We start from the raw sequence: 436,600 nt of genomic DNA on the forward strand, positions 1-436,600 counted from the left end.
TGTTCGGCGCGCCGGCGGCGCTTGCGGCCTATCTCAAGGTGTTCGAGGAGGAGAAGGCGCTGGACAAGTTCGAGGCCTTCGCCTCGCTCAACGGTCCGGCCTTCTACGGACTGCCGCCGAACGAGGAACGGGTGCGGCTGCGGCGCGCGCCGGCAACGATCCCGGAGCGGGTGAATGTCGGTACGGCGGGCGACATACGGCCGTTGTTCGGCGGCGAGACTGTGGACTGGTCGATGGCCTGACGCCGCTCGCGCTCGGGGTTTTATCTCCGGCTGAAAACGTGCCGGCCAGGCGAGGGTGACGCCGGTCATCCCGTTGTTGCGCGCCGTTTGGAGAAATCTTAAGCTTAAAATAACTGGCGCCGCCCCGGATCGGGAAGTTGGCCGAGACCCCGATCCGAAGCGAAGCTCGTGACGGCTTCATTCGCGCAACGACGCGAAAACGGGGGAGAACACTGATGAGCATCGAGATGGATCGCAGAGCCGCCTTGCAGATGCTGGCGCTCGCCGCCGGCAGCACGGCGTTGGCCGGCAGCATGACGGACGCCTTCGCCGCCGGCGACGCCGCGACGATCGGCTGGCCGAGCGACGTGCCGTCCTGGGATCCCAACCGGCGCTTCACGCCGGACGCGCAGCCGATTTACAAGCTCGTGTTCGATCAGCCGATCGATCAGGACCCGAAGCTCAAGTTGATCCCCAAGCTCCTGACCAAATGGCAACTCGCGGCCGACGGCCTGAGCCTCGACGTCGAGTTGCGGGACGACGTCACGTTCCACAACGGCGACAAGATGACGGCGGAGGATTTGCGCTACACCTTCTTCGAGCGCATCAAGGCCGGCCATCAGGTCGACACCAAGAACTCCTGGCGTAAGGTGAAGGACATCGAGGTGCTGTCGCCGACCAAGGCGCGGATGGTGTTCAGCTCGCCGGCGCCGACCGCGCCGCAGTGGCTCGCCTTCCTCGGCAGCTACATCGTTCCGAAAAAGTATTTCGAATCCGCGGGCGTCGAAGCGGCCGCGCAGAAGCCGGTCGGCACCGGTCCCTACAAGCTCGTCGACTATCAGCTGAACTCGCGCATCGTGCTGGAGCGTAACGACGCCTATTGGGGTCCGAAACCGAAGATCAAGCGCATCACCTTCGAGATCATTAAGGATCCGTCGGCGCGTGTCGCCGCCGTGCAGTCCGGGCAGATCGACTTCACCATCAACGTGCCGGTGCGCGAGGTGGCCCGGCTCGGCAAGGAGCGCGGGCTCGCGGCCGAGCTTAATCCGATGACGCGCATCGTCCTGCTTCAGTGCCGCAACGACCTCGGCTTCGCCGACGACAATGTACGGCTCGCCGCGCATCACGCGATCGACAAGGCGGCGCTGTCCAAGGCGTTCTATGGCGGCGCGGCGGTTCCGCTGTCCGTCGTCGCGACGCCGGGAACCGCGGCCTATCTCCCGGATTTCAAGTTCGCCTACGATCCGAAACTCGCTACGCAGTTGCTGGCGAAGTCCGGCTTCAGCCCGTCGAAGCCCGCCAAGATCAAGTTTGCCAGCACCAACGGCCATTTCCCCAGCGACTTTGATATCGCGCGCGCGATCCAGCAGATGTGGAAGAAGGTCGGCATCGAGGCGGAAATCGAGACCATCGAATACGCGAAGTATTTCGAGCTTAATCGCGGCTCGAAATTGCCGGAGGCGACGCTCTACAGCTGGGACAATGCGACAGGCGATCCGGAGATTTTCGCGGGCTATCTGCTGAACCCGAAGCTGCCGTTCTCCGCTTGGAAAGGGGCGGAGGTCGGCGAGAAGATCGGGCCGTTGTTCAACGTCGCCGATTACGACAAGCGCATCGCCGGCTGGCGCGACGTCAACAAGTTCGTGATCGAGAAGGGGGCCACCATCCCCTTGCTGCAGAGCGTGCAGACCGTCGCGCGCAAGAAGGCGCTGTCATACGTCAAATACGAGAACGGCTGGATTCTCGCGGACAAGATGAGCTGGACCTGATCCCGGAACGTGGGCGTGGGGGCCGCGGCGGTGAGAACGGAACGGTGACTGCCGGACTTCCAACGGAAGCGGTCGCATGAGCGCGATTCTTCTCCTGGTTTTCCGGCGCGTTCTGGTGTCCGTCGTCATTCTCGCGGTCGTGTCTGCGCTGCTGTTCTGCATCCTGCGGCTGCTGCCGGTCGATCCGGCGGCGATGTCGATGCCGCCGACCGCCACGCTCGCCGAGATCGAAGCCAAGCGGCAGGAGATGGGCCTGCATCTGCCGCTGCCCCAGCAATATGCGATCTGGCTCGGGCACGCGTTGCAGGGCGATCTCGGAACGTCGATTCACTTCCGCCGGAGCGTGGTGTCGCTGGTCGCCGCGACGTTACCGGCGACTATCGAACTGGCGCTGTGCGCGATGGCGATCGCCGGTGCGCTCGGCATCGGGGGCGGGCTGCTGCTGTTTCACCTGCGCGACCGGCGGCTGCTCAGCCAGATCGCGGACCTCGGATCGATCGTGCTGCTCTCGATCCCCGAATTTCTGTGGGCGCTGTTCTTCATCCTCGTCTTCGGCGTGCTGTTCGAGGCGCTGCCGTTCACCGGCCGGCTGTCGCCGGAATTCCAGCGCCCGCTGGTCACTGGCTTCCTCCTGCTCGACACGCTGCTGGTCGGGCGGCTCGACATGTTCTGGGACGTCGTCCAGCACATGCTGCTGCCGTCCTTCGCACTCGGCATTGCGTTTTCACCCACCATCATGCGGGTGCTGCGGTCCAGCCTGCTCGACGTCTATCAGGAGGACTACATCCAGCAGGCGCGGCTGCGCGGCCAGCCGGAGCGGCGCGTTTTGCTGCGTCACGGCCTCAAGAATGCGATTCTGCCGACCTTGAGCCTGATGGGCGTTCAGTTCGGCTTTCTGTTCGGCGGCACGCTGCTCGTCGAGGTGATCTATTCCTATCCCGGCCTCGGCAATCTGATGGTCGATGCGGTGCGCAATGCCGATCTTCCGATCATCCAGGCGGTCGGCCTCGCTTATTGCGTCGTCGTGCTGATCATCAATACGGTCGTCGATGCCTGCTACGTCGTCCTCAATCCGAAATTGAGGGTCGCCTGATGCGGATCCCGAAATGGATGAGGTCGGCGCGCGTCGCGATTGGGCTGGCGATCGTCGTGTTGATCGGCCTTGTCGCGCTGCTGGCGCCACTGCTCGCGCCACACGATCCCAATGAGCAAGCGCTGGTTTCTATTTTGTTGCCGCCGGCCTGGCTGCCGGGCGGCGACGCCAGTTTCCCGCTCGGCACCGACAGTCTCGGCCGTTGCGTGCTGTCGCGGTTGCTTTACGGCGCGCGCATCGCGATGACGGTGGCCATTGTCTCGTCGTTCGGCGCGATGATCCTCGGCGGCATCCTGGCGCATGTCGCGGGTTATTTCGGCGGCGCGGTCGACTGGCTGATCGGCCGGGTGGTCGATATCTGGATGTCGTTCCCGCCTGTCATCCTGGCGCTGATCTTCATGGTCGGTTTGGGCGCCGGGCTGAGCAATGTGATCCTGTCGATCGTTCTGGTCGACTGGACACGCTTCTGCCGTGTGCTGCGCAGCGAGGTGCTGGTCGTCACGCGGCGCGACTACGTGATGGCGGCAAGGCTTGCCGGCTTTTCGCATTGGCGCATCATCGCGCGAGAGATCGCGCCGGCGACGCTGCCCTTGCTCATCACGTTGATGAGCCTCGAAATGGGCATCGCGGTGATCGTCGAGGCGATCCTGTCCTTCGTAGGCCTTAGCGTCACGGCGGAGACTCCGGCCTGGGGCCAGATGATCGCGGACGCGCGGCTTTCGATCTATCAGTCCTACTGGAACCTGATCCTTCCGGTGCTCGCGATCTTTGTTACCGTCTTCGCCTTCAACATCCTGGGCGACGGGTTGCGGCGCACGCTCGACGTCCGCCTTGCGGAGACGCAGCGCACATGAGCCTGCTGGTCGCCGAAGATCTCGCGGTTTCGGCCTCGCTTGGCGGCGAGGCGTTGCCGGTGCTGCAGGGGCTGAACTTCGCGCTCGCGCCGGGAAAAATTCTCGGCCTCGTCGGCGAGTCGGGCGCCGGAAAGTCCATGCTCGGCCGCACCGTTGCGCAGATGCTTCCGCCCGGCTTTGCCTGCAGCGCCGGAAGCCTCACCTTCGGCGGCGACGACCTCATCGCGATGTCTCCCGAAAAGCGTCAGGCTCTGCTCGGCAAGGACATCGCCTTCATCCCGCAGGAGCCGCTTTCGGCGCTGAACCCGGTCCTGACCGTCGGAAGGCAGATCGGTGAGCATCTGGCGCGGCTTGGCGTGACCAATGCGGCCGAACGCAAGCGCAGGGCGCTTGCGCTGTTCGAGAGCGTTCATTTGGCGCACGGCGAGGCGTTGCTGGACAGGTATCCGCACCAGATTTCCGGCGGCATGTGCCAGCGCGTTCTGATCGCGATGGCCTTTGCCGGCAAGCCACGCCTCGTCATTGCCGACGAGCCGACCACCGCGCTCGACGTGACGATCCAGGTGCGCATCGTCCAGCTGATCGCGGAGATGCAAAAGCGCGACGACACCGCGGTCGTGTTCATCACCCACGACCTGCGGCTCGCGGCTCACGTTTGCGACGACATTCTTGTTCTTTATGCCGGCCGTCCGGTGGAATACGGGCCGGCGCGAAGCCTGTTCGGTGCGCCGGCGCATCCCTATACGCGCTGCCTGCAACTCGCGAGCCCGTCGATGCGCGGTGAGCGGCGCGCGCTGCTGTCGCTGCCCGAACGGATGCCGGGCCTGCGGGCCTGGAAAGACATCGCCGGTTGCGCCTTTGCGCCGCGCTGTCCGGTTGCAGTCCCGCAATGCCGTGAGGCGCCGCCGGCATTGGCGGAGATTGCGCCGGGCCGCAAGACGGCCTGTATCCATCCCGCGGAGACCGGCAGCATCGTGACGCCACCGTTGAGCGCCGCTTCGGCGAGGGGCGAGCGCGTGCCGGTTCTGGAGGCGGAACGGGTTTCCAAGACCTTTACGACCGGCCGACTGTTCCGCCGCACGGCGTTCCCGGCGGTGCGCGACGTCAGTTTCCGGCTCGAGAAGAACGAGTTTCTCGGCATCGTCGGCGAAAGCGGCAGCGGCAAGACCACGCTCGCCCGCCTGCTGATCGGGCTGGAAAGCTTGTCGCAAGGCACTCTGCGCATTGCGGGGGAGGCGCCCGGTGTGGCGCCGGACCGCAAAGACATGCAGCTCGTTTTTCAGGATCCGCAGTCCGCGCTCAATCCGCGGCGGCGGGTTGGGTCGATCGTCACCCAGCCGCTGGAGGCGGCGGGTCATGCGACGCGCGCCGAGCGCGCGGAGCGCGCGCGCGAGCTCCTGAGCCAGATCGGTCTTGCGCCGGAAGTCGCCGCGCGTTTCCCGGCGCAGCTGTCCGGCGGGCAGAGGCAGCGCGTCAACATCGCGCGCGCGCTCTGCGCGACGCCGAAGATCCTGGTGGCCGACGAGATCGTGTCGGGTCTCGACGTGTCGGTTCAGGCGCAACTGCTCGATCTGCTGCTGGCGTTGCGGCGGCAGCAGCCGTTCTCGATGGTCTTCATTTCGCACGACCTGTCGGTGGTGCGCTATCTGTGCGATCGCGTGCTGGTAATGTATCGCGGCGAGGTCGTGGAAAGCGGCACAACGGCTGAGGTGTTCGCCGCGCCGAAGCACGCTTATACGCGCGCCTTGCTCGCGGCGGTGCCGCCGGACGATCCGTCGGCGGCTTGGGCGCCGGCGCGTTCCGAAAGCGGTGACGAGCCGCGCGCCTGATCGAAGGCGATCAGCCGTGCTCGAGAAATTCCCGCAACGTCTGTTCCGACGGCAGCCCGAAGCCCGAATGCGCGACGCGGCTTGTTCCCATGCCGCCGAGCTTGCGCAGCTTGACCGCCATCTCGGCAGCCTTGACCACGATGGTGACGCCATTGACGATCGGCGCGCCGTCGATGCTCGCGCCCGGCTCGGACGCGAACAGCATCATCGGGATGCCGCCGGTCGGCACGATGACATCGGCGCCGTCGTCCAGCAGGCGGCGGGCCTCGCGCTCGAACACCTCGGCCAATGAGGCCTTCTTCGCCGGCGCGTTGAAAGCCTCCATGTAGTCGCTGATATTGGCGTTGATGGAGCGGATGCCGGCGACGCGGGTTTGCAGGCCGTAACGCATTACCTGCTCGGCATGAGCGGGGATGAAGGCCGGATTGATCGCCAGCAGCCCGAGCTTCCGGCCCATGGTGCAGGCGTGCAGCAGCGTGCTTTCGCCGAGGCCGACCACCGGGATCGACACCGCGGCCCGCGCCTCGTAGAGGCCGACGTCCTGAAAGTGGTTCATGAAAAATACGTCGCAGCCCTGCCGTTCGGCCTCGATCGCGCCGCGGATCACCTCGCGCGAGAAGCGGAATTCTGACAGCGCGTGCACCGTCGTGACCGACGGCGTGATGGTGTGAAAGGTTAGTTCGAAGTCCGGTTCGACGCAGGACTGCATGTGCGGGAGCAGCGCCGCCAGGTAGTTGCGATGGCCGGTCTGATCGGTGGCGCCCTGCGCCCAGATTTTATACTTACGCTTTTCGTCGGTCATGGGAGCTTCCAGATGAGCAAAGGGCGCATGCCGCGCGCCCACGCTTCGGGGATGCGTGCGATGCTACACAACGCGTTTGACCGGCGCAAAGGAGTGAGCTGTTGAGTTGCCGCGCTCGCGGCGAGCCGTCATGCTGTGAGGATGACGCCGGCCGGATCGCATCCGGCCGGCGTTATTGTTGCCGGAGCCGCGGGCAGGCGGCCCGCAGGCCGTCAGTTGAATTTCAGGCCGGCCGCCTTCGCGAGCGCGAGGTTCTCAGCGATCTCTTTCGTCATCAGTGCGTCGAATTCCGCCGTCGACAGCGACAGCGGCTCGACGCCCTGCTTGGCCAGCTTTTCCTTGATATCGGCGCGGTTGACGATCTTGCCGATTTCGGTGTGCAGGCGGTCCACGATCGGCTTCGGCGTCTGGCGCGGCGCCAGGAACCCGTTCCAGAACGTGTATTCGGAATTGGCGTAGCCAAGTTCGAGCGTGGTCGGTACTTCGGGCAAGGCCAGCGAGCGCTTCTGCGTCGTCACCGCGAGCGGGATTAGTCGCTTGTCGATGATGAACGGCAATCCCGAACCGGTGCCGATCGCCATGAAGTCGACGCGGCCGGTCGCCACTTCGGTTAGCGCCGCCGGCCCGCCGCGGAACGGCACATGCGTCGCCTTGAAGCCCGCGCTCAGGCGGAAACGTTCGGCTGCCCAGTGCGTCGCGCTGCCGACGCCGGCGGACGCGAACGTCATCTGCCCGTCCTTGGCCCGCTCGACCAGTTCCTTGACGGTCTTGATGCCTTTCGACGGCGCGATCACGATCACGTTCGGCACCACGCCGATCATCGCAATGCCGGCGAAATCCTTGGCGGGGTCGTAGCTGACATTGGGATGGGCGGCCGGCACGGCGGTATGCGCCGCGGCGTTGGCCAGCAGCGTGTAGCCGTCGGGTTCGGAGCGCGCGACGACAGCGGAACCGATCATGCCGCCCGCGCCGCCGCGGTTCTCGACGACCACCGATTGCCCGAGAGCCTGCGACAGCGGATCGGTGACCAGGCGAGCCAGCACGTCGACCGTGCTGCCGGCGCCGAACGGGCAAATCATGCGGATCGGTTTGGCGGTCGGCCAGGTCGTGTCGGCGAACGCGTTCCGCAGCACCGCCGGCATGGTGATGGCGGCGCCCGATAGCGCAAGGAAGCGGCGGCGAGTGGTCATCTGTTTCCCCTTCGGTGTCGATGGTGAGCCGTTTGACGTGCTCGCTCACCTTTCGTTGAAATCGCTGAAATCGCGCGCATTGCGGCTTTCGCCGCGCGAAAATTGTACGATCAAGAGCAAATGCTAGTGGTTGCAGAAGTAACCGACAAGAACCTTCATTGTCGCGACTGCGCGGCGGCGACGCCGATGCGCGCCGTGCGCGTTGAGAGCATTTCGCCGCGGTCGCCGGAGGTTCTTGCCCCGCGTTGCGTCTTGCCGATGCCGCAAATGCCGGTCAGTCTGCGCGCAGTGGAGATTGGGTCATCGTGCGCGCCATGAAGGCCTCGGCATATCTTCTTGCAGCTCTGTTTTCCGTCTTGATGGCGACGACGTCGCAGGCGCAATTGCGCGGTCATGGCGGTCCGGTGCGCGCGCTGACCATTGCCTCCGATGGCAAGACGGCATTGTCGGGAAGCTTCGACACCTCCGCGATCTGCTGGTCGCTGACGGAGAATTCCGCCGCGCAAGTTTTGCGTTTTCATGAGAGCGCCGTGAACGCCGTCGCGTTTCTCCCCGACGGCCGGATGGTGACCGGCGGAGAAGATGCGCAGATCGCGATCTGGGCCGCCGGGCAGGTAAGACCCGATACGGTCTTGAAGGGACACAAAGGTCCGGTCGCAGGGCTCGCGGTGTCGCCGGATGGCAAAACGATTGCATCGGCTTCGTGGGATCACAGCATTCGCCTGTGGCCGGCTGGCGGCGGCGAACCGCGCGTGCTCGAAGGCCACAGCCAGAACGTCAACAGCGTCGCCTTCGCGCCGGACGGCAACGTTCTCGTCAGCGCTGGCTACGATGCGACGCTGCGGATGTGGCCGTTGTCGGGCGGCAGCGCCATCGTGCGCACCATGCCGGCGCCGCAGAACGCCGTCGCCGTGCTGCCGGGCGGCGAGATCGTCAGTGGCGGCGCCAACGGTCATGTCTATCTGCTGTCGCGCTCGGGCGAGCTTCTCGCGGATATCGAGGCCGCGCCTGCGCCGATCATCGCGCTCGCCGTGTCGGACGACGGCGCGTTGATCGCGGCGGCGGGCATCAAGGGTTCCGTTGCGATCGTTGAGGCGCGAACGCGCAAGGTCGCTCACACGCTGGTCGGTCCCGGTCTGCCGGTATGGTCGGTGGCGTTCTTTCCGGACAATCGCACCTTGCTGACCGGCGGCGCGGACCGCATGATCCGGCGCTGGAACGCGGCGAACGGTGAGGCGCTGGACTCGGTTGTCACAGCGGCGGCCGCCGATCCGCTCGCTTCCTATCAGGGCGACCGTGGCGCTGAGGTGTTCCGGGCCTGCGTCGCCTGCCACACGCTGTCGCCCGACGAAGGCAATCGCGCCGGACCGACACTCTCCGGCATTTTCGGCCGCAAGATCGCGACTTTGCCGGGCTACAACTTTTCTCCCGCGCTCAAGAAACTCGATATCGTGTGGACGCCGGAAACCGTCGCGCGGCTGTTCGAGATCGGGCCGATGGCCTATACGCCCGGCACCAAGATGCCGGAGCAGAAAATCGGCTCGGCCGACGATCGAAAGGCGCTGGTGAATTTTCTTGCGAAGACCACGACGAAACGCTGACGCGCCTCAGCTTTCCTCGCCACGGGCCTTCGCTTCTTCACGCTCGCGCAGATAATCTTCGGTGGTGCGCACCTTCGGGCGCGGCGGACCGGCCAGCGGGTCGAATTGGTCCTCGACCATGGCGTTGACCCGGCAGTCGGCGCACATCTTGATGACGTTGAGCCGCTTTTCCGAATTCTTGAACATCCAGTGCTTGCCCTCGAGCTTGGCGAGCACGCGCTCGACCGAGCTTTTGGTGCCGAACGGCTTGCCGCAGCTGATGCACTGATAGGGCTCTTCCGCCTTGATGAGGCGCGAGGCGGCGGTGGCGGCGCGGAAATCGAGCTGCGGCTTCAGCGTGATGACCTTCTCGGGGCAGGTCGCCTTGCACAGCCCGCACTGTACGCACGCATCTTCGTTGAAGCGCAGCGCCGGCCGCTCCGGTTCGTCGCCCAGCGCGCCGGTCGGGCAGGCGCTGACGCAGGACAGGCAAAGCGTGCAGCCCTCGACATCGACGTCGATGGTGCCGAACGGCGCGCCGGCCGGAAGCATGACGACGTCGACCGGCGCCGGTGCGACACCGTGCAACTGGCGTAGCGCGAGCCGTGTGACTTCGCGGCTGCGGCCCTGCGCAACGAACGTCGCCGGGCGTTCCGCCGCGCGCAGCGGGTCGATCGCGAAAAGCGCTTCGCCGAGGGCAAAAGGATCGTCGGTCTCGACGGTGGCGACGCGCTCGCCGTCGAAACCGAGGGCGGCGAGAACCGGCGCGGCGAGCCCGATGGTCCGCACCAAGCCGGCGATGTCATGGCGCGGCTTGGCCCGCACGAGGAAGCGCACCGCGCTCGCGCCATAGGCGAAGGCGGCGGCAACGGCATCGAGGCCGGCCTGCGTGACTTCGTTGATGGCGACCGGCAGCACGTTCGCGGGCAGGCCGTCGCCGTGCCGCGCCAGCGCGTCGATCATCGCCGCGCCGTGATCCTGGTCGTGGAACAGCAGCACCGCGTCGCGGCCGCCGGCCTGACGGTAGATGGTCAGCAGCGTGCGCAGATTGCGCATCAACATGTCGGCGGGCGGCAGCGCGTAGCCGGCTGCGCCGGTTGGGCAGGCGGCGGCGCATTGTCCGCACCCGGCGCAGATCGCGGCGTCGAAGGCGACGTGATCGCCGTTCGGGGTGATCGCGCCGGTCGGGCAAAGGTCGAGGCAGCGCCGGCAGCCGACGATCCGCGATCGCGAATGTGCGCAAAGATCCTCGGCAAAATCGACGTAGCGCGGCTTGTCGAAGACGCCGACGAGATCGCGGGCCTTGAGGACGGCGCGCAGCACGGCCGCCGGATCGCCGGGGTCGGCGCGCAGGTAGCCGTCGCGCAGGTCGGCGGCCGGAAACAGCGGTGCGCCGCCCGACAAGTCGAGGATCAGGTCGCATTTCGATACCGCACCGTCGCGCGGCGTGTCGAAGGCGTAGCGGTCGCGCGAGGACGCGGCGGGAGCCGCGTAGCTGTCGATGGTCAATTCGAACGCGCCCAGATGGCCTTTCGCGGAGCGGATTTTTCCCTGCACCACGGGAAATTCGGTGACGCGCGGCGGCGTGGCATCGCGCGCGTCGCGGATCAGCACGGTGACGTCGAGCGTGTCTTTCAGAAGATGCGCGGTTTCGATGGCCTGGGCGTCGCGGCCGTAGACCAGAACGACGCCGTCGCTGGTCAGGCTGACGATCGGAATGGCCGGCTGAGGTTCGGCGGCGGCGGCGATCAGCGCCGCCATTTTCGGTGCCGCCCGCCCTGCATCCTTCGACCAGCCGGCGGTTTCGCGGATATTGACGAAAGTCAGGTGAGGCGGATTTGCCAGTTCTTCCGCGATCTCATTGAAGATCGGCGTTTCCTGCGTACAAGCGACGAGAAGGTCGCCGCCTTGCTCGGCCGTGTCCCGGAACCGCGCCAGTTCGGTGCGGCAGAAATGGCGTCCGTCCTTCACCGACAGGCCGGGACAGGCGCGCTCGACCGCATGCCGGTCGACCGGCATGGTGTCTTCGCAGGAACAGATCAGAACGTTGCGCGGTTGGTCCGCCATCGGACATTGGCCTTGTCGTTCCGCCACAGTTTCCCCGCCGCATCAGGCGCCACATATATATGCGGCGGATATGCAGTGTTACGGTACCTATCCGGACCCCGGCAGGAACGCTGGCCTCGGATCGATGGCTGCAACTATAATCATTCCAATTTGAAAAGTAGAGGTCGTGCGTTCATGCCGCAGGGATCGCGGACCCGACAGAAGACGCCGCTTTCGTCCGAGATCGTCTTGCCGCCGCCGTTCACGCTGGTGACGTTGCGCGAGGTCGGCGACGCCTTCGCCCATGCAAAATCGATCGCGCGCGAAGGCGGGGCCGGCACGCTTGTTTATGTCGGCAGGTTCGATCTCTGCGAATTTGCGGTTGTGCTTGAGCCGGACGAGCCGCTGCGTCATGCGCGACGCAGCTTTTACGCCGGCATGGGCGCGCTCGCGGATGCCATTGTCGCGCTCGGACCGCCGAATGTGCCGGTCGAAATCGCGTGGCCGGATGCCGTTCTCATCAATGGGGGATTGGTCGGCGGCGGCAGGCTTGGCTGGCCGGAGGGCGCGCGCGAGGACGACATTCCGGAATGGATCGTCTTCGGTGGCATGATCCGCACCATCTCGATGAGCAATGAAGAAGCCGGTCTCAGCCCGATGGTGACCGCACTGGAGGAGGAAGGTTTCACCGATGTGACCGCGACCGAACTGGTCGCAAGCTTCGCCCGTCATCTGATGGTCGCCACCGACGCCTGGCAGGAATACGGCTTTGTCTCCGTTGCGCGCGATTATCTGGCGCGGCTGCCGGCGGAGAAAGGCATTCGCCGCGACATCGACGACAGCGGCGATCTGCTGGTGCGCCGCATGGGCAAGATGGATGCCGAGCGCCGCAAACTCGCGCCGTTGCTCGCAACTCCGTCCTGGTACGATCCGCAAACGCGGGGACCGAAACTGTGAAGCTTCTGCGTACTATCAGGCTCGACGCCTCCGACACCTTCATCTTCGAAACGGCGGCCGAGCCCGGCGAATGGGCGGTGCCGGGAGCGTTCGTGTTCTGGCCGCAGAACCCTGACGATTTCACCGGCAAGGCGCGGGTCGCCTTCCGCAGCGGTTTTCTCGGCCTCGATACGCTCGGCTGGTCGACGCTGGTACAGGTGGTGGAGGCGAGCGAGGCCGACCGGGTCGCGGCGGCCGAATTGCTGGCGCAAAAGCTGGTGTCGGCCTTCGGCGCGCCGGACATCGACACCGCGCGGCGCGCCGCCGCCGAGGAAATCGATTTTGCCGCATCGCTCGCCGAACAGCCGAAGGATACGCTGGTCGCAATGCATCGCCGTATCGAGGACGGCGAAATCAGGGAAACATTCCGCACCCTGCAGCCGCGCCGGGGTGGCCGGAAGCCGGCCCGCGCCTTCTCCTTCATGGAAGTGGAGGGCGAGGATGAGGAGCAGCCCGGCGATACGGTCGATCTGGTGTCGTTGGCGGAACGGGCGCGCAAATGAAGGACTTCTGGCTGTCCTGCGGCCATCATCTGCTCGACCGTGACGACGGCGGCGGCCTCGTCGTGACCGACGAATTCCTCAAGGTTTACCTGGCGCGGCCCGAGCTTGCGCCGCCGCTTGACGCCTGCGTCGTAGAGCGCACGATTTTTGCCGCGCTGATGGAGGATCCGCGCCGCCCGGTCGAGGCCGCCGAAATCGCGGCGATCGCCGATGCCGATGCGCGCGAGAATTGGCAGGTGCTGATCGCGTTCCGCGACCATCTGCTGCGCCACAAGACGCTCGAAGCCGCCTATTCCGATTTCGCCCGCAACGGCTTCGGCCGCACGCCCGTGCTGTTCATCAACCAGCTTGCGCATGTCATCATGCGCAACGCGCTGGATGGCTGCGGGGATGCGATGACGGTGCGCGCCGCCGAGCTGTTCTTCCGCACGCAGCGCGTTTCGGTGTTCGAGCAGTCGCTGATCGCCGCCGATGACGAAGTGATCGGCAGCACCGATATGGGGCAATCCTCCCCGTTGGTGTCGATCTTCGGCATTCCGACGGAAGGGCAGATCGACATTCTCAACGATGGCAATGCCGAAAGTTACTGGGAGCGCAGCGACCGTTTCGACATGGCGTTGAATGTGACAGCGGGGCAGGCCGGGCTTGCCGCGCTCGCCCGCGCGATGGAGCGCTGGATCGCCCATGTCGCCGGCATCGAGGTCGACATCGCGGCGCTTCCGGAGCTGCGCGAGGCAAATCTCTCCTGGTATGTCGGTCTCGACGCCGACAGCACGGCGATCGGCAATGCGATCTGGAACGGCAAGGAGATGACCGGCGACGCGGCGTCCCGGATTGTCGGCCTGTTTCAGCTGACATTCCGCGATCCGGCAACCATGCTCGACACCGTGAAGGGCGAGCCGATCTACCTTATTCTGGCCCAGACGCCCGATAGACTGATCCGCATGAAGCCGCAGAACCTGATCGCCGGCCTGCCGGTGAAACACCTCGAGACGATCGGATGACAGCCGCGCCGCCGCTCGCAAGCATCACCGTCGGTGTTCTTGTCGAACGCAGCAAGGCCGCGAGCCAGTGGATCGATTTTCTCTGGCGTCCGGTGAAGGTCCTCCCCGGCGTGCCCGACACGCCGCCCTGGACCCTGCTGTCCGGTGACGATGAGCGCGCGATGTTCTATGCGGGGACCGCGGAAATCGAATTGCATCGCTCGGAAACCGCGAATTATCGCGCCAATTTTGCCACCGGCGAGCCGCTGCTCTGGGTCGTGCTGCGCGAAACCGGCGGCGAGCCGCCGTACAGCGTCATGACCGTCACCGCCGATCCTGCCGAAGGCGAAGCGATGATGGAGTCCGGTAACGACATCATCGAAACCGTGCCGATGCCGGAGTCCGTCGAGGAGGTGGTTGCGCAATTCGTCGCCGAGCACCATGTCGAAAGGGCGTTCTCGAAGCGCAAGCGCGATCGCGCCAATCCGGAGGCGCTGGCGCGGCGCGACGGGGACGAGCCGGGATCGGCAACATGACCGACGAGGATTTTCTCGCGCGCTGGTCGCGCCGGAAGCGCGCCGCCGAACAAGACAGGCAGGCGGGGCAGGCCGCGCCGCCCGCCCAACCCGTTTCGTCCGAAGCAGAGAAGCCGGGCGAACAGGCGACATCCGATGCGTCGAAACCGGAGCGGCAGGACGAGGAGACGATTGATCTCGCCAGCCTGCCGCCGATCGAATCGATCACCTCCGCAACCGACGTGACGGCTTTCCTGCGCCAAGGCGTGCCGCCTGAACTGACCCGTGCGGCGCTTCGCCGCGCCTGGGGCGCCGATCCCGCGATTCGCGATTTCATCGGGCTTGCGGAGAACGCCTGGGACTTCAACGACCCTACCGCCATACCGGGGTTTGGACCGCTCGATCAAACGCCCGACCAGATCAGGCGGATGCTGTCCGGCCTCATCGACGATGTTCGGGAGGCGGCCGAACAGGCCGGCGAAGTCATGTCGGTGCCGGCAGATCGAAATCCGTCGGCAGAAACGTCGATGAGTGCCGCGGTGAAACAAGCCGAGGCGCAGGATGGCGAACGGCGGCACGAGGCCGCTGACTCGTCGACTGCCGACGATGCTGCTGGCGTGCCCGAAGGCGGCGCTCGCGATATTGCGTCGCAGCACGACGATCTGCAGCAACCTACACCGCGACCGCGCCGTTCGCACGGAGGCGCACTTCCGCAATAGCGCGCCATAGCCGGAAGCTGTCACCATAGCCACAGGCTATGGCCCTTTCTATTGACCAAAACAAAGTCGCGACGTAGCTTTTAATTATTCTGAAGAACGACTGCTGGGACGCTTCATTCAGAGGATCGCGACGTGCGTGACGCCGGTCTGAAACAAGCAATCGATAAAGTCGGCAGCGTGTCCGAGCTGGCGCGCCGCATCGGAATTGCCCAGCCCTCCGTCTCAAATTGGGACCGCATCCCTGCGGACCGCGTCGTCATGGTTGAGGCCGTGACCGGTATCCCGCGCACGCGTTTGCGGCCTGACCTGTACAGCGAGGCGCCGGTGTCAGGCGAAATCGATGAGATCGATGCGGAGCGCGCACGCGAATATGCGCTGTTGTCGGCGCTGCTGTCCCGCGCGCCCTCGGCGGCATTCCTCGGTCAACTCGGCAGGCTCCGCGGCGGCGCGACGCCGATCGGTCTTGCTCACGCGCGCCTTGGCGAGGCCGCTGCGCAGGCCGCTCCTGCGGCTGTCGAGCGGGAGTTCTTCGATCTGTTCATCGGCATCGGCCGAAGCGAGTTGCTGCCCTATGCCTCGTACTATCTCACCGGCTTTCTCAACGAGCGCCCGCTCGCGCGGCTGCGCGAGGATATCGCGGCGCTCGGCATCGAGCGTGTCGATGGCAATCACGAGCCGGAAGATCACGCCGCGACGCTGTGCGAAATCATGTCCGGCCTTGCAGCGCGCAGCTTCCCGGCCCCGCCGGGCGCGGAGCGCGAGCTGTTCGAAAAACACATTCAGCCCTGGATGGGCCGCCTGTTCGCCGACATGGAAAACGCGGCAGGCGCCGTGTTCTACCGCAGCGTGGGGACGCTCGGCCGGTTGTTTCTGGACATCGAAAGAGAAGCTTTCGCGCTCGCCGATTGAGCGCGCGAACACATGAAGGAGCAAGCGCGATGCATGCGAAGCCGAAGGACGAGCAAAAGACCGTAGGTCGTCGTGACTTCCTGCGCGCGATCGGCGCCGGCGCGGTCGGCGCCGCGGCGTCCGCTCCGCTCGCCGGCGAAGCTCTGGCCGCGACCGAGAGCGCCGATGAGCAACGCAAGTCGCGCTACAAGGAAACCGATCACATCAAGCGCTACTACAGCGTCAACCGCTATCCGGGTTGAGGGAGGGAGTCATGCTGACGAAAAGAGCAGAACGCCAGTCCCGCCGCGGATCCCTGTCGGGCAAATTCGCCGTCCAGGCCGAGGGGCTTGACCGCCGCTCGTTCCTGCGCCGCTCCGGTCTCGTCGCCGGCGGTCTCGCCGTCGCGGGAACGCTGCCGCTCGGCAGCGTCCGCAAGGCGGAGGCCGCGGCCGCCGGTCCGCTGACGGCCGGCGCCACGGTTCGCAAGAGCATCTGCACGCATTGCGCGGTCGGATGCACCGTGACCGCGGAAGTCGTGAACGGCGTCTGGGTCGGCCAGGAGCCGAGCTGGGACAGCCCGATCAATCGCGGTTCGCATTGCGCCAAGGGCGCCTCGGTGCGCGAACTGGTGCACAGCGAGCGGCGTCTTCGCTATCCGATGAAGCTCGTCAACGGTCAGTGGACGCGCGTGTCGTGGGATGTCGCGATCAACGAGATCGGCGACCGCCTGATGCAGATTCGCGGCAAGTCGGGCGCCGACTCGGTCTACTGGCTCGGCTCCGCGAAGATGACCAACGAGGGCTCGTACTGGTTCCGCAAGCTTGGCGCCTATTGGGGCACCAACAACACGGATCACCAGGCGCGCATCTGCCATTCGACGACGGTGACCGGCGTGGCCAATACCTGGGGCTACGGCGCGATGACCAACAACCTCAACGACATGCGCAATGCGAAGACGATGCTCTATATCGGCAGCAATGCCGCTGAGGCGCATCCCGTCGGCATGCAGCACATGCTGGAGTCGAAGGAGCTCAACAAGGGCAACTTCATCGTGTTCGATCCGCGCATGACGCGCACCGCGGCGCACGCGACCGAATACGCGCGCTTCCGTCCTGGCACTGACATCCCCGTGCTGTATGGGCTGATGTGGCACATCCTGAAGAATGGATGGGAAGACAAGGAATTCATCCGCCAGCGCGTTTACGGTTTCGACGATCTCCGCAAGGAAGTGGAGAAGTGGAATCCGGAAGAGTGCGAGCGTGTCTCCGGCGTTCCGGGCGCGCAGATGGAACGCATCGCCAAGAAGTTCGCTACCGAGAAGCCGTCGACGATCATCTGGTGCATGGGTCAGACGCAGCACACGGTCGGCACCGCCAACGTGCGCGCCAGCTGCATCCTGCTGCTAATGACCGGCAACATCGGCAAGCAGGGCACCGGCGCGAACATCCTGCGCGGTCACGACAACGTGCAGGGCGCCACCGACGTCGGCCTCGATATCGTGACGCTGCCGTTCTACTACGGCCTCGCCGAAGGCGCGTGGCAGCACTGGTCGCGGGTCTGGGAGACCGACTTCGAGTGGTTCAAGTCGCGCTTCGACGATCCGAAGATGATGAACACGCCCGGCATTCCGCTGACGCGGTGGTTCGATGCGGTGTTGCTGCCGAAGGATCAGGTCGCGCAGAAGGATACGCTGAAGGCGATGTTCGTGCAGGGACACGCCAGCAACAGCATCACGCGCATTCCTGAATCGATGAAGGCGCTCAAGGCGCTCGAGTTGCTCGTCATCGCCGACCCGCATCCGACCACCTGGGCGTCGCTGTCGGTGCAGGCGGGCCGCAAGGACGGCACCTATCTGCTCCCGGTTGCGACCCAGTTCGAATGTGCAGGCTCCCGCGTTGCGACGGGCCGGCAGATACAGTGGGGCGAGCAGGTGGTGAAGCCGATCTTCGAGTCGAAGGACGATCTCGAGATCATGTATCTGCTCGCGAAGAAACTCGGCTTCGCCGACAAGATGTTCAAGAACATCAAGGTCGAGAACAATCTGCCGGTTGCGGAGGACATCCTGCGCGAAATCAACCGCGGCAGCTGGTCGACGGGCTATTGCGGCCAGTCGCCGGAGCGGCTGAAGGCGCACATGAAGAACCAGCACAAGTTCGACCTGGTGAGTACGCGCGCGCCTAAGGACGATCCGGAAGTCGGCGGCGACTATTACGGCCTGCCGTGGCCGTGCTGGGGCTCGCCCGAGGTCAGGCATCCGGGCACGCCGCTGCTTTACGCGCCGTTCCGTTCGGCGATGGACGGTGGCGGCACGTTCCGTCCGCGCTTCGGTCTCGAGCGCGAGGAAAAGCTGCCGGACGGCACGACGCGCAAGGTCAGCCTTCTCGCCGATGGCGTCTATTCGGAAGGCTCCGACATCAAGGACGGCTATCCCCAGTTCACCTACGGCATGCTGAAGAAACTCGGCTGGGATAGCGAACTGACGGCGCAGGAGCTTGCCACGATCAACAAGATCGGCGGCGACAAGGCCGATGGCGTGGCATGGTCGACCGACCTGTCGGGCGGCATCCAGCGCATCGCGCTGAAACACGGTTGCATCCCCTACGGCAACGGCAAGGCGCGCATGAATGCGTTCGGCTTGCCGGATCCGATCCCGGTGCATCGCGAGCCGATCTACACGCCGCGCGTCGATCTCGTCTCGAAATATCCGACGCTGCCCGACGCCAAGCAGTTCCGGCTGCCGAATATCGGCTTCTCGCTGCAGAAGGCGGCGATCGAGAAGGGCATCGCCAAGCAGTTCCCGCTGATTCTCTCGTCCGGCCGTCTGGTCGAATACGAGGGCGGCGGTGAGGAAACCCGCACCAATCCGTGGCTCGCCGAGTTGCAGCAGGACATGTTCATCGAGATCAGTCCGGCGGATGCGGCCGAGCGCGGCATCAAGGACGGCGGCTGGGTCTGGGTGACCGGCGCGGAAAACAGCGCCAAGGCCAAGATGAAGGCGCTGGTGACCGAGCGCGTCGGCAAGGGCGTCGCCTGGATGCCCTTCCACTTCGGCGGCTGGTTCGGCGGCGTCGATCTGCGCGACCACTATCCGAAGGGAACCGATCCGTACGTGCTCGGCGAGAGCGCGAACACGATCACAACCTACGGCTACGACCCGGCGACGGGCATGCAGGAGCCGAAAGTCACCCTCTGTCAGATCGCGGCGGCATAAGGAGCAACGGCCATGGCACGTATGAAATTCCTCTGCGACGCCGATCGTTGCATCGAGTGCAACGCCTGCGTCACCGCTTGCAAGAACGAGCACGAGGTTCCGTGGGGCATCAACCGCCGCCGCGTCGTCACGCTCAATGACGGCAAGCCGGGCGAGCGCTCGATCTCGATGGCCTGCATGCACTGCACCGACGCGCCCTGCGCGTCGGTTTGTCCGACCAACGTGTTCTACACGACCGCTGACGGCGTCGTGCTGAACAACAAGGACCTGTGCATCGGCTGCGGCTACTGCTTCTACGCCTGCCCGTTCGGTGCGCCGCAATATCCGAAAACGACGAACTTCGGATCGCGCGGCAAGATGGACAAGTGCACGTTCTGCGCCGGCGGCCCGGAAGCGGACGGCAGCAAGGAAGAATACGCGAAATACGGCGCCAACCGGCTTGCCGAAGGCAAGCTGCCGCTGTGCGCCGAAATGTGCTCGACCAAGTCGCTGCTCGCCGGCGACGGCGAGATCATCGCGACCATCTACAAGGAGCGGGTGGCCAAGCGCGGCTACGGCTCCGGCGCCTGGGGCTGGCAGACGGCTTATCGCGAGTCGATTGCGACCTGACGATTTCTCCGACGGCGCTTATGCGCGCCGCCGGCATTGACGTTTTGTTCAACGGACGAATTCGACAGTGGAGGATGGGATGGCGAAACTCATCGCACAGCTTCGACTGGTCGCCGGGGCGATGGCTCTGGCCATCATCGTTGCGGTGGCCGCGCCGCAGGTGTCCTCGGCGCAGCAGCCGGTCAACCCGACCGCGAATGCCGTGCAGGAGCAGCAACTGCTCAAGTCGCTGAAGACCATCGACGGCCGCGGCACCATTCCTGACAAGAAGTCCTATGTGCTTGAGCAGCCCGGCCGCGACTGGCGGCATTTTCATCAGGTTACGCTGCACTGGATCGGCGGTATCGCCATCCTCGGCGTGCTCGCCTTGCTCGTCATCTTCTATCTCACACGAGGCATGATCCGCATCGAGAGCGGTCGCTCCGGCAGAACCGTCGTCCGCTTTACCGCTGTCGAGCGCTTCGTGCATTGGCTGACAGCCACCTGCTTCATCATCCTCGCGCTGTCGGGACTGAACATCACATTTGGCCGCGCGCTGCTGCTGCCCTTGATCGGGCCCGGCGCTTTCACGACCTGGTCGGAGTTCGCCAAATACGCGCATAATTACCTTAGCTTCCCGTTCACGATCGGCGTGGTCGCGATCTTCCTGATGTGGATCGCGGGAAATATTCCGAACCGGGTCGACGTCGAATGGCTGAAGCGTGGTGGCGGCATGGTCGGTCACGATCATCCGCCGGCCTATCGCTTCAACGCCGGCCAGAAGATGATCTACTGGATCGTCGTGATCGGCGGCACCGCGGTCGCGGTCACCGGCTATCTGCTGATGTTCCCGTTCTACGGCGGCCTCGGTGTCGGGGACATGCAGATCGCGCAGGTCGTGCATGGCGTCGTGGCCGTGCTGTTCGTCGCCGCGATGCTCGGCCACATTTATATCGGCACCATCGGCATGGAAGGCGCCTTCGAGGCGATGGGCGAGGGCACCGTCGATGTCAATTGGGCGAAAGAGCATCACCGGCTCTGGCTCGAGGACGAAATGGGGCGCGTCGGTCCGAACGAGTCGCAGTCTCAGCCGCAGGCCCGGCCGATGGCGACGCCGGCCGAATAGCGAGAGTGCTGTCGAATTTCATCGAGGATTGAAATCATGAAAGCTTTTATCAGCGCGTGTATCGTCGCGATTATCGTCGCCGGGGTTGGGCTGTTCGTGCTGCAGAGCCTTCAGGTGCCGGCGGACGTCGCTTTCAGCACCAGTTCCGTTCGGCTTGGTTCGTAGCGGCTCTTCGTCGCGCCTCGAAACAAACGCCCGGCAGCGCCGGGCGTTTTGCATTCGTGGGCTGTAGAAGGGCTCAGGCCGGCGTCGCCCAGGGGCGCCGCTGGCGCGATGCCGCCTTGAAGGTTGCAATCCTGTCGCGATAGCTCTCGGTCAGATCCACGTCGTCCCAGCCGTTGAGAAGCTGGTTGCGGCTGACCGGGTCGATTGCGAAGCTGTAGGTCCGCTCGCCGCAGGCGATTGTTTGCCGTTCGAGATCGACGACGATCTGTTGCGCAGGATCAGTGCTCACCGCTGCTCCGAGTTCGGCAATCGCATCCTCGGTCAGCGCCGCCGTCAGCAGTCCGTTCTTGACCGCATTCTGCGCGAAGATGTCGCCGAACGAGGGCGCGATAACGCAGCGGAAGCCGTAATCGTAGACGGCATAGACGGCCGCCTCGCGCGATGAACCGCCGCCGAAATTACGGCCTGCGAGCAAAATCTTTGCGCCATTCCAGCGCGGATCGTTGAGCGGGAAATCGCCGCGCGGCTTGTCGTCGGCGTCGAAGCGCAGGTCGCGCAGCAGCACGGTGCCGAGGCCGCGGGAGCGCGGCCATTTCAGGAAGCGCGCCGGCAGCAGCTGGTCGGTGTTGACGTTCGCCAGCATCAGCGGGCAGGCGGTGGCGGTGAGACGGGTAAACTTGTCCATGCGCGTTACGCCTTTCGCCCTGCGATCAGCGGGCGCACGTCGGCGAGGTGGCCGGCGACCGCTGCGGCCGCGACCATCGCCGGCGACATCAAATGGGTGCGCGCGCCGGGTCCTTGCCGGCCGCGGAAGTTGCGGTTGGTGGTGGAGGCGCAGCGTTCGCCCGGCGGCACGAGGTCGCCGTTGATGCCGACGCACATCGAGCAGCCGGCGTCGGCCCATTCGAGCCCGGCGTCGCGGAAGATGCGGTCGAGGCCTTCCTGCTCGGCCTGCTGTTTCACCAGCGAGGAGCCGGGCGACACCAGCCCCGGCACTTTACTCGCGCGGCCGGCGAGCACGGCCGCCGCGGCGCGCAGGTCGTCGATGCGCGAATTGGTGCAGGAGCCGATGAACACCCGGTCGATGACGATGTCGGTCAGCTTCGCCCCCGGCGCGATGCCCATATAGTCGAGTGCCTCGCGGATGTATTTCGCGCGCGCGGGGTCGTTTTCCCGCGCCGGGTCGGGCGCGCGGCCGTCGATCGGCAGTGCGTCGTCGGGCGTGGTGCCCCAGGTCACGATGGGCGCGACGCCGGTGGCGTCGAGCGTCACCTCGCGGTCGAACGCGGCATCTGCGTCGGTCGGCAGCTTCGCCCAGTCCGCGACTGCGCGCTCGAAATCGGCCCCCTTCGGCGCGAAGGGCCGGCCCTTGAGATAGGCGAAGGTCGTCTCGTCCGGCGCGACCATGCCGCAGCGTCCCCCCGCTTCAATGGACATATTGCAGAGCGTGAGCCGGCCTTCCATGCCGAGTGCGCGGATCGCGCTGCCGGCGAATTCGATGGCGTGTCCCTGCGCGCCGTCCGCGCCGATCTTTGCAATGATCGCGAGCGCAATGTCTTTCGCCGCAATGCCCGGCGCGGCCGTGCCGTCGACCGCGATGCGCATGCGCTTTGGCTTCTTCTGCCACAGCGTTTGCGTCATCAGCACATGCGCGACTTCCGATGCGCCGATGCCGAAGGCGTAGGCGCCGAACGCGCCGTGCGTGGAGGTGTGGCTGTCGCCGCAGACGATCAGCAGGCCGGGCAGGGTCAGTCCCTGTTCCGGTCCGACGACATGGACGATGCCCTGGCGCGGGTCCCGCAATCCGAACAACGTGATGCCGTTTTCCGCCGTGTTGGCTTCGAGCTTGCGCACCATCTCGGCAATCTCGGGATCGGCGATGCCGTTGGCGCGGTTGCGGGTCGGCACATAATGGTCCGCGATGCCGAAGGTGAGGCCGGGCTCGGCCGCGTGGCGACCGCGCGCCGTCATCTGGCTGAAGGCGTGGAACGAGCCTTCGTGGACATAATGACGGTCGACCCACAGCAGGGCCGCGCCGTCCTCGCGGCGTACGATCTCGTGCGCCGCCCACAGCTTGTCGAACAGGGTCCGTGGCTTGCTCATGGGGCGCATGTGTTCGCTGGTGGCTGCGTCTTCAAGCCTTCGTTGCAGGCTTGCCGAGGGTCCGCAATATTGTATTCTAAAAGATACCAAGTAAAGCGGGGCCGGAGCGGCGCCCGCCGGTGCAGGGGGGCGTTGCGTTGCGCGACTGGCTTGGCGAGGCGAAGGCAAAGCAGGTCTACCTGGTCCTGCGCGACCGCATCCTCAGCGGAGCGCTCGGCTTCGGCGCACGGCTTCCCAACGAGAATAAACTGGCCGGCGCGCACGGCGTCTCCCGCGTCACCGTGCGGCGGGCGCTGCACGAACTGGCCCGCGAGCGGCTGATCGAGCGTCGCCGCAGCGCAGGTACCACCGTCATCTACCGCCCGTCGCCGGCGCCGATCACCGCCGATATTTCCGGTGTGCTCGCCAATCTCGCCGAGATGGGCCGGCGCACCACCGCGAAACTCCTGTCGTTCGATTATGTGCCGGCGGAAGGCGCGGTCGCGGAAGCGCTCGGCGCCGGGTCGGACCAGCTCTTGCAGCGCGCGGTGCGCGTGCGCTCGGTCGACGGACTTCCATTCTCCTATCTCGTCACCCATGTGCCGGAGAGCGTGTCGGTCACCTTCACGCGGCAGGAGTTGGCGTCGCGACCGCTGCTCGATCTCCTGGAGCGCGCCGGCGTCAAGGTCGGTCATGCGCGGCAGCGCATCAGCGCCGGGCTTGCGACGCCGGAGGTCGCCCGCGCGCTCGACGTGCGCAGTGGCTCGCCGCTGATCGAGCTTGTCCGCGTGGTCTACGATCGCGACGGCCGCGGCGTCGAGCATCTGCACGCGCTCTATCGGCCCGACCGCTATGCCTTCGAGATCGAACTGGTGCGCTCCGGCGCGGCGGCGGAGCGGGGATGGTCCCCCATCGTGCGCGGCAACGGGGATGTGGCCGGAAACGGCCCGATCGTTCATGTTTCAACGACGAAAAAGACGTCAACATCAAGCAGACTGCAAAACAAAATCAAGGCGTCCGGTTTTCGGCCGCCGCGATAACACGAGGGAGAACGACGATGTCCGACCAGAAGAATCACTTCAGCCGCCGCCAGTTTCTCGCCACCACTGCGCTTGGCGCCATGGCAACCGCGACCGGCGCCATGTCGATGCCGGCTGTGCTTCGCGCCCAGGGCAGCTCGGTCAAGATCGGCGTGTTGCAGCCGGTGACCGGCGCGCTGTCCTATTCGGGCACGCAAGGCCGCCTCGGTGCGATGATGGCGATCGAGGACATCAACAAGGCTGGCGGCGTCAAGGCGCTCGGCGGCGCCAAGATCGAGGCGGTCGCCGGTGACGCGCAATCGACCCCGGCCGGCGGCACCGCCGAAGTCGAGAAAATGAATTCGGCGGGCGTGGCTTGCATCGTCGGCGGTTACGCCTCCGCGATCTGCCTCGCCACTACGCAGGCCGCCGCGCGCTACGATCTGCCTTATGTCGTCGACGTCGGCGTTGCCGACCAGATCGTCAAGCGCGGCCTGAAGAACACCTTCCGTTTCGGCCCCGGCTTCGGCGTCATCGCCAACACCGCGCTTGAAAACCTCGTGAAGATCAACGATGCGGCCGGCAAGCCGGCCAAGACCGTGATGATCGTTCACGAAGACTCGCTGTTCGGTTCGGGCCTTGCGAAGCTTCTCAACGCGCAGCTGCCGGGCAAGGGTTTTCAGGTGCTGGAGACCATTCCGCATCCGACGCCGACCCGCGACTTCAACAACGTCGTGCTGAAGATCAAGGCCAACAACCCGGACATCGTGATCCCGGCGAATTACTACAACGAGTATGTCCTGCTCGCCCGCACCATGCAGCAGCAGCAGGTGCGTCCGAAGGGCATCTACTCGGTGCTCGGCGGCGCGGCCTCGTCCTACAAGTTCGTCAAGGAATTCCCGGAAGCCGCCAATGGCATCATGGACTGCAACCACTGGTTCAATCCGCTGAACGCCAAGGCGATGGATGTGAAGAAGCGCGTCGAGGCGCAGGGCCAGTTCTACACCTACGAGGTCTATATGAACTATTCCTGCGTCGGCCTCGTCGCCGACGCGCTGGAGCGGGCGGGCTCGGCCGATCGCGCCAAGCTGACCGCCGCGCTGGCCGCGTCCACCTGGGGCGGCCACATCATGCCCTATGGCCCGACCAAGTTCGTCGATGGCCAGAACACCGGCGCAGCCCCCTGCAACACGCAGGTGCAGGGCAACGACATCAAGGTGATCCTGCCGTCGGAGTTCGCGAACGGCAAAGCCATGTTCCCGATGAAGGCCTGATCGCTGCCACTCTCTCGCGGGCGGCGGATGCCGCCGCCCGCTTCCTCGTTGTTGCGTCGTTCGGTGCGTCGTGCTGTCGCCCATTATCCTCACCACTGCCGTCCTAAACGGCCTGTTGACCGGAGCGGTCTACGCGCTGGTGGCGCTCGGGCTGACGCTGATCTACGGCGTTCTGCACATCATCAACTTTGCGCACGGCGCGCTGCTGACCGCGGCGATGTTCGCCGCTTACTTTGCCTTCCAGACGCTTGGCTTCGATCCTTATCTCGCCGCCTTTATTCTCGCGCCGGCGTTTTTCGTATTCGGCTATGCGCTGCAGCGTTTCATCATCGGACCGACGTCGCACGGCGACGACCGCAACATGCTGCTCGTCACGCTCGGCCTCGCAGTCGTGATCGAAAACGCGCTGTTGTTCGCGTTTCGGGGCGATACGCGCACCATCGAGGTGCCCTATGCGTTTCAGACGATCAATCTCGGCTTCACGTTTCTGGCAGTGCCGCGGCTGGTCGGCTTCGTCGCGGTTTTCGTGGTGGCCTTTGCGCTGTGGCTCGTCATGACTCTGACCGACACCGGCCGCGCCATTCGCGCGGTTGCGAAGGAGAAGCTCGGCGCCGAGCTTGCTGGCATCGATGTCGCGCATGTCTACGCGGTGACCTTCGGCCTCGGCACGGCCTGTGTCGCCGTCGCCGCCTGCCTGTTGATCCCGAGCTACTATGTGAACCCGACGGCGGGGAATGCCTTCGTGCTGGTCGCCTTTACGATTGTCGTGCTGGGCGGCATGGGCTCGGTGCCCGGTGCGCTGATCGGCGGCCTCGTCATCGGCGTGGTCGAAAGCTTGTCGGGCCTGTTTCTCGGTGAATCGCTCGGCCAGATCGGCATCTTCCTCATCTTCATCGCGGTACTGCTGGTGCGCCCGCGCGGCCTGTTCGGAGCACGGGCATGAGGAGCTTCGTGCCCATCGCGGTCGTCGTCGCGGGACTCGCTGCGGTGCCGCTTGTCGTGCACTCCAATGTGACGCTCAATTTCCTCGTCGTCGCGCTGATGATCGCGCTCGCGGGGCAGGGCTGGAACATTCTCGGTGGCTATGGCGGGCAATATTCGTTCGGCCATGCCGCCTTCTTCGGCACGGGTGCCTATGTCACCGCGATCCTGCAGATGCGCTATGGCGTCAATGCTTGGCTGGCTTTCGCGCTCGGCATTGCCGGTGGCGCGCTGGTCAGCGCCGTGGTCGGCGCGCTCAGTTTCCGCTCCGGCCTGCGCGGTTCGTATTTCGCGCTGGTGACCCTCGCCTTCGCCGAAGTGCTGCGGATCGTCGCCAGCGTCGCGCCGATCACCGGCGCGGGCGTCGGTACGCTGGTCAAGCTCGATCTTCGTTTCGCGGCATTGCAGTTCGAAAGCCGTGCCATCTTCTACTGGGTCATTCTGGCACTGGTCGCCGTCGCGCTGGTGGTGACGCATCTGATCGAGCGGTCGCGCTTCGGTGCCTGGCTCGTCGCGGTGCGCGAGAACGAGAACGCGGCGATGGCGCTCGGCGTCAACGCCACGGCGGTCAAGCTCGCGGCGATGGTGATCTCCGCGGCGATCACCGCCGCGGCCGGCTGCTTCTATACGCAGTATTTTCTGTTCGTGGACTCGGGCATCGCCTACGGCACCTGGATGTCGATCGAGGCGCTGCTGGTGCCGATCATCGGCGGGGTCGGCACGCTGTTCGGTCCGCTCATCGGCGCGCTGGTGGTCCGGGCGCTTGGAGAGGCGGCACTGCTGGTCACCGGCGATGCGCCGGGTCTCGATCTCGTGGTGTTCGGCTGCGTGCTGGTGCTGGTCGTCGGCCTGTCGCCGCGCGGCCTGATGGGTGGCATTGCGAACCTGATCGTGAGGTTCCGCGGGCGTGGCGCGTCCGCGGGGGAGGCCGGTCATCATGGCTGATTTGGCTGAACCGCTGCTTGCCGTGCGCGACGTCACCCGCCGCTTCGGCGGGTTGGTCGCCGTCGACAACGTGACGCTGGCGGCGCCGCAAGCGCGCATCACCGCGCTGATCGGCCCCAATGGGGCCGGGAAAACGACCCTGTTTTCAATGATTTCCGGCTTTCTCAAGCCCAGCGCCGGCGCCATCCGCTTTTGCGGCGACGACATCGCCGGCGAGCCACCGCACCGCCTCGCGCGGCGGGGCATCGCGCGCACCTTCCAGATCGTCCAGCCGTTCGCAGGGCTCTCGGTGCGCGACAATATTCGCGTCGGCGCGCATCTGCGCCACCGGGGGCGCGAGGAGGCCGGGCAGGTGGCGGAGGAGGTGAGCCGCGAGGTCGGCCTGGCGGCGATGCTCGACCGGCCGGCCGATACGCTGACGATTGCAGGCCGCAAGCGGCTCGAGTTGGCCCGTGCGCTGGCGACCGGGCCGAAGCTGTTGCTGCTTGACGAGGTGCTGGCCGGTCTCAACCCGTCCGAGATCCGCGAGATCGTTCCGGTGATCCGCGCCTTGCGCGACCGCGGCATCACCATCGTGATGATCGAGCATGTCATGCAGGCTGTGATGAGCCTTGCCGAACACGTCTTCGTGCTCGCCGAAGGCAAGATCATCGCCGAGGGTGCGCCGGTCCAGGTCGCGGCCGACCCCGCCGTGATCGAGGCCTATCTCGGCCACGGCGCCGCCGCGCGGCTGGGGGCAGCACATGCCCAGTAATGCCTTGCTCGCCATCGAAGGGCTGCACGCCGGTTACGGCGAGACGCAGGTGTTGCGTGGCGTCGATCTCGCCGTCAACGATGGCGAGATCGTCGCCGTGCTCGGCTCGAACGGTGTCGGAAAATCGACGCTCAACCGCACCATCTCCGGCATCGTGCGCGCGCGCACTGGAACGATCCGCTTCGACGGTGGACGAATCGAGCGCGAGACGCCGCGCAGCATCGTCGCGCGGGGCTTGATCCATGTGCCGGAGGGGCGACGCATCTTCCCGAACCTGACCGTGCGCGAAAATCTCGACCTCGGCAGCTACGCCCGCGCCGGCCGGCGCCGCGCGCAGAATCGCGAGCGGGTATTCGCGATCTTCCCGCGCCTCCGGGAGCGGCATACGCAGATCGCCGGCACGCTGTCGGGCGGCGAGCAGCAGATGCTCGCCATCGGCCGCGGCCTGATGGCGGAGCCGCGCCTGATCATCCTCGACGAGCCGTCGCTCGGCCTGTCGCCGCTGTTGGTAGAGGAATTATTCGCGCTGATCCGGCGTATCCATGCCGAAGGCGTCTCGATCATGCTGGTCGAGCAGAACGTGATGCAGAGCCTCGAAGTCGCGAACCGCGCCTATATCCTTGCCGAAGGGCAATTCGTGATGTCCGGCGCGGCCAGCGACATCGCTTCCGATCCTGAACTCAAACGCGCTTATCTGGGACTGTGACGCATGCCGAAAACCTCTCTCCGTGATCGCCTGTCACGCCCGCCGATCCTTGTCGCGCCGGGCATCTACGATCCGCTCACCGCGCTGATCGCCGAAAAGGCCGGTTTCGAGGCGCTTTATGTCTCCGGCGCGGCTATCGCCTATACGAGGCTTGGCCGGCCCGATCTCGGCCTTGTCAGCCTCACCGAGGTCGCGGAAACCGTGGCGCTGATCCGGGATCGCGTCGATACGCATCTGGTCGTCGACGCCGACACCGGCTACGGCAATGCGCTCAATGTCGAGCGCACCGTGCGGCTTCTGGAGCGTGCCGGCGCGAACGCGATCCAGCTCGAGGATCAGGATTTTCCCAAACGCTGCGGCCATCTCGACGACAAGGTGCTGATCCCGGCGCCGGAAATGGCCGGCAAGATCAAGGCGGCGGTCGATGCACGTGCGTCGTCCGAAACCGTCATCATCGCCCGAACCGATGCGGTGGCCGTCGAAGGCTTCGACCGCGCGGTGGCGCGCGCCGCACTCTATCGCGAGGCCGGCGCCGACGTGCTGTTCATCGAAGCGCCGCGCGAGCGTTCGGAACTCGGCCGCATCGGCGCGCTGATGGGAAAGGCGACGCCGCTGATGGCCAACATGGTCGAGGGCGGCAAGACGCCGATCCTGTCGGCAGCCGAGCTGCAGGAGCTTGGCTTCTCCTTCGTGATCTTCCCCGGCGCCATCGTGCGTGCGCTCGCCAAGGCGGCGGAGGAGTTTTACGGGTCGCTGATGTCGAACGGCACCACGGACGTCTTCCGCAACCGCATGTTCGATTTCGATGCCCTCAACGCGCTGATTGGCACGCCGGACATGCTGGAGCGCGGCAAGGCCTATGCCGGCCTCGACAGCCCGCCGGACCGCAAGTCGGGGCAGCGTTGATGCGCACGCTCGACCCCGTCACGCTGGCCGTGCTGAACGGCCGCTTGGTGCAGATTGCCGACGAGATGGACGCGACGCTGTTTCGCTCGGCGTTCAATCCGATCATCGCGGAAGCGCACGATGCCTGCCACGGCCTTTATCACGCCGAGACCGGCGCGACGCTGGTGCAGGGTACCTCGGGCCTGCCGATCTTCGTCGGCGCGATGGCCTTTGCGGTCAAAGCCGTGATCGACCGGGTCGCTGCCGACGGAAATCTAAAGGAAGGCGACACTTATCTTTTCAACGACCCTTACGATGGCGGCACCCATCTCAACGACTTCCGGCTGGTGCGGCCGGTGATGCGCAAGGGCAAGGTGTTTGCCTGGCTCGCCTCGGTTGGCCACTGGCTCGATGTCGGTGGCAACGTGCCGGGCAATTTCAATGCCAAGGCGACTGAGAGCTTCCAGGAAGGCTTCCGCGTCCCGCCCGTAAAGCTGATCGACGGCGGCGTGTTCCGGCAGGATATCGTCGATATCCTCGCCGCCAACTCGCGGGTGCCGCAGTCGAACTGGGGCGACCTCAACGGCCAGCTCAACGCACTTCAGCTTGGCGAAGCCCGCGTCCATGCGCTGCTCGACGAATATGGCGACGACACCGTGCGCGCCGCGATGCAGGCGCTCTCGGAGCGCGCCGAGGCGCTGATGCGCGCCAACATCGCCTCGCTGCCGGACGGCACCTATTCCTGCGACGACTTCCTCGACAATGACGGCGTGTCGGATGAGCCGTTGCGCATCGCGCTCGACCTTTCGATCAAGGGCGACCGCATGGTGCTCGACTTCTCGCGCTCCTCGCCGCCGTGCCAGGGACCGCTGAACATCGCGCGCTCCACCGCCGTCGCCTGCTGCTATGTCGCGCTGAAACATCTGTTCACCGACGTGCCGGCCAATGCCGGCTGCCTCGCGCCGATCGACTTCGTCATCCCGGACACCACGCTGCTCGGCGTCAAGGCGCCGAAGCCGGTCGGTGGCTACACCGAGACGATCCTGCGCGTCATCGACACGGTGTTCGCCGCTTTCGCCAAGGCCGCGCCGGAGCGCGCCAATGGCGGGCCGTTCGCGACGATCAACGCGCTGTCGCTCGCCGGCTGGCGGGCGAACGGCGCGCGCTGGGTGATGTTCTGTTTCTTCGGCGGCGGGCTTGGCGGCAACCCGGAGGGCGACGGCCTCAATCACGGCAACAACCCGATCTCCACCGCGACCATCCCGCCGGCGGAAATCCTCGAGTCGCTTTATCCGGTGATGTTTACGCAATGGGCGCTGCGCCCGGATTCCGGCGGCCCCGGCCGCCATCGCGGCGGCGTCGGTGCAATCTATGAGGTCGAGGCGCTGAACGACGGCGACACCGATGTGTTCCTGCTCGGCGAGCGCGGCAAATATCCGCCGTTCGGCGTCAACGGCGGCAAGCCGGCGGCGCTCAATCGCTTCGTCTTCGATACGGACCACGGCGAGCGCACCCCGCCGCTGGTCTCGAAGATCACCGACGTCCGGATCAAGCGCGGCCAGCGGGTGCGGCTGGAAACGCCGGGCGGCGGCGGTTTCGGCGATCCGAAGTCGCGCGAACCGGCGCGGGTGGCGCGCGATGTGCGGCTCGGCCTTGTCTCGCAGGATGCCGCGCGCCGCGACTATGGCGTCGTCCTGAACGACGACGGCAGCGCGGACGAGAAAGCGACGCTGGCGTTGCGTCTCGATCCTCGCACCACGGGCGCGCGGGCATGAGCAAATCCGGCAACATGAGTGCAAAGCCGATTGTCGGCGTCGATGTCGGCGGCACCTTCACGGACCTGTTTTTGTTCGACGCCGCCGCCTGCAGCTTCCGCACCGCCAAGGTACCGTCGCAGCGCGGCGACGAGGCGAGCGGCTTCATGCAGGGGCTCGCGGTGTTGGGCGACGTGGCGGGCTTCGGCTCCATCGTCCACGGCACCACGGTCGGCACCAACACGCTGCTGGAACGGCGCGGCCCGCGCATCGGCGTCATCACCACGCGCGGCTTCCGTGACGTTCTGGAAATGCGCCGGCGCGATCGCCGAAAAACCTGGGGCCTGTGGGGCGAGTTTCTCCCGATCGCCGACCGTGACATGCGGCTCGAGGTCGACGAGCGCGTACTGGCCGACGGCACGGTACGCACGCCGGTCGATGTTGCGGCCGTCCGCAAAGCCGCCGAGACGCTGCGCGCGAAAGGCGCGCAGGCGCTGGCCATCATCTTCATTAATGCCTATGCCAATGCGGAGAACGAGCAGCTCGCGCTCGAGGCTGCCCGCACGGTATGGCCGAACGAGCACGTCACGGCCTCGCATCAGGTGCTCCCCGAGATTCGCGAGTTCGAGCGCGCGTCGACCACGGCGCTCAACGCCTATCTGCAGCCGGTGGTCGGCAACTATCTCGCCAAGCTCGAAGGCGCGCTCGCGCAGAACAGCTTCAGAGGCACGTTCCACATCGTGCAGTCGAACGGCGGCGTGATGTCGACCGTGACCGCGCGGCGACTGCCGGTACGCACCGCGCTGTCCGGTCCTGCGGCGGGCGTCATCGCGGCGGCGGCTATCGCGCGCGCCTGCGGGCAGGACAACATCATCACCTGCGACCTCGGCGGCACGTCGTTCGATGTCTCTCTTGTCGCCGGTGGCAAGCCGTCGCTCGCCGCGCAGACGGTGATCGACTTCGGCATGGTGGTGCGTACGCTGATGATCGAGATCACCACCATTGGCGCCGGCGGCGGCTCCATTGCCTCGGTCGATCGCGGCGGGCTGTTGCAGGTGGGTCCGGAAAGCGCCGGCTCGGTGCCGGGGCCGGCCTGCTACGGCGGCGGCAACGACCGGCCGACGCTGACGGATGCGCATGTCGTGCTCGGCCGCATCGATGCGGCGCGTCCGATCGGCGGCAAGCTCAAGCGTCTCGATGTCGAGGCGGCGCAGCGCGCGATTTTCCATCACGTCGGTCGGCCGCTGAACCTCGATCTGATGCAGGCGGCGGAGGCCATCGTGCGCGTCGCCGATGCGCGCATGGCGGGCGCGATCCGCCTCGTATCCATCGAGCGCGGTCACGATCCGAAGAAATTCGCCGCCATGCCGTTCGGTGGCGGCGGCGCGCTGCATGTCTCCGCCATGATCAAGGAAATCGGTCTGAAATGCGCGGTGGTGCCGCGCTTTCCGGGCGTCACCTCGGCGCTCGGCTGCGTCATCGCGGATTTGCGCCACGATCAGGTACAGACGGTCAACCTGCCCGCCGAAGGGCTCGACGCCGTCGCGCTCGACGCGCGCATGGTGACGGCGGGCAAGGAAGCGAAGGCCGTGGTCGATGCCGCCGGCATCGCGGTCGAGCGCATCGACGTGCAGTTCGAGCTCGACATGCATTATCTCGGACAGACCCACACCGTCGCGGTGCCGCTGCCGGTCGAGTATTCGGAGCAGGGCACCGGCATCGGCGAGGCCGTCGTGTGCGCGGCTTTCGAAAAATCTTATGCCGCCGCGTTTGGCCGACTGCTGCCGGGCATCCCGACGCGCATCGTCTCGCTGCGCGTCGCGGCGATCGGCCGGCGGCCGAAATTCGATCTTTCGGCCTTCGCCCCGGGCCGCGATTCCTCGCTCAGGATCGCCGCGAAAGGCACGCGCAAGGTCTACATTGAGGGCGAGTGGCACGACGCAAAGATATGGTCACGGCTCGATCTGCCGGCCGGCGCGGTGATCGAGGCGCCCGCGGTTCTGGAACAGCCGGACGCCACCATTTTCATCGATATCGGCCTGCGCGGCCGGGTCGACGACCTCGGCAATGTCATCGTGGAGCGCGTCCCATGAACCTCGCCTCGACAGGCTTGCTGCTGGCCGACCTGCAGAACGATTTCCTGCATGCGGACGGCGCCTATGCGCGCGGCGGCCAGACCAATGCCGACATCGCCGCCCTACCGGCCAGGCTGAAGCCCCTGGTCGACGCCTTCCGCGCTAAAGGCGGTTTGGTCATCGCCACGATGTTCACGCTGTCGCCGGGGCGCGGTGGCGAGCCGATCATCTCGCCGCACCTGAAGAAGCTGCGGCCGTTCCTTGCCAAGGGCGATTTCAAGCCCGGCTCGTGGGGTCAGCAGCTCGTCGATGAGCTCGGCCCCGCGGATATTGCAGTGGAGAAGATTGCGTTCTCGGCCTTTTACATGTCGCGGCTCGAATGGGTGCTGCGCAAGAGCGGCATCGAGCGGCTGGTGGTCGGCGGCATCGTCACCAATGGCGGCGTCGCGTCCACGGTGCGTGACGCGCATGTGCGCGACATCGACTGCACGGTGCTGGAGGACGGCTGCGCGGCTTTTTCACGTGAGGTTCATAAGCAGGCCATCGACGGCTTGCGTCCGGTGGCGAGGATCTCGACCGTCGCCGCCGTGCTGGCCGAGCTTGGCGCTTCATAGATATGAGCCTTGTCGCCGCAGCGGACACCGATTTCGACACGCGGGTGCCGCTGCTGATCGTCGGTGCGGGCGCCGCCGGTCTGTGCGCGGCCTTGACCGCGAAGGAAACAGGCATCGAGGCTATCGTCATCGAGCGCGATGATGTGCCGTCCGGGTCGACGGCATTGTCTGCTGGGCTCATCCCCGCCGCCGGCACACGGTTCCAGCGTGCCAAAAGCATTGTGGACTCCGTCGAGAGCTTTGCCGCCGATGTGCAGCGCAAAGCGCATGACCTGGCCGACCCGTCCGTGGTGGAGGCGGTCGCGCACGAGTCCGGCCCGCTCGTCGAATGGCTGGCGGACCGTTACGGTCTGCCGTTCGACGTGATCGACAATTTCAACTATCCCGGCCACTCGGCGCTGCGCATGCACGGGCTGCCGAGCCGTACAGGGCGCGAGCTGATCGACCGGCTGCGCAGCGCGGCGGAGGCGAGCGACGTCGTCATGCTCACCGGCGGCGCCGTCGAAACGCTTTTCGCTGCGCCGGGCGACCGCATCGCGGGCGTCGAGATCGTGCGCGGCGACGGCGCGCGCGAGCGCATCGGCTGCGGCGCGCTGATCCTCGCCTGCAACGGCTACGGCGGAAACCCCGATCTTGTACGGCGTTTCATCCCGGAAATGGCGGGCGCGCTTTACTTCGGTCATCCGGGCAATCGTGGCGACGCGGTCGCCTGGGGCGAGGCGCTCGGCGCGGAACTTGCGCATCTGTCCGGTTATCAGGGCCACGGTTCGGTGGCGACGCCGCATAACATTCTCATCACCTGGGCGGTGGTGATGCAGGGCGGCTTCCAGGTCAACGCGCAGGGCCGCCGCTTCTGCGACGAGTCGCGCGGCTATTCCGAGCAGGCGGCGGACGTGCTGCGCCAGCCCGGCGGCGTCGCGTGGGATGTGTTCGACGCGCGTATCGCCGGCATTGCGCGCCAGTTCGAGGACTTCCAGACGGCCGAACGTGGCGGCGCGATTGTGCGGGCGGACAGCATCGAGGCACTCGCCGCCGCGATGCGCGTTCCGGCGCAGGCTTTCACGGCCGAATGGCGGGACGTCGAGCGCGTCAAAGTGGCCGGCGGACGCGACCGCTTCGGCCGTGCTTTCGAGCCGGAACAGGCGCTTGTCCCGCCGTTTCATGCGGTGAAGGTGACCGGGGCGCTGTTCCACACCCAGGGCGGGCTTGCCGTCGACATTCATGCGCGCGTGAAACGCAAAACCGGACAAAAGAGCGGCGGCCTGTTTCCCAACCTGTTCGCTGCCGGTGGCGCGGCGGCCGGTGTGTCCGGCGATACCGCCGCCGGCTATCTCTCCGGCAACGGTCTTCTCACGGCGACGACGCTCGGCCGCATTGCGGGACGGGCGGCGAGCGCGCTGCTTGCGCCGATCCGCTAGAGCCCGCCGCTGCCTGCGACGCCTTCCGGCCGCCAGCGCAGCAGGTGCTCTTCCAGCCAGACCATGCTGTTGTTGAGGATCATCATGATCGTCATCATGACGATTAGCATCGCCATGGTGCCGGCCGCGTTATAGGACGTGGCGTAGAAGTTGAGCCGGAAGCCAAGCCCCGCCGACGCGGCGACGAATTCGCCGACGATGACGCCGATCAGCGCGAAGGGCAGGCTGGTCCGTAAGCCGGTCATGATCCATGCGGTCGCGCCGGGCAGAACGACACGGCGGAAGATTTCCCATTCGGAAGCGCCGACCACGCGGGCGACATTGATGAAGCGCGGCTCGACCGCGCGGATGCCGGCGAGCGTATTGAAGAAGGTGAGGAAGTATACCAGCGTCGCCGCCAGCACGACCTTGGAGGCGAGATCGATACCGAACCAGATCACGAACAACGGCGCGAGCGCGATGCGCGGGATGCTGTTGAGCGCGACCAGGAAGGGATCGAACACGCGCGCGACTGCCGGCCAGCGCCCGAAAAGGATGGCGGTCGCGATGCCGCCGATGGCGCCGGTGCTGTAGCCGCCGAACAGCTCGACGAAGGTGATCCACAGGTCCTTGTAGAAAGACGGCGTCGCGAGATCTTTCACCAGCACGACGGCAAGCAGCGATGGACTGCTGATGTAGAACGGGTCGGCGAAGGTGCGCGCCGCGATTTCCCAGAGGATCGCGAAGGCGACAAAGACGCCGATCTGGGCGAGACGGATCACGGCTGTTCTCCCCGGCTGCCGCGTTGGGCGGCTTCGACCACGCGCTCGAGCCGCTGCCACAGGTCGTCATAGATGGTGCGATAGTCGGGATTGTCGTGAATCCGCGCGATGTCGCGCGGATAGGGCAGCGTGACGGTCCGGATCGCGTCGATCGTGCCCGGCCGCGCCGACATGATGGCGACCTCCGACGACAGCGCAATGGCTTCGGCAAGATCGTGGGTGATGAACAGCACGGACACCTTGGTTTCCTGCCAGATGCGCAGCAATTCCTTCTGGAGTTGCAACCGGGTCTGCGCGTCGAGGGGCCCGAACGGCTCATCCATCATGATGAGTTCCGGCTGGTAGATCAGCGTGCGCGCGATGTTGCCGCGCTGGCGCATGCCGCCGGACAGCTCGTGCGGATAGGCGTTTTCGAAGCCGGCAAGGCCGACCTTGTCGATCCAGTAGGCGGCGCGTTTCTCCGCCTCGGCGCGCGACACATTGGCGAAGATCAGCGGGAACAGAATGTTGTCGCGCAGCGTCCGCCAGGGAAACAGATTGTCCTGCTGCGTCACATAGCCGATGCGCCGGTCGCCGACCTGTACCGGAGCGCCGCGATAGGTCACCGAGCCGCTGTCGACGCGCATCAGCCCGGCGACGATGTTCAGCAGGGTGGATTTTCCGCAGCCGCTCGGTCCCACGATGGTAACGAAGGACTCCGGCGGAACGGACAGCGACAGGTTATCGACCGCCAGCACGCTGCGTCCACGCGCTTCGAAGCGCTTGGAGATGGCATCGAGACGCAGAAGCGGCGCGCTGGCGGTCACGGGAGGAACCCTGTTTTACTTCGGCAGATAGGAGTTGTCGGACACGGCGGTCCACGGAATATCGCCGCTCAGCATGTCGGTCGCCTTGAGGAAGTCGACCGCGGCTTTGACGGCTTTTTCCGTGACGACGCCGCTCTGGGAATAGGCCGGCTTCACGTTCTCGATCGCCGTCCACAGCGTTTCGTCCGCGACCGCGCCGAATTTCGCCTTGGCAACCGGAAGAAGCTTGTCCTTCGGCGCGCTGGCGATCCAGCGGTTGGCTTCGAGCAGGCTCGCCACCATGCGGCGGACGATGTCGGCGTTCGCCTTGGCGTAGTCCGGCTTCACATAAAGCAGTTGGAACAAGAACTCCTTGTAGGTCGGGTCTTCGCCGCGCGTGTTGTTGATGAACCAGACCGACTTGCCGCGCTGGACGGCAAGCTCGATCACCGGGCTGCCGAAGCAGCCCATGTCGGCCTTGCCGTTCTCCACGGCCGCGATCATCGCCTGGGCGCCGCCGACGCCGAGGATCTTGGCGTCTTCCTGCGGCTTCAGCTTGGCGCGTTTGAGGTAGTCCACGGCCAGAAGATAAGTGAAGGCGCCCGGCCGCGTGCCGGCGATGGTCAGGCCCTTGAGCTTCTTGAACTTGTCTTCGAGGGTCTTGGCCTCGCTGAGCTTCACCTTCTCGGCCACTTCCTTGTTCATGAAGCAGGCGATGCCCATGCGGTCGAGCACGTTCATCACCGCGAGCAGCGGCTTGCCCTGCTGGTAGGCGGTCAGCAGCCGGTTCGGCGTCGACATCGTGAACTGCACGCTACCGGCGATAAGGGCGTCGATGTCGGGGCCGTCGCCGTTGGTCGAGATGACCTCGACCTCGAGATTGTGCTTCTTGAAGATGCCGGTGTCCTGCGCGACGAACAGCGGCATGAAGAACAGCGCCTGCACCGGAATGGCGACGCGAATCTTATCCGGCGCCGCCTCCGCCCCCGTCGACTTCAGCGCCGCGGCGACGATGGCCAGAGCGATGGCGAACAGCTTGATGGATCGCATGGTCTGGAACTCCCCGAGTTGAAAGAACGTGCTTCTTAGTTGGTGTCGGCGACGAGATCGGCCCGCAGTACGGCTTCGACGGCGACAAGCTCATCGTTGTCGGCGGTGTCGCCGGTGATGCCCAGCGCTCCGAGCAGCTTGCCGGCCTTGTCACGGATCAGCACGCCGCCGAGCACCGGGATGAAGCGGCCGTTCGAGGCGACCGCCAGGGCGTCGACGAAGCGCGGCCGGTTCACCGCGAGATGGTCCTGCAGGTAGCGGGTCGAGTGGCCCATGCCGAGGCCGCCCCAGGCCTTGCCGAAGGCGATCTCGAAGCGAAGGATGCCGCTGTTGTCTTCGCGCTGCGCGGACACGAGATGGCCGCCGGTGTCGAGAATGACGAAGGTCAGCGGCTTCATCTTCTGTTCGCGGGCGAAGGCGATGCCGCCGGCGATGACTTTGTTTGCGGTCTCCAGGTCGATTGAACTCACAATATCCTCCGTTAGGCCGGCCTATTTCGGCCGATTTGGCAGATAGGCGACGGCCTTGATCTCGATCAGCATGAAAGGATGCGGCAGCGCCCGAACGCCGATCGTCGTGCGCGTCGGGCCGTCGTAGTCGAAATGCTCGCCGTAGACCTGATTGAAGGTCTCGAACTGGTTCATGTCGGTCAGGAAGGCGTTGACCTCGACCAGATCGGCGAGGCTCGCGCCTTCGGCGGCGAGGATCTTCTTGATGTTCGCGAGCACGGCTTCCGTCTGCTTGCGCAGGTCGAATTTGATGCTGCCGTCTGCGGCCACGTCGGCGCCGGCAAGGCTGCCATCCGGCTGCCGCGAGCTGGTGCCCGAAATGAAGAGAAAGTCGCCGGCGCGCTTGGCGTGCGGAAAGCGCCCTCTGGGCTTCGGCATCTCCGGCAGAATGCGTGCGGTCATAGTCGTCTCCGGGAACTCGCAGGACCGGAGAATAATGAGATTGGCTGCGGCGCTATTTGTCAAATTTATAATAGCGATAATATAATTGCCTAAATCAATAATGATGCGCGGAGGAGCAATGCAGCAAGGGATCACCATTCGGCAGTTGCGCGGTCTCGTCACGCTGGCGCAGACCGGCGGCGTCACCGCCGCGGCAAACAAGCTCGGCCTGTCGCAATCGGGTCTGTCGCTGCTGCTGCAGACGCTCGAGACGTCGGTCGATGCGCGTTTGATCGATCGCAGCGCGAGGCCGCTGCGGCTGACGCTCGCCGGCGAGCGGTTCGTTGCCATCGCCGAACGAATTCTGGAGGACGTCGAGCTTGCGTCAAGCAGCGTGCGCGACGACGGCAGCCGGGGCGGCCGCATCATCGTCGCGGCGCTGCCGACGCTCGCCGCGGCGCTGCTGCCGCAAGCGATGGCGCGGTTTCGCCGTCAGCATCCTCATGTGACGATCCAGGTTCGCGATGCATTGACAGAGGAGATCGTGACGCGCGTTCGCGCGGGCGACGCGCATCTCGGCCTCGGTGCCTTTCTCGATGTCGGCGAAGGACTGGCCACTCAGCCCTTGCTTCGCGACCGGCTGATGTTGCTGGCGGGCCGTAACTTCGGAGACGGCAAGAAGACCACATGGCGCGCGGCGGCGAAGCATCCGCTGGTGATGCTGACGCGCGACAGCAACATCCGCCAGCTCGCGGATCGGGTCTTCGTCGAGCAGCGGCTGCAGGTCCGGCCGGCGTTCGAGGTCAGCTATATTTCGACGGCGGTGGCGCTGGTTCAGGCCGGCTTTGGCTTGACCCTCGTGCCGCAGCTTGAGGCCAGGTTCTTCAACCGCAGCCGCCTGCGCGCCTTGACGCTAGCCGAGCCTTTCGTCGACCGCGAGATCAGCCTGCTGAGGCGGCGCAACATGACGATGACGCCTTATCTGCGGGATTTCGTCGATATCGTCGCGCAAATGCAGGTGCGGGCAAAGTAACCGGATGAAGGCCTGCGCCGCTTCGTCTGTCAGAAATCGAACGTTCACCGTTCCCTGCGCAGGCACCATGGCACCGCTCATCGCCGGATTCACTGAATGACCATACGGTGAACGAACAACCGTCAAACGGCGCCTTCACGTTACGTTGGCTTGCTACCGTGAACTTCCGCAAGCGCGGGCGTCACGGGATACCAAACAGACACAGCAAAGGAGACTTACCATGGCACTTTTGGATGGACTGCTTGGCGGTGGCATTTTGGGTGGCGGCGATAGCGCCTCTGAATCCCACAATTCGAACGATCTCGGCGGCGTGATCGGGACCAATCCTCAGTTTGGTCTCGGCGCGTCCGATATTCTTCACAGCGAGAGTTCGGATGATGACGGCGACCACAGCAGTTTCACCGGCATCGGTGATCTGGGAATCGGACTTGCGGCGCCGACGCTGATCGGCGTCCAGGCATCGAGCGACAGCAGCGACGCGCAGGTGCAGGATAACGATAGCGGCGGTTTGCTCGGCGGTCTGCTTTAAGTACCGTCACCGTCGATTACACAGAGACATGAGGGGTGTGCCCCTCATGTCTCCTTGTGTATTCGTTTAGCACTTTCTTCAAAGATGCGCGGACTGCAATGGCGACTAGTTCCCTCACGATGTCCGTTAACGCCGAGGCAGTTGCGCCTCCGCAAGACGATCTGCGAACCGCAGTCGCCAATCAGTGGCCTCACTTTGCGGTAGCGGGAGTTTTCAGCAGCGCCATCAACCTTCTCTACCTCAGTTCACCGCTCTATCTGATGCAGGTCTACAATCGCGTCCTGCTGAGCGAAAACGTTACGACGCTTGTGCTGCTGACGGTTATTCTCGCGCTGGCGCTTCTGACCATGGCCGCGCTCGATGCAGTCCGCGCACAAATCCTGATCCGCTGCGGCATTCGGCTGGATGCGGCATTGGCGAGCCGCGTATTTGAGGCTTTGGTCAAGCGGTCGGCGCAGCGTGGCGCCTCGCGCGGTTCTCTGCAACTGCGGAACCTCGATCAGTTTCGGACTTTCATCACCGGGCCGGGAATCTATTTTGCGTTCGATCTGCCATGGATCCCGATCTATTTGCTGTTGCTGTTTTTCATCCATCCGTTGCTCGGCGTTATCGCGACACTGGGCGCCGCGCTTCTGCTCGGCCTTGCCTGGATCAACGAGGTCTTTACCCGGCGGCCGCTGAAGGATGCCGAAGCCTCCGGCAATCAATCTTACGTATTCACCGAAAACGTGCTGCGTCACGCGGACGTCGTGTGCGCCATGGGAATGCAACCCGCCATCGAGCGAAACTGGCAAAGCCAGCGCGGTTCTATGCTGGCCGAACAGGCCTTCGCGAGCGACCGCAACGCGGTGATGTCGTCCACCATCCGTTTCTTTCGGCTTCTGCTGCAATCGCTAATGCTAGGAACGGGTGCCTGGCTTGCGATCGATCAGGCGATTTCACCTGCGACGATCTTTGCCGCGAGCATTATCATGGGGCGGGCATTGGTGCCGGTCGAGCAGGCGGTCGGCACATGGAAACAGTTCGTCGGTGCGCGTGAAGGATATGCGCAGGTCCGGGATTTGCTCAACAGCGTGGAGTTCGCCTCGCCGCGCACCATTGTCCCGCGGCACCGCAACGCGATCGACGTTCGCGACGTGTGCTTTTCGATCCCGTCGCGCCCGGCTCCAATTGTGAAGGGAATCTCATTCGAAGTTGCCGGTGGCGACGCGGTCGGGATCGTCGGGCCGAGTGGCTCCGGCAAGAGCACGCTGGCCCGCCTTCTAGTCGGCGCCGTCACGCCGGACGAGGGCAGCCTCCGCTTCGGCGGTTTGGACTACGGGCATTGGGATCCGCTCGAGTTCGGCCGTAATGTCGGTTATCTGCCTCAAGACGTTGGCCTGTTCACTGGCACGGTCCGCGAGAACATCGCACGATTTAGTGAGGTTTCGACCGGCGACGTTATCGACGCCGCCAAGCGCGCGGGCATCCATGACATGATACTGGACCTGCCGAAACAATACGACACGCCATTGGGTCCCGGCGGCGTGGGGCTGTCCGGCGGACAGCGGCAGCGTCTCGGACTCGCACGAGCGCTGATCGGACGACCGTCCCTGCTTGTGCTCGACGAGCCCAACGCCAATCTCGACGCGCCGGGTGAACAGGCGCTCAAGGAGGCCCTGCTGGAGTGCAAGCGCAAGGGCGCGGCGATTGTCGTAATTACCCATCGCACGACAATTCTCGACGTGGTCGATCTGCTGATCGTCATTCGTAACGGCGTGGTTGAGCAGGTCGGTCCGCCCGCGCAGGTCTACGAATCCCTCAAGCGCGCCGCGCATGTGGCTCCGGCCGGGGTCGGTCGGCCGGAGGGGAGCGAACAATGAAGATCGACAATTTCGCAGGCCTTCTCGCGCGCCGCCGGCCGGATATCCGCAGCTATACGGAACCGCGCAGGCCTGCCCTTGTTGGCGCTGCGGTGATCGCAGGATTTATCGCGGTGCTCACTCTCTGGAGTGCGACCGCGCCGGTATCGGGCGCAGCGATTGCCAGCGGCAGTTTGCAGGTCGAGGGCAGGCGGCAGGCGGTGCAACATCCGTATGGCGGCGTTATCAAGTCATTGAATATTCGCGAAGGAGAGCGGGTCGAAAAGGGTCAGGTTCTGATGACGCTGTTCGACAGCGAACCGGGTGCGAAGCTCGAAGTGCTGCAGGCGGAACGCGACGCGGCGCTAGCGCGCGAAGCGCGCCTTGTGGCGGAGCGGGACGGACATGACGAACTATCCTTCCCTGTTGAATTGACCGGACGAGACGACGACGGTGCGCGGCAGGCCATGGCGAACGCGCGCGCGCTCCTGGCCGCGCGCAAGCATCAGTTCGAAACCGAGCGCGATGTGCTATATCGGCAGATCGGACAGTTTCGCGAACAGATCGAGGGCTTGCGGGCTCAGGTAAGAGGCGCACAAACTCAGCACGAATTGCTGGTCGAGGAGAAAAAGGGCGCAGAACAACTGCTCGCATCGGGCGCAGGCACGAAAATCCGCGTCCTGTCGTTGCAGCGTGACCTTGCGAGGGTCGACTCCGAGCACGGCGCGCGGCAAGCCGATATCGCCGGTTTGGATCAAAAAATCGCACAAACCGAGCTGGAGATCGCGAAGCTCAGCCGTACTCGGTTGAGCGAAATCACCGATGAACTACGCGCGGTCCAGTCGACGCTCGCCGAGCTGAAGCCCAAGCTTGATGCCGCGCGCGATGTCGTCGCGCGAACGAAAATCCGCGCGCCGGCTACTGGGGCTGTGGTTGGCCTCGACGTCTTCACCGAAGGCGGCGTCATCCAGCCGGGTGCGAAACTTCTCGATGTCGTTCCGACCGGAAATCCGCTGGTAGTCCAGGCGCGGCTTCCGTTGTCCGCTGTCGATCAGGTCGCGGCCGGCCAGGAGGCAGACGTCCGGCTGACCGGCATCAATTACGTCGAGCGCCCGCATTTGTCCGGAACGCTCGAAACCGTTTCCGCGGACCGCGTCAACGACGACAAGTCCGGGCAGGCGTTCTACACTGTTGAGGTTGCGCTGCGGTCCGATGACGTAAAGCGGTCGAATATCGCGCTTCAGGCGGGGATGCCGGTCGAGGTTATCCTGCCGACCCGTCCGCGCACCCTGATGCAGTATCTGCTCGGCCCGCTGCGCGACGAAATCGCCGGCGCGTTTCGCGAAAGATAAAGGGAGGACTGCATGGCCCGTAAACGTCCCCTCAGCCGGTCTGCCGACACGGCGCGCATCGATCAAAGTCCTGTCACGGACACGGCGATGCTTACCACCGCGGCTGGAGCCATGACGCTCGGTCTGATCAGCGGTGCCGCCGCCGATGAGCACCGGGCCATACCTACCCTGTCCGATCTCGCACCGTCGGTTCCGGCTTCGGCGTCGCTGATGCCGGCTGTCGACGACATGGCGGGTGCGGCCGTTCACGACGATCGAGGCGAAGTCGCGCCGGTTGCGAATGATCAAGCGGCCGATACCGCTACCGATGCGCCGGCCGCCCGCGTGGAAGACATGCCGACCAGCTCCGAGCCGCCGGATTTCGCAACAATCTCGCGGGCGCCCGAGTCGACGTCGGTAACGCACGACGACGCGCCGCGGCCTTCCGGTCTGGAGTCGGCGCAGGATAGCGCGCCCGGGTGGCAGCCAGCCTTGCATGCGGAAATAGGCGAGAGCCTACAGACCGACGTGTCTCACATCTATGCCGAACTTGGCGACAGCATTTCTGCGATGACTGCGTCTTTGGCCCGGAGCCCTGCCTTGCACGGCGTTCTTGAGTCTGCGACTACTCTGGCGCAAGGCGCGTTGGCGGTACCGGCTGCCGCAGCCGATGCCCTGATCTCAGCGGTCTTTGACACGCCCGCGGAGGCTGCGCCAGTCACTGAGCCGGACACCAGTTTGCTGATGCCTGTGTCGGACGTATTGCAGCCTTTGCATCTCGGATTTCTCGGTCAGGCGCACGATCAGCCGGATGTCCCGGACGGTGCCTTTTCCGCGCTCGGCTTGCATCATTTCTGAATAGCTAGATCTCGAACACCTTTTTCTCGGTCGCGTGCAGGCAGGCGCTGGGGCCGTTCGCCTCGATCATGTAGTTGTCGCAGATGACAGCGAAGATCGAGGCCGTCTCGTAGCCGGGATGGACGGCGAGATTCATGCCGGCGGCGAGCGGCATGGTTTCGTCGATCCGGATCAGTGGACGCTCCACCATGTCATAGCCCTGTCCGTGGGCGTAGAGCCGCAACTCGGGCGGCAGCTTGCGCTGCTCCATATAGGCATTGTGGGCGAGGTGGATGTCGCGCGGCTTCGCGCCGGGCTTGATGAGGCTGAGCGTGTAATCCTGCGCCTCGCGGACGGCCTCGAAGCCATCCTTGAGTTCGTTGGAGGCCTTGCCGAGCACGATGGTGCGGGCGATCTCGGTATACATGCCGCCGGGGCCGTTCACCTCGATCAGCAGCGACAGGTGGTCGCCCTGCTGCAGCGTGCGTCCCTGCATGAAGCGCGGCACGAAGGGCGAGCGCACGCCGACGGGGGAGGAGCCGCCGAGATAGATGCCTTGCTCGCTGCCGAGGCGCTGGCCTTCCGCCAGCGCCAGCGCGGTCACGTCGATGTCGCGCAGGCCGGGGCGGATGTTTTTCAGAACGGCGGCGAAGATCTGGTCCTGCATCCGCGCGCAGCGGCGGATCAGCCCGATTTCCTCCTCGCTCTTGATCGCCTTGATGGTGTCGACGAGGTCCGTGCCGTCGACGAACGACGTGTTCGGCAGGTCGGATTTGAGCCGCGCGACGAGGCCGTGCGGCAGCGCGCCCTGACCGACGAAACCGACAGTATCGTGCCGGTGGCGCTTCAACGAAGTAACGGCAAGCTCGGCATCGTATTCGTGGGTATAGACGATGGAGAAGAACGACGGGGTTTGCAGGAATTCGCCGACGCCGCGATGCAGCGCATCGTCGCCTTTCAGGTCGCGCCCGGCGCCCGTCGGGCCCATCTCGATGACGGTCATCGGTCCGTCGGCATAGAAGATCACCGTGCGCGGATAGCCGTTGGTCGCCGGAATGTCGGTGAACCACTTGGCATAGCCGCTGACCCAATCGCTTTGCGATTGCAGCACGAGCGCGTCGATCTTGCGTTCCTGCATCGCGCGCCGCACGGCGTCCCAGCGGCGCTGCAATTCCGCGTCGGAAATGCGGGTGAGGATGCGATCGCTCGGCGCAACCATTTGTCTTCTCCGGTCCAATCGGTGGTCTTGTCAGACGGTGCTCGGCGCCACGGCTTCCTGATGCCAGAGCAGCAGCCGCCGGCGCAGGATTGCGAGGCCTTTGACCAGGCAATAACCGACGATCGCGATTTCGACGATGCCCGCGAACACGCCGCGGGAATCGGCAAAGCGCGAGGCGTGCATCATGTTGCCGCCGACGCCGAAGCCGCCCATCGCCATTTCGGTGAACACCGCCACGATCAGCGCGATCGGCAGCGCGACCTGAATTCCGGTCATGATCTGCGGCAGCGCCGCCGGCAGCAGCACCTGCCACAGCAATTCGCGATCCTTGGCGCCCATGTTACGCGCCGACCAGATCAGTTCGTGGCCGACGCCCTGAATGCCGAGCACCGTCGCGGTGACGATAGGGAAAATTGCTTCGAGCGTCACCATCACGATTTTGGAGGTATCGAAGACACCGAGCCACAGGATGATGACTGGCAGGAACACCACCTTGGGCATCGGGAAGCCGACCGAGATGATCGGATCGAAAAACCAGCGCGCCAGCGCGGTGCGTGCCATCGCGATGCCGAGGCCGATTCCGATCACGCAGGCGAGCAGGAAGCCGGCGAAGGTCCGGTACAGCGTGACGCCGATGTTGATCCAGAGGCTGCCGTCGCTGGCGTCAGCCCATATCCGTTCCGCGACCGCGCTGAACGGCGGCAGCACGAACATCGTGACGGAGCCGGAGCGGGCGAACAGCTCCCACGCGATCAGCAGCACGGTGATGCTCGCAAAATGTGCGAGCGCCCAGCCGGCATTGCGAAGGGCGCGGTCGGCGCCGGTGTCGGATGCGGCGGCTGCGCTCATGCGACCCCCGTGTCCCGCCACGCCAGCATGCGGTGCATGAACATCTGATAGATGCGGTCGGCGGCAAAGCCGAGGAAGGCGACCGTCAGCACGACGCCATACATCGCGTCGTAAGACCCGTTGGCCCCGAGATAGCCGATCAGGTTGCCGAGCCCTTCGCGCGCGACGATCAATTCGGACGTCACCATGAGGATGAAGGCGAGCGCCAGCGCGGTGCGGATGCCGTTGAGCAGGTCGGGCAGGGCGCTCGGCACCACGACATCCCACAGCATGCGCAGGCGGCTTGCGCCCATGCTGCGCGCCGACCAGACCAGCACTTGCTCGCTGGAGCGCGCTCCGTTGAACGCGCCGATCGTCACCGGCAGCATGCAGCCGAGGAAGATCAGCAGGATTTTCGAGCCGTCGCCGAAGCCGAGCCAGATGACGGTGACCGGGATCAGCGCCGATTTCGGCATTGGATAAAAGGCTTCGACCAGCGGCCCCAGTGCGACATTGACGGGGCGCCACCAGGCCATCGCGATACCGAGCGCGGCGCCGACGATGATCGCGAGCGCGAGCCCGACGCCGCCGCGATAGAGCGACGACACGGCGTTTTTCAGCAGTTCGCCGGAGGTCAGGAGGCTGTACCACGCCTCGGCGACTTTCGTCAGTGGCGGCAGCGCGGTTGAGGAGACGAGTTCGAATTGCGAGATCAGTTGCCAGGCGATCGCCAGGATCAGCAGGGGCGAGTAGCGGATCAGGATCGCTTTCATTTGGCGCGGCTCGCCTGGGCCTTGATCGCCTCGTCGCGGACCAGCCCCCAGATTTCGTCGACCTTGTCCACGAACGTCTTCGACTTGAAGACATGCGGATCGGTCTTGTCGAACTTGGTGTCGATCACCGCCTTGATCTGGCCGGGGCGGGCCGACATCACGGCGACGCGCTCGGCGAGGAAGACGGCTTCCTGCACGTCATGGGTGACGAAGATGACGGTCTTCGGCGTGCGCCGCCAGATATTCAGCAACTCCGCCTGCATCAGGCCGCGGGTCTGCGCGTCGAGCGCGCCGAACGGCTCGTCCATCAGCAGGATTTGCGGATCGAACGCCAACGTGCGGGCGATCGCCGCGCGCTGCTTCATGCCACCGGACAATTGCGAGGGATAGCTGTCTTCGAAACCGGCGAGGCCGACCATCTCGATAAACGTCTGCGCCCGCTTCTCGCGCTCGTCCTGCGGTAGCGGCATGCGCTCGAGGCCGTACAGCACGTTGGCCTTCACGGTCTTCCACGGAAACAGCGCGAAGTGCTGGAACACCACGCCGCGGTCCGGTCCGGGGCCGGCGACCGGCTTGCCGTCGATCCGGATGCCGCCGGTCACCGTCGGCAGGAATCCGCCGATCATGTAGAGCAGCGTGGATTTGCCGCAGCCCGAAGGGCCCAACAACGCGAGGAACTCGCGGTTCTGGACGCTGAGCGAGACATTCTCCAGCGCCAGCACTTCGCGGCCGGTCGGCGGCCGGTAGCGATGGCTGACCTGGTCGATAACGATTTGTGCGTTCGCCGTCACGGCTGTCTTCCGGGTAGTGAAGGCAGGACCGGGCGCCAGAGGTGCCCGGTCCGTGTCCGTCGTGATTGCAACAGGTTGAGAAGCGCTACTTCAGGCGCTTGACGGCTTCTTCAACGATACTCAGGTCGGAATACTTTTTGACGTCGAATTTCTTGAAGATTCCGAGATCGGCGACCGTGTTGACGTTGTTCTGCAAGGCTGTGAGATCAGGCTTGCCGTCGAGATCGCGATAGTAGTCCTGTTTCGTGAACAGCCAGCCGAACCGCTCCGGCGGAACTTTCAGGAAGCCGGACGCGATCTTGGCGACCTCATCGTGGTTCTTCGGGTCGAGATACCAGCGCTCGATCCGGATCATGTCTTCCATGAAGTCGACCATCGCGGCCCGGTGCTTGTCGATGAACGACTTGCGCGCCACCCAGAAAATGAACTGCGAGCGGCCCATCGCGTCGGCCGAGGTGAACAGCGGCTTGCCGATCTCCTTGAAGATCGGATTGAACGTGAATGGCAGCACCGCGGAGACGAGGTCGGCCTTCTTGTCCTTCAGGAGCGCGGCCATCGTCGGGAACGGTGCCTCGATGACGGTGTAGTCCTTCTTGTCGACCAGACCGTGCTTCTTGAGCATCGCCCGCAGGGCGATGTCGATGCCGGAACCGATCGCGTTGACCGCGAGCACCTTGCCCTTGAGGTCCTCAACCTTGTTGATGCCGCTGTCCTTGCGGACGAAGTAGGGATTGGTGGCGCGGCCCGGCGCGCCGTCCTGGAATTCGTCGGCGATGACGCGCAGGTCTTCGAGGCCGGCGTTCTGGATGGCGAGGCCGAAGCTCGAATAGGCGAGATTGCCGATCTCGACCTCGTTGTTGGCCATCGCGGTGATCATCGGCGGCGTGCCCTGGAAGCGCACGGCTTCCATGACGTAGGACTTGCCCCAGTGCTTGGCGAGATCCTTCTTGGCTTCGAGGATCGGCGCCCAGTTGGCGACCGGGACGACATAGGCGTTGCGGATCTTGATCGGCTCGGCCTCCGCGGCGCCGCTGACGAGCAGCGTCGACGCCACGAGCAACAGCAGTGACTTGAAGAAACGCATTGAATTCCTCCCCTGGTTTGCCGCCCGTCATTTTATTGTGGCCGTGGGTCGAACGGCCGAAACGGTACGGCGGCGCCGCTTGCGCGACGCATCGTAGCGCAAAGATTGACAAGGGGAGGCCCTTCGCGTCCAATAATAGAATATGGCAGATATATAATATCAGGTTATGAAACCCGACCCCCGCCTGCTGCGCTATCTGCGGTCGATCGCCGAGCACGGATCGTTCAGTCAGGCGGCGGCGGTCGAGAACATTTCCCAGCCGGCGCTCTCCAACAAGATCGCGCTGCTCGAGCAGCAGCTCGGCGTCACGGTGATGGAACGCGGCCGCCACGGCGCGACGCTCAACGACTACGGCGCCATCCTGCTGCGCTATGCCCGCGCGATGGACGCGATGATCGACCGCGCCCGCGAGGAGGTCGAGCATCGCCGGCATGGCGACGAGGGGCCGCTGGTGATCGGCGGCACTCCCGCAACGCTCGTGCGGCTGGTGCCGACGGCGATCGGGAAACTTGCCGCCGGTCACGGCCGGATGTCGATTTCGGTCGTCGAAGGCGACGACGACGAGATGATCGACAAGCTGCACACCGGCGAGATCGATCTGATGTTGAGCGTCAGCGGTCCCGGCATGAAATATCCCGGTGTCGTCCAGGAGATGCTGATCCAGCTTCCTATCGCGGCGGCCGTCAGCGCCCAAAGTCCGCTGGCGAAGCTGCGCACGGCGTCGCTCAGTCAGCTGGTCGCGGAACAATGGGTGTTTCCGCCGCGGGGCAGCATCTTCCGGCAGCAGGTCGATGCGATCTTTCTCAACGCCGGCATCACCTTCCCGGAGAGCCATTGGACTGCGGGATCGATGATGTCGCTCAAGAGCATGATCCAGTACGCTGGCTGCATCGGCATCATGCCGCTGCATGCCTTCGCGCTTGAAGCCGAAGCCGGCTTTCTGCACGGCATCAAGCTGCGCAATATCTCGGCGAACCGCACCATCGGCGTGATGCGCCTGAGCGATCGCACGCTGTCGCCGCTCGCGGAGCGGTTTGTCGACGTGTTACGGGAGGTCGCGCGCGGCATCGACTAGCGTGCGGCGCGTGGGCATTCGATCCGTGAGGGTTATAGCGAATCGAACATTCCTTATTTGACCGCGCAGCGTGCGCTCTGTCACCGTCGCACGACACGCGGGGAGCAGACACACATGACCACGATCAAGCAGCCGTCGTCCGTTCATCTTGTGGGCAGCATCGGCCTCGACACGGTCGAAGATGTCTTTCGCACGGCGGGCGACGTTCTCGGGCCTTATCTGCGGCGCGTTCCGGACGGCGAGGTCGGCGGCCGCAAGCTGTGGATCAGCTGGCAATATCCGCTGCTGCGCGCCAGCACCTTCCTGCGCCCCGACCCGTCCGGCGCGGTGCGACCGACCAACCGCTTTCAGTTGCTGACGCTCGCGGAGGGCGTCGCGCCCGCCGATATCCGGTTCGGCGAGCTGGGTTACATGCGCGAGGCGCGCGCCTCCTATCTGGATTTCGTCGCCGCCCGTGAGAAGGGCCAGCTGCCGAAACATGTGCGGTTTCAGGTGTCGCTGCCGACGCCCTTCGCGGTGGTGAGTTCCGTCGTTACCGCCGATGCGCTGCCGGCGGTTGAAGCCGCTTATGAGAAGGCGATGATCGCGGAAGTTGCCGCGCTCTGCCGCCATATCCCGCATAAGGATCTCTGCATCCAGTGGGACATCTGCAACGAGATGATCGCCTGGGACGGACAGCAAACCGGCGCAGTGCCGCACGCCAACCAGCCTCACGAGGAACTGCTTGAGCGTCAGCGGCGGCTTTGTGCCGGCATTCCGGCCGATGTCGAGGTCGGCATCCATCTCTGCTACGGCGACTTTGCCGGGCGTCACTTTGTCGAACCGAAGGATGCGACGAAGATGGTGGAGTTCGCCAACGAGCTGGCGCGCACGGCGACGCACAAGCTTGCCTATATCCACATGCCGGTGCCGATCGAGCGGTCGGACGATGCGTTCTACCGTCCGTTCGCGAACCTGAAGCTGCCGGCGGGCACCCAGCTTTATCTCGGCGTGGTGCATGCGAAGGACGGCGTCGAGGGGACCAAGGCGCGCATCGCCGCCGCCCAGCGCTACGTGAGCGACTTCGGCGTCGCCACCGAATGCGGCATGGCGCGGGCGCGCTCGGAAGAGATCGTGCGCTCGCTGTTGAGCATCCACGCCGCGGTGTGCGCCGCGAACGCCTGACAATTAAACCTATCGCGAGAAGGAGGCGTCCGTGACCGGTCGCAACGTATATCTTGTCGGCAGCGTTCCGCTCGGCAGCGTCGCCGAGGTGTTCGAGACCGTGAGTGCCGCCTTCGGCAGCCGTATCCGGCAAATCCCGGACGGCGAGGTCGGCGAGCGCAGCGACTGGATCACACATCTGGAGACGCTGTTTCGCGACAACCCGGCGCTGGAGCCGTCCGGCGAAATGTTCGCCGTTCACGGCGGCATGAAGCAGCGCCAGCGCTATCGCCTCCGCGCCGGCAAGACGCCGCGGGATGTCGTTTTCGGCAATCTCGGCTATGCCGACCATGCGCTGAAGTCCTATGCGGAGTTCAAGCGGCTGCGCGACGCGGGAAAGATCGCCGCCGGCACGAGGTTCCAGGTCGATCTCGTCCCGGCGCATTCGGTGCTGTGGCTGTTCATTGTCGAGAAGGAGCAGGTGCTGCTCGACGACGTCTACAACGCGGCGGTGGCGCGCGAGCTGAAGACGATCCTCGAAGCCATCCCGCACAACGATCTGGCGATCCAGTTCGATATCGCCTCGGCGGTGTTCGCGCGGCTGGAGCGCGGCGAGCCCTCGCTTTACGGTCGCACCAAGGCGGAAATGACGGAGGCTTTTGCCGCCATTGTCGCGAAGCTCGCGAACCGGGTGCCGCCGGACGTCAAGCTGCAATTCCACTTCTGCTACGGCGACGCCAACCACAAGCATGCCATTGAGCCAACCGACACGGGCGACATGGTCGCCGTCGCCAATGCGCTCGCCGGCAAGGTGACGCGCACGATCGACCTGATCCACATGCCGGTGCCGCGCGACCGCAACGACGATGCCTATTTCGCGCCGTTGCGGGGCCTCAAGCTCAAGCCGGAAACCGAACTGGTGCTCGGTCTCGTCCACTACACCGACGGCGTTGAAGGCATGCGCCGGCGCATGGATACGGCGACGAAACACGCGCCGTCATTTTCGGTCGGAACGGAGTGCGGCTTCGGCCGGCGCGATCCGGCGACGATCCCGGAGCTGTTGCGGCTGCATCTCGCCGCGGCGGATTACCGCTAAATCGGACGGTTTCAGCGCACGATGTTGCGCATGCTGTCGGGCTCGCCGGTCATCCAGGCCCGCAGATTGTGGACGATCAGAGGGAAGATCTGCGCGGCATAGCGGTCGCTCATGCCGCCGATCCGTGGCGTCACCATCACGTTGTCCATGCCCCAGAGCGGACTGTCCGGCGTCAGCGGCTCGTGCGTGAAGACGTCGAGCCCGGCGCCGGCGATGGTCTTGTTTTTCAGCGCGGCGATCAGCGCGGCCTCGTCCACGATGGGTCCGCGCGCGATGTTGACGAGATAGGCCGTCGGCTTCATCGCGGCGAACACGCCGGCGTCGATCATGCCCCGGCTCTTGTCATCGAGCGGAACCAGAATGACGACGAAATCGGCCTGCGCCGCGGCCTCCTTCAGCGCGGTACGGCGGACGATCCGGTCGCAATGCGGAAATTCGCTGCGCGCGTCGCTGACGCCGATCACGGTCATCCCGAACGCCTTGCATCGCGCGGCGAGCGCTTCGGCGATCGCGCCGAGGCCGACCAGCACGGCCGTCTTGCCATAGAGCAGGGGCTGCGGCCAGCGTTCCCACACCTTGCTGCGCTGGTTGCGCTCGATCTTCTTGGCGTTGCGGCCGAGGCTGAGCATGTAGAGGAAGGTGAGCTCCGCCATCTGCGGGCCGTGGATGCCGCGCGCATTGGTGATGCGCACCTTCGGCGACAGCGACTTGAGGGTCCACAGATGATCGACGCCGGTCGTCAGCGAGAAGATCAGGCCGAGTTTCGGCATCGCCTGGATCAGCCGTTCGGTCGGCAGTTGCGCCATTGTCACGAGGACGTCGCAGTCCGCGCAGACCGCGAGCGCGGCATCCTCGGTTTCCGGTTCGAAAAACGCCACGTCCGGAAATTCCCGCTGCACCGCGGGAATGCTGACATGAACGCCGGGATTGGAGTCGAGAACGAGGACTTTCATGGACCGTGCCGGGCGAGCCCGCCTGCTATTGCCGGGCAGTCTACCGGTTTTTCAGGCCGAGGATACGTTCGGCGTTGTTGAAACAGATATCGGCGCGCACGTCGTCCGCGATCTCCACGCTGTCCATGAAGTGCCCGGCTTCGCCGGCATCCTCGAAGGGATGGTCGGCGGCGAACATCACCCGATCGCGGCCGAGCGCCTCGACCGCGCAGCGCAGCGGCGGGCCGTCGCACATGCCGGAGGTCGTGACCACCACGTTCTGCCGGATGTAGTCCGATGGCCGCTTCGGCAGCTTGAGGCCCTGGAATTCCGCGCGGCTGTCGAACCGCCACAGCAGATAAGGCAGCGTCTCGCCGAGATGACCGAGCGCGAGCTGCGCGCGCGGAAATTTCTCGAAATGCCCGCCGACGATGAGGCGCAGCGCATGGGAGCCGGTTTCAACGCCCCAGCCCCACATCGGGCGGGCCAGCACCGGATAGCCGGCGAGCACCGGCAGCGGCGCGACCGGATCTGCGGGATGAATATAAATGAGCGCGCCCAGCGCGTCGGCGCGTTCCCAGAACGGGTTGTACACGGGATCGTCGAGATAGCGGCCGTGGGTATGGCCGTTGATCATGGCGCCGCAGAATTTCAGGTCGCGCAGGCAGCGTTCCAACTCGTCGGCCGCCGCTTTGGGGTCCTGCATCGCCAGATGCGCGAAGCCCGAATAGCGGTCCGGCCGTTTCTGGATTTCCTTGGCCAGGAAATCGTTGGAATCCCTGGCCTTGCGGGTCGCGGCGGCGGTGTCGCGCTCGGCCTGCACGCCGGGACCGGCCGCCGAGAGCACGGCGCGCACGATGCCGCCCCGGTCCATCGCCTCGAGGCGCAGATCGCCGAAGTCGGTGAGGTTGCGGAAGAAGCGTTCGGCAAGCTCGGGAGCGACCGAACTCATGGTCGGCCGCCAGTCGTCGATCAGGCCGGGGGTGAGAACATGCTCTTCCAGTGCGATTTTTCGATGGACCATGTCGAACGCTCCCCCTTCGGCGCGGCCTGCCGCGGAGATTGTGCCGCGGAAAGGTCAGGGCCGTTGCTGTATCGTTAGTTGGCAAGACTGTACCAACAGGCGGAGAGGCCAACAAGTTTGCGTTTCGGATCGTCCGTACCGTAATCTGGACGCCGCATCGCTCATCGGACCGGAAAGCCGTCAGGACATGCCGCAGAAACGACGCGCAGCCGCGAAACGCCGGAGCGGAGCAGGACGCGGCGACAAAAGCCAGATTCAGGTCATCGCGCGCGCCAGCGCCATCCTGCGCGCGCTGGAAGACCAGCCGCTCGGCTTGAGCCTCGGCGAGATCGCATCGCGCGTCGGCCTCGCGCGATCGACCGTGCAGCGCATCGTGGCGGCGCTCGCGGCGGAAAAATTCCTGATCGCGGCGTCGCCGACCGGGCGCGTCCGGCTCGGGCCGACCATCACACGGCTGGCGACATCGGTATCGACCGACTTCGTCGCGATCGCGCGACCGCATCTTGCGCGGCTGTCCGAGGAGTTGCAGGAAACCGTCGATCTCGCCGTCATCAAGGGCGATCATCTGTTGTTCATCGATCAGGCCGTCGGGCCGCAGCGGTTGCGCGCGGTCTCCGCGGTCGGCGAGTCGTTCCCGCTCTACTGCACCGCCAACGGCAAGGCCTATCTCGCGCAACTCGGCGAGCGCGCCGTCGAGCAGCTGATCGGCCGCAAGTTTGAAAGGCGTACGCCGCGAACCATCGTTGCGCTGGCGGATTTGCTCAAGGAATTGAAGACCGTCCGCAGCGCGGGCGTCGCTTACGATCTGGAAGAACATACGCCGGGAATTTGCGCGGTCGGCGTGGCGCTGCGCGACCCGTTCGGCAATCACGTCGCGATTTCGGTGCCGGTGCCGGCGCAGCGTTTCAAGCTGCGCAAGGATACGATTGCAAAGCTGTTGCTGCGCACCAAGCTCGCGCTGGAAAGTCAGGCGACCGCGGCTGCGGCCTAAAGCCCCAGCCGCGGCCAGGGTTACGACGGACGTTCGAAAGCGGATCGGGACGGGAAGGGCGGCGCTTGACGCCGCGTCTTTTGACGTGGGACAACCGTAAAACGATACAAGTGTCCCACATTTTGATACAAGCGGCCGGTGACAGGGCCGCGACCGGGAGGCGCAGATGGCACAGAAAATCCGCGGCATCACATTCGAGGAAAACCTTCGCAACGCGATGGGGTTGAAGTTCTACAACCTGTCGCACCGGTTCGGGTACCAGTCGCCGAACTGGCCCTACTTCGAAGACGTCAAGATCGAGCGCATCCACTACATGGCGAAGTCGGGCGTGCTGTCGCAGCGCATCACCACCTCGATGCACAACACGACGCACATCGACGCCCCGGCGCATGTGGTGCAGGGCACGCCCTTCATCGACGAGGTTCCGTTGCCGCACTTCTTCGGCAGCGGCATCGTGGTGTCGATCCCAAAGAAAATGTGGGAGCCGATCACCTATGACGATCTCGAAAAGGCCGCCGGCAAGATCGTCCGTCCGCGCGACGTCGTCATCGTCAATACCGGCTGGCACAAGAAATACGAGGACAGTGAGGATTATTTCTGCCGCGCGCCCGGCTTCGTGAAGTCGGCCGGCGAATGGTTCGTCGAGAAGAAGGTCAAGGTCGTGGGCCACGACACCCAGGCCAACGATCATCCGCTCGCCACCGCGATCGGCCCGCAGCGCAACGGCCCGCTGCACCCGCATCTCGAGAAGGAATATTACGAGTGGTCGGGCGGCCGCGACTGGAAGGACGACTTCCCGGAATGGGAGCCGGTCCATCGCATCCTGTTCACCAACGGCATCCTCGGCATCGAGAATGTCGGCGGCGATCTCGACAAGGTCACCGGGCGGCGCTGCACCTTCGCCTTCTTCCCGTGGAACTGGGATCGCGGCGACGGCTGCATCATCCGCCTCGTCGCGATGATGGACCCGAACGGCAAGTACCGGATCGAGCGCGGGGAGAAGTTCTGATGCAGGTCAAACATCTCGCAGACGCCAAGCCCTACGAAGCGCCCAATCATCGCGGCTGCACCGCGCTGCGGCTGTTCGGCGCGGAAGCCGGCGGCACCCAGACGGTCGTCGTCGGCCTGTCGCACTTCTTGCCGGGCGGCGGTGCGGGGCCTGACGCCTCGCCGCCGGAGAAAGTCTATTTCGTGCTGGCCGGGGAACTCACCGTCATCATCAACGGCAAGGAAACCGTGCTGCGCAAGAACGACTCCTGCGTCATCGCGCCGAACGAGACGCGCGAGATCGTCAACCGCGGCAATGAGGTCTGCACGATCCTGGTCGCGGTCGCGCCGGTGAAATAACGGCGTGCGGCGCATCGCGCCGCCGCCGCATAATCGACCCGGGCTAAACCGGGCGCAGGTTGAGGAAAGCGTGAGGGTGAGGGCATGTCAGACGACTTCTTGAAGAATCCCGTTTCGCTGTTCGACGTCAAAGGCAAGGTAGCGATCGTTACCGGCGCCTCCGGTGCGTTCGGTGCGCTGTCGGCCAAGGTGCTGGCCGGGGCTGGCGCCAACGTGGTCCTTGCCGCGAGCAAGGAAGACGAACTCAAGAAGGTCGCTGCCGAATGCGAGGCGCTCGGCGGCAAGGCGGCGGTCATCGCGCTGCGCCCGTCGTCCGAAGCAAACTGCGACAAGATCGTGCAGACGGCGGTCGACAAGTTCGGCGGCGTCGACATTCTCGTCGTCGCGTCCGGGCTCAACAAAGTGTCGAAGATCGTCGATCAGAAGGTCGAGGACTTCCTCGACGTGATGGATGCCAACGTCAGCCAGTCGTGGCTGATGGCGCGCGCCGCCGGCCGGCAGATGCTCAAGCAGGGCCGGGGTGGCAAGGTGATCCTCACCTCGTCGGCGCGCGGGCTGCTCGGTCATCCCGCAGGCTATTCCGCTTACTGCGCGTCGAAGTCCGCGGTCGACGGCATTACCAAGGCGCTGGGCTGCGAATGGGGCGAGACCGGCATCACCGTCAACGCGCTGGGGCCGACCGTGTTCCGCTCGCCGCTGACGGCGTGGATGTACGAGGACACCGAGCGGGCGCAGACCGTGCGCAAGGGCTTCCTGTCGCGCGTGCCGAAGGGCCGCCTCGGCGAGCCGTCGGATCTCGCCGGACCGCTGCTGTTCCTCGCGTCCAAGGCCTCGGATTTCTATACCGGGCATATTCTCTACGCGGACGGCGGCTACACGGCGGGGTAGGGCATGAGCAAGATGCGCATTGCCGTCATCGGCGCCGGCCTGATGGGCCACGGCATCGCGCAGGTCTTTGCTCTGGCCGGCCACGACGTCACCATCACCGACGCTCACGCGCCGACGCTCGACAGCGCCTTGAGCCGCGTGTCCGCGAATCTTCGTGACCTGGACGAGGACGCCAGGGCGGTCGAGCGCATCAAGCCTGTGAGCGATCTCGCCGCCTGCGTCCGCGATGCCGACTACGTCGTCGAGGCGATCCTCGAGGACATGCCGCTGAAGCAGAGAACCTTCGCGGAGATCGAAAAGAACGTCCGGTCCGACACCATCCTCGCCAGCAACACCTCGGTGATGCCGATCACCGAAATCATGCAGGGCCTCCGGCACCGTGAGCGCGCGGTCGGCACCCATTGGTGGAACCCGCCTTATCTCATTCCGCTGGTCGAGGTGATCGAGACGCAATGGACGTCGCCGGCGGTCATCGACGCGACGATGAAACTCCATGCCGATGCCGGAAAGAAACCTGCGCATGTGAAAAAGGACGTGCCGGGCTTCATCGGCAACCGGCTGCAGCATGCGCTGTGGCGCGAGGCCGTCTCGCTGGTCGAGAACGGCATTTGCGACGCTAAGACCGTCGATGACGTCATCAAGGCGTCGTTCGGCCGCCGGCTCGCCGTGCTCGGCCCCCTGGAAAACGCCGACCTGGTCGGGACCGATCTCACATTGGCGATCCACAACACCGTATTGCCGGCGATCGAGGCGCGGCCCGCGGCGTCACCCTATTTGGAAAAGCTGGTGAAAGACGGCAGACTTGGATTCAAGACCGGCGAGGGATTTCGGGCCTGGAGTCCGGACCAGCAAGCGGAACTGCGATCGAAAGTGGTTCAACACCTGAAAAAGGCGCGCCTCTCGGACACATAAAACGGCGCGGCAAAGGGAGGGAAGTGCGATGACGGACGGAAAGTCGATCACGCGTCGAACGTTGGTCAAGACCGGGCTCGGCGCTATCGCCGCACCCGCCGTGCTCGGGGTGCTGCCGGCGCAGGCGCAGTCGGGCGTCGTCAAGATCGGTCTCGTCAGCCCGCGGACCGGCCCGCTTGCCGGCTTCGGCGAAGCCGACGGGTTCATCGTCGATCAGGTGCGCCAGATCGTCGGCAAGGGACTGAGCAGCGGCGGCAAGACCTTCAAGGTCGAGATCATCGCCAAGGATTCCCAGTCGACCGCCAGCCGCGCTTCGGAAGTGGCGGCGGAGCTGATCCTGTCCGACAAGGTGCATCTGCTGATCGGTTCGGGCACGCCGGACACCACCAATCCGGTGGCGGATCAGGCCGAGGTCAACGAAGTGCCGTGCATCACCACCAATTGCCCCTGGCAGCCGTACTTCTTCGGCCGCAACGGCGATCCGAAGAAGGGCTTCACCTGGACCTATCACTTCTTCTGGGGCCTCGAAGATGTCATCGCTGCCTTCCTCGCGCTGTGGGAGACGGTGCCGACCAACAAGGTGATCGGCGGCCTGTTCCCGAACGACGCCGATGGCAATGCCTGGGGCGACGCGCAGCGCGGCGTGCCGCCGGCCTACACCAAGGCCGGCTACAAGCTGATCGATCCCGGCCGCTATCAGCCGATGAACAACGATTTCACCTCGCAGATTTCCGCCTTCAAGGCGGCGGGGGCCGAGATCGTCACCGGCGTGATGATCCCGCCGGATTTCGCCACATTCTGGTCGCAGGCGGCGCAGCAGAACTTCAAGCCGAAGATCGTCACCATCGGCAAGGCGCTCTTGTTCCCGTCCGCCGTCGATGCGCTCGGCGCGCGCGGCAACGGCCTGTCGAGCGAGATCTGGTGGTCGCCCAACCACCCGTTCAAGTCGGGGCTGACCGGGCAAAGCTGCAAGGACCTCGCCGACGCCTACACCAAGGCGACCAACCGGCCGTGGACGCAGCCGATCGGCTTCCAGCACGCGCTGTTCGAGGTCGCGATCGACGTTCTCAAGCGGGCCAAGAACCCGACCGATCCCAAGGCGGTTCTCGCAGCCATCGCCGCGACCGACTACCAGTCGATCGTCGGTGCGGTGAAGTGGACCGGCCAGCCGGTGAAGAACGTCACCAAGACTCCGCTCGTCAGCGGCCAGTGGCAGCGCAAAGACGGCAAGTTCGAGCTGGTCATCACGCAGAACAAGACCGCGCCGGCGATCCCGGTCGGCGGCAAGCTGCAGCCGCTCGCGTAACACCGCATCGCCGCGGCCGGCTCACCAGCCGCGCCGCGGCATGACCGCTAGTCGATTGGCGTCATGGGAGAGGCGGAGCGATGTCCAAATCAGGCGAGAAAGTCACGCGGCCGCAGACCGGCAAGGAATACATCGAGTCGCTGCGCGACGACCGCGAGGTCTACATCTACGGCGAGCGCGTCAAGGACGTCACGACGCATCCGGCGTTTCGCAACACCGCGCGCATGGTGGCGCGGCTTTACGACGCGCTGAACGATCCGAAACGCGGCATCGCGGTGCCGACCGACACCGGCAATGGCGGCGTCACCCATCCGTTCTTCAAGGCGCCGAAAAACCGGGACGATCTGCTGGCCGGGCGCCACGCCATCGCGGAATGGGCGAAGATCACCTATGGCTGGATGGGCCGCGCGCCGGACTACAAGGCGGCGTTTCTGGCGACGCTCGGCGCCAATGCGGAGTTCTATGCGCCGTATGAGGAGAATGCGCGCCGTTGGTACAGGTTCAGCCAGGAACGCGTGCCCTTCATCAATCACGCGATCATTCATCCGCCGGTCGACCGCGACAAGCCGCCGAACGAGGTGAGCGATATCTGCGTGCATATCGAGAAGGAGACCGACGCCGGCATCGTCGTCTCCGGCGCCAAGGTGGTCGCGACCGGCTCGGTGCTCACCAACTTTACCTTCGTCGCGCACCACGGCCTGATCCCGGTGCAGGACAAGAAATTCGCCGTCGTCTTCATGGTGCCGACCAACGCGCCGGGCGTGAAGTTCATCTGCCGGACGTCCTATGAAATGACCTCGACGGTGATGGGCAGCCCGTTCGATTATCCGCTATCGAGCCGGCTCGACGAGAACGACGCCGTCTTCATCATGGACAAGGTGCTGGTGCCGTGGGAGGACGTGTTCGTCTACAACGACATCGAGAAGGCCAATAACTTCTTTCCGCGCACTGGCTTCCTGCCGCGCTTCGTCGTGCACGGCTGCACGCGGCTTGCCGTCAAGCTCGACTTCATCTGCGGGCTGCTGCTGAAGGCGACCGAGGCCGCCGGCACGAAGGACTATCGCGGCGTCCAGGCCAATGTCGGCGAGGTGATCGCCTGGCGAAACCTGTTCTGGGGCCTGTCGGATGCGATGGTGCGCGATCCCAAACCGTGGATCGGCGACTATGTGCTGCCGAACATGGACCCCGGCAGCGCCTATCAGATCATCGCGACGATGGCCTACACGCGCATCAAGCATCTGATCGAGCAGACCGTCGCCTCCGGCCTCATCTATCTCAACAGCCACGCACGCGATTTCGCCAACGAGGATATCCGTCCCTATCTCGACCGCTATCTGCGCGGCTCCGGCGGCTACGGGGCGGAAGACCGCGTCAAGCTGCTCAAGCTGTTGTGGGACGCGATCGGAAGCGAATTCGGCGGCCGCCACGAGCTTTACGAAGTGAACTATGGCGGCTCGACCGAGGAAATCCGCCGCTATTCGCTGTTCGGCGCGCAGGCCTCCGGCACGGCGGACCGTCTCAAGGGCTTTGCCGAATCCTGCATGGCCGAATACGGCCTCGAGGGCTGGAAGGTTCCGGATCTCAGCGACCCCGGCGAGTTCAGCTATCACGCAGCCAAGAGGACGAAGTAACCGGCCGCCTCATGTCCCCGATTCTGGCGTTTGAAAACATCGCGAAGCGGTTCGGGGCGGTCGTCATTGCCGAGGGCATCGACCTCGCGTTGGCGCAAGGCGAGGCGCTGGGCCTGATCGGGCCGAACGGCGCCGGCAAGACGACGCTGTTCGGGATCGCGACCGGCACGCTTTCGCCCGACGCCGGCCGCGTGCTGTTCGACGGTCAGGACATCACGTCGCTCAAGCCGGAGCGGCGCTGTCGTCTCGGCATCGCGCGGTCGTTCCAGGTGCCGCAGCCGTTCGACGGCATGAGCGTGTTCGAGAATCTGGTCGTGGCGGCGGCCTTCGGCAGCGGGCAGAGCGAACACGGCGTCTACGAGCGATGCTTCGAACTGGTGCGGACCTGCGGGCTCGTCGACAAGGTCAACCGCCCCGCCGGTGCGCTGACGCTGCTCGACCGCAAGCGTCTCGAGCTTGCGCGGGCGCTGGCGACGCAGCCGCGGGTGCTGCTGCTCGACGAGGTTGCCGGCGGGCTGACCGATCAGGAATGCGCGGTGCTGGTCGATCTCATCAAGGATGTGCGCAGGTCCGGCGTGTCGATCATCTGGATCGAGCACATCGTGCATGCGCTGGTGTCGGTGGTCGACCGGCTTGTGGTGCTGCATGGCGGCGCATTGATCGCCAATGGCATGCCGGAGGAGGTCATCCATCAGCCGTCGGTGCAGGAAATCTACATGGGGATTCCCGCCGATGGCTGAGCCGCTGCTCGATATCCGCGCGCTCGATGCGCGCTACGGCGATTTCCAGGCCCTGTTCGGCGTGTCGATGCGGGTCGAGGCCGGGCAGGTGGTCTCCGTGATCGGTGCGAACGGCGCCGGCAAGAGCACCCTGATGAAATGCATCGCCGGGCTGATCCGCACGCGCCACGACGCGATCCTGTTCGACGGTGCGGCGGTCGGCGACGTGCCGGCCTACGAGATGGTCGGGCGTGGCGTGGCGCTGGTGCCGGAGGGCCGCCGGCTGTTCGGCTCGTTGACGGTCGAAGAAAACCTGCTGATCGGCGGTCAGCTCGGCCGGCCGGGGCCGTGGTCGCTGGAGCGTGTGTTCGAGCTGTTTCCCATCCTCCGCGAGCGCCGCAACTTCGCGGCGCCGTCATTGTCCGGCGGCCAGCAGCAGATGGTCGCGATCGGCCGCGCGCTGATGTCGAATCCGGTGCTGCTCTTGTGCGACGAGATCAGCCTCGGCCTTGCGCCCGCGGTGGTGCGCGAGATCTACGCCCGGCTGCCCGATATCACCGCGAGCGGCATGGCGCTGATGATCGTCGAACAGGACATCGTGCAGGCGCTTGCCGCCGCGCAGCAGGTCTATTGCCTGCAGGAAGGCCGTGTCGTGCTCGAAGGCCGCTCGGCGTCGCTGACGCGCGAGCGCATCGCGGCGGCCTATTTCGGTGCGCGCAGCGCCCATGGAGCGGCCTGACATGGAGCTGCTTAACATTCTCGTTCAGGGCGTTCTGGTCGGCGGGCTCTATGCGATGTTCGCCGCCGGCCTCGCGCTGATTTTCGGCGTCATGCGCCTCATCAACATCGCGCATGGCGATTTCATCGTGCTGGCCGCTTATCTGTCGCTGGTCGTGACCGACGCGCTTGGTCTTGGCCCGCTGATGTCTCTCGTCATCGTCGTCCCGCTGATGGGCGTCATCGGCTACGCGCTGCAGCGCGGGCTGCTCAACGCCACGCTTGGCAAGGATTTGCTGCCGTCGCTGCTGGTCACTTTCGGCCTGTCGATCATCATTCAGAACGGCCTGCTGGAGATTTTCACCGCCGACAGTCACAAGCTGTCGGCAGGCCCCATCGAGGTGGCGACGATCAGACTGGCGGAGGGCTTGTGGATCGGCGTCTTGCCGCTGCTGCAGTTCGTCGTCGCGGTTGCGGTCATCGCCGGCCTGCATCTCGTGTTTTACCGCACCGCGCTCGGCCGGGCGTTCCGCGCCACGTCGGACGACCCGACCGTGGCGCAACTCATGGGCCTCGATAACCGCAAGGTCTTCGCCTGGGCGATGACGATTTCACTTTGCGTCGTCGCCGTCGCCGGCGTGTTCTTCGCGGTGCGCGCCAATTTCGATCCGTCGATCGGCCCGGCGCGGCTGCTGTTCGGTTTCGAGGCGGTCATCATCGGCGGCCTCGGCAGCCTGTGGGGCACGCTCGCAGGCGGCATCATCCTCGGCGTCGCGCAGGCCATCGGCGCGCATATCGATCCCGGCTGGCAGCTGCTCGCCGGCCACTTCGCGTTTCTGATCATCCTGCTGCTGCGCCCGCAGGGCCTGTTCCCGAAGGTGTTCGGATGACCGATACCGCCTTCCGCGTCGAACACGCCACGCGCACCAGCCGGATCGGAACCGCCGGCTGGCTCGTGCTCCTGCTGGTGCTCGCCAGCGTGCCGCTGTGGGGTGACCGCTCCGACATGCGGCTGCTGTCCGAAATCTTCGCTTATGTCGCGCTGGCGACGCTGTGGAATTTACTGGCCGGCTATGCCGGCATGATCTCGGTCGGCCAGCAGGCCTATGTCGGCCTCGGCGGCTACCTGATCTTCGGCCTTGCCATTTATGGCGGCGTCCATCCCATCCTCGCCGTGCCGCTGGCGGGCCTGATCGCGGCGGTGCTGTCGATCCCGGTCGCCGGCCTGCTGTTCCGCTTGCGCGGCCATTACTTCGCGATCGGCACCTGGGTGATCGCGGAGGTGTTCCGCCTGCTGGCGTCGCAGATTTCCGCGCTCGGCGGCGGCTCGGGTACGAGCATGCCCGCCTCCATCATTATCGCGATGGCGCCGGGGCGGCAGGCGAGGGAAGTCATGATGTACGGCGCGATGCTGCTGCTGGTCGCCGTCATCGTCGGTGCCTGCGTGTGGCTGCTGCGGTCGCGTTACGGTCTGGCGCTCACGGCGATCCGCGACAACGAGCTGGCGGCGCGCTCCTGCGGCGTCGATGTCGCGCGCACCCGGCTGCTCGTCTATGTCGCGACCGCCTGCGGCACCACGATGGTCGGTGGTCTGATCTTTCTGCAGAAGATCCGCATTTCTCCGGACACCGCCTTCAGCGTCAACGACTGGACCGCGGTGGTCATCTTCATCACGGTGATCGGCGGCATCGGCCGGCTGGAAGGGCCGATCCTCGGCGCGATCATCTTTTTCCTGTTCCGTCAGACGCTGTCGGACCTTGGCAGTCTTTATCTGCTCATCCTCGGCGCGTTCTCGATCGCCGTCATGCTGATCTCGCCCCAGGGCCTATGGGGTTTCCTGTCGGAGCGCTACGGGCTGCAACTGTTTTCGCTGGCGCGCCGGGTCCGGCCGCGTCCCTGACGGTTGCCGCTTGCCGCCGGCCGGCGCAATAATGTCGTTCTGCTGCGGCACGCTTTTCGTGTACGAGGAGGCTGCGCGATGGCCGGAAAATTCAAGGTTGGCGATCATGTCAGCTGGAATTCCGAGGCCGGTCGCGTTTCCGGAACGATCATCGCCGTCCACACCCGGGACTTCGACTACAAGGGCCATACTCACCGCGCGTCGCAGGACGATCCGCAATACGAGATCAAGAGCGACAAGACTGATCACGTCGCGGCTCACAGGGGCGGCGTCCTCAAGCACTTGCGCCGGTGAGGCGTCGGGTGCCGCCGGCCTTCTTCACCATCGGCCATTCGAACCGCACGCTCGAGGCGTTCATCGCTCTGTTGAAGGAAAACGACATCGGCCTCGTCGCCGATATCAGGCAGTTCCCGCGCTCGCGAACCAATCCGCAGTTCAACATCGACACGCTGCCGGCCGCGCTGGTGGCGGCGGGCGTCGCCTATGAACACATGACGGCGCTCGGCGGACGCCGCCCGCGAACGCCGGGCATCCCGCCGGACCTCAATGGCTTCTGGACCAATGACAGCTTTCATCATTACGCCGATTACGCGCTGTCGGAAGAATTCCGTACCGGACTCGAGCATCTGCGCGAGGCCGGGGCCGCCCGGACATCCGTGCTGATGTGTTCGGAGGCGGTGTGGTGGCGATGCCATCGCCGCATCGTGACCGATTATCTGATCGCCGGTGGCTCGCCGGTATTCCATGTGATGGGCGAGGGACGCCTGGAGCCTGCCCGGCTGACCGCCGGTGCGGTCACCCGGCCGGATGGCACCGTGGTCTATCCGGCCGCGCCTGAATCGGCGGCGAAAGCCTCGGATTGAGCCGGGATTGCCTAGTTCGATTTGTTAGCAGATTTATTGCTATAAACATCGAATTAAATTCGCTTTTTTGTTCTTAAAAGGAGGAGCACGGTACGACCGGAGGAAGGAGGTCTCCGGTCATGCAATTGGACCTCGAAGTGCTCACCCTCATCGTCGTGTTCGGGGTGGCGCTGTGGAAGGCGCAGGGAATTATGGACGATCTGAGGGAGCGGGCCTGGCGCCAGCTTCATCATGCCATCGAAACTGCGGATGAGACCGCGGCAAGCGTTGAGGCCGCGGGCACCGCCGACGCACTCAGCCTCGCTTTGCCGGCGGCCGGCAAACAGGCTGGCAAGGCGGCGGACCGGCTGCAGGACATTCGCGTTGCCGACCCGGCCTTCGACGGCCGCTGGTTTCTCGACAGCGCCCGCATCGTCTATGAGACGGTGCTGGCCGCCTTCGCTCACGGCGACCGTGAGGTCCTGAAGGACCTGCTCACCGCCGAGGTTTACGACGCCTTTGCGCCCGAGATCGCCGGCCGCGAAGCGCGGAGCGAGCACGTTGAGTTCACGTTCATCGGTCTGGACCGCGCCGACATCGCCGACGCCGGCATCTTCAACGGGTTGATGCAGATCACCGTCGCGTTCGAGAGCGAACTCGTCATGGTCACGCGCGATGCGGCCGGCGCGGTGGTCGACGGCGATCCCGCGTCCATCATGCACGCGAGCGACCTGTGGACGTTCGTGCGCGATCTCGCGTCCCGCAGTCACGTCTGGAAGCTCGCGGCGACCGAAACGCCGACGCCTCCGCCCGAACGCCGGCAGGACGAGAAGCCGGGTCAGCCGGCGCCATCATTGGGAATCGCATGAATCATGTCCGCTGCCACCACGGCCGGCCACGCCGGTAACGCGCACCCGTCCCATCCGCACGGCTGGCGCCGCTATCTGTTTTCCACCAATCACAAGGACATCGGCACGATGTACCTGGTGTTTGCTATCGGGGCGGGCGTGATCGGCGGTGCCTTCTCGATCCTCATGCGGATGGAACTGCAGGCGCCGGGGCTGCAGCTTTTCTCCGACGTTCACACCTTCAATGTGCTGGTCACGGGCCACGGCCTGATCATGATCTTCTTCGCGCTGATGCCGGCGCTGATCGGCGGCTTCGGCAACTGGTTCGTGCCGCTGATGATCGGCGCGCCGGACATGGCCTTCCCGCGGATGAACAACATCTCGTTCTGGCTGCTGCCGACCTCGTTTTCGCTGCTGATTATTTCGCTGTTCGTCGAAGGCGAGCCGGGCTCGACCGGCGCCGGCACAGGCTGGACGCTCTATGCGCCGCTGTCGACCTCGGGCCATCCCGGTCCGGCGGTCGATTTCGTCATTCTGTCGATGCATATCGCCGGCATCTCGTCGATCCTCGGCGCCATCAACTTCATCACCACCATTTTCAACATGCGCGCGCCGGGCATGACGATGCACAAGATGCCGCTGTTCGCCTGGGCGGTGCTGGTGACGGCCTTCATGCTGCTCCTGTCGCTGCCGGTACTCGCCGGTGCGATCACCATGCTGCTGACCGACCGCAATTTCGGCACCACGTTTTTCGCAGCCCAGGGCGGGGGCGATCCGGTCCTCTACCAGCATCTGTTCTGGTTCTTCGGCCACCCGGAAGTCTACATCATGATCCTGCCGGGCTTCGGCATCATCAGCCATGTGGTGGCGACGTTCAGCAAGAAGCCGGTGTTCGGCTATCTCGGCATGGTCTATGCGCTGGTTGCGATCGGCGGCATCGGCTTCGTGGTGTGGGCGCACCACATGTACACAGTCGGCATGTCGGTGGATGCGCAGGCCTATTTCGCCGTCGCCAGCATGGTGATCGCGGTGCCGACCGGAGTGAAGATTTTCTCGTGGATCGCGACGATGTGGGGCGGTTCGATCGAGTTCCGCACGCCGATGTTGTGGGCGATCGGCTTCATCTTGGTGTTCACCATCGGCGGCGTCACTGGCGTCGTGCTGGCGAGCCCGGGCATCGACCGCGCCCTGCAGGACACCTATTACGTGATTGCGCACTTCCACTATGTGCTGTCGCTCGGCGCGGTGTTCGCGATCTTCGCCGGCTGGTACTACTGGTTTCCCAAGATTACAGGCTACATGTATTCGGAGGCCCTCGGCAGGCTGCATTTCTGGCTGACGCTGATCGGCGTCAATCTCGCCTTCTTCCCGCAGCACTTCCTCGGCCTCGCCGGCATGCCGCGCCGCTATGTCGACTATCCGGACGCCTTCGCCGGCTGGAACTTCGTCTCCTCGATCGGTTCCTATATTTCCGGTGTCGGTCTCATCGTGTTCTTCGTCGGCATTGTCTATGCCTTCATCCGCAAGGAGAAGGCCGCCGGCAATCCGTGGGGCGAGGGCGCGATGACGCTCGAATGGACGCTGTCGTCGCCGCCGCCGTTCCACCAGTACGAGAAGCTGCCGCTGATCCGCTGACCCGGCCGCTGGCGTCAGAACGTGACGGTTTCGGTCTGCTGCTCGATCAGATGAACGAGATTGAGCGCGGTGAGTTCCGACGACTTCGGATTGGTCGCGAGCGGCAGGTTTTCGAGCAGGATTTCCATGCGGCCGGACGCACCGGAGGCGACGATCCGGTGCGCGTTGGTCGTCGCGGCGGGGTCGGCAACGAGTTCGACGCGGGTGCGGTCGATGCCAAGACCGGCAAGCGAGGTCACCACTGTGGCGTTGGCGTTCTGTGGAAACTGCGAGGCCGCCTCCCGCGCGGTGCCGCTGAAGATCACCGTTCGCGCGCGAAGTTCGGCCAGGACGAAGTTCTTTTCCGCCGGCGTGCCGGTCCAGGCCAGCGGCGGCTTGATCATCTGATGCAGCACATCGTCGAGTTGCAGCACGTTGGCGCTCGCCAGCGCGTCGATGCCGCCGATCGCGCCGGACGGAATGAGAATGCGGCTGCCGTGCCGGTCGGCGGCCTCGATCAGTTTCGGCAGCAACGCGTCGTCGCAGAACGCGCTGGTCGAAGCGACGATCAGCGTCCTGGCCGCGGCGAGCGCCGCCGGTCCCCATTGCGCGACGGACTTGCGGCCGGCCGCCTCGACGACAAGGTCCGGCGTGAGGCCGGCGAGATCGTCCGGCGAGGTCACCACCGCAGCGCCGACGGGAACCGGCGGGCGCGAGCGCGCGGCGTCGGCGACGCCCACGCCGACGATGTCGACCGGGCGTCCGCGCCGCGCCAGCAACTCGGCGGCCCGGCGATTGATCGCGCCCCAGCCGATGCAGACGACGCGCAGGCGTTTTCTTGTGCTCATGCCGGGCACCTTATTTGCTGGCCCCGGCATTTCAAGCCGCCCGCGCCGTGAAAAAGCCCGCCGGCGCGGGGCCGGCGGGCCACATGGAAACGGCTGTTTGCGCGGTGAGCCGGACGGTCGCGGGCGGTGAATGAGAAGCCCGCTTCCGGAGACACCCCGCTCAGTCGGCCTTCTGCAGGATGAAGTCGTAGCGGACCTCGTAATAGGGCTCGCTCATCGTCTCGCCGTTCGGCGCCTTGCCGGGCTGCTTTTCGATGAAGTCGACGATCAGCGCTTTCTTGACGCCGTAGACCGCATCGCTGTCGAGATATTCGTCGCCGTCGCGGAACAGATGCGTCGTCACCTTGCGGTAGCCCGGCGCCTCGACCGCGAAGTGGATATGGGCCGGCCGCATGTGGCTGACATTGGTGCGGCTCACCAGTTCGCCCACGGTGCCGTCCATCGGGATCGTGTAGGCGATCGGCACCACGGTGCGCACGCAATAGCTGCCGTCGGCCTTGCTGTGGAAGATGCCGCGCATCCACGGCTCGTCGGTGTTGCGCTGCGATTCGTAGAGCCCTTCGCCGTCGGTCTGCCACAGGTCGAGCATGGCGTTGCCGACCGGGTTGCCGCTCATGTCGCGCACCGTGCCGGTGACGAAGCAGGGGATGCCCGGCGCGCCCTTCGCCATGTTGCCGCCGTCAGAGATGTGGGGCGCATCGGCGACGTGAAACGGACCCTCGACCGTGGTGGGCGTCGCGCCATCCTTGAAACGGTGGTTGATGGCGTCGACCAGCATGCTGACGCCGGTGACGTCGGAGAACAGGATCATCTCCTGGCGCTTGCTGTCGGAGATTTGCCCGGTGCGCGTCAGCCAGTCGATCGCCTGGAACCATTCGGCGTTGGTCGGTTCGATCTCTCGCACGAAGCCGTGCAGGTGCCTGATCAGCGCGCCCATCACCTCGCGCAGCCGCGGGTCCGGGATGTCCTGCCAGCGGTTGAGCACGATGTCGGTCAGGTTCTGCTCGGTCACGTAGCGCGTCGCGGCGGCGGCGGGGGATTTCAGCGAGGTGGCAGCGGTCATATCGGGCCTCCGGAGTCTCAAGGTTTCTGGCATTGTCGCGCTGCGGAAAATTATTTGTCAATGCAAATAAATTGCCGGCAACCGGTTGCGTGGATGCCGGCGGTCAGGCGGCGACGCCATGCAGGAAGACCTTCGCCGCTTCCCTCACGGTGCGCTTGATGGCGGCGTCCGAGGTTTCTTCGAACGAGGAGGTGAGCAAAGCGAGCTGGTGCTTGCCGGTCAGCATGTCGAGAAACAGCTCGGCAAGCAGCACCGGATCGCCGGCGCGCACCGCGCCGGCCTGCTGCTGCTGACGAATCCATTTCGCCACCAGTGCGTAGGCGGTCTTCGGGCCGAGCTGGTAGAACAGCGTGGCGACTTTCGGGAAGTTGCTGCCCATCGACACCAGCAGGCGGTGCTGCCAGAGAATGCGGCGGTGCAGGATCATGCTGAGGAAGTGCGTTCCGAGCGCGACGAGTTGCTTCTCGGGGCTCGCCTTGGGATCCACCGCGGCGAACAGGTCGCGCTGCACGCTGGCGCAATATTCGCTGATGACGATTTCGAACAGGCCGGCCTTGCCGCCGAACCGCTCGTAGAGCGTGCGCTTGGAGCCGCCGATCACCGCCACGATGTCGTCGATCGTCACGCGCTCGTAGCCGCGCTCGATGAACAGCGGCGCGACGAGAGCGACGATCTCGCGCTGGCGGGTTTCCGTCAGCCGGCCGCCGCGGCGCTTCTTTCCGTTTTTCACCGGCTTACGGGCGCGCGGGGCGACCGCGCGTTTCGCCGTTGCGAGAGAGATGTCGACCATCCGCAAAAGACCTTCGGGTACGAACGCCAAGGGTTTCTGCACGGACCCGGCGTCGGCTGCAAGCGGCGCGATAATTGCGCTTGCAAGTCATGACATATACGGTAACGTACATTACACTACAAGCGTTCGGCCACAGGAACGCAAGCCGGACCGTCGGCCCTCGGGCGTGCAAGCGCAGAAGGCAGGGCGGGTAACCGGCCAAGAACAAAAGCGAGTGGGTTCGGGAGGAGCATGACGCCGGGTTTTCAGCCGTTCGCCGCATGATCCGATGTGCCTCGGAGCGCGCTCCGCGGCCGTCATATCCGTGTGCGCCGGGTATCCCGCGTCATCGTCAGGGAGAGTACCGTGAGCGACAGCGGCTATCGGCTTGTCAGTTTCCGCGCGGGCAAAAGCGCGCCGCGCGCCGGCATCAAGGTCGGCGAACGCATTTACCCGGTTGCCGATTGCACCAAGGGTCTCACCGATCCGAATTCCGTGCTCGGCATCCTGCGCGAGTGGGACAAGGCGCATCCCGCGCTCGACGCTGCGGCGCGGAGCGTTGACGCAAAGGGCGGCTTCGCGCTGTCCGACGTTACGCTGACGGCGCCGATCCTCTATCCAGGCGCGCTTTACTGCGCCGGCGCGAATTACTGGGATCACCTCGAGGAAATGGCCGAGATCGCCAAGCGCGTCACCGGCAAGGCGCCGTCGATGCAGAAGGCCGCCGATCCCTATTTCTTCATGAAGAACACTGCGGGCGGCATTATCGGCACCGATACGCCGGCGCGCCTGCCGTCGTTCTCGAAGCAGGTGGACTGGGAAGCCGAGCTTGGCGTCGTGATCGGCAGGGAGTGCCGCCATGTCGCGGAGGACAAGGCGTTCGACGTCGTCGCCGGCTACGTCATCGTCAACGACCTGTCGGCGCGCGACCTGATGAAGCGCGAAGGCTCGCCGTTCGGCATGGACTGGATCGGCCAGAAGTGTTTCGAGGACGCCGCGCCGATGGGCCCGTGGCTCACGCCGGCGGCTTACGTGAAAGACGCCAACAATCTGGCGATCAAGCTCTGGGTCAACGGCGCTCTCAAGCAGGACTCCAACACCGCCAAGCTCGTTCACGGCATTGCCGAGCAGATCGCATACCTCAGCCGCCACTTCACGCTGTTCCCCGGCGACGTCATTGCCACCGGCACGCCGGCCGGCGTCGGCCTGCCGCGCGGCGAATTCCTGAAGGTGGGCGACGAGGTGAAAATCGAAGTGGAAGGCTGCGGCACGCTCGTCAACCGCATGGCCGCGGATAGCCGGTGAGGCTGCTCCGATGAACCAGCCTTCGCCGCGCATTCGCGAACTCACCCAGAGCATGTGGAAGAAGAAATTCTATGCGGTGTTCTGGGAGGGCCGGAACGCCGATCTCGCGCCGCTGCTGGCGGAGCATCTCGAATACATGATCGCGATCGAGCGCGAGGGCAAAATGCTCGCCTCCGGCCCGCTCGATTTCGGCAAGACCAGCGACGGCATGACCGTGCTGCGCGTCGACAGCGAGGCGGAAGCGCGCGCGATTGCCGAGCGCGATCCCTTCGTGAAGAACGGCGTGCGTGGCTACTCCATCCGCGAATGGATGGTGATGGAAGGCTCGTTCAGCGTTCGGGTGAACTTCTCCGACCGCTCCATCGACATCTCCTGACGGGTGAGCGCCATGGAAACCATCGGATTTATCGGCGTCGGCAAGATCGGTCTCCCGATCTGCAAGCATCTCATCAAGGCGGGTCACAAGGTGCTCGGCTATCGCCGCGGCTCGCTGGCCGAGTTCGAGGCGGCCGGCGGCACAGCGGTGAAGTCTCCGGCCGAGGCGACGGCGCAGTCCGACATCGTCTTTACCTGTCTGCCGTCCGACGAGGCGCTCGAACAGGTGATTAACGGCCCGAACGGCGTGAAGTCGGCGGTCAAACCGGGGCAGATCGTCGTCGAGTTCGGCTCGCATGCGGTGCCGTTCAAGAAGGCCTTTGTCGCCTCGCTTGCGGAAAAGGGCGCCGTCTTCCTCGACGGTGAAGTCGGCGGCACGCCGGGCATGGTCGAGGCGAAGAAGGGCGTCATCTTTCTCAGCGGCGACAAGCCGGCCTGCGACAGGCTGATGCCGATCGCCAGGACCTTCGCGGATATCACCCTGTTCCTCGGCCCGTTCGGCTCCTCCACCACCGTCAAGGTCATCAACAACATCCTCGTCGGCATGCACATCGCCGGCACCGCGCAGGCGATGGCGATCGGCCTGCGCGCCGGCGTCGACAACGACCTGATGATCAAGGCGATCGCCAACGGCAGCGGCGGCTCCAACCAGTTCGGCATTCGCGCGCCCTGGATGGCGGCGCGCAAGTTCATGCCGCAGCAGGGCTCGGCGCCCGGCCTCGCGCATTATCTCGAGCGCGGCCAGGAGCTGGGCAAGGAACTCGGCGTCGACACCACATTGATCGATTGCCTGCTCGACGTGTTCCACCGCGCGCTGCCGGAGATCGGCGAACGCGACGTCGCCTCGATCATCGAATTTTTCGAACCCAAAGCCGACAAGAAAGGCTGAACGGACAAACCCGGGCCGGATGGCCCTCAAGACGGAGTGAGACCATGATTCGTGTCCGCAAGATCGCGCACGCCTGCTACGAGGTCCCCGACCTCGACAAGCAGGTCGAGTATTACACCGACATCCTCGGCCTGACGCTGTCGGCCAAGGACAAGGAGGCCGCCTATCTGTCGAGCACCATCGACCATCATTCGGTGATCCTGAAGAAAGGCGCGCAGGCCAAGTGCACCCATATCGGCTTCCAACTCGGGCCGGAGGACGATCTCGGCGCCTTCGAGAAGCAGACCGCCGCGCACGGCATCAAGACGACGCGCAAGAAGGATCCGGAGCCGACGATCTCCGACATGGTGAGCTTTGCCGACTCGAAGGGCACCACCATGGAGGTGTTCAAGCGGCCCGATCCGCAGCACCAGAAGTTCCAGACCAAGGGCGTCATCCCGCACAAGCTCGGCCACGTCGCGTTCCACTGCACGGACGTCCAGCAGGCTACCAAGTTCTATTGCGACGTGCTCGGCTTCCGCGTGTCGGACTGGATGGGCGACTTCTTCTCGTTCCTGCGCTGCGGCGTCGACCACCACACCATCAACCTGATCGGCACTGGCTCGGACCGCCACTTCCACACCGCGTTCGAGCTGCGCGACTGGTCGCACATGCAGACGGCCTGCGATTTCCTGAGCCAGAACGGCTACCGCATGCTGTGGGGTCCCGGCCGTCACGGCATCGGCCACAACCTGTTCTGCTATCACCAGAGCCCGTCGGGCCTCATCACCGAACTGTTCGCCGAACTCGATCAGATGAAGGACGAGGAACTCGGTTACTTCGAGCCGCGTCCGTGGCACCGCGACAATCCGCAGAAGCCGAAGGTGTGGCCGAAGGATCCGAACGCGGCGAACCTGTGGGGTCCGATGCCGCCCGACGAAATGATGAAGCTCTAACCGACTGACGACGCAAAAGTCGCGGCGCGGCTCGACCCGCGCCGCGGCGGCAACAACAAAGAACCCAGGGAGGAAACCATGATTGCAAGGACGCTGGGAGCCGCGTTGCTCCTGACTGCGATGACCACTTCTGCCTTCGCGCAGCAGCGCGTGACGTTGACGGTCGCGGCCGGCCAGCCGCCGGCGGCGCTGCCGTCGCTCGCGCTGGTCAACAAGTTCTTCATTCCGGAAGTCAACAAGCGCATCAAGGACGCCAAGATCGACTTCGTGATCGACTGGAAGGAGGCCTATGCCGGCTCGCTACTGAAGCCCTATCAGATGCTCGACGGCGTGAAGGACGGGCTTGCCGATATCGGCTTCATGCCGACCATCTTTTTCCCGGACAAGCTGCCGCTGGAAAACATCACGCTGGTCGCGCCGTTTCTGACGACCGACATCGTGCTGTTGTCGCGCGTGATGAACCGCCTGCACGACACCTTGCCGGCCTTCACGCAGCAGTATGACAAGTTCAATCTCGTCCGCCTCGGCGGCACCGGCGCCGATTCCTTCGAACTGCTGACGACCTTCCCGGTCAAGTCGATCGACGATCTCAAGGGTCACAAGATCGGCACAGCCGGCGCTGCGCTCGCCTGGCTGCGCGGCACGGGCGCGACGCCGGTGCAGAGCAACATGATGGAGTACTACAACTCCGCGAAGAACGGCGTGTTCGAAGGCTTCATCGTCTTCCCGTCGTCGTTCCCGGCCATGAAGTACCCGGAAGCAGCGCCCTATATGGCGAAGGTCGGTTTCGGCGCCCAGTACTCGGTGGTGCTGACGATGAACAAGGACAGCTTCAAGAAGCTGCCGCCTGCCGTGCAGAAGATCATGCACGAGGTCGGCCGCGAATGGGGCGCGAAGTCCGACGAGGCCTACATGACCGCGGGCGAGAAGGGCTACAAGTCGCTCGATGGCTTCAAGGCCAAGCTCTATGTGTTCCCCGAGGAAGAGCGCAGGAAGTGGGCCTTCGCGATGCCGAACATCGCCAAAGAGTGGGCGGCGTCGATGGAGAAGCAGGGCATCCCCGGCAATCAGGCGCTCAAGGCCTTGATGGACGAGGCGCGTAGCGCCGGCATCAAGCCGGTCCGCAACTGGGACCGCGAGTAGCTGCCGGTCCTGCGATGGTGTCCGAACCGCACCTCCAGCAGGCCGACGACGGCCCGGGCGTCGATCCGCCCGGGCCTCCGGCGCGCCCGGATTCGATGTTCGGGTGGCTCGCCGTCGGCCTGAGCGTCATCGGTACGCTGCTGATCGTCATCATGACGGTCGCGGTGAATACCGACATTCTCGGCCGCGATCTGTTCAATCACCCGGTCGCCGGCGTTACGGAGTTCATCGGCCTGTCGATCGTCGCGGTCGTGTTCCTGCAGATGGCGAACACCGCGCGCGAGACCCGGCATATCAACAACGATCTGATCATCGCCGTCGTGCATCGCTACAGCCCTCCACTGGCACGCAAGATTCATGCGCTGTTCGAACTGGTCGCCGCCATCCTGTTCGGCCTGATCGTCTGGTTCGTCTGGCCGATCTTTGTGGCCAATTATTACGGCGGATATTTCAAGGGCACGCTGGGTTACGTCGAGATCCCGCTCTGGCCCTTCAACGGCATCGTCGTCATCGGCGCGGCGGCCGCGGCGATCCAGCATCTGGTCCTGGCCTGGCGCGCGTCGCGCGAGCGCGGGGAGGCTTGAGCATGCCCGATATGGTCATCGGCGCGCTGTGCCTGGTCGGCAGCCTCATCCTGATCCAGAGCGGCATGCACATCGGCGTTGCGATGATGATGCTGTCGTTCCTCGGCGTCTGGTCGATCAAGAGCTTCGCGGTCGCCGGCAAGCTGCTCGGCAATTCGGTCACCACCTCGATCGCGTCCGACGATTTCGGCGTTATTCCGCTGTTCGTCATCATGGGGCTGTTCGTGTCGGTCACCGGCATGGGGCGCGACACCTTCGACGTCGCCGCGCAACTGACGCGGCGACTGCGCGGCGGCCTCGGCATTGCGACCGTCGCGGCCAATGCCGTGTTCGCGGCCTGCACCGGGACATCGATCGCGTCGGCCTCGATTTTTACCAAGGTTGCGGTGCCCGAAATGGTTCGTCACGGCCACGGCAAGACATTTGCCGTTGGCGTGGTGTCCGGAAGCTCGGTGCTTGGCATGCTGATCCCGCCGAGCCTGCTGATGATCGTGTTCGGCGTTCTGTCCAACACGTCGATCGGCGACCTGTTTACGGCGGGCATCCTGCCGGGGCTGCTGCTCGCGGTGTGCTTCAGCATTTGCATCTTCACCCTGTCGTACTGGCGTCCGGATTTCGTCTTCTCCGGCAAGCAGGGCCGGGTGGTCGATCACAACGATCCGGTACTGGTGCTCATTAGAAAAATGTTTCCGATCTGCCTGCTGGTCGCGATCGTGCTCGGCGGCATCTATGGCGGCTTCTTCACGCCGACGGAGGCGGGCGGTGCGGGCGCGCTCGCGGCGTTCCTGATCGGCGTCGCCCGGCGCGAGATCACGCCCAAGGTGTTCTGGGAGATCGCGATCGAGGCCGGCAAGGTGACGGCGGCGGTCTGCTTCCTGCTGATGGCGGCGCAGCTTTACTCGCAGATGCTGACGCTCTCGGGCCTGCCCTATGCGGTCGGACAGTGGCTGCAAACCGCGCAGCTCGGCTTCGTCACCGTGCTGTTCGGCTATCTCGTCGTCGTCGTCATCATGGGCTGTTTCCTCGACTCGCTGTCGATCATGCTCATTCTGCTGCCGTTCGTGCTGCCCGTCATTCAGGGCTTCGGCACCAACATGATCTGGTTCGGCCTCGTGACCATCGTCGCCATCGAGATCGGGCTGCTGACGCCGCCGCTCGGCATGTCGGCCTTCGTCGTCAAGGCGAACCTGAACGATCCGGAGGTGCGGACCTGGGACATCTTCAAGGGCACGATGCCCATGACGATCACCATGGTCCTGTTCCTCCTCGTCATCGTTATCTTCCCGTCCATTTCACTGGCATTGCTCGGCCGAAGCTGGAGTTGGTGGTAGCCGCGCATAACGGAGCGCAACGTGAGCGAAGAGCAGCACTACAAGAAGCATCATGAGCTTGCGGTCGACGCCGACGTCGGCGTCACGATGCGTGACGGAACGCGGCTTTCGGCGCGGGTCTATCGTCCCGCCGCGCCCGGCCGTTATCCGGTTCTGCTCGCCGTTTCGCCCTATCAGCACGAGACCGACAGCCTGCCGCACTCCACGCTTTTCTTGTGGCGCGAGGTCGGGCCTTATCAGTGGTATGTCGAGGCGCACGGCTATGTCGTCGTCCATGTCGACGTGCGCGGCACCGGCCTGTCGCAGGGCACCTACAACTTCATCGACAGGACCGAGCAGCAGGATCTGCACGAGATCGTCGAGTGGTGCGGAAGCCAGCCGTGGAGCAACGGCCGCGTCGGCGGTTACGGCCAGTCTTATTACTGCTGGTCGCAGTGGTTCATGGCGATCGTCAATCCGCCGAGCCTGAAATGCATCGTGCCCTATGACGGCGCCGTCGATATCTATCGTGACGTCATGTATCATGGCGGCATCTACTGCGATTTCCTGCCGTGGTGGTACCAGATGGTGCGGGTCAACAACCTGCACCGGCCGCCGGGCCAGCCGGCCGGAAAGCTGCTCCCGCGCGACATCGCGCGTGAATTCGCCGAACACGACACCTACGACGACTTCTGGAAGGAGCGCTCGCCCTGGGAGCGGCTCGACGAAATCAAGGTGCCGACGCTGTCCATCGGCCACTGGGGCAAGATGGCGCTGCATCTGCGCGGCAATCTACTCGGCTATGAAAAGATCACGGCGCCGAAGCGGCTGGTCGTCACCGGGGCGCGCGACGTCTTCGAGGCCCACGACCAGTTCGACAAGATCGCCTATCACGAAACGGAAATTCTGCCGTTTTACGATCACCACCTGAAGGAGAAGCCCGCGGCGCAAGCGGCGCCGGTGAAGCTTTATATTCGCGGGCTCGAAAAGTATCGCGACGAGAACGAGTGGCCGCCGAAGCGGGCGGAAAGCCGTTCGCTCTATCTGACGGCGGCGAAGGCAGGCGCTGTCGCTTCGCTCAACGACGGCGGTCTGTCCTGGGACGCGCCGAAAGGCAACGCCGAAACCGCGGTCGATTATCCCGACCCGCGCTGGAAGCTCGGCAATGTCGCGATGGGACCGGCGGGGCCGGACCCGGTTGCGCGCGTGCTGACCTTCACCACCGCGCCCTTCGAGCAGGACTTCGATGTCACCGGACCGGTGGTGCTCGAACTGTTCCTGTCGACGAGCGCCATCGATACCGACGTGTTCGTGAAGCTCGCCGACCAGGCGCCGGGCGAAGCCGGCAAGCCGGGCCGGGCGGTCAACATGAGCAAGGGTTGGTTGCGGGCGTCGCATCGCCGCAAGGACGAGGCGCTGTCGACGCCGACGCGGCCGTTCTACACCCATACCGATCCGCAGCCGGTGCAGCCGGGCGAGATCATGAAACTCGAGATCGAGGTGCTGCCGTTCTCCAACCTGTTCAGGAAGGGGCACCGGCTTCGTCTGGAAATTTCCAACAGCGACTCGCCGATCACCGACGGGTTGTTCACCCATCAATACAGCTGGTTCAAGGTCGGGCGGGACACGATCCACCACAGCGCCGCGCATCCGTCGCGGTTGGTCCTGCCGGTGGTGCCGGGATGACGGCAGTGCCGCAACGCCGCATGACGGGTCGGCGGAGCGGCATGCCGGGGGCGATCCGCCGCAGGCGGAAGAAATTACTTGCAAATGAAAATAAATACCGGGAATAGTATCGCAACCTGACGGCAGTCTCGTATGTCCCCGAATGGGCGCGCGATGCCGGTCCAACGCACCGCAAGAGTGCGAGCACATAGCCAGGGAGGGCAACACATGTCGTTCGGAACAAAGACGTTCGGAATGGGTACGCTTGCTCGCCGAATTCTCGGCGTCGCATTCGCTCTATCGCTGTGCCTGTCCATCGCGCCGGCACAGGCCGCCGATCCGATCAAGGTCGGCTTCAGCATGGCGCTCACCGGCGCGGTCGCGCCGAACGGAAAGCAGATGCTGATCGCGCTGGAAATCTGGCGCGACGACGTCAACGCCAAGGGCGGACTGCTCGGCCGTCAGGTCGAACTGGTCTACTACGACGACCAGAGCAACCCGGCCAACGTTCCCGGCATTTATCAGAAGCTGCTGAAGGTCGATAACGTCGACCTGCTGGTCGGTCCCTATGCCACCAACATGGTGGCGCCGGCGATGCCGGTCATCATCGGGCAGAAGAAGACCACGATCGGCCTTCTCGCGCTCGGCATCAACCAGCACTTCAAGTATCCGCAATATTTCTCGATGGTTCCGGCGGGCCCGGACGGCATCAAGTCGTTCTCGGAGGGCTTCTTCAAGATCGCGTCCGAGCAGAAACCGAAGCCGAAGACCGTCGCCATCATCTCGGCGGACGCCGAATTCGCGAAGACCGCCGCGGGCGGGGCGAAGGCCAATGCCGAGAAATACGGTTTCAAGGTCATCTACGACCAGAGCTATCCGCCGCCGACGCAGAACTTCAGCCCGATCGTCCGCGCGGTGAAGGCGGCCGATCCCGACATCGTGTTCGTCGCCTCCTATCCGCCGGATACCGTCGGCATCGTGCGCGCGATCCACGAAACCGACTACAAGCCCAAAATGCTAGGCGGCACCATGATCGGCCTGCTGGCGACGCCGCTGCGCGCGCAGCTCGGTCCGCTGATGAACGGCATCACCATCATGGAGAGCTTCACGCCGGCGCCGACCTTCAACTTTACCGGCCTGCAGGCGGTGCTGGCCGAGTACGGCAAGCGCGCCCACGGCCAGAAGATCGATCCGTTCGGCTACGGCTTCGTCCCGTTCGCCTACGCGGCGGGGCAGATCCTCGCCGAGGCGGTGATGCAGACCAAGGGCGTCGATAACGCCAAGATCGCCGGCTACATCCGCTCCCACGAGTTCGACACCGTCGCCGGCAAGATCAAGTTCGGCAAGGACGGCGAGTGGGCGCAGTCCCGCATGGTGTTCAGCCAGTTCCAGAACGTGGAGCCCAACAACTTGATGCAGTTCAAGGACACCAAGCATCTGCCGGTGGTCTGGCCGGAAAAATACGCGACGGGGAAGTTCATCTACCCCTATGCTGACGCCATGAAGTAACGGCGGTGAGAAAGCGTGCTGGCCGCATCGCCATGCGGCCAGCATTTTTTTGACGAAGGTTGGCGAAGGAAGAGGTCGTCATGAAAGGCAAGATCGCGCTCGAGGAGCATTTCGCCATCGAGGAAACGCTGGGTGACTCGCAGGTGTTCGGCGCCCATGTGTGGCCGCAACTGCGCTCGGGTCTGCTCGACATCCAGACCAAGCTGATCGCCGAGATGGACAAGACCGAAGTCGAGATGATGATCCTCTCGCTCAACGCGCCGGCCATCCAGGCGATCGCCGACCGCAAACGTGCGGTCGAAGTCGCCAAGCTCGCCAACGACGCGCTGGCCGAGCACTGCCGCAAGCGGCCGGACCGCTTCGCCGGCTTCGCCGCGCTGCCGATGCAGGATCCGGATGCTGCGGCGCGCGAACTCGAACGCTGCGTCAAGGATTTTAAATTCGTCGGCGCGCTGGTCAACGGTTTCAGCGACAGCGGCGATCCGAACAACCTGCTGTATTATGACCTGCCGCAATATCGTTCGTTCTGGAAAACGGTCGAGGCGCTCGACGTGCCGTTCTATCTGCATCCGCGCAATCCGTTGCCGGACCAGATTCCCGGCTATCGCGGGCATAACTGGCTGCTCGGCCCCAACTGGGCCTTCAATGCCGAAACCTCCGTGCATTCTCTGCGGCTGATCGGCAGCGGCCTGTTCGACGAATGTCCGAAGCTCAAGATCGTGATCGGCCATCTGGGCGAGGGCATTCCCGCTCTGCTCTGGCGCATCGACCACCGCAACGAGTGGATGAAGGCGCCGCACAAATACGCGGCGAAGGGCTGGGTCGCCGACTATTTCCGCAAGCACTTCTGGATCACGACGTCGGGCAACTACAGCACCAGCGCGCTGAAGCAGGCCATCGAGGAGCTTGGATCGGACCGTGTGATGTTCTCGGTCGACTGGCCGTTCGAGGATCCCGCCCAAGCCGGCAAATGGATGGACACGACCCCGATCTCGGAAGCCGAACGCAAGAAGGTCGGCCGCGACAACGCCATCGGTCTGTTCAAGCTGCCGCTGAAGTCCTAAGACGCCGGGACACCCCGGACGTCATCGGAGGCCGCCCGTGCGCCCGTTCCGCTACTCACCGCTGCCCGCCAACGTCGTGTTCGGTTTCGGCACCGTCTCGGCGCTGCGGGAAGAGGTCGAGCGCCTCGGCTGCAAACGCGCGCTGGTGGTGACGACGCCGGAGCAGGGCGCGCTCGGCGATCTCGCCAAAACCCATCTCGGGCCGGTGTTCGCCGGCCTGTTCGCGCAGGCGCAGATGCACACGCCGGTCGATGTGTCCGAGCGGGCGCTGGCTTATGCGCGGGAGGTCGGGGCGGACTGCGTCGTCGGCCTCGGCGGGGGCTCGACCACCGGGCTCGCCAAGGCGCTGGCGCTGCGCACCGACATGCCGCAGGTCGTGGTGCCGACCACCTATGCCGGATCGGAAGCGACGCCGATCCTCGGCGAAACGGCGGGCGGCCAGAAGACCACGCAGCGCACGATGAAGGTGCTGCCGGAAACCATCATCTACGATGTCGACCTGACAATGTCGCTGCCGAAGCGGTTGAGCGCGGTGTCGGGCATGAACGCCATCGCGCATGCGGTCGAAGGACTTTACGCGAAGGAACTCGATCCGGTGATCGCGCTGCTGGCGGAGGACGGCATCCGCGCGCTGGTGAAGGCGCTGCCGGTGATCGACGAAACTCCCGACGACCGCGAGGCGCGGTCGGACGCGCTGTACGGCGCCTGGGCCTGCGGCACCGTGCTCGGCGCCGTCGGCATGGCGCTGCATCACAAGCTCTGCCACGTGCTCGGCGGCAGCTTCAACCTGCCGCATGCGGAGACGCATGCGATCGTGCTGCCGCATGTCGCCGCCTATAACCGGCGTTATGCGGGCGAGGCGATGGCGCGCGTCGCCGCCGCTATCGGCGCGCCGGACGCCGCCGCGGGCCTCTATGGCCTCAATCGCCGGCTCGGCATTCCACTGGCGCTCAGGGATATCGGCATGCCGGAAGACGGCATCGACAAGGCGGTCTCTGCTGCGGTGGCGTCGCCGTACTGGAATCCGGGCCCGGTCGAGGCCGGGCCGCTGCGGCGGCTGTTGCAGAACGCTTACGAAGGAAAAGCGCCGGAGGCGTTCTAGCGCTTGCGGCGCGACGCCTTGGCTTTCTTTTCGGCCTTCTGGCGCGCCAGAAATTCTTCGTCCAGAGTCTGGATGTTGGAAAACAGCTTGATCAGCATTTGCTTGAGCAGGCGCAACTCGCGCTCCTTCATGGTGCGGGTCGCGACATCCTCGTAATGCGAAGCGATCGGAATGATCTTCTCGGTCATCGCCCGGCCGCGTTCGGTCAGGCTGACGCTCAAGGCGCGGCCGTCGGCGCCGGAGCGGCGGCGCACGATGTATTGCTTGCGCTGCAGGGAAACCAGCAGCCGCGACAGCGTGGAGATGTCGATGCTGGTGCGTTCGGCGATGTCGCCGAGCCGCTGGTCGTCGCGCTCCCACAGCACGACCATGACGCGCCACATCGGCAGCGTCACGCCGAGCGGGGCGATATCGCGGCCGAAGGCGAGGCCGATTTTGACGCCTGCGCGGTTGAGCAGGTAGGGAACGAAATCGGCGAGCGCGAAGCGGTTCTTCATGGACCGGAGCCGGAGGATGGGCTTTTTCTCCTATCCTCAAGCGCTGAATCGCGCAAGTCGCCGCTGTAAAGCCGCGGGGTGCGCAACTCAGCGTCGGACGGCCAGCGGTCCGCAGACCCCGTAAGCGCCGTCCTGATAGAGCAGCGGCGCAATGTCGTCCCGCAGCCTGACCTGCTCGACATTGCCGAAAAACACGCTGTGGGAGCCGTGCGGCACCGCCTGCGCCTTGGCGCAGAAGATCGCGACCTGCGCGTCGCGCAGATAGGGGATGCCGAATTCGTCGTCGTCCCACTCGCCCTGCGCGAACCGTTCCGCGCTGTGCGGTTGCGCGAAGGTCCGCGACACCGCCGACTGTCCGGCGTGCAGCACGTTGACGCAGAAGCGCGGCGAGCGTTCCAGCATCTCGAACAGCCGCCCGTTGCGGTTGACGCAAACCAGCAGCGAGGGCGGGTCGAGGCTGACCGAGGTGACCGCGGTGGCGGTCATGCCGTGGCGCGCGCCGTCGAGGCAACTGGAGACCACCGAAACCGTCGCGGTAAAGCGCCGCATCGCGGCGCGGAAACTGTCGCGAAGTGGGGCTGCGTCGTCGCCCGTCATGGTGCCGGTCCTCATGGTGCCGCTCGTGCCGGCGCGGCTTGCTGTTTCGAAATTACTTGCAAATGCAAATATAAAATATCAGACTGCAAAAGTCCAGCGGATGCGGCGGCCCGTCATCTCGCATCTGCGAAGCGGCGCGTGCCGAGTGCGAAATACTTGCAATCGCAAATTAAATTCTTGACCCCGGCGGCGCGGGTGGGGCTTACTGGGAAAGGAGAGAAGCTCATGGCTTTGACGGCGGTTCACGATGCGAAAGCGGCGGCGCAGAAGCCGCCGGTGAGCGAGCTGATCGAACGCGCGCGTGAGATCGGCGCGCTGGCGCGCGAGCGGGCGCTCGAAACCGAAAAGCAGCGTCATGTGTCCGCCGATCTCGTCGGCAGGATGCGAGACGCGCAGTTGTTCCGTGTCATGCAGCCGGCGCGTTTCGGCGGCTTCGAATACGGCTATGAGGTTTTCGTCGAACTGGTCGCCGCCGTCGCGGCGGGCGACGGTTCGACCGGCTGGGTCTACAGTCTCGGCGCGGTGCATCCCTGGCTGATTGCCTGCTACCCGGAAGAGGCTCAGCAGGAAGTCTGGACCCAGGATCGCGACGCCATCGCCGCGGTGTCTTACGCGCCGACCGGCAAGGCCACCGCGGAGAAGGGCGGCTATCGTCTCAGCGGTCGTTTCAGCTTCGCGAGCGGCGTCGACAACGCCAATTGGGGTATCCTCGGCGGCATGATCCCGCTGGAAGGCGGCGCGAAGCCCGGCTTCTTTCTGATCCCGCGCACGCAATTCACCATCGACGACGACTGGTTCTCGATGGGGCTCGCCGGCACCGGCAGCAAGACCATCGTGGTCGACGACCGGTTCGTGCCGGCCTACCGCACGGTGACCTTCGCCGACATGCTGACCGGCTCCGGTCCCGGCACCGCCACCAACCCGAACCCGCTCTATCGGCAGCCGATGCTGGCCGTCGTGCCGCACTGCCTCGTCGCGCCGGCGCTCGGCATGGCGCGCGGCGCTCTCGAAGCGTTCCGGCAGCAGGCGATGGGGCGCACCACGCGCGGCGCGGTCGCCGGCGGCAACAACAAGATGACCGAATTCACCACCGTACAGATGCGCTTTGCCGAGGCCACGGCCTTGATCGACGCGGCGGAACTGATGATCCACCGCGATATCGCCGACACCTTTGCGACGGTGGCGGCCGGCAGGCAGGCGGACGTCGCCCTGCGTATGCGCAACCGGCTGACGCACTCCTTCGCGACCAAGCTGCTGACGCAGGCCGTCGATGCGCTGTTCCTCGCGGGCGGCGGTCAGGCGCTCGGCGTGCAGCATCCCATGCAGCGGTTCTGGCGTGACATCCATGCCGCCAGCTCTCACATCAGCCTCAACTGGGACTCGGTGTCGGCGATGTATGGGCAGCACGTTTTCGGGCTCGAACCGCGGGGGCAGTACTGATCCGAAGGTGGGCGGCGCCGGCGCGCCGCAAAAACACAACAAACGAAAACGGGAGGTTTCAATGAATATCGTCGTCCGATGCGCCGCGGCTCTTTGCGCCCTGTCGGCGCTCGCCATGCCGGCGCAGGCCCAGCAGTTCACGATGAAAATCTCGTCACCGACCATCAACGACGTGACGCAGCAATGGGCGAAGGAATTCGCCGCCGGCCTCAAGGCGCGCGTCGGCGACAAGATCAAGGTCGAGTTCTATCCGGCGAGCCAGCTTGGCCAGATCCCGGCCACGGTCGAGGGCGTCGCGATGGGCACCATCGAGGCGGTCGCGCCGGCGAGCGGCTTCTTCATCGGCCTCGAGCCGCGCTTCCAGGTGTTCGACGCGCCCGGCCTGTTCAAGGACATGGCGCATGCGCAGCGCGTGCTGGCTGATCCGCAGGTGCGGGCGCGGCTCGCCACCTTTGCCTCGGCCAAGGGCATGGAGATGATCGCGGCGTGGCCGCACGGCCCGATCAACCTCGTGTCGCACAAGGCGGTCCGCAAGATCGGCGATTTCCAGGGCCAGAAGATCCGCGTGCCGGGCGCTGCGCCGCTGCAGGTCAAGCCGTTCGAGGCGCTCGGCGCGCAGCCGGTGTCGATGCCGCTCGGCGAGGTGCTGTCCGCCATGCAGAACCGCACCATCGACGGCCTGATCGCCGCCGCCGCGGTGTTCACCGCGTTCAAATATTACGACGTCGCGAAGGCGATGACCCCGCTGCCGCAGTCGTTCCTGGTGGTGCCGGCCATGGCCAACAAGGCGTGGCTGAAGTCGCTCGGCCCCGAGCTTGAAAAGGCGGTCCGTGAGGAAGCGCTTGCCGCCCAGCGCAAGGTCGAGACGTTCGCCATCGACGATGTCGCGCGCACGGCGGGCGTCTGGAAGAGCCACGGCGGCGAGGTCATCACGCTGCCCGAGGCCGACGTGAAGGCCTATCTCGCCAAGGTCGAGACCATCGCTCCGGCGGTGCTGAACGCCAACCCGGCGACCAAGGGCGACTTCGAGCTCATGTCCGCCAAGGCGAAGGCGCTGAGCCAGTAGCGAATGACGGAGAAGCCGCATCTCCTCGACCGTTCGGGCGACGCGGTCGCCTGGACGGTCGAGCACGTCCTCGCGATCGCGTTGATCCTCGCGGTGCTGCTCAACGTCGTCAACGTCGTCGGCCGCTATCTGACCGGTGTGACGTTGACCGGCGGCGACGAGATCGAAATCTACATTCTGATCTGGATCGCCTTCCTCAATGCCGCGGCGGTGAGCTGGCGGCGCTCGCATTTGCGGATGGATTTGATCGTCAAGGCGATGCCACCGCGGCTGCAGCTTGCGGTCAACGCGATCGAAGCGATCGTGACGGTCGTACTGACCGCCTTCGTCGCCTGGCAGTCCTTTCTTTATGTCGAGCGCATTTTCAATCTCGGCGCGGTGAGCGATCTCGCCCGGCTGCCGACCTGGATTCCGCACAGCGCCGTCTTCATCGGCTTCGCGCTGATGGCGGTCATTGCCGTCATCAACGGCCTGTTCCGTGCCCGCCGTGCGGGCGCGAGCGACGTCTGAGCGCGCGTCATGACCTTTGCGCTCGGCATCCTGCCCGTCGTTCTTCTGCTGCTCGGCTTTCCGGTCTTTCTGGTGCTGCTCAGCGCGGTGTCGGTGGCGCTGGTGTTCTACATGCACATGCCGCTGGCGGCGCTGCATCAGAACCTGTTCGGCTCGATCAACGCTTATGCGCTGCTCGCGATCCCTTATTTTATCTACGCCGGCGAGCTGATGGGGCGCGGCTCGGTCGCCCGCCGCCTCGTCGACTTCGTGCAGGATGGCGTCGGTTCGGCGCGCGGCAGCCTCGGCGTGACGACGGTCGGTGTCGCCACCATCTTCGGCGCGATCTCCGGCGTGAGCGCCGCCGCGGTCGCGACCATCGGCAAGATCATGTATCCCTCGATGGTCAATGCCGGCTATCCGAAGCATTTCGCCGCGGGGCTCATCACCGCGGTCGGCGCCATCGACATCATCATCCCGCCCAGCATCCCGATGATCGTCTACGGCGCGGCGGCGCAGGAATCCGTGCCGCGCCTTTATGCCGCCGGCATCGTGCCGGGGCTGCTGATCGCCCTGCTGATCGGCGGTTACGTGGTGTTCCGCGCCGCGCGGGACAATTTCGGCGCGCCGGTGCCGTTCGATCTGTCGCAGTTCCTGCGCTCGACGGGACGAAGTCTCTGGGCGCTCGGCGCGCCGGCGATCATTCTCGGCGGCATCTATGGCGGCGTGTTCTCGCCGACCGAGGCGGCGGCGGTCGCCTGCGTCTATGCGATATTCGTCACGCTCGTGGTGTTCCGCGAACTGTCGGTCGGCGACATTGCCGAAGCCGCCGCCATCACGGTGCGCTTTACCTCGCAGATTCTCATCATCGTCGCCTGCGCCGGCGTGTTTGCCTGGGTGCTCACCGTCAATCAGGTGCCGGCCACGCTGGTCGGCTGGATCAAATATCTCGACGCCTCGCCGTGGCAGTTCCTGCTCGTCGTCAACGTGCTGCTGCTGGTGGTCGGCTGCTTTCTCGATCCGCTGTCCGCGATCCTGCTGCTGACGCCGCTGCTCGTGCCGGTCGCCAAGGCGCTCGGCATCGACACCGTGCATTTCGGCATCGTCTTCATGGTCAATCTGGCGATCGGCCTGTTCCATCCGCCGTTCGGCATCAATATCTTTGTCGCGCAATCGGTGCTGGGCATTCGCCTCGAAACGATCTATCGCGGCATCATTCCGTTTGTGGTGCTGTACCTCGTCGCGCTGGCGCTGATCACCTATGTCCCGGCGATCTCGCTCAGCGGCATGCGGCTGGTGTTCAACTGAGGCTCTTTGCGGCGCAGGTCGCCGCGGGTTAGTCTGCGGCGTTGGTGGAGGTGCCGGTTTGAGCGTCGTGTTTCGCGATCTGCGCTATGTGCGTGTCGAGGTGGACGATCTCGACGCGGCGACCCGTTTTGCGGCGGATATCTTCGGGTTGCAGCCCGCCGACCGCAGCGACGCGCACGCCATGTTCCGGTCCGACATGCGGAATTACGCGCTCTGCTACTCGCGGGCCGGCGACGGCAATGCGGTGGCGCTCACCGTCGCGTCGGCGGCCGATCTCGACGCCGTCGAGAAGCAGCTCACGGCGGCCGGCTACAAGCCGCGCCGTCTCACCGAGGCGGAGGCCGACGTCCGGCAGGCCAAGCAGGTCCTGGCGGTGAAGGCGCCGAACGGCGTTACCGTCGAGATCGTCTGGCGGCCGATGACCTCGGGCTGGCGCTATCACGGGCCGCGCGACGCCGGCATCGTCGGCTTTCAGGCGGTGTCGCTCGCCTGCAAGGATATTATCGCGAACGAAAAGTTCTGGACGCAGGGGATCGGCCTGCGGGTGTCGGACTGGGCCGGCGAGACCGTTTATCTCGCGCTCGACGACGCCCATCACCGCGTCGCGCTTTATCCATCCCAGCGCAATGCGCTGCTCGGCGCCACCTGGGCGGTCGAGGGCAAAGACAACATCATGGTGAACTGGTATTTTTTCCAGAAGACGCAGGTGCCGGTCGTCGCCGGGCCCGGCCGGCAGGCGGCGTCGAATGCGATGTTCGTGACGACGCGCGGCCCCGGCGGCCTGCTGATGAGCTACGCGACCGAGATGGACGAAGGTCCGCACATCGCTGCGCGCGGCCCGCGGCAGTTCGCAGGGTCCGCGCTGTCGCATTGCGCCTGGGGCTCGCCGACCGAGCAGCCGGAATTTTTGGGAGGAGACGTCCCGTGATCGAACTCAACGACGTCGTCTATTGCCGCCTCGGCACCACCGATCTCGCCGGCGCCGAATGGTACGCGATCAACATTCTCGGCCTCGAGGTCGCGGAGCGGCGCAAGGGCGCGACCTATTTCAAGTCCGACCATCGCGCGCACACGCTCTGCTATGTCGAGGGCGACCCGGAAGACCAGATCGTCGCCTTCGAACTCGGCCGCAGGGAAGACCTTCAGACCGCTGCCGCGCAGCTCGAGACGCTCGGCCACCGCGTTCACACCGGCACGCCGGAAGAATGCGAGATGCGCCATGTGCGCGAGATGATCCGCTTCAAGGATCCGACCGGCAACGTCGTCGAATTCGTGGTGCGGCCGGAAACCACCGGCCAGCGCTATCACGGCACCCGCGACGCCGGCATCACCGGCTTCTCGCATGTCGGCCTCTGCACCACGGACGCCGTGCGCGACGAGGAGTTCTGGACCACCGTCTGCAACGCGCGCGTCTCCGACCGCATCGGCGACGCGCCGCTGATGCGGCTCGGCACCATCCATCACTCGATCGCGCTGTTCCCGTTCCACAAGCCGGGCATCCAGCACATCAATCATCAGGTCGGCGGCACCGACGACATCCAGCGCAGCTTCAATTTCGTGCGCGAGCATCAGGTCAAGATCACCTTCGGTCCCGGCCGCCACCCGACTTCGTCGGCGCAGTTTCTCTATTTCACCGGCCCCGAAGGCATGACCTTCGAATATTCGACCGGCGTGCGCGAAATCCACGACGAGCCGGCCTGGCGCGACCGCCAGTTCCACTTCGCGGCGAAGGGCTTCTGCCAGTGGGGCGCCGCGCCGCAGATCGCGGCGTTCCGGGAAGACCGCTCGGCGTGACGGGCCGGCCGGCTTGCCGGCCCACGATGCCTCGCCCATAACACTCGCCGGACGGGCCAGGAGCAGGGCATGCAGACGATTGCCGGCGATCAGCATCGGGATATCCGCGAGGCGGTGCGGGCGCTATGCGCCGAATTTCCCGCCGAGTATCACCGCAAGGTCGATGCCGAGCGCGGCTACCCCGAAGCATTCGTCGATGCGCTGACCAGGGCCGGCTGGATGGCCGCGCTCATTCCGGAAGCCTATGGCGGCTCCGGCCTTGGGCTGACCGAGGCTTCCATCATCATGGAGGAGATCAACCATGCCGGCGGCAATTCCGGCGCCTGCCACGGCCAGATGTACAATATGAACACGCTGGTGCGGCACGGCTCGGAGGAACAGCGCAAGCGTTACCTGCCGAAGATCGCGACCGGCGAACTGCGCCTGCAGTCGATGGGCGTCACCGAGCCCACCACCGGCACCGACACCACCAAGCTCAAGACGACCGCCGTGAAGAAGGGCGACCGCTACGTCATCAATGGGCAGAAGGTCTGGATCAGCCGCGTCCAGCATTCCGACCTGATGATCCTGCTCGCGCGCACCACACCGCTCGATCAGGTGAAGAAGAAGTCGGAAGGCCTGTCGATCTTCCTCGTCGACATCAAGCAGGCGATGGCGAAGGGCATGACGGTGCGGCCCATCCTCAACATGGTCAATCACGAGACCAATGAGCTGTTCTTCGACAATCTGGAAATCCCGGCGGAGAACCTGATCGGCGAGGAAGGGCAGGGCTTCAAATATATTCTCACCGGGCTGAACGCCGAGCGCACGCTGATCGCGGCGGAATGCATCGGCGACGGCTACTGGTTCATCGACAAGGTCGCGGCCTACGCGAAGGAGCGCGTCGTGTTCGGCCGTCCCATCGGCCAGAACCAGGGCGTGCAATTCCCGATCGCGGAAAGCTTCATCGAGGTCGAGGCGGCGAACCTGATGCGCTTCGAAGCGTGCCGGCGTTACGACGCGGGCGAGCCATGCGGCGCGCAGGCCAACATGGCGAAATACCTCGCCGCCAAGGCGTCGTGGGAGGCGGCCAATGCCTGCATCCAGTTCCACGGCGGCTTCGGCTTCGCCGCCGAATACGATGTCGAGCGCAAGTTCCGCGAGACGCGGCTCTATCAGGTGGCGCCGATTTCCACGAACCTCATCCTGAGCTACGTCGCCGAGCACATTCTCGGCCTGCCGCGTTCGTTCTGATCGCGGCGCGGGCGAGGCGGCACCGGAATGGGCCGGCGCATCGCGGGCCGCAATGCCCATCGCCGTGGCGCGAACCTCGTGGGCAAACAACCGACGATAGCGTCAAGGAAAAGTGCGGTGCGGCCCGGCTACCGGCGCGATGCGGCTATGCGCCCCAATCGGACCGGTGCGGCTTGAAATCCCGGCGCACCGGAGTAACAATCTAGTTAATTACATAGGCGCGCACGGCGCCAGCACGGAACGAACGGGAGAAAACGCGATGAAGACCAGCGGCGAGCGCATTCTCACCACCCATGTCGGCAGCCTGCCGCGGCCGGCCGATCTTCATAAGATGACGGTGGCCAAGCAAAAGGGCGAAAAGGTCGACGAGGCGGCCTATCAGGCCAAGATCAAAGAGTCGGTCGCTGCAATCGTGCGCAAGCAGGCCGAGCTTGGCATCGACATCGTCTCCGACGGCGAGATGAGCAAGCCGAGCTTCATTACCTATATGAACGACCGTCTCGCCGGCTTCGAGATGGACACCGCCGACCGCAACCAGAGCCCCTGGGTCGGCTCGCGCGAGGTCAAGGCGTTCCCGGACTATTACGCGCCGCAACTCGCCAATGTGCACACGCGCCACGTTCACTTCATCTGCTCCGGTCCGGTGAAGTATCGCGGCCAGGCGCAGCTCAAGGCCGATCTAGAAAACCTGAAAGCCGCCCTGAAGGGCGTGAACGTCAGCGAGGCTTTCATTCCCGCGACGTCGGTGTCCTCAATCGAGGACTGGAACCGCAACCGCTTCTACAAGAGCGACGAGGAATACCTGACCGCGCTGGCCGAGGCGATCGGCGAGGAATATCGCGCCATCGTCGATGCCGGCTTCGTGCTGCAGGTCGACGATCCGCACCTCGTCACCCATTATGTCTGCCATCCCGACGAGTCGATGGAAGACTGCCGCAAGTGGATCATGCTGCGCGTCGAGGCGATCAACCACGCGCTGCGCGGCATCCCGAAGGACCGGGTGCGCTTCCACACCTGCTACGGCATCAATTTCGGCCCGCGCGTCCACGACATCGAGGCGAAATACATCGTCGACATTCTCGGCCGCATCAATGCCGGGGCTTTCTCGTTCGAGGCCGCCAATCCGCGCCACGAACACGAATGGACGAGCTGGCGCGACGCCAAACTGCCGGACGACATCATCATGATCCCCGGCATGATCACCCAGTCGAACGTCATGGTGGAGCATCCGGAGCTGGTCGCGCAGCGGCTCGGCTACTGGATCGACGCCTTCGGCCGCGAGCGCGTCATCGCCTCGACCGATTGCGGCTTCGCGAGCTTCGCGGGCAACGACGAAATCCACGACAGCATCGTCTGGGCCAAGTTTCAGTCGCTGGTCGAGGGCGCCCGCATCGCCTCGAAGCGGCGCAAGGCGGCCTGATCGGCTGCCGGACCCAACACAGAACAACACACCTCCAAGGAGCGTTCAGAAATGCCGGCACCGCGTATTCAAACCACGACAGTCGGGTCCTATCCGGTTCCGGATTGGCTTGTCGCCCTGCCGTCCGAACAGGCCGTGATCGACGCCACCCGCGTCGTCATCCACACCCAGGAAATGGCCGGTATCGATCTGGTGTGCGACGGCGAGCTGTATCGCTTCGACGTCAATCACCCCGAAACCAACGGGATGATCGAGTATTTCCTGCTGCCGATGTCCGGCGTGCGGCGCGAGATCGGTTTGGCCGAGTGGCTCAACTTCAAGAAAGAGCCCGGCATGGAATTTCGCGCCAAGCCCTCTGGCGTCGTGGTCTCCAAGCTCGGCCCCGGCTCGCTCGACCTGCCGACCGCCTGCGCGCGCGCCAAGGCGCTCGCCACCAAGCCGCTGAAGTTCACGCTGACCGGTCCGCATATGCTGGCCAAGATGGCGCTCAACACTCACTACAAGGACAAGGCGGAACTCGCCTTCGCCATCGCCGACGTGCTGGCCGAGCAGGTCAAGCACATCGACGCCCCGGTGATCCAGGTCGACGAAGCCAATCTGCCCGGCTCGCCGGAAGAATGGAAATGGGCGGCGGAGTCGATGAACCGCGTCCTGAAGGCGATCCCGACCGTTCCGTCCGTGCATCTGTGCTTCGGCAACTACGGCGGCCAGACCATCCAGAAGGGCGGCTGGGATCAGCTCATCGAATATCTCAATGCGCTGCACGTCGACCACATCGTGATGGAGAACGCGCACCGTCCGCCGCAGGAGCTCGAGGTGTTCAAGGGCCTCCGCAAGGAGATCGGCTTCGGCCTCGGCGTCGTCGACATCAAGCAGACGGTGATCGAGTCGGCCGATCAGATCGCGCGGCAGATCGAAGCCGCCGACAAGGTGCTGGGCGTCGGCCGGGTCAAATACATCCACCCGGATTGCGGTTTCTGGATGCTCAAGCGCAGCATCGCCGACGGCAAGATCCGCGCGCTGAAGCGCGGTCGCGACCTCTACGAAGGCCGTAACTAAAAGGCGGTCTTTAGAAAACAGTCTTGGCCGGCTGGGCGAGTGGCGAAAGCCTCGCCCAGTCCGGCGAGGCGCCCGAGGCAAAGCCCGGCGCGGCCAGCGAGCCGATCTGCAGACGGCCGCCGTTGATGCGCAGCCGCACGGCGCCGTGGCTCTTTTCGTAAAGATCGGGATGGGCGGCGAGAAACGCCGCCTGTTCCGTTTCCGGCAGGCCCATCATGCCGTTGACGTAGTGGTGGCCGTTGCGTTCCACATGCGTCAGCCCGATCAGGTTGATGAGCGCGATGTCCTGCTGCACGGCGAGTCCGGCCTGCGTGGTCAGATCTTCGCCCGTCATGAAATAGCGGCCGGGTGCGCCTTGCGCGTTCCATTGTGCGCAACGCGCGGCGTTCAGGATCGACTTGTACAAGCCCTTGCAGCACTTGCTGGAGACGCCGGCATAGCCGAGCGATTTCGCGCGCGGGAACACGTCGAGGCCGTCGTCGGACTCATCGATGATGACCGGCTTGACCGTCGACAGCGCGGAAATATCGCCGTCGAGCGCATGCGCGCGGGTGATCGGCTGCTCGATGAAGGCGATGCTGGCGACGAGGCGCTTGAGCGCCGGCGCTGCCGTCATCCGCCGCCACAGGTCAAGCAGTGCGCCGAGGTCGTTGTATTGCTCGTTTCCGTCGAGCGAGGTGACGTAAGGCGTCTCAATTTTGTCGAGCACCGTGGCGATCTCGGTGAGCCGTTCGAGATCGGTCCGCGGCTCTCCGCCGACCTTGAGCTTGAAATAGGTGTGGCCGTAGGTTGCGGCGACCTCTTCGAGCGACTCCGGCAGCCCGTCATTTACCTGCTTCGGGTGCCCGGCGATGACATCGACCAGTCCGACGGTGTGGCGCGCTGCGACGCTGTCCGCCGGCGAGAGCCGGCCGAGAAACGCGGCCATGTCGAAGCCGGCAAGATCGCTTGCATGGTCGCCGACATGAGCGAACCGCGCCGGGTCGATGCCGGCAAGGTTGCCGCGCATCGCGTCGTAGAACGACACGCCGGAGAGCCGGCACAAGGCGTCGAGCACGGCGCGGTCGATCTGCGCCGGACCGAAATTCGAGACCAGCCTGTTGAGGCCGTGCTTGGCGCCCGCCGCGATCTGCCCGTCATAATGCGCGGCGAAATGGCCGAAAGCGGTGTCGGCATCGCCCGCCGTATAGGCGCTGGCCGCGAGCCGCAGCGCCAGCCGCAGCTGGTCGAAATTGTCATTGTTCGACAGCGCGAGGTTCTTGTCGAACCATTTCGGCGCGAGGATTTCCGCCGCCTGACCCCAGGCCGAGCGGCCGTCCGCCGTCTCGATCCGCGCCCGCACGAAGCATTGCGGCGCCTCCGTCAGCGTCACCACGCCGAAGCGGAACGGCATGCGCAGCCGCACGTCGCGCTCGTAAAGCGCGATCTCGCGGACACGGAAAATCGGGGTCGCAGTCATGGTCTTCTCATCTGCGTCGCCGCTGCCGGGGCGGGCGCGCCCGGATGACGCAGCATCCCGGCAGGCTCCTTATATCCCATTGTTCGGCCAAGGTTCTTTTCGATTCCAGACTTTGGTCTGAGACCGTAATTGGCATCATTCGAATTTTTTGCTCGCACCGATCTAACCAGATAGTTAAACTGCTTGGCAACCTCCCGCGCGGCCATCGCAAAATAGGCCGCAACTCAGGGAGGACGAGAAAACGTCGGGAGGATCGCGTCGGATGGCCCGGATCGTGGGCGTCGATATCGCCAGGGTGGATTACCCGTTTGTCGGCGAGTTCAAGTTTTTCCGGACGCCGGAGCGGCCGACGATCCTGCTGCGCCTGACCGACGACGACGGCCGCGAGGGCTTCGGCCAGTCGGTGCCGGTCGAAAGCTGGACCTACGAAACGATTGAATCCGTCGAGACCACGCTGCGCGGCTATCTCGCGCCGGCGGTGCTTGGTGCCGACCCGCGCGATCTCGACGACATACACGCGCGCATGGAGCGCGCGATCCGGCCGTCCTTCTCGGTCGGCCAGCCGATCGCCAAGGCCGCGATCGATCTCGCCTGCTACGACCTCTGGGGCAAGCAGGTGAACAAGCCGGTGAGCAAGCTGCTGCCCGGCGGCAGCCTGACCGGAGAGAACGCGAGCGAGGTCCGCCTGAGCTGGACTGTGCAGTCGCCGACCATCGCCGGGGCGGAGAAGGCGCTCGAGCAGGGCCGCGCGCTCGGCTATTCGAATTTCAACATCAAGGTCGGCACTCCCCAGACCCCGGATTACGATCTCGAGCTGGTCCGCACGGTGATGAACTTTGCCCCGGACGGCTTCCACTGGTGCGACGCCAACACCAGCTATTCGCTCGGCACCGCGAAGCGCATGGCGCCGAAATTCGCCGACCTCGGCCTCAAGGCGATCGAGTCGCCGCTGCCGCCGAACCGCTTCCGCGACTATCAGGCGCTGAAGAAAATGGGCGCGCTGCCGGTGCTGATGGACGAAGGCATCGTGTCGCCGGTCGAGGTCGCCGAATTCATCGCGCTCGACATGTTCGATGGCATTGCCATGAAAGTCGCCCGCTGCGGCGGCTTGTGGAACGCCTCGCGCATCGCGACGCTGCTGCACGACAACGGACTTCTGCTGTACGCCTCCGGCCTGACCGATCCGGAACTGTCGATGGCGGCGTCGGCGCACTTCTTCGGCTGGGCGGGCCTTCGGCTTCCGGCCGCGCTCAATGGACCGCAGTATATTGCCGACCGCGGCACGACCGATGCGGCATTTCGCGCGCGCGGCGACCTTTTGCCGGTTCCCGGCGGTGCGGGTCTCGGTGTGACGCCGGACAGCCGTGCCTTGCGTGCGCTGGCCCCGGCCGCGCGCATGCGCGACGTTCTGCCAGCTTAACGGGTTGTTTTACCGGCACAGGGGCTTTGCTAGTCTGATGGTTAGAAACAGAAAAATGAAACTCGGTAAGGGACGATGGCGCTCGTGAGCACTTCGACGAAATCGGAAACGGAAACCACAGCCGGCGAGGGAAGCTTCGGCTTCCTGAGGAAGCTGACGCCGCTGGTGGGTATTCTCGGATTCCTGGTGGTGTGGCAGCTGGTGGTCGTCATCTACAAGATGCCGGCCTATCTGCTGCCGACGCCGACGGAGATCGCGCATGTGTTCTTCGCGCGGCTGCCGGAGCTGATCCATCACGGCTGGGTGACGGTCTACGAGATGATCGCGGGCTATGCGCTTGCGGTGGCCGTCGCGGTGCCGCTCGCCATCGCCATCACCTCGTCGCGCGCGTTCAACGAGCTGGTCATGCCGACCATGCTGTTCTTCCAGATCGTGCCGAAAGTGGCGATCGCGCCGCTGTTCCTGGTCTGGTTCGGCGTCGGCGCCACGCCGAAGATCCTCGTCGCGTTTCTCATCTCGTTCTTTCCGATCGTGATCGACGCCGCTGTCGGCCTGCGCTCGATGTCGCCGGAAATGCACGACCTCGCGCGCTCGATGGGCGCGACGCGGATGCAGGTGTTCTCGCAGTTCCGCCTGCCGACCTCGCTGCCTTACCTGTTTTCGGGCCTGAAGGTGGCCGCGACGCTCGCGATCGCCGGCACGGTGGTCGGCGAGTTCGTCGGCGCCGACCGCGGCCTCGGCTATCTGCTGCTGGTCACCAATTCCAATCTCGAAACGCCGATGATGTTCGCCACCATCGTGGCGCTGACCGCCATCGGCTTCGTCTTCTATTACATGGTCGAGCTGCTGGAGAACTTCCTTATCCCGTGGCACGTCACCCATCGCGTTCGCGAGGAGGCGGGCACCATGTGAGGCTAACCGCGGCCAGGCGACCGGCCGCGGGCGGGGTACGACAACAACGAAGCTTTATTCTCAGGGAGGAATGACAATGAAGGCTACCAGGACGTCACTGCTGATGGCTGCGCTCGCGGCCGCGACAGTGCTGGCATCCGGCATCACTGCCCAGGCTGCCGACAAGTTCCAGTTCCGTCTGAACTGGACGCTCTACGGCGAGCATGCGCCGTTCTTCGTCGCGCTCGACAAGGGCTTCTACAAGGAAGAAGGCCTCGACGTCGAAATCCTCGAAGGCAGCGGCTCGACCACCGTGGCGCAGCTCGTCGCCAACGGCACCAACCCGGTCGCCTATGTCGACGCGGCCACGATGATGCGCGGCGTCAATGCCGGCATGCCGATCAAGGCGGTCGGCGTCTCGCTGCAGGAAAGCCCGATGTCCTTCATCTACCGCGCCGATGCCGCGCGGCCGACGAAGGTCGAGGAGATCAAGGGCAGCCGTATTGCGATCACCGCCGGTGACGCGAGCCTCGCGATCTTCACCGCCTTCATGGGCAAGCTGAACATGAAGCTCAGCGACGTTCAGATGATCACGGTGCAGAACCCGCAGGCCAAGGAGCAGGCCGTGCTGAACAAGCAGGCCGACGCGCTGCTCGGTTACTTCATGGACCAGGGCCCGCGCATGCAGCTCAAGACCGGCGTGAAGATGGGCTGGACCCGTCTCTACGACATGGCCGGCGTCACGACGCTGTCGAGCGCCATCATCGTCAACAACGACTGGGCCAAGGAAGCCAAGAACCAGGACATCCTGCGGCGCTTCCTGCGCGCCTCGCAGCGCGGCTGGGAGTACACCGACAAGCACCGCGAGGAAGCGTCGAAGATCTTCCTGAAACACGCTCCGGCGTTCAACATGGAGATCGCGCTGCTCGAGGTGAACGGCACCATGACCATCATCCACACCAAGCACACCAAGGGTAAGGCGATGTTCTGGTCGGCCAAGGAAGACTGGCAGGAGAGCCAGGACCTGCTCCAGAAGTACGCCAAGATGGCTGAGGTGAAGGACGTCGGCAAATACTACACCAACGAGTATTTGTCAGAGGCGCCCTATATGCCGAAGAAGTAACGTCAATTGCCGGTGTCTTCCCCGCGGCCCGTCCGCGGGGAGGGCGCCGGTTTCGTTTTCGGGATTGTGTGACGCTATCGGGACCAAAACGCGATGAGTGAGCCCTACATCCGGCTGCATAACGTCGGAAAGACCTATCAGACCAAGAACGGCACGATCGACGCCTGTTCCGACATCAATCTCGACATCAAGGATTCCGAATTCGTCGCCATCGTCGGCCCGTCGGGTTGCGGCAAGACCACCATCATGAAGATGGTCGCGGGCCTGCAGCCCTACACATCGGGCACCATCACGGTCGGCGGCAAGAAGGTCGAAGCGCCGCAGACCGACGTCGGCGTCGTGTTCCAGGAAGCCATCATGCTCGACTGGCGCGACGTGTTCGAGAACGTCATGCTGCAGGTCGACATCCGCAAGATGGATCGGAGCAAATACGAGCCGGTCGCGCGCGACCTTCTGGAGCGCACCGGCCTCGCCGGCTTCGAGAAGAAAAAGCCTTATGAGTTGTCCGGCGGCATGCGCCAGCGCGTCTCGATCTGCCGCGCGCTCGTCCATAACCCCAAGATGCTGCTGATGGACGAGCCGTTCGGCGCGCTCGACGCGCTGACCCGCGAGCAGATTTCGATGGACATCCAGCGGCTGTGGATGGAAACGCGCAAGACCGCGCTGCACATCACCCACAGCATCCCGGAAGCGGTGCTGCTCGCCGACCGCGTTGTGGTGATGGGGCCGCGCCCCGGCCGCATCGTCGAGGTGATCGAGATCGACCTGCCGCGGCCGCGCCGGCTCGATCAGCTGTCGCCGAAGTTCGGCGAATATTCGACGCAGATCCGCAACATCTTCAAGTCGAAGGGCGTGCTGGCGATGGATTGAGTCGCGCTTGCGACTCGTGCGGTCCCTCTGAGACTAAATCTCCGTCATGCCCGGCCTTGTGCCGGGCATCCACGTCTTGGTGGCATGATAAGAAGGAAGTCGTGGATGGCCGGGACAACAGGGCGTTCACGCCCGTCTTCGACGGGCTATGCCCGGCCATGACGGCAATAGGCAGGCGCCGCCGCTTACTTCTCGACGAAAGCCTTCTCGATCACGTACTGACCCGGATCGTTGCTCGATCCTTCCTGGAAATTGCGCTCCTTGAGGATCGCAACGAGGTCGGTCAGCATCGCCGGGCTGCCGCAGATCATCACGCGGTCATGCGCGGCCTCGATCGGCGGCAGGCCGGTGTCGGCGAACAGCTTGCCCGTGGTGATCAGGTCGGTCAGCCGGCCGCGGTTCTGGAACGGCTCGCGCGTCACGGTCGGGTAATAGATCAGCTTGTCGGAGACGAACTCGCCGAGGAACTCGTGCTTCGGCAGTTCCTCGGTGATGAGCTGGTTATAGGCCAGCTCCGCCACCATGCGGCAGCCGTGCAGCAGCACGACCTTCTCGAACCGCTCGTAGGTCTCGGGGTCCTTGATGATGCTCAGGAACGGGGCGAGGCCGGTGCCGGTCGCCATCAGATAGAGGTTGCGGCCGTCCAGCAGGTTGTCGTGCACCAGCGTGCCGGTCGGCTTGCCGTTGACGAGGATGTTGTCGCCGACCTGCAGGTGCTGCAGGCGGGAGGTGAGGGGGCCGTCCTGCACCTTGATCGAGAAGAACTCGAGCTGCTCCTCGTAATTGGCGCTGGCGAGGCTGTAGGCCCGCAGCAGCGGCCGGCCTTCCACTTCGAGGCCGATCATCGCAAACTGCCCGTTGCGGAACCGGAAGCCGGAATTCCGCGTCGTGGTGAAGCTGAAAAGGCTGTCCGTCCAATGATGTACGGAGGTCACGACCTCGTTGCTCAGGCTGCTCATGGGCTGTGGTTGACCCTGGATTTCGTTGACGACGGGGTATCACAGTTATATAACTAACTAGATAATTATTCAAGGGTGAAGTCAGTGGCAACGATGCCGGTGGTGAATTTGCCGACGCGCGAGGGCCGCACGGAGGCCTATCGCCTGCGCGGCCCGCAGTCATGGAATGGTAACGGTCAGCACAAGTTCGATCGCATCGCGCTCGCCGCCGCCCATGTCGTCGCCGATCCCTTCGTCGATAACGACCCGTGGGTGACCCCGGCGATCGACTGGGACCAGACCATCGCCTACCGCAAATATCTGTGGAGCCTCGGTCTCGGCGTCGCCGAGGCGATGGATACTGCACAGCGCGGCGGCGGCCTCGACTGGCCGAACGCGCTGGAGCTGATCCGCCGCTCGGTCGAAGCGGCGAAGGAGACGCCGGGCGCCGTGGTGTTCTCCGGCGTCGGCACCGACCAGCTCGCGCCGGCCTCGTCGCTTTCCATCGACGACGTGATCCGCGCTTACGAAGAACAGATTTCCGCGGTCGAGGCGGTCGGCGGCCGTATCGTGCTGATGTCGAGCCGCGCGCTGGTCGCGGCGGCGAAATCGCCGGACGATTACGCCAAGGTCTATGACCGCATTCTCGGTCAGGTGCGCGAGCCGGTCATCATCCACTGGCTCGGCGACATGTTCGACCCCGCGCTCAAGGGTTACTGGGGCAGCGACGACCATCTCAAGGCGATGGACGTTTGCGTCGATATCATCACCGACAACGCCGCCAAGGTCGATGGCATCAAGCTGTCGCTGCTCGACAAGGGCCACGAAATCCGCATGCGGCGGAAGTTGCCGCAGGGCGTGCGTTGCTACACCGGCGACGACTTCAACTTCGCAGAGCTGATTGCCGGCGACGAGCAGGGCTTCTCGCACGCGCTGCTCGGCATCTTCGATGTCATCGCGCCGGCGGCCTCCGCCGCGCTCGCCGCCCGCGCCCGCGGCGACCACGACGCCTACTGGAAGATCTTCGAGCCGACCGTTCCGCTGTCGCGCCATATCTTCAAGGCGCCGACCCGATTCTACAAGACCGGCGTGGTGTTCCTCGCTTATCTCAACGGCCACCAGAAGCACTTCCTCATGATCGGCGGACAGCAGAGCGCGCGCTCACTGTTGCATCTGGTCGAAGCCTTCAAGCTCGCCGACGCCGCGGGCCTGATCCGCGACCCGGACCTTGCCGCGTCGCGGCTCAACGACGTCATGCGCACGCACGGCGTGGCGTAAGGGAAGACCATGGCGGTTCGCGTCATCACCGCGGATGAAGCCGCAAAGCTGGTGTCCGACAATGACACCATCCTGATCGGCGGTTCGGGCGCGGGCCATTCCGTTCCGGATACGTTGATTGGCGCGGTGGCCAAGCGCTTCAAGGCGGAAGGCACGCCGCGCAACATCACCACCGTGCACCCGGTCGGCCTCGGCGACCGCGCCGAGCGCGGCGTCGGCCATCTCGCCCACAAGGGCCTGTTGAAGCGCGTCGTCTGCGGCACGCTGGTCGATTCGCCGCCGGTCGAGCGCATGGCGGCGGCCGACGAGATCGAAGCCTATACGCTGCCGCAGGGCTGCCTCTCGCAGTTGACCCGCGAAATGGCGGCGGGCCGTCCGGGCCTCGTCAGCCATGTCGGCCTCGGCACCTTCGTCGATCCGCGCCACGGCGGCGGCCGTCAGAGCAAGCTCGCCAAGGACGATCTCGTTGAACTGATCACCGTCGGCGGCAAGGAATACCTGTTCTACAAGCCGTTTCATGTCGACGTCGCCTTCATTCGCGGCACCACCGCGGACGAGGACGGCAACATCACGATGGAACACGAGGCGGTGTTCGGCGAGATGATCTCGATGGCGCAGGCCGCGCGCCGCTGCGGCGGCATCGTCATCGCGCAGGTCAAGCGCATGGCGCTGGCCGGCACGCTGCCGCCCAAGCAGGTGAAAATCCCCGGCATGCTGGTCGATGCGATCGTCGTCGATCCCGATCAGACCCAGACCTATTTCACCGTTCACGATCCGGCCTATGCCGGCGAGATGAAGGTGCCGCTGACCAGCATCGCCGCGCTGCCATTCTCGCCGCGCAAGGTGATCGCGCGCCGCGCCGCGCTCGAGCTGTTTCCCGGCGCGATCTGCAATCTCGGCTCCGGCGTCTCGACCGGCATCGCCTCGATCTCGGCGGAAGAAGACACGCTGGACGCCGTGGTGCTGACCAACGAGCAGGGCCTGATCGGCGGCGCGCCCGCGACCGGCAACGAGCCGGGCGCGGGCCGCAACTACATGGCGATGGTCGACCAGCCCTATCAGTTCGATTTCTACGACGGCGGCGGCCTCGATCTCGCCTTCCTGTCGTTCGCGGAAGTCGACGAGGCGTGCAACGTCAATGTCAGCCGGTTCGGCGGCCGCATCGTCGGGCCGGGCGGCTTCATCAACATCAGCCAGAACGCCAAGACCATCGTGTTCAGCGGCACCTTCACCGCGGGCGGATTGGACATCAGCTGGCCTGATGGGACGACCAGGATTGCGCGCGAGGGCAAGGAGAAGAAGTTCGTCGCCGCCGTCGAGCAGGTCAGCTATTCCGGCCCGCTCGCCGCGCAGAACGGCCAGCGCGCGCTCTACATCACCGAGCGCGCGGTGTTCCGCCGTAACGAGGCGGGCCGCCTCGAGCTGATCGAGATCGCGCCGGGCATCGACGTCGCGCGCGATATCGTCGCGCAGATGGCGTTCCGTCCGGACATCGCGGCGAACCTGAAAACAATGGACGGGCGGATTTTCCGGCCCGAACCGATGGGGCTGTCTGCTATAATCGAGGCAAACCGGCGTCCCGCGCGCTCCGCGCGGTTCGAACGCCTCAAAGGGGGAGCCTTCTGATGCCGCTCGCAGCCTCGTCGAAATCGAAAAAGGGCGGCGGCCCGACCAAAGGCAAAACCCGCCTTGAGCCGGTGCGCGATGCCGAACGCACCCAGCAGATGATCCTGAACGCGGCGGAGGTCGAGTTCGCCAGCAAGGGCCTCGCCGGCGCGCGCGTCGACGTGATCGCCGATCAGGCTGGCGCCAACAAGCGCATGCTCTACTACTACTTCGGCTCGAAAGAGGATCTCTACCTCGCCGTGCTGGAGCGCGCCTATATCGCGATGCGCCAGACCGAGCGTGAGCTGAACCTGACGCATCTCAAGCCGCTCGAGGCGATCCAGCGGCTGGTCGAGTTCAAGTTCGACTATTGCCAGGCGCATCCGCTGATGATCCCGCTCTTGGCCGGCGAGAACGTGCTGGGCGCGAAATATCTCAAGCGTTCGCGCAAGCTGCGCGACATGAACCTGTCGCTGGTCGAGGTGATCCGCAAGATTCTCGACGCCGGCGTGGTGGAAGGCACGATCCGCCCCGGTCTCGATCCGCTGCATCTCTATCTGTCGATGTCGGCGGAAAGCTACTTCTACTTTTCCAACGCGACCACGCTCTCTGCGACCTTCGGGCGCAACCTGTTGAGCGAGGCCGAGCAGCAGATCCGCCGCAAGCACTGCGTCGACGTGATCCTGGCTTACGTCAGGGCAAAATAGAAAGGCGCCGGGCTTGTCGCCCGGTGACGAAAGGGAGAAACGATGAAGTTTGGCGATTACCCGAAGGCTGGCTCCCTCGACGGCGTCACCGGTTTCCGCAACTACGTGAACTCGCTCGGCCTCGACATGCCGTGCGACGACATCGTCGCGCATGGTCCGCAGTCGCCGCTCGCCCAGCCGCTCGAAGTCGACGGCATGAAGATCGGTCACCGTCTCGCGGTGCATCCGATGGAAGGCTGGGACTGCGAACGCGACGGCCGCCCTTCGGATAATGCGCGCCGCCGCTGGCGCCGCTTCGGACTGTCCGGCGCCAAGATGATCTGGGGCGGCGAGGCCTGCGCGGTGCGGCTCGACGGCCGCGCCAATCCCAAGCAGCTCGTCATGACCGCCGAGAGCCAGAGCGACATCGCGAAGATGCGCGAAGGCGTCATCGAGGGGCACAAGGAAGCGACCGGCGAGGACGGCGACGACGTTATCATCGGCCTGCAGCTCACGCATTCCGGCCGCTTCTGCAAGCCGAACGACAACACCAAGTTCGAATCGATCATCGCTTATCATCACCCGCTGCTCGACAAGAAGTTCGGCGTGCCGGCCGACCGGCAGCCGATCACCGACGACGAGATCAAGCGGCTGGTCGAGGACTTCGTGGTGGCGGCGAAGCGCGCGCAGGCCTGCGGCTTCCAGTTCGTCGACATCAAGCATTGCCACGGCTATCTGGCGCACGAGTTCCTGAGCGCCGTCGATCGCCCCGGCCCATATGGCGGCAGCCTCGAGAACCGCACGCGCTTCCTGCGTGAAGTCGTCGAGGGCATCCGCGCCGAGGCGCCGGGTCTCAAGATGGGCGTGCGGCTCTCCGCCATCGACTCGCTGCCGTTCAAGCCGGACCCGGCGCTGTCGCAGCCCGGCAAGCTCGGCCCCGGCATTCCGGAAGATGCGAAGCTCCCGTACCGTTATGCCTTCGGCGGCAATCCGGACAATCCGCTCGAATACGATCTCACCGAGCCGAAGGCGTTCCTTGAGATTTTGCGCGGCCTCGGCATCCACCTCGTCAACATCACGCTGGCGAGCCCGTACTACAATCCGCACATCATCCGTCCGGCGCTCTATCCGCCGTCGGATGGCTATCATCCGCCGGAGGATCCCTTCATCGGCGTCATGCGTCACCTCGAAGTGGTGCGCGACCTCAAGAAGGCGTTCCCGGACATGTGCTTCATGGGCAGCGGCTACACCTACCTGCAGGAGTTCTTCCCGAACGTCGCGCAGGCGGTGGTGCGGCAGGGCTGGGTCGACCTCGTCGGCATCGGCCGCCTCGTGCTCGCTTATCCGGATGTGCTGCACGAAATCCTGAAGGGCACCCAGCCGAACAAGAAGCGCTATTGCCGCACCTTCTCGGACTGCACGACCGCGCCGCGCAACGGCATCGTGTCGGGCTGCTATCCGCTCGACGCGCACTACAAGAAGACGCCGGAGTTCAAGCAGCTCACGGCCGTCAAGAAGGCGATGTAGGCGGCGGCCATGTCCGCCGTCCGGCAGATTGCGCTGATCGGCACCGGCATCATGGGCGCGCACATGGCGCGCCGGCTGGCGCAGGCCGGCTTTTCCGTGACGGTGTGGAATCGCGACCGCGCCAAGGCCGCAAAGCTGACGGAGTTCGGCGTTTCGATCGCCGACAGTCCGTCGGCGGCCTGCGCAACGGCCGACGCCGTCATCGTCATGCTGAGCAACGGTCCGGTCGTCGAAGAGGTCATGTTCGGCAAGGACGCGACCGGCCGCGTGCCGTTCGAAGCGATGAAGCAGGGCGCGGCGCTCGTCGTCATGAGTTCGATTCCCGTCGAAAGCTGTCAGGCACAGGGCCAGCGCGCCGCGGCGCGCGGCATCGGTTATCTCGATGCGCCGGTGTCGGGCGGCGAGCCGGGCGCACGCGACGGCACGCTCGCCATCATGGCGGGTGGCGAGCGCGGCCTTGTCGAACGTCTGGCGGAGATGTTCGCCGCGATGGGCCGCGTCACGTCGATCGGTCCGGTCGGCACCGGGCAGATGACCAAGCTCGCCAATCAGATCATCGTCGGCGGCACCATGACGGCGGTGGCCGAGGCGCTGCATTTCGCGGTGAAGGGCGGGGCGGACGCCGCCGCCGTGCGGCAGGCACTGATGGGCGGCTTCGCCGACTCCAGGATCCTCAACATCCACGGCGAGCGCATGATCGCCCGCAATTTCGTGCCCGGCGGCCCGGCGGAATATCAGCTCAAGGACATGCGCACCGCGCAGGCGCTCGCCGCCAAGTCCGGCCTGCATTTCACTCTGCTCGACACCGTGATCGGCATGTTCTCGCAACTGATCGACCGCATCGGCACCGGCAACGACGTTTCCTCGATTCTGCGGGAAGTCGAGCACCGCGCCGGCGGCGACACGGCAAAGAAGAAGGCTCCGTAATGGCGCGCGTCACTCTCACCGTCGCGGACGGCATCGGTCATATCCTGCTCGACCGGCCCGACAAGATGAACGCCATCACTCCGGCGATGACCGAGGAATTGCAGCGCGTCTGCAAGGAAATCGACGACAACAAGGATGTGCGCGTCGCCACCATCATGGGCGCGGGCGATAAAGCGTTTTCCGCCGGCAGCGACCTCAATATTCTCGCCGACCTCACCGACGTCATGGCGTTCCGCGACCGCATCGAATACGCGGCGGTGGTGCGCAACATCCGCAAGCCGGTGATCGCCGGCCTGAAAGGCTGGGTGCTCGGCGGCGGCATGGAAATGGCGATCGCGGCGGACATTCGCATCGCCGGCCGCAGTGCGAAGATCGGCGGTCCCGAAGTCACGCGCGGCTGGATCGGCGGTGGCGGCGCGTCGCAGATGTTGCCGCGTCTGGTCGGCGTCGGTCAGGCGATGAAGATGCTGCTGACCGGCGAGCCGGTCGACGCCGAAACGGCGCTGCGCATCGGCCTCGTCGAAGAGGTGGTCGAGGATGCGCAGGTCGTCTCGCGCACGATCGCGCTGGCGGCGAAGATCGCCTCGCTGAGCCCGGTCGCGACCCAGGCGGTGAAGGCCGGCATCCGCGCCGCGCTGTCGATGTCGCTGGAGCAGGGCCTGCGCTACGAGAACGAGCTGCACACCATCTGCATGTCGGACAATGCGCGCCACGAAGGCATCAAGGCGTTTCAGCAGAAGCGCGAGGGGAAGTTTTGACCGCGGCAAGCCACGCTGCGACTTTGCTATCCTCTCGTCGTCATCGCCCGCGAAGGCGGGCGATCCAGTACACACGATAGATTCAGTAGTTTACTGGATGCCCCGCCTGCGCGGGGCATGACATTGGGCGTTCTACCCCACCGTCAGCGTCACTTTCCCGAGCGGACCGAAATCGGCGCCGTAGCGGCCGGGTTGCAGCATCACCGGCGTGGTGCAGGTGCCGGTGGTCACGATCTGACCGGCTTTGAGGCCGCCGGCCGGCAGCGGCTGCGCGTTCGCCAGCGCCATCACGGCAGCGAGCGGGTCTCCGAGAATCTTCGAAGCCTTGCCGTATTCGATGGTGGTGCCGTCATAGGCCAGCGCCACCTCGATGCTGTCGAGATTGACGCCGCGCCAGTCCTTCGCGGGCTTACCTGCGATGAACGCGCCGTTGCCCATGTCGTCGGCGAGTTTCAGCAGGTCCGGGGCGTCGGCCGGCCAGCGGCAGTCCGCGATTTCCATCGCGGGCACGATCGCGGCAATGGCGGCTTCGATCTCGGCGCGCTCGTAAGGCCTGTCGCGCTGCGGCAGGTCGCGGCCGAGCAGGAACGCCGTCTCGCATTCGAGCAGCGGCACTAGGTGGTCGCTCAGCGCGACGGATGCAGGCGAGGCATGAAAGAACGGTGCGAAGATCGCGCCCGCCACCGGCCTGTCGCTGCGATAGTCCTTCTGCTGCTCGGCGCCGAGCGCCGTCACCTTCCAGGCCCGCACCGCGCCGCCCGCAAGCACCGCCAGTTCGTCCTGCACGCGATAGGCGTCCGCGACGTTGGCGATCCTGTCGCGCCACGGCGCGGCGTCGAGCACCGCCGCATGGGCGCGGTGATCGGCCAGCAGCGCGGCGAGGGGTTCGCTCATTGGCCCGGTTCGGCGCTGAAATACTTTTCGAACTTGTCCGGCTTGCCGTCGAAGTCCTTGGCGTCGGCCGGCGGGTCTTTCTTCTCGGTGATGTTCGGCCAGTCGCTGGCATATTTGGCGTTGAGTTCGAGCCACTTCTCGAGGCCGTCCTCGGAGTCCGCCTTGATCGCCTCGGCTGGACATTCCGGCTCGCAGACGCCGCAATCGATGCATTCGTCGGGATGGATGACGAGCATGTTCTCGCCCTCGTAGAAGCAGTCCACCGGACACACCTCCACGCAATCCATGTATTTGCACTTGATGCAGTTCTCGGTCACGACGTAGGTCATCGCTATTCTCTCTCGACGTATGAACGGGCGTCAGCGCTTGGGTGCAACGCCCAGGAATTCCATCATCAGCTCGAGCTGGCCGTTCAGCATGTGCTTGCCGAAGTGGGTGGTATAGCCGCGGTCCTTGGCGGCGATCAAAAGCGGCGTCATGTCCGGCTTCATCACCACCTCGGCGACCAGCGAGGTCTTGTCGACGCTCGACAGGTCGAACGAATGGCCGTCGTCGGCTTTCAGGCCGAGGGAGGTGGCGTTGACCACGGTGTCGAAGCCGGAGGCGTTCGCGCTGCCGAGCGACACCTTGCAGTTCGGAAACGCCTTGGCGACGCCGGCGACGAGCTTCTCGGCTTTCGAGCGGGTGCGGTTGTGAATGGTGATCGAGGCAGCGCCGGTCGCGCCGAGCGCGTAGGAGAGGGCGGTGCCCGCGCCGCCGGCGCCGGCGATGTAGAAGTTTTTCCCCTTCACCTGATGGCCGTGCGACAGCAGACCGGCGACGAAGCCGCGGCCGTCGAGCAGCGTGCCGACGAAGCGGCCGTCCGGCTCGCGGCGCACGGTGTTGACCACCTGCGTATAGGCGCCGTCCTCGACCAGTTCGTCGCACAGCTGCGCCGACTCCTGCTTGTGCGGAGCGGTGATGATGAAGCCCTTGAGATTGACGATCGACTTCAGCCCGGCCCAGCCGCGGGGCAGGTCGTCGCGCAGGATGTGGACCGGCAGGCAGACCGCGTCGATCTTGTGCTCGGCGAAATAGTCGTTGAACGCCATCGGGGTGCGGACATGGGCGATCGGGTCGCCGATGATGGCGTAGAGGTCTGTCGTTCCGGTGATCATGTGAGGGCCTTAACTACCTAGTTAGATATCATACGGCGAGGCATCGCCACGGTCAATTGGCGCTGCAGGCGGCGGGTTTCCTGCGCCGGACGGGGCGGCTCCCGGGCGGCAGCCGGGAAGCGGCCGGCCGCGCGAGGCGCGCGATCATCATTCCTGATCGCTCGCACGATATTGGCAGCGCCCGCCGACGGCGCGTTTGCGTCAGACTGCCTTTCGCGAATCGAAACCTGCGGCAAGCCTGCATCGAACCTTGCCGCAGCTTTGCACATCGCGAACAAGAGCACGGCCAGCAGCGCTTCAAGGAGCACTTCGGATCGTGTCTTGGTTTCAACGCGGCTGCGATTATGTGAGACTGTAACGGCAGGGTTTCGGCGAGGATACGACCATGGCGAGTGCGGACACCACCGAGACTGGACACGACGAACGGCCGAGCATCGCACGCGAGCGATTTCTCGGCGCGATGGGTCGCGTGTTTTCGTCGGTGTCGATTGTCACGACCGACGGTCCGGCGGGGCGCTTCGCCATCACCGTGAGTTCGGCAGGCTCGGCCTCGGCCGATCCGCCGCTGGTGCTCGCCTGCATCCAGCGCCGCTCGCCGGTCAATGCCGCGATCGCGGCGAACGGTGTGTTCAGCGTCAACGTTCTCGCGGTCGGCCATGAGCATCTCTCGGACAATTTCGCCGGCCGTCCGCGCCAGGGCGCGCCGTTCGATTTCGAGGCGGCCGAATGGGCGACGTCGAAGACCGGAGCGCCGCTCCTGAAGGGTGCGGTCGCCGCGTTCGATTGCATCGTGCATTCGACGCACGAGGCCGGCAGCCACACCGTGTTCTTCGGCCGCGTGCTCGACATCGTCGAGGCCGAGGACTCCACGCTGATTTACGGCCAGCGCTCCTACACCCAGCCGCTGACGACGAAATCCTGAGATTGAAATCAGCCGGCCTTGGCCGCCTGCGGCCGGTCGATCAGGCTGACATGCGCGGCGACGACGCGCCAGCCGTCGGCGAACCTCACCCAGCTCTGCATCTGGCGGCCGATCTTGCCCGGCACGGTGTCGCGCTCGAACAGCGTCGACGCCACCGCGAAGTCGCGGCCAAAGGTCGTGATCGCCGTGCGTGAGAGTTTGCGCGCGAGTCCCGCGGAGGGCCGCGCGGCGCGGAACGCCGCGATCTCGTCGTAGCCGTAGAGATTCTCGCCCATGCCATAGCGAATGGTGCGCGGGTCGTCGCGGAACGTGGCGTCGAGCGTTTCAACGTCGTTCGTCACCAGCGCCTGCTCATAACGCAAGAAGGCCGCCGTCACCTCGGCGACCACCTCGGGCAAATCGATGTCCAGTTCGCGTTCCATCCGGCTCCCCATAGTGCACGGGCGCGCGGGGTAACCGCGCGCCCGTCCATTGAATAGGCGATCCGGAACGGGAAGTCCCGCGCGAACGGAATGGCGCGATCAGGACTGCCGGGGGCCGCGGATTTCCTGAAGCGTCTGCTCGATCCGCCGCCAGTTCCTGGCTTCTTCTTGATTGCCGTTCTTCTCGAACTCGCGCGCCCGCTGCGCCGCCTCGGCGAGCGATTTCTCGCCATGCGCGGCATAGAGACTGTGCGCGTATTCGCGAATATCGGTGCTTTGCGCTGTGGTTTTCGCAGTTGCCATGCTCCACCTCTCGTTGTGGCGTGAGTGGCGCGGCGGCGGTGCCGCCGCTCGGTGTCCGGATATTCGACGCGGCAAAACCGGCGATTTGATGGAAACGCCGAAATGGTTGCGATGCGATACGCATGGTGCGCAGCACTGTCCTGCCGCTCTTGCGTCTTGCGCCGGATTGTTGCCTATCGAACCGGCAGTGCAATGAAGACGGGCAGGGGCCGGACATGAGCACGGTTGCAAGCGTCGTTGTCGACCTCGTCGAACTGAAATTCGACAAGCCGCTTGGCGGTTCCGGGGTCACCGGCGTCGATATCGTTTTCGCCGAGGTCAAGGACAGCGACGGCCGTGCGGGCCTCGGCTTCAGCTATGTGATCGGCGGCGGCGCCGGCGCGCGCATCGCCAGCCTCGCACAGACGCTGGCCGGGCAATTCCTCGCCGGCAAGCCGTGCAAGCCCCCGGCCGAACACTGGGCCGACATCAAGAAGAGTTTCAACCGCACCGGTGACGGGCCGAACCTGCTGGCGCTTGCCGCGCTCGACGTCGCGAACTGGGATCTCAAGGCACATCAGGACGGCGTGCCGCTTTGCGTGGCGCTCGGTGGCGCGCCGGCTCCGGTGCCGGTCTATGCGAGCGGCGGCTTCAGTCCGGCCGCGCCGCCGGAAGCGTCGGCGGAGCTTGCCGCCCGTTATGTCGCGCAGGGCTATCGCGGCGTGAAGCCGCGCGTGAATGTTGTGCCGGAGGACGCGCGGGTGCTTGCAGCCGTCCGCCGCGCCATCGGCGATACGGCGCAACTGATGACGGACGCCAACGAAAAAGGTTCGGTCGATGCCGCGGTGCGCCTGCTCGAATGCGCCGCCGACCAGGGCGCCGCTTTCGTCGAGGAGCCGCTGCCGTCGGGCGATGTGCTCGGTTATCGCGCGCTCGCAGCGCTCGCCGGGGCCACGCCGATTGCGACCGGCGAGCATATGCAAGGGCACGATCGTTTTGTCGCCGCGATGGCGGATGGCTATGCCCGTTACATCCAGCCCGATCTCGCGATGGCCGGCGGGCTGACGCCGGCGCTCGCGGTCGCGCGTCATGCCGCGGCCCACGGCATCGTCGTCGCGCCGCATTTCCTGCCCGGCCTGTTCGTGCATCTGGCCGGCAGCTTCGGCGGCGAATTGCTGCTCGAGGAATTCCCGCTGATCGAGAGTGCCCTCGAAGGCTGGCCGCCGCTCGACAGCGGTGGGACGATGACGCCGCTGGCCGCGATCGGCCACGGGCTGCGCCGCAAGCGATAGTCCGGCGATCGCGCCTGCCCATCGCTCACCGTGACTTGCCAGCCGTCGCTCGTCTTGTCCCACCGGCGCGCGGCTGCCATTCTCGCACCAAGAAGAACGGATGCGCGCCGTGCATCCGTCACGCGGGGGAAATGTGCACATGTCTGCGAAAGTCTCCGAGAAACTGTTCGCGACCACCGTGGTCGGCAGCTATCCGCAGCCGGACTGGCTGGTGAACCGCGAGATGCTGTCGAAAGTCGTGCCGCGCGTGCGCCTGAAAGAGATCTGGCGTGTGCCGGAGGCGTGGCTCGAGCAGGCGCAGGACGACGCCACCGTGGTGGCGATCCGCGAGCAGGAAGCCGCCGGCATCGACGTCATCACCGACGGCGAGATGCGCCGCGAAAGCTATTCGAACCGCTTCGCCACCGCGCTCGAGGGCATCGATATCGACAATCCCGGCATGGTGAAGTCGCGCGCCGGCACGATGACGCCGGTGCCGCGCGTGGTCGGCAAGGTGCGCCGCCGCGGCCCGGTTGAAATCCGCGACATGGAATTTCTGCGCGCCCATACCGACCGCGCCGCGAAGATCACGCTGCCGGGGCCGTTCACGATGGCGCAGCAGGCGCAGGACGAGTTCTACAAGGACCCCGAGGCGCTGGCGATGGACATGGCGGCCGCCGTCAACGCGGAGATCCACGATCTCGTCAAGGCGGGCGCCGACGTCATTCAGCTCGACGAGCCGTGGGTGCGGCAGAACCCGGACATGGCGAAGCAGTTCGCCGTCAAGGCGATCAACCGCGCGCTCGAAGGCGTCACGGTGCCGACCGCCATTCACCTGTGCTTCGGTTACGCCGCCGTGGTGCCCGGCTCGAGCAAGCCGGCCGGCTATGCGTTCCTTGCCGAACTCGCCGACACCACGGCCGGCATCATTTCGATCGAAAGCGCGCAGCCGAAACTCGACCTCGGCGTATTGAAGGATCTCGCGCCGAAGCAGGTGATGCTCGGCGTCATCGATCTGTCGGATCCGGCTGTGGAAACACCACAGACCGTGGCGGAACGCATCCGCGCCGGCCTGAAATATCTGCCAGCCGACAAGCTCATTCCGGCGCCGGATTGCGGCATGAAGTACATGCCGCGCAGCGTCGCGTTCGCAAAGCTCAAGGCGATGTCCGAGGGCGCGGCGATCGTGCGCAAGGAGCTGAGTTGAACCGGACGTCGACGGACATGCGGGTTGCGCCGCGCCGGCGTCACCAAGCTGACAAGAAACCTCGCGCAGTCTGAATGAAAATTCAGACAAGATCGGCAAGCGGCCGAGTGTTGCGTTGCGTTGTCGTGATTTGAACGGCCGGGTAATTGACTTTGCATAGGGAAGGTCGAATGTTTCCGTGGGGCTTCACCCAGGGAGACACGCTATGAAGACGCTCGCTATCGCCGCTGCATTCTGCCTCATTGCCGGAAGCGCGTTTGCGCAGGGCGCGACGTGCAAGACCAACGCCAAGGGCTCCGACGGCAAGCCGCTCGCCGGCGCCGCGCTCAACAGCTACATGAAAAAGTGCGAAAACGACGCCAAGTCGGCTTGCGACAAGAAGGCCGCCGCGCAGAAGCTGAACGGCGCCGCCAAGAACAGCTTCACCACCAAATGCGTGAAGGATTCGGTCGGCTGATTGCGCCGCCAAAACGTTTCGTCGCTCAAGCAATGTCCTGAGACAAAGACGCCGGCTGTTGTTCGCAGCCGGCGTTTTTCTGTGCAGGGCGTTTAGCCGCGCAGGATTCCACCCAGCGCGCCGCGCACGATGGCGCGGCCGACCGAGCGGCCCATCGAGCCGCCGAGCGATTTGCCGAGGTCCGCCGCGATCTGTCCGGCGACGCGGTTCGTTACCGTGCGTGTGATCTCGCGGGTGATCTTCTGCCCGGTCGAGAGCCGGGTGCCGCGCGCGCGGTTGGTGCCGAACAGCCCGCCGAGGAAGCCGCCGATGCCGCCGAGAACGCCGCCGCCACCGCCGGCATTGGCTTCGGCTTCCGTCGCCGCCGGCCCGACGCCGTCGGCGCCGTCCTTGGTGCGCTTCTGCAGGATTTCGTAGGCCGACTCGCTGTCGACCGCCTGCTCGTATTTGCCCTTGACCGGGCTCTTGGCGATCACCGCCTTGCGCTCGGCGTCGGTGATGGTGCCGAGCCGCGCCGCGGGCGGGCGCACCATGGTGCGCTCGACCAGCGACGGCGTGCCGTTGCCTTCGAGGAACGACACCAGCGCCTCGCCCTTGCCGAGTTCAGTGATGACCTGCGCCGTGTTGAGCTTGGGGTTGGGGCGGAAGGTGTCGGCCGCCGCCTTGACCGCCTTCTGATCGCGCGGCGTGAAGGCGCGCAGCGCGTGCTGCACGCGATTGCCCATCTGCGCGAGCACGGTCTCCGGCACGTCGAGCGGATTCTGCGTCACGAAATAGACGCCGACGCCCTTGGAGCGGATCAGCCGCACCACCTGCTCGATCTTTTCCAGCAGCGCCTTCGGTGCGTCGTTGAACAAGAGGTGCGCTTCGTCGAAGAAGAACACCAGCTTCGGCTTGTCGGGGTCGCCGATTTCCGGCAGTTGCTCGAACAGCTCCGACAGCAGCCACAACAGGAACGTCGCGTAGAGTCGCGGGTTCGCCATCAGCTTGTCGGCGGTGAGGATATTGATGTAGCCGCGGCCGTCGCTGGTGGTCTTCATGAAGTCGGTCAGCGCCAGCGCGGGCTCCGAAAAGAATTTCGTCCCGCCCTGGTTCTCCAGCACCAGCAGCTGACGCTGGATGGCGCCGACCGAGGTTTTCGAGACGTTGCCGTATTGCGTCGTCAGCTCGCCGGCATGGTCGGCGATCAGGCCGAGCACCGCGCGCAGGTCCTTCAGATCGAGCAGCATCAGGCCCTGATCGTCAGCGACGCGGAACGCGATGTTGAGTACGCCTTCCTGCGTGTCGTTCAGGTCCATCATGCGCGACAGCAGGACCGGTCCCATCTCGGAAATGGTGGCGCGCACCGGATGGCCCTGTTCGCCGAACACGTCCCAGAACATCACCGGAAATTCGTCGGGCTGGTAGTCGAGGCCCATCTCCTTGGCGCGTTTGACGAAGGCGTCCTTGGCTTCGCCGACGGCGGCGACGCCGGATAGGTCGCCCTTGATGTCGGCGGCGAACACCGGCACGCCGGCGCGCGAGAAACCTTCGGCGAGGATCTGCAGCGTGACGGTCTTGCCGGTGCCGGTTGCGCCGGTGACGAGGCCGTGCCGGTTGCCGTAATGCAGCGTGAGGTATTCGGGCTTCACGCTTTTGCCGACGAAAATCTTGCCGTCCTGGTCCACGCCTGCCATCGCCAACTCCGTCGTCGCTGTCGTGTCTTTCGCCGGTTTGCCGCCGGCCCGGATGGCGGGGGGCTTGCGCGCCGGCTTTGCTTTCTGCTTTGCCATCGGGTCACATTAATGCCCGGTTCTGCCACCGGGGCAAAATGGAATTTGCGCGCGCATCGCGCGCGTTTTGCTATGAATCTCAGGCCTTTGGCGCTTTGGCCGCGAGTTTGGCGGCGACACGCTTCAGGTCCACCACCATGCGCTCGTGGGTGCCGTCGCCGATCGTCTCGATCTCGTCACGCGCGATCACGTCGAACCAGATGCGGCGGCCATCGACCTTGGTGACGGTCGCCTCGGCGGTCACCGTCTGCCCGGCCGGCGTCGCGGCGAGATGGCGGACATTGACCAGCGTGCCGACCGCGCTCTCGCCCGGATCGAGATAGTCGCGTACCGCGTTGAGCGCGGCGTTTTCCATCACCGTCACCATCATCGGCGTGGCGAACACCGGCGGCAGCGCCGCGTCCTTGAACTGGCTTGCGAGATGCGGCGGCGTCACCTTCAGTGTGTAGGTGCCCTTGGCGCCGACCGGAATGGTTCGCATCGCTGTTGCCTCATACGTCGCTGTCGCGGCCGACCCGCGTGATCGCCGGCGCAAGCCAGATCAGGATGCCGCCGCAGGCCAAAATCGGCACGAAGGCGAGCGGCGGATTGCCCGTCAGGTCCCAGATCGCGCCGCTGATGACCGGCACGATCACCGCGCAACTATAGCTGATCGTGAACATCGCGGCAGTCACGCGATGCACGTCGTCGGGCGGCGCGAGCAGCGGCGGCAGCGCCAGTGCGAGGATCAGCGTGCCGGCGGCCGAGAAGCCGAGCAGGGCGGCGCCGGTGACGATGAGAGTGCCGTTGCCGGACATGATCGCGGCGACGCCGGCGATCGACAGCAGCCCGGACACGACATAGGGCCACGCCGCGCGCTCGAGGCGCCCCGCCACCGCGAGCAGGATGATCGAGGCCGGCAGTTGACCGACATTGAGCGCGGTCAGCGACGGTGAAATCAGGTCGGTGCGGGCGATGCTTTTCAGGAAGTCCGGCAGAAAGGCGTTGGCGGAGAAATACATCGCGTTGACGGTGCCGAGCATGATGCCGAGCCGCCAGATCAGCCCGTCGCGCCAGTCCGGCCACCAGCGCCGCCGCGCCGCGGCCTGCGCCGCGCCGTTCGTCTCGCGCGGTCCGAAGACGAGGACGAGCAGGGCGATGATCGCGACCGGCGCGCTCCAGAACACGAAGGCCTTCGGCCAGCTGCCGCCGACCAGCGGCAGCACCAGCGGCAGCATCAGCGAGACGGGGAGGATTTCGCCGATCAGCAGGCCGTTGGTGTAGACCGCGGTGGTGAAGCCGATGCGCTGCGGCTGCCACAGCCGCACCGTCGGCGGCATTGCCACCTGCATGACCGCGACGCCGGCGCCCGTCACGATGGTCATGGCGTAAAGCCAGCCGACATCGAACACCGCGCCGCGCAGCGCACCGCCGATCGCGGTCGCCGCCAGCCCGAGCACCAGCGCGGTCTTGGCGCCGAGCCGTGCGATCAGCAGCGCGCCCGGCACCGCGGCGAGGGCGAACAGCATCGAGGGCAGTCCGGTCAGGATGCCGACGCCGGTCTGGGTGAGATGGAGGTCGTCATGGATCGCCGGGATCACCGGCGGCACCGCCAGGATGGTCAGCCGCAGCGCGACGCCGGAAAGCCACAGGAGCGCGATCGCGGCAAAGGCCTGCCGCATCGGCTGCACGCTCGCACTGTCAGTCATTCCGGCAAGACTCGAAGAAGCAGGACTCGAAAGGGACGTTTCGCGGGCAACCTATCGGCTGGACGGGAGCCCGTCACGCCCGCCGGTGGATGGGTGCCACGGCAGTTTTGCTGCGCTTGCTCAGGAACATAATCCTGCGAAATCGTTTTCAATATACGAAAACGACATTCGTTATGCTGAAACCGCTTGACTCAAGGGGCCTACGCCTTTTGTCTAACCGGCAGGGAGAAACAACAACCAAGGTAAGGGCGTAGCAACATGGTCGCGAAAATCATCCCGGGCCCGGGCGGCGCCGGCCGCTCGAAATCCACCCGCACCGCGGACCGCCACAGCATCCAGTCCGTCGACCGCGCGCTTCTCCTGCTCGAAACCATCGCGGAGATGGGCGGCGAGGCGACGCTGACCGAGCTCGCCGCGCGGGCCGGGCTCAACATCTCCACCTGCCATCACCTGCTGGCGACGCTGATCAAGCGCAACTTCGCCACCAAGGTGCCCGGCCGCCGGCTCTATGCCCTCGGCGGGCGGATCATGCATCTCGGCCACGCCTGTCTTCAGGTCGATCTGCCACGCCGGGCGCAGCCTTATCTCGAACGCATCAACCGCGAGACCGGCGAGACCGTCCACCTCGCCGCCCTGCAGGGCGAGGCGATTGTCGTGCTCGCCTGCCGCGAGGCACGCCACGCCGTGCGGGTCGAAACCGCCAAGCTCGGCAAGATCCCGGCGCCGCACGCCCAGTCGATCGGCAAGTCGATCCTCGCCTGGCTGCCGGAGGCCGAAATCCATCGCCTGATTGCCGACGGCATGAAGCGCTACACGCCGGAGACGGTCACCGACTTCCCGGCGCTGATCGAGTCGCTTCGTCATATACGCCGCAGCGGCTTCGCTTTCGACCGCGAGGAGTATCTGCCGGGCGTCTACTGCATCGGCGCCGCGATCCGCGACCAGAACGGCACCGTGGTCGGCGCCATCAGCGCCTCGATGCCGACCATGCGCGCCAATGACGAGCACGTCGCAAAGGTGCGCGACGAAGTGCTGGCCGGCACCCGCGCGCTATCCGCCGAGTTCGGCGCGCAGCCCGCAGTCCAGCAGCAGCCGGCGGTCGCCGAAGCCGCCGCTAGCTGATCGAACAGATCGAACGCAATTTTCGTTATTCAGGAGAGAACGCGATGTACGCGCCCGCTGGCGTCAAGACCAATCACAACGAATTTCCGATCCCGGACAAGATGCGGGCCTGGGTGCTCGGCGAACCCGGCGAACTCAGCATGACCGAGAAGACCGTGCCGGTGCCGGCGAAGGCCGAGGTGCTGGTGCGCATCGACGCGGTTGCGATCTGCGCCACCGATCTCGAGATCATCTATCACGGGCCGCCGTCCTCCATTCAGGGCGGCCTGCCGTTCAACAAGAACTTCACGCCGGGCCACGAATATATGGGCACCGTCGTTGCGCTCGGGCCGGGCGTCGATGAATACAAGATCGGCCAGCGCGTCGCGGTCGAGATCCATGCCGGCTGCGGCCAGTGCAAGCGCTGCCGCGAGGGCATGTACACCTCCTGCCACAACTACGGCCTCAATTACGGCGACGTCGACAAGGGCCACCGCGCCAACGGCTTCACCACCGACGGCGGCTTTTGCGAATACCAGGTCAACAACATCAACACGCTGGTCTCGATCAACGACGAGATGACCGACGAGGAAGGCACGCTCGTCGTCACCGCCGGCACCGCGATGTATGCGCTGACCGAGCTTGGCGGCCTCGTCGCCGGCGAGAGCGTGGTCGTTACCGGTCCCGGCCCGATCGGCCTGATGGCGGTCGCGGTCGCGAAAGCGCTCGGCGCCCAGCCGGTGATCCTCACCGGCACGCGCGACAACCGCCTCGAGATCGGCAAGAAACTCGGCGCCGACGCCGTCATCAATATCCGCAAGACGCCAGACGTCGTCGCCGAGGTGAAGAAGCTCAACGGCGGCAAGGGCGTCGACTACGTCGTCGAATGTTCGGCGGCGACCAGCGCCGTCAACGACGCGGTGCGCATGGTCAACCGCGGCGGCAAGGTTTGCCTCGCGGCCTTTGCGCACGAGGAAGTGCCGGTCGATGTCGCGCATATCGTGCGCAACAACATCTACGTTTACGGCATCCGCGGCGAGGGCAAGAGCGCCACGCACCGCGCCGAAGCCTACATGCAGCAGAAGCGTTTCGACGCCACGCTCATTCACACCCACACCTTCCCGCTGGACGATCTGCCGACCGCGATCCGCTACGCCAAGGATCGTGTCGAGGACGCCATCAAGGTGGTGGTGAAAAACCAGGCCGGGGCCGCGCAGAAAGTGGCAGCGGAGTAGCGGCAACTGTCGTCCCCCGCGAAGGCGGGGGACCCAGTACGCGATGTCGGCGCGGTTCGCGTGCGGCGGTGATTACCGGATCGTCCGCCTGCGCGGACGATGACATCAAGAGGATTGGGCAAACGCGATGCTCACCTGCGACGATTACATCACGCCGGCGTCGCTCGATGCGGCCTTCGCCGCGATGGACAACCATCGCGGCCGCTTCCGCATCGTTGCCGGCGCGACCGACACTTACCCTTGGGCGCGCGAGGGCCGCGCCGGCGACGTGCATGTGCCGGTGCTGATCGACGTCGCAAAAATTCCTGAACTCAACGCGCGCGAGATCGCCGGCGGCCGTGTCCGCATGGGCGCGGCGACGGCGATCCAGCGTTTTCTCGACGATGCGCGGCTCGCCGCCGCGATGCCCTGCATGCCGCGCTGCGCGGTGTGGTTCGCCGACGACCAGATCCGCGCGCAGGCGACCGTCGGCGGCAACATCGTCAATGCCTCGCCGGCGGCCGACGGCACACCGCCCCTGATCGCGCACAACGCTCAGGTCGAGCTGGCGCGCAGCGAGGGCGGCAAGATCGTGCGCCGCACGATGCCGGTGACGGACTTCATCACCGGTCCGGGCCGCACCCAGCTTGCCGGCAACGAGCTTCTCGTGTCCGTCACCTGCGACGCGCTCGACGGCTATGGCGGCAGCTTCGAGAAGGTCGGCCATCGCCGCTCGCTGGTCATTTCGCTCGTCTGCCTCGCGGTGCTTGTCAAGCTCGACCGCGCCCGCCGCCTCATCGAGGATGTGCGGCTTGCGATCGGCGGCATCGGCCCGGTGCCGTATCGCCTCACGGATGTCGAAGATTTCCTGCGCGGCGGCGACCTGTCCGCCGAACGCCTCGAACGCGCCGCCGAAATGCCGGTGTCGCGCATCGCCTCTCGCAGCCGGCAGGACTATCGCCGTGACGTGACGCGCGGCTTCATGCTGCGCGGCCTCGTCAATGCCGCGCGCGCCGCCGGCGCGGAGCCCTCCGCGCTCGCGGGCGAACTGGAGGCCGCCTATGCCTGATCTTCGCATCGAGGCCGTCATCAACGGCCGCAAGGTCGCCCGCGCCGCGAAGCCGCACCAGCGGCTGCTCGATTTCGTGCGCGATGACCTCAACCTCACCGGCAACAAGGAAGGCTGCGGCGCCGGCGAGTGCGGCACCTGTTCGGTGTTCGTCGACGGCGTGCTGATGAAATCCTGCCTGATGCCGGTGGCGAAGGCGCAAGGCGCGACCATCGAAACCGTCGAGGGCCTGGCGCAGAAGGGCGAACTGACGGTGCTGCAAAAGGCCTTCCACAAGGCCGGCGCCAGCCAGTGCGGCTATTGCATTCCCGGCATGGTGATGGCGGCGACCGCGGCGCTGCGCGCCAACCCCCACGCCGACCGCGAGGAGATCAAGGAACGGCTCGGCGGCAACATCTGCCGCTGCACCGGCTACCAGAAGATTTTCGACGCCGTCGAGATGGCGCGCGACGTGCAGAACGGCAGCCTGCCGGCCGCCGCGCTCGACGAGATCGACGCCGGCGAGGGCGACTATATCGGCAAGAATGTCCGCCGCATCGATGCGCCGTCGAAGGTCGCGGGCCTCTTGCGCTATGCCGGCGACATGACGATGCCGGGCATGCTGCACGTCCATGTGCTGCGCTCGCCGCACGCTCACGCGAAAATTCTGTCCATCGACACCTCCGCCGTCGAGGCGATGGAAGGCGTTGAGGGTGTCATCACTTGCGACGACGTGCCGGGCGTCGACGGCTTCGGCGTGTTCGTCCACGATCAGCCGGTCATGGCGCGCGGCAAGGTGCGCTATGTCGGCGAGGCGGTGGCCGCCGTCGCGGCGGAAGACCCGCTCACCGCGCGCCGCGCCGCGGAAGCGATCAAGGTCGTCTACGAACCGCTGCCGGCGGTGTTCACGGCGGAAGACGCGCTCGGCGCCGGCGCGCCGGTGCTGCACGACTATGCGCCGGACAACATCACCACCCACATCCCGATCCGCGTCGGCGACATCGAGAAGGGCTTCGCCGAGTCCGACCTCGTTCTCGACGAGACCTATTCGACGCAGGCGATCGAGCACGCCTATCTCGAGCCGGAAGCCGGCCTCGGGTTTGTCGATCACGACGGCGTCGTCACCATCGTCTCGCCGGACCAGAACATCACGCATCATCGCCACATGCTGGCGAAGATCCTCGCCATGCCGATCTCGAAGGTCCGCTTCATCATGAGCCCGGTGGGCGGCGGCTTCGGCGGCAAGGAAGACATGATCTATCAGGGCATGCTGGCGCTGCTCGCGATGAAGACGCGGCGGCCGGTGCGGCTGGTGTTCTCCCGTGAGGAATCGATTGCGACCACCGCCAAGCGGCATCCCTCGAAAACCACGCTGCGCATGGGCCTGACGCGCGACGGCCGCATCCGCGCGGTCAAGTTCCGCATGGTGTGCGACGGCGGCGCTTACGGGTTGTCGACCGAGGGTGTGATGCGCAAGGCCGCGATCCTCGGCGCCGGGCCGTACAACATTCCGAACCTGCAGATGGACACGATCGGCGTCTACACCAACAACACGCCGTCGGGCGCGTTCCGTTCGTTCGGCGCGCTGCAGACGCAATTTGCAACGGAAACCCAGCTCGATATCGCCGCCGAGCGGCTCGGTCTCGACCCGTTCGAAATCCGCCGCGTCAACATGATGCAGGCCGGCTCGCAGACCCACACCAAACAAACCCTCAAGTCCGTCAGCCTCGGCCGCTGCCTCGATGCCGCCGAACAAGGCTCCGGCTGGGATAAGGGCGCGCCGTCGCAGCGCGGCGGCACCCGCAAGGACCTGAACCGCGACGACACCCGCCCGGCGGTGTCGCTCGGCGCGCGCTTTGCCGTCAACGGCAAGGTGAGTGGCAAGCAGCAGGCGGCGGAGTAGGCATCATGGCGCGCAAACGCGGACGCGGAATGGCAGCCTGCTGGTACGGCATCGCGCGCACGGCGACGGTCGATCGCGCCGCCGCCTGGGCGGAGATCGACGACGGCGGCACGGTCAAGATCGTGACCGGCGTCACCGAGATCGGCGAGGGTATTCTCACGGTGCTGGCGCAGATCGCCGCGCAGGAAATCGGCGTCAAGCCGGACGACGTGGTGATCGGCGACAACGACACCGCACGCGCCCCGGAAGCCGCCCACGCCGGCGCGACGCGGCAGACCTATATGATCGGCAACGTCGTCGCGATCGCCTCGCGCGAGGCGCGCGGCAGGCTGGTCGATGTGATGGCCAAGACCTGGGACGTCGCGCCCGAAACGATCCGCACCGCCAACGGCGAGGTCTGGGCGGAGAACACCAATCACCGCATGCCGATGGCGAAAGCGGTCGAGCACTGCAAGGGCCGCGGCGTGGTGCCGGTCGGCTCCGCGAGTTTCGGCACCGACACCACCGGCCTCGCGCCGACCGACGGCGCCGGCCGGCCGTGGCAGGCCTATGTGTTCGGCTGTCAGGTCGCGGAGGTCGAGGTCGATACCGTCACCGGCGAGGTGCAGGTGCTCGGCGTCTGGGCCGCGCACGATGTCGGCCGCGCCGTCAATCCGAAGGGCGTCGAAGGCCAGATCGAGGGCGGCATCGTGCAGGCGCTCGGCCAGGGGCTGATGGAGGACTATCAGCTCAAGGACGGCCGCACCACGACGCCGGGTTTCGCCAAATACATCCTGCCGACCTCGCTCGACGTGCCGCGCGTCAATTCCTTCATCGTCGAGGACCCGGACCCGATCGGCCCGCTCGGCGTCAAAGGCATCGGCGAGCCGGCCATGGTGCCGACCATCCCGGCGATGATGAACGCGATCTACGACGCCGTCGGCGTGCGCATCCAGGATCTGCCGGCGACGCCGGAAAAGGTGCTGATGGCGCTGCGCGAGAAAGAACGGCGTGACGCGGAACGCCGCGCCGCGGCGCAGGCGGCGGAGTAGGGCCGATGAACGCGGGCGCGGCAACGACAGGCTCTCCCGCTCATTCCCGCGAAAGCGGGAATCCAGACTGGACCCCCGCTTCCGCGGGGGGGAGCGGAGTGGAGGAAATTCCTTTCGCCGCCGATCTTGCCGAGATCAGAAAGGCCGCCGCACAACTGCCCGGCGCGAAACCCGTCGCCGTCAACGGCATCAAGGTCGCCGCCTCGATCCGCCCGCAGAAATTCGTCTTCGCCGGCGGCAGCGACGCGCCGGTCGAAATGCCGCGCACCGCGTTTCAGGTGGTTTATCCCGACCATACGGTGATGCTCGACAGCGGCCTCGACCAGGCGACCCACGACTCGTTCTCCACGCCCGACAAGCGCGAGCCTTATTTCCCGGAGGAGTTCGCGAAGCTGCAAAGGGCGCTCGATGCCGCCCGCATGATTGTGCTGACGCATTTCCACGCCGACCATGTCGCCGGCGTCACGCAGGCCGCGAATGCCGACGATCTCGCCGCCAAGACAATCGCCTCGCGTCACACGCTCGAGCTGATGACCAATGCGCCGCACCGGCCGCATCTGAAGCTCACGCCGGAGCGCGCCGCGCGCTTCCGCGCCATCGACTACGACAAGGTTCGCGCGCTGGCGCCGGGCCTCGTCCTCATTGCGGCGGCCGGTCATTCGCCGGATCACCAGATGGTCTACATCGCGCTCGAAGACGGCCGCGAGATCCTGCACAGCGTCGATGTGGCGTGGAACTTCGACAATATCCGCCTCGTGAGGGGAAAGGCGGCACCGTGGGTCAAGGAAGACGTGGCCGCGGTGAACGGACAACTGCGCTGGCTCAACGCGGTCGGCGCCAACGAGAAGAACGTCACAATCCTGGTGACGCATGACGGCGAACTGTTCGGCGCGGCTGTCCGGGCCGGCCGGATCGGAGGTGAGCTCAAGCTGTAGCGCCAATGCTGCGGCATTATCGCAATCAGAAACTCAACGACCGGGAGGGAAACACTCATGAAAACGATCAAGAAATTTGCAATGCCGGCATTCGCTTCGCTGCTGCTCGTCGCGGCGGCCGGCGCGGCGCGCGCCGAATTTCCGGAGAAGCCGGTCGAGATGACGGTGCTGTTCGGCGGCTCGGCGCAGACCGTCGGCCAGGTGCTGGCCGACCAGATGTCGAAGAAGCTCGGCAGTCCGGTGGTCGCGGTCGGCCGCAAGGGCGGCGGCGGCGCCATCGGCTACACCTATGTCCACGGCACTGCGGCCGACGGCTATAACATCGTGTGGAACTCGAATTCGATTTCGAGCACCTATCACGCCGGCAAGCTGCCGTTCGACTTCAAGGCCTTCACCCCCATCGCGCAGGTCGGCAAGGAATTGCCGGTGCTGGCGGTGCGCTCGGAGTCCGGCTGGAAAACGCTGAAGGAGATGGCGGAGGCCGGCAAGAAGCAGAAGCTGAAGATCGCCGTCGGCGGCCTCGGCTCGTTCACGCATATCGTGTCGGCCGCGCTGTTCAATCGCCTCGGCGTCGAGGTGAACTACATTCCGGGCGGTCAGGGCCGCGAAGTCGCGGAACTGCTTGCCGGTCGCGTCGACGGCGTGCTGCGCTTCCCCTCGGAGGTGCAGAGCCACGTCAAGGCCGGCACTCTCAAGGTGCTCTGCGTCGCCGCCAAGGATGTGTCGGTGGACGGCCTCGATGCGCCGACCTGCGACAAGGCGGGCGCGAGCGGCCTCGATCTTTCGATGTGGCGCGGTCTCGCGGCGCCCGCGGGCACACCGCCGGCCGTGATCGCCAAGCTGCAAAAGGCGGCGCAGGACGCCGTCTCCTCGCCAGAGTTCCAGAGCGCGGCGAAGAATGTCGGCTTCGTCCCGGCCTTTCTGCCGGCCGACCAGTTCGGCAAGGTCATCGCGTCCGACGACAAGGAAATCGGCGACCTGATGAAGCAGATCGGCGTCGGCAAGAAGTAGGACGGCGCCCGTGCTTCTCAACCGCGATCGGCTGACCGGGCTCGCGCTGCTGCTGTTCGCAGCGGCGTGGATCGCCGGGGTGTTCCTGACCATCCCGGACGTGTCCGACGGCGCCCGGCTCGGCCCGCGCGGCTTTCCGATGGCGATGGGGGTGATGCTCGTCATCCTCTCGCTGTTCATGATCGGCGGGAGCTTTCTTCCCGCCGATCCCGCCGATGCCGATACGAGCGAGCCGGTCGACCGCTCCGAAGTCTGGGCGGTGCTCGTCACCTTCGGCTTTCTTGGCGCGTATATGGTGCTGCTCGATTTGTTCGGCTTCCTGGTCGCGACGCTCGTGGCTTGCGCCGGCTTCCTCGTCATTCCGCTGCGCAAGCGCTCGCCGGTTCTGATCGGCGGCATCGCCTGCGGGCTTGCCTTCGGCATCTGGCTCATTCTCGGCAAGGCAATGGGCGTCTACCTGCCGCGTGGCAGCATCATCGACTGGTTCTGAACGATGGATCCAATTCTTCACGCCTTCGCCGCAGCCTGCACCTGGCAGGTCCTCGCCTCGACCGTGTTCGGCTCGGTGGTCGGCGTCATCTTCGGCTCGATCCCGGGTCTGACGTTCTCGATGGCGATCGCGATGGTGCTGCCGATCACCTTCGGCATGGCGTCCGAACCGGCGATCGCGATGCTGCTGTCCGCCTATATCGGCGGCATGACCGGCGGATCGATCTCGGCGGTGCTGATCGGCGTGCCCGGCACGCCGTCCGCGGCGGCCACCGTGCTCGACGGTCATCCGATGGCGAAGAAAGGCCAGGCGAGTCTCGCGATCGCCACCGCCACCGTCGTGTCCGGCATCGGCGGCATCCTGAGCCTGCTCATCATGCTGGTTTCGGTGCATTTGCTCGCCCGCGTTGCGCTTGCCTTCGGGCCGGCCGAGATCACCGCGCTGGTCGTGTTCGGGCTCTCGACGATATGCGGGCTGGCTGAAAGATCGCTGCTGCGCGGCCTGATCGGCGGCGTGCTTGGCCTCATGGTGATGTCGATCGGGCAGGACCCGCTCGACGGCGAGGCGCGCTTCACCTTCGGCACCGTCACGCTGTTGCAGGGCATCGACCTGCTCGTGGCGATGATCGGCCTGTTTGCGCTGCCGCACGTCATCATCGCGCTGACGGAGTGGCGGCGCGGCCACGAGAAGACGCTGGACCGCGCCGATGTGAGGGTCGAACTGCCGGGCCTGATGCTCTTGCTGTCGCGCTGGGGAAACATCCTGCGCTCCGGCGTGCTCGGCACCGTGATCGGCGCCATTCCGGGCACCGGCGGGCCGATCGCGGCCTTCCTTGCTTACGATCAGGCGCGCCGCTTCTCGAAGACGCCGAAGGAATTCGGCAAGGGCAACATCGACGGCGTCATCGCGCCGGAAACCGCCAACAATGCCGTCACCGGCGGCGCCATGATCCCGCTGCTCGGCCTCGGCATCCCCGGCGATCCGGCGACGGCGCTCATTCTCGGCGGCCTGCTGATCCACGGTGTCCAGCCCGGCCCGCTGCTGTTCATGGAAAAGCCGGACGTCGTCGCCGGCATCTACGTGCTGTTCCTGCTGGCCTATGTCGTCGTCATCGCGCTGCAGCTGTTCGGCGTGCGGTGGTTCGTGAAGGCGCTCAGGGTGCCGCCGCATCTGCTCTCGATCGGCATCCTGGTGATGTGCGCGGTCGGCTCCTTCGCCATCCGCAACACCTTGTTCGACGTCGCCACCATGATGGTGATCGGCTTCCTCGGCTATGTGCTGATCCGCGTCAAAATCCCGGTCGTGCCCGTGCTGCTGGGTCTCGTGCTGGGGCCGACGCTGGAGCGGGAATCCCGCACGGCGCTCATCATGTCGGAGGGCGATCTGTCGGTGTTCTTCACCTCGTTGCCGTCGCTGATATTCCTCCTCCTTGCGGTTCTGATCATCGGCGCGCATGTGCTCGGCAACATGCGGGCAAAGGCGATCGTCGCCGCCGGCAAGCAAAAGATCGACGAACGGAGGGCCTGAAAGACATGCTGACGCGCGAGGGCCAGAACGGCCAACAGGAGATGCGCGCCCGGGCTCGCGCCATTGCGCAGGCCGGCGGTCTCGACGCCGCGCTCGCCAAGGGCGCCGTCCCGAAACTCGTCGAAACCACGCTGTCGGAGGCGCTGGTGCTCGGCCTGATGAAGCAGGGTGTGCGGAAATATTTCGCGATCTTCGGCCACGGCTCGACAGATCTGGGCGAGGTGCTGCGCATCTACGAGGAAGAAGGCGCGACCCGCACGGTCAATTGCCGCAACGAGGTCGAGATGGCGCATGCCGCGACCGCGCTGCGCTGGCAATATGGCGAGGTGTCCGCCGTCGTCACCTCGATCGGCCCCGGCGCGCTGCAGGCGATGGCCGGTTCGCTCGCCGCCGCGTCGAACGGCGTCGGCGTCTATCATATTTACGGCGACGAAACGACCTTCGGCGAAGGCTACAACATGCAGCAGGTGCCGAAGGAGGAGCAGGGCCTGTTCGGCCGCCTCACGGCCACCATGGGCCAGTCCTATGTGCTGCACACGCCGGAAGCGGTGCGCGATGCGCTCCGCCGCGGCGCGCTCTGCGTCAACCACCCGTATCGCGCCGGACCGTTCTATCTGCTGCTGCCGCTCAACACGCAGCCGCAGAGGCTGACCGTCAATCTCGCCGCGCTGCCGGGCCGGCCCGCCATCCCCGCGATGGCGCCGGCCGGCGATGCCGAACTCGACGAGGCCGCGCAGGTGATCGCGAGCGCGGCGAAGGTCGTTATCAAGGCCGGCGGCGGCGCACGCGGCCATGACGCCGCGCTGCGCAAGCTCGCGGACGCCGCGGGCGCGGTGGTCGCGCTGTCGCCGGGCTCGACCGGCGTGCTGGCGGACGCGCATGCGCAGAACATGCATGTCGGCGGCTCGAAAGGCTCGATCAGCGGCAACTACGCGATGGCCGAAGCCGAAACCGTGATCGTCGTCGGCTCGCGCGCGGTGTGCCAGGCGGATTGCTCCGGCATCGGCTTCAAGAACGCCAGGCACGTCGTCAACATCAACGGCGATCTCGCCGACGCGCTGCATTACAACAACACCGTGGCGCTGACCGGCGATATCTCGGCGGTGGCGGAAAGGCTCGCGGCCAAGCTCGAGAAACTGGGCGCGGAGAAGAACAAGGCCGCATGGCTAAAAGCCTGCGCGGCGAAGAAAGCCGAATGGGCCGCCTATAAGAAAGAGCGTTACGACTGCCCGCCGCTGCGCGACGAGGCCTGGCAGAAGCCGGTGCTGCCGCAGCCGGCCGCGATCAAGATCGCCGCGGACTTCGCGAAGTCGATCGGCGCCGCCAAGCTGTTCGACGCCGGCGACGTGCAGGCCAACGGCTTCCAGATCGTCGAGGACGACAAGACCGGCGACACCTATACCGAGTCCGGCGCGTCCTATATGGGCTTCGCGGTGAGCGCGCTGCTCGCCGCCGCGCTGGCGGAGACGCCGCGCTACACCATCGCCTTCACCGGCGACGGCTCCTTCATGATGAACCCGCAGGTGCTGATCGACGCCGTCGAGCACAAGGTGCGCGGCATGATCGTGCTGTTCGACAACCGCCGCATGGCGGCGATCACCGGCCTGCAGAACGCGCAGTATGGCGTCGGCTTCCGCACCAGCGATTCGGTCGCGGTCGATTACGTGCAGCTTGCCGGCGCAGTGAGCGGCGTACTGGCGCTGTCCGGCGGCACCACCGCCGATGAGCTGAAGCGCGCGCTCGCCTCGGCGCACAAGCACGACGGCCTGTCGGTCGTGCATGTGCCGGTCTATTGCGGGCCGGACGAGCGCGGCGGGCTCGGTGCCTGGGGTCAGTGGAATGTCGGCAACTGGTGCGACGACGTCCAGCGCAGCTGGATCGCTCAGGACATCTGACGGAACCATCGTCCGCTCCGGCCGGTTTAACAGCCGGGAGGGGATGCCATGAGCGAACCGGCGGCCGTCACGTCATTGAAGGCTTTGCGGCAGGCGGAAGCGGCCTGCACCCGCTGTCCACTTTATCGAAACGCGACGCAGGCGGTGCCGGGCGAGGGCCGCGCCCATGCCCCGCTGATGCTGGTCGGCGAGCAGCCGGGCGATCAGGAGGACAAGGCCGGCCACCCGTTCGTCGGCCCGGCCGGCCGCATGCTCGACCGCGCCATCGCCGACGCCGGTATCGACCGCAAGGCGGCCTTCGTCACCAACGCGGTGAAGCATTTCAAGTTCGCGCCGCGCGGCAAGCGCCGCCTGCACAAGCGTCCGAACGCCCACGAGATCGACCGTTGCCGGTTCTGGCTGGAAGCGGAACTGCGGCTGGTGAAGCCGAAGGTCGTGGTCGCGCTCGGCGCCAGCGCGGCGCGCAGCATCGCGCAACGTCCGATGACGATCGCAAGGACGCGCGGCAAGCTCATGACGCTGCCGGATCATCGCGCGGTGCGATGGCTGGTCACCATCCACCCGTCATGGCTGCTGCGCATTCGCGATGCCGGCGACCGGAAAGCGCAATACCGCGCCTTCGTCGCCGACCTGCGGCGAGCCAAAGCCGCGATTGCGGGCTAGGCTGTCAGCAGCTTCTCCAGCCGGATCGGCAGTTCACGAATGCGCACGCCGGTCGCGTGATAGACCGCGTTCGCCACCGCCGCCGCGGTGCCGACATTGCCCAGCTCGCCGATGCCCTTCACGCCCGCCGGGTTTACCTCGCGGTCGGTCTCCGGGATCAGCAGCACCTCGATGTCCTGCACATCAGCGTTCACCGGCACGAGATAGTCGGCAAGGTTGTCGTTGACGTAGCGCGCCACGCGAGGATCGATTTCGGTCGCTTCGTGCAGCGCGGAACTGACGCCCCAGATCATGCCGCCCATCAACTGGCTGCGCGCGGTGCGCGTGTTCATGATGCGTCCGGCGGCGAAGGCGCCGACGATGCGCGGCACGCGGATCTCGCGCGTCTGCGCATGCACCCGCACCTCGACGAACTCCGCGCCCAGCGCATACATCAGCTTCTCGCCGCGCGAGCCGCCGACCAGCGTGTTCTGACCCTTGTAAAGCTTGTCGATCGGATTGCTGAACAGTCCGGTGATGGCGTTCGGCTGCGCCGCCTCGGGGATGAATTCGGCATACTCCTCGATGGTCGACGCGCCGAGCCGCTGGAACTTCGCGCGCAGGATCGCCTCGGCCGACTGGTCGGCGCTGGCGAAAGCGCCGCCGCTGTCCAGCTTGAGGCGGATCGCGTTGCAGGCCTGCATCACCACCGAACAGCAGCTCGCCGTCTGGTTCGAGCCGCCGGCGACCGGCACCGGCGGCAAGGCGCTGTCGCCAAGCTCGACCGTCACCTGCTCGAGCGGAACGCCGAGCCGCTCCGCCGCCATCTGCGCGACCACCGTCATCACGCCGGTGCCGATCTCATGCGCCGCGAGTTGCACGCGCGCGCGGCCGTCGGAAAAGAGCTGCACGCGGGCCGTCGCCGGACCGACATGGGTCGGGTACACCGCCGTGGCGCAGCCCCAGCCGATCAGCCAGTCGCCGTCGCGCATCGCGCCCGGTTCGGCCTTGCGCTTCGACCAGCCGAATGACGCCGCCGCCGCGTCGTAGCAGGCCATCAGCGAGCGGCTGCTCCACGCCTTGCCGGTGGCGTCCTTCATCGAGTCGTTGACGCGGCGAAGCTCTACCGGGTCTATGTTGAGCTTGACCGCCAGTTCGTCCATCGCGCTTTCCAGCGCATAGATGTAGGGCACCACCGGCGGCGAGCGCATGAAGCCCGGCGTGTTGCGGTCGGCGTGAACCAGCGTCACTTCCGTCTTCACCGCGCCGAAGCCGTAGAGCCGCGCGCTGTCCTCGACGCCGGCGACCGAATAGGCGTCCGGCCGCGACGTCACCTCCCATCCCTGGTGTTCGAAGCTCGTGATCTTGCCGTCCTGCTGCGCGCCGATCCTGATCCTGTGCCGCGTCTCCGCGCGATAGGTGGCGATGGTGAAGCCTTGGTCGCGGGTGGCGACCAGTTTCACCGGCCGCCCGGTGCGTTTTGCCGCCAGCGCGACGAGGCCGGTGCGCGGCGTCAGTTGCGCCTTGCTGCCGAACGCGCCGCCGACGAAGTGGCTCACCGCGTGAACGTCGTCGGGCTTGATGCCGAGCCGCTCGGCGAGGGTGTTCTTGGTGCCCCACATGAACTGACTCGGCTCGTAGACCGTGACCCGGCCGTTATCCCAGAGCACCGTGGTGGTGAACAGCTCGATCGGATTGTGATGCTGCGTCGGCGTCCCGTAGGTCGCATCAAGCCGCACCTCGGCTGCCGTGTAAACCTGCTCGGCGTCGCCCGCGTTGGGCAGCTTCTTCTTGGCCTTGGATTCGCTGCTGCCGGCATCGCCGAAACTCGCGCTCGGCTGGTTGATGTCGTAGGCGGCCTTGATGCGGAACGCCGCCTCGCGCGCCGCCTCGAAGGTGTCGGCCACCGTCATGGCGATGATCTGCCCGTCGTGCTTGATCTCGGGTCCGAGGTCCTGGATCGAGGTCGAGGCGCCGCCGCCCGCCGCGCTGTATTTGATCTCCTTCAGATCGCCGATGTTTTCGTGCGTCAGGATGTCGATCACGCCCGGCACCGCACGCGCATCGGTGGTGTCGAGGCTGGTGATACGCCCGCGCGCGATCGCGCTGGTCAGCAGGAAGGCATAGGCCGGCGCGGCCACCGGCATGTCGGAGGCATAGCGCGCCTCGCCGGTGACTTTCATGCGCGCGTCGAGGCGCGGCGCGGGCTGGCCCATGTTCTGTTTGGGTTCGGGAGCGGCGCGGTTCATCGCTGGTCTCCGGCTGAAGTTTGCAACGGTCAGATTTGTAAAGCGGCCGCCTGGCGCAACGCCCGCAGCACGGTGCGCTTGCCGAGTGCGATCTTGTAGGCGTTGTGGATGCGCGGCGTCGCCGTCGCGAAAGCGAGGCGCGCCGCGGTTTCGAAGGTCTTGTCGTCGGCCGGCTGCTCGCGCAGCGCGGCTTCCGCGTCATAGGCCCGCCACGGCACGGTGGCGACGCCGCCGAGCGCGATGCGCGCCTGCCGGATCGTGCCGTCCTCGATGTCGAGCGCCACCGCGGCGGAGGCGAGGGCGAATTCGTACGACTCGCGATCGCGGATTTTCAGGTAGAGCGAGCGGCGCATCCACGGTGCGCGCGCGATCTCGTAGCCGGTGATGATCTCGCCGGGGCGAAGCTGGGTCTCGATATGCGGCGTTTCGCCGGGGGCCTTGTGCAGCTTGGCGACATCGAGGTTGCGTTCGCCCTGCGGGCCGGCAAGCGACACCTTGGCGTCGAGCGCGACCAGCGCCTGCGCGAAGTCGCCGGGATAGGTCGCGATGCATTGCTCGCTCGCGCCGAGTACGGCGTGCTTGCGGTTGACGCCGTTCATCGCCGCACAACCGGAGCCGGGGATGCGCTTGTTGCAGTTGATATAGCTGACGTCGCGAAAGTAAGTGCAGCGCGTCCGCTGCAGGATATTGCCGCCGAGCGTCGCCATGTTGCGGATTTGCGCGCTGGCCGCGAGCGAAAGCGCCTGCGCGATCACCGGGAAGCCGGCTTTCACTGCGGGGTGGTCGGCGGCTTCCGCCATGCGCACCAACGCGCCGAGCCGCAGCCCGTCATCTGTGCTTTCGATGGCTCCGAAGCGATCGCGCGGCAGGCCGTTGATATCGACGAGCCGCGCCGGCCGCACCACGTCGAGCTTCATCATGTCGATCAGATTGGTGCCGCCGGCGAGAAACTGGCTGGCCGGCGCGGCGCTTTGCCGGCCGTCGCCGTCGGCGCCTGCGAGCGCGGCGCGGGCGGCTTCGGCGGTGGTGTCGCTGCGGACGTAAGTGAAGGGGCGCATCGGATTAGCCCTCCTTCATGTCGCCGCGCGCCTGCTTGATGGCGTCGACGATGTTCGGGTAGGCGGCGCAGCGGCACAGATTGCCGCTCATGTATTCGCGGATGTCGGCGTCGGTGCCGGCGTGGCCTTCCTTGACGCAGGCGATCGCCGACATGATCTGCCCCGGCGTGCAATAGCCGCACTGGAAGGCGTCGTGATCGATGAAGGCTTGCTGCATCGGATGCAGCGTGCCGTCGGACTGCGCGAGCCCTTCGACGGTCGTCACCTCGCCGCGTACGGCGGCGGCAAGCGTCAGGCAGGACAGCACGCGGCGGCCGTCGACCAGTACGGTGCAAGCGCCGCATTGCCCCTGATCGCAGCCTTTCTTGGTGCCGGTGAGGCCGACCGTTTCACGCAGCGCGTCGAGCAGGCTGGTTCGCGCATCGAGCACGAGGCGTTGTTCGCGGCCGTTGATGCGCAGCGTCGTCGCGACCGGCGCGCGGGGATCCGCTGCCGCCGGCTGTGGCGCGTCCTGCGCATCGGCGCGATCGAGCAGCGCGATCGAAACGGTGGATACCGCCGTAGTGGACAGAAACTGACGCCGGTTGAATCGGCGCCCGGGCTGTGGGGCGCTGTCGGTCATAAACCGTCTCCGTCGCCATCCCGGTCATCACCGGCGATGGATGCCGCGCCCCGAAGCCACAGTTGCTTGTTACTATCGTTGAAATGCGGTGGCGCGATGGCATCGCCGCGCACGGCCGCACAAGAAGTTTTTCGCGGCGCACGGAACTTTTGTGCCTCCGCCGCAGTTTAATTCGACCATGTTTGTGCGGGACAATTTGCAACGATAACGGACAACACGGCAACCAAAGGAGTTCGTCATGAACCGCGCGGCCAATCGCGAGAACTCGAGCACGCCCGTCCGTCAGGACGACCAGCAGAAACGCGGCAAGAAGGCGGTGAAGCGCTCCGCCAAGGAGCGGGCCCGTATCGAGCGCGAGGAAGACGAGGTCGCTCTCGATTCCGACCAGAGCTTCCCGGCGAGCGATCCGCCGAGCTGGACCGGCGTCACCGGCCCGGGCGACGTCAAGAAACACTGATTTTAGAGCAGCAGATATGACGCGGCGCGGAGCCCTCGTTCCGCGCCGCGTTTTTTTCGTGCCATAATGCGGGCGGTGTGACCGGCTTTGGAGGCACTGCCATGCCCGAGTCAAAAAAGAAGGATTACGCCGAGAAGGCGGCGCAGCGGTCGCGGAAGGCGCGCGAGCGCATCGAGAAGTCCGGCGACAAGGTCGAGATCGATTCCGATCAGAGCTTTCCGGCGAGCGATCCGCCGAGCTGGACGCCGGTGACCGGCGCCGGCGATCCGAACGACGATTAGCCTGTCGCCGTCACGGCGCGATCACGCGCACCGGGCGGCCGTCGAGGAAGCCGCGGATGTCTTCGACGATGTCCCGGTAATATGCGCGGTACTGCTGCTCGCTGACATAGCCGAGATGCGGCGTGAGCACGACATTGTCCAGCTTGCGGTAGGGGTGGTCGAGCGGCAGCGGCTCGACCTCGAACACGTCGAGGCCCGCGCCGGCGATCGTTTTGTTCTGCAGCGCCTTCAGCAAAGCCGCCTGATCGACGATCGGCGCGCGCGCCGTGTTGATGAGATAGGCGCTCGCCTTCATGCGCGCGATGTCGTCGGCGTTGATGAGGCCGCGCGAGCGGTCGCTCAGGACCAGATGGACGGTGACGACGTCGGAGCGGAAAAACAGCTCCTCGCGCGACACATGGTCCGCGCCGCCGGCCTTGGCCTTGTCCGGCGTCAGATTCTGGCTCCAGGCGATGACGTTCATGCCGAAGGCTTTGCCGACCGCGGCGACCCGCTGGCCGAGCTTGCCGAGGCCGACAATGCCCAAGGTCAGCCCTTCGAGATCGCGGCCGATCGTGGTCTGCCACGGCTCGCCTGCCTTCATGCGCGCATTCTCGAAGCCGATCCTGCGGGTCAGTTCGAGCAGCAGGCCGAACACGATGCCGGTGGTCGGCGCGCCGACGCTCGCGGTGCCGCACACCGTGACGCCCCGCTCGTTCGCCGCCTTGACGTCGAACGACGCGTTCTTCGCGCCGGTCGTGATCAACAGCTTCAGGTCGGGCAGGGCCTCGATTACCGCGCGGGGAAACGGCGTACGCTCGCGCATGCCGGCGACCACGGCGAAGCCCTGCAGCGACTTGATGACCTCGTCCTGGCTCTTGAACGGCGCGTTGAACACCGTGATGTCGGCGTCCTTCGCGATCGGCGACCAGTCGGCGTAGCTCAGCGCGACATTCTGATAGTCGTCGAGAACCGCGACCTTGATCTTGCCTGCCATGAACACGCCCCCGTCACGCAATGCCTAAACCGGCTGCGGCATGATTCACCACAGCGCCGCGGTTGCGACAAGATGGGGAAATGCGAGGCGGTCGTCCGGAAACGCGGGCGTTTATGTCGCGGAAACGTCGTGCCCGTCGAGCGGTCAGCCCTGCGTGGGCTTGCCGTGACCGTACTTGGCCCGCCACTTGGGGCCGGGGCCGCGCATGTAGTGCAACTCAGGGTGATAGTCGGAGAACAGCTGGGCGCTCAGGGCGCGCAGATAGCCGGCAAAAGCATCGCCAAGCCGGACGAAGGGGCGCGGCACCAGTCCTGCCGCCGATCCCGAAATGGCCGCGATGGCTCGTCCCATGATTCTGCCTCGCCTCTGCGTGGGCGCGCGTTCTGGCGCCCCGTCATGCCCCATCAGTCGCCCGGGCGACCCTGGAGGTTCATGAGCATGGGCATCGTGCCGCCGCAGCCGTTAAGGCGGGGTGCAGATAGCGGGCCTTTTAGGAAAATTCCGCCACAGCCTTACCGGGCGATTACCGACCCCGTCATTCCGGGGCGTGCGCCTTCGCCCGAAGGATGAAGGCGCGACGAACCCGGAATCCAGAGACAGGCTCCGCGTTCGCGTCTGGATTCCGGGTTCGCGGCTTCGCCGCGCCCCGGAATGACCGTGAAGAAATGCCGCGGTCCTTGCCCTTTGGCGGTTCCGCCGCTACATCAGCCACGACTTTCCCAGCATTTTTCGAGGGTTCACCGCGACCATGAACGGCCGGCAATTCATCTATCACATGCAGGGCCTGACCAAGGCCTATCCGACCGGCAAGAAGGTGCTGGAGAACATCAACCTGTCCTTCTACCCGGACGCCAAGATCGGCGTGCTCGGCGTCAACGGGTCCGGCAAATCGACCCTGCTGCGCATCATGGCCGGCATCGACACCGACTATGCCGGCGACGGCTGGGTCGCGGAGGGCGCCCGCGTCGGCTATCTGGAGCAGGAACCGCAGCTCGACCCCGACAAGACGGTCCGCGAGAACGTGATGGAGGGCGTCGCCGCCAAGAAGGCGCTGCTCGACCGCTACAACGACCTCGCCACCAATTACTCGGACGAGACCGCCGACGAGATGGCGAAGCTGCAGGACGAGATCGACGCCAAGAACCTCTGGGATCTCGACAGCCAGGTCGATCTGGCGATGGACGCGCTGCGCTGCCCGCCGGACGACGCGGACGTCGCCAAGCTGTCGGGCGGCGAGCGCCGCCGCGTCGCGCTGTGCAAGCTGCTGCTCGATCAGCCGGACCTCCTGCTGCTCGACGAGCCGACCAACCATCTCGACGCCGAAAGCGTGAACTGGCTCGAAGGCCACCTGCGCGATTATCCCGGCGCGATCCTGATCGTCACCCACGACCGTTACTTCCTCGACAACGTGACGGGGTGGATTCTCGAGCTCGACCACGGCCGCGGCATCCCTTACGAGGGCAACTACACCTCCTGGCTCGCACAGAAGCAGAAGCGTCTCGAGCAGGAAGGCCGCGAGGACGAAGCACGCCGCCGGACTCTTGAAAGAGAGTCGGAGTGGGTGCGCTCCTCGCCGAAGGCGCGGCAGGCGAAGTCGAAGGCGCGCTACGAGCGCTACGAGGAACTGCTCAAGGTCGCCAACGCCAAGGTCAACGCCGTCGCGCAGATCGTCATCCCGGTCGCCGAGCGGCTCGGGCAGAACGTCGTCAACTTCGAGCATCTGGCCAAGGGCTTCGGCGACAACCTGCTGATCGACGACCTGACCTTCAAGCTGCCGCCCGGCGGCATCGTCGGCGTCATCGGCCCGAACGGCGCCGGCAAGACCACGCTGTTCCGCATGATCACCGGGCAGGACAAGCCCGACAGCGGCACCATCACCGTCGGTGAGAGCGTGCAGCTCGGCTATGTCGACCAGTCGCGCGACTCACTCGACGGCAAGAAAACCGTGTGGGAGGAGATCTCCAACGGGCAGGACATCATCCTGGTCGGCAAGAAGGAAGTGAACTCGCGCGCCTATTGCGGCGCCTTCAACTTCAAGGGCGCGGATCAGCAGAAGAAGGTCGGCCAGCTCTCCGGCGGCGAGCGCAACCGCGTGCATCTCGCCAAGATGCTGCGCTCCGGCGCCAACGTGCTGCTGCTCGACGAGCCGACCAACGATCTCGACGTCGATACGCTTCGGGCACTCGAGGAGGCGCTGGAAGACTTCGCCGGCTGCGCCGTCATCATCAGCCACGACCGCTGGTTCCTCGACCGCATCGCGACCCACATCCTGGCCTTCGAAGGCGACAGCCATGTCGAATGGTTCGAGGGCAACTTCCAGGACTACGAGGCCGACAAGATGCGCCGGTTGGGCACGGACTCGATTATCCCGCACCGGCTGAAATACAAGAAGTTCAGCCGCTAGCGTTGTCTCCGGTCCGATGACAAGCGCCGCGGCCTTTGCCATGATGGCCGGGGCGGCGGAAACGTTTCGGCGTGCCGGATCGCGCGAGACCGGAGGCGTGCCGCCGTAACAGGGGGGCGTGTCATGGCCTGCATCAGGTCGTCGTTGTTTTATGTCTTTACGTTCGTCGCGGTTCTCGGGGTCGCGCCGGCGCTGGCCGACGGTTCGTCACGGCCCTATGGCGGCGGCGGGCGTATCAATCCCGGCGCGATCATCGCGCAATACAACAAGAGCGGCGAACGCTTCCGCATCGAGGGAAGCTGTCAGTCGTCCTGCACGATGCTGCTCGCGATCAAGAACGTCTGCGTCGATCCGGGCGCGCGGCTGCTGTTCCACGCCGCGCTGTTTCCGAACGAGGCGGGCCAGAAGCCGCCGCCGAAACGGCAGGCTGCGATGCTCGCCGCTTACAAGCCGGCGCTGCGCAATTATCTCGTGAAGAACGGCTATGTAAGCTCCTTCGAGTTCCACACGATCTCTGGCGCCGACATCATTCGAAAGTTCGGCTATCGCCAGTGCCCGAACTGAGCGGGCGGGTCGCAGCGTAACGGCGGCCTAATCCCGCGCCGCTATTCCCGCGTCCACCGCGTGGTGTTGCAGACGATCCCGGCGAGCATGCAGCCCGTCGTCGTCATCGTCGCCGCGCCGGCCTCGAGCTTTGCGGTGAAGGACAGCTTGCGCTGCGGGTCGTAAGCCGTGCCGTCCCAGCGGCCGCCTTTCTCGGCGATCCGGAACACTAGTCTGTCGCCGACGTTCTCGTTCTGCGCGTGCGGGTCCTTGATCCAGAGATTGGTGGCGCAGATCGCGTCGCCGCAGGGGGCGATCTTCACCAGCGCCTTGCCGTCGCCGCGCTTCCATGTGCCGAAAATGTCGTCCGCCCGCGCCGGACCTGCCGCGGCCGGAAGGCTCGCGATCAGAAGCAGGAACGCGACGCAGGCGGACGTCGCTCGCGCGCAGGGGACGCGGCGCGAGGGCGGAAATGCGCGGTGAAAAAGGCGCATGACGAGCGGCGCGCCGCTCTGCCCGGCGGCGAACTCGGAAACGATGGCGGCGAATACGCGCATGCAAACCCTCGTCACCGGCGTAATACGCCCGCCGGGCCAGCCTGGATCACCGGTGAGGTGCTTTATTCGAGAGGGTTGGCGCTGCGACCGCGATCGGTGACGCCGGCTTCACACGCAGAGGAAGTCGGTCAGCCGCAGGAAGCCGTCGATCTTGGTGCTTGCGATCTGCAGGTCGAAGTCGAGCGTGACATTGTCGTCGCCATCGACCTTGCAGTCCTTCACATATGTCGTCACCTCGGCGGTGCCGCTGCCGAGCGAGACGTCGTTCTCGTCGAACACCTCGAATTCGAACTCGGCCTTGTAGGTGAAATCGGTTGTGCAGCCACCCTCGACGACGATGGGATCGAAGTCGATGCTGTCGTTGAAGTGTCCGTCCTCGTCGAGCACGATGTCGAGGTCGTCGTCCTCCGCTTCCTCGTCGCCGCTGATCGATATCTTGTAGGAATACTTGATGTAGCCGAGTTCCGGCCCGTCGCGGACGACCAGCGCCAGCGCTTGGCTGAAACCGCAGTCGTTTTCGTCCTCCTCATGCTCGGTCGGCCCGGCGGCATGGCCCGGCGTCGTGGCGGGCGGCGCCATCGCATGATCGCCGGCGCACACCCATTTGAAGGTCCCCATGTCGACGCTGCCGGAATTCTTCGAGGCGCTGGGAAATTTGATGTTGGCGCTGGCGCCGACGCCCTTCTTGCCGGCTTTCAGGTTCACCGTGATGGTGGCCGCGTCGAGCGCGACGCCCATCGCAACGACGATGGTGACGGCGTCGGGCTCGTAGGTGACCTGCTCGGCGATGCAGCCGGCGAGCGAGCGGTCCTTCGGCGCGGTCGAGCCGTGCGCGTCGACCGGGTTCGCCATCGCGCAGCGGCCATTCTTGTCGATTTCGCACTGAATGTTGATGGTGCGCGTATAGCCGGGGATGTCGTAGAACCAGAACCACACGACGTAATAGTCGTAGCCGTAGGCGGAGAAATATTCCTCCAGCGAGCTGTCGGTCGGCGTGCATTCGAAGATCCAGGCAAGCTCGCTGAACGTGCTGGTCAGCTTCGCGAAAAGCCCGCTTTGCGGCACGCGGCTGTGCTGGCCGCGCGTCAGCCTGCTGACGCAGTGTTCCTCCGCGACGAGCGGTCCGGGAATCTTTATTCCGTGCAGCTTGATCTGCAGCGCCAGGTAAACGGCCAGCCCCCAGCCGAGCGTCGCGCCGGAGATGGCGAGCGCGGCGTCGAACCCGTCGAACGCGATGCAGGATGCGGCAAAGCCGAACGCCTCGAGCGCGAGGCCGGCGAGCGACAGCCCTTCGGTGACCTGGCGCGGGAGCCACGAATGAAGGATCGGGGCGGCGAGAATGAGCGCGACGCCGAACAAGACCGCGACGAGCAGCGCATCCATCGGTATCCCCCGGCGCCGCTGGAACGCGGCGGCCCCATCGCTACGACCCGACTGCAAGTGCGGCGCGATTATAGCGGGCGCGCCGCACCCGATGGGTCAATCTCCTTGACTTAGCGGGCTGCGCTTGCGGCGGGTTCTCGCGCGCCTGTCTTGACAATTCCCGATAAAGGTATATATTCGCATTTATAACCTTGACAAAAGTGGTGGGAAGGCCCATAAATAGGGCCATAAGGAGCCACCGATGTCTGCCAACCTCACCAACCCGATCTTCACCGACGAAACCAAGGCTCGCGAGCACTTGGAGGCGATCCGCTGGCCGGAAGGCCCGATCTGCCCTCACTGCGGCAATTCGGACCCTGAGCGAATTGCGAAGATCGAAGGCGAGAAGCAGTCACACCGTCCGGGCCTGTTCTACTGCAACGAATGCAAGGGCCAGTTCACCGTGACCGTGGGCACCGTCTTTGAACGCTCCAAGATTCCACTCTCGAAGTGGTGGCTGGCGATGCACTTGATGGCCGCCAGCAAGAAGGGCATGTCCGCTCACCAACTGCATCGCATGTTGGGCATTTCCTACAAGTCTACTTGGTTCATGATGCACCGCATTCGTGAGGCGATGCGCGATGGCAACCCGTCCCCGATGGGTGGCGAAGGTTCCAGCATTCAGGCCGACGAAACCTACTACGGCAATTCATCGAAGCGCGCGAAGGGCTACCGCAAGGGTCATAGCCACAAGGCGTCCGTTGTCGGCCTTGTCGAGAAGCCGTCTGGGCGCGCTCGCGCCTTTCACGTCAAGACTGCGAATGCAAAGACCGTGCGCGATGTTCTGGTTCGCAACGCTCACCGTTCAAGCGAACTGCACACCGATGAAAGCCGCCTCTACACGGAAGTCGGCAAAGAGTTCGCCGCGCACAAGACCGTCAATCACGGCTGGAACCAGCGCGGCTACTATGTTGGCGACGAAGGCCAGACGACCAATGCAGTCGAGAACTTCTTTGGCACCTTCAAGCGCGGCATGAAGGGCACCTATCACTTCTGCGGCGAGCAGCACTTGCAGCGCTACTTGGACGAATTCTCGTTCCGTTACTGCAACCGCTCCGGTCTCGGCGTTGAAGATGTTGCCCGCGCTGAATTGATCGCGAAGGGCGCAGAAGGCAAGCGCCTCACCTATCGACGGCCTCACCAAAATTAGGTCTGCAAAACACGCCGCGAAGCGCTTTCTACTGTGGAGAAAGCGCAAACTGGCTCTTCCCAAAATCTAGTTTTGTGATCGGCTAATGTGGGTCGGCGATTCTCGGTCGCCGACCCACCAACGCCCGCGGCGCGGAAAGAGCCAAACGCGGACGCTTTTTCATCAATGCTGGCGCGCGGCTCCGCCAAAGGATGCGGAGTCATGACTGAGAGCTTTGTTTCCGGTCTCGGGGTATGCGCGAAATGCGGCGGGACTATTAGCACAAGCGACGATCCACCAGCCGATAACTCTGTCGTCACATGCCAGACCTGTGGGCAGGAGATCGGCACCTATGCGGATATCAACGCTAAGGTGAGGGAGATGGTTTTCGCTCACGCCGAGAGTGTTGCCAGTAAACCTCTCAGCGATTTCAAGCGCCATGTGGGGCGCATTGGAAAGAGACTGTAGACTGAGGATAAGCTTCACCCTTTAGCGCTTTCCTTTTTCAAAGTCTCATCTCGCCATGCTGCCTAAGCGGCACGGTAGATGTTTGCCATTTCAGGGGCCGTACCGATGGAAATTGCCACGGCTTTAATCTCCGCGTTGAGCGGTCTTATAGGTGTCGCCCTGGGCGGATGGCTCACCTTTAGAAATGCGAGCAAAGAAAAACTCATCGAACTTCGACGAAACACTTATGGCTCAATCTTGCACGAACTATCGCAGATTCAACAGGTAATTGATGTTGCTGACGAGTGCATTTCGCATGTCGGATGGGATCGTTATTTCACTTCTGAAACAGAGCAACAACACACTCAAAAAATCGTCGGCCACATGAGTGAGCTTCGTAAGAAGTCGAGCGCTGAGTATTTAATCATTTCCGATGGATTTAGAAATTTGCTCGACGAAATGAACAAGGAAATGAGTTCTTCTGACGCCGAATATTACGAGGAAGACGACACGTTTGACCGCGCTATCGCTAAGTATCGGCCCTTACTACTCGCGCAGGCCAAGAAAGAAGTAATCGGATAGGATCTATTTGCCGCGCTTGCCAAGCTTCATCTCGCTTTGCTGTTTTGGCGGCATCGCAAGCATGTTGCGCATGATCTGATCGCGCTTGCGATCAACCTTCGGGCCGGATTCCAATTCGGCCTCTAGCTTTTCACGTTTGCGCTTTTTCAGCGCGGGAGCTTTGTTTTTGGGGGATGGCATGAATTCTGACGAAAGCCCTCTTTATGAAGCTGTCGGTAGATTTATCACGGCCTTCGCCAGCGCAGAAGCCGGTGTTCACATGATCGCCCGAAAACTTTCCCGCCTTGATGATGAAATCGCCCGGGCGCTCTTTGCAGGGATGCGACTGACCGACATGACGGAACGCGCGCGGGCTTTACTCAGGATCGAGCCAGAGGACAGAACCAAACCCGCCCTGACCGGCGAAGCCGTAGCCATCGTCGAAGCCTGTCTCGGCCAACTCAAAACCATCTCAGGCCGACGGCACAATCTCGTTCATCGCGTCACCGGCTGCGGCGCAACCGGCATATTCGTGACCAACATACTCAGTTCAAAGACGGCGGAAAATTCGGAATTCGACATCTACACACTGCCGGAATTGCAGGCGATGGCCGGCGATTGCGAAAGCATTTCCCTCCAGCTAGACCGCCTTGCTTCCAGCAACCGTGCTAGCGAAGCGCTCGCGGTTGGCGTGCCTGCATGGCGATATAGACCGCCTCAGCCATCCCGTAAGAATCCAGATACTCGCGGGTCTCCTGAATGACATCGGAGCCCGCCTCGATCATTTCGCGGGTTGGCACAACCTGTTGACCGGACTCTGTTTTCTGGTCCGTGCGATAGGATTTAATACACATTTTTTAAGGTGATAAATGCGTATATATTCCTATCACCCTTTCCATGAGAGGCGTTCTCGCGAGACGTCCTGAGAATGGGGAAGGGTGCGGCGCCTGCGGACGGGACTCGTAATCCTGTCTCCGGGCGGTGCGGGGCTCCGCCCTCCGGGTACTACGGCCCGGACGCAAGGAGCTTGCAGGTACGGCCCGGCAACCGCCGCCCTAATCGGCGGCGCAGCTCCGGTGTCCCGATCGCGCGGCCCGCACCGTTAAATGCCGCGATGGAGCGCCGGAAGGCGAGCGTGTTGGCTCTTGTTTGCGCGAACTGCGTAAACTTGAGCGCGCCCAACACGCGCCGTCTTCGCAAAGGCGGACAGACACGGTTTGCGCCTTCCGGCGCTCCGTTCCCCTCACACTTTTGTTGTGAGGTGAAAGCCCAGCGCGCTTGGGGCTTGCCCCATTCGCGCCACCAAAAATGCAACTCGGACGTGAAACCGCGCCGCGAGAAGGATGACTCATGGCTGGATTGGACAGTCGCGCGTCCGGCGCGAGCCTCTCACACCTCGACGATGTCGTCCGAGACCGGCGGCGCGTCGGCGGTGAAGTCGATGGCGTGGCCGATGAACTGCTCGGCGGCGTCGAGGCTGTCGTTGATGCAGCGGAAGGTCGCCGCCTTGCCGTCGCGATAGCGCACCAGATGCGAGACGCGGTGGCTGATGATGCGGCCGCTCGGGACGTGCCGGCTGATGATGCGGCCGAACATCGCGCTCGCGTCGTCGTCGACCAGCAGCTTCTCGATCTCCAGCGACTGAAAGGCGATGATGCCGGGGATGTAATTGGCGAAGCGTTCGACCACCGCTTCGCGGCCGCGCCAGGTGCCGCAGATCTGCACCACCGACACCGGGCCGGCGACATGCCATTCGACGTCGTCGGTCACCATCGCGCCGATCCGTTGCGGATCGCGCGAGATATAGGCGTCATAGAACGTCTTCACGGTCTCGCGCGAGACGGCGCCGTTGCTGGTCGGGATTGCGGTCGCCTGCATCGTCATGCGCGACCTTAATCCAGATTGCATAAATATTTTATTACCGTTTGTGGCAGGCCAGCGCGTCCGCCCGCGCTGCCGGCCGCTATTGGCTCTTGCGTTTGGCCGCAGGCTTTCTGGCCACCTTTTTCGCGGTCTTCTTTTTGGCGAGCTTGGCTTCGCCTTCCTTGTCCTGGCCGAGCAGCAGGCCGCAGCTCCTCGCTTCCTTGGTGGTCAGCTCGCGCTTCTCCTTGGCGCCCACGATGGCCGCGGCGGCGAAGATGCCGACGATGCAGAGCTGCGCCGAGGCGAGCGACGTGCCCGTCAGCAGAAATGCCGCCGCCGTCACGGCGATGATGGTCTTCTTCATGCTTGATCCCCCGATGCCGTCCCGGCCTGCCGGCCTCCCGGAACGGCCGTCCGCTTATCATGCGCACAGTTCGCCCGGCTTGTCGCGCGCGAGCTTACTGCGGCAGGCGGGGCTGCAGGTCGGGCGCGCCTGCGGGTGGGGGATTTTGCCGGAGGTCGGCGATCAGGGCCTCCATCTCTCCAATCTCGCGCACCTGCGCCTCGATGATGCCGTCGGCCAGTTTCCGCACGCGGGGGTCGCGGATATGCGCCCGCTCGCTGGTCATGATGGCGATCGAGTGATGCGGAATCATCGCCTTCATGTAGGCGACGTCGTAAACCGTCTCCTGGGTGCGCATAAGCCAAAGGCTTGCTGCAAAGACAAGCGTGGCCGCGCCGAGGATGGCGAGGTTCGCCGTCCGGTTGCGGTACATCGACCACATGAAGCCCAGCATCACCGCGCCCATGACCGCGCCCATCAGCAGCGCCATCCAGAGCCGCGTCTGGCTGAACCAGACGTGCTCGAGCGCGAATGTGTTCAGATACATCAGGCCGTACATGACGACGGTGGAGGTCGCGATCATCGCGGCAAAGCGGACATAGCTCATAACGGTCTCCCGGCCGGTTTGGTGGCTCCGGGGGACAACGAATGTGCCGCATCCCGGTTCCCCTTTGCGTGGCCCGGCCGCGAATCGTCTATAAATCTGCCGCAAAGCCGGGCAGGCATGCGCCTGTGCCGCCGATGTCCGGCGGTTTGCGCTTTGATGGAGAGACGCTCGATGTCGATGTCCGCCGATGTTCCGGTGCCGCCGAAGGGGACGAAGGGGCTGCGGCCGCTGCCGCAACTCATCTTCAGTTCGCGCTGGCTGCAGCTGCCGCTCTATATCGGGTTGATCGTCGCACAGGGCGTCTATGTCATCCTGTTCCTGAAAGACCTGTGGCATCTCGTGCTCGGCGCGGTGAAGTTCACCGAACAGGAGATCATGCTGGTCGTCCTCGGGCTAATCGACGTGGTGATGATCTCGAACCTGCTCATCATGGTCATCGTCGGCGGCTACGAAACCTTCGTGTCGCGGCTCGAACTGGAAAAGCATCCCGACCAGCCGGAATGGCTGAGCCACGTCAACGCCAGCGTGCTGAAGATCAAACTCGCGATGGCGATCATCGGCATCTCGTCGATCCATTTGCTGCGCACGTTCATCTATGCTGGGCAGCTTGGGCAGGACAGTTCGCCCTTCACGTCGACCGGCGTGATGTGGCAGGCAATCATCCATTGCATCTTCATCCTGTCCGCGCTCGGCATCGCGGCGGTGGAGCGCATTCAGCCGGCCTATCCCGCCAAGGGCCATCACTAGCGACGCCGCGCCCGGGGCATTTGCGCGCCGCGCAAGCTTGCGATGCGGGAAACGCGGCTGGCCTGTCCACCGGAGAGCGATTAGGATTTCGCGCGTTTTGCGGCGGCGCTTTCCGCCGGCGAAAGGATCGCGATGACCCATCCCGTTACGCCGTTCCGTCTCGAAGAAGCCACCATCGCCGAATTGCACGACGCGATCCGTTCGGGCGCAACCACTTGCACCGCGGTGGTGAAGCACTATCTCGCCCGCGTGCGCGCCTTCAACGGCGTCGCCAGCATGCTGGTGACGAAGGATGGCGCGCCGGTGCCGGCGGCGGCGGGCGCGGTGCGCGGCGGTGCGCCGCTCGCATTTCCGACGCAGACTTACCCGGCCGCGCGGCTGCTGCCCGATCTCGACAAATACAAAGGCCCGCCGATCGAATACGGCCGGATGGAGCCGACCGCGTCGGACCCCTCGGTGCAGCAGCAGTTCGGCATGGTCGTCGGCATCCCCGATGCCGGTCAGGTCAACGCGCTGTCGACCATCAACATTCGCGGCGAACGCTCGGTGACCTGCCGCGGCGACTTCGACCGTCATCCCTCGCTCGGACCGTTGCCGAAAGGCGCGCCGCCGGTGTGCGAATATTTCCGCCATCTGCCGGATGCGCTGGAACAGGCCGCCGCGCTCGACGCGAAATACGGCCGCAATCCCGATCTCGACGCGCTGCCGATGTATGGCGTGGTGTTCTCCTTCAAGGATGCGTTCGACACCAAGGATATGCGCACGACCTGCAGCGCGGACGCGGCTTACGACATCGACGTTCCGGCGCGCGATCACATTCTGGTCGAGCAGTTGCGCGAGAAGGGCGCGATCATCTTCGCCAAGGCCGTCAACACCGAATATAACGGCCGGCCCGACGATCCCGGCGGCCGCCACAAGCCGGACAAGGTGCTCACCACGACGCTCGGTTTCCAGCGCGGCACCTGGGCCGGCAATCCGTCGAACCCCTACGACACCACGCGCGCCGCGTCCCTTGGCTCCAGCGCCGGTTCGGCGCTGTCGGTCTCGACCAATCTCGTGATGTGCAGCCTCGGCGAGGAGACGCGCGCGTCCTGCCGCGGTCCGTCGAACCACAACGCGGTGGCGTTGATCCTGCCGCACAAGGCGATGCTCGGCTTCGACGGCGGCGCGATCGGCGCCGACATCTACGTGGACCGCACCGGCGTCCATGCCCGCACCATCGCGGACTGTGCCCGCGTGCTCGACGCACTGAAAAATCCTGGCGGCGATTATTACGACCCGCGCGACCCCTTCACCACCGTGCCGCGTTCCGCCGTGCTGCCATCCTACGCGGTCCATGCCAAGGCCGCAGGCAGCGCCGGCGCATTGAAGGGGCTGCGCATCGGCGTCATTCGCGAGTCGATGGTCGCGCGGCCCGGCTCGAAGACCGAAGTGCCGATCGTCACGGCGGCGGCGAAGGAGATCAAGACCGTGCTCGCGGGCCAGCTCGGCGCCGCACTGGTCGAATCCTCCGATCCGCAATGGACACCGGACCCGGATGCCGAGCCGATGAGGGTCGATTTTCGCCGGGCGCTGGCGCGGCTCGTTCCGGTGATGATGCCGGACATCCTGTTCCGGCTCGACGACAGGGGCGAGCCGGTGTTCAAGGAGGTCGCCGCCGCGATTACGCCGACCGAATTCCAGCCCGGCAAGGTGTTCGGTTCGGGCGGCATGAAGCCGATGGACTATTGCCTGGCACTGGTCGAAGGCCGCATCGCGCCGCCGGCCAATCTCGATCTCGCCACCGTGCAGCATCAGGCGGTCGCCAACGCCTTCCGCTTCCACATCAACCAGTATCTGTCGCGCCGCGCCGCCGACTGGAAGGCGAAGGGTTTCACCGAAACGCTTGCCGACTTCACCGCGCTCAATGCTCGTTCCAAGTTCTGGGGCGACGACCAGCGCGCCGGCTTCCGCAACTGGGACGAACTCACCGACATGCGCAATCCGGTCGGCGAGCGGCAGGGCATCACCGAGCGGATGCTGCTGCGCGAGGTGCTGCGCCGTGCCGACATGATGGTGATCTACGAAAACCGGCTCGACGCGCTGGTGCGGCTGCATACGCCGTTCCCGCCGGGCATCATCGGCGGCGCGGGGCAGGGCCTGCGCAACAACCTCACCTTCGAGTCGCTGAGCGGCCCGAATGCCGGCCTGACCGAAGTGCTGATCCCGGCGGGCTATGTCACCACCGCCTACGATCCGGTCTACCGGCTGAGCGACGACGGCACGCAGTATCTCCATGTGGGTTCGGACCAGCCGACGCAGCTTGCAGCGCCCGGCCTGCCGTTTTCGCTCGTCTTCCGCGCCGAGCCGGGCCGGGAGGACGTCCTGCTGCGGATCGCGTCCGCCTATGAGGCTGCGTCGAAACGCCGGATTCCGCCGCCCGCTTTTGGTCCGATTCCGATGGAAACTCCGGCGTCGTGACCGGCCGAACCAGCATCTTCCGCCTTGCGCTCCGCGGCATCGCAGCCGTCTTCGTCTGGCTCGCGCTCGCGGGTTTGCCGGCGCTGGCGGCCGATGCGCAGTTCGAGCGCTGGCTTGAAGGCGTGTGGCCGGACGCGCAGGCGGCCGGCGTGTCGCGCGAGACCTTCGACGCCGCCACGCGCAATCTGACGCCCGACCTGTCGCTGCCGGACCTGCACATTCCGGGCCGCAAGGAACAGCCACCCGGCCAGGCGGAGTTCGTGCTGACGCCGGGCCAATATCTGAAAGAAACGACTATCAACCGGCTGGCCGCGCACGGCCGCAAGCTCGCCGCGGACCACCGCGACACGCTTGCGCGCATCGAGCGCGACTTTCATGTGCCGGGCGAGATCGTGCTGGCGATCTGGGGCCGCGAGACCGACTACGGCCGCTACAAGCTTCCCTATGACGCGATCCGCGTGCTGGCGACGCAAGGCTACACCGGCCGGCGCAAGGACATGTTCCGCGCCGAGTTCGTCAAGGCGCTGCGCATGTTGCAGGATGGCGTGCCGCGCGCGTCCATGCGCTCGTCATGGGGCGGGGCGATGGGGCTGACGCAGTTCCTGCCGACCGACTATTTCCGCTACGCAATCGACTATGACGGCGACGGCCGCAAAAACATCTGGACCTCGGTGCCGGATGCACTCGCGGCGGCCGCGCAACAACTCGTCGCCAAGGGCTGGCAGCCGGGCTTGCCCTGGGCGGTCGAGGTGAAGGTGCTCGGCAATGTCGACTGCACGCAGGCCGAACCTTCGGTGAAGCGGTCGCTCGCCGAGTGGCTGAACAACGGTTTCGTTCCCGCATACGGCCGCAGGATCGAGGGCGCCTCTCTCGCCGCGCCGGCCTCGCTGTTGATGCCGGAGGGTAGTTACGGACCAGCCTTCCTGACGACGGAGAATTACTTCGTCATCAAGGAATACAACTATTCGGACCTCTACGTGCTGTTCGTTGGGCATTTGAGCGAGCGCATCGCCGGCGGCAGGCCGTTCGAGACGCCGTGGGAAAAGGACGCGCAGTTGCGCACCCGCGACGTCGAGGCGATGCAGCAGCGGCTTGCTGCGCTCGGTCTGTACAAGGACAAGATCGACGGCAAGGCGGGCATGCTGACCCGCTCCGCGCTCGGCGCCTATCAGAAGGCAAACGGCCTCAAGGTCGATTGCTGGCCGACTGCCGCCGTGCTCGAGCGCATGCGGCGCGGGAATTAAATCAGCGGTGAGCTAGTCGCAGCTTTCGGTTTGCGACGCCGGCGCGTCGCTGTCGGCCGTCCAGGTGCGGCGCGTTCCGTTGGCGCAACCGGTCTTGGTTTCCGACGAAGCGGGGCGGTAGGTCGCGGAAGAGTCCGCGACCGGCGGTGGCTCGTAGGCCTGCGCGTTGGCGCCGGGCATCATCGTCGCGCCGTAGGTCGCTCCCGCGACGGCCGCGGCCGCCGCAGCGGCGGCGGCTTGCGGGCTTGCGCAGCCGCGGCAATAGGCCTGCGCCGGATATGAAAACGCCGCGGCGCTCAAAAGCGCCACGGTGGAAGCGATCGCTGTCAGTCGCATGGGCGAATCTCGTGCCGGTTCGAACCGGCCCGATCATCGTCCGCGGCTGTTACGAATGACTTAAGGGCAGATGTAACGCGGCCGGCTCCAGCGCACCGGGTTGCCCCAGCGGTCGAAGGCGACCGGGCGGCGCGCCCAGTAACCGTCCGTGCAGCCATAGGGCGCTTCCGCGTAATAGTCGTCATAGACGACATAGCCGCGCGGCGGGCCGTAATAGCGCGGCTGCGAATTGGCGATCGCGCCGCCGATGATGGCGCCGGCCGCCAGTCCGCCGACCACGCCGGCCGCGACACCGCAACCGTGACACCGCGCCTGTGCTTGCGTCGGCGCAGCGAGGGCGCCCGCGGCGATCGTCGCGACCGCTGCGAGAGCAATCAGGGCCTTCTTCATCGCATGTCCCTCCGAAAACCGGCCGGCCGGGGATGGCCGGCGAGAACCAGCTTTGTCCCGGCTATAGACTGGGCTGATTAATTTGGCGGAAACGGGACATCGGGCGAAAATGCGAAAAACCCGGCCGTTCCAGAGCCCGGCCGGGCTTTTCCTCGTTTTTCGATGGACTGACGGGTCTGCTAGCGGCAGACCCGAACCCGGCGGACATGGTAGCCACCGTAGCCGTCCCACACCCGCTGGCGGGTCCACCAGCAACGCGGTTCGGCATAATAGACCGGGCCGCCGTAGTAGCCGTACGGCCCACCATAATAACCGCCGCGATACTGCGAACCGACGATCGCGCCAAGCGCGAGGCCGCCGATCACGCCTGCGGCAACTGCGCCGCCGCGTCCGCGCGCTTCGGCCTGCTGTGGCATGGCGACTGCCGACAGTGCAATCGCGCCGGCGGCGGCGACAGCAGTCAGTGTCCTGGTCGTCAGAATGTTGATCATGGCACACCTTCCTTTGACTTAACTAAAAGGCGAAACGCCATCGTTTCGTTCCCGCAAGAGTCGGATTTTTTGCGTGAACCTCGGATGAATGTGGCGTTGGATTCGGCCGCTGGCGGGGCGCCGGCGTGTTAAATTTTCGTCACGTTATGGCGGCGCTGTGGCGCAACTTGCCCCAAAATTGCCGGAGAATGTTCTTCTGGCCGCGCCGCGCAACGCCCGCGTTGTTGGCGCTCGGAGCGGCCGTCTCAATGCCGCGGCTGCGCCGGCGCTCCGACGTCTGAAGGCGCACGCGCGGCGACACTTTTGTCTTTCGGGATTTCGTCGCAACGCGCGCCGCTTTGCGCGGCGACGCTTGTTTCTTCCCGGTGCGCGCCGCGCGATGTTTGCGCGGCGTCTTGCCGGTGCGCGTGAGCTTGAGCGCGTGGCTGCCGACATGATCGAGGAAACTGCGTTCGACCGGCAGGCTCAGTTTCTCGATGGCGGACGACAGCGGCAGCCAGACCACCGCTCGGATATCACCGGCAAGCTCGCGGCGCGGACCGCGCGCGACCTGCATGCGCCAGAACGAGGTGACCTTTTGCCGGCCGCCGGCCTGGGACGCGACAGCGCCGAGGAATTCGTGCAGGCGCACGTTCTGCCCGGTTTCCTCGACGGCCTCGCGCTTTGCGCCCGCCGCCGGTTTCTCACCGCGCTTGAGCTTGCCTTTCGGCAGGACCCAGCAATCGTCCTTGCGGCGCTGCACGACGGCGAACAGCGGCCGCCGGCCATTGCGGATGACGATGCCGCCTGCGGCCGTCACGGCAACTCGCGTTGTTTTGCGTCGGCGTGTCTTCATCGGAATCAGATCAAGGCTAACCACGGTCGCGCCATGTGCAACAGCGCGCCGTTGGCCGCAGGCCGGTTCGTTCACAGAAATCCGGTGAGGACGCGGATTTTATGACAGGGCGATGACGGCAGGCGGCTCGTCGAAGCTCAGGCCGCGCGTGACGATTTTCCGTCCCGCGCCGCGAGATCCGGCGTCGCGCGCCGCCACGGCAGCATCGCGGCAATGTGTGCGCCGGCGCGCAGGAAGGGCGCGATCAATTCGCCGGTCACCGTATGCGCCGGATACCGATCCGGCTCGACGCCGAAGGTGAGCGCCTCGCGCTTGCGTGCGGGCACATGCAGCGTGCCGAACATCCAGTCCCACACGGCCAGACAGCTTCCGTAGTTGCGGTTGAAATGCGCCGGATTGCTGGAATGGTGGATCTGGTGATGCGCCGGGCTCACCAGCAGCCGGCCAAGCAGGCCGGTGAAAGCCATCCAGACATGCGTGTGCTGGAGGTGGACATAGGTGTGAATGAAGAACACCAGAATGATGTTGGTATCGGCAAGCGCGTACTGGTGCGCGGTATTGCCGAATGCGTAGTTGCCAAAGCCGTTGGCGATCGCCGTCGACAGCGCAAGAATGTTGGCGAAGATCCAGCCATAGACTGGGTGGACGCGGAAGTTCGTCAGCGGCGTCAGCACTTCGGCCGAATGATGCACCTTGTGGAATTCCCACAGCACCGGCACGCGATGACTGAGCCAGTGATTGAACCAGTAGCCAAGCTCGTAGGCGAGAAACAGCATCACCGTGACGGCGGCGTTCGTCGCCCATGCCGGCAGCGCCGACGGCGCCGGCTGGCCGAACAAGCGGACAAGCCCGGCAATGATGCCGTTGGTCACCGTCTCGTAGGACAGGATCGCCCAGCCGAACACGATGCCGAACACCAGCACGTTGAAGAACAGATAGCCGATGTCGGCGCTGTTCGACGGGCTGTCGACGATGCGCTTCGGGAACAGCGCGCGGAACAGCACACGGGCATTCAGCCTGCGTCCGCGCTTGATGCGCTTCCCAGCGTAGAACGCCGTGGCGATGACAAGCGCGGCGCCGAGCGAGCTGAAGGACAGGTGTGAGCCGAACGAAAACAAAAGCCGGCCCAGCTGCGAGCCGACAAAGCCAAAACCGTCCGCAATGCCCGAGAAATCCACCCGCCGTCTCCGCGCGCCGCTGAACGCGAATTAAAGCGGCGGGCGGTAAATATTGTGTTGTGCGGATTGTCGAGAGTTTCGGCTACTTCTTCGGCATCACGATCCGCGAGCCCTCGTAATAGGCCTTGGCGAAGGAGGGGCGCGCCTGGATGCGAGCATACCAGTCCTTGACGCGCGGCTGATCGGCCCAGATGTCGGAAAGGCCGAGATCCTCCAGCCGCACCAGATTCGGCGTCATATAGATGTCGGCCAGCGTGAACTGCTCGCCGGCGAGCCACGGGCCGTTCTCGAGGCTCTTCGACATGCGCTCGACGGTCTGGCGCAGCTTGTCGCGCGCGTCGTCCATCTCTTCCTTCGGGAAACCGTTCTTGTCCATCCGGCGCAGCACGGCCTTGCGCAGCGGAGTCTTGTCCTTGCGGGTGTCGAGCCAGTTCTCGTTCACGGCGAGGAACTTCGGCAGCAGATAGAGATTGAACGACGGAACGCGCACCGCAACGGTCGGCACCTCGTCGATATACTGCCGCCAGACGCGCATGCGCGCGCGTTGATAGCTGTCTTCCGGTGTCAGCTTGGTTCCGCCGAATACGTCGTCGACATATTCCCCGATCACGGTCGACTCGATCACGACCTTGTCGTCGTGCACCAGCGTCGGCACCACGCCATTGGGATTGAGCTTCATGTACCAGTCGGAGAATTGCTCGAGATCGCGCAGGCTGATCTGGTGATCCTTGAACTCCACTCCCTTTTCCTGGAGCGCCATGCGCGCCTTCTGGCTGCAGGTCGAATGGTTCGTGTTGTAGAGCGTGAGCATGATGCACCCGGTAATCGGTTGGCGGCGTGGCGGAACGGCGCAAACTATCGACGCCCCGTTTCGCCATTGCAAGAAATAGCGGCTATTCGGGAATGCAGGGCGGTTTTCGCGCGTCGAAAATCGAAGGAGCGAAAACTAGCGCAACGCGCTCGTCTGGGTTGCCGGCGCCGGCGCGTTGAGGGGGCAATCGGCAAAGCCAGCCCGGATCGCCTCGCCGGCGCCGTTGAGCTGGAATTCCGTCGCCGTGCGGCCGGCGTTCAGCGAGTCGATGCGGACATAGACGGACTGCGATGCCGCGAGTTCGTTGGTGAAGCGCACGACCTCCGCGCGGTCCTCGATCACCACGGTGCGGAAGTCGGTGAGGAAGCGCGCCGTCACTTCGTGGCCGGGCTTGTCGTCGAACCGGTAGCCCAGCGCCGAGTTGCGGTTTGAGCCGACCTTGGTCTCGAACTCGAATTTGACGATCGGCTGCCGGCGGAAGCAGGTGAGTTGCAGCGAGGCGGACAGCGGGTAGCTGACATTGGTGTGCGACGAGCGCCGCGTGAACAGGTTGGCGCTCGAGATCGGCCGGCCGGCGACGCGGTCCTGCGCGCGCTCGATCTGCCAGTTGCCGGACACGCGGGCGAGGCCGCCGCCGACGTAGGGATCGCGCAAGCATCCGCCGAGCGCGACGGCCATCGCCGTCACTGCCGCAGCGCGCACGAGCGCCTTCCACGCAACGCAGACGCAACCGGACACAGGAAACGCTCCCAACCCGCCGCCAGTGTGCAACCGGCGCGCGTGGCTGACAATAGGGATCGTGATCAGGTTGTGCCGAGCTTGTCTTCGTCGCGGCGCAATATCGCGGCGATGGCGCCGATGACCACCGCAACGGCGAGGCTCCAGAAGCCGATCAGCCAGTAAAGCCCGGCCGCCAGGATGCAGCCGGCGGCGAAGCAGGCGATGCTGGCGGCAAGCCGGCGGAACCGCGTGCGCACCCGCGCGCGGTCGGTCCCCGGCTCGCCGAGCATCAGGTCGACCATGTCGATGGTCGCCTGCGTGGTGTTGCCGGTCATGATCGTGGTCGGCGGCAGATCGGCGAAATGCACGCGCTGGAATGCGTTCTGCAGCGCCATCGCCGCGACGCCGGTGCAGCCGGTCAGCAGGCCCGCCGGACTGTCGGCGTTCGGGAACGGGCCGAGCCAGACCGCCAGCACGAAGAACGCGAACAGCAGGGCGACCTCGGCGACGAGAAAGATGCGCAGCGCCGGCAGGTTGCGCCGGCGCATCTGTCCGCCGGCGATCCGCGCCAGCGCGATGACGGCGACGAAGACCGGCAGCGCGATGATTTTATTGATGATGCCGTGATGGCCGGCGACCAGCGCTGCGCCGAGCGTGACGAAATTGCCGGTGACGTGAGAGGTGAACAGGCCGGCCAGGCCGAGGAAGCCGACCGCGTCGACAAAGCCGCCGTTGAACGACAGCAGCGCGGCGATCGTCGCCGGTCCACGCCGCAAGGCCATCCGACCGCTCCTCCTATTCGCTCCCGGTGACGGCAAATCATGCGCGCAGGTGACGGCGTTCTGCAAGCTCCGGCGTTGCGCAAACGGGGATTGCGCCGGGGGTGTCCGGGCTGGTTCAATCGCCGCCACCCGCCGTCCTGAAGAGGTTCCGATGCAGATCGCGTTCGATCACGTCCATTTGCGCACGCCCGATGTCGAGGGCATGGCGGCCTGGTTCGAGCATATGCTCGGCGCGGAGATCGTCCGCTCGACCCAGCAGGGCAAGCCGCGGGTCGATCTGAAACTCGGCGGGCAAAAGATCTTCATCCTGCCGGTCGCGACCGGCGAGCAGGTCAACGCCGCGCCGGTGACGCCCTGTCTCGGCATCGACCACATCGGCTTCTTCGTGAAGGACGTCGACAGGGTCTATGAGGACCTCAAGGCGAAGGGCGCCGAGTTCACCAAGCATGTCTTCACCCAGCGTCCCGGAATCCGCGTGATGTTCCTGCGCGGGCCGCACGGCATTTCGGTGGAGCTGCTGGAGCGCGACGAGAAATATGTCTGACGGTTCATGGCCGCACGGGAGGAAACGATGACGTTCAAGGTGACGAGTAACAGCTTCAAGGACGGCGACTATCTGCCGAAGGACCACATCCTGTCGGCCGATTTCGGTTTCGGCTGCGCCGGCGGCAATGTTTCGCCGCATCTGACGTGGACCGGCGCGCCGGCCGGGACCAAGAGCTTTGCCGTGACCTGCTACGATCCCGACGCGCCGACCGGCTCCGGTTTTTGGCACTGGGTGGTGTGCAATATTCCGGCCGGGGTGACGGAGCTTGCGGCGGGGGCGGGGAGCGCCGGCGGCAAGATGCCGGCGGGGGCGCTGCAGTCGCGCACCGACTTCGGCGCGCCCGGCTATGGCGGCCCGTGTCCGCCGGAAGCGGACCATCCGCACCGTTATCTGTTCACGGTGTTCGCGGTCGGCAAGGACAAGCTCGACGCCAATGCCGACACCTCGGCGGCGGTGATCGGCTTCCAGCTTCATTTCAATACGCTCGCAAAGGCGAGCATCATGGGGCTTTTCAAACGCTGAGCGCGGTCCCGCGCGAACGCACCTTAATAAGACGCCGATTTCACCAAATTTCCGCCACCAATGGCGGTAAGTTTGCCGGTGGATTGTTTTGGATGGAGATGGCGTCGTTCGGGTGTCACTCTACGATATGACAATACTGCAGTGCGGCGACTCGCCGAATTCGGTTTGCGTGTTCTGCCTGCGAATTATTTTGTCGCGATCGACCGGCTTGCCGGGCACCGGGTGGCTCTGATTTTCGATCGCGCATCTTGCCATTGCCCGCGGAGGATAACCGATGTCGATTTTCAAGAAATTTCGCACCATGCTTGCAGCGTTCGCCGCCATTGCGGCCGTCGCGATGGCCGCGCCCGCCGCGCAGGCCGATAGCGGCCGCATCACCTTCAAGGTGGTCAAGGCCGGTTTCGTGATCGGCGCGTCCGGCGGCAGCGGTACGCTTCGCTTCCACGGCCGCCGTTATCCGATCTCGATCGGCGGCCTGAGCTACGGCTTCACCTTCGGCGCATCGGCGACGAACTTCCGCGGCACGGTGAGCAATATCCGCCGTCCGTCGGATGTCGCCGGTGTTTACGCCGCGGCTGGCGCGGGCGCCGCCGCCGTCAAGGGCGCGGGTGCGATCGTGCTGACCAACAACAAGGGCGCGGTGCTCACCATCGCCGGCGAGCAGACCGGCCTGATCGTCGCGGCCGACCTCAACGGCCTCATCATCACGCTGCAGTAAAAGCCGCAACGCTCTGCCGGCGGTCAGGGCGCCAAGCCCTGATCGCCGCGCAGCGTGCGCCAGCCTTTCACGACGCGGACGAGACCGGCGCGGGCGATATGCTCGGCGCCGGTCGTCGTGCGCGCGGTGACGCCGGCGACCGCCTCGGTCATCGCGTTGGCCGCCCGCAGCGCGGCGTCGTTGACGGCCTCGGCCATCGCATTGGCGCCGCGCGAGACGGCATCGACCGTTTCCGAGGCGACCGCCACCGTTTCCCTCGTCATGTCGACGAACGCCGTGCGCGCCGACTGCGCCGCGCCGGTGAATGCGCCGGTGAAGGCCGCCTTCGCATTGTCGATGCGGTCGATCCGCGCCTGCGCCGCGAGTGCGCGCTGGCGCGCGGCCTCCGCCTTGCGGGCGAGGCGCTCCAGTTCCGCGCGCTTGATTTTGGCGTGCTGCACGACGAAAGCCGCGGCCGCGAAGCAGGCGAGCACCGCGGTGAAACCCGCCGACAGGTAAAGCTGCATGTCGATCAGCAGCGCTGCGCCGAAGCACAGCGCCAGCACGCCGATCAGCGCGAACAGCTTCTTGCCGCGGCGGGTGATGGCATAAGCCGCGATTTGACGCGCGAAAGCAGCCCACATGGTCCGTTCTCCGTTGGCATCCCGCCGGGGGCGGGGTGTCGCCACGGCGGACCGCCCGCCCTGGCACAGCTTGCCGTGAGATAGGAATGGCGAAGGCCGTTCGCAATCGGGCGCGGCGCGCCGTCAGCGGGCGCCCTTGCCGGCGTCTTCGCCGTCGCCGGCGCCGCGGCTCGCGAGGCAGGGGTCGAGCACGGCGTGGTTGCGGTCGAGCCGGCGGTACGCGCCCTTGAACGTGACCAGCTCGCCGACCGCCATATCGTTCGACTCGTAGGTGACGCACATGACGCGCAGGTCCGAGCAGATGACGAGATACCACAACGCGCCGTCGCCCTTGACCAGCGTGAGCGTTCCGCTCGCCGCGAGGTCGATGCGGAAATCCGTCACCGGCAGGCCCTCCGCCATGCCGCGCAGGTTGTCGCAGCGCGCGATCGCCTGCGGCGGCACCTCGCCGCGCGAGAAGGCGGGCCGGTTGGCGAAGATCTCGTCGCCGGTTTCCGCGCGCGCGGGCGTTGACAGCAGCGCGACCGCGGCGAGCAGGCCGGCGGCGACGAAACATGCGCGGCGCAATCTCATTCCGGTCTCCTGTTGCGGGCGAACGGCCAGTCCACGGCCTCCGCGCCATACAGCGCCCACCAGGCGATGACCGGCTGCAGCGCGAGACGCGGGCCGTGATACCACCACGAATCCGGCACCGGCGGCAGCACCAGATGCTCCACCGCATGCTTGATGTTGGCGGGCCACACCGCGACGACATAGGCCGCGATCAGGATGCCGCACCACCGGCGCAGCCGCGGGACCAGAAGGCCGAGGCCGAGCGCAAGCTCGAGCGGGCCGGTCGCCAGCACGACGGCGCGCTTCCACGGCACCCAGTCCGGCGTCATCGCGACCAGCGCACCGGTCGCGCGAAAATGCAGCACGCAGCCGCCGGCGAGGAAAGCGAGCATGGCAAGCCGCATCGCCGCGCGCAGGCGCGGCGATGACGCGGCGGAGCGGGCTGTTGCGGCGGGCAACTCGCTGGCGGCTGTCATGACGGGGATACGCTTCGCGCGCCGCCCTGGATGACGGGAAAAGGCGCGCCGCCGCGAAAAAGCGGCGGCGGCGGAGCGCCGCAGGGAACTTTCGCGGCGCGGCGCGGTTGTCATTTCGCGCCGCTGCGCGTTTTCATGCGGATCATTGCCGATCCGTTCCTCCGGGGTTCATGTGGAGACATTGCGATGGGTTTTGAATATGGCGGCCTGCTCGGGCTGATCATTCTCGTGGCCGATATCTGGGCGATCGTGAAGATCCTCCAGGGCGGCGGCTCGACCGGTTCGAAAGTGCTCTGGATCGTCCTCATTTTGATCCTGCCGGTGGTCGGCCTGGTGCTGTGGCTGTTGCTGGGGCGGCGCGGGCGGCTCGCCTGAAGAAGCAGGCATGCAACATCACCCCTGTTCTTGACGGCGCGGGGGACGCCGGACTTCCCGTTCACTTCCCCTCCGCCTTCTTGAAAGCGAAGGGAGCGGAGCGCCGACAGGCGCAGCCGTTCGTCGTTGCGCGCGCTTCTTTCGAAACGCGCGGCGCCTCTCGGCGCTCCCCCGTCGAAGCTCGTCCCGTAAGGGCGAGCGAAGACGGGTATTTGCGGCTTTGGCGCAGCGGACTGCGCCCGGTCCGGGCCGCGCGATCGATGCGCCGGGAAGACAGGCGATTAAACCTGCCGTGCCGGCGGTGACCTGCAAGCTCCTTGCGTCCGGCCCGTAGTGACCGGAGGGCGGAGCCCCGGACCGCCCGGGTGTGATGCTGCGAACGTCACGCGCGGGCACCGCGCCCGATCCCGCAGTCATGACGCCTCATGAAGCGCCCTTCATGTCGTCGGATGCGCTTGCGCGCCGCCGGCCGGTGGATCGGGTGATAGGAATATAATCATTGACGGCAGATTGTCAATCGAGTAGGAAAAATAACCTAGACAGTTTTCGATAAGACAATGCGATCATGGTTCAAGGAAAATGCGGACTATCTCTGGCGGCAATCACAAATCGCGGCCGCTCACGTCGACCTGTTGTTGCTGAAAATCGGCGAACGCCGGGAAATGAAGTACGATCCCGATCAGCCGCGCGTACCGGCTGGAAGTTCGGGCGGCGGGCAGTGGACGAGCGACGGCGGGATACTGCCAGGTAGTTTTGGCGTCACTTCAAGATTCTGGGATGAATGCGCTAAACTTGCTGCAGGTCACGCAACAATGAGTAAATGCGTAGACCAATGCCTACACCTTTTGCTTCGCCCGCAAGCGCCCGGCAGCGATTTGAACGAATTTGCATTCCGGCGCTGTCTGAATAGATGTCTCGGCGTTAGCCGGTAAGGAATTTTCCATGCAAATTGAATTGGCTCGTACCATCGCCCGCGCTGCGTTCCGCAGTTCAAGAGAACTCGGCGCGCTTGTCCCGGTGTTGAAGCGGCAACTCAGTGCGGAAGAATTCGGCATTTACTCGAAGGCGATTGCGACAGCGATCGCTTCCATTCAGGTTGATATCGTCAACAAGCTCACCACCGAGCACTCTGGACTTGAAGCCGAGATCGAGGTGGCAATCAAACGTGACGGACATTATTAGTGAAAGCGCGTTTATGATCATCGCCAGACGCCTGCTGACGGTGCGCGCCGGAGGCAAGGACATTCCGGTCGCGGTTGAACTCCACGCTCCGGAACAGCGCGCCGACGTGGAATGGCGTTGCAACTACACGATTAACTGGCCTGACGAAAAAGCAGAACGCTGGGGCACCGGCGTCGACGCGGTGCAAGCTTTGCAAATTGCAATGACGATGATTGGCGCGGCGCTTTATGCCAGCGACCATCATCGCGAAGGCCGCCTGTTCTGGGAGCGGCCGGGGAACGGTTATGGCTTTCCGGTCGGCAACAACATCCGCGATCTGCTGGTCGGCGATGACAAGAAGTATCTGTAGCGCCTTGGCACCTCGTGCTACCTTCCTTGCATGACCCCCAACCCCGCCGACGCCTCCTATCTCCTCCCGCTCGCCGGGCTGGCGCTGGCGAATGCGCTCGGCATCATCAGTCCGGGTCCGGCCTTCATCATGGTCAGCCGCGCGGCGGCGGGGCGGAATCTGCGCACCGCGGTCGGGCTCGGCGCCGGCGTCGCAATTGCCGCGACGCTTTGGGCGGCGGCGGCCTGTTTCGGCATCGCGCTGCTGATGACGCAATTCGCGGCGCTCTATGGCGCGATCCAGCTCGCCGGCGGGCTTTACCTGATCTGGCTCGGCATCGGTGCATGGCGCAGCGCCAAGGCGAAACCTGCCGCGACGGCCAGCACCACCGCGCCGGTCGATGAGGCGCGGGCAAACACGGATGAATCAAGAGACGGTCTCGGCCGTGCTGTGACGGTCGGCGCGTGGCTCAGCCTCGGCAATCCGAAGATCATCGTGTTCTTTTCCTCGATCTTCGTCGCGCTGCTGCCGCCGCACGCGCCGCTGTGGGTGCGGCTCGCCGCCATCGCCATCGTCGGCGCGCAGGAAATCGCGTGGTACACGACCGTCGCCTTCGTGTTCTCGCGGCCGCGCGTGCAGGCGGCCTATGCCCGCGCGCGTGGCGTCATCGAGCGCACGCTCGGCGCGGTGCTGATCGGCCTCGGCGCGCGCATCGTCACGGCGGTCAGACTTTAGTGGTCAGTTGAGCGCCACGATCGACGCATTGAGCAGCGTCGCGAAGGCGACCCACGCCGCATAGGGCACGAACAGCCCCGCGCTGAGGCGGTCCTCCGGCCATTTCATCCTGATGAAGGCGAGGATGACGGCGAGCAGCGCCACGATGACGCCGAGCGCGAGCACGGGTTTGTGCAGCAGGAAAAACACCGGCGTCCAGGCGAAGTTCAGCGCCATCTGCGCCACCCATAACGAGAAGCCGCGCACGCGCTCGTAAGTGCGCGCGCCGGCGACCGCGATCATCACATAGAGCAGCGTCCAGACCGGCGCGAACACCCAGTTTGGCGGGTTGAACGGCGGCTTGGCGAGCGTGGCGTACCAGCCGTCCGGCCGCGTCACCGAGCCGATGGCGAGGCCGGCGCCGAGCACGACGACGAGAAAGACGGCGATGGTGATGGCGCGGCGCATGCGGTGTCCTTGCGATCAAGCGGTTTGTGTGCGTCGGAACGCCCGTACGAGGCCGACAACGAAGCCGACCGTCGCACCGGCGAGCGGCGACATGATGACCATGACGCCGAAACCCATCTCGCAGCCGCCGCTGTCGCCCGGCGTGCCGCAGACCTTGTCGGCGAGATAGAACGGCACGATCAGCGCCAGCGTGACGAACGGCGCGGCGAGCGCGCAGCCGAAGGTCCAGCCGAGCACGCCGAGCGCGAGGCGGAGCGGCGAGGGGGATGCGGTGGTCATGTCCATGCATGCCTTGCGGTTGGAAGCATATCGCTCGGTCATGGCCGGGACAAAAGGGCGTTTACGCCCGTCTTCGACGGGCTATGCCCGGCCATCCACGTCTTGGGCAGGATCAAGAAGGTAAGACGTGGATGCCCGGCATAAAGCCGGGCATGACAGCAATGTCAGATATTCGCGCCGCGATTGAAGGCGTCGACCAGCTGATTGTAGTCGCGCAGCAGCCGCGGCGGCGAACCTTCCACCATCCAGCCGGAGCCGGCGTTGAGCATCATGCGGTCGCCCGCGCTGTACGGCGTCTTGTCGCGGATGCGGCGCATCAGCTGCTTGGCGGAGACGAGATAGGATTTCGCCGCGCTCATGAAGAACGAGCCGATCTTCGCCCCGCCGGCCGGCGCGTTGTTGTCGGCGAACTTGTCGGTGGCGTTAACGATGGTTTCGTATTCGGTAAGCGCCGCCGTGATCTCCTTGAGGTCGGGCTTGTCGGCGTTCTGCGCGCGCAGCACGCGCTTGGCGTGGATCATCACCGCCTGGACGTGATAGCGCGCCTGGCGGCCTTCGGCTTTCTCGATCTCGACGAGCTTCTCGGCGGCGCGGCGGTCGTTGATCGCCTCGACCTCGTGACGCAGGCCCTGATCGGCCTTGGCGAAGGCGTCCCATGCCGCGACGAGGCGCGGATGCAGCGCCTTGCCCTTGGCCATCTTGTCGTCCTTGTAATTTTCCTGCTCGTAATAGTCGTCGGCTTCCTTGAGCAGCGGCTCGAGCGCGCTCACCGCCTCGACATAGGCGCTGGCCGCGGCCTCGATGGTGGCGTCGCGCGGCTCGAGCCTATTGGCCTGCTCGACCTTCTTGCGGCAGTCGGAAGTGTCGTAGATCGTGTAGGTGCCGTAGATGATGCGCTCCCTGCCGGTCGGGCCGTTCTTGCCGACCCAGCTGAAGTAGCGCTTGCGCGAGTCGTAGCTGCGCGCCGACAGCCGGTTGATGCAGCCGACATAGGCGTTCATCTTGGCGACGTGGGTGTCCTGTTGAGGCCTTTGCGCCTGCGCGGCCATCGGCATCGCGAGCAGCGCAGCCGCGATAATGGCAGATCCCGAAACGACGGCGGAAAGCGGCTTCATGGTCACCCCCAAAAAGTGTCACATCGCGCGTCCGTAAGGCCGCGCAATTCTAGCGGACGCGCCTGCGCCGCCGCTACAGGCTTTGGTCGCCGGCGGCGGGACGAAGGTTCAAGGGATAAGGCCGCGCAGCGTTTTCGCCGCGGATTTGCATCAAAGGCCGTGCTGTTGCTTGAGGCGGTCGATCAGCGCCAGGATGTCGGGCGGCAGGGATTGCAGCCCGGCCTGGCCGGCCGCGGACAGCACCGGGCGCAGCGTCGAGCCGGTCAGGAACGCCGGCTCGCGGCGGGGCGGGATGATGCGGTCGAAGATCAGCACGACGACGACGGCGAGCAGGCCGGTCCGCGCCGCGCCAAGCATCGCGCCGGCCATGCGGTCCGGCGCGCTCACCGTCGGGCCGGTGACGGTCTCGATCGCCATGCGGAACAGCGCGCCGAGCGCCATGCCGACCAATAGAAACGCGCCGGCGACGACGAGGCCCGTGCGCTCCGGCGGCAGGCCGAACTGCACCACCGCGAGCTTCGACAACACCGGGGCGGCGGCGAGCGCGACCGGCACCGCGGCGATATAGCCGAGGATCGTCACCATGCTGCGCAGGAAGCCGGAGCGGAAGCCGAGCACGACGGCGATCAGCAGCGCGGCGTAGATGACGGCGTCGAACGGGTTCATTGCGGCTTCATAGCGCGGTTGACGGCGCGGCGCACGGGACGCCTCCCGCCTTTCAGCGCGGATTGCCGTCCTTGAACGCGCCCTTGATCATGTCGCGGAGCTCCGCGGAATCCCGGTGGCCGTGCACCGCGACGGCGTGCTGCACGGCGGCCTCCAAGAGTTCCTTCTCGCTGTCGGCGCTGATCGCGACGGTGCAATTCATCTCGCTGGGGATTTCGCGGCAATCGATAAACTTCCGTGTCATGACGTCCTCCGGTGCAGGTGAACGCAGGAATGTGGAACGTGGAATGGGAGCGTTGCGGTCTCCTTCGCCGTCCTCAGCCGGGTGTCACGCCCTTGGCCTTGAACACGGCGACGGCTTCCGGCGTGCGCAGGTAGTCGATGAAGGCCTGCGCGGCGGCGGCGTTCGGGCTCGCCTTCGCGACGGCGCCGACGAACACCAACTGATGGTCGAGTTCGGCCGGGAAGGGGACCGGCGGCTCGAGGCCCGGCGCGGTCAGCACATGGGTGACGAAGACGCCGTACTGCGCCTCACCGCTGGCGACGGCCTTGACGATGCCGGCCGGGTTGGCCTGGGCTTTAAGTTTGGGTTTCATCTGCTCGGCGATGCCGAGCTTCTCGAAGGTCTTGGCGATGATGGCGCCGGAAGCGCTCTCAGGGTACAGCGTGTAGGACTGAGCCTTCAGCATCACATCTTTGAACTTCTCCACGGTCGAGATGTCCGGCTTGCGCGCGCCGGCCTTGACCGAAACGCCGTAGCCGACGCGCCCGACCGGAACGGACGGGCCGAACTTGTCGCGCGCCTGCGCGCTCTGCACCACCGGGATCGGCACGAAGCCGGCGTCGAACGGCGCAGATGCCGCCTGCCGGATCAGCTCCGGCGTGCCGGCATAGACGAAGGTGAGCTTGTGGCCGGTCGCCTTCTCGAAGCGGGGACCGAGTTCCTTCATCGGCCCGGTCATCGAGCCGCCGGCGAGGATCTTCAGCTCCGCAGCGTTCGCAGGCAGCGCAACGGCGAGCGCGAGCGAAAGCCCAGCCGCGCCGGCCATCAGCATCGTCCTCATGGTCGTCCTCCGGTGTTGGCCGCGAAGTAAAGGGTTAGCGTTTTTGTTTGGTCGCGTTTTCTTGACGCGAACCGGTACCCACTTCGCTTGAAAACGCTCTAGCTCTTATCCTCGACATCCGTGACCGGGCGGTCATGGCCGCTGGCGAGTTCGGTGTGCCACTGGCCGTTGGCGTCCTCGTATTCGATCGCGGCGGTCCGGCCCGGCGCGCGCTGTTCGCGGGCGGCGCGCTGCGCGGCGGCAAGCGCGGCGGCGTGGCTCGGGAAGGTCTCCGAGATGGTGCCGTCGGCGGAATAGGCCCAGCCGTCCTCGTGGCGGATCACCTTGTACGTGACGTGGCTCATTTGGTTTCCTCGCTTGCCGGATTGCGTCGCCGTTCGCCCGTCTTCGGAGTGTGCCCAAGGCGGGAGGACTTGTCACTGCCGCAGGATTTTCTCCATCGCCTTTCCCTTCGCAAGCTCGTCGATCAGCTTGTCGAGGTAGCGGATCTCCCGCATCAGCGGCTCCTTGATGTCCTCGACCCGGATACCGCAGATCACGCCCTTGATTAGGCTGCGCGATGCATTGAGCCGCGGCGCATCCGCGAAGAAGGTTTCGAAATCCGATTTCTTCTTCAATTGGGATTCCAGCTTCTTCTGGCTGTAGCCGGTCAGCCAGCGGATGATCTCGTCGACCTCCTGCTGCGTGCGTCCCTTCTTCTCCGCCTTGACGACATAGGCCGGATAGACGCTGGCGAAGGGCATCGAATAGATGCGATGTTCTTTCACGGTGCTGCTCGTTCCGACGGTTGCGGTTCGGCTACCCGCGCGACAAGCGTAGCCCGGATCGGGGGCAAGCGAAATCCGGCGAGATGGCGATTGCAGAGGGGCGAGGTGCCGAAGCTATTTGCTGTCGGCAGCGGTTGTGAATGCGGTGGCCTTGGCGGCACACGGTGGCATTGTCGAGGTTTGCGGGATGTGAGAGGAATCGCGCATGGCAAAAGGACCTTTCCGCGATACCCGCAGCGAAGCCGAAAAGGCCTTCAAGGCGGCCACCACCAAGCCGGCCGATCCGCCGCCACTGATACTATTCATTCCTGGCTTGCACACATGATCTTAAAAAGTGAAAGCCTATTTTCGGATCAAATCATGCGCTGGTGGTAAATAAATGGCCATATCGCTTAAAACGCAGAAAATGCTTTGGGGCAGAGCAGCGGGCCGATGCTCTAAGTGTCGTAAGGATTTATACGAAGATGAGACTGAGACCGACGATCCGACACTCGTTGGTGAAAACTGCCACATTGTTGCGGAGAGCGACGACGGTCCTCGTGCAAATCCCGAGATGCCGCCTGAACGAAGGAATAGCTACGGAAATTTGATTTTGCTCTGTCGAAACGATCACCGAATTATTGACACTCAACCTGGTGAATACACGATTGAGCGGCTTCATCAGATGAAAGCCGATCACGAGGCTTGGGTGCGTCAGAATCTAGGACTTGATGAAGCGAAGCAACATGATGACGAGCAATATTCCGCGATAGTTGATGAGTGGGAAAAATTGGCGCATTTGGCAAGCTGGACCGCTTGGAGCAGTCACGTTCTCGGAGGCGATCATCCTGCGATGTGGAAAGGGCTTGATGAGGACTTATATGCGCTTCGGGACCGGCTGCTCACGCGCGTCTGGCCCGGTCGCTATCCAGACCTTGAAAATGCATTTCGCAATTTTCGTTTCGTGCTGCAGGATTTCCAAGAAACTTTTCGAGAACAAGCCGAGTCAAGAGGTGGCGACGAAACTCTAATGACGCGCAGGTTCTACAAAATTGACGAGTGGAACCCGGAGAGATATAGACGATTGCTTCAGCAATACGAATATCACGTGGCTCTCGTAAGCGATCTCATGTTGGAGTTGACGCGCGCGGCGAATCTTATTTGCGACCGTGTACGGCAGAATTTGAAGCGTAGCTACCGCCTCCACGAGGGGCGTCTTGCAGTTGAGAGTGGACCCTACGAAGACTTGTCATTCAAAAAATGGGTGGTGCAGTATTCTCAGGAGGAGCGACAAAAGGCTATTCCGTACCCGGGCCTCGAAAGCTTTTTGACTGAGAGAGCAAAACGGGACCGCAGCTTCGGAGATGGTCCTGTCGCCGATGCCCTTTAAGTATCCCGGCGTGCTGATCCATTTTCAAAGTGCAATGCGTCGATCGCACAAAGAAAAGGCGGGTCACGCCTTCGGCTAACCCGCCCCCAATTCGCAATAAGACGTGGATGGCCGGGTCAAGCCCGGCCATGACGACGCTCTTTACAACGCCTTGTTGCTCTCTTTCACCAACCCCGCGTTCTTCGCATGGTGCTCGGCTTCGCTATCGAGTGCGGTGGTCTTCGGTGCTTTGCTGTTGTTCTGGATCTTGCCGGCATCGACATAGACCTGCTGGCCCATGGCGTTGAACTTGTCGGACATTTCCTTCATGCCTTGTTCGGCCGACAGGCCCAGCGCCGTCTTTTCGTTGGCGCCGAGGCTCGCCGCGTAGTCGCGCACGTCCTGCGTGATCTTCATCGAGCAGAATTTCGGCCCGCACATCGAGCAGAAATGCGCGACCTTGTGGGCTTCCTTCGGCAGCGTCTCGTCGTGATATTCGCGCGCGGTGTCGGGGTCGAGGCCGAGGTTGAACTGGTCCTCCCAGCGGAAGTCGAAGCGCGCGCGTGACAGCGCGTCGTCGCGCAGTTGCGCCGCAGGGTGGCCCTTGGCGAGATCGGCGGCGTGCGCCGCGATCTTGTAGGTGATGACGCCTTCCTTGACATCATCGCGGTCCGGCAGGCCGAGATGCTCCTTCGGCGTGACGTAGCAGAGCATGGCGCAGCCGAACCAGCCGATCATCGCCGCACCGATGCCCGACGTGATGTGGTCGTAGCCCGGCGCGATGTCGGTCGTCAGCGGCCCGAGCGTATAGAACGGCGCCTCGCCGCATTCCTTGAGCTGCTTGTCCATGTTGATCTTGATCTTGTGCATCGGCACATGGCCGGGGCCTTCGATCATGACCTGGCAGCCCTTCTTCCAGGCGATTTGCGTGAGTTCGCCAAGCGTCTCGAGTTCGGCGAACTGCGCGCGGTCGTTGGCGTCGGCGATCGAGCCGGGCCGCAACCCGTCGCCGAGCGAGAACGAGACGTCATATTTTCGCATGATGTCGCAGATCTCGTCGAAGCGTTCGTAGAGGAACGACTCGGTGTGTCGCGACAGGCACCACTTCGCCATGATCGAGCCGCCGCGCGACACGATGCCGGTGACGCGGTTGGCGGTCAGCGGCACATAGGCGAGGCGGACGCCGGCGTGGATGGTGAAATAATCGACGCCCTGTTCGCACTGCTCGATCAGCGTGTCCTTGTAGACCTCCCAGTCGAGTTTGACGGGATCGCCGTCGACCTTTTCGAGCGCCTGATAGATCGGCACGGTGCCGATCGGGACCGGCGAATTGCGCAGGATCCATTCGCGGGTGTTGTGGATGTTGCGGCCGGTGGAGAGGTCCATCACCGTGTCGGCGCCCCAGCGGATCGCCCACACCATCTTCTCGACTTCCTCTTCGACGGACGACGTGACCGCCGAGTTGCCGATATTGGCGTTGATCTTCACCAGGAAGTTGCGGCCGATGATCATCGGCTCGAGTTCGGCGTGGTTGATGTTGGAGGGGATGATGGCGCGGCCGCGCGCGATTTCCTCGCGCACGAAGTCCGGGGTGATGAAGGGCGGGATCGACGCGCCGAAGCTCTCGCCGTCCTTGAGCGCGGCTTGCGCGCGCTCCAGCATCGCCTTGCGGCCGAGGTTCTCGCGCTCGGCGACGTAGATCATTTCCTTGGTGACGATGCCGGCTTTGGCGAATTCGTATTGCGTGACGGGTTTGCCATCCAAAGCACGCCACGGCTTCGGCGTGTTCGGGAAATTGCGGGCGAGGTGCTTGCCGCTGACATTGCCGTTGTCGACCGGCTTGATCGGGCGACCTTCGTATTCCTCGACGCCGCCGCGCTCCTTGACCCAGGCGATGCGCGCGCGGGGCAGGCCCTTCTCGACGTCGATCGCGATGGTGTCGTCCGTATAGGGGCCGGTGGTGTCGTAGACCGGCAGCGGCGCTTCGCCGGAACCCTGCGAGAGAGCGATCTCGCGATGCGGCACGCGCAGATCGGGCGCGGCGGCGGGCCGGGAGTGGACCTTGCGCGAGGCGGGCAGCGCACCGGTGGTCACCTTCGGGGTGACGAGATCGGCTTGCGTGACGGCTTTGTTCATGATGCGGCCTCCATAGGTGTAAGCGCAGTGCTGGTCGTCAGGGCACTTATTCCGTGTAGCCCTTGAGGGTGAAGAACGATCCGAGCGCGAGAAACAGCACGCCGAACCCGACACGGACGCTGGCGAAGCCGGCCGCGCCGATATAGACGACGAATTGCGGCGCGATGATGCGGAACGCGCCGATCAGCGCCAGCATCCAGCCGAGCGCCGTCACCGAACTGCGCCAGTCGCGCGTCCAGCGCGAATGCACGTTCAGGATGGCGATGCCGGCCGTCATCGCCAGAATGCCGGAAAAGTAGATCATCGGCGGGCTCGACAGGAAGGCGAGCGCCGTCTCCTGATAAGCGGCGTTGTTGATGAGAAGGCCGGTGCCGATCGCGGCGAGAATAGGACCGGTCAGCCGCGCGATCAGCCGCGCGGTGTCCGTCGAGGGGACGTCGTTCACTTGTTGTTTCGCCTGCGCGTCGCACTGCGCGTCTGTCCTGTCGGTTTCGGGGATTTTGTCTCGGCCGCGGCCGCAGGCTTGTCGAGATCGGCGTAGCCGCAATAACTCAGAACGCAGCCGAGCGCGGCGATGGCGACGCCGGACACCGGCAGCGTATAGGGCGTGTCGATCACCGCGCCGCCGACGATCTGCGCGAGCTGCGGCGCGACCATGCGCGCCACGCCGCCGATCACCATCAGCCAGCCGAACACGGTGACGATGACGCGCCAGTCCTTCACCCACAGATTGTGGGCGAGCACGATGGCGATGCCGACCGGCAGCACGATGGCGCCGGAGAGATAGAGGAGAGCCGGGCTGATGACGAACTGTTCGTAGATCGCGCGAAATACGTCGCCGTTGAACAACACGCCGACGCCGGCCGCGACCAAGGGCGGGCCGATCAGCCGGGCGAGATAGATCGAGCGTTGCATCAGCGTCCTGTCCCTTCGCCGGTATGAGCCGGATCAGGTTCAAAGGGTTTTTCTCAGCCCGGCGACACATCCATGCCGGACACCCCTCGGAACGGCGCTAATGTAGGCTTGCGACGGGCACTGTCAATGCGGGCCGCCGTGGCGCAGGCGATGACGCGGTGCATGGCTGCCGCCGCATGATATGACTGCGGCCCGACCGGAGGCGCTTTCCCTTGGCATTGACCGACGCGATTCTCCGCCCCTTGCGGGCGCTGAGGGCGGCCTATCTGCCGCTGCTGATGGTCTATTTCGCCTATGGCGCGCTCGGCCTGATCGACGTGACGCGCGACCTGTGGGTGAAGGAAAGCCTGAGCTTCACGCCGGCGGAACTCGCCGGCATCGGCGTCTGGCTGACGCTGCCGTGGACCGTGAAGATGGTGTTCGGCCAGCTGGTCGACAGCGTGCCGATTCTCGGCTCGCAGCGGAAAAGCTATGTGCTGATCGGCGGCGGCTGTACCGCGGCGGGGCTGGTGGTTCTCGCCGGCGCGGCCGGCCAATGGATCACCGTCGCCGGGCCCGACGCGCTGTTCGTCGCCGGCGCGCTGCTGATCGTGCTCGGCACCGTGATCCAGGACGTGGTGGCCGACGCGATGTCCACTGAGGTGGTGTCGCGGACCGGCCAGGACGGCAAGCCGCGCCCGGAAAAGTCGGTGCGCGCCGAACTCGGCATGGTGCAGGTGCTGGGCCGGCTTGCGCTGTCGGCCGGCATCCTCGCGGTGGCAGGTCTTTCCGGCTGGTTGGCGACGATCTTCTCCCGCGAGACGGTGTTCCTGATCGGCCTCGTCATTCCGGCGATATCCGTCACCGGCATTTTCCTCTATCGCGGCGAGGCGGCGGAGCGCCGCCCGCTCGACTGGCGCATTCTCGGCGGCGGCATCGCCTTTGGTGCGGTGGTGGCGGCGCTGGCGCTCGGCCGCGTGCCGTTCTCGCAGGAGATCATCTTCATCGTCTCGATGGCGGTGATCTGCGCGATGCTGGTGCTGGTGACGCGCGACCTCGACCGCAAGGCGCGGATGGCGATCGTCTATTCCGCCATCATCATCTTCGCGTTTCGCGCGACGCCTTCGGTCGGCGACGGCTATTTCTGGTGGACGCTCGACGTGCTGAAATTCGACGCGGCGTTCTACGGTCATCTGCGGCAGACCGCCGCCGTGCTGGCGCTGGTCGGCATGTGGGCCTTCAGCAAGCAGCTCACCGATTATTCGGTCACCAAGACGCTGTTTTGGCTCACCGTCGCCGGCACCGTGCTGTCGCTGCCGAATGTCGGGCTCTATTACGGGCTCGCGGCGTGGACGGAAGCGCATTTCGGCTTCGGCGCGCGCACCATCGCCGTCGTCGACGCGGCGGCGAGCTCGCCCTTCGCGCAGCTGTCGATGATCCCGCTCCTGTCCCTGATCGCGTTTTACGCGCCGGAGGGGCGGCGCGCGACATGGTTTGCGCTGATGGCCTCGCTGATGAATATGGCGCTGGTCGCCGGCCAGTTGCAGACCAAATATCTCAACGAGATCTTTGCCGTCGGCCGCGGCGACTACGCGGCGCTCGGGCCGCTGCTGGTGATCGTGCTGGCCGCCGGCTTCGTCATCCCGGTCGCGGCGATTGCGCTGTTCGGACGCAAGGTGTAGGGCGCAACCCGCGGCGTTCTGCGGTGTTATAGAGAGGACCGGACGGCACAGGGCGGAATGAGCGAAGCGAATTCGATTTTACGGCCGGGGCGGAATTGCTGGCGCGTGGCGCGCGCGGGCCGCGCGCGCGTGCTGGTCGATGCCGACAATTATTTCCGCAGTCTCGATGCGTCGCTGGAAAAGGCCCGGCGCTCGGTCCTCATCATGGGCTGGGATTTCGACGCCTCGATCCGGCTACGGGGCGACGATCCGAATTGTCCGACGCTCGGCGACCGGCTGCGTGCGCTGGTCGAGGAACGGCCGGAGCTCGAGGTTCGCATCCTGATCTGGAGCGTCGCGGCCTTTCATGCGCCGGGCGCGCCGCTGCCGCTGCTGCTCGGCTCGCCGTGGGAGCGGCATCCGCGCATCCAGGTGCGGCTCGACAGCAAGCACCCGTTTTATGCCTCGCACCACGCCAAGGTCGTCTGCGTCGACGACAGCATCGCTTTCGTCGGCGGCATGGACCTGACGGTGCTGCGCTGGGACACCTGCGAGCATCCGGTCGAGAGTCCGTTCCGGGTTTCGCAACGCGACGGCAGTTCCTATGGCCCGGTGCACGACGTGCAAATGGCGGTCGACGGCGAAGCGGCGCGCGCGGTCGGCGATTATGTCCGCGATCGCTGGACATACGTGATCGGCGAAACCGTGACGCCGGCGACCGGTCAGGCCTGGCCGGACGGTCTCGCGGCGGATTTCTCGGACGTGGATGTCGCGATCTCGCGCACGCTGGGGCCGTATGGCGGACGGCCGGGCGTGTTCGAGGCGGTGACGCTGCTGCACGACGCGCTGCGCGCCGCGCGCCGGCTGATCTACATCGAGGCGCAGTATGTGACCTCGGTTTACATCTCGCGCATTCTGGAGCGGCATTTGCGGCACGAGGACGGGCCGGAAATCGTCATGGTCGTGCGCAAGGAGTTCAACACCCGGATGGAAGCGATGGTGATGGGTCATGCGCAGGACCGGCTGATCAACCGGCTGCATCGCGCCGACAGGTTCGGGCGGTTTCGCGCGTTCTCCCGCGCAGTCGGCGCGAGCGACGCCAGGACGGAATGCGCGGTCAACGTCCATTCCAAGGTCATCGTCGTCGACGACGTGTTCCTCCGGGTCGGTTCCTCGAACCTCAACAATCGCTCGCTCGGCCTCGACAGCGAGTGCGACCTTGCGATCGAGGCGCACAGCGACGCGCATCGCGCGGCCGTCGCCGGTGTGCGCGACGGGCTGATCGCGGAGCATACCGGGCAGACGCCGCAGACCATCGCGCAGCGTTACCGGGATGAAGGCTCGATGCGGGCGGCGATCGCCGCGCTCAACTGCAACGACTCCTGCCTGCGGCCGCTGAAGCGCCGGCGTGTCTCGGCGGGGTTCGGCGTGCTGACCGCGCTGTTCGATCCGCTGCGGCCGCTCGATCCGATCGGCTTTCTGCTGGGCCGCCGGGCGGGCTGGCGTTCCGGCGACAGCCGGCGCGATGCTTAGCGGCGGGCCGTGCGCCTGCGGTTGCCGCGCCAGTAAAGCTCGGTCAGCGCGAACAGCACGCCGCCGATCGCGAGCGGCATGAGGTAATACAGCGCACGGAACATCAGCACGGCGGCGATGTTCGGATTGCCGGGCAGCAGGACGGCAACCACCCCCTCGATGACGCCGACGCCGCCGGGAACGTGGGCGACCAGCGCCGCGGTGTTGGCGAGCACATAGACGGTCGCCACGGACAGATACGGCTCCTTGGAAATATCGGCCATCGTGTTGTAGAGGCAGCCGGCCACGAACGCATAATTTACCGCGCCGAGCGCGATCTGCGCCATCGCCACGCGCAAGCCGGGGATGTCGAGCGACCAGCGCCACACCCGGACCGGTCCGCGCCCGAGCGCCGCCGCGGCAAGATAAAGCGCGTCGACCGCAAGACACGCGACGCCCAGAGCCAGCACGCCGGTCCGGTCGAGGCCGATCACCTCCGCGGCGAGCTGCGGCCGCGCCAGAATCGCGACGCCGCCGAGCGTCAACAGCCCCAGCACGACAGTGACGCCGCTGAACACCACAAGCCGCGCGACCTGCGCGAGCGAGAGGCCCCAGCGTGTATAGAAGCGGTAGCGGATCGCGCCGCTGCTGAAGCCGGCGAACCCGATGTTGTGGCCGATCGACAGGCTCGTGAACGACGCGAGCGCCGCCCGGCGATAGGGCAGCGGCTTGCCGACATAACGCAGGCCCAGCCAGTCGAACCAGGTGAGACAGAAATAACTGCCGGCCGCGCATAGCCCGCCGAGAACGAGGCGGTGTCCCGAAATCTTGCCGATCGCGGCGACGATATCGTCCGGATTGTACTGGCTGAGCGCGTGAGCGAGCAGGGCGACCGCGGCCACGATCACGGCGGCGGCGGCGAGCGGCTTCAGCCAGTTCAGATCATGTGTCCATTTTTTGGTCGCAGCGGTCATGCGGCGGATCGCGTTTGCGCGGCGGCGCCGGCCACCTTGAGATCGAAGATGACCGGCAGGTGGTCCGAGGCGACGCGCGCCAGCGGCGTGCGCACCGTTTCCGCGCAATCCACCGTGACGCCTGCGCCGACAAACGCATAGTCGAGCCGCACCGCAGGGAAGCGGGATGGAAAGGTCGCCTGGCCGCGCTGGCGGTTCTCGCGATGCGCGTCGCGCAGCGCCGAGCACAGCAGGCGATAGTTGCGCGAGCCCGGCCGCACGTTGAGGTCGCCGACCAAAACTGCCGGCTGCTTTCGGCGCGGATGGTCGATCCAGTCGGGACCGAGCAGGCACTCGATCTGCACGCGGCGTTCCCGCGACAGCAGGCCGAGATGCGTGTTGATGACGTTGAGTTCGGCGCCGCCAACATCGATCGCCGCCCAGATCGCGCCGCGTGGCTCGAAATAGCGCGTGCCCGGCAGGCCCGGCAGCGGACCGGCCTTCACGACGCGGCAGGGTAGCGCGGTGAGGATGGCGTCGCCGTAGCGTTCCCCCATCACCTCGAGCGCGGCGTTGAACTCGACGCGCATGCCGAGCGCGGTGGCGATCATGGCGGCCTGATCGACGCGGCCGCTTCGCGTGCGCCCGACATCGAGCTCCTGAAGGGCGACGATGGCCGGGCGCAGCGGAGCAATGACGTCGGCGATACGCTGCGGCGACCACCGGCCGTCGCGCCCGCGGCAGCCGTGGACGTTATAGGTGAGGATACGGGTCAGCGGAGCGATTGCCGTCGGAACCATTGGAGAGCCTCCAATGGGAACCGCCGAACGGCCCGGAAGTTCCGTTCGGCGGTCAGGATTGGCCGGCTGCCGTTCAGCGGCGGTTTCCGCGGTCCGCGGTCTGCCGGTCGATCAGCGGCGTGATGCGGCGCACGGCCACGCGGCGGTTCTCCTGCGAGGGGCCGTCGGTCTCGACCTTGAGATATTCCTCGCCGTAGCCCTGCGTCACGAGGTTCTCCGGCGGCACGTTGAAGCGCTCGGTCAGCGCGACGGCCACCGCCTCGGCGCGGCGGTCGGACAGCGAGAGGTTGTCGATGTCGCTGCCGACGGCGTCGGTGTGGCCTTCGATCAGGAAGACCTCGCGCGGATTTTTCTTGATCGCCTGCTCGATGCCCGCGGCGATGATCGACAACTCGTCGACCTGGTCAGGCGAAAGCTGCCAGGAGCCGGTGGCGAAATTGATGTCGAGGTCGACGCGCGGCATGTAGCTGCGCAGCGGTTCGCTGTAGCGGACCTGCTCGAGCGTGTAGCGGCGCGCGACCGGCGCGACCGGTGGCGCAACGAATACCTCATAGATGCGGTCGCGGCGGACCCGGCCGGCATCGACGATGTAGCGGTCGCGCGGGCCGCGGAAGCGCGGCGGCGGCACCTCGATGAAGTAATCGCGTTGCGCGCCGGCGAAGGTGTTGTCGATGATGACGATCGACCGGCCGTTGGTCTCGCGCACGCGGCGCAGCAGATGGCCGCGCTCGTCGGTGGTGGTGATGATGCGCACGCCGTTCGGCCGCGTCACGATGGTCGTGACGGTGCCGCCCTTGCGGTCGACGTGAACGCCGCGCGCATCGATGGCGAAGCGCGTCGCTTCGTTGTGGCGGATGATGGTGCGCCGGCCGTCGCGCACGATGGTGCGGTCCGGCTCGCGGATGAAGGTACGATTGCCTTCGCGCACCTCGCGGCGCTGGCGCTTGATGTCGTCGAAGCCGGCGGCCGGCTTCTCGCCCTTCTTCTGCAGGAACTCGCTGGCGCTGCGGGCCTGCGTCGGCGGGGCGACGGCGGCCGGATTGGCGGGCGCGGCAGCGTCCTTCGAAGCTTCGCCCTTCTGCGCATTGTCCTTTTGCGCTTCAGCCGGCTTTGCGGGCTCGGCCTTCTGACTGTCGACCGCCTTCGGGTCGGACGGCTTCGACTCCGTCGCCTTCGGTTGCGCGGCGGCGGGCGGCTGCTTGGCCGGCGGATTGTCGGCGGCCTTCGGCGCGTCCTTGGGAGCCTGCTTGGGAGTCTCCTTGGGCGCGGCGTTCTGCGCGGGCGCGGGCTTGGCGTCCGATTTGGCGTCCGGTTTCGCAGGCTCGCTCTTTTGCGCGGCGGCCGGCGGCGCGGGCTGTGCCGGAGCGGCAGCCTTGGGCGGCGGCGCGGCCGCGGGTTTATCGGCGGGCTTCTCTGCCGGCTTCTCTGCTGCTTTGGGCGGCTCGGCGGGTTTCTGTGCGGCGGCGGGCGGAGCCGACGGCTTCGGCGGTTCGGCCTGCTTCGGCGGCGCGCGCAGATCGTCCTTCTTGTCCTTGTCGTCAGGGTTGGCCTGCGCGAATTTCAGTTGTGCAAGCCCGGCCGCGCGCTCGCCAGCAAAGCCGGCGGACGGCGCGAACGCGACCAGAGCGACGGCCGTTCCCGCGAGCAGCATGTGGCGAAACGAAATTGTTGGCGCATGCGATGTCATGGTCAATGAATCCTCTTGAATTGCTGGGAGTGCTGACAGGCCGCGCGCAACGTCGGGCGCGCGCCAAGGTGCGTCAATCAATTCAACGATTGAGAGCGCAATGAGTTCCGGCTGCGGCGAAATTGGTCAGATTTCGCGCTCACAGCGGCGGCGTACGCCATATTCGGCATCTGCCGCGACGGTACGCCGCATCACACGACGCCGGATCACGTTACAGATCACTTGGGCAGTTGCGTGACCGTGACCTTCGCGGTGCCTTCGGACTCGGTGATGATGCGCAGCGTTTTCGAATCGAAGGCGATATCGACCAGCCGCAGGTCGTTGACCGCGGCATCGACGGTGACGCCGGGCGTGACCTGGCGGAAGTCGGCGAGCACCTCGGCGATCTTGTTGCGGGCGTCGGCGAGGAACGGCTTGAGGTCGATGACGGCCTGCTCCTTCAGCGACTCTTCGAGATAGGGGATCGCCGCGCGCGCGGCGGCGCCCAGCAGGCCGAAGGCGGCTTCGGATTCGACCGCGAGCGACAGATCGGTGAAGCGCAGGATTTGCTGCTGCCTGTCGATCGCCGGCTTGCCCCAGACGTGGAAGGTCGCCTCGGCGCCGAAGCCGAACCAGCTTTTCGCCTCGCGCGCCTTGACCAGCAGCGAGATCAGGAGCCGGTCGCCGGACGCGGCGAGGCTCGCCTTGCGCACCTCGACATTGACCGATGCATTGGGATCGTTCGGGAAGGTCTTGCCCTTGAGCTGCTGCTCGATCAGCTTGTTGATCTCGGTGAACGGCACGTCCATCGGGATGCCGATGGCGAGCTTGCCCTGCGCGAGCGGCGGCACCAGTTCGAGCGTCGCCGGGAACGGGCAGGTCGGCTTGGTCTGCGTCGGGCCGACGCGGGCCTCCGACTGCGCGCCGATCGTCAGGATGAGGTTCTGGGCGTCGACGCGCGGCTGCGCGGCGAAGGCCTTCACCGGCTTCAGTTCGAGCCACAGTTCGGGCAGGCCGGTCTTGCCGCCGCCGAGCGCGACCGAGCGGCACATCTTCGCCCATTCCTGACGCGCGAAATTCTCCAGCATCGGATCGTTGCTGATGCGGGCCTGCAGCGCGTTGACCTGCCTGGTCACCAGCGGGTCGAGCAGCGGCTTGATCTCGTTGGCGACGTTGATGCGCAGGCCGGCGATATTGAGCGCCGAATTGCCGAAGTTCATCTGCACCCCGAGATTGGGCTGCAGCCGCCAGTTGCTGGTCAGCGCCGGCTTCGAATTGACGACGACGTTGCCGGCGATGGCCGCCTGCTGGTTGATCGCCTTTCCGAGAAACTGGCCGACGTCCTGGCCGACCTTGCCGCCGAGCAGGTTGCCGATCGCGCCGCCGATGCCGCCGACCGCCTTGCCGGCCTGATTGCCGACCTCGCCGGTGATTTGCAGGCTGCCGTTGATCGGCACGGTGGCGGTGAGCGTATCGGATTGGCCGGTGACGGCGATCGGGCCGCGGCCGACGGTGAGGCCGATCTCGGTCTTGCCGAGCAGCTGCGTGACGGGATTGTTGTTCTTGCCGGTGAACTCACGGGGCGCCGCGGCGTCGAGCGAGGCGCGGATCGCGTTGAGCGAAATTGCGACCGGCGCGATGACGAGCGAGGGCCGCGAGGTCAGCGGCAGCGGCGGCAATTCGGCGAGCGCGGGCTTCGTGCTGTTGTCGACCTGCGGGAAGAAGGCGTCCATCACCCATAGCGTTGCGCCGAACGACGCCGCGACCACGACCAGCGCCACGACCGCGATGATGATCTTCCGCATGAATGCGCTCCGCTCGAATCGGCTCTTCGCCCGACTCTAGTGACCCCGGCACGGCCTTGCCAATGCGGCAAAGGCAGCGGGCCGGTTAGTGGCCGCCCATGCGATGCAGCTTCAGCGCGGTCCAGGCGGTCTCGTGCGCCGGCGTCGGGATCTTGAGGGCGCGGCCGAGCTCGATGACCTTGCCGTTGAGCCAGTCGAGCTCGATGCGGTTGCCGCGCTCGAGATCGTGCGCCATCGAGGCCTTCATGCCGGGCTCGACCTTGTTGATCACAAAGTCCATGCGCTCCTCGACGTAAGTCTCGGGGATCGCCACGCCTCTGGCGCGGCCGACGGCATAGGCCTCTTCCATCAGCCTGCGGAAGAAGCCGCGCAGTTCGGGGTCGGCGACGATCGGGCCGATCGACGAGCGCAACGCGGCGGTCGCGCCGGCCATCGCGGTGAGGAAGATGAATTTCTGCCAGCGCTCGACCTCGATGTCCGCCGACAGGCCGATATCGACCTTGGCGGCCTTGCCGGCGTCGGCGAAGGCGGTGAGCACCGGATCCTCGTGCTTGTCGGCGTGGCCGAAGCGCATCGAAGCGAAGCTCGAGGTGTGCTTGATGACGCCGGGCGAGGCGATGACCGTCGCGATATAGGCGATGCCGCACACCGCCTTGTCGACGCCGACCACGCCGCCGACGCGCTCGACGCTGTCGACGCCGTTCTGGAAGGTGATGACGCGCGTGTTGGGTCCGATCATCGGCCTGGCCTGCTCGGCGGCCTTCTCGGTGTCCCACAGCTTGACGGCGAACAGCACGATGTCGGCCGGGCCGACCCTGGCCGGGTCGTCGGTGACGTTGACCTTCGGCAATTTCAGGTCGCCGTGAACGCTCTCGATGGTGAGGCCGTTCTTCTCGATCGCTTCGCGATGCGCGCCGCGTGCGACGAAGTGAACGTCATGTCCCGCCGCGGCCATGCGGCCGCCGAAATATCCGCCGACGGCGCCGGCCGCCATTGCAGCAATCTTCATGTCAAACCCCCGGCAACAAGTCCGAACCTCCTATAACGAGCGGACGGCGTGGGCCAAAGCATAAAAAATCGCCCGGCACGAGGCCGGGCGGTATTGGCAATCGTTTCGTCAGTTCAAACAAGCTTAGTAAAGCCGGCCCGGCGCGATTGCAGACCAGACCTGCGTGGTGCGCGCCTGCGGCGCGTAGGCCGTCACGTTGGACGGGGCGCGGACCTCATTGCGCGGAAGACGCGCCTCGCGGTCGCGCTGCGGCAGCACCACCACCTTCGCGCCGGTCTGCACCCGATTGTACAGATCGATGATGTCGTCGTTGGTGAGGCGGATGCAGCCCGATGACACCTGATGACCGATGGTCGAGGGATCGTTGGTGCCGTGGATGCGGTACACGGTGCCGGCGAGATAGAGCGCGCGGGCGCCGAGCGGATTGCCGGGGCCGCCGGCGGTCATGCGCGGCAGATAGGGCTGGCGCGCGATCATCTCGGCCGGCGGACGCCAATCCGGCCACTCGGCCTTGCGGCCGACCGTCTTGACGCCGGACCAGGTGAAGCCTTCGCGGCCGACGCCGATGCCGTAGCGGATCGCCTGGCCGTTGCCGAGCACGTAATAGAGGAACGTGTTCGGCGTATCGACGATGATGGTGCCGGGCGCTTCGCGCGTCGGGTAATTGACGATCTGCCGGCGCAGCGCCGGATCGACGATCGCGGCCTCGTCGCCTTCGGACTGGATCATGTCGGTGAGCTGCTGCCGGCCGGCCGGCGCCTGATAGACGCCTCGCGGCGCATAGGCGGACGCGTTGCCGTTGGCATCACCGACAAAGAATGACTGCGCGTTCGCGGAGCCTGCGGCGAAAGCCGTGGCGGCGAGCAGCGCGGTAAGAGCGGTGGCTTTGAAAACGTTGCGGGTCATCGTGAGCCCCTCCGTTTGTCTGACCAATCGCGGAGACAACCCGGCTGCGGGGCGCTGGTTCCGGACGGCACGGCCGGAAAATTTTTCAGAAAACAGGGAACCGGATTTTCGCGTTAATTCGCCGGATTCCGCATGCTTTTCGCCGCCACGGCCGGTTTTCGGCGGCGGCGGGCGCGGTTTTCAGACAACGTGGTGGGGAACGGAAAAAGTTACCACTGCAAAACGGTGGCGGCGGCATTCAGCGACAGGATGGCGGTGAAGACGGCGATCGCGAAGCCGGGAAGGAAGCCGATGCGCAGCAGCATGTGATGAAAACCTTAAGAGCCGCATCCCGCGGCGGACAATCGTTTAACGAACAAGGCCATTGTTTGGTTCGCTGCCGCGGCAAGAAAAAAGCATCCGGCGCGGGCCGGATGCTCAAGTTGGGAGGCAAGTCGGGAGGTTTGACTCAAAGGCGACGAAAATTTCAGCGAGCGGATCTCAGCGGGCCATCGCGACGCGCGCGGTCTGCGGCAGCACGATCACCTTGGCGCCGACCGGCACGCGCTCGTAGAGGTCGGTGACGTCTTCGTTGGTGAGGCGGATGCAGCCGGAGGACACCTGCTGGCCGATCGAGGCCGGGTTGTTGGTGCCGTGGATGCGGTAGACGGTGCCGCCGAGATACATGGCGCGGGCGCCGAGCGGGTTGCCGGGGCCGCCGGCCATGAAACGCGGCAGGTACGGCTGGCGGGTCAGCATGTCCTGCGGCGGGTGCCAATCCGGCCACTCGGCCTTGCGCACGACCTGCTTGACGCCGGACCAGGTGAAGCCTTCGCGGCCGACGCCGATGCCGTAGCGCATCGCCTTGCCGTTGCCGAGCACGAGATAAAGGAAGGTGTTCGGCGTATCGACGATGATGGTGCCGGGCGCTTCGTCGGTGCGGTAATCGACGACCTGGCGCTTGAGGCGCGCCGGCGTCTGCGCGGCCGGCTGCTCGTCCTGCGTCTCGACGGCGTATTGCGGGGCGGTGGTGGCGGTGAAGAGGGCGAGCGGGCTCGCGGCGGCGGCGCGCAGGCCGAGGATCATCGCAAACACGACGATCATGAAGGTCGGCAGAAATCCGAGGCGTTTGAACATGGCGGTATCTCCCCTTGCTGCCTGTTGGTCGCAGGGGGAGCCGGGAAGGTTCAAAGCCATTTGCCGTCATTCCGGACGCCGCGATAGCGGCGATCCGGAATCCAGAAACACGACGACTATTTATGTTGCTGGATTCCGGGTTCGCCGCCGTCGCCCTTTGGGCTCCGGCGGACGCCCCGGAATGACAGGCGATAGACCTATGTCTTCCGGTGCCAGCCGACCACCGCGTCCGGCACGCTGTCGGTCGAGGCGAAATAGGGCTTGAGGTCGATCAGCGGCGTGCCGTCGAGGCAGTCCAGCCCGATAACCGAGAGCCTGTTGCCCTCGATGCGCAGCAGGCGGACCACGCTCATGGCGATCGGGTTCGGCCGGGCCGGGGAGCGCAGCGCAAAGGTGCCGCGCTGGACGCCGTAATGGCCGGGCACCTGCAGCACGATGTTCCGCGGCGCGCGGTCCATCCAGTAGAGCAGCACGAGGTGCGAGCAGCTTTCGACGTCCTTCAGGCCCGGCGCGAAGCGGGGATCGACCTCGACGGTGCAGACCGCGTCGGATTCCCGCGCGTTCTTGGGGCACTGCTTGCGTTCGGTCCACGGCGTGCGGATGCGGCCGAGGAAATAGACGCCGGCGTCGGTCTGCTCAGGCAGGTCGATGGTGACCTCGCCCTCCCAGACCCCGAAATCGGATGCTTTGCTCATGCGCGGACGCTAGGCGATGCACGGCGAAACGCCAATCCGCGCCCTGTAACTCCTGCGGGCAGATCAGACAATATTAACGTTAAAGTTGTATTGCCGCGCCGATGCAATCGGCAAGGAGATCGCCGGCACGGCGAGGGATCGGAGCGCGTCGGATCGCGGCGGCGTGCGGCCTCATCGCGCTGCTGTGGCCGGTCCACGGCCGAAGCGAGGAGGCGGCCTGGCTCGTCTCGGCCGGGCTGCGCGGCGGCTATGACGCCAACCCGATGCTGCTGCCGGGCAAGGGGAACGGCAGCGCGTTCGGCGGCGTGCAGGCGAACTTCGCGGCGGGACATGGCGACGACACGCGGCGGCTCGGCGTCACCGGCGAGGCGATGCATATGCAATTCGCCAAGCGCGACATCGTGCCGTCCGACAGGCAGAGTATTGCGCTCAAAGGTGAGACCGAGATCGGCAAGGGCTGGTCGTTGCGCGCGATGACGGAAGCGACCAACGTCACCAACTACAATGTGCGGGCGTTCGACGCGGCGGCGACGGCGAAGCTGCGGCCGGACGCCGGCGCGGTGCGGCCGTTCCTGACCACCGAGTTCCGCTACGCGACGCTGAACGAGCCGAACGCGGTGCTCGGCGATTTTCTGCCCGAGCCGCAGCGCTTCACGCGGACCACCGCGATCCCCGGCGTCGTGCTGGTCACGGAGAGGTTCGAGCTCGGCACGTCGGTCAATGTCTCCGCGACGCGCTACACGCAGGAGCCGGATCTGTTCGGCTTCAAGCGCAACAACGAGCGGGTGCAGCCTTATCTGTTCGCGAGCCTGAAGGATCAGGGGCTCGAACTGTCCGGCTCGGTGTCCTATCTGCGCGGCACCTGGCACGACGTCGATTTTTCGCCGGTGCGTGAAGTGGTGTGGGATGTGGCGTTGACCAAGCAGGCCGGCGATCTGACGATCGAACTGGCCGCACAGCGCGGCGTCGAGGACACGACATTTCCGGTGTCGCCGCTGACGGTGGTGACGAGCTATGGCGCGTCGTTGTCTTATGCGGCGAGTGCGGCGCTGAGCCTGCGCGTGTTCGCGCGCGGCCTGCGCACGCAATATCTCGACTCGCCGTTCACCGCGCGCACGCAGGCCTATGGCGCTGGCGCAAGCTACGATCTCGGAAAATCTTACACGCTGGCGCTCGACGTCTCGCGCGTCACCGGCCGGCAAATCGACGGCACGGAAACCGACGGCGGCGTGGCGATGCTGTCGCTCGGGATGAAATTTGCATCGCAGTCCGAAACGGGCGGCGACAGGACGCAGCGGGCGGTGGCGCCCCCTCCCACTGCGCTTTCGCCGAACCCCGCACTGGATGTGCGGACGGCGAAACGGCCTTACCAGCCGTGACCGCGGCTGCCGCCGCGGTTGCCGCCGAGCAGCAGGCCGAGAACGCCGCTCTTGCCGGTGACGACATTGGCGTTCACGGCAAGGCCCTGCGAGCCGCGGCCCCTGGAGCCGAGCAGCGCGCCGACGACACCACCCTTGCCGGTGAGGACGTTGGCGTTGACGGCGAGCCCCTGCGAGCCGCCGCGGTCGTTGCCGTAACCGCCGTGGCCGTGACCACCGCGGCCGCCGGCATAGGCGGTGCCGCTGATCAGCGCGAGGCCGAGGGCGGCGATGACGAGACGCTTCATTGTCTCCTCCACTTGTTGAACCGGGCGGATGTGCCCGGCACCCGCACTCTGCCTAAAATTGAAATTGAGTCGATCTACAACCAATAGTTCAGTAAAGCGGTAGGCTTACCGGCCGCCCGCTTAAAATCGCTTGTTGAAACAGAATGTTGAACGGAGCGGGCCGGGCGCTTTCGACAGCCCGGCAGCGCCGCCTTGCGGCAGCCCAAAACTCAGTATAAAGATATCCTTATGTATTGGGCGCAAGCCCAAAACCAGGGCGTCCAAAACAGGGTGCCCAAAACAGGATGCGCGGCGCGGATGTCCGCCGCAGCAACGAGACTAGCAGAGATTCGTCCATGACAGGGTCCGGCAAGCTCGGCTTCGACGCCCTCAACACCGCGCTCAAGGCGGCGGGCGAGGACACGCGCCTGCGCGTGCTGGCGTTGCTCGCGGAAGCCGAACTCACCGTCTCGGAACTGACCGACATTCTCGACCAGTCGCAGCCGCGCATCTCGCGGCACCTGAAGCTGCTCGCCGAAGCGCGGCTCGTCACACGCTATCGCGAGGGCACCTGGGCGTTCTACCGCCTCGCCGAAGCCGGCAAGGGCGCCGATCTCGCCCGCGCGCTGCTGGCGCAGCTCGATCCCGCCGACCGGATCGTCAGGCGCGACCGCGACCGCCTCGACTCCGTGCGCGCCGCGCGCGCCGCCGTCGCGCAGGCTTACTTCCGCCGTCACGCCGCCGAATGGGACCGCATCCGCAAGCTTCACGTCGCCGATCAGGCGGTGGAGGATGCGATCCGCGACGCGCTGGCCGACCGGTCGTTCCGCTCGCTCCTGGATCTCGGCACCGGTACCGGCCGCATGCTCGAAATGTTCGGTCCGGCGGTCGAGCGTGGCCTCGGCATCGACATGTCGCTCGACATGCTGCTCCTGGCGCGCGACCGCCTCGAACGCGCGGGCTTGCGCCATTGCAGCGTGCGGCAGGGCGACATCTACGACCTGCCGCTCGAGCGCGACTCGTTCGACGCGGTGATCCTGCATCAGGTGCTGCACTTCCTCGACGACGGCGCGCGCGCCATCGCGGAAGCCGCGCGCGTGCTGCGTCCCGGCGGCAGCCTGCTCGTCGTCGACTTCGCGCCGCACGAACAGGAATTCCTGCGCGAGAAATACGCGCACCGCCGGCTCGGCTTCGCGCCTGAAATGGTCAACCAGTGGATCAGCGCGGTTGGCCTCGAACCGGTGCTGTTTCGCAGCCTGCCGCCGGAGCCAGGCTCCGACGGCAAGATCGCCGTGTCGCTCTGGCTCGCCTGCGACAGGCGCGCGCTGATCGCGGCCAAACCCTCGCGCGAGGTGGCGTGATGAATTCATCCATGCGCGCCAGCCGTTTCGCCAAGCGGACCAAGCCGCTCAACGTTTCGTTCGAGTTCTTCCCGCCGAACACCGACGAGATGGAACGGACGCTGTGGAGTTCAATCGAGCGGCTCGCGCCGCTCGGGCCGAATTTCGTGTCGGTGACCTATGGCGCCGGCGGCACGACCCGCGAGCGCACGCACGCCACCGTCCGCCGCATCATCGGGGACACCGGCCTCACGCCCGCCGCGCATCTCACCTGCGTCGGCGCGACACGCGAGGAGGTCGATGAAATCGTGCGCGGCTACTACGCCGCCGGCGTGCGCCATATCGTGGCGCTGCGCGGCGATCCTGCCGGCGGCGCGGGCGACCGCTACCAGCCGCATCCGGGCGGCTACGCCAACGCGGCGGAACTGACCGCCGGCATCAAGCGCATCGCCGCCGATATCGAGGTGTCGGTGTCGGCCTATCCGGAAAAGCATCCCGACAGCGCCACGGTCGATGCCGACATCGACATGCTGAAGGCCAAGGTGGACGCCGGCGCGAGCCGCGCGATCACGCAGTTCTTCTTCGAGAACGATTTCTACTTCCACTATCTCGAGCGCGTCCGCGCCCGCGGCATCCATATCCCGATCGTGCCGGGGCTGATCCCGGTGCAGAACTTCCAGACCATGACGCGCTTTGCCGCGCGCTGCGGCACTTCGGTGCCGTCCTGGCTCGCCGAACGTTTCGAGGGTCTCGAAAACGACGTCGCGACGCGCAAGCTGATCGCGATTTCGGTCGCCGCCGAGCAGGCGCTCGACCTGCTCGATCAGGGCGTCAACGACTTCCACTTCTACACCATGAATCGCGCCGACCTCGTCTACGCGATCTGCCATCTGCTCGGCTTGCGGCCGCAGGACATGCGCGCGCCGGCCCTGCAGGCCAGCTAGCAAACAGGACCAGTATCGTGCCCACACCGTCCCATGCCAACGCCCGTATTTCGCTCGCGGAAGCCGCCGCCAAGCGCATTCTCGTGCTCGACGGCGCGATGGGAACGATGATCCAGGAGCTGAAGCTCGACGAGGCCGGTTATCGCGGCGCGCGTTTCGACGCCTGGAACCGCGAGGTGCGTGGCAACAACGATCTGCTCAATCTCAGCCGTCCCGATGCGGTGCGCGACATTCACCTCGCATACTTCCGCGCCGGCGCCGATATCGTCTCGACTAACACATTCTCGTCGACCACCATCGCGCAGGCCGACTACGCGATGGAGCAACTGGTCAGCGAGTTGAACCGCGCCGGCGCGCGGCTCGCCAAGGAAGCCGCCGCCGCGGCGCAGGCCGAGGACGGCAAGCCGCGCTTCGTCGCGGGCGCGCTCGGCCCGACCAACCGCACGGCGTCGATCTCGCCGGACGTGTCGAACCCGGGCTTCCGCGCGGTGAGTTTCGACCAGCTGCGCGCGGCTTACGCCGAACAGGTGCGCGGGCTGATCGAGGGCGGCGTCGACCTGCTGCTGATCGAGACGATCTTCGACACGCTGAACGCCAAGGCGGCGATTGCCGCGATTCAGGATGTCTGCGAGGAGCAGGGCGTCGACCTGCCGGTGATGCTGTCCGGCACCATCACCGACCGTTCGGGACGGCTGCTCTCGGGCCAGACGCCGGAAGCATTCTGGAACGCGGTGCGCCACGCCGGTCCCTTCACCATCGGCCTCAACTGCGCGCTCGGCGCCAAGGAAATGCGCGAGCACATCGCCGAGCTTGGCCGCGTCGCCGACACGCTGGTCTGCGCCTATCCGAACGCCGGCCTGCCGAACGAGTTCGGCTATTACGACGAAAGCCCGGAATTCATGGCGGGGTTGCTGGAGGAATTCGCCAGCGCCGGCCTCGTCAACGTGGTCGGCGGCTGCTGCGGCACCACGCCGGAGCATATCGCGGCGATCGCGAAAGCCGTTGAGGGCAAGCCGCCGCGCAAGGTGCCGGTCATCGAGCGCCGCCTGCGGCTGTCGGGCCTCGAAGCCTTCACGCTCACCGCCGACATTCCCTTCGTCAATGTCGGCGAACGCACCAACGTCACCGGCTCGGCCAAGTTCCGCAAGCTCGTCACCGCCGGTGACTATGCGAGCGCGCTCGCCATCGCGCGCGACCAGGTCGAGAACGGCGCGCAGATCATCGACGTCAACATGGACGAGGGCCTGCTCGATTCAGAAGCGGCGATGGTGACGTTCCTCAATTTGATCGCGGCGGAGCCGGACATCGCCCGCGTTCCGGTGATGGTCGACTCCTCGAAATTCTCGGTGATCGAAGCCGGCCTGAAATGCATCCAGGGCAAGGCGGTGGTGAATTCGATCTCGCTGAAGGAAGGTGAGGAAGAGTTCATCAAGCATGCGAAAACCGTGCGGCGCTACGGCGCGGCGGTGGTCGTCATGGCGTTCGACGAGAAGGGCCAGGCCGACACGCTGGAACGCAAGGTCGAGATTTCAAAGCGCGCCTACGACATTCTGGTGAAGCGGGTCGGCTTTCCGCCGGAAGACATCATTTTCGATCCCAATATCTTCGCCATCGCCACCGGCATGGAGGAGCACAACGGCTACGGCGTCGCCTTCATCGAGGCGGCGCGGCAGATCCGCAAGCAGTTGCCGCACGCGCATATCTCCGGCGGCGTCTCGAACCTGTCGTTCGCGTTCCGCGGCAACGAGCGGGTGCGCGAGGCGATGCACTCGGTGTTCCTCTATCACGCCATCAAGGCGGGCATGGATATGGGCATCGTCAATGCCGGGCAGATGGCGGTCTATGACGATCTCGACGCGGAGCTGCGCGAGGCCTGCGAGGACGTGGTGCTGAACCGCAAGCCCGAGGCCGCCGAAAACCTCTTGAAGCTCGCCGACAGGTTCCGCGGCGCGGGCGCGGCGGCCAAGGTGGTCGACACCGCCTGGCGCGACAAGCCGGTCGCGCAGCGGCTGTCCCACGCGCTCGTTCACGGCATTACCGACTTCGTCGAGGTCGACGTCGAGGAAGCGCGGCTTGCGGCCGAGAAGCCGCTCGACGTCATCGAAGGCCCGCTGATGGACGGCATGAACGTCGTCGGCGACCTGTTCGGCGCCGGCAAGATGTTCCTGCCGCAGGTGGTGAAGTCCGCCCGCGTGATGAAGCAGGCGGTCGCCTACCTGATGCCCTACATGGAGAAGGAAAAGGACGGCCGCGCCCACACCAGTTCGAACGGCAAGATCGTGATGGCGACGGTGAAGGGCGACGTCCATGACATTGGCAAGAACATCGTCGGCGTCGTGCTCCAGTGCAACAATTACGAAGTGATCGATCTCGGCGTCATGGTGCCGGCGGCGAAGATCCTCGAGACGGCGCGCAAGGAAGGCGCCGACATCATCGGCCTGTCCGGCCTCATCACGCCGTCGCTCGACGAGATGTGCCTCGTTGCGGCGGAAATGGAACGGCAGGGCTTCGACGTGCCGCTGCTGATCGGCGGCGCGACGACGAGCCGCGTTCATACCGCGGTAAAAATCCATCCGAACTACAGCCGCGGTCAGGCGATCTATGTGACGGACGCGAGCCGCGCGGTCGGCGTGGCGCAGTCGCTGCTGTCGAAGGATGCGCGCGGGAAGTATGTCGAGGACGTCCGCGCCGAATACGTCAAGATCGCCGCCGCCCATGCGCGGGCGCAGAACGACAAGGCGCGGCTGTCGCTCGCCGCCGCGCGCAGCAATGCGCCGAAGCTCGACTGGACCGGCGTCAACGCGCCGAAAAAGCCGGCCTTCTTCGGCACCAAGACGTTCGACGACTATCCGGTCGCCGAGCTGATCGACGTCATCGACTGGACGCCGTTCTTCCGCACCTGGGAATTGTCCGGCAATTATCCGGCCATTCTCGACGACCCGAAATACGGCAAGGCGGCGCGGCCGCTTTATGACGATGCGCTCGCCATGCTGCGCCAGATCGTCGAGGAGAAATGGTTCACGGCGCGCGGCGTGATCGGCTTCTGGCCGGCCAATGCGCAGGGCGACGATATCCTCGTCTATGCCGACGAGGCCCGCAAAACGCCGGTCGCGACGCTGCACACGCTGCGCCAGCAACTCGCCAAGCGCGAAGGCCGCTTCAACGTGGCGCTGTCGGACTTCATCGCGCCGCACGATACCGGCGTGGCCGACTATATCGGCGGCTTCGCGGTGACCGCCGGCATCGGCGAGGACGTGATCGCCGACCGCTTCAAGCGCGCCAATGACGACTACTCGGCGATCCTCTGCAAGGCGCTGGCCGACCGGCTGGCCGAGGCCTTTGCCGAGCGCATGCACCAGCGCGTGCGCAAGGAGTTCTGGGGCTACGAGCCGAACGAGAAGCTGTCCAACGCCGAGTTGATCGCCGAGGAATATCGCGGCATCCGCCCGGCGCCGGGCTATCCGGCGCAGCCCGACCATACCGAGAAGCAGACGCTGTTCCGTCTGCTCGATGCGGAGAACGCGGCCGGCATCGCGTTGACCGACAGTTTCGCGATGTGGCCCGGCGCTTCGGTGTCGGGGCTCTACTTCGCGCATCCGCGCAGCCACTATTTCGGCATCGGCAAGATCGAGCGCGACCAGGTCGAGGACTATGCGCGGCGCAAGGGCTGGGCCGTCGAGGACGCCGAGCGCTGGCTGGCGCCGATCCTCAACTACATGCCGAATCTTTTGAAGGGCGCGGCGTAAGCGGTCCGTCAACCGACTGTCATTCCGGGACGGCTCGCAGAGCCGGACCCGGAATCCAGAAACGATCTTAGGATGTGTATCTGGATTCCGGGTTCGTCGCACCGTCACTGCGTTCCGGCACGACGCCCCGGAATGACGGAGTCCTGAAACGAATAACACCGGAGACGCTGTCCCCGGTGTTCGATCCATCGGCCGGTTCGATCGCGACGCGTTGTCGTCGATGCTGCCGGCGTTGTCGGTTGCTTGTCGCTAGGCTTGCTCCGAAATCAGAAAGCTCCGAGCAGCACTGCGCCGACGAAAGCGAAGACGGCGCAAACTGCCACCACGTTCAATCTCAATGCAAGGTTCACGGCATGGACCTCCATGTCGATGGCGATGACGCGAATCTAGCAAATCGATTGCGCCGGCCGAACGCGAAAATCCCGGTGCGAGCAAAAAACAACATGCGCCGGGCATGCGATTGCGGCATGACCGCGCCAAGCGGTTGATCGCAGACGACAAAAGCCGGACATCTCGCAAGTGCGTTGTGGATGGCGACATTTTCGGTCGCGCGGCGATCAAATCCGTGACGTTTCGTTCGAGGCCGGCCGGCATTGGCCGGTGAAATCGGCGGCATTCTCCTGTCGCGGCGGGCATTTCTATCGCCGCGGGCTTATGCCTCATTATCGGATGCGAATCCGCATGACTCTTTGGACGATTCTCAGGCCGACAGGCTCGATTGTCATTCCGGGACGGCTCGCAGAGCCGGACCCGCAATCCAGAAACGAGCGTCGGAGAGATGTCTGGATTCCGGGTTCGTCGCGCCGTCACTGCGTTCCGGCACGCCCCGGAATGACGGAGTCCGTCTCATGGAAACGGTTTTTTATCCTTAACGAATTTCCACCGCGCAGCGTTGAAGCCTCATTAATGGGATCGCTCGCATTTTCGCAATGTCATGCGTGGCGTGCGTTTCCATACCGTCGGCTTTGCTGTGCTCGTCCTGTTGGCGGGCTGCGGCCGCAGCGTCGTGGAGATGGCCGACCGTGCGCCGTGGCGCGCCGAGGCCGAGGCGCAGTGCATGCAGTCGGGCGCGGTGCGGGAGAGCGCGGGCATCGTGCGCATCGCGCCGATCGAGGGACCGGGCGCCTGCGGCGCGGAATATCCGCTGAAGGTCGCGGCCTTCGGCGCCGACCGCGCGATCGGATACACCGAGGCGTTGCGGCCGCCGGCCGGCATCCCGAACACCGGCTCGGTGCCGCCGGGCTGGGGCGGACCGACGCCGCCTTATCCGCGGCAGCAGACTTACGCGCCGCCAGCGCAGGCCACTTCGCCGCCGCCTCCGCCGCAGCAGTCCTACGCGCCGCCGCCTTCGCAACCAGTTTACGCGCCGCCGTCCGGCCAGCCGATGTCGATCGAAGCGCCGGGCGTCGCCAGCGCGCCGCGAGGCTATGAGCCGCGTTACGAGCCGCCGCGCTATGAGCCGCCCCGTTACGAGCAGCGCGGCACCTCGGCGCGCGGTTACGATCTGCCGATCGAGCGGCCGCAGACCGTGGCGCCAGCGTCCGCGCCGCGCCGCGCCGACGACATTCCGGACGACGCCATGCTGCCCAAGCGCCAGCAGCAGACCTATGCGCCGCCCGTTCACGCGCCGGCGCGCGATCCGCGCAGCTACGACGACGTGCCGAGGCTCGGACCGTCGCGCGGGCCTGTCACCGGCTCGATCAAGACGACGCTGTCGCCGCCGGCGACGCTTGCCTGTCCGATGGTCTCCGCGCTCGACAAGTGGATCGCCGAGGCGGTGCAGCCCGCGGCGATGCGCTGGTTCCGCCAGCCGGTCGTAGAGATCAAGCAGATCTCGGCCTATTCATGCCGCGGCATGGTCGGCAATTCGACGCCGCATATTTCGGAGCACGCCTTCGGCAACGCGCTCGACGTCGCCGCCTTCGTGCTGGCCGACGGCCGCAAGGTGACGGTGCAGAAAGGCTGGAACGGCACGCCGGAAGAATCCGCCTTCCTGCACGACGTGCAGATGGGGGCCTGCGACCGCTTCACCACGGTGCTCAGCCCCGGCTACAACATCTATCACTACAACCATCTGCATCTCGATCTGATCCGCCGCCGCAGCGGCCGCAGCGCCTGCCGGCCGAATGCGATCCCCGGCGAAGTGGCCTTCGCCCGGCAGTTGCAGAAATCGAAATACGCCAATCGCGGCGGCGACCGCATGACCACCGGTTCGATCGGAAAATCGGGCAAGCAGCCCGAAGCGGTGCCGGGCGAGGATGGTTTCGTGGACGGCGACGGCGACGACCTCGAAGTGACCGGCTCGATCGGCAAGAACCCGGCGGCGCCGAAATATGCGATGCCGCGCCGCAGCCGCGACACCGACGATTAATCCAGCCGCTCGCCCCCCGCGAAAGCGCGGGTCCAGATCCAATGATAGGCTTTGATTATATCTCTGGATTCCCGGCCACAAGTCAGGTGTACCCGACTTGTGCATTTAAAGACTCACATCGGGTAGACCCGATGTGAGTGCGCGGGAGTGAGCGGAGTTGAACGCTTATTTATAATTCGCCAGCACGCTTTTGCCGCCGAACTGCCCCATCATGAGTCCGATGCCGAGGCTGCTGAAGATCGCGTCGACCGCGAGCCGGCGTAGCCACGGCCGCGACCGTTCGCTCGGCACGAAATATTTCGAGAACCAGGCGGCGTCGCGCTGACGCTTCTCGACGTGGGGCTTGAGGAAGCGCTGGTAGGCGGCGAAGGCTTCCTGATGGGTGGCGGCGCGCTCGAGTTCCTGCGCCAGCACATAGGCGCCGGCCATCGCCATGTGCGAGCCTTGCCCTGCGAGCAATGTCAGGCAGCCGCAGGCGTCGCCGATCAGCGCTACACGGCCGGCGTACCAGTCCGGCATCGCGACCTGGGTGGCGGAATCGAAGAACACCGGCGCGGCGCCGGGCTGTTCGTCGAGCACCCGCTCGATGATCCAGCCGGCGCCGGCGAAGACCTTGCGCAGCAACGCCATGCGGTCCCCGGCCGGGACATGGCCGACATCGGGATAACGGAACAGGTAGGTGGCGTCGGCGCGCATCGCGCCGAGCGGATAGAACATCGCGGTGCGATCGGTCTCCTCGTGGATCTTTACCGCGTTGCCGAGATCGTGATGGCTGTCCGGGAAATGGAACGCGGCGACGTAATAGCCGAGATAGCGCATGAAGCTGCGCTGCGATCCGAACACAAGGTCGCGCACGCGCGAGTGAATGCCGTCGGCGCCGATCACCAGCGCGAACTCGCCTTGCGTGCCGTCGCTGAAGGTTGCGGCGATGCCGTCGGCCCGGTCCGTGAGCGTGTCGATCGTGGTGCCGAACCTGACCGCCACGCCCTTGTTGCGGACCCGGTTGAACAGGATGCGTTCGAGGTCGGAGCGGCGCAGATAGACATAACGGTGCGACAACGCGCGCGAGATGCGCTCGATCGGCACCGTCATGTAGGGGCGGCCGTCGCCGCGCACGAATTCGATCCGCTTGATCGGATAATGCACCGCGTTGAGATCGCCGATCAGCCCCATGCGCTCGGCGACGTCCCAGCCGCTGCCGAAGAAATCCATCATGTAGCCTTCGGCCGAGGGCGCGTCGTTGCGCTCGACAACCGTGGGCTCCCAGCCCATGCGCTTGAGCAAAATGGCGAGTGTCAGGCCGGCAATGCCGCCGCCGGATATCAGCACGGAAGTCGGTTTCATGGTCCCCGGCCGGGTACGGAGGGGCGACTCTAGACCCATCCCTATCTAAATACCGTGAGGCGCATTGTCGCGACGGCCGCAGCCTACGCGGCAAAATCGGATGTTTCGGGGCGGCGGCGTGTCAGCCGCTCAATCACATCCGCGGCAGCGCGACGTCGAGCAGCATCGCGGCGAACAGGATGAGGCCGGCGTCGCGGTTCGACTTGAACAGCCGCAGGCACAGCGCCGGATCGTTGACGTCGATTCGGCGGATCTGCCAGGCGAGATGCAGCGCAAAGATCGTCAGGCCGATGCCGAACACGTTGCCGCCGCCGGCCATCGTTGCGGCGATGCCGATCAGCACGACGGCGAGCAGGTAGAACAGCGTCAGCATCTGCCGGGTGCGCCGCTCGCCGAACAGGATCGCGGTCGACTTGACGCCGATCAGCGCGTCGTCCTCGCGGTCCTGATGCGCATAGATGGTGTCGTAGGCGATCACCCAGCAGATCGCGCCGGCATAAAGAACGAGCGGGGCGAGATCGAGCCGGCCGAGCATCGCCGGCCAGCCCATCAGCGCGCCCCAGGAAAAGGCGAGGCCGAGCACGATCTGCGGCCAGTAGGTGATGCGCTTCATGAAGGGATAGATGACGACGACGCCGAGCGAAGCGAAGCCGCACAAGATCGTGTAGCGGTTGAATTGCAGCAGCACGGCGAGGCCGACCAGCGCCTGCACGCCCATGAAGATCGCGGCCTGCACCGGCGTCACTTGCCCCGACGGAATGGGCCGCGACCGCGTGCGCTCGACCTTGGCGTCGAGGTCGCGATCGACGAGATCGTTCCAGGTGCAGCCGGCGCCGCGCATCGCGAAGGCGCCGATGAAGAACAACAGCACGTACCACGGGCTCGGCAGTTCGCGCGCCTTCATGCCGGCAAGGCCGAGCGACCACCAGCACGGCATCAGCAACAGCCAGGAGCCGATCGGGCGGTCGAGACGGGCGAGGCGGAGATAGGGCCGGGTGGCGGAGGGTGCGAGCGTGTCGACCCAGTTGCCGGTCGCGTCGGCGACCTGTCCGGCCCCGGCGCTCATCGGGCGAGCGGCGAACCGGTCAGCGTGTCGAAGGTGCCGCTGCCCTTTTTGGTGTTGCTGGCGCTGGGAATCGGCGTGACGCCGAGCGCATCGCCGAGCGAGGGGCCGGAGGGCCGCGGGCCCTGCGCCGCGACCTTGCAGACGTTCGAGCGGGTTTCCTGCGACTTCAGGTGCGCGTTCTTCATCTGCTCGATCGCCTGCGGGGGAATGCCGCACCAGACGTTTTTGGTTTCGGCGAATTTCACCACCTTGGCTTCGGCGGCGACGAAGGAATTGAACAGGCCGCAAAGCTCTTTCGGATTTGCCTTGCGCTTGGCGGCCGCCTGAATGGCCTGGCCGCGCTTCTGCGCCACGTCGCGCAGCTTGATGAACTCCTGCACGCAAGGCGGCGGCTGCCCCGGCGGCTGGCTCTGCGACTGGCCCTGTTCGAACGGGTTCGGCGCGGGAGCGCTGCCTTGCGCCAAGACATCGCCGGCGGCCAGCGGCAGCGCGACGAAAGCGAGGAGAATGGTTTTGGTCATGGTGGCGATAATGGCGCTGATCCCGACTGCCTGGTTCGCATGATTATTGGATTTTATCCGTCACGCGCAACCGTCATCGCCCTCCTTGATAGGTCTTCTGGCAGCCGAATGCGACCGCAAAGCGGCGTGCCACGGGCTTTTTTGGCCGCCGCGCGCGACAAATCGATACCGCGATGCACGGTTTTGTGCCATGCGGTCGGCGGTCCCGCTCGCCAGGACGTCCCGCAAGGCCGGAATCCGCGATGGCTCGATACGACTTCCGCACGCCCCGGCTGTATGTCGACGCGACGCTGTCGGCCGCAGCCGAGGTGGTGCTCGACCGCGATGCGGCGAACCACCTCTGCAACGTGCTGCGGCTCTCGCGCGGCGATGCGGTGCTGCTGTTCAACGGCCGCGACGGCGAGTGGCGCGGCGTACTTGCCGAGGCCGGAAAGCGCGCGGCGACGGTGCGGGCCGAGGAGCGGCTGCGTGCGCAGCCGGCGGCCACCGACCTGCATTATCTCTTTGCGCCGCTCAAGCACGCGCGGCTCGATTACGTCGTGCAGAAAGCCGTCGAACTGGGCGTCTCGCGGCTGCAACCGGTGCTGACGCGGCACACCCAGGTGACCCGCATCAATCTCGACCGCATGCGGGCGAACGTCATCGAGGCCGCGCAGCAATGCGGCGTGCTCGCCGTGCCGGAGGTCGCCGAGCCGGCGAGGCTCGATGACGCGGTCGCCGATGTTTCGCGGCTGCTGGTATTCTGCGACGAGGATGCCGGCAGCGCCGATCCGGTCGCGGCGCTGCGCGCGGCGGCCGGCGGCAAGGCGGTGCCGCTCGCGGTGCTGATCGGGCCGGAGGGCGGCTTCGCGGAGGAGGAGCGCGCCATGCTGGTGACGCGCGCCAACAGCGTGCGGCTCGCACTCGGCCCGCGCATCCTGCGCGCCGACACCGCGGCGGTCGCAGCGCTGACGCTGGTTCAGGCGGTGCTGGGAGACTGGACGTGACTCAGGAGCGGTGGCGCCGGTCGAAGCGGCACGCAAAGCCGTAATAGCCGCCGTGACGGCGGTCGGCGCTGGTGGCGACGGGATATTTTCCGTAACGCGCACAATGCTCGATCGCCATGTCGCGCGCCTCTTCCCGGCTGACGGCGGAGGAGATGATCCCTCCGGTATCGTTGCCCGTCAGTCCGGGGCCCGGTCCGGCACATGCCGCCAGCGACAGGCTGGCGGTGACGCACAATGAACGAACCCACATCGCGACTCTCTCCACCCAACTTGTTTCGTTGGACTTATATTTATTTTGTTTGATCGGCTGCCGTAACGCTACGCGACCGCCATAACGCGACGCAACTGTTCGCTACGCGACTGTCACTACACTACGCGGGATTGGCGCCAGACCGGGCACATCAGGAGTGACGAACCGGCCGATACGCTCGTGGTCCGATTCGCGGGCGGATCATGCCAAGGCAGCATGACGATCACGAGTCCGGGCTGGGGCAAAGTTGTGGTCAACGTCTGCGCCGGAAGCGGCGGATATGCTAGGCTGGCGCGTCCCGAACCAGGTGATTGTCATGTCAGGCCTTTTCCGTTGCCTCAGCGTTCTCGCCATTGCCGCGCTGCTGTCGCCGTTCGGCAGCCCCGAGGCGGGCGCCGCCAACTGGCTGGAAAAGGGCATCTGGCTGTCCGGTCCGCGCTACGACGCGGACCTGCCGGCGTGCGAGGCCGCGCTCGGCACCATCGCCTCGCGTTTCGCCGCCAAGGAAGGGCGGTTCTGGAATTCGAACCTCGAGATCCTCGATTTCCAGCGGGTCCGCCAGCTGGCCTTCATGCCCTGGCGCGACGGCGCCATTCCGCGCCGGTTCTGTGCGGCCACCGCGACGGTGAGCGACGGCCGGCGGCACGCGGTCTACTACTCGATCGTCGAGGATGGCGGCGCGATCGGCGCGAGCTGGGGCGTCGAGTGGTGCGTGGTCGGGCTCGACCGCAACTGGGCCTACAATCCGGCCTGCCGGATGGCGCGGCCCTGAGCCGATGGCCGTCATCGCGCGTGGTTCTTAATGAGACCGCGCGAATAACGCGGCGGCGATAACCTTTCCCAACGGGTTTGTTCCTTGATTGTTCTTGATTGGTTCCGGGAGCTTGATTAAGATTGGTTAACGGTTCTGTCGATCAATGGGGTGCGTTCATGCTTCGTCGCGTCGCCGTTAGCATTGTTTTCGTTGGGTTTTTCTCCCTTTTCGCGCAGCTTCTCCCGACCCAGAGTCAGGCGCAGGACCGCCGCCAGAACGCGCCCGGCGCGTTCGATTTTTATGTGCTGGCGCTGTCCTGGTCGCCGTCCTACTGCGCCACCTCGCGGGAGCGGCGCTCCGATGGCAGGGCCGACCCGGTCCAGTGCGGGGCGCGGCCTTACTCCTTCGTCGTCCACGGGCTGTGGCCGCAATACGAAAAGGGCTTCCCGTCCTACTGCCAGGTGCCCGCGCCGCGGCTCAATCGCGGCATCGTCTCGACCATGCTCGACCTGATGCCGAGCCCGCGGCTGGTGTTCCACGAATGGGACCGCCACGGCACCTGTTCGGGCCTTGCCCCGCGCGCCTATTTCGAAACCGTGCGCAAGGCGCGTGCGGTGGTGAAGATCCCCGACCGGTTTCTCGAATTGCCCGACACGCTGACCGTCACCCCGGACGAGGTGCGTGACGCCTTCATCAAGGCCAATGGCGGGCTGGGCGAGGGCGGTGTCGCGGTCAACTGCTCGAGCCGGTATCTGAGCGAAGTGCGCATCTGCATGACCAGGGAGTTCGGCTTCCGCGACTGTCCGGAGATCGTCAAGCGCGCCTGCCGGCGCGACAAGGTGGTGATGCCGCCGGTGCGCGGCGGCGCCAGCAAGGCGGAGGCCGGACCGGACAACGCCGCTGCGGTCACGGCCGGCGACAAGGCGCCGCAAGCCGGTCCGCAAATCAGCCCGCAAGTCAGCGTGAGCGCGAATTAACCCGCTCGCGGGATTGGCGTTCACAGGCCGGTAACGACACCGAATCGCACTTTCGACAAAGGCGCGGGGACTCCGCAATCATCGCAAGGTCCTCGTAACGCAATCCGCCTAGAGCATGATCCCGAAAAGTGGGAACCGGTTTTCGGCTGAGATCATGCTCGATCGAAAGGCTAGGTCTGATTCAACATCGTTGAAGCAGACCTAGCGTCCCGCGCGAACGATCATCTTTTCCGCGGCGGCAATCTGGGTGCGCTTTCCGGATGTGGACTCATTTTGATTTTGCACTGGTGTTCGCCGGGCTCGGCTATATCGGGCTGTGGGCCTTCGCGGCCGGCGACATCGCGCGCCACCTGTCGCCGGGCCTGCAGATCGTTGGCATGGCCGCGGCGGTGGTCGCGCTGGTGCGCGTCGCCATGCTGATCCGCGCCCGCCACGCGAAGCCGAAAGCAGCCGCGCCGGCGCCCGCGCCGCTTCGGCAGTTCCGCCGCAACGGCATCATGCGCCGCGCGCCGAAACGCCGCCCGCCGATCGAGCCGCGCAGCGAATTCGGCCTGCGCAAGCCGACCGCGTGGCCGAAGCGCTGATCGCGGTCTGCGCGACGCGCGGCGGTATGATAGGGAAGTCCCGGCACCATCGAGGGCTTCGCGCACCGTGAACTTTCACCGATGAATTATCGTCACGACTTCCACGCCGGCAGTTTTGCGGATGTGTTCAAGCACGCCGTGTTCTGCCGTATCCTCGATTACCTGCGGCAGAAGCCGGCGGCGTTTCGCGTCATCGACACCCATGCGGGTTCGGGCCTCTACAACCTCGCCGGCGATGAAGCGACCCGCGGCGGCGAGTGGCAGGACGGCATCGGCCGCGTGATGGCGGCGACATTCTCCGCCGAGGCGGCCGCGTTGCTCGCGCCTTATCTCGACGTCATCGGCGCGCTCAACGCGCCGGGCAAGCTGCGCACCTATCCCGGCTCGCCGGCGCTGGCGCGCGCCTGGCTGCGTCCGCAGGACCGGCTGATCGCCTGCGAGCTTGAGGAGATCGCCGCCCGGTCGCTCGCCTATCACCTGCGCGGCGATAATCGCATCAAGTGCCTCGCGATCGACGGCTGGACCGGGTGGACGGCCTATATTCCGCCGGTCGAGCGGCGCGGCATCGTGCTGGTCGATCCGGCCTTCGAGCAGGAGGGCGAGTATCGCCGGCTGGCCCACGAGTTCGCCGCCGCGCTCAAAAAGTGGGCAACCGGCATTCATGCGATCTGGTACCCGATCAAGGGCCGGCCGGAGCCGGACGCGCTGGCGAAAAGCATCCGCAAGCTCGGCCCGGCGAAGATTTTACGCGCCGAACTGACGGTCTCGACCCTCGCCGACCCCAGCCGGCTCAACGGTTCGGGGCTGATCATCGCCAACCCGCCGTGGACGCTGGAGCGCGATCTGTCAGTCATGCTGCCGGAATTGCTGCGCGTGCTGCGCCGCGACGACAAGGCGGCGTTCCGGGTCGACTGGCTCGCCGGCGAACGCGCGACCTGACATCCGGGCTTTTTGGCCGCTTTCCAGCCGTTGCATGTTGGTCTAGCGTTTGGGGACTGGCAGTGACGTTCCGCCTCCCGGTGGGGGGCCGGCGGAGTGACTGAGGCCGGTTTCGGCCGACGCTTTCCCCGAATGTGAATGTCAGAGCCTGGCCGTCTTCCGTGGGGGCAGACGGCCGAGCAATGCGGGGAGAGGAGTTTTCCCGATGGCACAGACTGGGACTGTGAAGTTCTTCAATAGCGAGCGTGGATACGGCTTCGTAAAACCTGACGACGGCGGCCGCGACGTGTTCGTGCACATCACGGCGGTCGAGCAGGCCGGCCTCAAGTCGCTGAACGAGGGGCAACGCCTGAGCTTCGACGTCGAACCCGACAAGAAAGGAAAAGGGCCGAAGGCCGTCAATCTTGTCGTGACCGGCTGACGCAAGCGCGGCTCGCGCCGCACCGAACCGTCGACAATCCGGACTGGACTTTCCGGCTGCGGATGAAAGCCTCATCCGCTTCACGATCCGATATTTTCCGTCCGGCTTTTCGTCCCGCAACAGCATCATGATGATCCTGCGTTCCGCTCCGCCGTCGCCCTTCGCGCGCAAGGTGCGCATGGCGATTCTCATGCTCGGTCTCGCCGACCGGGTCGAGATCAAGCCGGTCGATCTCAACGATCCGGCCGACCCGCTGCGCCGGGAGAATCCGCTCGGCAAGATTCCGGCGCTGGTGCTGGACGACGGCACGACGTTCTACGACTCGCGCGTCATCGTCGAATATCTCGATCACCTCGCCGGCGGCGACAAACTGTTCCCGCGCGATCCGGCCGCGCGTTTCGCGCAGTTGCGATTGCAGGCGCTGTGCGACGGCCTGCTCGATGCCGGCGTGCTGATCGTCTACGAAGGCCGCTACCGTCGGCGGAGATGCATGTGCAGAGCTGGATCGATCGTCAGGCCGGCAAGATCGCGCGCGGCCTTGCCGCGCTCGAGCAGGAGCCGCCGCCGGTCGCGCCGACGATCGGACAGGTGACGCTCGCCTGCGTGCTCGGCTATTACGACCTGCGGCTCGGCGGTGCATGGCGTAAGGATCATCCGCGCCTCGTCGCCTGGCTCGATGAATTCGCCGCCGCGGTGCCGGCCTTCGCCGCGACCAAGCCGGAGTGACGCTGCAGCAAAACAAAAAGCCCCGGACGCGAAGTCCGGGGCTTTTGCCGTCGTGACGCGGAACGCGATCAGAACCGGTAGTTCAGACCGGCGCGCACGATATTGGTGTGGAAGTCGACATTCGCCGGCGGCGTGAGCGTGCAGGCGCCGCCGCAGTTGAAGTCGCCGAGGTCGGCATAGAGATATTCGAGCTTCGCCGTCCAGTTGCCGGTCAGCGCGAACTCGGCGCCGGCGCCGACGGTCCAGCCGACGCTGGTGTCGCTGGTGCTGCCGAGCAGGCTCGATGCCTTCACGTTGCCGTAGGCGACGCCGCCGGTGAGGTAGGGCATGAAGCGATCCCAGGCGTAACCGATGCGGCCCCGCGTGGTGCCGAGCCAGGTGTTCTTGGTTTCGCAGCTGAACGCGCCGCAGGGGGCCGAACCCTTCATGCCCGACCAGTCGAGATCGGTCTCGAGGCCGAACACCACCGGGCCGGTCTGCCAGTTGTAGCCGAGCGTGCCGCCGACCATGCCGCCGTTGACGTCGAAGTCACCGGTGCCGGGAAAGCCGGACACGTTCGAGTTGCCCCAGCCGTAGCCGCCGTTGATACCGGCGTAGAAGCCGGTCCAGTTGTAGGCCTGATAGGGGGGCGCCTTGTAGACCGGCGCGGGAGCCGGCGCCGCACGGCGCGGCATGTCCGCCGCATTGGCCGAACCGGCCGCGGCAACAATCGCGAGCGCACCGAGCCCTGCGAGAACCAAACGCATCATCTTGAACCTCCGTAACGCCCCCAATCGATTTGCGCAAAGTATTCGAATTTCAACGAGCGTCTAGTGTAGAAAAGCAACAGAATACTTGATGTTTTTGTGGCAGATCATCTTATTGTCGGCCAGCAAATGACACCTTTTTGCCGGAAATAGACGCAGATTTATCTTCGATGTTGGTAATTTAATACTGTCAGCCGGTTCCCAAAAAGCAAAGCCCCGGGCCGATGGCCCGGGGCTCGTGTTGCGCTCCTCAGCCCGATCGGCATCGGATCAGAAGTGGTAGTTGACGCCGAAGCGCAGCAGGTTGCTCTCAAGGCCGTTCTTGGTGCCGGTGACCGAATAGCTACTGTTGGCGAGATCGACATAGAGATACTCGACCTTGGCCGACCACGCCTTGTTCAGAGCCACCTCGGTGCCGAGACCGATCGTCCAGCCGAGATGAGTGTGGGATTCGTCGAGACCCGCCACCGTGCCGCGGACGTTGCCGTAGGCGAGACCGCCTGTGCCGTACACCAGGAACTTGTTGAAGGCGTAGCCGACGCGGCCGCGCAGGGTGCCGAACCAGGGGTTCTCGAACTTCCACGGCGCGAAGGTGTCCTCGGCGCCGCTGATCTGCAGGTCGGTTTCGACGCCGTAGACGAACTGGTTTTGCTGCCAGTTGTAGCCGATCTGCACGCCGCCCGCGACGCCCGACGGGTCGGTGGCGTTGTTGGTCGTCTCGCCCCACTGGTAGCCGAGGTTCACGCCCGCATAGGGACCGGTCCAGTTATGGACGAGCGGCGCGACCGGCGCCGGCGCGTAATAGTTGCTGCGCGGAAGATCCGCCGCGACCGCCGCGGTCGTCACCACCGTCGCCGCCGCCGCGGCCAGATAAGTCCACTTGTTCATCACAACCTCCACACAACGCATCAACGCGTACTTGAGCGAGCCCATCGGGGCTCTTTGTTGCAGCGGCCGCGCCCGTGAGACCGGGCAAAGCTCGCCAATAATCATGGGAGGATTTATCGAGCATTTTACGTTAAACGGTTATGAATCGCTAAGTATCCGGTCCCGAACAACAGCCGTTATCCCTAAAGAACTCTTAGTCGAATCCGCCGAACCGCTTTCGCGTTTACCATGTCGCCTCACCAAGCATTTACTATAAGCGCCGCGCTGCTTTCGTTATGACGTCGCGCAGAAGTTCGAGAGCCGGAATGCCCGCAAATCCCGCCAGCACATCCTTCGCGCGCGCCGCGCTCGTCACCGGCGGCGCCCAGCGCATCGGCCGCGCCATCGCGCTCGCGCTCGCGCAGGCGGGCTTCGCCGTGCTGGTGCATGCACATCGCTCGCGCGGCGAGGCGGAAGCGCTGTGCGGCGAGATCGTCGAGGCCGGCGGCCGCGCCGCCGCGGTGGTGGCCGACTTGTCCGACGCCGATCAGGTGAGCCGGCTGGTGCCGGCGGCGCACGCCTTCGGTCCGTTGACGCTGCTCGTCAACAATGCGAGCGAATTCGAGCGCGACGAATTCGGCGCGCTCGACCGCGCGCGGTTCGACCGCACGATGGCGGTGAACCTGCGCGCGCCGCTGTTCCTCTCGGAAGCCTTCGCCGCGCAGGCGCCGGCCGACGGCGACGCCTCGATCGTCAATATTCTCGACCAGCGGGTGTTCCGGCCGACGCCGCTGTTCGTTTCCTACACATTGAGCAAGGGCGCGCTGTTCACCGCGACGACGACGCTCGCGCAGGCGCTGGCGCCGAAGGTGCGGGTCAACGCGGTCGCGCCGGGGCCGGTGCTGCCGTCGCCGCGCCAGACGGCGGAGGATTTCGCCCGGCAGGCCGGGACCCTGCCGCTCGGCAAGGGGCCGCTGCCTGAAGAAATCGCGGCGGCGGTGCTCTATCTCGCGCAGGCCGCGAGCGTCACCGGGCAGACCATCGCGGTCGACGGCGGCCAGCATCTTGCCTGGCGTACGCCGGACAGCGATATCGTCGAGTAGCGCGAGACGCCTTGTGCAGACGAGTAGCGCCGAAGTGGCGTAAAGCGGGCAGGACCATTACTTTCCTGCCGAGACATGACGGGCAAACCCAAAGACCTCGATCCGGCGACGGAACTCAGGGAAGACGACGACGAGCCGTCGCTGCCGGAGACCGAACTCGAGAACGGCGAGAGCGCGGAGACGCTTGCCGCGGGCACCTATGCCGCCGGCCGCGCCGCGATCGCGCGTCACGCGAAGCTCGCGCCGAACCGGCCCGGCGTCTACCGCATGATCGACGCCAGGGGCGACGTGCTCTATGTCGGCAAGGCCAAGAGCATCAAGAAGCGCATCGTCTCCTATACGCGGCCGACCGGGCACGATGGCCGCATCATGCGCATGATCGCGGCGACCGTGACGCTGGAGTTCGTCACCACCGCGACCGAGACCGAGGCGCTGCTGCTCGAGGCGAACCTCATCAAGCGGCTGCGCCCGCGCTTCAACGTGCTGCTGCGCGACGACAAGTCGTTCCCCTACATTCTCATCACGTCGGATCACTGGGCGCCGCAGATTCTCAAGCATCGCGGCGCGCGCTCGCGGCCGGGACGTTATTACGGGCCGTTCGCCTCGGCCGGCGCGGTGAACCGCACCATCAATGCCTTGCAGCGCGCGTTCCTGCTGCGCTCCTGCACGGACTCGTTTTTCGAGAACCGCACGCGGCCGTGTCTCCTCTATCAAATCAAGCGCTGCTCGGCGCCCTGCACGCAGGAGATCGACTTCGCCGGCTATTCGGCGCTGGTGCGCGAGGCGAACGATTTTCTGTCGGGGCGCAGCGGCTCGGTGCAGAAGGAACTCGCGGCCGAGATGGACAAGGCGGCGGGCGATCTCGATTACGAGCACGCCGCGATCTATCGCGACCGGCTGTCGGCCTTGTCCGCGATCCAGTCGCATCAGGGCATCAACCCGCGCGGCATCGAGGAAGCGGACGTGTTCGCCGTGCATCAGGACGGCGGCTATTCCTGCGTCGAGGTGTTTTTCTTCCGCACCGGGCAGAACTGGGGCAACCGCGCTTACTTCCCGAAAGCCGATCGCGCACTGGAACCGGGCGAGGTGCTGTCCTCCTTCATGGCGCAGTTCTATGACGACAAGCCGCCGCCGCGGCTCATTCTCGTCTCGCACGATTTCGAGGAACGTGCGCTGCTGGCGGACGCGCTCGGCACCAAGTCGGAACGCAAGGTCGAGGTGTCGGCGCCGCAGCGCGGCGAGCGCAAGGAACTGGTGATGCACGCGCTCGCCAATGCCCGCGAGGCGCTGGCGCGCAAGCTCGCCGAAACCTCGTCGCAGCAGCGGCTGCTCACCGCGCTGGCTGAGACCTTCGCGCTGAAGGCGCCGCCGCGCCGCATCGAGGTCTACGACAACAGCCACATCTCCGGCACCAACGCGGTCGGCGCGATGATCGTCGCCGGGCCGGAAGGGATGCGGAAGAACCAGTACCGCAAGTTCAACATCCGCAATGCGGACCTCACGCCGGGCGACGACTACGGCATGATGCGCGAGGTGCTGGAGCGCCGTTTCAAGCGGCTGATCGAGGAGCATCCGCGCGCCGCGTCCGAGGGCGTTGCGCCCGAGGACGCCGCCTGGCCGGACCTCGTCGTGATCGACGGCGGGCAGGGCCAGTTGCGGGTGGCGCAGGAGACGCTGGCCGCGCTCGGCCTGACCGACATGCCGCTCGTCTCGATCGCCAAGGGTCTCGACCGCGACGCCGGCCGCGAGACGTTCCATCAGCCGGGGCGCACGCCGTTCAAGCTGCCGCCACGCGATCCGCTGCTTTATTATGTGCAGCGGCTGCGCGACGAGGCGCACCGCTTCGCCATCGGTTCCCACCGCGCCCGGCGATCCAAGGGCATCCGCGAGACGGGGCTGCAGGAGATTCCGGGGATCGGGCCCACCCGCAAGCGCGCGCTGCTCCGTCATTTCGGCACGGTGAAAGCGATCGAGCGGGCCTCGCTGCCCGATCTCGCCCGCGTGCCGGGAATTAGTGCGGAGACGGCGCGGAAGATATATGACTTCTTTCATGAGCGCGCGTGACCCCGGCACGGGACCGCGCGAGGCGAGGAATGACGATGATCATCAGGAAGCAGGAAGACGTGACGCCGGCCGTGCTCGAGGCCTATCAGAACATCGAGGACCCGCGGCTGCGCGAGATCGTGCAGATCCTCGTCAAGCATCTGCACGGCTTCATCCGCGAGGCGAAGCTGCGCGAGGACGAATTCCAGAAGGCCTGCGACTTCATCGCCCGGCTCGGCCAGCGGACCAACGCGACGCATAACGAAGTGGTGCTGATGTCCGGCTCGCTCGGCGTGTCGTCGCTCGTCTGCCTGTTGAACAACGGCAATATGGGGCAGACCGAAACCACCTATAACCTGCTTGGTCCGTTCTGGCGGATGAACTCGCCGAAGACCGAAAGCGGCGGCACCATCATCCGCTCGCCGACGCCGGGACCGGCGATCTTCGTCGACTGCTGGTTCAAGGACCAGAAGGGCAATCCGATCGAGGGCGCGCTGGTCGACATCTGGCATTCCTCGCCGGAAGGCTTCTACGAGCAGCAAGATCCCAAGCAGGCCGACATGAACCTGCGCGGCCAGTTCACCACCGACGCCAAGGGACACTTCGCATTCCGTAGCGTGAAGCCGGCGGGCTATCCGATCCCGATCGACGGGCCGGTCGGCGACCTGATCCGCGCTTCCGGCCGTCACAACTACCGCCCGGCGCATCTGCACTTCCTCGCCTTCAGGGACGGCTTCAAGACGCTGGTGTCGCAGATTTACGCGCCCGACGATCCGGTGATCGAGACCGACGTGCAGTTCGGTGTCACGCGCGCGTTGCTCGGCGACTACGTCAAGCACGAGGCGGGCGAAAAGGCGCCGGCCGGCGACGTGGAAGGCGAATGGTATTCGCTCAACCAGACTTTCGTGATGGAGCCGGGCGTCGCCAAGCTGCCAAGAGCTCCGATCCAATAAGAGCCCCTATCCGACAAGAGCGCCATTCAGGAAGACCGCCCATTCACAAAAACGCAGGCGGGCATGGGATACCGGCGAAAACGGGCAGCGTGGCCGGTTGACGGCGCATCGTGCGAGGTGTTTCCCTGCCGCCCATGAATGCCGTCAGTCCCGCGCCCGGACGCTCGCACTCGCTGTCATTGCCGAACCTTCTGACCTATGGCCGGATCGCCGCGGTGCCGGCCGTGGTGGCGTGCCTGTACTGGCAGAGCCTGTTGCATGGCGGGCTGTGGCTGCGCTGGGTCGCGCTGGCGCTGTTCATCGTCGCGGCGGTGACCGATGTGCTCGACGGCTATTTCGCGCGCGCCTGGCAGCAGCAATCCTCGCTCGGCCGCATGCTCGATCCGATCGCCGACAAGCTTCTGGTCGCGTCGTGTCTTCTGATGCTGGCGGCGGACGGCACCATTCGCGGCTGGTCGTTGTGGGCGGCGATCATCATTCTCTGCCGTGAGATTCTCGTCTCGGGCTTGCGCGAATTCCTCGCCGAGCTTCGGGTCGGCGTGCCGGTGACGCGGCTCGCCAAGTGGAAGACCTTCGCGCAACTGCTGGCGATCGGCTTCCTGCTGGCCGGCAAGGCGGGCGATCTCATATTTCCCTATACGACGCTCACCGGCCTGACGCTGCTGTGGCTGTCTGCGGTGGTCACGCTCTACACCGGCTGGGATTATTTCCGCGCCGGCCTGAAATATCTGATCGAGGACTGAGCGGTGAAGCTGCGTTATTTCGCCTGGGTTCGCGAACGCATCGGCAAGGCCGAAGAGGATCTCGACATTCCTGCGTCGGTGAAAACGGTCGGCGAGCTGGCCGGCTGGCTCGCCGGGCGCGGCGAGGAATACGCCTACGCCTTCGAGAACCCCAAGGTGGTCCGCGCCGCGATCGACAAGACCCACGTCAAGCCGGATGCGGCCATCGGCGGTGCGCGGGAGATCGCGTTCTTTCCGCCCATGACCGGCGGGTAACGCCGGTCCGAACGAATGACGGGCGGTTCGTGTCGGATCGCCGACATCCCGCGACACCACGGCAAATGCCCCGCGATAACGCCGAATTGTCCGGTTTTGCCGCCGCAAACCCTCTCCCGCCGCATGCCGCGCCGGAGTAGATTGCGATCCCATGAGCGCCACCGTCCGTATCCAGCGCGAGCCGTTCGATGCCGCCGCCGAAAGCGCGAAGCTTTCGCGCGGGCGCATCGACGTCGGCGCGGTGGTCACCTTCACCGGCATCTGCCGCGGCGACGAAGCCGGCCAGCCGATCGCGGCGCTGACGCTCGAGCATTATCCCGGCATGGCGGAGCAGGAGATCGAACGCCACGTCGCGGAGGCGCAAGCGCGCTGGCCGCTGAAAGGCGTCACCGTGATCCATCGTCATGGCCGCATCGAGCCCGGCGAGGATATCGTGCTGGTGGCCACGGCCTCGTCGCATCGGGAAGCTGCGTTCGCCGCTGCGGAATTCCTGATGGATTTCCTGAAGACCCGCGCGCCGTTCTGGAAGCAGGTCGAGCAGGGCGGCACAACGAACTGGGTCGATGCCAAGCGCAGTGACGACGATCTCGCCGCGCGCTGGGGCGCATCCAAAAAGAATCATGAGGCCGCCGAGTAGCGCGATTTGCTCGCGCCGCGGCCGCAAGGAGCAGGACGAATGGTTTCCATCGTGGTGGCCGCGATCGCCGCTTTGACTCTGAGCGCCAGCGCGGCGCCGGCGGCGCAAGCCTCCCCGTATCAGGTCTCCTATTACAATGTGCCGAAGGGCGCGCATCCGCATGACGTCGCGCCGGCGCCGGACGGTCATGTCTGGTACACCGCGCAGAGCCAGGGCGCGCTCGGCATCCTCGATCCGAAGAGCGGCAAGGTCGAACAGGTCGCACTCGGCCCCGACTCCGCGCCGCATGGCGTGATCGCCGGCCCTGACCGCGCGGCCTGGATCACCGACAGCGGGCAGAACGCGATCGTGCGGTTCGATCCGCAGACCCGGCAGGTGAAACTCTTCAAGCTTCCGGCAGGCTTCGACAACGCCAATCTCAACACCGCGACCTTCGACAGGAAGGGTGTGCTGTGGTTCACCGGGCAGAACGGCGTCTATGGCCGCGTCGATCCGGCGACCGGAAAGGTCGATGCGTGGAAGTCGCCGAAAGGCACCGGTCCCTACGGCATCACCACGACGCCGAACGGCGACGTCTGGTACGCCTCGCTCGCCGGCGATCATATCGCGAAGATCGACACCGTCAGCGGCGATGCGCTGATGATCGCGCCGCCGAAGAACAATGTCGGGCCGCGCCGGATCTGGTCGGACTCGAAGGGCATCCTGTGGGTGAGCTTCTGGCACACCGGCGAGGTCGGGCGTTACGACCCGGCGGCGAAGGCGTGGAAGGTCTGGGCGCTGCCGAAGAGCGGCGAAGGCTGCTACGCGGTCTATGTCGACGACCGCGACAAGGTCTGGCTCACCGACTTCGCCGCCAATGCGATCGTGCGGTTCGATCCGGCGGACGAAAAGTTCGAAACCTTCCGCAGCAACCGGCGCGGCGCCGACGTGCGCCAACTGCTTGGCCGCAAGGGCGAAGTGTGGGGCGCCGAATCCGGCACCGACCGGATCGTCGTCGTGCGTGAAGAATGACCGGACGCTTCGACATGGCGCATCGTCGCGACGTGCTGCGGCTGCTCTTTAACGGCGCGGTTTTCGCCGCGGGTGGCGGCGCGGCGGCGCTTGCGAGCGGCCCCGCATGGGCGCGGCCGACGGCGGTGCGGCCGCCGAAGCTGCCGGGTCTGATCGAGACGTCCCGTGCGTTTCCGGACATTTCCGAGCGGATCGCGGCGATCTCGCAAGGGCTGCTCGGCACGCGCTATCGCGGCCATACGCTGATCGGCAGCCCGAAAACCTCGGAAGAGTTTGTGTCGCGCGAGGACGCCTTCGACTGCGTGACCTTCTGCGAGACGGTGCTGGCGGCCGCGCTGTCGGCCAGGCCGGAGGACTTCGTGCCGGCGCTGCGGATGATCCGCTACCACGACGGCATCGTCACTTATTACGCGCGCAACCACTATTTCCATGAATGGTGCGCGCGCAACATCGCCAACGGGCTGTGCCGCGAGGTCGAACTGCCCGGCATGGTGACGATCGAGAAAACGGTGACGTGGCACCGCGAATTCGAGCCGCGGCATTTCACGATGCGCGTGATCCCGGCGAACAGCGTGCTCGATCATCACGCGATGCTGAAGAACGGCGACATCGCCGGCTTCGTGACGCGGCGCGCGAGCCTCGATTATTTCCACACCGGTTTCGTGATGTTCGGCCGCAATGGGAAATCGAAGGGCGAACTGCTGCTGCGCCACGCCGCCGAAAGCCGCCGCCGTGTGATCGACGAACCGATGGCGCGCTTCCTGCGCGCCAATCGGGTGCGCTATGTCACGGTGCTGCGGCCGCGCGATCCGGCCGCCAGCACGGCGACATCGAAGATTTGAGAAACCGACAAATCTCCGCTCATTCCCGCGTAAGCGGGAATCCAGCTTTTTCTTTTGCACTGGGTCCCCGCTTTCGCGGGGACGAACGGGAGGGTGTATCGGCTTACGCCGCCGCGGCCTTGCCCTTGGGCTGCACCGCCGCGGTATAGTCGTCCATCAACTGCTTGGTGATCTTGCCGGGGGTGAACTTCCAGTTCGCGATCTCCGCGACCGCGGTCACTTCCGCCGCCGAGCCGGTGATGAAGCATTCGGAGAAGTCGTTCAGCTCGTCCGGCATGATGCGGCGTTCGATCACCTCGAAGCCGCGCTTCTTCGCAAGCTCGATGGCCGTCGCGCGGGTGATGCCGGCGAGGAAGCAATCGGCGATCGGCGTGTGGATCTTGCCGTCCTTGATGAAGAAGATGTTGGCGCCGGTGCATTCGGCGACGCGGCCCTGCCAGTCCAGCATCATGGCGTCGGCATAGCCTTTGCGCTCGGCCGCGTGCTTGGAGATGGTGCAGATCATGTAGAGGCCGGCGGCCTTGGCGAGACAGGGCGCGGTCTTCGGATCGGGCCGGCGATAATCGGCGAGATCGAGGCGGATGCCCTTGAGGCGCTGCTCGGGATCGAAATAGCTCGGCCATTCCCAGCTCGCGATGGCGAGGTGGATGGTGTTGCTCTGCGCCGAGACGCCCATCATCTCCGAGCCGCGCCAGGCGATCGGGCGGACATAGGCGTCCTTCCTGCCGTTCTTCTCGACCACCAGCTTCTTGGCGGCGTCGATCTCGGCGACCGAATAGGGGATCTCGAAATCGAGGATGTTGGCGGAGCGCTTCAGGCGCTCGGAGTGCTCGGTGCACTTGAAGATTTCGCCGCCATAGGCCCGCTCGCCTTCGAACACGGCGCTGGCATAGTGCAGGCCGTGGGTCAGAACGTGGACGTTGGCCTCGTTCCAGGGCACCAGCTTGCCGTCGTACCAGATGACACCGGACATCCGGTCGTAGGATTGGGCAGCCATGACGGTCTCCTTGAACTGGCCCTGAGGCCTTATCTCTCTAACACTCGGTCCGGCCGCCCGCCGACTTTGCGTCGGGAATGGACACCCGGTATGTATTTGACGGTCCTATGAGAGCGTGCCGCAGGCACCGGCGCAACTTAAGTCCGGCCGGGTTTCCCGGTACGATCATTTCGCGTCGTCGGCAGTTTTTGTAACAATAAAACCAGAATATGTCAATATGGCTGACATAACTGCAGATGCGCTGGCGAGCGGGTCCCGCAAGGCCGGCTCGGGGCCGGATTCGGCGGCCGGCGAGCCGTTGTGGGACCTGATCGAACTGCTGTTTTTTGCCTATCGCGACTTTGTCGGCGACGCCGACGAGGTGCTGGCCAAATTCGGCTTCGGCCGCGCCCATCACCGGGTGCTGCATTTCGTCTACCGCCATCCGGGCATGAAAGTGGCGGATTTGCTGGAGATCCTGAACATCACCAAGCAGTCGCTGGGTCGCGTTCTCAAGCAACTGGTGGACGAGGGCTACGTGTTCCAGAAAGAAGGCGAGGAGGACCGCCGCCAGCGGCTCCTGTTCCTGACGCCGAAGGGCGAGGCGCTGGCCTTGAAGCTCGCCGGCTTGCAGACCGAGCGCATCTCACGCGCGCTGACCGACTACGGGCCGAACGCGCACGAGGCGGCGCGGCGGTTTCTCGCCTCGATGATCGAAGCCGACAGCCGCGACGGCGTGTTGCGGCTGATCGCGCGCGCCGACCGCGCGCGCAAGCCGCGCAGCTAGGCCGCGGCCTAAAGGACCGGGCCGATGAGCAGCCCCGCCCGCATCACCGACGACGCGCCGCACCTGCTTGTGGTCGACGACGACCGGCGCATTCGCGATCTCCTGTCGCGCTTCTTGATGTCGGAAGGCTATCGCGTCACCACGGCGGACACCGCGGCCGACGCGCGCGCCAAGCTCAACGGGCTGCATTTCGACCTGCTGGTGCTCGACGTGATGATGCCGGGCGAGACCGGCATGGAACTGGCGAAGTCGATCCGCGAAAAATCGGCTGTGCCCATCCTGATGCTGACGGCGCGGCACGAAACCGAAAGCCGCATCGAGGGATTGCAGGCCGGCGCCGACGATTATCTCGCCAAGCCGTTCGAGCCGCGCGAACTGTCGCTGCGCATCGCCAGCATCCTGAAGCGCGCGCAGCCGGCCGCGGCGCCAGCGCCGGAATCGGTGCGGTTCGGCAAGTTCGTCTTCCATATCGCGCGCGGCGAATTGCGCGACGGCGAGGAGCCGGTCCGCCTGACCGACCGCGAGCGCGACATGCTGCGCATCCTTGCCGCGACGCCTGGCGAAACGGTGCCGCGGCTGGCGCTGGCCGGCGGCGGCGACGCCTCGAGCGAGCGCGCGGTCGACGTGCAGGTCAACCGGCTGCGCCGCAAGATCGAGCAGAATCCGGCCAATCCGCTTTACATCCAGACGGTGCGCGGCGTCGGCTACCGGCTGGTGACCGCGACATGACGGCGATCGAATTCGCCCGCAACACGCTGCGCGCCGCCGGCGGCGCGACGCGCTCGGTGCGCGACGGCTGGCGGCGCAGTTCGCACTGGCTCACCGGCGTGATGCCGAAGGGCCTTTATGCCCGCGCGCTGCTTATCATCATCGTGCCGATGGTGATCCTGCAATCGGTGATCGCCTTCGTGTTCATGGAGCGGCACTGGAATCTCGTCACGCAGCGCCTGTCGGCGGGCGTCGTCGCCGACATCGCGGCGCTGATCGACATCGAGCGCGGCTATCCGCAGGACGCCGACCGCGCGCAGCTTCGGCGCATCGCGCAGGAGCGGCTCGGCCTTGTGGTCGACTTCCTGCCGCTCACCGACATGCCGCCGCCGGGGCCGAAGCCGTTCTTCTCGCTGCTCGACAGCGCGCTGTCCGACGAGATCCGCAAGCAGGTGCGCCGGCCGTTCTGGATCGACACCGTCGGCCGCTCCTCGCTGGTCGAAATCCGCGTCCGGCTCGACAATTCGGTGATGCGCATCTACGCGCCGCGCAACGCCGCCTATGCGTCGAATTCGCAGATTTTCATGCTCTGGATGGTCGGCACCTCGCTGGTGCTGCTGTTCGTCGCGATCCTGTTCCTGCGCAACCAGATCCGGCCGATCCTGCGGCTCGCCGACGCCGCGGAAAGCTTCGGCAAGGGCCGCGAGGTGCCGAATTTCCGGCCGCGCGGCGCGCGCGAGGTGCGGCGCGCGGCGCAGGCCTTCCTCGAAATGAAGCAGCGCATCGAGCGCACCCTCGAGCAGCGCACCGCGATGCTGGCCGGCGTCAGCCACGACCTGCGCACCATCCTGACGCGCTTCAAGCTCGAGCTCGAGCTGATCGGCGACGGGCCGGAAATCGCGGCGATGAAAACCGACGTGGACGAGATGAGCCGCATGCTCGAGGCTTACCTCTCGTTCGCGCGCGGCGACACCGGCGAGAGCGCGGCGCCGGTCGACATGGCGGAGTTTCTCAATCAGCTCGCGCTCGACGCCGAGCGTCACGGTCACAAGGCGAGCGTGGTGTTTCACGGCGTGCCGGTGGTGACGGTGCGCCCCGATGCCTTCAAGCGCTGCCTGTCGAACCTCGTCTCCAACGCCGCGCGTTTCGCGAAGGCGATCTCGATCACCGGGCATCGCGATCATCGCTATCTGACGGTGACGATCGACGACGACGGGCCGGGCATCCCGTCGGACATGCGCGAGGAAGTGTTCAAGCCGTTCCTGCGGCTCGACGACGCGCGCAACCAGGACGAAGGCGGCACCGGTCTCGGTCTCGCGATTGCCCGCGATATCGCGCGCTCGCATGGCGGCGATATCGCGCTCGGCGACAGCCCGCTCGGCGGCCTGCGTGCGACGGTGCGGATTCCGGTTTAAGCCGCTTCGATTTCCTCGTCATACTCGTCACGCCGCCGCCGGCGGCGCGGCCCGCGTGCGACGCAAGCGGGGATCGACATCAGATCGTCGAGGAAACCGGCCCAGCGTTCGGCGCTGGCGAGGCCGCGGTCAAGCGCCGCCATGGTGCGGTCGAGGCCTTCTTCATCGTCATCGAGCCAGACGCCGACCACGCGGGCGAACATCAGCGCTGCACCCTGCGCGCGCATCGCGCCGCGCGGGCCGGACGAGCCGATGCCGGCGGCGGTCAGCATCCAGCGCTGCGAGCGCACGGCCAAGCCATTGAGCGCGAAGGCGAGGCCGGGATTGCGCCGCGCCGAACGGGCGAGCGAGGCGATGGCGTCCTTGTTAGGCGCGAGCGCGTCGATCCGGCGCATCAGCACTTCGAACAGACGCTCGCGCGGACTTTCCTCCGCCATGTCTTCGCTGCTGCCGTCGAGCACGACGCGGTCGATGTCCTTCATCTGCGCGGCGAGGATGCCGAGCGTCGAACCGAACTCGCCGCGCAACTGCGACAGCGACACGCCGGCGCGGCCGGCCACTTCGGCAAGGCCGATCTCCTCGAAGGAGCGTTCGGCGAGCAGCGCCATGAAGGCGGCTACCGCCTTGTCGCGGATGCTGTCGCTGCGCGGCTGCGGCGCGGGCGTCCGGGCTGCGGATTTGCGGGCGGTTTTTCGCGTGGATTTGCGGGCCATGACGGCCTCCATCGGCATCCGGTGCTGCCTTAATTTAGGCCCGCAAAGACGACGGTTTGAGGGCGGCGCGCGTGCGTCGTTCCGGCCGAGCCGGGCGCAGTGGCGCCAAGGCGAGGGCCGGGACCCATAGCCTCCGAGCAGACGTTCGATCATGAACGATTGCGGTTATGGATCCCCGCCTTCGCGGGGACGACAAAAATCTTAGCCCGCCAGTTCCCGTGAGCGCCGAGTGGCGGCGGCAATCGCCCGTTCCATCACCGTGTCGAGGTCGCCGGGTCCCATCAGCACCGCAAGCGCGGCGGCCGTGGTGCCGCCGGGGGAGGTAACGTTCTTGCGCAGCGTCGCTGCGTCGAGCGGCGAGGCCCGCAACAACTCGCCGGAGCCGGCGATGGTCTCGCGCACCAGCCGCGCGGCGAGGTCGGCGGACAGGCCGGCGGCTACCGCCGCCTTCGTCATGGTTTCGGCAAGCAGGAACACATAGGCCGGGCCGGAACCGGAGGTCGCGGTGACCGCGTCCATCAGCTTTTCGTCCTCGACCCATTCGACCGCGCCGACGGCGGCGAGCAGGCCGGTCGCGAAGGCGCGCTGCGCGCGGCTGACATTGTCGTTCGGCGCGGCGACCGTGATGCCGCGGCCGATCGAGGCCGGCAGGTTCGGCATCGCGCGCACCACCGGGCTGGAGCGCGAAAACATCGATTCGAGAAAGCCGATGGTGCGACCGGCCATGATCGAGACGATCATCGCCTTGCCGGCGGCGGGCGCGATCTTCGGCAGGATGTCGGGCGCTGCCTGCGGCTTGATGGCGACGACGATCGCCGCGATGTCCTTCGGCAGTTTGGTGGGGTTGAGGATCAGCCCCTTGCGCGTCAGCGCCTTGACGGATTTCGCCGGGTTCGGCTCCACCACCACGATTTTTTTCGGAGACAGGCCGCGCGCGATCCAGCCGGCCAGCATGGCGCCGCCCATGTTGCCGGCGCCGAGCAGCGCCAGCTTGCCGGCGAACCGTCCGATCCTCGCAGGCTTGGGTTGACGCGCGGGCCGCTTGGCCATGAGCCGACGTCCGTTCAGGCCTCGCCGGAGGTTTCGAACATCGCGGCGTCGAGCGCTTCGCGCGGGCTTTTGCCGGCCCAGACCACGAACTGCAACGCCGTGAAGTAGCGCTCGCAGGCTTCGAGCGCGGTCGACAAGAGCGACTGGCATTGGCCGCTCGAAGCTTCGCCGCCGCCGGACAGGACGAGCGCGTGGCGGAACATCACCAGGCCCTCCTTGGTCCAGAGGTCGAAGTGGCCGATCCACATCTGCTCGTTGATCATCGAGATCAGCTGCTGGACGTCTGCGCGCCGGCGATCCGGCACGCGCAGATCGAAGGCGCAGGCGAGATGCAGCGCCTCGAGGCCGTCCATCCATGTGTAGGACACCTGATAGTCGGTCCAGCGACCGGCAACCAGGATGGTGATTTCGTTGTCGCTCGCGCGCTCGAACGACCAGTCGTTGCCGGATGCAAGCTGCTCGACCGTGTCGAGCGGGTTCGCCCGGATGTCGTCGGAAAATTCGGTGAGGGACATGCCGCCTTTGCCCTTGTTCCGTTCTTGGTGCCGCATTTGGAATCGAACACGCCGCCGCACGCGCACAAGACGCAACGGTATCGCTCCCGGTCGACCCGGGCTGACTGTTTGCGAGGGAAACGCGGACGCCGCTTCCGCGAACGAATCACTTGCCTACTTGACTATAACCGCCCGATTCCGAATGGCCAGAAGGTCATTCATCGCGGTCAAGAAGGCCGTGATTTGCCGCACTGAATCAACGTCGTGCCGGACTCAGTCCACAACGAAGCCGGGGTCGTATTGACTCTTTCGGTGGATAAGTGACGCGGGCGAGCGGTTCAGTCGAACAGGCTCGACACCGACTCTTCCTTGGCGGTGCGCGAGATCGCTTCGCCGATCAGATCGGCGATCGGCAGCACGCGAATGTTCGCGGTCGCCTGCACATCCTTGGTCGGCTGGATGGTGTCGGTGATGACCAGCTCCTTCAGCCGCGACTTGCCGACGCGCTCGACCGCGCCGCCCGACAACACGCCGTGGCTGATATAGGCGTAGACTTCCTTGGCGCCGTTCTTGAGCAGCGCGTCGGCGGCGTTCACCAGCGTGCCGCCGGAGTCGACGATGTCGTCGACCAGGATGCAGGTATAGCCGGAGACGTCGCCGATCACGTTCATCACTTCCGACTCGCCGGCGCGCTCGCGCCGCTTGTCGATGATGGCGAGCGGCGCATTGATGCGCTTGGCGAGGCCGCGGGCGCGAACCACGCCGCCGACGTCGGGCGACACCACCATGATGTTGTCGAGCTTGAAGTGCTCGCGGATGTCGCGGACCATCGCCGGCGAGGCGTAGAGGTTGTCGGTCGGAATGTCGAAGAAGCCCTGGATCTGCCCGGCATGGAGATCGAGCGTCAGCACGCGGTCGGCGCCGGCGCGGGTGATCAGGTTGGCGACGAGCTTCGCCGAGATCGGCGTGCGCGGACCGGGTTTGCGGTCCTGCCGGGCATAGCCGAAATAGGGGATCACCGCGGTGATGCGGCGCGCCGAGGAGCGGCGCAGCGCGTCCATGATGATGAGCAGTTCCATCAGGTGGTCGTTGGCCGGGAACGAGGTCGACTGGACGACGAAGCAATCGGCGCCGCGGACGTTTTCCTGAATCTCGACGAAGACCTCCATGTCGGCGAAGCGGCGCACCACCGCTTTCGCCAGCGACATATTCAGGTATTTGGCGATGCCCTCGGCGAGCGCCGGATTCGAATTGCCGGCAACGAGCTTGATGGCTCCGTTCTTGACCGACATGCCGAAAACTCCGCGTGGGCGCGCTCGAATTCCGGACGCGTTTTCTGAACGCGACCCGGTCCCCACTTCGCTTGAAACCGCTATGGGTGGGGCGTCTTAACAAGGCGGTCGGGGCGCGGCAAGTTGGCCTCGCGGTCCATATCGGCCTTGTTCCACACGAATTTTCGCTAGCGGCTGCGCGCCGACAACGCCATGCCGCCCGGCCGGGCGATCCGCTGGTGACCCGTCGCCGGCCGCGACGGCGGCAGCGGGACCGTTCCGGTTTGCTCCGGAGCCACCGCGCCGGGACCATCGGGGGAGGGATCCACCGGGTCCGCCTTGGCCTGGAATATCCTGAAAATTCCTGCCGCCTCCGGCGACGAGGCGTCGGCGGTCAGGGCGGCCCCGGTGGCCGTGGGCGCGGCGGGCGGGGTGGCGTCGCTCGCGGCGAGGAAGGCGGCGAGCTGGTCGAGGCTCGCGCCCGCGATCGCCTTCAGCATCTCGTCGTCGGCCACCGTCCAGGCGTCGGCCGCCTTGTGCTTGCCGGCGCGGGACTGCGCGCCGGTGATGCGGGTCGCGCGGCGCTGCTCGCCGTCATAGACATCCCATGTCCACGAGATCGCGGTGCGTCCTGCCTCGACGCGGGCCGCGAGATAGCCGCGGATGCGATAGGCCGACGGGGTTTGCCGCGAGACGACGGCGAGGCGGCGGATCTGCGCCTCCTCGTTGAGCCGCGCCACGAGCTTTTGAAACACCTCGGGCGGCGGGCCGTCGATCGACTCGAAGGCGACGCTCGGCCCGCGCATGGCGGCAAGCGAAGCGGTCTGGTTTCCGGTGGTGTTGCAGGCCGACAGCGATGCGGCGACCGCGAGCGCGCCGCACACACGAAACACGACGGCCGCGCTGTGCGCGCGGCAACTCCGGCCCCACCGCATGAACCCCTCGACGCCCTTGCTCCGTGGTCCGATTGATCCGGACCTGATTGTTTTATGGAGCCACGCTTTATGCGTAACGGCTTGGGCGGGGCAGGTAAAGCGCGGTCGTTTGCCGCGTTGCAGCGTCAGCGATCGAGCGCGATGGCGTTGATGTGCCGGCCGTAATCCGGCTCCGAGCGCTTGGTGGTGCGGCGATAGCTGTAGAAGCGGTCGGGATCGGCGAAGGTGTCGAGGCCGAGGTCGTCGATGTCGCCGACGCCGGCCTGTTGCAGCCGCCAGGCGATGAAGCCGGCAAGATCGAACATCGCATGGCCGTCCGCGCCGGCATGCTTGAAGAAGCGGGTATATTCCGGCTCGGCCGCGACGAAGCGCGTGACGAATTCCGGCCCGACCTCGTAGCTCGCCTGACGGATCATCGGGCCGAGCGCGACGGTCAGCCGCTCGCGCGCCGCGCCGAGCTTTTCCATCGCGGCGATGGTCGCCTCGAGAACGCCGGCGAAAGCGCCGCGCCAGCCGGCATGCGCCGCGCCGATCACGCGCTTTTCGCGGTCGGCGAACAGCACCGGGCCGCAGTCCGCGGTCGAAACGCCGATGGCGATGCCGGGCGTCGCGGTGACGATGGCGTCGGCGCGCGGCCGCGTCTCGTGCGTCCACGGCTCGCCGACCACGACGACGTCGGGCGAATGGATCTGGTAGGCGGTGAGGAAACGCTCCGGCGCGACATCGAGCGCCTTCGCCATGCGGGCGCGATTCTCCGCGACCTTCTCGGCTGCGTCGCTGGAGCCGACACCGCCATTGAGCGAGGCGTAGATGCCGTCGGACACGCCGCCCTGCCGCGTGAAAAAGCCGTGGCGAACGCCATCGATGGCGGCAAGCTTGCGCGACTCAAGTTTTGGCGATTGCGGCATGTCTTTGCCTTTCCATGTGAATCGCCATGATTACCGATTGTCCACGTGAGCTAAAGCCGCCACATTTCGTCCTTAACTTTACGGGAGACGGAAAGAGAACGCGATACAGCCATTAAATCACGAAGGAGTTGGTTCATGCGAAGCATTTCGACAAAACCGTTCGCGGTCATTGCCGCTGCTGCGGCTCTGACGCTCGCTGGCGCGACGGCGCAGGCTGCCCCCGTCGGCCCGCGCTCGGCGCAGGGTCTTGCGAACGCCGCGGAGTCCGGCAGCGCGCCGCTGGTGCGGGTGCAGCACCAGATCAATCCGTACTATCACCAGCCGGGCAGCGGCTATCGCGGCAACTATCGCGGCTATCGCGGCGGTTACCGTGGAGGTTACCGCGGCGGACATCACTATCGTCATCGCCATCGTGACAACGATGCCGGTGCGGCGATCGCCGGCGGCATTCTCGGCCTGGCGGCCGGCGCGATCATTGCCGGCAGCGTGGCGCAGAACCAGAACGCGGTAGGGTACTGCGCGAGCCGTTATCGCTCTTACGATCCGCGCAGTGGCACTTATCTCGGCTACGACGGCTATCGTCACTCCTGTCCGTAACAGGGTTCAGGCGGAAAAGGCGGGTGGCACGCCGACCGAACGGTGCGCCACCGCCACCGCCTTGAACAGCGATCCCATTCCCTTCTGACTGCGGCCGACCAGACGCGCGAGCGCGTTGTCGATCTCGCGCGCCTTGATGCGATCCGCATTGGCCTTGAGCGTGTGCGCGCGCGTCTCGATGCCGAGATTGCGCAACAGCTCCGACTGCTCGATCGGTCCGAAGCCGGCCGCGCCCATGCTTTCGGCGGTACGCAGCAGCGCCTCGAAATCGACATGGGCGGTGAGGTCCACGGTGCCGGGCGCCGACAGCGGCTCGGCGAAGGCATGGCCGCCGACCGCCTGCAGCGTGTCGCCGATGTCGCTTTCGGCGTGGCCGTAATCGATCACCAGGGCCGCACCCTTGTCGCGCACGATGCGCCGGGCAAGCTCCAGCGCGGCGCGGTCGGACCGCCACTCGAAAATCTCGCCCTCCTTGGCGTCCCGCACCCGCGGCGGCAGCAGCCGTGCGAATTGCGGGATCGGGTCGGGCGCGATGCCGAATTCGAGCAGGTCGTGCTCGTCGAGCCGCACGACGCGGGTATGCCAGCCGTCGTTCTGCTTCACCGCCTGATTGATCGGCAGGGCGTCGAAAAACTCGTTGGCGATGACGATCGAGGGGCCGGCGGGCACTTCGTCGAACGAGGCGTGCCAGAATTTCGGCGCCGTCACCGAGGCGAGCGTCGCCTCCTGCCGCGCGCGCAGCGGGCCGCTGATCTCGACCAGATGGACGACGGCGGCCGACAGGAAATCCGGCATCACCTTCGCGGCGCGCAGCGCGTCCTTCATCAGCGTGCCGCGTCCGGGGCCGAGTTCGATCAGGCGGACGTTTTCCGGCGCGCCCATCTGCTTCCACACTGCGGCCATCCAGAGCCCGATCAGTTCGCCGAACATCTGGCTCACCTCCGGCGCGGTGGTGAAATCGCCGGACGCGCCGAGCGGATCGCGCGTCGCGTAATAGCCGTGCTGCGGATCGGACAGGCAGATCTGCATGAATTCGGCAACCGGCATCGGGCCGGCCGCCTTGATGCGCCGGCGGATGTCGACTTCCAGCGGCGAGAGGTCGTCGAAGGAGTCCATGATCACGCGGCCGCTCCGCGCGGCGGATTCTGCGGCGGCTTGCGCAACGCGCGCACGACCAGCACCACGCCGAACAGGAACAGCGGCACCGAGAGCAGCATGCCCATCGTCAGTCCGCCCCACAGGAAGCCGAGTTGCGGATCGGGCTCGCGGAACAGTTCGCAGGTGGAGCGCGCCAGCGCGTAGAAGATCGCGAACAGGCCGATGACGAGGCCCGGCCGCTTCAGCGCGCCCATGCGAATGGCGACGGCGAGCACGGCGAGCAGCGCAAGGCCTTCGAGGCTCGCTTCATAAAGCTGGCTCGGATGACGCGGCAGCGGGCCGCCGCCGGGAAAGATCATCGCCCACGGCACGTCGGGCGCCGGGCGGCCCCACAATTCGCCGTTGATGAAATTGGCGAGGCGGCCGAGGAACAATCCGATCGGGCCGACCGCGCAGGTGACGTCGCCGAGCGACAGCACCGGAATGTTGCGCTTCCAGCCGAACAGCAGCACGGCCAGCACGCAGCCGGTGAAGCCGCCGTGGAACGACATGCCGCCGTTCCAGAGCTGGAAGATTTCGGCCGGATGCGCGGCGAAGTGCGGCAGGTTGTAGAACAGCACATAGCCGGTGCGGCCGCCGAGAATGATGCCGAGTGTGATCCACAGCACGAAGTCGTCGAAGTCGACGACCGTCATCGGGGGCTTGCCGCCCCAGAAGGTTTCGTTGCGCAGGATCGAGCGCGCATAGAACCAGCCGCCGAGGATGCCGACGATATAGGCGAGCGCGTACCAGCGGATCGCCAGCGGCCCGATATGGACAAGGACGGGATCGAAGGCGGGGAAGGCGATGGCGAAGAACGGCATTTGAATTCAATGAACCGGGCGGGGACGATGTGCTATCAGGAAATAGCAGACTTGAAGTGACAAGTCCGTGTGGCCATTGTTGGCCGGCGCGGATGCAAAGAGCCGCCGGAGGCGAGCCATGACCCAGACCACAGGCCGGATTTTCGACGAGATGGCGCGTCTGATGAACGACGCCGCCGGCGTCGCCCAGGGCGTGCGGCGCGAGTTCGACACGCTGTTCCGCAGCCAGGCCGAGCGCATCCTGCGCGATCTCGACGTCGTGCCGCGCGAGGAGTTCGAGGCGGTCAAGGAGATGGCGCGGCTCGCCCGCGAGGAAAACGAGGCCCTCAAAGCCCGGATCGAGGCGCTGGAGGCCCAGGCGGGCGGCAAAGGCCCCGCGAAATCCGCGAAAAAGCCCCCCGATTCAGAGGCTTAACAGCCGCGCGGCCGTGGGCCGCGTTCCTTGCCCTTTTAGCCTTCCGCCGCTATAAACCGGCCCGTTCGCGGCCCCCGGCACCCCTGGAGGCTTGCCGCGACACAAAGGCCGCGTGAGCGGCCCTTTCTATTGCAATCAACGAGGTAAGTGTCATGGCGACCGTCAAGGAAATCAAAGCGGCGGTGCGTCCGAAGAGCGGCAAGGGGGCCGCCCGGGCGGAACGTCGCGCCGGCCGTGTGCCGGGCGTGATCTATGGAAACAACGAAGCCCCCATCGCGGTCTCTTTTGACCACAACGAACTGCGCCAGCGCATCTTCGCCGGCCGGTTCCTCACCACGCTCTATAACATCGACATCGACGGCAAGAAGCACCGCGTGATCCCGCGCGACTTCCAGCTCGATCCGGTCAAGGATCTGCCGATCCATGTCGATCTGCTGCGCGTCGCCGAAGGCGCGACGATCCGCGTGCGCGTGCCGATCCATGTCATGAACGCCGACCAGTCGCCGGGCGTGAAGCGCGGCGGCGCCGTTAACATCGTGACGCACACGGTCGAGGTGATGTGCCCGGCTGAATCGATTCCGGAAGCGATCAATGTCGACATCGCCGGCCTCGAGATCAGCCACTCGAAGCATCTGAGCGACGTGCAGTTGCCCGCGAACGTCAAGGTCGTCGCGCACGGTGACAGCACGCTCGTCACCATCGTGCCGCCGTCGGGCTACGCCGAAGAGCTGCGTCAGGCCGCCGAAGCCGCCGCTGCTGCGGCCGCTGCTGCCGCCGCTCCCGCTGCCGGCGCCGAAGGTGCTGCGGCTGGCGGTGCCGCTCCGGCTGCCGGTGCTCCTGCTGCGGGCGCTGCGCCTGCCGCCGGCGCTGCCGCGCCCAAAGCCGACAAGAAGTGAGGCGGCTGACACGCCCGACCGCCGCCCGACTCTCATGCGGCGGCGGGCGGGACCGTTGACGCCATGCTGCTCTTCGTCGGTCTCGGCAATCCAGGCGACCGCTACGTCGGCAACCGGCACAATATCGGCTTCATGGCTCTCGAAGCCATCGCCAAGCGCCACGGCATCGCGCCGTGGCGCCGCCGTTTCCAGGGCGTCGCGGTCGAGGGTTCGCTCGGCGGCGTGAAGGTGCAATTGCTGCTGCCGGGCACCTACATGAACGAGTCCGGCCGCGCAGTCGCGGAAGCGGTCAACTTCTACAAGCTCGGCGTGAACGACGTCGTGGTGTTCCACGACGAGCTCGATCTGCCGCCCGGCAAGCTGCGGGTGAAAACCGGCGGCGGCAACGCCGGCCACAACGGCCTGCGCTCGATCTCCGCGCATATCGGCAATGACTATCGCCGCGTGCGGTTCGGCATCGGCCATCCCGGCGACAAGAACCTCGTGGAGCGCTACGTGCTGCAGGATTTCGCCAAGAGCGAACGGCCCTGGGTCGAGGCGCTGTGCGACGCCGTAGCCGACGCCGCGCCGCTGCTGGCCGGGGCTGAGGATTCGAGCTTCCAGAATAAAGTGCATCTCGCGATGGACGCCAAAGGTTTCGGCGCTCTCGACGACGACAAGGAATAGGTTTCGATGGGATTCAAATGCGGCATCGTCGGACTGCCGAATGTCGGCAAGTCGACGCTCTTCAACGCCCTGACGCAGACCGCGGCCGCGCAGGCGGCGAACTATCCGTTCTGCACCATCGAGCCGAATGTCGGCGAGATCGCGGTGCCCGATCCGCGGCTCGACAAGCTCGCGGAACTGGCGAAGTCGGAAAAGATCGTGCCGACCCGCATCACCTTCGTCGATATCGCGGGCCTCGTGAAAGGCGCGTCGAAAGGCGAGGGGCTCGGCAACCAGTTTCTCGCCACCATCCGCGAGGTCGACGCCATCGTCCACGTGGTGCGCTGTTTCGAGGATGGCGACATCACCCACGTCGAAGGCCGCATCGATCCGCTCGCCGACATCGAGACCATCGACACCGAGCTGATGCTGGCCGATCTCGACAGTCTCGAAAAGCGCGTCGACAATCTCGAGAAGAAGGCCAAGGGCTCCGGCGAGGACGCCAAGGACGCCAAGGAGATGCTCGACCTGGTGAAGCGGTCGCTGGCGCTGTTGCGCGACGGCAAGCCGGCGCGTCTCGTGCAGCGCGCGGCCGAGGAAGAAAAGCTGTTTCACTCGCTCGGCCTCCTGACCTCCGCGCCGGTGCTCTATTGCTGCAACGTCGAGGAAGCTTCGGCCGGCGAGGGCAATGCGTTCTCCAAGCGCGTCGAGGAGCGGGCGAAAGCCGAAGGCGCGGTCTGCGTCGTGATCTCCGCCAAGATCGAGTCCGAGATCGCCACGCTGCCGCCGGACGAGCGCAAGGATTATCTCGACGCCATCGGCCTGACCGAAGCCGGCCTCGATCGGCTGATCCGCGCCGGCTACAATCTGCTGCACCTCGTGACCTATTTCACCGCCGGTCCGAAGGAAGCCCGCGCCTGGACCATCACCAAGGGCACCAAGGCGCCGCAGGCGGCCGGCGTGATCCATACCGATTTCGAGCGCGGCTTCATCCGCGCCGAAACCATCGGCTACGACGATTACGTGCGGCTCGGCGGCGAGGCCGGCGCGCGCGACGCCGGCAAGCTGCGGCTCGAGGGCAAGGACTACGTCGTCGCCGACGGCGACGTTATGCATTTCCGCTTTGCCACCTGATCCGGCCGCGCCATAGCGGGCTGTCATCGTTCTGTTACAGTCCCGTCATGTCCGCCGGGGCCGAGAGCCTACACACCGCGCCATCCGAAAAGCACCGCGCCGCCGGCGTCGCCTTCGGCGCCCATGCGCTGCATGACGGCTACACCGACCTCATCTACGTCATGCTGCCGGTGTGGCAGGCCGAGTTCGGCCTCGGCTATTTCGCGCTCGGCCTGATGAAGACGGCGTTTTCCGGAACGCTGGCCGCCTTCCAGATTCCCGCAAGCATGGTGGCGGAGCGCTTCGGCGCGCCGCTGGTGCTCGCGCTCGGCACCGCGCTCGCGGGGCTCGGCTATGTGATCGCCGGCGCAAGCAGCGGCATCGTCATTCTCGCCGCCGCGCTCATTCTCGGCGGGCTGGGCGCCTCGACGCAGCATCCGCTCGCCTCCACGCTGATCGCGCGCGCCTTTTCCGGGCGTCAGTCGATGACTGCGCTCGGCACCTACAACTTCGCCGGCGACATCGGAAAAATGGCGGTGCCTGCCATCGGCGCGCTGATGCTCACGGTGATGCCGTGGCGCGAGGCGGTGACCATTCTCGGCAGCCTCGGCGCGCTCGCCGGCATCGCCATCTACATCTTCATGCCGCGGCTCGGTGATGCGACGGCAGCGCACGCGACGAAAGCTGAGACGAAAGCGGTCGTGCCCGTCCGTGCCGCCAGGCATGGCTTTCCGGTTCTGCTGTCGATCGGCGTGATCGACAGCGCGACGCGCATGGGCTTTCTCACGTTCCTGCCTTTCGTGCTCACCGCCAAGGGCGCGTCGCTGCCGACCGTCGGTTTTGCATTGACGCTGGTGTTCGCCGGTGGCGCGTTCGGCAAGCTGGCCTGCGCCTTCATCGGCGCGCGGCTCGGCGCGATCGGAACGGTGTGGCTGACCGAGACGGTGACCGCAATCGCCATCGCCGCGCTGCTGCCGCTGCCGCTCGAAGCCAGCATGGTGCTGCTGCCGGTCATCGGCATCGCGCTCAACGGAACGTCGTCGGTGCTGTACGGCTCGGTGCCGCAGTTCGTCGAGCCGTCCCGTCACCAGCGCGCGTTCGGCATTTTCTATACCGGCACCATCGGCGCGGGGGCAGCGGCGCCTTCGCTGTACGGATTGCTCGGCGACGCGGCAGGCGTCACCACCACCATGACGGTCATTGCCGGGGCGGTGCTTTTGACGCTGCCCCTGGCCGCGGCGTTGCGGGGCGTCATGAAAACGCTCGACGCGGCATAAACGGCCGGAACCAATCCCATCGACAGGCGTTATTGACCCGCGGACACGCGAGGGCGTTGTCGCGCGCTTACCGGAGGATTCCAATGACCAAATGGATTTTGACCTGCGCCGCCGCCGCCAGCGTTCTCGCGCTGAGCGCGACCGCCGATATCGGTAGCGCCTTTGCGCAGTCGACCAGCGTGACCGTCGGTCCGCACGGCGTGACGGTGCGGGAGCGGAACTATCGCGACCGCCATCGGCACTATCGCCGCCATCACGCGCGCAACTGCCGGGTGGTGACGACGCGGACCCGCACGGCGCATGGCCGCGTGGTCGTGCGCAAGACCCGCCAGTGCTACTGATCCGCCGTTCGGATCGGTGACCGGATCAATGGCTCCCTCGGGAGCCATTTTTCCTGTCCGTTTGAGGTTAGCGAGCGCCGGCCCGCATCCGCGCCTGCTGCACGACCGCGGCCGGCAGCACGTCCATGAACGGGCCGCGAACGAACGCCTCGCCGGAGCCGTCGCCGTACATCCGGTCGTGGGCGTTGACCACCGCGCGCAATTGCCGGCGGCAGCCGAACATCGCTTCGACGATCAGGCCGTCGATCTCCTCGGCGCGCGCGCGATCCAGTTCCCGCGGGCCGGCGGCGATGCCGTGCAGGATGCATTCGGTCGCGCGCTGGACCAGCGGAAGGAGGGCGGCGTCGCGCTGGCGCACCGACAAGGCGGGCGGCGGCGGCTCAGTGTCGATGGAGGGGCGGGTTTCGAGTGACGCAGAGACGATAATCGACAATCCGACGATGGATTCCAGGATCATCCGCGTCCTTTGGAATGTTGCGAATCGGCTTCTTAACGCTGGTAACGCGCCGGACTCGCGCGTGCACTAAAATCTTCGCAATCGGCCTTCCGGCGAAAGATTGTGAGTCAAAATTGCAACATTTCGCAGCGATGGGACCGTGCCGCGCCGGCCCGCGGATGAAGGCATTTACCGTTAAGACAGGCGGTCTCCGGGCATCGGTGCCATGACTGGATTTCGCACCCGCGAAGGCCCATATTAGGGGCGAGGAGAGTGCGTGTTATGGCGATGATCAATTACCGGGCCCCTTCAGAACTGTTTCCCAGCCGAAGCCGGAAGACCCGGCGCCCGATCGGCTACAAGCGTTTCGGCACGGCCGCCGAAGCGATCCGCTTCGCGATCGAGGAACTGCCGGCGGATGCGCTGCTGGGCGCCTATCTGGAAGTCGACGAGAAGCGTTTCGACGGCAACGGCATCCGTGAGCTTTACGAAAGCTCCGACTATCCGCTGCCGCGTAAGGCCGTGGCGAACTGACCGGGTCTTTCGAGACTCGAAGACCCGGCCAATCCGATTTTCATCCCTGAGGCTTGAAATCGATCCGCGCTAGCCGCGCGGCTCGTGGCGATGCTGCGCGCCGTTTTTCCATTCGGCGATGCTGTCGGCGATCACCCGCATCGACGTGATGGCCGCATGGCTGAGGCTCGCGAAGCCCGCGATCTCGCGGGTGACGCGATCGCCTTCGCCGCGCAGCATGTCGCGCACGCTGTTCAACTCGCGGATGACGCGGTCGATCTCCTCGATCGATGCGCCCGACACCTGCTTGATCAGCGCGTTGACGTGCTGGTTCGACTGATCGCCCGCCGCGGCAAAGGCCGGCTCGGCGTGACGCTCCGCGCCGCGATCGGCGGATCGTTCAGCTTGCCGCTCGCCCTGACGCTGCGATGGCGCGGCGTCGCTGCCGGACGGATGCAGCTGCGAGACGTTGCGGCGGACCAGATCGCGAATTTCGCCTTCCAGAGCCGTGCGCGCGCCGTTGATCTTGTTCGCCGCGGCGGTGTCGTGATCGCGCTGCGAGCTCGTCCGGTTCTGCAGACCCTGATCGTTGCGAATGGCCGTCATTCTGTACTCCTTGCAGGACGGGCGCAGCAGCGCGCCGTCATTGTCCGTCGGGCGGGGATTGCCGCATGGAAAGCGGGCGCGGCGGCGGCAACCGCGCGGCAAAATTGAGGCTTCAACGGCTGTGTGCGGAAGCGCGCGGCGTTAGCCGCCCGTTTACCAGTTGAGCTTGACGCTCGCGCCGATGCGCTGGCTCGCGGTGTCGCGGCCCGGATCGGTGATGCCGCCGTTGACGTGCAGCGGACCGTAGATGCGCTGGTCGGCGCTGAAATCGTGATGGGTGACACCATCGACCGTCGAATAGGTGGTGCCGGCGGCGATCGAGGTGCCGGTGTCCTTGACGTTGAAGCGGATCCTGCGCTCGCTGTCCCACACCTGGGCGGGGGTGCCCGCGGCCGGCGGCACCAGACCGGTGGTGTCGGTGACCGCGACCTTGTTCTGCAACGTCACCGAATAGTTTTCGCCGATCGGCACGGTGCGTTGCAGGTCGGCGCCGAACCTGTTTTGCGTCAGGCCGGGATCGACGCGCAGTTCGACATTCGCGACATGCGGGACCGCGGCCGCGGCCCAGAGGCCGCCCTGCGTTTCACCGGGCACGGCGCCAACCGGCAGACCGCCCGGCCGGTAAACCGAGACTTCGTCGCCCGCGACGTTGAGGCTGGCGCCGGCGCGCAGACCCCATTCCGGATTGAACGACTTGTTCACGCTGTAATGCGCGGTGCCGTCAGCCTGCCGGCCGCCTTCCCACACCGCGCGCGGCGCGGGCTTCAGCGGCGAGTGGTAACTCGCCTTGCCGGACAGCGTCGCCGGATCGTAGCTGAGCGTGCGCGCAAGTTCGTCGTCGGTCATCGGACGCGGCGCCGGGGTGACGATGATGTGGGGAATGTCGCCGGACTGCGTGGCCGCGACGGCGGCGCTGTTGAGCGCGGCTTCGCTATCGTTATCCTCGGCGCGCGCGGGCGTAGTCGCGGCCAGCGCGACCAGCGCCGCTGCGACCGCAAACGTCAAAGACGTATTCAATTGTGGCGAACCCGCATCCATCGCCAATTCCAAAGCCCGCTCTTCGCCGCCCAAATTTACTAAGAAGTCCACCGCCCAAGTGGGCGCGTCCTGTGCCACCGGATTAGGGCGAAGGTGTGAACGGGAGGTGACCGCGGAGTATTTTACCGGCGGTCGTCACCGGTCAGTTGCCTAGCGGCCCGGAGCGCCGGCGCGCCTGGCGGCGTCCGCCTTCATGCGGTCGTCGATGCACTTGTCGACCATCTTGAGTTTGGCATCGAGGCTGCCGCCGCGTTTGTCGGCCAGCATCCAGCAGGTGCCAGCGACCTCATGGCGCTCGAGCGGCGGACCGGGATCGGCGTCGGCCGCCGCAGCGGCCGGCTTGCGCTCAGCCGGTTTGCTGTCCGGTTTGCCCTTGTCGTCCTTCGCCTGCGCGTCCGGCTTCTTGTCGTCGGGCTTTTTGTCATCGGGTTTGGCCGCCGTCTGAACCGAGGCGGGCAGCTCCGAGGCGGGCTTGTCCGTGACGCAGCCGCCGAGCGCGAACGCGGCCAGCACGGCGAGGCAAGAGAGGCGGAGGGCGGAAACCGGGGGGACCGAAGGGGTCATGAGCGCCATCAGGCACTTGAAGGCGAATCGCACCATCGCGCTCGCGTGGCCTTGCCATAAATGAATTCCCGGCCGCGCGCCAGATGGCCCGGCCGGGACAGGCTCGTCCGCCGGCGCGGGCCACGGTATGCTGGTGCCGGGGGACTGACGACATGGAACTGACGGTCAACGACAAGGTCATTGCCGCGCCGTCCGCCGCCGACATCGCGCGGGCGCTCGAGGCCGGCAGCTTTCCGGTGGACTGGTACATCGCGCTCGACAGCGAGACCGGCGCGATGCTCGACGCCGAGGCGATGGAGGACGGCCGCTTCACGCTGGTCCACGCGCAGGACAAGCGCCGCCGCCACGCGGTGCCGAATGTCGACGTCGCGCTCTTGAAATCCATCCTCACCCGATATCTCGCCGGCGACGCGGACTGGCAGAACGCCTGCCAATGGGCGGACGGCTATCCCGGCCCGCCGCCGAAACCGCAAGCGGCGCCCGGCGCGTCGCCCGGCACGATGCCGAAGCCCTCGGCGCTGCGCTCGCTGATCGGCCTCGTCGTGCTCGGCAGCGCCGGCTATCTCGGCTGGCGCGTCGCGACCGAGGGCACCGGCTTCATCAATGCGGTGTTCCCGCACGCCGAGGCGAAGCTCGCGCTGCTGACCGGCGGCATGGGCGCGGCGGCGCTGCTGATCTTCCTCGCCATGCACGCCTATTCGAAGATGGCGCAGGACTGGCCCTTCGTTGCCGGCAAGATCGTCGTCAGTAGCATCGAGCGGAGCACGGACGGCGACGGCGGCACGCGCCGCAGCTACGCACCGGTGATCGAATATGCCTACGAGGTCGGCGGGAAAACCTATCGCAGCCGGCAGGTGAAGCTTGGCTTCACGTCGAGCGGCTCCGAAAGCTGGGCGAAGCGCGTCGCCGCGAAATATCCGGTCGGCGGGCCGGTCGAGGTGCATTACGACCCCGCCAATCCCGCCATCGCCGCGCTCGACAACCCGACCGGGATGACCTGGCTTATCTTCGCGCTCGCGGTGGCGCTGTTCGGTTTCTCGGCCTATGCGCTGGGGGTGTTTAAGTAGACCGGCGGCAAGTTGCGATGCACTCATGCGCAGCGCCGTCCTCAACCGTTCATCCCCGCGAAAGCGGGGATCCAGCGGGACAAGGCAACGCGCTTGGTTTTACTGCTCTGGATTCCCGCTTTCGCGGGAATGAGCGGAGTTGATGTCGACCATGCGAACCTCATGCAAGTTTTGGATGTGCGGGATCAGCCCTGTTGTTTGAGACGCGGGTGACGTCTGTTCGCCGTTCGCGGTCGTGTTGATTATTTTTGCTGTTGCGCATATCGCGCAGGCGCGACATGCGGTTTTTCTTGTCGCATATCGCGCAGGCGCGACATGCGAGGGACTGGAGCGCCGGAAGGCGCTCGGTCGTTCGGGTCCGCGCTCTTGCGAAACGCGGCGCGCGGTCTGCGAAACCGCGCCGCCTCTCGGCGCTCCAGATCGCGGCTTTTTCGATCCGGGCCGCGCGATCGCTGTGCCGGAACCAACGGACGATTAAGCCCGCCGAACCGGCAGTGACCTGCAAGCTCCTTGCGCGCCGGTCGTTGTGCCGGCGGGGCGGAGCCCCGGATCGCCCGGGTGCAAGGTTACGAGCCTTGCGCGCAGGCGCCGCACCTCATCCCGCCACCTGAAACGCCTCTCGAGCAGCGCCCTCGCGTGGATGAGATGATAGGAATATAATCGTACAATGATAAGTTGTCAAGAAATAGAAAAATGCGCTTCTATCAAATTGGAGGAATAGCCGTGGGGGGGTCCAAAACAAAAAAAGATCGGCACAAGCAATTTCTAAAGTCCGGATATTTTCCGGACGAGCTTCCGCCTCCATTTAACTCAAGAGATATCGCGAAATTTCGCGACTACGTCCTCAATTCCTACAACAAAATTCCAAATCCAAAAAACGGTGATCCGTGGTTTTATTCCTACCGATCGAATCCCGCTGTAATTTATTTTCCGAGATTTGGAAAACAAGATCGCAAACATCACATATTAAACCCAGTAAGTTTCTTCCATCTGTCAAACGAAATTGCAAACAACTGGGTGGAGATCAAAAAAAAGCTACGCGAAAGTAAGTATTCGGCATCCACTTTGGTTTTCAATTGGGGTGATGGACAGTCGCTTTTAAAGCTTGATTTTGGCGAGCGTGACCGTCGGCTTTCTTCAATTTCTGTCAATAACACCTTTGTTTTGATTTCAGACATCGCTCGCTACTATCACTCGATTTACACGCATGCTCTATCTTGGGCGGTGCACGGCAAACAATTCGCCAAAAAAAATCGTTCCTATAAACATTTAGGTAATCGCCTCGATTTACTAAGCCGAAATTCTCAAGACGGACAGACGATAGGAATTCCTGTTGGTCCCGATACTTCGAGGTACTCGCAGAACTTATTGGAGTGGCGATTGATATCGAAGTAGCAAAAAAAACACAGGCCAAACAATCTGGCTTCGTGCGCTTCGTCGATGATTTTGCATTAGGGGCGCCTACTAGAGAGGATGCCGAGCGTCTGCGCTCAATCTTACGACAGATAGTGCACAGCTTTGAATTAGAGTTAAATGAAGAAAAGACCGTAGTACGAAGTGTTGTAAGCCTCGACTATTCATCGTGGCGCCATGAGATACGTTCATTCCAGCCGTCTATATCGGCAACCAAGTCAAAAGTTGAACTCTTCCTTGACAAGATAATTGAAATCTCTGCGACGAATGCAGAAGCAAATTGTCTTCGTTATGCTCTTAAGCAGTCGAGAGCATTTTTTGTGGGAACGCAGGAATGGGGGCTAATCGAGGACTTCTTGCTCCTATCGTATCGATCTAACCCCACGGTGCTGCCAACCATTGTTGAAATTCTTGTCAATCGATTTCGTGAAAAGGCTGGAGACGTAGACATAGATAAGGTCCGTTCTTTTATAGTGGCAAGCATTCCTCGTTTAGGGGAAATGGAAAAGCACTCCGAGATCGCTTGGCTGTTTTTTCTCGCGCTCGAGCTTTCGATCAAAATACCTAGAAATTCTTTGGAAATAATATTTGAGCAAAACAATCCTGTGACAGCGCTACTTGCGTGCCATTTGTGGTCAAGAAGTTTAATTGACAAGCCAATCGACCGTTCTCAATGGAACCAATCTTTAGTGGACTCAGGGTTGCAATCTGAAATGTGGCTCTATGCGTATGAAGCTACATTGAAAGGTTGGACCGGGTTGACTGCAAAAAAATTCATCACCTCCAGTAAAGAGTTTGCTCCATTGTTGGCCAAAAAAATATCCTTCTACGATTTGGATGCTCACACTGAAACGATTGCTACGAGTGTCAAAAAGGACATAGCTAGCAGCAAGAAAATCAAGAAAGCGAGCAATGAATATTTGGACGAAATTGATTTTGAGTTTTTCTATGACCCTGACGATGAACTGGATATCGATTTCGGATTTGGCTACTAAGCTTTGAACTTTCCCGAATTTAGATTTTTCACTGTGTTAATGAAACGATACGTTTGATGTTTCACCGCCCATTCCTCTGCCGCCATTGGCTCGGCCGCTCGAAGGTGCCCGCCCACAGGCCGCGCTGTGCCTCGCGCGCGGCGCGTTCGGCCGCCGCGTAGCGGCCCTTGCTGTGCGCCTTGAGTTCGATGGCGCGGCCGGCGCGCACCATCGCTTCCGACAAATCCACCTTGCCGTTGTTCGCGTCGTCCACCGTGCACACCGCGACGACGCGGTCGTAGCTCGGGCCTTCGGCCGGCGCGCACGACACCAGCCTGTCGCCGGTGAGACCGGCGAGCGCCTCGCGCGCGGCGAGGCCGCAGGTGTAGTCCTGTCCGGCGGCGTCCTTGCACAACTGGCGGCCTTCCGGCGCGTCGATGCCGAACAGCCGCACCCGCATATTGCCGACCGACAGCGAGTCGCCGTCGGTGACGCGCGCGGTGCCGGCGATGACGTCGCCGGTCGCGGGAGCGGTGTCGGGCGGCGACTTGTTCCACTGGCTGTAGGCCCAGGCGACGACGCCGACCACGGCGAGCACCAGCCACGACGGCAGGCGCTGCCGCCGCGACGCGCGCGCGTCCCGCGGCGGCGAGGGGTCCGGCCGCCAGCGTCGCACCGGCCGCATCAGCGGCCTTTCCGCTTGAAGCCGCCGCGCATGCCGGGACGGCCGAGCTTGGAGCGGCCGGCGGCGAGCGGCGCGGTGCTGCGCTTCGCCGGGATCGCCTCGACGCCGGGGCCCATCTCGTCGAGCGTCGGCTTCCTCGGGCGCGCGATGGAGGTGAACTTCGCGGTCGGGTCGTCGATCACCGCCATCTCGGTGGCGCGCAGGCGTTTCACCTCGTCGCGCAGCCGCGCGGCGGTTTCGAAATCGAGGTCGGCGGCGGCTTCGCGCATTTTCGTTTCCATGTCGGCGATCACCGCCTCGAAATTGTGGCCGATCGAGATCTGGTCCTCGCCGACATTGGCGAGGCCGCCCGCGGTCGAGACCAGAACGTGGTCGCGCTCATAGACCGAGTCCAGAATGTCGGCGATGCCCTTGCGCACGCTTTCCGGCGTGATGTTGTGCTCGGCATTGTAGGCGAGCTGCTTCTCGCGGCGGCGCTCGGTCTCCTCCATCGCGCGCTGCATCGAGCCGGTGATGCTGTCGGCATAAAGCAGCACGCGGCCGTCCACGTTGCGCGCGGCGCGGCCGATGGTCTGGATCAGCGAGGTTTCCGAACGCAGGAAGCCTTCCTTGTCGGCGTCGAGAATCGCGACCAGCGCGCATTCGGGAATGTCGAGGCCCTCGCGCAGCAGGTTGATGCCGACCAGCGCGTCGAACGCGCCAAGTCTCAAGTCACGGATGATCTCGATGCGCTCGATGGTGTCGATGTCCGAATGCATGTAGCGCACCCGCACGCCCTGTTCGTGCAGGTATTCGGTGAGGTCTTCCGCCATGCGCTTGGTCAGCACGGTGACGAGCGAGCGATAGCCTTTCGCGGCGGTGGCGCGCACCTCGCCGACGAGGTCGTCGACCTGCGTGCGGGCCGGGCGCACCTCGACCGGCGGGTCGATCAGGCCGGTCGGGCGGATCACCTGCTCGACGAACACGCCGCCGGCTTCCTCCATTTCCCACGCGCCGGGCGTGGCGGAGACGCCGACCGATTGCGGGCGCATCGCGTCCCATTCCTCGAAGCGCAGCGGCCGGTTGTCCATGCAGGAGGGCAGGCGGAAGCCGTATTCCGCCAGCGTCGCCTTGCGGCGGAAGTCGCCGCGATACATGCCGCCGAGCTGCGGCACCGTGACGTGGCTCTCGTCGCAGAACACCAGCGCATTGTCGGGGACATATTCGAACAGCGTCGGTGGCGGCTCGCCGGGGCGGCGGCCGGTCAGGTAACGCGAATAGTTCTCGATGCCGGCGCAGGAGCCGGTGGCGTCCAGCATTTCGAGGTCGAACATGGTGCGCTGCTCGAGCCGCTGCGCTTCCAGAAGGCGGCCGGCGCGGTTCAGCTCGTCGAGCCGGTGGCGCAATTCGGATTTGATGCCGGCGATCGCCTGCAACAGCGTCGGGCGCGGCGTGACGTAGTGGGAGTTGGCGTAGATCTTCACGAAGTCGAGTTCGTCGGTCTTCTGCCCGGTGAGCGGGTCGAACTCCTCGATCTTCTCGATCTCGTCGCCGAACAGATGGACGCGCCAGGAGCGGTCCTCGTAATGCGCCGGGAAGATGTCGATGGTGTCGCCGCGCACGCGGAACGAGCCGCGATAGAAGTCGCCGCCCGAGCGCTTGTATTGCAGCGCGACGAGGTCCGCGATCATCTGGCGCTGGTCGATCTTGCCGCCGCGCTTCAGCGTGACGGTCATCGCCGAGTAAGTCTCGACCGAGCCGATACCGTAGATGCAGGACACCGAGGCGACGATGATGACGTCGTCGCGTTCCAAGAGCGCGCGCGTCGCGGAGTGGCGCATGCGGTCGATCTGCTCGTTGATCGAGGATTCCTTCTCGATATAGGTGTCGGTGCGCGGGACGTAAGCCTCCGGCTGGTAGTAGTCGTAATAGGAGACGAAATACTCCACCGCGTTGTCGGGGAAGAACGCCTTGAACTCGCCGTAGAGCTGTGCGGCGAGCGTCTTGTTCGGCGCGAGGATCAGCGCCGGGCGCTGCGTCTCCTCGATCACCTTCGCCATCGTGTAGGTCTTGCCCGAGCCGGTCACACCCAGGAGAACCTGCGTGCGGTCGTTGCGCTTGACGCCCTCGACCAATTCACGGATCGCCTGCGGCTGGTCGCCCTGCGGCTTGAATTCCGACTTGATGACGAGGCGCTGGCCGCCTTCGGATTTCTCCGGGCGCGGCGGGCGGTGCGGCGTCCACACCTGCGCGGCCTGCGCGAATTCGGCGCGGCCCTCGCGCAGCAGCCGGTCGAGCGCCTCCTGGCTGGCGACGACGCCCATCGAGGACAGGCCGCCGCCTTCCGTCGGCAGGTCGGCCTTGGGCAGCCGGTATTTGGATTCGTCGGAGAGGGCGAGTTCCTCCGCCAGCGCCGGGTCGAGGCCGGTGACGCTGGGTCCGGTGAAATCCGCCTGCGGCGCCTCGCCGAAGCCGCCGTCCTTCGCCTCGACCTTCGGCTCGTTTTTGGGCGTCGATTTGCGCGCGACATGTGCGGCGGAAAAGTCGCGGCGGCGGTCCCACGAATTGTCCGGCGGCGGCTGGATCCCGGTGCCGGAGCCGATGCCGGCGGTGCCCTTGCGGATGCCGGGGTTCAGCAGGTCGGCAAGCGCGTCCGGCGTCGCGGCGGTATCCGGGCGCGAGGCCTTGCTGCGCGGGGCTTTGGCGCGCGTCGCTTTCGCCGAATTGCTCGGCTTTTTCGGTCCACCGGGGGATTTGGCCATGAGCGGAATATGGGCCGAGTCACGCGGCGAGAAAAGGGCAGGGCTGCTAGGGTGTGAATGCCCCGGCACGGGCTGCCGTGCTGTCGAGGAGAGCAGACCATGCGCATCCTTCGCGCCATTCTTCCCGCCGCGGCGGCGCTCGCCGTCGTCGCCGCCTTTGCCGCGGCGGCGCAGGACTGGCGCGAGCGCGCCTACGATCCCGCGCCGGGCAGCAAGTGGATCATCCAGCGCGACCTGACGACCGAGGAAACCACGGTCGAGAACGGCCGCACCAGCGTGCTGGCGGGCACGCTCAAGATCACGTCGGAACTCACCGTGGAGTCGAAGACGGCGGACGGTTTCCGCGTCGCCTATCGCCGCACGAGATCGCAATTCGACGGCAACAATCACGACCCGGCGACGATGCGCGCCGCGCTGGCCGCGCTCGACAACATCCTGATCCGCGCCAGCACCGACCGCAGCGGCAAGCCGCTGCGAGTCGAGAATCTCGACGACATCCGCAACGGTCTGCGCAAGCTGGTCGACGGCGTGGCGGGGCGAAACCCCGCCGACGCCGCTCAGGTGCGCGCGCTGCTCGGCCGGATGACGACGATCGACGCGGTTCAGGCGGCGCAACTCTATCTCGACGAGGTGCCGTTGCTGTCGCTCGGGCAGAACACCGGCCTCAAGCCCGGCGAAGTCCGCCGCAGCACCGAGCAGATGCCGACGCCGATCGGCGCACCGCTGGTCAAGACCAGCACGCTGTCGATCGCCGCCGCCGATCCCGCCACCGGCAAGCTGCGCCTCGCGCTGACCGAAAGCTACGACGAGGCCTCGATGCGTGCCTTCCTCACGGAGCTTGGGCGCAACGCCGGCCTCAGCGCCAGCGACGTGCAGACGATGAAAATCTCGCTCGAGGCCAGGACCGAGATGGACGTCGAGGATGGCGTGACGCGCCGGATCAGCCGGGTCTCGACGACGTCGAACGACCGGATGGGCAACCGCAAGGTCACCGTCTCGCGCAAGCTCGTCACCGTGACGCCGTCGCGCTGACGCGACGCTGCAAACGAAAACGCGCGGGAGTTTCCCGCGCGTTGCCGTGGTGTGTGGGTGAGGCGCCCGAGAGCGCCGAAGGCCGGAACCCTTGCCTAGAATTCCTGCCAGTCGTCTTCCTTGAGCGCGAGATTGCCCTCGGTGCGCGGCATGGCGCGGGCGGGCTTGGCCGCCGCTTTCGGGGCGGCCGGCTTGGCGGCCGCAGGCGCGACCGCGACCGGCCTTGCCGGCTGCGCGGCCACACCTTCGGCGAGCCTGAAGAAGGCGACACGCTCCTTCATCGCGGCGGCCTGCTGCTCGAGCGTCTTCGCCGTCGCGGCATTTTCCTCGACCAGCGCCGAGTTCTGCTGCGTCATCTCGTCGATCTGGGTCAGCGCCTTGTTGACCTGATCGAGGCCAGTCGCCTGCTCGGCGGAGGCGGTGGCGATGTCACCGACGATATCGGCGACCTTGTTCACCGACTCCATGATCTCGGAGAGCGACGTGCCGGCGCGGTTGACCAGCTCGACACCGTCCTTCACCTGGCCGTTCGAGTTGGTGATCAGGTCCTTGATGTCTTTGGCGGCCTGCGAGGACCGCTGGGCGAGCGACCGAACTTCGGACGCCACCACGGCGAAGCCGCGCCCGGCATCGCCGGCGCGGGCGGCTTCCACCGCCGCGTTGAGCGCCAGCAGGTTGGTCTGCCGGGCGATCTCGTCGATCACGCCGATGATGTCGGCGATCTTGGCGGACGACTCCTCGATCCGCGACATCGCCTGCATCGCACTCGCCGCGACCTTGCCGCCCTGATCGGCGGCCTGGCGGGTACCGGCGGTGAGGTCGTTGGCGTGATGGGCGTTCTCGGCGTTCTTCTTCACCGTCGCCGACATTTCCTCCATCGAGGCCGCGGTCTGTTCGAGACCGGCAGCCTGTTCCTCGGTGCGCTGCGACAGATCGACAGTGCTGGTCGAGACTTCGGAAGAGGCGTTGCTCACTTCCGTCACCGCCGCGTTGATGTCGGCGACGATCGAGGCAAGCTGTTCCGCCGTGCCGTTGGCGGAATCCTTCAGCGTCGCGAAGGTGCCCTCGTAGTTGGCGGTCATGCGTTTGGACAGGTCGCCCTCGGCGAGCGCGCCCATCATGCCGACGAGGTCATCCATCACCTTGCCGATGTTGTCGCACATCGTGTTCATCGCTTCGGCGAGGTTGCGGATGACGCCTTCCTTGCCTTCGAGCGAGACGCGGCGCGAGAAGTCACCGGCCATCGCCGCCTTGGCGATGCCGCCGACCGCGGCGTCGAACTCCGCCATCACCCGCGCCGTCGCCGCGGTGCGCTCTTCCTCCGCCCGCTTGTCCGCGGCGGCGCGCTCCTCGGTCGCGATCCGGTCGCGCTCCGCCTTGGCGGCGGCTTCCTTGAGGTCGCGGTCCGCCTTCTCGGCGGCTTCCTTGGCTGCCTTCTCGGCGACCATCTCGCGGATGGCGTTGACGCCGCGCGCGGTGTCGCCGATCTCGTCCTTGCGATCGGTGCAGGGAATCTCGACGTCCTCGCCCTTCGCCATCCGGGTGATCGCGTCGTTGAAGGCCACCATCGGCTTGATGACACGGCGGCCGTAGAACAGGACGAGAATGCCGATGGTCGAGGCGGCCATCAGCGCGATCATGATCGTCCCGACGATCGACATCATGCGGGCGTAAGCGCGCGCATTTTCGGCTTCGCGATTGGCTCGGCCGTTCATCATCGCCTGGAACTGCGCGATCGGCTCCATGATGACCGCCTTGTTGCGGTCGTAGTCCGCCCCGAACATCAACTGGCGGGCACGGTCGAAATCCTTGGCGGCGACCGCCTTCATCGCGGCGTCTTCGGTGGCGATCAGCGCGTCCGAGCTGTTCTTGGCTTTTTCGATCAGATCCAGCTCGGCCTTCGGCGCACCCAGTTCGACAAGACGGGAGATCACGCGATCGCGGGTCTTGGTCTCCTTGACCTCTTTCCAGTAGGCGTCGAGATGCGCCTTTTCACCGAAAATGGCGTAGCGGCGCGCCTGTTCGGTCAGGAAGTCGGACGCGTTGCTGAGGTCGAAGCCCAGCTGCTTGAATTCCGCCTGCTTGGCGACAGCCTGCCGCTCCGCCTCGACGCTCTGGCTGGTGAGCCACTGGCTCGCTCCGGTCAGGATCGCCAGACCGATCATGCCCACACACAAAAACCTGCTTGTCGTAGAGATGCGCACGTGTAGTCCCCTTTTTAGCACCGTCGCATCTGCTCCCCCGCCCAGCGCGAGACAGCTTGAGTGCGACGTGTCAGTGACGTGTTGTGATTGTGAAGTTGCCTGGGATGGCAACGCGCGGGGGCTGCCCGCGCGTTGCCGTATCGGTGAAGGGCGAAACGCCCCTGAGGCTGACTAGAACTCCTGCCAGTCTTCCTCCTTGACCGCGAGATTGCCCTCGGTGCGCGGCATGGCGCGCGCGGGCTTCGCCGCCGCTTTCGGGGCGGCCGGCTTCTCAGCCGCCACCGCCACGGGCTTTGCCGGTTCGGCACGCTTGGCCGGTTGCGCCGGTGCAGCACCTTCGGCGAGCCTGAAGAAGGCGACGCGCTCTTTCATCGCGGCGGCCTGCTGTTCCAGTGTCTTTGCCGTCGCGGCATTTTCCTCGACCAGCGCCGAGTTCTGCTGCGTCATCTCGTCGATCTGGGTCAGAGCCTTGTTGACCTGATCGAGGCCAGTCGCCTGCTCGGCGGAGGCGGTGGCAATGTCGGCGACGATGTCGGCCACGCTCTTGACCGACTCCATGATCTCGCTCAGCGAATTGCCGGCGCTGTTGACCAGGCTGACGCCTTCCTTGACCTCGGTATTGGAGTTGGTGATGAGGTCCTTGATGTCCTTGGCGGCTTGCGACGAACGCTGCGCAAGGCTGCGGACTTCGGACGCCACCACGGCGAAGCCGCGGCCGGCGTCGCCGGCGCGGGCCGCCTCGACGGCGGCGTTGAGCGCCAGCAGGTTGGTCTGCCGGGCGATCTCGTCGATCACGCCGATGATGTCGGCGATCTTGGCGGACGACTCCTCGATCCGCGACATCGCCTGCATCGCGCTCGCCGCGACCTTGCCGCCCTGTTCGGCGGCCGTCCGCGTGCCCATCGTCAGTTCGTTGGCGTGGCGGGCGTTCTCGGCGTTCTTCTTCACCGTCGCCGACATTTCCTCCATCGAGGCCGCGGTCTCTTCGAGGCCGGCGGCCTGTTCCTCGGTGCGCTGCGACAGATCGACGGTGCTGGTCGACACCTCGGAGGAGGCGTTGCTCACTTCCGTCACCGCCGCGTTGATGTCGGCGACGATCGACGCGAGCTGCTCCGCCGTGCCGTTGGCGTTGGACTTCAGCTCGTGGAAGATGCCGTGATATTCCGCGGCGATGCGGCGGGTGAGGTCGCCGTTCGCCAGCGCGTCCATCATCTGCGTCAGGTCGGCCATCACCTTCTCGACATTGGCGCCCATGCGGTTGAGCGATTCCGCGAGGTCGAGGACGATGCCGGCCTTGCCGTCGAGCGCGATGCGGCGGCTGAAATCGCCGTTGGTCGCGGCGTTCACCGTGTCGTTCACTTCGGCGGCGAAGCCGCTCATCATCGCGGCGGCGGCGGCCTCGCGCTCGGCGGTCTTGCGTTGCTCCTCGGCCTGCTTGCCCATTTCGCTGGCGAGCCGTTCCTGCTCGGCCAGCGCCTTGCGGTCGCGCTCGGCGGCGGCGCGGTCGCGCTCGTTCGCCTCGGCCTGCTTGCGGGCGTTCTCCGCGAGATTGTCGCGCAGCGTGAGCGCGGCATTGGCCATGACGCCGATCTCGTCCTTGCGGTGGGTCGCCGGCACGTCGACGTCGTTGTTGCCGGTGGCGATCTCCGAGAGGACCTTGGTGACCTTGAGGATCGGGCCGATCACGCCCCGGCTGACGGCGACGATGCCGCCGATCAGGATCAGGAGCAGCACGCCGAGCGCGGCGGCCATCTCGATGCCGGTGCTCTTGATGTTGGCGGTGGCGTCGGTTTCGATCGCGGTGCCCAGCGCGCTCGCCTGCTTGACGATTTTGTCGATCACGGCGCGATGCGCGGCATAGGCCTTCGACACCGTGGCATAGGCCTCATCGGCGGTCGCCTTGTCGCCCTTCATGAGAGCCGGCAGCAGATCCTTCTCGAGCGCGTTCCAGAACGCCTCGACCTGCGCGTGCGACTCCTCGGTCAGCATCGTGACCAGGTCTTTCGGCAAGTCCGATTTCTGCCAATAGGCACGGCGGGTGTTGTAGTCCTTGTGCAGGTCCGTGATTTTCTGCCGCAATTCGGCGGGAGGCCCGGACCAGGACGCATGGGCGAGCGTCGCTTCGAGATAAGCCTCGATGACATAAGCCGGCGGCGGCATGATGTCGGCGAGAAGGTCCTTGGTCATGATGACCTTCTCGTAATCGCTGCCGCCGACACCGACGATGCGAAATTGATAGGCGCCGAACGCGGCGACGGCGACAATTCCCAGGGAAACGACGACGGCCAGTGCATTGATGGCCGTGCGCACCTTGATATGCATTTGGAGATCTCCGGAGAGAGCTGGCTGAAAGAGTCGGTCGTGTGGCAGTTCGTAAGCCGAGGGTGTGGCGCCCCGGCTGGCAGGCTGTACCCGGACAATTTCGATAATTATGATTAATAAACTGTCTCTGTGAGCCAATTGACCATCGGCCGGGTTCGAGCATCGGCTGCCGGCGCGCCGTCGCAGGCGCGCGGCCACAGGCGCGCGGTCATGGGCCTCGGCTATGATCGGCCAATGGCCGACACCCGGCTTTCCGGCCAACCACGGAGGTTGCGATGGAGCGGCGGTTTTCGAGGAGAGGGACCGGCTGCGGCGCGCGGTTGCGGGCCGCTTCCCCCGCCGTCGTGTTTGCCGTGGCGCTCGCAGCCGCGACGCCGGCGCTGGCGCCGGCCCAAAGCGTATCGGGCGACGCGCTTGCCTGGACCGAGCGGCCATTCAATCCGCCGGTCGGCAGCCGCTGGCTGATCCGGTCCCGCACCGACACCCGCGAAACCGGCAGCGACGGCCGCAACAAGACGCAGACGATCGAGACGCGCTCCGAGTTCACGGTCGCGGAAAAGCTGCCGCAGGGCTTTCGCGTCGTCTACGTCAACCGCGAGATCAGGATGAGCGGCAGCCCGGTCGCCGACGTAATGAACCACGCCTTTGCCGCGGTAAAGGATATCGAGATGCGCGCGGAGACCGACGCGGCCGGCAAGCTGGTGTCGATCGAGAATCTCGACGAGGTCAAGACCGCGATGCGCACGGTGACGGCGCGCACCGCGCAGGCGTTCGAAAAAAATCCGCGCGTCGCCGCCGCGGTCAAGGAGATGATGGGACAGATGCTGGTGCTCAACGGCCGCGAAGCCGCCGTGACCTATATGGAGGAACTGCCGCTGCTGGCGGCGGCGCATAACACGGGCCTCAAGCCGGGCGTCGAACGGCGCGACGAGGATACGACGCCCAATCCGTTCGGCGCGCCGATCAAATCCGTGCTGATCAAGCGATTGGTCGGCTGGGACGACGCCGCCGGAAAGACCAAGGTGGTGCAGCGACGCGAGATGGACAAGGAAGGCATGCGCAAGGCGACGCTGGCGCTGGTGGACAAGTTTCTGTCGGCCGCCGGCAAGCCGCCAGCAGCCGACGTCTCCGCGATGATGAGGACGATCACGTTCAACATCGATTCCGAGACGGTCTTCAACGTGGAAGGCGGCATGACGCGCTCGCTCGAGGACCGTTCCTCGCTGTCGGTCACGCTGCCCGGCGCGTCGCTGTCCAAGCACGACACCAAGGTGATGACGGTGACGCCGCTCAAATAGCCGGCCGGAGGGCTGCCCGGCGCGCTCTGGCGTTCATGCCGCCGCGCCATACATAAGGGCATCCCAACAAGGCAGGTTTCCATGCTGGCGCCGATCCGATCCCCTTGGCTCGCCCCTGTTCTCGACACCGAACCGTCCGAAGCGCGCGACGCGCGGCCCCTTGGAGCGCCGGCGAACGACGACGTGCTGCTCGACGCCTATTCGCAGGCGGTGACGTCGGTGGCCGACGCGGTTGGTCCGGCGGTGATGCGGGTCGATACCCGCGCGCGCAGCGGCGGCGCGGGCCGTGGCGGCACCGGCTCCGGCGTCGTCATCGCGCCGGACGGGCTGGTGCTGACCAACGCGCATGTCGTCAACGGCGCGCGCGAGGTGCGGCTGACCGACACCGAAGGCCGCACCACCGAGGCGCGGCTCCTGGGGATCGATCCAGACACCGACCTCGCGCTGCTGCGGGCGGATGCCGCGCGCAGCCTCGCTTTCGCACCGCTTGGCGATTCCAAATCGCTGCGGCGCGGGCAGCTTGCGATCGCGATCGGCAACCCGCTCGGCTTCGAATCGACGGTGACGGCGGGCGTGATCTCCGCGCTCGGCCGCTCCTTGCGCGCGACCACGGGGCGGATGATCGAGGACGTGATCCAGACCGACGCGGCCCTGAACCCCGGCAATTCCGGCGGACCGCTGGTGTCGTCGCGCGGCGAGGTGATCGGCATCAACACCGCGGTCATCATGGGCGCGCAGGGCATCTGCTTTGCGGTCGCCGCCAACACGGCGAACCATGTTGTGAGCGAGATCATCCTGCACGGCCGGGTGCGGCGCGGCTTCATCGGCGTCGCGGCGCAGACCGTGCCGGTGCCGCGCCGTCACGCGGTGGCGGCCGGCATCGGCAATGCGCGCGGCGCGATGCTGACACAGGTGGAGCAGGGTGGTCCGGCGAGCGAGGCCGGGCTGATGATGCACGATCTGGTCGTCAAGCTCGACGGCGAACCGGTCACCGGCGTCGACGATCTGGTGCGTTTGCTCGACCGCAACCGCATCGGCAAACCCGTGACCGTCGATGTGTTGCGGCTCGGCCGGCCGCGGAGTTTTACCGTGACGCCGAAGGAGCGCGCGGCAGCGAAATAACGGCGAACCCAAAAATAAAACGCCGGCGGAGCGATCCGCCGGCGTCTCGTGGTTTCAGAGGCCACGCCGCGGCCGGGAACGGCTCGGTATAGCTGTCGCCGTCGCGGCCAAAATAGACCGCCTTGCGGCCGCCGAAGAACACGCTGTAGCGGGCGCAGCCGGCGCGCATGATGCGGCGGAGAAATTCGGCATAGCCGATCTCCCCGCGCTGGATTGCCTTCACCGTCGCCTCGACCGTGGCGGCATCGAAACGCGCGGCGATGGCCGGTTTGTCCGTGAGCGGCATCGGCTTGTCGAGGGTTTCCGCGTCGGCATCATAGTAAGTCTTGCGCAGCGCGATCAGGTCTGCAGTGTAGGCGGCGACGCCGGCGCCGGCGAGACGTTGCACGACGACGGGAAAGGGCGTGTCGCCGAAGCTTGCCTGCATGCAGTCGGCAATGGTGGCGGGGTTCATGGCGCGTTACTCACACGGTTAGTCGCGGTCATCGAGTGCTGCGATCAGCCGGCGCAGACCGCGATGAAGCGCGCCGATGTCGGTATTGCCGAGCCGTTTCGTCAGCACGGCATGGGATTTCGTGGCGGCTTTGGTGATGTCCGCGAGCGCCGCCTGGCCTCGCTTGTTGAGGACAAGAAACGGCGAGCCTCGGTGGTCGGGATTCGCCTCGAAGCTCGCCCAGTTTTCCGCGACCAGCAGGTCCGCGATGCGCTGCACGTTCTGCCGCGTGACGCCGAGCCGGCGCGCGATCTGCGGCACCGTGCGCGGGTCGGCCGAGGCCGCACTCATCACCTGCCAGCGCGCCTGCGTCTGCCCGACCGCGCGGGCAATCGTCTCGCCCTGATCGCGGAAGCGGCCGGCGAGCTCATAGATATCCGCCACGATCAGCGGAACGAGGTTCTGACCGGTTTTGTCGCTCGCATTCATGGTTATAGATTGTCATATAGACAATATATTGTCAATATAGATCCGCGGTCGAATGAAGCGCGCGCGATTTTGGGGGATAGGGCGGGGAAGGCGGCTTAAGCCGCCTTCTTCCAAAGCTGCTTCGAGGCCATTGCGGCGCCTTCGGCGAGCGCGGCGAGCTTCATCCAGACGATCCTGGTATCGACCTGGACGCGGCCGGCAAAGGTGCCGAAGCCGCAATCGACGCCGCCCATCACGTTCTCGCGGCCGACGGCGCTCGCGAAGTTCAGCAGGCGGTCGCAGACGACTTCCGGATGCTCGATGGTGTTGTGGGTGGAGTCGATCACGCCGGGGATGATGAACTTGCCGTCCGGCAGCTTGATGTCCTTCCAGATCTTCCACTCGTGCTCGTGGCGGGCGTTCGCCGCCGGGAACGACACGGCCATCGGCTTGGCGGTGAGCACGATGTCGATGATGTCCTTCAGCGGCACGTCGGTGTGGCGCGGCGCCATCGTCGAGCCCCAGCACAGGTGCATGCGCATGCGGTCGGCTGGGATGTCCTTCACCGCCTCGTTGAGCGCGGCGACGTTGACCGCAATGATCTTGCGGAATTCCTCGATGCTCTTGTCGAGATAGACGGTGTGGCGAAGCATCGCGAGGTCGGGACAGTCGAGCTGGAGGATCAGTCCGGCGTCGACGATCGCCTTGTATTCGCGCTTCATCACGTCGGCGAGCGTGAAGACGTATTCCTCCTCGGTCTTGTAATAGGCGTTCGACAGATAGCGCGCGACCTGACCGGGCGAGGGCGAGGTCATGAAGAATTCCTCGGCCAGATTCCCGGATATGGCGCCCTTCATCGTGTCGCGCGCGAGATCGATGTCGGCCTGTGCGGCCGGGAAATCCTTCCATGTCACCGGCCCGGAGCATTTCGGCCGGTGCTGAAACGGCGAGGCGAAGAACGACAGCATCTGCGACAGTTCGGGAAACTCCGGCTCGCTGACGCCCCGGGTCGGCGAATTGTCGCCCTCGAAACCGGTGAGGCGGTCGAGCACATGCACGGTGTAATCGGTGCGGCCCTGCTCGCCGTCATTGATGACGTCGATGCCGGCTTCAATCTGTTTGGCGACGACATGCTTGACCGCGTCGCGCGTCGCGGCAGTCAGCGCGGCCTTGTGCCGGCCGGGCTCCTTCTGCTCGGCGATCATCGCATCGACGACGGGCTTCGGGCGCGGCAAGCTGCCGGTGTGGGTGGTGAGGATGCGATCGGTGCTGCGCTTCATGCGTTCGGCTCGTTGGTGCGGATTGCCGGCGCGGTGCGCGCGGCCTCGCAGCATTATGGGATCGGGCTTGCGCCGGGAAAAGACTGCGGATTTTGCCCTGCGAAAATCCGGCGCGAATATTGGGCGGTGGGACGCCGGCCCGTCATGCGCGGCCGGCGGCCTTACAGCGCGCGGACGCGGCGCAACAGCCAATAGGTCAAAGCCGGCGCTACGATGACGACGACGAGCGCCCACCATGTCCCGTGGTCGCTCAGCTGGAACGGCATGTCCTTGGTGTTCATGCCGAAGAACCCGGTCACCAGCGTCGCGGGCAGCAGGCACACCGACAGGATCGAGAGGGTAAAGAGCCGCCGGTTGGTGAGGTCGGTCGTCCGCGCCGCGAGTTCGTCGATCAGCAGGCGGGCGCGGTCGTGCAAGGCGTTGACTTCGCTGTCGATGGCGTCGAGCTTCTGTGCGAGATTACGCACGGCATGCGCGACCGGCGCGTTGTCGGCGGCCAGCCGCGGCTCGAGCCGGTGGAACACCGCGCGCAACTGCGCCAGCTGCCGGTGTACGCGCACCGACTGGAGGCGGACGCGGCCGATCCGGCTGCGGTCTTCGGAGGGCTCGTCGCGCAGGATGTGATCCTCGATGACGTCGAGCTCGTCACCGAGCTTCTCCGCCATGCGGCCGACCGCGTCGGCGAACTGGTCGACGATGGCGTCGAGCAGCGACAGCGCGGTGGGGAACCGTTTGCCCGCTTCGATGGCGCGGCGGTTGGTCTCGACCGAGTGCGCGGGCTTCTGCCGCGCCGTGATCATCAGACGCCCGGTCATCACGAAACGGATGGCGATGATGTCGTCGCTGTGGTCGGCGAATTCCTGATGCAGATCCGGCATGACGCCGAGTATCTCGTCGCCGAGAATGTCGAGCCGCAGGTGGCGGTCGGGTCCGGACAGCAGCTCGCGGGCCGCTTCCGACACCGGCGCGTGTTGCGCGATCCAGGCGCGGCAGCGCGTGTCGGCGAGCGCGAGATGCACCCATATCCAGCCGGCCTGGAACGAGGCGAGCGCGGCGCCGACGTCGTCGTCGGGAATGAGGGCGGCGTGGCCGTCGGGATCGAAACGATAGGCCCAGACGATGCCGGTCGGCGGATGGGCATCCGCCAGACCGGCGGCCGATGGGATGGCAGTCATGACGCGCTCCTCTCGCAAGCTTTCCTGCGAGAGGGACGCTGTCACATGACAGGCTGATGACAGCCGGTCGTCGCTCCGCTCAGCCGCGGGCGTATTTGCCGCGGCCGAAGTAGCGGTCCTTGGCGTCGTCGGTCGCGCTGTCGCGCACCGACTTCACGGTCGGAACGTACTCGATCATCTTCTTGGCGGCGGGACGCTGGGTGATTTCCTCGACCCAGCGCTTCACGTTGGGACGCTGATCGATGGTGACGCCCTGGAATTCCCAGCCGCGCAGCCACGGATAGGCGGCGATGTCGGCAATGGTGTATTCGTCGCCGGCGACGTATTTGTTGTCCGCCAACCGCTTGTCATAGAGATCGAACAGGCGGTTGACCTGGGTGCGGTAGCGCGACTGGCCGTATTCGCTGCCGGCCGGTGCGAAGCGCGAGAAGTGCACGTTCTGCCCGAACATCGGCCCGACATTCGCCATCTGCACCATCACCCACTGGATGCAATCGAAATGCTTGCGCTTGTCCGCGGGCAGGAACTTGCCGGCCTTGTCGGCGAGATACATCAGGATCGCGCCGGACTCGATGACGGTGTAGGGCTTGCCGCCGGGGCCGTCGTTGTCGACGATCGCCGGGATCTTCTGGTTCGGATTGATCTTGGTGAATTCGGGCGTGAACTGCTCGCCCTTCCACACATCGACGAATTTGAGATTGTAGGGAAGCTGGCACTCTTCCAGCATCAGGAACACCTTGAGGGCGTTCGGGCTGGTCAGCGTATAAAAATCGATCATGGCTTGCCTCGGGACTGGAACACCGCATTCGGCGGCGGCTTCGTCTATAGACGAAACGGGCGCGGAAATCCTGCCCATCGCGGTGATTTGAATGTTGCCGCCGGGGTTATCGCGTCGGCGCAGCGGCGTGGAGACGCGACGCCAGATAAACGGCGAATAAAGGCGGGATCAGCGCGGCGCCGGGGATGTGCAACTGGCCGAGGCCGACCTGCAACAGCGGCAGCCAGTAGACGAGGCGCACCAGCCATTGCCCACGGGTGTCGAGCGTTCCGGCGGCAAGCAGCGCGACGGCGGCCGTGCACAAGGCGAGCGTGTCGTAGGACAGCATGTAGGGCACCGCGGCGACCGAGCAGGCGAGGAACAGCGCGGCGGTCTCGCGCCCGCCGGCGCCGCGCCGCGCGAAGCCCAGCCAGCAGACCAGCGCGACGGCGGCGGCGGTAAAGACGAGTTGCACCGCCATCGCCGCCGCATAAGGCAGGTCGAGGCCGCGCAGGTTCATGAAGATCGTCGGGTAATAGGGCGTTGCGATGCGCTGCGGGTCCGACAGCACGATGTTCTGGACGGCCAAGCCCTGCGTGACGAAGGCAAGCCAGACATCGAACCCGAACAGCGCGGCGGTGATGCCGGCGAGCGCGAGCGTCGTCACGGCGGCTGACGCGAACACCGTCCAGCGCGCCGACGCGACGAGAAAGAACGGAAACAGCACGCCGAGCTGCGGCTTGAGCGTGAGCAGGCCGATCAGCACGCCGGCGGCGGCGGGCCTGCGATCGAGCCACGCGAAAATGCCGAGCAGCATCGCGGCGGTGATGAGTGAGCTCTGCCCGGAGATCACGCAGAAGATCACCGCAGGCGACAGCGCGACAGCGGCGAAAGCGGTGGTGTCGTCGAGTTGCCGCCGCGCGACGGCGAGGAAGAGAGCGAGGCCGGCGAGCGTCCACAGGCCGAGCGCGGGAAGATAGCCGATGAGGCCGAACGGCGCGGCGATCGGCATGACGCTCGGCGGGTAAGACCAGTTCTGACCCGGATAGCCGGCGCCGAGCAGCGCGGCGAGTTCGCGCTGATAGAGCGTGACGTCGTACCAGCGGCCCGGTTCGGGCAGCCAGGCGGCGCGGCCATACATCCAGAAATTCAGGAAGTCGCGGCCGACCACGAGCGTCGAGCCGTCGCGCGGAATCGCGTGGTTCCACTGCACGGCATGGAGATAGGCGGCGGCGGTGGCGGCAAGCGCGAAGCCGCCGAGCACGGCGAGCGCGCGCAGCGCCTCGCGGCTTGGCTTGAGTGTCGCGGTGTCGGTTGCGGAGGCCATCGCCGCGTCCGATTTGACGCGACAAGCGTTGCGATTGGGTTACGGAGCGGCCGCGTTTGCCGGCCGCCGGCCGGCCAGGGTGCGCAGACAGGCCGGACACAGGCAACCGGCCGCGGCGGCGTCGGGCATCGGCAGGCGAAAATCTTCGTCCATGCACCAGCAGGCGCCCGCCGGTGCGCAGCCGAAGACGGTGCCGCAGCGGGGGCACGCGATAGGTGGTGCTGCGCCGGCGTCGGTCATCGGTGCCGCGCGATTACCGCAAATGCTTACCGGGCGACCAGCCCGACTTGGCCAGGTGCTTTTCGCCGAAGGCGATCGGGTCTTCCTCGAGCGGGGTCGCCATCGTGTCGTTCCAGCGGTTCATGAAGCCGAACATGGCGCAGACCGCAACGATTTCGACGATCTGGCTCTCGCTCCAATGCTTCTTGAGTTCGGTGAACATCTCCTCGCTGACGGCATTGGGCACGTTGGACGCGGCAATGGCGACATCGAGCGCGGCGCGCTCGGCAGGCGAGAACAGCGGATTGGTCTGATACTCCCACACCGCCTCGATCTTCTGATCCTCGACGCCGAGCTTGTGCGCGCCCTCGGCGGTGTGCGCCATGCAGTACTGGCAGCCGGCGGCGCGGCTCGACACGTGCGAGATCAGGCGCTTGAGACCGAGCGGCACTTCGCTGTCGGGATCCCAGATCGCAGCCGACATCGCGGCATAAGCTTCGACGAGCTTGGGCTTGCGCTGCATGATGAGAATACTGTTCGGGACAAAACCCATGCGTTTGCGGGTCGCTTCGAATTTGTCCTTCAGTGCTGGTGTGTGTTCGGGCGGCAGCGGCGCAAGCCGCGGCGCCGGTCGTGCGCGTTGATCCATGATCGGTCTCCCTATTGCGGTGAGGAAACCGCACGCCGCGGCGCGGCGCAACCCGCCGCCGTTCACAACGTCGTTTGAATTTCGCTGATTGAAATCGCAGCCGCTGCGGCGGAGGGCTACGGCGAATCGCCGGCGCCGATATAGCCGACGATTTTCCAGTCATTGCCGTCCTTGATGTAGCAGATCTGGTCGTTGCCGAGCGGGGCGAGCGTGTCGGCCTGGACGTAGCCGGTCTTGCCGGACGGCGTCGCGACTTTCACGGCCGCCGCGACGGCGGCGGCGGGAGTGTCGTCGGCCAGCACGCGGACGAAATGCATGCCGAGTTTTTCGACCGGCGGCGATGTGGTCGCGGCCGCGGCGCGCACTTCGACGCCGGGATCGACCGGGTAACCCCATTCGAAGATGTCGGTCTTGGTCGCATCGAGCATTTCGCCGAACGCCTTGTGGTCGAAGGTCGGGTCGCCGGGTGCGCAAACCGCATCCTTGCGGTTTGGCGCGGCGGAGACGGTCGCGTCGTCCGCGAAGGTCGCGATCATGTCCCAGCCGGCCGCTTCCTTGTTGCCGAGTGCGAGCGCCGTATAGAGGTTGTCGATACCGGACTTCTTCTTGTCGGCGCCGTCGCCGTTCTCGCGCTCCCAGAAAAAGTTCTTGCCGACGGTGAGCTTCGCCATCGCGGCGCGGTCCCGTTTGCGCGCGGCGGCGGCGAGCTTACTGCGGAAGGATTCGAAGGCCGGATCCTTGAACGCTTCCGGCATCGACAGCATCACCGGCTTGTAGGGCGCGACCGGCGCGACTTGCTGCTGCTGTGCCGGGGCTTGCTGTTGGGCTTGTTGCTGGGCTTGCGCCGCGACCGGCCCGTATCCGGCCAAAGTCAGCAGCAGAACGCCACCCATCAAGCTGCGCATCGTCGCCTCCCGAAATCCAGAACGCCGCATGGTCCGCGGCAAAACTAGCACAATGTCAGCCGGGGAATGGGGCCACGGTGAGGCGTCAACAAGAACGCGATGAAACGCGGCAAGGAACTGCGCGAGGAAACATGGCAAAGCGCAACCCTGACAGGCAGCCTGACACAATGGCGGATTAGCGCGCGCAGACGGCCACGGCTACCATGCGCCGCGATTCCGGAGGCGTCGCCTCCATACCTCAGGCCGATCCATGCCCGCCATTCTTCCCGGTTTTCTCGCCTCGCCCTACGTCACGCCGATCCTGCTGCTGCTGTGCTCGAACGTCTTCATGACCGCGGCCTGGTACTGGCATTTGCGGTTCAAGGCGGTGCCGCTGTTCGCGGTCATTCTCATCAGCTGGGGGTTGGCGTTTTTCGAGTACTGCATGGCAGTGCCCGCCAACCGCTACGGCAGCGCGGTCTACAACGCCGCGCAGTTGAAGACGATGCAGGAGGTCATCACCTTCATCGTGTTTGCGGCTTTCTCGTATCTCTACCTGAAGGAACCGATCACGCTGAGCCAGGGCTTCGGCTTCGCGCTGATCGCGCTCGGCGCGTTCTTCGTGTTCCACAAATGGTAGAGCTTACGGCGTGCGGCTCCGGCCGGTGTCGGGGCGCGTCATGTGCCACAGCGCGACGACAACCGGCACGCCGAGCAGCGCCCAGCCTGCCGCGTCATAAAGGTCGTCGCCGACCAGCGCGATCACCAGCCCGGCGGTGCTGACGACGCCGAGCAGCAGAGGCACCCCGAAGATTTCCTTGAGCGTCCGCCGCCGGCTCCTGGTCGGCTGCGTCATGTGGCGGCCGCCTCTGCTTGCGCCACCCGCAGGGCGGCGCGGGTGCGCCGCCGCCGCACCACCCACAGATAGACGCCGCTGCCGAGCACCACGATGGTGGCGATATCGAGCAGCGCCCAGACGATCTTGAGCGGCATGCCGCCGTAATCGCCGAAATGCAGCGGCTGCGACAACAGCAGCGTGGTGACGTACCACGGCAAGGCGCGGGTGTCGGTGAAGGAGCCGTCGCGGGCGTCGACCAGCACAGGCTGCAACAGCCGCGAGGTGACCGGCGTGTTGCCGTGCAGGAAGATCGCGTAATGGGTCCGGCTGGTGAAGGCCGTGCCGGGATAAGCGATGAACAGCGGCGTCATGTGCGGCAGCTTCGCCCGCGCGGTGTCGGTCGCCTGTTGCACCGACACCATGCGGGCCGGGATCGGCTGATCCTTGAACGGGCCGACCATTTCGGTGAGCTGGTCGAACTGCCAGAGCTTCAGGACGAGATCGGCCCAGGTGTTGATGACACCGGTGAAGCCGACTACCACCGCCCAGACGATGGTGACCGCGCCGAGCAGATTGTGCAGGTCGAGCCAGCGGATCAGCCGCGTGCGTTTCGTTCGCACGGTGCCGAAGTCGAGCTTGCGCATCGACGGCGCGTACAGCACCACGCCGGAGACGATCGCCGCGCAGAACAGGATGCCCATCAGGCCGAGAAACAGCTTGCCGGGCAGGCCGGCGAACATGTCGGTGTGCAGCTTCAGCATGATGTACATGAAGCCGCTCTCGAAGTCCGGCGTATCGAGATAGGCAGCGGTGTGGGCGTCGACACGAACAAATTTATTCTGGTCGGAAGGCCCATCCTGCTTTTCGGCGACGCTCAGGAAAATGACGTTCGGGTCGTCGCGGTCCCAGATCAGGAAGTGCAGGAACTTGCCCGGCGCCCTGGCCATGCCGTTGGCGACCACCTTGTCGAGGTCCGCCTTCGGCGTGCCCTCCGCCACCGTCGCCGCCGGCACATGGTCGCTCAACAGGTCGTCCAGCTCATGATGGAAGATGAGCGGCAGCCCGGTCACGCACAGCAGCAGCAGGAAGACGGTACACACCAGGCTCGACCAGGTGTGCACCCATGACCAGCGGCGAAGGGCTTTGGCTGTCATTTTTCGCGTCCCGGCTTCCCGATTGCCTTATTGCACCGTCTTGCCGGACGGCTGCCAGGCATATTTCAGCGTCAGCATAACGGTGCGCCCCTGTCCGTAGGCACAATAAGCGAGGCCGCCGAAGCAGTTCGTCACATAGGTCTTGTCGAACAGGTTGCTGGCGTTGAGCTGCGCCTTCCAGCCCTTCATGTCGGGGCGGAGATAGCCGAAGTCGTAGCTGACCATCGCATCGACCAGCGTGTAGGGATCGACTTCGATCGTGTTGGTGCCGTTGCCGTAGAGCTTGCCGACGTAACGCACGCCGGCGCCGACGCCGAGGCCGGCAAGCGAGCCGCCCAACCAGTCGTATTTGGCCCAGAGGGCGGCCTGGCTGAGCGCGACATTCGGCACATACTTGCCGACGGTGCCACTGTTGCTCTGCGTGACGCGCGGATCGATGTTGCCGTAGCTGGCGATGATCGAAAGTTCGCGGGTGAGGTTGCCGCGCGCCTCGAATTCGAAGCCCGTCACACGCACCTCGCCGGTCTGCACGCTGAACAACGGATTGACCGGATCGGTCGTCAGCACGTTCTGCTGGGTGAAGTCGAAATAGCCGGCTGTCAGCAGGAGGTTCATGCCGTTCGGCTGATACTTCACGCCGGCCTCCCAGCCTTCGCCTTCGGTCGGCTTGAACGGCTCGCCGAGACGGCTCGCGCCGCTGACCGGCATGAAGGAGGTGGAATAGTTGGCGTAAGGCGACAGGCCGAAATCGAACAGATAGTTCACGCCGACGCGGCCGGTGAAGGCGCTGTCGTCGGAGTGATAGGTGCCGGCCGTCGGGTAGATCGCAAAGCTCTTCAGGTCGTTCTTGGCCCGGTCCTGCCGGCCCGTCAGCGAGACGGTGAAGCGATCGACTTTGATCTGGTCCTGGACATAGACGCCGAGCTGCCTCTGCTCGGCGTCGGTCCGGATGAAAGGCGAAAGCGAGTCGAAGGACGGGATCGCGGCGCCGTAGACCGGATTGAAGACGTCGATCGCCGCGATGCCGGCCGTGCGATAATCGGAAGCGCCCTTCATGTACAGATAGTCCGAGCCGAACAGCAGCTTGTGCTTCAGGGGACCGGTGACGAAGTCGGCCTGCAACTGATTGTCGAGGGCGACGTTGTGCGTGCTCGACAGCACATAGTTCATCGAGCGGTTCAGCGAGCGCAGATCGGCCTGCAGTCCCTCGCTGCGGAACGCGGTCGTGTTGGTGCTGATTTTGGTGTAGCGGAAGTTCTGGCGGAACTGGAACACGCTGTTGAGGCGGTGCTCGAAGGCGTAACCGAACATCGCCTGCTCGTCGTGAACCTTGTCGACACCCGGCTCGCCGAGATAGCGGCTGTACGGAATCTTTCCGTTCGGGTTGGGAAGCAGCGTGCCCTGGCCGGGGACGTATTGCTGATACCCGTTGTTGTCGATCTGGTGATAGCTGCTCAGGAACGTGAGCGAGGTGTCGAGCGTCGGACGCCAGGTGAAGCTCGGCGCGATGAACAGCTTGTTGTCCTGCTGGTAATCGATCTGCGAGTTGGCGTCGCGGGCGAGGCCGACCAGCCGGTACATGAACTGCCCGTTCTTGTCGGCCGGGCCGCCGATGTCGAAGGCGCCCTGAAAGCGGTCGAAGGAGCCGTACTGGCCCTCGAATTCGTAATGCGGCGTATCCTTCGGCCGCTTGCTCACCATGTTGATGAAGCCGCCGGGATTGGTCTGGCCGTAAAGGCCGGACGAGGGGCCTTTCAGCACTTCGATGCGTTCGAGATTGTAGGGCTCGATGCGCGGCGCGGCCCACTGCGTGCCGGGATCGACCGGTAGCTTCAGCCCGTCGAGAAACTGCTCGGCGAGGAAGCCGCGTACATAGACGGGATCGAATCTCGAATTGGAGCTGTAGGCGTCGAGCGAGACGCCCGGCGTGTAACGCAGCGCCTGCGGCATCGACTGCGCCTGCTGGTCCTGGATCTGGTCCTTCGGCACCACCGAGATCGATTGCGGGGTTTCGAGCAGCGGCGTGTCGGTTTTGGTGGAGGTGACGCTCTGCCTGGCCTGATAGCCCTCGACCGGACCGGTGCCGCTTTCCGCGACGCTCTGGACATCGATGGTCGGCAGCGTGGTGGAAGTGGACTGGGCCTGTGCCGCGGTCGCGATGGCGACGACGCCGAAGACCTGCATCAGAGACTTTGCCGCGCCGCCTGCAAGACGCGACCGATACCGAACCAAACCGAAATGACTGAACACGCTCGACCCCCGAATGAAATACCTTCGGGGCCAATACCAGAGCGATCCCTGATCAAGAAGAAAAACTTAACAATTTCAAATGATTATAGGGAGGTAGATTTTAATTGTTCTCAACTGAAAACAGTCGCTATGGCGATGAAATCCGTGACGGAATCCGCGCGCGCCATCACCGGTAAGGTGTGCGCCGAAAGCGATCGAAAGTCGCCGCTGCGATTTGTCACGCCATGATGCACGGCGGACACATGCCGCGCGCGTGACCGCATCAGCTTTTCTGATGCGCGCGGCGTTCCGTGTTGCTTATTTCACCGGCACGACACGCAGGATGCGGCCGTCGCTCGAGTCGGTGGCGAGATAGAGCGCGCCGTCCGGCCCCTGCCGCACGTCGCGGATGCGCTCGTCGAGCTTTTCCAGCAGGCGCTCTTCCTTCGCCACCTTGTCGCCGTCGAGTTCGAGCCGCACCAGCATGTGCGAGACGAGACCGCCGACGAACAGGTTGCCTTTCCACTTCGGGAACAGCGTGCCGGTGTAGAACGCCATGCCGGACGGCGCGATCGAGGGTACCCAGTAATAGATCGGCTGCTCCATGCCGTCCTTGTGCGTGCCTTCGTGGATTTTTGCGCCGTTATAGTCGATGCCGTAGCCGATCACCGGCCAGCCGTAGTTCTTGCCGGCCTGCGGAATGTTGATCTCGTCGCCGCCGCGCGGGCCGTGCTCGATTTCCCAATACTGTCCGGTGGCGGGATTGATCGCGGCGGCCTGCGGGTTGCGGTGTCCGTAGGACCAGATCTCCGGCCGTGCGCCGATCTTGCCGAGAAAGGGGTTGTCCTTCGGCACCGCGCCGTCGGGTCCGATGCGCACGACCTTGCCGAGATGGTTCGACAGGTTCTGCGCCTCGTCGCGCGTCGAGAAATGCTCGCCCATCGCCAGCAGCAGATTGTTGTCCGGCATCTGCACGATGCGGCAGCCGTAGTGATTGCCGGTCGAGGCGGGGCCAAGCTGGCGGAAGATCACCTTGACGTTGGCGAGACCGGCCGCATCGAGCGTGGCGCGCGCGAGCGCGGTGCGACCGCCGCCCTCGAACGGCTCGGCGAAGCAGAAGTAGATCGTCTTGCTGGTCGCGAAGTTGCGGTCGAGCGCGACATCCAGCATGCCGCCCTGGCCGCGCGCGAACACCGTCGGCACGCCGGCCAGCGGCGGCTGCAAGGCGCCGTCTTTTGTCACGACGCGAATCCGGCCCGGCCGCTCGGTCACCAACATGCCGCCGTCCGGCAGGAACGCGATCGACCACGGATGATCGAGGCCCTTGGCAAAGGTCTCCACCTTGATGCGGCCGTGCTGGGTGCGGAACACCTGCGCCGAGGCCGGCCATGCGACAAGCATTGCCAAAAGAATGAAAAGCGCCGCAGCGGGTGCTGTGACGGTGCGCATGGACATCTCCGCCGGTTGGATCGCTACTTTGCGCGATAACACCGGCGGGCGAAAGTCCGCATCGATAATATTTTATTGATCAGCCGCGCGCGCTCAGCGGCTGCGTGACGGTCGCCAGCGATCGCTCCGCGACGGGCCCGGTGGCGTGACCGCTTTCCACGCGGCCAAAGCTCATCGCCGTGGCGGCGACGACGATGCAGATCGCCAGCATCATCCCGGTCACCAGCGCGGTAAGCGCGGCGTTGGGGCGCGGCGGCACGAGTTGCGGCGTGCTGCCGAAGCCGTGGTCCGCGGCGGCGTCCTCGATGTCGTCGTCCGAACGAATCAGTTGTTCCATGCCGCAATCATCGCGCGCGAAGCGGGCGTGGCCCCGGCAGGATTTGGGCGGCGCGATTGAGGAACCTTGGCGGTTTTGTGAATCCGGTTAATGCAACCTTAAAGCGCGGCGTCGAGCGCTTCCGGCGCCGCCATCATCGCGACGTGGCCGGGCTGGGCGCCGACGCGGGCGAGCCAGGCCCGCACGGCGGGATAGGGCGTCAGGTCGAAGTCGCACTGACCGGCGACATGCGTGTAGGCGTAAAGCGCGATGTCGGCGATGGTGTAGCGGCCGGCGGCGAACCAGTCGTTCGCGGCGAGGTGCTTCTCCATCACGCCGAGCGCGGCGTGGCCCTGTTCCATCCAGTCCTCGATGGCGTGCTGCTGCAATTCGCGGCCGCCGCGGATCAGCGCCAGCCAGAAATAGGCGGCGCCGATATTCGGCTCGAGACTGTGCTGTTCGAAGAACATCCATTGCAGCGCCTCGGCGCGCTCGATCTTGTCGTCTGGCGCGAGCTGCGTGCCGGCGGCGAGGTACCAGAGAATGGCGTTCGATTCGGCGAGGTAGCGGCCGGGCGCGACCTCCAGCAGCGGTACCCGGCCGCTCGGGTTCTTGGCGAGGAAATCGGGTGTGCGGCTCTCGCCCTTGAGGATGTCGATCTCGACCCGGTTGTGCGGAATGTCGAGCTGGGCCAGCACCAGGCGAGCCTTGTAGCTGTTGCCGGAGCGCTGCATCGAATAGAGCGTGTACATCGTCGGTCTCTTCACGTCGTCGCGACGGACGCGGACTTGAGGGATCATTATGGCGGGGCCAAGTCCGGCAAGCAAAGTCGGCCAAGCAAATCGGCATGCGAAGCGCGATGCCGCCGCCGGCGGGCCTCGAAGCAGGGGCATGCTGCGGATCGGGAAATCCGGGCGATTTTATTCCGCGGCGACGCGGCGCGCACGGGCAAAGTCGCGCAAGGCGTCGTCGTCGGTCGGCACCAGCGGCGTGAAATCGCGATGGGCGATCCACTCGGCCCGCGTGAATTTCGTGATGTGGTTGGAAACCGCGCACAGCGTCAGATAGACGATCTTGCGCGGGTAGGGCGTGATGTTCGGCGGCGAGGCGTGGACGAGGTTGCCGTGGAACATCAGCACCGAGCCGGGCTTGCCGGTCGGCGCGACGATGCCGACGCCGCCATTGGCGGCTTCCGCCTCGCGCGCGAGGTTGGTCACGGTGTCCTTGTCAAGCGTCCACAGCGGGTATGACGTCGTCAGCTTGTCGTGGCCGGCCTGCAACACGCCCTGCCGGTGACTGTTCGGGATCAGCAGCAGCGGGCCGTTGATCGGCATCACCTCGTCGAGAAACACCGCGATGTTCATCGCGCGCGGCTCGGGCATGCCGTCGTCGCGCGCCCATGTGCCGTAATCCTGATGCCATTGCCAGACGTCGCCCTCGAAAGCGGCCTTGGCGTTGAGCTTGAACTGGTGGACGTAAACGTCTTCGCCGAACAGTTGCCGCAGCGGCTCGACAAGGCGCGGGCTGCGCGACAAGAGGCCGAACACCTCGCTGAAGGTATGCGCGGCGAAGGCGGTGCGCGGCGCGCCGGTCTTTTCGCGCCAGACTTCCTGACGGTCGAGCTTGAGGATGCTGTCGGCTTCCGCGCGCAACAGCGCGATCTCGTCCTCGGAGAAGCAGTCGGGGAAGAAGCAATAGCCCTGTTCGTCGAAAGCCTTGAGCTGCTCGCTGGAAAGCTTCATGGCGCGCTCCCTTGGAAACCGGGTTGCGGCCGTTCGCCGGCTCTTGTGCCGCTATTTTACGCCGCCGGTGGCGAAACGCCACCGTTCCGCAGGGCCGGTTTCCACGCTGGCGCGGTGCAGCAAAAGGGCGAAGGCGGCCAGCATCAGCGGCGCGGCAAGCGGGATCAGGGTTGCTTCCGCGAGCGAGCGCGCAACGAGCGGCATGAACCAGAGCGCGGCGAGCAGCGTCTTCTGCCACGGCGCGAAGCCGCGTTCGAAACCGTCGACGGCGAGGAAGGCGAGCGCCGGGGCGAGCAGCATCAGGTCGTAGTCGAGGCTGTAGGGCGTCGCGAGCAGGGTGCCGATCATCAGCGCGGCGGCCTTGAGCGCGAAGGGCGCCGCCGAGCGCCACAGCCATGCCAGCGATACCGCGACGGCGAGGCTGACGGCGCCCTGCACCGCATAGGCGAGCGGCACGCCGCCGCTCCACATCCGCACCCAGGAGAACACGCTCTGGATCTTGTGCCAGCCGGTGCCGCCCTGTTCGAGCACCACCTCGCGGGTGAATTTGCTTGAGGCCAGGAAGGCGCTCCACACCTCGACGCCGAAGGCGAGCGTCACCGCGAGCGTCATCAGCGCCACGGTCGCGGCGGCGGCGGCGAAGACGCGCCAGCGTCCGCTCGCGGCGAGCACCAGCGGGACGAGCAGGCCGAACTGCGGCTTGTAGGCGAGCAGGCCGATCAGGATGCCGGCGAGGATCGGACGGCGGTCGAGCTGCAGCAGCGCGCCACCCATCAAGGCGGCGGTGAGAAAGCCGTTGTGGCCCTGGCCGAGATTGATGACGACGGCGGGAAAGGCGACGGCGAGCAGGAGCCAGAGCGGCTCGGCGCGGCCGGCCACGCCGCGCATCGCCCAGAGATAAAGGCCGAGCGTCGAGGCTTGCCACACCAGCAGCGCCAGCCAGTACGGCATGGTGGCGAGCAGCGCGGCAAGGCCGAGGAAGAACGGCGGGTAGTGCCAGCCGTAGAACTGGGTCGCCGGCCCGAAGATCGCCTGCTCGCGCGCGAACTGGCGGGCGGGATCGAACGGGGCGGCGGCCTTGCCGTCCAGCACATAGGTGCCGGCGGCGTAGACATTGGAGAAGTCGGTGCCGAGCGGCCGGCCCTGATGATCGTTCAGCCCGTCCGAGGTGGCGGCGAGCCAGACGAGGCCGGCCAGCGAGGCGATCAGCACGGCCGCCGCAACGAGGCGCACCCGCTCGCGGGTCAGCCAGCGTCCGGTGCGCAGAGCGTCGATCAAGGCGGCCATGCCGGGTGTCTAGCAGGGCCGTGTTTAAGGAGGGGTTAGGCCATCAACAGCCTTGATAAAACGATCATTTTTTGCGGCTTGCGGCGGCGCAAAACCGCCATTACCAAAGCCCCGCCCGGCCGCGGATGCGCCCGGCAGCCCGGATCTCTGGAGACACCAATGGCCTTCCTCGCCGACCACCTCAAGCGCATCAAGCCGTCGCCGACCATCGCGGTGACGGATAAAGCGCGCGCGCTGAAGGCGGCGGGACGCAACGTCATCGGCCTCGGCGCCGGCGAGCCGGACTTCGACACGCCGGAGAACATCAAGGAAGCCGCGATCAAGGCGATCCGCACCGGCAAGGCGTCGAAGTACACGCAGGTCGACGGCATGGCGGAATTGAAGGAAGCCGTCGTCGCGAAGTTCAAGCGCGAGAACGGCCTCACTTACAAGCCGTCGCAGATCACGGTCGGCGCCGGCGGCAAGCAGGTGCTCTACAACGCCTTCATGGCGACGATGAACCCCGGCGACGAGGTCATCATCCCGGCGCCGTACTGGGTGAGCTATCCCGACATGGTGCTGCTCGCGGGCGGCACGCCGGTGCCGGTCGTCGCCGGCATGGAGCAGGGCTTCAAGGTGACGGCCGCCGCGCTCGAAAAGGCGATCACGCCGAAGACCAAGTGGTTCCTCCTGAACTCACCGTCGAACCCGACCGGCGCGGCCTACACGCAGGCGGAACTCAAGGCGCTGACCGACGTGCTGATGAAGCACAGCCATGTCCACGTCATGACCGACGACATGTACGAGCACCTTGTCTATGACGACTTCAAGTTCTTCACGCCGGCGCAGGTCGAGCCGGCGCTGTACGAGCGCACGCTGACGATCAACGGCACCTCGAAGGCTTATTGCATGACCGGCTGGCGCATCGGCTATGCCGGCGGGCCGGAGCCGCTCATCAAGGCGATGGCGATGATCCAGTCGCAGTCCACGACCAACCCGGCGGCGGCCTCGCAGTGGGCGGCGGTCGAGGCGCTGAACGGTCCGCAGGATTTCATCGCGAAGCACAACACGATCTTCAAGGAGCGCCGCGATCTCGTGGTGTCGATGCTCAACCAGGCGAACGGCATCAAGTGCCCGATGCCGGAGGGCGCGTTCTACGTCTATCCGTCCTGCGAAGGCACGATCGGCAAGACGACGGCGAGCGGCAAAAAACTCGCGACCGACGAGGATTTCGTCACCGAGCTTCTCGAAGCCGAGGGCGTCGCGGTGGTGCATGGCTCGGCCTTCGGCCTTGGCCCTGCCTTCCGCATTTCCTATGCGACCAAGCAGGAAGATCTCGAAGAAGCCTGCCGCCGCATCCAGCGTTTCTGCGGCAATTTGAAGTAACGCCGCCGGCTCGCTGCCGGATATCCGACACAAACACGCGCTAGATCATCGTCAGGCGCATCACGCTTCTCCGGTCTTCATCGGGAGGCGCGCGGATGCTTGCGCATTCGTGCGCGCCGATCCGTTCCCATCATTCACATTGAAACGTCAGGAGTGACTCCATGACCAAAGCAGCCATTGGATTTTCCGCCATTGCCGTTGCCGCCGCCTTGTTGAGCGCCGCGCCGGTGCAGGCGCAGGCCGCCGGAAAAGTCGGCACGCTGGATTGCGATATCTCCGGCGGCGTCGGCCTCATCATCGGCTCGCAGAAGGGGATGACCTGCCGCTTCCTGCCTTCGGCCGGCGGGCCGGGCGAAATCTATACCGGCACGATCACCAAATTCGGCCTCGATATCGGCGGCACCGTCGGCGGCAAGATGGTCTGGACCGTGGTTGCGCCGGGCTCGCCGGTGCCGGGCGCGCTCGCCGGCAGCTATGGCGGCGCCACCGCCGAGGCGACCGTCGCCGCGGGTCTCGGGGCGAACGTGCTGGTCGGCGGCTCGAGCCGCACCGTCGCGTTGCAGCCGCTCTCCATTCAGGGGCAGGGCGGTCTCAACCTCGCCGTCGGCGTGTCGCAGTTGACGCTGCGTCCGCTGTAGCACCGGAACGACGTGTTTCATGTGCGGCGGCTGGGCCTCGGGCGCGGCCGCCGCTTTCCTGCCGGCCGCCGCGCGAATCGGGGCCGGATGACATAAGCTGGCCGGGATGATTCTCCGCAGCTTCGTTTTCGCCTGCATGCTGGCGCTGCCGGCTCTGTCGCCAAGGCCCACCGCCGCGCAGGAGCCTGCGGCCGACCGCATCCTCGTCGGCACGCAGCTCTCCGCCTCGAACGCCGCGCTGTTCGTCGCGATGGGCAAGAAATATTTCGAGGACGAGCGCCTCAATGTCGAGGTGCGCAGCTTCGCCTCCAACGACGAACTGCTGAAGGTGCTGGCGGAAGGCCGCGTCGATTTCGCGACGCTCGAGTTTTCCGCTGCGGCTTTCACGGCCGCCGGCAAGGGCACGATCAAGGCGATCGCGGCGCAGGCGCGCGAGCACAAGGACTTCGAAGGCAACGAGGTGGTCGCCTCGATCCGCGCCTATGGCCGCGGCCTGCACAAGATGAAGGATCTCGCCGGGCGCACGGTGGCGCTGACGCATCTCGGCTCGCCCTACCACTATCAACTCGGGCAGATCGCCAAGGCGGGGCAGTTCGATCTCGACAAGGTGACGATCAAGCAGTTGCGGACGCTCGAGGAGGTGTCCGAGGCGATCAACAACGACCGCGCCGACGCCGCGGTGCTGCCGGTGCATTACGCGCGCGCCCTGCTGATGGCGAGCCAGGCGCGGCTGATCGGCTGGTGCTCCGAGGTCGATCAGCCGCAACTCGGCGCGCTGTTCGCGTCGAGCAAGACGATCGCGTCGAAGCGGCCGATGATCGAGAAATTCCTCAACGCCTATCGCCGCGGCGCGGCGGAATTCACCGGCGCGATGATGCGGCGCGACCGTTTCGCCAAGCGCATCTTCGACGCGCGTTCGCGCGGCATTGCCACGATGGTCGGGCGTTACGTCTATTCGCATCTGCCGGCCGACCGCGCCATGATCGCAATCGAGACGACTGCTTATTATGTCGACCCCCAAGCCAGGCTCGATGTCGGCGATGTCGCGCGCCAGGTCGAATGGCTCAAGGCGCAGGGCCTCGTCGGCGCGGATGTCGATCCGAAGGCGATCGTCGATACGAGCTTCACGAATTAGATCGGCGCAGTCGTAGACCGCTCACCCCCGCGAAAGCGGGGGTCCGAACAAAATTGTTTGACGCTCAAATGGATTCCCGCTTGCGCGGGAATGAGCGGAGTTTAGTGCAGCCGGATCACACTTTAGCCCCGTTCCGCGACGAGTTTCGATCACGTCTTATATCGCCCCTTGCCAGTGCGGCGGATGCCTGAGACGATATCGAGACGGGCCGGGTGACAGGTCCTTCACTCCCCCGGCCGCGAGGGAGGCAGGTATGGCCCAAAACGGCGCCAAAGGCTCCTTGGGTCCCCGGTGCATTGCACTCGTGGGGCCGTTTCAGAGCGGCAAGACCACACTTCTCGAAGCGATCCTGGCGCGCACCGGCGCGATCCCGCGGCAGGGCTCGGTCGATGCCGGCACGTCGGTCGGCGACGCCGGCAAGGAAGCGCGCCACCACAAGATGAGCGTCGAGCTGACCGCGGCGACCGCCGATTTCATGGGCGACAGCTACACCTTTCTCGATTGCCCCGGCTCCATCGAATTCATGCACGACATGCGCGCGGCGCTGCCGCTGGTCGATGCCGCGGTCGTCGTCTGCGAACTGGACGACAAGAAGACCGCGCAGCTGCAACTGATCCTGCGCGAACTCGAAGAGCAGAACATTCCGCGTATCCTGTTCGTCAACAAGATCGACAAGGCGAGCCAGTCGGTGCACGACGCGCTGTCCCTGCTGCAACCGGCCTCGCGCACGAAGCTGCTGGCGCGGCAACTGCCGAGCTTCTCCGGCGAGATCATCACCGGTTTCGTCGATCTCGCGCTGGAGCGCGCCTTTGTTTACAAGGAGAGCGCGCCCTCCGAGGTCATCGACATCGCCGACACCGAGCGCGACCGCGAAAAGGCGGCGCGTTTCGCGATGCTCGAGGCGCTCGCCGACCACGACGACGACCTGATGACGCAACTGCTCGAGGACATCGAGCCGCCGCGCGACAAGGTGTTCGACGACCTGTCGAAGGACATGCGCGACGGGCAGGTGGTGCCGGTGCTGATGGGCGTCGCGACGCGCACCAACGGCGTGCTGCGGCTGCTGAAGGCGCTGCGCCACGAGACGCCGGGCATCGCCGCGACCGCCAAGCGCCTCGGCGTCAACGGCAAGGCCGAGGCGGTGGCCGGCGTCATCAAGACCTGCCACACCACGCATGGCGGCAAGCTGTCGATTGCGCGCATGCTGGCGGGCCAGGCCGGCGACGGCACGGTGTTCAACACGCCGGAGCAGGAAGCGGGCCGCGTCTCCGGCGTGTTCAAGCTGCTCGGCAGCCAGATCGAAAAGCGCGGGCCCGCGCAGGCCGGCGAGACGGTGGCGTTCGGCAAGCTCGATCATGCAAGGACCGGCGACACGCTGTCGGCCGGCAAGACGCCGCACGCCGCGGTCGTCGACATCGCCGCCTATCCGCCGGTGCTGGCGGTCGCGGTCGCGGCGCGCGAGCGCAAGGACGACGTCAAGCTCGGCATCGCGCTCAACAAGCTGACCGACGAGGACCCCTCGCTCAGCGTCGTCCACAACGCGGATATTTCCGAAGTGGTGATGTGGGGGCAGGGCGAGATGCACCTGCGGGTCGCCGGCGAGCGGCTGTCCGAACGCTACGGCGTCGGCGCGGTGACGCATCCGCCGACCGTCGGCTACCGCGAGACGATCCGCAAGCCGGTAACGCAGCGCGGCCGGCACAAGAAACAGTCCGGCGGCCACGGCCAGTTCGGCGACGTGGTGCTGGAGATCAAGCCGCTGCCGCGCGGTTCGGGCTTCGTGTTCGAGGACCGCATCACCGGCGGCGTGGTGCCGCGCAATTACATTCCGTCGGTGGAAGAGGGCGTCGCCGACGCGCTCAAGCACGGCCCGCTCGGCTTCCCGGTGGTGGACCTGCAGGTGGCGCTGACCGACGGCAGCTATCACACGGTCGATTCCTCCGACATGGCGTTCCGCACCGCCGGACGCATCGGCATCGTCGAGGGGCTGCCTCAGTGCCAGCCGGTGCTGCTGGAGCCGATCCATCTCGTCGAGATCGTCTGCCCGAGCGAGGCGACCGCGAAGATCAACGCCATCTTGTCCGGGCGGCGCGGGCAGATCCTCGGCTTCGACACCCGCGAAGGCTGGCCGGGCTGGGACTGCGTGCGGGCGCAGATGCCGGAGGCCGAGATCGGCGACCTCATCATCGAATTGCGCTCGGCGACCGCCGGCGTCGGCTCGTTCTCCTTCAAGTTCGACCACATGGCGGAATTGATCGGCCGTACCGCCGACCAGATCGTCGCGGCGCGGCGGGCGGCGGAGTAATCGGCGCCGCGCGGGGTTGATACAAGTGTGCAATCCCGCAAGCGTGATTTGCCTGTGAGGGGCACGGATCGTACCCCTTTGTCACGCGCACGATTCCGCCAGAAGGACATGCCTGATGAACGTCATCCACCGCCGCGGCTGGAACATGCCCGAAAGCCAGGCGACCCCTGAGCATCTGTTTTTCAACCGGAGAGATTTTTTAATCGGCGGCGCAACTGCGATAGCAGCGAGTTCCTTCGCCGCCCCCGCATCGGCGCAGCGCGTCGCCGACGCCAAGGATCCGACCGCCGATCTCTATCCGGCCAAGCGCAATGAGATGTTCACGCTCGACCGTCCGGTGACCGACGAAAAGCTGAACGGCAACTTCAACAATTTCTACGAATTCGGCATGCAGAAGACTATCGCCGAGGCCGCGCAGGCGCTGCCGATCCGCCCGTGGACGGTGAAGATCGACGGCATGGTCGAGAAGGAGCAGACGCTCGACATCGATACGCTGATCCGCAAGGTCGGCATCGAGGAACGGCTCTATCGCCACCGCTGCGTCGAGGCGTGGTCGATGGCGGTGCCGTGGTCGGGCTTCCCGATGGCGAAGCTCGTCGCGATGGCGAAGCCGCTCGGCTCGGCGAAATATGTCCGCATGGAAACCTTCATGAACCCGAAGGTCGCCGGCGAGCAGCGCAAGACCTGGTATCCGTGGCCCTATGTCGAGGGGCTGACGATGGCGGAAGCCGGCAACGACCTGACGTTCCTCGTCACCGGCGCCTACGGTCATCCGCTGCCGAAGCAGCATGGCGCGCCGTTGCGGCTGGCAACGCCGTGGAAGTACGGCTTCAAGCACATCAAGTCGATCGTGCGTTTCACTTTCACCGACAAGCGGCCGGTCGGCTACTGGGAGATGTTGCAGTCGTCCGAATACGGCTTCTGGGCCAACGTGAACCCAGAGGTGCCGCACCCGCGCTGGAGCCAGGCGAGCGAGGAAGTGATCGGCACCGGTGAGCGGCGGCCGACGCTGCTGTTCAACGGCTACGGCGCGCAGGTCGCGGATCTCTACAAGGGCCTGGAAAAGACCGAGCGGCTCTGGGCTTGAGCGTTTCGACGTCTTCCGTTTTCGTCCGCCACTTCCTATCTGCAAAGCAACCTGTCCTTCCGGGAGGCTGCCTTGCTCCGTCTGTTTGCCATTCTCGCCGCCGTGGTCCTGCTGGTTCCAATGCTCGCGGCTTCGCCCGCACGCGCGGCGGAGGAGCCCGACCTGATCTTCAAGAAATCGACGGTGTTCAAATGGCTGACGCCGAACGACAAGCTCGCCACCTACGGGCTCGACGATCCGGAGGTGGAGGGCGTCGCCTGTCACTTCACGGTGCCGGAGAAGGGCGGCTTCAAGGGCTGGATCGGCGTCGCCGAAGAGGTGTCCGACATTTCGCTGTCGTGTCGGCAGATCGGACCGATCAAGTTCAAGAAGAAATTCGGGCAGGGCGAGGATGTGTTCCGCCAGCGCCGCTCGCTGTTCTTCAAGAAGATGCAGATCGTGCGCGGCTGCGACGTGAAGCGCAACGTGCTGGTCTACATGGTCTATAGCGACCGCATCATCGAGGGCTCGCCGAAGAACTCGACCTCGTCGGTGCCGATCATGCCGTGGGGCCAGCAGGCCGACGTCGCCAAATGCGGCGATTGGGTGGAAAAATAGCCTCGCCGCCGCAATACACGACCGGCGCGGATAACCGCGCCGCAATGCACAAACGGCGCGGGTCGCCGCGCCGTAGCGCAAAAGAAACCAAGCAAGAAAATGTGAGCGCCCGCCGACTCGGCGGGCGTGCTAGGCTGGGCGCAGTCGTGGCTCATGGGGCAACAATCCGAGGGCCGGCGAACGCAGGCACTTCGATTGTCCTTGCGCCATTGGGCCACCCAACGCTGAAAGCGAAGGGAGACCGCTCATGGCTCATTCCCATCTTCTGCTCGGCATCGGCACCGCGCCCGCGCATATCGACGTGCGCCGCATCGGCTTCGCCGATCTCAAGGATGCGTTGTCGAAGGGCTTCGACGACTTCATGGCGATGCCGACGCACGCCATGTTCCTGTGCGTCATTTATCCGGTGCTCGGCTTCGTGCTCGCGCGGCTCGCTTTCGGCTATCCGGTGTTCGAGCTGATCTACCCGATCGCGGCCGGCTTCGCGCTGGTCGGGCCGGTCGCGGCGCTCGGACTTTACGAGATGAGCCGGCGGCGCGAGGCGGGCCTGCCGGTGTCGGTCGCCAACGCCTTCGACGTCGTGCAGTCGTCGTCGATCGGCGCGATCCTGACGCTGGCGTTCATGCTGTTCGCGGTGTTCGGCCTCTGGCTCGCCGTCGCGCATGCGATCTATATCGCCCATTTCGGCTATGCGCAGCCGGCGACGATCGAAGGTTTCATCGTCGACCTGTTCGCCACCAAGGCCGGCTGGTCGATGATCGTGATCGGGAACGCGGTCGGCTTCTGCTTCGCGGTGGTGGCGCTCACGCTCGGCGTGGTGTCGTTTCCGCTGCTGCTCGACCGCGACGTCGGCGCCGCGGTCGCGCTGTCGACCTCGATCCGCGCGGTCGCCGCCAATCCGGTGGTGATGGCGGCGTGGGGCTTCATCGTCGCGGCGCTGCTGCTGATGGGCTCGCTGCCCTTCTTTCTCGGGCTGACGGTGGTGATGCCGGTGCTCGGCCATGCGACATGGCATCTCTATCGCAAGCTGGTCGATCCGGTCGGAAGCCCGCGTCCGGAACACCGGCCGCCGCCGAAGGAACGGCGCTACGCCGCCGATTTTCCGGTCAACCTGATCCGCTGGCGGTAGAGAGACGCCCCGCACGTTGTCGGCATCGTGAAAGCGGCGCGCTGCAAGGCGCGCCGCATTCGCGCGCCCGGTTGACAAACCCGAAGCCGGAATTTTAGGTTTAAAGTAATTGAACGGCTGACATCAGCCGGAATGGATAACCCATGTCCGAGCGTGCTATTGGCGAGCGTGCCATTGCATTGTCCGATGTCCGGCTGCAGCTCGGCGGCGTGGCGATCTACGACAATCTGAGTTTCGACGTCGGCAGCGGCGAATTCGTCTGCCTGCTCGGCCCCTCCGGCTGCGGCAAGTCGACGGCGCTGCGGCTGATCGGCGATCTCATTCCGGTGAACGAGGGCACGGTGACGGTCGAGGGCCGCACGCCCGGCGAGAGCTGGGAGCGCCTTGCCTATGTCTTTCAGTCGCCGCGGCTGTTGCCCTGGAAAGACACGCTCGACAACGCCGCCTTCGGCCTCGAAATGCGCGATCCGACGATGCCGGTTGCCGAGCGCCGTGCCCGGGCGGCGCGGCAGCTCGCCCGTGTCGGGCTCGCCGCCGACGCGCACAAGATGCCGGCGATGCTGTCCGGCGGCGAGCGCCAGCGCGTCGCGCTGGCGCGGGCGCTCGCGCTCGATCCGCATATCATCCTGCTCGACGAGCCGTTCTCGGCGCTCGACCCGACCACGCGGGTGCGACTGCGCCAGCAGCTCGTGGAACTGTGGCAGGAGACCGCCAAGACCGTGGTGTTCGTAACCCACGATGTCGACGAGGCGCTGTTCCTCGCGGACCGCATCATCGTGCTGTCCGGCAAGCCGTCGCGGGTCGTGGAAGCCGTCACGGTGACGGCGGCGCGGCCGCGACAGGTCGACAACGATCCCGAATTGCGCGCCATGCGCCGCGCGCTGCTCGACGCCTTTGCAACGATAGAAAACAACACGGTGGAGGAGAAACAATGAAGACCTGGCTGATGCGGGCGCTGCTCGCAATCGTCGTGGCGATGCCGGCCGCGGCGTCGGCGGAGACGACAATCAAGTTCGCCTATCTGGCGGACCCCTCGCACGAGGCCGCGATGTGGGCGCTCAAGCACGGCAAGGTGAAATCGGACAAGATCAAGATCGAAGCCACCGCGCTGCAGATCCCGGCGCTGATCCAGGCGACCGCGGCCAAGACCTACGACGTGGTGCAGACGGCGGCGATGGCGATCCCGCGCGCCCGCGCCCGCGGCCTCGATCTGCGCATCATCGGCACCGGCCTGCGCTACCACGCCTCCGGCGAGGGCGCCGGCATCTGGGTGAAGAAGGACAGCCCGATCAAAAGCGTGAAGGACCTCAAGGGCAAGAAGCTCGGCGTCTACTCGCTCGGCTCGGCAGGCATCACGCTGGTGCGCATTGCGCTTGCCGATGTCTACGGGCTCAACGTCGCGGTGCGCGGCGGCGACCTCGAATTCATCGAAACCCCGGCCCCGGCGCTGCCGGCGGCGCTTGCGTCCGGCAGCCTCGACGCCGCGACGCTGATCCACGCCCAGGCGTTCAAGGCGATGCAGACCGGCGAATTCGTCCCGATCGCGCAGATCGCGGGCGACCTCACCAAGAAGTATGGCTTGCGCATGGTTTCGGCGGTGCATGCCGGCTACGGCGAAAAGCTCGACGCCCACCCCGAGGACTACAAGGAGTTCCTGCGGGTGTTGAAGGCGTCGGAGCAATACGCGCTCAACCATCAGGACGAGGTGTTCAAGGCGGTTGGCGCCGAAACCAAGACCGACCCGGAGTTCTTCAAGGTGTGGTTCACCCGCTTCTCGGAATTTCCCGTCGATCTCACCGCCGACGACATGAAGGCGATCGATCTGCTGTGGAAGCGCGCGATCGACCTCGACATCCTGAAGAGCGCGCCGCCGGTCAAGGAGACCGTGTGGGCGCTGGCGGTCAAGAACTGAGGCGGTGACCGAAGTCACAGTCGACAGGGCGTCCGCTTCGCCGCCACGGCAGGCGGGGCGGGCGCTCGTCCTGCACGGTTTCACCGCGGCCGTGCTGCTCGCTTGGTTCGTCTATTCGCTGCTGGTTCCGGCCTATCAGGTGCCGGGACCGGATGTAGTGGCGCGCCGGATGCTCGGCTTCGTCACCGACCCGCTGCAGGCGATCCAGCTCGGCATTTCGCTCGGGCATGTCGTTTGCGCTATCGCGATCGCCTTCGTGATCGGTGCGGTTCTCGCATTCGTGGCGCATTTCGTGCCGGCCGCGCGTTTGCTGATCGACTCGCGGCTGACGCCCTTCCTCAACGCCTTCTCGGGCATTGGCTGGCTGTTTCTCGGCATCCTGTGGTTCGGCATCGACGACGTGACGGTGGTGTTCGCCGTCACGATGATCCTGATCCCGTTCGCGGCGATCAATCTGCGCGCCGGCCTCGAGGAACTCGATCGCGAGCTGATGGAGCTCGGCCTCAGCCTGACGCGGTCGCCGGTGCGGCGGCTCGTCAAGGTCGTGATCCCGATGCTGGTGCCTTACGCCTTCGCGGCGCTGCGCATCAGCTTCGGCGTCGCCTGGAAGGTGACGCTGACGGCGGAGCTGTTCGGCGGTAACGCCGGCGTCGGCTACATGCTCAACGTGGCGCGGCAGGAGTTCGATACCGAGACGATCTTCTCGGTGATCGTGTTCATCCTGCTGTTCGTCGCCTGCATGGAGACTTTCATCTTCCGCCCGCTGCAGCGGCGGCTCGACCGGAGATACGGCGCGTGACCGGGCGGGAACCATCGCGACTGGCGCAGCACGGCCTCGCCGAGAGCGCGGTGCTGCTGGCCGTGCTGGGCTGGTGGCTGACCGCGAAGGGGCTGCCGGCCTTCGTGTTGCCGGGGCCCGCGACGGTCGCCGCCGCGGTCGCCAGCTTCGCGGTCGACCCGTCCCTGCTGATCCATCTGGCGATCAGCTTCGGCCGCGTCGCGGTGGCGGTGCTGCTGGCGCTGGTGCTGTCGGTGTTGTTGGCGATGCTGGCGCGCCGCTCCCCGAACGTGCAGGCCGTGCTGGAACGGCGCGTGCTACTGGTGCTGAACAGCTTTCCGTCGGTCGGCTGGGCGATCCTCGGTGTGATCTGGTTCGGCGTCTCCAACCCGACCGTGATCTTCATCGAAACGGCGATCGTGCTGCCGTTTTGCCTGACGAACGCGCTGGAAGGCTTCCGCAACATCGATGCCGAGCTGGAGGAACTGGGCCGCAGCCTCAGCCGCAATCCCTGGCGGCGCTTTACCCGCATGACGCTGCCGCTGGTGATGCCGTTCCTCGCCGCCGGCCTGCGGATCTCCTACGGCATCTGCTGGAAGATCGCGCTGGTCGCCGAACTGTTCGGCGCGCAGTCCGGGCTCGGCTATCTCCTGTTGCAGGCGCAATCGACCGCCAACGCGGCGATGGTGTTTGCCTGCTGCTTCGTCATCGTCATCGTCGTCTTCGTCGTCGACGGTTTCGTTCTTGCGCCGCTGGCGCGCGCCTTCTCGAAAAACCGGGGTTTAGCATCATGAGCTCGTGGACGACCGTTCGCATCCCGCCGTCGCCGATGATTGCCGTCGATCATGCCGGGCAGGGCGACCTGCTGGTATTCCTGCATGGCATCGGCGGCAACAAGCGCAACTGGCACGACAATATCGGCGCCTTCGCCCAGTACTGGCATGCGGTGGCATGGGATGCGCGCGGCTACGGCGAGAGCGATGACTACGAGGGGCCGCTGAAGTTCACCGCTTATGCCGACGACCTCGCGCGGGTGCTCGACCATTTCAAGGCGCGCCGCGCGCATATCGTCGGCCTGTCGATGGGCGGGCGGATCGCGATGGACTTCGCGGCGCGCTATCCCGACCGGCTGCTGACGCTGACATTATGCGACACCCATCAGGGCTTCGCGCATTTCTCCGACGAGAAGAAGCGCGAGTTCATCCGCATCCGCAAGGAGCCGCTCGTCAACGGCGCGGAGCCGAAGGACATTGCCGGGCCGGTGGCGAAGACGCTGATCGGGTCGAAGGCGCCGAAGGAGGCGTTCGACAAGCTGGTCGACAGCATGTCGAGGCTGCACAAGGAGTCTTACATCAAGAGCATCGAAGCCTCGGTGATGGGCGATCACGGCGGCAGTCTCGGCAGCATCAAGGTGCCGACGCATGTGATCTGCGGCGGCGATGACAAGCTGACGACGCCCGAGATGGCGCGCGAGCTCGCCGCGCTTATCCCCGGCGCCAAACTGTCGATCGTTCCCGACGCCGGGCATCTGGTGAACATCGAAAAGCCCGCGGAATTTAACGCCGTGGCAATCGATTTCATTCGCGCGGCAGGGGCGTAATCGCCACCGCGCCCCGGCCACGCTATAATACCGCCATGCCGGGCGCGGTATCGCCCGCGTCGCGGCGTCGGCGTACGGAGGTAGTCATGTCGATCGATCCCGGCGGTATCGAAAAAGCCCAGGCTGCGGTCGAGACCGCGCTGCGCGAGCACTGGAAGCTGTTTCTCATCGAAGGCATCGTGCTCTTGATCCTCGGCGGCATCGCCGTGATCGCGCCGCCGTTGGCGACGCTCACCGTGACGCTGGTGCTCGGCTGGCTGTTCCTGATCTCCGGCGTGATCGGCCTCTACACGACATGGATGATGCGGGCGGCGCCCGGCTTCTGGTGGTCGCTTATCTCGGCGGCGCTCGCCATCCTGGTCGGCGGCATGCTGCTGGCGCGGCCGGTGACCGGCGCTTTCTCGCTGACGCTGGTGCTGATCGCGTTCTTCGTGGTCGAGGGCATCGCCTCGATCATGTATGCGACGAGCCATCGCAACACGCCGCGCTGGGGCTGGCTGCTGGTCAGCGGCATCGTCGACCTCGTGCTGGCGGCGATGATTTTCGCCGGCCTGCCGAGCACGGCGGCCTGGGCGGTCGGCCTGCTGGTCGGCATCAACATGATCTTCGGCGGCGCGGCGCTGGTCGCGATGGCGCTCGGCGCACGCAAGGGCGCCTGAGCGTCCGTCATCGCCCCGCCGGCTGTTTCCGAGCGCAGGTCCGCAGAACGGCGCTTTGACGCCATGCGGGCCGCGCCCTAAGCTATGCCGTATTGGTATAGCAGGGCGCGAGCCATCGATGGAATTCAAGCATCTGCGGCACTTCATGCGCGTCGCGCGCGCCGGCAGCGTAAGCCGCGCGGCGCAGGAGCTGCGTCTCGCCCAGCCGGCGCTGAGCCGGCAGATCCGGCAGCTCGAACGCGAGCTGGGTGTTCCGCTGTTTACCCGGCACGGTCGCGGCGTGCGGTTGAGCCCGGCCGGCTCGCTGCTGCTCGAGCGCGCGGAGGCAATTGCCCATCTCGTCCATCAGACGCGCGAGGAGATCAAAGAGGATCGCGCGCCGCAGGGCGGCCGGCTGGTGCTCGGCGTGCCGCCGGCGGCGGGGCGCATTCTGACGCCGCCCTTCGTGGCGCGGTTTCAGCAGGCCTGGCCGCAGACGGCGCTGCACATGGTGGAGGGCGTCACCAGTTCGCTGCAGGAATGGCTGCTGGAAAAGCGGCTCGATATCGCGATCCTGCATAATCCGCCGCACCTCGAATCGCTTGATATCACGCCGGTTTTGACCGAGCGCATGATGGTGATCGGGCCGCCGGTGCGCAGCAAGGCGCAGCCCCGGCAGTTCCGTATTCGCGACTTCGCCGATCTGCCGCTGATCCTGCCGAGCGTGGCGCATAACAATCGCCGGCTGGTCGAGAACGCCGCGCTCGAACACGGCGTGAGGCTGCGGATCAAGCTCGAGGTCGACAGCGTCGCCTTCGCGAAGGCGATGGTGGAGGAGGGGCTCGGCTACACGATCCTCACTTACGCGGCCGTGCAGGATGAAGTGAGCCGCCATCGGCTTCGCGCCTATCCGATCGTGCGGCCCGCGCTGCTCACGATGGTCAATGTGGTGACGCTGCGCGGCGAGCCGAACCTGCCGCATCTCCGGGGCGGATTCGACATCCTCCGCGATGTCTGCCGGGAACTGGTGCGCGACGGGGAGTGGGTCGGCACCAGGCTTTGCTGACAGCGGCGCGGTCCCGCCGCCATGCCGAAATAGTATCGCCAGCGAACTTTTCAGCGTCTTTGCGGTGCTTTAGCCTTGTTCGATCGCGAAGGCCGGCGTCAGACCGGTTGCGACTGTCGAAACGGGAGGATCGTTGTGAACATCATTCTCAAAGCACTTCTGGCCGCGTTGTGCGGTCTCGCCCTTCCGGGGCTTGCCGCCGCCGAGACGTTTCCGAGCAAGACGATCAAGCTCGTCGTGCCGTTCCCGGCCGGCGGGCCGAACGACATCATCGCGCGGACGCTCAGCCAGCGCATGTCGGAGATCCTCAAGCAGACCATCATCATCGAAAACCGCGGCGGGCAGGGCGGCGTGCTCGGCACCGACGCGGTCGCGAAGGCGGCGCCCGACGGCTACACCATCGGCGTGACCAGCGCGGGCGCTCTCGCCATCAGCCCGAGCATGCAGAAGATCGCCTACGACACGCTGAAGGATCTTGCACCGATCACGCTCGTTGCCACGGTTCCGGAAATGCTGGTGGTCGCGACCAGCGTTCCCGCCAGCAACATGAAGGAGCTGGTGGCGCTGGCGAAGGAAAAGCCGGGCAAGCTGAACTTCGCGTCGTCCGGCTCGGGCAGCCTGCCGCATCTCGCGGGCGAGCTGTTCAAGCTCACCGCCAAGATCGACATCGTCCATGTGCCCTATCGCGGCGCCGCGCCCGCGGTGAACGACCTGCTCGGCCAGCAGGTGCAGATGGTGTTCCTCGATCTGCCGGTGCTGCTGCCGCAGATCGAGGCCGGCAAGCTGAAGCCGATCGCGATCGGCACCACCAAGCGGGTGCCGAGCGCGCCGAATGTGCCGACGACGGTCGAGGTCGGGATGCCCGACCTGCAGACCGAGAACTGGTACGGCATGGTCGCGCCGGCGAAGACGCCGCCTGAGGTGATTGCCGTGCTCAACAAGGCGGCGGTCGAGGCGCTGAAGGATCCTTCGGTGAAGGACAAGCTCGGCAAGCTCGGCGCCTCGCTGCCGGGCGGCTCGCCGGATGAATTCCGTGCCTTCATCGACAAGGAAACCAAGAAATGGGCGAAGGTGATCAAGGACGCCGGCGTCCCCACCACGAAGTAGGCTGACCGGAGCGCGGCCAGGTTTTTCATCCATGTCTCCGTCATTGGCCGGCCGCCTCGCCGGAAAGGTCGCCATCGTCACCGGGGCCGGCTGCGTCGGCCCCGGCTGGGGCAACGGCCGCGCCGCCGCCGTGCTGTTCGCCCGCGAAGGCGCCAAGGTCTTTGCGGTCGACAAGAGCGCGGAGGCGATGGCGGAAACGGCCGAGCGCGCCCGCGAGCACGGCGGTGTCGCCACGCATGTCTGCGACGTGCTCGACGATGCTTCGGTGAAGGCGATGGTCGAGGCCTGCCGCGCGCAGTTCGGGCGGGTCGATATTCTCGTCAACAATGTGGGAGGCTCGGCGCCGGGCGGCGCCGCCGAACTCAGCGAGGCGGCCTGGGACAGTCAGCTCGACTATAATCTCAAGAGCGTCTTCCTCACCTGCCGCCATGTCATTCCGGCGATGCTGGCGCAGGGCGGCGGTGCCATCGTCAACACCTCATCGACCTCCGGCACCCGCTATACCGGCTCGCCGCAGGTCGGTTATGCCGCGTCCAAGGCCGCGATCATCCAGTTCTCGCGCGTCACCGCCGTGCAATATGCGAGCGGCGGCATTCGCGTGAACACGGTGGTGCCGGGGCAGATGCATACGCCGATGGTCGAGGCGCGGCTGGCGAAGCAGCGCGCGGGCGGCGACGTCGATGAACTGCTGAAGCAGCGGGTCGCCCGTATTCCGCTCGGCTTCATGGGCGACGGCCGCGACACCGCGCATGCCGCGCTGTTTCTCGCTTCCGACGAGGCCCGTTTCATCACCGGCACCGAAATCGTCGTCGATGGCGGCATGACGGCGCGATGCGACTGATATGATCGCACGCGGCGACGATGCGCCGGCCTGCCTGCCGCCGGATCCCGATCCGCGGACGCCGGCCCTCACGCTGCCGCCGCTCGCCTGCGATGCGCATTTCCATGTGTTCGGCCCGCGCGCGGTGTTTCCGTTCTCGCCGCAGCGGACCTTCACGCCGCAGGATGCGCCCAAGGAGGCCCTGTTCGCGCTGCACCGGACGCTCGGCATCGCGCGCGGCGTGTTCGTCCAGTCGGCCTGCCACGGCAGCGATCATGCGGTCGTGCTCGACCTGCTCGCGGCCGGGCAGGGGCGCTATCGGGCGGTGGGCCTGCTCACCCCCGATACGCCGGATGCCGACATCGCGCGCTACGACGCGGCCGGCATGTGCGGCGTGCGGTTTCACTTCTTCTCGCATCTCGGCGCGCCGACGCCGGCCGATGACATCCGCGCCGTGATCGCGAAAGTCGCGCCGCTCGGCTGGCATGTCGCCATCCATGTCGGCGGCAAGGGTGTGCTGGAGCAGTACGAGTTCATCGCCGGGATCGATGCGCCGGTGGTGATCGACCATATCGGCCGTATCGACGTGCGCGAGGGTCTCGACGGCGCGGCCTTTGTGGCGCTGCGGCGGCTGCTCGACCGCGGCAATGTCTGGGTCAAGCTGTCGGGGACCGACCGCATCAGCCGCGAGGCCTATCCCTACCGCGACGCGGTGCCGTTCGCGCGGACGCTGGTCGAGCACGCGCCGGACCGCGTGGTGTGGGGCTCGGACTGGCCGCATCCCAACCATACGGCGGTGCCGAACGACGGCGATCTGGTCGATCTGATCGCGACAATCGCGCCCGATGAAGAAGGCCGCCGCAAGATGATGGTCGACAATCCGGCGCGGCTGTTCGGATTCGGTAACGGTTAGGCTTTGCCGAACCTGTCCGCCAGCGTCCGGTCGTAGTCGAGCACGGCCTGCAACAGCACCTGCGCGCCGGCCGCGCATTGTTCCTTGGATGAATATTCCGCCTCGTTGTGGCTGATGCCGTCCTTGCACGGCACGAAGATCATCGCGGAGGGCGCGACGCGGGCGATGTAGGCGGCGTCGTGGCCGGCGCCTGAGATCATGTCGCGGGTGGAGAGGCCGGACACGCGCGCGCCCTCGCGCACCGCGGCGATGCAATCCGGGTGGAACGGCTGCGGCGGCTGCGTCCAGATGTTCTTCACCGCGATGCCGACGCCGAGCCCGCCGGCAATCTGCTTCGCCGCCTCGTCGATGTCGTTCGCGATGGCGTCGAGCACGGCGGGGTCGGGATCGCGCAGGTCGATGGTGAAAAACACCTCGCCGGGCACCACGTTCGGCGAGCCGGGCTTGACTTCGAGCAGGCCGACGGTGCCGACCGCGGTGGGGCGCCTGAGCGCGGCGGCATTGACCGCCTCGACCATGCGCGCGGCGGCGAGCAACGCGTCGTGACGGCGCGGCATCGGCGTGGTGCCGGCGTGGGTGTCCTGGCCGGTCACCGTCGCCTCGTACCAGCGCATCGCCTGGACGCCGGTGACGACGCCGATGTCCCTGGCCTCGGCCTCGAGATAGGGGCCTTGCTCGATATGGACTTCGAAGAAGGCCGACAGCCGGTGCTGACCGCATTTCTCCGGGCCGCGATAGCCGATGGCCTCGAGCGCCGCACCGAAGGTTTCGCCGCCGCGGTCGGCCCGCGCCGCCGCCCAGTCTCGCTCGAACACGCCGGCGAACACTCCGGAGGCCATCATGGCCGGGGTGAAGCGCGAGCCTTCCTCGTTGGTCCAGTTGATGACCTCGATCGGCGCGAAGGTTTCGTAGCCGGCGAGATGCAGCGTGCGCAGCGCCTCGAGCGCGGCGAACACGCCGAGCGTGCCGTCGAACTTGCCGCCGGTCGGCTGGGTGTCGAGATGGCTGCCCATGCCGATCGGCGGAATGTCGTCGCGCTGGCCGGGCCGCCGCGCGAACATGCAGCCCATGTCGTCGACGGTGACGGTGCAGCCAAGCGCCTCTGCGCGCGCCTTGAACCAGTCGCGCACCTGCCGGTCGAGATCGGTGAGGGTGAGGCGGCAGATGCCGCCCTTGGACGTGGCGCCGATCCGGGCCGTATCCATCAGATCGTCCCAGAGCCGTTCGGGGTCGATCCGCAGGTTCTTCATGGCTGGCCCTCACCGGCTTCGGCCTCGGCGAGCTGGTCGCGCCAGTCCTTGCGCTTGAAGAAGAAGGAGAAGGCCGCGGCTGCGAGCAGCACCGCGCTGACGATCAAAAGACCGCAGGCGATCGGACGGGTGAAGAAGATCGCGTAGTGGCCGGCCGACATGATGAGCGACTGGCGCAGACTCTGCTCGAACAGCGGCGCGATGACGAGGCCGAGCACTAGCGGCGCGGGATCGAAGTCGAATTTGCGCAGCGCATAGCCGAGCGCGCCCATGATGATCATGATCCAGATGTCGACGGTCGAGTGGTTCACCTCGTAGACGCCGACGATGCAGAACATGATGATGAGCGGATAGAGATACGTGTAGGGGATGCGCAGCACGCTCACGAACACGCTGACCAGCGGCAGGTTGAGCAGCAGCAGCATCACGTTGCCGACATACATCGAGGCGACGAAGCCCCAGAACAGGTCGCGGTGCTCGGTGACGAGCTGCGGACCTGCCGGCACGCCGTGGATCATCAGCGCGCCGATCAGCACGGCGGTGATCGGCCCGGTCGGGATGCCGAGCGCCAGCATCGGCACGAAGGCGCCGGTAGAGGCCGAATTATTGGCGGATTCCGGTCCCGCGACGCCGGCGACCGCGCCCTTGCCGAACTGCTCGGGGGTCTTCGAGAGGCGGCGTTCCAGCGCATAGGACAGGAAGCTTGAAATGATGTGCGCGGAGCCGGGGATGATGCCGATGATGAAGCCGAGCACGCTGCCGCGCGCGATCGGCCAGCTTGCCTCGCGCCATTCCTGTTTGGTCGGCAGCAGTTCGCGGAACTTCGGCGAGATGACGTCGCCGGTAATCTTGTGGCTCGGCGTGGACAGGATCTCGCCGAGGCCGAACAGGCCGACCGCGACCGGCACGATGCTCAACCCGTCGCCCAGCTCGTTGAGATCGAACGAGTAGCGGAAATGGCCGGTCATGTTGTCGATGCCGATCATGCCGAGCATCAGGCCGAGCGCGGCCATGGCGAGCGTGCGCACCAGCGAGGTCGAGGACATGTAGGCGAGGAAGATCAGGCCCATCACGAGCAAGGCGGTGTATTCCGGCGGGCCGAATTTCAGCGCGATGGTTGCGAGCGGCGGCGCGATCACCGTCAGCACCAGAATGCCGAAGGTGCCGGCGACGAAGGAGCCGACCGCCGCGATGCAGAGCGCGGCGCCGGCGCGGCCTTTCTTCGCCATCGCGTTGCCGTCGATGCAGGTCATCACCGAGGAGGCTTCGCCGGGGATGCGCATCAGGATCGAGGTGGTCGAGCCGCCATACTGCGAGCCATAATAAATGCCCGCGAGCATGATGACGGCCTGCGTGGCGTTGAGGCCGAAGGTCACCGGCAGCAGGATCGAGATGCCGGACAAGGGGCCGATGCCCGGCAGCACGCCGACCAGCGTGCCGACGAGACAGCCGATAAAGGCGTACCAGAGATTGTCGAATTGCAGCGCGACGGAAAATCCGTGGGCAAGGCTGATGAGGGTGCTTTCCACGGGAGTCCTATTTTAATTTTCGCACGATCTGATCCGAAAACCGGTGCCCGCTTTTCGGGATCATGCGCGTTCCTAATAGCCGAGAATGCCGCCGGGCAACGGCGATTGCAGCACGTAGACGAAGACCGCATAGGTCGCGACCACGACGGCGACGCTGTAGACGCCCGCGCGCAGGATATTGCGGCGCTCGATGATGACGAGCAGCGCCACCATCATCAGGATCATCGTGATGATGAAGCCGAGCGTCGCATAGAGCGCGATGGCGACGATGGTGATCGCCAGAACCTGCGCGGCGTGGCGGCCATCCTCCCAGTCGATTTCGGAAAACGTGCGGCCTTCGCGGGCGCGCAGCACCAGCGCCGCGCCGAACACGATGAGCAGCACCGCGATCAGGATCGGCATGAAGCCGGCGCCCGGCATCGAGGTCTGGCCGAACGGCAGGTCGCCGCTGAGCGCGATCACGATCGCGCCAAGCGCGACGAAAAAGCCTCCCGCCACATGATCGGCCTGCAGCTTCATGAGTGTCGTCCATGCGGGAAGGGCGCTCCCCGCGCCGGCGGCACGGGGAGCGGTCGTGAAGTCATCAGCCCTGCTGCTTGCCGATCGAGCGGACCGCCGCTTCGATCTTGGCGGCATCGCTCGCCCAGAACTTGGCGAATTCAGGCTGATCCATGTAGTCGAGTTCCTGGCCGAGATTGGTCATCGCGGTCTTGAACGCGTCGGTATGCGCGGCCTTGTCGGAAGCCTCGCGCATCACCTTGATGACGTTGTCCGGCGTGCCCTTCGGCGCGAACAAGCCGACCCAGAGATAATATTCGAGGTCGTAGCCCAGCTCCTTCATGGTCGGCACGTCGGGCAGCGCCTTCGAGCGCTTGCCGCCGAACATGGCGAGCGGTTTTGCCTTGCCGGCCTTGATCTGCGTCATCGCCGCGGAGATCGACGAGACGAGGCACTGCGCATTGTTGCCGAGGAAGGCAGTCAGCGCCGGGCCGCCGCCGCGCGTCGGCAGGTGGCGCATCTTGATGCCGGCCTTTTGCATGAACTGCGCCATCGGGATGTGCAGCGCGCCGTAAAGGCCCGACGACGAGAACACGATTTCGTCCGGCCGCTTCTTGGCGTCCTCGACGAATTCCTTGAGCGTCTTGTAGGGCGTCTGGTCATTGACCAGCAGCGCGCAAGGATCGGCGACATAGCGGGCGATCGGGATGAAATCGGCGGTGGTGAATTTCGGCGTGCGGCCGAACAGCTTGTCGACCTCGGCGAAGCCGGAGATCGAGGTGATGTGTAGCAGCAGCGTGTAGCCGTCCGGTTTCGCGGAGGCGGCGTATTGCGCGCCGACGGCGCCGGCGGCTCCGGATTTGGTCTCGATGATGACCGGCTGCTTGAGAACCGGCTCAAGCACAGCCTTCAGCGGCTGGCCCACCTTGTCGGCGGCGCCACCCGGCGGGAACGGATTGACGAGTGTGATGGCATGCGTCGGATAGGCGCCCTGCGCGAAACCAGGGCGAACGGCAAGCGCTGCGGCGGCCGCAGCGGTACCGGCGACGAAGTGACGTCGGTCCACGAGATCCTCCCATTGTTTTTGTACGCTGTGGCCGGCGGCACACCGGCTTCTTGTCTTTATGCCAAATGCTATCGCCGCGTGTGGGCAGCCACAAGCGATAAAGCCTCACGCATCGACGATCGCCACCGCGCGCGTCCATCCGGCCGAGCCGCCGCGAACCTTGACCGGAAAGCAGCTCACCATGAAGCCGCTCGCCGGCAGGTTTTCGAGATTGTGGAGTTTCTCGATGTGGCAATAGCCGATGTCGCGTCCGGCACGATGGCCTTCCCAGATGATCCCGGGATCGTGCGTCTTGAGCCAGCGTTCCCTGGTGTGCACGAAGGGCGCGTCCCAGCTCCACCCGTCGATGCCGGTGACGCGCACGCCGCGCTCCAGCAGATAGAGCGTCGCCTCGCGTCCCATGCCGCAGCCGCGCGAGACATAATCCGGCTGGCCATAGGCGGTCCCCGCCGACGTATTCACCAGCACAATTTCAAGCGGCGAAAGAGTGTGGCCGATGCGCTTCAATTCGGCTTCGACGTCCTGCGCGGTCGCGACATAGCCGTCGGCGAAGTGCCGGAAGTCGAGCTTCACACCGGGCTGCAGGCACCAGTCGAGCGGAATCTCGTCGATGGTGGCGGCGCGCTTGCCGCCGTCCATCGTCGAGGCGAAATGATAAGGCGCGTCGAGATGCGTGGTGCAGTGCGTCGAGAGCCGCACCCATTCGAAGCCCCAGCCCTCGCCGTCCGGCAGATCTTCTTTTTTCAGGCCGGGGAAGAATTTCAGCACGTCGCCCGCTGTCTGCTCGTGATCGAGATATTCGATCTGCGGGCCGTAGCCCGGCGGATCGGCGGCGACGTCGTTTTCGAGCGGGATCGAGATGTCGATCAGTTTGCGCGCCATGACCTGTTTTCCTCCCGACCGCATTCGTTGTGTTGTAGTCTTCGCGTTGCGAGATCGCTGCCCACTCCGGTGGGACGATCGCCGCTAATCTGAGTGACAGTCATCGATGTGTCTAGGAGGGTCCCTGCATGCCTGCGTATTGGGTCGCGCGCTCGAAGATCAACGATCCGGTCGAGTACAAGAAATATACCGATCTTGTTCCGGCCATCCTCGCCAAGTTCGGCGGCAAGGTTCTGGCGCGCGGCGGCAAGTTTCAGATCATGGAGGGCCCCGACAAGTTTCAGCGCTTCGTGGTTCTTGAGTTTCCGACTTTCGAGCAGGGCGTGGCCTGTTTCACCTCGCCTGAATACGAGCGTGCTGCGGCGTTTCGCCGGAGTGGGGCGGGCGAGGTCGAGACCATCATGGTCGAGGGCGCCTGAGGGCGGCAAAGGCGGCGCGGGGCCTAGCCTCTGGCCATTGAATCCGCTTAGAATACAACAAAACGAGAGCAAATAAGGGAGGATCGTAATGCTTCGTTTCCTGAAAACCGGTGCTGTCGCCGGGCTCGCCGTTGCGGCGGGCGTAGCGATGGTCGCAAGCGCGGCGAACGCGCAGGATAAAAAGCCGATCAAGGTCGGCTTTGCCCAGTCGCTGACCGGGTTCCTGTCGCCGAACGGCAAGCAGGCGCTGCTTGGCGCCGAAATCTGGCGCGACCAGATCAACAAGTCGGGCGGATTGATCGACGGCCGTCCGGTCGAGCTTGTCTATTACGACGACAAGAGCTCGCCCGCCGAAGTGCCCGGCATCTACACCAAGCTGCTCGACGTTGACAAAGTCGATCTCGTGGTTAGCGGCTACGCCACCAACCAGATCGCGCCCGCGATGCCGGTCGTGATCCGCAAGGGCAAGACCTTCATCAGCCTGTTCGGCCTCGACGTGAATAACAAGTTCAAATATCCGAAGTACTTCTCGATCATTCCGACCGGGCAGGACACCAAGGGCTCGTTCACCGAGGGCTTCTTTGCGGTTGCTGCCGCGCAGAAGCCGAAGCCGCAGACCGTTGCGTTGGCTTATGCCGACGCGGAGTTCTCGCAGAACGCTTGCGAAGGCGCGCGCGCCAATGCGAAGAAGTACGGCTTCAAGATTGTCTACGACAAGGCCTATCCGCCGCCGCCGAAGACCACCGACTTCGCGCCGATCGTCCAGGCGCTGAAGGCGGTGAATGCCGATCTTGTTGCGGTCTGCGCCTATCCGCTCGACTCGGTCGGCATCGTGCAGGCGGCCTCTGAAAGCGGCCTCAAGCCGAAGCTGTTCGGCGGCGCGCTGGTCGGCCTGCAGGCCACGGTGTTCAAGGACAAGCTGAAGGGCAAGCTGAACGGCATCGTCAATTACGAGACCTGGGTGCCGGACAAGAAGCAGATGTACGAAGGCACCGATGCCTTCTTCAAGGAGTATCAGTCGCGCGCCAAGGCGGCCGGCGTCGATGCGCTCGGCTACTATCTCGGCGGCTGGGGCTACGCGCAGTTCCAGGTTCTCGGCGATGCCGTGAAGGCCGCCAAGAGTCTCGACGACAACAAGGTCGCCGACGCGCTGCGCAAGGGCACCTTCAAGACCGTGATGGGTCCGATCAAGTTCGGCAAGAAGGGCGAGTGGGCCGAGAGCCGCATGATGGCCGTGCAGTACCACGACATCAACGACAAGGCGGACCTCGAGACCTGGCGCGGCATGAGCTACCAGAACGTGATCTACCCACCGAGCCTGAAGACCGGCGACGTGGTCTATCCCTACGAGAAGGCCGTGAAATAAGCGGCGCTTGGGTTGAATAAAGACGGCGCGGGAGCAATCCCGCGCCGTTTTGTTTTGCCGGAAGATATAGAAAGAGTCCGCGGCGGGCCGCGCCGCAATGGCGCGGCTCACATGCCGAGATAGAATTTCCGGATCAGGTCGTTGTTGTTGAGTTCCTCGGCCGAGCGGCCTTCGAACTCGATATGGCCGTGCACGATGACATAGCCGCGATCGGCGATGCGCAGCGCCTGGGTGAAGTTCTGCTCGGCCATCAGAACCGTCAGGTTGTAGTGGTCCTTGAGCTGCTTGATCGCGTCGATGGTGCGCGAGACCAGCACCGGAGCGAGGCCGACCGACGGCTCGTCGATCAGCAGGATGCGCGGCGACAGCATCAGCGCGCGCGCGAGCGCCAGCATCTGCTGCTCGCCGCCCGACATCGAGCCGGCAAGCTGGCCGCGCCGCTCGGCAAGGCGCGGGAAGGTTTCGAAGCAGAAGTCGAGGTTCTGCTTGATATTGGCGCGGGCCTTGGCGCGCGACGCGCCGAGATAAAGATTTTCCTCGACGGTCTGGCGGGGGAACAGGCGGCGGCCTTCCGGCACCAGCGCGATGCCGAGATCGACGATCTGCTCGGTCGTCATGCCGACGAGGTTGTGCTCGACGCCGTCGATCTCCGCGACGATGCGGCCTTCCGCCGGCGGAACGATGCCCATGATGCATTTGATGAGCGTCGACTTGCCGTTGCCGTTGGTGCCGAGCAGGGCGACGGTCTCGCCGGAGTCGACGCGGATCGAGACGTCGTGGATGACCCGCACGGAACCGTAGGCGGCGTGGACGCCTTCCAACCGGATGCTGCTACTGGCCAAGATACGCCCTCACGACTTCGGGTTCCTGGACGACGGCTTGCGGCTCGCCGTCGGCGATCTTCTTGCCGGAAACCAGCACGACGAGGCGCTGCGAGAACCGCATCACCGCGCGCATGATGTGCTCGATCATGATGATGGTGATGCCGCGCTCGTTGAGCTGAAGCAGCAGCGAGACGATGTCCTCGACCTCGGAATGCGACAGGCCGGCCATCGATTCGTCGGCGATCAGCAGCTTCGGCTCGGCGGCGACGGCGCGGGCCAGTTCCAGCTTGCGCATCTCCACCTGCGTCAGATCCTGGACGCGATGGCCGGCCTTGGCCTCCAGCGCCACCAGCTTCAAAAGCTCGTGGCAGTGGTCGCCCAATTCCGAGTGCGACAGATGGTGTCCGCTGCGGGTCGCGACCGTATACATCAGCGGCACGCGGATGTTGTCGGCGACGCTCATGCTGACGAAGGGGCGGGGCAGCTGGAAGCTGCGGGCGAGGCCGAGATGGGTGCGCTCGTGCGCGACGAGGCCGTTCATCGCCCGGCCGCCGAACGTGACGGTGCCGGTCTCGTTCTGCAGCGTGCCGCAGATGCAATTGACGAGCGTGCTCTTGCCGGAGCCGTTCGGCCCGATCAGGCCGACGCGCTCGCCCTGGGCGACGTCGAAATTGACGCCGTCGAGGGCGACGAAGCCGCCGAACCGCTTGCCGACGCCAGAGATCTGGAGGATCGGTGCCGTCATGGCTTGGCCTCCCCGGATTTACGGGAGCGTTTGCGCCACCAGTCCTGGAAGAGGCCGACGATGCCGTTCGGCGCGACGATCACGAAGCCGATCAGCAGCAGGCCGACGATCAGCAGGTTGACCGCCGAGGAGATCGTCACGGTCGCGAGCTGCTGGAGGCTGCCGAGCAGGACGGCGCCGACCAGCGGACCGATCCAGCTCGTGGTGCCGCCGATCATCGGCATCGCGATCGAATTGACCGCGTAGGACAGGTTGAAGGCGGAGGCCGGCTCGACATAGCCGATATAGAAGGGGAACGGCGCGCCGGCCATGCCCATCAGCGCGCCGGAAATCGTCGTCGCGACCAGCTTGAGGCGCAGCGTCGGCACGCCGCAGGCTTCGGCGGCGAGCTCGTCGTCGCGAATGGTGGCGAAGCCGTAGCCGAGGCGGGAGCGCTCGATCAGCCGCGCCACGGTGAGGGAAAAGATCACCAGCACGATCATCAGCGCGAACAGGAACTGCACATAAGGCCCGAAGATCGGGATCTCGCTCGGCGGGATGATATAGGCGCCGCGCGAGCCGCCGACATAGGGCCAGTTGATGATCAGCGTTTCCAGCACAACGGCGAGCGCGAGCGTCGCGATCGCGAAGAACACCCCGCGCAGCCGCAGCGTCAGGTAGCCGGTGCCGAGACCGACCAGGCCGGCGACGATGCCGCCGACGACCATGATGATCGGGACCGGCAGCGGGAAGATGAGGTGCATCAGCGCGCCGAAGCCGTCGGTCCCGAAGTCGTCGACGCCCTGGCCGACGGTGTAAAGGAACACGCCCGTATAGGCGCCGAGCGCGAAGAAGCCGGCGGAACCGAAGTTCACGTAGCCGCAATAGCCGCCAAGAATGTTCCAGGCGGTCGCGAGCACGATGTATTGCAGGACGATGTAGCCGGCGAAGAACAGGTAGTCGTTGCCGAAAATCTCGAACACGAGATAGAGCGCGACGCCGACGATGGCCCAGATCAGGACGAAGAGAGGTGTGCGCATGGTCAGCGTCCCAGCAGGCCGGACGGCCGCACCGCCAGCGTGATCAGCAGAACGCCGAACGCCACGGCGGGAGCCCAGGACGGGCCGATATAGATCGCGGTCAGGCTCTCGATGATGCCGAGCAGCAGCGCGGCGATCAGCGTGCCGGGCAGGCTGCCGAGCCCACCGAGCACGCAGATCGCGAAAATGATGCCGATATAGTCGCGGCTGACCGAGGGCACGACCGGCTGGATGATGATGAGGAAGGCGCCGGCGAGCGAGGCGGTCGCGATCGAGATCGAGAAGGCGATACGTTTGATGCGGGTCGGATCAACCGCCATCAGCCGCAGCGCCAGCGGGTCCTGCGACACCGCCATGATGGCGCGGCCGGTAAAGGTCTTCGACAGGTAGAGCTGCAGGCAGCAGAACATCGCGATCGAGACGACCGCCGGCACCAGCATGCGCAGCGGAAATTCGAGAAAGCCGAGATGCAGCGTCGGCCCGATATAGGCCGCCTCGACATAACGGTAGTCGACGCCGAACACCAGGATCAGCAGAACCTCGGTGACGAACAGCAGGCCGAAGAAGAAGGCGAGGCCGCGCAGGGCTTCCTGCCCGCGCCGTTCGAACGAGACGTAGTAGACCTGATAGACCGCGCTGCCGAGCGCGAAGAAGACCGGCAGCATCACGATGGCGACGACGATCGGGTCGATGCCGAGTTGCGTGCTGATGATGTAGGCGATGTAGGAGCCGAGGATGATGAAGGCGGGATGCGCGATGTTGACGATGTCGAGAATGCCGAACGACACCGAGATGCCGAGCGTCACCGCGGCATAGAAGCCGCCGAGCAGCAGGCCGGCAACGATCGCGTTGAGTAGAAGTTCAAGCTCCATGGCGCCCTCAGCCTGAATGCGCGCGCTGACGGCGTCGCCATGATGATGCGACTGGCATACTCTGCATTCTCTCCCCACGAAACCTTATCGTTATTATCTTTGGCTGCCCATTGGGCCGGAATTTTCAGCCGGCCGGTGGGCAACATGACGTTTTTACGAGGCTAATCGATAGCATCCTCGCCCGGGTCTCTGCAACGTGGAAGCAACGGCCGGCGTGTTGCTTGCGCGCGCAAGTAATCTCGAATTGTTCTCTGCGACGAAACGAAGCGCCCGCCGTCCAGGTGGGACGACGGGCGCTGGAAAGCGGCTTGAAAAGCGGCGCGGCGGTCAGGCAGCCATGCCGGGACGAACGCCGGCGGGCAGCGGCATCGGCTGGTTGGCGCTGTTCTTGAATTCGACGGTCATGAAGATCATCTCGCGATCGCCGATGTTCTGCAGGTCATGCACCTTGAACTCGCCCTTGCCATAGATCTCGTGGCGGGTCTCGCCCGGCTGATAGGTGTATTCGACCATGGTGCCGTCGTGAACGTGCTGGCGGCCGCGGCCGCCGTTCACCGAGGTCCAGAAGTAATCGAGCACATGGCGGTGAAAGCCGATGCGCTCGCCCGGCGCGAGGCGGATCATCCACACGCGGGTGCGCTCGTTCTCCGACAGAAGCTGCGACCCGACGCACGGATTGGGATTGTCGCTCTCGCGTTTGAACTCCGCCGCGATCTCTGCGGACCACGGCGCCGTGGTTTTGTGTTCGGCGGCCTTGTCAAGCATTGTCAGGGCCATGGCATTCCTCCATGAATGACGTGAGAGACAGTATAGCCTGTTTCGGCCCTCTTGAGAAATGCCGGCAGATATGCCCGCGCAGCAACGCATGAGCAAACGCGCACTGGTCGTCGGCGGCTCGATGAGCGGGCTGTTCGCGGCGTTGATGTTGCGCCATGCGGGGTGGACCGTCACCGTCGTCGAGCGCGTGAAAACGGAACTGGCGGGCCGCGGCGCGGGCATCGTGGCGCAGCCGGAACTCCTGGCGCATTTGCGCAGGCTGGGACTCGAGGCCCGCGACCTCGGCGTCGATATTCACCAGCGGAAAATTCTCGGACCCGCAGGCCAGACGACCGAGACCTATGCCTGTCCGCAGATCGCCACCGCCTGGGAGCGTCTGTTCCGCTTGCTGCGCGACGCATTGCCGGCCGATCTCTATCGCCGCGATTGCGCGCTCGCCGGCTTTGAGCAGCGCGAGGACGGCGTCGTCGCCACACTTTCCGATGGCGAAACCATCACCACGGACCTGCTGGTCGGCGCCGACGGCATTCGTTCGACGGTCCGGCAGTTCGTGATGCCGGACGCCGCGCCGCGCTATGCCGGCTATGTGGCGTGGCGCTCGCTGATCGCGGAGGACGCGCTGCCTGCGGACGTACAGGAGGAGGTGTTCCCGGCGATGACATTCGGCCTGCCGCCCGGCGAGCAATTCCTCTGCTACCCGGTGGCGGGACCCAACAACGACCTGCGGCCCGGCCACCGGCGCATGAACGTCATCTGGTACCGGCCGGCGGAGGAGCACACCAAGCTGCAATGGCTGCTGACCGACGATGGCGGCAAGACGCACGAGATTTCGATCCCGCCGCCGCTGATCCGTCGCGCGGCGATCGAGGAAATGCACGACGCGGCGGAGCGTCTGCTTGCGCCGCAGTTCCGCAAAGTGGTGCGGCTGATGGACGAGCCGATCCTGCAGCCGATCTACGATCTGGAAAGTCCGAGCATGGCGGCGGGCCGCGTCGCGGTGATCGGCGATGCGGCGTTCGTCGCGCGGCCGCATGTCGGGGCGGGCGTCACCAAGGCGGCCGACGACGCGGCGGCGCTGGTGGCGGCGCTCGAGGCGGACAGCGACGTCGTGGCGGCGCTACGCCGGTTCGAGGCGAAGCGGCTGCCGGTCAACCGCCGCATCATCGAATATGCCCGCCACCTCGGCAGTTACCTGCAGGCGACGCAGACGGAGGCCGAGCGCGACGCGGCCGGCCGCCACAGCACCGACCGCGCCGTGATTGTCGAAACCGCGGTGCTGACGTTTCTATAATGCGTCTTAAAGGCCGAGCAGCTTCTTGGCGTTGAGGCCGTCGATCGCCGCACGTGTGCCATCGTCCAGCGCCTCGACGTCGGCGACATGGCCGATCGGATCGTATTCCAGCATGTCGAACGGATAGTCGGTGCCGAGCAGGACGCGGTCGGCCCCGAAGGTGCGCACCAGCATTTCGAGCTGCAGCGGCGTGAACACCACGGTGTCGAAGAACACATTCGTGCGCAGGTAGGAGCCCGGCGGCTTCGGCAATCCGACATTGACGTCGGAGCGTGCGCCCCAGGCATGATCGATGCGGCCGGAATAGCCGCCGAGATAGCCGCCGCCGTGCATGGCGAAGACCTTGAGCTTCGGGTGGCGCTCGAACACGCCGTCGAAGATCAGATAGTGCAGCGCAAGCGTGGTCTCGAACGGGTTGCCGACCACGTTGCTGAAATAGAAGCGCGACAGCCGGCGCCCCTCGGTGAAGCCGTTCGGATGGATCGCGACCAGCACGTCCAGCTCCTCGGCCTTCTTCCAGAACGGCGCGAAGGCAGGATCGGAGAGTTCGCGGCCGTCGACATTGGTGAGAATTTCGACGCCCTTGAAGCCAAGTTTATTGACGACGTATTCGAGTTCCTTGGCCGCCTCGTTGCCGTCCTGCATCGGCACGGTGCCGCAGGGGATCAGGCGGTCCTTATGCCTGGCGCAGAACTCCGCCATGTGGTCGTTGACCATGCGCGCGGCGGGCACGGCGACGTCCAGCGCGACGGTGTGGTAGAGCTGCGGCGGCGCGGGCATGACGAACTGCATGTCGACGCCCATCTCGTCCATCAGCGTGAAGCGGCCGTCGTAGCCGGTGATCCGCTCCTTGATGTCGACGTCCTGCTTGGCGTTGACGTCCTTCGTCTCCTGCGAGGCGAAATGGGCGAGCGGCACCGTGGTGAGGTCGAGCCGGTTGCCGACGAATTGCCCGACCGCCGGGAAGGCGGCGTGGGCATGCATGTCGATGGTCACGGACTTCGGCCGGCGGTCACGGCCGGGCTTGCCATGGGTTCTCGCCGCGGTATTCGCGTATTTATTCCAGATGGTCATGTCGTTCGCCAGTTGCAGGGAGAACCGGGCGGGGCGCCCGGATCAGATGCCGAGATAGGCCGATTTGATCTGCTCGTTCGCCTTCAGCTCCTCGGGCTTGGAGGAGTATACCACCTGGCCCTTGCTGATGACGTGAACATAATCGACGAGCTTGAGCGCGAGATAGGCGCTCTGCTCGACCAGCAGGATCGACAGGCCTTCGCGCTTGAGCCGGGCGATCGCCTCCCACAGACCCTGAATGATGATGGGCGCGAGCCCCTCGGACGGCTCGTCCATGATCAGGCAGTCGGGATTGGTCATCAGGCCGCGGCCGATCGCCAGCATCTGCTGCTCGCCGCCGGATAGCGTCTTGGCGCGCTGGTTGCGGCGCTCGTCGAGGCGCGGGAACAGGTCATACACGCGCTTCAGGTTCCAGCCGTGGCGATTGGTGTTGCGCTCGGCGACCAGCAGGTTCTCCTCGACGCTCAGCGTCGGGAACACGCGGCGGCCCTGCGGCACCAGTCCCATACCGACCCGCACCGTCTCGAACGACGGCGTGTGCGTGATGTCCTTGCCCTTGAAGGTGATGGTGCCGCGGCGCGGCGGCGTGAAACCGACGATCGAGTTCACCAGCGTGGTCTTGCCGACGCCGTTGCGGCCGAGCAGGCCGAGAATCTGGCCCTGCTGCAATTCGATGGACATGCCCTGAAGCACATAGGCTTCGCCGTAATAGGTATGGATGTCGTGAACTTCGAGAATAGCCATGATGCGGCCCTTGGCTCAGCCCGTCCCTAGGTAGATTTCCTGGACGCGTTTGCTGTTGTGAATCTGTTCGGGTGTGCCGGTTTCCAGAATTTCGCCGAAATGCAGCACCGAGATTTCGTCGGCGACGTCGAACACCACGTCCATGTCGTGCTCGATCAGCAACAGCGCGAGACCGGGATCGAGCGAATTGAGGAATTTCGTCATCTCGGCCGACTCGCCGGACGACAGACCCGCCGCCGGTTCGTCGAGCAGCAGGATCTTCGGATCGCTGGCGAGGCCGAGCACGATCTCCAGCTGGCGCTGCTCGCCATGCGACAGGTTGCGGACTTCGACATCCTTGCGGTCTAGGAAGTTGGCGCGCTCGAGCAGGCCATAGGCCTTTTCATAGACGTCCTTGTAGGACGACAGGAAACGCCACATCACGAATTTCGACGGCCGCAGGCCCTTGATCGCCAGCAGCACGTTGTCGAGGACCGACAGCTTCGGGAACAGGCTCGTCACCTGGAAGGTGCGCGCCATGCCGAGCGCGGTGCGTCTGTGGCTTTCCCACTTCGTCACATCATTTCCGAAGACCAGCACTTGTCCGGATGACGACGGATAAATTCCCGTAATCAGATTGAACAGCGTGGTCTTGCCGGCGCCGTTGGGGCCGATGATGGCCTTGCGGTCGCCCGGCATGACGCGCAGCGAGACGCTCCTGGTCGCCTGCAAGCCGCCGAAGCTCTTGCAGAGACCCCTCAGTTCGAGAACGGGCACTTCGCCGTCCGTTCGCGTTTCCGTGCTCACGCTGCAACTCCGTTCGATGGGAAAAGCCGGGGCGCCACGGTCGGCGCCCCGGCAGCGTTTGCATTAGTCGCAGTATTTGCAGGGCGGGAAGTTCTTGTCGTAGACGGGCTGCGCCAGGAACTTCTCCTTACCGTAGGTCCAGAACTGGCTCACGTTCGGATAGGTCTTGATGACCGTGTTCCAGAGCTCTTCCTTCGGATAGCCGAACAGCTTCTTCTTTTCGACTTTCTTGATGTAGATGTTCTGGATCGGGTTGCGCATGTCGTCGAGCGTGACCGGGCCGCGCACGGCGTCAAGCTTGATGCCCGCCATGATCTTGATGATCTCTTCCGGGCCCGGCCATTTTCCGCCGGCTTTCTTGATCGCCTCGTCGAGCCACTGCGCGGTCGTGTAGTTGCTCTCCGAATAGTACGACGGAACCTTGTTGTACTTGGCGCGATAGGCTTTCACGAAGGCTTCGTTCTTCGGCGTTTCGAGCGCCGCGCTGTACTGGAGCGCGGAGACGTCGCCGATGACTTCGTCACCCATGAATGGGAGCACGAATTCGTCGTAGCTCGTTCCGCCGCCGAGCACGCGCTTCTTGTAGCCCGAACCGCGCAGCTGCTTGATGAACTGCACCGGCATCGGACCGACCATGAGCGAGAGCACGGCGTCGGCGCTCGGCTTGATGGTCGGGATGAACGGCCCGAAGTCCTTGGTGCCGAGCGGCGGCCAGATTTTCTGGACGACCTTGCCGCCGCAGTCCTCGAAGGCCTTCTGGAAGCCGCCGACGACCTCGTAACCGAACGCGTAGTCGGCCGCGATGGTGACGACGGTCTTGATGCCCTGATCGCAGGCATACTGGCCGAGCGCGTGGTGCGGCTGCGAGCTCGTCCAGGAGGTACGCAGCAGATAGGGGTAGTTCTTGAGCTGACGCTGGGTCAGGTCGTCGGCCGCCGGGATCGAGACGAGATAGAGCGTCTTCAGCTCGGTGGAGACCGGCGCCAGGGCGTAGCCGGTCGAGGCGAGCACGCCGCCGATCAGCATATGGGCCTTGTCTTGCAGGACGAGCTTCTTGGCCTTGGTGATGGCGGTTTCGGACTTGCCTTGCTCGTCTTCGACGATGAACTTCACGTCCATGCCGCCGAGCTTGCCGCCATGCTGGTCGAGATAGAGCTGGAAGCCGTTGCGCATGTCGATGCCGGTCTGGGCAAGGCCGCCGGTCAGCGGAGCCAAGAAGCCGACGCGCAATTCTTCAGAGTTTGCCTGGGTCGCCAGGCCGATGCCGAAGGCGGCGACTGTGCCAAGCAGCACAGAGGCTCGCTTCAGAGTCGAACGACGTGTCATAGCCTTCCTCCCTTCGTTACCTCTTTTGTCCGGCGCCGCGTGGTGCGCCGCCGGCTTCGGTTCAATGCGTTGCCTTTTCTCCGATCGATTCCGATTTTGTCGAAGCGGACCGCCAGTGACGGATTCGCTCCGGAATCCCCATGATGCCCCCCGGCAGGTAGAGGATCGTCAGAACGTAAACGACGCCCAGAATGTACTGCCACCAGGGCACCAGCGTGCTGACATAGTCGCGCAGGCCGAAGACGATGAAAGAGCCGATCACGCCGCCGACCAGCGTGCCGGCGCCGCCGAGTACCGCCATCAGCAGCGCGTCGACCGAGGTCGTGAGAACGACCGACTCCGGCGTCACGATGCCGTTGGTATGCGTCCACACGACGCCGGACAGGCCGCCGAACGCGCCGGCGATGATGAAGGCGAGATATTTATGCAGCCACACATTGTAGCCGAGGATTTTCATGCGCAGCTCGCGCTCGCGGATGCCCTCCAGCGTGCGGCCGAACGGCGACTTCACCAGGATATAGAGCGCGAGCAGGCTCACGATGAAGATCGCGAAGACGAGATAGAAAAAGTTGACCGGGTCCGACAGGTCGATGCCGATCTGTGGCCGGCCGGCGCGCATCGACAGGCCGTTGTCGCCGCCCGTCATCGAGTTCCAGCGGTAGGCGAGGCCCCAGACGCACTGGCCGAGCGCCAGCGTGATCATGAGGAAGTAGGTGCCGGTGGCGCGGATCGCGAACAGGCCGAACACCGCGGCGAGAATGGCGCCGGCGATCATGCCGAGCGGCAGCATCAGCCAGAAATCCCAGTGCATGCCGAAGCCGTAGCGGTTGGCCAGGATCGCCGTGAGATAGGCGCCGACGCCGAAATAGGCGGCCTGACCGAGCGAGGCGAGGCCGGTAAAGCCGAGCAGCAGATCGAGGCTCATCGCCAGGATGGCGAAGGCGAGCGCGCGCGTCACCAGCAGGACGATGAAGGAATTCGTCATCGGAACGACGATGGCGAGCGCGATCAGGCACAGGATGACCGCAATGACCTTGATACGTTGAGCTTTGGTCACGACCGGTTACTCCCGCCCGAACAGGCCGGTCGGCTTGATCGCGAGGATCAAGACCATCGGCGCATACAAGGTGAAATAGGCGAGCTCCGGAAACAGGGCCTTGCCGAAGTTGTCGGCAAGACCGACGAGGAGCGCGCCGATGGCCGCGCCGCCGAGGCTTCCCATGCCGCCGATGATCACGACCGCGAAGGCGATCGGCAGCATTTCGAAATCGAGGCCGGGATAGACGCCGAGAAAGGCGCCGCCGATCACGCCGCCGAGCGCGGCCATGCCCGCGCCGAGCGAGAAGATCAACATCGAAATCTTGTTGGTGTCGACGCCGACGCCGCGCGCCATCTGCGCGTCGTCCACGGTCGCGCGCACCATCGCGCCCATGCGCGTCTTCTCCATCGCCAGCCACAACACCAGGCCGATGACGATGGCAACGACGATCATGAAGATGCGGTAGAGCGGAAGATAAAGTCCGCCGACGATGATGCTCTGCGTCAGGGCGTCCGGTGGATTGATGTCGAGGTTGTTGCCGCCCCAGATATCGAGCGCGGCTTGCTGAAACAGGAACGCGAAGCCGACAGTGAGCAGCACCTGACGCAAGGTGTCGAAACCGAGCTGGCGCAGGAAGACGCGCTCCATGAGCAGGCCGACGACCGCGATCGCCAGCGTGGCGACGGGGATCGCGAGGACCCATGAGTCCGTCGTCCAGATCACCGACAGCGCGACGTAGCCGCCGAGAAGGAAGTAGGAGCCGTGCGCCAGATTGACGATGCGCATGACGCCGAAGATCAACGACAGGCCGGCGCCGACCAGAAACAGCAACGCGCCGTATGAAATGCCATTGAAGGCCTGAATCAGCCAGAACTGCGCGTTCATGTTTCCCCGTGTGTCCTTCTTATGAGACGAAGGTTGGCAACAAGCTTACCGCAGGACGCGGTCATTGCGAGTCCTAACTGGCGCCGCACCGCTCATATTGTCACTTTTCGATGCTCTGAAAATTCATCCCATATGCGCTGCACACAATGCGGGCACGCCGGATACGGCGATGCGTTTTGGCCGCGCTTTTCGTCGCGTCTTTCATCGCGCCTTGCGCGAAGGTTTGCGCGGCGGGATGACCGGAAGCAGCAGGTAGGGCGCCTTGCTCCGTCCGAACGCGAGGGTCGTGGTGCCGCCGAACACCTCCGGCGGCCGATCGATGGGGTCGTCGTGCAGAAACGGTCCGCAGCCCGTGAGTTCGTTCTTGAAATTGGACAACCGGCCGCCGCTGCCGCCGCCGTATTCGTAGTCCTTGCCGCGGATCGACAGCGCGATGCGGTAGCCCGCCGGTATCGCAATGGAGGTCGGCCAGATCTCGATGTCGAGTTCGACCGTCTGTCCCTTGCGCAGCGGCTGTACCTCGTCGTGGGTATGATAAGGCCGGTAGGGTTTCGACAGCTTTTTGTCGAGCTTGCGGTGTGATGCGCGCAGCCAACCCTGCGCGACCGGCGTGTGCGGATCGATCGCGCCCTGGAAAACGATCTCTTTCATGTCGCCGGTGAAGACGCGCAGCACGATGAAGAAGTCGGCATCCTTCGTGCTCGACGACGCGAACAGCTTGAGCGCCGAAGGCCCGGTGATCTCGGTCGCTTGCGCGAGCGGAGCGGTGAGGAAGGTGAGGCCGTCACCCATCGCCGCGAAGGAGAGCGTGCCGCCCTTCGACGGCTTCTTTGCCGTCAGCGCCATCGCGGACGGATCGAGATAGAACTTCGTCCACTTGGTGCCCTTCAGCGGCCATTCGGTCTCCGCGCGCGAGACGAACTTTTCGCCGGGGTGGCGGATCTGGAGATAGACCTTCGGCTGCTTCGACCAGCCGGTGTCCTTGCCGTGCAGGAAGTAATTAAAGAACTTGAGCTGCTGCTCGCGGCCGTAGTCGGTGTAGAAGTGCGTCCAGTGCTCGATGCCGTGACCTTCGAGCCATTTCTTCTTCGAGGCGGCGCGCGTGAAGCCCTCGAAGTTGCCGCGCGGATGCAGACCCTGTCCGCCCCAGTTCGCCGCGGTGAAGAGCGGCACGGTGACCTTGCTCCAGTCCGGCGAGCGCGCCCTGTGGTAGTCGTCGTCGAGCGGGTGCGATCTGATCTCGCTGCCGAAGTCGCAGCGGTTCTTTTTCAACTCGTCTTCGCTCAGGATGTCCGGGCCACAGACCAACTCGCCATGCACGCGGCTGCGTTTGCCGCGCTCGCCGGCGCCGTATTGCACGGTCTTGACCTGCATGTCGTACCAGTTCTCCCAGAACGTCGAGAGAATGCCGCCGTGGTGCGTCATGTCGCGGTACCAGTCGGCCGCGCCTTCCCAGATGCACATCGCGGCGAGATGCGGCGGCTGCAGCGAGGCGACGTGCCACTGGTTGATGCCGTAATAGGAAATGCCGTTGAGGCCGACCTTGCCGTTCGACCAGGCCTGCACGCCGGCCCATTCGATGCAGTTATAAAAGTCCTTCGTCTCGCGCGGCGAGAAGTGATCGACATAGCCGGGCGAGCAGCCGGTGCCGCGTGAATCGACGCGCACGCAAACATAGTCGTGCGGCACCCATTTCTCAGGGTCCACCACCTCCCAATTCTGGAAGAGGTTGCTCGAATTCGCCGCGACGTCGGGATGCTGCGTCACCATGCGCTGCCAGGCGCTCGGATAGCCGTCCTGGAAGGCGAGGGCCTTGGCGTAAGGGCCGTAAGTGAGGAGGACGGGATAGCTGCCGTCCTTGACCGGGCGGAACACGTCCGCGCGCAGGATCGCGCCGTCGTCCATGACGATCGGCACGTCCCAGTCGACGGCCATCGTTGCGAATTCGGTTTCGCGAATGTCGCTGCGCTGCTGATGTGTCGCCACGCCCGCCTCCCGTTTTCGTTTCAGGCGGTGCGTCGTTGTCGCCGCTCTATCGCGCGCCGCTCCGCGAGAAGCCTGCCATGCTCTCGAGCACCGCGCAAACCGCCGCGGTGTCCTCGCCGCCGAGGCCCATCGCCATCGCCTGCTTGTAGACAGGCTCGGTTGCATCGAACAGCGGCGTCGGCACGTTGATGCGCCGGGCGAAATCACCGATCACCTGCATGTCCTTCTGCCAGACATCGATCTTCATGGTGACGTCGTCGTAACGGCCCTTCACCATCATCGGCGCGCGCAATTCGAACACGCGGGAATTGCCGGCGCCGGCCTGAATCAACTCGAAGATGATCTTGGGCGACAGACCGGACTTCATGCCGAGCACCATCGCTTCGGCGCTGGCGACGTTGTTGATGGCGACCAGCAGATTGGCGACGTATTTCATGCGGCTGCCGTTGCCGAACTTGCCGACGTCGTAAACCTTGCGGCCGAAGTCGTCGAACATCGGCCGAAGCTTGCGGATGCTCTTGGTGTCGCCGCTCGCGTAGAACACGAGATCGCGGTTGGCGGCCTGCGAGCCGGTGCCGCTGACCGGGCAGTCGAGCAGCGTGTGGCCGGCGGCGGTGAGCGTCTGCTCGGCGCGCTCCTTGTCCTCGATGTTGAAGGTGCTCATCTCGACGATGAGCTTCTTCTTCAGGCCGGCGCCGGCAAGCTCCTCGGCGGTCGCCTGCAACGCTTGCGGCTTCGGCAGGCTGGTCAGGACGACCGGCACCTGATTGGCGACGTCGGTGGCGCTCTTCGCGATGGTGACGCCGGCGCGCTTTGCTTCCTTGCAGCGGTCCGCGCTCGGATCATAACCAATGACATTCCAGCCGCGCCCGGCGAGGTTGCGGGCGAACGAGCCGCCCATGATGCCGAGGCCGATGACGCCGACGGTGCCCTTCGAACGCCCGCCGGAGGTTTTGCGGCTCTGCTTTTTTGCTGCCTTCTTCGCCGCTGTCTTGACCGTCTTTTTGGCCTTGCGCGCCATGACCGAACCTCCCACGCGTTTTGTTTGTGCTGCCGCTTGCCCATCATAAGAGCGTCAGACGCGCGGACTGTCGAGAGGGGACGTGCGCGACCCCGCTATGCCGATGCGCTGCGATCGCCTATCGTTCCGCCCGCGTGCAATCGTCGTCGGGAGTGAGCACATGCAAGTCGGCCAAGTTCAAGTCGGTGTTGTGGGTCTCGGAAAAATGGGCGCGGCGATTGCCGCGCGGCTGATCGAAGTCGGTCATCAGGTCACGGTCTGGAACCGCACCGCGGCGAAAGCGACGCCGTTGGCGGAGGCCGGCGCAAAAGTCGCGGCGACGCCGGCTGAACTTGCGAAGGCCAGCGACGTCATCGTGTCCATTTTGACCGACGCGGGCGCCATCGACGCCGCTTATTCGGGACCGAACGGGCTGTTATCCGGCGATGTGAAAGGAAAGCTGTTCATCGAGATGAGCACGGTGCGGCCGGAAACGCCGATCGCGCTCGACAAGAAGATCAAGGCGAAAGGCGCCGCGATGGTCGAATGTCCGGTCGGCGGCACCACGACACCGGCGCGGCAGGGCAAGCTGCTCGGCCTTGTCGGCGGTGCCGATGCGGACGTCGCGCGGGCGCGGCCGCTGCTCGACCAGATGTGCCGCCGCGCCGAGCATTTCGGCCCGGTCGGCTCCGGCTCCTCGATGAAACTGGCGATCAACCTGCCGCTGATGATTTCCTGGCAGGCTTATGGCGAGGCTTTCGCCATCTGCAAACATGTCGGCGTGCCGCCGCAGCGGCTCATCGACCTTTTCATCGATACCTCGGGCGCAACCAACGCGCTGAAGGCGCGCGCCGCGATGCTCGCCGCGATGCTGGAGGGGGGCGACGCCGGCGCCGTCACCTTCGACATCGATTCCGGCATCAAGGACCTGAAGACCATGCTGACGGAAGGGCAGTCGCGCGGCGTCGAACTGCCGCTGATCGAACGCACGCTCGCCTGTTTCGAGGAAGCAAGCCGCAACGGCCTCGGCGCGCTGGACGGCTCGGCGATGCCGACCTACTGGCCGAAGCGCGGGAAGAAATAAGCTGGCAACACTGTTCATACGAACGAGGAATCCATGAAGATCTTTTCGTTCTGGCGGTCGCTTGCAACCTATCGGGTGCGCATCGCGCTCAACCTCAAGGGCATCGTCCCCGATGAGGTGATCGAGGTGAACCTGATGAAGGGCCAGCAGCGCGAGGCGGAGTTTCGCGCGGTCAATCCGATGATGGCGATCCCGGCGCTCGCCGACGGCGAGGGGCCGGCGCTGTTCGAGTCGCTGGCGATCCTCGAATATCTCGACGAGATCAAGCCGAACCCGCCGCTGCTGCCGAAAGACCCGAAGGGCCGCGCCCGCGTGCGCGGTCTCGCGCAGGTCGTCGCCTGCGACTCCCATCCGCTGGTGGTGCCGCGGGTGCGCGAATATCTCGAAAACGAATTGAAGGTGGACGAGACCGGCCGCGCCAAGTGGTGCGCGCACTGGATCGCGGCAGCCTTGCAGGGAATCGAAGCGCATCTGGCGAGCGAGAAGGCGACCGGCACGTTCTGCCACGGCGACCAGATCACCATCGCCGACATCTGCCTCGCGAGCCAGGCGGCGGGCGCCAAATTCTTCGGTGTCGACATGGCGAAATTCCCGACCGCCGCGCGCATCGTGCAGACCTGCATGAGCAACGACGCCTTTGCACGCGCGCATCCGCTGAAACAGCCCGGCGCACCGGCACAAAACTGATCGGAGGCGAACGGCGGAACATCAGGTTCCGCCGCCGCGCTTTCACACTATAAAATCGCGCGCCGCGATTTTTCATTTCGCGTTCGCGCTTTGCTATTGGTTTGCCCATCGCAGTCGGCTTAATGTTGCGCGACGATCCGATGCCGCGCCAACGATGCGGCACACCAAGAGGACTGCGATGCCGACGCCGATGCAGCTTGCCTTCTTCACGATGCCGATCCACCCGATCGACAAGGATTGGCGGCAATCGCTGCGCGAGGATCACGAGGCTTTCGTCTTGGCCGACGAGCTTGGCTTCGCCGAAGGCTATGTCGGCGAGCACGCCACCGATCAGGCGGAGAACATCACCTCCTGCGCGATCTTCATCGCGAGCCTCGTCCACTCGACCAAGCGGATGAAACTCGGCACCGGCACGATCAACATGCCGAACAATCATCCGGTCGCGGTCGCGGCGCATATGGCGATGCTCGACCACATGCTCGACGGCCGCTTCATTTTCGGCATCAGCCCCGGCGGTCTGCTGTCCGATGCCGAGGTGTTCGGCAATCTCGAGGCCGACCGCAATGCGATGTTCCTCGAGTCAATCAATACCGTGCTGAAGATCTGGGCGAGCGAACCGCCTTACGACATCGCCGGGAAATACTGGAACGTCGCGATTCACAAGCACCTGATGCCGGAAATTGGGCAGGGGCCGATCCCGAAGCCTCTGCAGCGTCCTCATCCGCCGATCGTGGTCACCGCGGTCGCGCCGTTTTCCAAGGGCGTGACGGAAGCTGCGGCGCGCGGCTGGGACCCGATCTCCGCGAATTTCCTGATGGCGCCGTGGGTCAAAAGCCACTGGCCGAAATATGCCGAAGGTTGCGAGCGCATGGGTCGCAAGGCGGACCCGGCGAACTGGCGCGTCGCGCGCTCGGTCTTCGTCGCCGACGACGACAAGACCGCGAAGGAATACGCGATGGGGCCGAACAGCCCGTATCGCTATTACTACAAGCAGCTCTTCACCAAGCTGAAGCGCAACGGCCGCATCGAGCTGTTCAAGACGCACCGCGACCAGCCGGATGACGAGGTGACGCTCGACATGGTGTGCGAAAAGCTCATCACCTGGGGTTCGGTCGAGAAGGTGACCGACGAGTTGCTGAAGTATCGCGACGAGGTCGGCGAATTCGGCAAGCTCTTGTATGCCGGCAAGGACTGGGCCGACCGCGACCTCGGCCGCAAGTCGATGATCCTGCTCGCCGAGAAGGTGCTGCCCAAGGTCAACGCGGCAATCAAATAGGCCTCCGATGGCCCGCACGCGCATTTTCGTCACCCAGCCGATTGCCGAAAGCGTCATCGAGCGGCTGCGCGCAGCGGCCGACGTCACCGTCAACCCGGACGGCACCAGGGTGCCCGATCAGGCGACGCTGATCGAGGGCGTGAAGAACGCCGACATCCTGTTCGCGCTGCTGCACGACACGGTGAACAAGGCGGTGCTGGCCGCCAATCCGAACCTGCGCGCGGTGACGTCGATGACGATCACGCCGGACCGCATCGACGTCGCGGAAGCGACCAGACGCGGCATCATCGTCACCAATATTCCGGCGGTGGTCACGGACGCGACCGCCGACATCAACTTCGCTATCCTGCTTGCGGTAGCGCGCAACGTGGTCGTCGGCGACAAAAAGTTCCGCGAGGGGATGTATCCTGGCTCGCAGGGTAATTACTTCGCCGGCAGCGCGGTGAGCGGCAAGACGCTCGGCATCATCGGCGCGGGTCGGATCGGGCAGGCGGTGGCGCGGCGCGGCCGCGGCTTCAATATGCGGATTATCTATGCCGACCCGCGGCGGCTGCCGGCGGACATCGAGAAGGAATTGCAGGCGACGCATCTGCCGATGGACGAGGTGCTGAAGCAGGCCGACTTCATTTCGCTGCACCCGCAGCTTGCGCCGGAGACGCGCCATCTGATGAGCGACGCGCAGTTCGCGCTGATGAAGCCGACGGCCTTCATCGTCAACACCTCGCGCGGGCCGGTGATCGAGGAGGCGGCGCTGGTGCGGGCGCTTAAAAGCAACAAGATCGCGGGCGCGGCGCTCGACGTTTATGAGTTCGAACCGAAGGTATCCGCCGAGCTTGTCGCGATGGACAACGTGGTGCTGACGCCGCATCTCGGCAGCGCGGTGCTGGAGCTGCGCGAGGGCATGGCGAATATCGTGGCGGACAATGCGGTGGCGATCATCGAAGGCCGCCAGCCGCCGAACTGCATCAATCCGGAAGTGTTGACCTGATCACTCCGCCGTCCAGCCACCGTCGAGCACCAGCGCCGAGCCGGTCATCAGCGACGAGGCGTCCGAGGCGAGGAACACGATGGCGCCGGTCAGCTCCTCGAGCTGGCCGATGCGGCCGAGCTTGATGCGGCTCACGACTTCATCCCTGAACGCCTTGTTCTCGAAGAACGGCTTCGTCATCGGCGTTTCGAGGAAGGTCGGTCCCAGCGAATTGACGCGGATATTGTGCGGGGCAAGCTCGATCGCCATCGCCTTGGTGAAGCCTTCCATCGCGTGCTTGGAGGCGCAATAGACGGTACGCCGTGCGGCACCGACATGGCCCATCTGCGAGGAAATGTTGATGATCGAGCCGGGGAGCCTGGCGTCCAGCAGCCGCTTCGCTACCGCCTGCGCGACGAAATAAGCCGAGCGGACATTGAGCCCCATGATGGTGTCGAAGTCCTCGACCGTCACATCGGACAACAGCTTCGGCCGGTTCATGCCGGCATTGTTGACCAGCACCTGAAACGGTGCAGCCGACGTGACGGCGGCGCGGACCGCCTCGACATCGGTGACGTCCAGCGTCAGCGCCTCGGCCTGCTGGCCGCGGGCGCGGATCGCCTGCGCAGCGTCCTCGATTTCCTTGGTCGTTCGCGCGGCGAGGGTGACATGCGCGCCGGCCTCAGCCAGTGCCGCCGCCGCGGTCAGTCCAATGCCGCGCCCGGCGCCGGTGACGAGCGCACGGCGGCCGTCGAGGCGGAAATTGGCCGTGCGCGTCAGGTCGACGCTCATGGCGCGGCCTATTCCGCCGCCTGCGCGTAGGGCACGTTGCGTCCGCCGTAGCGGCGCACGCGGACATTGGCCTGCTCGGCATGGCCGAGAAAGCCTTCGAGCACGCAGAGCCGCGAGCAATATTCGCCGATCATGGCGCTCGCCGCGTCGGTGGTGACGCGCTGATAGGTGCAGGTCTTGATGAACTTGCCGACCCACAGCCCGCCGGTGAAGCGGGCATTCTTCCTGGTCGGCAGCGTGTGGTTGGTGCCGATCACCTTGTCGCCAAAGGCGACATTGGTGCGCGCGCCGAGGAACAGCGAGCCGTAGTTGGTCATGGTGTTCAGGAAATAATCCGGGTCGCGCGTCATCACCTGCACGTGCTCGGAGGCAATGCGGTCGGCTTCCTGCACCATCTCCTCGTAGCTGTCGCAGACGATCACCTCGCCATTGTCCTTCCACGCCTGCGCGGCGGCGTCGGCGGTCGGGAGTATGGTCAGCAGGCGCTCGACTTCCTTGATGGTGTCCTGCGCGAGTTTCTCGGAGTTGGTGATGAGCACGGCGGGCGAGGTCGGGCCGTGCTCGGCCTGGCCGAGCAGGTCGGTGGCGCAGATTTCGCCGTCCACGCTGTCGTCGGCGATGACGAGGGTTTCGGTCGGGCCGGCGAGCAGGTCGATGCCGATGCGGCCGAACAGCTGGCGCTTGGCCTCCGCGACATAGGCGTTGCCGGGACCGACGATCATGTCGACCGGCTCGATGCTCTCGGTGCCGAGCGCCATCGCGGCGACGGCCTGCACGCCGCCGAGCACATAGATTTCATCGGCGCCGCCGAAATGCATCGCGGCAACGATGGCCGGGTGCGGGCCGCCCTTGTAGGGCGGGGCGCAGGCAATGATACACTTCACGCCGGCGACCCGCGCGGTGACGATCGACATATGCGCGGAGGCAACCATCGGATAGCGGCCGCCGGGCACGTAGCAGCCGATGGAGTTGACCGGAATGTGCCGGTGGCCGAGCACGACGCCGGGCAGGGTCTCGACTTCGAGGTCGTGCATAGTGTCGCGCTGCTTCTGCGCGAAGTTGCGCACTTGGGCCTGCGCGAACTTGATGTCCTCGAGGTCGCGCTTGGAGACTTGCGAAATCGCCTTCTCGATCTCCTGCGGCGCCAGGCGGAAATCCTTCGGCGACCACTTGTCGAACTTCTCGGAGAGTTCGCGGATCGCGGTGTCCTTCTTGGCCTCTACTTGCGCGAGAATGTCCTCGACGGTCTGCCGCACCCTGGCGTCGGCTTCCTTGATCGCGCTCGCGTCCATTCCGCGTTTGAGCCAGCGGGGCATGATTTGACTCCATTGATTGCTGGTCGTCCCCGCGCAGGCGGGGACCCATAATCACCGTCGGCGTTTATGGGTCCCGGGCCTTCCTCGCTGACGCTCGGTCGCCCGGGACGACGTTGTTTGTCTTACTTGATCGCCTGCGGATTGATCGGCGAGCCGGTGCCGCCGGTGATGATGAGCGGCGGGCCGGAGAAGAAGAACTCGTAGACCTTGTCCTTGTCGCAGTCCTCGGCGAGTTCCTTCACATAGAAGATTTCGCCCATGCACAGCCCCATCGCCGGGATGACGACCCAGTGCCACGGCTGGTTGGCTTCGGTCGTCTCGTTCGGCCGCACCTCGACGCCCCAGGTGTCGGAGCAGATCGCGGCGATCTCCTTCTCGTGGCACCAGTAGCAGTTCTCGAACTTGACGCCGGGCGCGTCGCCGCCGGCATAGCCGCCCCATTCGCCTTCCTCGAGGCAGCGTTCCATCTGCCCGGTGCGGACGATGACGAAGTCACCCTTCTTGATCGTGACGCCCTGCGCCTTGGCGCAGGCGTCCAGCTCGTCGTTGGAAATGCCTTCGCCATCCTTCAGCCACTTCACCTTGCGGTGGCGGGCGATGTCGAGCAGCACGCCGCGGCCGACCATCTTGTCCTTGGAATGCTCGATGCCGAGCACCGAGAGGCCGCGCGAGTCGATTAGCTTGGCGTCGTGGCCATTGTAGCATTTGTCTTCGTAGAAGATGTGGCCGAGCGCATCCCAATGCGTCGCGCCCTGCACGCAGAGCATCAGCGTGTCGTCGGCGTAGCGGATCTTGTTCCAGTCCTGCTGTTCCGCAATGGCGTCGGTGCCGGTCGCGAGCATCTGGTGGATCGGGTTGAAGCGGCCGCCGAACAGGCCGGTCTGCGGGCCGGTGCGGTCGAGCGGAATGCCCATCGCGAAGCTCTTGCCCTTCTTGATCAGCTTGGCGGCCTCCACGATCATCTGCGGGGTGACGATGTTGAGCGTGCCGGAGTGGTCGTCCTTGCCCCAGCGGCCCCAGTTCGACAGCTTCTTGCTGGCTTCCTCGATGGCCGCCTTGCCGACCTTGATGTTCATTGGGCATGTCCTCCGTATTGAATTTTGCGTGAGTGTGGACCGTCCCGCCACGGAATTGCAACGGGATCGCGCTAGACTTATGCGGAAACGAGCGCCAGCTCTGACAGAAACGAGCGCCAGCTCTGACAGGAGACGGTCCATGTCGATGGGACGAATGTTGACCAGGCGAAACTTTTCGGCCGCGGTGGCGGCGACGGCGCTGCTGGGTGTCGTGCAAACGGCGTCCGCCGCGTCGGTGATCGACGAATGGGCCGCGATCCAGCGGCCCGCAGCGCCGGCGCTCAAGCCGGTCGCGCTGGAAGCGAAAACGACCGCGCTGCTGATGCTCGATTTCATGAACCAGAACTGCGGCAAGCGGCCGCGCTGCGTGGCCACGGTTCCGGCGACGAAGGCGTTGCTGGAGAAGGCGCGCGCCGCCAAGGTGACGGTGATCTACAGCCTGATCCGCAACACCACCGGCGCCGATGTCATCAAGGATGTCGCGCCGGCGGCGGGCGAGACCTCCGTCACGTCCGGGCCGGACAAGTTTCTCAACACCGACCTCGAGAAAATTCTGAAAGAGAAGGGGATCACGACGGTCATCACCATCGGCACGGCGGCGAACGGCGCGGTGCTGTTCACGGCGGCGGGCGCGGCGTTCCGCGGCCTCAACGTCGTCATTCCGGTTGACGGGATTTCGTCGCAGGATGCCTATGCCGACCTGTCGATGGTCTGGAATTTCACCACGATGCCATCAGTGTCGCAGAAGGCGACGCTGACCAGAAGCGATATGATCAGCTTCAGATAAGCGCAGCCGTCCGTTTCGTTCGTGCCGCTTCCGCCTTCAAGCCGTTGCGCCTGAAGGCGGATTGCTTTGGAGCGGGCGCTTGATTCAGGTCAAAGTGGGCGCGCCCCGCCGACGATAGCGTTTCTACCAATTGAATGGCCTGACGATTATCCCAACCGGCGCGCGGAGTGGCATTGGCGCCACTGAAGGGCCGCCCTGACCGGGTTCACGATTTATGCGGACGAACGGATGTGCCGTGCGGGCGTCAATTGCGGCGCGCCGGGCACGAACAGGGAGAATTGCGATGACAGGCGATCCGAACAAGACCGAACATCAAAGCGCGAACGACAGGACTGTCGCGGACTTCACTGCGATGATGCGTTCATTCCGCCCTCCGCTGCCGTTGCGTGTCATGGGTGAGGAAAGTTGGGTGCAGTTCTGGCGCGGGCAGGATGTCGTCCTGACCTGCATGGAGGAATTTTCCGAAGGCTGGTTCCGGCGCCGTCATGTCGCGACCGAAACCGCGCTCGACACCGCGTTGCGCTGCTGCGAAGCGGCGAGCCCGTTCGACATCGCGCGCGAGATGCTCAACTGGTCGATGGGCTCAATGCAGCGGGTGATGGAAGACGGGCGTGCCTGCCAGAAGTGCTGTCTCGAACTGGCGAGACTGACGCCGCACGTCTCGCCGGAAGAGGAGGCGGAGGGCAGGCAGGACAACAGTGCGCCGCGCGCGAGGCCTGCGGTCAAGGCCGGGGACGCCGCGGAGAAAGCAAAGGTGGCCTAGCCGTCACACCTTGCCGAGCGCGCGGAGGATCTTCTCCGGCGTGAACGGCATATCGGTGAGCATCTGCGCGTTCAGCGGCCGCAGCGCGTCGTTGATCGCGTTCATCACAGCGCCCGGCGCGCCGGCGGTACCGGCTTCGCCCGCGCCCTTGGCGCCGAGTTCCGAATCGGCGGTTGGCGACACCACATGGCCGACGGTAATGTCCGGCATCTCGCCAGCCATCGGCACCAGATAGTCCGCCATGTTGGCGTTCAGCATCTGCCCGCGCTCGTCATAGATGCAGTGCTCGAACAGCGCACCGCCGATGCCCTGCACGATGCCGCCGCGCACCTGCTCGTCGACCAGCTGCGGGTTGATGACGGTGCCGCAGTCCTCGACGCACCAGTGCTTCAACAGCTTGACGAAGCCGGTGTCGGGATCGACCTCGAGCCAGCTCGCCTGAATGCCGTTGGTGAAGGAGAACGGCCACTTGTGCGGCACGTAATGCCGCGTCACCACCAGTTCGGACTGGAAGTCCGGCGGCAGCGTGTCCGGCCGGTAATAGGCGATGCGGGCGACCTCGGAGAGCGGCATGCGCTCGGTGCCGGTCGCCTTGTCGACCACCGTCGCGTTGGTGAGATCGAGATCGCTGGGCTTCGCCTGCAGGATGGCGGCGGCCACTTTCAACACGTTTTCGCGCAGCGCCTTGCCGGCCTGCCAGGCCGCTTCGCCGCCGATGCCGGCCGCGCGCGAGGCCCAGGTACCGCCGCCATAGGGCGTGTTCTCGGTGTCGCCCATGACGACGCGCACGCGCTCGATTGGTACGCCGAACGAGGAGGCGGCGACCTGCGCGATGACGGCTTCCGCGCCCTGGCCCTGTTCGGACACGCCGGTGTGCACGGAGACGTTGCCCTGCGCGTCGAGCTTCATCGTCGCGCCATCCTGCGCCGAAATGGGGGCGCCGCCGACGCCGTAGAAGGCGGCGGACGGGTTGGTGACTTCCACAAAGGTCGCAAAGCCGATGCCGCGATAGATGCCCTTCTTGCGAAGCTCGGCCTGCTCGGCGCGCAGCGCGGAATAGTTCATCAGCGAGTCGAGATGGGCGAGGGCGGCGTGCTGCGACAGCAGTTCGAATTTCAGCCCCGAGGCCGCGGTGGTCGGGTAGGCGTCGTCTGGAATGAGATTGCGGCGGCGGATTTCCAGCGGGTCCATTCCGATCTTCATCGCGGCGAGATCGACGAGACCCTCGGTCACCGCGGTCGCGATCGGATGGCCGACCGCACGGTACTGGCACATCACGTTTTTATTCTGGAACACCACGCGGGCGCGCGCCTTGTAGTTCGGGCAGGTGTACCAGGAGCCGACCAGGTTCACGACCTGATTGGCCTCGATGCCCGAGGTGCGCGGATAGACCGAATAGGGGCCGATGCCGGTGAGGTCGTCGATTTCGAACAGCGTGAAGGTGCCGTCCTTCTTGACGCCGATCTTCGCCTTCACGATGTGGTCGCGGGCGTGAATGTCGGTGACGAAGCTTTCGATGCGGTCGGCGACGAATTTCACCGGCCGGTTCAGCATCTTGGAGATCGCGACGGTTGCCATCTCGTCGGCATAGGTGTGAACCTTGATGCCGAACGAGCCGCCGACGTCCTTCGTCACCACGCGCACCTGCGCGTCTTCGAGGCCGAGATGCTTGGCGAACAGGTGCTGCATCATGTGCGGCGCCTGGGTGCCGAGATAGACGGTCATCTTCTGCTGGCCGGGCTGCCAGTCCGCGACGATGGCGCGCGGCTCGTTGGTGACGCCGGTGTGGCGGCCGAACACGAACGTCGTCTCGATCAGCTCGTCGGCCTCCTTCGCGCCCTTGTCGGGGTCGCCCGCCGCATGGACACGCTCGAAGGTGAGATTGTCGCCGAGGCTCGGATGCATCACCGGCGTTTCGGGATCGAGCGCCCTGGTGGCGTCGGTCAGCGGCTCCAGTTCTTCAAAGGTGACGCCGATCAGCTCGAGCGCGTCTTCGGCCTGCGCGCGGGTCTTCGCGACGACGGCGCAGACCGCTTCGCCCTGCCAGCAGGCGCGCTCCGGCGCGATCGGGTACTGCGGCGCGGACTTGATTCCCTTGAGGTGCGTCAGCACGCCGACCCAGGGCGTCATCACCGGTTCGAGATCCTTGCCGGTCATGACGGCGACGACGCCCGGCGCCTTCTTAGCGGCGGCGGTGTCGATCCTGACGATTTTTGCGTGGGCGTGCGGCGAGCGCAGGAAGGCGGCATGGACCATGCGCGGCAGCACGGTGTCGCTGACATAGTCGGCGCGGCCCTCGGTCAGGCGCTTGATGTTCGGGCGCGGCACGGCGCGGCCGATATAGGAGTTCGGCCGGTCGAGCGCGGTGAGGATGGGCGGTGAGTCGTCGACGATTTTCATGGGATCACAGGAACCGCGTCGGCCACAGGATGCTGCGCCACATATGCGCGGAGGGGCTGCTGTCGAGGCCGAGGCCTTCCTTGGGCTGCCTGAAGTTGCGGCCGATGATGTCGACGAAGTCGTCGAGATTGACCTTGGTGTTCGGATCGAAGGCGTAGATGTCGTTCACGCAGATCAGCCGCGAGGTCATGTACCACTTGTGCGCACGCGCGCGCTTATAGTCCTCGAGGATGTAAGGCTCCGGCTGGTAGTCCGGCCCGAACAGCGACTTGTAGAGGTCGGGATAGCCGTAGCCGACATCGTCGTCGGGAAAGAAGCGCAGCGCCTGATGCATGCGCACCGCCCAGGAAACTTCCTCGCTGACATAGGGCTCGATCATCTGCGCGCCCCAGTAGCCGTGATCGCAGCGGATGAAGCTGACCACCGCGATGTCGTGGACGAGGCAGGCCATGATGACCTTTTCCGGCTGGCCGGTCTTGAGCGCGTGGTTGGCGCTCTGCAGCAGATGCGCGGTCGAGGCGAAGCGATGGCGGAAATAGTCGACCAGCGTCGGCTTTTCCGGCATCGGCGGCAGCCGCGGATCGGCGCCCATCAGGAAGTACTTGCCGGGATGCTTTTCCTTGAGCGCCGGCGCGGTGTCGTAGGTGACATGACCGTCCATCAGATGACCGAAGGTCGATTTCGAGATGATGCGTTCCATTTCGTGCATCTTCTCTTCTTCGAGCTCGTCGGCCATTTCGGACAGGGTCAGCGGGCGGCCGGTCGGTGTCATGACGTCACCTCTTCGTTGCACGCGCTTGAGCGGTCGCTTCCACCGCGTCGACGATGGCGTGATAGCCGGTGCAGCGGCAGTAATTGCCGGACAGATGTTCGCGGATGTCGTCGCGGCTCGGCACGCCGCCTTTCGCCAGAAGTTCCTGCGCGGTGAGCAGCATGCCGGGCGTGCAGAAGCCGCATTGCAGGGCGTTGCGGTTGCGGAAGTTTTCCTGAAGGTCCGCGATCTCGCCGGTGTCCGAGACGCCTTCGATGGTCTCGATGGTGCCACCCTCGCATTGCACGGCAAGCATCAGGCAGCCGCGCACGATCTGCCCATCGACACGCACCGTGCAGGTGCCGCAGACGCCGTGCTCGCAGCCAGTGCGCGTGCCGGAGAGGCCGAGCCGGTCGCGCAGGAAGTCGGCGACCGAGGTGCGGGCGTCGATGGTTTCGGACACCGTCTCGCCGTTGACGGTGCAGGTGAGGTCGATGCTGCGTGCGCCGCTCATGACCGCGCCTCCGCAAGTTGCGCAGCAACGCGCTTCAGCAGGACGCCGGCAAGATGACGCCGGGTCGCGCCCGACGCCTGAATGTCGTCGGGCGGATCGATATCCCCCGCCACGGCTTTTGCCGCGCCGTCGATGTCGCCTTCCGATAGCGCGGCTTCCGCTTTCGTCGCGCGCACCGGCGTCGCGCCGACGCCGAAATAGACAAGGCGGAGTTTGTCGTAGCCTTTGCCTTTGGCTTCGCCCGACGCGGCAAGGCCGACAATGGCGTAGTCGCCGTGGCGGCGGGTGAGTTCACCGAAGCCGGTGCGGCGCGAGGCGGTGGCGGCTGGAACGCTGATGCCGGTCAGAATGTCCTGCGGGCCGATGGCGGTTTCGAACAGACCCTTGAAGAAGTCGCCGGCCTTCACATTGCGCTCGCCCTTCGGCCCCTTGATGGTGAACTCGGCGTCCAGCGCCATCATGCAGGCGGGCAGTTCGGCGGCAGGGTCGGCGAAGGCAACCGAGCCGCCGATGGTGCCGCGGTTGCGGATTGCGGGGTGGGCGATGTGCGGCATCGCCCTGGCGATCAGCGGGACATGTTTGGCAATCTCGGGGGACGCTTCAGCCTGCGCGTGGCGCGTCATCGCGCCGATAGCGACCCGGTCCTTTGCCGCCGCGATGCCGGACAAGGCGCCGATGCCATTGATGTCGATCAGCAGGGACGGGTGCGACAGCCGCATATTGAGGCTCGCCATTAGGCTTTGCCCGCCGGCAAGAAGCCTGGCTTCGCCGCCGGATGAGCCGAGCAAGTCGATCGCGTGATCGACCGATTTCGCCCTGGCATAGGCGAATGGAGCCGGTTTCACAGAGCCTCCCGATATGCCGTCTTCTTTTGCGGCTATTGTGGCTGAGAACCGGAAGGCGTCAATGCGAATAAGACCAGTGCGAACAATGCCGCAGGCTGAACGGCGTGCGGAGGCCGGGACGAGACGCGAGGTGGGCCAACTTTAACCGTTAATCCCCTTCGTAATGTCGATGGCGCGGCGCAGCAGCGTCATCGAGGCTTCGAGCGTACGGAACGCCGCATGCGCGGTGATCGTCACATTGTCCATCGCCGCGAAGGGGTGGTCGGACTTGAGCGGCTCGTTGTGGAACACGTCGAGCCCGGCATGGCGGATGTGGCCGCTGTTGAGCGCCTCGATCAGCGCTGGCTCGTCGGTGAGCGCGCCGCGCGCGGTGTTGACGAACAGCGCGCCGGGCTTCATCCGCGCGATGCGCTTCGCGTCGAGGAAGCCGCGGGTGTCGTCGTTCAATGTCAGGTTCATCGATACGACATCCGATGTCGCAAGCAGCGTGTCGATGTCGACTTGTTTGACGCCGGCACCGGGGCGCGGCGTGCGATTGTAAGCGATCACCTCCATGCCGATGCCCTTGGCGATGCGCGCGACTTCCGCGCCGATGCCGCCGAGGCCGATGACGCCGAGCGTCTTGCCGTTGAGCTGCATGCCTTCGAGCGGAGACCATGTGCCGCCGCGCACCGCGCGGTCCATGCGCGCGACGCCGCGCGCGGCGGCGAACATCAGCGCGATCGTGTGTTCGGCGACGGCGGTATCGCCATAACCCTTGATGGTGTGGACGGTGACGCCGCGCGTCTTCAACTCGTCGACATTCATGTAGCTCGCCGCGCCGGTGCCGAGGAAAACGACATGCTTCAAATTGGGGCACTGCGCGACCAGCTCGGTCGGCATATAAGAGTGATCGTCCAGCACGATCTCGTTGTCGGCGACGACTTTCGGCAGCTCTTCGCGCTTGAAAGGGGTCTTGTTGACCGTAATCGGCGGGTCATCCGGGCGGGTGACCATGTCCCAGACCTTGTCGAGCTGGTCGTTGCAGTCGATAAAAATTGACTTCATTGCCGGAACCCTTTTGAACGTCCGTGCCTTTCAAGGGCAGGAGACCGTGGCGGCGTGATCAAGGAAAAACCCCTCGCAGCATGCGTGATCGGATGGCCGATTGGCCATTCGCGCTCGCCGCTCATTCACAATTACTGGATCAAGCAGGCCTGGCTCAATGCCGAATATCGGCGCGAGGCGGTTCGCCCGGAGGATTTCGCCGGCTTTGTCGGCTCGCTGCGCGAGCACGGCTATGTCGGCGCCAACGTCACGGTGCCGCACAAGGAAGCGGCGCTGAAGCTGTGCAAGCCGGACGAGCGCGCGCGGGCGGCCGGCGCCGTCAATACCTTGTGGTTCGACAAGGATGTACTGCTCGGCACTAATACGGATATCGAAGGCTTCCTCAACAATCTCGACGCGGCGACGCCCGGCTGGGACAAGGGATTGTCGACGGCGGTGGTGCTTGGCTCGGGCGGCGCGGCGCGCGGCGTGATCTATGGCCTGCTGACGCGCGACGTCGAGCGCATCTATCTGGTCAATCGCACCGCCTCGCGCGCGGAAGCGGTGAAGGCGCAGTTCGGCGACAGCATCAGGCTCGCGACCTGGCAGGAGATGACTGGGCTGCTCGGCGGCGCAGGCCTGCTGGTCAACACCACGACGCTCGGCATGACCGGCGAGCCGCCGCTCGACATCAATCTGCGCTGTCCGCCGTCGCTGGTGGTCAACGACCTCGTTTATGACCCGCTGGAAACCGGACTGCTGAAAAACGCGCGGGAGCGCGGCCTGCGCACGGCGGACGGACTCGGCATGCTGCTACATCAGGCGGTCGGCGGTTTCGAACGCTGGTTCGGCTCCAAGCCGCAGGTGACGCCGGAATTGCGGGCGCTGGTCGAAGCCGACCTGAAAAAGCCGAAAGAGAAGTAGCCGGGTACGCCACGGAATGGCGTGACGGCTCCGGTGTTGTTGTTCCTGAGCGCCGGCATCCGGCCGGCGACGGGAGGAACATATGCGTCAGCTCATATACGGCACGCTCGGCATCGCGTTCTCGTTCATCGTCGCGACGGCGGCGGTCGCGCAGCAGGGTGGCCGCATTCGCGGACAGATCGCGCAGGCGAGCGGCGACGGCTTCGTGGTCAAGACGCGCGAGGGCGCGACGGTGACCGCGAAGATCGACGACAAGACACGGGTCGGCGCGCTGGTGAAGGCCTCGCTCGCCGACATCAAGACCGACAGCTTCATCGGCATCGCCGGCATGCCGGCCGCGGACGGCCGCATCGTCGCGTTTTCGATTCACATTTTCATGCCGGCGCAGCGCGGCGTGGTGCCGGACCGTCACGGGCCGTGGGACGCGCGGCCGAACAGCACGATGACCAACGCCTATGTCGGCAGCGCGGCCAAAAGCGCCGACGGCGAGGTGCTGACGGTGAAATACAAGGACGGCGAAAAGCAGGTGATCGTCACGCCGGAGACGGTGATCGCGGCCGCGGCGCCCGGCAGCAAGGATGAGCTGAAGGCCGGCGCGGGCGTCGTCATCTTCGGTTACGAGAAGCAGGGCGACGGCGCGGTGCTGGTGCGCTCGATGTATGTCGGACGCGGCGTGACGCCGGCCATGTGACGCCGGTGATGTGAGCCGGCGCTAATCCGCGCCGGTCATGTGTTTGCGGCGGATGCGGCGGATTACCCACCAGATCGTCAACGCCGCAACCGGCACGAACAGCGCGGTAGCGAAGGTGACGTTGACCGGCAGGCCTTCCTCGTGCGCGCCTTTGGCGACGTAGCCGAACAGGCCGACGACATAGTAGCTGATGGCGGCGACGGAGAGACCTTCGACCGTGGTTTGCAGCCGCAATTGCAGCCGCGTGCGGTCGTTCATCGAGCGCAAGAGGTCGCGGTTCTGCTGCTCGAGCTCGACATCGACGCGGGTGCGTAAGAGGTTCGCGGCGCGGGCGAGCTTCTGCGACAGGTTCGCCTGCCGGTCCGCGGTCGCGGTGCAGGTGCGCATCGCGGGGGCCATGCGTCGGGCGAGAAACGAGGTCCAGGTCGGCAGGCTGCCGATCTTGCGTTCGCCGACCGTGTGCAATCGCAATTGCACGATGTCGTAATAGGCGCGGCTCGCGCCGAATCGGAACAGACTCGCGGCCGCGCCGGCTTCAAGCTCGGCGGCGAGCGCGGTCAGTTCGTCCAGCAGGCGATGATTGTCGACGAGCTGCGCGGTCGCCCGCATCTCCTCGGTGACTTCGGCGAGCCGCTGCTCGATGCGGCCGATCGATGGCGCGAGTCGCTGCGCTTCCGGCAGGCCGAGCAAAGCGAGCGTGCGATAGGTCTCGACCTCGATGATCCGCTGCACCAGTGCGCCGGCGCGGTCGTCGTCGAGGTCGCGGTTGAGAATGAGGATGCGCACGAAGCCGCCGGGGTCCGGCTTGAAGTCGGTGGCGAACAGCGCCGCGCCGTCGGAGTTTTCCGCCGCCGCGAGGCTCGCGCGGTCGAACAGTTGCTCGACGGCGATCGTCTTGCGCTTTGGCTCGATCAGATGAACGTCGAGCGCCACCAGCAGCGGCCCCGGCTGCGGCAACGCGCTCATCGGTCCGGCGAGCGATGACGCCTCCGGCTGGAACGGCGCGCCCGGCTTCGACGGCAGCTCCCAGGTATAGGTCGTGAATTCGGAATGCTGCTCCCAGCGCAGCGTCGCGCCGCCGACCGTGACGCGGTGATGCTTGGCGTCCGGCTTCAGGGGCGCCAGCTCCCGCCGCGCGCAGAAATCCGCCAGCGCGGCGCGGTCGGTCTTGCCGCGGCCGTTCGAGGTGTCGAACGCGAAGTGCAGCACGCGAGCCGGCGAGGCGAGCGGCGTGAAGGGCCGCGCATGGACCTCGTTGAGGATCGCCGCCCGCAGATCGTGCGGGATGAGCCGTCCGCCGCCCTCGATGGTCACCTCAGCCGTCATCGCGCCTATCGGGTCGCATGGCGGCGGGTTTTTGGCAAGGGAAGCCCCGTTCTGGCGCGGATTTTGCTTTCTCGAGGGCAGCGATAAACGCCAGCAAAGACAGGGAGTTCGACATGACCCGCGACGGCCTCACCGAGAAGCTTCTCGACATCAAGCGCGAGAAGGGATGGACCTGGAAACACATCTGCGAGGAGATCGGCGGCATGTCGGCGATCCTCGTCACCGGCGCGATCCTCGGCCAGCACAAGATGACGAAGCCGATGGCGGCGAAGGCCGCCGCGCTGTTCGGCCTGACGAAGAGCGAGCAGGCGATGCTCAACGAGGTGCCGATGCGCGGCACGTACTCCGCGTTCCCGCCGACCGACCCGCTGATCTACCGCTTCTACGAGCTGATCCTGGTCAACGGCCCGGCGCTGAAGGTGCTGATCGAGGAAGAGTTCGGCGACGGCATCATGTCGGCGATCGACTTCGACATGGACATCACGCGCAAGGCCGACCCCAAGGGCGACCGCGTGCAACTCGGCCTATCGGGCAAGTTCCTGCCGTTCAAATATTACGGCGCGAAGGGGAACGAGCTGGGGCTGGGGTTGAAGGAGGAGTAGGGGCGGCCTCTACTCTAGGAATGTGGCACGCGACGTGATGCCCAGCCTCGTGCCGGGCATTTGCCTTCTGTTGCGCCGTGTCGGCTACGATAAGAAGTTCGTCAGCGAAGTGGCAAGCGTGATGGAATACTCGGCGGTCAATGAGGCGTACAGGGAAGAAATTGAAATAGCTAAGTCGAACCGCTAATCAAAATTTGGCACGATGTTTCGGAACTGAACGGTAGCACTTCTTGGTTGCAACTGCTCTTGCAAGGGACGTATTGCTAATTTCAGCGGCATCTGTCCTGCAATCCCGCTGAAGATGCAAGTTCCGGTCGGTAAGGTCGGGATCGACTCTTCTGTGATTTTGTCGATGTACGACACTGCGCTTGCAATTGACTGAAGGTCTTTCTGATTGATTAGTCTATGTATAAAATAATTATGCGCTTGAGACGTGATTGTGTGTGAAATGTCGTTTGGCCGTTGACTCGCGATCGTCACAAACACGCCGAATTTACGGCCCTCTTTAATAATCTCTTCAAAAGTCTCTAGTCGATAGTCTTTCCAGCTCTCAGATTCTCTAAACGACTCCTGAGACAAGATATTGTGCGCCTCATCGATAATTAAATTAAGAGAACGGCCTCCTGCCGCACGTTTGTGGTCCTCATAGACCTTCTTTGCAATTAGCAAAGGAACTGTCTTTCTCATTTCAAGATTTGTATCACCAAGTGCGACAACAACTACATTCGAATCGAAAATCCCATCTTCTGCTTGAGAAAATATCTTCCTGATATCTGATTGCTTGCTTCTTAGCTTGTTGATGGCAGGTGCGATGTGCTCATTCTGAGCGCGGTTCGAAAGTATGTCATATATTAGTTGTATGTACGCGAATTTGATTAGGTCAGCGATTGCCTCGTCCGCAAAAGAAAACTGATCGACATGTCCATAAACAAAGGTATTTGGAATATAATCGGGGTTTTGTTTGAGATACGTATTTCCGCATTTAAACTCCGCGACTGTGTTGTGCCATTCTAAATCTTGCATTAGGTCAATCGGATCGCCGTCATCTTCTTCTTCCGGAAGAATTTGTCGCAAATAATCAAAAAGCAAATCAACGCGGATTTTGTCCGACATCTGGAGTATCTGCTTAACTTGTAGCCGAATTGTATTCCGTGCGTATCCAATTGGATCATCGGAGTCCAATATCCGCTTTTGAAGCGTCAATACTCGCTTAAGAAAGGGCTTTTGGGTTTTCTCGGTTGCGTCAGCGAGAATGCTGATGATTTCGATATCCGAGAAGCCGCCAGTGCCTAAGGGAATTTTATCGCCATCATCGTTTCGTGTTGAAAGTCTGTAGACCGTCTTGTGTTGTGTGAGACAGTTATCTCCCACATATTCGTTATTGAAATCGAACAAGATGATACTACAGTTGCTCTCGAAAGCGTCTTCGTTACGAGCTCTCATCTTCGCAATAAATTCTTGGAAGATCATTGCTAGCGTATTTGATTTTCCACTTCCTGTATTTCCGAAGATGGCAATATGACTATTGATTAGCCCATCGACGGGCATCGCGATTTCGTACCCTTCGTATTCTGAATGGGCGATGTCGAGAGCAATTCCGAAGTTGCTGACAAGATTGTGGACTTGGTGAATCTTGTCTCGTGTAAGAAGAAAGGCCTCATTTCCAACAAGCGGTAACTCCTTAGTCCCGCCAAAAAAAATCACCGTTACGATCGAGGAAGCCGACTAAGGAAACAGACAAGATGCGGCGGCCGCTTTGCGCTGTAAAGGTGTCGATTCCGCGCGCATCAGCGTTTGCGTTTTCGCCATCGACCTTGCCGATCAAACTAAGAAATCCTTTTCGAATGTCGATGTAGCTGCCTACCGCGATATTCCGTAGCACGTCCCCATCAAAAAATAATTCGGACAGGTTCTTATCGGTATCAACCGAAATGAAAATCCGGCGACCTGTTACAGCGGAAACTTGCCCGACGCGCAGTACAGCTTCTTTCTCCAGCCTATCAGGCCGCATCGCTATCGGCCTTCTCAGGAACAATCACATTCAGGATCGTATTGAATTTTGCAAAATCGATAGATGTTCCAGCTTTTGGGGCAATGATGGTCACATTTCGCTGCTTAGAAAATTTTGTTTGGTAGATTGGCGCGCTTGCTGCGTCGTATGAGAGTACTATTAGTTGAGCTGTCGGATTACGGAGAGCTCGACGTGAGATATCCAGTATGTGCTCATCGACAAAGGAAAAACCAAACGAGACGAGCACGACATTCTGCTGGTCCATTGCTTTTGAAAAGAGGCGGAGTAGGTCGTAGTAGACACGCTCCATCAGCGTCGTATGGAATTTCCGTAAGTTTGGCAGGATTAGAAAGTAGCGTTCTAGATATGCTGCCACTTGCGCCGGATCATTCTTTTGCGTGGCAGTTAGTTTTGGCGTGCTCTTTACATCGAAGAGAATGGAATCTGATTTCTTTCGCCAAGAAAGTGAACCGTGTAGTTTAATTAGATTGATGGTCGGGATTTCACTCTGATTGCTGCCAAGCGGCCCTGTGCGGTAGGTGCGGTCAAAGTACCGCTCCGGCGCAAATGAAAAGTCAGGACTCAAGCTGGAAGCTCGATCAAAGCCATCGTTCAGAATGACAAATGGAAGTTCGCTTGATGAATGCTCTAAAAACATATCGTAGTTGGTGGTGAAGACGTTCGCTTGACGAGGCAAGAGGATATTTTTTCTCATAAAAAGAATCTTGTCGATTGCAGTCAAAAAATTTGAATAGCTACTCGTAACGTTTTTGATCGTGGCGTCGTCGGTGTTCGCCAGTATTCTGGTATGGACGCTGTCAATTTGCTCGATGAATTCTAGGCACTTTTTATTGGCGCCAACCTCATCGGCTTTAATCAGAAGCTGATTGATTTCAGATTCAATGGCTCCGGCTGTTTTTATGGCAGGTGCGGAGGCGCCAGACCCAATAAGAAAATTCAGATTTCCAGACTGGGAAATAGGGTACCAGCAATCTTGATGCTGATGCGATGTCCGATCCAATTTCGATAACTTCAGCCATTATGCCCTGCCGAATTGCGGGGTTATAACGTGCGATCATAAACCGAAGAAAAATATTTGATATTGTAGTTTGCGATGAAATCCGCAGCAATAGCAGTTTACTTCGGTATCTAGTCGGATGCATTGAAGCCTTAGCTTCTCCCCCTCCTTTTCAACGCCTTGCTCTCTTCCACCGGCATCCGGGTATCGACAATCAAAGAAAGCGCCTTGTCGGGCAGGTGGGCGGTGTCGACGCCCATGTTGTCGAGTTCGGCAGCGCCCGCTTTGCGTCCAAACTCCTCTCAATCACCCGCGCTTACTCCTCCCCATTCCCCGCCATCAGTTTCCCAAACCCCACCCGCGGCCTAAAGTGATGCAAACGCTCACTTAGGCCCCTTATCCCGCATGAAAAAAATCGGTTTTCTCTCCTTCGGTCATTGGACCCCGTCGCCGCATTCGCAGACGCGAACCGGGGCCGATGCCTTGCTGCAATCCATCGAGCTTGCCGTCGCCGCCGAGGAGCTTGGCGCGGACGGCGCTTATTTCCGGGTGCATCATTTTGCGCGGCAGCTCGCCTCGCCGTTTCCGCTGCTCGCGGCCTGCGGCGCGCGCACCAGGCGCATCGAGCTCGGCACCGCCGTCATCGACATGCGCTACGAGAACCCGCTTTACATGGTGGAGGACGCGGGCGCGGCCGACCTCATCGCCGGCGGAAGGCTGCAACTCGGCATCTCGCGCGGCTCGCCGGAGCAGGTCGTCGACGGCTGGCGGCATTTCGGCTACGCGCCGGCTGAGGGCATGACCGGCGCCGACATGGCGCGGCGGCACACGGAGGTTTTTCTCGAAGTGCTCAAGGGTGAGGGCTTCGCGCGGCCGAGCCCGAACCCGATGTTTCCCAATCCGCCGGGCCTGCTGCGGCTCGAGCCGCATTCGGAAACGCTGATCGAGCGCATCTGGTGGGGCTCCGCGACCAACAGCACGGCGGAGTGGGCGGCCAAGCTCGGCATGAACCTGCAAAGCTCGACGCTGAAATTCGACGAGGGCGGCAAGCCGTTCCACATCCAGCAGGCCGAGCAGATCCGCGCCTATCGCAAAGCGTGGAAGGAGGCCGGCCACACGCGCGAGCCCCGCGTCTCGGTGTCGCGCTCGATCTTCGCGCTGATGGACGACCGCGACCGCATGTATTTCGGCCGTGACGGCGAGGGCGAGGACCAGATCGGCTTTCTCGGCGACAACACGCGCGCGGTGTTCGGCCGCGGCTACGCCGCCGAGCCGGACGTGCTGGTCGAACAGTTGAAGGGCGACGAGGCGATCGCGGAGGCCGACACGCTGCTGCTCACGGTGCCGAACCAGCTCGGCGTCGACTACAACGCGCATGTGCTGGAAGCGATCCTCAAGCACGTCGCGCCGCCGCTCGGGTGGCGGTGAAAATAAGGACTGTCATGCCCCGCGAAGGCGGGGCATCCAGTAGCCTCATGAGACGCTGTGTTTACTGGATCGCCCGCCTGCGCGGGCGATGACGGAGGAAGCTTAAGTCGACGTCTTCGCCGCGCTCTTCCGCGCCCGCTTCGCCGCCGGCTTCTTCGCCGGCTGGCCGTCGTCGATGATGCGGCGGTCGATGTCGCTCACCTTGCCGATGCCGGTCAGCGCCATCGTGACGCTGAGTTCCTTTTCCAGAATGTCGATGGCTTTCGCGACGCCGGCCTGTCCGTAGGCGCCGAGGCCGTAGACATAGGAGCGGCCAATCAGGCAGGCGCGCGCGCCGAGCGCCAACGCCCGCGCGATGTCGGCGCCCGTGCGGATGCCGCCGTCGAACAGCACCTCGGTGCCGTCGCCGATCGCGTCGACGACGCGCGGCAGCATCGAGATCGAGGAGCCCGCGCCGTCGAGCTGGCGGCCGCCGTGGTTCGACACCACGATGGCGTCGGCGCCCATGCCGGCGGCGGTCTGCGCGTCCTCGACGTCGTTGATGCCCTTGATGACGAGCTTGCCCGGCCAGTAGTCCTTGATCCATTCGACGTCGCGCCAGTTCAGCGACGGGTCGAACTGGTCGGCCGTCCACTTCGCCAGCGAGTTGACGTTCTCCATGCCGGGCACGAAGCCGGAGATGTTGCCGAAGGTCTTGCTCTTGGCCTTCAGCACGTTCCACGCCCAGGCCGGCCGGCGCGCGATGTCGATCACGTTGCGGATGCGGAATTCCGGCGGCACCGTCATGCCGTTCTTGACGTCCTTGTGGCGCTGGCCGAGCACCTGCAGGTCGACGGTCAAGACCAGCGTGTCGACCTTGGCGGCGACGGCGCGGTCCATCAGCGCCTTGGAGAAGCCCTTGTCGCGGATGACGTAGAGCTGGAACCAGAACGGCTTGCGGGTGGCTTCCGCGACATGCTCGATCGAGCAGACCGACATGGTGGAGAGCGTGAAGGGGATGCCTGCGGCGTTTGCGGCGTTTGCGGCGTGGATTTCGCCGTCGCCGTGCTGCATCCCCAAGAGCCCGATCGGCGCGAGGATCAAGGGCGCTGCGATCTTGCGGCCGAGCACGGTGGTGGTCAGGTCGCGCTCCGAGACGTCGACCAGCACACGCTGGCGGAGCTTGATGGCTTCGAGATCGGCGCGGTTGGCGCGCAGCGTCTGCTCGCTATAGGAGCCGCTATCGGCGTAGTCGAAAAAGGCGCGGGGCACCCGGCGGCGGGCGATGTCGCGCAGGTCGGCAATTGAAGTGACGGTTTTCATGGGAATTCACACTGAAAGACTGTTCTCAGGTAGCACGCCGGGCCGCCGGCCCGGAAGGCGCTTGGTTAACGGTTTCGGCCGGCCGCCTCTTGCAGCCTCTTGGGCCGGTTTTGCAGCATTCTAAATGGTTAGCGGGCGTCAGTAATGTTTGCTTACAATTTTTGAAGCAATCGGCGGTATTGTCACTATTATTATACGGCAATGAGCCGGCGCGGCTTCTCGCGGCCGGGGTTGCACTTCCGAAAAAAGCAGAACGGGTCAATTGCCGATGGTTCGCAAGTATTTTGGCACGGACGGCGTGCGCGGTCCGGCCAACAAGAAGATTACGCCGGAACTGGCGATGAAAATCGGCCAGGCGGCCGGCATTGTCTTTCGCAATGGCGATCACCGTCACCGCGTCCTGATCGGCAAGGACACGCGGCTGTCCGGCTACATGATCGAGAACGCGCTGGTCGCGGGCTTTACCTCGGTGGGCATGGACGTGCTGCTGACCGGCCCGATCCCGACGCCGGCGGTCGGTGTGCTGTCGCGCTCGATGCGCGCGGACCTCGGCGTGATGATCTCGGCGTCGCACAATCCCTACGACGACAACGGCATCAAGATTTTCGGGCCTGACGGCTACAAGCTGAGCGATCAGGTCGAGATGGACATCGAGGCGCTGATCGACTCGGACATGTCGAGCAAGCTCGCCAAGAGCACCGATCTCGGCCGCGCCAAGCGCATCGACGGCGTGCAGGACCGCTACATCGAATTCGCCAAGCACACCCTGCCCAAGTCCATGAGCTTCGACGGGTTGCGCGTGGTGATCGACTGCGCCAACGGCGCGGCCTATCGTGTTGCGCCTGGCACGCTGTGGGAACTGGGCGCCGACGTGGTGTCGATCGGCGACGAGCCGGACGGCTTCAACATCAACAAGGAATGCGGCTCGACCAATCTCGGCGCGGTGTCGAAGAAAGTGCGCGAAATGCGCGCCGATATCGGCATCGCGCTCGACGGCGACGCCGACCGCGTGATGATTGTCGACGAGCGTGGCCAGGTCGTCGACGGCGATCAGGTTCTGGCGCTGATCGCGGAAGGCTGGAAGTCCGAAGGCCGGCTCTCGAAGCCCGGCATCGTCGCGACGGTGATGTCCAATCTCGGCCTCGAGCGGCATCTGTCGGGCCTTGGCATCGAATTGCTGCGCACGCCGGTCGGCGACCGCTACGTGCTCGAGAAGATGCGCGAGGGCAATTACAACGTCGGCGGCGAGCCGTCCGGCCACATCATCCTGTCCGACTATGCGACGACCGGCGACGGCTTCGTCGCGGCGCTGCAGATCCTCGCCGAGGTGGCGCGGCAGGACAAACCGGTCTCCGAGTTCCTGCATCGCTTCGAGCCGCTGCCGCAGGTTCTCAAGAACGTCCGCTACAAGAACGGCAAGCCGCTGGAGAACGCGCGCGTCATCACCGCGATCGAGAGCGCCGAGAAGCGCCTCAACGGCAAGGGCCGGCTGCTGGTGCGCCCCTCCGGCACCGAGCCGGTGATCCGCGTGATGGGCGAGGGCGATGACGCGGTGCTGGTCGAAGCGGTGGTCAATGATATCTGCGAGGCTTTGACGCAGTCGGCGGCGTAAGAGCCATTCCACCGCATCGCGAGATTAGAATTCTTATAAACTATTGAATTTCTTTGACTTTATCGGGCGCGCTCGGTAGCGAATGCTCATGATCGTCTGCTCCTGCAATGTCCTGAGCGACAAGGATGTGCGCACCGCGGTGAACTCCGCAGCGCCGCGCACGGCCGGGCAGGTTTACGGCTGTCTCGGCTGCAGCGCCCAGTGCGGCCGCTGCGCCCGCACCATCCGCAAAATCATCGATGAAGCCGTCGGGCAAAGCGCGCTGACTTGTCCACTCGGCTGCGGATGTGCCTTGCACGCCCATTCCCGCTGATGCATATTTCTTAGAATAATTCTAAGGAGTGTGACTGATGAAGGGTGATGCGAAGGTTGTCGAATACCTCAACAAGGCGCTGCGCCACGAACTGACGGCCATCAATCAGTACTGGCTGCATTACCGGCTGCTCGCCAACTGGGGCTACAACGACCTCGCCAAGCAGTGGCGCAAGGAGTCCATCGAGGAGATGGAGCACGCCGACAAGCTGGTCGACCGCATCATTTTCCTCGACGGCTTTCCGAACATGCAGGTGCTCGACCCGCTGCACATCGGGCAGAACGTCAAGGAAGTGCTGGATTGCGATCTCGCCGCGGAAATCTCGGCGCGCGCGCTCTACCAGGAGGCTGCCACCGCCTGCCACGCCGCCAAGGATTACGTCACCCGCGATCTGTTCGAGAAACTGATGTCGGACGAGGAGCACCACATCGACTTCCTCGAGACGCAGCTCGATCTCGTCGCCAAGCTCGGCGTCGAACTCTATTCGCAGCATCACATCGGCAAGATGGAAGAGGGCGGCGGGGACTGATCGCCCCGTTCACAGGTCTTAATCGTTTCTTACCGAGCCACGACGCGGCGCCCCGGGCGCCGCGTTGTTTTTTCAGGCGTTCCGGGCGGCGTCCGCATTTACTAAAAATCAGGGTTAAAAAACACGGTTAAGCGCCACTTAACGAATTGCTGCCATCGTCCCCTTTGGATGCGTCGCCACGCTGCTTGTCGCGTGGCCGTTCAAGCGAGGGTCCGAGAGATGGTGGGTCGGTGTTTCAAGATCTCGGCAGTGTCGGCGAGCGTCGCCGCAGTACTGTGGAGCACCAGCACATTCGCGGCCGATTATTCTCCACCTCCGCCGCCGGTCTACATTCCGCCGCCGGTCGTGCAGGAATACGCGTCGAGCTGGTATCTGCGCGGCGATATCGGCATCACCAATCAGCAGATCAAGAATCTCACTAACGTCCTCAACGCCAACGACACGGTCGAAAACGTCGGCCTTGGATTCGATTCATCGGGCCTGTTCGGGCTCGGCATCGGTTACAACTGGAACGAATGGCTGCGCTTCGACCTGACCGGTGAATACCGCTCGCGCGCCAACTTTCACGGTGCTCAGATCATCAACCAGAGCGGCGGCCCCGGCACCGCCTACACCGATGAATATTCCGGCAGCAAGTCGGAGTGGCTGTTCCTCGCCAACGCTTATGTCGACCTCGGCACCTGGGGCGGCTTCACGCCCTTCATCGGCGCCGGCGTCGGCACTGCGCGGGTCACAATCCACGACTTCCGCGACGTATGCACCACCGTTTCCACATGCACCGGCGGCAGTGTGGCCTTTGCCGACGATCACTCGCAATGGAACTTCGCCTGGGCGCTGCACGCCGGCCTTGCCTACAAGATCACCCGGAACACCACGTTCGAACTGGCGTACCGCTACGTCAATCTCGGCGATGCGCAGTCGGGTGATCTCTACGATTACCTGGGTGGCAACCTCATCAACAACCCGATGAAGTTCGAGAACCTGACGTCGCACGACATCAAGGTCGGCCTGCGCTTCAACTTCGACGAAGGGTTCGATTTCTGGTCGCGGCCGCAACGCACCTATATCGCGCCGGCGCCGGTCTATACGCAGCCCGCGCCGGTCTACGCGCCGCCGCCGGTCTATCAGCCGGCGCCCGTCTATCAGCCGCCCGTCTACCAGCCACCGGTTTATCAGCCGCCGATCAGCAGCCGCGGTTGATGCCGGCGTCGTGATCGCGTCGATCGAGGAGTTGAAGTCATGAGTCGCATGCGATCGTTGATGCTCGGTGTTCCGCTCGCCGTCCTCGCGGTGACTGCCGGCCAGGCCGCCGACATGCCGGGCGGCGATTATCCGCTGCCGCCGGAACAGCCGCGCTTTTCAGGGTTTCGGGCGCTGCACGGCTGGTATCTGCGCGGCGACATCGGCTACCGCTTCAGCACCGCGACCGCGGAAACCTCGGCCGCGGCGACGACGCTGAGCGACGACAAGCTCGACGGCACCGCGAGCTTCACGCTCGGCGGCGGTCTCAAGCTCAACTGGTTCCGCACCGATCTGACGCTCGACTATGCGGCGCCGGCGAAATTCCACACCAACTGGACGACCGGCGCGGCCTCGGGCGAAGCCTCGGCCCGCGTGCAATCGACGATGCTGCTCGCCAACGGCTATTTCGATCTCGGCACCTGGTACGGCTTCACGCCCTATGTCGGCGCCGGCGTCGGCACCAGTTTCATGCGCGTCAGCGGCTATGAGGGCAACGGCCTGCCGCCGGTCGACGGCGCTTCGACCACCGGCTGGCGGTTCACTTATGCCGGCATGGCGGGCTTTGCCTTTGCGGTGTCGCCGAATCTTCTGGTCGATGTCGGTTACCGCTACCTGAATTTCGGCGACGCGCCGGTGCTGGAAGACGCAACCGGCTCGTTCAAGGCCAAGGACGTCGCCGCGCACGAAGTGCGCATCGGCCTGCGCTGGTACTTCGACGACATCGGCGGGTTTCGCTAAACCGTCGCGCTGAAGCGAAGGCTTCCTCCGTATTGACCTTTCGTCAGCCGCGCGCCTGCGTTGCGCGGGCTGCATTTCATATTTTCAAAATTCCGATTGACCGGGTGAAGGCGCAGGCGTATGCCCGCCAGTGGGACACCCCTCCCCACCGAGGGTATACTACTTATTTGATATTACTGAGTTTTTTGTCTGATTGTGTTTGTGGTGTGTCAATCAGAATGTCGGTCACGTCGTCCGACGCAATGTCATGACCGTAGGTCTCGAAAACGTGCCGCGGGTTCTTCCATCCGCCGCGCTTGGCGACGGTGATCGGGCTAATGCCCTTATCAAGAAGACCCGTAGCGAAACCATGCCGGCAGCTGTGGTAGGACAACTTTGCGATGCCGGCGCGTTTGATGGTTTTGCTCCACTGCGTCTTACAGTTACCGCGCGACTTGAAGCCGAACACAAGGCCGACGCGGTCACCAGGGATCTTGGCCAGAGCCGCTACCAACACGTCGGGCATGTGAGCGAGGCGGTCATCGTCGCCCTTCTTCGTGGCCTTGATCAGAACCTTTCTTGTTTTGAAGTTGACGTCACTCCAACGCACGGCTGTAGCCTGTGAAATCCGGGCGCCAGTCAAGTACATGAAGCATGCCAGCGCTGCGAGATTTGGCTTCACCGCCGCTGCCATAAAGGCCCGAACCCACTCCCATGTCGCGGGCTCTTTGGCCTTGCGCGGGGAGTCGAACCGCTGGACACGGATGTACTGGCACAGGCCGTGCGTTGCAGCGTGATTGATGACAGCCTGCGTCGGTACGATGACCTGGCGGTTGCGTGTCGACGGGCCGGCATTAGGGTACAGCGTTATAGACGCCGACCGGATTGCGCCAGCCGTTATGTCCTTGACGGGCGTGTCACGCCAGTAATCTTCGATCTTGCGTAGAAAACGGTCCGACTTCTCAGCTTGCCGGTACAGGATCGCTGCCTGAGCGAAGGTCAGGGTCGATTTTGGATCGAGGTGCCCGCTCCAGGCGCGCTGTTCGATATCGGCCGCAATTCGTTGGGCCGTTTCCTTGCTCGCAGTCTTTGTAGACTTCCGTAGTCGCCGTCCGGCAACCGTGCCGCGGTAGTGCCAGATCTTCCCACGCTTGTAGAGCTCGAGGGGCATCGGATCGCCTCTAGGATGGCAGGCACGTCATCCAACAAAATAAACATCGGGCGGCCGCGCGCCAATCCCAATTCTCTCGCCAGCTTACGGACGCGACGCTCCGACTGCCCGTAATTTCGAGCGAGCTCGTCTGGCATGATATGTCCGGGAAGGGGTTGGGTCATTGAGGGTCACGGTACTCCCAAACATAGTCGCCCAACCTCATACTTAGGCGCCGGTCGACCTTACACAGCCACGCCCTGCGTTGCGGGAGGTAGAGAGCATCCGTGTTGATCTCGGGTAGAGTTACTGGCTTCCAGGCGAACCACGGATGCCAGCCCGACCGCTTCATGAGGCTGGCTTTACCCTGCTTTGTTGTCCACTTCACGCTGCCAACCTCGCGTAGTTCGCCGCCGTGCACTCTTTGAGGAACTCCTGGAACGCTCGCTCCGGGTTCCAGCATTCGATCTCGACACCGAGTCCTTCGGCGGCGTCGCCCCAGATCTCAGACGGAACATCCATGTGAGCCATGATCGCAAGGCGCTCATCCCGGAGGATGGCGTTGTCGATCTGTTTTACCTCTGGGGGTAACGGCCATACCGCCCCGAATTTCTTGCTGATCACCTGCATGAGGTTAGCCTCGATTTTGTAGTAGTTATCGAGAGCCGGCTTGATCGGGCGGGGCACGTCAACGAGGTAGGCCTCGCTCGCATCGTGGAGAAGCGCCGTCATTTTGAGATGCGCCGGCGCCGCCCTCGAGCACAACACACAGTGTTCAGCGACCGAATAGAACTTGAGGGAGTGCCCTCCGTACCGACACATCTTGGAGAGGGCGCGGCCGATATCGATGATGTCGATCTCCTCCGGCCTAGGGTCCATCGGCCAGAATTTTTTGCCCGTGTACGTCTGCATCCACTCGCCGATGCGAGCGCTTCCTACGTCGACTGCCAAAACGATTACTCCTGTGGGGAGAGTACGATCCTGTACCCTTTTGCGTGGTGGTTCACGATTTCGATATTCAGTTCAGCGAGCGCTGCCCGCGCCGGCTTTACCAGAACACGAATTGTATTGATGCTGCGGCCGCTGCCGCGACCGTAGAGCGTGTCGTATAGATCACGCGCCGATATCTTTTTGGGGTAGGCGCTGCACAGCGTTTTGACGAGGCCGTAGGTCCTTGGCCCGAGTTTGGTCGCCCGCTTGCCGCGCTCAACGATAAAGTGCACGTCGTCGAACTTGACGTCGAGCACCACCTCCTCGAGACCGCTCGACTTTGCGAGGTCCATGATGATGTCAGCGGCTCGGGTCGCCAGTAGGTTCTCCTCCGCGTGGAGGGCCTGTACGATATTCTGGATCTCGCGAGCCGGGATCATGTGTTCACTCACGTCAGGCCTCGTCGATAAAGTCGAGCAGCGGGTGCCCGGCGAGCTGGATCTCAAGCAGATATTCGGTGGCGCCAGCGTGAGAAGTGCCCGATCCGATACGACCCCGCACGCTCTTGACGCCGAATTCTTTCTTTAGGGCCTCCGTAAAGATGTGTCTGGAGTACCCTTTCTCACGCAACCATTCGGACAAGCTGATCGAGCTAATGCGCAGAACCTTGTCCTCCTGCCCCAAATGCACGTAGATCCCATCGAGCCGGCTGGCGTCGCTTACGACCTTGATGGTTCCGGGCTGCGGCTTGCCCTTCACGATGTGGACGCGGTTGGTGATAAGCGTGTGCCTGGACCGCATCGCGTTCAGATACTGCGCGATGACGTTGGAGATGTTTTCTGCAACGTCCATGTCCACTGGTTGCTCAACTCGGACGGAGCGCATTTTTCCGAGGACCGACACCATAAAAGATTTGAGGGCGTCTTCGTTGAACGTGGCCACGCCGAGCTGATTGGCGTATTTGGCACCCATGCACACACACGCAATGAGCGCCGTCCAAAACCGCTCGTCGGCTGTTGCTCCGACGCTCTTGCTGAACGCCTTCAGAAAATCGCCGACTTCTTTTTCGATGGTGGCGTGGTTCTGGCCGAGGAACTGAGCGTATTTAAGCCCGACCTGTCCGTAATTGTCGTTCAGCCGGGCTACGATGAGGGAAGCATCTGATGGCTCAATCTGGCCGGGGGCACCCGCCGCCGGCGGGTCCATCGAGTATTCAAACACCCGGTAAATGCCGGCCGTGGTCATGTTCGTGCGGCCGATAACGTAGTCCAGAAGGCTGTCATTAGAGGCCGACACAAGAAGCGTCTGCCAGCTACCGGGTTCGCGCTGCGTTACGCTGCGCGACATGCGGGCCTTTTCTTTACCCTGCGTCGTCTGGAACGTGATATTGACGAACTTCTTGGTGTCGTCTTCAGTCTTTAGCTCATCCCAATAGAGAGGCAGGGACCTGATCTCGCCCAGCTTGTTCATAACAGCGTTCTGAGTGTCGCTGAGGCTCTGCACCGCCTTGACCGGGTCGCCCCACACCGCCTGCGCAATTTTGAGCGATGTCGATTTGCCGATACCGGATGCCTTAGAGAAGGCGCTCATGAGGACACCGGGCTGACCGGTAAACCGAACGAGCGGAGCGCCGAAGGCCGACGCCACGATGGCTTCGAGCTCGGGCCTACCTTGCGAGGTAATCAGGCGGCATGCGTCAACCCACGACTGCTCGTCTCCAGTCGGAGCGTAGTGTCTGGCCAGCACTGTATCTGGAGCGGCTGCGAGCGTATCGCCCGCCGGCGTCCATAGTTTGCCGCCGTACACAAAGCCTTCAAGTTTCCCGATGCCCTGGCGCACATGCCAGCCGAATGGCGAAGACGAAACGCTGTCTTTCGTCTCTTGGAGCTTCTTGATCCAACTCACAAAAAACCTCGTGACGTTCTCGGTAGCCTTGGGGCCAACCGGCAGCATGAGGCCTTGATCTTGGAGGATGCGGCGCATCTCCATAGAGCCAACATGCTCGAGATGGATGGTGATCTGCTGGCTTTTGCCGCGATCGGTGACAGTCGTGAAGTGGAGGGCGCGCGGCGACACCTGAAGCCACGGATCATCCATCCGGTAATCGGTCACCGGGAATTTCTGGGTGCCGGCTTCGTCCTGGACGAGCAATGAAATGATGCCTCTTGCATCTCTCATGTATCCGTCGGGTAGATCGTTTATGGCTGGCCCGGCGGGATTGGGTCCCACCGGAAGTACAGTCGATAGGGTGCCCGATGATTGCGTTCCCGCTCCAAAAGACGTCGTAGCTTGTAGACCGGAAGGCACAAAAGCTTGGCTGCTTTGCGCAGGCGCTTCTCGCCGGGGGATAAAGTGGTACGGCGTTTTGTTCTTTTGGAAGTGCGGGCACGCCGCGCACTGCCTTGCGCCGGACGCCGAGATCGTCGAGCAGCTCGGCCAGCCAAGACCTTTTTCTTTCTGTTCCCGGTCTTTACGGTCGAAGAACTCATCGGTTTTTTCTTTCGTGTAGTCCGGATGCCCGCGCGACATCCTATGGGTGTCGTTGCGCGGGTCGTCAGTGAATGTCGCGAGCAGCGTCGTGAGGTTCCACAACGGCTGGCTGTTAGTGAGGCCGCCGTCAGCAATTGTCTCCCGGATAAACGCACATTCGCGCGCCGCATCATTGATGTGTACGGGCGGCGGAGCTGACGGCTCGATCCCAGAGGACAACTCACTTTCGCCGAGGATCGCCTGTCGTTTCGGGAACACCGACTGATCCAGAACGGGACCAGAGACAGCGACGGGCACTGCTACTTTGTACGGCTCCAGAGCTTTTGTAATGCGCTCGATCGCGTAGTCGAAGTCCAGTCGACTCCCCAAGAAGGAGACCGATCGCTTAGGCTCGCTCTTGCAATTCAGCGTGTCCGGGATGCGCAAGACCCGTGCGCTGTCGATAGTGCACTGGGTGTCGCATTTGAGACCGTGCCGCTTCGTGGCTTCGGCTAGCGCGTACGCCAGAGGGCGCCATTCATCCGGCGTGAGTGCGCGGTTTAGCAGCCAGTAGACGTGCATACCGCCGCCAGACCCAACAACCATCGTGGGGCGAGGCATGCCGCTTTCCGACAAAAACTTGCATAGGGCGTCGGTAGCCTCGGTCAGATCATTGTACGAGTCGTTACTTTGGCCTTTGGCATCGAGGTCCAAAAAGAGCGACTTCAGCGCGACCGCGTTTTTCTGCGAACGTATCGCGTTGAAATATTTGTAGCCCTTTGGGCTCGTCTTTTCGTGGGCTTCGATCTGTGTGCTCAGACACGCGTAGATGTCTCGCGTGTCGCTTCGCTTGAGAATGTACGCGAGCGAGCGCATCGCGCCGTCCAGATCTCTGGCGGCACTCCCGGACCATCGTGGTTTGTCGTATCCTTCGCCCTGAAAGGTGTAATGGACACCAACGAAGTTTTTGTCGTCCCAGGGCAAAACTCGTGCGAGATACTCGCGAGCCTGCTCTAATGGCATTCCAAGATTTGTGGTTCTGTGGGTAGAAGAGGAACCACGTTACTCGGGTGGGTAACGTGGTTCGATGGTCATTTCGTGTGTTACTTGGAGCCGTACTTCGGCAGGAGAGCATCCAGCTTGGCGTCGATCGCAGCGTCGAAATCGACCTGCGACTGGGCCAACTGCGCAGGTTGGACAGCCGGGGACGCCGTGACCGGGGTCTCGGCCTTGACCGGCTGCGCCGGAGAAGCCTGAACCTGGGCGGCACCACCTCCGGTGCCAAACCCCGACGTGGCGACGGGAGCGGCGGCGGTCACCTGAGGAGATGGCTGAACCGGTGCGGCCGCTGTGGTCTGGGGGGCAGGGGCTGAGGCCTGGGGCGCCGTATACTGTTCGAATACTTGAGCCTTGGGGGCTTGGTCCTGAACCGGCGCCTGCTCGCTCTCGAGCTCGGCGACAATTCGCACCACCTGCGGATCTTCTCGCAGCTTGATGACTTTGTCGGCTTCGTCGTCGTTCAGCGGCCGAATGCCCGTGAATACGAATTTCGGGTACGACTCCTTCTGGTCGAAGGCGATGCGGGTTCCGATCGCGTAGTACGGGTAGCCCTCCCGCTGCATCAGGTTGCCGTACTGAGCAAGCCCGTCGAGGCTCGCAGCCGGCACACGAAGCAGCATGGGACCGCCATACGCGGCGTTCTCGATATCGCCGAGTGGCGTGATCGCGAGACGCTTTGAGTCCTGGCACGCCTTGCCCTTACCGTCGCGTCCGGAGCCCCAGACGTTGCGAGGGCACGTCGCGCATACCGAGGACTGTTTCTTGGTGGACGATGCGTCGGGCACGACGCCATTGGCCGAGAAGCAGTCTGGCGCGGCGTTGGACCCTTCGACCCAGCCGTTCTCGTACCAGATCTTCGATTTGTGCGTGCTCGACTTGAGGATGACGACTTCGACGGAATTCATCGGACCGTCACCATCCGGACGCATCAGCTCGGTGGCGGCGCCGCGATAGCGGATCGACCAGACCTTTCCGCGGTAACCGAGGATCGGATAGCCAGTCTCGACGCCGGCGGCGAGCTCGTTGTCGACCTGCTGTGTCGCGAATTTGCTAGAGATGGCCCCGAACGACTGTGGCCGAGATACAACTGCATTCATGTGGTTCGTAACTCCTGTGGGTAATTCGTTAGATAGGATTACTTTCGTCGGACGCCAACATCATGCTTGGCGGTGAAGTTCACGCCGGGCGGTAGTGAGCCGTTTTTCTCGGCGAATTCTTCAACCGCCGTAGCGTTGGCTTTCACATCGATGAGATCCCAGTCGGCGTTGGCGACGACCCAAGCCCAGAACGCGGTCTTGTCAGCGATCGATGCCGACTTGCGCTCTTTGCGGTAAACAGTGCCAGCCGCGGATGATACGCTATCGGCACCGACGTCGTTGAGGTGCGCCAATAGAACACTGTTCAGTTGCTCGAGTGTCTCTTTGTACGGAGCGAGCTGCTTTTTTTGCTCGTCTTCGATGCGTTTGATTTCGTCGCGCAGTTCGTTGAACTGCTCAACACGTTTGTTGAAATCAATTGCGTTTGACATGGTTTTCCTTTCTCACGATTGTTACCGCCTCCATTTCCCGCGCCCGAAATTGCGTCCGCTTCTCGCTGTACCGATGTGAAACTTCCGGCAGTACGGGCATTTATAGATAGCGCCACGAAGATCATGCCGACGTCGTCGACCCTGAACACGGTTCGCCATCTTGTAGCTGTCAAACGCCGACTTGCCGGCACACTGGGCGAGATACAGGTCCTGATCGTCGCCTGGATCATGCTGCACGGCTCGCCTCCTCGAACAGCCCAAGAAGTTGGTCTTGGACTTTCTGCTTTCCTTGGAGCATCTGATAGATGCGTTTCTCGACCTGGGTGCTCTGGAAGTGCAGATAGAGCTGTTTGTATTTCTGACCGACACGGCGGATACGCGCGTTCGCCTGGTCGTAGATCTCGAGCGACGTAACCGGGGCGAACCAAATAACCGTGTCCGCGGCCGTGAGCGTGATGCCGTGCGCTAGGCACTGTGGATGCGCAGCGATGACCCGGTACTTGTCGGTGTTCTGGAACAGGTTGAAGATATTGTCGCGGTCTCTGGCCTGAGTGTCGCCATCGACACATGCGTGGTCGATACCTTCGCGGGTAAACGCCGCGGAAATTCCTTCAAGCGCATGTTTGAAGGGGACGAACACGAGGACTTTGCGGTCAGTTGAGTTGACCGCGTCGACCAGCGCCTCGATGCGCTTGTCGTTATCCAGGGCGACGACGTTCTTGTCTTTTGTGTAAACCCAGCCCGTCGAGATCTGGAGCAGCTTCATCATCATGGCGCCGGCGTTGGCGGCCGTAATCTCGTCGGACTGAACCGCCGCGTAGCAGCTGTCGGCGATCTCCTTGTAGATTTTTTTCTGCTGCGCCCCGAGTTCGATATCGACGGTCCGCTCGACACACTCAGGAAGTTCAACCACATCCTCGAGCGTGAAGCGCACCGCGGGCTGCATGGCGGCGAACGCCCGATCAACTGCGTCGCTTTTGGGGGCCCACTTAAATTGGTTCACCCGGATCATCAGCTCGTCGCGGAACCGACCAAAGTATTTGGGAACTGTGTTCGGCGTTACGATGCTGCACTGAGCCCAGGCGTCTGTCGGGCTCGTCGGGATAGGCGACCCGGTAAGTCCCCACACCCACGAGCAAAGCGCGGCGATCTTGCGCACGCTCTTGGTGCGCTGCGCGCCGCCGTTTCTGTAGATGGCGAGCTCGTCGACGATGAGCGTGTCGATCTCGCCGGATGCAATCGCGGCGATGATCTCCTTCTCGATGACTTTCGTGCCATCGTGGTTGATGACGTAGATTTCTGGCTCTGGGTCGGCCAGCCGATCAGTACGGAGCTTCTTGGTGCCGTGGAGAACCGCGCATTTGCGGTGGGGCAGGGTCGCGAAGACCTCACGCGCCCATGTGAAGTTCAACGTACTCAGAGGTGCGAGGACGAGCGCCTTCTTGCAGAGGCCGTTACTCCTGAGGTAATCCCAAGCCCACAGCGCGGCTTTCGTCTTGCCGGTGCCCATACCATTGAGCACGTAGGCGCGCTGGTTCGTAGTCAGGACCGAACAGGTTTTCTTCTGAACATCGAACGGATCTCCGCCGGCCCAGTCGTAGTGCGTAAGAATTGGCGACGGGACGTCGAACCCGTGCTTGCGCAGGATGAACGTTTCGGTGGGCGTATGTGGCACAAGAAGATGCTTCGCTCCCGCGAAGTTCATCTCCGGCGCGCTTGGGTAGAGATTTCTGATCGCCTGGTCGAAGGGGACGCCGACCAGTTTGTGTTTAGTGCTGACTTGGACGGGTTGCATTGCTGAGCAGTTTGAGGAGAACCCCGACGTGCTCAGCGTCATCGGTGTTGTCGATTACGAGAACGATGCCGCCCGCCCGGCGGATATCGCTCATCATTCCAATTTGTCGGGGCGTCGGATGTTTACCCGGCGCCTTCGTTTCGATGCCGATGTAAAACGAGTTCACACACAGCGTGTAGTCGAGCGTGCTCGGCCCAAAGCCGGACGGCACCGACATGAATTTGTAGACATCTGGGAACCGCTTTATGACGCGATTGAGTTTGGCTTTTACTCGCCCTTCGGGTGTCACGAGATCACCGTCAGTTTCGCGACCAGAAGTTCACTTGGAAAAGTATCCGGGTCCTCAATCGACTCGAATAAAGTCTCGCCCGCTAGGTCTCTAATCAGAATATGAAGTCTGACGCATGACGCCGCGGTATAAAGAGGCAACACCGTCGCCTTCACATTCTTGTATTTCGCCAAATAATGAATCGCTTTATCGCCGGCGTCTTCTGCGAGACGGCGTTGTAGCGCGTTGCGGCCGGCGATCTGCTCCGCGATTGTTTTTCCAGAGAGTGTTTTAATCATGCCACCAACGCGATCTGCGCGATGAGGGTGGTGCTCGGGTATCCATCGTCCGACATTTCACTCAGCGTGTAAGTCTCGCCAGACGGCGTTCGGACATCCACTAGAATTTGGAAGTGCATAGTATCTGGTTTTACCAAAACACGTACTCTGACGATTTTTTTTTTTTTTGCGGAGTTCTGAGGCTGCTATCGAGGCGATATGTAAGAACGCTTTTGCATCGAGTTCGGACTCCACGAGCCAATCGGTGGCGGGCACAGCCCCCACGCGGGCAAACGCGGAATTCACGATGCTTACAATCTGCTTGCTACCCGTGGGTAGCGGTGCCGGGTTTGTCATTCCGCCCATGTCACTTCCCATGATGCGGACATGACGTGACAGGGCACCACTTCTTGCAGAGTGAGCCCGGTTTCGCTGGATAGGTCGTGGTCTTGTAGGCGTTCTCCAGCGACTCGACGCGATGCCAGATGTACTTCCACAGGTTCGGCATGTCTTCGCGCGAGAATGTCTCGCCGGTCGACGTATCCTCGTACTTGAGCCAGATGAATTCGCTGCGGACCTTCTTGATATCCGGATAGTGGGCGAACACGCACTGCGCCATCAGCGCAAGCTGCACGCTGTCGTCGAGTACCTTCCCAGTTTTCCAATCCAGAATAAGCGCGACGTCTTCGCACCGCTTGATGACGTCTCCGATGCCGCGGAACCAGGCGGTCCGGTCGAAATAACCGCAAGGGCCGTAATCCCGGGTGATAGCAAGCTTCTGCTCGACCTCGATATCGCCCGCTCCAGCTGTGACCCTCTCGCACCACTTCTCAAATGGTTTCATGGTCTCGGGTAGGGGGACGCGCTTCCACCCACAACGGGCAGCGAGATGTTTGTGCACCTCATTGCCCCACTTTAACGTGTCGCTTTCTTCCTCTTGGAAGTTCTTGGCGAGGTCGATTTCGTAGTGGCGCTTAGGGCACGTCTCGAAGTTCTTCAGTTTCGAGTACGACCATGCAAATGGTTTCTGGTACGGCGCGTTCATTTCGTCTCCGGGATGATCAACCGAAGAGACGCCATAAGCGTGTCGCTCGGAAACAGTCTTGCTTCGTCTTCGATCGTGACGAGCTTCTCGTTGATGACCAGGCAGAGCGCAATCCGGCTGTCGTTAAGGCGGACCGCGAACGCACTGAACCGGTCCATATCAATCCACGATCCGGACCAAATAAATCGATTACTCACGCGCTGAACGAGCTCATAGCTTTCACGCGGGTAATGCGGGTATTCCGGCGTCGCGGTTTGCCACGGCGCCGCTCGAGCAATACTGCCCCCCGGATAGAATTGGTTGCTCAGATTTATTGCGCAAACGCACGACGACTGTGGAGCTCCGCAGGTGAGGCAATGTCCGCCACCGCCCATCGCACCGATCGTGTTCGCCGTGCTGGGTGTAAGTAGCGCCATCATGAGCGATCCTTCTTCAGTAGCCGGATCTGTGTCACGAGCTGGTCGCTCGGAAAAAGATCCCAGCCGTCCTGAAGAATTGTCGGCTGCCCGCCGACCACAACGAACACGTTCACAGTGTCGCCGCTCTTGTGGGCGCCAACGTAATCGAAGCCCATATTTGAGCTGGCGGTCTGACGCAGGCGGCGCGCGATAACGTCGAGAAGCTCTTCTTCCGACTCGTGGACCGGTTCTGCTTTTGTAGCCATCATGGCGGCGCCAACCAGGCTGGGCGCGTTAGGATTAAATTTCGTCGGATACCTATCTTTGAAGTAGTCCGCCATTCTCTTAATTTCATCCTGTTCCATGGACGCCTTCGTGGGTACGAGTCATTACGGCCCCGGCTGCTAACCGGGGCGGTTGTGGTTCTAGTAAAGAAGCGCTAGGCGGCTTCTTGTTTGTCTTGGTCTGGTTGAACGCCGGCTTCTGGAGCCGCGCTGGGCGCCGCACTGGGTGGCGTTACCGCTGGGGTAACGATCGACTTGATGCGGGCTTTTTCTTCGGGACTCAGAAAATACCCGAGCGATCGCTTCGCCTCGATCTTGACGCCCCACGGCTTTAGCGCTTCGCGCAAGCGGTGGATCGCGACTTTTGGGTCGGTCGCGATCTCAAGCCGTACGTTGATCATCTCGGGCGTGACAGCCGGTAGTGATACCAGCAGCCCGAGGATGTCGCTCAGTGACTTTGAAAGTTTGAATGTTGCGGCAAGGCTTTTGTCGTGCATCCCAAGAACAGCTTCGAGGTCGGCGATGCGCGCCTCTTGAACTGCGAGTTTTTCCTGGAGACTTTCGATGAGTTCGGTCTGGTCACTTCTCGTGGATTTAGACATGCGTTATTGGCCTCCGACTCTGAAGAAGAGCCGATGTGGTTCGTGGCCGACAGGTTGTGGGTGGTGTGGGTAAGAGGTTCAGTCAAGTAACGCGACTTCGTTTACTCAAGAGACAGGTAAACATTGTGTATACTACACTTCCGAAATTTTCAAGTAGTTGAATATGAGAATTTGGTTGCACGAGAGTAATGAACACATCGGCAAATAGAATCATCCATCACTGTTCTAGATCGACACAACAGATCACTTCGCGTCGCCGTACGACGGACCGTGTCCGGCTTCGGCAGCGATGGGAAGTGTTGGTCCCCACTCTGGCCGACGATGCATTTCTTCGAGGGCGATCTTCTCAACGGCGATGCGGGAATTTTTGTGCACCACAAAAACATTCTCGTCGTGCACCTGGAGCTTCATGCGCACAATCAGATCGAGCTCGACCGAGCATCGCTTCTGAATTCTCAATGCCGCATCGAAAGTAATAATGCGCGCGAGCGCCTGGCAGAGATTTTCGAGGAGTTTCCCGCCGTAGAGGTACTTAGTCTCGCGCCCGTACGTGAATTTCCAGCCATCACTTGTGCGCTCAAGATTGTCGTACCAGAGCCGCAACCCCGAAGGTAACAGCACGGAGCCTTCCTCGAAGAGGCACGGGCCGAGCGTCACTGGGTCAGTGAAGCCGGCGAGGGCGGGGATGGCGTTGTTCTCGAGCCATCGCCACAGTCCGGAGATCTTCGAGTACTTACGACGATAGAAGTCGACGGTGTTTTTCGCCCGCTCGTCGTCAAAGACGATGGCGTTCCCGAGCTGGTTCTTGGAGTCGGCTTCGAGCCTGGCTTGGAACTTCTTCCAGCCCAGCATGTAACCAAGGCCCAAAATACAAGTTTTGCCGACGAACCCCTCCGCGATGTGCACTGGGTCCTTGAGCTTACGGTTAACGGGGTGGCCCATGAGGTCCGTAGCAAACTGCGAATAGATGTCTTCTTTGTTCTCGAACGCCAGAACAAGGTCATCCTGCCCGGCGAGCCAGGCGACGAGACGTGCTTCAATCTGGGACGAGTCGACGGTCAGGACTTCGTGGTCTTGGGGCGCCATGAGTGCGCGCCTGATCGCATTGTTGCCGCCGCGGGCCGGCAGGTTCTGCATGTTCAGCTTCCAGTCGCCGGACATGCGGTGGGTATGGGCTCCCGACACCTTAAGGGGCACCGGCATAAGCCTGGCTTGACCCAGCCCGGGCCACGACAGGTTTGCGATCGATAGCAGACGTTCGGTACGCGTCTCTTCGATGGTGGACTTGTGGCCCAGCCGCGCTGCTACGAGCGCCTGAACAGCTGGATTTTCGTGCTCCTGAAGATCAAGCAGTCCTAGGTCAGTCTTGGCGAACGCGTAGGTCGTTTTACCCGTGATGGGAGAGACCTTCATCGGGGGCTCTACACCATGCTGGCGCAGGAGGGACGCAAACTGCTCATTAGACATGAGCGAGCTCTTACCGTCGGCGCCCAGCAGCATTGCTTGGCTAAGGAGAGTTTCTTTCTTGGCGCGAACTTCGCCCAGATGTTGCGCGAGGATGTTCTGGTCGATCACGAACGACGGCTCAACGGCACACCGCAGGATCATGTCCATGACAGCGAGCTCAGCCACCGGGAAGTGACCACCATAAAACAGTTTATGAAAAATCCCGGCGCAGAGCTCCGCGTCGTTGTTGGCGTAGGTGATGAGTTCTTGGTATAGGGTTGGGCTACCGGCGATCGCCGCGTAACTCATCCCCTTGACCTTGCCGACAGCATCCCCCTTAACGCCGAGCCCAAGGTGAGATGCCACCGAGTTTAATGACAGGCTCTTAAGTTTATGCCCGAGACACGCTCGGCTCATACCGAGCGTGTCGACCATTAACTTTGGTATAAATCCGTAGCGCCACGCGCAGATGCTCATATCAAAGAGCGCGTTATGGGTTATTACGCCTTGGTCGCGATCCAGCTCGTTAAAGAGTTTGGCGAGATCTGGACCAGCTACCCAGTAAGGTAACTGCTGCCCCTCTTTTACAGAGCATCCGATCGCTTCGAAGCGCGGGTCGAGAATATACTCGACCGGTGTCATTTTTCGGAGGCTGTATTGATCGTCGTAGTATGTCTCAAAATCGAGGACTGCAAACTTCATGGTTTCATGAGGGTTGACTCTTTGACCCCCAAGTCCTATTTCGAGAAGGCCAGACAATGGCACTTCTCTTGTGGGTAAGAGAAAGGGGGCGTCGCGTGGTGGTTCGCGTGACGCCCCAGCTCTTTTATGGATGCACTCGGAGTGTTCCGAGTGCATCGTCTTTTATTTGGAATTCGGCCGGCGTAATTTCAATACATCCAGCGGGGCGCGCTACCGGCGGTTCGTCCGGCAGGATCGATGCCGCGGTAATGATCCCCGACGTGTAACGACACAACTCCCGAATTTCCGGCGGTACGGAGACCGGCGTGCGCGGCGCTTTATGGACGCCAATACGTGCTTTTAGGTTCTCGAGGTCTTCGCCGAAACACAGCGACTGCACAGCCGGCCAGAGATACCGAACCTGCTGTGGAGTGCTGCATTTTCTGTCGAGCATCTCGAGCAGTTTTTTGGATTTCTCGAAATCAATGAGTGTTTCCCTCTGCCTGGCGATCGCATCGACCATCGATTTCTTGAGGTCCTCGGGAGTGTCGTCCTGGAGGGTTAGGCGGCCCTCGGGGACAATGGCCCGCCCCAGCAAAGTGACATGTACGGAGCTAACATCGGCGGTGACACACACAGTCTCAATACCGCGCTCTGCTCCGGCCATGGCCACGCGGAACGCTTCGCGGATCTCGCTACGCAAAAACAAATCCGCGAATTGGTCCTGCGTGATCGTGCAGCGGTGCAGCGCGAGCCAGCGGCGCTTCAGGGTTTCGAGGTTCTTATAAAGTGCATACTTGTCTCGATACGAAAACGCTTCAGACATTTCTCACCATGTTCCTTGCTCTGTTCTTGTCAGTTCGTATTTTCTGTTTTTCATAATTTCATCCAGAACGTTGTTCGGGAGCATATGACCCATCACCAGCATCGCGAATACTGGCAACGCTTCGCGTGTTGGTGGCACATCAACTACTTCCACGATCGAATACTTTGCAATCCACAACCGCCTCGCAGTTCCACGCGCATTATCGGTCAGGCGCTTCGACGTACCCCAACACTGCGTCGGCAGATTTGTACGCTCGCGGAGCCATATGTCGGGATCGAGCAAGGTAACGATCGCATAGCCATCAGCGATCCAGTTATCCCCTTGGAGCTTGACGACGTCGCCCGGGAGTACGCTTCTCCAGAGATCAGAAGTCATGGAAGTCATGGAAGCCATGCACCTTGGAGACTGGAGTTGAACTATCAAGTATCTGCTCAATGAATTTGCCCGGAACGTCCCAACAAAAATTGATCAGGAGAAATGCTTTAATTGTTTTAGCGTCAGCCTGTTTGATAAGGATTTCCTCGACTCTATCTTTGCCCACCCACAAACAAGTATTTACCCCGCTCAACACCTTAGACCGGCCAAAAAGAAGAACGACGCCAGGCGCGCCGGAGTGCGCGTGGGCGCAGGTGATGGCTGGCCCCGGTAGGAGCCATTCATTGTGGCCGACCTCCACGATATCACCGGGGCTGAGATCCAACTCGCCCCGGCTCGACTCGGTGTCGCTCACTGTTGCTATCCGTTCTGTTACCCGCTGGAGTAGCAATCAAGCAGCCTGCTTCGGAATGTCGACGACGTCGCCGAACGGATACTGAGATCCTTCGTAGATGTTGCCCCAGATCACGGGGAACGACGGCGCCTGGGCGGGGAACGAGCCCATTCCGTCCGTCAAGTAGACAAGCGCATCAGGCTCGATGCCCATATCCTCCATCTCCTCGAAGACAGGGATGAACGACGTGCCGCCACCTCCCGGCGCCCCCTTACGGCGCAGGCTCATGAGTTCGGAGAGATCTTCGATCTCGTCAACGCGGTGCACTTTGGCGTCGCACCACATCACAAAGAGACGCTTGGGTTTGACGGTATCGAGAATGCCGTACATCTCGCCGAAGAACATCGACAACTCACGGTCGCCGATCGAGCCAGAGGTGTCCACCGCGACGACGACGTCACCGGCGCCGAACCCAGACCGACCGGGGGCTATGATATCCCGCACGATCAGACGACGATCAGGCTTCTGCCAGTCGTAGGTGCCGCCGCCGACTTTGCGCGCAAAGAGTGACTGGATGTGTTCGCGCCAATCCACTTGGGGCTCAAGCACTTCGTTGAGAAGGCGCTCGAGGCCGGCGGGCAGCTTGCCCTGGACCTTGGCCGAGTGCATTGCCGCGGCGACACCCGTGTTCCATTCGCTGGTATTGCGATCCTGGCTGGCTGAGTGCGCATCTTTCCCCTGAGACGTACCGGGGTCGAGATGCTCGTCGAACTGCTCGCCAGACACGTTACCCTGAACGGTAACACTGGAGCCATCCCCTTTTCCGCCGCCCTTGCCGGCACACTTCTCGTAGAGCTTGCGGTAGGCATCGAGCACCGAGTCGTTGGCGGTAGCGATGCTCGCGTCGTGCAGCCACTTCTTGTTGTAGAGCCCGACTTTCGACTCGACGAGGATGTCGTTGATAACGAGGTCCATCGCGACGTTCATGAGCTCGTGGCTGTAGGGGAGCACCACGCCATCCGGATAGGGGACGGAGCCACGCTTCCCGAACTGATATCCGATGATGCAGTGGTTCAGGATACAGTGCAGAATTTCGTGCCCGCAGACGAACACGCGCTCTTCGAGCTTGAGCGGGAAGAACGTCTCCGGGTTGATCATGAGCGTGACGCCGTCGGTGGCGGCGACAGGCACGTCCTTGGTGAACACGGCGATGTGTTTAGAGTCAACCTTGTTCATCAAGGTATAGAGGATGTGCGAGAACGCCGGGCAGTGCCAGAGCAGGGCGACGCGCGTGTCGTCCCACAGCTTCTCCTGCTTGGCGTCAAGTTTGACGAGTTCGAGCTTCTTCATAGAGCGGTATTCCTTTCTCATTGAAAAAACCGTGCAGTATGCTGACGGCTTGCAGTTTTGTGTCGACGTTCTCCCAATCTTCAGCGACCTCGCCCCAGCCGCCTTTATTTCGGTCGTCCCCGTCGCAAAACCTTGCGAAGTCGAGGTCCGGACGGTGTCTAATTCTGAGTTTGTACCTACCGACACTCGGCGTAAACCAGAACGACACCAACCAGCCGCGCAAGTAGCCGACATAGACCGGCTTTGCGCCCCAGAAATTCCCCGGCGGAATGACTGTGCTGACCGCAAATCCTAGGTCGATATCCGGGTATCCCCTGGGATCATTCGGTGCCATCGAAGATCTCGATGCTCTCGTCGGCGGTGAACATATCGCCGACTTGTAGGCTGACCTGCGGCTTACGCTTGTCCGCCAGCAGCGCCACGTTGGCGATGAGCGTTTTTGCAGCGGTGCGGGCGGCGGCGATGACAAGCTGATTCTTGTCCTCTCGCTTCTCGGCGTCGAAATCGACGCGCATTTGGATCGTGACTTGAAGCATCGTTACCTCGTGGGTTACTTTCGGTTTTTCTTCTCAATCATCTCGAGCAGAGCTGGAGTGCCTCTCAGGGACTCGACGACTTCGCGAAAAACCGGGATGTAGGACCCACTGGCTCGGAACCAGATGATCCGCTGTCCTCCCGATCGCATCCAGTTGTTTTGGTTATCTTGGCCCTTAAGCAGCAGGAGCTGTGCTAGCAGCGGCTCAAGCTTTTTAATTCTGGGAAACGTGACAACGGCTGAACGATATTCGTGCATGTTGTTTTGGTACGTCCAGCATGAATACCACTCGTCATACGTGACGAAACTTCGGCCCATTTCTTTTGCGGTAGCTCGAAGTATTTTGCGCCTGGTGGGTTCAGAGATATAGGCGTGGTTTCTAGCGAACTTGCGGGTTGCCGGCGTCCACTCGTGACGTATGATCGCGATGCCATCTTTGATGTAATTATTGCGGTCGTCTTCGAGCTGCTTGATCACGCGTTCGTATTCGGTCGACATCGTGAAATCTCCCGCTACCTCGTGAAGTTATTAAAACGGGCGGGACTTTTGGTCCCGCCCGCCAGTATCAGCTCGTTTAGCGGGCGAGCTGGGCCATCAGCGAGGCGTTCTCGCTGCACCACTTCTGAATGGCCGGAGTCGACACGAGGTGCGGATCGCGCTTACACGCCGCATTGGCGAACGTGACCGAGAACTCCTTGGGGAGCCGCTCGATATACTTGACGACCTTGGACACGGTGTCTTTGTCGACACGGTGCGCGAGGTTGTAGCAGACCAGCATCTGAGCGTCGGGCTTGGTCGGGACCTTCGCCTTCTCGGGGTCAGCGATGATCTTCTCGTACTTCGGCATCTCCTGGTCGAGCTTGACGTGGGCCATGAGCTGCGCGGCCGCGCCGGCGCCGATCATGCCAGAGATCTCCTCGGTGGTGGTCGGATCGCACGGCACTTCGCCACTGCCACCAGCGAGGCCTTGGAGGTACTGGTCCGCCATCACGAACGACCGCGGCGTGCACCACGAACCCTGTTCCTTGGGGGGGTCCTGCGAGAACACGATGTGGGTGTAGTGGTTGGCGAACGAGATCGCGATCGGGGAGACGCCGTTCTCGATGGCCCAGTTGGTCCAGCCCTCGACGTCATCGTCGATGTCGAGCTCGCACCGGCGATTGATCAGGTGGTCGAGCTCTTTCGTGGAGCCGGAACGGTCCTTCTGGCGATTGCCGGCCATCCAGACCACCCAACCTTTGGGCAGCCGGTGAGGGCCGAGCCGACCAGAGAGCGCCGCTTCGCCGATCACCTTCTTGACGTCGGTGTCCATCTTGTCGGCTTCGTCGACGACGATGATACCGCCGTCGTACTGGTCGAGCCGCTTGCCTTCCTCGGTGCGGAACCAGAACGGATCGGTGTAGACCGACTCGGAGTGCGTCTCGAGATGCTTCGGCACGAGGTAGCCAACGCTGTCCGACGGCGTCAGAAGAGGACCGGAGATCACGACGAGCCCGAACGACTTGCCCGGGAACTGTTTCTCGAGGATCTTGGGGGCCTCGCAGAACACAGTGGTCTTGCCGCGGCCCGGCGCCGACCTGATGTAGTAGCACCGCCCGGACTTGTACCAAGTCGGAATGCGCTGGATCACAGTGCTGAGTTTCATGAACTGAGCCTTTCTTCTCTTGTGGTTCGATGGTGGGGTGGTTCGTGGGTAAGAAAGCGTCCGCTTACGCGGCTTCTTTTTTGGTCGTTGTAGGGTTGGCTATGACGATCGACCTGTGAGTGCGCAACAGAAGATGCTTCTGTAGCCAGCTCAGGTTGTCGAACAGGTCTTTGTTGATGCGAAGAATGTTGCTCGTCTTATCGAGGGTGGCGAGCACTTCGTCGTGCGGAAATTCAGTTTTGGGGAGATACCGGAATAGTCTCGGCGGGGCATCGTCAGGACAAAACGCAGACGTCATGTTACCTCTTGGAGTTACGTTTGGTGAACGGACTGCGATGGCGTCGCCACATACTGTAGTCCGGACGGTTGTTGTGCCCGATCGGCGGGCCAGCTGACGGAAACGGGATGACGTCGCTGATGCCCGCCAATTCGCCGTCGAGAAGCTCTTTAGCGTCCACGCTCGACAGCATCGCCGATACTTGTTCCGGGTCGTCAACGAGTGAGCCGACGCGGCGAAGCGCGTCGAACGTGAACGATCGCATGCGTGTGGTCCTTACGCTGCTTGTTTGGGTGTAGCGCCCAGCTTCCGCTGCTCGATCTCTTTGGATACGAGGCGCGCATAGCCAGCGATGTCGTCCCAATGATCCGCGAAGTTCGGATTGCCCGCGAGAATTCGCCCGACTTTGTGGGCGTTCATGTCGAGCGTTTCTTTCTGGGAGGGCGTCAAGCTGTTCCAGTTCGGACAGCTACGCATGTAGTCCTTGAGCGACTGGGTAATCTCCGCATGCTGCGAATAATCGCCATGCGTTTTACCGCGCTCGTTCAGCAACTCATCTGTGGGTGAACTCATTTGTTACTCCGTGGTTCGAAGTAACGATGAGTAACCCCTTAAGGTAACGCGTGGGTCTCAGCGCCGATAAATTTTTTGTCGGTCCTCGGCGATCTTGCGCAACGCGACGAGCTCGTTGGCGATGCGCTCGAGCTGCTTCCAGATGAACCACATAAGGAGCGACACCACGATCAACACTACCGTTGTCATCGCACCCAATTCCCGTCGCTGTAATCCGGGTCGGCTTTGTATTTCTGAACCGCGTCGTAGATAACGCCCAAAAGCATTACAGGATTAGGATCGATAGAATTATCTAATGCTCCGCTGTAAAAAACGAACGGGTCCAGTTCGAGAGTACAGAAGCCTGCATATTCGCCGGACAAGACACTCGCCATAATCTTGTTGTGTGGGTCATCGATGACCGCGGGCATCAGTTTTCCCTTGTCCGAATTCTCGATGACAACGACAAGGTTCGGTGCATCTTTGTCCGGATGGCAGACATACTGCTCATCGCCCGCGCCCCTTACCCCATACGTCTGCTCGCCGGGGAAGCCCAGTTTCAGTGATGTGATGGTCATTCTTCCAGATCCGTCGACTCTAGTGGTTCGCGGTTCATCAGCGCGTTAAACACGCATTGTGCGACAAGCGGGTCTTCGTACGGGCCGAAACCTTGGTCGTCGCGGTGTATTTTGTGTGTCCAGCGCCACCGCCGTGTCAGGAAAAACATATAACTACTACCGGGTTCGCCGGCGTCGTAGTTTGACACTACCTCCACAACCTTGAGGTCCCAGCGGAAACAGCGGGCAACAATGATCGGGTCGGGGTCTCCATCGACGTACCGATGTTTGTACCGAAGATCACTCAGCGCTTTTGTTTTTGTCACGGCGCCCCTCGATGATCTTCAGCGCGACCTTGCAGCAGTTTTGGAAGTTACCTGTGAAGTACTCGTGAGGCGCCGGCTGCTTGAAGGTCTTTTGCTTTCCGCGCTTACTTCGTTGCTTGTACGTTCGAAGCTTCGTAAGTCGGAACGTACCAAGATGTCGGTTACGAGCGGACCCGCCGCCGATCCACATATTGTGCTCGGCGAGCTCGTCACGCGCCAAGCGTTTGATGGTGTGCCAGTCTTCAGGAGACATGCTCTTTTCGTCGAGCGTTCCCCACGCAATCATGTGGACGTGGCTCATCGTGTCGGGGCCTTAATTTTGCGCCCCGCTTTCAGCCCGCCAATCATGTAGCGCATAATAGCAAGTGCTTGAAGCGGGCTGTCGGCGTACAACACAGTGGCTTGATGCGGAATTTCAGCGCGAGCAATTTTTTGCAGCTTGCGCCCCTTATCACGCCCAACGTGCACGCCTATCTCGCCGCCTGACTTCCAAAACTGAGCCACGTAGCCGGGTTCGGGGCGTGATATCCACACCGAAACCACGTCGCCCTTCGCGGGGAAAAACATTTCATCGGGCAGACCAAAACGGCATAGCTCTTGGTCTTCATCCAGGTCGTCGAGCGGTGTCATCAGTTTTCCGATCAATCCAAATGTACGAGCCATCGGAGATACTGCCTGAGGTTCTCTTTCGATCGCTGCGCGCGTCGTTTGCGTGCATATCGCTGCATGAACTTGTTGAGCGGCGCGTTCACCGAAGAGGCTTCGACTTCGAGCGTTGTATTGCTCGGCGACGGCGGAAGGTCCATCAAGACGCGCCAGTGAGCGACTTCTTCCTTGGTCCAGCCAATTGGAAACGCTGTGTTGCTGTCGTCGACGAACACGGGACGGTCAATGTCCTCGATGTTCATAAACGAAATGTTGGTGAGGCCGTTCGCCCTGATCTCTTCTTTAACCTCGGGAATCTTCATCGGGTTACCTCACTGAGTAGCGAGCTTCTCGCGGTGTTCTTTGACGCGCTCGATACGACGCTTTTCGGCGAGCTCGTAGCCCAGCTCGGCGACGTTGGCGTCGCGCAGCACCCAAGAATGAATATGCGCGAAATATCCGATCATCCAGCGCTGCTCGTCGTCACTCAGCTTGCCCATGAGTGCGCGAAACTTCTCGCGTCTCGATAGTGGTTTAGGTGGAGGAGGTGGGTTCTTCGGACGTGCCATTGATGCGTTCCAGTGCGGCGTAGACCGCGCATTGCAGTTCGAACTCGGTATCGACGTTGAACAGGGCCACGGCCTCTCTATGGTCACGGCCGACCCAATAATTCTTAAAAGCACGAGCGGAGTAGCCGCCGGCGTAACGATAGACGGCAAGTCCGGTAGGTGTATTAGCCGCCTTGAGCCAATCCCTGTTAGGCGCTGGTCCCCACACAAACTCAGCGACGTTCGTGGTCGTCTTCACGTTACCTCGCCGGGTTACCGTTGCTGTCAGTGACAACGGTCGCACCCGAAACGGCGTTTACGAGGGCAAGTCCGACTTCGTGAACCACTGATCCAACACCGATGCCTGCCATAAGCAGGACAATCAGCGCGAAAAACCGCAGTGCGATCGTCTTCGTGGAATTGCCCGGATAGGTCTTGGGTTCTTCGGGGTTCAGCTCGGGAACATCGAGACCGTACTCGTTGCAGTACGCAAGAGCCGCGGCAGCTTTTGTGGCGTACATGCCAGCGTAGAGCCAGGTCTCGCGTGGCTGGTCGGCGACGCGCCAGATCACGCCGTCCTGGTAGAGCTTGGCGCCGTGAGCCTCCGCGGTCTCGATGATCGCGTCAGCTTGTTTCTCGGTCGGGGTGAAGCGGACGTCCATGTGAGGTGGTTCCATGGTTTGATGGTGTGGGTAGAGAAAAGGCGTATTGTTCGCACGCCGATAGAAGGCACTGGAGCTCCAATGCTGTCATGTTCGGAAACGCTGGCGATATGTTTCCATCGCTCCGATAAGCCGGCGGGACGTTTTGTCTTCCGACAAACGAAACGTAGTAGTGCCCGGGATCAGTCAAGCCGGTGCTCGAATTCTCCCTGCGAAACACATCAATGCCGTATTCAACCGGCGTGTTTACGGCGATCGACCAGTCCTTTACGGCAGCGCCGGCAGCTCTGTGTGTATCCCACTTAATATCGCCGATGTTCATAGTTTCTTCGCCCGAAGAACAGCAACAAGCCCGCGCAGCGTTACGATCGCGAGCATCGTAATGAACGACACGACGATCATCTGATACCAACTGGCGAAACCGTGCGGGAACGCAGCCATGATGACGAACAGCAAAACGAGTGTGGCGAGTAGTTTCATCTGTAACCCCGTTGGGTAACGCGTGAGTTTCAGAACGTCGCGACGGTCGATGGTTTTCTTCGCGGGTCTGAACCGTCCACATCGAGCGCTGGCACGCGCCCCATCCACGACTCGTGCTTGATCGCTCGAGCCCAGTCGACAAACGACGGTATCCAGCCGAAGTCTTCCGTGACGTGCTGCTCGCCGATCCACCTGACAGGCACTTCACGTCCGGTGGAGATCTTCCTGACGCTCCCAAAGAGCTGCACGGCGAGCGCGATCCCCTCAGCGTGATGCCTGAGTGCGCGATGGCGGTAATCGCACATGATGGTCTTGGAACCGTCAAACCACATGTGAATATCCAGATAGTCCTCGACCTTACCGCCCCACTTCTTCACGCTCGATTTGGCGTGGTGGTATGGGTCAGCCATCAGTCGGCCTGGATCGGGCCTTCATAGGTAAGCTCCCAGTTTCGACCTGGCGACACCTCGTAGTGAAGCGCTCGCGAAGCGGTGAAATTCTCGTAGCCCTCGACCCGGATCGAGTCTTCGCCGGGGATGACAATGATATCGCCGCTGCCGCCATCATCGTTGACCCAATCGAACGGGACGTTTTCCGCCAGATACTCCACCAGCTCTTTTGCGATCTTTTTAAGAGACATCGTGGGCAGCAAATTGGAGAACGCGTCGGCCACTTTTGGGTAGCCGTTCAAATCGACGATCACCTTTTCAGCGTCGGCGATACCGTCGATTTCGACGTCGTGGACTTGGCCATCGTCACCGCCGCCGGAGAAGTGCGCTTTGATCTTGATGACGCCGTGCTTCTTGAAAAGATCGAGGATCTCGCGTTTGAATTTGTCATCCATGTGGTTCATTACTCCTGTGGGTAATCAGATTTTCGACATGTCGGGCACCCACTTCCAACACCAATCGCGTGTTGTTTTGAGTCGCCGGATAGGGAGGTACTTGCGCCAGGAGCGGTTACACACGCCGCTGGCTTTGAACGCGGGGTGGCGTTTGAAGTGGATGCATGTTCCGCATTTTCGCGCGCCGCGTTTGGTGAGATCACCATAAAGCGGGATGCCGTATTTCTCTTCCATCTCCGTTATGGCGTCGTCCAAATGCGCCTCTAAGTCTTTGGCGTTCATTTGAATTCGCCGTATTCCTGTTCGAGATACTTAATGATGCTAACGACCTCCAACGGTCCGACACCAGATGATGTTTCGTTATCTGGACCCTCCCATTTTCTTTCAAGGCCGGGCGTATAGAAGTAAGCCCAGTACAGGTTTGGCGTATCGGATTTCCAGACCTCGATCCTCCCCTCCGTGGTGTTGCGCAATATTACGTTGCGCCCAGTCCACACAAACCCAAGCTCGCCAGACACCGTTACTTCTCCGAGTTGCGCCGGCACGCGAGCCGTGAGTGCGCGCGCTTCTTGTTGGGGACGATGCGCTTTTTGTATTTGGGCGTGCGCAGATCGCGCGCAACAGAAGTGCGCTTGCGTTTCATAGCCGTCCCTTTTTAAGGGTGATGATCTCGGTTGGGTTTTGGGTGTAGTAGTAAAACAGAGAAAGCGCTTGCACCGCGCTATCTATATTTGTGATGCGGTACGCCCTTAACCGGGCGTCATCGTCGACAAAAGCTTTCTCGATCGGCATCGCCGGAGCCCACACGAACCACATATTCATCGGCCCAATATCTAAAGAACCTGATCCGGGATGTAGTACAAACAAGTAAACATGCCATCCACCGACGGTGACCCCGTAATACGGAACGATGCCCTTCTTCGACGGGTACATCTTACCGCCCGGCAGGCTGAGGTCCGGCGGATACGGGAGTGTCATGGTTCGATGGTTCCGTTCAGAAGTCCGATCAAAATCGCAGTAGCTTCAAGTATTGTCAGCGACGACAAGCGATGACCGGTTTCGATGCCATATTCATTGCCCCACCATCGACCTTCACCCGGACCGACGTAGATCAGATAACGATCCCGCGGTATCGAGTTGTTGGTCGGCGATGCCCGGTAGATGTTTGTTTTCGGGTTCCGTCGTACGCAGCAGTATTCCCAATCGGTGTCGTAAGGGACGAAATTGAGTTTGCTGATGTCGATCATGTCTCGATGCTCCCATCGAGTATCCCAAGTATGATCGCCTGGGCTTGTAATGGTGGGATGCAGGTAAATGCGCCTTCACCACCGATATCGAGTTTACCACACAATATTGCGTAGTGCCCTTGTTGCTGTTGGCTGTTGGACTCAGTGGGCTGGTACACATAAATTGTATGAGCGGCGCCACGATCAATTTCAGCAACACGCCAAAGATCGAATGAACGAAAGCCGGACTGACCCTTGAAATCGAGATCGTCGAGCCGCATGCGTTACTCCCGCGGGTAAATCTTGTTGTTTGTTGCCATCCAGCCGAACACGCCGGCAACAGCGAACATGCAGATCGAGGTGGAGTTCACGCCACCAAGCGACAGGCCGATGAACGCAAATCCAGTAACGAGGCCCGACAGCCAGGCCCAAGAAATGCGCATCCTGACGATGCCGCCCAGCTCGTAATATTGGGCGTCGCGGCGCTCGCGTGAGTGCGCGCGGAACAATTCGAGCACCGCGGCTTTGCGCCTGCGGCCGCGCTCGATAACAGCAGCTGAAGTTGAGCGGGGAGAGCATCCAGTTTTTCTTGGTTTGTCATCTTACGGCTCGATGCAGAACACGAGGAACAGGCACCATCCCCAGCCGTCGTGGCCAGACACGGCGATTGCGGCCGCTGCGATGACAAGCGCGATCGACACCCAATGTTTATTGGGCTTCATCACGCAGCCCGCTTCCACTTCACGAGCGCTTCTTTGGCGATCGGATCGTCGGGGAATTTCTTGAGGTGCTTCTCGATGCGCTTGACGTGCGACTTGGCGTGGCGCCGCTCGTTGATGTAGCGCAGGTTCTGGGGGCTCTTCTTGGAGCGCCCCTGCTTCTTGTTCTTTCCGCCCGCGGCTTTCGCCATGGTGTTACTCCTGTGGGTAAGGTATTTGGTGGTTCGAGCGTGAGATGGTGCGGTGGTTCGCGCTACCTCACGGGGTTATTTCACAAGCAGGTGCCAGCGTGCAGTTTCATCTCACCACCTGCGGATAGCGCTTCAGGAGTTCGTTGAACTTGCATTGGAACACGAGCGGATTGTCGGTCATGAATTCATCCACCACGTCGCCTTTGGTGGTTGAGATATTGGCAAACAGCCTCACTGGCGTGTTGTGAAATGCGTGCGCGAAGTTCAGGTTTGGCATGTCGCTGTAGTGATCAAGAAAAACGATCTTGCCATTGACCACACGCACCGGGGTATCACCCAGCCTACCACTGTTGAGGCGCTCAAATAATTGCGTGGTGTCGACGTTCATCATCGTTCAGGCCTACCCACGCTCAACTCGCCGTACCGCTGAAATACGTCATTCAGAATGCATTGAAGCTCAAAGAGACTGCCGGCTCTAAATTCTTCGACGCCGTGCCGTCCTTTTGAAATGTTGACCCAAAGCAGGTACTGAACTTCGTCGGGCTGTCGCGGTCTGTATATATGGACGTTGGGGTAACTGTTGTTACCATAGACCTCTATCACTTCACCGTTCTCGATCCGAAGCCACACACTTTTGTCTTCGTCAAAACCTGGGCGAATAAAGTCGGTTACGACTACGTTGGTCGGTGACATGGTGTTACTCGAAGGGGTAGCGCGCGAGGATGTCGTTAATCGCACATTGTAGAAGCAAATAGTTATCCGGCACGCTCACGCTAAAAACTGCGGTATGAGTTGATGCTACTCCGTTCGGCTCGTTGCGAAAGATCGAGTACCCGCCGTGGCCGCGTTCAATCCAGATATTGATGTTGGGAGCATATTCGGGGGATTTCACGTTTCGTATCTTGCCGTTCTCAATACGAAACACGACGCGCTCTTCTTTCTTTTTCTTGGCGTGTTCCACCAAGTCCACCACATCGACGAACGGTATTTGTTTGCTCATATTTCGCCACGAAGTTACCCGGCGAAGTAGCGCCGGAATTGAAGATGACACTGATACACACAGCGTGCGATGAGTGCGCGAGCGCCCCGCTGGACTCGAACCAGCAACCGCCGAATTAGAACTTCGATGCTCTATCCGTTGAGCTAGGGGCGCATCCGCGTAGAGTAAATTGGTCGGGGTGGCAGGATTTGAACCTGCGGCTTCCTGCTCCCAAAGCAGGCGCGCTACCAGACTGCGCCACACCCCGAAAACGGTGGCGTTGCCGATCGGGTAAACCCGCCGGTTTCCCTCGACTCCAAACAAGAGGAGGGAGGCTGATTTGTTAGCGATACGCATGCTGCCTGTGTCGCCGTTTGTCAGCTCTTCAATCATCAACGCCAAGCTCTTAAACGTACGAGACTTCAGAAGTGAACTGGTCCCAGGAGGGCGGTCCTGCTCTTGCGAGAGCCGCTGCGTCGCTGCTGAGCCAGAGCGTTGCGGCCGGACCAGCTCGCTTCTGAAGTTGTTATTTACGCCTTCGTATGTCGTAGCGACGTTGCAGTTCGCGGGCGACCCACGAAGGACTGTTAGGGAAGTCTTCGTCAGCCAGTAGCTCCTCGATTACCTGCGCCAGCTCATGCCGCAGCGCGATCGCATCGGCGATGCCAAGGATGAACTCCTCGCTTGTGGTGCGTTCTGCCATTTTGTTACTCCGGCGGGTAAAGCTTCCCGCGCCAAAGATAGAAACCGTTGGCTTGTTTCGTGCCCAGCCATCTGGCGAGCACGCGTTTCAACGATGTAATGAGTTCGCTCATGTGATGGTCCGATGGTTGAGTTACTTCTTCTTGGGAGCGCTCTTACCCTTGGGGGTAATCCGCCACTTCCTGATGCGCGCCATCTTCTCCAGATGGTCCACGATCAAGAGACTCTCACGGCCCAGGTCTGTGCCCTTGCGGGTTTTGCGCCAGTGAGTGCGCGCTTCTTTGAACGTGAAGTATCTGCACCCCGCGATAATGACGGCGTGGCCCGCTTTATCGAGCGTGCATGTGAAGGTGTAATGGTCTGATCGCGAGGCAAAAATCAACGAAGCAGCGACCAGCGCATTACCGGTGACCAGCGCATTGCCGTAGACCTGCGCATTGCCGTAGACCAGCGCATTACCGTAGACCAGCGCATTACCGGTGACCAGCGCATTGCCGTAGACCAGCGCATTACCGGTGACCCGCGCATTGCCGTAGACCCGCGCATTGCCGGTGACCTGCGCATTGCCGTAGACCTGCGCATTGCCGGTGACCAGCGCATTACCGGTGACCCGCGCATTGCCGGTGACCCACACATTGCCGGTGACCTGCGCATTGCCGGTGACCTGCGCATTGCCGGTGACCAGCGCATTACCGGTGACCCGCGCATTGCCGGTGACCCGCGCGTTTTTTCCGACATATGCGGAATTATCCACATGCGCCGTATCTCGCACCAGTCCATCGCCGTTAGCGTGGCGGTGCCAACCCTTCGGGATTGTGCCTTCCATTTTCGTGTTACCTTTTAAGGTTACGCATTTTCTCTTGTGCGCGTTTCAAATCACGGCGTGCCATGTATTTTTGAACCGCGACGGTGTTGTCAGCGGCCCAGCGCGAGATGGCGGCGTTTGCTACCGCCGCCGGACAGACTCTGCACACGATGTGCACGATCGCGGCTTGTTTCTCTTTTGAGAGGGGCGCGATAGCACGCAGCAGTTCATCACCGTCGATCCGCGATGCGGGGTACTCGTGATCCGTGCGACGCAACAGATCGAGCATGCGGTAGTCGAGCGCCTTATTCCTTTTTGGCATCGCGCCGTTACCCCATCGAGTAGCGTTGCTCGTCACAAGTGACACCGACACAAATCGAGCGCCGGCTGTGAGTGCGCAACTTCATGAGTGAGCCGATCGGCATTAGGACGTTTTGTCGTTCTGCCCCTGCCTTCCAGTTCAGACACACGCGCCGCTCTTGCGTATGCGGCTCGCTCCGCACCTGCTGGTCGGTATCGGCTCGCTGATGAAGTTGGGCCTTTTCGTGTGGTGCCCAGCACGCGCGCTTTGGGTGCGCGTAACCTATGTCGTCCTTCTTTTTACTCGGACGAAAATTCCCTAAGGGTGCCTATGTGACCATCGCCGGGCAGCGCCCCGGTAATGCGCTATCGCCCTAGGTCGTTGTGAGTACCGGGATCAGGTGCCCCGCTGCACGATCCTCCCCGTGCAGCGGGGCTGTGACCGGGCTTGGGAACTGGGGGAGGGGAGGCCCGGCTACTTCGCTAGGTAGCGTGTGGGTTACGCCGCGACGGCTTCGGCCGTGTCGGACGCAACCTGCTCGGCGGTCTCACTCGCCGCCGGATCGACGACGGTGAGGCCGAGCTCGGCCGCCTTGTCGAGCAGCGCCTGGCGGTCCTTCAGCGCCATGATCTGGCCGATGCGGGACGTGATCTGCTCGTGCGCAGCCATGACTTCCGGGGACTTGTCGGTGAGGCCGTTCTCGCCCGAGATGAGATCGTCGAGGATCTTCTTCGCGCGTTCGAGCTGACCTTCGACGGTCTTCTCAGCGCCTTCGGGCTTGGCCATCACAGCCTTGAGCTGGTCGTCGGTGAGTGCGCTGTCCTGCTCGATCTGCGCCCGCGCCGTGTCCACGTAGAACGCATAAGCGGGCTTGACGGCAGACTTCGGGTCGGCGGCCAGCGTCTCGCGACGCATGATGACCGCACGATTGAGCACGTCCACCGGATCGCAGTAGGTGAGCGTGCCCATCTGGACGAGCTTGCGCAGTTTCGACACGTTGGCACGCATGCCGCCGGCAGTGCGCTCGTGCACCGCCTTGGCGCCTTCGGCCTTGGTGTACTCGTCGAACATGCGCTTGGCGTCATCGATGCCCTCGCTGTCTTTGTCCAGCGAGATCACGCCTTCGTGCGCGGCGCGAACCGCGGCGACGGCGAGCATCGGCAGGGCGTCACGCCCCTGCGCCGACTGGCGACCGAACTCGCGCACATCGGACATGAAGTCGCGAAGGCGCGTGTCGTTCTGAGTGCTGTGTTTCAGAGAGACCATACTTACTCCTGTGGGTTGCAGCGCGGCTCACTCCCTTTTGGGGTGGTTCAGTGAGTGCGCGCTTGTGTTGGCCGCTCTTCGATCAATCTCAGGCGGCATTGGTCGGTCTCAGCCGACCAATTACTAAACGTCACACATCAAGTGCAACGTAATTGTCATGTTACTTTTGCAAGTAACATCGGGATTACATTCGAGAGTGTCGCCACAATTTGAACAGTTAATTATTCGTAGTTCGACACAATCGCAAAACTTTAACTTTCGAGTAATTATCCGCTCGATGCTCGCGCAGGTTGAATTATGTGGCGCAAGTATGGCGGAAGAATGTGGTAAAAATTTTTGTTGTGAGTTGCGCGAAAGTTACGGGTTTCGCGAGAATTACGGATAGAGAATAGAGAATTACAAGTCATTGATTTGACTTGATATTTTTTAATTCTCTATTCTCTATTTTCAAAACAGGGTAGCCCTAGGTGGTGTGATGGTGGCCGTCGCACCACCGGGTCATCGCCCGAAAAATTGCTAGGGGTGTATATAAATAGAGAATAGAGAATAGAGAATAAACATTAGTGTAACCAAACACCACCCTGTAACCACCAAGTAACCGCTAGCGGCTGCCGCGGATGAGTGCGCTCCCGCCCTGAGCCTGCGAAATCGCACCACCGAATACCAGACGCTCGCCGTTGCCGTAGGTCTTATGGGCCATCCAGCGTCCGCCCTTACCAGTCCGCCGCACGATGGAATTCATCTCGCCTTCGCGCGTCGCAGCTTGTCCGGTCGGATACCGCTTGACCATCGAAAGGTCATAGCTCGGCACCACCGGTTTACCCGTGCGGTAAGCAGGCTTGAGCATTTCATGGTTCGCGGCGTCGATGCGTTGGCGCCGAGCGCGCGAAGCCTTCGCTTCCATTGATCGGTTAGCCATTGCACCCTCGTATGTTTTGACCATCAAAGGTGAAAGCACCAAAAGAGCGGGCTTATAGGCAGCGCCGGGCCGCAGTAATTCGATGCTTTCGCTTTTAATGGTCAGATGGTCCGGGCCGCCATTCGCAAGCCCGGACCATCCGTGGGTGGTATGGTCCCCTCGCGGGTGCAGTGATGCTCGCCATCTCGCGGTTGTGCCGGGAACGTGACCGGCCGGTGTGCTACCTAGTCGGGTAGCAGTATCCGTTGCTCCGCCGCATGGGTTCATATGCCCCTAATCAGTCTATCTTCCGAATAGACCGCACCCTGTAGAGCCTAGTACTAGCCGGCCACCGCCGGTTTCCCCGCCCTTGTGGAGTGTTCCGTCTCTTTCGGCACCGAGGTCGTTACTCCCCGTCACCTTACGGAATTGCCCGGTCACGCTTTCGCGCTGGCGTTTTTAGCCGCAGCCGGGGCTGGTAATTCGCTTGTCGTTTCAATGACTTGCGCCTTACACCCTAGGTCCGGGGAGGGGGGCTACCCACCGGGGTAACTGGACAGGGGGGCCGGGGGGTGGGGCGGCCCTTGTTTGGGGCCCCAAGTAATACGGAGCCTAGAAAAACCATCGGATACTTTGAAGATACTATAACTATACTTGACACTCCAAGTATTCGCCCCACTTACACCGAAGAGCAGTTGGCGCAGGGGTCCAGGCCGTGTGGTGGTTGCGTGGTGTGATGGTGGCCGGAATGACCCTGCTGGCGGCGGGCCAAGGTTGGGCCAACGACCAGGATCTGCGATCGCAGATCGAGGCCCGCATGCCCGACTTGAACGCGTTCGTGCGTCTAGTTACCGACTACAAGTCGACGGAATTTCCCAAGGTCGTGATCAAGACGCCCGAAGAGCTCAACAAGATCTTCTACCGTGAGCACTACGACGGCCAGGACAAGCGCTGCGATATCGGGTGTGTGAAGGCGCTAGCGTATGATGGTGCAATCTTTATGGGCACCGACTTCATGCCGGGTCGCGACGACTTCATCTTGGTGCACGAGCTCGTGCATTTTCAGCAGTTCGCCGCCGGCAAGGGCGACCAGTGTCCTGGCTCGCTCGAGCCCGAGGCTTATGCGGTGCAGGACAAGTTCGTCACCGCCACCGGCCGCGGGATGAAGTCTGACCCTATGACGGTGATGCTCCTGGCTGCGTCGTGCAGTGGGTTTTGAGCACAGGATCTGAGCTATAGAGATTGCCCGTTTAGCTCAGCGGTAGAGCAGCGGTTTTGTAAACCGAAGGTCGAGGGTTTGATCCCCTCAGCGGGCTCCATTCCCAGAAATTCTGGGTGTCAAAAAAGTAACTGTAACCTTGAAGTAACCATCGCATGGGTTAAATTCGGCCCATGCCAGACCCCGAGAAAAGAAAACCACGCTTCGTGACAATCGTTGTGGACACCGAAGAAGAGCTCAACTCCGTACCGCCCGTAACGGCGCCGCGGTCGATCGAGGATCTCTCTGAGCTCGACAAGGAGCGCATCCGCCGTTCAATCGCGATGGGCACCGATCCGGAGTTCGTGTGTGACGTATTCCGGATCGAGCGGGAGTGGCTGCCGGCGATCATCGCTGGTGGGTCTGGATCGTGATTTCACAAGAGTCTCCGCACTAAAAACCGAAAGTGTGTGGGGTGTAATACTCTTACGGCAAGAGTCGCGCTGCCTTAAGTGAAGCCTGTCCAAACCACTGGATAGGTGAATGAGTACAAAACCCACAACAGAAGAACTCGAAGGTCGGGCGACACAGCTTCGCTTTGATTTCGACATCAAGACCGAAGACGAGGTTGCCCTCGCGATCGGCGTAACCCCATCGACGCTCACAGTTTGGCGCAGCAAGGGCGAAGGCCCCGCGTACGTCAAGCTCGGTAAGGCAGTGTTCTACCGCCCGAGCGACGTGCAGGAGTGGATCTCCCGCTGCCGCGTGACGCCCGGCGCCAGCCAGCCTGACGAACCAGCAAACGATAACGCGCCCGACAGTGTAGCCACCGTTGGCGTCGACTACGCGAAAGACGCCGCATGAGCAGCGCGAACAACATGGCGCGCAATGTGTTCGCTGAGCATGTCGTCGACACGTTCATGTCACTCGACACCGTGAAGAACCTCACCGAGTCGATCCAAGAGCGCCGGCGGTTCGACGCAAAGATCGAGAAGGTCGCTAGGCGCATGTGCACCCAGTTCGGGCATGACCCGGACACGCCAGTGTATGCCGATGTCGAGCTGACATACCACGACGCCGAGCTCTATGAGCCGGAAGAGCGGGCTAAAAAGGAACCGCCGCACTACAGCACGGTTCAGCGGTGGACGCTCTACCGGGCGCACGCGGCTCGGGCCCTAGTTGCTTGGTACGCGATCAACGAGCTCGCGGTGACGGGGGAGCTCAGTGACTAACGTCATCCCGTTTTCTAAGACGACGGACACGACCCGCGATGCGAGCCGGCAGCCGTGCGTTGAGCTGATCGAGTACCTCGAGCACCTGCTCGATGCGGCGCATGACGGACGCCTCCAGGGCGTCGCGGCCGCGGAGCTCTATTATGACGAGAGCACAAATTTGGGGTGGGCGAAGAGCCCGCTCAGATCAGGCCACACCCTGTTCGCCGCGGTCGGCGACTTGCAGTGGGAGATGGCGCAGCAGCGATACGACGCGAGGAGACCAGAGGACGATGGCGACGCGGCGTAAGAAAAAACCTCTGACACACAAACAAGTCGCAAAACGCCACAGCCTCGCGCTCCACTCTGTTCACTTTGGGATGTTCGACTTCGAAATTATTTTTGCTGTCGGACCTGGCAAGGAGATCGGTGATTACGTCCGCTGGCATATGGACGATCCAACGTTTGACTGGGAGTATAGCGGGCAGCTGGGCATGCACTTCCACCGGCGTGGGAAGTGCCCGGTGGTGTGGCTTCCGAGGGCGCCAGAAACAGCCAAGGAATACGGAGCGCTCGCCCACGAACTTATACACGCCGTCCGGCACATGTTCCAGGACTGGGCCGGCATGCCGCACACGGCTGATACTGACGAGGCATACGCCTATGCAATTAGCCATGCCATGACGACACTTCTGACAAAAGTTGCGGCGTGAAGCAGAGCGCGGCCGTTATTATCGAATGCCTGGACGACTGGATCGATTGGGTCCAGTCGATCCGGATGTACGAGTTCGACAAGATCGAGTGGGAAGATATTAACCGGCGAGCGCAGCGCCGACTCGGCAAGAAATTTTCCAACGAGGACTTCGATCGCGAGTGGCGCGATTTCCTCAAAGACCGAAATCAGTACTACAAAAAGAAGACTATGAACTGATCAGGTCCAGCCGGCGGCGCTCGCCCGAACGCCGTTGTCGTTTGCTACCCTGCGGGTAAGCCTCCGGGCCATCATCTCAGTCATTCGACCATGAGCTGCCAAGCACGCGTACTGTAGCGCGTCCGCGATGTGCGAGTACTCGTTCTTGTCGGGGAGAGGTTTACGCTGCCCTGACTTCGTCTTTGCGTAACGGTAGCCACCGCCCATTGCTCGGATGAGTGTCGGGCACCGCAGTTTATCAAACAGGATCGCACCACCGCCATCGGACTGCTTCATCAGCCAGGCCTCGACGGCCCGGATGCGCGGGTCGATGTCGTTAGTCGGCGCCGGGTATGCCGCGAAGCCCATGCGCTTGAGCACGTCGAACGTCGTCTCTTCGTAGATCGAGCTTTTGGACACGCCGGATGGGTCACCGATCATGGCGAGCGGACGCCCCAGATAGCGCTCTTGGTTTAGCACCGGCTTGAGCTTCTGCTCGATGTGCTGCTCGAGGCCGATATCTTCTGCGGCGACTTCCTCGAGCACGAGAAGGCGGCCGCGGTGGTCGACCTGGCAGATCACACTGCATGGGTCGCGCCCGAAATCTTGACCGATCAGGAGAGGGTGTCCGAAGATTGGCTCGAGGCCTTCGACGACGTGGAACGACTGCCGGAAGCTGGTGCGGAACACAGCTGTTCCGGACGGGTCGTCACCGAATTCAGCCTTGACATAGCGCTTCACCCAGTCCGACTCTTCACCGTACATGTCGACGAAGCGCTTGTAGTAGAGCTTGCCGCGGGCGATCCGGTCAGGATGGTTGAGCGGCAGCGCTTTCGTGTCGGGTGTCTGGTTGAGGTAATTCAGGTTTTCGGCGTCCTCAGAGAGGCCGCTGGGCTGGAAAAACGCCGACCAGTTGGCCGGCAGGCCCTCTGTCATGAATTTGTGCCAGTCGCTGCCCTCGGCCGGCATGTTGGTGTCGGCGATGATACCCGACCAGTTCGCAGCCCCAGAGCGCCCGCTCGGATATCGGCCGATACGACCAGAAAGTGGCGCCACCAGGTTGATGTCCATCTCGATCGCTTCGCTCATCCACGCTCCGGTTAGCTGCATCGAGAGAAGCCGGCGCTGGTCTTCTGGGTTATCGAGCGGGATCAAGATCCATTCGGACCTGACGTCGCCGATCTCGATGTAAATCGTGCTGTCGCTGACTTTGTACTGGGCGACACCCTCGAGCCACTCGACGATATCCTTGAGCACTGTATCTTTGAGCTGTTTCAGCGTCTGCCGGACAATTGCGAAGCGCGTGTAGCGCAGTCCGTCATCGCCGGGCGTCTGCTCGCATGCCCGCCGCAGCAGCTCAAAAATACACGAGACGGTCTTGCCGGAGCCCACAGGGCCGGCGATCACACGTCCGAACGACTCGTTCTTCATGAACCGCGCGCACGTCAGCGACGCGTTGTACTGGATGTCAGTCATGGTGGGTTAATCGAGGAACTTGCGCCAGTAGATTGCGGAGGGGAACGACCACCGGACCTTCGGATCAAAGGTCTTCCAACCCATTCGGATGAAGCAGTTGGCCGATGGCGGGTTTTCGGTGGTGTCACTGATCATGCAGCGCCAACCGTGCACTCGCGCACGCCGCTCGAGCGCTTGCATAAAACGAGCTTGTAGGTTGCGGCCTCGGTGAGACTTCAGCACCCCGACGCGGGAGAAGTAGCCAGCGTTGGGGACCACCGTGCTTTTCTGCATGCCGGCAAAGCCGACGGGTGTGTCACCGCACGTCGCGAGCCACCATTCCCCGACGCTGAAATTGGGCATTGGGGCGGTGTCGCCGAATGTGAACTGGTGGAGCATCGCAAGGTCTTCAGCGACGATCTCGTCGTCGCCATCCACCCTCCGAATGCGATAGCGGGGGGTTACGCTGCGTCGCGCCATTTGAAGTCAAACTTTGGATAGGGGGGAGCGGGTAGGTTCACGCGGTGCCGGCCGATCTCACCTTGGTCTTTGTCGATCGTGATCGAGGTGATGGACTGGCCGGACGTGTAGCCAGCGCCCGTGTGGTGCGCGTCTCGGGCAGAGAGCGTCTGGAAGCTCTCGCACCGCACGCCGCCGACTTCCTTCACGGTTTCGTGGTGGATGTGGCCAAAGTAGAAATAGTGGAAGTCGGTCTCACCCCAGTCCTGTTTCCGAACCGACGCCATCACCATCGCCATGCGATCCGGCTTGAGCTTGTGCCCATGCGTCGCACCGATGAGTGTCTTCCCGAACCGATAAAAGAAGAAATCTGAGGGGTCGACGTCGACCTGAACGCGGGGGTTGTTGGCGAAGAATGCTGACAGCGCCACAGTGAGCGCGATCGAGGCGTGTGGGTCGTGGTTACCAGGGATGTTCCTTACGATGACCTTCTTGTGCTTTTTCAAAGCCAAGACGATGCAGTCGATCATCAGCTGAACGCCGGTGATCAGGATTTTAAAATACCGGCTGTCGACGTCCAGGATGTTGCCCGACCGGGGCGTCATGTTCTTGGCGTCGTCGGTGTGCTGCCAGTCACCGAGGTTGAGCACCACCGCGGTCTCGCTAGCCGGCGACTGCTCTACGAGCCGGGCGATACTCGATCGCAACCGGTCTGCGCCGATCTTTAGGTCGTAATCCTCACCCGACTCGGGCCCCCACGCGAGGAGACCGTTGTGCTGGTCGGCGATCGGGTAGACGCTTAACAGATCAGCGTCAGATTTTTTCGGAGCCGGAACGAGTGGCGACGTGCCGCTGTATTCCGCGAAGGTCTTCTTGAGGGCCTCGATCATGGCCTCGTCGCCGCGATCGAGTGAAGTTTTTGTCCATTTGCCGATCAGGTTGCCCTGGGCATCTGTATAAGCCGAGATTTCCCGGACGAAGTGGTCGTCGGGCACCTCGAATTTGCCGCCCAACTCTTGGACCTGCTGGATGAACTCTCGGACTTTTTGGCCGTTCTGATCACTGACTGTCGTGATCTTCTTGATGCGATAACCATCAAGAACCGGGTCAAATCCGAGCATGCCTCGCTCGGAAGCTTTTTTGATGTGGTCCTGCACGCGAGCCCGCGAGCAGCCAAGCGCGTTGGCGGTTTTGACCTGGTTTTTGTTATTCGCGATGTAGGCTTCGACGGTGGTTCTGATCTCGTCATCCGAAACCGGTGGGGTGGCCATCAATCCTCGCTGGTTCTTGTGGGTGTGGCTTCGATTACTTTCGGGGTAACAACCTTTTCGAACTTCAGGTTCGCGTCCTGGCCGAGGTTGATCGTGATCTTCACGCCTTCGCCGCCGCCCGCGACGGAAGCGTCGTTCAAACCGACACCAGCGATGCGCGAGATGAGTTTCGCGAGCTCAGTTTTTGCGGCGAGCGACTCTGCGCGGTCGTGCATGCGCGCGTACGCTTCGGGCAACCACTCTTCGATCATGGCGCCGGCTTTAAGTTTGGTGCGATCCAGTGTGTTGCCGGCGCTGTGCCAGGCTGCGGCTTCACTCGCCGCCAACTTGATAAACGCGGGGTCTGCCTGGATCTTGTTCCACTCGTTTTGAGTGATCTTGTTGTTTTTTAGTATTGTTTCGATATCGTATAGATTAGTTACGATTTCGCGAGCGAGCCTGATGTATTTCTGATCCTGGTCGGAAATAACGGCAGGTGCGGTTGCCGACATTTTACTTTCCCGATACCTTTCAATACTTTACAACTACTGGCATCTAATCTATCTGAAGGCCGATGACAACAGTAGAGTTCTGGGTGTCGGCCTAAGTGGCAAACACGCTCCCGGCCCAAGGTGTTCTTCGAGTCGTTCCGAACGCGGCGCTCACGGCGGCTGAGCAGGCGCGCGACAAGGCGTTGGCCGACGCGAACACGCCGTCAGAACCGGCGATGACGAACCTCGCTTCGCATATCCGGACCCAGTACGAGACCTTCCGAAATCACCGAAACAACTCGACCGCTGGCTGGAACGACCGGCTGATGTCGGCGCTCCGCGCGTTCAACGGTCAGTACGACGCGAGCAAGCTTGCGGAGATCCGGAAATTTGGCGGGTCGGAAGTTTACGCGCGCATCATCTCGATGAAGTGCCGCGGCGCCAGCTCGCTACTGCGCGACGTTTATCTTGCCCCCGACCGCCCGTGGGGTCTCGATCCGCCGGCCGACCCGGACATTCCGCCCGAGATCACATCCTCGATCCAGGAACTGGTGCAGATCGAGCTCCAGTCGATGGAAGCCGCTGGCACTCAGACCGATCCGAACATGATCCGAGATCGCGTCAACCAGCTCATGGACGGCGCCCGCGATGCGGCGAAGAAACGCGCGGAACGTCAGGCGAAGATTGCCGAAGACAAGATCGACGAGATCCTAACCGAGGGTAATTTTTACAAGGCGGTCGCCGAGTTCCTCGTCGACGTGCCGATGTTCCCGTTCGCCTGCATCAAGGGTCCCGTCGTTCGCATCGTGCCGACCGTTGTGTGGACGGGTGGTCAGGCTTCCATCCAGCAGAAACCGAAGCTCTTTTGGGTGCGCGTGTCCCCGTTCGACCTCTATTGGACACCAGGGGTGTCCGATGTCGAGGACGCGGAAGTCATTGAGCGGACTCGACTTACCCGGGCCGACCTGAACGATCTGCTCGACCTTCCCGGCTACAACCACGACGAAGTTCGGGCTGTGCTCGATGAGTACGGGCAGGGTGGTTTGAATGATAACTGGGACTCAATCGACTCCGAGCGAGCCGACCAGGAAAATCGCGAGAACCCGTTCCTCAACAAATCCGGCCTGATTTCTTGCCTCGAGTACCACGGCAACGTGCAGGGCAAAACCCTGCTCGAGCAGGGCATGGACGCTAAGCTGATCACCGATCCGCTGCGCGACTACATGGTGCAGGCGTGGCTAGTCGGCCGGCATGTGATCAAAGTTCAGCTGTCGCCAAGCCCGCGCAAGCGTCACCCGTACTTCATCACGTCGTTCGAGAAGGTGCCCGGCACCCCCGTCGGCAATGGCTTGCCGGACATTCTCAGCGACATCCAGGAGGTCTGTAACGCCTCCATCCGCGCCCTGGTCAACAACCTGTCGATCTCATCCGGCCCCCAGGTCGTGATCAATGACGACCGGCTGTCGAACGACGCTGCCTCGGACGATCTCTATCCGTGGAAGCGGTGGCACGTTCAGTCCGACCCCATGGCGAACAACACCCAGGACCCAATCAGCTTCTTCCAGCCGGTGTCGAACGCTCAAGATCTGCTTTCGATCTACGCCCGCTTCAACGACGTCGCCGACGAGGTTTCTGCGATCCCGAAGTACCTCTCGGGTAACTCGCCGGGCGGTGGCGCCGGCCGAACCGCCGCTGGACTTGCGATGCTGATGGGTAATGCCTCGAAAATTTTGCAGACGGTCGCCGCAAACATCGACCGCGACGTGTTCGAACCGTGTCTGACCGGCCTGTTCGACATGCTCATGCTCACCGATACATCCGGATTCCTGACCGGTCAGGAGTCCGTGAAGGTTATGGGTGTCAACGTTGCCGTGCAGCGCGAGACCCAGCGCTCTCGTCAGCTCGAATTCCTTCAGGCGACGGCTAATCCGATCGACGCCCAGATCATGGGCCCGAACGGCCGCGCCAAGGTTCTCCGCAGCGTTGCCCAGACGATCGGCATCGAAGGCGAAGAGATTGTCCCCGACGACAACGAGCTCGAGCAGATGAAGCAGAACATGGCCGCTCTAGGCGCACAAGCGCAGGGCGACCAAGCAGGACCAGGCGCCACGCAGGATATGGGCCCTCGAACCCGAATTGCTGGCGGCGTGGGGTGAGAGAAAACAGGAGAGTGAAATGAGTTCGAAGGTCAAGTCTTCGTCCGCCCCGGCGTTCGCCAAGGGCGGCTCGGGCCACATGTACGGAAAGCAGAGTGCTGGCAAGCAGGTTCCTGGTCAGACCGCTTCGGCGGGCGCCGGCGGCGGCAAATTTGCCCAGGGCGGCAGCACAAAAATGTTCGGCAAGCAGAGCGCTACGCCGGCGAAGCCCTGCTGAACCGATGAAGCGGCCGCGTAACCCGAAGTCGATCACGATCAGAGCTCCGAGGGCACGTCCTGCGGGCATCAGCCTCTTTTCGGGTTCGTCTTCGGGCCGCAAGCCGTCGACCAAGAAAATCTACACCAAAAACATTCTTCGCGAAGATCCAACGAACTTCATGAATTGGGGCTTCGGAAGGACGGGGATGACCGGTGAAAGCTGAAGAGCCGCTCGTGTTCGCGGCCGCAGAGCTGGCCCGATCCAACCCCAATGAATGGAACAAGTTCAAGTCCGCCATGCGAGCCTACGCCGATGAGCGCACGAAAGCGTTGGTGGCCAGCGTCTCGGCGGAACTTCAAGTCCTTCAGGGCCGTGCCCAGCAAAGTACTTCGCTGGCAGACCTGTTTGAGGATGCGGTGACTACCGCCGACCGCATTGTTGAACGGCGAAACAACCAAGCGAAGTAAGGAGAGAATGAGATGACGGCAACACGTTTTGTTACGGCCCAGACCAGCCAGACCGACGCGATCAATGCTGTTGCGGATCTGGCCAACCAGAATGGCCAGGCGTCGATCGTCGCCAAATCCGGCGCTACGACGACCCTGACCGCTGCCGAGATGGTCAACACTGTCATTCAGCAGTCTGGCACCAACGGCGCCCTTTCGGTCGCCACCGCCACCGCCGCGGCGCTGGTAGCGGCTCTGAAGAACGCCCAGGCGAACTCGGTGTTCGACATGGCCATCCTGAACACGAACGACAACACGGTCACGCTCACGGCCGGCGATGGCGTGACGCTGTCGGGCACCACCGCGGTCCCGACCAACAAGAGCCAGATCTATCGCGGCATCGTGACAAACGCCGCGTCCGGCTCGGAAGCCGTGACCCTCGTCGGCCTTCTGAAGGCCCCTGTGTAATCGATACCGGGCGGCGCCTAACCAACGCCGCCCGCTCTTTCTGCCCGTGCCGCATCCGCCGCACGCGCCACCCACGGAGAACTGATGAGTAAGAAGCTCGCCGACGTCGATCCGGGCGTCAAAATCCCGCCAGCGGTTGCCGCTGCCGGGTCCGCCGCTGAAGAGCTCCACAAAAAGGTCTACAGCAAAGAAGAACCGGCTGAACCACCGGTCGCCGCTCCCGCAGAACCGCCAGCGGGGCCTCCGGCAGATCCGGCGCTCACCGCCGAACCGCCCCCGGCAGATCCCGCCGGGCTTCCGACCGAGCCCAAGCCGTCCGAAGGTCAGGAAGATTGGAAGCATAAATACCAGTCGATGAAGGGGCGTTACGACCGCCTCGAGAAGCGGGTGAACGAAGTCCTCGAACACAACGCAAATCTGGAGCGCCTTCTCGCAACAACGAAGGTTCGCCAGCCAGACGAGCCGTCGCCGACCGTACAGGCGCCGAAGCTCATCACCCCCGAAGAAGAGCAGAGCTACGGCGACGAGTTTCTGAGTGTGGTCGGGAAGAAAGCCCAGGAAGTTTTCCTTCCCGAAGTCGAGCAGCTGAAAAAGCGGCTCGAACACCTCCAAACGAAAATGGGCGCCGTTGGCGAATATGTCGCCCAAACCGATCGAACCCGCATGTTGGATAAACTCAACGAGCGTGTTCCAAACTGGAAAGAACTGAATACAAACGAACAATTCCTCGAGTGGCTTTCGTTGAAGGACACCTTCAGCGGTGTTACTCGTCAGGACCTACTGAACCAGGCTTACGAGCAGAATGAAACTCCTCGTGTGCTTGCGTTTTTCGAAGGCTTCCTCGCTGAAGAGGCTGCGGTAGCCCCGCGACATAACGAGCCGGCTCAGGAGCAACCCGCTCCGACCAAGATCCCGCTCGAAACGTTCGCGGCGCCTGGCAGAGCCAAGACTGCGGCGGCACACGCCCCCGCTGAGAAGCCCCTCATCACGCGCTCTGAAATCACTCGGTTCTATACCGACGTCGCCGCGGGCAAATACCGTGGACGCGACGAGGAGAAGAAACGCTTTGAAAAGCAGATCTTCGAAGCCGAGCGAGAAGGGCGCATTCGGTAACTTCTCATTGAGGGTTCGCTAAGATGGCGTTTCCTGTCGCGTCGGGTGCAACTACACCCGCGATCTATCCCGCCGGCTCGTCCGGCAACAACCTGTCGGGCACCGGTTTCATTCCTGAAATCTGGTCCGGCAAACTCGTCGAAAAGTTCTACGCGTCGACTGTCCTCGGCGCGATCTCGAACACGGACTACGAAGGCGAGATCCGCAACCAGGGCGACAAGGTCAAGATCCGGACCAAGCCCACGATCACCATCAACGATTACAAGGCCGACGGCGTACTCGCGTTGCAGCGCCCGACCGGCAACGTGATCGAGCTGGCGATCGACCAGGGCAAGTACTTCTCGACCATCCTCGACGACGTGATGGATGTTCAGAGTGATCTGAACATGCTCAGCATGTGGTCGGACGATGCCGCCGAGCAGATGAAGATCAAGATCGATACGGCGGTCCTTCTGGGCATCCTCGGCCAGGCCAATTCGGCCAACCGCGGCGCTACTGCCGGCGCGATCACCGGCGCTCTTAACCTCGGCGTGACCAGCTCGGGCCCGCTTGCCCTTGTTGCGAATACCCCTGGCAACGGCGAAGTCGAGATCCTCGACGCTATCCTCCGCCTCGGCCAGGCGCTTGACGAGCAGAACATCCCGGAGACGGGACGCTGGATCGTCATGCCGACCTGGGCTGGCAATCTGGTGAAGCGTTCGGAGCTGCGTCAGGCTTATCTGTCTGGCGACGGCGTCTCGATCCTGCGCAACGGCCGCCTCGGCATGGTGGATCGGTTCACGCTCTATACGTCGAACCTGATGCCGTCTGGCACGGCGGCGGGCCTCTCGGCCGGCGAGTACGTGATCTATGCGGGTCATGCTCACGGTCTGACCTTCGCCTCGCAGATGACCAAGATGGAGACCCTGCGTTCGGAAATGACCTTCGGTCAGATCCTCCGCGGCCTCCAGGTCTACGGCTACAAGGTCGTCGACGGCACTGCGCTGGCTCAGGCCATTGTCACCAAGGCCTAACGGGAAATGGGTGTGGGGGCCACAAGCCCCCACGCTCTCCTTGAGAGGCCCTGATGGCAGTTCTCGCGACGGTTTCCGATTACGTCACAGAAGCACGAGTCCTTCTCCAGGACACTATCGCTCCGTACCGCTACAGCGACAGTGAACTGGTGTTGGCGCTCAGTATTGCTGTGCAGGAAGCCCGCCGCATCAGGCCCGATCTTTTCCTCAGCTACTTCGGGGCGCTGCCCTCGTTCACCGCCAACGACAGCACCGCTGTTCCGGTGGACGAACAGTATCGATCGGCTTTCGTGTTCTACATGGTCGGCCGAGCCCAGCTGCGCGATGACGAAGGCACGCAGGACTCCCGCGCCGCCGCGTTCATTGGAACGTTTAGATCCCAGCTTCTGACGGTGTCGCCGTGACCATCACGACTGAACCCGAAATCTCCCGACTCATGATGAACGCCCTCGTGTCCCTGCCAGGCGCCACCGAGGAAATTGTGAAATTTGAACTGTTCAACGTACTGAACGAGTTCTTTCAGGTCACAAAGGCTTGGAAAGAGGATGTTACCTTCGAAGTAACCTCCGAAAACACTGAATACGATGTCGTTCCCGGCGAGCCGGGCGCGGTCGACTCGCTCATCTCTGTGGTCGACGCGAACGAGATCCTGACTGCCGCAACTATGCCAGTTATCGGGGTTGTCAAGCTTTCGAGTGCTCCTAGCACGTCGCAGGAGTACACCGCGACATATTCTCTGACTGTCGTAGATCCGGCTCGCACCGACGGATATCCGCAGTTTCCGAGCGCTATTCTGAACAAATATCAGAACGACATTTTGCATGGCGTGCTTGCCAACATGATGGCGCAGCCGGCGAAACCGTACTCGTCCGAGCGTCTCGCGATCTACCACATGCGAAAATTCCGCAGCGGTATGGCGAGAGCCCGGACCGAGACGCTCCACCAAAATCTCTACAACGGGCAGACGTGGCGGTTCCCGCAATACGCCCGTGGCAGCCAGCGGTAAGGGGACTCCTTATGAGTGTAATCTACTCCAGCACAGTCAAAGACGATCGCCTCCAGAAGGTTATCGATAACGCCGATGCCGGCTCGAGCTACGCTCAGCTTGTGATCGGCACTTCTTCGCTTTCGGGCGCTACAGGGGTGCTCGCGATCGTCACCCTTCCGAAGCCGATGGGCACTAAGCTGTCGGGGGTGCTCACTTTTGCTGGCACTCCGTTGACCACGACAGCTACTGCTTCTGGCACCGCCGCGCTGGCCGAGATCCGCGACAGCGACGACGTAGTCATCTGCTCTGGTCTGACAGTCGGCACGTCGGGCACAAACGTGGTCATCAACGCCACTGCCATTTCGGTCGGCCAGACGATCACGTTCAACTCCGGCTCGATCACACACGGCTAAGAGTTTAGCCGATGGCCGGCGCGTTTAATCCAGGAGCATTCGAACAAACCGCGTTCGAAACTGAACTGGTGCTGGATCTCAGCCTGGCTGAGGTCCAGGACAGCGCGTCTGCGTCGCTTTCGGCGGTTACCGAGTTTTTGGTTTCGGCGTCTGAAGGCGCCGACTCGATTTCTGTAGATATCAGTTCGATCACTACTTTCGGCGTTGGCGCGGTCGAGGCCCAGGATACAACCAACATCGACATCGAAGCGCAGATCGAATTGTCGCTCGATGCCACCGAAGCACAAGATGTCCTTACGTCTGTCGTCGCGGTCGTCGCCTCGGTTAGCATTAGCACCGCAGAGCCGCAGGATACTACGGATATCAGTGTTGATGCTGTAACTGAATTCAGCATTGATGCTACAGAGCAGCCCGACGTTCTGGCCGCACAAGCTGAAGCCGAGGTTATTTTTGACCTCGACGTGACCGAGCGCGCCGACGGCGTTGGTCCTCTTGACCCAAGTGAAGACCAGGATGTTCTGGCAGCAGCGTTCACGTCTGTTACCGGCGCTGTATTGTTCGCAAGCGAAATGCCGGATGCCTTTAGTGGGTCGCTACTTCGGGCATGGAACGCCGATCTTGCCGCTAGCGAAACCCCCGACATGTTTGCCGGGTCGCTGTTTGTCGGCGTCGCATCGACCGCGAATACCGAAACCGCGTTTGTCAGCTCCGAACTGCGTCGGGGCTACGTTCTGGGCGAGATCCGGTCCGCGCACGTTCCTGCCCGTCCGATGCGTCGAGCAGCAGCCTAAAGAGAGCGAAGATGTCACTCGCGAAATACAAAAAAGCCCCAGCGGATGTGAAGCGGTACGCAATCGACTATTCCGACTGGCTCGACAGTGGAGAGACGATCGACTCGGTTTCGTTTGCTGTGTCGCCAAGCGGCGCGCTGTCAGTACCAAGTAACGAAATCAGCGACGACGAACTGAGTGTTACTTATTTCGTCTCCGGCGGAAACGACGGCGTAACTTACCGGGTGGTAGTCACAATCGTTACGTCCGGCGGCCAAATTAAAGAAGACCTGATCTTGTTTGTCGTCAGGGAATTGTAACGGGGTAATCGATGACGATCTCTGCGAAACATAATTTTCAGTCCGCCAAGTCGGACGGCACTGACAACACGCTGGTCCAGCCATCGAACTGGAACGAAGAGCATGTCATTACGATGGCGACAGACAGGGTTCTTGGTCGGACCACAGCTGGCGATGGCGCTGTTGAGGAGCTAGACGCAGCAGCTCTACGTACATTATTGGCGATCGCGACCCAAGCCAACACGTTCACCGCCAAACAGACGTTTTCCGACTTCCTGAAGCTTCAGCGAGCACTGGAGAAGGTCAATATCGTTGCTGACAACCCGGCATCGGGTGACAATAACATCGATATCCTGACGGCCTCGATCCACTATTTCACAACGAACACTGACACTGACTGGGGTCTGAATATTCGGGGTGATGGATCGAACTCGCTTGATAGCCTTATGGCTACCGGCGAGACAGTATCATTAGCCGTCATGGTCACTAACGGATCTACGGCTTACAAGCAGAATAGCTTTAAGATTGACGGCAGCGCCGTTACGCCGGAATGGCTTGGTTCGCCTGCGCCCGATGCTGGAACACCGAGCAAGCGTGACACTTACCAATTCACAATCATCAAAACGGGTTCTGCTACGTTCATTGTGCAGGCGTCGTTCGCGTCGGGTAACTAACATGCCTCTCGTTAGCACATTCGGCTCCGCAAGCGCCCGCGCTCTCCGGTCTGTCTTATCGTGGCTGCGCATCTCCCGCTCGCTGCGCTTTGACGGCACTGCGTACCTGAACTGGACGCCATCCGCCGGCAATCGCAAGACCTACACGATTTCAATGTGGGTGAAGCGGGCTGGGTTTGGGACCTCCCAGGTGCTGTTTTATGCAGGCACAAATTCTGACAATAAAACACGTCTAATTTTTTCTAGTGCAGGAACGCTGCAATTTTACGACATTACGGGAGGTTCGACCGAGCGCGCGAAGGTGTATTCAAATGCGGTATACCTCGATCCGCGTGCCCACATGCACGTACTCGCCGCGGTTGACACGACTCAGGCGACACCCTCGGACCGTATTAAACTATATGCTCGCGGCGTCCAGATCACGTCTCTCGGCACCGCCTCGTACCCATCGCAGAACTCCGATCTTTACATCGGTGGTGCGAATGACCACCGCATCGGCGCGGGGCCGACTGGCGATACGCTTTTCTACGACGGCTTGATCTCCGAAGTAAACTACATCGACGGGCTTGCGCTTGATCCGTCTTATTTTGGTCGGACCGACCCCGCCACCGGCGAGTGGGTCGCGAAAAAATATCGCGGTAGCTACGGCGCAAACGGGCGGTACTTCGATTTCTCGGATAACTCTAATACAACGTCCTCGACGCTCGGCAAGGACCGAAGCGGAAATGGCGGAGACGCAACCCCAAATAATTTTACTGTCTCCGACAGCTCCCTCGACGTGCCGAGCCGATATGGAGATGATCCGGCCGCGCGCGGCAACTACTGCACGCTTAATCCTCTTGATATGGGTGCGAACCTCACGCTGTCTGAGGCTAATTTGAAAGTTGTAGGCACATCGAACGCGGCGTATTCGGTAGTTCTCGGGACAATCGGCGTATCATCTGGAAAGTGGTACTGGGAGGTCACCGTCGGGTCGTCGGCCGCAGCCAACGCCGTTGGAATTGCGAAGGCCCTAATTAACAAAGCGACGTACCTAGGCAACGATCCCTACGGCTACGGGTACTTCGCCACCGGCGACTATTATGCTGCATCGTCTGGCTCACTGACGGCGTCCTACGCATCCTTCACGACAAACGACGTCGTGGGGGTTGCGCTTGACCTTGATAGCGGGACTCTTCAATTTTACTTAAACGGATCTGCGCAGGGCAGTCCGACAACTAGTTTGTCGGGAGTGTTCTTTCCGGCGGGCTGCGACGGCTCGTCGGGGTCTGTGCCAAACCTGACGTTCAATTTCGGCCAGCGCGCGTTTACACACACACCGCCGACTGGGTTCAAGGCGCTCTGCACCCGCAACTTGACCGACACGACTGTCGCGGCACCAGCGACATTCAACGGAAACGCGAGTGCGTCCGGCCCGTCGGTGTGGGCAAACGGTGAAATTACAGCAATCACAATCAATGGGAACGTTGCTGTCGAAGGTACGCACTTCCGGAGAACGGCGGGCGGGCTACAGATCATCACGTCGTCCTCATCGTACAACGCTTCCGGTAGCAATACGATCACGGCCTATACTCCTGGCACTCCGTTCAAGTACGCGAGAGCCGCGTGATGAATACGGTATTCTGTCCTGCAAATAAAACCCCGCCGCGCTCGTGGAAACAGAAGCTCAACCCGATCTGGTGGATGCAGAACGACGAGGGCATGGCCGACTGGTATCGACCAGACGACCCGGCGTGGAAGCGACGGCTGCTCTGGTGGCTGCGCAACCCGGCGATGAACTTCAAGCGATACGTGATCGGGTTCGAGGATCGCGACCACTACGTCACCGGCCGCGCCTCGACAACGATCACGCAGTCGCCTCTGATCGTGATGCGGCGAGACTGGGGCGAGACTGGGTGGCACTGGTGCGTCTCCCGCGTCGGCTGGTTCTGGCTCCCGTTTGCCTCCTACTCCGGCATCGCGGTTGAGTGGCACTGCGGCTGGCAGTGCTGGGGGCGGCTCGGGGCCAAGTTCGTGATCCTGCGGTCGCCGTTTCAGGGCTGGTAACACTATGAGTGCATGGCCAAAAGATAACCAGAATGATCTGATCGCATTTTACGGCGATCCCGGGAGGGGGGAGGTCGAGCGGCAGCTTGTAAAAGTCGTCCCGCCGTTTCAGATGTACTATGACGGTCGCCCGCTCAAATATATTCGGTTCCACCGAAAAGCAGCACCCGCGCTCACGGCGGCACTCAACGATATCTGGCAGCATTACGGACGCGACCAGGCGACTATCAATCGCCTGGGCGTTTCGAATTGCGCCGGGACATACAATCCCCGCCGTATTCGAGGCAGTAAGACACGCTGGTCGAACCATGCGTTCGGTGCCGCGATCGACCTGGCCGCCGGTCAGAACGGCTTCAATGCGGCAGACGCAGACCATGACGGGTATCCGGGGACTATCCCGCAGCCCGTCGTGCAGGCGTTCAAACGCCAGGGTGCACGGTGGGGTGGCGACTACCGCGGTCGCAAGGACCCCATGCACTTCGAGTTCTGCGATGCCGGGCATCAATCTGTGGCGTTCGCGGGGCTTCCCGAAGCCGACAATGATAACGATCCGAATGCGGCGAACGACAATGCACCGCCGCCGCACGATGTGTCGCCCGACTTCGAGCCGAAGCAGCCTTGGTACAAGAAGGTCTGGACGTGGGCGACAGCCGCCGTCACCGGCGGGACATTCACCGGCATCTTCTACGATTGGCGGGCGGTGCTGGGTGTCGCCGTGCTCGCGTTCATCGTCTTCTTGTTCGTGTGGTTCGGCTATTTGCGACAAAAACTGCGCAAAGAATTGGAGCGCGAGTGATGTGGACGCTCGGGGCCTTCTGGAACTTCATCTGGGGCTGGTCGTCGATCGCCAACTTGATCGGACTTGCCGCAGTGGCGATAGCTGTACTGCTACCCCCGTGGGTAGCACGCTTCGTCCCGAACCTCAGAACTGTCGCGGTTTGCGTCGCTATTGGCGCGTTCTCTTTCTCGGTTGTTGCAGGGAAGTACTACAATGACGGCCTCAAATACAAACAAGCTGAGTGGGACCGCGCCGAAAAGGCTCAGGCCAAGAAAGTGGATGGCGCTGTTTCTGGTTCTCGCAGCGACGTCTCTCACGGCGTGCGCGACCCGTACGACCGAGACGAGTACTGAACCGACATGCAAAGCCCTTGGGGCGAATGCTGACGGCACCACCGGTCCGATGAAACATAATACGCGGAACCCCAAGTCTCGCCGTTTCGCCGGCCCGGATCTGGCTCGTGATATCTCCACTCGTAACGGCGTGGGGCGCCGGCTGGGATGCTGGCCATGACCGAAGTTACGCAGGGGAAAAGTGGCTCCCCGGACACGTTCGTGCGCCTAGTTCTTGGCTGTGTCGCAGCGCTTCTCGTTGCTGGCGTGATCGGCCTCTTTGGGATGTCGAACACGCTGGTTCGTATGGATGAGCGCATGACCGCCGTTGTTGGCGAGTACGTGGCCCAAAAGAAAACTCTCGACGAGCACACAAAGGCGCTCAGCGATCATGAGCGTCGTATCACGACGATTGAAGTGAGGAAGTGATGTCGCGCGATCTGTTCAAGTTTCCGAACGGGCCGCGGCCGCTAGATAACATGCCAGCGGCCATGAAGAAGGCGGATCACCATCCGCGGATCGGTGTGACCCAGGGTGGGTCTAGCAAGAGGTATGCCGGCGCCAAGCCGGCTGCGACAAAGGCCCTTCTCAGGCCGTGGACTGAGCAACTCGAAGCCAAGGAGATGAAGTGATGAACCCGAAGAAAGACGAAAAACTCAAAGCCGAGCCTAAAACGGTGGACATCGCGCCGGCACAAGTGGTCAAGGTTCCGGCTGAACCGGTGAAGGTAACAGTGGTCGAAGAGAAGGCTCCAGAGCCGGTTCTCTCGAAGGCTGTGCTTGCTGAGCAGGCCGCCGGCCGCGCCGTTTTGGCTAAGTTGAAGCAAACCTAAGCGGATTGCTCAAGATGCCCGCGATCAAAATCTCTCCATTTAGAGGCATGCTACCGGCAGTGGATGATCGCCTGCTGCCGGACGCCTATGGCGCTTACGCCGAGAACACCTGGCTCTACTCGGGCGCCGCTCGCGGCATCAATAAACATACAAAATTGATCGACGTAGACTCGTCGACGGCTAAGGTGTTTCGTATTCCTAACAACTTCTCGGATCGAGAACACCTTCTCGACTCGACGTGGCTTGAATTTACACATCCCGATACGGATGTCATCCGGAGCACAGTTATCGGCGACACATTCGATCGCTACTACTGGGCATCGCCGGTGATCCAACCGATGTATAATACGCTGGCCCGGATCAAGGCCGGATCATCGCCGTTTCTGTTGGGTGTCCCCCGCCCAGGCGCCATTACTGTTTCGGCCTCAGGCGGGAGTTCGGGGACCACGTCTACCCGCGCTTACGTCGTAACCTGGATGAGCGCCTACGGTGAGGAGGGGCCGCCGTCCCTACCGTACCTTATCACGGGCAAGGAAGACGACACTTTTACGGTGACACTCCCGGCCGCTGCCGCAGGTGATCTGGGTACGGATCGCAACCTGACGAAAGTCCGCGTGTACCGCACTGTTACGTCGGTGGGCGGTAACGCAACGTACTTCCTCGTAGACGAAGTCGATATTGGCGCTGCGTCGTACCCTGACGATACGAGCGATACCGACGCCGCGTCCGGAGTGGAACTTGCTAGCACGAACTGGACCGCGCCACCCACAGATTTGCAGGGGATCACGTCACTGCCGAACGGCATCATCGCCGGCTTTCGCAGCAATGAGGTGTGGTTCTGCGAGCCATATCGCATGCACGCATGGCCGACTCAGTACACGGTCTTGACCGAATACCCCATCGTTGGGCTTGGTGTGGTTGGGCAGATCCTGGTTGTCCTCACGAAAGGGTCGCCCGAACTGGCGTCTGGTTCTCATCCAGCGTCGATGGTCTTGTCGAAACTGAGCGCCCTCGAAGCCTGCCTGTCGCGTGGCTCGATTTTGTCCACAACAGATGGCGTATATTACGCATCTCCAAACGGCCTCATTCTGGTCAACCAGGCCGGCACCGCGGTGAATGTGACCCGTAAGCTTATTACGCCGGATAAATGGCAGAAGCTCACACCCGCTGCCACGCTTCGGTGTGCCCAGGTCGGTACAGCGTATTACGCATACGGCAGTGCACGGTTCGGCGTGTTCGAACCGACAGCGTTCGACGTAGGAGCCGCATTCGCTGACGAAGATCTTAGCGATGCATACTCGGGTATTTTGGTTGATCCCAACAGCGAGAATGTCGCTTTTAATCTGCTCTCTTCGGGGGAGCCGATTGTGAACGTAGTCACGGACGTGTGGTCTGGCGAGGTGTTGGTCGTTAAGGACGAGGCGGTTTACTGGCTGGATATTGCTGGGCTGAATCCTGAGTACGAAGCCTTCAAGTGGCGGTCCAAGATTATCACGACACCGTCATCTCGGAACTTCGCGGCGTTGAAGGTGTTCTTCGACGTGCCGGCTACGACGCCGGCCCAGAACCCGGTGCGGAATACCAACGCGATCCAGACGCTCGCCGCGGACCAATACGGCCTGGTGCGGGCCTATGCTGACGGCGAACTGGTGATGACCCGCGAGCTCCGGGAGTCAGGCGAGATGATGCGTTTGCCGTCGGGCTTTACCGCTGACTTCTGGCAGTTTGAGATTGAGGCCCGCGTGCATATTTCATCGTTGCAGATTGCAACGTCAGCGAAGGAGCTCGCGGGTGTCTAACAGAAAACTACCTTCAATCCCGGAGCCCACGGAGAACGCACTGGGTTTGGTACGCAGTGTGTCGGCACTCAAGGAGGCCGTGGAGGTTATTCTAGGGCGCCGCAGCAGCATGCGCGATGACCGTGCTGTGACGTTTCAGGATCTTGTCGATCTGGGCCTGATTACCGAGGATCAGATCCCGAGATGATTGTGTTTGGTGTCGAGAACCACGGGCACGAGATCGCGAAGGCTTCGGGGTGCTCGTTCAATAAGAACGTCGACCAGGTTATCTCACGGTTTGATCCGGCGACTGGACAGTTACTTGGCGGTGTCATCTACCAGAACTTCACCGGCCGCAGCATTGGAATGCATGTGGCTGGCTTCACACCCAATTGGATCAACAAAGATCTTCTTTGGGTGTGTTTCGATTATCCGTTCACACAGCTCGGCTGCGAACTAGTGCTTGGCACCGTGCCAGCAGCCAACACAAAAGCACTTGATTTTGACTTAAAGCTGGGGTTCAAAGAAGTCACGCGCGTCCCCGACGTTTTTCCGAACGGCGACCTCGTCATTGTAGCCATGCGCCGCGAAGAGTGCCGCTGGCTAGACATCACGCCCAACAGCTTTGTTCGGAAAAGGGCCGCGTAAGATGGGTGGCAAAAGCAGAGCCAGTCCGCCTCCTGACTATACACCAGTCGCGAACGCTTCCGCCGAAGCGGCGAAGTATTCTTATGACTTGGGCAAAGAGCAGCTTGCTTGGGCGAAAGAACAGTACGCCCAAGATAAATCTATCACCAATCGCGTAATCGACGCGTTTCTCACGACACAAAATAAAAACGATCGCGCTGCGGCGATGGACCGGTCGCGCTACGAGCAGATTTTCCAGCCACTCGAAGACAGCCTGGCGAAAGACGCGCAGGACTATGCATCGCCCGAGCGCAAAGATCTCGAGCGTGGCCGGGCGATCTCGAATGTCGCCCAGCAGTTCGACGCCCAGCGAGCGAACGCGGTGCGAGATCTAGAGGCCTACGGCATCAATCCGGGGTCGACAAGATTTGCTGCCCTAGACTTCACGACACGCGCCCAGCAGGCCGCGACAGCAGCGTCCGCGGCGAACCAGAGCGACCAGATGGTCGACGCCACTGGTCGTGCACTTCGGTCGGAGGCGATTAACGTCGGTCGGGGCTATCCCGGTCAGGTTGCCGGCACATACAACACAGCGCTCCAGGCCGGCACCGGTGCTGTGAACAATTCGCTTGCAACTACCGCATCTGGCGCCAACACGATGGGCACAGGCGTGCAGTGGCAGGGGCAGGGTAACAACGCCCTGAATTCCTGGACCAACGCTCTCAATGGTCAGGCGCAGGCAAACTACTACGCCGACAAGCTCAACCAGTCGAGCTCTTCGGGCCTAGGCTCGGTGCTCGGTTTCGGCGCATCTGCTCTGATGCAGTCGAGCAAGCCGTGGATCTTCGCTGCCGACGGCGGCGAGATTGAGCCAGCCGGCGACGTCCCTATGGAGGCCAGCCCGAGCGGCGGGCGAGCGGTTGACGACGTCAAGACGGCGCTGACCGCCGGCGAGTTCGTCATGCCCAAGGAAGCTGTGAACTGGTACGGCCAGAAGCACTTCTACGGCCTGATCGAGAAAGCCGGCAGAGAAAAAGACGAAATGAAGCAGCGCACTGGCGCCATCCCGCAGGTGCACCCGGCGACAGCCCACGCCATGAAGCGCTCGCCTACGCGCGCCGCGCTACCCGTGAGGTAATCGATGTCGTTCAGCCAGGAGATTAAAGATTTCATTGCTGCGGCACAGGCGGGCCAGAAGATCCTGGGAGCCTCGGATGACGCAGAGTACAAGCGCGCCCGCACGGCATACTTGAAGGCGACAACCGACGAGAAGACCGATCCGACGAATAAGGCACTCGACCAGCAGATCAAGCGCGCCCGCGCGAACTATTACAACCGATCTGGCTCGGCACTCGACGAAAACCGCAAGATGCGCCGCGCGATCATGGGCGAGCAGCTCGAGTCGTGGAAACGCCGCAATCGTCTCGACGCCGAGGAAGAGGCCGCGAAAAAGGGCGAGTCGCAGAACCTGATCGACGGTGCGGCTGGCGCGGCTGGCAAGCGCAGCGCACTGCCGATGTCTTACGACGTTGGTATGGACGACACTGGGGAACAGGATGCGCAGTTCGCCGCGGTCGGGGGTCTGATCGAGAAGAAGCCCGCCAAGCGCCTGGCGTATGCTGATGGCGGCGCCGTCGAGAAAGACACACGCTCCGAAAGCACGTCGCACGAACGGGCCCGCAGAGAACTGCGGCGCACGCCTCCGGTCACGATTATGGAAGACCTGATCGGGCGATACGACAAAGCAAAAGGAAGCGACAACGCCACACGCGATGCCATTCGAGAGCGCGCCATCGATGAAATGCGCGCAGCTGGGGATACCGGGAAGGGATACGCTGCCGGAGGGGTCGTTGAAGGCGGCCAGGACGCGACACCCGCCCAAGAAGACCTCGAGCCTGAAGACTACGTTCCGGACGAAGAAGATGTCGATACAGGCGATGACGAGGGGACCGAAGACGCTGGCACTGGGGACCAGTCTGAGGCTCGTGGTTTCAGCATGCTGGCCGCGAACGATGCTGTTCGAGATGGACTTCTGTACGGAGTGAAGTCCGTCCAGGGTAGCGAGACGAAGTCAGCTATCCCGGAGGGGACCACAGACCTTTCTGCGCAGTCGCGCCGGTCTCGGTATGCATCTGTTGCTCGTGGCGCCGGTGCAGCATCTCCGAGCGAGATTGCCGCCATCAAAAAGGCGATCGATCCTGAGGGTAAAATGCCCGAAGGCGAACGCAACATGGCGGCCCTCGGCGGCATCTATCAGTACTACATGAACAAGGGCGATCCAGAGAAGGCGCAGAAAGCTGCTTTCCACATGCTCCAGTACTATCGCCAGGCTTCGCAGCGGTATGGCGCGATCGCGCACGCTGCTGCGGAAGCGGGCGATATGGATGGCGCGACAAAAGCCGCTCTCAATGCGTACGCCAACATCCCGGACGGACGCGATCTTCGCGTGGTCAAGAATTCCGACGGCACGCTTGGTTACCGCATGGTCGACGGCCTAGACGGATCGACCGTCGCAGAAGGTGTTATCAAGTCTCCCCAGGAGATCGGGGCTCTGGCGATGAAAGCCGCCACCGATGGCTTTGACCAGTTCATCACGGAGGCCGCCGGCCAGCGCTATACCGCCCCGAAGGACGGTAAGGGCAAGAAGGGCGCAGGGGCCACTTCGGGCAAGATGACGGACCGTATCAAAGCCGGCGAGGAAGTCGGCGGTGCGTACGATCAGGCGCCGGACGCTTATAAGTTTGGCGAAAGCGCCGACGCCGGCAAAGACATCGCGTCAAACATCTTCCGTACTAACGATATCAGCCAAAAAGATGCGCTGTCTGTTACGGCGAAGATGGTTGATCCTAACGAAAAAGTGATGGTCAGGAAGATGGAGGACGGCAGTGGCGTTGTTCGGCTTTCTGATGGCCGCGAGGTCATGGTTCCGAAAAATGCGTTCCTCCAGGCGGTCGCCATACGCGGCAAAGCGCTTGCCAACAAGAAGGCTACCGCCGACACGTCGGAGCGTGACAAGAAACTCGCCGAACAGGATGCCGCCGCGTCCAAGAAGTTCTACGACCAGTTCAAGGACGGCCACCAATTCAAAACCCGCGAGTCGACCAGGAAGTTCTTCACGCCGACCGGGATGCAGTAACGGGTTCAACGGATCGTAAAATATGGCGTCCGACTGGGTCTCGCTGGACGATATCGCGCAGAGCTCTCCCGACACGGCTTTTGAGCCTTCGGCTCTCCCGAAGGAAGATGAGAGCCCGTCGTGGAGCGATTACGGAAACGTCGCCGTTTCGAGCGTCAAATCTCTTGGTGCTCAGGCGATGGGCTTTGGGCGCTATATTAACGAGCTCGCAGGCGACAGCACTCGCGCCGACTACTTCCGCGCAAAAGAGAATAACATCCAGGCGGGCGTCGACGACACGCTCGGTAAGCTGTCGAAGCCCGCTCGCGATCGCCTAGAGTCGTCGATCACCAGCGGCGAATTTTGGAAGCACCCGTTCAGCGCCGGTGCCCTCAAGCTGACTGGCACGTCCGCCCAGATCGCTTCGTCGATCCTGCCCGGCGCTCTCGTTAGCGGGACACTCAAGGCGACGATGGCCGTCGCCGCTGCCGGTGGCGCGATCAACGTAGGTCAAGTAGTCGATGAGTTTTACCGCGAAGTCGACGCGATCCCCGACGATGAGCTTCAGAAAAAGAGCGACCTTTATCGCGGCCTTCGATCGATGTACGACGAGTCGGATGCTCGCGCGGAATACAACACACAGGTGCTTGGTCTCAAGCCCGCGATTAATTTTGTGGTCGGAGCGGCCGCGAACGCAATTGGCCCGGCCGGTCAGATCGTTCGCGGTGTTAAGGGCGCTGGCGCCTCGGTCACGGGCGGTGCAAACATCGGACAGCGCGTGCTGGCCGGCGCCGCCGAGGGTGCGGCGGGCGGGGCGATCCAAGGCGGCGTGGCGGATTACTCGGTTCAGAGCTCGCTTGTAGAGGGCGGTGCTAAACCTGAAATCGATATGGACCGACTCGTGTCCGCCGTGCTCGAGCCCAGCGCTCTCGGCGGCGTGATGGGTGCGGCCGCCGGCGCTGCTTTTCGAGGCCCTCGCGCCCGCCCTCCGAAGGAGTTTCCCAGCGAAGAAGCTTCACTTCGTGATCTTGCTTCCCGCGGTCGGGTTGAGTCTCCCTCCCCGGATACAGTTAACTCTGGCACGCTTGCCCCCGACCAAGAAGTCGCGCTCCGTACGCGAGAGACAGTCGCGCCTGAGGACTTGGCGGGTATGGACAACCCCGATCGGCGCTCCCGCCAGACTGTGGCGGCAGAAGACCTAGCCGACGACGTCGCGTCGCGTGCCCGCGCCGAAGAGATCCCGCAAGAAGTCCAGCGCGAGCAGCCGGGTGTTACCCCAGAGGTTATCGGCGAAGCCCCCCCGGTGCAGCCCGAGCAGGCTGTGCCGTCCACTGCGCCCCCGGTCGAAGAACCCGGCCCGGTCACGACAAAGGGGCGCGTACTTACTTCGCAGACGGATGAAGCGAAGGCCAACCTCAAGGCGCAGAACAAGCAGCTCTCTGAAAACGTCGGATCGCTCAAGAAGATCGACGCTCCAAAGGGCAAGCATTGGACCAAGGCGCAGCTCGCGAAGCGCGAAGCCGATCACGAGAACGCTAAGCGGATCTTCGAAGAGCACGTTCCCGAGGAGACGGTTTTCCCGCGCAACGCCGAAGAATTCACTCTTCTTAGAGATCGACTCCAGGCGCACATCGATGCAGCCCAAGAGGCTGGCATCAAGATCCCGACTAAGGTCGGCTACGAGGGCACGTCGGGTTACGTCGTGCACTTGCGGGAGGCAAAAGATCTCGCCAAGAAACTGAGCCAGAAGGGATTTGTTGGGCAGCGTCGCGCCGAGCAGGTGACATCGTTCCTGGCGCGTGAAAAATCAGCCCGCGGTGGTGACTTCTCGCTTATGCGCAGCGAACGCCGTGCCGAAGGCGAAGCAGCCAAGCGAGTGTTCCGCGGCGACGTCGAGCAGCGCGCCGACACTAAGCCTGTCGCCGAAGAGCGCGTTGCGAGCCTTGACGAGGATATCCCGACCGCCCCCGCCGACACGTTCAAGGAAGAAGCACAGGATCTTCAGGCTAAAGTTCCGGCGTCCTCTCGCGGGTCTGCGCGCGGTGTCGAGGATTACGTCGAAACTGGCCACAAGGTTAAGCTCAAGGAAGGGGGCACAGAAGTCGTCGAGCGCGCGAAAGCCGCGTCACCGGTCCGCAAAGTAGAGCTGACACCAGAAGAGCGGGCGAAGTACGAGACACCGGGTAAGCCCAAAGAACCCGCCAAGTCTCCCGCGAAAGAGCCCACCGAAGCTCAGAAGGAAGCCGGCAACTATCAGAAGAAGCACGTCCGCGTGCACGGTCTGGATATCTCGATCGAGACCGAGAAGGGCCAGAAGCGGACCGGCAAAGATGCATCGGGCAAGACGTGGTCTGTCGACATGCGCGACGACTACGGCTACGTGAAACGTACCGAAGGTGCCGACGGAGATCAGGTCGACGTGTTTGTCGGCCCCGACCATGAGAGCAAGCACGTCCTGGTGATCGACCAGCGTGACCTGAAGACAGGCAAGTTCGACGAGCACAAGGCTATTCTCGGTTATCGGGACAGCGTCGAAGCCCTTCAGGCATATGAGCGTGGTTTTTCTGACGGTAAGGGGCTTGATCGTGTGCTCTCTGCGAAAGAGATGTCGGTCGACGACTTCAAGGAGTGGCTGAAGTCCGGCAAGACCAAAGAGCAGATCGGCGACCTACAGCCAGATGCCATGGTCTCCTGGGTTGGCGACTCCGGCCCGAACGCGCTCTATTCGGATGTCCACGGCGACAATCAGGTCACGTTCACCGCGCTCGACCACAAAACGTCCAGTGAGGTGCTTGGTAAGCTGACTTTCGATCAGCTCCGCGGCATCCCAGGTAAGATGGCCCCCTTCATCCGCGCTCGGCTCATGAAGGCGGCGGGCGACGTCCCGATGATGCTGGTCGACGCCGAAACCATCGGACGATTGGCGCATAGCGCCGGCCTGCGTTCGGGCGAGCAGCCTTGGGGTCTATATGTCCCTGAGGGGAAGAACTCTCGTATTTATATTAGCGAAGAAGCGATCGCTAACAACGCGCTGGGACACGTCGTCCTGCACGAAGTGACCCACGCTGCGACGGTCGAACGGATCTGGGATAGCCCCCAGCATACCGCCATCATCCGACGAATGATGGATGAGGTGGATAACTATTTCCGGATGGAAACATCTGTCGATCCGGACAAAGTCTACGCCATGCGTAACGAGCGCGAGTTCGTTGCCGAGGCGTTTTCGAACCCCGATTTTCAGGAGTGGCTCTCCCGCATCCCGCTCAGCAAAGAGCTCGCAAGCCGGATTAATATGGGCGGGCGCAAGATCGTGTCGGTCTGGGATTGGTTTGTATCCTCGATCCGCTCACTTCTGGGTTTTCCTCCCGGCACCCACACCGCGCTCGAGGGGATTATCCGCGTTGGCGGTACGATCATCGACGGTGGCGAGGGGGCATGGCAACGCCACCCGCTTGACCCGCGCGATGTCGTGCCCCAGCGCCTGGTCCGCAATCAGACCGATGCGCTCGTCTCCGATGTCAATGAAGTGTTCAAGAAAGCAGTCGAGAAGTCGGGCCTGAAGACTGGCTCGCCGAAACTCTTGAAACTGCGCCCGATGGACCAGATCGCACAGACCGCAGATCGGTTTTTTGGTCCGGAGAATAACCCGATCCGCAAGATCGCAGATTTGAAGGAGATGATCCGGGTCAAGGGCGACAAGCTCTTGCGCCAGAGCGAGCCGGTGGTGAGCAAGCTCTACCAGCTCGAGCGCAAGTACAAAGGCAAAGTCTGGGACGAGTTTACCCGCCTCGTGCACGACGAGACAATGTCTAGTGTTTTTGCCGACCGGGATTTGGCGGTTGGCAACGCACATCTGGGGAAAGACACGCTCGCCGGCGCCTGGAGCAAGGCGCAGCACGCGGATCTCCACAAGCGTTGGAAGGAATTGCCCGAAGACCTTAAGCAGGCCCGCCGGGAGGCGATGGCGTTCTTCACCAACCAACAGAATGCGATGTCGCTAGGCATTATCAACAACCGCATCCTCGCGGCGCTGGGTGTCAACGACACTGCGCTGGCAAAGCGCATCCACGAGGGGACCATCACAGACGCGGACCGGGATCGTGTCGGCCACCATACGATGGACTTGATCATGGATGCCAAAGAGCTGGCCAAGATCGAGGGTCCATATTTCCCGCTGATGCGTCGCGGCGACTACGCAGTCGTGGGCGAATACAAGATCGACGCACCCGCGAAGGGCGCCAAGATCTCGGACAACGAGTTCGAATTCAAATCTCGAGATGATGCTCTGAACTGGGCCAAGAGCATGGAACTGCGCCCCACGGTGCGCAGTGTCTATGTCGACTCAGCAACCGGGAAGCTGCACTTCCCGGACGGCACGAAAGTCACATCGAAGGATATCCAAGGCGAGCAGCGCTTCCGTGTTGAGGTGCAGAACCGCCACGTTGAATTCTTCGATACCGCCGCTGAGGCGGCCGCCGCGTCGCGTGACTATGCCGGCAGCCACTACTTCACGAAGGTTAAGTACGAAGAACGCCGCTTCGAGGCGCCAACCAAGCGCGGCGATATCATGTCTTACCAGCTGACCCAGCTCATGGACTCGCTGGAGCGTGGCAAAGGCTATCAGGACATGACGACCGGCCAGCGGCACGAGCTCGCCCGCGCTATGCGCGAGGCCAGCATCCGGTGGCTGGGCAGCACCCGCATTCAGTCTCGCCGGCTGCCGCGCCGTTACGTCGAGGGCGCGTCCCGCGATCTGACGCGTAATACATGGGACTACGCCAATAGCTCGTCGGCTTATTTGGCCAAGCTGGAGTACCAGCCGCGCCTCGAGTCGGCGCTCAAGGATCTCCAGGAGCGGGTCAAGAACGACTACACGACTGACGGATCGCTCGGCCGGTCGGCACTCGCTAATGAAGTCCTGCGACGCGAGTCGATCGAAGCCGGCCAGAACACGAACAACAAGTTCGCGCCGGCTATCCAGCGCGTGCTGACGGTGTCATTCATCGATAAACTCTTCTCGCCGGCTTATAACGTCATCAACTCGATGCAGCCGGCCATGGTGACAGCCCCGGTGCTCGCCGGCCGGTTTGGCGTTGGGCGCGCCGTTACAGAGCTTGGTCGGGCTTACCAAGACGTCGCTGCGTATTCAGTAGTAAAGCAGGGCATCCGCGAGACGGCCAGAAAAGCGGCGGCGGGCTCGGGCGAGGCCAGCATCATCGACACGATCAAGGGCAATCTCCGTGACACCCGCGAGAGGGCCATGATTGACTATCTGGTCGAGCGCGGCTCGATCGACCCCGAGTCGGGCTTCGAAATCGCACAGCTTGTGAAAGCCAAAGACGGCACGCTGGGCCGCATCGACAGCGGCATCGGCTACGTCGAAGGCATCGCGCGCCAGATGCCGCGCTCGATCGAAGCGATCAACCGTACGGTGACTGCACTAGCCGCATACCGGATGGAGATGTCGAAGTCTGGCAATTTCGACAAAGCGCTGCGCTATGCACAGGACACGGTCAACTCGACGCAGGGCCTCTATTCGGCGTCGAACGCGGCACCGGTGTTCAATCATCCGCTCGGTAAGCTCACGCTTCAGTTCCGCAAATATTCAAGTATGATCCTTCACCTGCTCGGCCAGCAGATCGGGAAAGCACTTGAAAACCGAACCCCTGGGGAGCGCGCTGAAGCGTTAAAAACGCTTACGATGCTTGCTGGTACGCATATTGCTATGGCGGGCGCCCTCGGCCTTCCTACAGAGGGCTTTAAGTTCTTGTTTTCCGGACTGAAATTCGCAGGCGTGCCTGTTCCAAGCTGGGACGAGGTTGAAGATGCCGTCCGTGCTGGAGCTGCTTCGGCTTTCGGTAAGAAGGGCGGCGAGATCCTCAGCCGCGGCTTGCCACGCGCGATCGGTATCGATCTGTCTTCGCGCGTCGGCCTGGACAACCTACTGACGTTCGGTGAACCGAAATCTGACGCCAAGAACGACGTCAAGGCTTGGGTGTTCGATACTATTGGTGGTGCTCCGATCTCTCTAGTCGGCGATTGGGTGGTCGGGGCAAATGCACTGGCTTCGGGCGACTTCGCGAAGGCGGCCGAGCTCATGGTGCCAATCAAGTTTATTTCAGACACGATCAAGGCAGCTCGTCAGCTCCGCGAGGGGAAGAAAAGCTCAACCGGCCGTCAGCTGTCTGAACCGTACAACTATGCGGAAGCGGCCGCTCGGGTGCTCGGTTTCACACCTGCCCGCGAAGCGGAAGAGGGCGCTAAAGCAGCCTCATTCAAGCGCCAGAGCGATGCGCTATCTAAGGAGCGATCCAGGCTCACGACCGAGTGGGTTACTTCAAAGGGTAGCGACAAGGTTCAGGCCTGGTCGAAGATCCAGGAGTGGAACCGGACGCAGAATCCCGCTGCACGTATTACGATGAAGCAGCTCACCTCCGCTGCGAAGAAAAAACTCAAAGAGCCGGTCGGGATCAACCCGACAAAACAGACGAAATACATCAAGGATCGACTCGAAAGAGTATACTGATTCGATGACAACCGAAGAAGCACGGCGTAGGAGAAAAAACGAGGCGTCGAAGCGTTGGCGGGAGCGCAACCCTGAGGTCCATAGAGCAGCAGTTCGCAAGTGGCAGGAGAACAACAGAGGGCGCGTTCGCGATATACAAAAGCGGTACGTGAAAAACCACGCTGACCGCATAAAGGAGCAAAGGCACCAGTCAAGAGAACAAAATCCAGAACGAGTTAAGGCCCACAATCGACGCAACTATCTACGAAACGGTGGTAAGGAAAAGTCTCGCCTTAGAGCCAGGCAGCGGCGGGCATCCGACCCGAAAAAAGTTTTATTTGATTACCGAAAATGGCGATACGGGATCACTAGGGAGGAATATGAAGCGATGTTCCAGCGCCAGGGCGAGCGCTGTGCATCTTGCGGCAGTTCGGAAGCAGGCTTCCGGGGTTGGCATATCGACCACTGCCACACGACAGGGATCGTTAGGGGGATACTGTGCCGTAAATGTAACCTCGGTATAGGCTACTTCGACGATGACACCGAGAAACTTTTAGCCGCAGTGCGGTATTTGGAGAAGTTCAGTGGCAAACTACAAAAAACCCGAAGGCGTGCGCGATCCGAGTTCACATCGGACCCCGGAACAGATCCGGAAGATGGACCGGGGCTACAACAGCCGACCGGAAATGATCAGGCGGCGCGGCGAGCAGAACAAGGGCCGCAGGATGCTGGGCCTGAAAAAGGGTGACCCCCGAGACGCGGGGCACATCGAGTCTTTAGACCGAGGTGGGAAAACTGTCCGGTCGAACCTCGAACCGCAAAGCCGCAAGAAAAACCGCGGGTGGAGAGCCAACGGCAGGCAGCCCTAACGCCTGCCAGCCCGACCGCTTCATGAGGCTGGCTTTACCCTGCTTTGTTGTCCACTTCACGCTGCCAACCTCGCGTAGTTCGCCGCCGTGCACTCTTTGAGGAACTCCTGGAACGCTCGCTCCGGGTTCCAGCATTCGATCTCGACACCGAGTCCTTCGGCGGCGTCGCCCCAGATCTCAGACGGAACATCCATGTGAGCCATGATCGCAAGGCGCTCATCCCGGAGGATGGCGTTGTCGATCTGTTTTACCTCTGGGGGTAACGGCCATACCGCCCCGAATTTCTTGCTGATCACCTGCATGAGGTTAGCCTCGATTTTGTAGTAGTTATCGAGAGCCGGCTTGATCGGGCGGGGCACGTCAACGAGGTAGGCCTCGCTCGCATCGTGGAGAAGCGCCGTCATTTTGAGATGCGCCGGCGCCGCCCTCGAGCACAACACACAGTGTTCAGCGACCGAATAGAACTTGAGGGAGTGCCCTCCGTACCGACACATCTTGGAGAGGGCGCGGCCGATATCGATGATGTCGATCTCCTCCGGCCTAGGGTCCATCGGCCAGAATTTTTTGCCCGTGTACGTCTGCATCCACTCGCCGATGCGAGCGCTTCCTACGTCGACTGCCAAAACGATTACTCCTGTGGGGAGAGTACGATCCTGTACCCTTTTGCGTGGTGGTTCACGATTTCGATATTCAGTTCAGCGAGCGCTGCCCGCGCCGGCTTTACCAGAACACGAATTGTATTGATGCTGCGGCCGCTGCCGCGACCGTAGAGCGTGTCGTATAGATCACGCGCCGATATCTTTTTGGGGTAGGCGCTGCACAGCGTTTTGACGAGGCCGTAGGTCCTTGGCCCGAGTTTGGTCGCCCGCTTGCCGCGCTCAACGATAAAGTGCACGTCGTCGAACTTGACGTCGAGCACCACCTCCTCGAGACCGCTCGACTTTGCGAGGTCCATGATGATGTCAGCGGCTCGGGTCGCCAGTAGGTTCTCCTCCGCGTGGAGGGCCTGTACGATATTCTGGATCTCGCGAGCCGGGATCATGTGTTCACTCACGTCAGGCCTCGTCGATAAAGTCGAGCAGCGGGTGCCCGGCGAGCTGGATCTCAAGCAGATATTCGGTGGCGCCAGCGTGAGAAGTGCCCGATCCGATACGACCCCGCACGCTCTTGACGCCGAATTCTTTCTTTAGGGCCTCCGTAAAGATGTGTCTGGAGTACCCTTTCTCACGCAACCATTCGGACAAGCTGATCGAGCTAATGCGCAGAACCTTGTCCTCCTGCCCCAAATGCACGTAGATCCCATCGAGCCGGCTGGCGTCGCTTACGACCTTGATGGTTCCGGGCTGCGGCTTGCCCTTCACGATGTGGACGCGGTTGGTGATAAGCGTGTGCCTGGACCGCATCGCGTTCAGATACTGCGCGATGACGTTGGAGATGTTTTCTGCAACGTCCATGTCCACTGGTTGCTCAACTCGGACGGAGCGCATTTTTCCGAGGACCGACACCATAAAAGATTTGAGGGCGTCTTCGTTGAACGTGGCCACGCCGAGCTGATTGGCGTATTTGGCACCCATGCACACACACGCAATGAGCGCCGTCCAAAACCGCTCGTCGGCTGTTGCTCCGACGCTCTTGCTGAACGCCTTCAGAAAATCGCCGACTTCTTTTTCGATGGTGGCGTGGTTCTGGCCGAGGAACTGAGCGTATTTAAGCCCGACCTGTCCGTAATTGTCGTTCAGCCGGGCTACGATGAGGGAAGCATCTGATGGCTCAATCTGGCCGGGGGCACCCGCCGCCGGCGGGTCCATCGAGTATTCAAACACCCGGTAAATGCCGGCCGTGGTCATGTTCGTGCGGCCGATAACGTAGTCCAGAAGGCTGTCATTAGAGGCCGACACAAGAAGCGTCTGCCAGCTACCGGGTTCGCGCTGCGTTACGCTGCGCGACATGCGGGCCTTTTCTTTACCCTGCGTCGTCTGGAACGTGATATTGACGAACTTCTTGGTGTCGTCTTCAGTCTTTAGCTCATCCCAATAGAGAGGCAGGGACCTGATCTCGCCCAGCTTGTTCATAACAGCGTTCTGAGTGTCGCTGAGGCTCTGCACCGCCTTGACCGGGTCGCCCCACACCGCCTGCGCAATTTTGAGCGATGTCGATTTGCCGATACCGGATGCCTTAGAGAAGGCGCTCATGAGGACACCGGGCTGACCGGTAAACCGAACGAGCGGAGCGCCGAAGGCCGACGCCACGATGGCTTCGAGCTCGGGCCTACCTTGCGAGGTAATCAGGCGGCATGCGTCAACCCACGACTGCTCGTCTCCAGTCGGAGCGTAGTGTCTGGCCAGCACTGTATCTGGAGCGGCTGCGAGCGTATCGCCCGCCGGCGTCCATAGTTTGCCGCCGTACACAAAGCCTTCAAGTTTCCCGATGCCCTGGCGCACATGCCAGCCGAATGGCGAAGACGAAACGCTGTCTTTCGTCTCTTGGAGCTTCTTGATCCAACTCACAAAAAACCTCGTGACGTTCTCGGTAGCCTTGGGGCCAACCGGCAGCATGAGGCCTTGATCTTGGAGGATGCGGCGCATCTCCATAGAGCCAACATGCTCGAGATGGATGGTGATCTGCTGGCTTTTGCCGCGATCGGTGACAGTCGTGAAGTGGAGGGCGCGCGGCGACACCTGAAGCCACGGATCATCCATCCGGTAATCGGTCACCGGGAATTTCTGGGTGCCGGCTTCGTCCTGGACGAGCAATGAAATGATGCCTCTTGCATCTCTCATGTATCCGTCGGGTAGATCGTTTATGGCTGGCCCGGCGGGATTGGGTCCCACCGGAAGTACAGTCGATAGGGTGCCCGATGATTGCGTTCCCGCTCCAAAAGACGTCGTAGCTTGTAGACCGGAAGGCACAAAAGCTTGGCTGCTTTGCGCAGGCGCTTCTCGCCGGGGGATAAAGTGGTACGGCGTTTTGTTCTTTTGGAAGTGCGGGCACGCCGCGCACTGCCTTGCGCCGGACGCCGAGATCGTCGAGCAGCTCGGCCAGCCAAGACCTTTTTCTTTCTGTTCCCGGTCTTTACGGTCGAAGAACTCATCGGTTTTTTCTTTCGTGTAGTCCGGATGCCCGCGCGACATCCTATGGGTGTCGTTGCGCGGGTCGTCAGTGAATGTCGCGAGCAGCGTCGTGAGGTTCCACAACGGCTGGCTGTTAGTGAGGCCGCCGTCAGCAATTGTCTCCCGGATAAACGCACATTCGCGCGCCGCATCATTGATGTGTACGGGCGGCGGAGCTGACGGCTCGATCCCAGAGGACAACTCACTTTCGCCGAGGATCGCCTGTCGTTTCGGGAACACCGACTGATCCAGAACGGGACCAGAGACAGCGACGGGCACTGCTACTTTGTACGGCTCCAGAGCTTTTGTAATGCGCTCGATCGCGTAGTCGAAGTCCAGTCGACTCCCCAAGAAGGAGACCGATCGCTTAGGCTCGCTCTTGCAATTCAGCGTGTCCGGGATGCGCAAGACCCGTGCGCTGTCGATAGTGCACTGGGTGTCGCATTTGAGACCGTGCCGCTTCGTGGCTTCGGCTAGCGCGTACGCCAGAGGGCGCCATTCATCCGGCGTGAGTGCGCGGTTTAGCAGCCAGTAGACGTGCATACCGCCGCCAGACCCAACAACCATCGTGGGGCGAGGCATGCCGCTTTCCGACAAAAACTTGCATAGGGCGTCGGTAGCCTCGGTCAGATCATTGTACGAGTCGTTACTTTGGCCTTTGGCATCGAGGTCCAAAAAGAGCGACTTCAGCGCGACCGCGTTTTTCTGCGAACGTATCGCGTTGAAATATTTGTAGCCCTTTGGGCTCGTCTTTTCGTGGGCTTCGATCTGTGTGCTCAGACACGCGTAGATGTCTCGCGTGTCGCTTCGCTTGAGAATGTACGCGAGCGAGCGCATCGCGCCGTCCAGATCTCTGGCGGCACTCCCGGACCATCGTGGTTTGTCGTATCCTTCGCCCTGAAAGGTGTAATGGACACCAACGAAGTTTTTGTCGTCCCAGGGCAAAACTCGTGCGAGATACTCGCGAGCCTGCTCTAATGGCATTCCAAGATTTGTGGTTCTGTGGGTAGAAGAGGAACCACGTTACTCGGGTGGGTAACGTGGTTCGATGGTCATTTCGTGTGTTACTTGGAGCCGTACTTCGGCAGGAGAGCATCCAGCTTGGCGTCGATCGCAGCGTCGAAATCGACCTGCGACTGGGCCAACTGCGCAGGTTGGACAGCCGGGGACGCCGTGACCGGGGTCTCGGCCTTGACCGGCTGCGCCGGAGAAGCCTGAACCTGGGCGGCACCACCTCCGGTGCCAAACCCCGACGTGGCGACGGGAGCGGCGGCGGTCACCTGAGGAGATGGCTGAACCGGTGCGGCCGCTGTGGTCTGGGGGGCAGGGGCTGAGGCCTGGGGCGCCGTATACTGTTCGAATACTTGAGCCTTGGGGGCTTGGTCCTGAACCGGCGCCTGCTCGCTCTCGAGCTCGGCGACAATTCGCACCACCTGCGGATCTTCTCGCAGCTTGATGACTTTGTCGGCTTCGTCGTCGTTCAGCGGCCGAATGCCCGTGAATACGAATTTCGGGTACGACTCCTTCTGGTCGAAGGCGATGCGGGTTCCGATCGCGTAGTACGGGTAGCCCTCCCGCTGCATCAGGTTGCCGTACTGAGCAAGCCCGTCGAGGCTCGCAGCCGGCACACGAAGCAGCATGGGACCGCCATACGCGGCGTTCTCGATATCGCCGAGTGGCGTGATCGCGAGACGCTTTGAGTCCTGGCACGCCTTGCCCTTACCGTCGCGTCCGGAGCCCCAGACGTTGCGAGGGCACGTCGCGCATACCGAGGACTGTTTCTTGGTGGACGATGCGTCGGGCACGACGCCATTGGCCGAGAAGCAGTCTGGCGCGGCGTTGGACCCTTCGACCCAGCCGTTCTCGTACCAGATCTTCGATTTGTGCGTGCTCGACTTGAGGATGACGACTTCGACGGAATTCATCGGACCGTCACCATCCGGACGCATCAGCTCGGTGGCGGCGCCGCGATAGCGGATCGACCAGACCTTTCCGCGGTAACCGAGGATCGGATAGCCAGTCTCGACGCCGGCGGCGAGCTCGTTGTCGACCTGCTGTGTCGCGAATTTGCTAGAGATGGCCCCGAACGACTGTGGCCGAGATACAACTGCATTCATGTGGTTCGTAACTCCTGTGGGTAATTCGTTAGATAGGATTACTTTCGTCGGACGCCAACATCATGCTTGGCGGTGAAGTTCACGCCGGGCGGTAGTGAGCCGTTTTTCTCGGCGAATTCTTCAACCGCCGTAGCGTTGGCTTTCACATCGATGAGATCCCAGTCGGCGTTGGCGACGACCCAAGCCCAGAACGCGGTCTTGTCAGCGATCGATGCCGACTTGCGCTCTTTGCGGTAAACAGTGCCAGCCGCGGATGATACGCTATCGGCACCGACGTCGTTGAGGTGCGCCAATAGAACACTGTTCAGTTGCTCGAGTGTCTCTTTGTACGGAGCGAGCTGCTTTTTTTGCTCGTCTTCGATGCGTTTGATTTCGTCGCGCAGTTCGTTGAACTGCTCAACACGTTTGTTGAAATCAATTGCGTTTGACATGGTTTTCCTTTCTCACGATTGTTACCGCCTCCATTTCCCGCGCCCGAAATTGCGTCCGCTTCTCGCTGTACCGATGTGAAACTTCCGGCAGTACGGGCATTTATAGATAGCGCCACGAAGATCATGCCGACGTCGTCGACCCTGAACACGGTTCGCCATCTTGTAGCTGTCAAACGCCGACTTGCCGGCACACTGGGCGAGATACAGGTCCTGATCGTCGCCTGGATCATGCTGCACGGCTCGCCTCCTCGAACAGCCCAAGAAGTTGGTCTTGGACTTTCTGCTTTCCTTGGAGCATCTGATAGATGCGTTTCTCGACCTGGGTGCTCTGGAAGTGCAGATAGAGCTGTTTGTATTTCTGACCGACACGGCGGATACGCGCGTTCGCCTGGTCGTAGATCTCGAGCGACGTAACCGGGGCGAACCAAATAACCGTGTCCGCGGCCGTGAGCGTGATGCCGTGCGCTAGGCACTGTGGATGCGCAGCGATGACCCGGTACTTGTCGGTGTTCTGGAACAGGTTGAAGATATTGTCGCGGTCTCTGGCCTGAGTGTCGCCATCGACACATGCGTGGTCGATACCTTCGCGGGTAAACGCCGCGGAAATTCCTTCAAGCGCATGTTTGAAGGGGACGAACACGAGGACTTTGCGGTCAGTTGAGTTGACCGCGTCGACCAGCGCCTCGATGCGCTTGTCGTTATCCAGGGCGACGACGTTCTTGTCTTTTGTGTAAACCCAGCCCGTCGAGATCTGGAGCAGCTTCATCATCATGGCGCCGGCGTTGGCGGCCGTAATCTCGTCGGACTGAACCGCCGCGTAGCAGCTGTCGGCGATCTCCTTGTAGATTTTTTTCTGCTGCGCCCCGAGTTCGATATCGACGGTCCGCTCGACACACTCAGGAAGTTCAACCACATCCTCGAGCGTGAAGCGCACCGCGGGCTGCATGGCGGCGAACGCCCGATCAACTGCGTCGCTTTTGGGGGCCCACTTAAATTGGTTCACCCGGATCATCAGCTCGTCGCGGAACCGACCAAAGTATTTGGGAACTGTGTTCGGCGTTACGATGCTGCACTGAGCCCAGGCGTCTGTCGGGCTCGTCGGGATAGGCGACCCGGTAAGTCCCCACACCCACGAGCAAAGCGCGGCGATCTTGCGCACGCTCTTGGTGCGCTGCGCGCCGCCGTTTCTGTAGATGGCGAGCTCGTCGACGATGAGCGTGTCGATCTCGCCGGATGCAATCGCGGCGATGATCTCCTTCTCGATGACTTTCGTGCCATCGTGGTTGATGACGTAGATTTCTGGCTCTGGGTCGGCCAGCCGATCAGTACGGAGCTTCTTGGTGCCGTGGAGAACCGCGCATTTGCGGTGGGGCAGGGTCGCGAAGACCTCACGCGCCCATGTGAAGTTCAACGTACTCAGAGGTGCGAGGACGAGCGCCTTCTTGCAGAGGCCGTTACTCCTGAGGTAATCCCAAGCCCACAGCGCGGCTTTCGTCTTGCCGGTGCCCATACCATTGAGCACGTAGGCGCGCTGGTTCGTAGTCAGGACCGAACAGGTTTTCTTCTGAACATCGAACGGATCTCCGCCGGCCCAGTCGTAGTGCGTAAGAATTGGCGACGGGACGTCGAACCCGTGCTTGCGCAGGATGAACGTTTCGGTGGGCGTATGTGGCACAAGAAGATGCTTCGCTCCCGCGAAGTTCATCTCCGGCGCGCTTGGGTAGAGATTTCTGATCGCCTGGTCGAAGGGGACGCCGACCAGTTTGTGTTTAGTGCTGACTTGGACGGGTTGCATTGCTGAGCAGTTTGAGGAGAACCCCGACGTGCTCAGCGTCATCGGTGTTGTCGATTACGAGAACGATGCCGCCCGCCCGGCGGATATCGCTCATCATTCCAATTTGTCGGGGCGTCGGATGTTTACCCGGCGCCTTCGTTTCGATGCCGATGTAAAACGAGTTCACACACAGCGTGTAGTCGAGCGTGCTCGGCCCAAAGCCGGACGGCACCGACATGAATTTGTAGACATCTGGGAACCGCTTTATGACGCGATTGAGTTTGGCTTTTACTCGCCCTTCGGGTGTCACGAGATCACCGTCAGTTTCGCGACCAGAAGTTCACTTGGAAAAGTATCCGGGTCCTCAATCGACTCGAATAAAGTCTCGCCCGCTAGGTCTCTAATCAGAATATGAAGTCTGACGCATGACGCCGCGGTATAAAGAGGCAACACCGTCGCCTTCACATTCTTGTATTTCGCCAAATAATGAATCGCTTTATCGCCGGCGTCTTCTGCGAGACGGCGTTGTAGCGCGTTGCGGCCGGCGATCTGCTCCGCGATTGTTTTTCCAGAGAGTGTTTTAATCATGCCACCAACGCGATCTGCGCGATGAGGGTGGTGCTCGGGTATCCATCGTCCGACATTTCACTCAGCGTGTAAGTCTCGCCAGACGGCGTTCGGACATCCACTAGAATTTGGAAGTGCATAGTATCTGGTTTTACCAAAACACGTACTCTGACGATTTTTTTTTTTTTTGCGGAGTTCTGAGGCTGCTATCGAGGCGATATGTAAGAACGCTTTTGCATCGAGTTCGGACTCCACGAGCCAATCGGTGGCGGGCACAGCCCCCACGCGGGCAAACGCGGAATTCACGATGCTTACAATCTGCTTGCTACCCGTGGGTAGCGGTGCCGGGTTTGTCATTCCGCCCATGTCACTTCCCATGATGCGGACATGACGTGACAGGGCACCACTTCTTGCAGAGTGAGCCCGGTTTCGCTGGATAGGTCGTGGTCTTGTAGGCGTTCTCCAGCGACTCGACGCGATGCCAGATGTACTTCCACAGGTTCGGCATGTCTTCGCGCGAGAATGTCTCGCCGGTCGACGTATCCTCGTACTTGAGCCAGATGAATTCGCTGCGGACCTTCTTGATATCCGGATAGTGGGCGAACACGCACTGCGCCATCAGCGCAAGCTGCACGCTGTCGTCGAGTACCTTCCCAGTTTTCCAATCCAGAATAAGCGCGACGTCTTCGCACCGCTTGATGACGTCTCCGATGCCGCGGAACCAGGCGGTCCGGTCGAAATAACCGCAAGGGCCGTAATCCCGGGTGATAGCAAGCTTCTGCTCGACCTCGATATCGCCCGCTCCAGCTGTGACCCTCTCGCACCACTTCTCAAATGGTTTCATGGTCTCGGGTAGGGGGACGCGCTTCCACCCACAACGGGCAGCGAGATGTTTGTGCACCTCATTGCCCCACTTTAACGTGTCGCTTTCTTCCTCTTGGAAGTTCTTGGCGAGGTCGATTTCGTAGTGGCGCTTAGGGCACGTCTCGAAGTTCTTCAGTTTCGAGTACGACCATGCAAATGGTTTCTGGTACGGCGCGTTCATTTCGTCTCCGGGATGATCAACCGAAGAGACGCCATAAGCGTGTCGCTCGGAAACAGTCTTGCTTCGTCTTCGATCGTGACGAGCTTCTCGTTGATGACCAGGCAGAGCGCAATCCGGCTGTCGTTAAGGCGGACCGCGAACGCACTGAACCGGTCCATATCAATCCACGATCCGGACCAAATAAATCGATTACTCACGCGCTGAACGAGCTCATAGCTTTCACGCGGGTAATGCGGGTATTCCGGCGTCGCGGTTTGCCACGGCGCCGCTCGAGCAATACTGCCCCCCGGATAGAATTGGTTGCTCAGATTTATTGCGCAAACGCACGACGACTGTGGAGCTCCGCAGGTGAGGCAATGTCCGCCACCGCCCATCGCACCGATCGTGTTCGCCGTGCTGGGTGTAAGTAGCGCCATCATGAGCGATCCTTCTTCAGTAGCCGGATCTGTGTCACGAGCTGGTCGCTCGGAAAAAGATCCCAGCCGTCCTGAAGAATTGTCGGCTGCCCGCCGACCACAACGAACACGTTCACAGTGTCGCCGCTCTTGTGGGCGCCAACGTAATCGAAGCCCATATTTGAGCTGGCGGTCTGACGCAGGCGGCGCGCGATAACGTCGAGAAGCTCTTCTTCCGACTCGTGGACCGGTTCTGCTTTTGTAGCCATCATGGCGGCGCCAACCAGGCTGGGCGCGTTAGGATTAAATTTCGTCGGATACCTATCTTTGAAGTAGTCCGCCATTCTCTTAATTTCATCCTGTTCCATGGACGCCTTCGTGGGTACGAGTCATTACGGCCCCGGCTGCTAACCGGGGCGGTTGTGGTTCTAGTAAAGAAGCGCTAGGCGGCTTCTTGTTTGTCTTGGTCTGGTTGAACGCCGGCTTCTGGAGCCGCGCTGGGCGCCGCACTGGGTGGCGTTACCGCTGGGGTAACGATCGACTTGATGCGGGCTTTTTCTTCGGGACTCAGAAAATACCCGAGCGATCGCTTCGCCTCGATCTTGACGCCCCACGGCTTTAGCGCTTCGCGCAAGCGGTGGATCGCGACTTTTGGGTCGGTCGCGATCTCAAGCCGTACGTTGATCATCTCGGGCGTGACAGCCGGTAGTGATACCAGCAGCCCGAGGATGTCGCTCAGTGACTTTGAAAGTTTGAATGTTGCGGCAAGGCTTTTGTCGTGCATCCCAAGAACAGCTTCGAGGTCGGCGATGCGCGCCTCTTGAACTGCGAGTTTTTCCTGGAGACTTTCGATGAGTTCGGTCTGGTCACTTCTCGTGGATTTAGACATGCGTTATTGGCCTCCGACTCTGAAGAAGAGCCGATGTGGTTCGTGGCCGACAGGTTGTGGGTGGTGTGGGTAAGAGGTTCAGTCAAGTAACGCGACTTCGTTTACTCAAGAGACAGGTAAACATTGTGTATACTACACTTCCGAAATTTTCAAGTAGTTGAATATGAGAATTTGGTTGCACGAGAGTAATGAACACATCGGCAAATAGAATCATCCATCACTGTTCTAGATCGACACAACAGATCACTTCGCGTCGCCGTACGACGGACCGTGTCCGGCTTCGGCAGCGATGGGAAGTGTTGGTCCCCACTCTGGCCGACGATGCATTTCTTCGAGGGCGATCTTCTCAACGGCGATGCGGGAATTTTTGTGCACCACAAAAACATTCTCGTCGTGCACCTGGAGCTTCATGCGCACAATCAGATCGAGCTCGACCGAGCATCGCTTCTGAATTCTCAATGCCGCATCGAAAGTAATAATGCGCGCGAGCGCCTGGCAGAGATTTTCGAGGAGTTTCCCGCCGTAGAGGTACTTAGTCTCGCGCCCGTACGTGAATTTCCAGCCATCACTTGTGCGCTCAAGATTGTCGTACCAGAGCCGCAACCCCGAAGGTAACAGCACGGAGCCTTCCTCGAAGAGGCACGGGCCGAGCGTCACTGGGTCAGTGAAGCCGGCGAGGGCGGGGATGGCGTTGTTCTCGAGCCATCGCCACAGTCCGGAGATCTTCGAGTACTTACGACGATAGAAGTCGACGGTGTTTTTCGCCCGCTCGTCGTCAAAGACGATGGCGTTCCCGAGCTGGTTCTTGGAGTCGGCTTCGAGCCTGGCTTGGAACTTCTTCCAGCCCAGCATGTAACCAAGGCCCAAAATACAAGTTTTGCCGACGAACCCCTCCGCGATGTGCACTGGGTCCTTGAGCTTACGGTTAACGGGGTGGCCCATGAGGTCCGTAGCAAACTGCGAATAGATGTCTTCTTTGTTCTCGAACGCCAGAACAAGGTCATCCTGCCCGGCGAGCCAGGCGACGAGACGTGCTTCAATCTGGGACGAGTCGACGGTCAGGACTTCGTGGTCTTGGGGCGCCATGAGTGCGCGCCTGATCGCATTGTTGCCGCCGCGGGCCGGCAGGTTCTGCATGTTCAGCTTCCAGTCGCCGGACATGCGGTGGGTATGGGCTCCCGACACCTTAAGGGGCACCGGCATAAGCCTGGCTTGACCCAGCCCGGGCCACGACAGGTTTGCGATCGATAGCAGACGTTCGGTACGCGTCTCTTCGATGGTGGACTTGTGGCCCAGCCGCGCTGCTACGAGCGCCTGAACAGCTGGATTTTCGTGCTCCTGAAGATCAAGCAGTCCTAGGTCAGTCTTGGCGAACGCGTAGGTCGTTTTACCCGTGATGGGAGAGACCTTCATCGGGGGCTCTACACCATGCTGGCGCAGGAGGGACGCAAACTGCTCATTAGACATGAGCGAGCTCTTACCGTCGGCGCCCAGCAGCATTGCTTGGCTAAGGAGAGTTTCTTTCTTGGCGCGAACTTCGCCCAGATGTTGCGCGAGGATGTTCTGGTCGATCACGAACGACGGCTCAACGGCACACCGCAGGATCATGTCCATGACAGCGAGCTCAGCCACCGGGAAGTGACCACCATAAAACAGTTTATGAAAAATCCCGGCGCAGAGCTCCGCGTCGTTGTTGGCGTAGGTGATGAGTTCTTGGTATAGGGTTGGGCTACCGGCGATCGCCGCGTAACTCATCCCCTTGACCTTGCCGACAGCATCCCCCTTAACGCCGAGCCCAAGGTGAGATGCCACCGAGTTTAATGACAGGCTCTTAAGTTTATGCCCGAGACACGCTCGGCTCATACCGAGCGTGTCGACCATTAACTTTGGTATAAATCCGTAGCGCCACGCGCAGATGCTCATATCAAAGAGCGCGTTATGGGTTATTACGCCTTGGTCGCGATCCAGCTCGTTAAAGAGTTTGGCGAGATCTGGACCAGCTACCCAGTAAGGTAACTGCTGCCCCTCTTTTACAGAGCATCCGATCGCTTCGAAGCGCGGGTCGAGAATATACTCGACCGGTGTCATTTTTCGGAGGCTGTATTGATCGTCGTAGTATGTCTCAAAATCGAGGACTGCAAACTTCATGGTTTCATGAGGGTTGACTCTTTGACCCCCAAGTCCTATTTCGAGAAGGCCAGACAATGGCACTTCTCTTGTGGGTAAGAGAAAGGGGGCGTCGCGTGGTGGTTCGCGTGACGCCCCAGCTCTTTTATGGATGCACTCGGAGTGTTCCGAGTGCATCGTCTTTTATTTGGAATTCGGCCGGCGTAATTTCAATACATCCAGCGGGGCGCGCTACCGGCGGTTCGTCCGGCAGGATCGATGCCGCGGTAATGATCCCCGACGTGTAACGACACAACTCCCGAATTTCCGGCGGTACGGAGACCGGCGTGCGCGGCGCTTTATGGACGCCAATACGTGCTTTTAGGTTCTCGAGGTCTTCGCCGAAACACAGCGACTGCACAGCCGGCCAGAGATACCGAACCTGCTGTGGAGTGCTGCATTTTCTGTCGAGCATCTCGAGCAGTTTTTTGGATTTCTCGAAATCAATGAGTGTTTCCCTCTGCCTGGCGATCGCATCGACCATCGATTTCTTGAGGTCCTCGGGAGTGTCGTCCTGGAGGGTTAGGCGGCCCTCGGGGACAATGGCCCGCCCCAGCAAAGTGACATGTACGGAGCTAACATCGGCGGTGACACACACAGTCTCAATACCGCGCTCTGCTCCGGCCATGGCCACGCGGAACGCTTCGCGGATCTCGCTACGCAAAAACAAATCCGCGAATTGGTCCTGCGTGATCGTGCAGCGGTGCAGCGCGAGCCAGCGGCGCTTCAGGGTTTCGAGGTTCTTATAAAGTGCATACTTGTCTCGATACGAAAACGCTTCAGACATTTCTCACCATGTTCCTTGCTCTGTTCTTGTCAGTTCGTATTTTCTGTTTTTCATAATTTCATCCAGAACGTTGTTCGGGAGCATATGACCCATCACCAGCATCGCGAATACTGGCAACGCTTCGCGTGTTGGTGGCACATCAACTACTTCCACGATCGAATACTTTGCAATCCACAACCGCCTCGCAGTTCCACGCGCATTATCGGTCAGGCGCTTCGACGTACCCCAACACTGCGTCGGCAGATTTGTACGCTCGCGGAGCCATATGTCGGGATCGAGCAAGGTAACGATCGCATAGCCATCAGCGATCCAGTTATCCCCTTGGAGCTTGACGACGTCGCCCGGGAGTACGCTTCTCCAGAGATCAGAAGTCATGGAAGTCATGGAAGCCATGCACCTTGGAGACTGGAGTTGAACTATCAAGTATCTGCTCAATGAATTTGCCCGGAACGTCCCAACAAAAATTGATCAGGAGAAATGCTTTAATTGTTTTAGCGTCAGCCTGTTTGATAAGGATTTCCTCGACTCTATCTTTGCCCACCCACAAACAAGTATTTACCCCGCTCAACACCTTAGACCGGCCAAAAAGAAGAACGACGCCAGGCGCGCCGGAGTGCGCGTGGGCGCAGGTGATGGCTGGCCCCGGTAGGAGCCATTCATTGTGGCCGACCTCCACGATATCACCGGGGCTGAGATCCAACTCGCCCCGGCTCGACTCGGTGTCGCTCACTGTTGCTATCCGTTCTGTTACCCGCTGGAGTAGCAATCAAGCAGCCTGCTTCGGAATGTCGACGACGTCGCCGAACGGATACTGAGATCCTTCGTAGATGTTGCCCCAGATCACGGGGAACGACGGCGCCTGGGCGGGGAACGAGCCCATTCCGTCCGTCAAGTAGACAAGCGCATCAGGCTCGATGCCCATATCCTCCATCTCCTCGAAGACAGGGATGAACGACGTGCCGCCACCTCCCGGCGCCCCCTTACGGCGCAGGCTCATGAGTTCGGAGAGATCTTCGATCTCGTCAACGCGGTGCACTTTGGCGTCGCACCACATCACAAAGAGACGCTTGGGTTTGACGGTATCGAGAATGCCGTACATCTCGCCGAAGAACATCGACAACTCACGGTCGCCGATCGAGCCAGAGGTGTCCACCGCGACGACGACGTCACCGGCGCCGAACCCAGACCGACCGGGGGCTATGATATCCCGCACGATCAGACGACGATCAGGCTTCTGCCAGTCGTAGGTGCCGCCGCCGACTTTGCGCGCAAAGAGTGACTGGATGTGTTCGCGCCAATCCACTTGGGGCTCAAGCACTTCGTTGAGAAGGCGCTCGAGGCCGGCGGGCAGCTTGCCCTGGACCTTGGCCGAGTGCATTGCCGCGGCGACACCCGTGTTCCATTCGCTGGTATTGCGATCCTGGCTGGCTGAGTGCGCATCTTTCCCCTGAGACGTACCGGGGTCGAGATGCTCGTCGAACTGCTCGCCAGACACGTTACCCTGAACGGTAACACTGGAGCCATCCCCTTTTCCGCCGCCCTTGCCGGCACACTTCTCGTAGAGCTTGCGGTAGGCATCGAGCACCGAGTCGTTGGCGGTAGCGATGCTCGCGTCGTGCAGCCACTTCTTGTTGTAGAGCCCGACTTTCGACTCGACGAGGATGTCGTTGATAACGAGGTCCATCGCGACGTTCATGAGCTCGTGGCTGTAGGGGAGCACCACGCCATCCGGATAGGGGACGGAGCCACGCTTCCCGAACTGATATCCGATGATGCAGTGGTTCAGGATACAGTGCAGAATTTCGTGCCCGCAGACGAACACGCGCTCTTCGAGCTTGAGCGGGAAGAACGTCTCCGGGTTGATCATGAGCGTGACGCCGTCGGTGGCGGCGACAGGCACGTCCTTGGTGAACACGGCGATGTGTTTAGAGTCAACCTTGTTCATCAAGGTATAGAGGATGTGCGAGAACGCCGGGCAGTGCCAGAGCAGGGCGACGCGCGTGTCGTCCCACAGCTTCTCCTGCTTGGCGTCAAGTTTGACGAGTTCGAGCTTCTTCATAGAGCGGTATTCCTTTCTCATTGAAAAAACCGTGCAGTATGCTGACGGCTTGCAGTTTTGTGTCGACGTTCTCCCAATCTTCAGCGACCTCGCCCCAGCCGCCTTTATTTCGGTCGTCCCCGTCGCAAAACCTTGCGAAGTCGAGGTCCGGACGGTGTCTAATTCTGAGTTTGTACCTACCGACACTCGGCGTAAACCAGAACGACACCAACCAGCCGCGCAAGTAGCCGACATAGACCGGCTTTGCGCCCCAGAAATTCCCCGGCGGAATGACTGTGCTGACCGCAAATCCTAGGTCGATATCCGGGTATCCCCTGGGATCATTCGGTGCCATCGAAGATCTCGATGCTCTCGTCGGCGGTGAACATATCGCCGACTTGTAGGCTGACCTGCGGCTTACGCTTGTCCGCCAGCAGCGCCACGTTGGCGATGAGCGTTTTTGCAGCGGTGCGGGCGGCGGCGATGACAAGCTGATTCTTGTCCTCTCGCTTCTCGGCGTCGAAATCGACGCGCATTTGGATCGTGACTTGAAGCATCGTTACCTCGTGGGTTACTTTCGGTTTTTCTTCTCAATCATCTCGAGCAGAGCTGGAGTGCCTCTCAGGGACTCGACGACTTCGCGAAAAACCGGGATGTAGGACCCACTGGCTCGGAACCAGATGATCCGCTGTCCTCCCGATCGCATCCAGTTGTTTTGGTTATCTTGGCCCTTAAGCAGCAGGAGCTGTGCTAGCAGCGGCTCAAGCTTTTTAATTCTGGGAAACGTGACAACGGCTGAACGATATTCGTGCATGTTGTTTTGGTACGTCCAGCATGAATACCACTCGTCATACGTGACGAAACTTCGGCCCATTTCTTTTGCGGTAGCTCGAAGTATTTTGCGCCTGGTGGGTTCAGAGATATAGGCGTGGTTTCTAGCGAACTTGCGGGTTGCCGGCGTCCACTCGTGACGTATGATCGCGATGCCATCTTTGATGTAATTATTGCGGTCGTCTTCGAGCTGCTTGATCACGCGTTCGTATTCGGTCGACATCGTGAAATCTCCCGCTACCTCGTGAAGTTATTAAAACGGGCGGGACTTTTGGTCCCGCCCGCCAGTATCAGCTCGTTTAGCGGGCGAGCTGGGCCATCAGCGAGGCGTTCTCGCTGCACCACTTCTGAATGGCCGGAGTCGACACGAGGTGCGGATCGCGCTTACACGCCGCATTGGCGAACGTGACCGAGAACTCCTTGGGGAGCCGCTCGATATACTTGACGACCTTGGACACGGTGTCTTTGTCGACACGGTGCGCGAGGTTGTAGCAGACCAGCATCTGAGCGTCGGGCTTGGTCGGGACCTTCGCCTTCTCGGGGTCAGCGATGATCTTCTCGTACTTCGGCATCTCCTGGTCGAGCTTGACGTGGGCCATGAGCTGCGCGGCCGCGCCGGCGCCGATCATGCCAGAGATCTCCTCGGTGGTGGTCGGATCGCACGGCACTTCGCCACTGCCACCAGCGAGGCCTTGGAGGTACTGGTCCGCCATCACGAACGACCGCGGCGTGCACCACGAACCCTGTTCCTTGGGGGGGTCCTGCGAGAACACGATGTGGGTGTAGTGGTTGGCGAACGAGATCGCGATCGGGGAGACGCCGTTCTCGATGGCCCAGTTGGTCCAGCCCTCGACGTCATCGTCGATGTCGAGCTCGCACCGGCGATTGATCAGGTGGTCGAGCTCTTTCGTGGAGCCGGAACGGTCCTTCTGGCGATTGCCGGCCATCCAGACCACCCAACCTTTGGGCAGCCGGTGAGGGCCGAGCCGACCAGAGAGCGCCGCTTCGCCGATCACCTTCTTGACGTCGGTGTCCATCTTGTCGGCTTCGTCGACGACGATGATACCGCCGTCGTACTGGTCGAGCCGCTTGCCTTCCTCGGTGCGGAACCAGAACGGATCGGTGTAGACCGACTCGGAGTGCGTCTCGAGATGCTTCGGCACGAGGTAGCCAACGCTGTCCGACGGCGTCAGAAGAGGACCGGAGATCACGACGAGCCCGAACGACTTGCCCGGGAACTGTTTCTCGAGGATCTTGGGGGCCTCGCAGAACACAGTGGTCTTGCCGCGGCCCGGCGCCGACCTGATGTAGTAGCACCGCCCGGACTTGTACCAAGTCGGAATGCGCTGGATCACAGTGCTGAGTTTCATGAACTGAGCCTTTCTTCTCTTGTGGTTCGATGGTGGGGTGGTTCGTGGGTAAGAAAGCGTCCGCTTACGCGGCTTCTTTTTTGGTCGTTGTAGGGTTGGCTATGACGATCGACCTGTGAGTGCGCAACAGAAGATGCTTCTGTAGCCAGCTCAGGTTGTCGAACAGGTCTTTGTTGATGCGAAGAATGTTGCTCGTCTTATCGAGGGTGGCGAGCACTTCGTCGTGCGGAAATTCAGTTTTGGGGAGATACCGGAATAGTCTCGGCGGGGCATCGTCAGGACAAAACGCAGACGTCATGTTACCTCTTGGAGTTACGTTTGGTGAACGGACTGCGATGGCGTCGCCACATACTGTAGTCCGGACGGTTGTTGTGCCCGATCGGCGGGCCAGCTGACGGAAACGGGATGACGTCGCTGATGCCCGCCAATTCGCCGTCGAGAAGCTCTTTAGCGTCCACGCTCGACAGCATCGCCGATACTTGTTCCGGGTCGTCAACGAGTGAGCCGACGCGGCGAAGCGCGTCGAACGTGAACGATCGCATGCGTGTGGTCCTTACGCTGCTTGTTTGGGTGTAGCGCCCAGCTTCCGCTGCTCGATCTCTTTGGATACGAGGCGCGCATAGCCAGCGATGTCGTCCCAATGATCCGCGAAGTTCGGATTGCCCGCGAGAATTCGCCCGACTTTGTGGGCGTTCATGTCGAGCGTTTCTTTCTGGGAGGGCGTCAAGCTGTTCCAGTTCGGACAGCTACGCATGTAGTCCTTGAGCGACTGGGTAATCTCCGCATGCTGCGAATAATCGCCATGCGTTTTACCGCGCTCGTTCAGCAACTCATCTGTGGGTGAACTCATTTGTTACTCCGTGGTTCGAAGTAACGATGAGTAACCCCTTAAGGTAACGCGTGGGTCTCAGCGCCGATAAATTTTTTGTCGGTCCTCGGCGATCTTGCGCAACGCGACGAGCTCGTTGGCGATGCGCTCGAGCTGCTTCCAGATGAACCACATAAGGAGCGACACCACGATCAACACTACCGTTGTCATCGCACCCAATTCCCGTCGCTGTAATCCGGGTCGGCTTTGTATTTCTGAACCGCGTCGTAGATAACGCCCAAAAGCATTACAGGATTAGGATCGATAGAATTATCTAATGCTCCGCTGTAAAAAACGAACGGGTCCAGTTCGAGAGTACAGAAGCCTGCATATTCGCCGGACAAGACACTCGCCATAATCTTGTTGTGTGGGTCATCGATGACCGCGGGCATCAGTTTTCCCTTGTCCGAATTCTCGATGACAACGACAAGGTTCGGTGCATCTTTGTCCGGATGGCAGACATACTGCTCATCGCCCGCGCCCCTTACCCCATACGTCTGCTCGCCGGGGAAGCCCAGTTTCAGTGATGTGATGGTCATTCTTCCAGATCCGTCGACTCTAGTGGTTCGCGGTTCATCAGCGCGTTAAACACGCATTGTGCGACAAGCGGGTCTTCGTACGGGCCGAAACCTTGGTCGTCGCGGTGTATTTTGTGTGTCCAGCGCCACCGCCGTGTCAGGAAAAACATATAACTACTACCGGGTTCGCCGGCGTCGTAGTTTGACACTACCTCCACAACCTTGAGGTCCCAGCGGAAACAGCGGGCAACAATGATCGGGTCGGGGTCTCCATCGACGTACCGATGTTTGTACCGAAGATCACTCAGCGCTTTTGTTTTTGTCACGGCGCCCCTCGATGATCTTCAGCGCGACCTTGCAGCAGTTTTGGAAGTTACCTGTGAAGTACTCGTGAGGCGCCGGCTGCTTGAAGGTCTTTTGCTTTCCGCGCTTACTTCGTTGCTTGTACGTTCGAAGCTTCGTAAGTCGGAACGTACCAAGATGTCGGTTACGAGCGGACCCGCCGCCGATCCACATATTGTGCTCGGCGAGCTCGTCACGCGCCAAGCGTTTGATGGTGTGCCAGTCTTCAGGAGACATGCTCTTTTCGTCGAGCGTTCCCCACGCAATCATGTGGACGTGGCTCATCGTGTCGGGGCCTTAATTTTGCGCCCCGCTTTCAGCCCGCCAATCATGTAGCGCATAATAGCAAGTGCTTGAAGCGGGCTGTCGGCGTACAACACAGTGGCTTGATGCGGAATTTCAGCGCGAGCAATTTTTTGCAGCTTGCGCCCCTTATCACGCCCAACGTGCACGCCTATCTCGCCGCCTGACTTCCAAAACTGAGCCACGTAGCCGGGTTCGGGGCGTGATATCCACACCGAAACCACGTCGCCCTTCGCGGGGAAAAACATTTCATCGGGCAGACCAAAACGGCATAGCTCTTGGTCTTCATCCAGGTCGTCGAGCGGTGTCATCAGTTTTCCGATCAATCCAAATGTACGAGCCATCGGAGATACTGCCTGAGGTTCTCTTTCGATCGCTGCGCGCGTCGTTTGCGTGCATATCGCTGCATGAACTTGTTGAGCGGCGCGTTCACCGAAGAGGCTTCGACTTCGAGCGTTGTATTGCTCGGCGACGGCGGAAGGTCCATCAAGACGCGCCAGTGAGCGACTTCTTCCTTGGTCCAGCCAATTGGAAACGCTGTGTTGCTGTCGTCGACGAACACGGGACGGTCAATGTCCTCGATGTTCATAAACGAAATGTTGGTGAGGCCGTTCGCCCTGATCTCTTCTTTAACCTCGGGAATCTTCATCGGGTTACCTCACTGAGTAGCGAGCTTCTCGCGGTGTTCTTTGACGCGCTCGATACGACGCTTTTCGGCGAGCTCGTAGCCCAGCTCGGCGACGTTGGCGTCGCGCAGCACCCAAGAATGAATATGCGCGAAATATCCGATCATCCAGCGCTGCTCGTCGTCACTCAGCTTGCCCATGAGTGCGCGAAACTTCTCGCGTCTCGATAGTGGTTTAGGTGGAGGAGGTGGGTTCTTCGGACGTGCCATTGATGCGTTCCAGTGCGGCGTAGACCGCGCATTGCAGTTCGAACTCGGTATCGACGTTGAACAGGGCCACGGCCTCTCTATGGTCACGGCCGACCCAATAATTCTTAAAAGCACGAGCGGAGTAGCCGCCGGCGTAACGATAGACGGCAAGTCCGGTAGGTGTATTAGCCGCCTTGAGCCAATCCCTGTTAGGCGCTGGTCCCCACACAAACTCAGCGACGTTCGTGGTCGTCTTCACGTTACCTCGCCGGGTTACCGTTGCTGTCAGTGACAACGGTCGCACCCGAAACGGCGTTTACGAGGGCAAGTCCGACTTCGTGAACCACTGATCCAACACCGATGCCTGCCATAAGCAGGACAATCAGCGCGAAAAACCGCAGTGCGATCGTCTTCGTGGAATTGCCCGGATAGGTCTTGGGTTCTTCGGGGTTCAGCTCGGGAACATCGAGACCGTACTCGTTGCAGTACGCAAGAGCCGCGGCAGCTTTTGTGGCGTACATGCCAGCGTAGAGCCAGGTCTCGCGTGGCTGGTCGGCGACGCGCCAGATCACGCCGTCCTGGTAGAGCTTGGCGCCGTGAGCCTCCGCGGTCTCGATGATCGCGTCAGCTTGTTTCTCGGTCGGGGTGAAGCGGACGTCCATGTGAGGTGGTTCCATGGTTTGATGGTGTGGGTAGAGAAAAGGCGTATTGTTCGCACGCCGATAGAAGGCACTGGAGCTCCAATGCTGTCATGTTCGGAAACGCTGGCGATATGTTTCCATCGCTCCGATAAGCCGGCGGGACGTTTTGTCTTCCGACAAACGAAACGTAGTAGTGCCCGGGATCAGTCAAGCCGGTGCTCGAATTCTCCCTGCGAAACACATCAATGCCGTATTCAACCGGCGTGTTTACGGCGATCGACCAGTCCTTTACGGCAGCGCCGGCAGCTCTGTGTGTATCCCACTTAATATCGCCGATGTTCATAGTTTCTTCGCCCGAAGAACAGCAACAAGCCCGCGCAGCGTTACGATCGCGAGCATCGTAATGAACGACACGACGATCATCTGATACCAACTGGCGAAACCGTGCGGGAACGCAGCCATGATGACGAACAGCAAAACGAGTGTGGCGAGTAGTTTCATCTGTAACCCCGTTGGGTAACGCGTGAGTTTCAGAACGTCGCGACGGTCGATGGTTTTCTTCGCGGGTCTGAACCGTCCACATCGAGCGCTGGCACGCGCCCCATCCACGACTCGTGCTTGATCGCTCGAGCCCAGTCGACAAACGACGGTATCCAGCCGAAGTCTTCCGTGACGTGCTGCTCGCCGATCCACCTGACAGGCACTTCACGTCCGGTGGAGATCTTCCTGACGCTCCCAAAGAGCTGCACGGCGAGCGCGATCCCCTCAGCGTGATGCCTGAGTGCGCGATGGCGGTAATCGCACATGATGGTCTTGGAACCGTCAAACCACATGTGAATATCCAGATAGTCCTCGACCTTACCGCCCCACTTCTTCACGCTCGATTTGGCGTGGTGGTATGGGTCAGCCATCAGTCGGCCTGGATCGGGCCTTCATAGGTAAGCTCCCAGTTTCGACCTGGCGACACCTCGTAGTGAAGCGCTCGCGAAGCGGTGAAATTCTCGTAGCCCTCGACCCGGATCGAGTCTTCGCCGGGGATGACAATGATATCGCCGCTGCCGCCATCATCGTTGACCCAATCGAACGGGACGTTTTCCGCCAGATACTCCACCAGCTCTTTTGCGATCTTTTTAAGAGACATCGTGGGCAGCAAATTGGAGAACGCGTCGGCCACTTTTGGGTAGCCGTTCAAATCGACGATCACCTTTTCAGCGTCGGCGATACCGTCGATTTCGACGTCGTGGACTTGGCCATCGTCACCGCCGCCGGAGAAGTGCGCTTTGATCTTGATGACGCCGTGCTTCTTGAAAAGATCGAGGATCTCGCGTTTGAATTTGTCATCCATGTGGTTCATTACTCCTGTGGGTAATCAGATTTTCGACATGTCGGGCACCCACTTCCAACACCAATCGCGTGTTGTTTTGAGTCGCCGGATAGGGAGGTACTTGCGCCAGGAGCGGTTACACACGCCGCTGGCTTTGAACGCGGGGTGGCGTTTGAAGTGGATGCATGTTCCGCATTTTCGCGCGCCGCGTTTGGTGAGATCACCATAAAGCGGGATGCCGTATTTCTCTTCCATCTCCGTTATGGCGTCGTCCAAATGCGCCTCTAAGTCTTTGGCGTTCATTTGAATTCGCCGTATTCCTGTTCGAGATACTTAATGATGCTAACGACCTCCAACGGTCCGACACCAGATGATGTTTCGTTATCTGGACCCTCCCATTTTCTTTCAAGGCCGGGCGTATAGAAGTAAGCCCAGTACAGGTTTGGCGTATCGGATTTCCAGACCTCGATCCTCCCCTCCGTGGTGTTGCGCAATATTACGTTGCGCCCAGTCCACACAAACCCAAGCTCGCCAGACACCGTTACTTCTCCGAGTTGCGCCGGCACGCGAGCCGTGAGTGCGCGCGCTTCTTGTTGGGGACGATGCGCTTTTTGTATTTGGGCGTGCGCAGATCGCGCGCAACAGAAGTGCGCTTGCGTTTCATAGCCGTCCCTTTTTAAGGGTGATGATCTCGGTTGGGTTTTGGGTGTAGTAGTAAAACAGAGAAAGCGCTTGCACCGCGCTATCTATATTTGTGATGCGGTACGCCCTTAACCGGGCGTCATCGTCGACAAAAGCTTTCTCGATCGGCATCGCCGGAGCCCACACGAACCACATATTCATCGGCCCAATATCTAAAGAACCTGATCCGGGATGTAGTACAAACAAGTAAACATGCCATCCACCGACGGTGACCCCGTAATACGGAACGATGCCCTTCTTCGACGGGTACATCTTACCGCCCGGCAGGCTGAGGTCCGGCGGATACGGGAGTGTCATGGTTCGATGGTTCCGTTCAGAAGTCCGATCAAAATCGCAGTAGCTTCAAGTATTGTCAGCGACGACAAGCGATGACCGGTTTCGATGCCATATTCATTGCCCCACCATCGACCTTCACCCGGACCGACGTAGATCAGATAACGATCCCGCGGTATCGAGTTGTTGGTCGGCGATGCCCGGTAGATGTTTGTTTTCGGGTTCCGTCGTACGCAGCAGTATTCCCAATCGGTGTCGTAAGGGACGAAATTGAGTTTGCTGATGTCGATCATGTCTCGATGCTCCCATCGAGTATCCCAAGTATGATCGCCTGGGCTTGTAATGGTGGGATGCAGGTAAATGCGCCTTCACCACCGATATCGAGTTTACCACACAATATTGCGTAGTGCCCTTGTTGCTGTTGGCTGTTGGACTCAGTGGGCTGGTACACATAAATTGTATGAGCGGCGCCACGATCAATTTCAGCAACACGCCAAAGATCGAATGAACGAAAGCCGGACTGACCCTTGAAATCGAGATCGTCGAGCCGCATGCGTTACTCCCGCGGGTAAATCTTGTTGTTTGTTGCCATCCAGCCGAACACGCCGGCAACAGCGAACATGCAGATCGAGGTGGAGTTCACGCCACCAAGCGACAGGCCGATGAACGCAAATCCAGTAACGAGGCCCGACAGCCAGGCCCAAGAAATGCGCATCCTGACGATGCCGCCCAGCTCGTAATATTGGGCGTCGCGGCGCTCGCGTGAGTGCGCGCGGAACAATTCGAGCACCGCGGCTTTGCGCCTGCGGCCGCGCTCGATAACAGCAGCTGAAGTTGAGCGGGGAGAGCATCCAGTTTTTCTTGGTTTGTCATCTTACGGCTCGATGCAGAACACGAGGAACAGGCACCATCCCCAGCCGTCGTGGCCAGACACGGCGATTGCGGCCGCTGCGATGACAAGCGCGATCGACACCCAATGTTTATTGGGCTTCATCACGCAGCCCGCTTCCACTTCACGAGCGCTTCTTTGGCGATCGGATCGTCGGGGAATTTCTTGAGGTGCTTCTCGATGCGCTTGACGTGCGACTTGGCGTGGCGCCGCTCGTTGATGTAGCGCAGGTTCTGGGGGCTCTTCTTGGAGCGCCCCTGCTTCTTGTTCTTTCCGCCCGCGGCTTTCGCCATGGTGTTACTCCTGTGGGTAAGGTATTTGGTGGTTCGAGCGTGAGATGGTGCGGTGGTTCGCGCTACCTCACGGGGTTATTTCACAAGCAGGTGCCAGCGTGCAGTTTCATCTCACCACCTGCGGATAGCGCTTCAGGAGTTCGTTGAACTTGCATTGGAACACGAGCGGATTGTCGGTCATGAATTCATCCACCACGTCGCCTTTGGTGGTTGAGATATTGGCAAACAGCCTCACTGGCGTGTTGTGAAATGCGTGCGCGAAGTTCAGGTTTGGCATGTCGCTGTAGTGATCAAGAAAAACGATCTTGCCATTGACCACACGCACCGGGGTATCACCCAGCCTACCACTGTTGAGGCGCTCAAATAATTGCGTGGTGTCGACGTTCATCATCGTTCAGGCCTACCCACGCTCAACTCGCCGTACCGCTGAAATACGTCATTCAGAATGCATTGAAGCTCAAAGAGACTGCCGGCTCTAAATTCTTCGACGCCGTGCCGTCCTTTTGAAATGTTGACCCAAAGCAGGTACTGAACTTCGTCGGGCTGTCGCGGTCTGTATATATGGACGTTGGGGTAACTGTTGTTACCATAGACCTCTATCACTTCACCGTTCTCGATCCGAAGCCACACACTTTTGTCTTCGTCAAAACCTGGGCGAATAAAGTCGGTTACGACTACGTTGGTCGGTGACATGGTGTTACTCGAAGGGGTAGCGCGCGAGGATGTCGTTAATCGCACATTGTAGAAGCAAATAGTTATCCGGCACGCTCACGCTAAAAACTGCGGTATGAGTTGATGCTACTCCGTTCGGCTCGTTGCGAAAGATCGAGTACCCGCCGTGGCCGCGTTCAATCCAGATATTGATGTTGGGAGCATATTCGGGGGATTTCACGTTTCGTATCTTGCCGTTCTCAATACGAAACACGACGCGCTCTTCTTTCTTTTTCTTGGCGTGTTCCACCAAGTCCACCACATCGACGAACGGTATTTGTTTGCTCATATTTCGCCACGAAGTTACCCGGCGAAGTAGCGCCGGAATTGAAGATGACACTGATACACACAGCGTGCGATGAGTGCGCGAGCGCCCCGCTGGACTCGAACCAGCAACCGCCGAATTAGAACTTCGATGCTCTATCCGTTGAGCTAGGGGCGCATCCGCGTAGAGTAAATTGGTCGGGGTGGCAGGATTTGAACCTGCGGCTTCCTGCTCCCAAAGCAGGCGCGCTACCAGACTGCGCCACACCCCGAAAACGGTGGCGTTGCCGATCGGGTAAACCCGCCGGTTTCCCTCGACTCCAAACAAGAGGAGGGAGGCTGATTTGTTAGCGATACGCATGCTGCCTGTGTCGCCGTTTGTCAGCTCTTCAATCATCAACGCCAAGCTCTTAAACGTACGAGACTTCAGAAGTGAACTGGTCCCAGGAGGGCGGTCCTGCTCTTGCGAGAGCCGCTGCGTCGCTGCTGAGCCAGAGCGTTGCGGCCGGACCAGCTCGCTTCTGAAGTTGTTATTTACGCCTTCGTATGTCGTAGCGACGTTGCAGTTCGCGGGCGACCCACGAAGGACTGTTAGGGAAGTCTTCGTCAGCCAGTAGCTCCTCGATTACCTGCGCCAGCTCATGCCGCAGCGCGATCGCATCGGCGATGCCAAGGATGAACTCCTCGCTTGTGGTGCGTTCTGCCATTTTGTTACTCCGGCGGGTAAAGCTTCCCGCGCCAAAGATAGAAACCGTTGGCTTGTTTCGTGCCCAGCCATCTGGCGAGCACGCGTTTCAACGATGTAATGAGTTCGCTCATGTGATGGTCCGATGGTTGAGTTACTTCTTCTTGGGAGCGCTCTTACCCTTGGGGGTAATCCGCCACTTCCTGATGCGCGCCATCTTCTCCAGATGGTCCACGATCAAGAGACTCTCACGGCCCAGGTCTGTGCCCTTGCGGGTTTTGCGCCAGTGAGTGCGCGCTTCTTTGAACGTGAAGTATCTGCACCCCGCGATAATGACGGCGTGGCCCGCTTTATCGAGCGTGCATGTGAAGGTGTAATGGTCTGATCGCGAGGCAAAAATCAACGAAGCAGCGACCAGCGCATTACCGGTGACCAGCGCATTGCCGTAGACCTGCGCATTGCCGTAGACCAGCGCATTACCGTAGACCAGCGCATTACCGGTGACCAGCGCATTGCCGTAGACCAGCGCATTACCGGTGACCCGCGCATTGCCGTAGACCCGCGCATTGCCGGTGACCTGCGCATTGCCGTAGACCTGCGCATTGCCGGTGACCAGCGCATTACCGGTGACCCGCGCATTGCCGGTGACCCACACATTGCCGGTGACCTGCGCATTGCCGGTGACCTGCGCATTGCCGGTGACCAGCGCATTACCGGTGACCCGCGCATTGCCGGTGACCCGCGCGTTTTTTCCGACATATGCGGAATTATCCACATGCGCCGTATCTCGCACCAGTCCATCGCCGTTAGCGTGGCGGTGCCAACCCTTCGGGATTGTGCCTTCCATTTTCGTGTTACCTTTTAAGGTTACGCATTTTCTCTTGTGCGCGTTTCAAATCACGGCGTGCCATGTATTTTTGAACCGCGACGGTGTTGTCAGCGGCCCAGCGCGAGATGGCGGCGTTTGCTACCGCCGCCGGACAGACTCTGCACACGATGTGCACGATCGCGGCTTGTTTCTCTTTTGAGAGGGGCGCGATAGCACGCAGCAGTTCATCACCGTCGATCCGCGATGCGGGGTACTCGTGATCCGTGCGACGCAACAGATCGAGCATGCGGTAGTCGAGCGCCTTATTCCTTTTTGGCATCGCGCCGTTACCCCATCGAGTAGCGTTGCTCGTCACAAGTGACACCGACACAAATCGAGCGCCGGCTGTGAGTGCGCAACTTCATGAGTGAGCCGATCGGCATTAGGACGTTTTGTCGTTCTGCCCCTGCCTTCCAGTTCAGACACACGCGCCGCTCTTGCGTATGCGGCTCGCTCCGCACCTGCTGGTCGGTATCGGCTCGCTGATGAAGTTGGGCCTTTTCGTGTGGTGCCCAGCACGCGCGCTTTGGGTGCGCGTAACCTATGTCGTCCTTCTTTTTACTCGGACGAAAATTCCCTAAGGGTGCCTATGTGACCATCGCCGGGCAGCGCCCCGGTAATGCGCTATCGCCCTAGGTCGTTGTGAGTACCGGGATCAGGTGCCCCGCTGCACGATCCTCCCCGTGCAGCGGGGCTGTGACCGGGCTTGGGAACTGGGGGAGGGGAGGCCCGGCTACTTCGCTAGGTAGCGTGTGGGTTACGCCGCGACGGCTTCGGCCGTGTCGGACGCAACCTGCTCGGCGGTCTCACTCGCCGCCGGATCGACGACGGTGAGGCCGAGCTCGGCCGCCTTGTCGAGCAGCGCCTGGCGGTCCTTCAGCGCCATGATCTGGCCGATGCGGGACGTGATCTGCTCGTGCGCAGCCATGACTTCCGGGGACTTGTCGGTGAGGCCGTTCTCGCCCGAGATGAGATCGTCGAGGATCTTCTTCGCGCGTTCGAGCTGACCTTCGACGGTCTTCTCAGCGCCTTCGGGCTTGGCCATCACAGCCTTGAGCTGGTCGTCGGTGAGTGCGCTGTCCTGCTCGATCTGCGCCCGCGCCGTGTCCACGTAGAACGCATAAGCGGGCTTGACGGCAGACTTCGGGTCGGCGGCCAGCGTCTCGCGACGCATGATGACCGCACGATTGAGCACGTCCACCGGATCGCAGTAGGTGAGCGTGCCCATCTGGACGAGCTTGCGCAGTTTCGACACGTTGGCACGCATGCCGCCGGCAGTGCGCTCGTGCACCGCCTTGGCGCCTTCGGCCTTGGTGTACTCGTCGAACATGCGCTTGGCGTCATCGATGCCCTCGCTGTCTTTGTCCAGCGAGATCACGCCTTCGTGCGCGGCGCGAACCGCGGCGACGGCGAGCATCGGCAGGGCGTCACGCCCCTGCGCCGACTGGCGACCGAACTCGCGCACATCGGACATGAAGTCGCGAAGGCGCGTGTCGTTCTGAGTGCTGTGTTTCAGAGAGACCATACTTACTCCTGTGGGTTGCAGCGCGGCTCACTCCCTTTTGGGGTGGTTCAGTGAGTGCGCGCTTGTGTTGGCCGCTCTTCGATCAATCTCAGGCGGCATTGGTCGGTCTCAGCCGACCAATTACTAAACGTCACACATCAAGTGCAACGTAATTGTCATGTTACTTTTGCAAGTAACATCGGGATTACATTCGAGAGTGTCGCCACAATTTGAACAGTTAATTATTCGTAGTTCGACACAATCGCAAAACTTTAACTTTCGAGTAATTATCCGCTCGATGCTCGCGCAGGTTGAATTATGTGGCGCAAGTATGGCGGAAGAATGTGGTAAAAATTTTTGTTGTGAGTTGCGCGAAAGTTACGGGTTTCGCGAGAATTACGGATAGAGAATAGAGAATTACAAGTCATTGATTTGACTTGATATTTTTTAATTCTCTATTCTCTATTTTCAAAACAGGGTAGCCCTAGGTGGTGTGATGGTGGCCGTCGCACCACCGGGTCATCGCCCGAAAAATTGCTAGGGGTGTATATAAATAGAGAATAGAGAATAGAGAATAAACATTAGTGTAACCAAACACCACCCTGTAACCACCAAGTAACCGCTAGCGGCTGCCGCGGATGAGTGCGCTCCCGCCCTGAGCCTGCGAAATCGCACCACCGAATACCAGACGCTCGCCGTTGCCGTAGGTCTTATGGGCCATCCAGCGTCCGCCCTTACCAGTCCGCCGCACGATGGAATTCATCTCGCCTTCGCGCGTCGCAGCTTGTCCGGTCGGATACCGCTTGACCATCGAAAGGTCATAGCTCGGCACCACCGGTTTACCCGTGCGGTAAGCAGGCTTGAGCATTTCATGGTTCGCGGCGTCGATGCGTTGGCGCCGAGCGCGCGAAGCCTTCGCTTCCATTGATCGGTTAGCCATTGCACCCTCGTATGTTTTGACCATCAAAGGTGAAAGCACCAAAAGAGCGGGCTTATAGGCAGCGCCGGGCCGCAGTAATTCGATGCTTTCGCTTTTAATGGTCAGATGGTCCGGGCCGCCATTCGCAAGCCCGGACCATCCGTGGGTGGTATGGTCCCCTCGCGGGTGCAGTGATGCTCGCCATCTCGCGGTTGTGCCGGGAACGTGACCGGCCGGTGTGCTACCTAGTCGGGTAGCAGTATCCGTTGCTCCGCCGCATGGGTTCATATGCCCCTAATCAGTCTATCTTCCGAATAGACCGCACCCTGTAGAGCCTAGTACTAGCCGGCCACCGCCGGTTTCCCCGCCCTTGTGGAGTGTTCCGTCTCTTTCGGCACCGAGGTCGTTACTCCCCGTCACCTTACGGAATTGCCCGGTCACGCTTTCGCGCTGGCGTTTTTAGCCGCAGCCGGGGCTGGTAATTCGCTTGTCGTTTCAATGACTTGCGCCTTACACCCTAGGTCCGGGGAGGGGGGCTACCCACCGGGGTAACTGGACAGGGGGGCCGGGGGGTGGGGCGGCCCTTGTTTGGGGCCCCAAGTAATACGGAGCCTAGAAAAACCATCGGATACTTTGAAGATACTATAACTATACTTGACACTCCAAGTATTCGCCCCACTTACACCGAAGAGCAGTTGGCGCAGGGGTCCAGGCCGTGTGGTGGTTGCGTGGTGTGATGGTGGCCGGAATGACCCTGCTGGCGGCGGGCCAAGGTTGGGCCAACGACCAGGATCTGCGATCGCAGATCGAGGCCCGCATGCCCGACTTGAACGCGTTCGTGCGTCTAGTTACCGACTACAAGTCGACGGAATTTCCCAAGGTCGTGATCAAGACGCCCGAAGAGCTCAACAAGATCTTCTACCGTGAGCACTACGACGGCCAGGACAAGCGCTGCGATATCGGGTGTGTGAAGGCGCTAGCGTATGATGGTGCAATCTTTATGGGCACCGACTTCATGCCGGGTCGCGACGACTTCATCTTGGTGCACGAGCTCGTGCATTTTCAGCAGTTCGCCGCCGGCAAGGGCGACCAGTGTCCTGGCTCGCTCGAGCCCGAGGCTTATGCGGTGCAGGACAAGTTCGTCACCGCCACCGGCCGCGGGATGAAGTCTGACCCTATGACGGTGATGCTCCTGGCTGCGTCGTGCAGTGGGTTTTGAGCACAGGATCTGAGCTATAGAGATTGCCCGTTTAGCTCAGCGGTAGAGCAGCGGTTTTGTAAACCGAAGGTCGAGGGTTTGATCCCCTCAGCGGGCTCCATTCCCAGAAATTCTGGGTGTCAAAAAAGTAACTGTAACCTTGAAGTAACCATCGCATGGGTTAAATTCGGCCCATGCCAGACCCCGAGAAAAGAAAACCACGCTTCGTGACAATCGTTGTGGACACCGAAGAAGAGCTCAACTCCGTACCGCCCGTAACGGCGCCGCGGTCGATCGAGGATCTCTCTGAGCTCGACAAGGAGCGCATCCGCCGTTCAATCGCGATGGGCACCGATCCGGAGTTCGTGTGTGACGTATTCCGGATCGAGCGGGAGTGGCTGCCGGCGATCATCGCTGGTGGGTCTGGATCGTGATTTCACAAGAGTCTCCGCACTAAAAACCGAAAGTGTGTGGGGTGTAATACTCTTACGGCAAGAGTCGCGCTGCCTTAAGTGAAGCCTGTCCAAACCACTGGATAGGTGAATGAGTACAAAACCCACAACAGAAGAACTCGAAGGTCGGGCGACACAGCTTCGCTTTGATTTCGACATCAAGACCGAAGACGAGGTTGCCCTCGCGATCGGCGTAACCCCATCGACGCTCACAGTTTGGCGCAGCAAGGGCGAAGGCCCCGCGTACGTCAAGCTCGGTAAGGCAGTGTTCTACCGCCCGAGCGACGTGCAGGAGTGGATCTCCCGCTGCCGCGTGACGCCCGGCGCCAGCCAGCCTGACGAACCAGCAAACGATAACGCGCCCGACAGTGTAGCCACCGTTGGCGTCGACTACGCGAAAGACGCCGCATGAGCAGCGCGAACAACATGGCGCGCAATGTGTTCGCTGAGCATGTCGTCGACACGTTCATGTCACTCGACACCGTGAAGAACCTCACCGAGTCGATCCAAGAGCGCCGGCGGTTCGACGCAAAGATCGAGAAGGTCGCTAGGCGCATGTGCACCCAGTTCGGGCATGACCCGGACACGCCAGTGTATGCCGATGTCGAGCTGACATACCACGACGCCGAGCTCTATGAGCCGGAAGAGCGGGCTAAAAAGGAACCGCCGCACTACAGCACGGTTCAGCGGTGGACGCTCTACCGGGCGCACGCGGCTCGGGCCCTAGTTGCTTGGTACGCGATCAACGAGCTCGCGGTGACGGGGGAGCTCAGTGACTAACGTCATCCCGTTTTCTAAGACGACGGACACGACCCGCGATGCGAGCCGGCAGCCGTGCGTTGAGCTGATCGAGTACCTCGAGCACCTGCTCGATGCGGCGCATGACGGACGCCTCCAGGGCGTCGCGGCCGCGGAGCTCTATTATGACGAGAGCACAAATTTGGGGTGGGCGAAGAGCCCGCTCAGATCAGGCCACACCCTGTTCGCCGCGGTCGGCGACTTGCAGTGGGAGATGGCGCAGCAGCGATACGACGCGAGGAGACCAGAGGACGATGGCGACGCGGCGTAAGAAAAAACCTCTGACACACAAACAAGTCGCAAAACGCCACAGCCTCGCGCTCCACTCTGTTCACTTTGGGATGTTCGACTTCGAAATTATTTTTGCTGTCGGACCTGGCAAGGAGATCGGTGATTACGTCCGCTGGCATATGGACGATCCAACGTTTGACTGGGAGTATAGCGGGCAGCTGGGCATGCACTTCCACCGGCGTGGGAAGTGCCCGGTGGTGTGGCTTCCGAGGGCGCCAGAAACAGCCAAGGAATACGGAGCGCTCGCCCACGAACTTATACACGCCGTCCGGCACATGTTCCAGGACTGGGCCGGCATGCCGCACACGGCTGATACTGACGAGGCATACGCCTATGCAATTAGCCATGCCATGACGACACTTCTGACAAAAGTTGCGGCGTGAAGCAGAGCGCGGCCGTTATTATCGAATGCCTGGACGACTGGATCGATTGGGTCCAGTCGATCCGGATGTACGAGTTCGACAAGATCGAGTGGGAAGATATTAACCGGCGAGCGCAGCGCCGACTCGGCAAGAAATTTTCCAACGAGGACTTCGATCGCGAGTGGCGCGATTTCCTCAAAGACCGAAATCAGTACTACAAAAAGAAGACTATGAACTGATCAGGTCCAGCCGGCGGCGCTCGCCCGAACGCCGTTGTCGTTTGCTACCCTGCGGGTAAGCCTCCGGGCCATCATCTCAGTCATTCGACCATGAGCTGCCAAGCACGCGTACTGTAGCGCGTCCGCGATGTGCGAGTACTCGTTCTTGTCGGGGAGAGGTTTACGCTGCCCTGACTTCGTCTTTGCGTAACGGTAGCCACCGCCCATTGCTCGGATGAGTGTCGGGCACCGCAGTTTATCAAACAGGATCGCACCACCGCCATCGGACTGCTTCATCAGCCAGGCCTCGACGGCCCGGATGCGCGGGTCGATGTCGTTAGTCGGCGCCGGGTATGCCGCGAAGCCCATGCGCTTGAGCACGTCGAACGTCGTCTCTTCGTAGATCGAGCTTTTGGACACGCCGGATGGGTCACCGATCATGGCGAGCGGACGCCCCAGATAGCGCTCTTGGTTTAGCACCGGCTTGAGCTTCTGCTCGATGTGCTGCTCGAGGCCGATATCTTCTGCGGCGACTTCCTCGAGCACGAGAAGGCGGCCGCGGTGGTCGACCTGGCAGATCACACTGCATGGGTCGCGCCCGAAATCTTGACCGATCAGGAGAGGGTGTCCGAAGATTGGCTCGAGGCCTTCGACGACGTGGAACGACTGCCGGAAGCTGGTGCGGAACACAGCTGTTCCGGACGGGTCGTCACCGAATTCAGCCTTGACATAGCGCTTCACCCAGTCCGACTCTTCACCGTACATGTCGACGAAGCGCTTGTAGTAGAGCTTGCCGCGGGCGATCCGGTCAGGATGGTTGAGCGGCAGCGCTTTCGTGTCGGGTGTCTGGTTGAGGTAATTCAGGTTTTCGGCGTCCTCAGAGAGGCCGCTGGGCTGGAAAAACGCCGACCAGTTGGCCGGCAGGCCCTCTGTCATGAATTTGTGCCAGTCGCTGCCCTCGGCCGGCATGTTGGTGTCGGCGATGATACCCGACCAGTTCGCAGCCCCAGAGCGCCCGCTCGGATATCGGCCGATACGACCAGAAAGTGGCGCCACCAGGTTGATGTCCATCTCGATCGCTTCGCTCATCCACGCTCCGGTTAGCTGCATCGAGAGAAGCCGGCGCTGGTCTTCTGGGTTATCGAGCGGGATCAAGATCCATTCGGACCTGACGTCGCCGATCTCGATGTAAATCGTGCTGTCGCTGACTTTGTACTGGGCGACACCCTCGAGCCACTCGACGATATCCTTGAGCACTGTATCTTTGAGCTGTTTCAGCGTCTGCCGGACAATTGCGAAGCGCGTGTAGCGCAGTCCGTCATCGCCGGGCGTCTGCTCGCATGCCCGCCGCAGCAGCTCAAAAATACACGAGACGGTCTTGCCGGAGCCCACAGGGCCGGCGATCACACGTCCGAACGACTCGTTCTTCATGAACCGCGCGCACGTCAGCGACGCGTTGTACTGGATGTCAGTCATGGTGGGTTAATCGAGGAACTTGCGCCAGTAGATTGCGGAGGGGAACGACCACCGGACCTTCGGATCAAAGGTCTTCCAACCCATTCGGATGAAGCAGTTGGCCGATGGCGGGTTTTCGGTGGTGTCACTGATCATGCAGCGCCAACCGTGCACTCGCGCACGCCGCTCGAGCGCTTGCATAAAACGAGCTTGTAGGTTGCGGCCTCGGTGAGACTTCAGCACCCCGACGCGGGAGAAGTAGCCAGCGTTGGGGACCACCGTGCTTTTCTGCATGCCGGCAAAGCCGACGGGTGTGTCACCGCACGTCGCGAGCCACCATTCCCCGACGCTGAAATTGGGCATTGGGGCGGTGTCGCCGAATGTGAACTGGTGGAGCATCGCAAGGTCTTCAGCGACGATCTCGTCGTCGCCATCCACCCTCCGAATGCGATAGCGGGGGGTTACGCTGCGTCGCGCCATTTGAAGTCAAACTTTGGATAGGGGGGAGCGGGTAGGTTCACGCGGTGCCGGCCGATCTCACCTTGGTCTTTGTCGATCGTGATCGAGGTGATGGACTGGCCGGACGTGTAGCCAGCGCCCGTGTGGTGCGCGTCTCGGGCAGAGAGCGTCTGGAAGCTCTCGCACCGCACGCCGCCGACTTCCTTCACGGTTTCGTGGTGGATGTGGCCAAAGTAGAAATAGTGGAAGTCGGTCTCACCCCAGTCCTGTTTCCGAACCGACGCCATCACCATCGCCATGCGATCCGGCTTGAGCTTGTGCCCATGCGTCGCACCGATGAGTGTCTTCCCGAACCGATAAAAGAAGAAATCTGAGGGGTCGACGTCGACCTGAACGCGGGGGTTGTTGGCGAAGAATGCTGACAGCGCCACAGTGAGCGCGATCGAGGCGTGTGGGTCGTGGTTACCAGGGATGTTCCTTACGATGACCTTCTTGTGCTTTTTCAAAGCCAAGACGATGCAGTCGATCATCAGCTGAACGCCGGTGATCAGGATTTTAAAATACCGGCTGTCGACGTCCAGGATGTTGCCCGACCGGGGCGTCATGTTCTTGGCGTCGTCGGTGTGCTGCCAGTCACCGAGGTTGAGCACCACCGCGGTCTCGCTAGCCGGCGACTGCTCTACGAGCCGGGCGATACTCGATCGCAACCGGTCTGCGCCGATCTTTAGGTCGTAATCCTCACCCGACTCGGGCCCCCACGCGAGGAGACCGTTGTGCTGGTCGGCGATCGGGTAGACGCTTAACAGATCAGCGTCAGATTTTTTCGGAGCCGGAACGAGTGGCGACGTGCCGCTGTATTCCGCGAAGGTCTTCTTGAGGGCCTCGATCATGGCCTCGTCGCCGCGATCGAGTGAAGTTTTTGTCCATTTGCCGATCAGGTTGCCCTGGGCATCTGTATAAGCCGAGATTTCCCGGACGAAGTGGTCGTCGGGCACCTCGAATTTGCCGCCCAACTCTTGGACCTGCTGGATGAACTCTCGGACTTTTTGGCCGTTCTGATCACTGACTGTCGTGATCTTCTTGATGCGATAACCATCAAGAACCGGGTCAAATCCGAGCATGCCTCGCTCGGAAGCTTTTTTGATGTGGTCCTGCACGCGAGCCCGCGAGCAGCCAAGCGCGTTGGCGGTTTTGACCTGGTTTTTGTTATTCGCGATGTAGGCTTCGACGGTGGTTCTGATCTCGTCATCCGAAACCGGTGGGGTGGCCATCAATCCTCGCTGGTTCTTGTGGGTGTGGCTTCGATTACTTTCGGGGTAACAACCTTTTCGAACTTCAGGTTCGCGTCCTGGCCGAGGTTGATCGTGATCTTCACGCCTTCGCCGCCGCCCGCGACGGAAGCGTCGTTCAAACCGACACCAGCGATGCGCGAGATGAGTTTCGCGAGCTCAGTTTTTGCGGCGAGCGACTCTGCGCGGTCGTGCATGCGCGCGTACGCTTCGGGCAACCACTCTTCGATCATGGCGCCGGCTTTAAGTTTGGTGCGATCCAGTGTGTTGCCGGCGCTGTGCCAGGCTGCGGCTTCACTCGCCGCCAACTTGATAAACGCGGGGTCTGCCTGGATCTTGTTCCACTCGTTTTGAGTGATCTTGTTGTTTTTTAGTATTGTTTCGATATCGTATAGATTAGTTACGATTTCGCGAGCGAGCCTGATGTATTTCTGATCCTGGTCGGAAATAACGGCAGGTGCGGTTGCCGACATTTTACTTTCCCGATACCTTTCAATACTTTACAACTACTGGCATCTAATCTATCTGAAGGCCGATGACAACAGTAGAGTTCTGGGTGTCGGCCTAAGTGGCAAACACGCTCCCGGCCCAAGGTGTTCTTCGAGTCGTTCCGAACGCGGCGCTCACGGCGGCTGAGCAGGCGCGCGACAAGGCGTTGGCCGACGCGAACACGCCGTCAGAACCGGCGATGACGAACCTCGCTTCGCATATCCGGACCCAGTACGAGACCTTCCGAAATCACCGAAACAACTCGACCGCTGGCTGGAACGACCGGCTGATGTCGGCGCTCCGCGCGTTCAACGGTCAGTACGACGCGAGCAAGCTTGCGGAGATCCGGAAATTTGGCGGGTCGGAAGTTTACGCGCGCATCATCTCGATGAAGTGCCGCGGCGCCAGCTCGCTACTGCGCGACGTTTATCTTGCCCCCGACCGCCCGTGGGGTCTCGATCCGCCGGCCGACCCGGACATTCCGCCCGAGATCACATCCTCGATCCAGGAACTGGTGCAGATCGAGCTCCAGTCGATGGAAGCCGCTGGCACTCAGACCGATCCGAACATGATCCGAGATCGCGTCAACCAGCTCATGGACGGCGCCCGCGATGCGGCGAAGAAACGCGCGGAACGTCAGGCGAAGATTGCCGAAGACAAGATCGACGAGATCCTAACCGAGGGTAATTTTTACAAGGCGGTCGCCGAGTTCCTCGTCGACGTGCCGATGTTCCCGTTCGCCTGCATCAAGGGTCCCGTCGTTCGCATCGTGCCGACCGTTGTGTGGACGGGTGGTCAGGCTTCCATCCAGCAGAAACCGAAGCTCTTTTGGGTGCGCGTGTCCCCGTTCGACCTCTATTGGACACCAGGGGTGTCCGATGTCGAGGACGCGGAAGTCATTGAGCGGACTCGACTTACCCGGGCCGACCTGAACGATCTGCTCGACCTTCCCGGCTACAACCACGACGAAGTTCGGGCTGTGCTCGATGAGTACGGGCAGGGTGGTTTGAATGATAACTGGGACTCAATCGACTCCGAGCGAGCCGACCAGGAAAATCGCGAGAACCCGTTCCTCAACAAATCCGGCCTGATTTCTTGCCTCGAGTACCACGGCAACGTGCAGGGCAAAACCCTGCTCGAGCAGGGCATGGACGCTAAGCTGATCACCGATCCGCTGCGCGACTACATGGTGCAGGCGTGGCTAGTCGGCCGGCATGTGATCAAAGTTCAGCTGTCGCCAAGCCCGCGCAAGCGTCACCCGTACTTCATCACGTCGTTCGAGAAGGTGCCCGGCACCCCCGTCGGCAATGGCTTGCCGGACATTCTCAGCGACATCCAGGAGGTCTGTAACGCCTCCATCCGCGCCCTGGTCAACAACCTGTCGATCTCATCCGGCCCCCAGGTCGTGATCAATGACGACCGGCTGTCGAACGACGCTGCCTCGGACGATCTCTATCCGTGGAAGCGGTGGCACGTTCAGTCCGACCCCATGGCGAACAACACCCAGGACCCAATCAGCTTCTTCCAGCCGGTGTCGAACGCTCAAGATCTGCTTTCGATCTACGCCCGCTTCAACGACGTCGCCGACGAGGTTTCTGCGATCCCGAAGTACCTCTCGGGTAACTCGCCGGGCGGTGGCGCCGGCCGAACCGCCGCTGGACTTGCGATGCTGATGGGTAATGCCTCGAAAATTTTGCAGACGGTCGCCGCAAACATCGACCGCGACGTGTTCGAACCGTGTCTGACCGGCCTGTTCGACATGCTCATGCTCACCGATACATCCGGATTCCTGACCGGTCAGGAGTCCGTGAAGGTTATGGGTGTCAACGTTGCCGTGCAGCGCGAGACCCAGCGCTCTCGTCAGCTCGAATTCCTTCAGGCGACGGCTAATCCGATCGACGCCCAGATCATGGGCCCGAACGGCCGCGCCAAGGTTCTCCGCAGCGTTGCCCAGACGATCGGCATCGAAGGCGAAGAGATTGTCCCCGACGACAACGAGCTCGAGCAGATGAAGCAGAACATGGCCGCTCTAGGCGCACAAGCGCAGGGCGACCAAGCAGGACCAGGCGCCACGCAGGATATGGGCCCTCGAACCCGAATTGCTGGCGGCGTGGGGTGAGAGAAAACAGGAGAGTGAAATGAGTTCGAAGGTCAAGTCTTCGTCCGCCCCGGCGTTCGCCAAGGGCGGCTCGGGCCACATGTACGGAAAGCAGAGTGCTGGCAAGCAGGTTCCTGGTCAGACCGCTTCGGCGGGCGCCGGCGGCGGCAAATTTGCCCAGGGCGGCAGCACAAAAATGTTCGGCAAGCAGAGCGCTACGCCGGCGAAGCCCTGCTGAACCGATGAAGCGGCCGCGTAACCCGAAGTCGATCACGATCAGAGCTCCGAGGGCACGTCCTGCGGGCATCAGCCTCTTTTCGGGTTCGTCTTCGGGCCGCAAGCCGTCGACCAAGAAAATCTACACCAAAAACATTCTTCGCGAAGATCCAACGAACTTCATGAATTGGGGCTTCGGAAGGACGGGGATGACCGGTGAAAGCTGAAGAGCCGCTCGTGTTCGCGGCCGCAGAGCTGGCCCGATCCAACCCCAATGAATGGAACAAGTTCAAGTCCGCCATGCGAGCCTACGCCGATGAGCGCACGAAAGCGTTGGTGGCCAGCGTCTCGGCGGAACTTCAAGTCCTTCAGGGCCGTGCCCAGCAAAGTACTTCGCTGGCAGACCTGTTTGAGGATGCGGTGACTACCGCCGACCGCATTGTTGAACGGCGAAACAACCAAGCGAAGTAAGGAGAGAATGAGATGACGGCAACACGTTTTGTTACGGCCCAGACCAGCCAGACCGACGCGATCAATGCTGTTGCGGATCTGGCCAACCAGAATGGCCAGGCGTCGATCGTCGCCAAATCCGGCGCTACGACGACCCTGACCGCTGCCGAGATGGTCAACACTGTCATTCAGCAGTCTGGCACCAACGGCGCCCTTTCGGTCGCCACCGCCACCGCCGCGGCGCTGGTAGCGGCTCTGAAGAACGCCCAGGCGAACTCGGTGTTCGACATGGCCATCCTGAACACGAACGACAACACGGTCACGCTCACGGCCGGCGATGGCGTGACGCTGTCGGGCACCACCGCGGTCCCGACCAACAAGAGCCAGATCTATCGCGGCATCGTGACAAACGCCGCGTCCGGCTCGGAAGCCGTGACCCTCGTCGGCCTTCTGAAGGCCCCTGTGTAATCGATACCGGGCGGCGCCTAACCAACGCCGCCCGCTCTTTCTGCCCGTGCCGCATCCGCCGCACGCGCCACCCACGGAGAACTGATGAGTAAGAAGCTCGCCGACGTCGATCCGGGCGTCAAAATCCCGCCAGCGGTTGCCGCTGCCGGGTCCGCCGCTGAAGAGCTCCACAAAAAGGTCTACAGCAAAGAAGAACCGGCTGAACCACCGGTCGCCGCTCCCGCAGAACCGCCAGCGGGGCCTCCGGCAGATCCGGCGCTCACCGCCGAACCGCCCCCGGCAGATCCCGCCGGGCTTCCGACCGAGCCCAAGCCGTCCGAAGGTCAGGAAGATTGGAAGCATAAATACCAGTCGATGAAGGGGCGTTACGACCGCCTCGAGAAGCGGGTGAACGAAGTCCTCGAACACAACGCAAATCTGGAGCGCCTTCTCGCAACAACGAAGGTTCGCCAGCCAGACGAGCCGTCGCCGACCGTACAGGCGCCGAAGCTCATCACCCCCGAAGAAGAGCAGAGCTACGGCGACGAGTTTCTGAGTGTGGTCGGGAAGAAAGCCCAGGAAGTTTTCCTTCCCGAAGTCGAGCAGCTGAAAAAGCGGCTCGAACACCTCCAAACGAAAATGGGCGCCGTTGGCGAATATGTCGCCCAAACCGATCGAACCCGCATGTTGGATAAACTCAACGAGCGTGTTCCAAACTGGAAAGAACTGAATACAAACGAACAATTCCTCGAGTGGCTTTCGTTGAAGGACACCTTCAGCGGTGTTACTCGTCAGGACCTACTGAACCAGGCTTACGAGCAGAATGAAACTCCTCGTGTGCTTGCGTTTTTCGAAGGCTTCCTCGCTGAAGAGGCTGCGGTAGCCCCGCGACATAACGAGCCGGCTCAGGAGCAACCCGCTCCGACCAAGATCCCGCTCGAAACGTTCGCGGCGCCTGGCAGAGCCAAGACTGCGGCGGCACACGCCCCCGCTGAGAAGCCCCTCATCACGCGCTCTGAAATCACTCGGTTCTATACCGACGTCGCCGCGGGCAAATACCGTGGACGCGACGAGGAGAAGAAACGCTTTGAAAAGCAGATCTTCGAAGCCGAGCGAGAAGGGCGCATTCGGTAACTTCTCATTGAGGGTTCGCTAAGATGGCGTTTCCTGTCGCGTCGGGTGCAACTACACCCGCGATCTATCCCGCCGGCTCGTCCGGCAACAACCTGTCGGGCACCGGTTTCATTCCTGAAATCTGGTCCGGCAAACTCGTCGAAAAGTTCTACGCGTCGACTGTCCTCGGCGCGATCTCGAACACGGACTACGAAGGCGAGATCCGCAACCAGGGCGACAAGGTCAAGATCCGGACCAAGCCCACGATCACCATCAACGATTACAAGGCCGACGGCGTACTCGCGTTGCAGCGCCCGACCGGCAACGTGATCGAGCTGGCGATCGACCAGGGCAAGTACTTCTCGACCATCCTCGACGACGTGATGGATGTTCAGAGTGATCTGAACATGCTCAGCATGTGGTCGGACGATGCCGCCGAGCAGATGAAGATCAAGATCGATACGGCGGTCCTTCTGGGCATCCTCGGCCAGGCCAATTCGGCCAACCGCGGCGCTACTGCCGGCGCGATCACCGGCGCTCTTAACCTCGGCGTGACCAGCTCGGGCCCGCTTGCCCTTGTTGCGAATACCCCTGGCAACGGCGAAGTCGAGATCCTCGACGCTATCCTCCGCCTCGGCCAGGCGCTTGACGAGCAGAACATCCCGGAGACGGGACGCTGGATCGTCATGCCGACCTGGGCTGGCAATCTGGTGAAGCGTTCGGAGCTGCGTCAGGCTTATCTGTCTGGCGACGGCGTCTCGATCCTGCGCAACGGCCGCCTCGGCATGGTGGATCGGTTCACGCTCTATACGTCGAACCTGATGCCGTCTGGCACGGCGGCGGGCCTCTCGGCCGGCGAGTACGTGATCTATGCGGGTCATGCTCACGGTCTGACCTTCGCCTCGCAGATGACCAAGATGGAGACCCTGCGTTCGGAAATGACCTTCGGTCAGATCCTCCGCGGCCTCCAGGTCTACGGCTACAAGGTCGTCGACGGCACTGCGCTGGCTCAGGCCATTGTCACCAAGGCCTAACGGGAAATGGGTGTGGGGGCCACAAGCCCCCACGCTCTCCTTGAGAGGCCCTGATGGCAGTTCTCGCGACGGTTTCCGATTACGTCACAGAAGCACGAGTCCTTCTCCAGGACACTATCGCTCCGTACCGCTACAGCGACAGTGAACTGGTGTTGGCGCTCAGTATTGCTGTGCAGGAAGCCCGCCGCATCAGGCCCGATCTTTTCCTCAGCTACTTCGGGGCGCTGCCCTCGTTCACCGCCAACGACAGCACCGCTGTTCCGGTGGACGAACAGTATCGATCGGCTTTCGTGTTCTACATGGTCGGCCGAGCCCAGCTGCGCGATGACGAAGGCACGCAGGACTCCCGCGCCGCCGCGTTCATTGGAACGTTTAGATCCCAGCTTCTGACGGTGTCGCCGTGACCATCACGACTGAACCCGAAATCTCCCGACTCATGATGAACGCCCTCGTGTCCCTGCCAGGCGCCACCGAGGAAATTGTGAAATTTGAACTGTTCAACGTACTGAACGAGTTCTTTCAGGTCACAAAGGCTTGGAAAGAGGATGTTACCTTCGAAGTAACCTCCGAAAACACTGAATACGATGTCGTTCCCGGCGAGCCGGGCGCGGTCGACTCGCTCATCTCTGTGGTCGACGCGAACGAGATCCTGACTGCCGCAACTATGCCAGTTATCGGGGTTGTCAAGCTTTCGAGTGCTCCTAGCACGTCGCAGGAGTACACCGCGACATATTCTCTGACTGTCGTAGATCCGGCTCGCACCGACGGATATCCGCAGTTTCCGAGCGCTATTCTGAACAAATATCAGAACGACATTTTGCATGGCGTGCTTGCCAACATGATGGCGCAGCCGGCGAAACCGTACTCGTCCGAGCGTCTCGCGATCTACCACATGCGAAAATTCCGCAGCGGTATGGCGAGAGCCCGGACCGAGACGCTCCACCAAAATCTCTACAACGGGCAGACGTGGCGGTTCCCGCAATACGCCCGTGGCAGCCAGCGGTAAGGGGACTCCTTATGAGTGTAATCTACTCCAGCACAGTCAAAGACGATCGCCTCCAGAAGGTTATCGATAACGCCGATGCCGGCTCGAGCTACGCTCAGCTTGTGATCGGCACTTCTTCGCTTTCGGGCGCTACAGGGGTGCTCGCGATCGTCACCCTTCCGAAGCCGATGGGCACTAAGCTGTCGGGGGTGCTCACTTTTGCTGGCACTCCGTTGACCACGACAGCTACTGCTTCTGGCACCGCCGCGCTGGCCGAGATCCGCGACAGCGACGACGTAGTCATCTGCTCTGGTCTGACAGTCGGCACGTCGGGCACAAACGTGGTCATCAACGCCACTGCCATTTCGGTCGGCCAGACGATCACGTTCAACTCCGGCTCGATCACACACGGCTAAGAGTTTAGCCGATGGCCGGCGCGTTTAATCCAGGAGCATTCGAACAAACCGCGTTCGAAACTGAACTGGTGCTGGATCTCAGCCTGGCTGAGGTCCAGGACAGCGCGTCTGCGTCGCTTTCGGCGGTTACCGAGTTTTTGGTTTCGGCGTCTGAAGGCGCCGACTCGATTTCTGTAGATATCAGTTCGATCACTACTTTCGGCGTTGGCGCGGTCGAGGCCCAGGATACAACCAACATCGACATCGAAGCGCAGATCGAATTGTCGCTCGATGCCACCGAAGCACAAGATGTCCTTACGTCTGTCGTCGCGGTCGTCGCCTCGGTTAGCATTAGCACCGCAGAGCCGCAGGATACTACGGATATCAGTGTTGATGCTGTAACTGAATTCAGCATTGATGCTACAGAGCAGCCCGACGTTCTGGCCGCACAAGCTGAAGCCGAGGTTATTTTTGACCTCGACGTGACCGAGCGCGCCGACGGCGTTGGTCCTCTTGACCCAAGTGAAGACCAGGATGTTCTGGCAGCAGCGTTCACGTCTGTTACCGGCGCTGTATTGTTCGCAAGCGAAATGCCGGATGCCTTTAGTGGGTCGCTACTTCGGGCATGGAACGCCGATCTTGCCGCTAGCGAAACCCCCGACATGTTTGCCGGGTCGCTGTTTGTCGGCGTCGCATCGACCGCGAATACCGAAACCGCGTTTGTCAGCTCCGAACTGCGTCGGGGCTACGTTCTGGGCGAGATCCGGTCCGCGCACGTTCCTGCCCGTCCGATGCGTCGAGCAGCAGCCTAAAGAGAGCGAAGATGTCACTCGCGAAATACAAAAAAGCCCCAGCGGATGTGAAGCGGTACGCAATCGACTATTCCGACTGGCTCGACAGTGGAGAGACGATCGACTCGGTTTCGTTTGCTGTGTCGCCAAGCGGCGCGCTGTCAGTACCAAGTAACGAAATCAGCGACGACGAACTGAGTGTTACTTATTTCGTCTCCGGCGGAAACGACGGCGTAACTTACCGGGTGGTAGTCACAATCGTTACGTCCGGCGGCCAAATTAAAGAAGACCTGATCTTGTTTGTCGTCAGGGAATTGTAACGGGGTAATCGATGACGATCTCTGCGAAACATAATTTTCAGTCCGCCAAGTCGGACGGCACTGACAACACGCTGGTCCAGCCATCGAACTGGAACGAAGAGCATGTCATTACGATGGCGACAGACAGGGTTCTTGGTCGGACCACAGCTGGCGATGGCGCTGTTGAGGAGCTAGACGCAGCAGCTCTACGTACATTATTGGCGATCGCGACCCAAGCCAACACGTTCACCGCCAAACAGACGTTTTCCGACTTCCTGAAGCTTCAGCGAGCACTGGAGAAGGTCAATATCGTTGCTGACAACCCGGCATCGGGTGACAATAACATCGATATCCTGACGGCCTCGATCCACTATTTCACAACGAACACTGACACTGACTGGGGTCTGAATATTCGGGGTGATGGATCGAACTCGCTTGATAGCCTTATGGCTACCGGCGAGACAGTATCATTAGCCGTCATGGTCACTAACGGATCTACGGCTTACAAGCAGAATAGCTTTAAGATTGACGGCAGCGCCGTTACGCCGGAATGGCTTGGTTCGCCTGCGCCCGATGCTGGAACACCGAGCAAGCGTGACACTTACCAATTCACAATCATCAAAACGGGTTCTGCTACGTTCATTGTGCAGGCGTCGTTCGCGTCGGGTAACTAACATGCCTCTCGTTAGCACATTCGGCTCCGCAAGCGCCCGCGCTCTCCGGTCTGTCTTATCGTGGCTGCGCATCTCCCGCTCGCTGCGCTTTGACGGCACTGCGTACCTGAACTGGACGCCATCCGCCGGCAATCGCAAGACCTACACGATTTCAATGTGGGTGAAGCGGGCTGGGTTTGGGACCTCCCAGGTGCTGTTTTATGCAGGCACAAATTCTGACAATAAAACACGTCTAATTTTTTCTAGTGCAGGAACGCTGCAATTTTACGACATTACGGGAGGTTCGACCGAGCGCGCGAAGGTGTATTCAAATGCGGTATACCTCGATCCGCGTGCCCACATGCACGTACTCGCCGCGGTTGACACGACTCAGGCGACACCCTCGGACCGTATTAAACTATATGCTCGCGGCGTCCAGATCACGTCTCTCGGCACCGCCTCGTACCCATCGCAGAACTCCGATCTTTACATCGGTGGTGCGAATGACCACCGCATCGGCGCGGGGCCGACTGGCGATACGCTTTTCTACGACGGCTTGATCTCCGAAGTAAACTACATCGACGGGCTTGCGCTTGATCCGTCTTATTTTGGTCGGACCGACCCCGCCACCGGCGAGTGGGTCGCGAAAAAATATCGCGGTAGCTACGGCGCAAACGGGCGGTA

Annotated in this window: 493 protein-coding genes, 6 tRNA genes, 4 pseudogenes and 1 riboswitch (1 of these 504 cut by a window edge); of the genes and pseudogenes, 245 read left to right on the forward strand and 258 right to left on the reverse strand. The window is 63.4% G+C overall.

What is annotated here, in order from left to right:
• From AB7F10_RS12880 to AB7F10_RS12900, 5 genes and pseudogenes are all read left to right on the forward strand, one after another.
• A pseudogene (locus tag AB7F10_RS12880) lies at positions 1-242 on the forward strand (dihydroorotase); the annotation flags it as partial.
• 215 nt (positions 243-457) lie between these two features.
• Positions 458-1,990, forward strand: a complete 1,533-nt coding sequence (locus tag AB7F10_RS12885; protein WP_428562451.1) for an ABC transporter substrate-binding protein — start codon at positions 458-460, stop codon at positions 1,988-1,990.
• 76 nt (positions 1,991-2,066) lie between these two features.
• Positions 2,067-3,083: an ABC transporter permease gene (locus AB7F10_RS12890; RefSeq protein WP_428562449.1), complete on the forward strand. Its 1,017-nt coding sequence runs from the start codon at positions 2,067-2,069 to the stop codon at positions 3,081-3,083.
• On the forward strand, positions 3,083-3,937 hold the full coding sequence (locus tag AB7F10_RS12895; protein ID WP_428562447.1) for an ABC transporter permease: 855 nt from the start codon (positions 3,083-3,085) through the stop codon (positions 3,935-3,937). The genes AB7F10_RS12890 and AB7F10_RS12895 overlap by 1 nt, the downstream gene beginning before the upstream one ends.
• Entirely contained in the window at positions 3,934-5,766 is a 1,833-nt protein-coding gene (locus AB7F10_RS12900) for a dipeptide ABC transporter ATP-binding protein (RefSeq protein WP_428562445.1), read from the forward strand. Before AB7F10_RS12895 ends, AB7F10_RS12900 begins: the two co-directional genes overlap by 4 nt.
• Positions 5,767-5,776: 10 nt before the next feature.
• Here the strand turns inward: AB7F10_RS12900 and AB7F10_RS12905 are convergent, their stop codons facing one another.
• Both AB7F10_RS12905 and AB7F10_RS12910 read right to left on the reverse strand, forming a co-directional pair.
• Entirely contained in the window at positions 5,777-6,568 is a 792-nt protein-coding gene (locus AB7F10_RS12905) for an aspartate/glutamate racemase family protein (protein ID WP_428562443.1), read from the reverse strand.
• A gap of 212 nt (positions 6,569-6,780) precedes the next feature.
• Positions 6,781-7,758 (reverse strand): Bug family tripartite tricarboxylate transporter substrate binding protein, encoded by a 978-nt coding sequence (locus AB7F10_RS12910; protein ID WP_428562441.1) that lies wholly within the window; start codon positions 7,756-7,758, stop codon positions 6,781-6,783.
• Between the two features lie 359 nt (positions 7,759-8,117).
• On the opposite strand from AB7F10_RS12910, the gene AB7F10_RS12915 reads away from it, so the two are divergent.
• Positions 8,118-9,359, forward strand: a complete 1,242-nt coding sequence (locus AB7F10_RS12915) for a c-type cytochrome (RefSeq protein WP_428562439.1) — start codon at positions 8,118-8,120, stop codon at positions 9,357-9,359.
• Positions 9,360-9,365: 6 nt separating this feature from the next.
• On the opposite strand, the gene AB7F10_RS12920 is transcribed toward AB7F10_RS12915, so the two are convergent.
• On the reverse strand, positions 9,366-11,357 hold the full coding sequence (locus AB7F10_RS12920; protein WP_428562481.1) for a 4Fe-4S binding protein: 1,992 nt from the start codon (positions 11,355-11,357) through the stop codon (positions 9,366-9,368).
• 222 nt (positions 11,358-11,579) lie between these two features.
• Between AB7F10_RS12920 and AB7F10_RS12925 the strand changes: the two genes are divergently transcribed.
• The 11 genes from AB7F10_RS12925 (at position 11,580) to AB7F10_RS12975 (ending at position 21,081) form a co-directional block, all read left to right on the forward strand.
• Complete coding sequence (locus tag AB7F10_RS12925; RefSeq protein WP_428562437.1) at positions 11,580-12,341, forward strand: biotin/lipoate--protein ligase family protein; 762 nt, start codon at positions 11,580-11,582, stop codon at positions 12,339-12,341.
• On the forward strand, positions 12,338-12,883 hold the full coding sequence (locus AB7F10_RS12930) for a DUF6505 family protein (RefSeq protein ID WP_428562435.1): 546 nt from the start codon (positions 12,338-12,340) through the stop codon (positions 12,881-12,883). The genes AB7F10_RS12925 and AB7F10_RS12930 overlap by 4 nt, the downstream gene beginning before the upstream one ends.
• Positions 12,880-13,887: a DUF6352 family protein gene (locus AB7F10_RS12935; protein WP_428562433.1), complete on the forward strand. Its 1,008-nt coding sequence runs from the start codon at positions 12,880-12,882 to the stop codon at positions 13,885-13,887. Before AB7F10_RS12930 ends, AB7F10_RS12935 begins: the two co-directional genes overlap by 4 nt.
• On the forward strand, positions 13,884-14,402 hold the full coding sequence (locus AB7F10_RS12940) for a DUF3305 domain-containing protein (protein WP_428562431.1): 519 nt from the start codon (positions 13,884-13,886) through the stop codon (positions 14,400-14,402). The genes AB7F10_RS12935 and AB7F10_RS12940 overlap by 4 nt, the downstream gene beginning before the upstream one ends.
• Positions 14,399-15,100 (forward strand): DUF3306 domain-containing protein, encoded by a 702-nt coding sequence (locus AB7F10_RS12945; RefSeq protein WP_428562429.1) that lies wholly within the window; start codon positions 14,399-14,401, stop codon positions 15,098-15,100. The genes AB7F10_RS12940 and AB7F10_RS12945 overlap by 4 nt, the downstream gene beginning before the upstream one ends.
• A 132-nt stretch (positions 15,101-15,232) precedes the next feature.
• Positions 15,233-16,009, forward strand: a complete 777-nt coding sequence (locus AB7F10_RS12950; protein WP_428562427.1) for a Cro/CI family transcriptional regulator — start codon at positions 15,233-15,235, stop codon at positions 16,007-16,009.
• 29 nt (positions 16,010-16,038) lie between these two features.
• Positions 16,039-16,251 carry a twin-arginine translocation signal domain-containing protein gene (locus tag AB7F10_RS12955; protein ID WP_428562425.1) on the forward strand — a complete coding sequence of 71 codons (213 nt, stop codon included), beginning with the start codon at positions 16,039-16,041 and terminating at the stop codon, positions 16,249-16,251.
• 11 nt (positions 16,252-16,262) lie between these two features.
• Positions 16,263-19,202, forward strand: coding sequence for a formate dehydrogenase subunit alpha (locus AB7F10_RS12960; protein WP_428562423.1), 2,940 nt, complete (start codon positions 16,263-16,265; stop codon positions 19,200-19,202).
• Positions 19,203-19,214: 12 nt separating this feature from the next.
• On the forward strand, positions 19,215-19,811 hold the full coding sequence (fdh3B, locus tag AB7F10_RS12965) for a formate dehydrogenase FDH3 subunit beta (RefSeq protein ID WP_428562421.1): 597 nt from the start codon (positions 19,215-19,217) through the stop codon (positions 19,809-19,811).
• A 79-nt stretch (positions 19,812-19,890) separates the two neighbouring features.
• Positions 19,891-20,916, forward strand: a complete 1,026-nt coding sequence (locus AB7F10_RS12970) for a formate dehydrogenase subunit gamma (RefSeq protein WP_428562419.1) — start codon at positions 19,891-19,893, stop codon at positions 20,914-20,916.
• A 36-nt stretch (positions 20,917-20,952) separates the two neighbouring features.
• Positions 20,953-21,081 (forward strand): hypothetical protein, encoded by a 129-nt coding sequence (locus tag AB7F10_RS12975; RefSeq protein ID WP_428562417.1) that lies wholly within the window; start codon positions 20,953-20,955, stop codon positions 21,079-21,081.
• Positions 21,082-21,154: 73 nt separating this feature from the next.
• Here AB7F10_RS12975 and leuD read toward each other — a convergent pair whose 3' ends face one another.
• Together leuD and leuC are read right to left on the reverse strand one after the other, a co-directional pair.
• On the reverse strand, positions 21,155-21,766 hold the full coding sequence (gene leuD, locus AB7F10_RS12980; RefSeq protein ID WP_428562415.1) for a 3-isopropylmalate dehydratase small subunit: 612 nt from the start codon (positions 21,764-21,766) through the stop codon (positions 21,155-21,157).
• Between the two features lie 5 nt (positions 21,767-21,771).
• Positions 21,772-23,193 carry a 3-isopropylmalate dehydratase large subunit gene (leuC, locus tag AB7F10_RS12985; RefSeq protein WP_428562413.1) on the reverse strand — a complete coding sequence of 474 codons (1,422 nt, stop codon included), beginning with the start codon at positions 23,191-23,193 and terminating at the stop codon, positions 21,772-21,774.
• A 110-nt stretch (positions 23,194-23,303) separates the two neighbouring features.
• Here leuC and AB7F10_RS12990 point away from each other — a divergent pair, with 110 nt between their 5' ends.
• The 11 genes from AB7F10_RS12990 (at position 23,304) to AB7F10_RS13040 (ending at position 35,588) form a co-directional block, all read left to right on the forward strand.
• Positions 23,304-24,203 (forward strand): GntR family transcriptional regulator, encoded by a 900-nt coding sequence (locus AB7F10_RS12990; protein ID WP_428562411.1) that lies wholly within the window; start codon positions 23,304-23,306, stop codon positions 24,201-24,203.
• Positions 24,204-24,220: 17 nt separating this feature from the next.
• Positions 24,221-25,456 (forward strand): ABC transporter substrate-binding protein, encoded by a 1,236-nt coding sequence (locus AB7F10_RS12995; protein WP_428562409.1) that lies wholly within the window; start codon positions 24,221-24,223, stop codon positions 25,454-25,456.
• Between the two features lie 70 nt (positions 25,457-25,526).
• Positions 25,527-26,399, forward strand: coding sequence for a branched-chain amino acid ABC transporter permease (locus tag AB7F10_RS13000; protein ID WP_428562407.1), 873 nt, complete (start codon positions 25,527-25,529; stop codon positions 26,397-26,399).
• Positions 26,396-27,382 carry a branched-chain amino acid ABC transporter permease gene (locus tag AB7F10_RS13005; RefSeq protein WP_428562405.1) on the forward strand — a complete coding sequence of 329 codons (987 nt, stop codon included), beginning with the start codon at positions 26,396-26,398 and terminating at the stop codon, positions 27,380-27,382. Before AB7F10_RS13000 ends, AB7F10_RS13005 begins: the two co-directional genes overlap by 4 nt.
• A complete protein-coding gene (locus tag AB7F10_RS13010) occupies positions 27,375-28,136 on the forward strand; it encodes an ABC transporter ATP-binding protein (protein WP_428562403.1) in 762 nt (253 codons plus the stop codon). The genes AB7F10_RS13005 and AB7F10_RS13010 overlap by 8 nt, the downstream gene beginning before the upstream one ends.
• A gap of 4 nt (positions 28,137-28,140) precedes the next feature.
• Positions 28,141-28,842: an ABC transporter ATP-binding protein gene (locus AB7F10_RS13015; RefSeq protein ID WP_428562479.1), complete on the forward strand. Its 702-nt coding sequence runs from the start codon at positions 28,141-28,143 to the stop codon at positions 28,840-28,842.
• A gap of 3 nt (positions 28,843-28,845) precedes the next feature.
• Positions 28,846-29,748 carry an isocitrate lyase/PEP mutase family protein gene (locus tag AB7F10_RS13020; RefSeq protein WP_428562401.1) on the forward strand — a complete coding sequence of 301 codons (903 nt, stop codon included), beginning with the start codon at positions 28,846-28,848 and terminating at the stop codon, positions 29,746-29,748.
• Positions 29,748-31,502: a hydantoinase B/oxoprolinase family protein gene (locus AB7F10_RS13025; RefSeq protein WP_428562399.1), complete on the forward strand. Its 1,755-nt coding sequence runs from the start codon at positions 29,748-29,750 to the stop codon at positions 31,500-31,502. The genes AB7F10_RS13020 and AB7F10_RS13025 overlap by 1 nt, the downstream gene beginning before the upstream one ends.
• Positions 31,499-33,574, forward strand: coding sequence for a hydantoinase/oxoprolinase family protein (locus AB7F10_RS13030; protein WP_428562397.1), 2,076 nt, complete (start codon positions 31,499-31,501; stop codon positions 33,572-33,574). The genes AB7F10_RS13025 and AB7F10_RS13030 overlap by 4 nt, the downstream gene beginning before the upstream one ends.
• Positions 33,571-34,170, forward strand: coding sequence for a cysteine hydrolase family protein (locus AB7F10_RS13035; protein WP_428562395.1), 600 nt, complete (start codon positions 33,571-33,573; stop codon positions 34,168-34,170). The genes AB7F10_RS13030 and AB7F10_RS13035 overlap by 4 nt, the downstream gene beginning before the upstream one ends.
• Before the next feature lie 2 nt (positions 34,171-34,172).
• Positions 34,173-35,588, forward strand: coding sequence for an FAD-dependent oxidoreductase (locus AB7F10_RS13040; protein WP_428562393.1), 1,416 nt, complete (start codon positions 34,173-34,175; stop codon positions 35,586-35,588).
• Here AB7F10_RS13040 and AB7F10_RS13045 read toward each other — a convergent pair.
• The 5 genes from AB7F10_RS13045 to AB7F10_RS13065 are packed head-to-tail and all read right to left on the reverse strand — an operon-like array spanning position 35,585 to position 39,095.
• Positions 35,585-36,349: an ABC transporter permease gene (locus AB7F10_RS13045; RefSeq protein WP_428562391.1), complete on the reverse strand. Its 765-nt coding sequence runs from the start codon at positions 36,347-36,349 to the stop codon at positions 35,585-35,587. The genes AB7F10_RS13040 and AB7F10_RS13045 overlap by 4 nt on opposite strands.
• Positions 36,346-37,155, reverse strand: a complete 810-nt coding sequence (locus tag AB7F10_RS13050; protein WP_428562389.1) for an ABC transporter ATP-binding protein — start codon at positions 37,153-37,155, stop codon at positions 36,346-36,348. The genes AB7F10_RS13045 and AB7F10_RS13050 overlap by 4 nt, the downstream gene beginning before the upstream one ends.
• Before the next feature lie 15 nt (positions 37,156-37,170).
• Complete coding sequence (locus tag AB7F10_RS13055) at positions 37,171-38,184, reverse strand: ABC transporter substrate-binding protein (protein WP_428562387.1); 1,014 nt, start codon at positions 38,182-38,184, stop codon at positions 37,171-37,173.
• A gap of 35 nt (positions 38,185-38,219) precedes the next feature.
• Positions 38,220-38,654: a GlcG/HbpS family heme-binding protein gene (locus AB7F10_RS13060; RefSeq protein ID WP_428562385.1), complete on the reverse strand. Its 435-nt coding sequence runs from the start codon at positions 38,652-38,654 to the stop codon at positions 38,220-38,222.
• 21 nt (positions 38,655-38,675) lie between these two features.
• Positions 38,676-39,095 carry a RidA family protein gene (locus AB7F10_RS13065; protein ID WP_428562383.1) on the reverse strand — a complete coding sequence of 140 codons (420 nt, stop codon included), beginning with the start codon at positions 39,093-39,095 and terminating at the stop codon, positions 38,676-38,678.
• Positions 39,096-39,213: 118 nt separating this feature from the next.
• Between AB7F10_RS13065 and AB7F10_RS13070 the strand changes: the two genes are divergently transcribed.
• The 5 genes from AB7F10_RS13070 (at position 39,214) to AB7F10_RS13090 (ending at position 44,666) form a co-directional block, all read left to right on the forward strand.
• Positions 39,214-40,107, forward strand: a complete 894-nt coding sequence (locus AB7F10_RS13070; RefSeq protein WP_428562381.1) for a LysR family transcriptional regulator — start codon at positions 39,214-39,216, stop codon at positions 40,105-40,107.
• Between the two features lie 220 nt (positions 40,108-40,327).
• Positions 40,328-40,636 carry a hypothetical protein gene (locus tag AB7F10_RS13075; RefSeq protein WP_428562379.1) on the forward strand — a complete coding sequence of 103 codons (309 nt, stop codon included), beginning with the start codon at positions 40,328-40,330 and terminating at the stop codon, positions 40,634-40,636.
• A gap of 119 nt (positions 40,637-40,755) precedes the next feature.
• The gene (locus AB7F10_RS13080; RefSeq protein WP_428562377.1) at positions 40,756-42,498 is read left to right on the forward strand and encodes a type I secretion system permease/ATPase; all 1,743 of its coding nucleotides are present in this window, start codon (positions 40,756-40,758) and stop codon (positions 42,496-42,498) included.
• Complete coding sequence (locus AB7F10_RS13085; RefSeq protein WP_428562375.1) at positions 42,495-43,829, forward strand: HlyD family type I secretion periplasmic adaptor subunit; 1,335 nt, start codon at positions 42,495-42,497, stop codon at positions 43,827-43,829. Before AB7F10_RS13080 ends, AB7F10_RS13085 begins: the two co-directional genes overlap by 4 nt.
• A 12-nt stretch (positions 43,830-43,841) precedes the next feature.
• Positions 43,842-44,666: a hypothetical protein gene (locus AB7F10_RS13090; RefSeq protein WP_428562373.1), complete on the forward strand. Its 825-nt coding sequence runs from the start codon at positions 43,842-43,844 to the stop codon at positions 44,664-44,666.
• Between the two features lie 4 nt (positions 44,667-44,670).
• Here AB7F10_RS13090 and AB7F10_RS13095 read toward each other — a convergent pair whose 3' ends face one another.
• From AB7F10_RS13095 to AB7F10_RS13115, 5 genes are all read right to left on the reverse strand, one after another.
• A complete protein-coding gene (locus AB7F10_RS13095) occupies positions 44,671-45,864 on the reverse strand; it encodes a M24 family metallopeptidase (RefSeq protein ID WP_428562371.1) in 1,194 nt (397 codons plus the stop codon).
• A 30-nt stretch (positions 45,865-45,894) separates the two neighbouring features.
• Positions 45,895-46,713: an ABC transporter permease gene (locus AB7F10_RS13100; RefSeq protein WP_428562369.1), complete on the reverse strand. Its 819-nt coding sequence runs from the start codon at positions 46,711-46,713 to the stop codon at positions 45,895-45,897.
• On the reverse strand, positions 46,710-47,465 hold the full coding sequence (locus AB7F10_RS13105; protein ID WP_428562367.1) for an ABC transporter permease: 756 nt from the start codon (positions 47,463-47,465) through the stop codon (positions 46,710-46,712). Before AB7F10_RS13105 ends, AB7F10_RS13100 begins: the two co-directional genes overlap by 4 nt.
• On the reverse strand, positions 47,462-48,256 hold the full coding sequence (locus tag AB7F10_RS13110; RefSeq protein WP_428562365.1) for an ABC transporter ATP-binding protein: 795 nt from the start codon (positions 48,254-48,256) through the stop codon (positions 47,462-47,464). The genes AB7F10_RS13105 and AB7F10_RS13110 overlap by 4 nt, the downstream gene beginning before the upstream one ends.
• 85 nt (positions 48,257-48,341) lie before the next feature.
• Positions 48,342-49,340 carry an ABC transporter substrate-binding protein gene (locus AB7F10_RS13115; RefSeq protein ID WP_428562363.1) on the reverse strand — a complete coding sequence of 333 codons (999 nt, stop codon included), beginning with the start codon at positions 49,338-49,340 and terminating at the stop codon, positions 48,342-48,344.
• 166 nt (positions 49,341-49,506) lie between these two features.
• Between AB7F10_RS13115 and AB7F10_RS13120 the strand changes: the two genes are divergently transcribed.
• From AB7F10_RS13120 to AB7F10_RS13130, 3 genes are all read left to right on the forward strand, one after another.
• Entirely contained in the window at positions 49,507-50,415 is a 909-nt protein-coding gene (locus tag AB7F10_RS13120) for a LysR family transcriptional regulator (protein ID WP_428562361.1), read from the forward strand.
• A 114-nt stretch (positions 50,416-50,529) separates the two neighbouring features.
• Positions 50,530-51,579 carry a hypothetical protein gene (locus AB7F10_RS13125; protein ID WP_428562359.1) on the forward strand — a complete coding sequence of 350 codons (1,050 nt, stop codon included), beginning with the start codon at positions 50,530-50,532 and terminating at the stop codon, positions 51,577-51,579.
• Positions 51,580-51,610: 31 nt separating this feature from the next.
• The gene (locus AB7F10_RS13130) at positions 51,611-52,654 is read left to right on the forward strand and encodes a hypothetical protein (protein ID WP_428562357.1); all 1,044 of its coding nucleotides are present in this window, start codon (positions 51,611-51,613) and stop codon (positions 52,652-52,654) included.
• 11 nt (positions 52,655-52,665) lie between these two features.
• Here the strand turns inward: AB7F10_RS13130 and AB7F10_RS13135 are convergent, their stop codons facing one another.
• Positions 52,666-53,607, reverse strand: coding sequence for a D-2-hydroxyacid dehydrogenase (locus tag AB7F10_RS13135; protein ID WP_428562355.1), 942 nt, complete (start codon positions 53,605-53,607; stop codon positions 52,666-52,668).
• Positions 53,608-53,647: 40 nt separating this feature from the next.
• Entirely contained in the window at positions 53,648-54,610 is a 963-nt protein-coding gene (locus AB7F10_RS13140; protein ID WP_428562353.1) for an amidohydrolase family protein, read from the reverse strand.
• A 187-nt stretch (positions 54,611-54,797) separates the two neighbouring features.
• Here AB7F10_RS13140 and AB7F10_RS13145 point away from each other — a divergent pair, with 187 nt between their 5' ends.
• The 15 genes from AB7F10_RS13145 (at position 54,798) to ctaD (ending at position 68,346) form a co-directional block, all read left to right on the forward strand.
• Entirely contained in the window at positions 54,798-55,601 is an 804-nt protein-coding gene (locus tag AB7F10_RS13145; RefSeq protein WP_428562351.1) for an IclR family transcriptional regulator, read from the forward strand.
• Between the two features lie 166 nt (positions 55,602-55,767).
• A complete protein-coding gene (locus AB7F10_RS13150; protein WP_428562349.1) occupies positions 55,768-56,610 on the forward strand; it encodes a cyclase family protein in 843 nt (280 codons plus the stop codon).
• Positions 56,610-56,948: a cupin domain-containing protein gene (locus AB7F10_RS13155; RefSeq protein WP_428562347.1), complete on the forward strand. Its 339-nt coding sequence runs from the start codon at positions 56,610-56,612 to the stop codon at positions 56,946-56,948. Before AB7F10_RS13150 ends, AB7F10_RS13155 begins: the two co-directional genes overlap by 1 nt.
• 84 nt (positions 56,949-57,032) lie before the next feature.
• Entirely contained in the window at positions 57,033-57,836 is an 804-nt protein-coding gene (locus AB7F10_RS13160; RefSeq protein WP_428562345.1) for an SDR family NAD(P)-dependent oxidoreductase, read from the forward strand.
• Between the two features lie 3 nt (positions 57,837-57,839).
• Complete coding sequence (locus AB7F10_RS13165) at positions 57,840-58,748, forward strand: 3-hydroxyacyl-CoA dehydrogenase family protein (protein ID WP_428562343.1); 909 nt, start codon at positions 57,840-57,842, stop codon at positions 58,746-58,748.
• Between the two features lie 28 nt (positions 58,749-58,776).
• The gene (locus tag AB7F10_RS13170; RefSeq protein ID WP_428562341.1) at positions 58,777-60,054 is read left to right on the forward strand and encodes an ABC transporter substrate-binding protein; all 1,278 of its coding nucleotides are present in this window, start codon (positions 58,777-58,779) and stop codon (positions 60,052-60,054) included.
• Positions 60,055-60,134: 80 nt separating this feature from the next.
• On the forward strand, positions 60,135-61,685 hold the full coding sequence (locus AB7F10_RS13175; RefSeq protein WP_428562339.1) for a 4-hydroxyphenylacetate 3-hydroxylase N-terminal domain-containing protein: 1,551 nt from the start codon (positions 60,135-60,137) through the stop codon (positions 61,683-61,685).
• An 11-nt stretch (positions 61,686-61,696) separates the two neighbouring features.
• Positions 61,697-62,425, forward strand: a complete 729-nt coding sequence (locus AB7F10_RS13180) for an ABC transporter ATP-binding protein (RefSeq protein WP_428562337.1) — start codon at positions 61,697-61,699, stop codon at positions 62,423-62,425.
• Complete coding sequence (locus AB7F10_RS13185) at positions 62,418-63,143, forward strand: ABC transporter ATP-binding protein (protein ID WP_428562335.1); 726 nt, start codon at positions 62,418-62,420, stop codon at positions 63,141-63,143. Before AB7F10_RS13180 ends, AB7F10_RS13185 begins: the two co-directional genes overlap by 8 nt.
• Before the next feature lies 1 nt (position 63,144).
• Positions 63,145-64,011: a branched-chain amino acid ABC transporter permease gene (locus tag AB7F10_RS13190; protein ID WP_428562333.1), complete on the forward strand. Its 867-nt coding sequence runs from the start codon at positions 63,145-63,147 to the stop codon at positions 64,009-64,011.
• Positions 64,008-65,021: a branched-chain amino acid ABC transporter permease gene (locus AB7F10_RS13195; protein ID WP_428562331.1), complete on the forward strand. Its 1,014-nt coding sequence runs from the start codon at positions 64,008-64,010 to the stop codon at positions 65,019-65,021. The genes AB7F10_RS13190 and AB7F10_RS13195 overlap by 4 nt, the downstream gene beginning before the upstream one ends.
• Positions 65,022-65,099: 78 nt before the next feature.
• The gene (locus AB7F10_RS13200) at positions 65,100-65,315 is read left to right on the forward strand and encodes a DUF2945 domain-containing protein (protein ID WP_428562329.1); all 216 of its coding nucleotides are present in this window, start codon (positions 65,100-65,102) and stop codon (positions 65,313-65,315) included.
• Positions 65,312-65,884, forward strand: coding sequence for a DUF488 family protein (locus tag AB7F10_RS13205; protein WP_428587168.1), 573 nt, complete (start codon positions 65,312-65,314; stop codon positions 65,882-65,884). Before AB7F10_RS13200 ends, AB7F10_RS13205 begins: the two co-directional genes overlap by 4 nt.
• A gap of 119 nt (positions 65,885-66,003) precedes the next feature.
• Positions 66,004-66,732, forward strand: a complete 729-nt coding sequence (locus AB7F10_RS13210) for a Tim44/TimA family putative adaptor protein (protein WP_428562325.1) — start codon at positions 66,004-66,006, stop codon at positions 66,730-66,732.
• 3 nt (positions 66,733-66,735) lie between these two features.
• Positions 66,736-68,346, forward strand: a complete 1,611-nt coding sequence (gene ctaD, locus AB7F10_RS13215; RefSeq protein ID WP_428562323.1) for a cytochrome c oxidase subunit I — start codon at positions 66,736-66,738, stop codon at positions 68,344-68,346.
• Between the two features lie 14 nt (positions 68,347-68,360).
• Here the strand turns inward: ctaD and AB7F10_RS13220 are convergent, their stop codons facing one another.
• From AB7F10_RS13220 to AB7F10_RS13230, 3 genes are all read right to left on the reverse strand, one after another.
• Positions 68,361-69,173, reverse strand: coding sequence for an aspartate dehydrogenase (locus AB7F10_RS13220; protein WP_428562321.1), 813 nt, complete (start codon positions 69,171-69,173; stop codon positions 68,361-68,363).
• A gap of 160 nt (positions 69,174-69,333) precedes the next feature.
• The gene (locus tag AB7F10_RS13225) at positions 69,334-70,236 is read right to left on the reverse strand and encodes a dioxygenase (RefSeq protein ID WP_428562319.1); all 903 of its coding nucleotides are present in this window, start codon (positions 70,234-70,236) and stop codon (positions 69,334-69,336) included.
• 103 nt (positions 70,237-70,339) lie between these two features.
• A complete protein-coding gene (locus AB7F10_RS13230; RefSeq protein ID WP_428562317.1) occupies positions 70,340-71,026 on the reverse strand; it encodes a TetR/AcrR family transcriptional regulator in 687 nt (228 codons plus the stop codon).
• Positions 71,027-71,371: 345 nt separating this feature from the next.
• Between AB7F10_RS13230 and AB7F10_RS13235 the strand changes: the two genes are divergently transcribed.
• The 11 genes from AB7F10_RS13235 (at position 71,372) to AB7F10_RS13285 (ending at position 82,886) form a co-directional block, all read left to right on the forward strand.
• On the forward strand, positions 71,372-72,310 hold the full coding sequence (locus tag AB7F10_RS13235; RefSeq protein ID WP_428562315.1) for a fumarylacetoacetate hydrolase family protein: 939 nt from the start codon (positions 71,372-71,374) through the stop codon (positions 72,308-72,310).
• 10 nt (positions 72,311-72,320) lie between these two features.
• On the forward strand, positions 72,321-72,686 hold the full coding sequence (locus AB7F10_RS13240; protein ID WP_428562313.1) for a YciI family protein: 366 nt from the start codon (positions 72,321-72,323) through the stop codon (positions 72,684-72,686).
• 12 nt (positions 72,687-72,698) lie between these two features.
• Complete coding sequence (locus tag AB7F10_RS13245; protein ID WP_428562311.1) at positions 72,699-73,574, forward strand: NAD(P)-dependent oxidoreductase; 876 nt, start codon at positions 72,699-72,701, stop codon at positions 73,572-73,574.
• A 44-nt stretch (positions 73,575-73,618) separates the two neighbouring features.
• Positions 73,619-74,509, forward strand: a complete 891-nt coding sequence (locus AB7F10_RS13250) for a VOC family protein (RefSeq protein ID WP_428562309.1) — start codon at positions 73,619-73,621, stop codon at positions 74,507-74,509.
• A gap of 78 nt (positions 74,510-74,587) precedes the next feature.
• Positions 74,588-75,652 carry a C4-dicarboxylate TRAP transporter substrate-binding protein gene (locus AB7F10_RS13255; RefSeq protein WP_428562307.1) on the forward strand — a complete coding sequence of 355 codons (1,065 nt, stop codon included), beginning with the start codon at positions 74,588-74,590 and terminating at the stop codon, positions 75,650-75,652.
• A 14-nt stretch (positions 75,653-75,666) separates the two neighbouring features.
• Positions 75,667-76,236, forward strand: coding sequence for a TRAP transporter small permease (locus tag AB7F10_RS13260; protein WP_428562305.1), 570 nt, complete (start codon positions 75,667-75,669; stop codon positions 76,234-76,236).
• A gap of 2 nt (positions 76,237-76,238) precedes the next feature.
• Entirely contained in the window at positions 76,239-77,567 is a 1,329-nt protein-coding gene (locus AB7F10_RS13265; RefSeq protein WP_428562303.1) for a TRAP transporter large permease, read from the forward strand.
• 21 nt (positions 77,568-77,588) lie between these two features.
• Positions 77,589-79,232 (forward strand): CocE/NonD family hydrolase, encoded by a 1,644-nt coding sequence (locus AB7F10_RS13270; RefSeq protein ID WP_428562301.1) that lies wholly within the window; start codon positions 77,589-77,591, stop codon positions 79,230-79,232.
• A gap of 207 nt (positions 79,233-79,439) precedes the next feature.
• Positions 79,440-80,720, forward strand: coding sequence for an amino acid ABC transporter substrate-binding protein (locus AB7F10_RS13275; protein ID WP_428562299.1), 1,281 nt, complete (start codon positions 79,440-79,442; stop codon positions 80,718-80,720).
• A gap of 80 nt (positions 80,721-80,800) precedes the next feature.
• On the forward strand, positions 80,801-81,784 hold the full coding sequence (locus tag AB7F10_RS13280; RefSeq protein WP_428562297.1) for an amidohydrolase family protein: 984 nt from the start codon (positions 80,801-80,803) through the stop codon (positions 81,782-81,784).
• A 37-nt stretch (positions 81,785-81,821) separates the two neighbouring features.
• The gene (locus AB7F10_RS13285) at positions 81,822-82,886 is read left to right on the forward strand and encodes a maleylacetate reductase (protein WP_428562295.1); all 1,065 of its coding nucleotides are present in this window, start codon (positions 81,822-81,824) and stop codon (positions 82,884-82,886) included.
• Here the strand turns inward: AB7F10_RS13285 and AB7F10_RS13290 are convergent.
• The gene (locus AB7F10_RS13290) at positions 82,883-83,383 is read right to left on the reverse strand and encodes a MarR family winged helix-turn-helix transcriptional regulator (protein WP_428562293.1); all 501 of its coding nucleotides are present in this window, start codon (positions 83,381-83,383) and stop codon (positions 82,883-82,885) included. The genes AB7F10_RS13285 and AB7F10_RS13290 overlap by 4 nt on opposite strands.
• Before the next feature lie 87 nt (positions 83,384-83,470).
• Positions 83,471-83,980, reverse strand: a complete 510-nt coding sequence (locus AB7F10_RS13295; RefSeq protein WP_428562291.1) for a flavin reductase family protein — start codon at positions 83,978-83,980, stop codon at positions 83,471-83,473.
• Positions 83,981-84,205: 225 nt separating this feature from the next.
• Between AB7F10_RS13295 and AB7F10_RS13300 the strand changes: the two genes are divergently transcribed.
• The 9 genes from AB7F10_RS13300 to AB7F10_RS13340 all read left to right on the forward strand — a co-directional run bounded on the left by AB7F10_RS13300 (position 84,206) and on the right by AB7F10_RS13340 (position 93,789).
• Positions 84,206-85,420 carry an acyl-CoA dehydrogenase family protein gene (locus AB7F10_RS13300; protein ID WP_428562289.1) on the forward strand — a complete coding sequence of 405 codons (1,215 nt, stop codon included), beginning with the start codon at positions 84,206-84,208 and terminating at the stop codon, positions 85,418-85,420.
• A 61-nt stretch (positions 85,421-85,481) separates the two neighbouring features.
• A complete protein-coding gene (locus AB7F10_RS13305) occupies positions 85,482-86,486 on the forward strand; it encodes a TRAP transporter substrate-binding protein (RefSeq protein ID WP_428562287.1) in 1,005 nt (334 codons plus the stop codon).
• Positions 86,487-86,489: 3 nt separating this feature from the next.
• Positions 86,490-86,996 carry a TRAP transporter small permease gene (locus AB7F10_RS13310; RefSeq protein WP_428562285.1) on the forward strand — a complete coding sequence of 169 codons (507 nt, stop codon included), beginning with the start codon at positions 86,490-86,492 and terminating at the stop codon, positions 86,994-86,996.
• A 9-nt stretch (positions 86,997-87,005) separates the two neighbouring features.
• A complete protein-coding gene (locus tag AB7F10_RS13315; protein WP_428562283.1) occupies positions 87,006-88,283 on the forward strand; it encodes a TRAP transporter large permease in 1,278 nt (425 codons plus the stop codon).
• A 67-nt stretch (positions 88,284-88,350) separates the two neighbouring features.
• Positions 88,351-89,211, forward strand: a complete 861-nt coding sequence (locus tag AB7F10_RS13320; RefSeq protein WP_428562477.1) for a VOC family protein — start codon at positions 88,351-88,353, stop codon at positions 89,209-89,211.
• Positions 89,208-90,077: a VOC family protein gene (locus tag AB7F10_RS13325; protein ID WP_428562281.1), complete on the forward strand. Its 870-nt coding sequence runs from the start codon at positions 89,208-89,210 to the stop codon at positions 90,075-90,077. Before AB7F10_RS13320 ends, AB7F10_RS13325 begins: the two co-directional genes overlap by 4 nt.
• Before the next feature lie 69 nt (positions 90,078-90,146).
• The gene (locus tag AB7F10_RS13330; RefSeq protein WP_428562279.1) at positions 90,147-91,310 is read left to right on the forward strand and encodes an acyl-CoA dehydrogenase family protein; all 1,164 of its coding nucleotides are present in this window, start codon (positions 90,147-90,149) and stop codon (positions 91,308-91,310) included.
• Positions 91,311-91,569: 259 nt separating this feature from the next.
• Positions 91,570-92,730, forward strand: coding sequence for an epoxyalkane--coenzyme M transferase (locus tag AB7F10_RS13335; RefSeq protein WP_428562277.1), 1,161 nt, complete (start codon positions 91,570-91,572; stop codon positions 92,728-92,730).
• 51 nt (positions 92,731-92,781) lie between these two features.
• Positions 92,782-93,789 carry a cobalamin-independent methionine synthase II family protein gene (locus AB7F10_RS13340; RefSeq protein WP_428562275.1) on the forward strand — a complete coding sequence of 336 codons (1,008 nt, stop codon included), beginning with the start codon at positions 92,782-92,784 and terminating at the stop codon, positions 93,787-93,789.
• Positions 93,790-93,799: 10 nt separating this feature from the next.
• On the opposite strand, the gene AB7F10_RS13345 is transcribed toward AB7F10_RS13340, so the two are convergent.
• Positions 93,800-95,248 (reverse strand): enolase C-terminal domain-like protein, encoded by a 1,449-nt coding sequence (locus tag AB7F10_RS13345; RefSeq protein ID WP_428562273.1) that lies wholly within the window; start codon positions 95,246-95,248, stop codon positions 93,800-93,802.
• 262 nt (positions 95,249-95,510) lie between these two features.
• On the opposite strand from AB7F10_RS13345, the gene AB7F10_RS13350 reads away from it, so the two are divergent.
• The 4 genes from AB7F10_RS13350 to AB7F10_RS13365 all read left to right on the forward strand — a co-directional run bounded on the left by AB7F10_RS13350 (position 95,511) and on the right by AB7F10_RS13365 (position 99,552).
• Entirely contained in the window at positions 95,511-96,668 is a 1,158-nt protein-coding gene (locus tag AB7F10_RS13350; RefSeq protein WP_428562271.1) for a mandelate racemase/muconate lactonizing enzyme family protein, read from the forward strand.
• A gap of 84 nt (positions 96,669-96,752) precedes the next feature.
• A complete protein-coding gene (locus AB7F10_RS13355) occupies positions 96,753-97,580 on the forward strand; it encodes an ABC transporter permease (RefSeq protein ID WP_428562269.1) in 828 nt (275 codons plus the stop codon).
• Positions 97,581-97,656: 76 nt separating this feature from the next.
• Complete coding sequence (locus AB7F10_RS13360) at positions 97,657-98,682, forward strand: ABC transporter substrate-binding protein (RefSeq protein WP_428562267.1); 1,026 nt, start codon at positions 97,657-97,659, stop codon at positions 98,680-98,682.
• 93 nt (positions 98,683-98,775) lie between these two features.
• Complete coding sequence (locus tag AB7F10_RS13365) at positions 98,776-99,552, forward strand: ABC transporter ATP-binding protein (protein ID WP_428562265.1); 777 nt, start codon at positions 98,776-98,778, stop codon at positions 99,550-99,552.
• 185 nt (positions 99,553-99,737) lie between these two features.
• Here the strand turns inward: AB7F10_RS13365 and AB7F10_RS13370 are convergent, their stop codons facing one another.
• The gene (locus AB7F10_RS13370) at positions 99,738-100,511 is read right to left on the reverse strand and encodes a ferredoxin--NADP reductase (RefSeq protein ID WP_428562263.1); all 774 of its coding nucleotides are present in this window, start codon (positions 100,509-100,511) and stop codon (positions 99,738-99,740) included.
• 93 nt (positions 100,512-100,604) lie between these two features.
• On the opposite strand from AB7F10_RS13370, the gene AB7F10_RS13375 reads away from it, so the two are divergent.
• From AB7F10_RS13375 to AB7F10_RS13400, 6 genes are read left to right on the forward strand one after another with little or no spacing between them, the layout of a single operon-like run.
• Positions 100,605-101,768: a dihydrodipicolinate synthase family protein gene (locus AB7F10_RS13375; protein ID WP_428562475.1), complete on the forward strand. Its 1,164-nt coding sequence runs from the start codon at positions 100,605-100,607 to the stop codon at positions 101,766-101,768.
• A 9-nt stretch (positions 101,769-101,777) separates the two neighbouring features.
• Positions 101,778-103,394 (forward strand): acyl CoA:acetate/3-ketoacid CoA transferase, encoded by a 1,617-nt coding sequence (locus tag AB7F10_RS13380; protein WP_428562261.1) that lies wholly within the window; start codon positions 101,778-101,780, stop codon positions 103,392-103,394.
• Entirely contained in the window at positions 103,394-104,080 is a 687-nt protein-coding gene (locus AB7F10_RS13385) for a TetR/AcrR family transcriptional regulator (RefSeq protein WP_428562259.1), read from the forward strand. The genes AB7F10_RS13380 and AB7F10_RS13385 overlap by 1 nt, the downstream gene beginning before the upstream one ends.
• Before the next feature lie 42 nt (positions 104,081-104,122).
• On the forward strand, positions 104,123-105,586 hold the full coding sequence (locus tag AB7F10_RS13390; protein WP_428562257.1) for a hypothetical protein: 1,464 nt from the start codon (positions 104,123-104,125) through the stop codon (positions 105,584-105,586).
• 9 nt (positions 105,587-105,595) lie between these two features.
• Entirely contained in the window at positions 105,596-106,513 is a 918-nt protein-coding gene (locus AB7F10_RS13395) for an NAD(P)-dependent oxidoreductase (RefSeq protein ID WP_428562255.1), read from the forward strand.
• A complete protein-coding gene (locus AB7F10_RS13400) occupies positions 106,513-107,271 on the forward strand; it encodes an enoyl-CoA hydratase/isomerase family protein (RefSeq protein WP_428562253.1) in 759 nt (252 codons plus the stop codon). Before AB7F10_RS13395 ends, AB7F10_RS13400 begins: the two co-directional genes overlap by 1 nt.
• A 132-nt stretch (positions 107,272-107,403) precedes the next feature.
• Here the strand turns inward: AB7F10_RS13400 and AB7F10_RS13405 are convergent, their stop codons facing one another.
• Genes AB7F10_RS13405 through AB7F10_RS13415 form a run of 3 tightly spaced genes read right to left on the reverse strand, consistent with a single transcriptional unit; the run spans position 107,404 to position 109,322 of the window.
• Positions 107,404-108,165 carry a 2-keto-4-pentenoate hydratase gene (locus AB7F10_RS13405; protein WP_428562251.1) on the reverse strand — a complete coding sequence of 254 codons (762 nt, stop codon included), beginning with the start codon at positions 108,163-108,165 and terminating at the stop codon, positions 107,404-107,406.
• Positions 108,162-108,494, reverse strand: coding sequence for a ferredoxin FdxA (fdxA, locus tag AB7F10_RS13410; protein ID WP_428562249.1), 333 nt, complete (start codon positions 108,492-108,494; stop codon positions 108,162-108,164). The genes AB7F10_RS13405 and fdxA overlap by 4 nt, the downstream gene beginning before the upstream one ends.
• Before the next feature lie 30 nt (positions 108,495-108,524).
• Complete coding sequence (locus tag AB7F10_RS13415) at positions 108,525-109,322, reverse strand: shikimate dehydrogenase family protein (protein ID WP_428562247.1); 798 nt, start codon at positions 109,320-109,322, stop codon at positions 108,525-108,527.
• A 385-nt stretch (positions 109,323-109,707) separates the two neighbouring features.
• Between AB7F10_RS13415 and AB7F10_RS13420 the strand changes: the two genes are divergently transcribed.
• Complete coding sequence (locus AB7F10_RS13420; RefSeq protein ID WP_428562245.1) at positions 109,708-110,244, forward strand: flavin reductase family protein; 537 nt, start codon at positions 109,708-109,710, stop codon at positions 110,242-110,244.
• Between the two features lie 8 nt (positions 110,245-110,252).
• Here the strand turns inward: AB7F10_RS13420 and hpxZ are convergent, their stop codons facing one another.
• Positions 110,253-110,654, reverse strand: coding sequence for an oxalurate catabolism protein HpxZ (gene hpxZ / locus AB7F10_RS13425; RefSeq protein ID WP_428562473.1), 402 nt, complete (start codon positions 110,652-110,654; stop codon positions 110,253-110,255).
• A 111-nt stretch (positions 110,655-110,765) separates the two neighbouring features.
• Positions 110,766-110,969 carry a hypothetical protein gene (locus tag AB7F10_RS13430; protein WP_428562243.1) on the reverse strand — a complete coding sequence of 68 codons (204 nt, stop codon included), beginning with the start codon at positions 110,967-110,969 and terminating at the stop codon, positions 110,766-110,768.
• 215 nt (positions 110,970-111,184) lie between these two features.
• Here AB7F10_RS13430 and AB7F10_RS13435 point away from each other — a divergent pair, with 215 nt between their 5' ends.
• The 3 genes from AB7F10_RS13435 (at position 111,185) to AB7F10_RS13445 (ending at position 113,883) form a co-directional block, all read left to right on the forward strand.
• Entirely contained in the window at positions 111,185-112,240 is a 1,056-nt protein-coding gene (locus AB7F10_RS13435; RefSeq protein WP_428562241.1) for an enolase C-terminal domain-like protein, read from the forward strand.
• Positions 112,241-112,379: 139 nt separating this feature from the next.
• Positions 112,380-113,426: a uroporphyrinogen decarboxylase family protein gene (locus AB7F10_RS13440; RefSeq protein WP_428562239.1), complete on the forward strand. Its 1,047-nt coding sequence runs from the start codon at positions 112,380-112,382 to the stop codon at positions 113,424-113,426.
• 205 nt (positions 113,427-113,631) lie between these two features.
• Positions 113,632-113,883, forward strand: a complete 252-nt coding sequence (locus tag AB7F10_RS13445; protein ID WP_428562237.1) for a hypothetical protein — start codon at positions 113,632-113,634, stop codon at positions 113,881-113,883.
• Between the two features lie 92 nt (positions 113,884-113,975).
• Here AB7F10_RS13445 and AB7F10_RS13450 read toward each other — a convergent pair whose 3' ends face one another.
• The 3 genes from AB7F10_RS13450 to AB7F10_RS13460 form a co-directional block, all read right to left on the reverse strand.
• Positions 113,976-115,559 carry a helicase HerA-like C-terminal domain-containing protein gene (locus tag AB7F10_RS13450; RefSeq protein ID WP_428562235.1) on the reverse strand — a complete coding sequence of 528 codons (1,584 nt, stop codon included), beginning with the start codon at positions 115,557-115,559 and terminating at the stop codon, positions 113,976-113,978.
• A 175-nt stretch (positions 115,560-115,734) separates the two neighbouring features.
• Positions 115,735-116,136 carry a thioesterase family protein gene (locus AB7F10_RS13455; protein WP_428562233.1) on the reverse strand — a complete coding sequence of 134 codons (402 nt, stop codon included), beginning with the start codon at positions 116,134-116,136 and terminating at the stop codon, positions 115,735-115,737.
• A gap of 10 nt (positions 116,137-116,146) precedes the next feature.
• The gene (locus AB7F10_RS13460) at positions 116,147-117,343 is read right to left on the reverse strand and encodes a CynX/NimT family MFS transporter (protein WP_428562231.1); all 1,197 of its coding nucleotides are present in this window, start codon (positions 117,341-117,343) and stop codon (positions 116,147-116,149) included.
• Positions 117,344-117,601: 258 nt separating this feature from the next.
• Here AB7F10_RS13460 and AB7F10_RS13465 point away from each other — a divergent pair, with 258 nt between their 5' ends.
• From AB7F10_RS13465 to AB7F10_RS13515, 11 genes are all read left to right on the forward strand, one after another.
• Entirely contained in the window at positions 117,602-118,465 is an 864-nt protein-coding gene (locus AB7F10_RS13465; RefSeq protein WP_428562229.1) for an IclR family transcriptional regulator, read from the forward strand.
• Between the two features lie 44 nt (positions 118,466-118,509).
• Positions 118,510-119,679, forward strand: a complete 1,170-nt coding sequence (locus tag AB7F10_RS13470; RefSeq protein WP_428562227.1) for a zinc-dependent alcohol dehydrogenase — start codon at positions 118,510-118,512, stop codon at positions 119,677-119,679.
• A 127-nt stretch (positions 119,680-119,806) separates the two neighbouring features.
• Positions 119,807-120,727 carry an FAD binding domain-containing protein gene (locus AB7F10_RS13475; RefSeq protein WP_428562225.1) on the forward strand — a complete coding sequence of 307 codons (921 nt, stop codon included), beginning with the start codon at positions 119,807-119,809 and terminating at the stop codon, positions 120,725-120,727.
• Positions 120,720-122,609, forward strand: a complete 1,890-nt coding sequence (locus AB7F10_RS13480) for a molybdopterin-dependent oxidoreductase (protein ID WP_428562223.1) — start codon at positions 120,720-120,722, stop codon at positions 122,607-122,609. Before AB7F10_RS13475 ends, AB7F10_RS13480 begins: the two co-directional genes overlap by 8 nt.
• Before the next feature lie 5 nt (positions 122,610-122,614).
• The gene (locus AB7F10_RS13485; protein WP_428562221.1) at positions 122,615-123,640 is read left to right on the forward strand and encodes a xanthine dehydrogenase family protein molybdopterin-binding subunit; all 1,026 of its coding nucleotides are present in this window, start codon (positions 122,615-122,617) and stop codon (positions 123,638-123,640) included.
• 98 nt (positions 123,641-123,738) lie between these two features.
• Positions 123,739-124,575, forward strand: coding sequence for an MBL fold metallo-hydrolase (locus AB7F10_RS13490; protein ID WP_428562219.1), 837 nt, complete (start codon positions 123,739-123,741; stop codon positions 124,573-124,575).
• Between the two features lie 57 nt (positions 124,576-124,632).
• Positions 124,633-125,586 (forward strand): tripartite tricarboxylate transporter substrate binding protein, encoded by a 954-nt coding sequence (locus AB7F10_RS13495; protein WP_428562217.1) that lies wholly within the window; start codon positions 124,633-124,635, stop codon positions 125,584-125,586.
• Positions 125,587-125,596: 10 nt separating this feature from the next.
• Positions 125,597-126,076 carry a tripartite tricarboxylate transporter TctB family protein gene (locus tag AB7F10_RS13500; RefSeq protein WP_428562215.1) on the forward strand — a complete coding sequence of 160 codons (480 nt, stop codon included), beginning with the start codon at positions 125,597-125,599 and terminating at the stop codon, positions 126,074-126,076.
• A gap of 3 nt (positions 126,077-126,079) precedes the next feature.
• Positions 126,080-127,603: a tripartite tricarboxylate transporter permease gene (locus AB7F10_RS13505; RefSeq protein ID WP_428562213.1), complete on the forward strand. Its 1,524-nt coding sequence runs from the start codon at positions 126,080-126,082 to the stop codon at positions 127,601-127,603.
• A gap of 5 nt (positions 127,604-127,608) precedes the next feature.
• Positions 127,609-129,498 (forward strand): thiamine pyrophosphate-dependent enzyme, encoded by a 1,890-nt coding sequence (locus AB7F10_RS13510; protein WP_428562211.1) that lies wholly within the window; start codon positions 127,609-127,611, stop codon positions 129,496-129,498.
• Between the two features lie 48 nt (positions 129,499-129,546).
• A complete protein-coding gene (locus AB7F10_RS13515) occupies positions 129,547-130,161 on the forward strand; it encodes a UdgX family uracil-DNA binding protein (RefSeq protein WP_428562209.1) in 615 nt (204 codons plus the stop codon).
• Here AB7F10_RS13515 and AB7F10_RS13520 read toward each other — a convergent pair.
• The 3 genes from AB7F10_RS13520 to AB7F10_RS13530 are packed head-to-tail and all read right to left on the reverse strand — an operon-like array spanning position 130,158 to position 134,069.
• Positions 130,158-132,389, reverse strand: coding sequence for a xanthine dehydrogenase family protein molybdopterin-binding subunit (locus AB7F10_RS13520; protein ID WP_428562207.1), 2,232 nt, complete (start codon positions 132,387-132,389; stop codon positions 130,158-130,160). The genes AB7F10_RS13515 and AB7F10_RS13520 overlap by 4 nt on opposite strands.
• Before the next feature lie 29 nt (positions 132,390-132,418).
• Positions 132,419-133,447, reverse strand: coding sequence for an FAD binding domain-containing protein (locus tag AB7F10_RS13525; RefSeq protein ID WP_428562205.1), 1,029 nt, complete (start codon positions 133,445-133,447; stop codon positions 132,419-132,421).
• A 4-nt stretch (positions 133,448-133,451) separates the two neighbouring features.
• A complete protein-coding gene (locus AB7F10_RS13530; RefSeq protein WP_428562203.1) occupies positions 133,452-134,069 on the reverse strand; it encodes a (2Fe-2S)-binding protein in 618 nt (205 codons plus the stop codon).
• Positions 134,070-134,307: 238 nt separating this feature from the next.
• Here AB7F10_RS13530 and AB7F10_RS13535 point away from each other — a divergent pair, with 238 nt between their 5' ends.
• Complete coding sequence (locus AB7F10_RS13535) at positions 134,308-134,526, forward strand: hypothetical protein (RefSeq protein ID WP_428562201.1); 219 nt, start codon at positions 134,308-134,310, stop codon at positions 134,524-134,526.
• 101 nt (positions 134,527-134,627) lie between these two features.
• A complete protein-coding gene (locus tag AB7F10_RS13540) occupies positions 134,628-134,807 on the forward strand; it encodes a hypothetical protein (RefSeq protein ID WP_428562199.1) in 180 nt (59 codons plus the stop codon).
• Positions 134,808-134,817: 10 nt separating this feature from the next.
• On the opposite strand, the gene AB7F10_RS13545 is transcribed toward AB7F10_RS13540, so the two are convergent.
• Together AB7F10_RS13545 and AB7F10_RS13550 are read right to left on the reverse strand one after the other, a co-directional pair.
• Positions 134,818-135,783: a D-2-hydroxyacid dehydrogenase family protein gene (locus tag AB7F10_RS13545; RefSeq protein WP_428562197.1), complete on the reverse strand. Its 966-nt coding sequence runs from the start codon at positions 135,781-135,783 to the stop codon at positions 134,818-134,820.
• 144 nt (positions 135,784-135,927) lie between these two features.
• A complete protein-coding gene (locus tag AB7F10_RS13550) occupies positions 135,928-136,134 on the reverse strand; it encodes a hypothetical protein (RefSeq protein WP_428562195.1) in 207 nt (68 codons plus the stop codon).
• 397 nt (positions 136,135-136,531) lie between these two features.
• On the opposite strand from AB7F10_RS13550, the gene ettA reads away from it, so the two are divergent.
• Positions 136,532-138,187, forward strand: coding sequence for an energy-dependent translational throttle protein EttA (ettA, locus tag AB7F10_RS13555; protein ID WP_428562193.1), 1,656 nt, complete (start codon positions 136,532-136,534; stop codon positions 138,185-138,187).
• A 123-nt stretch (positions 138,188-138,310) separates the two neighbouring features.
• A complete protein-coding gene (locus AB7F10_RS13560; protein ID WP_428562191.1) occupies positions 138,311-138,751 on the forward strand; it encodes a hypothetical protein in 441 nt (146 codons plus the stop codon).
• Positions 138,752-138,792: 41 nt separating this feature from the next.
• Here the strand turns inward: AB7F10_RS13560 and AB7F10_RS13565 are convergent, their stop codons facing one another.
• Together AB7F10_RS13565 and AB7F10_RS13570 are read right to left on the reverse strand one after the other, a co-directional pair.
• The gene (locus tag AB7F10_RS13565; protein ID WP_428562189.1) at positions 138,793-139,287 is read right to left on the reverse strand and encodes a DUF2147 domain-containing protein; all 495 of its coding nucleotides are present in this window, start codon (positions 139,285-139,287) and stop codon (positions 138,793-138,795) included.
• 108 nt (positions 139,288-139,395) lie between these two features.
• Complete coding sequence (locus AB7F10_RS13570) at positions 139,396-140,670, reverse strand: hypothetical protein (RefSeq protein ID WP_428562187.1); 1,275 nt, start codon at positions 140,668-140,670, stop codon at positions 139,396-139,398.
• Positions 140,671-140,911: 241 nt separating this feature from the next.
• On the opposite strand from AB7F10_RS13570, the gene AB7F10_RS13575 reads away from it, so the two are divergent.
• Together AB7F10_RS13575 and AB7F10_RS13580 are read left to right on the forward strand one after the other, a co-directional pair.
• On the forward strand, positions 140,912-141,859 hold the full coding sequence (locus AB7F10_RS13575) for an IS1595 family transposase (RefSeq protein ID WP_428562185.1): 948 nt from the start codon (positions 140,912-140,914) through the stop codon (positions 141,857-141,859).
• Positions 141,860-142,384: 525 nt separating this feature from the next.
• The gene (locus AB7F10_RS13580; RefSeq protein WP_428562183.1) at positions 142,385-142,867 is read left to right on the forward strand and encodes a hypothetical protein; all 483 of its coding nucleotides are present in this window, start codon (positions 142,385-142,387) and stop codon (positions 142,865-142,867) included.
• A gap of 3 nt (positions 142,868-142,870) precedes the next feature.
• Here AB7F10_RS13580 and AB7F10_RS13585 read toward each other — a convergent pair whose 3' ends face one another.
• On the reverse strand, positions 142,871-143,047 hold the full coding sequence (locus AB7F10_RS13585; RefSeq protein WP_428562181.1) for a hypothetical protein: 177 nt from the start codon (positions 143,045-143,047) through the stop codon (positions 142,871-142,873).
• Here AB7F10_RS13585 and AB7F10_RS13590 point away from each other — a divergent pair.
• Positions 143,046-143,609: a hypothetical protein gene (locus AB7F10_RS13590; protein WP_428562179.1), complete on the forward strand. Its 564-nt coding sequence runs from the start codon at positions 143,046-143,048 to the stop codon at positions 143,607-143,609. The genes AB7F10_RS13585 and AB7F10_RS13590 overlap by 2 nt on opposite strands.
• 626 nt (positions 143,610-144,235) lie before the next feature.
• Here the strand turns inward: AB7F10_RS13590 and AB7F10_RS13595 are convergent.
• From AB7F10_RS13595 to AB7F10_RS13605, 3 genes are all read right to left on the reverse strand, one after another.
• Entirely contained in the window at positions 144,236-144,730 is a 495-nt protein-coding gene (locus tag AB7F10_RS13595) for a nuclear transport factor 2 family protein (protein ID WP_428562177.1), read from the reverse strand.
• Positions 144,731-144,809: 79 nt separating this feature from the next.
• The gene (locus AB7F10_RS13600; protein WP_428562175.1) at positions 144,810-145,073 is read right to left on the reverse strand and encodes a hypothetical protein; all 264 of its coding nucleotides are present in this window, start codon (positions 145,071-145,073) and stop codon (positions 144,810-144,812) included.
• A 94-nt stretch (positions 145,074-145,167) separates the two neighbouring features.
• Positions 145,168-145,659, reverse strand: a complete 492-nt coding sequence (locus tag AB7F10_RS13605; RefSeq protein WP_428562173.1) for a DUF305 domain-containing protein — start codon at positions 145,657-145,659, stop codon at positions 145,168-145,170.
• A gap of 171 nt (positions 145,660-145,830) precedes the next feature.
• Here AB7F10_RS13605 and AB7F10_RS13610 point away from each other — a divergent pair, with 171 nt between their 5' ends.
• From AB7F10_RS13610 to AB7F10_RS13620, 3 genes are all read left to right on the forward strand, one after another.
• The gene (locus AB7F10_RS13610) at positions 145,831-146,406 is read left to right on the forward strand and encodes a TIGR00645 family protein (RefSeq protein WP_428562171.1); all 576 of its coding nucleotides are present in this window, start codon (positions 145,831-145,833) and stop codon (positions 146,404-146,406) included.
• A gap of 132 nt (positions 146,407-146,538) precedes the next feature.
• On the forward strand, positions 146,539-148,866 hold the full coding sequence (locus AB7F10_RS13615; RefSeq protein WP_428562169.1) for an amidase family protein: 2,328 nt from the start codon (positions 146,539-146,541) through the stop codon (positions 148,864-148,866).
• Positions 148,863-150,110, forward strand: a complete 1,248-nt coding sequence (locus AB7F10_RS13620; RefSeq protein WP_428562167.1) for a lytic murein transglycosylase — start codon at positions 148,863-148,865, stop codon at positions 150,108-150,110. The genes AB7F10_RS13615 and AB7F10_RS13620 overlap by 4 nt, the downstream gene beginning before the upstream one ends.
• Positions 150,111-150,122: 12 nt before the next feature.
• On the opposite strand, the gene AB7F10_RS13625 is transcribed toward AB7F10_RS13620, so the two are convergent.
• The 8 genes from AB7F10_RS13625 to AB7F10_RS13660 all read right to left on the reverse strand — a co-directional run bounded on the left by AB7F10_RS13625 (position 150,123) and on the right by AB7F10_RS13660 (position 155,653).
• Positions 150,123-150,446 carry a hypothetical protein gene (locus AB7F10_RS13625; RefSeq protein WP_428562165.1) on the reverse strand — a complete coding sequence of 108 codons (324 nt, stop codon included), beginning with the start codon at positions 150,444-150,446 and terminating at the stop codon, positions 150,123-150,125.
• A 60-nt stretch (positions 150,447-150,506) separates the two neighbouring features.
• On the reverse strand, positions 150,507-150,836 hold the full coding sequence (locus tag AB7F10_RS13630) for a hypothetical protein (RefSeq protein ID WP_428562163.1): 330 nt from the start codon (positions 150,834-150,836) through the stop codon (positions 150,507-150,509).
• 179 nt (positions 150,837-151,015) lie between these two features.
• A complete protein-coding gene (locus AB7F10_RS13635) occupies positions 151,016-151,327 on the reverse strand; it encodes a hypothetical protein (RefSeq protein ID WP_428562161.1) in 312 nt (103 codons plus the stop codon).
• A 139-nt stretch (positions 151,328-151,466) separates the two neighbouring features.
• The gene (locus AB7F10_RS13640; RefSeq protein ID WP_428562159.1) at positions 151,467-152,126 is read right to left on the reverse strand and encodes an NUDIX hydrolase; all 660 of its coding nucleotides are present in this window, start codon (positions 152,124-152,126) and stop codon (positions 151,467-151,469) included.
• Positions 152,127-152,299: 173 nt separating this feature from the next.
• Positions 152,300-153,340 carry a sterol desaturase family protein gene (locus AB7F10_RS13645; protein ID WP_428562157.1) on the reverse strand — a complete coding sequence of 347 codons (1,041 nt, stop codon included), beginning with the start codon at positions 153,338-153,340 and terminating at the stop codon, positions 152,300-152,302.
• 82 nt (positions 153,341-153,422) lie between these two features.
• A complete protein-coding gene (locus tag AB7F10_RS13650; protein ID WP_428562155.1) occupies positions 153,423-154,151 on the reverse strand; it encodes a glutathione S-transferase family protein in 729 nt (242 codons plus the stop codon).
• Between the two features lie 135 nt (positions 154,152-154,286).
• On the reverse strand, positions 154,287-154,853 hold the full coding sequence (locus tag AB7F10_RS13655; RefSeq protein ID WP_428562153.1) for a hypothetical protein: 567 nt from the start codon (positions 154,851-154,853) through the stop codon (positions 154,287-154,289).
• A gap of 101 nt (positions 154,854-154,954) precedes the next feature.
• Entirely contained in the window at positions 154,955-155,653 is a 699-nt protein-coding gene (locus AB7F10_RS13660; protein WP_428562151.1) for a YoaK family protein, read from the reverse strand.
• A gap of 151 nt (positions 155,654-155,804) precedes the next feature.
• Between AB7F10_RS13660 and AB7F10_RS13665 the strand changes: the two genes are divergently transcribed.
• From AB7F10_RS13665 to AB7F10_RS13675, 3 genes are all read left to right on the forward strand, one after another.
• The gene (locus tag AB7F10_RS13665) at positions 155,805-156,197 is read left to right on the forward strand and encodes a VOC family protein (protein WP_428562149.1); all 393 of its coding nucleotides are present in this window, start codon (positions 155,805-155,807) and stop codon (positions 156,195-156,197) included.
• 27 nt (positions 156,198-156,224) lie between these two features.
• Positions 156,225-156,722: a YbhB/YbcL family Raf kinase inhibitor-like protein gene (locus AB7F10_RS13670; protein WP_428562147.1), complete on the forward strand. Its 498-nt coding sequence runs from the start codon at positions 156,225-156,227 to the stop codon at positions 156,720-156,722.
• A gap of 274 nt (positions 156,723-156,996) precedes the next feature.
• Positions 156,997-157,440 carry a hypothetical protein gene (locus AB7F10_RS13675; protein WP_428562145.1) on the forward strand — a complete coding sequence of 148 codons (444 nt, stop codon included), beginning with the start codon at positions 156,997-156,999 and terminating at the stop codon, positions 157,438-157,440.
• A 23-nt stretch (positions 157,441-157,463) separates the two neighbouring features.
• Here AB7F10_RS13675 and AB7F10_RS13680 read toward each other — a convergent pair whose 3' ends face one another.
• The 3 genes from AB7F10_RS13680 to AB7F10_RS13690 form a co-directional block, all read right to left on the reverse strand.
• A complete protein-coding gene (locus AB7F10_RS13680) occupies positions 157,464-158,063 on the reverse strand; it encodes a hypothetical protein (protein WP_428562143.1) in 600 nt (199 codons plus the stop codon).
• A 123-nt stretch (positions 158,064-158,186) separates the two neighbouring features.
• Positions 158,187-158,636 carry a hypothetical protein gene (locus AB7F10_RS13685; protein WP_428562141.1) on the reverse strand — a complete coding sequence of 150 codons (450 nt, stop codon included), beginning with the start codon at positions 158,634-158,636 and terminating at the stop codon, positions 158,187-158,189.
• Positions 158,633-159,019 (reverse strand): DoxX family protein, encoded by a 387-nt coding sequence (locus AB7F10_RS13690; protein WP_428562471.1) that lies wholly within the window; start codon positions 159,017-159,019, stop codon positions 158,633-158,635. Before AB7F10_RS13690 ends, AB7F10_RS13685 begins: the two co-directional genes overlap by 4 nt.
• 102 nt (positions 159,020-159,121) lie before the next feature.
• Between AB7F10_RS13690 and AB7F10_RS13695 the strand changes: the two genes are divergently transcribed.
• The 4 genes from AB7F10_RS13695 (at position 159,122) to AB7F10_RS13710 (ending at position 161,711) form a co-directional block, all read left to right on the forward strand.
• Complete coding sequence (locus AB7F10_RS13695) at positions 159,122-159,466, forward strand: PLDc N-terminal domain-containing protein (RefSeq protein WP_428562139.1); 345 nt, start codon at positions 159,122-159,124, stop codon at positions 159,464-159,466.
• A 942-nt stretch (positions 159,467-160,408) separates the two neighbouring features.
• Positions 160,409-160,648 (forward strand): hypothetical protein, encoded by a 240-nt coding sequence (locus AB7F10_RS13700; RefSeq protein WP_428562137.1) that lies wholly within the window; start codon positions 160,409-160,411, stop codon positions 160,646-160,648.
• On the forward strand, positions 160,632-160,997 hold the full coding sequence (locus tag AB7F10_RS13705; protein ID WP_428562135.1) for a DUF6968 family protein: 366 nt from the start codon (positions 160,632-160,634) through the stop codon (positions 160,995-160,997). The genes AB7F10_RS13700 and AB7F10_RS13705 overlap by 17 nt, the downstream gene beginning before the upstream one ends.
• 30 nt (positions 160,998-161,027) lie before the next feature.
• Positions 161,028-161,711: a LysE family translocator gene (locus tag AB7F10_RS13710; protein WP_428562133.1), complete on the forward strand. Its 684-nt coding sequence runs from the start codon at positions 161,028-161,030 to the stop codon at positions 161,709-161,711.
• Between the two features lie 3 nt (positions 161,712-161,714).
• Here the strand turns inward: AB7F10_RS13710 and AB7F10_RS13715 are convergent, their stop codons facing one another.
• From AB7F10_RS13715 to AB7F10_RS13750, 8 genes are all read right to left on the reverse strand, one after another.
• Entirely contained in the window at positions 161,715-162,158 is a 444-nt protein-coding gene (locus AB7F10_RS13715; protein WP_428562131.1) for a TspO/MBR family protein, read from the reverse strand.
• Between the two features lie 15 nt (positions 162,159-162,173).
• Complete coding sequence (locus tag AB7F10_RS13720; protein ID WP_428562129.1) at positions 162,174-162,437, reverse strand: hypothetical protein; 264 nt, start codon at positions 162,435-162,437, stop codon at positions 162,174-162,176.
• 164 nt (positions 162,438-162,601) lie between these two features.
• Positions 162,602-163,552: a YiiG family protein gene (locus AB7F10_RS13725; RefSeq protein WP_428562127.1), complete on the reverse strand. Its 951-nt coding sequence runs from the start codon at positions 163,550-163,552 to the stop codon at positions 162,602-162,604.
• Positions 163,553-163,702: 150 nt separating this feature from the next.
• Entirely contained in the window at positions 163,703-164,218 is a 516-nt protein-coding gene (locus tag AB7F10_RS13730; protein ID WP_428562125.1) for a CvpA family protein, read from the reverse strand.
• Between the two features lie 52 nt (positions 164,219-164,270).
• The gene (locus AB7F10_RS13735; protein WP_428562124.1) at positions 164,271-164,462 is read right to left on the reverse strand and encodes a DUF1059 domain-containing protein; all 192 of its coding nucleotides are present in this window, start codon (positions 164,460-164,462) and stop codon (positions 164,271-164,273) included.
• A 73-nt stretch (positions 164,463-164,535) separates the two neighbouring features.
• Positions 164,536-165,282, reverse strand: coding sequence for a molybdate ABC transporter substrate-binding protein (gene modA, locus AB7F10_RS13740; protein ID WP_428562122.1), 747 nt, complete (start codon positions 165,280-165,282; stop codon positions 164,536-164,538).
• Between the two features lie 98 nt (positions 165,283-165,380).
• Positions 165,381-165,626: a DUF2188 domain-containing protein gene (locus AB7F10_RS13745; RefSeq protein ID WP_428562120.1), complete on the reverse strand. Its 246-nt coding sequence runs from the start codon at positions 165,624-165,626 to the stop codon at positions 165,381-165,383.
• A gap of 72 nt (positions 165,627-165,698) precedes the next feature.
• The gene (locus AB7F10_RS13750; RefSeq protein WP_428562118.1) at positions 165,699-166,049 is read right to left on the reverse strand and encodes a DUF2200 domain-containing protein; all 351 of its coding nucleotides are present in this window, start codon (positions 166,047-166,049) and stop codon (positions 165,699-165,701) included.
• Between the two features lie 379 nt (positions 166,050-166,428).
• Between AB7F10_RS13750 and AB7F10_RS13755 the strand changes: the two genes are divergently transcribed.
• Positions 166,429-167,418, forward strand: coding sequence for an HNH endonuclease signature motif containing protein (locus AB7F10_RS13755; RefSeq protein ID WP_428562116.1), 990 nt, complete (start codon positions 166,429-166,431; stop codon positions 167,416-167,418).
• A gap of 225 nt (positions 167,419-167,643) precedes the next feature.
• Here the strand turns inward: AB7F10_RS13755 and thiC are convergent.
• The 3 genes and pseudogenes from thiC to AB7F10_RS13770 form a co-directional block, all read right to left on the reverse strand.
• Positions 167,644-169,533, reverse strand: a pseudogene (thiC, locus tag AB7F10_RS13760) (phosphomethylpyrimidine synthase ThiC); the annotation flags it as partial.
• A gap of 46 nt (positions 169,534-169,579) precedes the next feature.
• On the reverse strand, positions 169,580-169,978 hold the full coding sequence (locus AB7F10_RS13765; protein WP_428562114.1) for a hypothetical protein: 399 nt from the start codon (positions 169,976-169,978) through the stop codon (positions 169,580-169,582).
• Complete coding sequence (locus AB7F10_RS13770) at positions 169,975-170,448, reverse strand: hypothetical protein (RefSeq protein WP_428562112.1); 474 nt, start codon at positions 170,446-170,448, stop codon at positions 169,975-169,977. Before AB7F10_RS13770 ends, AB7F10_RS13765 begins: the two co-directional genes overlap by 4 nt.
• Positions 170,442-170,545: riboswitch (TPP riboswitch) on the reverse strand. Its footprint overlaps the gene before it by 7 nt.
• Before the next feature lie 115 nt (positions 170,546-170,660).
• Between AB7F10_RS13770 and AB7F10_RS13775 the strand changes: the two genes are divergently transcribed.
• Positions 170,661-172,109, forward strand: coding sequence for a hypothetical protein (locus tag AB7F10_RS13775; RefSeq protein ID WP_428562110.1), 1,449 nt, complete (start codon positions 170,661-170,663; stop codon positions 172,107-172,109).
• 57 nt (positions 172,110-172,166) lie between these two features.
• Positions 172,167-173,621, forward strand: a complete 1,455-nt coding sequence (locus AB7F10_RS13780; RefSeq protein WP_428562108.1) for a phospholipase D-like domain-containing protein — start codon at positions 172,167-172,169, stop codon at positions 173,619-173,621.
• Here AB7F10_RS13780 and AB7F10_RS13785 read toward each other — a convergent pair.
• The 8 genes from AB7F10_RS13785 to tsaA all read right to left on the reverse strand — a co-directional run bounded on the left by AB7F10_RS13785 (position 173,618) and on the right by tsaA (position 182,550).
• Positions 173,618-174,574, reverse strand: coding sequence for a lysylphosphatidylglycerol synthase transmembrane domain-containing protein (locus AB7F10_RS13785; RefSeq protein ID WP_428562106.1), 957 nt, complete (start codon positions 174,572-174,574; stop codon positions 173,618-173,620). The genes AB7F10_RS13780 and AB7F10_RS13785 overlap by 4 nt on opposite strands.
• Entirely contained in the window at positions 174,571-175,353 is a 783-nt protein-coding gene (locus AB7F10_RS13790; RefSeq protein ID WP_428562104.1) for an endonuclease/exonuclease/phosphatase family protein, read from the reverse strand. The genes AB7F10_RS13785 and AB7F10_RS13790 overlap by 4 nt, the downstream gene beginning before the upstream one ends.
• Before the next feature lie 73 nt (positions 175,354-175,426).
• The gene (locus AB7F10_RS13795; protein ID WP_428562469.1) at positions 175,427-177,040 is read right to left on the reverse strand and encodes an OmpA family protein; all 1,614 of its coding nucleotides are present in this window, start codon (positions 177,038-177,040) and stop codon (positions 175,427-175,429) included.
• 218 nt (positions 177,041-177,258) lie between these two features.
• Entirely contained in the window at positions 177,259-178,824 is a 1,566-nt protein-coding gene (locus AB7F10_RS13800; RefSeq protein WP_428562102.1) for a DUF4403 family protein, read from the reverse strand.
• 85 nt (positions 178,825-178,909) lie between these two features.
• Positions 178,910-179,833 carry a ketopantoate reductase family protein gene (locus AB7F10_RS13805; protein ID WP_428562100.1) on the reverse strand — a complete coding sequence of 308 codons (924 nt, stop codon included), beginning with the start codon at positions 179,831-179,833 and terminating at the stop codon, positions 178,910-178,912.
• A gap of 123 nt (positions 179,834-179,956) precedes the next feature.
• A complete protein-coding gene (locus AB7F10_RS13810) occupies positions 179,957-180,739 on the reverse strand; it encodes a L,D-transpeptidase (protein WP_428562098.1) in 783 nt (260 codons plus the stop codon).
• A gap of 480 nt (positions 180,740-181,219) precedes the next feature.
• Positions 181,220-181,822, reverse strand: a complete 603-nt coding sequence (locus AB7F10_RS13815) for a L,D-transpeptidase (RefSeq protein ID WP_428562467.1) — start codon at positions 181,820-181,822, stop codon at positions 181,220-181,222.
• Between the two features lie 230 nt (positions 181,823-182,052).
• Positions 182,053-182,550 carry a tRNA (N6-threonylcarbamoyladenosine(37)-N6)-methyltransferase TrmO gene (gene tsaA, locus AB7F10_RS13820; RefSeq protein ID WP_428562096.1) on the reverse strand — a complete coding sequence of 166 codons (498 nt, stop codon included), beginning with the start codon at positions 182,548-182,550 and terminating at the stop codon, positions 182,053-182,055.
• Positions 182,551-182,651: 101 nt separating this feature from the next.
• On the opposite strand from tsaA, the gene AB7F10_RS13825 reads away from it, so the two are divergent.
• Complete coding sequence (locus AB7F10_RS13825) at positions 182,652-183,929, forward strand: outer membrane beta-barrel protein (protein ID WP_428562094.1); 1,278 nt, start codon at positions 182,652-182,654, stop codon at positions 183,927-183,929.
• Here AB7F10_RS13825 and AB7F10_RS13830 read toward each other — a convergent pair.
• Positions 183,917-184,216 carry a hypothetical protein gene (locus tag AB7F10_RS13830; protein ID WP_428562092.1) on the reverse strand — a complete coding sequence of 100 codons (300 nt, stop codon included), beginning with the start codon at positions 184,214-184,216 and terminating at the stop codon, positions 183,917-183,919. The two genes, AB7F10_RS13825 and AB7F10_RS13830, sit on opposite strands and share 13 nt — an antisense overlap.
• Before the next feature lie 335 nt (positions 184,217-184,551).
• Here AB7F10_RS13830 and AB7F10_RS13835 point away from each other — a divergent pair, with 335 nt between their 5' ends.
• The 4 genes from AB7F10_RS13835 (at position 184,552) to AB7F10_RS13850 (ending at position 192,596) form a co-directional block, all read left to right on the forward strand.
• A complete protein-coding gene (locus tag AB7F10_RS13835) occupies positions 184,552-185,556 on the forward strand; it encodes an ArsR/SmtB family transcription factor (RefSeq protein ID WP_428562090.1) in 1,005 nt (334 codons plus the stop codon).
• Between the two features lie 11 nt (positions 185,557-185,567).
• Complete coding sequence (gene metF, locus AB7F10_RS13840; RefSeq protein WP_428587171.1) at positions 185,568-186,479, forward strand: methylenetetrahydrofolate reductase [NAD(P)H]; 912 nt, start codon at positions 185,568-185,570, stop codon at positions 186,477-186,479.
• Between the two features lie 17 nt (positions 186,480-186,496).
• Positions 186,497-190,225 carry a methionine synthase gene (metH, locus tag AB7F10_RS13845; RefSeq protein WP_428562086.1) on the forward strand — a complete coding sequence of 1,243 codons (3,729 nt, stop codon included), beginning with the start codon at positions 186,497-186,499 and terminating at the stop codon, positions 190,223-190,225.
• A 934-nt stretch (positions 190,226-191,159) separates the two neighbouring features.
• Positions 191,160-192,596: an extensin family protein gene (locus AB7F10_RS13850; RefSeq protein WP_428562084.1), complete on the forward strand. Its 1,437-nt coding sequence runs from the start codon at positions 191,160-191,162 to the stop codon at positions 192,594-192,596.
• 165 nt (positions 192,597-192,761) lie between these two features.
• Here AB7F10_RS13850 and AB7F10_RS13855 read toward each other — a convergent pair whose 3' ends face one another.
• The 3 genes from AB7F10_RS13855 to AB7F10_RS13865 all read right to left on the reverse strand — a co-directional run bounded on the left by AB7F10_RS13855 (position 192,762) and on the right by AB7F10_RS13865 (position 195,527).
• Positions 192,762-193,940: an FAD-dependent monooxygenase gene (locus AB7F10_RS13855; protein ID WP_428562082.1), complete on the reverse strand. Its 1,179-nt coding sequence runs from the start codon at positions 193,938-193,940 to the stop codon at positions 192,762-192,764.
• A 133-nt stretch (positions 193,941-194,073) separates the two neighbouring features.
• Complete coding sequence (ubiA, locus tag AB7F10_RS13860) at positions 194,074-195,006, reverse strand: 4-hydroxybenzoate octaprenyltransferase (RefSeq protein ID WP_428562080.1); 933 nt, start codon at positions 195,004-195,006, stop codon at positions 194,074-194,076.
• Positions 195,003-195,527, reverse strand: a complete 525-nt coding sequence (locus AB7F10_RS13865; RefSeq protein ID WP_428562078.1) for a hypothetical protein — start codon at positions 195,525-195,527, stop codon at positions 195,003-195,005. The genes ubiA and AB7F10_RS13865 overlap by 4 nt, the downstream gene beginning before the upstream one ends.
• 242 nt (positions 195,528-195,769) lie before the next feature.
• Here AB7F10_RS13865 and AB7F10_RS13870 point away from each other — a divergent pair, with 242 nt between their 5' ends.
• Positions 195,770-196,513: a 16S rRNA (uracil(1498)-N(3))-methyltransferase gene (locus tag AB7F10_RS13870; RefSeq protein WP_428562076.1), complete on the forward strand. Its 744-nt coding sequence runs from the start codon at positions 195,770-195,772 to the stop codon at positions 196,511-196,513.
• A gap of 1 nt (position 196,514) precedes the next feature.
• On the opposite strand, the gene AB7F10_RS13875 is transcribed toward AB7F10_RS13870, so the two are convergent.
• Positions 196,515-196,763 carry a hypothetical protein gene (locus AB7F10_RS13875; protein WP_428562074.1) on the reverse strand — a complete coding sequence of 83 codons (249 nt, stop codon included), beginning with the start codon at positions 196,761-196,763 and terminating at the stop codon, positions 196,515-196,517.
• A gap of 316 nt (positions 196,764-197,079) precedes the next feature.
• On the opposite strand from AB7F10_RS13875, the gene AB7F10_RS13880 reads away from it, so the two are divergent.
• From AB7F10_RS13880 to AB7F10_RS13910, 7 genes are all read left to right on the forward strand, one after another.
• The gene (locus AB7F10_RS13880) at positions 197,080-197,535 is read left to right on the forward strand and encodes a hypothetical protein (RefSeq protein ID WP_428562072.1); all 456 of its coding nucleotides are present in this window, start codon (positions 197,080-197,082) and stop codon (positions 197,533-197,535) included.
• A 158-nt stretch (positions 197,536-197,693) separates the two neighbouring features.
• A complete protein-coding gene (locus tag AB7F10_RS13885; RefSeq protein ID WP_428562070.1) occupies positions 197,694-198,494 on the forward strand; it encodes a ribonuclease T2 family protein in 801 nt (266 codons plus the stop codon).
• Between the two features lie 260 nt (positions 198,495-198,754).
• A complete protein-coding gene (locus AB7F10_RS13890) occupies positions 198,755-199,078 on the forward strand; it encodes a hypothetical protein (RefSeq protein WP_428562068.1) in 324 nt (107 codons plus the stop codon).
• Between the two features lie 81 nt (positions 199,079-199,159).
• On the forward strand, positions 199,160-200,017 hold the full coding sequence (locus tag AB7F10_RS13895) for a 23S rRNA (adenine(2030)-N(6))-methyltransferase RlmJ (protein ID WP_428562066.1): 858 nt from the start codon (positions 199,160-199,162) through the stop codon (positions 200,015-200,017).
• A 205-nt stretch (positions 200,018-200,222) separates the two neighbouring features.
• On the forward strand, positions 200,223-200,438 hold the full coding sequence (locus AB7F10_RS13900; RefSeq protein WP_428562065.1) for a cold-shock protein: 216 nt from the start codon (positions 200,223-200,225) through the stop codon (positions 200,436-200,438).
• A 127-nt stretch (positions 200,439-200,565) separates the two neighbouring features.
• Positions 200,566-201,030, forward strand: a complete 465-nt coding sequence (locus AB7F10_RS13905; RefSeq protein WP_428562064.1) for a glutathione S-transferase family protein — start codon at positions 200,566-200,568, stop codon at positions 201,028-201,030.
• The gene (locus AB7F10_RS13910) at positions 200,925-201,164 is read left to right on the forward strand and encodes a glutathione S-transferase C-terminal domain-containing protein (protein ID WP_428562062.1); all 240 of its coding nucleotides are present in this window, start codon (positions 200,925-200,927) and stop codon (positions 201,162-201,164) included. The genes AB7F10_RS13905 and AB7F10_RS13910 overlap by 106 nt, the downstream gene beginning before the upstream one ends.
• Before the next feature lie 68 nt (positions 201,165-201,232).
• Here the strand turns inward: AB7F10_RS13910 and AB7F10_RS13915 are convergent, their stop codons facing one another.
• Positions 201,233-201,913: an outer membrane protein gene (locus tag AB7F10_RS13915; RefSeq protein WP_428562060.1), complete on the reverse strand. Its 681-nt coding sequence runs from the start codon at positions 201,911-201,913 to the stop codon at positions 201,233-201,235.
• Positions 201,914-202,180: 267 nt separating this feature from the next.
• Positions 202,181-202,798 carry an outer membrane protein gene (locus AB7F10_RS13920; protein ID WP_428562058.1) on the reverse strand — a complete coding sequence of 206 codons (618 nt, stop codon included), beginning with the start codon at positions 202,796-202,798 and terminating at the stop codon, positions 202,181-202,183.
• 305 nt (positions 202,799-203,103) lie between these two features.
• Between AB7F10_RS13920 and AB7F10_RS13925 the strand changes: the two genes are divergently transcribed.
• The 8 genes and pseudogenes from AB7F10_RS13925 to AB7F10_RS13960 all read left to right on the forward strand — a co-directional run bounded on the left by AB7F10_RS13925 (position 203,104) and on the right by AB7F10_RS13960 (position 210,364).
• A complete protein-coding gene (locus AB7F10_RS13925; protein WP_428562056.1) occupies positions 203,104-203,880 on the forward strand; it encodes an SDR family oxidoreductase in 777 nt (258 codons plus the stop codon).
• A 48-nt stretch (positions 203,881-203,928) separates the two neighbouring features.
• Positions 203,929-205,944: pseudogene (gene uvrC / locus AB7F10_RS13930) on the forward strand (excinuclease ABC subunit UvrC); the annotation flags it as partial.
• A 35-nt stretch (positions 205,945-205,979) separates the two neighbouring features.
• Positions 205,980-206,876, forward strand: a complete 897-nt coding sequence (locus AB7F10_RS13935; protein WP_428562465.1) for a dioxygenase — start codon at positions 205,980-205,982, stop codon at positions 206,874-206,876.
• A 134-nt stretch (positions 206,877-207,010) separates the two neighbouring features.
• Entirely contained in the window at positions 207,011-207,619 is a 609-nt protein-coding gene (gene pgsA / locus AB7F10_RS13940) for a CDP-diacylglycerol--glycerol-3-phosphate 3-phosphatidyltransferase (RefSeq protein WP_428562054.1), read from the forward strand.
• A 3-nt stretch (positions 207,620-207,622) separates the two neighbouring features.
• Positions 207,623-207,874, forward strand: coding sequence for a molybdopterin converting factor subunit 1 (moaD, locus tag AB7F10_RS13945; protein WP_428562052.1), 252 nt, complete (start codon positions 207,623-207,625; stop codon positions 207,872-207,874).
• Positions 207,875-208,025: 151 nt separating this feature from the next.
• On the forward strand, positions 208,026-208,511 hold the full coding sequence (locus tag AB7F10_RS13950; RefSeq protein WP_428562050.1) for a molybdenum cofactor biosynthesis protein MoaE: 486 nt from the start codon (positions 208,026-208,028) through the stop codon (positions 208,509-208,511).
• 39 nt (positions 208,512-208,550) lie between these two features.
• Positions 208,551-209,522 carry a virginiamycin B lyase family protein gene (locus AB7F10_RS13955; RefSeq protein ID WP_428562048.1) on the forward strand — a complete coding sequence of 324 codons (972 nt, stop codon included), beginning with the start codon at positions 208,551-208,553 and terminating at the stop codon, positions 209,520-209,522.
• Positions 209,519-210,364: an N-acetylmuramoyl-L-alanine amidase-like domain-containing protein gene (locus AB7F10_RS13960; protein ID WP_428562046.1), complete on the forward strand. Its 846-nt coding sequence runs from the start codon at positions 209,519-209,521 to the stop codon at positions 210,362-210,364. The genes AB7F10_RS13955 and AB7F10_RS13960 overlap by 4 nt, the downstream gene beginning before the upstream one ends.
• A gap of 103 nt (positions 210,365-210,467) precedes the next feature.
• Here the strand turns inward: AB7F10_RS13960 and AB7F10_RS13965 are convergent, their stop codons facing one another.
• Complete coding sequence (locus tag AB7F10_RS13965; RefSeq protein WP_428562044.1) at positions 210,468-211,361, reverse strand: branched-chain amino acid aminotransferase; 894 nt, start codon at positions 211,359-211,361, stop codon at positions 210,468-210,470.
• Between the two features lie 217 nt (positions 211,362-211,578).
• On the opposite strand from AB7F10_RS13965, the gene AB7F10_RS13970 reads away from it, so the two are divergent.
• From AB7F10_RS13970 to AB7F10_RS13980, 3 genes are read left to right on the forward strand one after another with little or no spacing between them, the layout of a single operon-like run.
• Positions 211,579-212,127 carry a MarR family winged helix-turn-helix transcriptional regulator gene (locus tag AB7F10_RS13970; protein WP_428562042.1) on the forward strand — a complete coding sequence of 183 codons (549 nt, stop codon included), beginning with the start codon at positions 211,579-211,581 and terminating at the stop codon, positions 212,125-212,127.
• A gap of 24 nt (positions 212,128-212,151) precedes the next feature.
• Positions 212,152-212,856 (forward strand): response regulator, encoded by a 705-nt coding sequence (locus AB7F10_RS13975; protein WP_428562040.1) that lies wholly within the window; start codon positions 212,152-212,154, stop codon positions 212,854-212,856.
• Complete coding sequence (locus AB7F10_RS13980; RefSeq protein ID WP_428562038.1) at positions 212,853-214,250, forward strand: ATP-binding protein; 1,398 nt, start codon at positions 212,853-212,855, stop codon at positions 214,248-214,250. The genes AB7F10_RS13975 and AB7F10_RS13980 overlap by 4 nt, the downstream gene beginning before the upstream one ends.
• Here AB7F10_RS13980 and AB7F10_RS13985 read toward each other — a convergent pair.
• The 6 genes from AB7F10_RS13985 to pgeF all read right to left on the reverse strand — a co-directional run bounded on the left by AB7F10_RS13985 (position 214,247) and on the right by pgeF (position 219,621).
• Positions 214,247-214,963 (reverse strand): TetR/AcrR family transcriptional regulator, encoded by a 717-nt coding sequence (locus AB7F10_RS13985; RefSeq protein ID WP_428562036.1) that lies wholly within the window; start codon positions 214,961-214,963, stop codon positions 214,247-214,249. The genes AB7F10_RS13980 and AB7F10_RS13985 overlap by 4 nt on opposite strands.
• A 201-nt stretch (positions 214,964-215,164) precedes the next feature.
• Positions 215,165-216,013 carry a pyrroline-5-carboxylate reductase gene (gene proC, locus AB7F10_RS13990; protein ID WP_428562034.1) on the reverse strand — a complete coding sequence of 283 codons (849 nt, stop codon included), beginning with the start codon at positions 216,011-216,013 and terminating at the stop codon, positions 215,165-215,167.
• Positions 216,014-216,027: 14 nt separating this feature from the next.
• Positions 216,028-216,528 carry a YbjN domain-containing protein gene (locus tag AB7F10_RS13995; protein WP_428562032.1) on the reverse strand — a complete coding sequence of 167 codons (501 nt, stop codon included), beginning with the start codon at positions 216,526-216,528 and terminating at the stop codon, positions 216,028-216,030.
• 317 nt (positions 216,529-216,845) lie between these two features.
• The gene (locus tag AB7F10_RS14000) at positions 216,846-217,799 is read right to left on the reverse strand and encodes a ribose-phosphate pyrophosphokinase (RefSeq protein WP_428562030.1); all 954 of its coding nucleotides are present in this window, start codon (positions 217,797-217,799) and stop codon (positions 216,846-216,848) included.
• Positions 217,800-217,966: 167 nt separating this feature from the next.
• Positions 217,967-218,713, reverse strand: a complete 747-nt coding sequence (locus AB7F10_RS14005) for a hypothetical protein (RefSeq protein ID WP_428562028.1) — start codon at positions 218,711-218,713, stop codon at positions 217,967-217,969.
• Between the two features lie 125 nt (positions 218,714-218,838).
• The gene (gene pgeF, locus AB7F10_RS14010; protein WP_428562026.1) at positions 218,839-219,621 is read right to left on the reverse strand and encodes a peptidoglycan editing factor PgeF; all 783 of its coding nucleotides are present in this window, start codon (positions 219,619-219,621) and stop codon (positions 218,839-218,841) included.
• Positions 219,622-219,756: 135 nt separating this feature from the next.
• Between pgeF and AB7F10_RS14015 the strand changes: the two genes are divergently transcribed.
• Positions 219,757-220,218 (forward strand): BA14K family protein, encoded by a 462-nt coding sequence (locus tag AB7F10_RS14015; protein WP_428562024.1) that lies wholly within the window; start codon positions 219,757-219,759, stop codon positions 220,216-220,218.
• Between the two features lie 6 nt (positions 220,219-220,224).
• On the opposite strand, the gene AB7F10_RS14020 is transcribed toward AB7F10_RS14015, so the two are convergent.
• Entirely contained in the window at positions 220,225-221,334 is a 1,110-nt protein-coding gene (locus tag AB7F10_RS14020; protein ID WP_428562463.1) for a class I SAM-dependent methyltransferase, read from the reverse strand.
• A 2-nt stretch (positions 221,335-221,336) separates the two neighbouring features.
• On the reverse strand, positions 221,337-222,179 hold the full coding sequence (gene lgt / locus AB7F10_RS14025) for a prolipoprotein diacylglyceryl transferase (protein WP_428562022.1): 843 nt from the start codon (positions 222,177-222,179) through the stop codon (positions 221,337-221,339).
• A gap of 118 nt (positions 222,180-222,297) precedes the next feature.
• Here lgt and AB7F10_RS14030 point away from each other — a divergent pair, with 118 nt between their 5' ends.
• The 6 genes from AB7F10_RS14030 to AB7F10_RS14055 all read left to right on the forward strand — a co-directional run bounded on the left by AB7F10_RS14030 (position 222,298) and on the right by AB7F10_RS14055 (position 226,866).
• Positions 222,298-222,594 carry an accessory factor UbiK family protein gene (locus AB7F10_RS14030; protein WP_428562020.1) on the forward strand — a complete coding sequence of 99 codons (297 nt, stop codon included), beginning with the start codon at positions 222,298-222,300 and terminating at the stop codon, positions 222,592-222,594.
• Positions 222,595-222,746: 152 nt separating this feature from the next.
• Positions 222,747-223,490 carry a 50S ribosomal protein L25/general stress protein Ctc gene (locus AB7F10_RS14035; RefSeq protein WP_428562018.1) on the forward strand — a complete coding sequence of 248 codons (744 nt, stop codon included), beginning with the start codon at positions 222,747-222,749 and terminating at the stop codon, positions 223,488-223,490.
• 63 nt (positions 223,491-223,553) lie between these two features.
• Positions 223,554-224,156: an aminoacyl-tRNA hydrolase gene (gene pth, locus AB7F10_RS14040; protein ID WP_428562016.1), complete on the forward strand. Its 603-nt coding sequence runs from the start codon at positions 223,554-223,556 to the stop codon at positions 224,154-224,156.
• Between the two features lie 6 nt (positions 224,157-224,162).
• Positions 224,163-225,269, forward strand: a complete 1,107-nt coding sequence (gene ychF, locus AB7F10_RS14045; RefSeq protein ID WP_428562014.1) for a redox-regulated ATPase YchF — start codon at positions 224,163-224,165, stop codon at positions 225,267-225,269.
• Positions 225,270-225,316: 47 nt separating this feature from the next.
• On the forward strand, positions 225,317-226,525 hold the full coding sequence (locus tag AB7F10_RS14050; protein ID WP_428562012.1) for an MFS transporter: 1,209 nt from the start codon (positions 225,317-225,319) through the stop codon (positions 226,523-226,525).
• 83 nt (positions 226,526-226,608) lie between these two features.
• Positions 226,609-226,866 carry a hypothetical protein gene (locus tag AB7F10_RS14055; protein WP_428562010.1) on the forward strand — a complete coding sequence of 86 codons (258 nt, stop codon included), beginning with the start codon at positions 226,609-226,611 and terminating at the stop codon, positions 226,864-226,866.
• A 67-nt stretch (positions 226,867-226,933) separates the two neighbouring features.
• Here the strand turns inward: AB7F10_RS14055 and AB7F10_RS14060 are convergent, their stop codons facing one another.
• Entirely contained in the window at positions 226,934-227,323 is a 390-nt protein-coding gene (locus AB7F10_RS14060; protein WP_428562008.1) for a hypothetical protein, read from the reverse strand.
• Between the two features lie 261 nt (positions 227,324-227,584).
• Here AB7F10_RS14060 and AB7F10_RS14065 point away from each other — a divergent pair, with 261 nt between their 5' ends.
• Positions 227,585-227,836: a hypothetical protein gene (locus AB7F10_RS14065; protein ID WP_428562006.1), complete on the forward strand. Its 252-nt coding sequence runs from the start codon at positions 227,585-227,587 to the stop codon at positions 227,834-227,836.
• A gap of 69 nt (positions 227,837-227,905) precedes the next feature.
• Here AB7F10_RS14065 and AB7F10_RS14070 read toward each other — a convergent pair whose 3' ends face one another.
• The 3 genes from AB7F10_RS14070 to AB7F10_RS14080 all read right to left on the reverse strand — a co-directional run bounded on the left by AB7F10_RS14070 (position 227,906) and on the right by AB7F10_RS14080 (position 230,023).
• On the reverse strand, positions 227,906-228,421 hold the full coding sequence (locus tag AB7F10_RS14070; protein WP_428562004.1) for a hypothetical protein: 516 nt from the start codon (positions 228,419-228,421) through the stop codon (positions 227,906-227,908).
• A 153-nt stretch (positions 228,422-228,574) separates the two neighbouring features.
• Positions 228,575-229,426, reverse strand: a complete 852-nt coding sequence (locus AB7F10_RS14075) for a hypothetical protein (protein WP_428562002.1) — start codon at positions 229,424-229,426, stop codon at positions 228,575-228,577.
• Between the two features lie 183 nt (positions 229,427-229,609).
• The gene (locus AB7F10_RS14080) at positions 229,610-230,023 is read right to left on the reverse strand and encodes a hypothetical protein (protein ID WP_428562000.1); all 414 of its coding nucleotides are present in this window, start codon (positions 230,021-230,023) and stop codon (positions 229,610-229,612) included.
• 152 nt (positions 230,024-230,175) lie between these two features.
• Between AB7F10_RS14080 and AB7F10_RS14085 the strand changes: the two genes are divergently transcribed.
• From AB7F10_RS14085 to AB7F10_RS14095, 3 genes are all read left to right on the forward strand, one after another.
• On the forward strand, positions 230,176-231,090 hold the full coding sequence (locus AB7F10_RS14085) for a DUF3592 domain-containing protein (protein ID WP_428561998.1): 915 nt from the start codon (positions 230,176-230,178) through the stop codon (positions 231,088-231,090).
• Positions 231,091-231,783: 693 nt separating this feature from the next.
• Entirely contained in the window at positions 231,784-232,485 is a 702-nt protein-coding gene (locus AB7F10_RS14090; RefSeq protein ID WP_428561996.1) for an RNA-directed DNA polymerase, read from the forward strand.
• The gene (locus AB7F10_RS14095) at positions 232,464-233,498 is read left to right on the forward strand and encodes a hypothetical protein (protein ID WP_428561994.1); all 1,035 of its coding nucleotides are present in this window, start codon (positions 232,464-232,466) and stop codon (positions 233,496-233,498) included. Before AB7F10_RS14090 ends, AB7F10_RS14095 begins: the two co-directional genes overlap by 22 nt.
• Before the next feature lie 61 nt (positions 233,499-233,559).
• On the opposite strand, the gene AB7F10_RS14100 is transcribed toward AB7F10_RS14095, so the two are convergent.
• Together AB7F10_RS14100 and uvrB are read right to left on the reverse strand one after the other, a co-directional pair.
• Positions 233,560-234,162: a thermonuclease family protein gene (locus AB7F10_RS14100; protein ID WP_428561992.1), complete on the reverse strand. Its 603-nt coding sequence runs from the start codon at positions 234,160-234,162 to the stop codon at positions 233,560-233,562.
• Positions 234,162-236,903, reverse strand: a complete 2,742-nt coding sequence (gene uvrB / locus AB7F10_RS14105; RefSeq protein ID WP_428561990.1) for an excinuclease ABC subunit UvrB — start codon at positions 236,901-236,903, stop codon at positions 234,162-234,164. Before uvrB ends, AB7F10_RS14100 begins: the two co-directional genes overlap by 1 nt.
• A gap of 99 nt (positions 236,904-237,002) precedes the next feature.
• Here uvrB and AB7F10_RS14110 point away from each other — a divergent pair, with 99 nt between their 5' ends.
• Positions 237,003-237,935, forward strand: coding sequence for a hypothetical protein (locus AB7F10_RS14110; RefSeq protein WP_428561988.1), 933 nt, complete (start codon positions 237,003-237,005; stop codon positions 237,933-237,935).
• Positions 237,936-238,030: 95 nt separating this feature from the next.
• Here AB7F10_RS14110 and AB7F10_RS14115 read toward each other — a convergent pair whose 3' ends face one another.
• Together AB7F10_RS14115 and AB7F10_RS14120 are read right to left on the reverse strand one after the other, a co-directional pair.
• Entirely contained in the window at positions 238,031-240,100 is a 2,070-nt protein-coding gene (locus AB7F10_RS14115) for a methyl-accepting chemotaxis protein (RefSeq protein ID WP_428562461.1), read from the reverse strand.
• Between the two features lie 210 nt (positions 240,101-240,310).
• Positions 240,311-242,461 carry a methyl-accepting chemotaxis protein gene (locus AB7F10_RS14120; RefSeq protein WP_428561986.1) on the reverse strand — a complete coding sequence of 717 codons (2,151 nt, stop codon included), beginning with the start codon at positions 242,459-242,461 and terminating at the stop codon, positions 240,311-240,313.
• A 353-nt stretch (positions 242,462-242,814) separates the two neighbouring features.
• On the opposite strand from AB7F10_RS14120, the gene AB7F10_RS14125 reads away from it, so the two are divergent.
• Together AB7F10_RS14125 and AB7F10_RS14130 are read left to right on the forward strand one after the other, a co-directional pair.
• Positions 242,815-243,759, forward strand: coding sequence for a hypothetical protein (locus tag AB7F10_RS14125; protein WP_428561984.1), 945 nt, complete (start codon positions 242,815-242,817; stop codon positions 243,757-243,759).
• Between the two features lie 81 nt (positions 243,760-243,840).
• Positions 243,841-244,881 (forward strand): S1C family serine protease, encoded by a 1,041-nt coding sequence (locus AB7F10_RS14130; RefSeq protein ID WP_428561982.1) that lies wholly within the window; start codon positions 243,841-243,843, stop codon positions 244,879-244,881.
• On the opposite strand, the gene AB7F10_RS14135 is transcribed toward AB7F10_RS14130, so the two are convergent.
• The 9 genes from AB7F10_RS14135 to AB7F10_RS14175 all read right to left on the reverse strand — a co-directional run bounded on the left by AB7F10_RS14135 (position 244,844) and on the right by AB7F10_RS14175 (position 252,094).
• Positions 244,844-245,335 carry a DUF1398 domain-containing protein gene (locus tag AB7F10_RS14135; protein WP_428561980.1) on the reverse strand — a complete coding sequence of 164 codons (492 nt, stop codon included), beginning with the start codon at positions 245,333-245,335 and terminating at the stop codon, positions 244,844-244,846. The genes AB7F10_RS14130 and AB7F10_RS14135 overlap by 38 nt on opposite strands.
• A gap of 18 nt (positions 245,336-245,353) precedes the next feature.
• A complete protein-coding gene (locus AB7F10_RS14140) occupies positions 245,354-245,803 on the reverse strand; it encodes a MarR family winged helix-turn-helix transcriptional regulator (RefSeq protein ID WP_428561978.1) in 450 nt (149 codons plus the stop codon).
• A gap of 95 nt (positions 245,804-245,898) precedes the next feature.
• Positions 245,899-247,062 carry a cobalamin-independent methionine synthase II family protein gene (locus tag AB7F10_RS14145; protein ID WP_428561976.1) on the reverse strand — a complete coding sequence of 388 codons (1,164 nt, stop codon included), beginning with the start codon at positions 247,060-247,062 and terminating at the stop codon, positions 245,899-245,901.
• A 161-nt stretch (positions 247,063-247,223) separates the two neighbouring features.
• Positions 247,224-248,237: a CorA family divalent cation transporter gene (locus AB7F10_RS14150; protein WP_428561974.1), complete on the reverse strand. Its 1,014-nt coding sequence runs from the start codon at positions 248,235-248,237 to the stop codon at positions 247,224-247,226.
• Between the two features lie 79 nt (positions 248,238-248,316).
• Complete coding sequence (locus AB7F10_RS14155) at positions 248,317-249,015, reverse strand: glutathione S-transferase family protein (RefSeq protein ID WP_428561972.1); 699 nt, start codon at positions 249,013-249,015, stop codon at positions 248,317-248,319.
• A 106-nt stretch (positions 249,016-249,121) separates the two neighbouring features.
• Positions 249,122-250,321: a glycosyltransferase family 87 protein gene (locus AB7F10_RS14160; protein WP_428561970.1), complete on the reverse strand. Its 1,200-nt coding sequence runs from the start codon at positions 250,319-250,321 to the stop codon at positions 249,122-249,124.
• A gap of 39 nt (positions 250,322-250,360) precedes the next feature.
• On the reverse strand, positions 250,361-250,561 hold the full coding sequence (locus AB7F10_RS14165) for a cysteine-rich CWC family protein (protein WP_428561968.1): 201 nt from the start codon (positions 250,559-250,561) through the stop codon (positions 250,361-250,363).
• A gap of 13 nt (positions 250,562-250,574) precedes the next feature.
• The gene (locus AB7F10_RS14170) at positions 250,575-251,189 is read right to left on the reverse strand and encodes a carboxymuconolactone decarboxylase family protein (RefSeq protein ID WP_428561966.1); all 615 of its coding nucleotides are present in this window, start codon (positions 251,187-251,189) and stop codon (positions 250,575-250,577) included.
• A 116-nt stretch (positions 251,190-251,305) separates the two neighbouring features.
• Positions 251,306-252,094, reverse strand: a complete 789-nt coding sequence (locus tag AB7F10_RS14175; protein ID WP_428561964.1) for a hypothetical protein — start codon at positions 252,092-252,094, stop codon at positions 251,306-251,308.
• Positions 252,095-252,344: 250 nt separating this feature from the next.
• On the opposite strand from AB7F10_RS14175, the gene AB7F10_RS14180 reads away from it, so the two are divergent.
• Positions 252,345-252,713 (forward strand): DMT family protein, encoded by a 369-nt coding sequence (locus AB7F10_RS14180; RefSeq protein ID WP_428561962.1) that lies wholly within the window; start codon positions 252,345-252,347, stop codon positions 252,711-252,713.
• A 3-nt stretch (positions 252,714-252,716) separates the two neighbouring features.
• Here AB7F10_RS14180 and AB7F10_RS14185 read toward each other — a convergent pair whose 3' ends face one another.
• The 8 genes from AB7F10_RS14185 to AB7F10_RS14220 all read right to left on the reverse strand — a co-directional run bounded on the left by AB7F10_RS14185 (position 252,717) and on the right by AB7F10_RS14220 (position 261,088).
• A complete protein-coding gene (locus AB7F10_RS14185; protein ID WP_428561960.1) occupies positions 252,717-252,929 on the reverse strand; it encodes a hypothetical protein in 213 nt (70 codons plus the stop codon).
• On the reverse strand, positions 252,926-254,065 hold the full coding sequence (locus AB7F10_RS14190) for a PepSY-associated TM helix domain-containing protein (RefSeq protein WP_428561958.1): 1,140 nt from the start codon (positions 254,063-254,065) through the stop codon (positions 252,926-252,928). Before AB7F10_RS14190 ends, AB7F10_RS14185 begins: the two co-directional genes overlap by 4 nt.
• 27 nt (positions 254,066-254,092) lie before the next feature.
• Positions 254,093-256,249: a TonB-dependent siderophore receptor gene (locus AB7F10_RS14195; RefSeq protein WP_428561956.1), complete on the reverse strand. Its 2,157-nt coding sequence runs from the start codon at positions 256,247-256,249 to the stop codon at positions 254,093-254,095.
• A gap of 363 nt (positions 256,250-256,612) precedes the next feature.
• On the reverse strand, positions 256,613-257,743 hold the full coding sequence (locus AB7F10_RS14200) for a PQQ-dependent sugar dehydrogenase (RefSeq protein WP_428561954.1): 1,131 nt from the start codon (positions 257,741-257,743) through the stop codon (positions 256,613-256,615).
• A gap of 79 nt (positions 257,744-257,822) precedes the next feature.
• Complete coding sequence (locus AB7F10_RS14205) at positions 257,823-258,080, reverse strand: hypothetical protein (protein WP_428561952.1); 258 nt, start codon at positions 258,078-258,080, stop codon at positions 257,823-257,825.
• Positions 258,081-258,178: 98 nt separating this feature from the next.
• The gene (locus tag AB7F10_RS14210) at positions 258,179-258,811 is read right to left on the reverse strand and encodes a glutathione S-transferase family protein (RefSeq protein WP_428561950.1); all 633 of its coding nucleotides are present in this window, start codon (positions 258,809-258,811) and stop codon (positions 258,179-258,181) included.
• Positions 258,812-258,979: 168 nt separating this feature from the next.
• Positions 258,980-259,801, reverse strand: coding sequence for a phytanoyl-CoA dioxygenase family protein (locus AB7F10_RS14215; RefSeq protein ID WP_428561948.1), 822 nt, complete (start codon positions 259,799-259,801; stop codon positions 258,980-258,982).
• 51 nt (positions 259,802-259,852) lie between these two features.
• Positions 259,853-261,088, reverse strand: coding sequence for a glycosyltransferase family 87 protein (locus AB7F10_RS14220; RefSeq protein WP_428561946.1), 1,236 nt, complete (start codon positions 261,086-261,088; stop codon positions 259,853-259,855).
• Positions 261,089-261,247: 159 nt separating this feature from the next.
• Between AB7F10_RS14220 and AB7F10_RS14225 the strand changes: the two genes are divergently transcribed.
• The 17 genes from AB7F10_RS14225 (at position 261,248) to AB7F10_RS14305 (ending at position 278,178) form a co-directional block, all read left to right on the forward strand.
• On the forward strand, positions 261,248-262,453 hold the full coding sequence (locus tag AB7F10_RS14225) for a pyridoxal phosphate-dependent aminotransferase (RefSeq protein ID WP_428561944.1): 1,206 nt from the start codon (positions 261,248-261,250) through the stop codon (positions 262,451-262,453).
• A gap of 161 nt (positions 262,454-262,614) precedes the next feature.
• A complete protein-coding gene (locus AB7F10_RS14230; protein ID WP_428561942.1) occupies positions 262,615-263,091 on the forward strand; it encodes a DUF992 domain-containing protein in 477 nt (158 codons plus the stop codon).
• Positions 263,092-263,197: 106 nt separating this feature from the next.
• A complete protein-coding gene (locus AB7F10_RS14235) occupies positions 263,198-264,226 on the forward strand; it encodes an ABC transporter substrate-binding protein (protein WP_428561940.1) in 1,029 nt (342 codons plus the stop codon).
• A 253-nt stretch (positions 264,227-264,479) separates the two neighbouring features.
• The gene (locus AB7F10_RS14240) at positions 264,480-266,531 is read left to right on the forward strand and encodes an elongation factor G (RefSeq protein WP_428561938.1); all 2,052 of its coding nucleotides are present in this window, start codon (positions 264,480-264,482) and stop codon (positions 266,529-266,531) included.
• Positions 266,532-266,646: 115 nt separating this feature from the next.
• Positions 266,647-267,618 carry a protein-methionine-sulfoxide reductase catalytic subunit MsrP gene (gene msrP / locus AB7F10_RS14245; protein WP_428561936.1) on the forward strand — a complete coding sequence of 324 codons (972 nt, stop codon included), beginning with the start codon at positions 266,647-266,649 and terminating at the stop codon, positions 267,616-267,618.
• A 120-nt stretch (positions 267,619-267,738) separates the two neighbouring features.
• Entirely contained in the window at positions 267,739-268,215 is a 477-nt protein-coding gene (locus AB7F10_RS14250; protein ID WP_428562459.1) for a CreA family protein, read from the forward strand.
• Between the two features lie 247 nt (positions 268,216-268,462).
• Entirely contained in the window at positions 268,463-269,344 is an 882-nt protein-coding gene (locus AB7F10_RS14255; protein ID WP_428561934.1) for a DUF2189 domain-containing protein, read from the forward strand.
• Between the two features lie 143 nt (positions 269,345-269,487).
• Positions 269,488-270,279 carry an ABC transporter ATP-binding protein gene (locus AB7F10_RS14260; protein WP_428561932.1) on the forward strand — a complete coding sequence of 264 codons (792 nt, stop codon included), beginning with the start codon at positions 269,488-269,490 and terminating at the stop codon, positions 270,277-270,279.
• Positions 270,276-271,256: an ABC transporter substrate-binding protein gene (locus tag AB7F10_RS14265; RefSeq protein ID WP_428561930.1), complete on the forward strand. Its 981-nt coding sequence runs from the start codon at positions 270,276-270,278 to the stop codon at positions 271,254-271,256. The genes AB7F10_RS14260 and AB7F10_RS14265 overlap by 4 nt, the downstream gene beginning before the upstream one ends.
• A gap of 4 nt (positions 271,257-271,260) precedes the next feature.
• Positions 271,261-272,055: an ABC transporter permease gene (locus AB7F10_RS14270; RefSeq protein ID WP_428561928.1), complete on the forward strand. Its 795-nt coding sequence runs from the start codon at positions 271,261-271,263 to the stop codon at positions 272,053-272,055.
• A complete protein-coding gene (locus AB7F10_RS14275; protein WP_428561926.1) occupies positions 272,052-272,828 on the forward strand; it encodes an ABC transporter permease in 777 nt (258 codons plus the stop codon). Before AB7F10_RS14270 ends, AB7F10_RS14275 begins: the two co-directional genes overlap by 4 nt.
• Positions 272,825-273,634 (forward strand): alpha/beta fold hydrolase, encoded by an 810-nt coding sequence (locus AB7F10_RS14280; RefSeq protein WP_428561924.1) that lies wholly within the window; start codon positions 272,825-272,827, stop codon positions 273,632-273,634. Before AB7F10_RS14275 ends, AB7F10_RS14280 begins: the two co-directional genes overlap by 4 nt.
• Before the next feature lie 86 nt (positions 273,635-273,720).
• Positions 273,721-274,293, forward strand: a complete 573-nt coding sequence (locus AB7F10_RS14285; protein ID WP_428561922.1) for an HdeD family acid-resistance protein — start codon at positions 273,721-273,723, stop codon at positions 274,291-274,293.
• A gap of 118 nt (positions 274,294-274,411) precedes the next feature.
• On the forward strand, positions 274,412-275,338 hold the full coding sequence (locus tag AB7F10_RS14290) for a LysR family transcriptional regulator (RefSeq protein ID WP_428561920.1): 927 nt from the start codon (positions 274,412-274,414) through the stop codon (positions 275,336-275,338).
• 135 nt (positions 275,339-275,473) lie between these two features.
• Positions 275,474-276,445 (forward strand): Bug family tripartite tricarboxylate transporter substrate binding protein, encoded by a 972-nt coding sequence (locus AB7F10_RS14295; RefSeq protein ID WP_428561918.1) that lies wholly within the window; start codon positions 275,474-275,476, stop codon positions 276,443-276,445.
• Between the two features lie 31 nt (positions 276,446-276,476).
• Positions 276,477-277,286, forward strand: a complete 810-nt coding sequence (locus AB7F10_RS14300) for an SDR family NAD(P)-dependent oxidoreductase (RefSeq protein WP_428561916.1) — start codon at positions 276,477-276,479, stop codon at positions 277,284-277,286.
• A 1-nt stretch (position 277,287) separates the two neighbouring features.
• Positions 277,288-278,178, forward strand: a complete 891-nt coding sequence (locus AB7F10_RS14305; RefSeq protein WP_428561914.1) for an amidohydrolase family protein — start codon at positions 277,288-277,290, stop codon at positions 278,176-278,178.
• On the opposite strand, the gene AB7F10_RS14310 is transcribed toward AB7F10_RS14305, so the two are convergent.
• The 5 genes from AB7F10_RS14310 to AB7F10_RS14330 all read right to left on the reverse strand — a co-directional run bounded on the left by AB7F10_RS14310 (position 278,175) and on the right by AB7F10_RS14330 (position 283,403).
• The gene (locus tag AB7F10_RS14310; protein ID WP_428561912.1) at positions 278,175-279,428 is read right to left on the reverse strand and encodes a M20 family metallo-hydrolase; all 1,254 of its coding nucleotides are present in this window, start codon (positions 279,426-279,428) and stop codon (positions 278,175-278,177) included. The two genes, AB7F10_RS14305 and AB7F10_RS14310, sit on opposite strands and share 4 nt — an antisense overlap.
• Positions 279,425-280,957 carry a tripartite tricarboxylate transporter permease gene (locus tag AB7F10_RS14315; protein ID WP_428561910.1) on the reverse strand — a complete coding sequence of 511 codons (1,533 nt, stop codon included), beginning with the start codon at positions 280,955-280,957 and terminating at the stop codon, positions 279,425-279,427. The genes AB7F10_RS14310 and AB7F10_RS14315 overlap by 4 nt, the downstream gene beginning before the upstream one ends.
• A gap of 72 nt (positions 280,958-281,029) precedes the next feature.
• The gene (locus AB7F10_RS14320) at positions 281,030-281,476 is read right to left on the reverse strand and encodes a tripartite tricarboxylate transporter TctB family protein (RefSeq protein ID WP_428561908.1); all 447 of its coding nucleotides are present in this window, start codon (positions 281,474-281,476) and stop codon (positions 281,030-281,032) included.
• Between the two features lie 64 nt (positions 281,477-281,540).
• A complete protein-coding gene (locus AB7F10_RS14325) occupies positions 281,541-282,521 on the reverse strand; it encodes a Bug family tripartite tricarboxylate transporter substrate binding protein (RefSeq protein WP_428561906.1) in 981 nt (326 codons plus the stop codon).
• Positions 282,522-282,626: 105 nt separating this feature from the next.
• Positions 282,627-283,403 carry a cyclase family protein gene (locus tag AB7F10_RS14330; RefSeq protein ID WP_428561904.1) on the reverse strand — a complete coding sequence of 259 codons (777 nt, stop codon included), beginning with the start codon at positions 283,401-283,403 and terminating at the stop codon, positions 282,627-282,629.
• Positions 283,404-283,531: 128 nt separating this feature from the next.
• Here AB7F10_RS14330 and AB7F10_RS14335 point away from each other — a divergent pair, with 128 nt between their 5' ends.
• Together AB7F10_RS14335 and AB7F10_RS14340 are read left to right on the forward strand one after the other, a co-directional pair.
• The gene (locus AB7F10_RS14335) at positions 283,532-283,822 is read left to right on the forward strand and encodes a DUF1330 domain-containing protein (protein WP_428561902.1); all 291 of its coding nucleotides are present in this window, start codon (positions 283,532-283,534) and stop codon (positions 283,820-283,822) included.
• An 88-nt stretch (positions 283,823-283,910) separates the two neighbouring features.
• Complete coding sequence (locus AB7F10_RS14340; protein WP_428561900.1) at positions 283,911-285,188, forward strand: amino acid ABC transporter substrate-binding protein; 1,278 nt, start codon at positions 283,911-283,913, stop codon at positions 285,186-285,188.
• A 107-nt stretch (positions 285,189-285,295) separates the two neighbouring features.
• Here AB7F10_RS14340 and AB7F10_RS14345 read toward each other — a convergent pair whose 3' ends face one another.
• From AB7F10_RS14345 to AB7F10_RS14365, 5 genes are all read right to left on the reverse strand, one after another.
• Complete coding sequence (locus AB7F10_RS14345) at positions 285,296-286,030, reverse strand: ABC transporter ATP-binding protein (RefSeq protein WP_428561898.1); 735 nt, start codon at positions 286,028-286,030, stop codon at positions 285,296-285,298.
• The gene (locus AB7F10_RS14350) at positions 286,020-286,757 is read right to left on the reverse strand and encodes an ABC transporter ATP-binding protein (RefSeq protein ID WP_428561896.1); all 738 of its coding nucleotides are present in this window, start codon (positions 286,755-286,757) and stop codon (positions 286,020-286,022) included. The genes AB7F10_RS14345 and AB7F10_RS14350 overlap by 11 nt, the downstream gene beginning before the upstream one ends.
• On the reverse strand, positions 286,754-287,776 hold the full coding sequence (locus AB7F10_RS14355) for a branched-chain amino acid ABC transporter permease (protein ID WP_428561894.1): 1,023 nt from the start codon (positions 287,774-287,776) through the stop codon (positions 286,754-286,756). The genes AB7F10_RS14350 and AB7F10_RS14355 overlap by 4 nt, the downstream gene beginning before the upstream one ends.
• A gap of 2 nt (positions 287,777-287,778) precedes the next feature.
• The gene (locus tag AB7F10_RS14360) at positions 287,779-288,648 is read right to left on the reverse strand and encodes a branched-chain amino acid ABC transporter permease (RefSeq protein WP_428561892.1); all 870 of its coding nucleotides are present in this window, start codon (positions 288,646-288,648) and stop codon (positions 287,779-287,781) included.
• Between the two features lie 327 nt (positions 288,649-288,975).
• A complete protein-coding gene (locus AB7F10_RS14365; RefSeq protein ID WP_428561890.1) occupies positions 288,976-289,425 on the reverse strand; it encodes a hypothetical protein in 450 nt (149 codons plus the stop codon).
• A gap of 88 nt (positions 289,426-289,513) precedes the next feature.
• Here AB7F10_RS14365 and AB7F10_RS14370 point away from each other — a divergent pair, with 88 nt between their 5' ends.
• Entirely contained in the window at positions 289,514-290,716 is a 1,203-nt protein-coding gene (locus tag AB7F10_RS14370) for an FAD-dependent monooxygenase (RefSeq protein WP_428561888.1), read from the forward strand.
• A gap of 6 nt (positions 290,717-290,722) precedes the next feature.
• Here the strand turns inward: AB7F10_RS14370 and AB7F10_RS14375 are convergent, their stop codons facing one another.
• From AB7F10_RS14375 to AB7F10_RS14410, 8 genes are all read right to left on the reverse strand, one after another.
• Positions 290,723-291,790, reverse strand: coding sequence for an amidohydrolase family protein (locus AB7F10_RS14375; RefSeq protein WP_428561886.1), 1,068 nt, complete (start codon positions 291,788-291,790; stop codon positions 290,723-290,725).
• Between the two features lie 42 nt (positions 291,791-291,832).
• Entirely contained in the window at positions 291,833-292,534 is a 702-nt protein-coding gene (locus tag AB7F10_RS14380; RefSeq protein WP_428561884.1) for an ABC transporter ATP-binding protein, read from the reverse strand.
• Between the two features lie 15 nt (positions 292,535-292,549).
• Positions 292,550-293,320 carry an ABC transporter ATP-binding protein gene (locus AB7F10_RS14385; RefSeq protein WP_428561882.1) on the reverse strand — a complete coding sequence of 257 codons (771 nt, stop codon included), beginning with the start codon at positions 293,318-293,320 and terminating at the stop codon, positions 292,550-292,552.
• 63 nt (positions 293,321-293,383) lie between these two features.
• Entirely contained in the window at positions 293,384-294,646 is a 1,263-nt protein-coding gene (locus tag AB7F10_RS14390) for an ABC transporter substrate-binding protein (RefSeq protein WP_428561880.1), read from the reverse strand.
• Positions 294,647-294,707: 61 nt separating this feature from the next.
• A complete protein-coding gene (locus AB7F10_RS14395) occupies positions 294,708-295,703 on the reverse strand; it encodes a branched-chain amino acid ABC transporter permease (RefSeq protein ID WP_428561878.1) in 996 nt (331 codons plus the stop codon).
• 6 nt (positions 295,704-295,709) lie between these two features.
• Positions 295,710-296,570 (reverse strand): branched-chain amino acid ABC transporter permease, encoded by an 861-nt coding sequence (locus AB7F10_RS14400; protein ID WP_428561876.1) that lies wholly within the window; start codon positions 296,568-296,570, stop codon positions 295,710-295,712.
• 201 nt (positions 296,571-296,771) lie between these two features.
• Positions 296,772-298,556 carry a CocE/NonD family hydrolase gene (locus tag AB7F10_RS14405; protein ID WP_428561874.1) on the reverse strand — a complete coding sequence of 595 codons (1,785 nt, stop codon included), beginning with the start codon at positions 298,554-298,556 and terminating at the stop codon, positions 296,772-296,774.
• Positions 298,557-298,602: 46 nt separating this feature from the next.
• Positions 298,603-299,577, reverse strand: a complete 975-nt coding sequence (locus AB7F10_RS14410; protein WP_428561872.1) for an NAD(P)-dependent oxidoreductase — start codon at positions 299,575-299,577, stop codon at positions 298,603-298,605.
• Positions 299,578-299,737: 160 nt separating this feature from the next.
• Between AB7F10_RS14410 and AB7F10_RS14415 the strand changes: the two genes are divergently transcribed.
• From AB7F10_RS14415 to AB7F10_RS14430, 4 genes are all read left to right on the forward strand, one after another.
• Complete coding sequence (locus AB7F10_RS14415) at positions 299,738-300,640, forward strand: NAD(P)-dependent oxidoreductase (protein ID WP_428561870.1); 903 nt, start codon at positions 299,738-299,740, stop codon at positions 300,638-300,640.
• Between the two features lie 33 nt (positions 300,641-300,673).
• Positions 300,674-301,327: a maleylacetoacetate isomerase gene (gene maiA / locus AB7F10_RS14420; RefSeq protein WP_428561868.1), complete on the forward strand. Its 654-nt coding sequence runs from the start codon at positions 300,674-300,676 to the stop codon at positions 301,325-301,327.
• A gap of 190 nt (positions 301,328-301,517) precedes the next feature.
• The gene (locus AB7F10_RS14425; protein ID WP_428562457.1) at positions 301,518-302,603 is read left to right on the forward strand and encodes an LLM class flavin-dependent oxidoreductase; all 1,086 of its coding nucleotides are present in this window, start codon (positions 301,518-301,520) and stop codon (positions 302,601-302,603) included.
• Between the two features lie 7 nt (positions 302,604-302,610).
• Positions 302,611-303,591 (forward strand): 2-hydroxyacid dehydrogenase, encoded by a 981-nt coding sequence (locus AB7F10_RS14430; RefSeq protein WP_428561866.1) that lies wholly within the window; start codon positions 302,611-302,613, stop codon positions 303,589-303,591.
• Here AB7F10_RS14430 and AB7F10_RS14435 read toward each other — a convergent pair whose 3' ends face one another.
• From AB7F10_RS14435 to AB7F10_RS14445, 3 genes are all read right to left on the reverse strand, one after another.
• On the reverse strand, positions 303,592-304,362 hold the full coding sequence (locus AB7F10_RS14435; protein WP_428561864.1) for an SDR family NAD(P)-dependent oxidoreductase: 771 nt from the start codon (positions 304,360-304,362) through the stop codon (positions 303,592-303,594).
• A gap of 8 nt (positions 304,363-304,370) precedes the next feature.
• Positions 304,371-305,678, reverse strand: a complete 1,308-nt coding sequence (hisD, locus tag AB7F10_RS14440) for a histidinol dehydrogenase (protein WP_428561862.1) — start codon at positions 305,676-305,678, stop codon at positions 304,371-304,373.
• 122 nt (positions 305,679-305,800) lie between these two features.
• On the reverse strand, positions 305,801-306,754 hold the full coding sequence (locus tag AB7F10_RS14445; RefSeq protein ID WP_428561860.1) for a cyclase family protein: 954 nt from the start codon (positions 306,752-306,754) through the stop codon (positions 305,801-305,803).
• Positions 306,755-306,893: 139 nt separating this feature from the next.
• Here AB7F10_RS14445 and AB7F10_RS14450 point away from each other — a divergent pair, with 139 nt between their 5' ends.
• Positions 306,894-307,541 carry a cysteine hydrolase gene (locus AB7F10_RS14450; protein ID WP_428561858.1) on the forward strand — a complete coding sequence of 216 codons (648 nt, stop codon included), beginning with the start codon at positions 306,894-306,896 and terminating at the stop codon, positions 307,539-307,541.
• 283 nt (positions 307,542-307,824) lie between these two features.
• On the forward strand, positions 307,825-308,304 hold the full coding sequence (locus AB7F10_RS14455; protein WP_428561857.1) for a hypothetical protein: 480 nt from the start codon (positions 307,825-307,827) through the stop codon (positions 308,302-308,304).
• A 3-nt stretch (positions 308,305-308,307) separates the two neighbouring features.
• Here the strand turns inward: AB7F10_RS14455 and AB7F10_RS14460 are convergent, their stop codons facing one another.
• From AB7F10_RS14460 to AB7F10_RS14480, 5 genes are all read right to left on the reverse strand, one after another.
• Positions 308,308-310,704 (reverse strand): xanthine dehydrogenase family protein molybdopterin-binding subunit, encoded by a 2,397-nt coding sequence (locus tag AB7F10_RS14460; protein ID WP_428561855.1) that lies wholly within the window; start codon positions 310,702-310,704, stop codon positions 308,308-308,310.
• A 4-nt stretch (positions 310,705-310,708) separates the two neighbouring features.
• Complete coding sequence (locus AB7F10_RS14465) at positions 310,709-311,476, reverse strand: hypothetical protein (protein ID WP_428561853.1); 768 nt, start codon at positions 311,474-311,476, stop codon at positions 310,709-310,711.
• A 4-nt stretch (positions 311,477-311,480) separates the two neighbouring features.
• Positions 311,481-311,969 (reverse strand): (2Fe-2S)-binding protein, encoded by a 489-nt coding sequence (locus AB7F10_RS14470; RefSeq protein ID WP_428561851.1) that lies wholly within the window; start codon positions 311,967-311,969, stop codon positions 311,481-311,483.
• Positions 311,966-312,814, reverse strand: coding sequence for an FAD binding domain-containing protein (locus tag AB7F10_RS14475; RefSeq protein ID WP_428561849.1), 849 nt, complete (start codon positions 312,812-312,814; stop codon positions 311,966-311,968). The genes AB7F10_RS14470 and AB7F10_RS14475 overlap by 4 nt, the downstream gene beginning before the upstream one ends.
• Positions 312,815-312,955: 141 nt before the next feature.
• On the reverse strand, positions 312,956-313,861 hold the full coding sequence (locus AB7F10_RS14480; RefSeq protein ID WP_428561847.1) for a 2-hydroxyacid dehydrogenase: 906 nt from the start codon (positions 313,859-313,861) through the stop codon (positions 312,956-312,958).
• A 57-nt stretch (positions 313,862-313,918) separates the two neighbouring features.
• On the opposite strand from AB7F10_RS14480, the gene AB7F10_RS14485 reads away from it, so the two are divergent.
• Entirely contained in the window at positions 313,919-314,764 is an 846-nt protein-coding gene (locus tag AB7F10_RS14485; RefSeq protein ID WP_428562455.1) for a shikimate dehydrogenase, read from the forward strand.
• Positions 314,765-314,846: 82 nt separating this feature from the next.
• Positions 314,847-315,455: a hypothetical protein gene (locus tag AB7F10_RS14490; protein WP_428561845.1), complete on the forward strand. Its 609-nt coding sequence runs from the start codon at positions 314,847-314,849 to the stop codon at positions 315,453-315,455.
• A 21-nt stretch (positions 315,456-315,476) separates the two neighbouring features.
• Here AB7F10_RS14490 and AB7F10_RS14495 read toward each other — a convergent pair whose 3' ends face one another.
• The gene (locus AB7F10_RS14495; protein WP_428561843.1) at positions 315,477-316,781 is read right to left on the reverse strand and encodes a DUF3422 family protein; all 1,305 of its coding nucleotides are present in this window, start codon (positions 316,779-316,781) and stop codon (positions 315,477-315,479) included.
• 113 nt (positions 316,782-316,894) lie between these two features.
• Between AB7F10_RS14495 and cynS the strand changes: the two genes are divergently transcribed.
• Positions 316,895-317,383, forward strand: coding sequence for a cyanase (gene cynS / locus AB7F10_RS14500; RefSeq protein ID WP_428561841.1), 489 nt, complete (start codon positions 316,895-316,897; stop codon positions 317,381-317,383).
• A gap of 37 nt (positions 317,384-317,420) precedes the next feature.
• Positions 317,421-317,570, forward strand: a complete 150-nt coding sequence (locus AB7F10_RS14505; RefSeq protein WP_428561839.1) for a hypothetical protein — start codon at positions 317,421-317,423, stop codon at positions 317,568-317,570.
• Here the strand turns inward: AB7F10_RS14505 and AB7F10_RS14510 are convergent.
• Genes AB7F10_RS14510 through AB7F10_RS14520 form a run of 3 tightly spaced genes read right to left on the reverse strand, consistent with a single transcriptional unit; the run spans position 317,567 to position 320,415 of the window.
• Complete coding sequence (locus tag AB7F10_RS14510; RefSeq protein ID WP_428561837.1) at positions 317,567-319,087, reverse strand: ATP-binding protein; 1,521 nt, start codon at positions 319,085-319,087, stop codon at positions 317,567-317,569. The genes AB7F10_RS14505 and AB7F10_RS14510 overlap by 4 nt on opposite strands.
• The gene (locus tag AB7F10_RS14515) at positions 319,065-319,394 is read right to left on the reverse strand and encodes a hypothetical protein (RefSeq protein ID WP_428561835.1); all 330 of its coding nucleotides are present in this window, start codon (positions 319,392-319,394) and stop codon (positions 319,065-319,067) included. Before AB7F10_RS14515 ends, AB7F10_RS14510 begins: the two co-directional genes overlap by 23 nt.
• Positions 319,384-320,415 (reverse strand): SIR2 family protein, encoded by a 1,032-nt coding sequence (locus tag AB7F10_RS14520; protein WP_428561833.1) that lies wholly within the window; start codon positions 320,413-320,415, stop codon positions 319,384-319,386. Before AB7F10_RS14520 ends, AB7F10_RS14515 begins: the two co-directional genes overlap by 11 nt.
• Before the next feature lie 402 nt (positions 320,416-320,817).
• Here AB7F10_RS14520 and AB7F10_RS14525 point away from each other — a divergent pair, with 402 nt between their 5' ends.
• Positions 320,818-321,840, forward strand: coding sequence for an LLM class flavin-dependent oxidoreductase (locus AB7F10_RS14525; RefSeq protein WP_428561831.1), 1,023 nt, complete (start codon positions 320,818-320,820; stop codon positions 321,838-321,840).
• 102 nt (positions 321,841-321,942) lie between these two features.
• On the opposite strand, the gene AB7F10_RS14530 is transcribed toward AB7F10_RS14525, so the two are convergent.
• Positions 321,943-323,142 (reverse strand): alpha-hydroxy acid oxidase, encoded by a 1,200-nt coding sequence (locus tag AB7F10_RS14530; RefSeq protein WP_428561829.1) that lies wholly within the window; start codon positions 323,140-323,142, stop codon positions 321,943-321,945.
• Between the two features lie 268 nt (positions 323,143-323,410).
• Here AB7F10_RS14530 and glmM point away from each other — a divergent pair, with 268 nt between their 5' ends.
• From glmM to AB7F10_RS14555, 5 genes are all read left to right on the forward strand, one after another.
• Complete coding sequence (glmM, locus tag AB7F10_RS14535) at positions 323,411-324,754, forward strand: phosphoglucosamine mutase (protein ID WP_428561827.1); 1,344 nt, start codon at positions 323,411-323,413, stop codon at positions 324,752-324,754.
• Positions 324,755-324,842: 88 nt separating this feature from the next.
• Positions 324,843-325,067, forward strand: coding sequence for a (2Fe-2S)-binding protein (locus AB7F10_RS14540; RefSeq protein ID WP_428562453.1), 225 nt, complete (start codon positions 324,843-324,845; stop codon positions 325,065-325,067).
• A 37-nt stretch (positions 325,068-325,104) separates the two neighbouring features.
• The gene (gene bfr / locus AB7F10_RS14545; RefSeq protein WP_428561825.1) at positions 325,105-325,596 is read left to right on the forward strand and encodes a bacterioferritin; all 492 of its coding nucleotides are present in this window, start codon (positions 325,105-325,107) and stop codon (positions 325,594-325,596) included.
• A gap of 249 nt (positions 325,597-325,845) precedes the next feature.
• A complete protein-coding gene (locus tag AB7F10_RS14550) occupies positions 325,846-326,796 on the forward strand; it encodes an outer membrane protein (protein WP_428561823.1) in 951 nt (316 codons plus the stop codon).
• A gap of 39 nt (positions 326,797-326,835) precedes the next feature.
• A complete protein-coding gene (locus AB7F10_RS14555; RefSeq protein ID WP_428561821.1) occupies positions 326,836-327,576 on the forward strand; it encodes an outer membrane protein in 741 nt (246 codons plus the stop codon).
• A 163-nt stretch (positions 327,577-327,739) separates the two neighbouring features.
• Here AB7F10_RS14555 and AB7F10_RS14560 read toward each other — a convergent pair whose 3' ends face one another.
• The 53 genes from AB7F10_RS14560 to AB7F10_RS14820 form a co-directional block, all read right to left on the reverse strand.
• Positions 327,740-328,726 carry a tyrosine-type recombinase/integrase gene (locus AB7F10_RS14560; RefSeq protein WP_428561819.1) on the reverse strand — a complete coding sequence of 329 codons (987 nt, stop codon included), beginning with the start codon at positions 328,724-328,726 and terminating at the stop codon, positions 327,740-327,742.
• Between the two features lie 363 nt (positions 328,727-329,089).
• On the reverse strand, positions 329,090-329,656 hold the full coding sequence (locus AB7F10_RS14565) for a phosphohydrolase (RefSeq protein ID WP_428561817.1): 567 nt from the start codon (positions 329,654-329,656) through the stop codon (positions 329,090-329,092).
• A gap of 5 nt (positions 329,657-329,661) precedes the next feature.
• Complete coding sequence (locus AB7F10_RS14570) at positions 329,662-330,087, reverse strand: winged helix-turn-helix domain-containing protein (RefSeq protein ID WP_428561815.1); 426 nt, start codon at positions 330,085-330,087, stop codon at positions 329,662-329,664.
• Between the two features lies 1 nt (position 330,088).
• Positions 330,089-333,127, reverse strand: coding sequence for a DUF927 domain-containing protein (locus AB7F10_RS14575; protein WP_428561813.1), 3,039 nt, complete (start codon positions 333,125-333,127; stop codon positions 330,089-330,091).
• Between the two features lie 80 nt (positions 333,128-333,207).
• Positions 333,208-334,260 carry a hypothetical protein gene (locus AB7F10_RS14580; protein ID WP_428561811.1) on the reverse strand — a complete coding sequence of 351 codons (1,053 nt, stop codon included), beginning with the start codon at positions 334,258-334,260 and terminating at the stop codon, positions 333,208-333,210.
• A 38-nt stretch (positions 334,261-334,298) separates the two neighbouring features.
• Positions 334,299-334,691, reverse strand: coding sequence for a hypothetical protein (locus tag AB7F10_RS14585; protein WP_428561809.1), 393 nt, complete (start codon positions 334,689-334,691; stop codon positions 334,299-334,301).
• Positions 334,692-334,917: 226 nt separating this feature from the next.
• On the reverse strand, positions 334,918-336,528 hold the full coding sequence (locus AB7F10_RS14590) for a helicase-related protein (protein ID WP_428561807.1): 1,611 nt from the start codon (positions 336,526-336,528) through the stop codon (positions 334,918-334,920).
• A complete protein-coding gene (locus AB7F10_RS14595; protein WP_428561805.1) occupies positions 336,461-336,775 on the reverse strand; it encodes a hypothetical protein in 315 nt (104 codons plus the stop codon). Before AB7F10_RS14595 ends, AB7F10_RS14590 begins: the two co-directional genes overlap by 68 nt.
• A complete protein-coding gene (locus tag AB7F10_RS14600; protein ID WP_428561803.1) occupies positions 336,772-337,053 on the reverse strand; it encodes a hypothetical protein in 282 nt (93 codons plus the stop codon). The genes AB7F10_RS14595 and AB7F10_RS14600 overlap by 4 nt, the downstream gene beginning before the upstream one ends.
• Positions 337,054-337,399: 346 nt before the next feature.
• Positions 337,400-338,077 carry a PD-(D/E)XK nuclease family protein gene (locus AB7F10_RS14605; RefSeq protein WP_428561801.1) on the reverse strand — a complete coding sequence of 226 codons (678 nt, stop codon included), beginning with the start codon at positions 338,075-338,077 and terminating at the stop codon, positions 337,400-337,402.
• A complete protein-coding gene (locus AB7F10_RS14610; RefSeq protein WP_428561799.1) occupies positions 338,074-338,496 on the reverse strand; it encodes a hypothetical protein in 423 nt (140 codons plus the stop codon). Before AB7F10_RS14610 ends, AB7F10_RS14605 begins: the two co-directional genes overlap by 4 nt.
• On the reverse strand, positions 338,493-338,840 hold the full coding sequence (locus tag AB7F10_RS14615) for a hypothetical protein (RefSeq protein ID WP_428561797.1): 348 nt from the start codon (positions 338,838-338,840) through the stop codon (positions 338,493-338,495). Before AB7F10_RS14615 ends, AB7F10_RS14610 begins: the two co-directional genes overlap by 4 nt.
• 74 nt (positions 338,841-338,914) lie before the next feature.
• Positions 338,915-339,361 carry a hypothetical protein gene (locus AB7F10_RS14620; protein ID WP_428561795.1) on the reverse strand — a complete coding sequence of 149 codons (447 nt, stop codon included), beginning with the start codon at positions 339,359-339,361 and terminating at the stop codon, positions 338,915-338,917.
• Positions 339,362-339,604: 243 nt separating this feature from the next.
• Positions 339,605-341,509 (reverse strand): DNA polymerase, encoded by a 1,905-nt coding sequence (locus AB7F10_RS14625; RefSeq protein WP_428561793.1) that lies wholly within the window; start codon positions 341,507-341,509, stop codon positions 339,605-339,607.
• Between the two features lie 124 nt (positions 341,510-341,633).
• Positions 341,634-342,314 carry a hypothetical protein gene (locus AB7F10_RS14630; protein ID WP_428561791.1) on the reverse strand — a complete coding sequence of 227 codons (681 nt, stop codon included), beginning with the start codon at positions 342,312-342,314 and terminating at the stop codon, positions 341,634-341,636.
• A 3-nt stretch (positions 342,315-342,317) separates the two neighbouring features.
• A complete protein-coding gene (locus AB7F10_RS14635; RefSeq protein WP_428561789.1) occupies positions 342,318-342,698 on the reverse strand; it encodes a hypothetical protein in 381 nt (126 codons plus the stop codon).
• On the reverse strand, positions 342,679-343,044 hold the full coding sequence (locus AB7F10_RS14640; RefSeq protein WP_428561787.1) for a hypothetical protein: 366 nt from the start codon (positions 343,042-343,044) through the stop codon (positions 342,679-342,681). The genes AB7F10_RS14635 and AB7F10_RS14640 overlap by 20 nt, the downstream gene beginning before the upstream one ends.
• Before the next feature lie 36 nt (positions 343,045-343,080).
• Positions 343,081-344,373, reverse strand: coding sequence for a vWA domain-containing protein (locus AB7F10_RS14645; protein WP_428561785.1), 1,293 nt, complete (start codon positions 344,371-344,373; stop codon positions 343,081-343,083).
• Positions 344,345-344,707, reverse strand: a complete 363-nt coding sequence (locus AB7F10_RS14650) for a hypothetical protein (protein ID WP_428561783.1) — start codon at positions 344,705-344,707, stop codon at positions 344,345-344,347. The genes AB7F10_RS14645 and AB7F10_RS14650 overlap by 29 nt, the downstream gene beginning before the upstream one ends.
• Entirely contained in the window at positions 344,694-344,909 is a 216-nt protein-coding gene (locus AB7F10_RS14655; RefSeq protein WP_428561781.1) for a hypothetical protein, read from the reverse strand. Before AB7F10_RS14655 ends, AB7F10_RS14650 begins: the two co-directional genes overlap by 14 nt.
• 14 nt (positions 344,910-344,923) lie before the next feature.
• A complete protein-coding gene (locus AB7F10_RS14660) occupies positions 344,924-345,406 on the reverse strand; it encodes a hypothetical protein (protein ID WP_428561779.1) in 483 nt (160 codons plus the stop codon).
• A gap of 76 nt (positions 345,407-345,482) precedes the next feature.
• The gene (locus AB7F10_RS14665) at positions 345,483-346,553 is read right to left on the reverse strand and encodes a hypothetical protein (protein WP_428561777.1); all 1,071 of its coding nucleotides are present in this window, start codon (positions 346,551-346,553) and stop codon (positions 345,483-345,485) included.
• 64 nt (positions 346,554-346,617) lie between these two features.
• The gene (locus AB7F10_RS14670; RefSeq protein WP_428561775.1) at positions 346,618-346,851 is read right to left on the reverse strand and encodes a hypothetical protein; all 234 of its coding nucleotides are present in this window, start codon (positions 346,849-346,851) and stop codon (positions 346,618-346,620) included.
• 1 nt (position 346,852) lies between these two features.
• Complete coding sequence (locus AB7F10_RS14675) at positions 346,853-347,095, reverse strand: hypothetical protein (protein ID WP_428561773.1); 243 nt, start codon at positions 347,093-347,095, stop codon at positions 346,853-346,855.
• A gap of 11 nt (positions 347,096-347,106) precedes the next feature.
• Positions 347,107-347,403 (reverse strand): DUF6378 domain-containing protein, encoded by a 297-nt coding sequence (locus AB7F10_RS14680; protein ID WP_428561771.1) that lies wholly within the window; start codon positions 347,401-347,403, stop codon positions 347,107-347,109.
• 57 nt (positions 347,404-347,460) lie between these two features.
• Positions 347,461-347,592 carry a hypothetical protein gene (locus tag AB7F10_RS14685; protein ID WP_428561769.1) on the reverse strand — a complete coding sequence of 44 codons (132 nt, stop codon included), beginning with the start codon at positions 347,590-347,592 and terminating at the stop codon, positions 347,461-347,463.
• Positions 347,589-347,960: a hypothetical protein gene (locus tag AB7F10_RS14690; RefSeq protein WP_428561767.1), complete on the reverse strand. Its 372-nt coding sequence runs from the start codon at positions 347,958-347,960 to the stop codon at positions 347,589-347,591. Before AB7F10_RS14690 ends, AB7F10_RS14685 begins: the two co-directional genes overlap by 4 nt.
• Positions 347,957-348,265 carry a hypothetical protein gene (locus AB7F10_RS14695; protein WP_428587174.1) on the reverse strand — a complete coding sequence of 103 codons (309 nt, stop codon included), beginning with the start codon at positions 348,263-348,265 and terminating at the stop codon, positions 347,957-347,959. The genes AB7F10_RS14690 and AB7F10_RS14695 overlap by 4 nt, the downstream gene beginning before the upstream one ends.
• On the reverse strand, positions 348,240-348,566 hold the full coding sequence (locus AB7F10_RS14700; protein ID WP_428561765.1) for a hypothetical protein: 327 nt from the start codon (positions 348,564-348,566) through the stop codon (positions 348,240-348,242). Before AB7F10_RS14700 ends, AB7F10_RS14695 begins: the two co-directional genes overlap by 26 nt.
• A complete protein-coding gene (locus AB7F10_RS14705) occupies positions 348,563-348,895 on the reverse strand; it encodes a hypothetical protein (RefSeq protein ID WP_428561763.1) in 333 nt (110 codons plus the stop codon). The genes AB7F10_RS14700 and AB7F10_RS14705 overlap by 4 nt, the downstream gene beginning before the upstream one ends.
• 11 nt (positions 348,896-348,906) lie before the next feature.
• Positions 348,907-349,233: a hypothetical protein gene (locus AB7F10_RS14710; RefSeq protein ID WP_428561761.1), complete on the reverse strand. Its 327-nt coding sequence runs from the start codon at positions 349,231-349,233 to the stop codon at positions 348,907-348,909.
• A 9-nt stretch (positions 349,234-349,242) separates the two neighbouring features.
• Entirely contained in the window at positions 349,243-349,410 is a 168-nt protein-coding gene (locus tag AB7F10_RS14715; RefSeq protein WP_428561759.1) for a hypothetical protein, read from the reverse strand.
• A gap of 34 nt (positions 349,411-349,444) precedes the next feature.
• The gene (locus AB7F10_RS14720; RefSeq protein WP_428561757.1) at positions 349,445-349,717 is read right to left on the reverse strand and encodes a hypothetical protein; all 273 of its coding nucleotides are present in this window, start codon (positions 349,715-349,717) and stop codon (positions 349,445-349,447) included.
• Position 349,718: 1 nt separating this feature from the next.
• Entirely contained in the window at positions 349,719-350,120 is a 402-nt protein-coding gene (locus AB7F10_RS14725) for a hypothetical protein (RefSeq protein WP_428561755.1), read from the reverse strand.
• Between the two features lie 318 nt (positions 350,121-350,438).
• Positions 350,439-350,600 carry a hypothetical protein gene (locus tag AB7F10_RS14730; protein ID WP_428561753.1) on the reverse strand — a complete coding sequence of 54 codons (162 nt, stop codon included), beginning with the start codon at positions 350,598-350,600 and terminating at the stop codon, positions 350,439-350,441.
• Between the two features lie 29 nt (positions 350,601-350,629).
• Positions 350,630-351,010, reverse strand: a complete 381-nt coding sequence (locus AB7F10_RS14735) for a DUF6915 family protein (protein WP_428561751.1) — start codon at positions 351,008-351,010, stop codon at positions 350,630-350,632.
• Positions 351,010-351,444, reverse strand: a complete 435-nt coding sequence (locus AB7F10_RS14740; protein ID WP_428561749.1) for a DUF6878 family protein — start codon at positions 351,442-351,444, stop codon at positions 351,010-351,012. The genes AB7F10_RS14735 and AB7F10_RS14740 overlap by 1 nt, the downstream gene beginning before the upstream one ends.
• A 24-nt stretch (positions 351,445-351,468) precedes the next feature.
• On the reverse strand, positions 351,469-351,726 hold the full coding sequence (locus AB7F10_RS14745; RefSeq protein WP_428561747.1) for a hypothetical protein: 258 nt from the start codon (positions 351,724-351,726) through the stop codon (positions 351,469-351,471).
• A complete protein-coding gene (locus AB7F10_RS14750; RefSeq protein ID WP_428561745.1) occupies positions 351,723-351,962 on the reverse strand; it encodes a hypothetical protein in 240 nt (79 codons plus the stop codon). The genes AB7F10_RS14745 and AB7F10_RS14750 overlap by 4 nt, the downstream gene beginning before the upstream one ends.
• Positions 351,963-352,083: 121 nt before the next feature.
• The gene (locus tag AB7F10_RS14755) at positions 352,084-352,422 is read right to left on the reverse strand and encodes a hypothetical protein (RefSeq protein WP_428561744.1); all 339 of its coding nucleotides are present in this window, start codon (positions 352,420-352,422) and stop codon (positions 352,084-352,086) included.
• The gene (locus AB7F10_RS14760) at positions 352,419-352,691 is read right to left on the reverse strand and encodes a hypothetical protein (RefSeq protein WP_428561742.1); all 273 of its coding nucleotides are present in this window, start codon (positions 352,689-352,691) and stop codon (positions 352,419-352,421) included. The genes AB7F10_RS14755 and AB7F10_RS14760 overlap by 4 nt, the downstream gene beginning before the upstream one ends.
• On the reverse strand, positions 352,688-352,951 hold the full coding sequence (locus AB7F10_RS14765; RefSeq protein ID WP_428561740.1) for a hypothetical protein: 264 nt from the start codon (positions 352,949-352,951) through the stop codon (positions 352,688-352,690). The genes AB7F10_RS14760 and AB7F10_RS14765 overlap by 4 nt, the downstream gene beginning before the upstream one ends.
• Before the next feature lie 3 nt (positions 352,952-352,954).
• On the reverse strand, positions 352,955-353,188 hold the full coding sequence (locus AB7F10_RS14770; RefSeq protein ID WP_428561738.1) for a hypothetical protein: 234 nt from the start codon (positions 353,186-353,188) through the stop codon (positions 352,955-352,957).
• A 203-nt stretch (positions 353,189-353,391) separates the two neighbouring features.
• Positions 353,392-353,580, reverse strand: coding sequence for a hypothetical protein (locus AB7F10_RS14775; RefSeq protein ID WP_428561736.1), 189 nt, complete (start codon positions 353,578-353,580; stop codon positions 353,392-353,394).
• Between the two features lie 106 nt (positions 353,581-353,686).
• A complete protein-coding gene (locus tag AB7F10_RS14780) occupies positions 353,687-353,971 on the reverse strand; it encodes a hypothetical protein (RefSeq protein WP_428561734.1) in 285 nt (94 codons plus the stop codon).
• Between the two features lie 306 nt (positions 353,972-354,277).
• Positions 354,278-354,580, reverse strand: a complete 303-nt coding sequence (locus AB7F10_RS14785; RefSeq protein WP_428561732.1) for a hypothetical protein — start codon at positions 354,578-354,580, stop codon at positions 354,278-354,280.
• An 80-nt stretch (positions 354,581-354,660) separates the two neighbouring features.
• Positions 354,661-354,733 (reverse strand) — tRNA-Arg (locus tag AB7F10_RS14790).
• A 17-nt stretch (positions 354,734-354,750) separates the two neighbouring features.
• Positions 354,751-354,827: transfer RNA gene (locus tag AB7F10_RS14795), tRNA-Pro, on the reverse strand.
• Positions 354,828-355,085: 258 nt separating this feature from the next.
• Positions 355,086-355,262, reverse strand: coding sequence for a hypothetical protein (locus AB7F10_RS14800; protein WP_428561730.1), 177 nt, complete (start codon positions 355,260-355,262; stop codon positions 355,086-355,088).
• Positions 355,263-355,394: 132 nt separating this feature from the next.
• Entirely contained in the window at positions 355,395-356,087 is a 693-nt protein-coding gene (locus AB7F10_RS14805; RefSeq protein WP_428587176.1) for a hypothetical protein, read from the reverse strand.
• Positions 356,088-356,094: 7 nt separating this feature from the next.
• Positions 356,095-356,355: a hypothetical protein gene (locus AB7F10_RS14810; protein ID WP_428561726.1), complete on the reverse strand. Its 261-nt coding sequence runs from the start codon at positions 356,353-356,355 to the stop codon at positions 356,095-356,097.
• Between the two features lie 510 nt (positions 356,356-356,865).
• Positions 356,866-357,633, reverse strand: coding sequence for a hypothetical protein (locus AB7F10_RS14815; RefSeq protein ID WP_428561724.1), 768 nt, complete (start codon positions 357,631-357,633; stop codon positions 356,866-356,868).
• Positions 357,634-358,234: 601 nt separating this feature from the next.
• Positions 358,235-358,552 (reverse strand): hypothetical protein, encoded by a 318-nt coding sequence (locus AB7F10_RS14820; protein ID WP_428561722.1) that lies wholly within the window; start codon positions 358,550-358,552, stop codon positions 358,235-358,237.
• Positions 358,553-359,279: 727 nt separating this feature from the next.
• Between AB7F10_RS14820 and AB7F10_RS14825 the strand changes: the two genes are divergently transcribed.
• The 8 genes from AB7F10_RS14825 to AB7F10_RS14860 all read left to right on the forward strand — a co-directional run bounded on the left by AB7F10_RS14825 (position 359,280) and on the right by AB7F10_RS14860 (position 361,871).
• Complete coding sequence (locus AB7F10_RS14825; RefSeq protein WP_428561720.1) at positions 359,280-359,750, forward strand: DUF6647 family protein; 471 nt, start codon at positions 359,280-359,282, stop codon at positions 359,748-359,750.
• 25 nt (positions 359,751-359,775) lie between these two features.
• Positions 359,776-359,850 (forward strand) — tRNA-Thr (locus AB7F10_RS14830).
• A gap of 73 nt (positions 359,851-359,923) precedes the next feature.
• Positions 359,924-360,163 (forward strand): hypothetical protein, encoded by a 240-nt coding sequence (locus AB7F10_RS14835; RefSeq protein ID WP_428561718.1) that lies wholly within the window; start codon positions 359,924-359,926, stop codon positions 360,161-360,163.
• Positions 360,164-360,272: 109 nt separating this feature from the next.
• Positions 360,273-360,593 carry a helix-turn-helix transcriptional regulator gene (locus tag AB7F10_RS14840; RefSeq protein WP_428561716.1) on the forward strand — a complete coding sequence of 107 codons (321 nt, stop codon included), beginning with the start codon at positions 360,273-360,275 and terminating at the stop codon, positions 360,591-360,593.
• Positions 360,590-360,961, forward strand: a complete 372-nt coding sequence (locus AB7F10_RS14845; protein WP_428561714.1) for a hypothetical protein — start codon at positions 360,590-360,592, stop codon at positions 360,959-360,961. Before AB7F10_RS14840 ends, AB7F10_RS14845 begins: the two co-directional genes overlap by 4 nt.
• Positions 360,954-361,250 (forward strand): hypothetical protein, encoded by a 297-nt coding sequence (locus tag AB7F10_RS14850; protein ID WP_428561712.1) that lies wholly within the window; start codon positions 360,954-360,956, stop codon positions 361,248-361,250. The genes AB7F10_RS14845 and AB7F10_RS14850 overlap by 8 nt, the downstream gene beginning before the upstream one ends.
• On the forward strand, positions 361,234-361,653 hold the full coding sequence (locus AB7F10_RS14855) for a hypothetical protein (RefSeq protein WP_428587178.1): 420 nt from the start codon (positions 361,234-361,236) through the stop codon (positions 361,651-361,653). The genes AB7F10_RS14850 and AB7F10_RS14855 overlap by 17 nt, the downstream gene beginning before the upstream one ends.
• Positions 361,650-361,871 (forward strand): hypothetical protein, encoded by a 222-nt coding sequence (locus tag AB7F10_RS14860; protein WP_428561708.1) that lies wholly within the window; start codon positions 361,650-361,652, stop codon positions 361,869-361,871. The genes AB7F10_RS14855 and AB7F10_RS14860 overlap by 4 nt, the downstream gene beginning before the upstream one ends.
• On the opposite strand, the gene AB7F10_RS14865 is transcribed toward AB7F10_RS14860, so the two are convergent.
• From AB7F10_RS14865 to AB7F10_RS14880, 4 genes are read right to left on the reverse strand one after another with little or no spacing between them, the layout of a single operon-like run.
• Positions 361,872-363,326 carry a terminase gene (locus tag AB7F10_RS14865; protein WP_428561706.1) on the reverse strand — a complete coding sequence of 485 codons (1,455 nt, stop codon included), beginning with the start codon at positions 363,324-363,326 and terminating at the stop codon, positions 361,872-361,874. It lies immediately after the preceding gene.
• A gap of 6 nt (positions 363,327-363,332) precedes the next feature.
• Positions 363,333-363,743: a GNAT family N-acetyltransferase gene (locus tag AB7F10_RS14870; RefSeq protein ID WP_428561704.1), complete on the reverse strand. Its 411-nt coding sequence runs from the start codon at positions 363,741-363,743 to the stop codon at positions 363,333-363,335.
• A gap of 23 nt (positions 363,744-363,766) precedes the next feature.
• Positions 363,767-365,035 (reverse strand): hypothetical protein, encoded by a 1,269-nt coding sequence (locus AB7F10_RS14875; protein WP_428561702.1) that lies wholly within the window; start codon positions 365,033-365,035, stop codon positions 363,767-363,769.
• On the reverse strand, positions 365,035-365,526 hold the full coding sequence (locus AB7F10_RS14880) for a hypothetical protein (RefSeq protein ID WP_428561700.1): 492 nt from the start codon (positions 365,524-365,526) through the stop codon (positions 365,035-365,037). The genes AB7F10_RS14875 and AB7F10_RS14880 overlap by 1 nt, the downstream gene beginning before the upstream one ends.
• Positions 365,527-365,621: 95 nt before the next feature.
• Here AB7F10_RS14880 and AB7F10_RS14885 point away from each other — a divergent pair, with 95 nt between their 5' ends.
• The 25 genes and pseudogenes from AB7F10_RS14885 (at position 365,622) to AB7F10_RS15005 (ending at position 390,926) form a co-directional block, all read left to right on the forward strand.
• Entirely contained in the window at positions 365,622-367,661 is a 2,040-nt protein-coding gene (locus AB7F10_RS14885; RefSeq protein ID WP_428561698.1) for a portal protein, read from the forward strand.
• A gap of 19 nt (positions 367,662-367,680) precedes the next feature.
• Positions 367,681-367,878 carry a hypothetical protein gene (locus tag AB7F10_RS14890; protein ID WP_428561696.1) on the forward strand — a complete coding sequence of 66 codons (198 nt, stop codon included), beginning with the start codon at positions 367,681-367,683 and terminating at the stop codon, positions 367,876-367,878.
• A gap of 194 nt (positions 367,879-368,072) precedes the next feature.
• Positions 368,073-368,327 (forward strand): hypothetical protein, encoded by a 255-nt coding sequence (locus tag AB7F10_RS14895; protein WP_428561694.1) that lies wholly within the window; start codon positions 368,073-368,075, stop codon positions 368,325-368,327.
• 12 nt (positions 368,328-368,339) lie between these two features.
• Complete coding sequence (locus tag AB7F10_RS14900; protein ID WP_428561692.1) at positions 368,340-368,774, forward strand: hypothetical protein; 435 nt, start codon at positions 368,340-368,342, stop codon at positions 368,772-368,774.
• Positions 368,775-368,858: 84 nt separating this feature from the next.
• A complete protein-coding gene (locus AB7F10_RS14905) occupies positions 368,859-369,887 on the forward strand; it encodes a hypothetical protein (RefSeq protein WP_428561689.1) in 1,029 nt (342 codons plus the stop codon).
• A 23-nt stretch (positions 369,888-369,910) separates the two neighbouring features.
• Complete coding sequence (locus tag AB7F10_RS14910) at positions 369,911-370,900, forward strand: hypothetical protein (RefSeq protein WP_428561686.1); 990 nt, start codon at positions 369,911-369,913, stop codon at positions 370,898-370,900.
• A 53-nt stretch (positions 370,901-370,953) separates the two neighbouring features.
• A complete protein-coding gene (locus AB7F10_RS14915) occupies positions 370,954-371,304 on the forward strand; it encodes a hypothetical protein (protein WP_428561683.1) in 351 nt (116 codons plus the stop codon).
• A complete protein-coding gene (locus AB7F10_RS14920; protein WP_428561681.1) occupies positions 371,301-371,906 on the forward strand; it encodes a hypothetical protein in 606 nt (201 codons plus the stop codon). The genes AB7F10_RS14915 and AB7F10_RS14920 overlap by 4 nt, the downstream gene beginning before the upstream one ends.
• An 11-nt stretch (positions 371,907-371,917) precedes the next feature.
• Positions 371,918-372,301, forward strand: coding sequence for a hypothetical protein (locus AB7F10_RS14925; RefSeq protein ID WP_428561678.1), 384 nt, complete (start codon positions 371,918-371,920; stop codon positions 372,299-372,301).
• 11 nt (positions 372,302-372,312) lie between these two features.
• On the forward strand, positions 372,313-373,092 hold the full coding sequence (locus tag AB7F10_RS14930) for a hypothetical protein (RefSeq protein ID WP_428561675.1): 780 nt from the start codon (positions 372,313-372,315) through the stop codon (positions 373,090-373,092).
• Positions 373,093-373,103: 11 nt separating this feature from the next.
• A complete protein-coding gene (locus AB7F10_RS14935) occupies positions 373,104-373,391 on the forward strand; it encodes a hypothetical protein (RefSeq protein WP_428561672.1) in 288 nt (95 codons plus the stop codon).
• A gap of 11 nt (positions 373,392-373,402) precedes the next feature.
• Positions 373,403-374,044, forward strand: coding sequence for a hypothetical protein (locus AB7F10_RS14940; protein ID WP_428561669.1), 642 nt, complete (start codon positions 373,403-373,405; stop codon positions 374,042-374,044).
• Between the two features lies 1 nt (position 374,045).
• Positions 374,046-375,653, forward strand: a complete 1,608-nt coding sequence (locus tag AB7F10_RS14945) for an SPRY domain-containing protein (RefSeq protein WP_428561666.1) — start codon at positions 374,046-374,048, stop codon at positions 375,651-375,653.
• The gene (locus AB7F10_RS14950; RefSeq protein ID WP_428561663.1) at positions 375,653-376,090 is read left to right on the forward strand and encodes a hypothetical protein; all 438 of its coding nucleotides are present in this window, start codon (positions 375,653-375,655) and stop codon (positions 376,088-376,090) included. The genes AB7F10_RS14945 and AB7F10_RS14950 overlap by 1 nt, the downstream gene beginning before the upstream one ends.
• A gap of 4 nt (positions 376,091-376,094) precedes the next feature.
• Complete coding sequence (locus AB7F10_RS14955; protein WP_428561660.1) at positions 376,095-376,886, forward strand: M15 family metallopeptidase; 792 nt, start codon at positions 376,095-376,097, stop codon at positions 376,884-376,886.
• Complete coding sequence (locus tag AB7F10_RS14960) at positions 376,886-377,221, forward strand: hypothetical protein (RefSeq protein ID WP_428561658.1); 336 nt, start codon at positions 376,886-376,888, stop codon at positions 377,219-377,221. Before AB7F10_RS14955 ends, AB7F10_RS14960 begins: the two co-directional genes overlap by 1 nt.
• A gap of 156 nt (positions 377,222-377,377) precedes the next feature.
• A complete protein-coding gene (locus tag AB7F10_RS14965) occupies positions 377,378-377,629 on the forward strand; it encodes a hypothetical protein (protein WP_428561655.1) in 252 nt (83 codons plus the stop codon).
• Between the two features lie 202 nt (positions 377,630-377,831).
• Entirely contained in the window at positions 377,832-378,032 is a 201-nt protein-coding gene (locus AB7F10_RS14970; protein ID WP_428561653.1) for a hypothetical protein, read from the forward strand.
• Between the two features lie 14 nt (positions 378,033-378,046).
• Positions 378,047-379,831 carry a hypothetical protein gene (locus AB7F10_RS14975; RefSeq protein WP_428561650.1) on the forward strand — a complete coding sequence of 595 codons (1,785 nt, stop codon included), beginning with the start codon at positions 378,047-378,049 and terminating at the stop codon, positions 379,829-379,831.
• Positions 379,832-380,014: 183 nt separating this feature from the next.
• Positions 380,015-380,458 (forward strand): hypothetical protein, encoded by a 444-nt coding sequence (locus AB7F10_RS14980; protein WP_428561648.1) that lies wholly within the window; start codon positions 380,015-380,017, stop codon positions 380,456-380,458.
• A gap of 88 nt (positions 380,459-380,546) precedes the next feature.
• Positions 380,547-381,575 (forward strand): hypothetical protein, encoded by a 1,029-nt coding sequence (locus AB7F10_RS14985; RefSeq protein ID WP_428587179.1) that lies wholly within the window; start codon positions 380,547-380,549, stop codon positions 381,573-381,575.
• Between the two features lie 3 nt (positions 381,576-381,578).
• The gene (locus tag AB7F10_RS14990; RefSeq protein WP_428561644.1) at positions 381,579-383,573 is read left to right on the forward strand and encodes a hypothetical protein; all 1,995 of its coding nucleotides are present in this window, start codon (positions 381,579-381,581) and stop codon (positions 383,571-383,573) included.
• A 22-nt stretch (positions 383,574-383,595) separates the two neighbouring features.
• Complete coding sequence (locus AB7F10_RS14995) at positions 383,596-390,078, forward strand: PLxRFG domain-containing protein (RefSeq protein WP_428587181.1); 6,483 nt, start codon at positions 383,596-383,598, stop codon at positions 390,076-390,078.
• A gap of 4 nt (positions 390,079-390,082) precedes the next feature.
• Positions 390,083-390,625: pseudogene (locus tag AB7F10_RS15000) on the forward strand (endonuclease domain-containing protein); the annotation flags it as partial.
• A gap of 16 nt (positions 390,626-390,641) precedes the next feature.
• Complete coding sequence (locus tag AB7F10_RS15005; RefSeq protein WP_428562483.1) at positions 390,642-390,926, forward strand: hypothetical protein; 285 nt, start codon at positions 390,642-390,644, stop codon at positions 390,924-390,926.
• A 56-nt stretch (positions 390,927-390,982) separates the two neighbouring features.
• Here AB7F10_RS15005 and AB7F10_RS15010 read toward each other — a convergent pair whose 3' ends face one another.
• The 52 genes from AB7F10_RS15010 to AB7F10_RS15265 form a co-directional block, all read right to left on the reverse strand.
• Positions 390,983-391,549, reverse strand: coding sequence for a phosphohydrolase (locus AB7F10_RS15010; RefSeq protein ID WP_428561817.1), 567 nt, complete (start codon positions 391,547-391,549; stop codon positions 390,983-390,985).
• 5 nt (positions 391,550-391,554) lie between these two features.
• Positions 391,555-391,980, reverse strand: a complete 426-nt coding sequence (locus tag AB7F10_RS15015) for a winged helix-turn-helix domain-containing protein (RefSeq protein ID WP_428561815.1) — start codon at positions 391,978-391,980, stop codon at positions 391,555-391,557.
• A gap of 1 nt (position 391,981) precedes the next feature.
• A complete protein-coding gene (locus tag AB7F10_RS15020) occupies positions 391,982-395,020 on the reverse strand; it encodes a DUF927 domain-containing protein (protein ID WP_428561813.1) in 3,039 nt (1,012 codons plus the stop codon).
• An 80-nt stretch (positions 395,021-395,100) separates the two neighbouring features.
• Entirely contained in the window at positions 395,101-396,153 is a 1,053-nt protein-coding gene (locus AB7F10_RS15025) for a hypothetical protein (protein ID WP_428561811.1), read from the reverse strand.
• Positions 396,154-396,191: 38 nt separating this feature from the next.
• A complete protein-coding gene (locus AB7F10_RS15030; RefSeq protein ID WP_428561809.1) occupies positions 396,192-396,584 on the reverse strand; it encodes a hypothetical protein in 393 nt (130 codons plus the stop codon).
• 226 nt (positions 396,585-396,810) lie between these two features.
• A complete protein-coding gene (locus AB7F10_RS15035; protein ID WP_428561807.1) occupies positions 396,811-398,421 on the reverse strand; it encodes a helicase-related protein in 1,611 nt (536 codons plus the stop codon).
• On the reverse strand, positions 398,354-398,668 hold the full coding sequence (locus AB7F10_RS15040) for a hypothetical protein (protein WP_428561805.1): 315 nt from the start codon (positions 398,666-398,668) through the stop codon (positions 398,354-398,356). The genes AB7F10_RS15035 and AB7F10_RS15040 overlap by 68 nt, the downstream gene beginning before the upstream one ends.
• The gene (locus AB7F10_RS15045; RefSeq protein ID WP_428561803.1) at positions 398,665-398,946 is read right to left on the reverse strand and encodes a hypothetical protein; all 282 of its coding nucleotides are present in this window, start codon (positions 398,944-398,946) and stop codon (positions 398,665-398,667) included. The genes AB7F10_RS15040 and AB7F10_RS15045 overlap by 4 nt, the downstream gene beginning before the upstream one ends.
• Before the next feature lie 346 nt (positions 398,947-399,292).
• On the reverse strand, positions 399,293-399,970 hold the full coding sequence (locus AB7F10_RS15050; protein WP_428561801.1) for a PD-(D/E)XK nuclease family protein: 678 nt from the start codon (positions 399,968-399,970) through the stop codon (positions 399,293-399,295).
• A complete protein-coding gene (locus AB7F10_RS15055) occupies positions 399,967-400,389 on the reverse strand; it encodes a hypothetical protein (protein ID WP_428561799.1) in 423 nt (140 codons plus the stop codon). Before AB7F10_RS15055 ends, AB7F10_RS15050 begins: the two co-directional genes overlap by 4 nt.
• Positions 400,386-400,733, reverse strand: a complete 348-nt coding sequence (locus tag AB7F10_RS15060) for a hypothetical protein (protein ID WP_428561797.1) — start codon at positions 400,731-400,733, stop codon at positions 400,386-400,388. Before AB7F10_RS15060 ends, AB7F10_RS15055 begins: the two co-directional genes overlap by 4 nt.
• Positions 400,734-400,807: 74 nt before the next feature.
• Entirely contained in the window at positions 400,808-401,254 is a 447-nt protein-coding gene (locus tag AB7F10_RS15065) for a hypothetical protein (protein ID WP_428561795.1), read from the reverse strand.
• Between the two features lie 243 nt (positions 401,255-401,497).
• On the reverse strand, positions 401,498-403,402 hold the full coding sequence (locus AB7F10_RS15070; RefSeq protein ID WP_428561793.1) for a DNA polymerase: 1,905 nt from the start codon (positions 403,400-403,402) through the stop codon (positions 401,498-401,500).
• A gap of 124 nt (positions 403,403-403,526) precedes the next feature.
• Positions 403,527-404,207 carry a hypothetical protein gene (locus tag AB7F10_RS15075; RefSeq protein WP_428561791.1) on the reverse strand — a complete coding sequence of 227 codons (681 nt, stop codon included), beginning with the start codon at positions 404,205-404,207 and terminating at the stop codon, positions 403,527-403,529.
• 3 nt (positions 404,208-404,210) lie between these two features.
• Positions 404,211-404,591 carry a hypothetical protein gene (locus AB7F10_RS15080; RefSeq protein ID WP_428561789.1) on the reverse strand — a complete coding sequence of 127 codons (381 nt, stop codon included), beginning with the start codon at positions 404,589-404,591 and terminating at the stop codon, positions 404,211-404,213.
• On the reverse strand, positions 404,572-404,937 hold the full coding sequence (locus AB7F10_RS15085; RefSeq protein WP_428561787.1) for a hypothetical protein: 366 nt from the start codon (positions 404,935-404,937) through the stop codon (positions 404,572-404,574). The genes AB7F10_RS15080 and AB7F10_RS15085 overlap by 20 nt, the downstream gene beginning before the upstream one ends.
• A gap of 36 nt (positions 404,938-404,973) precedes the next feature.
• A complete protein-coding gene (locus AB7F10_RS15090; RefSeq protein ID WP_428561785.1) occupies positions 404,974-406,266 on the reverse strand; it encodes a vWA domain-containing protein in 1,293 nt (430 codons plus the stop codon).
• Positions 406,238-406,600, reverse strand: coding sequence for a hypothetical protein (locus tag AB7F10_RS15095; RefSeq protein ID WP_428561783.1), 363 nt, complete (start codon positions 406,598-406,600; stop codon positions 406,238-406,240). Before AB7F10_RS15095 ends, AB7F10_RS15090 begins: the two co-directional genes overlap by 29 nt.
• Positions 406,587-406,802, reverse strand: coding sequence for a hypothetical protein (locus tag AB7F10_RS15100; protein ID WP_428561781.1), 216 nt, complete (start codon positions 406,800-406,802; stop codon positions 406,587-406,589). The genes AB7F10_RS15095 and AB7F10_RS15100 overlap by 14 nt, the downstream gene beginning before the upstream one ends.
• Before the next feature lie 14 nt (positions 406,803-406,816).
• A complete protein-coding gene (locus tag AB7F10_RS15105) occupies positions 406,817-407,299 on the reverse strand; it encodes a hypothetical protein (RefSeq protein ID WP_428561779.1) in 483 nt (160 codons plus the stop codon).
• A gap of 76 nt (positions 407,300-407,375) precedes the next feature.
• Entirely contained in the window at positions 407,376-408,446 is a 1,071-nt protein-coding gene (locus AB7F10_RS15110) for a hypothetical protein (protein WP_428561777.1), read from the reverse strand.
• 64 nt (positions 408,447-408,510) lie between these two features.
• Entirely contained in the window at positions 408,511-408,744 is a 234-nt protein-coding gene (locus tag AB7F10_RS15115; RefSeq protein ID WP_428561775.1) for a hypothetical protein, read from the reverse strand.
• Position 408,745: 1 nt separating this feature from the next.
• Positions 408,746-408,988 carry a hypothetical protein gene (locus AB7F10_RS15120; RefSeq protein WP_428561773.1) on the reverse strand — a complete coding sequence of 81 codons (243 nt, stop codon included), beginning with the start codon at positions 408,986-408,988 and terminating at the stop codon, positions 408,746-408,748.
• Between the two features lie 11 nt (positions 408,989-408,999).
• Positions 409,000-409,296, reverse strand: coding sequence for a DUF6378 domain-containing protein (locus AB7F10_RS15125; RefSeq protein ID WP_428561771.1), 297 nt, complete (start codon positions 409,294-409,296; stop codon positions 409,000-409,002).
• Between the two features lie 57 nt (positions 409,297-409,353).
• Complete coding sequence (locus tag AB7F10_RS15130; RefSeq protein ID WP_428561769.1) at positions 409,354-409,485, reverse strand: hypothetical protein; 132 nt, start codon at positions 409,483-409,485, stop codon at positions 409,354-409,356.
• The gene (locus AB7F10_RS15135) at positions 409,482-409,853 is read right to left on the reverse strand and encodes a hypothetical protein (protein ID WP_428561767.1); all 372 of its coding nucleotides are present in this window, start codon (positions 409,851-409,853) and stop codon (positions 409,482-409,484) included. Before AB7F10_RS15135 ends, AB7F10_RS15130 begins: the two co-directional genes overlap by 4 nt.
• A complete protein-coding gene (locus AB7F10_RS15140) occupies positions 409,850-410,158 on the reverse strand; it encodes a hypothetical protein (protein WP_428587174.1) in 309 nt (102 codons plus the stop codon). The genes AB7F10_RS15135 and AB7F10_RS15140 overlap by 4 nt, the downstream gene beginning before the upstream one ends.
• On the reverse strand, positions 410,133-410,459 hold the full coding sequence (locus AB7F10_RS15145; protein ID WP_428561765.1) for a hypothetical protein: 327 nt from the start codon (positions 410,457-410,459) through the stop codon (positions 410,133-410,135). Before AB7F10_RS15145 ends, AB7F10_RS15140 begins: the two co-directional genes overlap by 26 nt.
• The gene (locus AB7F10_RS15150) at positions 410,456-410,788 is read right to left on the reverse strand and encodes a hypothetical protein (RefSeq protein WP_428561763.1); all 333 of its coding nucleotides are present in this window, start codon (positions 410,786-410,788) and stop codon (positions 410,456-410,458) included. The genes AB7F10_RS15145 and AB7F10_RS15150 overlap by 4 nt, the downstream gene beginning before the upstream one ends.
• 11 nt (positions 410,789-410,799) lie before the next feature.
• Entirely contained in the window at positions 410,800-411,126 is a 327-nt protein-coding gene (locus AB7F10_RS15155; RefSeq protein ID WP_428561761.1) for a hypothetical protein, read from the reverse strand.
• Between the two features lie 9 nt (positions 411,127-411,135).
• Entirely contained in the window at positions 411,136-411,303 is a 168-nt protein-coding gene (locus tag AB7F10_RS15160; RefSeq protein ID WP_428561759.1) for a hypothetical protein, read from the reverse strand.
• 34 nt (positions 411,304-411,337) lie between these two features.
• Positions 411,338-411,610: a hypothetical protein gene (locus tag AB7F10_RS15165; RefSeq protein WP_428561757.1), complete on the reverse strand. Its 273-nt coding sequence runs from the start codon at positions 411,608-411,610 to the stop codon at positions 411,338-411,340.
• Between the two features lies 1 nt (position 411,611).
• The gene (locus tag AB7F10_RS15170; protein WP_428561755.1) at positions 411,612-412,013 is read right to left on the reverse strand and encodes a hypothetical protein; all 402 of its coding nucleotides are present in this window, start codon (positions 412,011-412,013) and stop codon (positions 411,612-411,614) included.
• Between the two features lie 318 nt (positions 412,014-412,331).
• Positions 412,332-412,493, reverse strand: coding sequence for a hypothetical protein (locus tag AB7F10_RS15175; RefSeq protein ID WP_428561753.1), 162 nt, complete (start codon positions 412,491-412,493; stop codon positions 412,332-412,334).
• Positions 412,494-412,522: 29 nt separating this feature from the next.
• Positions 412,523-412,903 (reverse strand): DUF6915 family protein, encoded by a 381-nt coding sequence (locus AB7F10_RS15180; RefSeq protein ID WP_428561751.1) that lies wholly within the window; start codon positions 412,901-412,903, stop codon positions 412,523-412,525.
• Positions 412,903-413,337 (reverse strand): DUF6878 family protein, encoded by a 435-nt coding sequence (locus tag AB7F10_RS15185; RefSeq protein WP_428561749.1) that lies wholly within the window; start codon positions 413,335-413,337, stop codon positions 412,903-412,905. The genes AB7F10_RS15180 and AB7F10_RS15185 overlap by 1 nt, the downstream gene beginning before the upstream one ends.
• 24 nt (positions 413,338-413,361) lie before the next feature.
• Positions 413,362-413,619: a hypothetical protein gene (locus AB7F10_RS15190; RefSeq protein ID WP_428561747.1), complete on the reverse strand. Its 258-nt coding sequence runs from the start codon at positions 413,617-413,619 to the stop codon at positions 413,362-413,364.
• Positions 413,616-413,855, reverse strand: a complete 240-nt coding sequence (locus tag AB7F10_RS15195) for a hypothetical protein (RefSeq protein WP_428561745.1) — start codon at positions 413,853-413,855, stop codon at positions 413,616-413,618. Before AB7F10_RS15195 ends, AB7F10_RS15190 begins: the two co-directional genes overlap by 4 nt.
• Positions 413,856-413,976: 121 nt before the next feature.
• Positions 413,977-414,315, reverse strand: a complete 339-nt coding sequence (locus tag AB7F10_RS15200) for a hypothetical protein (protein WP_428561744.1) — start codon at positions 414,313-414,315, stop codon at positions 413,977-413,979.
• Positions 414,312-414,584, reverse strand: coding sequence for a hypothetical protein (locus tag AB7F10_RS15205; protein ID WP_428561742.1), 273 nt, complete (start codon positions 414,582-414,584; stop codon positions 414,312-414,314). The genes AB7F10_RS15200 and AB7F10_RS15205 overlap by 4 nt, the downstream gene beginning before the upstream one ends.
• Positions 414,581-414,844: a hypothetical protein gene (locus AB7F10_RS15210; RefSeq protein ID WP_428561740.1), complete on the reverse strand. Its 264-nt coding sequence runs from the start codon at positions 414,842-414,844 to the stop codon at positions 414,581-414,583. The genes AB7F10_RS15205 and AB7F10_RS15210 overlap by 4 nt, the downstream gene beginning before the upstream one ends.
• Positions 414,845-414,847: 3 nt before the next feature.
• Positions 414,848-415,081, reverse strand: coding sequence for a hypothetical protein (locus tag AB7F10_RS15215; protein ID WP_428561738.1), 234 nt, complete (start codon positions 415,079-415,081; stop codon positions 414,848-414,850).
• A 203-nt stretch (positions 415,082-415,284) separates the two neighbouring features.
• Complete coding sequence (locus tag AB7F10_RS15220; RefSeq protein ID WP_428561736.1) at positions 415,285-415,473, reverse strand: hypothetical protein; 189 nt, start codon at positions 415,471-415,473, stop codon at positions 415,285-415,287.
• A gap of 106 nt (positions 415,474-415,579) precedes the next feature.
• Positions 415,580-415,864: a hypothetical protein gene (locus AB7F10_RS15225; protein ID WP_428561734.1), complete on the reverse strand. Its 285-nt coding sequence runs from the start codon at positions 415,862-415,864 to the stop codon at positions 415,580-415,582.
• 306 nt (positions 415,865-416,170) lie between these two features.
• A complete protein-coding gene (locus tag AB7F10_RS15230; protein ID WP_428561732.1) occupies positions 416,171-416,473 on the reverse strand; it encodes a hypothetical protein in 303 nt (100 codons plus the stop codon).
• An 80-nt stretch (positions 416,474-416,553) separates the two neighbouring features.
• A tRNA-Arg gene (locus tag AB7F10_RS15235) sits at positions 416,554-416,626 on the reverse strand.
• A gap of 17 nt (positions 416,627-416,643) precedes the next feature.
• Positions 416,644-416,720, reverse strand: a tRNA-Pro gene (locus AB7F10_RS15240).
• 258 nt (positions 416,721-416,978) lie between these two features.
• Positions 416,979-417,155, reverse strand: a complete 177-nt coding sequence (locus AB7F10_RS15245; protein WP_428561730.1) for a hypothetical protein — start codon at positions 417,153-417,155, stop codon at positions 416,979-416,981.
• Between the two features lie 132 nt (positions 417,156-417,287).
• Positions 417,288-417,980 carry a hypothetical protein gene (locus AB7F10_RS15250; protein WP_428587176.1) on the reverse strand — a complete coding sequence of 231 codons (693 nt, stop codon included), beginning with the start codon at positions 417,978-417,980 and terminating at the stop codon, positions 417,288-417,290.
• Positions 417,981-417,987: 7 nt separating this feature from the next.
• Positions 417,988-418,248, reverse strand: a complete 261-nt coding sequence (locus tag AB7F10_RS15255) for a hypothetical protein (protein ID WP_428561726.1) — start codon at positions 418,246-418,248, stop codon at positions 417,988-417,990.
• Positions 418,249-418,758: 510 nt separating this feature from the next.
• Entirely contained in the window at positions 418,759-419,526 is a 768-nt protein-coding gene (locus AB7F10_RS15260; protein WP_428561724.1) for a hypothetical protein, read from the reverse strand.
• A 601-nt stretch (positions 419,527-420,127) separates the two neighbouring features.
• Positions 420,128-420,445, reverse strand: coding sequence for a hypothetical protein (locus AB7F10_RS15265; protein ID WP_428561722.1), 318 nt, complete (start codon positions 420,443-420,445; stop codon positions 420,128-420,130).
• Between the two features lie 727 nt (positions 420,446-421,172).
• On the opposite strand from AB7F10_RS15265, the gene AB7F10_RS15270 reads away from it, so the two are divergent.
• The 8 genes from AB7F10_RS15270 to AB7F10_RS15305 all read left to right on the forward strand — a co-directional run bounded on the left by AB7F10_RS15270 (position 421,173) and on the right by AB7F10_RS15305 (position 423,764).
• Complete coding sequence (locus AB7F10_RS15270) at positions 421,173-421,643, forward strand: DUF6647 family protein (RefSeq protein ID WP_428561720.1); 471 nt, start codon at positions 421,173-421,175, stop codon at positions 421,641-421,643.
• 25 nt (positions 421,644-421,668) lie between these two features.
• Positions 421,669-421,743 (forward strand) — tRNA-Thr (locus tag AB7F10_RS15275).
• A gap of 73 nt (positions 421,744-421,816) precedes the next feature.
• On the forward strand, positions 421,817-422,056 hold the full coding sequence (locus AB7F10_RS15280; protein WP_428561718.1) for a hypothetical protein: 240 nt from the start codon (positions 421,817-421,819) through the stop codon (positions 422,054-422,056).
• Positions 422,057-422,165: 109 nt separating this feature from the next.
• Positions 422,166-422,486, forward strand: a complete 321-nt coding sequence (locus AB7F10_RS15285; RefSeq protein ID WP_428561716.1) for a helix-turn-helix transcriptional regulator — start codon at positions 422,166-422,168, stop codon at positions 422,484-422,486.
• Positions 422,483-422,854: a hypothetical protein gene (locus AB7F10_RS15290; RefSeq protein WP_428561714.1), complete on the forward strand. Its 372-nt coding sequence runs from the start codon at positions 422,483-422,485 to the stop codon at positions 422,852-422,854. The genes AB7F10_RS15285 and AB7F10_RS15290 overlap by 4 nt, the downstream gene beginning before the upstream one ends.
• Complete coding sequence (locus AB7F10_RS15295) at positions 422,847-423,143, forward strand: hypothetical protein (protein ID WP_428561712.1); 297 nt, start codon at positions 422,847-422,849, stop codon at positions 423,141-423,143. Before AB7F10_RS15290 ends, AB7F10_RS15295 begins: the two co-directional genes overlap by 8 nt.
• Complete coding sequence (locus tag AB7F10_RS15300) at positions 423,127-423,546, forward strand: hypothetical protein (RefSeq protein ID WP_428587178.1); 420 nt, start codon at positions 423,127-423,129, stop codon at positions 423,544-423,546. The genes AB7F10_RS15295 and AB7F10_RS15300 overlap by 17 nt, the downstream gene beginning before the upstream one ends.
• Positions 423,543-423,764 carry a hypothetical protein gene (locus tag AB7F10_RS15305; protein ID WP_428561708.1) on the forward strand — a complete coding sequence of 74 codons (222 nt, stop codon included), beginning with the start codon at positions 423,543-423,545 and terminating at the stop codon, positions 423,762-423,764. Before AB7F10_RS15300 ends, AB7F10_RS15305 begins: the two co-directional genes overlap by 4 nt.
• On the opposite strand, the gene AB7F10_RS15310 is transcribed toward AB7F10_RS15305, so the two are convergent.
• Genes AB7F10_RS15310 through AB7F10_RS15325 form a run of 4 tightly spaced genes read right to left on the reverse strand, consistent with a single transcriptional unit; the run spans position 423,765 to position 427,419 of the window.
• Complete coding sequence (locus tag AB7F10_RS15310; RefSeq protein WP_428561706.1) at positions 423,765-425,219, reverse strand: terminase; 1,455 nt, start codon at positions 425,217-425,219, stop codon at positions 423,765-423,767. It lies immediately after the preceding gene.
• 6 nt (positions 425,220-425,225) lie between these two features.
• A complete protein-coding gene (locus tag AB7F10_RS15315) occupies positions 425,226-425,636 on the reverse strand; it encodes a GNAT family N-acetyltransferase (RefSeq protein ID WP_428561704.1) in 411 nt (136 codons plus the stop codon).
• Positions 425,637-425,659: 23 nt separating this feature from the next.
• Positions 425,660-426,928: a hypothetical protein gene (locus AB7F10_RS15320; RefSeq protein ID WP_428561702.1), complete on the reverse strand. Its 1,269-nt coding sequence runs from the start codon at positions 426,926-426,928 to the stop codon at positions 425,660-425,662.
• Positions 426,928-427,419, reverse strand: a complete 492-nt coding sequence (locus AB7F10_RS15325) for a hypothetical protein (RefSeq protein ID WP_428561700.1) — start codon at positions 427,417-427,419, stop codon at positions 426,928-426,930. Before AB7F10_RS15325 ends, AB7F10_RS15320 begins: the two co-directional genes overlap by 1 nt.
• A 95-nt stretch (positions 427,420-427,514) precedes the next feature.
• On the opposite strand from AB7F10_RS15325, the gene AB7F10_RS15330 reads away from it, so the two are divergent.
• The 13 genes from AB7F10_RS15330 to AB7F10_RS15390 all read left to right on the forward strand — a co-directional run.
• Positions 427,515-429,554: a portal protein gene (locus AB7F10_RS15330; protein ID WP_428561698.1), complete on the forward strand. Its 2,040-nt coding sequence runs from the start codon at positions 427,515-427,517 to the stop codon at positions 429,552-429,554.
• 19 nt (positions 429,555-429,573) lie between these two features.
• Positions 429,574-429,771 carry a hypothetical protein gene (locus AB7F10_RS15335; RefSeq protein ID WP_428561696.1) on the forward strand — a complete coding sequence of 66 codons (198 nt, stop codon included), beginning with the start codon at positions 429,574-429,576 and terminating at the stop codon, positions 429,769-429,771.
• A 194-nt stretch (positions 429,772-429,965) separates the two neighbouring features.
• Positions 429,966-430,220 carry a hypothetical protein gene (locus tag AB7F10_RS15340; protein ID WP_428561694.1) on the forward strand — a complete coding sequence of 85 codons (255 nt, stop codon included), beginning with the start codon at positions 429,966-429,968 and terminating at the stop codon, positions 430,218-430,220.
• 12 nt (positions 430,221-430,232) lie between these two features.
• Complete coding sequence (locus tag AB7F10_RS15345; protein WP_428561692.1) at positions 430,233-430,667, forward strand: hypothetical protein; 435 nt, start codon at positions 430,233-430,235, stop codon at positions 430,665-430,667.
• Positions 430,668-430,751: 84 nt separating this feature from the next.
• Positions 430,752-431,780 (forward strand): hypothetical protein, encoded by a 1,029-nt coding sequence (locus AB7F10_RS15350; protein ID WP_428561689.1) that lies wholly within the window; start codon positions 430,752-430,754, stop codon positions 431,778-431,780.
• A 23-nt stretch (positions 431,781-431,803) separates the two neighbouring features.
• A complete protein-coding gene (locus tag AB7F10_RS15355) occupies positions 431,804-432,793 on the forward strand; it encodes a hypothetical protein (protein ID WP_428561686.1) in 990 nt (329 codons plus the stop codon).
• A gap of 53 nt (positions 432,794-432,846) precedes the next feature.
• Positions 432,847-433,197: a hypothetical protein gene (locus tag AB7F10_RS15360; protein ID WP_428561683.1), complete on the forward strand. Its 351-nt coding sequence runs from the start codon at positions 432,847-432,849 to the stop codon at positions 433,195-433,197.
• A complete protein-coding gene (locus tag AB7F10_RS15365) occupies positions 433,194-433,799 on the forward strand; it encodes a hypothetical protein (protein ID WP_428561681.1) in 606 nt (201 codons plus the stop codon). Before AB7F10_RS15360 ends, AB7F10_RS15365 begins: the two co-directional genes overlap by 4 nt.
• Before the next feature lie 11 nt (positions 433,800-433,810).
• A complete protein-coding gene (locus AB7F10_RS15370; protein ID WP_428561678.1) occupies positions 433,811-434,194 on the forward strand; it encodes a hypothetical protein in 384 nt (127 codons plus the stop codon).
• Positions 434,195-434,205: 11 nt separating this feature from the next.
• Complete coding sequence (locus AB7F10_RS15375; RefSeq protein WP_428561675.1) at positions 434,206-434,985, forward strand: hypothetical protein; 780 nt, start codon at positions 434,206-434,208, stop codon at positions 434,983-434,985.
• A gap of 11 nt (positions 434,986-434,996) precedes the next feature.
• Entirely contained in the window at positions 434,997-435,284 is a 288-nt protein-coding gene (locus tag AB7F10_RS15380; protein WP_428561672.1) for a hypothetical protein, read from the forward strand.
• Positions 435,285-435,295: 11 nt separating this feature from the next.
• Positions 435,296-435,937, forward strand: coding sequence for a hypothetical protein (locus AB7F10_RS15385; RefSeq protein WP_428561669.1), 642 nt, complete (start codon positions 435,296-435,298; stop codon positions 435,935-435,937).
• Position 435,938: 1 nt separating this feature from the next.
• Positions 435,939-436,600: the start of an SPRY domain-containing protein gene (locus AB7F10_RS15390; RefSeq protein WP_428561666.1), read on the forward strand. 946 nt of this gene lie beyond the right edge of the window; only the first 662 of its 1,608 coding nucleotides appear in the window; the start codon lies at positions 435,939-435,941; the stop codon falls past the right edge of the window.

Origin of the sequence: Pseudolabrys sp. (assembly GCF_050250095.1) — a bacterium.
In the GTDB taxonomy this organism is placed as follows: domain Bacteria; phylum Pseudomonadota; class Alphaproteobacteria; order Rhizobiales; family Xanthobacteraceae; genus Pseudolabrys.

Excerpts from the sequence above, each read along its gene's own strand:
- AB7F10_RS14360 (WP_428561892.1), bottom strand. The coding sequence starts at position 288,648 with ATGGAGCTTGAACTTCTACTCAACGCGATCGTTGCCGGCCTGCTGCTC.
- AB7F10_RS13025 (WP_428562399.1), top strand. The coding sequence starts at position 29,748 with ATGCGCACGCTCGACCCCGTCACGCTGGCCGTGCTGAACGGCCGCTTG.
- AB7F10_RS12975 (WP_428562417.1), top strand. The coding sequence starts at position 20,953 with ATGAAAGCTTTTATCAGCGCGTGTATCGTCGCGATTATCGTCGCCGGG.
- AB7F10_RS13030 (WP_428562397.1), top strand. The coding sequence starts at position 31,499 with ATGAGCAAATCCGGCAACATGAGTGCAAAGCCGATTGTCGGCGTCGAT.
- AB7F10_RS14310 (WP_428561912.1), bottom strand. The coding sequence starts at position 279,428 with ATGAAGAACCTGCGGATCGACCCCGAACGGCTCTGGGACGATCTGATG.
- AB7F10_RS14305 (WP_428561914.1), top strand. The coding sequence starts at position 277,288 with ATGATCGCACGCGGCGACGATGCGCCGGCCTGCCTGCCGCCGGATCCC.
- AB7F10_RS15050 (WP_428561801.1), bottom strand. The coding sequence starts at position 399,970 with ATGAACGCGCCGTACCAGAAACCATTTGCATGGTCGTACTCGAAACTG.
- AB7F10_RS14090 (WP_428561996.1), top strand. The coding sequence starts at position 231,784 with ATGCGCTTCTATCAAATTGGAGGAATAGCCGTGGGGGGGTCCAAAACA.
- AB7F10_RS15185 (WP_428561749.1), bottom strand. The coding sequence starts at position 413,337 with ATGGATGACAAATTCAAACGCGAGATCCTCGATCTTTTCAAGAAGCAC.
- AB7F10_RS14925 (WP_428561678.1), top strand. The coding sequence starts at position 371,918 with ATGAGTGTAATCTACTCCAGCACAGTCAAAGACGATCGCCTCCAGAAG.
- AB7F10_RS14140 (WP_428561978.1), bottom strand. The coding sequence starts at position 245,803 with ATGAATGCGAGCGACAAAACCGGTCAGAACCTCGTTCCGCTGATCGTG.
- lgt (WP_428562022.1), bottom strand. The coding sequence starts at position 222,179 with ATGCCGTTCTTCGCCATCGCCTTCCCCGCCTTCGATCCCGTCCTTGTC.
- AB7F10_RS14950 (WP_428561663.1), top strand. The coding sequence starts at position 375,653 with ATGAATACGGTATTCTGTCCTGCAAATAAAACCCCGCCGCGCTCGTGG.
- AB7F10_RS14240 (WP_428561938.1), top strand. The coding sequence starts at position 264,480 with ATGGCCCAAAACGGCGCCAAAGGCTCCTTGGGTCCCCGGTGCATTGCA.
- AB7F10_RS13700 (WP_428562137.1), top strand. The coding sequence starts at position 160,409 with ATGCAAATTGAATTGGCTCGTACCATCGCCCGCGCTGCGTTCCGCAGT.
- AB7F10_RS15370 (WP_428561678.1), top strand. The coding sequence starts at position 433,811 with ATGAGTGTAATCTACTCCAGCACAGTCAAAGACGATCGCCTCCAGAAG.
- AB7F10_RS14780 (WP_428561734.1), bottom strand. The coding sequence starts at position 353,971 with ATGATGAACGTCGACACCACGCAATTATTTGAGCGCCTCAACAGTGGT.
- AB7F10_RS13800 (WP_428562102.1), bottom strand. The coding sequence starts at position 178,824 with ATGCGGAAGATCATCATCGCGGTCGTGGCGCTGGTCGTGGTCGCGGCG.
- AB7F10_RS13140 (WP_428562353.1), bottom strand. The coding sequence starts at position 54,610 with ATGGTCCATCGAAAAATCGCACTGGAAGAGCATGTTCTCACCCCCGGC.
- AB7F10_RS13825 (WP_428562094.1), top strand. The coding sequence starts at position 182,652 with ATGCAATCGGCAAGGAGATCGCCGGCACGGCGAGGGATCGGAGCGCGT.
- AB7F10_RS14605 (WP_428561801.1), bottom strand. The coding sequence starts at position 338,077 with ATGAACGCGCCGTACCAGAAACCATTTGCATGGTCGTACTCGAAACTG.
- AB7F10_RS13650 (WP_428562155.1), bottom strand. The coding sequence starts at position 154,151 with ATGCTCACGCTCTACAACACGAACCATTCGACCTGCAGCCAGAAGGCG.
- AB7F10_RS13335 (WP_428562277.1), top strand. The coding sequence starts at position 91,570 with ATGAAGACCAGCGGCGAGCGCATTCTCACCACCCATGTCGGCAGCCTG.
- AB7F10_RS13350 (WP_428562271.1), top strand. The coding sequence starts at position 95,511 with ATGGCCCGGATCGTGGGCGTCGATATCGCCAGGGTGGATTACCCGTTT.
- AB7F10_RS13405 (WP_428562251.1), bottom strand. The coding sequence starts at position 108,165 with ATGAGCGAACCCCTCGCCGCGCTGCTGGCCGATCACCGCGCCCATGCG.
- AB7F10_RS13280 (WP_428562297.1), top strand. The coding sequence starts at position 80,801 with ATGAAAGGCAAGATCGCGCTCGAGGAGCATTTCGCCATCGAGGAAACG.
- AB7F10_RS14855 (WP_428587178.1), top strand. The coding sequence starts at position 361,234 with ATGGCGACGCGGCGTAAGAAAAAACCTCTGACACACAAACAAGTCGCA.
- AB7F10_RS14020 (WP_428562463.1), bottom strand. The coding sequence starts at position 221,334 with ATGGACTCCTTCGACGACCTCTCGCCGCTGGAAGTCGACATCCGCCGG.
- AB7F10_RS15310 (WP_428561706.1), bottom strand. The coding sequence starts at position 425,219 with ATGACTGACATCCAGTACAACGCGTCGCTGACGTGCGCGCGGTTCATG.
- AB7F10_RS13660 (WP_428562151.1), bottom strand. The coding sequence starts at position 155,653 with ATGGCCTTGCGGCGTGGACCGGCGACGATCGCCGCGCTGCTGTCGTTC.
- AB7F10_RS13670 (WP_428562147.1), top strand. The coding sequence starts at position 156,225 with ATGACGTTCAAGGTGACGAGTAACAGCTTCAAGGACGGCGACTATCTG.
- AB7F10_RS15120 (WP_428561773.1), bottom strand. The coding sequence starts at position 408,988 with ATGCGATCGTTCACGTTCGACGCGCTTCGCCGCGTCGGCTCACTCGTT.
- AB7F10_RS14765 (WP_428561740.1), bottom strand. The coding sequence starts at position 352,951 with ATGCGGCTCGACGATCTCGATTTCAAGGGTCAGTCCGGCTTTCGTTCA.
- AB7F10_RS15355 (WP_428561686.1), top strand. The coding sequence starts at position 431,804 with ATGGCGTTTCCTGTCGCGTCGGGTGCAACTACACCCGCGATCTATCCC.
- AB7F10_RS13445 (WP_428562237.1), top strand. The coding sequence starts at position 113,632 with ATGAAGACGCTCGCTATCGCCGCTGCATTCTGCCTCATTGCCGGAAGC.
- AB7F10_RS15030 (WP_428561809.1), bottom strand. The coding sequence starts at position 396,584 with ATGTCAAACGCAATTGATTTCAACAAACGTGTTGAGCAGTTCAACGAA.
- AB7F10_RS14465 (WP_428561853.1), bottom strand. The coding sequence starts at position 311,476 with ATGACACCGACCGGCCGCCCGCTGACCCTGTCCGAAATGGCCGACGAG.
- AB7F10_RS13510 (WP_428562211.1), top strand. The coding sequence starts at position 127,609 with ATGCTGACGCGCGAGGGCCAGAACGGCCAACAGGAGATGCGCGCCCGG.
- AB7F10_RS15385 (WP_428561669.1), top strand. The coding sequence starts at position 435,296 with ATGACGATCTCTGCGAAACATAATTTTCAGTCCGCCAAGTCGGACGGC.
- AB7F10_RS14740 (WP_428561749.1), bottom strand. The coding sequence starts at position 351,444 with ATGGATGACAAATTCAAACGCGAGATCCTCGATCTTTTCAAGAAGCAC.
- AB7F10_RS14935 (WP_428561672.1), top strand. The coding sequence starts at position 373,104 with ATGTCACTCGCGAAATACAAAAAAGCCCCAGCGGATGTGAAGCGGTAC.
- AB7F10_RS15200 (WP_428561744.1), bottom strand. The coding sequence starts at position 414,315 with ATGACACTCCCGTATCCGCCGGACCTCAGCCTGCCGGGCGGTAAGATG.
- AB7F10_RS14355 (WP_428561894.1), bottom strand. The coding sequence starts at position 287,776 with ATGCGCACACCTCTCTTCGTCCTGATCTGGGCCATCGTCGGCGTCGCG.
- AB7F10_RS14585 (WP_428561809.1), bottom strand. The coding sequence starts at position 334,691 with ATGTCAAACGCAATTGATTTCAACAAACGTGTTGAGCAGTTCAACGAA.
- AB7F10_RS13160 (WP_428562345.1), top strand. The coding sequence starts at position 57,033 with ATGTCAGACGACTTCTTGAAGAATCCCGTTTCGCTGTTCGACGTCAAA.
- AB7F10_RS13830 (WP_428562092.1), bottom strand. The coding sequence starts at position 184,216 with ATGAAGCGTCTCGTCATCGCCGCCCTCGGCCTCGCGCTGATCAGCGGC.
- AB7F10_RS13260 (WP_428562305.1), top strand. The coding sequence starts at position 75,667 with ATGGTGTCCGAACCGCACCTCCAGCAGGCCGACGACGGCCCGGGCGTC.
- AB7F10_RS14890 (WP_428561696.1), top strand. The coding sequence starts at position 367,681 with ATGAGTTCGAAGGTCAAGTCTTCGTCCGCCCCGGCGTTCGCCAAGGGC.
- bfr (WP_428561825.1), top strand. The coding sequence starts at position 325,105 with ATGAAGGGTGATGCGAAGGTTGTCGAATACCTCAACAAGGCGCTGCGC.
- AB7F10_RS13220 (WP_428562321.1), bottom strand. The coding sequence starts at position 69,173 with ATGAGCACAAGAAAACGCCTGCGCGTCGTCTGCATCGGCTGGGGCGCG.
- AB7F10_RS13230 (WP_428562317.1), bottom strand. The coding sequence starts at position 71,026 with ATGGTCGACATCTCTCTCGCAACGGCGAAACGCGCGGTCGCCCCGCGC.
- AB7F10_RS14775 (WP_428561736.1), bottom strand. The coding sequence starts at position 353,580 with ATGGCGAAAGCCGCGGGCGGAAAGAACAAGAAGCAGGGGCGCTCCAAG.
- AB7F10_RS14990 (WP_428561644.1), top strand. The coding sequence starts at position 381,579 with ATGTCGTTCAGCCAGGAGATTAAAGATTTCATTGCTGCGGCACAGGCG.
- AB7F10_RS13735 (WP_428562124.1), bottom strand. The coding sequence starts at position 164,462 with ATGACACGGAAGTTTATCGATTGCCGCGAAATCCCCAGCGAGATGAAT.
- AB7F10_RS14965 (WP_428561655.1), top strand. The coding sequence starts at position 377,378 with ATGACCGAAGTTACGCAGGGGAAAAGTGGCTCCCCGGACACGTTCGTG.
- AB7F10_RS13035 (WP_428562395.1), top strand. The coding sequence starts at position 33,571 with ATGAACCTCGCCTCGACAGGCTTGCTGCTGGCCGACCTGCAGAACGAT.
- AB7F10_RS13880 (WP_428562072.1), top strand. The coding sequence starts at position 197,080 with ATGTCAGGCCTTTTCCGTTGCCTCAGCGTTCTCGCCATTGCCGCGCTG.
- uvrB (WP_428561990.1), bottom strand. The coding sequence starts at position 236,903 with ATGGCCAAATCCCCCGGTGGACCGAAAAAGCCGAGCAATTCGGCGAAA.
- AB7F10_RS13290 (WP_428562293.1), bottom strand. The coding sequence starts at position 83,383 with ATGAAGAACCGCTTCGCGCTCGCCGATTTCGTTCCCTACCTGCTCAAC.
- AB7F10_RS14015 (WP_428562024.1), top strand. The coding sequence starts at position 219,757 with ATGCGAAGCATTTCGACAAAACCGTTCGCGGTCATTGCCGCTGCTGCG.
- AB7F10_RS14150 (WP_428561974.1), bottom strand. The coding sequence starts at position 248,237 with ATGACTGCCATCCCATCGGCCGCCGGTCTGGCGGATGCCCATCCGCCG.
- AB7F10_RS15175 (WP_428561753.1), bottom strand. The coding sequence starts at position 412,493 with ATGAAACTACTCGCCACACTCGTTTTGCTGTTCGTCATCATGGCTGCG.
- AB7F10_RS13200 (WP_428562329.1), top strand. The coding sequence starts at position 65,100 with ATGGCCGGAAAATTCAAGGTTGGCGATCATGTCAGCTGGAATTCCGAG.
- AB7F10_RS14625 (WP_428561793.1), bottom strand. The coding sequence starts at position 341,509 with ATGAAGTTTGCAGTCCTCGATTTTGAGACATACTACGACGATCAATAC.
- AB7F10_RS13190 (WP_428562333.1), top strand. The coding sequence starts at position 63,145 with ATGGAGCTGCTTAACATTCTCGTTCAGGGCGTTCTGGTCGGCGGGCTC.
- AB7F10_RS15080 (WP_428561789.1), bottom strand. The coding sequence starts at position 404,591 with ATGACTTCCATGACTTCTGATCTCTGGAGAAGCGTACTCCCGGGCGAC.
- AB7F10_RS13515 (WP_428562209.1), top strand. The coding sequence starts at position 129,547 with ATGAGCGAACCGGCGGCCGTCACGTCATTGAAGGCTTTGCGGCAGGCG.
- AB7F10_RS14495 (WP_428561843.1), bottom strand. The coding sequence starts at position 316,781 with ATGACGGCTGAGGTGACCATCGAGGGCGGCGGACGGCTCATCCCGCAC.
- AB7F10_RS15150 (WP_428561763.1), bottom strand. The coding sequence starts at position 410,788 with ATGACACCGCTCGACGACCTGGATGAAGACCAAGAGCTATGCCGTTTT.
- AB7F10_RS13475 (WP_428562225.1), top strand. The coding sequence starts at position 119,807 with ATGCTCACCTGCGACGATTACATCACGCCGGCGTCGCTCGATGCGGCC.
- AB7F10_RS14450 (WP_428561858.1), top strand. The coding sequence starts at position 306,894 with ATGTCGATGGGACGAATGTTGACCAGGCGAAACTTTTCGGCCGCGGTG.
- AB7F10_RS14525 (WP_428561831.1), top strand. The coding sequence starts at position 320,818 with ATGAAAAAAATCGGTTTTCTCTCCTTCGGTCATTGGACCCCGTCGCCG.
- fdxA (WP_428562249.1), bottom strand. The coding sequence starts at position 108,494 with ATGACCTACGTCGTGACCGAGAACTGCATCAAGTGCAAATACATGGAT.
- AB7F10_RS13525 (WP_428562205.1), bottom strand. The coding sequence starts at position 133,447 with ATGCGCCCCTTCACTTACGTCCGCAGCGACACCACCGCCGAAGCCGCC.
- AB7F10_RS14665 (WP_428561777.1), bottom strand. The coding sequence starts at position 346,553 with ATGAAACTCAGCACTGTGATCCAGCGCATTCCGACTTGGTACAAGTCC.
- AB7F10_RS15065 (WP_428561795.1), bottom strand. The coding sequence starts at position 401,254 with ATGTCTAAATCCACGAGAAGTGACCAGACCGAACTCATCGAAAGTCTC.
- AB7F10_RS14280 (WP_428561924.1), top strand. The coding sequence starts at position 272,825 with ATGAGCTCGTGGACGACCGTTCGCATCCCGCCGTCGCCGATGATTGCC.
- hisD (WP_428561862.1), bottom strand. The coding sequence starts at position 305,678 with ATGCCCCGCTGGCTCAAACGCGGAATGGACGCGAGCGCGATCAAGGAA.
- AB7F10_RS14560 (WP_428561819.1), bottom strand. The coding sequence starts at position 328,726 with ATGCCCCTCGAGCTCTACAAGCGTGGGAAGATCTGGCACTACCGCGGC.
- AB7F10_RS13250 (WP_428562309.1), top strand. The coding sequence starts at position 73,619 with ATGATTCGTGTCCGCAAGATCGCGCACGCCTGCTACGAGGTCCCCGAC.
- AB7F10_RS14905 (WP_428561689.1), top strand. The coding sequence starts at position 368,859 with ATGAGTAAGAAGCTCGCCGACGTCGATCCGGGCGTCAAAATCCCGCCA.
- AB7F10_RS13810 (WP_428562098.1), bottom strand. The coding sequence starts at position 180,739 with ATGACCCGCAACGTTTTCAAAGCCACCGCTCTTACCGCGCTGCTCGCC.
- AB7F10_RS14205 (WP_428561952.1), bottom strand. The coding sequence starts at position 258,080 with ATGGAACAACTGATTCGTTCGGACGACGACATCGAGGACGCCGCCGCG.
- AB7F10_RS13955 (WP_428562048.1), top strand. The coding sequence starts at position 208,551 with ATGGTTTCCATCGTGGTGGCCGCGATCGCCGCTTTGACTCTGAGCGCC.
- AB7F10_RS14130 (WP_428561982.1), top strand. The coding sequence starts at position 243,841 with ATGCTGGCGCCGATCCGATCCCCTTGGCTCGCCCCTGTTCTCGACACC.
- AB7F10_RS13395 (WP_428562255.1), top strand. The coding sequence starts at position 105,596 with ATGTCCGCCGTCCGGCAGATTGCGCTGATCGGCACCGGCATCATGGGC.
- AB7F10_RS13865 (WP_428562078.1), bottom strand. The coding sequence starts at position 195,527 with ATGACCAAAACCATTCTCCTCGCTTTCGTCGCGCTGCCGCTGGCCGCC.
- AB7F10_RS14170 (WP_428561966.1), bottom strand. The coding sequence starts at position 251,189 with ATGGATCAACGCGCACGACCGGCGCCGCGGCTTGCGCCGCTGCCGCCC.
- AB7F10_RS14930 (WP_428561675.1), top strand. The coding sequence starts at position 372,313 with ATGGCCGGCGCGTTTAATCCAGGAGCATTCGAACAAACCGCGTTCGAA.
- msrP (WP_428561936.1), top strand. The coding sequence starts at position 266,647 with ATGAACGTCATCCACCGCCGCGGCTGGAACATGCCCGAAAGCCAGGCG.
- AB7F10_RS13745 (WP_428562120.1), bottom strand. The coding sequence starts at position 165,626 with ATGAGCCACGTCACGTACAAGGTGATCCGCCACGAGGACGGCTGGGCC.
- AB7F10_RS15025 (WP_428561811.1), bottom strand. The coding sequence starts at position 396,153 with ATGAATGCAGTTGTATCTCGGCCACAGTCGTTCGGGGCCATCTCTAGC.
- AB7F10_RS15245 (WP_428561730.1), bottom strand. The coding sequence starts at position 417,155 with ATGGCAGAACGCACCACAAGCGAGGAGTTCATCCTTGGCATCGCCGAT.
- AB7F10_RS13095 (WP_428562371.1), bottom strand. The coding sequence starts at position 45,864 with ATGGTTGCGCCGAGCGATCGCATCCTCACCCGCATTTCCGACGCGGAA.
- AB7F10_RS14035 (WP_428562018.1), top strand. The coding sequence starts at position 222,747 with ATGGCGACCGTCAAGGAAATCAAAGCGGCGGTGCGTCCGAAGAGCGGC.
- glmM (WP_428561827.1), top strand. The coding sequence starts at position 323,411 with ATGGTTCGCAAGTATTTTGGCACGGACGGCGTGCGCGGTCCGGCCAAC.
- AB7F10_RS13965 (WP_428562044.1), bottom strand. The coding sequence starts at position 211,361 with ATGGCTGCCCAATCCTACGACCGGATGTCCGGTGTCATCTGGTACGAC.
- AB7F10_RS13895 (WP_428562066.1), top strand. The coding sequence starts at position 199,160 with ATGAATTATCGTCACGACTTCCACGCCGGCAGTTTTGCGGATGTGTTC.
- AB7F10_RS13770 (WP_428562112.1), bottom strand. The coding sequence starts at position 170,448 with ATGCAACGCTCGATCTATCTCGCCCGGCTGATCGGCCCGCCCTTGGTC.
- AB7F10_RS13180 (WP_428562337.1), top strand. The coding sequence starts at position 61,697 with ATGTCCCCGATTCTGGCGTTTGAAAACATCGCGAAGCGGTTCGGGGCG.
- AB7F10_RS14970 (WP_428561653.1), top strand. The coding sequence starts at position 377,832 with ATGAACCCGAAGAAAGACGAAAAACTCAAAGCCGAGCCTAAAACGGTG.
- AB7F10_RS14030 (WP_428562020.1), top strand. The coding sequence starts at position 222,298 with ATGACCCAGACCACAGGCCGGATTTTCGACGAGATGGCGCGTCTGATG.
- AB7F10_RS12920 (WP_428562481.1), bottom strand. The coding sequence starts at position 11,357 with ATGCCGGTCGACCGGCATGCGGTCGAGCGCGCCTGTCCCGGCCTGTCG.
- AB7F10_RS13075 (WP_428562379.1), top strand. The coding sequence starts at position 40,328 with ATGGCACTTTTGGATGGACTGCTTGGCGGTGGCATTTTGGGTGGCGGC.
- AB7F10_RS14680 (WP_428561771.1), bottom strand. The coding sequence starts at position 347,403 with ATGAGTTCACCCACAGATGAGTTGCTGAACGAGCGCGGTAAAACGCAT.
- AB7F10_RS14575 (WP_428561813.1), bottom strand. The coding sequence starts at position 333,127 with ATGCCATTAGAGCAGGCTCGCGAGTATCTCGCACGAGTTTTGCCCTGG.
- AB7F10_RS13010 (WP_428562403.1), top strand. The coding sequence starts at position 27,375 with ATGGCTGATTTGGCTGAACCGCTGCTTGCCGTGCGCGACGTCACCCGC.
- AB7F10_RS13275 (WP_428562299.1), top strand. The coding sequence starts at position 79,440 with ATGTCGTTCGGAACAAAGACGTTCGGAATGGGTACGCTTGCTCGCCGA.
- AB7F10_RS14180 (WP_428561962.1), top strand. The coding sequence starts at position 252,345 with ATGCCCGCCATTCTTCCCGGTTTTCTCGCCTCGCCCTACGTCACGCCG.
- AB7F10_RS13695 (WP_428562139.1), top strand. The coding sequence starts at position 159,122 with ATGACGGGAAAAGGCGCGCCGCCGCGAAAAAGCGGCGGCGGCGGAGCG.
- AB7F10_RS13970 (WP_428562042.1), top strand. The coding sequence starts at position 211,579 with ATGGCTGACATAACTGCAGATGCGCTGGCGAGCGGGTCCCGCAAGGCC.
- AB7F10_RS12890 (WP_428562449.1), top strand. The coding sequence starts at position 2,067 with ATGAGCGCGATTCTTCTCCTGGTTTTCCGGCGCGTTCTGGTGTCCGTC.
- AB7F10_RS13310 (WP_428562285.1), top strand. The coding sequence starts at position 86,490 with ATGACGGAGAAGCCGCATCTCCTCGACCGTTCGGGCGACGCGGTCGCC.
- AB7F10_RS13020 (WP_428562401.1), top strand. The coding sequence starts at position 28,846 with ATGCCGAAAACCTCTCTCCGTGATCGCCTGTCACGCCCGCCGATCCTT.
- AB7F10_RS14690 (WP_428561767.1), bottom strand. The coding sequence starts at position 347,960 with ATGACCATCACATCACTGAAACTGGGCTTCCCCGGCGAGCAGACGTAT.
- AB7F10_RS13415 (WP_428562247.1), bottom strand. The coding sequence starts at position 109,322 with ATGATCACCGGAACGACAGACCTCTACGCCATCATCGGCGACCCGATC.
- AB7F10_RS14960 (WP_428561658.1), top strand. The coding sequence starts at position 376,886 with ATGTGGACGCTCGGGGCCTTCTGGAACTTCATCTGGGGCTGGTCGTCG.
- AB7F10_RS14945 (WP_428561666.1), top strand. The coding sequence starts at position 374,046 with ATGCCTCTCGTTAGCACATTCGGCTCCGCAAGCGCCCGCGCTCTCCGG.
- AB7F10_RS13480 (WP_428562223.1), top strand. The coding sequence starts at position 120,720 with ATGCCTGATCTTCGCATCGAGGCCGTCATCAACGGCCGCAAGGTCGCC.
- AB7F10_RS14115 (WP_428562461.1), bottom strand. The coding sequence starts at position 240,100 with ATGATCGGTCTGGCGATCCTGACCGGAGCGAGCCAGTGGCTCACCAGC.
- AB7F10_RS14880 (WP_428561700.1), bottom strand. The coding sequence starts at position 365,526 with ATGTCGGCAACCGCACCTGCCGTTATTTCCGACCAGGATCAGAAATAC.
- AB7F10_RS13375 (WP_428562475.1), top strand. The coding sequence starts at position 100,605 with ATGCCGGTGGTGAATTTGCCGACGCGCGAGGGCCGCACGGAGGCCTAT.
- AB7F10_RS13690 (WP_428562471.1), bottom strand. The coding sequence starts at position 159,019 with ATGCGGCTTGCCATGCTCGCTTTCCTCGCCGGCGGCTGCGTGCTGCAT.
- AB7F10_RS14005 (WP_428562028.1), bottom strand. The coding sequence starts at position 218,713 with ATGCGGTGGGGCCGGAGTTGCCGCGCGCACAGCGCGGCCGTCGTGTTT.
- AB7F10_RS14435 (WP_428561864.1), bottom strand. The coding sequence starts at position 304,362 with ATGAGCGTCGACCTGACGCGCACGGCCAATTTCCGCCTCGACGGCCGC.
- leuD (WP_428562415.1), bottom strand. The coding sequence starts at position 21,766 with ATGGACAAGTTTACCCGTCTCACCGCCACCGCCTGCCCGCTGATGCTG.
- AB7F10_RS14590 (WP_428561807.1), bottom strand. The coding sequence starts at position 336,528 with ATGACGCTGAGCACGTCGGGGTTCTCCTCAAACTGCTCAGCAATGCAA.
- AB7F10_RS14085 (WP_428561998.1), top strand. The coding sequence starts at position 230,176 with ATGGAACTGACGGTCAACGACAAGGTCATTGCCGCGCCGTCCGCCGCC.
- AB7F10_RS13380 (WP_428562261.1), top strand. The coding sequence starts at position 101,778 with ATGGCGGTTCGCGTCATCACCGCGGATGAAGCCGCAAAGCTGGTGTCC.
- AB7F10_RS14490 (WP_428561845.1), top strand. The coding sequence starts at position 314,847 with ATGCGTCAGCTCATATACGGCACGCTCGGCATCGCGTTCTCGTTCATC.
- AB7F10_RS13935 (WP_428562465.1), top strand. The coding sequence starts at position 205,980 with ATGATCATCAGGAAGCAGGAAGACGTGACGCCGGCCGTGCTCGAGGCC.
- AB7F10_RS15270 (WP_428561720.1), top strand. The coding sequence starts at position 421,173 with ATGACCCTGCTGGCGGCGGGCCAAGGTTGGGCCAACGACCAGGATCTG.
- AB7F10_RS13185 (WP_428562335.1), top strand. The coding sequence starts at position 62,418 with ATGGCTGAGCCGCTGCTCGATATCCGCGCGCTCGATGCGCGCTACGGC.
- AB7F10_RS15320 (WP_428561702.1), bottom strand. The coding sequence starts at position 426,928 with ATGGCCACCCCACCGGTTTCGGATGACGAGATCAGAACCACCGTCGAA.
- AB7F10_RS14230 (WP_428561942.1), top strand. The coding sequence starts at position 262,615 with ATGACCAAAGCAGCCATTGGATTTTCCGCCATTGCCGTTGCCGCCGCC.
- AB7F10_RS13755 (WP_428562116.1), top strand. The coding sequence starts at position 166,429 with ATGGCCATATCGCTTAAAACGCAGAAAATGCTTTGGGGCAGAGCAGCG.
- AB7F10_RS13975 (WP_428562040.1), top strand. The coding sequence starts at position 212,152 with ATGAGCAGCCCCGCCCGCATCACCGACGACGCGCCGCACCTGCTTGTG.
- AB7F10_RS14810 (WP_428561726.1), bottom strand. The coding sequence starts at position 356,355 with ATGCTCGATCTGTTGCGTCGCACGGATCACGAGTACCCCGCATCGCGG.
- AB7F10_RS13985 (WP_428562036.1), bottom strand. The coding sequence starts at position 214,963 with ATGGCCCGCAAATCCACGCGAAAAACCGCCCGCAAATCCGCAGCCCGG.
- AB7F10_RS14335 (WP_428561902.1), top strand. The coding sequence starts at position 283,532 with ATGCCTGCGTATTGGGTCGCGCGCTCGAAGATCAACGATCCGGTCGAG.
- AB7F10_RS13295 (WP_428562291.1), bottom strand. The coding sequence starts at position 83,980 with ATGACGGGCGACGACGCAGCCCCACTTCGCGACAGTTTCCGCGCCGCG.
- AB7F10_RS15225 (WP_428561734.1), bottom strand. The coding sequence starts at position 415,864 with ATGATGAACGTCGACACCACGCAATTATTTGAGCGCCTCAACAGTGGT.
- AB7F10_RS13105 (WP_428562367.1), bottom strand. The coding sequence starts at position 47,465 with ATGAAAGCGATCCTGATCCGCTACTCGCCCCTGCTGATCCTGGCGATC.
- AB7F10_RS13170 (WP_428562341.1), top strand. The coding sequence starts at position 58,777 with ATGACGGACGGAAAGTCGATCACGCGTCGAACGTTGGTCAAGACCGGG.
- AB7F10_RS15115 (WP_428561775.1), bottom strand. The coding sequence starts at position 408,744 with ATGACGTCTGCGTTTTGTCCTGACGATGCCCCGCCGAGACTATTCCGG.
- pgsA (WP_428562054.1), top strand. The coding sequence starts at position 207,011 with ATGAATGCCGTCAGTCCCGCGCCCGGACGCTCGCACTCGCTGTCATTG.
- AB7F10_RS13630 (WP_428562163.1), bottom strand. The coding sequence starts at position 150,836 with ATGAAGAAGGCCCTGATTGCTCTCGCAGCGGTCGCGACGATCGCCGCG.
- AB7F10_RS14425 (WP_428562457.1), top strand. The coding sequence starts at position 301,518 with ATGCAGCTTGCCTTCTTCACGATGCCGATCCACCCGATCGACAAGGAT.
- AB7F10_RS13995 (WP_428562032.1), bottom strand. The coding sequence starts at position 216,528 with ATGTCCCTCACCGAATTTTCCGACGACATCCGGGCGAACCCGCTCGAC.
- AB7F10_RS13165 (WP_428562343.1), top strand. The coding sequence starts at position 57,840 with ATGAGCAAGATGCGCATTGCCGTCATCGGCGCCGGCCTGATGGGCCAC.
- AB7F10_RS13255 (WP_428562307.1), top strand. The coding sequence starts at position 74,588 with ATGATTGCAAGGACGCTGGGAGCCGCGTTGCTCCTGACTGCGATGACC.
- AB7F10_RS13085 (WP_428562375.1), top strand. The coding sequence starts at position 42,495 with ATGAAGATCGACAATTTCGCAGGCCTTCTCGCGCGCCGCCGGCCGGAT.
- AB7F10_RS14320 (WP_428561908.1), bottom strand. The coding sequence starts at position 281,476 with ATGAAGCTGCAGGCCGATCATGTGGCGGGAGGCTTTTTCGTCGCGCTT.
- AB7F10_RS14290 (WP_428561920.1), top strand. The coding sequence starts at position 274,412 with ATGGAATTCAAGCATCTGCGGCACTTCATGCGCGTCGCGCGCGCCGGC.
- AB7F10_RS13560 (WP_428562191.1), top strand. The coding sequence starts at position 138,311 with ATGGCCTGCATCAGGTCGTCGTTGTTTTATGTCTTTACGTTCGTCGCG.
- pgeF (WP_428562026.1), bottom strand. The coding sequence starts at position 219,621 with ATGCCGCAATCGCCAAAACTTGAGTCGCGCAAGCTTGCCGCCATCGAT.
- AB7F10_RS14910 (WP_428561686.1), top strand. The coding sequence starts at position 369,911 with ATGGCGTTTCCTGTCGCGTCGGGTGCAACTACACCCGCGATCTATCCC.
- AB7F10_RS14260 (WP_428561932.1), top strand. The coding sequence starts at position 269,488 with ATGTCCGAGCGTGCTATTGGCGAGCGTGCCATTGCATTGTCCGATGTC.
- ettA (WP_428562193.1), top strand. The coding sequence starts at position 136,532 with ATGAACGGCCGGCAATTCATCTATCACATGCAGGGCCTGACCAAGGCC.
- AB7F10_RS15145 (WP_428561765.1), bottom strand. The coding sequence starts at position 410,459 with ATGAGCCACGTCCACATGATTGCGTGGGGAACGCTCGACGAAAAGAGC.
- AB7F10_RS15205 (WP_428561742.1), bottom strand. The coding sequence starts at position 414,584 with ATGATCGACATCAGCAAACTCAATTTCGTCCCTTACGACACCGATTGG.
- AB7F10_RS14940 (WP_428561669.1), top strand. The coding sequence starts at position 373,403 with ATGACGATCTCTGCGAAACATAATTTTCAGTCCGCCAAGTCGGACGGC.
- AB7F10_RS13465 (WP_428562229.1), top strand. The coding sequence starts at position 117,602 with ATGGTCGCGAAAATCATCCCGGGCCCGGGCGGCGCCGGCCGCTCGAAA.
- AB7F10_RS14995 (WP_428587181.1), top strand. The coding sequence starts at position 383,596 with ATGGCGTCCGACTGGGTCTCGCTGGACGATATCGCGCAGAGCTCTCCC.
- AB7F10_RS15130 (WP_428561769.1), bottom strand. The coding sequence starts at position 409,485 with ATGACAACGGTAGTGTTGATCGTGGTGTCGCTCCTTATGTGGTTCATC.
- AB7F10_RS13565 (WP_428562189.1), bottom strand. The coding sequence starts at position 139,287 with ATGCGCGTATTCGCCGCCATCGTTTCCGAGTTCGCCGCCGGGCAGAGC.
- cynS (WP_428561841.1), top strand. The coding sequence starts at position 316,895 with ATGACCCGCGACGGCCTCACCGAGAAGCTTCTCGACATCAAGCGCGAG.
- AB7F10_RS14145 (WP_428561976.1), bottom strand. The coding sequence starts at position 247,062 with ATGAAGCGCAGCACCGATCGCATCCTCACCACCCACACCGGCAGCTTG.
- AB7F10_RS13885 (WP_428562070.1), top strand. The coding sequence starts at position 197,694 with ATGCTTCGTCGCGTCGCCGTTAGCATTGTTTTCGTTGGGTTTTTCTCC.
- AB7F10_RS14110 (WP_428561988.1), top strand. The coding sequence starts at position 237,003 with ATGCGCATCCTTCGCGCCATTCTTCCCGCCGCGGCGGCGCTCGCCGTC.
- AB7F10_RS14060 (WP_428562008.1), bottom strand. The coding sequence starts at position 227,323 with ATGATCCTGGAATCCATCGTCGGATTGTCGATTATCGTCTCTGCGTCA.
- AB7F10_RS14785 (WP_428561732.1), bottom strand. The coding sequence starts at position 354,580 with ATGAGCAAACAAATACCGTTCGTCGATGTGGTGGACTTGGTGGAACAC.
- AB7F10_RS14120 (WP_428561986.1), bottom strand. The coding sequence starts at position 242,461 with ATGCATATCAAGGTGCGCACGGCCATCAATGCACTGGCCGTCGTCGTT.
- AB7F10_RS14155 (WP_428561972.1), bottom strand. The coding sequence starts at position 249,015 with ATGATCGATTTTTATACGCTGACCAGCCCGAACGCCCTCAAGGTGTTC.
- AB7F10_RS14350 (WP_428561896.1), bottom strand. The coding sequence starts at position 286,757 with ATGACGGCACCGATCCTCCAGATCTCTGGCGTCGGCAAGCGGTTCGGC.
- AB7F10_RS13390 (WP_428562257.1), top strand. The coding sequence starts at position 104,123 with ATGAAGTTTGGCGATTACCCGAAGGCTGGCTCCCTCGACGGCGTCACC.
- AB7F10_RS14530 (WP_428561829.1), bottom strand. The coding sequence starts at position 323,142 with ATGAAAACCGTCACTTCAATTGCCGACCTGCGCGACATCGCCCGCCGC.
- AB7F10_RS13365 (WP_428562265.1), top strand. The coding sequence starts at position 98,776 with ATGAGTGAGCCCTACATCCGGCTGCATAACGTCGGAAAGACCTATCAG.
- AB7F10_RS15125 (WP_428561771.1), bottom strand. The coding sequence starts at position 409,296 with ATGAGTTCACCCACAGATGAGTTGCTGAACGAGCGCGGTAAAACGCAT.
- AB7F10_RS14050 (WP_428562012.1), top strand. The coding sequence starts at position 225,317 with ATGTCCGCCGGGGCCGAGAGCCTACACACCGCGCCATCCGAAAAGCAC.
- AB7F10_RS14370 (WP_428561888.1), top strand. The coding sequence starts at position 289,514 with ATGAGCAAACGCGCACTGGTCGTCGGCGGCTCGATGAGCGGGCTGTTC.
- AB7F10_RS13340 (WP_428562275.1), top strand. The coding sequence starts at position 92,782 with ATGCCGGCACCGCGTATTCAAACCACGACAGTCGGGTCCTATCCGGTT.
- AB7F10_RS14210 (WP_428561950.1), bottom strand. The coding sequence starts at position 258,811 with ATGTACACGCTCTATTCGATGCAGCGCTCCGGCAACAGCTACAAGGCT.
- AB7F10_RS13440 (WP_428562239.1), top strand. The coding sequence starts at position 112,380 with ATGTCTGCGAAAGTCTCCGAGAAACTGTTCGCGACCACCGTGGTCGGC.
- AB7F10_RS13730 (WP_428562125.1), bottom strand. The coding sequence starts at position 164,218 with ATGAACCCGTTCGACGCCGTCATCTACGCCGCGCTGCTGATCGCCGTC.
- AB7F10_RS13920 (WP_428562058.1), bottom strand. The coding sequence starts at position 202,798 with ATGAACAAGTGGACTTATCTGGCCGCGGCGGCGGCGACGGTGGTGACG.
- AB7F10_RS14660 (WP_428561779.1), bottom strand. The coding sequence starts at position 345,406 with ATGTCGACCGAATACGAACGCGTGATCAAGCAGCTCGAAGACGACCGC.
- AB7F10_RS14705 (WP_428561763.1), bottom strand. The coding sequence starts at position 348,895 with ATGACACCGCTCGACGACCTGGATGAAGACCAAGAGCTATGCCGTTTT.
- AB7F10_RS13505 (WP_428562213.1), top strand. The coding sequence starts at position 126,080 with ATGGATCCAATTCTTCACGCCTTCGCCGCAGCCTGCACCTGGCAGGTC.
- AB7F10_RS13580 (WP_428562183.1), top strand. The coding sequence starts at position 142,385 with ATGTTTGCCATTTCAGGGGCCGTACCGATGGAAATTGCCACGGCTTTA.
- AB7F10_RS13070 (WP_428562381.1), top strand. The coding sequence starts at position 39,214 with ATGCAGCAAGGGATCACCATTCGGCAGTTGCGCGGTCTCGTCACGCTG.
- AB7F10_RS13715 (WP_428562131.1), bottom strand. The coding sequence starts at position 162,158 with ATGCGCCGCGCCATCACCATCGCCGTCTTTCTCGTCGTCGTGCTCGGC.
- AB7F10_RS13400 (WP_428562253.1), top strand. The coding sequence starts at position 106,513 with ATGGCGCGCGTCACTCTCACCGTCGCGGACGGCATCGGTCATATCCTG.
- AB7F10_RS13790 (WP_428562104.1), bottom strand. The coding sequence starts at position 175,353 with ATGGTTCCGACGGCAATCGCTCCGCTGACCCGTATCCTCACCTATAAC.
- AB7F10_RS13485 (WP_428562221.1), top strand. The coding sequence starts at position 122,615 with ATGGCGCGCAAACGCGGACGCGGAATGGCAGCCTGCTGGTACGGCATC.
- AB7F10_RS14555 (WP_428561821.1), top strand. The coding sequence starts at position 326,836 with ATGAGTCGCATGCGATCGTTGATGCTCGGTGTTCCGCTCGCCGTCCTC.
- AB7F10_RS13430 (WP_428562243.1), bottom strand. The coding sequence starts at position 110,969 with ATGGCAACTGCGAAAACCACAGCGCAAAGCACCGATATTCGCGAATAC.
- AB7F10_RS14715 (WP_428561759.1), bottom strand. The coding sequence starts at position 349,410 with ATGGGCAAGCTGAGTGACGACGAGCAGCGCTGGATGATCGGATATTTC.
- AB7F10_RS13900 (WP_428562065.1), top strand. The coding sequence starts at position 200,223 with ATGGCACAGACTGGGACTGTGAAGTTCTTCAATAGCGAGCGTGGATAC.
- AB7F10_RS14415 (WP_428561870.1), top strand. The coding sequence starts at position 299,738 with ATGCAAGTCGGCCAAGTTCAAGTCGGTGTTGTGGGTCTCGGAAAAATG.
- AB7F10_RS13980 (WP_428562038.1), top strand. The coding sequence starts at position 212,853 with ATGACGGCGATCGAATTCGCCCGCAACACGCTGCGCGCCGCCGGCGGC.
- AB7F10_RS15060 (WP_428561797.1), bottom strand. The coding sequence starts at position 400,733 with ATGGAACAGGATGAAATTAAGAGAATGGCGGACTACTTCAAAGATAGG.
- AB7F10_RS13635 (WP_428562161.1), bottom strand. The coding sequence starts at position 151,327 with ATGATCAACATTCTGACGACCAGGACACTGACTGCTGTCGCCGCCGCC.
- AB7F10_RS12970 (WP_428562419.1), top strand. The coding sequence starts at position 19,891 with ATGGCGAAACTCATCGCACAGCTTCGACTGGTCGCCGGGGCGATGGCT.
- AB7F10_RS13135 (WP_428562355.1), bottom strand. The coding sequence starts at position 53,607 with ATGAAAGTCCTCGTTCTCGACTCCAATCCCGGCGTTCATGTCAGCATT.
- AB7F10_RS15285 (WP_428561716.1), top strand. The coding sequence starts at position 422,166 with ATGAGTACAAAACCCACAACAGAAGAACTCGAAGGTCGGGCGACACAG.
- AB7F10_RS15180 (WP_428561751.1), bottom strand. The coding sequence starts at position 412,903 with ATGGCTGACCCATACCACCACGCCAAATCGAGCGTGAAGAAGTGGGGC.
- AB7F10_RS13625 (WP_428562165.1), bottom strand. The coding sequence starts at position 150,446 with ATGCGACTGACAGCGATCGCTTCCACCGTGGCGCTTTTGAGCGCCGCG.
- AB7F10_RS14265 (WP_428561930.1), top strand. The coding sequence starts at position 270,276 with ATGAAGACCTGGCTGATGCGGGCGCTGCTCGCAATCGTCGTGGCGATG.
- AB7F10_RS14250 (WP_428562459.1), top strand. The coding sequence starts at position 267,739 with ATGCTCGCGGCTTCGCCCGCACGCGCGGCGGAGGAGCCCGACCTGATC.
- AB7F10_RS14200 (WP_428561954.1), bottom strand. The coding sequence starts at position 257,743 with ATGCGCACCGTCACAGCACCCGCTGCGGCGCTTTTCATTCTTTTGGCA.
- AB7F10_RS14000 (WP_428562030.1), bottom strand. The coding sequence starts at position 217,799 with ATGTCGGTCAAGAACGGAGCCATCAAGCTCGTTGCCGGCAATTCGAAT.
- AB7F10_RS14875 (WP_428561702.1), bottom strand. The coding sequence starts at position 365,035 with ATGGCCACCCCACCGGTTTCGGATGACGAGATCAGAACCACCGTCGAA.
- AB7F10_RS13345 (WP_428562273.1), bottom strand. The coding sequence starts at position 95,248 with ATGACTGCGACCCCGATTTTCCGTGTCCGCGAGATCGCGCTTTACGAG.
- AB7F10_RS13305 (WP_428562287.1), top strand. The coding sequence starts at position 85,482 with ATGAATATCGTCGTCCGATGCGCCGCGGCTCTTTGCGCCCTGTCGGCG.
- AB7F10_RS12900 (WP_428562445.1), top strand. The coding sequence starts at position 3,934 with ATGAGCCTGCTGGTCGCCGAAGATCTCGCGGTTTCGGCCTCGCTTGGC.
- AB7F10_RS13540 (WP_428562199.1), top strand. The coding sequence starts at position 134,628 with ATGCCCGAGTCAAAAAAGAAGGATTACGCCGAGAAGGCGGCGCAGCGG.
- AB7F10_RS13080 (WP_428562377.1), top strand. The coding sequence starts at position 40,756 with ATGTCCGTTAACGCCGAGGCAGTTGCGCCTCCGCAAGACGATCTGCGA.
- AB7F10_RS14160 (WP_428561970.1), bottom strand. The coding sequence starts at position 250,321 with ATGGCCTCCGCAACCGACACCGCGACACTCAAGCCAAGCCGCGAGGCG.
- AB7F10_RS15255 (WP_428561726.1), bottom strand. The coding sequence starts at position 418,248 with ATGCTCGATCTGTTGCGTCGCACGGATCACGAGTACCCCGCATCGCGG.
- AB7F10_RS13225 (WP_428562319.1), bottom strand. The coding sequence starts at position 70,236 with ATGACCGCTGCCACCTCGCTGAAATCCCCCGCCGCCGCCGCGACGCGC.
- AB7F10_RS13725 (WP_428562127.1), bottom strand. The coding sequence starts at position 163,552 with ATGAAGCCGCTTTCCGCCGTCGTTTCGGGATCTGCCATTATCGCGGCT.
- AB7F10_RS12915 (WP_428562439.1), top strand. The coding sequence starts at position 8,118 with ATGGCGACGACGTCGCAGGCGCAATTGCGCGGTCATGGCGGTCCGGTG.
- AB7F10_RS13245 (WP_428562311.1), top strand. The coding sequence starts at position 72,699 with ATGGAAACCATCGGATTTATCGGCGTCGGCAAGATCGGTCTCCCGATC.
- AB7F10_RS14735 (WP_428561751.1), bottom strand. The coding sequence starts at position 351,010 with ATGGCTGACCCATACCACCACGCCAAATCGAGCGTGAAGAAGTGGGGC.
- AB7F10_RS15095 (WP_428561783.1), bottom strand. The coding sequence starts at position 406,600 with ATGGCACCGAATGATCCCAGGGGATACCCGGATATCGACCTAGGATTT.
- AB7F10_RS14745 (WP_428561747.1), bottom strand. The coding sequence starts at position 351,726 with ATGAACGCCAAAGACTTAGAGGCGCATTTGGACGACGCCATAACGGAG.
- AB7F10_RS14700 (WP_428561765.1), bottom strand. The coding sequence starts at position 348,566 with ATGAGCCACGTCCACATGATTGCGTGGGGAACGCTCGACGAAAAGAGC.
- AB7F10_RS12955 (WP_428562425.1), top strand. The coding sequence starts at position 16,039 with ATGCATGCGAAGCCGAAGGACGAGCAAAAGACCGTAGGTCGTCGTGAC.
- AB7F10_RS13420 (WP_428562245.1), top strand. The coding sequence starts at position 109,708 with ATGGCGAGTGCGGACACCACCGAGACTGGACACGACGAACGGCCGAGC.
- AB7F10_RS13145 (WP_428562351.1), top strand. The coding sequence starts at position 54,798 with ATGCCGCAGAAACGACGCGCAGCCGCGAAACGCCGGAGCGGAGCAGGA.
- AB7F10_RS15045 (WP_428561803.1), bottom strand. The coding sequence starts at position 398,946 with ATGATTAAAACACTCTCTGGAAAAACAATCGCGGAGCAGATCGCCGGC.
- AB7F10_RS14195 (WP_428561956.1), bottom strand. The coding sequence starts at position 256,249 with ATGCAGGTCTTCGGCGTCGTCGCCATCGCGACCGCGGCACAGGCCCAG.
- AB7F10_RS13605 (WP_428562173.1), bottom strand. The coding sequence starts at position 145,659 with ATGAGCTATGTCCGCTTTGCCGCGATGATCGCGACCTCCACCGTCGTC.
- AB7F10_RS14455 (WP_428561857.1), top strand. The coding sequence starts at position 307,825 with ATGACAGGCGATCCGAACAAGACCGAACATCAAAGCGCGAACGACAGG.
- AB7F10_RS15335 (WP_428561696.1), top strand. The coding sequence starts at position 429,574 with ATGAGTTCGAAGGTCAAGTCTTCGTCCGCCCCGGCGTTCGCCAAGGGC.
- AB7F10_RS14480 (WP_428561847.1), bottom strand. The coding sequence starts at position 313,861 with ATGAAGTCAATTTTTATCGACTGCAACGACCAGCTCGACAAGGTCTGG.
- AB7F10_RS14185 (WP_428561960.1), bottom strand. The coding sequence starts at position 252,929 with ATGACGCAGCCGACCAGGAGCCGGCGGCGGACGCTCAAGGAAATCTTC.
- AB7F10_RS14445 (WP_428561860.1), bottom strand. The coding sequence starts at position 306,754 with ATGAACATCAAGGTCGGCAAGGCGGCCATCGAGGAAGCCAGCAAGAAG.
- AB7F10_RS13040 (WP_428562393.1), top strand. The coding sequence starts at position 34,173 with ATGAGCCTTGTCGCCGCAGCGGACACCGATTTCGACACGCGGGTGCCG.
- AB7F10_RS14300 (WP_428561916.1), top strand. The coding sequence starts at position 276,477 with ATGTCTCCGTCATTGGCCGGCCGCCTCGCCGGAAAGGTCGCCATCGTC.
- AB7F10_RS13125 (WP_428562359.1), top strand. The coding sequence starts at position 50,530 with ATGACCACGATCAAGCAGCCGTCGTCCGTTCATCTTGTGGGCAGCATC.
- AB7F10_RS14600 (WP_428561803.1), bottom strand. The coding sequence starts at position 337,053 with ATGATTAAAACACTCTCTGGAAAAACAATCGCGGAGCAGATCGCCGGC.
- ychF (WP_428562014.1), top strand. The coding sequence starts at position 224,163 with ATGGGATTCAAATGCGGCATCGTCGGACTGCCGAATGTCGGCAAGTCG.
- AB7F10_RS13665 (WP_428562149.1), top strand. The coding sequence starts at position 155,805 with ATGCAGATCGCGTTCGATCACGTCCATTTGCGCACGCCCGATGTCGAG.
- AB7F10_RS13710 (WP_428562133.1), top strand. The coding sequence starts at position 161,028 with ATGACCCCCAACCCCGCCGACGCCTCCTATCTCCTCCCGCTCGCCGGG.
- AB7F10_RS14760 (WP_428561742.1), bottom strand. The coding sequence starts at position 352,691 with ATGATCGACATCAGCAAACTCAATTTCGTCCCTTACGACACCGATTGG.
- AB7F10_RS13890 (WP_428562068.1), top strand. The coding sequence starts at position 198,755 with ATGTGGACTCATTTTGATTTTGCACTGGTGTTCGCCGGGCTCGGCTAT.
- AB7F10_RS12940 (WP_428562431.1), top strand. The coding sequence starts at position 13,884 with ATGACAGCCGCGCCGCCGCTCGCAAGCATCACCGTCGGTGTTCTTGTC.
- AB7F10_RS12935 (WP_428562433.1), top strand. The coding sequence starts at position 12,880 with ATGAAGGACTTCTGGCTGTCCTGCGGCCATCATCTGCTCGACCGTGAC.
- AB7F10_RS15155 (WP_428561761.1), bottom strand. The coding sequence starts at position 411,126 with ATGAAGATTCCCGAGGTTAAAGAAGAGATCAGGGCGAACGGCCTCACC.
- AB7F10_RS14915 (WP_428561683.1), top strand. The coding sequence starts at position 370,954 with ATGGCAGTTCTCGCGACGGTTTCCGATTACGTCACAGAAGCACGAGTC.
- AB7F10_RS14815 (WP_428561724.1), bottom strand. The coding sequence starts at position 357,633 with ATGGTCTCTCTGAAACACAGCACTCAGAACGACACGCGCCTTCGCGAC.
- AB7F10_RS15070 (WP_428561793.1), bottom strand. The coding sequence starts at position 403,402 with ATGAAGTTTGCAGTCCTCGATTTTGAGACATACTACGACGATCAATAC.
- AB7F10_RS14220 (WP_428561946.1), bottom strand. The coding sequence starts at position 261,088 with ATGGCCGCCTTGATCGACGCTCTGCGCACCGGACGCTGGCTGACCCGC.
- modA (WP_428562122.1), bottom strand. The coding sequence starts at position 165,282 with ATGAGGACGATGCTGATGGCCGGCGCGGCTGGGCTTTCGCTCGCGCTC.
- AB7F10_RS14620 (WP_428561795.1), bottom strand. The coding sequence starts at position 339,361 with ATGTCTAAATCCACGAGAAGTGACCAGACCGAACTCATCGAAAGTCTC.
- AB7F10_RS14685 (WP_428561769.1), bottom strand. The coding sequence starts at position 347,592 with ATGACAACGGTAGTGTTGATCGTGGTGTCGCTCCTTATGTGGTTCATC.
- AB7F10_RS13265 (WP_428562303.1), top strand. The coding sequence starts at position 76,239 with ATGCCCGATATGGTCATCGGCGCGCTGTGCCTGGTCGGCAGCCTCATC.
- AB7F10_RS14285 (WP_428561922.1), top strand. The coding sequence starts at position 273,721 with ATGTCGATCGATCCCGGCGGTATCGAAAAAGCCCAGGCTGCGGTCGAG.
- AB7F10_RS13850 (WP_428562084.1), top strand. The coding sequence starts at position 191,160 with ATGCGTGGCGTGCGTTTCCATACCGTCGGCTTTGCTGTGCTCGTCCTG.
- AB7F10_RS12960 (WP_428562423.1), top strand. The coding sequence starts at position 16,263 with ATGCTGACGAAAAGAGCAGAACGCCAGTCCCGCCGCGGATCCCTGTCG.
- AB7F10_RS13855 (WP_428562082.1), bottom strand. The coding sequence starts at position 193,940 with ATGAAACCGACTTCCGTGCTGATATCCGGCGGCGGCATTGCCGGCCTG.
- AB7F10_RS13455 (WP_428562233.1), bottom strand. The coding sequence starts at position 116,136 with ATGCGAACCATTCCGGTCGGCGCCAAGGGCACCTACACACTGAAGGTG.
- AB7F10_RS15190 (WP_428561747.1), bottom strand. The coding sequence starts at position 413,619 with ATGAACGCCAAAGACTTAGAGGCGCATTTGGACGACGCCATAACGGAG.
- AB7F10_RS13470 (WP_428562227.1), top strand. The coding sequence starts at position 118,510 with ATGTACGCGCCCGCTGGCGTCAAGACCAATCACAACGAATTTCCGATC.
- AB7F10_RS13720 (WP_428562129.1), bottom strand. The coding sequence starts at position 162,437 with ATGACCACCGCATCCCCCTCGCCGCTCCGCCTCGCGCTCGGCGTGCTC.
- AB7F10_RS13675 (WP_428562145.1), top strand. The coding sequence starts at position 156,997 with ATGTCGATTTTCAAGAAATTTCGCACCATGCTTGCAGCGTTCGCCGCC.
- AB7F10_RS13780 (WP_428562108.1), top strand. The coding sequence starts at position 172,167 with ATGAGCGAAGCGAATTCGATTTTACGGCCGGGGCGGAATTGCTGGCGC.
- AB7F10_RS15055 (WP_428561799.1), bottom strand. The coding sequence starts at position 400,389 with ATGATGGCGCTACTTACACCCAGCACGGCGAACACGATCGGTGCGATG.
- AB7F10_RS13385 (WP_428562259.1), top strand. The coding sequence starts at position 103,394 with ATGCCGCTCGCAGCCTCGTCGAAATCGAAAAAGGGCGGCGGCCCGACC.
- AB7F10_RS12905 (WP_428562443.1), bottom strand. The coding sequence starts at position 6,568 with ATGACCGACGAAAAGCGTAAGTATAAAATCTGGGCGCAGGGCGCCACC.
- AB7F10_RS15250 (WP_428587176.1), bottom strand. The coding sequence starts at position 417,980 with ATGGAAGGCACAATCCCGAAGGGTTGGCACCGCCACGCTAACGGCGAT.
- AB7F10_RS15160 (WP_428561759.1), bottom strand. The coding sequence starts at position 411,303 with ATGGGCAAGCTGAGTGACGACGAGCAGCGCTGGATGATCGGATATTTC.
- AB7F10_RS14175 (WP_428561964.1), bottom strand. The coding sequence starts at position 252,094 with ATGCGCAGCTTGATGGGTGGCGTTCTGCTGCTGACTTTGGCCGGATAC.
- AB7F10_RS13065 (WP_428562383.1), bottom strand. The coding sequence starts at position 39,095 with ATGACCGCACGCATTCTGCCGGAGATGCCGAAGCCCAGAGGGCGCTTT.
- AB7F10_RS13925 (WP_428562056.1), top strand. The coding sequence starts at position 203,104 with ATGCCCGCAAATCCCGCCAGCACATCCTTCGCGCGCGCCGCGCTCGTC.
- AB7F10_RS13330 (WP_428562279.1), top strand. The coding sequence starts at position 90,147 with ATGCAGACGATTGCCGGCGATCAGCATCGGGATATCCGCGAGGCGGTG.
- ubiA (WP_428562080.1), bottom strand. The coding sequence starts at position 195,006 with ATGAGCGCCGGGGCCGGACAGGTCGCCGACGCGACCGGCAACTGGGTC.
- AB7F10_RS13370 (WP_428562263.1), bottom strand. The coding sequence starts at position 100,511 with ATGAGCAGCCTGAGCAACGAGGTCGTGACCTCCGTACATCATTGGACG.
- AB7F10_RS14835 (WP_428561718.1), top strand. The coding sequence starts at position 359,924 with ATGCCAGACCCCGAGAAAAGAAAACCACGCTTCGTGACAATCGTTGTG.
- AB7F10_RS14980 (WP_428561648.1), top strand. The coding sequence starts at position 380,015 with ATGATTGTGTTTGGTGTCGAGAACCACGGGCACGAGATCGCGAAGGCT.
- AB7F10_RS14725 (WP_428561755.1), bottom strand. The coding sequence starts at position 350,120 with ATGGACGTCCGCTTCACCCCGACCGAGAAACAAGCTGACGCGATCATC.
- leuC (WP_428562413.1), bottom strand. The coding sequence starts at position 23,193 with ATGCGCCCCATGAGCAAGCCACGGACCCTGTTCGACAAGCTGTGGGCG.
- AB7F10_RS15110 (WP_428561777.1), bottom strand. The coding sequence starts at position 408,446 with ATGAAACTCAGCACTGTGATCCAGCGCATTCCGACTTGGTACAAGTCC.
- AB7F10_RS15020 (WP_428561813.1), bottom strand. The coding sequence starts at position 395,020 with ATGCCATTAGAGCAGGCTCGCGAGTATCTCGCACGAGTTTTGCCCTGG.
- AB7F10_RS13545 (WP_428562197.1), bottom strand. The coding sequence starts at position 135,783 with ATGGCAGGCAAGATCAAGGTCGCGGTTCTCGACGACTATCAGAATGTC.
- AB7F10_RS14055 (WP_428562010.1), top strand. The coding sequence starts at position 226,609 with ATGACCAAATGGATTTTGACCTGCGCCGCCGCCGCCAGCGTTCTCGCG.
- AB7F10_RS14805 (WP_428587176.1), bottom strand. The coding sequence starts at position 356,087 with ATGGAAGGCACAATCCCGAAGGGTTGGCACCGCCACGCTAACGGCGAT.
- AB7F10_RS13590 (WP_428562179.1), top strand. The coding sequence starts at position 143,046 with ATGAATTCTGACGAAAGCCCTCTTTATGAAGCTGTCGGTAGATTTATC.
- AB7F10_RS15100 (WP_428561781.1), bottom strand. The coding sequence starts at position 406,802 with ATGCTTCAAGTCACGATCCAAATGCGCGTCGATTTCGACGCCGAGAAG.
- AB7F10_RS13910 (WP_428562062.1), top strand. The coding sequence starts at position 200,925 with ATGCATGTGCAGAGCTGGATCGATCGTCAGGCCGGCAAGATCGCGCGC.
- AB7F10_RS14845 (WP_428561714.1), top strand. The coding sequence starts at position 360,590 with ATGAGCAGCGCGAACAACATGGCGCGCAATGTGTTCGCTGAGCATGTC.
- AB7F10_RS15035 (WP_428561807.1), bottom strand. The coding sequence starts at position 398,421 with ATGACGCTGAGCACGTCGGGGTTCTCCTCAAACTGCTCAGCAATGCAA.
- AB7F10_RS13315 (WP_428562283.1), top strand. The coding sequence starts at position 87,006 with ATGACCTTTGCGCTCGGCATCCTGCCCGTCGTTCTTCTGCTGCTCGGC.
- AB7F10_RS15375 (WP_428561675.1), top strand. The coding sequence starts at position 434,206 with ATGGCCGGCGCGTTTAATCCAGGAGCATTCGAACAAACCGCGTTCGAA.
- AB7F10_RS13550 (WP_428562195.1), bottom strand. The coding sequence starts at position 136,134 with ATGGGACGAGCCATCGCGGCCATTTCGGGATCGGCGGCAGGACTGGTG.
- AB7F10_RS14080 (WP_428562000.1), bottom strand. The coding sequence starts at position 230,023 with ATGACCCCTTCGGTCCCCCCGGTTTCCGCCCTCCGCCTCTCTTGCCTC.
- AB7F10_RS14675 (WP_428561773.1), bottom strand. The coding sequence starts at position 347,095 with ATGCGATCGTTCACGTTCGACGCGCTTCGCCGCGTCGGCTCACTCGTT.
- AB7F10_RS14825 (WP_428561720.1), top strand. The coding sequence starts at position 359,280 with ATGACCCTGCTGGCGGCGGGCCAAGGTTGGGCCAACGACCAGGATCTG.
- AB7F10_RS13155 (WP_428562347.1), top strand. The coding sequence starts at position 56,610 with ATGCAGGTCAAACATCTCGCAGACGCCAAGCCCTACGAAGCGCCCAAT.
- AB7F10_RS13915 (WP_428562060.1), bottom strand. The coding sequence starts at position 201,913 with ATGATGCGTTTGGTTCTCGCAGGGCTCGGTGCGCTCGCGATTGTTGCC.
- AB7F10_RS13360 (WP_428562267.1), top strand. The coding sequence starts at position 97,657 with ATGAAGGCTACCAGGACGTCACTGCTGATGGCTGCGCTCGCGGCCGCG.
- AB7F10_RS14340 (WP_428561900.1), top strand. The coding sequence starts at position 283,911 with ATGCTTCGTTTCCTGAAAACCGGTGCTGTCGCCGGGCTCGCCGTTGCG.
- AB7F10_RS13435 (WP_428562241.1), top strand. The coding sequence starts at position 111,185 with ATGAGCACGGTTGCAAGCGTCGTTGTCGACCTCGTCGAACTGAAATTC.
- AB7F10_RS14820 (WP_428561722.1), bottom strand. The coding sequence starts at position 358,552 with ATGGCTAACCGATCAATGGAAGCGAAGGCTTCGCGCGCTCGGCGCCAA.
- AB7F10_RS13120 (WP_428562361.1), top strand. The coding sequence starts at position 49,507 with ATGAAACCCGACCCCCGCCTGCTGCGCTATCTGCGGTCGATCGCCGAG.
- AB7F10_RS15135 (WP_428561767.1), bottom strand. The coding sequence starts at position 409,853 with ATGACCATCACATCACTGAAACTGGGCTTCCCCGGCGAGCAGACGTAT.
- AB7F10_RS14390 (WP_428561880.1), bottom strand. The coding sequence starts at position 294,646 with ATGACACGTCGTTCGACTCTGAAGCGAGCCTCTGTGCTGCTTGGCACA.
- AB7F10_RS13520 (WP_428562207.1), bottom strand. The coding sequence starts at position 132,389 with ATGAACCGCGCCGCTCCCGAACCCAAACAGAACATGGGCCAGCCCGCG.
- AB7F10_RS13495 (WP_428562217.1), top strand. The coding sequence starts at position 124,633 with ATGAAAACGATCAAGAAATTTGCAATGCCGGCATTCGCTTCGCTGCTG.
- AB7F10_RS14380 (WP_428561884.1), bottom strand. The coding sequence starts at position 292,534 with ATGGCTATTCTCGAAGTTCACGACATCCATACCTATTACGGCGAAGCC.
- AB7F10_RS15260 (WP_428561724.1), bottom strand. The coding sequence starts at position 419,526 with ATGGTCTCTCTGAAACACAGCACTCAGAACGACACGCGCCTTCGCGAC.
- AB7F10_RS12925 (WP_428562437.1), top strand. The coding sequence starts at position 11,580 with ATGCCGCAGGGATCGCGGACCCGACAGAAGACGCCGCTTTCGTCCGAG.
- AB7F10_RS14190 (WP_428561958.1), bottom strand. The coding sequence starts at position 254,065 with ATGACAGCCAAAGCCCTTCGCCGCTGGTCATGGGTGCACACCTGGTCG.
- AB7F10_RS14165 (WP_428561968.1), bottom strand. The coding sequence starts at position 250,561 with ATGACCGACGCCGGCGCAGCACCACCTATCGCGTGCCCCCGCTGCGGC.
- AB7F10_RS13005 (WP_428562405.1), top strand. The coding sequence starts at position 26,396 with ATGAGGAGCTTCGTGCCCATCGCGGTCGTCGTCGCGGGACTCGCTGCG.
- AB7F10_RS13950 (WP_428562050.1), top strand. The coding sequence starts at position 208,026 with ATGAGCGCCACCGTCCGTATCCAGCGCGAGCCGTTCGATGCCGCCGCC.
- AB7F10_RS13835 (WP_428562090.1), top strand. The coding sequence starts at position 184,552 with ATGACAGGGTCCGGCAAGCTCGGCTTCGACGCCCTCAACACCGCGCTC.
- AB7F10_RS15090 (WP_428561785.1), bottom strand. The coding sequence starts at position 406,266 with ATGAAGAAGCTCGAACTCGTCAAACTTGACGCCAAGCAGGAGAAGCTG.
- AB7F10_RS15360 (WP_428561683.1), top strand. The coding sequence starts at position 432,847 with ATGGCAGTTCTCGCGACGGTTTCCGATTACGTCACAGAAGCACGAGTC.
- AB7F10_RS13175 (WP_428562339.1), top strand. The coding sequence starts at position 60,135 with ATGTCCAAATCAGGCGAGAAAGTCACGCGGCCGCAGACCGGCAAGGAA.
- AB7F10_RS14515 (WP_428561835.1), bottom strand. The coding sequence starts at position 319,394 with ATGCGGCCTGATAGGCTGGAGAAAGAAGCTGTACTGCGCGTCGGGCAA.
- AB7F10_RS13195 (WP_428562331.1), top strand. The coding sequence starts at position 64,008 with ATGACCGATACCGCCTTCCGCGTCGAACACGCCACGCGCACCAGCCGG.
- AB7F10_RS14065 (WP_428562006.1), top strand. The coding sequence starts at position 227,585 with ATGGCGATGATCAATTACCGGGCCCCTTCAGAACTGTTTCCCAGCCGA.
- AB7F10_RS13115 (WP_428562363.1), bottom strand. The coding sequence starts at position 49,340 with ATGCGTTTCTTCAAGTCACTGCTGTTGCTCGTGGCGTCGACGCTGCTC.
- AB7F10_RS12895 (WP_428562447.1), top strand. The coding sequence starts at position 3,083 with ATGCGGATCCCGAAATGGATGAGGTCGGCGCGCGTCGCGATTGGGCTG.
- AB7F10_RS14375 (WP_428561886.1), bottom strand. The coding sequence starts at position 291,790 with ATGACCATCTGGAATAAATACGCGAATACCGCGGCGAGAACCCATGGC.
- AB7F10_RS15325 (WP_428561700.1), bottom strand. The coding sequence starts at position 427,419 with ATGTCGGCAACCGCACCTGCCGTTATTTCCGACCAGGATCAGAAATAC.
- AB7F10_RS14610 (WP_428561799.1), bottom strand. The coding sequence starts at position 338,496 with ATGATGGCGCTACTTACACCCAGCACGGCGAACACGATCGGTGCGATG.
- AB7F10_RS14840 (WP_428561716.1), top strand. The coding sequence starts at position 360,273 with ATGAGTACAAAACCCACAACAGAAGAACTCGAAGGTCGGGCGACACAG.
- AB7F10_RS13595 (WP_428562177.1), bottom strand. The coding sequence starts at position 144,730 with ATGACGATGCAGGCGACCGCAATCCCGACCAGCAACGGCGCCGTCTCG.
- AB7F10_RS13610 (WP_428562171.1), top strand. The coding sequence starts at position 145,831 with ATGTCGATGTCCGCCGATGTTCCGGTGCCGCCGAAGGGGACGAAGGGG.
- AB7F10_RS14655 (WP_428561781.1), bottom strand. The coding sequence starts at position 344,909 with ATGCTTCAAGTCACGATCCAAATGCGCGTCGATTTCGACGCCGAGAAG.
- AB7F10_RS13795 (WP_428562469.1), bottom strand. The coding sequence starts at position 177,040 with ATGACATCGCATGCGCCAACAATTTCGTTTCGCCACATGCTGCTCGCG.
- AB7F10_RS14615 (WP_428561797.1), bottom strand. The coding sequence starts at position 338,840 with ATGGAACAGGATGAAATTAAGAGAATGGCGGACTACTTCAAAGATAGG.
- AB7F10_RS14135 (WP_428561980.1), bottom strand. The coding sequence starts at position 245,335 with ATGAACCCCGCCACCATTGCCGACTGCATGCAGGCAAGCTTCGGCGAC.
- AB7F10_RS12945 (WP_428562429.1), top strand. The coding sequence starts at position 14,399 with ATGACCGACGAGGATTTTCTCGCGCGCTGGTCGCGCCGGAAGCGCGCC.
- AB7F10_RS15380 (WP_428561672.1), top strand. The coding sequence starts at position 434,997 with ATGTCACTCGCGAAATACAAAAAAGCCCCAGCGGATGTGAAGCGGTAC.
- AB7F10_RS13785 (WP_428562106.1), bottom strand. The coding sequence starts at position 174,574 with ATGACCGCTGCGACCAAAAAATGGACACATGATCTGAACTGGCTGAAG.
- AB7F10_RS13815 (WP_428562467.1), bottom strand. The coding sequence starts at position 181,822 with ATGATCGTCGTGTTTGCGATGATCCTCGGCCTGCGCGCCGCCGCCGCG.
- AB7F10_RS14650 (WP_428561783.1), bottom strand. The coding sequence starts at position 344,707 with ATGGCACCGAATGATCCCAGGGGATACCCGGATATCGACCTAGGATTT.
- AB7F10_RS13150 (WP_428562349.1), top strand. The coding sequence starts at position 55,768 with ATGGCACAGAAAATCCGCGGCATCACATTCGAGGAAAACCTTCGCAAC.
- AB7F10_RS14505 (WP_428561839.1), top strand. The coding sequence starts at position 317,421 with ATGCCCAGCCTCGTGCCGGGCATTTGCCTTCTGTTGCGCCGTGTCGGC.
- AB7F10_RS13530 (WP_428562203.1), bottom strand. The coding sequence starts at position 134,069 with ATGACCGACAGCGCCCCACAGCCCGGGCGCCGATTCAACCGGCGTCAG.
- AB7F10_RS15170 (WP_428561755.1), bottom strand. The coding sequence starts at position 412,013 with ATGGACGTCCGCTTCACCCCGACCGAGAAACAAGCTGACGCGATCATC.
- tsaA (WP_428562096.1), bottom strand. The coding sequence starts at position 182,550 with ATGAGCAAAGCATCCGATTTCGGGGTCTGGGAGGGCGAGGTCACCATC.
- AB7F10_RS14955 (WP_428561660.1), top strand. The coding sequence starts at position 376,095 with ATGAGTGCATGGCCAAAAGATAACCAGAATGATCTGATCGCATTTTAC.
- AB7F10_RS14645 (WP_428561785.1), bottom strand. The coding sequence starts at position 344,373 with ATGAAGAAGCTCGAACTCGTCAAACTTGACGCCAAGCAGGAGAAGCTG.
- ctaD (WP_428562323.1), top strand. The coding sequence starts at position 66,736 with ATGTCCGCTGCCACCACGGCCGGCCACGCCGGTAACGCGCACCCGTCC.
- AB7F10_RS15105 (WP_428561779.1), bottom strand. The coding sequence starts at position 407,299 with ATGTCGACCGAATACGAACGCGTGATCAAGCAGCTCGAAGACGACCGC.
- AB7F10_RS14410 (WP_428561872.1), bottom strand. The coding sequence starts at position 299,577 with ATGGCGCGCAAGGCCAAAAAGACGGTCAAGACAGCGGCGAAGAAGGCA.
- AB7F10_RS13535 (WP_428562201.1), top strand. The coding sequence starts at position 134,308 with ATGAACCGCGCGGCCAATCGCGAGAACTCGAGCACGCCCGTCCGTCAG.
- AB7F10_RS15075 (WP_428561791.1), bottom strand. The coding sequence starts at position 404,207 with ATGTCTGAAGCGTTTTCGTATCGAGACAAGTATGCACTTTATAAGAAC.
- AB7F10_RS14865 (WP_428561706.1), bottom strand. The coding sequence starts at position 363,326 with ATGACTGACATCCAGTACAACGCGTCGCTGACGTGCGCGCGGTTCATG.
- fdh3B (WP_428562421.1), top strand. The coding sequence starts at position 19,215 with ATGGCACGTATGAAATTCCTCTGCGACGCCGATCGTTGCATCGAGTGC.
- AB7F10_RS14070 (WP_428562004.1), bottom strand. The coding sequence starts at position 228,421 with ATGACGGCCATTCGCAACGATCAGGGTCTGCAGAACCGGACGAGCTCG.
- AB7F10_RS13585 (WP_428562181.1), bottom strand. The coding sequence starts at position 143,047 with ATGCCATCCCCCAAAAACAAAGCTCCCGCGCTGAAAAAGCGCAAACGT.
- AB7F10_RS15300 (WP_428587178.1), top strand. The coding sequence starts at position 423,127 with ATGGCGACGCGGCGTAAGAAAAAACCTCTGACACACAAACAAGTCGCA.
- AB7F10_RS14330 (WP_428561904.1), bottom strand. The coding sequence starts at position 283,403 with ATGGCGCGCAAACTGATCGACATCTCGATCCCGCTCGAAAACGACGTC.
- AB7F10_RS15230 (WP_428561732.1), bottom strand. The coding sequence starts at position 416,473 with ATGAGCAAACAAATACCGTTCGTCGATGTGGTGGACTTGGTGGAACAC.
- AB7F10_RS14670 (WP_428561775.1), bottom strand. The coding sequence starts at position 346,851 with ATGACGTCTGCGTTTTGTCCTGACGATGCCCCGCCGAGACTATTCCGG.
- AB7F10_RS13090 (WP_428562373.1), top strand. The coding sequence starts at position 43,842 with ATGGCCCGTAAACGTCCCCTCAGCCGGTCTGCCGACACGGCGCGCATC.
- AB7F10_RS13570 (WP_428562187.1), bottom strand. The coding sequence starts at position 140,670 with ATGGATGCGCTGCTCGTCGCGGTCTTGTTCGGCGTCGCGCTCATTCTC.
- pth (WP_428562016.1), top strand. The coding sequence starts at position 223,554 with ATGCTGCTCTTCGTCGGTCTCGGCAATCCAGGCGACCGCTACGTCGGC.
- AB7F10_RS13300 (WP_428562289.1), top strand. The coding sequence starts at position 84,206 with ATGGCTTTGACGGCGGTTCACGATGCGAAAGCGGCGGCGCAGAAGCCG.
- AB7F10_RS12995 (WP_428562409.1), top strand. The coding sequence starts at position 24,221 with ATGTCCGACCAGAAGAATCACTTCAGCCGCCGCCAGTTTCTCGCCACC.
- AB7F10_RS13805 (WP_428562100.1), bottom strand. The coding sequence starts at position 179,833 with ATGAAGATTGCTGCAATGGCGGCCGGCGCCGTCGGCGGATATTTCGGC.
- AB7F10_RS14630 (WP_428561791.1), bottom strand. The coding sequence starts at position 342,314 with ATGTCTGAAGCGTTTTCGTATCGAGACAAGTATGCACTTTATAAGAAC.
- AB7F10_RS15220 (WP_428561736.1), bottom strand. The coding sequence starts at position 415,473 with ATGGCGAAAGCCGCGGGCGGAAAGAACAAGAAGCAGGGGCGCTCCAAG.
- AB7F10_RS14225 (WP_428561944.1), top strand. The coding sequence starts at position 261,248 with ATGGCCTTCCTCGCCGACCACCTCAAGCGCATCAAGCCGTCGCCGACC.
- AB7F10_RS13870 (WP_428562076.1), top strand. The coding sequence starts at position 195,770 with ATGGCTCGATACGACTTCCGCACGCCCCGGCTGTATGTCGACGCGACG.
- AB7F10_RS14365 (WP_428561890.1), bottom strand. The coding sequence starts at position 289,425 with ATGGCCCTGACAATGCTTGACAAGGCCGCCGAACACAAAACCACGGCG.
- AB7F10_RS13600 (WP_428562175.1), bottom strand. The coding sequence starts at position 145,073 with ATGAAGAAGACCATCATCGCCGTGACGGCGGCGGCATTTCTGCTGACG.
- AB7F10_RS14540 (WP_428562453.1), top strand. The coding sequence starts at position 324,843 with ATGATCGTCTGCTCCTGCAATGTCCTGAGCGACAAGGATGTGCGCACC.
- AB7F10_RS13905 (WP_428562064.1), top strand. The coding sequence starts at position 200,566 with ATGATGATCCTGCGTTCCGCTCCGCCGTCGCCCTTCGCGCGCAAGGTG.
- AB7F10_RS13685 (WP_428562141.1), bottom strand. The coding sequence starts at position 158,636 with ATGAGATTGCGCCGCGCATGTTTCGTCGCCGCCGGCCTGCTCGCCGCG.
- AB7F10_RS14710 (WP_428561761.1), bottom strand. The coding sequence starts at position 349,233 with ATGAAGATTCCCGAGGTTAAAGAAGAGATCAGGGCGAACGGCCTCACC.
- AB7F10_RS13960 (WP_428562046.1), top strand. The coding sequence starts at position 209,519 with ATGACCGGACGCTTCGACATGGCGCATCGTCGCGACGTGCTGCGGCTG.
- AB7F10_RS12885 (WP_428562451.1), top strand. The coding sequence starts at position 458 with ATGAGCATCGAGATGGATCGCAGAGCCGCCTTGCAGATGCTGGCGCTC.
- AB7F10_RS14730 (WP_428561753.1), bottom strand. The coding sequence starts at position 350,600 with ATGAAACTACTCGCCACACTCGTTTTGCTGTTCGTCATCATGGCTGCG.
- AB7F10_RS13615 (WP_428562169.1), top strand. The coding sequence starts at position 146,539 with ATGACCCATCCCGTTACGCCGTTCCGTCTCGAAGAAGCCACCATCGCC.
- AB7F10_RS14235 (WP_428561940.1), top strand. The coding sequence starts at position 263,198 with ATGATTCTCCGCAGCTTCGTTTTCGCCTGCATGCTGGCGCTGCCGGCT.
- AB7F10_RS14900 (WP_428561692.1), top strand. The coding sequence starts at position 368,340 with ATGACGGCAACACGTTTTGTTACGGCCCAGACCAGCCAGACCGACGCG.
- AB7F10_RS15345 (WP_428561692.1), top strand. The coding sequence starts at position 430,233 with ATGACGGCAACACGTTTTGTTACGGCCCAGACCAGCCAGACCGACGCG.
- AB7F10_RS14400 (WP_428561876.1), bottom strand. The coding sequence starts at position 296,570 with ATGAACGCGCAGTTCTGGCTGATTCAGGCCTTCAATGGCATTTCATAC.
- AB7F10_RS14975 (WP_428561650.1), top strand. The coding sequence starts at position 378,047 with ATGCCCGCGATCAAAATCTCTCCATTTAGAGGCATGCTACCGGCAGTG.
- AB7F10_RS13100 (WP_428562369.1), bottom strand. The coding sequence starts at position 46,713 with ATGAGCGCAGCCGCCGCATCCGACACCGGCGCCGACCGCGCCCTTCGC.
- AB7F10_RS14430 (WP_428561866.1), top strand. The coding sequence starts at position 302,611 with ATGGCCCGCACGCGCATTTTCGTCACCCAGCCGATTGCCGAAAGCGTC.
- AB7F10_RS14460 (WP_428561855.1), bottom strand. The coding sequence starts at position 310,704 with ATGAAAATCGTCGACGACTCACCGCCCATCCTCACCGCGCTCGACCGG.
- AB7F10_RS14255 (WP_428561934.1), top strand. The coding sequence starts at position 268,463 with ATGGCTCATTCCCATCTTCTGCTCGGCATCGGCACCGCGCCCGCGCAT.
- AB7F10_RS13680 (WP_428562143.1), bottom strand. The coding sequence starts at position 158,063 with ATGTGGGCTGCTTTCGCGCGTCAAATCGCGGCTTATGCCATCACCCGC.
- AB7F10_RS13450 (WP_428562235.1), bottom strand. The coding sequence starts at position 115,559 with ATGGCAGGCGTGGACCAGGACGGCAAGATTTTCGTCGGCAAAAGCGTG.
- maiA (WP_428561868.1), top strand. The coding sequence starts at position 300,674 with ATGAAGATCTTTTCGTTCTGGCGGTCGCTTGCAACCTATCGGGTGCGC.
- AB7F10_RS14800 (WP_428561730.1), bottom strand. The coding sequence starts at position 355,262 with ATGGCAGAACGCACCACAAGCGAGGAGTTCATCCTTGGCATCGCCGAT.
- AB7F10_RS13575 (WP_428562185.1), top strand. The coding sequence starts at position 140,912 with ATGTCTGCCAACCTCACCAACCCGATCTTCACCGACGAAACCAAGGCT.
- AB7F10_RS15265 (WP_428561722.1), bottom strand. The coding sequence starts at position 420,445 with ATGGCTAACCGATCAATGGAAGCGAAGGCTTCGCGCGCTCGGCGCCAA.
- AB7F10_RS15290 (WP_428561714.1), top strand. The coding sequence starts at position 422,483 with ATGAGCAGCGCGAACAACATGGCGCGCAATGTGTTCGCTGAGCATGTC.
- AB7F10_RS15210 (WP_428561740.1), bottom strand. The coding sequence starts at position 414,844 with ATGCGGCTCGACGATCTCGATTTCAAGGGTCAGTCCGGCTTTCGTTCA.
- AB7F10_RS13055 (WP_428562387.1), bottom strand. The coding sequence starts at position 38,184 with ATGCGATCCATCAAGCTGTTCGCCATCGCTCTGGCCATCGTCGCCGCG.
- AB7F10_RS13875 (WP_428562074.1), bottom strand. The coding sequence starts at position 196,763 with ATGTGGGTTCGTTCATTGTGCGTCACCGCCAGCCTGTCGCTGGCGGCA.
- AB7F10_RS13460 (WP_428562231.1), bottom strand. The coding sequence starts at position 117,343 with ATGACTGACAGTGCGAGCGTGCAGCCGATGCGGCAGGCCTTTGCCGCG.
- AB7F10_RS14635 (WP_428561789.1), bottom strand. The coding sequence starts at position 342,698 with ATGACTTCCATGACTTCTGATCTCTGGAGAAGCGTACTCCCGGGCGAC.
- AB7F10_RS15280 (WP_428561718.1), top strand. The coding sequence starts at position 421,817 with ATGCCAGACCCCGAGAAAAGAAAACCACGCTTCGTGACAATCGTTGTG.
- AB7F10_RS13240 (WP_428562313.1), top strand. The coding sequence starts at position 72,321 with ATGAACCAGCCTTCGCCGCGCATTCGCGAACTCACCCAGAGCATGTGG.
- AB7F10_RS14580 (WP_428561811.1), bottom strand. The coding sequence starts at position 334,260 with ATGAATGCAGTTGTATCTCGGCCACAGTCGTTCGGGGCCATCTCTAGC.
- AB7F10_RS13210 (WP_428562325.1), top strand. The coding sequence starts at position 66,004 with ATGCAATTGGACCTCGAAGTGCTCACCCTCATCGTCGTGTTCGGGGTG.
- AB7F10_RS15350 (WP_428561689.1), top strand. The coding sequence starts at position 430,752 with ATGAGTAAGAAGCTCGCCGACGTCGATCCGGGCGTCAAAATCCCGCCA.
- AB7F10_RS14470 (WP_428561851.1), bottom strand. The coding sequence starts at position 311,969 with ATGAGCGGCGCACGCAGCATCGACCTCACCTGCACCGTCAACGGCGAG.
- metF (WP_428587171.1), top strand. The coding sequence starts at position 185,568 with ATGCGCGCCAGCCGTTTCGCCAAGCGGACCAAGCCGCTCAACGTTTCG.
- AB7F10_RS14755 (WP_428561744.1), bottom strand. The coding sequence starts at position 352,422 with ATGACACTCCCGTATCCGCCGGACCTCAGCCTGCCGGGCGGTAAGATG.
- proC (WP_428562034.1), bottom strand. The coding sequence starts at position 216,013 with ATGGCCAAGCGGCCCGCGCGTCAACCCAAGCCTGCGAGGATCGGACGG.
- AB7F10_RS12910 (WP_428562441.1), bottom strand. The coding sequence starts at position 7,758 with ATGACCACTCGCCGCCGCTTCCTTGCGCTATCGGGCGCCGCCATCACC.
- AB7F10_RS14100 (WP_428561992.1), bottom strand. The coding sequence starts at position 234,162 with ATGCGGCCGGTGCGACGCTGGCGGCCGGACCCCTCGCCGCCGCGGGAC.
- AB7F10_RS14215 (WP_428561948.1), bottom strand. The coding sequence starts at position 259,801 with ATGAAGCTTTCCAGCGAGCAGCTCAAGGCTTTCGACGAACAGGGCTAT.